Annotated in this window: 326 protein-coding genes, 6 tRNA genes and 8 pseudogenes (1 of these 340 only partly in view); 188 read left to right on the top strand and 152 right to left on the bottom strand. The window is 60.5% G+C overall.

From position 1 onward, the window contains the following. On the bottom strand, positions 1-1031 hold the 5' end (the start) of the coding sequence (leuS, locus tag ONB52_09090; protein ID MDZ7416297.1) for a leucine--tRNA ligase. Its footprint begins 1630 nt before the window's first position; only the first 1031 of its 2661 coding nucleotides appear in the window; it begins with the start codon at positions 1029-1031; its stop codon lies beyond the left edge, outside the window. 481 nt (positions 1032-1512) lie between these two features. On the opposite strand from leuS, the gene ONB52_09095 reads away from it, so the two are divergent. Next, a complete protein-coding gene (locus ONB52_09095; GenBank protein MDZ7416298.1) occupies positions 1513-2481 on the top strand; it encodes a hypothetical protein in 969 nt (322 codons plus the stop codon). Between the two features lie 88 nt (positions 2482-2569). Here the strand turns inward: ONB52_09095 and ONB52_09100 are convergent, their stop codons facing one another. The 5 genes from ONB52_09100 to ONB52_09120 all read right to left on the bottom strand — a co-directional run bounded on the left by ONB52_09100 (position 2570) and on the right by ONB52_09120 (position 10663). Then, complete coding sequence (locus ONB52_09100; GenBank protein MDZ7416299.1) at positions 2570-4165, bottom strand: NAD(P)/FAD-dependent oxidoreductase; 1596 nt, start codon at positions 4163-4165, stop codon at positions 2570-2572. A gap of 121 nt (positions 4166-4286) precedes the next feature. Beyond that, positions 4287-5867, bottom strand: a complete 1581-nt coding sequence (locus tag ONB52_09105; GenBank protein ID MDZ7416300.1) for an NAD(P)/FAD-dependent oxidoreductase — start codon at positions 5865-5867, stop codon at positions 4287-4289. A gap of 126 nt (positions 5868-5993) precedes the next feature. After that, entirely contained in the window at positions 5994-7427 is a 1434-nt protein-coding gene (locus ONB52_09110) for an RtcB family protein (protein ID MDZ7416301.1), read from the bottom strand. A gap of 493 nt (positions 7428-7920) precedes the next feature. Further along, a complete protein-coding gene (locus ONB52_09115; protein MDZ7416302.1) occupies positions 7921-9567 on the bottom strand; it encodes a DUF4397 domain-containing protein in 1647 nt (548 codons plus the stop codon). A 496-nt stretch (positions 9568-10063) separates the two neighbouring features. Further along, entirely contained in the window at positions 10064-10663 is a 600-nt protein-coding gene (locus tag ONB52_09120; GenBank protein ID MDZ7416303.1) for a hypothetical protein, read from the bottom strand. A gap of 1100 nt (positions 10664-11763) precedes the next feature. On the opposite strand from ONB52_09120, the gene ONB52_09125 reads away from it, so the two are divergent. Next, positions 11764-13521: a long-chain fatty acid--CoA ligase gene (locus tag ONB52_09125; GenBank protein ID MDZ7416304.1), complete on the top strand. Its 1758-nt coding sequence runs from the start codon at positions 11764-11766 to the stop codon at positions 13519-13521. Positions 13522-14075: 554 nt separating this feature from the next. Here the strand turns inward: ONB52_09125 and ONB52_09130 are convergent. Beyond that, the gene (locus ONB52_09130) at positions 14076-15755 is read right to left on the bottom strand and encodes a phosphodiester glycosidase family protein (protein MDZ7416305.1); all 1680 of its coding nucleotides are present in this window, start codon (positions 15753-15755) and stop codon (positions 14076-14078) included. A gap of 19 nt (positions 15756-15774) precedes the next feature. On the opposite strand from ONB52_09130, the gene ONB52_09135 reads away from it, so the two are divergent. Continuing rightward, positions 15775-15969 carry a hypothetical protein gene (locus ONB52_09135; protein ID MDZ7416306.1) on the top strand — a complete coding sequence of 65 codons (195 nt, stop codon included), beginning with the start codon at positions 15775-15777 and terminating at the stop codon, positions 15967-15969. Positions 15970-16558: 589 nt separating this feature from the next. Here ONB52_09135 and ONB52_09140 read toward each other — a convergent pair. The 5 genes from ONB52_09140 to ONB52_09160 form a co-directional block, all read right to left on the bottom strand. Continuing rightward, positions 16559-17977: a tetratricopeptide repeat protein gene (locus ONB52_09140; GenBank protein MDZ7416307.1), complete on the bottom strand. Its 1419-nt coding sequence runs from the start codon at positions 17975-17977 to the stop codon at positions 16559-16561. 25 nt (positions 17978-18002) lie between these two features. Further along, on the bottom strand, positions 18003-19418 hold the full coding sequence (locus tag ONB52_09145) for an ATP-binding protein (protein MDZ7416308.1): 1416 nt from the start codon (positions 19416-19418) through the stop codon (positions 18003-18005). Positions 19419-19500: 82 nt separating this feature from the next. Next, entirely contained in the window at positions 19501-20871 is a 1371-nt protein-coding gene (locus tag ONB52_09150) for a hypothetical protein (protein MDZ7416309.1), read from the bottom strand. Between the two features lie 177 nt (positions 20872-21048). Continuing rightward, positions 21049-21498, bottom strand: a complete 450-nt coding sequence (locus tag ONB52_09155) for a LytR C-terminal domain-containing protein (GenBank protein MDZ7416310.1) — start codon at positions 21496-21498, stop codon at positions 21049-21051. A gap of 185 nt (positions 21499-21683) precedes the next feature. After that, positions 21684-22190, bottom strand: coding sequence for a hypothetical protein (locus tag ONB52_09160; protein ID MDZ7416311.1), 507 nt, complete (start codon positions 22188-22190; stop codon positions 21684-21686). Between the two features lie 250 nt (positions 22191-22440). On the opposite strand from ONB52_09160, the gene ONB52_09165 reads away from it, so the two are divergent. The 8 genes from ONB52_09165 to ONB52_09200 all read left to right on the top strand — a co-directional run bounded on the left by ONB52_09165 (position 22441) and on the right by ONB52_09200 (position 37192). After that, complete coding sequence (locus ONB52_09165) at positions 22441-23349, top strand: DUF4349 domain-containing protein (GenBank protein ID MDZ7416312.1); 909 nt, start codon at positions 22441-22443, stop codon at positions 23347-23349. A gap of 193 nt (positions 23350-23542) precedes the next feature. Beyond that, positions 23543-25777, top strand: coding sequence for an FdhF/YdeP family oxidoreductase (locus tag ONB52_09170; GenBank protein ID MDZ7416313.1), 2235 nt, complete (start codon positions 23543-23545; stop codon positions 25775-25777). A gap of 294 nt (positions 25778-26071) precedes the next feature. Continuing rightward, the gene (amrS, locus tag ONB52_09175; GenBank protein MDZ7416314.1) at positions 26072-27133 is read left to right on the top strand and encodes an AmmeMemoRadiSam system radical SAM enzyme; all 1062 of its coding nucleotides are present in this window, start codon (positions 26072-26074) and stop codon (positions 27131-27133) included. 105 nt (positions 27134-27238) lie between these two features. Continuing rightward, positions 27239-28168: an ATP-binding protein gene (locus ONB52_09180; protein MDZ7416315.1), complete on the top strand. Its 930-nt coding sequence runs from the start codon at positions 27239-27241 to the stop codon at positions 28166-28168. Between the two features lie 198 nt (positions 28169-28366). Continuing rightward, positions 28367-29824 carry an aminoacyl-histidine dipeptidase gene (locus ONB52_09185; GenBank protein ID MDZ7416316.1) on the top strand — a complete coding sequence of 486 codons (1458 nt, stop codon included), beginning with the start codon at positions 28367-28369 and terminating at the stop codon, positions 29822-29824. A 504-nt stretch (positions 29825-30328) separates the two neighbouring features. Then, positions 30329-33418, top strand: coding sequence for a DUF11 domain-containing protein (locus ONB52_09190; protein ID MDZ7416317.1), 3090 nt, complete (start codon positions 30329-30331; stop codon positions 33416-33418). A 440-nt stretch (positions 33419-33858) separates the two neighbouring features. After that, positions 33859-34956 (top strand): hypothetical protein, encoded by a 1098-nt coding sequence (locus tag ONB52_09195; GenBank protein ID MDZ7416318.1) that lies wholly within the window; start codon positions 33859-33861, stop codon positions 34954-34956. A 19-nt stretch (positions 34957-34975) separates the two neighbouring features. Further along, positions 34976-37192, top strand: coding sequence for a hypothetical protein (locus tag ONB52_09200; GenBank protein ID MDZ7416319.1), 2217 nt, complete (start codon positions 34976-34978; stop codon positions 37190-37192). Between the two features lie 432 nt (positions 37193-37624). Here ONB52_09200 and sixA read toward each other — a convergent pair whose 3' ends face one another. Then, positions 37625-38128, bottom strand: coding sequence for a phosphohistidine phosphatase SixA (gene sixA / locus ONB52_09205; protein MDZ7416320.1), 504 nt, complete (start codon positions 38126-38128; stop codon positions 37625-37627). 226 nt (positions 38129-38354) lie between these two features. On the opposite strand from sixA, the gene ONB52_09210 reads away from it, so the two are divergent. From ONB52_09210 to ONB52_09225, 4 genes are all read left to right on the top strand, one after another. Then, positions 38355-38876, top strand: a complete 522-nt coding sequence (locus tag ONB52_09210) for a hypothetical protein (protein ID MDZ7416321.1) — start codon at positions 38355-38357, stop codon at positions 38874-38876. Positions 38877-39111: 235 nt separating this feature from the next. Further along, positions 39112-40014 carry a hypothetical protein gene (locus ONB52_09215; protein ID MDZ7416322.1) on the top strand — a complete coding sequence of 301 codons (903 nt, stop codon included), beginning with the start codon at positions 39112-39114 and terminating at the stop codon, positions 40012-40014. Positions 40015-40116: 102 nt separating this feature from the next. After that, positions 40117-42093 (top strand): NACHT domain-containing protein, encoded by a 1977-nt coding sequence (locus tag ONB52_09220; protein ID MDZ7416323.1) that lies wholly within the window; start codon positions 40117-40119, stop codon positions 42091-42093. 13 nt (positions 42094-42106) lie between these two features. Next, positions 42107-42472 carry a hypothetical protein gene (locus ONB52_09225; protein ID MDZ7416324.1) on the top strand — a complete coding sequence of 122 codons (366 nt, stop codon included), beginning with the start codon at positions 42107-42109 and terminating at the stop codon, positions 42470-42472. 105 nt (positions 42473-42577) lie between these two features. On the opposite strand, the gene ONB52_09230 is transcribed toward ONB52_09225, so the two are convergent. The 17 genes from ONB52_09230 to ONB52_09310 all read right to left on the bottom strand — a co-directional run bounded on the left by ONB52_09230 (position 42578) and on the right by ONB52_09310 (position 57384). Then, positions 42578-42790 carry a hypothetical protein gene (locus tag ONB52_09230; protein MDZ7416325.1) on the bottom strand — a complete coding sequence of 71 codons (213 nt, stop codon included), beginning with the start codon at positions 42788-42790 and terminating at the stop codon, positions 42578-42580. 13 nt (positions 42791-42803) lie between these two features. Next, positions 42804-43220, bottom strand: a complete 417-nt coding sequence (locus ONB52_09235; GenBank protein MDZ7416326.1) for a (2Fe-2S)-binding protein — start codon at positions 43218-43220, stop codon at positions 42804-42806. 91 nt (positions 43221-43311) lie between these two features. Continuing rightward, positions 43312-44133 carry a tetratricopeptide repeat protein gene (locus tag ONB52_09240; protein ID MDZ7416327.1) on the bottom strand — a complete coding sequence of 274 codons (822 nt, stop codon included), beginning with the start codon at positions 44131-44133 and terminating at the stop codon, positions 43312-43314. Between the two features lie 10 nt (positions 44134-44143). Continuing rightward, positions 44144-45007 (bottom strand): transglutaminase-like domain-containing protein, encoded by an 864-nt coding sequence (locus ONB52_09245; protein ID MDZ7416328.1) that lies wholly within the window; start codon positions 45005-45007, stop codon positions 44144-44146. Positions 45008-45049: 42 nt separating this feature from the next. Further along, complete coding sequence (gene plsY, locus ONB52_09250) at positions 45050-45718, bottom strand: glycerol-3-phosphate 1-O-acyltransferase PlsY (GenBank protein ID MDZ7416329.1); 669 nt, start codon at positions 45716-45718, stop codon at positions 45050-45052. Between the two features lie 166 nt (positions 45719-45884). Further along, on the bottom strand, positions 45885-47678 hold the full coding sequence (locus ONB52_09255) for a DegV family EDD domain-containing protein (protein ID MDZ7416330.1): 1794 nt from the start codon (positions 47676-47678) through the stop codon (positions 45885-45887). Further along, complete coding sequence (locus tag ONB52_09260) at positions 47645-48322, bottom strand: hypothetical protein (GenBank protein ID MDZ7416331.1); 678 nt, start codon at positions 48320-48322, stop codon at positions 47645-47647. The genes ONB52_09255 and ONB52_09260 overlap by 34 nt, the downstream gene beginning before the upstream one ends. Before the next feature lie 97 nt (positions 48323-48419). Continuing rightward, positions 48420-49100: a ribulose-phosphate 3-epimerase gene (gene rpe / locus ONB52_09265; protein ID MDZ7416332.1), complete on the bottom strand. Its 681-nt coding sequence runs from the start codon at positions 49098-49100 to the stop codon at positions 48420-48422. Between the two features lie 66 nt (positions 49101-49166). Continuing rightward, entirely contained in the window at positions 49167-49973 is an 807-nt protein-coding gene (locus ONB52_09270; GenBank protein ID MDZ7416333.1) for a PASTA domain-containing protein, read from the bottom strand. 4 nt (positions 49974-49977) lie between these two features. Beyond that, on the bottom strand, positions 49978-51351 hold the full coding sequence (rsmB, locus tag ONB52_09275; GenBank protein ID MDZ7416334.1) for a 16S rRNA (cytosine(967)-C(5))-methyltransferase RsmB: 1374 nt from the start codon (positions 51349-51351) through the stop codon (positions 49978-49980). 5 nt (positions 51352-51356) lie between these two features. Continuing rightward, the gene (locus ONB52_09280; protein ID MDZ7416335.1) at positions 51357-51734 is read right to left on the bottom strand and encodes a hypothetical protein; all 378 of its coding nucleotides are present in this window, start codon (positions 51732-51734) and stop codon (positions 51357-51359) included. 438 nt (positions 51735-52172) lie between these two features. Beyond that, positions 52173-53138 (bottom strand): methionyl-tRNA formyltransferase, encoded by a 966-nt coding sequence (gene fmt, locus ONB52_09285; GenBank protein ID MDZ7416336.1) that lies wholly within the window; start codon positions 53136-53138, stop codon positions 52173-52175. Between the two features lie 309 nt (positions 53139-53447). Continuing rightward, complete coding sequence (def, locus tag ONB52_09290; protein MDZ7416337.1) at positions 53448-54005, bottom strand: peptide deformylase; 558 nt, start codon at positions 54003-54005, stop codon at positions 53448-53450. Continuing rightward, positions 54006-54332 (bottom strand): preprotein translocase subunit YajC, encoded by a 327-nt coding sequence (gene yajC, locus ONB52_09295; protein MDZ7416338.1) that lies wholly within the window; start codon positions 54330-54332, stop codon positions 54006-54008. Positions 54333-54368: 36 nt separating this feature from the next. Beyond that, positions 54369-55517 (bottom strand): tRNA guanosine(34) transglycosylase Tgt, encoded by a 1149-nt coding sequence (gene tgt, locus ONB52_09300; protein MDZ7416339.1) that lies wholly within the window; start codon positions 55515-55517, stop codon positions 54369-54371. A 36-nt stretch (positions 55518-55553) separates the two neighbouring features. Then, complete coding sequence (radA, locus tag ONB52_09305; GenBank protein MDZ7416340.1) at positions 55554-56924, bottom strand: DNA repair protein RadA; 1371 nt, start codon at positions 56922-56924, stop codon at positions 55554-55556. A 184-nt stretch (positions 56925-57108) separates the two neighbouring features. After that, positions 57109-57384, bottom strand: a complete 276-nt coding sequence (locus ONB52_09310) for a hypothetical protein (GenBank protein ID MDZ7416341.1) — start codon at positions 57382-57384, stop codon at positions 57109-57111. A gap of 103 nt (positions 57385-57487) precedes the next feature. Here ONB52_09310 and ONB52_09315 point away from each other — a divergent pair, with 103 nt between their 5' ends. Together ONB52_09315 and ONB52_09320 are read left to right on the top strand one after the other, a co-directional pair. Further along, positions 57488-58648: a SpoIIE family protein phosphatase gene (locus ONB52_09315; protein ID MDZ7416342.1), complete on the top strand. Its 1161-nt coding sequence runs from the start codon at positions 57488-57490 to the stop codon at positions 58646-58648. Between the two features lie 50 nt (positions 58649-58698). Beyond that, positions 58699-62478, top strand: a complete 3780-nt coding sequence (locus tag ONB52_09320) for an ATP-binding protein (protein MDZ7416343.1) — start codon at positions 58699-58701, stop codon at positions 62476-62478. 90 nt (positions 62479-62568) lie between these two features. On the opposite strand, the gene ONB52_09325 is transcribed toward ONB52_09320, so the two are convergent. Together ONB52_09325 and ONB52_09330 are read right to left on the bottom strand one after the other, a co-directional pair. Beyond that, a complete protein-coding gene (locus ONB52_09325; GenBank protein MDZ7416344.1) occupies positions 62569-64428 on the bottom strand; it encodes a T9SS type A sorting domain-containing protein in 1860 nt (619 codons plus the stop codon). A gap of 118 nt (positions 64429-64546) precedes the next feature. Then, positions 64547-66091: a formylglycine-generating enzyme family protein gene (locus ONB52_09330; GenBank protein MDZ7416345.1), complete on the bottom strand. Its 1545-nt coding sequence runs from the start codon at positions 66089-66091 to the stop codon at positions 64547-64549. Between the two features lie 940 nt (positions 66092-67031). Between ONB52_09330 and ONB52_09335 the strand changes: the two genes are divergently transcribed. From ONB52_09335 to ONB52_09530, 40 genes are all read left to right on the top strand, one after another. Continuing rightward, complete coding sequence (locus tag ONB52_09335; protein MDZ7416346.1) at positions 67032-68675, top strand: hypothetical protein; 1644 nt, start codon at positions 67032-67034, stop codon at positions 68673-68675. 163 nt (positions 68676-68838) lie between these two features. After that, complete coding sequence (locus tag ONB52_09340; protein ID MDZ7416347.1) at positions 68839-71658, top strand: TonB-dependent receptor; 2820 nt, start codon at positions 68839-68841, stop codon at positions 71656-71658. Positions 71659-72383: 725 nt separating this feature from the next. Next, positions 72384-72743: a hypothetical protein gene (locus ONB52_09345; GenBank protein MDZ7416348.1), complete on the top strand. Its 360-nt coding sequence runs from the start codon at positions 72384-72386 to the stop codon at positions 72741-72743. A 358-nt stretch (positions 72744-73101) separates the two neighbouring features. Then, complete coding sequence (locus ONB52_09350; protein MDZ7416349.1) at positions 73102-78627, top strand: AAA family ATPase; 5526 nt, start codon at positions 73102-73104, stop codon at positions 78625-78627. Positions 78628-79430: 803 nt separating this feature from the next. Next, positions 79431-79931: a hypothetical protein gene (locus ONB52_09355; protein MDZ7416350.1), complete on the top strand. Its 501-nt coding sequence runs from the start codon at positions 79431-79433 to the stop codon at positions 79929-79931. Positions 79932-80496: 565 nt separating this feature from the next. Continuing rightward, positions 80497-82506, top strand: a complete 2010-nt coding sequence (ligA, locus tag ONB52_09360) for an NAD-dependent DNA ligase LigA (protein MDZ7416351.1) — start codon at positions 80497-80499, stop codon at positions 82504-82506. An 89-nt stretch (positions 82507-82595) separates the two neighbouring features. After that, positions 82596-83036: a YtxH domain-containing protein gene (locus ONB52_09365; protein ID MDZ7416352.1), complete on the top strand. Its 441-nt coding sequence runs from the start codon at positions 82596-82598 to the stop codon at positions 83034-83036. A 37-nt stretch (positions 83037-83073) separates the two neighbouring features. Beyond that, positions 83074-83472, top strand: coding sequence for a DUF948 domain-containing protein (locus ONB52_09370; GenBank protein ID MDZ7416353.1), 399 nt, complete (start codon positions 83074-83076; stop codon positions 83470-83472). A 22-nt stretch (positions 83473-83494) separates the two neighbouring features. Further along, a complete protein-coding gene (locus ONB52_09375) occupies positions 83495-84325 on the top strand; it encodes a 3'(2'),5'-bisphosphate nucleotidase CysQ (protein ID MDZ7416354.1) in 831 nt (276 codons plus the stop codon). Then, positions 84309-84701 carry a hypothetical protein gene (locus tag ONB52_09380; GenBank protein ID MDZ7416355.1) on the top strand — a complete coding sequence of 131 codons (393 nt, stop codon included), beginning with the start codon at positions 84309-84311 and terminating at the stop codon, positions 84699-84701. The genes ONB52_09375 and ONB52_09380 overlap by 17 nt, the downstream gene beginning before the upstream one ends. 177 nt (positions 84702-84878) lie before the next feature. Further along, positions 84879-86672, top strand: a complete 1794-nt coding sequence (locus ONB52_09385) for a BamA/TamA family outer membrane protein (protein MDZ7416356.1) — start codon at positions 84879-84881, stop codon at positions 86670-86672. Positions 86673-86723: 51 nt separating this feature from the next. Continuing rightward, positions 86724-90461 carry a translocation/assembly module TamB domain-containing protein gene (locus ONB52_09390; GenBank protein ID MDZ7416357.1) on the top strand — a complete coding sequence of 1246 codons (3738 nt, stop codon included), beginning with the start codon at positions 86724-86726 and terminating at the stop codon, positions 90459-90461. Next, complete coding sequence (locus ONB52_09395; GenBank protein MDZ7416358.1) at positions 90455-90844, top strand: hypothetical protein; 390 nt, start codon at positions 90455-90457, stop codon at positions 90842-90844. Before ONB52_09390 ends, ONB52_09395 begins: the two co-directional genes overlap by 7 nt. Positions 90845-91000: 156 nt before the next feature. Beyond that, complete coding sequence (obgE, locus tag ONB52_09400) at positions 91001-92005, top strand: GTPase ObgE (protein MDZ7416359.1); 1005 nt, start codon at positions 91001-91003, stop codon at positions 92003-92005. Positions 92006-92990: 985 nt separating this feature from the next. Next, complete coding sequence (dprA, locus tag ONB52_09405; GenBank protein ID MDZ7416360.1) at positions 92991-94088, top strand: DNA-processing protein DprA; 1098 nt, start codon at positions 92991-92993, stop codon at positions 94086-94088. A 259-nt stretch (positions 94089-94347) separates the two neighbouring features. After that, entirely contained in the window at positions 94348-95244 is an 897-nt protein-coding gene (locus ONB52_09410; GenBank protein ID MDZ7416361.1) for a M23 family metallopeptidase, read from the top strand. A 49-nt stretch (positions 95245-95293) separates the two neighbouring features. After that, positions 95294-95731: a polymer-forming cytoskeletal protein gene (locus tag ONB52_09415; protein MDZ7416362.1), complete on the top strand. Its 438-nt coding sequence runs from the start codon at positions 95294-95296 to the stop codon at positions 95729-95731. A 45-nt stretch (positions 95732-95776) separates the two neighbouring features. After that, on the top strand, positions 95777-96022 hold the full coding sequence (locus ONB52_09420) for an AtpZ/AtpI family protein (GenBank protein MDZ7416363.1): 246 nt from the start codon (positions 95777-95779) through the stop codon (positions 96020-96022). A 6-nt stretch (positions 96023-96028) separates the two neighbouring features. After that, a complete protein-coding gene (locus ONB52_09425; protein MDZ7416364.1) occupies positions 96029-96382 on the top strand; it encodes a hypothetical protein in 354 nt (117 codons plus the stop codon). Continuing rightward, a complete protein-coding gene (gene atpB, locus ONB52_09430; protein MDZ7416365.1) occupies positions 96379-97371 on the top strand; it encodes a F0F1 ATP synthase subunit A in 993 nt (330 codons plus the stop codon). Before ONB52_09425 ends, atpB begins: the two co-directional genes overlap by 4 nt. Before the next feature lie 179 nt (positions 97372-97550). Then, entirely contained in the window at positions 97551-97778 is a 228-nt protein-coding gene (locus ONB52_09435) for an ATP synthase F0 subunit C (GenBank protein ID MDZ7416366.1), read from the top strand. A 63-nt stretch (positions 97779-97841) separates the two neighbouring features. Next, positions 97842-98342 carry a F0F1 ATP synthase subunit B gene (gene atpF / locus ONB52_09440; GenBank protein ID MDZ7416367.1) on the top strand — a complete coding sequence of 167 codons (501 nt, stop codon included), beginning with the start codon at positions 97842-97844 and terminating at the stop codon, positions 98340-98342. 78 nt (positions 98343-98420) lie between these two features. Then, positions 98421-98966 (top strand): ATP synthase F1 subunit delta, encoded by a 546-nt coding sequence (atpH, locus tag ONB52_09445; protein MDZ7416368.1) that lies wholly within the window; start codon positions 98421-98423, stop codon positions 98964-98966. Between the two features lie 93 nt (positions 98967-99059). After that, a complete protein-coding gene (atpA, locus tag ONB52_09450) occupies positions 99060-100604 on the top strand; it encodes a F0F1 ATP synthase subunit alpha (GenBank protein ID MDZ7416369.1) in 1545 nt (514 codons plus the stop codon). Then, a complete protein-coding gene (gene atpG / locus ONB52_09455) occupies positions 100604-101470 on the top strand; it encodes an ATP synthase F1 subunit gamma (protein ID MDZ7416370.1) in 867 nt (288 codons plus the stop codon). The genes atpA and atpG overlap by 1 nt, the downstream gene beginning before the upstream one ends. An 83-nt stretch (positions 101471-101553) precedes the next feature. Then, positions 101554-102954 carry a F0F1 ATP synthase subunit beta gene (gene atpD, locus ONB52_09460; GenBank protein MDZ7416371.1) on the top strand — a complete coding sequence of 467 codons (1401 nt, stop codon included), beginning with the start codon at positions 101554-101556 and terminating at the stop codon, positions 102952-102954. Positions 102955-103015: 61 nt separating this feature from the next. Then, positions 103016-103432, top strand: coding sequence for a F0F1 ATP synthase subunit epsilon (locus ONB52_09465; GenBank protein MDZ7416372.1), 417 nt, complete (start codon positions 103016-103018; stop codon positions 103430-103432). Between the two features lie 1162 nt (positions 103433-104594). Continuing rightward, positions 104595-107390 carry a hypothetical protein gene (locus tag ONB52_09470; protein MDZ7416373.1) on the top strand — a complete coding sequence of 932 codons (2796 nt, stop codon included), beginning with the start codon at positions 104595-104597 and terminating at the stop codon, positions 107388-107390. A 125-nt stretch (positions 107391-107515) separates the two neighbouring features. Continuing rightward, complete coding sequence (locus tag ONB52_09475; protein MDZ7416374.1) at positions 107516-112153, top strand: tetratricopeptide repeat protein; 4638 nt, start codon at positions 107516-107518, stop codon at positions 112151-112153. Positions 112154-112165: 12 nt separating this feature from the next. Then, the gene (locus ONB52_09480; GenBank protein MDZ7416375.1) at positions 112166-112579 is read left to right on the top strand and encodes a hypothetical protein; all 414 of its coding nucleotides are present in this window, start codon (positions 112166-112168) and stop codon (positions 112577-112579) included. A gap of 96 nt (positions 112580-112675) precedes the next feature. After that, positions 112676-113326, top strand: a complete 651-nt coding sequence (locus tag ONB52_09485; protein ID MDZ7416376.1) for a MotA/TolQ/ExbB proton channel family protein — start codon at positions 112676-112678, stop codon at positions 113324-113326. A gap of 3 nt (positions 113327-113329) precedes the next feature. Continuing rightward, positions 113330-113872, top strand: a complete 543-nt coding sequence (locus ONB52_09490; GenBank protein ID MDZ7416377.1) for a biopolymer transporter ExbD — start codon at positions 113330-113332, stop codon at positions 113870-113872. Between the two features lie 93 nt (positions 113873-113965). After that, the gene (locus tag ONB52_09495; protein ID MDZ7416378.1) at positions 113966-114475 is read left to right on the top strand and encodes a biopolymer transporter ExbD; all 510 of its coding nucleotides are present in this window, start codon (positions 113966-113968) and stop codon (positions 114473-114475) included. A 93-nt stretch (positions 114476-114568) separates the two neighbouring features. Beyond that, a complete protein-coding gene (locus ONB52_09500; GenBank protein MDZ7416379.1) occupies positions 114569-115738 on the top strand; it encodes a TonB family protein in 1170 nt (389 codons plus the stop codon). A 185-nt stretch (positions 115739-115923) separates the two neighbouring features. Continuing rightward, positions 115924-117711: an aspartate--tRNA ligase gene (gene aspS, locus ONB52_09505; protein ID MDZ7416380.1), complete on the top strand. Its 1788-nt coding sequence runs from the start codon at positions 115924-115926 to the stop codon at positions 117709-117711. A gap of 159 nt (positions 117712-117870) precedes the next feature. Beyond that, on the top strand, positions 117871-118905 hold the full coding sequence (locus tag ONB52_09510) for an ATP-dependent 6-phosphofructokinase (GenBank protein MDZ7416381.1): 1035 nt from the start codon (positions 117871-117873) through the stop codon (positions 118903-118905). 42 nt (positions 118906-118947) lie between these two features. Beyond that, entirely contained in the window at positions 118948-119958 is a 1011-nt protein-coding gene (gene gap / locus ONB52_09515; GenBank protein MDZ7416382.1) for a type I glyceraldehyde-3-phosphate dehydrogenase, read from the top strand. 11 nt (positions 119959-119969) lie between these two features. Continuing rightward, the gene (gene tpiA, locus ONB52_09520; GenBank protein MDZ7416383.1) at positions 119970-120746 is read left to right on the top strand and encodes a triose-phosphate isomerase; all 777 of its coding nucleotides are present in this window, start codon (positions 119970-119972) and stop codon (positions 120744-120746) included. A gap of 21 nt (positions 120747-120767) precedes the next feature. After that, positions 120768-121148, top strand: coding sequence for a preprotein translocase subunit SecG (gene secG / locus ONB52_09525; protein ID MDZ7416384.1), 381 nt, complete (start codon positions 120768-120770; stop codon positions 121146-121148). A 54-nt stretch (positions 121149-121202) separates the two neighbouring features. Beyond that, a tRNA-Leu gene (locus ONB52_09530) sits at positions 121203-121289 on the top strand. 201 nt (positions 121290-121490) lie between these two features. Here ONB52_09530 and ONB52_09535 read toward each other — a convergent pair. The 4 genes from ONB52_09535 to ONB52_09550 all read right to left on the bottom strand — a co-directional run bounded on the left by ONB52_09535 (position 121491) and on the right by ONB52_09550 (position 125035). Next, positions 121491-122546, bottom strand: coding sequence for a hypothetical protein (locus tag ONB52_09535; GenBank protein MDZ7416385.1), 1056 nt, complete (start codon positions 122544-122546; stop codon positions 121491-121493). Between the two features lie 75 nt (positions 122547-122621). Continuing rightward, entirely contained in the window at positions 122622-123686 is a 1065-nt protein-coding gene (locus ONB52_09540; GenBank protein ID MDZ7416386.1) for a serine protease, read from the bottom strand. Positions 123687-123839: 153 nt separating this feature from the next. Then, positions 123840-123912: transfer RNA gene (locus tag ONB52_09545), tRNA-Asn, on the bottom strand. A 118-nt stretch (positions 123913-124030) separates the two neighbouring features. Continuing rightward, a complete protein-coding gene (locus ONB52_09550; protein ID MDZ7416387.1) occupies positions 124031-125035 on the bottom strand; it encodes a MerR family transcriptional regulator in 1005 nt (334 codons plus the stop codon). A 306-nt stretch (positions 125036-125341) separates the two neighbouring features. On the opposite strand from ONB52_09550, the gene ONB52_09555 reads away from it, so the two are divergent. The 12 genes and pseudogenes from ONB52_09555 (at position 125342) to ONB52_09610 (ending at position 140694) form a co-directional block, all read left to right on the top strand. Next, positions 125342-127012, top strand: coding sequence for a cryptochrome/photolyase family protein (locus ONB52_09555; protein ID MDZ7416388.1), 1671 nt, complete (start codon positions 125342-125344; stop codon positions 127010-127012). Beyond that, positions 127009-128454: an SDR family oxidoreductase gene (locus ONB52_09560; GenBank protein ID MDZ7416389.1), complete on the top strand. Its 1446-nt coding sequence runs from the start codon at positions 127009-127011 to the stop codon at positions 128452-128454. Before ONB52_09555 ends, ONB52_09560 begins: the two co-directional genes overlap by 4 nt. Before the next feature lie 2 nt (positions 128455-128456). Next, entirely contained in the window at positions 128457-129227 is a 771-nt protein-coding gene (locus ONB52_09565; GenBank protein ID MDZ7416390.1) for an SDR family oxidoreductase, read from the top strand. A gap of 121 nt (positions 129228-129348) precedes the next feature. Beyond that, positions 129349-130593 (top strand): FAD-dependent oxidoreductase, encoded by a 1245-nt coding sequence (locus ONB52_09570; GenBank protein MDZ7416391.1) that lies wholly within the window; start codon positions 129349-129351, stop codon positions 130591-130593. 405 nt (positions 130594-130998) lie between these two features. Next, positions 130999-131439: pseudogene (bcp, locus tag ONB52_09575) on the top strand (thioredoxin-dependent thiol peroxidase). A gap of 385 nt (positions 131440-131824) precedes the next feature. Beyond that, positions 131825-134146 carry a TonB-dependent receptor gene (locus ONB52_09580; protein ID MDZ7416392.1) on the top strand — a complete coding sequence of 774 codons (2322 nt, stop codon included), beginning with the start codon at positions 131825-131827 and terminating at the stop codon, positions 134144-134146. Positions 134147-134614: 468 nt separating this feature from the next. After that, positions 134615-135124 carry an ADP-ribosylation factor-like protein gene (locus tag ONB52_09585; protein MDZ7416393.1) on the top strand — a complete coding sequence of 170 codons (510 nt, stop codon included), beginning with the start codon at positions 134615-134617 and terminating at the stop codon, positions 135122-135124. Then, positions 135111-136484, top strand: coding sequence for a sigma 54-interacting transcriptional regulator (locus ONB52_09590; GenBank protein ID MDZ7416394.1), 1374 nt, complete (start codon positions 135111-135113; stop codon positions 136482-136484). Before ONB52_09585 ends, ONB52_09590 begins: the two co-directional genes overlap by 14 nt. 295 nt (positions 136485-136779) lie before the next feature. Beyond that, entirely contained in the window at positions 136780-137997 is a 1218-nt protein-coding gene (locus tag ONB52_09595; protein MDZ7416395.1) for a threonine/serine exporter family protein, read from the top strand. A 47-nt stretch (positions 137998-138044) separates the two neighbouring features. After that, positions 138045-138548, top strand: a complete 504-nt coding sequence (locus tag ONB52_09600; protein ID MDZ7416396.1) for a nucleoside deaminase — start codon at positions 138045-138047, stop codon at positions 138546-138548. 148 nt (positions 138549-138696) lie between these two features. After that, positions 138697-139365: a nitroreductase family protein gene (locus tag ONB52_09605; GenBank protein MDZ7416397.1), complete on the top strand. Its 669-nt coding sequence runs from the start codon at positions 138697-138699 to the stop codon at positions 139363-139365. A gap of 402 nt (positions 139366-139767) precedes the next feature. Next, complete coding sequence (locus ONB52_09610) at positions 139768-140694, top strand: proline dehydrogenase family protein (GenBank protein MDZ7416398.1); 927 nt, start codon at positions 139768-139770, stop codon at positions 140692-140694. Positions 140695-141052: 358 nt separating this feature from the next. Here the strand turns inward: ONB52_09610 and ONB52_09615 are convergent, their stop codons facing one another. Next, positions 141053-141421 (bottom strand): helix-turn-helix transcriptional regulator, encoded by a 369-nt coding sequence (locus ONB52_09615; protein ID MDZ7416399.1) that lies wholly within the window; start codon positions 141419-141421, stop codon positions 141053-141055. A 131-nt stretch (positions 141422-141552) separates the two neighbouring features. Between ONB52_09615 and ONB52_09620 the strand changes: the two genes are divergently transcribed. Together ONB52_09620 and ONB52_09625 are read left to right on the top strand one after the other, a co-directional pair. Beyond that, complete coding sequence (locus tag ONB52_09620; protein ID MDZ7416400.1) at positions 141553-142299, top strand: type 1 glutamine amidotransferase domain-containing protein; 747 nt, start codon at positions 141553-141555, stop codon at positions 142297-142299. 579 nt (positions 142300-142878) lie between these two features. Beyond that, complete coding sequence (locus ONB52_09625) at positions 142879-143496, top strand: NAD(P)-binding domain-containing protein (protein ID MDZ7416401.1); 618 nt, start codon at positions 142879-142881, stop codon at positions 143494-143496. A gap of 355 nt (positions 143497-143851) precedes the next feature. Here the strand turns inward: ONB52_09625 and ONB52_09630 are convergent, their stop codons facing one another. The 6 genes from ONB52_09630 to ONB52_09655 form a co-directional block, all read right to left on the bottom strand. Further along, positions 143852-144712 carry a sugar phosphate nucleotidyltransferase gene (locus tag ONB52_09630; protein MDZ7416402.1) on the bottom strand — a complete coding sequence of 287 codons (861 nt, stop codon included), beginning with the start codon at positions 144710-144712 and terminating at the stop codon, positions 143852-143854. A 765-nt stretch (positions 144713-145477) separates the two neighbouring features. Then, complete coding sequence (locus ONB52_09635) at positions 145478-146578, bottom strand: ABC transporter permease (protein ID MDZ7416403.1); 1101 nt, start codon at positions 146576-146578, stop codon at positions 145478-145480. Positions 146579-146620: 42 nt separating this feature from the next. Then, positions 146621-147355, bottom strand: a complete 735-nt coding sequence (locus ONB52_09640; protein ID MDZ7416404.1) for an ABC transporter ATP-binding protein — start codon at positions 147353-147355, stop codon at positions 146621-146623. Beyond that, entirely contained in the window at positions 147345-148268 is a 924-nt protein-coding gene (locus tag ONB52_09645) for an ABC transporter ATP-binding protein (protein MDZ7416405.1), read from the bottom strand. The genes ONB52_09640 and ONB52_09645 overlap by 11 nt, the downstream gene beginning before the upstream one ends. Positions 148269-148376: 108 nt before the next feature. Beyond that, positions 148377-149267, bottom strand: a complete 891-nt coding sequence (locus tag ONB52_09650; protein ID MDZ7416406.1) for an efflux RND transporter periplasmic adaptor subunit — start codon at positions 149265-149267, stop codon at positions 148377-148379. 126 nt (positions 149268-149393) lie between these two features. Continuing rightward, positions 149394-150710 carry a TolC family protein gene (locus ONB52_09655; GenBank protein MDZ7416407.1) on the bottom strand — a complete coding sequence of 439 codons (1317 nt, stop codon included), beginning with the start codon at positions 150708-150710 and terminating at the stop codon, positions 149394-149396. A 51-nt stretch (positions 150711-150761) separates the two neighbouring features. Here ONB52_09655 and ONB52_09660 point away from each other — a divergent pair, with 51 nt between their 5' ends. From ONB52_09660 to ONB52_09670, 3 genes are all read left to right on the top strand, one after another. Further along, the gene (locus tag ONB52_09660; protein ID MDZ7416408.1) at positions 150762-151418 is read left to right on the top strand and encodes a hypothetical protein; all 657 of its coding nucleotides are present in this window, start codon (positions 150762-150764) and stop codon (positions 151416-151418) included. 565 nt (positions 151419-151983) lie between these two features. Continuing rightward, positions 151984-152979, top strand: coding sequence for a dihydrodipicolinate reductase (locus ONB52_09665; GenBank protein ID MDZ7416409.1), 996 nt, complete (start codon positions 151984-151986; stop codon positions 152977-152979). Between the two features lie 1035 nt (positions 152980-154014). Further along, on the top strand, positions 154015-158010 hold the full coding sequence (locus tag ONB52_09670; GenBank protein MDZ7416410.1) for a T9SS type A sorting domain-containing protein: 3996 nt from the start codon (positions 154015-154017) through the stop codon (positions 158008-158010). Between the two features lie 431 nt (positions 158011-158441). On the opposite strand, the gene ONB52_09675 is transcribed toward ONB52_09670, so the two are convergent. Beyond that, on the bottom strand, positions 158442-158690 hold the full coding sequence (locus ONB52_09675) for a hypothetical protein (protein ID MDZ7416411.1): 249 nt from the start codon (positions 158688-158690) through the stop codon (positions 158442-158444). A 175-nt stretch (positions 158691-158865) separates the two neighbouring features. Between ONB52_09675 and ONB52_09680 the strand changes: the two genes are divergently transcribed. From ONB52_09680 to ONB52_09690, 3 genes are all read left to right on the top strand, one after another. Next, a complete protein-coding gene (locus ONB52_09680; GenBank protein ID MDZ7416412.1) occupies positions 158866-159285 on the top strand; it encodes a secondary thiamine-phosphate synthase enzyme YjbQ in 420 nt (139 codons plus the stop codon). Between the two features lie 60 nt (positions 159286-159345). Next, positions 159346-162063 (top strand): M14 family metallopeptidase, encoded by a 2718-nt coding sequence (locus ONB52_09685; protein MDZ7416413.1) that lies wholly within the window; start codon positions 159346-159348, stop codon positions 162061-162063. A gap of 450 nt (positions 162064-162513) precedes the next feature. Next, positions 162514-163974: a trypsin-like peptidase domain-containing protein gene (locus tag ONB52_09690; protein MDZ7416414.1), complete on the top strand. Its 1461-nt coding sequence runs from the start codon at positions 162514-162516 to the stop codon at positions 163972-163974. 211 nt (positions 163975-164185) lie between these two features. Here ONB52_09690 and ONB52_09695 read toward each other — a convergent pair whose 3' ends face one another. The 3 genes from ONB52_09695 to rpsT all read right to left on the bottom strand — a co-directional run bounded on the left by ONB52_09695 (position 164186) and on the right by rpsT (position 168500). After that, positions 164186-167143 carry a type I restriction endonuclease gene (locus ONB52_09695; GenBank protein ID MDZ7416415.1) on the bottom strand — a complete coding sequence of 986 codons (2958 nt, stop codon included), beginning with the start codon at positions 167141-167143 and terminating at the stop codon, positions 164186-164188. An 86-nt stretch (positions 167144-167229) separates the two neighbouring features. Further along, positions 167230-168114 (bottom strand): 3-hydroxybutyryl-CoA dehydrogenase, encoded by an 885-nt coding sequence (locus ONB52_09700; protein MDZ7416416.1) that lies wholly within the window; start codon positions 168112-168114, stop codon positions 167230-167232. A 119-nt stretch (positions 168115-168233) separates the two neighbouring features. Further along, the gene (gene rpsT / locus ONB52_09705) at positions 168234-168500 is read right to left on the bottom strand and encodes a 30S ribosomal protein S20 (protein MDZ7416417.1); all 267 of its coding nucleotides are present in this window, start codon (positions 168498-168500) and stop codon (positions 168234-168236) included. A gap of 205 nt (positions 168501-168705) precedes the next feature. On the opposite strand from rpsT, the pseudogene ONB52_09710 reads away from it, so the two are divergent. Next, positions 168706-169161 (top strand): annotated as a pseudogene (locus ONB52_09710) (IS5 family transposase). A 191-nt stretch (positions 169162-169352) separates the two neighbouring features. On the opposite strand, the gene ONB52_09715 reads toward ONB52_09710, so the two are convergent. Both ONB52_09715 and ONB52_09720 read right to left on the bottom strand, forming a co-directional pair. Further along, complete coding sequence (locus tag ONB52_09715) at positions 169353-169730, bottom strand: phage integrase N-terminal SAM-like domain-containing protein (GenBank protein ID MDZ7416418.1); 378 nt, start codon at positions 169728-169730, stop codon at positions 169353-169355. 296 nt (positions 169731-170026) lie between these two features. Continuing rightward, complete coding sequence (locus tag ONB52_09720; protein ID MDZ7416419.1) at positions 170027-171484, bottom strand: hypothetical protein; 1458 nt, start codon at positions 171482-171484, stop codon at positions 170027-170029. A gap of 268 nt (positions 171485-171752) precedes the next feature. Between ONB52_09720 and hutH the strand changes: the two genes are divergently transcribed. Together hutH and guaB are read left to right on the top strand one after the other, a co-directional pair. Further along, complete coding sequence (gene hutH / locus ONB52_09725; protein ID MDZ7416420.1) at positions 171753-173276, top strand: histidine ammonia-lyase; 1524 nt, start codon at positions 171753-171755, stop codon at positions 173274-173276. A gap of 1 nt (position 173277) precedes the next feature. Continuing rightward, positions 173278-174738, top strand: a complete 1461-nt coding sequence (guaB, locus tag ONB52_09730; protein MDZ7416421.1) for an IMP dehydrogenase — start codon at positions 173278-173280, stop codon at positions 174736-174738. A 771-nt stretch (positions 174739-175509) separates the two neighbouring features. Here guaB and ONB52_09735 read toward each other — a convergent pair. The 3 genes from ONB52_09735 to ONB52_09745 form a co-directional block, all read right to left on the bottom strand. After that, positions 175510-176418 carry a dihydrodipicolinate synthase family protein gene (locus ONB52_09735; GenBank protein ID MDZ7416422.1) on the bottom strand — a complete coding sequence of 303 codons (909 nt, stop codon included), beginning with the start codon at positions 176416-176418 and terminating at the stop codon, positions 175510-175512. A 386-nt stretch (positions 176419-176804) separates the two neighbouring features. Further along, a complete protein-coding gene (locus ONB52_09740) occupies positions 176805-177392 on the bottom strand; it encodes a hypothetical protein (protein MDZ7416423.1) in 588 nt (195 codons plus the stop codon). Between the two features lie 82 nt (positions 177393-177474). Beyond that, positions 177475-180567: a hypothetical protein gene (locus ONB52_09745; GenBank protein ID MDZ7416424.1), complete on the bottom strand. Its 3093-nt coding sequence runs from the start codon at positions 180565-180567 to the stop codon at positions 177475-177477. Between the two features lie 1296 nt (positions 180568-181863). Here ONB52_09745 and ONB52_09750 point away from each other — a divergent pair. Further along, positions 181864-183093: pseudogene (locus ONB52_09750) on the top strand (acetyl-CoA C-acetyltransferase). Positions 183094-183236: 143 nt separating this feature from the next. Here the strand turns inward: ONB52_09750 and ONB52_09755 are convergent. The 8 genes from ONB52_09755 to ONB52_09790 form a co-directional block, all read right to left on the bottom strand. Continuing rightward, complete coding sequence (locus tag ONB52_09755; GenBank protein ID MDZ7416425.1) at positions 183237-186398, bottom strand: type I restriction endonuclease subunit R; 3162 nt, start codon at positions 186396-186398, stop codon at positions 183237-183239. Continuing rightward, positions 186395-186955: a four helix bundle suffix domain-containing protein gene (locus ONB52_09760; protein MDZ7416426.1), complete on the bottom strand. Its 561-nt coding sequence runs from the start codon at positions 186953-186955 to the stop codon at positions 186395-186397. The genes ONB52_09755 and ONB52_09760 overlap by 4 nt, the downstream gene beginning before the upstream one ends. Next, positions 186952-188187, bottom strand: a complete 1236-nt coding sequence (locus ONB52_09765) for a restriction endonuclease subunit S (GenBank protein MDZ7416427.1) — start codon at positions 188185-188187, stop codon at positions 186952-186954. The genes ONB52_09760 and ONB52_09765 overlap by 4 nt, the downstream gene beginning before the upstream one ends. A gap of 87 nt (positions 188188-188274) precedes the next feature. Next, complete coding sequence (locus ONB52_09770) at positions 188275-188952, bottom strand: hypothetical protein (GenBank protein ID MDZ7416428.1); 678 nt, start codon at positions 188950-188952, stop codon at positions 188275-188277. A 93-nt stretch (positions 188953-189045) separates the two neighbouring features. Beyond that, entirely contained in the window at positions 189046-190224 is a 1179-nt protein-coding gene (locus tag ONB52_09775) for a Fic family protein (protein MDZ7416429.1), read from the bottom strand. Between the two features lie 73 nt (positions 190225-190297). Beyond that, positions 190298-191950, bottom strand: coding sequence for a type I restriction-modification system subunit M (locus tag ONB52_09780; GenBank protein ID MDZ7416430.1), 1653 nt, complete (start codon positions 191948-191950; stop codon positions 190298-190300). A gap of 8 nt (positions 191951-191958) precedes the next feature. Next, positions 191959-193182 carry a HAMP domain-containing histidine kinase gene (locus ONB52_09785; GenBank protein ID MDZ7416431.1) on the bottom strand — a complete coding sequence of 408 codons (1224 nt, stop codon included), beginning with the start codon at positions 193180-193182 and terminating at the stop codon, positions 191959-191961. A gap of 735 nt (positions 193183-193917) precedes the next feature. Further along, a complete protein-coding gene (locus ONB52_09790; protein MDZ7416432.1) occupies positions 193918-194589 on the bottom strand; it encodes a tetratricopeptide repeat protein in 672 nt (223 codons plus the stop codon). Between the two features lie 477 nt (positions 194590-195066). Here ONB52_09790 and ONB52_09795 point away from each other — a divergent pair, with 477 nt between their 5' ends. The 7 genes from ONB52_09795 (at position 195067) to ONB52_09825 (ending at position 207184) form a co-directional block, all read left to right on the top strand. Then, positions 195067-196140 (top strand): tetratricopeptide repeat protein, encoded by a 1074-nt coding sequence (locus tag ONB52_09795; GenBank protein ID MDZ7416433.1) that lies wholly within the window; start codon positions 195067-195069, stop codon positions 196138-196140. Next, positions 196137-199571: an FG-GAP-like repeat-containing protein gene (locus ONB52_09800; GenBank protein MDZ7416434.1), complete on the top strand. Its 3435-nt coding sequence runs from the start codon at positions 196137-196139 to the stop codon at positions 199569-199571. Before ONB52_09795 ends, ONB52_09800 begins: the two co-directional genes overlap by 4 nt. A gap of 207 nt (positions 199572-199778) precedes the next feature. Further along, the gene (locus ONB52_09805; protein MDZ7416435.1) at positions 199779-201551 is read left to right on the top strand and encodes a type IX secretion system membrane protein PorP/SprF; all 1773 of its coding nucleotides are present in this window, start codon (positions 199779-199781) and stop codon (positions 201549-201551) included. 199 nt (positions 201552-201750) lie between these two features. Further along, positions 201751-202938 carry a hypothetical protein gene (locus tag ONB52_09810; GenBank protein MDZ7416436.1) on the top strand — a complete coding sequence of 396 codons (1188 nt, stop codon included), beginning with the start codon at positions 201751-201753 and terminating at the stop codon, positions 202936-202938. Between the two features lie 32 nt (positions 202939-202970). After that, complete coding sequence (locus tag ONB52_09815; protein MDZ7416437.1) at positions 202971-204530, top strand: hypothetical protein; 1560 nt, start codon at positions 202971-202973, stop codon at positions 204528-204530. Positions 204531-204733: 203 nt separating this feature from the next. Further along, positions 204734-205495 carry a hypothetical protein gene (locus ONB52_09820; protein MDZ7416438.1) on the top strand — a complete coding sequence of 254 codons (762 nt, stop codon included), beginning with the start codon at positions 204734-204736 and terminating at the stop codon, positions 205493-205495. A gap of 966 nt (positions 205496-206461) precedes the next feature. Then, entirely contained in the window at positions 206462-207184 is a 723-nt protein-coding gene (locus ONB52_09825; GenBank protein ID MDZ7416439.1) for a lytic transglycosylase domain-containing protein, read from the top strand. A gap of 311 nt (positions 207185-207495) precedes the next feature. Here the strand turns inward: ONB52_09825 and ONB52_09830 are convergent, their stop codons facing one another. Then, positions 207496-208131 carry a radical SAM protein gene (locus tag ONB52_09830; GenBank protein ID MDZ7416440.1) on the bottom strand — a complete coding sequence of 212 codons (636 nt, stop codon included), beginning with the start codon at positions 208129-208131 and terminating at the stop codon, positions 207496-207498. A gap of 646 nt (positions 208132-208777) precedes the next feature. On the opposite strand from ONB52_09830, the gene ONB52_09835 reads away from it, so the two are divergent. Next, entirely contained in the window at positions 208778-216646 is a 7869-nt protein-coding gene (locus tag ONB52_09835; GenBank protein MDZ7416441.1) for an FG-GAP-like repeat-containing protein, read from the top strand. A 90-nt stretch (positions 216647-216736) separates the two neighbouring features. On the opposite strand, the gene ONB52_09840 is transcribed toward ONB52_09835, so the two are convergent. Further along, on the bottom strand, positions 216737-216958 hold the full coding sequence (locus ONB52_09840) for a hypothetical protein (GenBank protein MDZ7416442.1): 222 nt from the start codon (positions 216956-216958) through the stop codon (positions 216737-216739). 136 nt (positions 216959-217094) lie between these two features. Between ONB52_09840 and ONB52_09845 the strand changes: the two genes are divergently transcribed. The 6 genes from ONB52_09845 (at position 217095) to glgA (ending at position 221502) form a co-directional block, all read left to right on the top strand. Next, positions 217095-217169: transfer RNA gene (locus ONB52_09845), tRNA-Gly, on the top strand. Positions 217170-217275: 106 nt separating this feature from the next. Next, a tRNA-Cys gene (locus tag ONB52_09850) sits at positions 217276-217348 on the top strand. A gap of 19 nt (positions 217349-217367) precedes the next feature. Then, a tRNA-Leu gene (locus ONB52_09855) sits at positions 217368-217455 on the top strand. A gap of 153 nt (positions 217456-217608) precedes the next feature. Continuing rightward, positions 217609-218769, top strand: coding sequence for a PLP-dependent aspartate aminotransferase family protein (locus ONB52_09860; GenBank protein ID MDZ7416443.1), 1161 nt, complete (start codon positions 217609-217611; stop codon positions 218767-218769). A gap of 33 nt (positions 218770-218802) precedes the next feature. Continuing rightward, a complete protein-coding gene (locus tag ONB52_09865) occupies positions 218803-219777 on the top strand; it encodes a peptidase MA family metallohydrolase (protein ID MDZ7416444.1) in 975 nt (324 codons plus the stop codon). 270 nt (positions 219778-220047) lie between these two features. After that, positions 220048-221502, top strand: coding sequence for a glycogen synthase GlgA (gene glgA / locus ONB52_09870; GenBank protein ID MDZ7416445.1), 1455 nt, complete (start codon positions 220048-220050; stop codon positions 221500-221502). A gap of 227 nt (positions 221503-221729) precedes the next feature. Here glgA and ONB52_09875 read toward each other — a convergent pair whose 3' ends face one another. The 4 genes from ONB52_09875 to ONB52_09890 form a co-directional block, all read right to left on the bottom strand. Beyond that, complete coding sequence (locus ONB52_09875; GenBank protein MDZ7416446.1) at positions 221730-223826, bottom strand: prolyl oligopeptidase family serine peptidase; 2097 nt, start codon at positions 223824-223826, stop codon at positions 221730-221732. Positions 223827-223902: 76 nt separating this feature from the next. Further along, on the bottom strand, positions 223903-225519 hold the full coding sequence (locus tag ONB52_09880; GenBank protein ID MDZ7416447.1) for a serine/threonine protein kinase: 1617 nt from the start codon (positions 225517-225519) through the stop codon (positions 223903-223905). A 622-nt stretch (positions 225520-226141) separates the two neighbouring features. Then, positions 226142-227626 (bottom strand): sigma-54-dependent Fis family transcriptional regulator, encoded by a 1485-nt coding sequence (locus ONB52_09885; protein ID MDZ7416448.1) that lies wholly within the window; start codon positions 227624-227626, stop codon positions 226142-226144. A 60-nt stretch (positions 227627-227686) separates the two neighbouring features. Then, positions 227687-228739: a carboxypeptidase-like regulatory domain-containing protein gene (locus ONB52_09890; protein ID MDZ7416449.1), complete on the bottom strand. Its 1053-nt coding sequence runs from the start codon at positions 228737-228739 to the stop codon at positions 227687-227689. An 878-nt stretch (positions 228740-229617) separates the two neighbouring features. On the opposite strand from ONB52_09890, the gene ONB52_09895 reads away from it, so the two are divergent. From ONB52_09895 to ONB52_09920, 6 genes and pseudogenes are all read left to right on the top strand, one after another. Continuing rightward, positions 229618-232224, top strand: coding sequence for a DUF5666 domain-containing protein (locus ONB52_09895; GenBank protein MDZ7416450.1), 2607 nt, complete (start codon positions 229618-229620; stop codon positions 232222-232224). 454 nt (positions 232225-232678) lie between these two features. Beyond that, positions 232679-233590 (top strand): ATP-binding protein, encoded by a 912-nt coding sequence (locus ONB52_09900; protein MDZ7416451.1) that lies wholly within the window; start codon positions 232679-232681, stop codon positions 233588-233590. Between the two features lie 116 nt (positions 233591-233706). Continuing rightward, positions 233707-234542, top strand: a pseudogene (locus ONB52_09905) (site-specific DNA-methyltransferase). Positions 234543-234676: 134 nt separating this feature from the next. Continuing rightward, positions 234677-235286 (top strand): annotated as a pseudogene (locus ONB52_09910) (BglII/BstYI family type II restriction endonuclease). A gap of 58 nt (positions 235287-235344) precedes the next feature. Then, a complete protein-coding gene (locus ONB52_09915) occupies positions 235345-235659 on the top strand; it encodes a hypothetical protein (GenBank protein ID MDZ7416452.1) in 315 nt (104 codons plus the stop codon). Between the two features lie 110 nt (positions 235660-235769). Continuing rightward, positions 235770-236456 (top strand): annotated as a pseudogene (locus ONB52_09920) (zinc metallopeptidase). A gap of 373 nt (positions 236457-236829) precedes the next feature. Here the strand turns inward: ONB52_09920 and ONB52_09925 are convergent. The 4 genes from ONB52_09925 to ONB52_09940 form a co-directional block, all read right to left on the bottom strand. Beyond that, on the bottom strand, positions 236830-238203 hold the full coding sequence (locus tag ONB52_09925; GenBank protein ID MDZ7416453.1) for an SPOR domain-containing protein: 1374 nt from the start codon (positions 238201-238203) through the stop codon (positions 236830-236832). 131 nt (positions 238204-238334) lie between these two features. After that, the gene (locus ONB52_09930) at positions 238335-239249 is read right to left on the bottom strand and encodes a YihY/virulence factor BrkB family protein (GenBank protein MDZ7416454.1); all 915 of its coding nucleotides are present in this window, start codon (positions 239247-239249) and stop codon (positions 238335-238337) included. A 3-nt stretch (positions 239250-239252) separates the two neighbouring features. Then, positions 239253-241097 (bottom strand): translational GTPase TypA, encoded by a 1845-nt coding sequence (gene typA, locus ONB52_09935; protein ID MDZ7416455.1) that lies wholly within the window; start codon positions 241095-241097, stop codon positions 239253-239255. Positions 241098-241537: 440 nt separating this feature from the next. Continuing rightward, positions 241538-242272 (bottom strand): SDR family oxidoreductase, encoded by a 735-nt coding sequence (locus tag ONB52_09940; GenBank protein MDZ7416456.1) that lies wholly within the window; start codon positions 242270-242272, stop codon positions 241538-241540. A 933-nt stretch (positions 242273-243205) separates the two neighbouring features. Here ONB52_09940 and ONB52_09945 point away from each other — a divergent pair. The 3 genes from ONB52_09945 (at position 243206) to ONB52_09955 (ending at position 247577) form a co-directional block, all read left to right on the top strand. Further along, positions 243206-245914, top strand: a complete 2709-nt coding sequence (locus ONB52_09945; protein MDZ7416457.1) for a tetratricopeptide repeat protein — start codon at positions 243206-243208, stop codon at positions 245912-245914. Between the two features lie 128 nt (positions 245915-246042). Continuing rightward, complete coding sequence (locus ONB52_09950) at positions 246043-246702, top strand: hypothetical protein (GenBank protein ID MDZ7416458.1); 660 nt, start codon at positions 246043-246045, stop codon at positions 246700-246702. A 68-nt stretch (positions 246703-246770) separates the two neighbouring features. Beyond that, positions 246771-247577: a hypothetical protein gene (locus tag ONB52_09955; protein ID MDZ7416459.1), complete on the top strand. Its 807-nt coding sequence runs from the start codon at positions 246771-246773 to the stop codon at positions 247575-247577. A gap of 546 nt (positions 247578-248123) precedes the next feature. Here ONB52_09955 and ONB52_09960 read toward each other — a convergent pair. After that, positions 248124-251183, bottom strand: coding sequence for an Ig-like domain-containing protein (locus ONB52_09960; GenBank protein MDZ7416460.1), 3060 nt, complete (start codon positions 251181-251183; stop codon positions 248124-248126). Between the two features lie 511 nt (positions 251184-251694). Between ONB52_09960 and ONB52_09965 the strand changes: the two genes are divergently transcribed. Next, entirely contained in the window at positions 251695-252828 is a 1134-nt protein-coding gene (locus ONB52_09965; protein ID MDZ7416461.1) for a hypothetical protein, read from the top strand. An 810-nt stretch (positions 252829-253638) separates the two neighbouring features. After that, complete coding sequence (locus tag ONB52_09970; protein MDZ7416462.1) at positions 253639-255111, top strand: caspase family protein; 1473 nt, start codon at positions 253639-253641, stop codon at positions 255109-255111. A gap of 137 nt (positions 255112-255248) precedes the next feature. On the opposite strand, the gene ONB52_09975 is transcribed toward ONB52_09970, so the two are convergent. From ONB52_09975 to ONB52_10005, 7 genes are all read right to left on the bottom strand, one after another. Then, entirely contained in the window at positions 255249-255458 is a 210-nt protein-coding gene (locus tag ONB52_09975; protein MDZ7416463.1) for a CcmD family protein, read from the bottom strand. Between the two features lie 75 nt (positions 255459-255533). Beyond that, positions 255534-256241 (bottom strand): cytochrome c biogenesis protein CcsA, encoded by a 708-nt coding sequence (gene ccsA, locus ONB52_09980; GenBank protein MDZ7416464.1) that lies wholly within the window; start codon positions 256239-256241, stop codon positions 255534-255536. Between the two features lie 53 nt (positions 256242-256294). Next, positions 256295-256972 carry a heme exporter protein CcmB gene (locus tag ONB52_09985; protein ID MDZ7416465.1) on the bottom strand — a complete coding sequence of 226 codons (678 nt, stop codon included), beginning with the start codon at positions 256970-256972 and terminating at the stop codon, positions 256295-256297. Further along, a complete protein-coding gene (gene ccmA / locus ONB52_09990; GenBank protein ID MDZ7416466.1) occupies positions 256969-257712 on the bottom strand; it encodes a heme ABC exporter ATP-binding protein CcmA in 744 nt (247 codons plus the stop codon). The genes ONB52_09985 and ccmA overlap by 4 nt, the downstream gene beginning before the upstream one ends. Continuing rightward, positions 257709-258113, bottom strand: a complete 405-nt coding sequence (locus ONB52_09995) for a zinc ribbon domain-containing protein (GenBank protein ID MDZ7416467.1) — start codon at positions 258111-258113, stop codon at positions 257709-257711. The genes ccmA and ONB52_09995 overlap by 4 nt, the downstream gene beginning before the upstream one ends. A 16-nt stretch (positions 258114-258129) precedes the next feature. Then, positions 258130-258702 (bottom strand): cytochrome c-type biogenesis protein CcmH, encoded by a 573-nt coding sequence (locus ONB52_10000; GenBank protein ID MDZ7416468.1) that lies wholly within the window; start codon positions 258700-258702, stop codon positions 258130-258132. A 117-nt stretch (positions 258703-258819) separates the two neighbouring features. After that, positions 258820-259299 (bottom strand): EVE domain-containing protein, encoded by a 480-nt coding sequence (locus ONB52_10005; protein MDZ7416469.1) that lies wholly within the window; start codon positions 259297-259299, stop codon positions 258820-258822. Positions 259300-259495: 196 nt separating this feature from the next. Here ONB52_10005 and ONB52_10010 point away from each other — a divergent pair, with 196 nt between their 5' ends. Continuing rightward, on the top strand, positions 259496-260566 hold the full coding sequence (locus ONB52_10010) for a hypothetical protein (GenBank protein ID MDZ7416470.1): 1071 nt from the start codon (positions 259496-259498) through the stop codon (positions 260564-260566). 23 nt (positions 260567-260589) lie between these two features. Here ONB52_10010 and pyrF read toward each other — a convergent pair whose 3' ends face one another. The 5 genes and pseudogenes from pyrF to ONB52_10035 all read right to left on the bottom strand — a co-directional run bounded on the left by pyrF (position 260590) and on the right by ONB52_10035 (position 264978). Continuing rightward, positions 260590-261441, bottom strand: a complete 852-nt coding sequence (gene pyrF / locus ONB52_10015) for an orotidine-5'-phosphate decarboxylase (GenBank protein ID MDZ7416471.1) — start codon at positions 261439-261441, stop codon at positions 260590-260592. Positions 261442-261699: 258 nt separating this feature from the next. Beyond that, the gene (locus ONB52_10020; GenBank protein ID MDZ7416472.1) at positions 261700-262080 is read right to left on the bottom strand and encodes a carboxymuconolactone decarboxylase family protein; all 381 of its coding nucleotides are present in this window, start codon (positions 262078-262080) and stop codon (positions 261700-261702) included. 1700 nt (positions 262081-263780) lie between these two features. After that, entirely contained in the window at positions 263781-264479 is a 699-nt protein-coding gene (locus ONB52_10025) for an IS3 family transposase (GenBank protein MDZ7416473.1), read from the bottom strand. Next, positions 264464-264667: pseudogene (locus ONB52_10030) on the bottom strand (IS3 family transposase). Before ONB52_10030 ends, ONB52_10025 begins: the two are co-directional and overlap by 16 nt. Beyond that, complete coding sequence (locus ONB52_10035; GenBank protein MDZ7416474.1) at positions 264667-264978, bottom strand: transposase; 312 nt, start codon at positions 264976-264978, stop codon at positions 264667-264669. The pseudogene ONB52_10030 and the gene ONB52_10035 overlap by 1 nt, the downstream one beginning before the upstream one ends. A 56-nt stretch (positions 264979-265034) precedes the next feature. On the opposite strand from ONB52_10035, the gene ONB52_10040 reads away from it, so the two are divergent. Both ONB52_10040 and ONB52_10045 read left to right on the top strand, forming a co-directional pair. Next, a complete protein-coding gene (locus ONB52_10040; protein ID MDZ7416475.1) occupies positions 265035-265517 on the top strand; it encodes a hypothetical protein in 483 nt (160 codons plus the stop codon). Beyond that, positions 265499-265777: a hypothetical protein gene (locus ONB52_10045; GenBank protein ID MDZ7416476.1), complete on the top strand. Its 279-nt coding sequence runs from the start codon at positions 265499-265501 to the stop codon at positions 265775-265777. The genes ONB52_10040 and ONB52_10045 overlap by 19 nt, the downstream gene beginning before the upstream one ends. A 246-nt stretch (positions 265778-266023) precedes the next feature. Here the strand turns inward: ONB52_10045 and ONB52_10050 are convergent, their stop codons facing one another. After that, positions 266024-266944, bottom strand: coding sequence for a hypothetical protein (locus ONB52_10050; GenBank protein ID MDZ7416477.1), 921 nt, complete (start codon positions 266942-266944; stop codon positions 266024-266026). Further along, positions 266941-268248, bottom strand: a complete 1308-nt coding sequence (locus ONB52_10055; protein MDZ7416478.1) for an NAD(P)-binding domain-containing protein — start codon at positions 268246-268248, stop codon at positions 266941-266943. The genes ONB52_10050 and ONB52_10055 overlap by 4 nt, the downstream gene beginning before the upstream one ends. Positions 268249-268592: 344 nt before the next feature. Here ONB52_10055 and ONB52_10060 point away from each other — a divergent pair, with 344 nt between their 5' ends. The 3 genes from ONB52_10060 (at position 268593) to ONB52_10070 (ending at position 273868) form a co-directional block, all read left to right on the top strand. Further along, positions 268593-270209: a hypothetical protein gene (locus tag ONB52_10060; GenBank protein MDZ7416479.1), complete on the top strand. Its 1617-nt coding sequence runs from the start codon at positions 268593-268595 to the stop codon at positions 270207-270209. Continuing rightward, positions 270197-272140 carry a hypothetical protein gene (locus ONB52_10065; GenBank protein MDZ7416480.1) on the top strand — a complete coding sequence of 648 codons (1944 nt, stop codon included), beginning with the start codon at positions 270197-270199 and terminating at the stop codon, positions 272138-272140. The genes ONB52_10060 and ONB52_10065 overlap by 13 nt, the downstream gene beginning before the upstream one ends. A 132-nt stretch (positions 272141-272272) precedes the next feature. Next, positions 272273-273868, top strand: a complete 1596-nt coding sequence (locus ONB52_10070) for a hypothetical protein (protein MDZ7416481.1) — start codon at positions 272273-272275, stop codon at positions 273866-273868. Between the two features lie 275 nt (positions 273869-274143). Here the strand turns inward: ONB52_10070 and ONB52_10075 are convergent, their stop codons facing one another. The 6 genes from ONB52_10075 to ONB52_10100 all read right to left on the bottom strand — a co-directional run bounded on the left by ONB52_10075 (position 274144) and on the right by ONB52_10100 (position 280941). After that, a complete protein-coding gene (locus ONB52_10075) occupies positions 274144-274965 on the bottom strand; it encodes an ATP-binding cassette domain-containing protein (GenBank protein ID MDZ7416482.1) in 822 nt (273 codons plus the stop codon). Positions 274966-275901: 936 nt separating this feature from the next. Beyond that, the gene (locus ONB52_10080) at positions 275902-276867 is read right to left on the bottom strand and encodes a GNAT family N-acetyltransferase (GenBank protein ID MDZ7416483.1); all 966 of its coding nucleotides are present in this window, start codon (positions 276865-276867) and stop codon (positions 275902-275904) included. Positions 276868-276986: 119 nt separating this feature from the next. After that, on the bottom strand, positions 276987-277349 hold the full coding sequence (locus ONB52_10085) for an STAS domain-containing protein (protein ID MDZ7416484.1): 363 nt from the start codon (positions 277347-277349) through the stop codon (positions 276987-276989). Positions 277350-277378: 29 nt separating this feature from the next. Then, complete coding sequence (locus tag ONB52_10090) at positions 277379-279163, bottom strand: Ig-like domain-containing protein (protein MDZ7416485.1); 1785 nt, start codon at positions 279161-279163, stop codon at positions 277379-277381. 45 nt (positions 279164-279208) lie between these two features. Continuing rightward, a complete protein-coding gene (locus tag ONB52_10095) occupies positions 279209-280384 on the bottom strand; it encodes an AI-2E family transporter (protein MDZ7416486.1) in 1176 nt (391 codons plus the stop codon). Then, positions 280381-280941: a cyclic nucleotide-binding domain-containing protein gene (locus tag ONB52_10100; GenBank protein ID MDZ7416487.1), complete on the bottom strand. Its 561-nt coding sequence runs from the start codon at positions 280939-280941 to the stop codon at positions 280381-280383. Before ONB52_10100 ends, ONB52_10095 begins: the two co-directional genes overlap by 4 nt. Before the next feature lie 122 nt (positions 280942-281063). Here ONB52_10100 and ONB52_10105 point away from each other — a divergent pair, with 122 nt between their 5' ends. The 11 genes from ONB52_10105 (at position 281064) to ONB52_10155 (ending at position 295398) form a co-directional block, all read left to right on the top strand. Continuing rightward, positions 281064-282392 (top strand): peptidoglycan DD-metalloendopeptidase family protein, encoded by a 1329-nt coding sequence (locus tag ONB52_10105; GenBank protein ID MDZ7416488.1) that lies wholly within the window; start codon positions 281064-281066, stop codon positions 282390-282392. Continuing rightward, entirely contained in the window at positions 282389-283543 is a 1155-nt protein-coding gene (holB, locus tag ONB52_10110) for a DNA polymerase III subunit delta' (protein MDZ7416489.1), read from the top strand. The genes ONB52_10105 and holB overlap by 4 nt, the downstream gene beginning before the upstream one ends. 1 nt (position 283544) lies before the next feature. Continuing rightward, positions 283545-284420, top strand: coding sequence for a stage 0 sporulation family protein (locus tag ONB52_10115; GenBank protein MDZ7416490.1), 876 nt, complete (start codon positions 283545-283547; stop codon positions 284418-284420). Positions 284421-284560: 140 nt separating this feature from the next. Further along, the gene (metG, locus tag ONB52_10120) at positions 284561-286642 is read left to right on the top strand and encodes a methionine--tRNA ligase (GenBank protein MDZ7416491.1); all 2082 of its coding nucleotides are present in this window, start codon (positions 284561-284563) and stop codon (positions 286640-286642) included. Positions 286643-286741: 99 nt separating this feature from the next. Next, complete coding sequence (locus ONB52_10125; protein ID MDZ7416492.1) at positions 286742-286930, top strand: hypothetical protein; 189 nt, start codon at positions 286742-286744, stop codon at positions 286928-286930. Then, on the top strand, positions 286927-288732 hold the full coding sequence (locus tag ONB52_10130; protein MDZ7416493.1) for an AAA family ATPase: 1806 nt from the start codon (positions 286927-286929) through the stop codon (positions 288730-288732). Before ONB52_10125 ends, ONB52_10130 begins: the two co-directional genes overlap by 4 nt. 1102 nt (positions 288733-289834) lie before the next feature. After that, positions 289835-290176: a hypothetical protein gene (locus ONB52_10135; protein MDZ7416494.1), complete on the top strand. Its 342-nt coding sequence runs from the start codon at positions 289835-289837 to the stop codon at positions 290174-290176. Between the two features lie 78 nt (positions 290177-290254). Continuing rightward, positions 290255-291745: a hypothetical protein gene (locus ONB52_10140; protein ID MDZ7416495.1), complete on the top strand. Its 1491-nt coding sequence runs from the start codon at positions 290255-290257 to the stop codon at positions 291743-291745. Positions 291746-291831: 86 nt separating this feature from the next. Beyond that, positions 291832-293697 (top strand): tetratricopeptide repeat protein, encoded by a 1866-nt coding sequence (locus ONB52_10145; GenBank protein MDZ7416496.1) that lies wholly within the window; start codon positions 291832-291834, stop codon positions 293695-293697. Positions 293698-293870: 173 nt separating this feature from the next. After that, on the top strand, positions 293871-294941 hold the full coding sequence (locus tag ONB52_10150; protein ID MDZ7416497.1) for a hypothetical protein: 1071 nt from the start codon (positions 293871-293873) through the stop codon (positions 294939-294941). 1 nt (position 294942) lies between these two features. After that, positions 294943-295398 carry a hypothetical protein gene (locus ONB52_10155; GenBank protein MDZ7416498.1) on the top strand — a complete coding sequence of 152 codons (456 nt, stop codon included), beginning with the start codon at positions 294943-294945 and terminating at the stop codon, positions 295396-295398. Positions 295399-295708: 310 nt separating this feature from the next. Here the strand turns inward: ONB52_10155 and ONB52_10160 are convergent, their stop codons facing one another. From ONB52_10160 to ONB52_10175, 4 genes are all read right to left on the bottom strand, one after another. Then, positions 295709-298684 carry a response regulator gene (locus ONB52_10160; protein ID MDZ7416499.1) on the bottom strand — a complete coding sequence of 992 codons (2976 nt, stop codon included), beginning with the start codon at positions 298682-298684 and terminating at the stop codon, positions 295709-295711. 367 nt (positions 298685-299051) lie between these two features. Further along, on the bottom strand, positions 299052-302975 hold the full coding sequence (locus ONB52_10165) for a hypothetical protein (protein ID MDZ7416500.1): 3924 nt from the start codon (positions 302973-302975) through the stop codon (positions 299052-299054). A gap of 5 nt (positions 302976-302980) precedes the next feature. Beyond that, on the bottom strand, positions 302981-304108 hold the full coding sequence (locus ONB52_10170; protein MDZ7416501.1) for a serine/threonine-protein phosphatase: 1128 nt from the start codon (positions 304106-304108) through the stop codon (positions 302981-302983). A 445-nt stretch (positions 304109-304553) separates the two neighbouring features. Next, the gene (locus ONB52_10175) at positions 304554-305414 is read right to left on the bottom strand and encodes a cation diffusion facilitator family transporter (GenBank protein ID MDZ7416502.1); all 861 of its coding nucleotides are present in this window, start codon (positions 305412-305414) and stop codon (positions 304554-304556) included. A gap of 368 nt (positions 305415-305782) precedes the next feature. Between ONB52_10175 and ONB52_10180 the strand changes: the two genes are divergently transcribed. From ONB52_10180 to ONB52_10200, 5 genes are all read left to right on the top strand, one after another. Further along, positions 305783-306568 carry an SDR family NAD(P)-dependent oxidoreductase gene (locus ONB52_10180; protein ID MDZ7416503.1) on the top strand — a complete coding sequence of 262 codons (786 nt, stop codon included), beginning with the start codon at positions 305783-305785 and terminating at the stop codon, positions 306566-306568. 126 nt (positions 306569-306694) lie between these two features. Next, positions 306695-307798 (top strand): hypothetical protein, encoded by a 1104-nt coding sequence (locus tag ONB52_10185; GenBank protein MDZ7416504.1) that lies wholly within the window; start codon positions 306695-306697, stop codon positions 307796-307798. An 878-nt stretch (positions 307799-308676) separates the two neighbouring features. Further along, positions 308677-309585, top strand: a complete 909-nt coding sequence (locus ONB52_10190; protein ID MDZ7416505.1) for an amidohydrolase family protein — start codon at positions 308677-308679, stop codon at positions 309583-309585. Between the two features lies 1 nt (position 309586). After that, positions 309587-309913, top strand: coding sequence for a hypothetical protein (locus ONB52_10195; GenBank protein MDZ7416506.1), 327 nt, complete (start codon positions 309587-309589; stop codon positions 309911-309913). Positions 309914-310050: 137 nt separating this feature from the next. Next, complete coding sequence (locus tag ONB52_10200) at positions 310051-310989, top strand: patatin-like phospholipase family protein (protein MDZ7416507.1); 939 nt, start codon at positions 310051-310053, stop codon at positions 310987-310989. Positions 310990-311135: 146 nt separating this feature from the next. Here ONB52_10200 and ONB52_10205 read toward each other — a convergent pair whose 3' ends face one another. Continuing rightward, positions 311136-312137 carry an NAD(P)H-quinone oxidoreductase gene (locus ONB52_10205; GenBank protein ID MDZ7416508.1) on the bottom strand — a complete coding sequence of 334 codons (1002 nt, stop codon included), beginning with the start codon at positions 312135-312137 and terminating at the stop codon, positions 311136-311138. A 333-nt stretch (positions 312138-312470) separates the two neighbouring features. Between ONB52_10205 and ONB52_10210 the strand changes: the two genes are divergently transcribed. The 12 genes from ONB52_10210 (at position 312471) to ONB52_10265 (ending at position 328212) form a co-directional block, all read left to right on the top strand. Continuing rightward, positions 312471-313454, top strand: coding sequence for a carboxypeptidase regulatory-like domain-containing protein (locus ONB52_10210; protein MDZ7416509.1), 984 nt, complete (start codon positions 312471-312473; stop codon positions 313452-313454). 174 nt (positions 313455-313628) lie between these two features. After that, complete coding sequence (locus ONB52_10215) at positions 313629-313967, top strand: hypothetical protein (protein MDZ7416510.1); 339 nt, start codon at positions 313629-313631, stop codon at positions 313965-313967. Positions 313968-314148: 181 nt separating this feature from the next. After that, on the top strand, positions 314149-315639 hold the full coding sequence (locus ONB52_10220; protein MDZ7416511.1) for a sigma 54-interacting transcriptional regulator: 1491 nt from the start codon (positions 314149-314151) through the stop codon (positions 315637-315639). Then, positions 315626-317284, top strand: a complete 1659-nt coding sequence (locus ONB52_10225; GenBank protein MDZ7416512.1) for a serine/threonine protein kinase — start codon at positions 315626-315628, stop codon at positions 317282-317284. Before ONB52_10220 ends, ONB52_10225 begins: the two co-directional genes overlap by 14 nt. Positions 317285-317479: 195 nt before the next feature. Continuing rightward, positions 317480-318574 carry an efflux RND transporter periplasmic adaptor subunit gene (locus ONB52_10230; GenBank protein MDZ7416513.1) on the top strand — a complete coding sequence of 365 codons (1095 nt, stop codon included), beginning with the start codon at positions 317480-317482 and terminating at the stop codon, positions 318572-318574. 109 nt (positions 318575-318683) lie between these two features. Beyond that, positions 318684-319919, top strand: a complete 1236-nt coding sequence (locus ONB52_10235; GenBank protein MDZ7416514.1) for an ABC transporter permease — start codon at positions 318684-318686, stop codon at positions 319917-319919. 49 nt (positions 319920-319968) lie between these two features. Then, positions 319969-321210, top strand: coding sequence for an ABC transporter permease (locus ONB52_10240; GenBank protein MDZ7416515.1), 1242 nt, complete (start codon positions 319969-319971; stop codon positions 321208-321210). Positions 321211-321690: 480 nt separating this feature from the next. After that, the gene (gene dnaJ / locus ONB52_10245; protein ID MDZ7416516.1) at positions 321691-322833 is read left to right on the top strand and encodes a molecular chaperone DnaJ; all 1143 of its coding nucleotides are present in this window, start codon (positions 321691-321693) and stop codon (positions 322831-322833) included. Positions 322834-323084: 251 nt separating this feature from the next. Further along, the gene (locus ONB52_10250) at positions 323085-324602 is read left to right on the top strand and encodes a DegQ family serine endoprotease (GenBank protein MDZ7416517.1); all 1518 of its coding nucleotides are present in this window, start codon (positions 323085-323087) and stop codon (positions 324600-324602) included. Positions 324603-324916: 314 nt separating this feature from the next. Beyond that, entirely contained in the window at positions 324917-325360 is a 444-nt protein-coding gene (locus ONB52_10255) for an Hsp20/alpha crystallin family protein (GenBank protein MDZ7416518.1), read from the top strand. An 81-nt stretch (positions 325361-325441) separates the two neighbouring features. Then, entirely contained in the window at positions 325442-326185 is a 744-nt protein-coding gene (locus ONB52_10260; GenBank protein MDZ7416519.1) for a DnaJ domain-containing protein, read from the top strand. A gap of 218 nt (positions 326186-326403) precedes the next feature. After that, entirely contained in the window at positions 326404-328212 is a 1809-nt protein-coding gene (locus tag ONB52_10265) for a B12-binding domain-containing radical SAM protein (protein MDZ7416520.1), read from the top strand. Positions 328213-328322: 110 nt separating this feature from the next. Here the strand turns inward: ONB52_10265 and ONB52_10270 are convergent, their stop codons facing one another. The 4 genes from ONB52_10270 to ONB52_10285 all read right to left on the bottom strand — a co-directional run bounded on the left by ONB52_10270 (position 328323) and on the right by ONB52_10285 (position 333710). After that, positions 328323-329192: a bifunctional helix-turn-helix domain-containing protein/methylated-DNA--[protein]-cysteine S-methyltransferase gene (locus tag ONB52_10270; protein MDZ7416521.1), complete on the bottom strand. Its 870-nt coding sequence runs from the start codon at positions 329190-329192 to the stop codon at positions 328323-328325. A 78-nt stretch (positions 329193-329270) separates the two neighbouring features. After that, a complete protein-coding gene (locus ONB52_10275) occupies positions 329271-331475 on the bottom strand; it encodes a TonB-dependent receptor (protein ID MDZ7416522.1) in 2205 nt (734 codons plus the stop codon). A gap of 117 nt (positions 331476-331592) precedes the next feature. Next, positions 331593-332456, bottom strand: a complete 864-nt coding sequence (locus ONB52_10280) for a hypothetical protein (GenBank protein MDZ7416523.1) — start codon at positions 332454-332456, stop codon at positions 331593-331595. Between the two features lie 69 nt (positions 332457-332525). Then, positions 332526-333710: a M20 family metallopeptidase gene (locus ONB52_10285; GenBank protein ID MDZ7416524.1), complete on the bottom strand. Its 1185-nt coding sequence runs from the start codon at positions 333708-333710 to the stop codon at positions 332526-332528. Positions 333711-334012: 302 nt separating this feature from the next. On the opposite strand from ONB52_10285, the gene carB reads away from it, so the two are divergent. The 12 genes and pseudogenes from carB (at position 334013) to ONB52_10345 (ending at position 347244) form a co-directional block, all read left to right on the top strand. After that, positions 334013-337207: a carbamoyl-phosphate synthase (glutamine-hydrolyzing) large subunit gene (gene carB / locus ONB52_10290; GenBank protein ID MDZ7416525.1), complete on the top strand. Its 3195-nt coding sequence runs from the start codon at positions 334013-334015 to the stop codon at positions 337205-337207. Positions 337208-337264: 57 nt separating this feature from the next. Then, on the top strand, positions 337265-338182 hold the full coding sequence (locus ONB52_10295; GenBank protein ID MDZ7416526.1) for a hypothetical protein: 918 nt from the start codon (positions 337265-337267) through the stop codon (positions 338180-338182). 184 nt (positions 338183-338366) lie between these two features. Next, positions 338367-339092, top strand: coding sequence for a L,D-transpeptidase family protein (locus tag ONB52_10300; protein MDZ7416527.1), 726 nt, complete (start codon positions 338367-338369; stop codon positions 339090-339092). 333 nt (positions 339093-339425) lie between these two features. Next, complete coding sequence (locus tag ONB52_10305) at positions 339426-339596, top strand: hypothetical protein (GenBank protein MDZ7416528.1); 171 nt, start codon at positions 339426-339428, stop codon at positions 339594-339596. A gap of 90 nt (positions 339597-339686) precedes the next feature. Then, a pseudogene (gene rpmB, locus ONB52_10310) lies at positions 339687-339920 on the top strand (50S ribosomal protein L28). Between the two features lie 165 nt (positions 339921-340085). After that, positions 340086-340490 carry a MerC domain-containing protein gene (locus tag ONB52_10315; protein MDZ7416529.1) on the top strand — a complete coding sequence of 135 codons (405 nt, stop codon included), beginning with the start codon at positions 340086-340088 and terminating at the stop codon, positions 340488-340490. Between the two features lie 285 nt (positions 340491-340775). Continuing rightward, on the top strand, positions 340776-341048 hold the full coding sequence (locus ONB52_10320; GenBank protein MDZ7416530.1) for a Trm112 family protein: 273 nt from the start codon (positions 340776-340778) through the stop codon (positions 341046-341048). 7 nt (positions 341049-341055) lie between these two features. Beyond that, positions 341056-341910, top strand: a complete 855-nt coding sequence (gene lgt / locus ONB52_10325) for a prolipoprotein diacylglyceryl transferase (protein ID MDZ7416531.1) — start codon at positions 341056-341058, stop codon at positions 341908-341910. A 103-nt stretch (positions 341911-342013) separates the two neighbouring features. Beyond that, positions 342014-343951, top strand: coding sequence for a hypothetical protein (locus tag ONB52_10330; GenBank protein MDZ7416532.1), 1938 nt, complete (start codon positions 342014-342016; stop codon positions 343949-343951). Between the two features lie 161 nt (positions 343952-344112). Continuing rightward, a complete protein-coding gene (locus tag ONB52_10335; protein MDZ7416533.1) occupies positions 344113-344694 on the top strand; it encodes a hypothetical protein in 582 nt (193 codons plus the stop codon). A 139-nt stretch (positions 344695-344833) separates the two neighbouring features. Then, positions 344834-345991 carry a sensor domain-containing diguanylate cyclase gene (locus ONB52_10340; protein ID MDZ7416534.1) on the top strand — a complete coding sequence of 386 codons (1158 nt, stop codon included), beginning with the start codon at positions 344834-344836 and terminating at the stop codon, positions 345989-345991. 107 nt (positions 345992-346098) lie between these two features. Next, the gene (locus tag ONB52_10345) at positions 346099-347244 is read left to right on the top strand and encodes a hypothetical protein (protein ID MDZ7416535.1); all 1146 of its coding nucleotides are present in this window, start codon (positions 346099-346101) and stop codon (positions 347242-347244) included. A gap of 241 nt (positions 347245-347485) precedes the next feature. Here the strand turns inward: ONB52_10345 and ONB52_10350 are convergent, their stop codons facing one another. The 5 genes from ONB52_10350 to ONB52_10370 all read right to left on the bottom strand — a co-directional run bounded on the left by ONB52_10350 (position 347486) and on the right by ONB52_10370 (position 353126). Further along, entirely contained in the window at positions 347486-348721 is a 1236-nt protein-coding gene (locus ONB52_10350; protein ID MDZ7416536.1) for an ABC transporter permease, read from the bottom strand. Between the two features lie 150 nt (positions 348722-348871). Beyond that, on the bottom strand, positions 348872-349624 hold the full coding sequence (locus tag ONB52_10355; GenBank protein ID MDZ7416537.1) for an ABC transporter ATP-binding protein: 753 nt from the start codon (positions 349622-349624) through the stop codon (positions 348872-348874). 15 nt (positions 349625-349639) lie between these two features. Then, complete coding sequence (locus ONB52_10360; protein ID MDZ7416538.1) at positions 349640-350875, bottom strand: efflux RND transporter periplasmic adaptor subunit; 1236 nt, start codon at positions 350873-350875, stop codon at positions 349640-349642. Between the two features lie 21 nt (positions 350876-350896). Then, positions 350897-352441 (bottom strand): TolC family protein, encoded by a 1545-nt coding sequence (locus ONB52_10365; GenBank protein ID MDZ7416539.1) that lies wholly within the window; start codon positions 352439-352441, stop codon positions 350897-350899. An 88-nt stretch (positions 352442-352529) separates the two neighbouring features. Then, on the bottom strand, positions 352530-353126 hold the full coding sequence (locus ONB52_10370) for a DUF5666 domain-containing protein (protein MDZ7416540.1): 597 nt from the start codon (positions 353124-353126) through the stop codon (positions 352530-352532). Positions 353127-354036: 910 nt separating this feature from the next. Between ONB52_10370 and ONB52_10375 the strand changes: the two genes are divergently transcribed. From ONB52_10375 to ONB52_10460, 18 genes are all read left to right on the top strand, one after another. Further along, positions 354037-355260, top strand: a complete 1224-nt coding sequence (locus ONB52_10375; protein ID MDZ7416541.1) for a hypothetical protein — start codon at positions 354037-354039, stop codon at positions 355258-355260. A 25-nt stretch (positions 355261-355285) separates the two neighbouring features. After that, positions 355286-356464: a hypothetical protein gene (locus ONB52_10380; protein MDZ7416542.1), complete on the top strand. Its 1179-nt coding sequence runs from the start codon at positions 355286-355288 to the stop codon at positions 356462-356464. A 66-nt stretch (positions 356465-356530) separates the two neighbouring features. After that, positions 356531-356995: a DUF5666 domain-containing protein gene (locus tag ONB52_10385; GenBank protein MDZ7416543.1), complete on the top strand. Its 465-nt coding sequence runs from the start codon at positions 356531-356533 to the stop codon at positions 356993-356995. Between the two features lie 14 nt (positions 356996-357009). After that, positions 357010-357474 (top strand): DUF5666 domain-containing protein, encoded by a 465-nt coding sequence (locus ONB52_10390; GenBank protein ID MDZ7416544.1) that lies wholly within the window; start codon positions 357010-357012, stop codon positions 357472-357474. 74 nt (positions 357475-357548) lie between these two features. After that, a complete protein-coding gene (locus ONB52_10395) occupies positions 357549-358916 on the top strand; it encodes a glycosyltransferase (GenBank protein ID MDZ7416545.1) in 1368 nt (455 codons plus the stop codon). A 44-nt stretch (positions 358917-358960) separates the two neighbouring features. Next, complete coding sequence (locus ONB52_10400; GenBank protein MDZ7416546.1) at positions 358961-360046, top strand: aminoglycoside phosphotransferase family protein; 1086 nt, start codon at positions 358961-358963, stop codon at positions 360044-360046. Positions 360047-360204: 158 nt separating this feature from the next. Beyond that, the gene (locus ONB52_10405; protein MDZ7416547.1) at positions 360205-361245 is read left to right on the top strand and encodes a phosphotransferase; all 1041 of its coding nucleotides are present in this window, start codon (positions 360205-360207) and stop codon (positions 361243-361245) included. Beyond that, positions 361242-363170 carry an ABC transporter ATP-binding protein/permease gene (locus tag ONB52_10410; protein MDZ7416548.1) on the top strand — a complete coding sequence of 643 codons (1929 nt, stop codon included), beginning with the start codon at positions 361242-361244 and terminating at the stop codon, positions 363168-363170. Before ONB52_10405 ends, ONB52_10410 begins: the two co-directional genes overlap by 4 nt. A gap of 187 nt (positions 363171-363357) precedes the next feature. Then, entirely contained in the window at positions 363358-364728 is a 1371-nt protein-coding gene (locus ONB52_10415; protein MDZ7416549.1) for an aminoglycoside phosphotransferase family protein, read from the top strand. Between the two features lie 54 nt (positions 364729-364782). After that, positions 364783-366162 (top strand): aminoglycoside phosphotransferase family protein, encoded by a 1380-nt coding sequence (locus ONB52_10420; GenBank protein MDZ7416550.1) that lies wholly within the window; start codon positions 364783-364785, stop codon positions 366160-366162. 574 nt (positions 366163-366736) lie between these two features. Continuing rightward, on the top strand, positions 366737-368026 hold the full coding sequence (locus ONB52_10425) for a glycosyltransferase family 4 protein (protein ID MDZ7416551.1): 1290 nt from the start codon (positions 366737-366739) through the stop codon (positions 368024-368026). After that, complete coding sequence (locus tag ONB52_10430; GenBank protein MDZ7416552.1) at positions 368023-369213, top strand: glycosyltransferase family 4 protein; 1191 nt, start codon at positions 368023-368025, stop codon at positions 369211-369213. Before ONB52_10425 ends, ONB52_10430 begins: the two co-directional genes overlap by 4 nt. A 49-nt stretch (positions 369214-369262) precedes the next feature. Continuing rightward, positions 369263-370693 (top strand): aminoglycoside phosphotransferase family protein, encoded by a 1431-nt coding sequence (locus ONB52_10435; GenBank protein ID MDZ7416553.1) that lies wholly within the window; start codon positions 369263-369265, stop codon positions 370691-370693. A gap of 38 nt (positions 370694-370731) precedes the next feature. Next, on the top strand, positions 370732-371787 hold the full coding sequence (locus tag ONB52_10440) for a hypothetical protein (GenBank protein ID MDZ7416554.1): 1056 nt from the start codon (positions 370732-370734) through the stop codon (positions 371785-371787). Between the two features lie 114 nt (positions 371788-371901). After that, positions 371902-373296: an RtcB family protein gene (locus ONB52_10445; protein ID MDZ7416555.1), complete on the top strand. Its 1395-nt coding sequence runs from the start codon at positions 371902-371904 to the stop codon at positions 373294-373296. Between the two features lie 51 nt (positions 373297-373347). Beyond that, positions 373348-375579 carry a HAMP domain-containing histidine kinase gene (locus ONB52_10450; protein ID MDZ7416556.1) on the top strand — a complete coding sequence of 744 codons (2232 nt, stop codon included), beginning with the start codon at positions 373348-373350 and terminating at the stop codon, positions 375577-375579. 1 nt (position 375580) lies between these two features. Next, positions 375581-376282 (top strand): response regulator transcription factor, encoded by a 702-nt coding sequence (locus tag ONB52_10455; GenBank protein MDZ7416557.1) that lies wholly within the window; start codon positions 375581-375583, stop codon positions 376280-376282. 300 nt (positions 376283-376582) lie between these two features. After that, the gene (locus tag ONB52_10460; GenBank protein MDZ7416558.1) at positions 376583-380065 is read left to right on the top strand and encodes a PKD domain-containing protein; all 3483 of its coding nucleotides are present in this window, start codon (positions 376583-376585) and stop codon (positions 380063-380065) included. Positions 380066-380323: 258 nt separating this feature from the next. Here the strand turns inward: ONB52_10460 and ONB52_10465 are convergent, their stop codons facing one another. From ONB52_10465 to polA, 12 genes are all read right to left on the bottom strand, one after another. Further along, positions 380324-380914 carry a PqiC family protein gene (locus ONB52_10465; GenBank protein ID MDZ7416559.1) on the bottom strand — a complete coding sequence of 197 codons (591 nt, stop codon included), beginning with the start codon at positions 380912-380914 and terminating at the stop codon, positions 380324-380326. A 148-nt stretch (positions 380915-381062) separates the two neighbouring features. Then, positions 381063-381962 carry an MlaD family protein gene (locus ONB52_10470; protein ID MDZ7416560.1) on the bottom strand — a complete coding sequence of 300 codons (900 nt, stop codon included), beginning with the start codon at positions 381960-381962 and terminating at the stop codon, positions 381063-381065. An 83-nt stretch (positions 381963-382045) separates the two neighbouring features. Continuing rightward, a complete protein-coding gene (locus ONB52_10475) occupies positions 382046-382873 on the bottom strand; it encodes an ABC transporter ATP-binding protein (GenBank protein MDZ7416561.1) in 828 nt (275 codons plus the stop codon). Positions 382874-382876: 3 nt separating this feature from the next. Further along, positions 382877-383119, bottom strand: a complete 243-nt coding sequence (locus tag ONB52_10480) for a hypothetical protein (GenBank protein MDZ7416562.1) — start codon at positions 383117-383119, stop codon at positions 382877-382879. A 386-nt stretch (positions 383120-383505) separates the two neighbouring features. Beyond that, entirely contained in the window at positions 383506-383820 is a 315-nt protein-coding gene (locus tag ONB52_10485) for a hypothetical protein (protein ID MDZ7416563.1), read from the bottom strand. Positions 383821-384103: 283 nt separating this feature from the next. After that, positions 384104-384943 (bottom strand): ABC transporter permease, encoded by an 840-nt coding sequence (locus tag ONB52_10490; protein ID MDZ7416564.1) that lies wholly within the window; start codon positions 384941-384943, stop codon positions 384104-384106. Positions 384944-385006: 63 nt separating this feature from the next. Beyond that, positions 385007-385363, bottom strand: a complete 357-nt coding sequence (locus ONB52_10495) for an STAS domain-containing protein (protein ID MDZ7416565.1) — start codon at positions 385361-385363, stop codon at positions 385007-385009. 60 nt (positions 385364-385423) lie between these two features. Further along, positions 385424-385927 (bottom strand): ATP-binding protein, encoded by a 504-nt coding sequence (locus ONB52_10500; protein ID MDZ7416566.1) that lies wholly within the window; start codon positions 385925-385927, stop codon positions 385424-385426. A gap of 437 nt (positions 385928-386364) precedes the next feature. Next, the gene (locus ONB52_10505; protein ID MDZ7416567.1) at positions 386365-387261 is read right to left on the bottom strand and encodes a TPM domain-containing protein; all 897 of its coding nucleotides are present in this window, start codon (positions 387259-387261) and stop codon (positions 386365-386367) included. Positions 387262-387518: 257 nt separating this feature from the next. Then, complete coding sequence (locus tag ONB52_10510) at positions 387519-388184, bottom strand: hypothetical protein (GenBank protein ID MDZ7416568.1); 666 nt, start codon at positions 388182-388184, stop codon at positions 387519-387521. Between the two features lie 584 nt (positions 388185-388768). Beyond that, positions 388769-390097: a SpoIIE family protein phosphatase gene (locus ONB52_10515; protein ID MDZ7416569.1), complete on the bottom strand. Its 1329-nt coding sequence runs from the start codon at positions 390095-390097 to the stop codon at positions 388769-388771. A 53-nt stretch (positions 390098-390150) separates the two neighbouring features. Continuing rightward, positions 390151-392883 (bottom strand): DNA polymerase I, encoded by a 2733-nt coding sequence (gene polA / locus ONB52_10520; protein MDZ7416570.1) that lies wholly within the window; start codon positions 392881-392883, stop codon positions 390151-390153. A gap of 299 nt (positions 392884-393182) precedes the next feature. On the opposite strand from polA, the gene ONB52_10525 reads away from it, so the two are divergent. The 3 genes from ONB52_10525 to ONB52_10535 all read left to right on the top strand — a co-directional run bounded on the left by ONB52_10525 (position 393183) and on the right by ONB52_10535 (position 394773). Continuing rightward, the gene (locus tag ONB52_10525; protein ID MDZ7416571.1) at positions 393183-393656 is read left to right on the top strand and encodes a hypothetical protein; all 474 of its coding nucleotides are present in this window, start codon (positions 393183-393185) and stop codon (positions 393654-393656) included. Positions 393657-393790: 134 nt separating this feature from the next. After that, on the top strand, positions 393791-394114 hold the full coding sequence (locus ONB52_10530; GenBank protein MDZ7416572.1) for a DUF3467 domain-containing protein: 324 nt from the start codon (positions 393791-393793) through the stop codon (positions 394112-394114). Positions 394115-394173: 59 nt separating this feature from the next. Continuing rightward, on the top strand, positions 394174-394773 hold the full coding sequence (locus ONB52_10535) for a DUF2911 domain-containing protein (protein MDZ7416573.1): 600 nt from the start codon (positions 394174-394176) through the stop codon (positions 394771-394773). A gap of 112 nt (positions 394774-394885) precedes the next feature. Here the strand turns inward: ONB52_10535 and ONB52_10540 are convergent, their stop codons facing one another. From ONB52_10540 to ONB52_10575, 8 genes are all read right to left on the bottom strand, one after another. Next, positions 394886-395803: a PfkB family carbohydrate kinase gene (locus tag ONB52_10540; protein MDZ7416574.1), complete on the bottom strand. Its 918-nt coding sequence runs from the start codon at positions 395801-395803 to the stop codon at positions 394886-394888. A 137-nt stretch (positions 395804-395940) separates the two neighbouring features. Continuing rightward, the gene (gene argS / locus ONB52_10545; GenBank protein ID MDZ7416575.1) at positions 395941-397590 is read right to left on the bottom strand and encodes an arginine--tRNA ligase; all 1650 of its coding nucleotides are present in this window, start codon (positions 397588-397590) and stop codon (positions 395941-395943) included. Between the two features lie 6 nt (positions 397591-397596). Next, positions 397597-398076 (bottom strand): ribosome silencing factor, encoded by a 480-nt coding sequence (rsfS, locus tag ONB52_10550; GenBank protein ID MDZ7416576.1) that lies wholly within the window; start codon positions 398074-398076, stop codon positions 397597-397599. A gap of 27 nt (positions 398077-398103) precedes the next feature. Continuing rightward, the gene (waaF, locus tag ONB52_10555; protein ID MDZ7416577.1) at positions 398104-399180 is read right to left on the bottom strand and encodes a lipopolysaccharide heptosyltransferase II; all 1077 of its coding nucleotides are present in this window, start codon (positions 399178-399180) and stop codon (positions 398104-398106) included. 82 nt (positions 399181-399262) lie between these two features. Beyond that, the gene (locus ONB52_10560; protein ID MDZ7416578.1) at positions 399263-400201 is read right to left on the bottom strand and encodes an SDR family oxidoreductase; all 939 of its coding nucleotides are present in this window, start codon (positions 400199-400201) and stop codon (positions 399263-399265) included. A 404-nt stretch (positions 400202-400605) separates the two neighbouring features. Beyond that, positions 400606-401643, bottom strand: a complete 1038-nt coding sequence (locus tag ONB52_10565; protein MDZ7416579.1) for an FAD:protein FMN transferase — start codon at positions 401641-401643, stop codon at positions 400606-400608. A gap of 72 nt (positions 401644-401715) precedes the next feature. Next, a complete protein-coding gene (locus ONB52_10570; protein ID MDZ7416580.1) occupies positions 401716-402702 on the bottom strand; it encodes a polyprenyl synthetase family protein in 987 nt (328 codons plus the stop codon). 309 nt (positions 402703-403011) lie between these two features. Beyond that, a complete protein-coding gene (locus ONB52_10575) occupies positions 403012-403194 on the bottom strand; it encodes a hypothetical protein (protein ID MDZ7416581.1) in 183 nt (60 codons plus the stop codon). Here ONB52_10575 and mtnA point away from each other — a divergent pair. Then, entirely contained in the window at positions 403178-404221 is a 1044-nt protein-coding gene (mtnA, locus tag ONB52_10580) for an S-methyl-5-thioribose-1-phosphate isomerase (protein ID MDZ7416582.1), read from the top strand. The two genes, ONB52_10575 and mtnA, sit on opposite strands and share 17 nt — an antisense overlap. A 336-nt stretch (positions 404222-404557) precedes the next feature. On the opposite strand, the gene ONB52_10585 is transcribed toward mtnA, so the two are convergent. After that, positions 404558-404776, bottom strand: coding sequence for a hypothetical protein (locus ONB52_10585; GenBank protein ID MDZ7416583.1), 219 nt, complete (start codon positions 404774-404776; stop codon positions 404558-404560). 119 nt (positions 404777-404895) lie between these two features. Between ONB52_10585 and ONB52_10590 the strand changes: the two genes are divergently transcribed. Continuing rightward, positions 404896-408066, top strand: coding sequence for an FG-GAP-like repeat-containing protein (locus tag ONB52_10590; protein MDZ7416584.1), 3171 nt, complete (start codon positions 404896-404898; stop codon positions 408064-408066). Positions 408067-408482: 416 nt separating this feature from the next. On the opposite strand, the gene ONB52_10595 is transcribed toward ONB52_10590, so the two are convergent. Then, positions 408483-408896, bottom strand: coding sequence for a hypothetical protein (locus ONB52_10595; GenBank protein ID MDZ7416585.1), 414 nt, complete (start codon positions 408894-408896; stop codon positions 408483-408485). Between ONB52_10595 and ONB52_10600 the strand changes: the two genes are divergently transcribed. The 8 genes from ONB52_10600 (at position 408895) to ONB52_10635 (ending at position 419977) form a co-directional block, all read left to right on the top strand. After that, the gene (locus tag ONB52_10600; protein ID MDZ7416586.1) at positions 408895-411576 is read left to right on the top strand and encodes a TonB-dependent receptor; all 2682 of its coding nucleotides are present in this window, start codon (positions 408895-408897) and stop codon (positions 411574-411576) included. The two genes, ONB52_10595 and ONB52_10600, sit on opposite strands and share 2 nt — an antisense overlap. A 153-nt stretch (positions 411577-411729) precedes the next feature. Then, on the top strand, positions 411730-412107 hold the full coding sequence (locus ONB52_10605; protein ID MDZ7416587.1) for a four helix bundle protein: 378 nt from the start codon (positions 411730-411732) through the stop codon (positions 412105-412107). A gap of 73 nt (positions 412108-412180) precedes the next feature. Continuing rightward, positions 412181-415609 (top strand): hypothetical protein, encoded by a 3429-nt coding sequence (locus ONB52_10610; GenBank protein MDZ7416588.1) that lies wholly within the window; start codon positions 412181-412183, stop codon positions 415607-415609. Between the two features lie 85 nt (positions 415610-415694). After that, positions 415695-416729 (top strand): PorV/PorQ family protein, encoded by a 1035-nt coding sequence (locus tag ONB52_10615; GenBank protein ID MDZ7416589.1) that lies wholly within the window; start codon positions 415695-415697, stop codon positions 416727-416729. A gap of 570 nt (positions 416730-417299) precedes the next feature. Then, positions 417300-418046, top strand: coding sequence for a 2,3-diphosphoglycerate-dependent phosphoglycerate mutase (gene gpmA / locus ONB52_10620; protein MDZ7416590.1), 747 nt, complete (start codon positions 417300-417302; stop codon positions 418044-418046). Between the two features lie 53 nt (positions 418047-418099). Continuing rightward, positions 418100-418405 carry a ribosomal L7Ae/L30e/S12e/Gadd45 family protein gene (locus ONB52_10625; protein MDZ7416591.1) on the top strand — a complete coding sequence of 102 codons (306 nt, stop codon included), beginning with the start codon at positions 418100-418102 and terminating at the stop codon, positions 418403-418405. Then, positions 418402-419070 carry a 5-formyltetrahydrofolate cyclo-ligase gene (locus ONB52_10630; protein ID MDZ7416592.1) on the top strand — a complete coding sequence of 223 codons (669 nt, stop codon included), beginning with the start codon at positions 418402-418404 and terminating at the stop codon, positions 419068-419070. The genes ONB52_10625 and ONB52_10630 overlap by 4 nt, the downstream gene beginning before the upstream one ends. Before the next feature lie 49 nt (positions 419071-419119). After that, positions 419120-419977, top strand: coding sequence for a 3-hydroxyacyl-CoA dehydrogenase NAD-binding domain-containing protein (locus ONB52_10635; GenBank protein MDZ7416593.1), 858 nt, complete (start codon positions 419120-419122; stop codon positions 419975-419977). Positions 419978-420230: 253 nt separating this feature from the next. Here ONB52_10635 and ppdK read toward each other — a convergent pair whose 3' ends face one another. From ppdK to ONB52_10760, 25 genes are all read right to left on the bottom strand, one after another. Next, entirely contained in the window at positions 420231-422990 is a 2760-nt protein-coding gene (gene ppdK / locus ONB52_10640; GenBank protein ID MDZ7416594.1) for a pyruvate, phosphate dikinase, read from the bottom strand. A gap of 125 nt (positions 422991-423115) precedes the next feature. Next, the gene (locus tag ONB52_10645; GenBank protein ID MDZ7416595.1) at positions 423116-424870 is read right to left on the bottom strand and encodes a S41 family peptidase; all 1755 of its coding nucleotides are present in this window, start codon (positions 424868-424870) and stop codon (positions 423116-423118) included. 708 nt (positions 424871-425578) lie between these two features. After that, positions 425579-426451 carry a hypothetical protein gene (locus ONB52_10650; protein ID MDZ7416596.1) on the bottom strand — a complete coding sequence of 291 codons (873 nt, stop codon included), beginning with the start codon at positions 426449-426451 and terminating at the stop codon, positions 425579-425581. Between the two features lie 84 nt (positions 426452-426535). After that, entirely contained in the window at positions 426536-427171 is a 636-nt protein-coding gene (gene tmk, locus ONB52_10655) for a dTMP kinase (GenBank protein ID MDZ7416597.1), read from the bottom strand. Positions 427172-427238: 67 nt separating this feature from the next. Next, complete coding sequence (locus tag ONB52_10660) at positions 427239-428672, bottom strand: MATE family efflux transporter (protein MDZ7416598.1); 1434 nt, start codon at positions 428670-428672, stop codon at positions 427239-427241. A gap of 43 nt (positions 428673-428715) precedes the next feature. Then, positions 428716-430044, bottom strand: a complete 1329-nt coding sequence (locus tag ONB52_10665) for an inositol-3-phosphate synthase (GenBank protein ID MDZ7416599.1) — start codon at positions 430042-430044, stop codon at positions 428716-428718. A 109-nt stretch (positions 430045-430153) separates the two neighbouring features. Further along, positions 430154-430789: a CDP-alcohol phosphatidyltransferase family protein gene (locus tag ONB52_10670; GenBank protein MDZ7416600.1), complete on the bottom strand. Its 636-nt coding sequence runs from the start codon at positions 430787-430789 to the stop codon at positions 430154-430156. A 156-nt stretch (positions 430790-430945) separates the two neighbouring features. After that, positions 430946-431704, bottom strand: a complete 759-nt coding sequence (gene rsmI / locus ONB52_10675; protein ID MDZ7416601.1) for a 16S rRNA (cytidine(1402)-2'-O)-methyltransferase — start codon at positions 431702-431704, stop codon at positions 430946-430948. 57 nt (positions 431705-431761) lie between these two features. Further along, entirely contained in the window at positions 431762-433249 is a 1488-nt protein-coding gene (locus ONB52_10680) for an aldehyde dehydrogenase family protein (protein ID MDZ7416602.1), read from the bottom strand. Between the two features lie 521 nt (positions 433250-433770). Continuing rightward, positions 433771-434022 (bottom strand): hypothetical protein, encoded by a 252-nt coding sequence (locus ONB52_10685; protein ID MDZ7416603.1) that lies wholly within the window; start codon positions 434020-434022, stop codon positions 433771-433773. A gap of 183 nt (positions 434023-434205) precedes the next feature. Continuing rightward, complete coding sequence (gene era / locus ONB52_10690; GenBank protein MDZ7416604.1) at positions 434206-435138, bottom strand: GTPase Era; 933 nt, start codon at positions 435136-435138, stop codon at positions 434206-434208. A gap of 496 nt (positions 435139-435634) precedes the next feature. Next, the gene (locus ONB52_10695; protein ID MDZ7416605.1) at positions 435635-435775 is read right to left on the bottom strand and encodes a hypothetical protein; all 141 of its coding nucleotides are present in this window, start codon (positions 435773-435775) and stop codon (positions 435635-435637) included. A gap of 70 nt (positions 435776-435845) precedes the next feature. Beyond that, a complete protein-coding gene (proS, locus tag ONB52_10700; protein MDZ7416606.1) occupies positions 435846-437315 on the bottom strand; it encodes a proline--tRNA ligase in 1470 nt (489 codons plus the stop codon). Between the two features lie 220 nt (positions 437316-437535). Then, positions 437536-437609 (bottom strand) — tRNA-Val (locus ONB52_10705). 100 nt (positions 437610-437709) lie between these two features. Then, the gene (locus ONB52_10710; protein MDZ7416607.1) at positions 437710-438486 is read right to left on the bottom strand and encodes a phosphate ABC transporter ATP-binding protein; all 777 of its coding nucleotides are present in this window, start codon (positions 438484-438486) and stop codon (positions 437710-437712) included. Further along, complete coding sequence (locus ONB52_10715; GenBank protein MDZ7416608.1) at positions 438483-439250, bottom strand: phosphate ABC transporter ATP-binding protein; 768 nt, start codon at positions 439248-439250, stop codon at positions 438483-438485. Before ONB52_10715 ends, ONB52_10710 begins: the two co-directional genes overlap by 4 nt. A gap of 127 nt (positions 439251-439377) precedes the next feature. Then, positions 439378-440244, bottom strand: a complete 867-nt coding sequence (pstA, locus tag ONB52_10720) for a phosphate ABC transporter permease PstA (protein MDZ7416609.1) — start codon at positions 440242-440244, stop codon at positions 439378-439380. A 436-nt stretch (positions 440245-440680) separates the two neighbouring features. Further along, positions 440681-441574 carry a phosphate ABC transporter permease subunit PstC gene (gene pstC, locus ONB52_10725; protein MDZ7416610.1) on the bottom strand — a complete coding sequence of 298 codons (894 nt, stop codon included), beginning with the start codon at positions 441572-441574 and terminating at the stop codon, positions 440681-440683. Further along, a complete protein-coding gene (locus ONB52_10730) occupies positions 441575-442513 on the bottom strand; it encodes a phosphate ABC transporter substrate-binding protein (GenBank protein MDZ7416611.1) in 939 nt (312 codons plus the stop codon). Positions 442514-442593: 80 nt separating this feature from the next. Then, positions 442594-443694, bottom strand: a complete 1101-nt coding sequence (gene phoU / locus ONB52_10735; GenBank protein MDZ7416612.1) for a phosphate signaling complex protein PhoU — start codon at positions 443692-443694, stop codon at positions 442594-442596. 229 nt (positions 443695-443923) lie between these two features. Continuing rightward, on the bottom strand, positions 443924-444592 hold the full coding sequence (gene phoU, locus ONB52_10740) for a phosphate signaling complex protein PhoU (protein MDZ7416613.1): 669 nt from the start codon (positions 444590-444592) through the stop codon (positions 443924-443926). Positions 444593-444722: 130 nt separating this feature from the next. After that, entirely contained in the window at positions 444723-445826 is a 1104-nt protein-coding gene (locus ONB52_10745) for an OprO/OprP family phosphate-selective porin (GenBank protein ID MDZ7416614.1), read from the bottom strand. Positions 445827-446398: 572 nt separating this feature from the next. Then, positions 446399-447871 carry an ATP-binding protein gene (locus ONB52_10750; protein ID MDZ7416615.1) on the bottom strand — a complete coding sequence of 491 codons (1473 nt, stop codon included), beginning with the start codon at positions 447869-447871 and terminating at the stop codon, positions 446399-446401. A 63-nt stretch (positions 447872-447934) separates the two neighbouring features. Then, the gene (locus tag ONB52_10755) at positions 447935-448627 is read right to left on the bottom strand and encodes a response regulator transcription factor (GenBank protein ID MDZ7416616.1); all 693 of its coding nucleotides are present in this window, start codon (positions 448625-448627) and stop codon (positions 447935-447937) included. Between the two features lie 15 nt (positions 448628-448642). Then, positions 448643-449548, bottom strand: coding sequence for an exopolyphosphatase (locus ONB52_10760; GenBank protein ID MDZ7416617.1), 906 nt, complete (start codon positions 449546-449548; stop codon positions 448643-448645). A gap of 495 nt (positions 449549-450043) precedes the next feature. Here ONB52_10760 and ONB52_10765 point away from each other — a divergent pair, with 495 nt between their 5' ends. The 5 genes from ONB52_10765 to ONB52_10785 all read left to right on the top strand — a co-directional run. After that, positions 450044-450559: an STAS domain-containing protein gene (locus tag ONB52_10765; protein MDZ7416618.1), complete on the top strand. Its 516-nt coding sequence runs from the start codon at positions 450044-450046 to the stop codon at positions 450557-450559. Between the two features lie 32 nt (positions 450560-450591). After that, positions 450592-451035, top strand: coding sequence for a response regulator (locus tag ONB52_10770; GenBank protein ID MDZ7416619.1), 444 nt, complete (start codon positions 450592-450594; stop codon positions 451033-451035). A 164-nt stretch (positions 451036-451199) separates the two neighbouring features. Then, a complete protein-coding gene (locus ONB52_10775; protein MDZ7416620.1) occupies positions 451200-454067 on the top strand; it encodes a TonB-dependent receptor in 2868 nt (955 codons plus the stop codon). 295 nt (positions 454068-454362) lie between these two features. Further along, positions 454363-454851, top strand: a complete 489-nt coding sequence (locus ONB52_10780) for a hypothetical protein (GenBank protein MDZ7416621.1) — start codon at positions 454363-454365, stop codon at positions 454849-454851. Between the two features lie 59 nt (positions 454852-454910). Then, positions 454911-455338, top strand: a 428-nt coding sequence (locus tag ONB52_10785; GenBank protein ID MDZ7416622.1) for a T9SS C-terminal target domain-containing protein, incomplete at its 3' end; no start/stop codon positions are given.

Raw genomic sequence — 455338 nt, forward strand, 5'->3', positions numbered from 1 at the left:
TCGACTTGCGGCCGCTGCGCCGCGCTGGTCAGTTGCGCCACGAAGGGATGCTCGGGCGCCAGCACCATGAAGGTTGCCCCCCACAAAGTATCCGGCCGGGTGGTGAAAATGACGAGATCGCCGGCCGCGGTTTTGAAGGTGACCTCGGCGCCCTCGCTGCGGCCGATCCAGTTGCGCTGCATCGCTTTGATGCCCTCCGGCCAGTCAATGGTGTCGAGATCGGCGAGCAGGCGCTCGGCATAGGCGGTGATGCGGAAAAACCATTGCTGCAGAATCTTGCGCTCCACCAGCGCCCCGCTGCGCCAGCCGCGACCGTCGATGACTTCTTCATTGGCGAGCACGGTCTTTTCGACGGGATCCCAATTCACCGCGGAGGCGGCACGATAGGCCAGACGAAAATTGCTCAAGTAACGACACCGCTCCACGGCGGACATCGACCGCCATTCGGCACTGGTGAGGGCCGGCACGCCGGCCGGCAGGATTAATGCCTGCGTGCCATGGCGCTCCAATTCCTGCTCCAGCTCGGTGATCGGCCGTGCCTGATCGTGCCGCCGGTCATACCAGGAATGGTAGAGCAACAGGAAGATCCACTGCGTCCAGCGGTAGTATTCCGGCAAACTCGAGTTGATCTCCCGGCTCCAATCATAACTTGTCGCGATCAAGTTCATCTGGCGTTTGTAATTCGCGGAGTATTGTGCAATCAGCCTGGCGGGGTTGGTTTTGAGCTTGATCGCTGCATTTTCCGCCGGCAGACCGAAGGCATCCCATCCCATGGGATGCAGCACATTGAAGTTGCGCATGCGGTAGTAGCGCGAAATGACGTCGGTCGGCACATAGTTGCGGCAGTGGCCCACTGACAGGCCTTCACCGGAGGGATAGGGGAAAAAATCCAGAATATATTTTTTGGGTTTGGCGGGATCGTTGCCGGTTTGATACAAGCCCAACTTGTCCCAATAGGGCCGCCATTTCGCCTCCAGGGCTGCGAAGTCATAGCGGGCGGCCGGGGCGGCTTGCTCTGCTTGATGGCTCATGATCTTTCCTCAATGAAAAATCGCAAGACATGGGGTTGGCAAATGTTGACGGGAAAAGTAAGCAAAATTTCCAAATAATAAAAGTTCAACTTCTGCAACAAATGCCGCAGCAGCGCTCCAGACGGTGCCGCGGCAGGCTTGCGCCGGCGCACGGCACCGGTCATCTTCGCCGGATAAAACCCGGTCGCCCGCCTGCCTGCATGCACGGGTGGCACCGCTCGTCATCACAGCCGGCGAGGTTGGCGAGAATTCCCTTGCTTTTCTGGAAAATGTGCTGATCTTTGCTGTCAGACTTTGCCGGCTGGCCACACGCAGGAGAGTGCGCGGGGCACTGGCCTTTGTCCCCGGGGAGAATATCTAAAACTTTTGTCTCCATGCCGCAGTCCTCTTGTTGTGTTGCGGGGCACCGGTCTCGGCCTGGATGGGGGGAAGCCACCGGAATTCACTCTTTGCAATTGCCATTGTCCCCCGGGAGTGGGAAATGTCCAGAATTGCCCGTGATGCGGGTTTTGTCGTTTTGCTGCTGGCCGTGGCCGCGAGCCTGAGTTGGTTCTTCAGCAAGGTTCGCCAGGCCGGCGTGGAAAATTACCTGGCATTGCTCGGCGACAGTTTGTTTGCCATGATGCCGGAAAGCCGGGACAAGGAGCAATTGAAGCAAAAGTACGACCAGTTTCTGGCGGACGTGGCTGCGCGCAAAGTCCCGCCCGAGGAAGTGGAACTGGTCGCGGCCAACATTCTCAATCTGAGCAACACCAATCAGGGGCTGACAGCGGCACAGGCCGAGACGCTTTTGTTCCTGGCCAAGTTGCCGCAGGAAACCGGTCAGCGCACGCCCATCGTGTTGGCGCCGGTACTGCCTGCGTCACCCGGGGCGGCCATGATGGCCGGGGATTCCGCTGTGCCACCACCACCGCCGGCAACAGGGTTGGCGGAAAGCACACCGGAGAAATGGGAGGCCATGCACCAGCGGATCAAAATGATGTATGAATTCAACCACCGGTTCAAGGGCGAGCTTGCCGGACTCGCGCCCCATCCCGAGGCCATGCAACGCTTCATGCATTTCCGCATGGCGCCGGACATGAAGATCACTGTTGTCATCAATGATTCGCTCAAGAAGGCCCTGTTGCACCGCAAGCAACTGGCCATCGCCCGGGAATTGGAACGCCTGGAAAAAGAGAAACGCCTGGTGTGGCAGCAAAACTTCCGCGCCCAGTTGCAGCTCGACCGTGAACGGCTGCAGCAGGATATCCGGCGGTTGCAGGAGTTGCAACAGAAGGGAGGGCCGGAGTCACGCCGAGAACCTTCCGACTGGCACGGTTTGGAGAACTTGTCACGCAAGACCGGCCCGGACAGTGCCGCTTTTCAGGCGGAACTCAGGAAGGCGTTGGAGGAGGCCAAACGCGCCTTGCGCGAAGTCGACTCCCTACATGCCCGGATGGAGAAGAACTGAAGGCTGCCGCCGTGCCATTGGTTTTGCAATCATCCCCGTCTCCTGAGACGGCATGCGCTGGTCACGTTTCGCCTCTGGTGGGACGCATCTAACCCGCGTTTTTTTTCCAATCCCTCAAAATTTCACGTGCAGCATTGTATCCCGGTGCACCAGTCACCCCGCCACCCGGATGCGTGCCGGCACCGCAGAGATAGAGATTTTCAATCGGCGTGCGATACTGCCCGTACCCCGCCACCGGTCGCATGAACAGCAATTGATCCAGCCCCATTTGTCCGTGAAACTCACCGCCTTCGGTCAGGCCATATTCCCTCTCATAATCGTGCGGGGTCAACACCTGCCGATGTAAAATCAACTCCGGCAGGCCGGGCGCATACTCCGCCAGAGTCGCGACCAGGTGATCGCCCAGCCTGTCGCGTTCCTGCTCCCAATGCGATTCCCGCAGGTGGTAGGGTGCATATTGCATGGTAACGGCCATGATGTGCCGGCCGGCGGGCGCCAGGGTGGGATCGAGCAGCGTGGGGATGACGATATCGAGATATGGTTTCCGGGAGAACCGGCCGTACTTGGCATCATCGTATGCGCGTTCCAGATACTCCAGGCTCGGACAAATCACGATGTGTCCGTGCAGGCCATCTTCGTTGGCGGGCATGCCGGTGAAATGTGGCAGAGCGCGCAGGGCGAGATTCATCCTGGCGGTGCTGCCGCGCAGTCGGAGGTTGCGCACCCGCCGGACGAAGGTCGGGCCGAGCTGGGGCGCCCCCACGAGTTGGAGAAACGTGCGGCGCGGATCGGCGTTCGAAACCACCACGCGCGCGGCTATTTCCTCGCCGCCTGCCAGCACCACGCCGGTGGCCCGGTCTTCTGTAATTTTGATGAGTGTCACTTCGGCTGCCAGGCGGATTTGCGCGCCGTGTTGTTCCGCCGCCCTGGCAAGCGCAGCGGCCAGTTGGCCCATGCCGCCTTTGACCCGTGCGCAGGCTTTGAATCCGCCATTGACCGCGCCGAGCTGTTGGTACAACATCATGAAGGCGGTGCCGGCAGCATGCGGGCCCTGCATGCTGCCGGCCACACCCGCCGCGCCCAACACCGCTTTGAGCGCCTCACTCTCGAACCATTCGTCGAGAAACTCCGTCACCGGCAGGGGCAACACCCGCAGGAACTCCATCATGTCATGCCGGCCCAGTTGCCTGAGCCGGCGGCCGGAGCTGAGCCAGGGCAGCAGCTCTTCGAATTTCAAATCGGCGACATTCGGCGGGGTCAAAAGCATGACCCGCTGCAACACCTCCGTCAAGCGCCGCACCAGGCGCAGAAAGGCGGGAAAGCGTTCGGCATCTTTGACGGAATGCCGCGCAATTTCCGCCTGCGTCCTTTGTGCGTCACGCCAAAGCGTGAGCGAACCGCCATCCGGCTGCGGTGCAAACACCGCCACCGGGCTGGCAAGAAATTCCAGGCCGTGCCGCTGCAATTCGAGATCGGCGATGATTTCCGGCCGCAGCAGACCGGCCTCGCTGGCGGCGGTGTCGAAGCGATAACCGGGAAAAATTTCCTCGGTTGCGGCCGCGCCACCGAGGGTGTTGCGGCGTTCCAGCACCAGCACGCGTTTTCCTGCGCGCGCCAGGTAGGCCGCCGTCACCAGGCCGTTATGGCCGGCGCCAATGATGATGACATCGTAGGGAGGATGCAAAGGTCGGCCTCGCGAAGTATTACAGCATTTTGTGCTCGCACCGGTGGATGGCTGCCGGCTCGTTGTTGAAATGATGCGGACAACAACCGGGAGGCGACGGCGGCTCCCGGCGCGGTGATGCTTACCGCCAGGTCCGCAGAATCTCTTGTGCCGCCAGCCTGCCGGGCGCGCCGGTGATGCCGCCGCCGGGATGCGTGCCGGAGCCGCATTGAAAGTAGTTCCGGATCGGCGTGCGGTATTTTGCCCAGCCGGCCGCCGGCCGCAGGAAGAACAACTGCGACAGGCTCAATTCGCCCTGAAAAATGTTGCCCTGCGACAGCCCTGTGGTTTGTTCGATGTCCCAGGGCGTCATCACCTGACGGTGCAAAATGAGATTCTTGAGATTGGGCATGTACTCGGCGAGTGTCTCGACCACCGTGTCGCCGAGCGCCTCGCGCTGTTGTTCCCAGGTGCCCTCGCGCAGGTGATAGGGCGCGTATTGCACGAAACATGACATCACGTGTTTGCCGGGCGGCGCCATGTCGGGATCGATCAGCGAGGGAATGATCACATCAAGGTAAGGCCGGCGGGAAAAGCGGCCATACTTGGCGTCGTCATAGGCGCGCTCGAGGTAATCAATGCTGGGACTGATGGAGAGGGCGCCGCGCAGATGCGGCCCGCTGCCCGGCAGGCAGGCCAGCTCCGGCACCGCCGCCAGTGCCAGGTTTACCTTGGCCGAGGAGCCGCGCATGTTGAAGCGCTGAATCGCGGTGACCAGCTCCCCGGGCAGCAGGGAGGGCTCCAGCAGTTGCAGGAACGTGCGTTTCGGATCCAGGCTCGACACCACCACCTTTCCGTAAAACTCATCCCCATTTTCCAAAGCCACGCCCGTCGCTTCGCCGTTTTTCACCAGGACGCGGGCGACCGGCGCGTTGCAGCGAATTTCCGCTCCCAACGCGGTGGCGGCCCTGGCCAGCGCATTGGCAATGCCGCCGGTGCCGCCCCTGGCAAAGCCCCAGGCGCGAAAAGAGCCGTCGATTTCACCCATGTAATGATGCAGCAGCACGTAGGCGCTGCCGGGCGAACGCGGCCCGAGAAAGGTGCCGATGATGCCGCTCGCCGAAAGCGTTGCCTTCAGCGGCTCGCTTTCAAACCATTCCTCCACGAAATCCGCCGCGCTCATGGTCATCAGCTTGGTGAGGGTGTAGAGATGCTCTTCGCCCAAACCGAGCAAGTGTCTGCCCAGCGCGGCAAGACCGCGCAAGTCCCGCGGGTGCAGCGAAGTGGGATCGGGCGGCACGAGGCCCAGCAGGTATTTCACCGCCTTGGCCATGAAGTACATGCTGCGGCTGTACTCGTCATAAGCCTCGGCATCACGCGGGGAATGGCGGGCAATCTCACGCCGAGTGCGGTAGGGATCCCAATCACGATAAAGATAATTGCCGTCCGGCAGCGGGGTGAGGGTGCTGGGCAGCGGCAGAATGGTCAGGCCATGGCGCGGCAAGTCCAGCTCGCGAATGATCTCCGGCCGGAACAAACTGATCACATACGAGAAGACGGAATACTTGAAACCGGGGAAAATTTCCTCGGTTACCGTCGCGCCGCCAACCAGTGGCCGGCGCTCGAGCACCAGCACTCGTTTGCCGGCACGCGCCAGGTAGGCGGCATTCACCAGGCCATTGTGGCCGGCGCCGATGACAATGACATCGTAGGGTTTGGGCATGCCTCGACTCTTCGCACGTTAACAAGCCGCGCTCCTGATGCGGCAAATCCTGCCATGAAAGTACTTTTGTAAACCCTTCAGGGGCAGTTGTCCGTCACCCCGTTCAACATTTCGCTTTGAAAAAAATCACCCCTTGATGCAACCCAGCGGCCGGAGCTGCGCCACCTTTTTCGAGAGACCGGCGTAGTGGCAGGTATCCACCACGTCGGCCACGTCCTTGTAGGCTTCGGGAATTTCCTCATCGATCGTGCCGCGGCTGGCACCCAGCACATGAATGCCCTGCTCCGCCAGTTCCTTCGCGATGTTGCGGCCGTGCGCAGTTTTCTTGGCCTGATGGCGGCTCATGGCGCGGCCGGCACCATGACAGGTCGAGCCAAAAGTTTGCTCCATGGCACCCCGGGCGCCGACGAGAACATAAGAGTAGCGTCCCATGTCACCGGGGATGAGCACCGGCTGTCCAACTTCGCGGTAAGCCTCCGGAATCTGCGCATGCCCCGGCGCAAACGCGCGCGTCGCGCCTTTGCGATGCACACACACCTTCACCTGCCGGCCGGCAAAGACATGGTCTTCGAATTTCGCGATGTTGTGCGCCACTTCGTAAACCGTGCGCAGGCCGATGTATTTGGGCGCTTTGTTGATCGCCTTTGCGAACGCTTCGCGCGTCCAATGCGCAATCATCTGGCGGTTGGCAAAGGCAAAATTGATGGCGCAGCGCATGGCGCCGAGATAATCCCGCCCCTCCGGCGAGGTGATCGGGGCGCAACACAACTGCCGGTCCGGAAGCGTGATGCCGTACTTGTGCACCGCCTGGTTCATCACGCTGAGATAATCTTCACAGACCTGGTGGCCGAAACCGCGCGAGCCGCAATGAATGATCACCGTGATTTGATCCTGAAACAAGCCCAGCGCTTCCGCGGCTTTGGCATTGAAAATCTGCGCAACATAGCCGACTTCGAGAAAATGATTGCCGCTGCCCAGCGTGCCGAGTTGCGGCCGGCCGCGCTCACTCGCCTTCTTTGAAATTTTGTCGGGCAGCGCGCCGGGCATCAAACCGTTTTCTTCGATGAATTCGAGATCATCCGGTTCGCTGTAACCGTTTTTGATGGCCCAATGTGCGCCCTTGGTCATGATTTGTTCCAAATCTTTCTGCGAGAGCTTGACTTTGCCTTCGGAACCGACGCCGGTGGGCACGTGATGAAACAGGGCTTTGACCAGCTCTTGTATCTTCGGCTTGACTTCGTCGAGGGTGAGGCTGGAAGCCATCAAGCGGACGCCGCAATTGATATCATATCCAACTCCGCCAGGCGAAATCACACCGGAATCGATATCGAAAGCCGCCACGCCGCCGATGGGAAAGCCATAGCCCCAGTGAATATCGGGCATGGCGAGCGAATAGCCGACGATGCCGGGCAAATGCGCCACGTTCATGGCCTGCTGCGGGGCATTGTCGGCGAGAATGTGTTTCAGCATCTTCTCGGCGGCATAGATGCGCGCCGGCACCCGCATGTTGCCCTGGCGCGGAATCTCCCAAAGATAATCGGAAATTTTCTCGAGCTTGATCTCTGACATGATGACATCACCTGAGCCGGACTGGTTCGCGAAGATTCTCGCAAAGGAGACGTTTGCCGCGGGAATATAGCGAGAAAAGGGCGCGAGATCAAACGTGAAAATGCCGTGTCAACCGGCGGCTGGATGCAGTTGCAGAAAAGCGGCCATGACCGGCGGCGACGGCCGCGTGCTGGTCTGTTGCATGCCGGCGTTTGCGGCTGGCGGTATTATGTTGCGGTGCGAGATTCGCGACCGGCAGCAAGGCGGCAAGATGCGATTGCGCTCACCGGCAGGCTTCGGCCGGCATCCAGAATGGCGGGATCGAACCCGCGCTTCAAGCCGGCCGGCACTCTCGCCCTCTCCCGCAGCACGTGCCGAGTCTTCGCCCCGCTCCCACGTTACCACACATGCGGTATGCCTCTGGAAGAGAAGAAATGCCGCTCCTCAGCCCGCGGCGATGGAGTGGCCCCACCGAGCAGTATTCATGCTGACCAACGCCAGCCTGTCACTGCTGTCCAAAATCTGCCAGCGTGGTGTCGTCCGGAGAATAAAAAAAGCGGCCGGGCATGCGCCCGGCCGCTGATATGTTAAACCTTCCTGGAAACGATTTCTTCCTGGCGCGGCTGCTTTGCCCCTGCCTCATTAAGACCATCTTGCGGACGGCCTTGAAATCACCGGCTTGAATCCGGTAGAAGTAAGTTCCGGAGGGCAGGCCTTGCGTGTCGAAGGTGACAGAGTGCCGGCCGGCTTCGAAGGCACCGGAAGCGACCAGGGCGACTTCGCGGCCCAGGGCATCGAACACCTTGAGTGTCACGATCTCCGGCGACACCAGATCAAAGGAGATGGTAGTCGAGGGGTTGAAGGGATTCGGATAGTTCTGCGACAGCGCATACGACTGGATCACTTGCGGCACGTCATCATCGACATCGGTGATCGGCGGATCCGGGAAGGCCGGCATCTGGCCGCTCGGCAACGCCGCCATCAACAACAAGCCGGCGCCGCTGCGATTGGCCTGGCGATTCAGGAAGCCGGAGGCATACACTACCGCTGACTGGCCGCCATAGCGTGCGAGATTGGCGATGAACCGCACCAGCGGTGTGCCATTGTCCGGATCGGTCAGATCGAGCAAGTAGTTGGCTGCCGGCACGGAAAGATGGCCGGAAATGTCGCCGTACACCAGGTCATCCACGAGTTTGCCCACACCCACTGCCACGACGTCGACTCTGGGCGCATCGGTGGAGCCATGCACCACAACGAGATCGATGTTGCCGGGCGCAGAGCCGGTCTCACGGATGCCGTCATAGAGGAACAGGGTGAAGCCGGTGTCCCGGCCTTCGGGATTGGCCGCGAACTTCGTTGGATCCAGCACACCGCTGGCGATCGCAACGTAGGTCTCGCCCGGCTTCAACGTCACCGTGAACGTTTTGAGCGCTTCATTTACCGAGGTGCTGGTGCTGGGTGCCACTGCGATGCTGAGCGGCACGCCTGCCGGCGCATCGATGAAGGGCGTGGCGCGGCGGAAGCCGAAGTTGTCGAGTAGGAGACCGCCATTAAGATACACATCAACGCGCGCAGCCGCCGCGTCCGCGGAGTTGTGAATCACTTGCAGCCGCGCCGTGGTCAATTGCGGCAACTCCACCACGGTGCCGTTGGCCAGCACGGCAATCAGCCCGAAAGCTTTGCCGTTCTGATTGGCGGCAGGATTCAGGAACCCGGAAGCCAGCACTGTCAGCGAGGAGCCGGCGAGGCCGCTCAGATCCGCCTGGAAGGCAGCGACGGTGGTGCTGTTGTCGCCGCCCGGAGTGATATCGAGTGTGTATTTGCCGGCAGGCACAGAGAGATAACCGGTCAGGTCGCCGTACCTGGCATTGTCCACCAGCGTGGCAATGCCGCGCGCAATCACATCAACGGCCGGCGCGTCGGTGGCGCCGTGCACCGCGAAGAAATCGACATTGCCGGCAGCCGTTGCCTGCTCACGCGCCTCGGCAACGGAGGAACTCGTTGCGGGCGCGACCGCGATGCTGAGCGGCACGTCCGCCGGCACTTCGACGAAGGGGGTGGCGGTGCGGAAGGCAAAATCATTCAACAGCAGGCTGCCGTTCACATAGACATCGACTTTCTCAGCCGCGGGATCAGCCGCATTGTGAATCACCTGCTCAGACCCAGAAATGAATGGCTTGGAATGAGGGACGGACGGAGCGAGCATAAATGCAACCCAGGAGTTGTTCGCCCTGCAGCAACACACTACGCCCATCTCTGGCATTACCCTGCCACACGCCGCAATTTTTTACCTGAATTTTGCACCCATCTTGATCCCTCCGCGAGAAATGCCGATTTGATTGCGACGCCCAACCACCCAGGGGGTGGGGCATAAAAAATTTTGCCGGCCAACGTGCCGGCAACTCCGGTAGGAGTGAACTGTTTTTAGTGAGGCTGCTTCTTGCATTTCCCAAAACTCCGTGAGGAGCGACCTGTTCGATTCTCCTCGAAAAGACCGCGCCAGATCATGGGAAATTCGACAGGCCACTCCTGACGGAGTTTAAAGACACGCAAGCTTCCCATGTCTATAAACAGATCACTCCTGATGGAGTTTTGTGAACAAGGCATTTCTTCCGGTCAACAGCAAGCCGGCATGCAAAATTCAGGCACTACAAAAGTATTTTCGTGAACGCAAAGTCGCCAGGAAGCCCGGCCGCCAGGAACCCCGCAAGGTTTTTCATCGCGGCCTGGCGATTCCGCGTCTTTGCGTTTTCTGCAAAGATTTGTCCTGCACCTGAATTTTGCATCCGGATTGATCTCCTCCGCGAGAGACGCCGCTTTGATCGCGAGCGCCAACCACCCAAGGGGTGGGGCATAAAAAAATTCGCGGGCAAACGTTTGTCGCACGCGCGCAAGCGCAGCATGAAGAATTCTTTCGTCAAGATTGTCAGCAGGAGACGTGGTTGACAAAAAGGCAACCCTGCCGCAATGTTGCGCGAGATGCGCGAGTGCCCGGCGCAAACGCCCCGGCCCGGTTGGCCAGGCTTGGGCCGGTCACTGCCCAACGGCAATTTCTCTTCGCAAAGCGTCATGCCCAGCAGCGCATTGTCGGTTTGGAAAATGTTGACGTTGATGGCTGCTTTGCATACCCCGGGCGAGCCGCTGGTTGCGAAAACACAAACCGGTTTGCCCGCCAAAACGTGGGGAGGCCGGCGTCGCACCGGTCCGCCGTGCAGCCCTGCGTCTTCGCAATGGCCGCACTGTTTCACCTCATCTCGGCCGCGAATGCCGTTGCGTGGATCGAAATCCCCTCACAACGGCCCGCCCCGCCGGCCCGCAGCGCGCGCAGTGCCGTGAAAGACGGCCTGGCACCGGCTGCCGGACTGGCCCGCTCCGCCTGCGCACCACCCGTCTTGACATTACCGCTGATTTTCTTTATCCTCCGCTCGCGATGAATTTCACCAAGCCGAGTCTGATCGACGCCGATGATCTCATCAACCAGCTCGCCGTCAAAGCCGGTTCCTCGCTGTGGCTGGGACGCTGCCGCGAAAACGACATCCTGGCGGCCCTGGAGAAAAGCGGTTTCCTGCCGGACTTGCGCGCCCGCGGGCTGGCACCGGTGGTGCTGCAGATCGAACCGCTCGATCCCTTTCTGCAGGCTCTGAAGCTTTATCATCGCGAAGTGGCGCCGGAGCGCCTGCTGGCGGAATTCCGCGGCCGCGAAACCGTACTGGCGCCGCGCCGGCGGCTGGCGGATGGCCTGGGTGAGCCCCTGCCGCGCGTGCTCGCCATCGAGTGGCTGCTGCTGCAAAACCCCGAGGCGGATTTCACCCCCGAGCGGCCCATCCTGCCGGGGCAGCGCCATCCCGGCCTGGGCCAGGCACGCCGCGTGCTCAACATGCTGGTGCAGCTCGCCAAACGGCTGGAGCTGGAGGCGGTCACCAATTTCCCCGAGTATTATCACAACGCCTTTTTTTATCACCACGACTTTCATTTTTATGATCCGGTGCGCGAAGGCATGCTGCAGGCGCTGGCACGCGATTGCCAGGGGCACACCGTTGCGGAAATTTCCTGGGCCATTGATCTCGGCTGTGTGAACACCGCCGGTGGCGAAAAATTCCGCTGGGAATCGGATCTGCAAATCCTGCCGCTTTCGCCGCGCCTGGTGAAGTATTTCGAATCGCAGGCCTATCGCCGTCAGGTCGGGGAGGCCTGTGCGGCGTGGCATTTTGTGATGGACGAAAACCGGTGGCCAGCGGTTCGGCCGGCCGGCGCAGGGCCACCGCGTTCATCATCGGGCACGGCACCCGGTCATCATCACCGTTTCATCGGAGGAGAGGGTCACATGCCATATTCCACGATTTATGAGATGCTGCATCACCTCAGTGTGCAAAACGGCAGCAAACCGGCCTACCGCTTCAAGCGCGACGGCCGCTGGCAGGAGGTGAGCTGGCAGGAAAATGAGGCGCGCTGCCGGCAGATTGCCCGCAGCCTGATGGCACTCGGAGTGAAAGCGGGCGACAAGGTCAACATTCTCAGCCAGACCCGGCTGGAGTGGGTGCAGTGTGATTTCGGCATCGTCTCCTGCGGCGGGGTGACGGTGGGCATCTATCCCTCCAATCTCGCGCCCGATTGTGCCTACATCATCGACCACAGCGACGCGGAAGTCATTTTCGTGGAAAATGCCGACCAACTCGCCAAGATTTTGTCGGTGCGGGCGGAGCTGCCGCGGCTGCGCCATCTCATCGTCTTCGACGGTCCGGGCGATGCCGCGCAACAGGTGTGGAGTTGGGAGGAGTTTCTGGCGCGCGGCGAGGCGGTGAGCGAGACGGAACTGGAGCAACGCGCCGCCGCCATCCGGCCGGATGATCTCGCCTCGCTGGTCTACACCTCCGGCACCACCGGCGTGCCCAAGGGCGCCATGCTCACCCATCACAATCTCATCTTCACTTCCGACTCGGCCAGCCGCTGCCTGCCGTTGGAAGGCGAGATGGTCACGCTGTTGTTTCTGCCGCTGGCGCACGTCTTCGCGCGCCTGATCGTTTACTTCTGTCTGCAATCGGGCAAGACCATCGCCTTTGCCGAAAGCATCGAGAAGGTCGCGGAGAATTTGCAGGAGGTCAAACCGCATTTCATCGCCAGCGTGCCGCGCATTTATGAGAAAATTTACACCCGCGTGCTCGCCAATGTGCAGGCCGCCGGCGGCCTCAAGGCGAAATTGTTTTACTGGGCGCTCGGCGTCGGCACCCGGGTGAGCCAGTTGCAGCAACAGCGGCAGCCGATCCCCGCCGGCCTGGCCTGGCGTCACCGTCTGGCGAACAAGCTGGTGCTGCACAAGGTGCAGGCGGCCTTCGGGGGCCGGCTGCAGTGGGCGGTCTCCGGCGCGGCGCCGCTCAACAAGAGCATCGCCGAGTTCTTCCACGCCTGCGGCATCACCATCCTGGAGGGCATCGGCATGACCGAGAACACCTCCTTCACCAACGTCAACCGCATCGACAACAACAAATTCGGCACGGTCGGGCCGGTGGGCCCCGGCATCGAGATGAAACTGGCGGAGGACGGCGAAGTGCTGTATCGCGGCCCCAACGTCATGAAGGGCTACTACAAAAATCCCGCCGCCACCGCCGAAGCCATCGATGCGGAAGGCTGGCTGCACACCGGCGACATCGGCGAAATCGATGCCGACGGCTTCCTCAAAATCACCGACCGCAAGAAGGATTTGATCATCACCGCCGGCGGCAAAAACGTCGCGCCGCAGCGCATTGAGCGCATTCTGCGCACCTCGCGCTACATCAACCAGGCGGTGGCGGTGGGCGACCGGCAAAGGTTCATCACCGCCCTGGTCACCCTCAACCCGGAGTATGTCGAACCCTGGGCGCGCAGCCAGGGCATCGCCTTCAAGAGTATCGATGAGCTGGTCGATCACCCCAAAGTGCGGGCGTTGATCGAAGCCGAGGTGCAGGAGAAAAACAAGCAGCTTGCCTCGTTCGAGAGCGTCAAACGCGTGCGCATCGTGCCGCGCGACTTCACCATCGCCGGCGGCGAGCTGACCCCCACGCTCAAAATCAGACGCAAGGTGGTGACGGAGAAATATCAGAAGCTGCTGGAGGAGATGTATGCGGAGTAGTTTGCGATGGTTTGTCGCGGCGCCTCATGGCGCGCTGTGAGGTTTCTCCCCGCAGGTTGCGCGTGTTTCGCCATTTTCCAGCCGGTTGCCGGGTGGCGCGGTTTCGCCTGCCGGTGAAGCGCACCGGCGGACTTCACACCATGCACCCGGATGCCCGGCAGGCAGGTGGATGCGTGCCGCTGGCAGCTTCCCCGCCCCCGCGCGAAATGTTTCGTGATGCCACACGCGGGCCGCTTGCTCTTGAACGATGTCCGTCACCCCGGTCACGACAGTGATGGAGGAAGTATCCGGCGCCATGATTGCCGGCTTTGCTCCTGACGGCAGGCGGGCGGTACTCGAGGTTTTGAGTGCTGCTTTGCTGCCCGCTGAGGTGGCCGGCAGGATTCATTTCGTGATCGTTGTCGCGTTGTCCGCCGCGGCATACCGTAGTTGGTCTCCATTCCCCCTCTGGCGCCAGTTTCTATGCCGGCGCGCGACAGTCAGCACCGGCGCTGCCACTTGAAACGGGATGAAGAAGATTTTTCTCCCTTCCGGAGATGCGCCCCGAGCAGCGCTCAGTGCACCACCGTCAGACTCGTGTGCCACTCGCCCGCGGCAGTGGTCGCGACAATTACATACCTGCCCGCCGGGATATGTCTCCATGCCAGTTGCATCTGATTGAACCCCGCCTGCGCCCGGCCCGAGGTGCGTGCCACGACCCGGCCGAGCAAATCCAGCATGCGAATCTCCACCGGGCCGGCGCGAGGCAGCGAGAAGGAAAGTTTGACCTGCTGCCGCGCGGGATTGGGATGTGCCTGCAGTGCATAGTGCCGGGGCGGGGCGGTCTGCGCCGATCGCACGGCACTGCCCGCGCCGAGGTGCACCAGGCGGATGGCATCCACGCACACATAAGCGGGCGACGCCGTGCCGGCCGCCTGGTCCGTCACCACCACGCAATCCCCCGCTGCCAGCTCGAATTCCCCCAGCACGTTCCACTTGCCCTGCGTCGCCAGATTGCTTTGATCCACCCGCACCAGCACGCTGTCGCCCGCATGAAAAATGAAAAACGGCGTGTTGCCGGCGCGATTGCCCGCCGGCACCCACCAGGCCGCAACTTCATACCGGCCCGCGGTTAGATTGCCGAATCGAAACACTGCACGATCCTGACCGACACCCACTTGATTCAAGCGCGCTTTGGTGGTGCCGTAGAACGGCGTGTTGGCGCTTTCGAACCAGGCGCCGCGCTCGCGATAGCAGCAGGAATCCCCGGTGTCGAAATAGAGCGTCTCACCCGGAATCGGCGGCTCGCTTTTCCCGGGCGCAAGCACAAAGGCGGAGGCCACCTCGCGCGGCACGCCGTCGGAAGGCCGGTTGATCAGCGTTTGTCCCACCACCAATGTCGAAGAGCCGCCACCATCGAGATTCACCGCCTCGACCGCGCCGAGCGCCAGCATGAACTGCGCCAGTTCGGTCAACGAAGCGCCGCGACTCGCGACTTGGCGGCCATCCACCACCATCAACAGCAGCCGGCCATCTGCCGTGTAACCCACTGCCGTGCGGGGATGGCGATCGTCGACGTTGCCGATGCCGGAACCGAAAAAAACTTCCTCCTCCCAGGTGATGCGCACGCTGCCATTGTGAATCAACACCGGCCCGCCGCCAATGGCATTCCACAGCGGCCAGGGCGCGCCATTTGCCGGAAAAGTCGCACTCGGCTGCGGCTGGGGCTGGCCCTGCTTGTTCGGACTCGGTTCCGGGTAGGCATAAGTGACGCCGGCCACGTCATAGATCCAGGCCACGTCCGGCGTGCCGTCGCGCAGCAGGCCAAACGCGGAGCGCGTGGGAAAGTACGTGACACCGTTGCGATTCAAAGCGCCAATATTGGGTGACAGCACCACCCCTCGGTCGGCGACCAGGCTGAAGGAAGCGGTGGTGCCGCCGCTGCTGCCGAAATAGCCGCCGTTGATCGCGATCCACGACTTGGCGCCGGCGGCAAATTGCGGAACGGTTTCCCTGCCATCGCTCTCATCGGAAAGCAGGGCTTGCGCCTGCCATGTGGTGTCGCGCAGATCGGCGCTCACATACCAGGCGTGAATTGGAACGGTGCTGTTGCTGGCCTCATAGACGCGCAGGCTGGCGGGCAGACTGGCGTTGAGATCCGCACGCGGCACCCAGGTCAGGGTGATTTGGCCTTGCGCTGCAACGGCCGCCAAAAGAAGCGGGAAAAGCGCGGACAATGTTGGGCGGCAGGACATGGTGGGCTCCTCATAGATCATGGCTGTACAAAATCTGCGTTTCACATTTTTTGTCGCAGCCCCTTCAGGGCTGCTGCCTGAAGGGCATGGCTCCAAGATGCAATTGGCATTCATGCTCGAAATTTGCCCGGCGGCGTATTCTTCCCGAATTTGGCACGCCGGCTCGCTGTTCTCCGGAAGAAATGGCGTGTTCACAAAACGCCGTCAGGAGTGAACTGTTTGTAGACAGGGGCATCTTGCGTGTCTTTAAACTCCGTCAGGAGTGGCCTGTAAAATTTCTCATGATCTGGCGCGGTTTTTTGAGCAGAGCCGGGCAGGTCACTCCTGACGGAGTTGACCGCAAGTTTGCCTGCAAAATTTTTTCTGCACCACCCCCCTGGTTGGCATAGGTGTCAAACTAAGATGCCAGGAGCGTTATTGTTGGTTTGAGATGGCCGGTTGTTCAGCGCCGTAATGTTTATAGAAAACCACAAATGCGCGATTAAAGCTCCGTAGGAACGATATGTGAATTGTCGAATGTGAACAGTTGACATAGCGCATTTACATGCCGCTCCTACGGAGCTTGGAAAATTACAGAATTCGCACGCCGTAAACATTCCACCCCCAACAGGGGTGGGACATGAGTCTCTAACTTGACACCTATGCCCCTGGGGGGTGGGCGTCGCGATCAAATCGGTCAAACTTTGCGTTCTTCGCGGCTTCGCGGTTCTGAATAATTTTGGGCAGGAGGCTTGGCGCTCAGCCGTCTGTAGCGCGAGATCGTAGCGCAGACATCTTGTCTGCAGGCAGGCTGGAAACCTGCGTTACGTTGTGTATTCTTGCAGTAATTTTTGTACTGCGTCTGTTCCCGGATGCCCGATTTGCCGGCCCACCTCGAGCGCTTGCCGGAGCAGGGGCAGGCCCTGCTCTTTTTGGCCGAGGGCGCAGAGCAGCTCGCCGAGACTGCGGGAAGAAGCAAAAATCAATTCAGCATAATTGATTTCCCGGGCGATTTGCAGGGCTGCGCGGAAGGCTTGCAGAGCTTGTTCCAGCTTTTCCTGCTGGCGATAAATGTGCGCAAGGTTGTTCAGTGTCGTGCCCTCGCCCTGCCGGTCGCCGATTTCGCGGAGAATCTTCAAACTCTGTTGCAAATACTCCAGCGCCGTGGCGTAATCCCCGCGCGCACGATAAATGTTGCCGATGTTACCCAGCGCCCTGCCCTCGACCGCCCGGTCGCCGATTTCGCGGCGAATCTTCAAACTTTGTTGCAAATAGTCCAGCGCCGTGGCGTAATCCCCGGCCGCATCATAGATCTGACTGATGTTGTTCAGCGTCGCGCCCTCGCCCTGCCGGTCGCCGATTTCGCGGCTTATTTTCAAACTCTCTTCCAAATACGAAAGCGCCGTGGCGTAATCCCCGGCCGCACGATAAATGTTGCCGATGTTACCCAGCGTCGCGCCCTCGCCCGCCCGGTCGCCGAGTTTTTTCCTTATTGACCGGCTCTTCTCATAATGCCTCAGGGCTTCGTTCAAATCTCCCAAGTAATCATACAGCAGGCCGAGACGATTCAACAAGTCGGCACGAATCGCCATGATCTCCGGCGTATCAGCTTTCTCATGCACTTCGTATTCGGCCAGCAAATTGGCGAGGAGTTGAGTGCGTTGCTTTTTCTCTGCGAGCGTCAATCGGGCCAGCACCATGCTGCCGCGTTCGGGTTCGAATTGGCCCCACATTTTTTCAAGCTCAGCCTGCGGCGCGGCAAACTCGAACACGCCACTGCGCCAGGCCCAGAAATCCGGCGCGCCTTCGATGATCGCCTGCAGCACGTATTCCGGCACCCACAAAACCAGCGGCCACGGAATGAGTTCGCGGAAATTTTCCCGCTTGTAATTGATCACCGCCAGCAGCGGGTGATAAACGGCCGAGGAGGAAATGGAGTTTTCCAGGCCATAAACAAAAATGGCACGCCGGGCAACGCTTGCGCCGGTTTGCGGTTTCTGGTCGCGGGTCTCGGGGGGCAGGCGGCGCGACAATTCGGCGAGCAGGTCGGCAATGGGTGCGGTGAATTCGATCTCGAGGAAGGTGAAGCCCTGCGGTTCGAGCCGGCGGCGGATTTCCTGCACCAGTTGCGCGCGCTGCACCGGCATATTCACGCGGGCGAAGGCGAGGGTGAAGCCCTGGGCGCGCGTCAACAGGCGCGTGAACGCCAGCAGCGTTTCCTGCTCGCCGGGGCTTTCTTGCAAAAATTCAGGTGCCAGCAGTCTTGTCTCACCGGCCTGCGCGCCTGGTTTTGCGGCCGGCTTTGGCGGCCGGTTTTTGGGGGAGGGCTTTTGGTTCATTTTCCCAGGCTTCTTGAAACTTGCGGGTTTCCTGCACCGCCGGATGCACATCCGCCCAGCGCTCGCCGTTTTGATATTCCAGGACGATCAAATGATACGGCAGCAAGGCATACTCGGCGTCGCTGGGCAGGCGCTTTTCGCGGTGGATGCGCACCAGACGCGGCAAATCCGCGTCTTTCACCAGACGATCATATTCCCGCACCAGGGCGCGAATGGCTTTGTCCACCGCCAGCGGGGTGATTTGCTCCGCGCTGTAGTCGCAGGCGTAGCGGAGGAGAATCATCAAGTCCCGGACATGGCCGCCGGAGGCCAGGCACAATTTGTCGACGCTCTTTTTATTCTTAAAAACGCTTTTGATCTGCACCCGTTGGACAACCACACGGCGCATGGCCTCGAGTCCCGCCGCGCAAATTGTGCCGTTCTCTTCCCGAATTTTGATCATCGGCAGCATGAGCGGCAGATCGGGATAGGCCTTGCTCAGGTTCTCGTTGAAGTAAATCGAAATGGGCACGGTGTAAATTGCATGGCAGTGCGGGGCTTTGAGATGATCGGCGTGTTCGAGATAAATGGCGCTGTGGGTGGTGCGCCAGCCTTTGTCATCCAGGGGATGCGGAATGATGCGGTCGAGGCTGTCGATGATGATGACCAGTCCCTCCTTGCCGCGCTCGCGCAATTGCTGCTGGAGCTTGTCGATGAGATCGTTCAAATCTTCGAGGAACTGCGCGGTGCGCTGCTGAATTTCCACGCGCAGTTGCTTTTTGTAGGTGGAGCCGCTGGTGAGGAAGCCGCGCACGGCGGCCATCATTTTGGCAAAGAACGGAATCTGCGGTTCGACGCGAAATTCGGTTTCGAGCGTGTTTTCGACGAGGTTGCGATCTTCTTTTTCGAGCGTGACTTTTGCCAGGCGCATGGCGAGGTCGTCCAAACGGCCGGCATCCAATTGCAAGCCGAGCGGGCTTTCGCGCACTTGCAAATCCAATTGCCGCATCATTGCCAGTAAAATATCGGCATAGTCGACATCGTTCATGTCAATTTCGAGAGCGGCGTCAAAATAAACGACGAAAAAACCTTCTCTTTCCAAACGATCTTTCAACAACAGCAGTTCGGTGGATTTGCCGCAACCGCGATGGCCGGCGAGCAATTGTTTGAGATGCTGCACTGGCTTGGCCGCCTCGGCACGAATGATGCGCTGGGCAATCATGTTGACGATGTGCTCATCCCCGCGCACCGGCGCACAATCGACGTAACGCGGATCGCCGGGCAAAAGCGGCTGCTCGGGATTGACGGCGTTGTAGGTTTCGGTGATGTTGGTGGCAAGCTTGAAGGTCGGGGCAGTTGCCGGCATACTGTACTCATCGAGTTTGAAGTTCCCTGACGGGCGGTGCGCTGCGCCCGTCGCCGCAATATGCGACACGTCGTGCTGCAGATCAAGGAGAATGTGGCGGGCATGGAAGTGGAGACGGCCAGCGCTGCGCAGCGCCGGCCGTTTGCAGCAAATCGACAATGCGGGCAGTGGCCCCGGCTTTGGCGGCGACAAACGCGCGGCATTGCCGGCCCAGCTCCCTGCAAACCGCGGGATCTTGCAGCAGCGCCAGCAGCCCGGCGGTGCAGGTTGCCACATCGGTGACGACTCTGCCCAGCCCCGCGTTTTTCATTTCGAGAGCTTCGGGTGAATTGTTCATGCGCGGACCGAACAGCACGGGTATGCCGTGTGCCGCGGCCTCGAGCACGCTGTGGACACCCGGGCCAAAGCTGCCGCCGACAAAGGCGATCTGTCCCGCGCCATAAAGCTCGGCCAGAACACCAATGCGATCGACCAGCAGGATCGCAGCCCCTCCTGCAGCCGCGGGCTGTGAGAGCCGGGCGGCAGGCAGGTGAAGTTCCTGAAAGCGCTGCTCGAGCCCGGCGAGATGTGCGGCGGTCGGCTCATGCGGCACGAGGATCATCCGCAAGCCGGGCACCTGCTGCCGCGCCGCCACGAAAGCGGGCAGCAGCACTTCCTCATCGGAGGGCCAGGTGCTGCCGGCAACCAACACCGGGGCTTCCGGCCGCCAGTTGGCGGGCAAAATCCTGCCGAGATCTGCCTGCTGTGCGCGCAGCAGCACTTGATCATAGCGCGTATCGCCGAGAATGCGCAGCCGTTCGGGATGGCGCAGCAGCGGTTGCAAACTCTCCGCCGCGGCCGGAGAGACGGCGGCGATCACTGCGAAGTTGGCCAGGATCTCGCGATGGAAGTGTCGCACGCCCGGCCAGTAACGCCTGGTGGCGGCGTTGGCGCTCACGCTGGCATTCGCGAGCAGCAGGAAAACGCCGCGGCGCCGCGCCTGCCAGATGAAGTTGGGCCAGTAGTCATGGCGAATCACCACGCCGGCAGCGGGATTGACCAGCGCCAGGAAGCGGCGGGCATTGGTGAGAGTGTCGATCGGCAAATAGCACATCACTTCCGCGGGCAAGTTTTGGCGGGAGAGATTCTGGTAAGCACTGGGCGAGAAGACGGTGAGCACACGCACGCTGTGGGGAAAATGCCTGCCGAGCTCGAGCAGAATGGGTTTGGCCTGTTCGCATTCGCCCAGCGAGGCGGCATGCAGCCAAAAGCGCGGGCGGTCGGGCGGAAAGGCAGCCATTTGCTCCGCCAGGCCGGCAAACAAATGGGCACGCCCCTGACGGCCCAGCCTGATTTTGGCGCCGGTGCGCGTGCGGCCCAGCAGCGTGGCGACGAGGTGAAAGAGGACAAAAAGAAAAGGGATGGCGAGAAGATTGTAGAACGCCATCCACAAGGCAGTGCGCAGTTTGTTCACGGGACGAGGCAGCGAATGGCTTGCCACCATAGGGGGAGAGACGGCGGTGCAGTGCGCACCCGCGTGGCAGCCCAACGAAAAAAATCAGACGGCGAGACACGCGCAAACGGGGGCGTCATATCCGGGAGAGGCCGCCGCTCGTAATTTCGCCACACCGGCAGGTGCCGGCAGTCGCACTCACTTGGGCTTGACCGGAATCTGCTTGTAATCTTCGCCGATGATCAGGGTCGCGGCCACCAAGCGTTCCGGGCTGGCCTGGTAAACCACATACTCTTCCGGCAGGCCGAGGATTTTGGCGATCTTCAGGCCGTTTTCCATGTTTTTCGAGCGCCGGTCGTAAATGTAGGTGCGCGGCACATTGACACCGCCCTCGTAGTTGGTGACGGTGACGGGGTCAAAGCCCTGCGCTCTGAGCAGGTCGGCATACTTGCGCGCCAGGCCGCTGACGCCACAGCCGTTGAGCACCTCGATCTTGGCATTTTCCGCGGTTGGTGCCTCCGCGAGAGTCTCCGCACTCATCGGCCGCTCGGTGCCGGAGAGAAAATGCTTGCTGACGAATGAAACGATCAACACCACGTTGATGATGCCCAGGCCCCACAGGGCGACCGAGAGGAATCCGTTCTTCAAATTGTAGCTTCCTTTCGTGCCCGTGCGCCTGGCCATCGCCCGCGGGCTGCCCGCAGGCGAAGAGGTGCTCTTTGACCGGCTCGGGGTTGCCATACGTTGCTTCGGCACGCTCCGTTTCCTCAACTTGAACCTTGATGATCCGACAAAAAAATGACCCGCACGGGCGAGTCATTGATGCACTCGGTTTATTTGTCGCCGGGCAGGGGCGTCAGCGCGGGCGCCGGATCCCACCAGCGGTCATAATGACGGTACGGCAGGTAAGAAGAAGAAGGGTAACTGCTGAACTGCACGCTCAGTGCGGTGTTGCGGCCCGGCCGGTATTCCAGGCGGGCGCCGGAAAGGAAGAAACCGTTTTGATTGAGCCCGCGCACGCCGAAGGCGCCCAGCGGCTGATTGCGCACGCCCCACTGCAGCGCCACCTGCAGGTTGTCGGCTACGCGGTAGCCCATGGTGTTCAAATAAAGGCCCTGGCTGAAGCCCTGACCGCCCAGGCTCAGGTAGGACAGCGAATAACTTTGCTGCATGCTGAAGCGGTTGGGATTCAAACCCAGCAGACCGATCAAGCCCTGCGGCTGGTTGAAGGGTGCCGTCAACAAACTCGGGAAGGAAACCGGCCGGGTCTGTTCTTGCAACTGTGCCGTGGCGAGTGTCGGCGTGATCAGCACCAACAGAACGAAGGTGATCTTCTTCATGATGGCTTGCTCCTCGTGTTGCGTCGATCCGTGCTTGATACCTGCCTCGCTTCCGCCTCAGTGAACTTGCGATTTTTGCACGCATTAAATAGTAAATTTTGTCGGTAAAGTCAAACGGTTTTTCGGCTGTCCCCGGCTAATCGCTTGCTTTTGGAGCGTGCAAAGTGTATGCTTGCACTGTGCCGTGCGTTGTCATCCCCGCTCATGGCGTCAGCGTGCCCGGCAAGAAACCATTCAAGGAAGACAAGTCATGAAATTGCCTCCGGCGTTTTTGCTGTTCCCGCTTTTCCTGCTTTTTCTTTCCGGTTGCGACTCTCACCAAGCCGAATCGCCGCTGCATGCGACACGCTACTCCCGCATTCTGCCGGCGGCTGAGAAGGAAGGCGGCGGCGCGGAGGAGCTGTCCGCCGCCCACACCGTGGATTTAAAGATGTCGGCTGCCATTCCCTCCGCGCCGGTTGCTTCCGGGCGCCTGATCATCCAAACCGCCTCGCTCTCCTGCGAGGTTGGGAACTTCGAGGAAACCGCCCGCCGCTTGCGCGCCCTGGTCGAGGAGAGTGGCGGCTATCTCGTCTCGTCGGAAACCCGCAGCGACGAGGATGGGCGCCAGTCCGGCACGCTGGTGCTGCGCGTGCCCGCGGACAAATTCGAGACCACGCTGGCCGCGCTCAAAAGGCTGGTCAAAAAAGTGGAGAACGAGAATATCAGCGGCAACGACGTGACCGAGGAGTTTTATGATCTCAGCGCACGGCTGAACAACAAGCGCCGGGCGGAGCAACGCTTTCTGGAGATTCTCAAAACCGCGGTCAAAACCACGGAGATTCTGGAGGTCGAGCAGGCACTCGCCAATGTGCGCGAGGAAATCGAACGGCTGGAGGGCCGGCAGCGCTATCTTTCCGATCAAGTGGCATTGTCGACCATCACCGTGTTCTGGCATGAGCCGCGGCCGCTGATCACCACCGGCCGCGACAGCTTTTGGGGCAAACTCAAACGCGGCTTTGAAAACGGGCTCGCGGGCTTTGGCGACGTATTGAGCGGCACCATCACGTTTGTGATTGCAGTATTGCCGCTGGTGCCGGTGTTTTGGCTGGCGGGCTGGGGCATGCGAAAATGGTATCGCCGCTTCCGAGGACATCCGCCGGCGGCTGCCGGCAAATAATGCAAACGACAACACGGCGTTGCCGCCCCGGAACACAATGTGAAGACACAGGGCAGTGTGCGGGAACAATCGGTGGCGCCGTGCCGGCGGTGTGATGCAATCACCCGGCAGCGCCCGCCGCACGCGCGTGATGATGCCACCGCCCGGCCGTCTCTGCCCACACATCGGCGGTGAGCATTCGAGGAGCATTGCCATGAAGCTCTTTTCTCCGGAAACCTGGGTTTCCTTCATTCCCAACGGTCTGGGCCAGGTCAAACCCAATCACTACTGGGAAATGGCAAAAGCGGTGTGGCAGAACCGCGATCAATTGCCGTTCGCCTGGCGCATTCTCAAACAGGGCGTGTGCGATGGGTGCGCGCTCGGCACCGCCGGCATGCGCGATTTCACGCTGCCGGGCGTGCATCTCTGCATGGTACGCCTTCATCTCATGCGCTTGAACACGGCGCCGGCGCTGGACATTCGTGCGCTGGCGGATGTGACGGCGGGCTGGCGGGGCAACCGGCCGCTGCAGGAGATGAATGCCGCCGAGCTGCGCCGCCTGGGCCGCCTGCCCTACCCCATGATCCGGCGCGCCGGGGAGAAGGGATTTCAGCGGCTGACCTGGGAGGAAGCGTATGGCATCCTTGCTGCAAGGATTCGTGCCACGCAGCCAAACCGCCTCGGCTTTTACCTGACCTCGCGCGGCCTGACCAACGAGGTGTACTACGTCGCGCAAAAGGTGGCGCGTTTCCTCGGCACCAACAACATCGACAATTCTGCACGCATCTGCCACGCGCCCAGCACGGTTGCACTCAAGCAGATGCTGGGCGTGCCGGCCGCCACCTGCTCCTATCGTGATTGGCTGGGCACCGATTTGCTGGTCTTCATCGGCAGTGACACACCCAATAACCAGCCGGTGACGACGAAGTACATGTATTACGCCAAGAAGCAGGGCACCAGGATCGTGGTCATCAATCCCTACCGCGAACCGGGCCTGGAACGCTACTGGGTGCCTTCGGTGTTCGAAAGCGCATGGTTCGGCACCCGGCTCGCCGATGCCTTCTTTCATGTGCACATTGGCGGGGACATTGCCTTTCTCAACGGAGCGATCAAACACATGCTCGCCGCCGGCTGGGTCGATCGCGATTTCATTCAACAGCACACCGCAGGGTTCGACGCGCTGCAGGCCGCACTGGCACAACAAAGCTGGCAGGAGCTGGAGCAGGCTGCAGGCGCGAGTGCGGCGGACATGCAGGCTTTCGCCCAAATGGTGGCGAATGCGAAGACCGCGGTGTTCGTGTGGAGCATGGGCATCACCCAGCACCGGCACGGCGTGGAAAACGTCAAGGCGATCATCAACCTCGCGCTCACCCGGGGTTTTGTCGGGCGGGAGAAGTGCGGGCTGGTGCCGATTCGCGGACACAGCGGCGTGCAGGCGGGCGCGGAAGTCGGCGCGGTGCCCAACCTTCTGCCCGGCGGTGTGCCGGTGAATGAGGAAAACGCGCGGCAGCTTGCCGCGCAGTGGGGCTTTGCCGTGCCTGCGCACCAGGGGCTTTCCGCGGTGGAAATGATTGAAGCGGCGCATGACGGCGGTCTGGAGCTGTTGTATGCCGCTGGCGGCAATTTTCTCGAAACCCTGCCGGATCCGGCGTTCGTGCGCGCCGCGCTCGCCGCCCTGCCGTGGCGCGTGCATCAGGACATCGTGCTCTCGCCGCAAATGTTCGTGGCGCCCGGGGAGGCGGTGCTGTTGCTGCCGGCGCGCACCCGGTACGAGCAAGCCGGCGGCGGCACGGAAACTTCCACCGAGCGCCGCATTTACTTTTCCCCCGAAATTTCCGGCCGCCGCGTCGGCGAATCCAAAAGTGAATGGGAAATCTTCATGGAGCTCGCCGAGCGGGTTTATCCGGAGCGCCGCCCTCTGATTCATTTCGACAGTGCGCAGCACATCCGCGAAGAAATTGCCCGCACCGTGCCATTTTATGACGGCATTCAACATTTGCGTCAAAGCGGGGATGCCCTGCAGTGGGGCGGGCCGCACCTGTGTGAAGGCTGGCACTTCCCCACGGCCAGCGGCCGGGCGCATTTTGCCGTGCTCTCTCCGCCGCCGCGCCCGGCCGGCACCAATCTGTTCATGGTGACCACCCGCCGCGGCAAACAGTTCAACAGCATGGTGCATGCCGAACGCGATCCGCTCACCGGCGCGCGCCGCAACGATATTTTCATGAACGCCGATGATGCGCGGCGCCTGGGCTTGCGCGAGGGCGATTGGGCCGTGCTCAAAAATCATCTCGGGGAATATCGCGGCCGCATCAAGCTTGCGGCCATCCGGTCCGGCAACTTGGAAGTGCACTGGCCGGAGGGCAATGTTCTCATTCAGCGCGGCGTGACCGACCCGGCCTGCGGCATTCCGGACTACAACACCACCGTCGAGGTCGTGCCCGCCGGCTGAGGTCCGCTGCCCGCCCCCACCCGTGCGGGCGAAATGGCCGGTATGCCTGACAAAGCCGGGGGCGGGTTGCGCCACCCTGCGGCCGCAGCAAGGGCCAGCCCGGCGGCACAACACCGGCACAAGCCGGATCGCCCCGGCTTGCATGGGGGAGCGCAGACCTCTTGTGTCGTCAAGCCGGGAGGCCTGCGCCGTGATCCAACAGGTAACGGAGGGATTGCCGCAAGCCGCAATCCTCCCTTGCTTTTTGCATGGTGGATGCGTATTTTCGGCCGCTTGACAGCCACTGGGAGAGACATGGTCGAGGCGCAGTTTTACAACAAGCTGGATAACGGCAAGACGCTCTGTTATCTCTGCCCGCGCTACTGCGAGATCGGCGAGGGACAGACCGGTTTCTGCTTCGTTCGCAAGAACGAAGATGGAGTGTTGTATTCGCTGGCCTACGGCAATCCCTACGCCGTTCACATCGATCCCATCGAAAAGAAACCGCTCTCACATTTTCTCCCCGGCACAGAAATCCTTTCGCTTGGCACCGCCGGCTGCAATCTCGGCTGCAAATTTTGCCAGAATTGGGATATTTCGAAGGCGCGTTACGATCATGCACGCGCCACGCCCTTTCCGCCGGAAAAGGTGGTGGCCACGGCGCTGGAATACGGCTGCCCCAGCATCGCATTCACTTACAACGACCCGGTGATTTGGGCGGAATACGCCATCGACACTGCCAGGGCCGCGCACGCCGCCGGCCTGAAGACCGTGATGGTCACGGCCGGCTACGTGACAGCGGAAGCGTTGCCGGCCATTTTCGATCACATGGATGCTGCCAACGTCGATCTCAAGGCTTTTACCGACAATTTTTACCGCAAGACCTGTCTGGCGCGGCTGCAGCCGGTGCTGGAAACACTCGAAGCGCTCAAGCGCCGCGGCACGACGTGGTTCGAGATCACCAATCTCATCATCCCCACGCTCAACGACACGCGTGCGGAGTTGCAGGCGATGTGCGGGTGGATTCTCGAGCATCTCGGGCCGGAGGTGCCGCTGCATTTTACCGGTTTTCATCCCGACTTCAAACTGATGCACCTGCCGCCCACGCCGCCGCAAACTCTGGAGTCGGCGCGGCGGCTCGCCATGGAGATGGGGATGCACTATGTCTACATTGGCAACGTCGTCACCCGGGAGGGCAACAACACCTATTGCCCGGGGTGCGGTGCGTTGCTGATTCGCCGCTCCTGGCACAGCGTGCAGCAAATCAATTTGCAGGAGGGACGGTGCCCGCGCTGCGGCCATCACGTGCCGCTCATCACCGCGGAGCCGGCCCGGCACCGTATACCCGCGGCGCCGCGCTATGAGGTGCTGGCTTGAAGGCAGCGTCCGGCGGACCCGGGCGGGAATCCCGGGGGGCAGGGGAGTGTGTCTGTACAGGAAGGTCAGGACTGTCATGAGAGATCATCAATTCGCGCTCGAGGAATGCTGATTTTAAGACGCAAAGATCATGATTCCCCCGCGCCCATCTCCGAACGCGGAAAGGATGCCGGTCTGAAAGTGGAGACGCCCCACCCCGCCCCGGACACCTATGTGCCGCGCTTGTTGCTGGTGGACGGCCAGGCCAAACGCAATGACGAGCTGTTGCAAGCGCTGCGCGAAAACGGCATGGAGGTGAACCTCACCCATTCGGCACAGCACGCGCTCAGTCTGCTGCAACAGAAATTTTGCGACGCCCTGCTGCTGGAGATTCCGGCAGTGGACATGCCGGCCTCCCAGATGGTGGCAGTGACCCGCAACCGCTTCCCTTTCCTGCCGATCATCGTGCTGGCCGACAAAAGCCGGATGAACGATGCCATTGGTGCACTCAACGCCGGCGCGCTGCACCTGATTCCCATGCCCTGCCAGCCGCGCCAGGCGATCAGCGCTTTGCGCAAAATCCTGGTCTTCACGTACGACACCATCAAACCCGCCCGTTTGCTGCCCGGCCTGCGCCAAACCCTGCGCTTCGAACTGCCCAGCAGTCTCGACTACGTGACCGGCGCCGCCAACCAGCTCACCGAGATGTTCGTGCGTCTCGGCATCATCAGTCTGGAGGAAATCAACATCAAAATTGCCATCGTCGAAGCCCTGACCAACGCCATGGAACACGGTCACCACTTTGACGCCAGCCTGCGTGTCAAGGTCGAAGCCAGGGTCGACGAACACCTGGGTGAAATCAAGATTACCGACAGCGGCAGGGGTTTCAACCACCGTCAATTGCCCGACCCGACCGCCCCCGAGAATCTCTACAAGCCGCGTGGCCGCGGCATCTACATGATGTACCGCCTCATGGATGAAGTGCATTTCAACCGCAAAGGAAACAGTGTGCGTTTGATCAAATACCGCCGGCCCTTTGAACCCGGCATCAGTTGATTGCAGTGCGCGAACCTTCGACTCCGCCTGTTTCCCCCACCTCAGGATGATGATGCCGCTGATGCGCGGCTGCTGTGCAGCAGGACCGGCCGGCGGGGAGGGCCGGGGGTTGTTTCTGCGCACCGTTCTTCCCATGTTACCGGCTGGGTGGACACACAAGCCCAGCCTCCCGATTCCTACCCGGAAAGGAGCCGTCTTATGTCATTTGTTGCAGAGCTGGAGCCCCGCAACCTGTGGAAACATTTTGACGAGATTCTCAAGATCCCCCGCGGCTCAGGCAATGAAAAGGCGATACGGGAATACGTCATCAGTATCGCCCAAAAGAACGGCCTCAGCTACCAGCAGGATGCGGCCGGCAATCTGGTGGTGAAGAAACCGGCCACCAGCGGCCGCGAGCAGGCAGCCCTCACCGTGCTGCAGTGCCATCTCGACATGGTGAACGACAAGAACTCCGATGTGCAGCACGATTTCAGCAAGGATCCCATCCTCCCGCGCCGCGAAGGTGATTATCTTTATGCCACCGGCACCACTCTGGGGTCGGACAACGGCATCGGTGTGGCTTCGGCTCTGGCGCTGATGGAGGCCAAAGATGTGCCCCATGGTCCGCTCGAGCTTTTGTTTACCGTCGATGAGGAGACCGGCCTGACCGGCGCCAACAACCTGGCGGAGGATCTGCTCAACGGCCGGCAACTCATCAACCTCGATACCGAGGAAGAAGGTGCGCTCTATGTCGGCTGTGCCGGCGGCGCGGGCACGGATTTGCTGCTGCCACTCAAGGAAGACCGGGTGGAAAAGGGCATGCAAGCGCTGCGGCTGAAACTCGCCGGTCTGCGCGGCGGGCATTCCGGGGTGGATATTCATCTGCAGCGCGGCAACGCCACCAAGCTGCTGGCGCGCGCCCTGTACAGTCTGCTCAACACCACCGCGCTGCGTTTCCGGCTGGCGGGTTTTGCCGGCGGCAACAAGCACAATGCCATTCCGCGTGAAGCCTTCGCCACCGTGCTGGTCTCCGCCAAGAAGCAGAATGATTTTCTCACGGCCCTGCAGGCGCAAATTGACGCCATTCGCAGCGAATATGCCACGGTTGATCCCAACCTCAATCTGACCATCGAAAAAGCCCGCACCAAAACCTGCTGGACCGGCAAGACCACGCGCCGCGTGCTGGGCTTGTTGACGGCTCTGCCGCATGGCGTTCACATGATGAGCAACGACATCCCCGGCTTGGTGGAGACCAGCACCAACCTGGCGGTGGTGGAGACCCGCAAAAAGGGCTTGCACATCCACTGCAGCACGCGCAGCTCGGTGAACACCGCTTTGCAGGCACTGCGCGATCAAATCCGTGCCATCGGGGAAGCCTTTGGTGCGACGGTCACGGAGAGCGCAGGCTATCCCGGCTGGAAGCCCAATCTCGAGTCGCATGTGCTTCAGGTTGCCAAACAGGTGCACAAAGAACTCTTTGGCACCGAGCCGGCGGTGAAGGCCATTCATGCCGGCCTGGAGTGCGGGATTATTGGCATGAAATATCCCGGCATGGACATGGTGTCCCTCGGACCACAAATCGAATCCCCCCATTCGCCCGATGAGCGCGTGAAGATTCCCTCCGTGGCAAACTACTACCGTTTGCTGCTGGGTGTGTTGAAGAAACTCTCGGATTAGCGTGTTCGGCGCTGTGCTGTTTCATCATGAGTGGCAATCTGCCATGCTCGTTTGGGCACCCCTCAGGATGAAGATGAACTTTCGTCGTCGTCCCCTCAGGCACCGACCCTGAAGGGGCTACTCCAAAAGTATTTTCGGGTAATTTTGCAAATCCAGCATGATGAAAACGTAGCCCAGACCTTTTGTCTGCAGACAGGGGTGCCCGGGCCACGCCGCACGTTGCCCAGGGATTGCACGCCACGGCATTTTCATGCCGGAGGCGGCCTCGTGCGCCAGCGTCACAGCATTCGGGCAGGATGACAGTGAGGGTGGCCGTGTCTTTCAAGGTGGTCGTCTGACCGCATCGCGTCCGGAGGATCACGCCTCCGGTCTTTTTCAAATTCAAACGCAGGGAGAGCGGAGAAGTTGATTCGTTGGCTGACAACGGCGGGAGCATTGTGGCGAAGGCGTGCTGTTTTCATCCCCCCAAAATTGGGGGATTTTTTTTGTCTGCTTCCGGTTGCAATGATTTGCCTGCCGGCGTCTCCGGTATGGCCGCAGGCCAAGCATCCCCCCGGCCTCACCGCCATCGCGTATACGTTCCGGGTCGATAAAGAACGGCCGGCGCATACCGACAGCCTGATTTACACCATCCGCATATGGAACGACCCGCTGCAGGCCGATACGCTTGCCGGGGTGGAGGCCGAATTCTTTCTGCCGACGTTCGCCAACGGCCGTTTCGCTCTGCAGCTTTCCACCTTTCGTTATGCCGGCCCCTACCCGGTGGTGGTCGATGCCACGGCCGGAAAAATCACCTGGCAGATCGGCGACCTGGTGCGCCGGCGGCCGCCGCAAAGCAGTGACACCGCCACCGTGGTTTTCTCGTTTCACATTGCCGCGGTGGCCGAGTTCTCGTTGAACTGCGGCGAAAATCCCCTGACCGCCACCGCGCGCGTTTCGTTCCGCAACGGCGAGGGCCGGCGCATCTATCCCGGCACCCCACGTGCCGCAGAAAGCACGCTGGTTTTGACGCCCGATTTGGTGGCGGAAAATCTTGGTGTGCCGGCGGAACCGCAGCGCCGCGGCGGGCTGTTGCGGGTGCGTTATGACTATGCCAATCGCGGCAACGTGGCGCGCGCCGCCACGCTCTGCTTGCGTCTGCCTGCCGGCCTGACCGCGGACAGCGTTCGCGTCGTGCCCGACAGCATCACCATCACGCCCGCCGGCGCTGATTCCATTTGTCTGGCGCTCGGGGTAATCGCCGCCGGCGTGTCGCAGAGTGTGACGCTCCGTCTGCCACTGCCACCGGATCTGCCCGGCGATCTCGACTCCCTCTGCCTGGCTGGAACGCTGCTGACCGACTGCGATCGCAATCCCGACAACAATTTCTTCCGCAACACTTGCGCCGGCATCGCCCCGCTCGATTTGCTGGCCCTCGCCAAACAGGTCGTGCCGCAACGCGCACGCGTGGGTGACACCCTGACCTTCACCCTCACCGTGCGCAATCTCGATCCGCGCCTGCAGGCGTGGCATCTTGCGATCGTCGATACGCTGGCAGCCGGGCTGCAATGGCTCAGCGCCGACCCGCCTTTCCACTTTGCGAATCAAATTGTGACCTGGCAGCGGCCGGAACTCATGGCCGGCGGCACCTGGACGGTGCACCTGACCGCCCGCCTGACGGAAGACTGGCTGCGCCGGCAATCCGGCAACCCCTGCGCCCCTGCAACTCTCCACAATGCCGCGGTGGTGACTTCCACTTCCGCGCAGGGCGCTGCCAGCCCGGAATCACCGCTGCACCTGCGCAACAATCGCAGCACGGCGGCCGTTGTGGTCGAGCCGCCGGCTGACTTGCTGGAAATTTTCACCACCCTCGACACGTTGCGCCACACCGGTCCGGCGGCGCTGCTGCCCGGCGACACGCTGCGCTTCACCCTGCACTACCGCAATCGCAGCGGCCAGATCACCGCCACCGCCACCGTGATCGATTCCCTGCCGGATCCGGCTTTCCTGCAATTGCTGGCTCCCCTGCCTGCGGGTTTTCTCCACGATGCTGCCGGCAACCGCCTGCTGCGCACGGACCTGCGGCTGCCACCGGCGGCACACGACTCCGCTTCGTTCCTGCTGCGCTTTCAACCCGCCGGCCGCGCCTGCGAGAACCTCGTGGTGTACAATCGCGCGCGCATTCACGAGGCCACGCAACTCGATTGTGATTTGGCCAACAACACGAGTACCACCGCCGTGACGCTGACTGGCCACCGCAACCTGCTGCAACTCACCGTGCCGGCATCCGCAGCCGCCGATCCCGGAGAGGAAATTCTCTTCACGGTGCATTATCAAAACCTCAGTGACATTTCCGCGACCGGCGTGATCATCCAGGCCAATCTCGCCGCGGCCCTGCAGGTAACCGCAATCAGTGACAGCGGCCAACTCAACGCCCTGCGCCTGACATGGCAATTGGGCACGCTGGCGCCGCACACCGGTGGCAGCGTCTTCTGGCGCGCGCGCGTGCGCGACACGCTGCGCTGCGAAGCGGAGCAAATCCCCCTCGTCTCGAGCATCATGGCGGAGGTGGAAGACTGTGTTCCGGAGGACAATGCCGGCGTGACGACGCTCACCCTCAATGCCCCGCCGCCGGCGGCACGGCCGCACCTGGCGGTTTATGGTCTGCAAGTCAACGACGCCAATCACAACGGCTGTGCCGAAGCGGGTGAACCCTTGCGCCTGCGCCTGCTGTTTCATAATCGCGCTTCTGCGAGCGCGCAGCGGATCACCTTCACCAACTTGCACGCCCGCTGGGGCGCGCAAAGCCAGCCATTGCCGCCGCCGGTCTTCATCACCGCGGGGCTGGCGCCGAACGACAGTGGCCATGCCGACTTCGAGTTTGTGATCGCCGGCAATGATTTGAGCGCCACGGTTTTGCGGATCAGCGGTGAAATCACAGCGGAAAACTTTTGCGCCGCCGCCCTCGACAGCAGTCTGCTGCATCTGCGCTTTTGCCCGCTGCCGAACGTGGTGTTCAAGACGGTCACGCTCACGGACGCGCCCGGCAATCGCGACGGTCTGGCCAGCGAAGCCGAGCTGCTGGAGGCGCTGGTGGTTTGCCAAAATGAGAGTCCGCTGACGGCTGACAGCGTCACGCTCACGCTCCATTTCGCGCCGCCGCATTTGGAGTTGCTGGCGAGCCGGCCGGCGCTGGCGCTGCCCCTGCCGTTGCGGCACCGCCGGGCGCTCGCCGCCGGCCAGCAGGACAGCGTGCGTCTGCGCCTGCGCTATGCGGATTTCGCGCCGGCCGAGGCGGTGGTGGCGCTCACGGCCACGCTTGCGCTGTCGGCATTCACGCCGCCAGCCAGCGCGCAGGCGGTGCTTGCCATCAAACAGGAATGTTATGCGCGGCCCAATCCCTTCATTCCGGCACGCCATCCGGAGGGAGTGCGCTTTGCGCCCAACGACGGCCAGCAAGTCGAAGTGTTCGATTTGCACGGCAACCGGCGGCGTGTGCTGACCACGCGCGGGCGCTGGGACGGCCGCGATGATGCCGGCCGGGAATGCGAGCCCGGGCTCTACATCTGGTCGGTTGCAGGAAGCTGTCGCGGCACGATCGTGCTCGTGCGCTGAAGCCGCCATCCGCAGGTGGGTTCTTCTATCCTCTGCAGGTTTTCCTTTTGGTTGTGGCCCGCCCGGGTTGGGACACAGATTTGGGCAGATCACCGCAGATCAAAATCAGCATGAATCGGCCTCGCTCAACGTCCGGAATTTGGGTATAACCGCGTGCCGGGTTGCGTGTTGTCCACACCGGTGAGCATGGAACCGAAAACCATCGGGGCAGCGAAGATTTTTGGAGTACAGATTTTCGCAGATGAAATGCAGGGACAAAAATCAGCGTTGATCGGGTGTGCCCAAGAATTTTGATGCCCGCTTGCAAGCTGCGTTCTGAAACCGTTGCCCTGTCTGGTCGAGGTCGCCTTTCGTCCAGTCATTCACCGCTACTTTGCAGAGTTGAGGCAGGAATGTTGCACCGGGGTTTTTATTTAAAGCAAGACAGGCTGCGGATCGCCGTGCTCCTGTTGGGCGCGGCCATCTTGCCCGGTGGCGGGGAGAGCCTGGCACAGCCCAGTCTCTACCGTGGCGCGCGCGCCACCGCCATGGGCGGTGCCTATCTTGCCGTCTCCGATGATGTCGAAGGCATTGCCTACAATCCCGCGGGGCTGGTGTATGCGCCGCAGCGCTGGCTGTTTGCCTTCAGTCTGGAAAATCTTTTCAGCGCCGGTCTGCCGTTTCAAAATGACCTGCAGAACAGCGCAGCCCTGTCGGTGACGAGTATCGGTTTCGTTTACAACCGCCTGCGCCGCGCCAATCAAACTGTGCCCGTGTTGGTGCTCGGGCGGCCGGACGATTTGCCATTACAAGCACACGGCCCGGCGCCGACTTCCAATGATTTCTCGGTGGGTGCGGCTGCCAGCATGCTGCGCACCGGGCTGCTGAATGAAATTACCGTCGGCGTCTTTGCCAGCAGGGGTTTTTTTGAGAAAGACCGGCCGCTGCCGTTTTCTTCTCATTTGCCGCACGGGCTGGCCGTCAGCTTCGCCGGCACGCTGGTGGGGGTGCAATACGATCGCGAGATTGTCGCGCACGCCGACGTCAATTCCGTGGAGGAACGCGAAGCCATCCGCGGCTTCTTCACCGAGCACGGCCGCAGCCACTTCAGTATGGGGTTGGAAGTCGGCGCGATGGCGCATTTGCATCGCCGTCTCAACCTCGCCATGGCTGCCAATGTGCTTGCCCCCGATCTGGCGCTGGCCGGTGAGCACAAAGCGCCGCGCCGCCTGCGTGCCGGGATGGCCGTGTTGCTCGAACCACGCCGCCGCTGGTTGCTCGCCGCCGATCTCGAGCACCGCGACAATCTCTCCGGCTGGCGACTGGCGCTGGGCAGTGAGTGCGGGCTGTTTGCGTTGAATCCTGAAGTCCTGCGTGTGCGCCTGGGGGTGAATTACAACTGGTGGTCAGCGGGTTTTCGGCTCGCCAAGCCCATGCTGCTGGAGTTGCACTACGCTTTTCTCATGCCGGCCCTTTGGCAGCAGAGTCGCCCCGCTGGTTTTTTCAACCACCTGGTCACCTTGTCATTCTCCCGGCCGGCCAGCCCGGATTCACAGTAAAGCTCGAGCGAGTAACTTCATGCGACTTTCAACGGCTCTGTTGATTCTCCTTGGTCTTCCCGGCGGCGTTTTCCCCGCCGCCACATCCGGGGAGCGCAGCGATACGCAGCTAGCCGCTCGTCTGCCGCTGACACAGACCTACGCCTGCACGCTCAATGTCTGGAATCGCGAGACGCAGGCCGGCGGCAAGGATCTGCCGCTCACGGCATTCCGCCTCACGGTCGCAGCGACGCGCCGGGAGCAGCCCGGCTCTGCGGCGTGCCCCTCCGCCAAAAGCCGTTTCTGGCTCGATCATTGGACTCTGCAGTATGTGCGCCACTGGCAGCCGGGCGGCAGCGGCCGGGTGGAGCAGGGAGAAGTGGACTGGAACAAGTTGCGCATCCGAACCGATGCCGGTTCCGAAACCTTCAAAACAGTGCGGCAACTTTCCCCGCGCGACACTCTGGCGCGCCTGGAGCTGTACTCGGAGATTGCCATGGGGCGCAACGATTTGCTGCGTCTGGGCATCTTTCATTTTCAACCTGACCGCCCCGGCGTTTATGCTTTGCATTTCACCCTGCAACGCGGGCAGACGGTCACGTTCAGCACAGTCAGGCGGATTGAATTTTTTTGCCCCGAGCCGGCGCCGCAACTCACCCTGCTGCATGCCGTCAGCATCGACACCGCGCGGGCAAACTACCGGCATTTGCCGCTGGTCGCCAGCACTTTTTTTGAAGCAGACTCGGATCGGCCCAATCAGAATGACACCGACCGCAGTTTGCACTCGTTGTTTCTGGGGATGGTGGCGCAGCGGCTCGCCCGGCAGCCTCTGCAGGGTGATTTTCTGGTCTTGGAAGATCCTCTTCTCCCGGCGGATCGCGCGACACAGCTCAGGCGGGCAACAAGCCGGGCGCAATTCCTGTTGAGCTGGATCGAACGCTCTGCCCGTACCCTGCAAAAAGCAAACGCCTGCGCCGGCGGGCAAGAGGCAGGGGCTGGCGGCGAAACCGCCAGCGCTTTCGGCCTGGGGCTGCGGGAAGCCTCCGCGGCGGAACAGGAGATTTATTTGAAGCGCGCGCCTTCGGAAGTGTCGCCGCAATGGTTTGCCGAGGAGAACCGGGTGGTGCCGCTGGTCTTTGCGCCGGCCGCACAACAACTGGTCTTTGCTCCGGTGCGACTGGCGCATGACTTCTCCGCCGATTGTGCCACTTTCCGTTTGTCGCAGCTCGATACCCTGCTTTTGGGAGCCTGTCTGCAGGGCGCCGAGCTGGTGGTGACCGATGTGGCGGGGCATACCCTCACACAAAGGCTTTCGCCGGCGGAATTGCGCGAGCTTTGCCGGCCGCAAAAAATTCTCGCCCTGCGCTCGCCCGCATGGTGGCGCTTTCTCAAACCCGGCAAATACACCGCCAGTCTGCGGCTCAACACTGCCTGTGAGACCGGCCTCGCCACAAGCAATGCCATCACCTTCGACGTGCCGGCGCCGCGCGCGGAAATTTTCACCTTTTCACCCTATGACCGCGTCGAACTCTGTTATGACATCGATCGCGAACGCGTGACAGCGATCGGCGCGGAAATCGTGCAATCCGTGCGCGAGCATCTCACCCTGCCCACCTCCCGCACGCTCGTCTTCATTACCGGCCACAGCGACAGCCTGGGCGAACACCGCCGCGATGGCCGCGGCAGCCAATACAACCTCGACCTGTCGTTCCGCCGTGCCCGGCATCTCGCCGCGCTGCTGCAGACGGCGCTCGCCGAGCAGGCACGCCGGGCCGGTCTCGAGCTCAGAATCATCAACGAGCACCTGCCGGGCAACGGCCCTTCACGCCCGCCGCAGCTCGCGGCGCATGCCCGGCCCGTTGTTCAGGCCGGCACCAACGGCCGGCACCCCGGCTACCGTGAACTGATCATCGCCGAAAAACTTCGCGCCTTCGATGAAATGCCGGTGACGCCGCGCGTGCCTGCGCGCCGCGAGATTGAGAACCGCATCGCCGCGATTCGCGATCGCCTGCCGATGGAAACCGTCCACCTGCAATTGTCCGACCGCGACCACAGCCGCGATCTCGCCATTGTGATCGCCGGCTTCGGCGTGACCGTGCCCTTTCACCGCCGCCTTGAAGAAGCCCCGGAAGTGGTGGAAGCCTTTTGTGTGATGGGATACAAACCGCAAGACATCCCGCGGGCCATTTTTGGAGACGATGCGCATCCTGCCGGCCGCTTCCTCAATCGCCGCGCGGAGTTGCATGTTATTTGGTGAGCAGAGCCGCCGCAACCAGGCCGTACCAGCCGCACCAGCAGCCCGATGCGAGCGGCGGTTTGGTGGCCGTTGCGCTGCCGGCAACTGGCGGGTTGAACACTGCCCCGGCTTGCCACCACCATGATCATGCCGCAGCCCTCACCCCTCAGGAGCGAGGATGATCACTTTTGGAGCATTTCATCCCGGCGGCATCTTGTCCAGTGCCACGACCTTCTCACAAAGACTCCTCCCCGGTGACAGCGGTGCATTTTGGTGGTAATTTGCCCTGTGCCTTTGCACATCCATCCCGATGAAAATGAGCTTTCGTAGTCGTGCCTTCAGGCACCGACCCTGAAGCGGGTTTGCTGCCCGAGTGTTCCCGGGAGCCCTGCCGCAAGGGGAAGCGCTCCCGCCAGCTTTGCCTTCCGCCCCGGCCACAGCCAGGGTCTGGGTCTATGTGCGCCGGGCCAGCCTCCGAAGCAGTCCCGGCTCCAGCAACCAGCGCAATGTAAACCCGCCGGCCTGTGCCGGCACTTCGCCTTCCACCAGCGCCACGCCCGCCTTTTTGAATGTCATGAAGGCAGTGTTCCGGCCCGTTACCAAAAAACCGAGCAGAGCGCTCAGATGGGGTTCATGGCCAACCAGTCCAAGAGTGGCGCCATCTTCATGTTGATTCAAAAACGACAGCAGATCGGCCGGTGCGGCATCGTTCTGCAGCAGAGCGGTTTCCTCAAGCTTGTGGATTTGCAGTTTCTTTTGTATTATCTCCGCGGTTTGCCGCGCCCGCAGCAGCGGGCTGGTGTAGAGATGCGTGAGTTCACCCTCGAGTCGGCGCAGCGCCGCAGCGACCTGCGCTGTTCGGCGGCGGCCTTTCTCCGTCAACGGCCGTTCGTTATCGGGTCGCGTCCAGGTTTCCCGCAGCGCAGCGATGCCGTGGCGAATGAGATAGATTTTCATGCGGCACTCCTTTCACACGCATATCATTGTGAGTATGATGCCCTGCCTTTCTTCGCGAAAATCCGGCGGCAATATAGCAAGCTTTCGGCCCTCTGTCAATTCACTGGCGCGGTGCGGCGCCCGGCGGTTGCTGCTGTCCGGCTGCATGGCCCTGCTGCTCTCCGGCGGGGCCTGCTCCAAATCGCAATCTCCTCATACCCAAATTCCGCCTGCCGGGGTGAAGGAAATGGCTCCGCCTGACACCGTCATGCCGGTGCCCTCACCGCCGGGCCCGGTGGCGGGATCGGTGTGGGATGTGATGAAGCCCGGCGACCCTCTTCCCAAAGACGTGTTGCAAGCCATGGCCAGCCAGGGCGCGGACACACGTTTCGCACAGAAACTCTGGAAAACCCGTCTGCTCGACATCGATGGCGACGGTGCGCGCGAGCTGATGCTTTCCAATGTCATTGAATGGTGTGGCACCGGCGGGTGCGGCGTTTGGCTGTGGCAGCGCCAGCGGCAAGGGCTGCGCAATCTGTTGCCCACCGATGATATTCTCGCCGTTGCGGTGGAGGTCGAATCGACCGCCACCAGGGGCTATCGTGACCTGCGCTTTTATCACCGCGCCGCGAGTGAAGACAACCGCATGTTGTTGGTGAGCGATCTGTTTGCCTGGGACGGCAGCATCTACCGCTATCGTTCGCGCCGGCAGCACGGGGAATATTTGGCCGCGGCCCTCCCGCCCACCTGCTGGAAAGTTGTGCCATGAGGCCTGCCGCCACCACGCGGGGCATGGGCACCGTGACGGCGCGGTCAAACGCGGTCCCTTCTTGCGTCATACCTCAGAACACCACCGCCCGGCCGTCTCGTCCGGCACGGGGCTCGCTCTTTTTCGACTCATGTCCGCCGGGAGCCGGGTGTCCGGCCGGCTTCCTCATGCCCGGGAATGGAGACGGATGAATTTTTTATACCGGCACCGGAAACTCAAACATTCGGAGCTTGACATGAAAAAACGTTTGATTGGCGTTGGCATGCTGGCGGGTTGTCTGCTGACCCTGCCCGCGGCAGCGCAGGATTTCTGGTCATGGTGGGGCGATGGCAAAGCCGAGTTGTCATCATACAAAATAAAAGCGCAGCGCTACGGTGAATTGCGCGAAGGGTATGCGGTTTTGATTTTCGTGACCGAAGACCTTTCCCGCACCACGCGCATCAAAGTCGAATCGGAGGCCATCCCGCCCGCCGACCGTGCACCGGTGCTGAAGCTCAATCACGTCGTGAAATTTCCCACCGGCATTTATGACTATTCTCTCCTGACCTCGACCTTCAGCAGCATAGAATCCGAATTGGGCCGGCCGCCGTTCGAGCCGCTCAAGATTTCATTCACCGCGCAGGAATGGTGCGGCCAGGTTTTTCAAATGGTGATTCCGCAGCGCGATCAGATCGAATTCACCCTGCACAGCTACTTTCAGGGTGAAGGCGATCAAAAGCGAACCCTAAAGCTGCCGGCCAATGCCGCCTTCGAAGACAATTTCCTGATTTGGATTCGTGAGCTGAAAGGCGAGGTTCTGGCCGCCGGCCGGCGCCGTGAAGTGCAAATCTTCCCGAGCGCCTGGGCGTTGCGCAGCGGCCACCGCGAAGCCGCTTTCCAGTCCGGCTGGATTGCCAAGGAGGCGGAGGAATCGCTCAAGCTGGCCGGGGGCGAGTTGTCTGCCTGGCGCTGGCGCTGGCAGGTTGGCAACCGCAGCGAAACGTGCTGGGTGGAGAAGGCCCATCCGCATCGCATTCTTAAATGGCAATCCAGCGACGGTGGCACCGGTGAGCTGATCAAAACCCTGCGCCTGCCCTACTGGCAGTTGCACGACAATGATGATTTGCCCTATCGCGCGCAGCTCGGAATCCCGCAGTAGCCGGTTGCTGGTTGCTCGTCAGAGATCGCTGCCGGCCGGCTCATCAGCCACGAGCAACCGGCAAATTTTCAAACCACCAGTAACGTCGCAAGCGGGGGCAGTATGCCCGGTCAAACCGTAAAACTGTTAAAGGTCTTCATCGCCTCGCCCGGCGATGTGATGGTCGAACGCGAAAAAGCGCGCGAGGAGATTCTGAGCCTGCGTATGCTCGCGCAGAAACACGGCTTTGATCTCGAGGCGACAGGCTGGGAAACGCATGCCGCGCCGGGTATGGGCCGCAGTCAGGCGCGCATCAATCAACTCGTGCGCGAATGCGATTTGTTCCTCGGCATTTTGTGGCGGCGCTTCGGCTTGCCCACCGGCGAGGCGGAATCCGGCACGCTGGAGGAATTCAATCTCGCGCGCGAACGCTACATGCGAGAGAATGCGCCGGAAATCATGCTCTATTTCCGCGAGGTGCATCCCGACTTTCTCGCTGATCCCGGCCCGCAATTGCAAAAGGTTCTCGAATTCAAACAGCAGGTGGAAGACGGCCGGCTTGCGCTTTACACCAACTATCGCGACCCCGGGCATTTTGCCGCGTTGCTGCGCCAGCACATTACTGATTGGTTGCTGAAATTGGTTCCCGAAGACCGCCCGGGCGCTCCCAGCGCTCGTGTGGTAGAAGAAATCCCGCCTCTCAGCGCCTTCGCCGAACATCTCGAATACTGCCGCACTGAATTGCAGAAAACCGCACGGCCGTTGCGGTTGCGCACGCTCACTTTGCCGCCGCTGTTTCTGGAAGAAGTCGAGGCCGAGCGGCCGCGCAACATGAAAGTGAGCATTGCGGTCAAGACGTTCCCGCGGCTTCTCATTTTGGGAGAGCCGGGCGCGGGCAAAACCACCTCGCTCAAAAAACTCGCGGCAGAATATGCGGTTTGGCACGGCGAAGGCAGGAAGCCGGGAGGCAATGAACCGGAGGATTTCACCCTTCCTCTTTTTGTCGATCTCTCCGCCTATCCCACCCTTGCCGCCAAAGATGCCCAATATGGCCTGTGGCGTTTGATCACCGCGAGTGTACGCGGCGTGCATGATGTCGATGTGCGCAAACGCCTCGCGGCCGGCGGCTGCCTGCTGCTGTTCGACGGGCTGAACGAAGTCGGCGAGGCTTATGACGAAGTCGTGCATCATCTCCGCCATCTTGTGCACGACATTCCGCACAATCGTTTTGTCGTGACCTGCCGGCCCGGCATTTATCGCGACGAATTGCGCCACGAATTTACGGCGTTCCAACTGAAACGCTTGAGCAGCTTCAATGCCTCGAAGGTTTTGGAGATTGAAATCGGCGCAGAAAAAGCGCAGCCGGCATGGAAAGGCTTGGACGAATACACGCGCGACCTGTGCCGCAATCCGCTCATGCTCACGCTGTTGGCGGACGAGCTGCGCGCCAGCGACAACCCGCCGCAGAATCGCGCGGAGCTGTTCGACCGTTTTATCGATCGTTATTTGAGCGAATGGGCGCGCGTGAAAGGCGCAGGCTCGGTGCGGGTGGAAAAAGAGATTCTCTCGGCGCTGGCGTGGCGACTCGGCACCAGCCGGACGTTGCTTTCGGCGGATGAGGCTGCGGCTGTCATGTCCGCCCGGCTGGCGGAACTCCAGCGCAAGAACGAAGCGCCGGCGCATCTGAACGTTGCAGATCTCAGTCGCGAATTTCTCCACCACGGCCTGCTGCGCGAAAGCGCGGGCCAAACCGGTTTCTTTCACCAGGCCGTGCAGGAATACTTCTTCGCGCGTGAAGTGGCGCTGCATCAATCAATCGAATATGTTTTCAAGCATGTCAGCGACCCCGAATGGGCAGAAGTGCTGGTGTTTGTGTGTGGGCTGGTGGAGGATGCGACGGAGGTGGTGAGGGAGGTGATGAAAACGGATTTGTATTTGGCGGCGAAGTGTGCTGCCTATGCAAAGTATGTTGTCGCGGAGACTGTCGATGAAATTGCCGTCCAAAAGATGGCTGGCTTTGGGCGAATTTGGGTATTGCATACAGATACAACAAAGAACTTGAAGCGTCAGAATCGTGCTTGCAGCAGGCGGTTACACTGAACCACGACTCCCCGTGGCGGCATCACCATCTCGGACGCACATTTTCGATAAAAAAAACTATATGGGCGCTATGGAACAATTCCAAATTGCGACGAATTTTGACTTTGAATATGCCGCCCCGCATTTGGGCTTGGGAGAGCTTGATTTTGAGCATTTCAACTTAATTGAGAAGGCAATCGACGAATACCAGCTTGCCATTCAATTTGAACAGCGGCCTTCACGTCTATCTCATTTCCTCCCAAAGCTCGCCCGCGCCCTCGAAGCCGCGGGCCGCACCGCCGAAGCCCGCCAGCGCTACCAGGAATATCTCGATCGCTTCCCCTGGGGCGAGCATGCGCAGGAGGCGCTGGCAGCGTTGGAGCGGCTGGGCGGTGAATAACAATTCGTCGTTCGCAAGCAACACTTGTGCTGAATTTCCAAAACAAAAATGCCCGGATGGAACAATCTATCAGGGCATTTCCATTTCAGCAAAGTCAATCAAGCTTCACGGCTCCGAGCAACTGTGGAAGAAGCCGCATTGGGGGCAAATCAAACGGCAGCGGAAGTTTTGCAGGCGGGTGCCGCAATTGTCGCAATACACCCAGTAGCCACAGGCCTCTTCCGCCAGAGGGGCTTTTGCTTCCCAATCCGGCTTCGGCATGTGGGCGGAGGCGGGCCGTGAGAGCGGCAGGTACTCCAGCTCGGGAATGTTGAACATGCGCCCTTCCTCCTTAAAACAAGGGCCTGCCCACCATTTCAAAGACCATGAACAGAATCGTGCCCAGTGTCAATGCGCCAAAAACCAGCGCAATGGCGCCGAATTTGACATTTTCCCTCATCTCCAGGCCGTAGGCCATGGCCGGCGCGGTGTTGACCGTGAGGTCGCCGTTGATTCGCGCCTGGCAGGCCAGACGTTCCTTCGGCTGGTCACCGAGCTGCAGCTTCTCGAAGATCGTCGGCGGGTTCAGGCACTCGCCCGGTTGTACCGTAATCCGGTCCGTGCCGCATAGACCGAACCCCCGGCAGTTGAGCCAGCGGTTGACACTGCCATACACACTCACCCCCGCTTGTTTCGCGGCCTGGCGCACGGTGGTGCCGGCCGGCACGTCGACTTTGCGATTCTCGGCTTCGAAGTAAACGGTGGGCATGGGCCTCTTCCTGGTTCGGTTGGAGATGGAATGCGGAATACAGGATGACTGCAAACTGACCGCCCGCTGTTGGACACTGACAGGCTTCCGCTCAGTGGTTCAGGGCTTTCAGGCCTTCGCGTGCGCGGTTGATCAAATCAGCCGATTTGCTGGTGGCGATGACCTTGTTCCACCACTCTGCGGCTTTGTCGTGCTCGTGCATGGCAGCATAGATCACGGCCATGTTGAACATGGCAAAATCATAATCGGGGCGCTGCTGCAGCACGGTCTGCAGCTCCGCGAGCGCGCGGTCATTCTGCTTGAGATTGAAATACGCGCCGGCGAGATTCAACCGGGTTTCGACATCCCCCGGTTTGACGGCAAGCATGTCGCGGTAGAAGCCCGCGGCTTCTTCATATTTGCCGGCCATTTCGTAAATGGCCGCCAGATGCAACAGGGCATTGAGGTCCTTGGGGTCTTCCTTGACGCGTTTCTTCAGCGAGTCGATCTGTGCGAAGATGGGCGCCATGGCGTCCATATCACCCATCCCACCCATCCCACCCATTCCACCCGTCCTTGGTGCCGGCGACTGATTCTGGCTGACTGCCGGCGCCGCCGTGGAAGGCTTGACCGGCTCGGGATTGGTGCGGGGATAGAACAAAAAGAACAGGATGCCCACCACCACGGGAATGCTGGCGAGCAGCGATATGGTTACCCATGGCGAGCGTGTGCCGCGACCGGATACGCCGTGCGCCGGGGGGGTGGCCGCCCCGGCCACCGCCTGGCCGCAGTGGTGACAAAATTTGGCCCCCGGCTTGAGCTCACTGCCACAGGCGGCACAGGTGCCGGCACTGGCATGCGCCAGCTTGGTGCCGCAGGCGGGACAAAAGCGGTGCTGTGGCGAGACCTCCGCGCCACATTGACTGCAATTCATGCGGGTTTCCTTATGGTTCCTGGGTGCGCAACATTTTTAAAATGCGGTCGAGAAAAGTCGCCTGCGCCAGCTCATCCCGTTGGGAATGAATCAGGATCAAATTGCGCACCATGCGGGCAATGATGGTGCGCGGCGCGGCGCGCTGCAACATGCGGTCTTCGAACGTCATCCCCGAGCCTTGCAGCAGCTTCATGCACTCCGCGCGGGTGATGAGGCGGCCGCCGTAAAAAGGATCGATCAGGAAGGATTCCTCCGGGGTCTGATAGCGGCAGATGAAATGCACCGGCAGGTTGACGCCATGCACCGGCACTTGCAGCCGCCGGGCGATCAGCAGGTAGAGCACAGAGAGACTCACCGGGATGCCGGTGCGGCGCTCGATCACGCGGTTCAAATAGGAATTGTCGGGATCGTAATACTCCTCAACATTGCCGCGAAACCTCTCCTCCACGAACAGGACGTGATTGATCGTCTCGACGATGACGCGGCCGGGCTGGGTGTGTGGTGGTTCCGCCAGGCGGACACGAATGCGTTCGGCAAAACCATCCAGCTCTCGTTGCAACGGCGCAAGGTCCAGGTCCGGATAGCCCACCCGCGCCAGCAAAAAGGCGGCATGTTCGAGATCGATCTGTTCCTCCTCCAGTAGACCCAGGACATAGAATGAGCTGATCAAATCCTCCCGGTGGATTTGTGCCAGCACGTGGCGCGCCTCGATGCGGGTGCGGCCGTCGCCATCGTCACGCGCGGCCTGCCGCAAAAAGCCCTCGGCCTCCTGGCCGATCTGCAACAAATGCTCGCGTGCGATGCTGCGAATTTTGGCGTCTTCATCCCCCAGCAGGGTGATGAGCGCCTGAATTTCACTGGCAGATTTCTTCACCGTTTTTCACACCCTCGATGGAGTTCAGGATTTGTGCCCGGTTCACCGCGCCCGGCCCCCGGTTTGGGCCGCCGGCTTCCTGCCGCCCAGGCGATTTTCCGTGCCTGCGAGCAGGCGCTGAATGTTCTTGCGGTGGGTGAAAACGATGAGAAAGGCGAGCGCGAGGCTGAATTGAAAATGCGCTTCGGGAATCTCCTGGCGCGTGAACTTTTGCACCAGCAGCAACACCACCGGCAGGCTCACCGCTGCCAGCATCGAGCCCAGGGAAACATAGCGGGTGGCATACACCACTACGATGAAAATCACCAGGCACACCAGGGCGGCGAGCGGATAGAGCGCCAGAATCATGCCGGCGGCGGTGCCCACGCCTTTGCCGCCGCGAAAGCCGGCAAACACCGTCCAGATGTGGCCCAGCACGGCAGCCACGCCGGCCACGATCGGCAGCACGGTGGCATCGATGTGCGGCGTGCCCAACGGCTGCCAGCGTGAAATCCAGTGGGTCGCGGCAAAGCCCTTGAACACATCAACCAGCATCACCGCCAGCCCGGCCTGCCAGCCGAGCACACGAAAGACATTGGTGCCGCCGGCATTGCCGCTGCCTTCATTGCGAATGTCGAAATCGCTGCCGCGCAGGAGCCTGCCAACCAGAATCGCAGTGGGAAACGAGCCGGCCAGATACGCGGCGAACAACACCAGCAGGAATGACAGCATCGCATGTCCTCACGCAAACGCCGTTGCACGCGGCGCAGAAAAAGAGTCTTCGAAAACAGAGTGATGACTTGTCCGCCCCCGGCCTGGTGCACCGGCGAGGGCACTCCTGCCAAAGCGGCCGGCAATCTGCCGGGCTCATGCCTTTTCGCCGGCCGCGAGTTGTGAATCATTCCCCCAAAACAGCAATGGCCACCGCGCCGGGGCCGGCATGCACCCCCAGCGCCGGCGACACACTGGTAATCGGAACCTCGGCAAGTTCCAATTGTCTGCGCAATTGTCCCGCCAGAGAGGCCGCGGCTTCAGGGGCATTGGCATGTGCCACCATCACGCGCAGGTTGCGCTTGCCGGCGGCGGCCTGGGTGGCGATCGCGATCAACTTGCGGTGCGACTGGCTGCGACGGAAGGCCCTGGCCACCATCTGCGGCCGGCCCTCGGGGGTGATCGTGATGATCGGCCGGATTTTCAACAAACCGGCCAGCCCGCCGCGCCAGCGCGATACGCGGCCACCGCGCACGAGATAGTCCATGGTTTCGACCGTGAAGAACAGTCTGACATTTTGCACCGCCCACTGCACCCGTTTTTCGAGATCAGCCAGCATCATGCCATTTTCTGCGGCGATGGCGGCCTCTTTGACGATCAGGCCCTGGGCGATGCATACATTTTTGGAATCGATCACGCGAATGTTGATGTCCTGGTGCACCGCCTGTGCGGCCCGCTGCGCCGCCTGCAGGGTGCCGCTCAACGCGCCGGTGAGAATGATGGCCACGGCTTCGCGGTGATATTGCGCCGCCTGCAGGTAGACTTGTTTGAAATCCCCGGGCGCAGGCTGCGAGGTGGTGGGATGCACCGGGGAGGTGGCGAGCAGCTCGTAAAAATCACGGTCGGTGATGGTCACCTTGTCGATGTAGGTTTTGCTGCCGAAGGCGAGTGCGACCGGCACCATGTGGATGTTGTAGCGAATGAAATCTTCGCCGGGCAGGTCGCAGGCGGAATCGGTGATCACCGCCACCGTTTGCGCGGCAGGATCGTGATGCGCACGTGAGTGCTGGCTGCGCATGTCGTCCTGCCTGCAATTGACCAGCTCGCCGTATGCGCGCGCCACCGCGAAGACCTGCTCGGGCTCATTGCTGTGAATATGAATGCGCACGCGCTCGCTCGAACCTGCGACGATCATGGAATCGCCCAGCGGCCGCAGTTGCTCGCGCAGGGCCTGGCGGTCGATGTTCTGGCCGACGATGTAAGCCTGGGTGCAATATTGGAAGGTGATTTGCTCCGGCTGCTCTTCGACCCGCGCCCTGGCGTTGCCAAACGTCAGGATGCCCCGCGCCAGGCGTTCGATTTTGCCCGATTGCACGAATTGCAGGATGCCTTCCAGCAGGTGCACGAAACCCTGGGCACCGGCATCCACCACGCCGGCTTTCGCCAGCACTTTGAGTTTCTCCGGGGTGCGGTGCAGGGATTCGGTGGCGGCTTGCAGGGATTCACGCAGCAGGGTGGGGAAATCCGTGACGCGCTGCCAGGTGTCATGAATGTGTTGTGCCCAGTCGTGGATCACAGTGAGAATGGTGCCCTCGCGCGGCTCGGCGATGGCTTCGCGCGACAGGCGGGCGGCGGTTTTCACAGCGGCGGCAAACATGCCCAGGTCGGCGCGCGTCTTGCCGGAAAAACCCTCGGAGAGGCCCTGGAAAAATTGCGCGAGAATGGCGCCTGAGTTGCCGCGCGCGCCCATCAGCGCCGAATCTGCCAGCGCCAGACTTACTGCATGCACCGATTGTTCCTTGCAGTTGAGCGCGCCCTCCGCCACGCTGCGCATGGTCAGGGCCATGTTGGTGCCGGTGTCGCCATCCGGGACGGGAAACACGTTGATGTGATTGAGCTGCTCCTGCATTTGAATCAGGCGTTGCGCTCCGGCAATCACCGAGTCTTTCAGTCGCGGGCCATCGAGGTAGGTAATGGGCATCGCATACGCCTTGCAAGAATGAGCCGCAAAACTGTCGTCACCACCGTCATGGCAGCGGGCAGGGTCGCAAAATCATCCAAAAAGAACGGCGCAAATGTAGGCTGACTGCCCGGAAAAGTCAAGCGAAAATCAGGAAGCCGGGTGCGACCTCCACCACTTGCGGGATCGTGACGCAGGCCAATTTGTCTCCAGACCAGGAAGACCAATGGCTTCAACTTTTTCACCGGAATTATGTCAGAGCCGCGAAGCCGCCAGGCGCGGGAAGTGTGAAGGAGCCCGGTTTCGTTTGGTTGGGACCGCGACCAGCCGGCAAGTTTGACACCTGAATTTTGCATCCTGGCTTGCGGTTGCCCGGAAAAGATGGTGTGTTCACAAAACTCCGGCAGTTTCTTGCCTTCAAAGTCAAGCAAGACTTTTTTCGAAAGTGCAGCAGCGTTGCCCGGGAGATTCGCCCGTTTGCCCGAAGGCGGCACGGCTTCTCTCCCACGAAAATGGACTTCCCCCCCCAAAATGGCTTTTTCCGTGCAGCGCCAAAAACAGCTCCAGCGGAACGAACCGTTTGTCGCTGCGCTGGAGGATTTCTCATGATCGGGCGCGTTTTTGAGGAAGGCCAGGCAGGTCACTCCTGCCGGAGTTGACAGCATGTCGACCTGCAAAATTCTTTACGCCCCCCTCGGGTCGTAGGACGGCGTCGCAAGCGAATCGGCGTTCCCCGCGGAGGGATCAATCTGGGTGCAAAATTCAAGGATGCACCGTATCGGGCCGGGCGGCCAGGGCGGCGTGCTTGAGTTGCGCGCAGGCAGCGGCGGGATCGGTGGCGCCAAAAATGGCGGCGCCTGCCACCAAAACGTCGGCACCGGCACGCACGGTCGCAGCAACAGTTTCCACATCAATGCCGCCATCGGCTTCGAGCAGAATCGTGCGTCCGGTCGATCGAATCATCTCATGGGCCCGCTGCAGCTTGGGCAGCGTGCTGTGCAGGAATGCCTGCCCGCCGAAACCGGGATTGACGGTCATGACGAGCAGCAAATCGATGTCGCCCAGAATTTCTTCAACCAGCGTCAGGGGCGTGGCGGGATTGAGCGCCACACCGGCCGCTGCGCCGGTCTGGCGAATCTGCTGCACCACGCGATGCAAATGCGGACAGGTCTCCACATGCACCGTGAGACGGTCGGCGCCGGCCTCGCGGAACGCCGTGAGGTATTTTTCCGGATGCGCGATCATCAGGTGCACATCGAGCGGCAGAGAGCTGCAGCGCCGCGCCGCGGCCACGACCAGCGGGCCGAAGGTGAGGTTCGGCACGAAGTGACCATCCATGATGTCACAGTGAAGCCAGTCGGCGCCGGCGTTTTCGACCTGCTGAATGGCCTCGCGCAACCGCGAAAAATCCGCTGACAGAATGGAGGGAGCTAGCAGAATCATGAGGCAGGCAGTGTGAATGAAGTTCTCGTCGTTTGCAGCTTTCGCCGCCGGTGGCACACGGTGGTTTCAATCATTGCGATCCGGCAGGGCGCTGACTTCCAAATCGATGGTGGCGCCCTTTTCGACGATGGTATTGGCCTGCAGCGACTGCCGGATCACGGTTTCGGGCAGCAAATCCGGCACGATGGTGTAGGTGAGCTGGCCGAGGCGCAGGCCGGCCTGCTGGATTTTGAGCACGGCATCCTGCAACGTGCGGCCCTCGAGCTGCGGCACCACGAACGCCTCCGGCTCGGGCCCGACGCTCAGCGTGATGTTGACTTTGGTGTTCATCGCCACCTCGGCGCGCGGCGGCACCGACTGCCAGCTTATCACACCTTCGGGATGGATATTGGAATAGTCATAGTTCACCGAACCCAGCGCCAGGCGCGCCTGGTTGAGCAGCAACTCGGCTTCGCGCTGGGAACGGCCGACCAGCTCCGGCACTTGAATGCGCTTCTCGCCACGGCTGGTGACGACGTGCACGCGCCGGCCGTATTTCACTTTGGCGCCGGGTGCCGGGCTTTGTTCGAGCACGTACCCGAAGGGCAATTCATCACTGAAGCGTTCTTCCTCTTTGATGATGGCAAAGCCGGCATTTTCCAGCGCGGCCTTGGCGTCTTCGTAGCGCATCCTGGTGATGTTGGGTATTTCCACTTGCTGGCCGTGACGGGTGTAGAGCGGCATCGCAATCCAGTCCAGCAGCAGGCCCAATGCCAGTATCAGGGCGAACACACCGGTCAGCAGGGCGAAGAAGCGATTGTTCAGCACGGCGATCAGGCCGCGCCGCCAGAAACGCAAAGGTGGGGAGCCTTGGGGATTAAACACCTTGTTCATGTTTTCAACTCAGCTTGAGCAGATGTGCGGCGAAACTGCCGTCAAGGCCGTGGCGATGCGGCAGGGTTCGCACAAAACCCTGCGGGTCGCAAAAGCGGTCATCCACGAATTGCTGCGCCGGCTGCAACACAAACGCCGGATGGGTGGCCAGGAACCACGCGACCATCTCTTCGTTCTCCGCCGGTTCGGTGGTGCACGTGCTGTAGATCAGGCGTCCGCCGGGTGTTACCAGCGTGGCGGCATTGCGCAGAATCTCCTGCTGCAGTTGCACCAGTGCGGGAATGTCTTCCGGCCGTCGGCGCCAGCGCAGGTCGCTGCGTTTGGCGAGCACCCCCAGCCCGGAGCAGGGCGCATCCACCAGCACCAGATCCGCGGCGACGCCCGAAAACGTGCGGGCATCAGCCGCGATCATGTCGATTTTGCAGTGCACGCGTTGTGCGGCTTCCGCCAGCAGGCGCAAGCGTTTTGGGCTTTGATCGACGGCAATCACCCGGGCCTGCGGGGCCAGCTCGGCGAGATGCAGGGCCTTGCCGCCGGGCGCCGCGCAAAGATCCACAATCATCCCTCCCCTGGCCGGGGCCGCGAGATGTGCGACCAGCCCGGCGCTGCCGTCTTGCACCACAAAAGCACCGGCTTTGAAAGTTTCCAGATTGGCGAGATGATGCAGGGGCGGCATTTGGTAGAAATGCGGCAGCCCGGCAATTTCCTGCAAGCTTGCGCCGGCGGCGGCCAGTTCGGCGAGCACGGCTTGCGTGTGGCGCGCCGGCTGCACCACGCGAATCGTCAACTTCGGGATCTCGTTGTTCGCCTGTGCCAGTGCCAGCATCCCGGCATCGCCATGGCGCTCCCGCCAGCGTTGCAACAACCACTCGGGATAGCTCAGCGCCTGCGCCAGTTGCCCGAGATCATTGGCCTGCAGCAGGATCTCGGGGTCCGGCCAGCGCATGGGCGCGCGCAGGGCATTGCGCAGGACCGCGTTGCACAGCCGCGCCAGAGGTTCGCCAAAATGCGCGCGCGTCAGCTCCACCGCTTCATGCACCACGGCATAGGAGGGTACACGATCGAAATAACGAAGCTGGAACAATGCGCTGCGCAGGATGTTCTTCAACAACGGCCGCGCGCCGGCAAAATTTTTTTGAAAATGGCGGGCCAGCTCGGCATCCAGGCGGCGGCGCCAGCGGGTCACCCCGTTGGCAATCGCCGTGACCAACGCCTTGTCGGGCTCCGGCAGACGGCTGCGGCCGAGATGCTTTTCCAAAACCTGGTCGAGATAGGCGCTGCCGGTTTCCGCCTCGGTGAGAATGCGACAAGCCAGCCGGCGTGCTGCCGTTGGCCGCGCCGGCGCGGCAGGCGTCGCAGCAGTTGACAGGTCGGTCATGCGCGCTAGTCTTCCACCGCTTTCACGTCGGTGATGAAGTATTCGGTCTCCCCGAACCAATCAACCGGCAGGCCGACGTGCTGTTCGTAGGACAGCGCGACGCGTTTGCCCATGGTGCGGTTGATTTTTTCGGCGACTGCATCATCCCGCACGCTGAAGTAAAATTTTTCCGGCATGACGCCGGGCACGGTCGCCAGCGCCAGCTCGCCCTCCCAGGTTTTGAAGATCCAGCCCTTTTTCGACAGCTTCTGCACATAGCCGGCACGTTCGCCGCTGGAATAACTCCAGGTCAGCATCAACCAGGTGTAGAGGCTCACCAGAATGAGCGGGATCACGATCAACCCCGCCAGCCAGCGGCCCCAATGAAATCTTTTGCCTTGCATTTGCCCGACTCGAGTGAGTGTGAGAATGTTCCTTGAAAATACGCTGGCGCAGGCTTCCTGCCTGCAGGCGGACAGGTGGCCGGCGGCTGTTGGCAAGAAAATACACCGCCGCTCATCCCGGAGAAATCTCGCCGAGAAGGAGGCCCGGCCATGGTACTGAAGCAGCATGTCTTCCGTCTGACTCGTCCCTCCAGGGCGGCGCGATTTTCATTCCGGCAGTGTCGTATGGCAGTGGCTCTGCAAAAACGATCATGAACGCGACTATTTTGCCGCGCAGCCCTCCTGCCCGCGCAGCTTTGCCGACAAGAGGTCGGCGCTGGGTGATTTCGCATTTCATGGCAAAGGCATCCCGTGGGTTGCGCGAGCCGGGTTCGAATTCCCACAGAATCCCTGCAGCATGACCGCAATGGTGGCCGTGTTTTGCGAGGCAACCGGCCATCAGGGCGGGGATGTCCGCCCGAGTTTTTCGCCGGCCATGAGGCGATGGCCCAGCAAAAACTCGGCAGTTTTCATGGCGCGCCTGCCCGCCAGTTGCAGCTCTGTAACGGCCAGCACGCCGGCGCCGGTGGCGACCAGCAGCTCGCCGCTGCGGGCATCGACATGGTGCACGCTGCCCGGCGTGAGATCACCGGACCTCGCCGGCACCACCCGGCTGCGCAAGATCTTGAGAATTTTCCCCTGCCAGCGCGTGAATGCCCCGGGCACCGGGCTCAAACCACGAACCAGGTTGCAAATCGCCACCGCCGGCCGCTGCCAGTCGATCTCGGCGAGTGCATCGGTGATCTTGGGCGCGGGCGTGGCCTCCCCCACCTGCGGCTGCGGCACCAGCGTGCCCTGCTGCATTTGTTGCAGCGTCTCCAGCAGCAGCTCGGCGCCGAGCTGTGACAGACGATCGTGCAACTCGCCCAGCGTTTCTTCGGGGCCAATCGGCGTGCGCCGTTGCAGCAACACCTGGCCGGCATCGACATTTTCGTTGATCAGAAAAGTCGTCACGCCGGTTTCGGTTTCACCGTTGATGATGGCCCATTGCATGGGCGCGGCGCCGCGATACTTGGGCAGCAGCGCAGCGTGGATATTGATGGTTCCCCGCGGCGGAATGCGGAACACCTGTGGCGGCAGGATGCGAAACGCCACCACCACAAAGACGTCGGCCCGAAGCCGTTGCAGGCTGTCCACCAGGCCGGGATCATCCAGTCGGGCGGGCTGCAGCACGGTCAGGCCGTGTGCCAGTGCGCATTGTTTGACGGCGCTGGGCCGCAACTGCTGGCCGCGGCCGGCGCGCTTGTCTTCACCGGTTACCACCGCCACCACCGGCACACGCTGTTCGAGCAATTTTTCCAGGGACGGCACGGCAAATGCCGGCGTGCCCATGAAGACGACTTTCAATTCTTGCAGGGAAGCCACTGGCATGCCATGAATTGAGAAGCCCAAGTGCTGTTGCCCTGATTTGTCAGTGCCGCGCAGGCTGCCAGACCGCCGCCCCATCGTTGAACAGGTTGACAACTCCTGTCCGTCCGCAAGCACTGACTCTGCAACGATGGGTGCGGCAACGGCCCGGCCGTTGCCGCAAATACCCTGGATTTTTTACTCCGGCTCAGCCGGGGTGGGAACGTTTTCGGACAGACATCAACCTGGCAATGTTGCGTTGGCAGGTGGAGGCCGGTGAACTCTCCGCCGGACCCACCCTTTCTTTTTCACGCAGCCCTGTCAGGGTTAGAATTTCGGGCCGTGACCGGCAAGACGGCCGGATGCCATCTCCAGCCGGGTTTGCTCGGCCAGCGCCTGCAATTTCTTGTTGAGCATCCTGCGCTTCAAGGGACTGAGGCGATCCACAAAAAAAACGCCGTTGAGATGATCGATTTCATGTTGCAGGACGCGCGCAAACAGGCCTTCGAATTCCTCCTCATGCCGGTTGCCCTGCAGATCGGCGAAGCGCAGCCGGATGCGCTCGTGGCGCTCCACCTCGGCCTCGATCTCCGGAATGCTCAGGCAGCCTTCTTCCATGGTGAGCAGTTTGCCGGCCGTCTGCGCGACTACGGGATTGACGAAGGCGCGCGGGGCGGCGCCCGCGGTAATCAGCCCGGCTTCGACCACGCACAGCGCCTCGCGGCAGCCGACCTGATTGGCCGCCAAGCCGATGCCGCCGGCCGCCTGCATGGTCTCGATCATGTCGGCCGCCAGTTGCCGCAGCCGGTCATCGAAAACCGCGAGTGGCACGGCCTTTTGCCGGAGAATGGGATCACCATATTTGCGGATGGGGAGCACCGCCATTTACTTCGACTCCGTTTTTTCCAGCTTGCGGCCGATGCTGCTGCGCGCCACCTCGAGCTTGACGTTGTCTGCCACCTGCAGCAACACGGTCTGCTCCTTCTCCTTCACCCCCACGATCTTGCCGTAGATGCCGCACGACATGATCACCTCATCGCCTTTCTGCAGGCTGGCAAGCATCTTGCGGATTTCCTTTTGTTGCTTGATTTGCGGCCGCAGAATCAAAAAATACATCACCAGAATGAAAAGAACGAACATCAAGCCCATGTCGAAAATCGGATTTCGGACGCCCTGGCCGCCAGTCTGCAACAACCAAGTCAACAGCAACATATGCCCTCCTCTTTGCAAGCTCGTGGTGGTTTTCCGTCAAGTCTGTGGTGACGCGCAATAGCGATTGAAGAAGTCCTGTTTGAATTCGGCAAAGGTCCCGGCCGCAATGGCGGCACGCATCGCCGCCAGCAGGCGGTGATAAAAGCGCAAATTGTGCAGGCTCGCCAGCCGCATGGCGAGAATCTCCTGCGCCTGAAAGAGATGGCGCAAATAGGCGCGTGTATGCGTGCGGCAGGCGTAACAATCACACGCCGCTTCGATCGGCGAAAAATCGTCCTTGAACCGTGCGTTGTTGAGATTCAGCGGCCCCTGTGCGGTAAACACCTGGCCGCGCCGGCCGCTGCGCGTGGGGATGACGCAATCGAACATGTCGATGCCCAGCGCCACGGCATTCACAATGTCCTCCGGTTTGCCCACGCCCATGAGATAGCGCGGTTTTTCCGGCGGCAGCAGCGTGGTGGAGAGGTCGAGCATTTCCAGCATCGCGGCTTTGGGCTCGCCCACCGCCAGGCCGCCCACGGCATAGCCGGGAAAATCCAGCGCCAGCAACTCCTCGGTGCTGCGCCGCCGCAGATCGGCATGGGTGCCGCCCTGGGTGATCGCAAACAGGGCCTGCTCATGGCCGTAGAGCGGCTCCGCCGCGCGCCAGGCGGCCAGGCAGCGTTCCGCCCAGCGCGTGGTCAGCGCCAGGGATTTCGCCAGATAGCCGTATTCCGCCGGATAGGGCGCGCATTCATCCAGCACCATCATGATGTCCGAACCGAGTGCAAGCTGCGTGCGGATGACGCTTTCGGGCGTGAATTCATGAGGCGAGCCGTCCAGATGTGATTGAAAGCGCACGCCGTTGTCGTGAATCTTGCGCAAAGCCGCCAGGCTGAAAACTTGATAACCGCCGCTGTCCGTGAGAATCGGCCAGGGCCATTGCGCAAAGCGGTGCAGGCCGCCGGCGCGCCGCAGCAATGCCTCGCCCGGACGCAGGTAAAGATGATAGGTGTTGCCAAGAATGATCTGGCTGCCGACTTCGTGAATCTCGCTGGGGCTGAGCGTCTTGACCGTGCCCTGCGTGCCCACCGGCATGAACACCGGTGTCTGAATCTCGCCGTGCGCGGTGACCAGGCGGCCGCAGCGTGCGCGTGTGGTTTTGTCCCGCTGCAGCACGGTAAACGAGAACACCTGCAACGTCATCGTGGGGCTCTGCTCTTGCGTGTTTTTGCTCTCCGCTCACAGCAGCCGCGCCAGCGCATCATCCACCCGCTCCACCGGCACCACCGTCAGCCCCGGCGGCAGGGGCAGCCCGTGGGCGGAATATTTCGGGATCACCGCGTGCTGAAAGCCGAGCCTGGCCGCCTCGCTCAGGCGCTTCTCGAGCTGCGGCACCGCGCGCACCTCGCCGCCCAGTCCCACTTCACCGATCACCACCACCGTGGGATCGACCACGGCATTGCGCAGCGAGGAGGCGGCGGAAACCACGATGCCAAGATCCGCCGCCGGCTCTTCGATGCGTACGCCCCCGGCCACGTTGACAAACACATCGTAAGTGCTCACCCGCAGGCCGATTCGTTTCTCCAACACCGCGAGCAGCAACGCCAGCCGGCGCGCATCGATGCCGTTGGCCGTGCGTTGCGGCACCCCGTAGTGGGTGGCGGTCAGCAGCGCCTGCACCTCCACCAGCAGCGGCCGCGAGCCTTCCAGGGTGCAAATCACCACCGAGCCGGAGATGTCACCTTTGCGCTGCGCCAGAAAAATTTCGGAAGGATTGGCCACCTCCGCCAGGCCGTTCGGTTTCATCTCGAAGACGCCGATTTCGCGCGTGCTGCCGAAGCGGTTCTTGACCGAGCGCAAGATGCGGAACAGGTGGTCGCGGTCGCCTTCGAATTGCAGCAGGGTGTCCACCATGTGCTCGAGCACCTTGGGCCCGGCGAGATAGCCCTCCTTGGTGACGTGGCCGACGAGGAGGATCGTGATGTTCTCGTTTTTGGCCACGGTCAGTAAAGCCAGGGCGCATTCCCGCACCTGGCTGACGCTGCCGGGCGGGCTTTCGAATTCCGGACGGTAGACGGTCTGAATCGAATCGACGATCACCACCGCCGGCTGCAGGCTGGCGATGGCGGCAAGAATTTCGTCGAGGTTGGTTTCCGCCAAGATGAAGAGATGTGCCGAATCCAGGGCCAAACGCTGGGCACGCATCTTGGTTTGCCGGGCGGATTCCTCGCCGGTCACGTACAGGACCCGGAAATTCTCACACGCCAGCGCCGCCGCCTCCTGCAGCAGCAGGGTGGATTTGCCGATGCCCGGATCGCCGCCAAACAACACCAGCGAACCCGGCACCAGCCCGCCGCCCAACACCCGGTTCAGCTCGTTGCTGTGACAGAGAATGCGGCCGGGATCATCCTGCGAAATCTCGCGCAACGGCAGGGGCCGGTTGCGCCCCCCCGCCGCAGGCCGTGCCCCCCGTTGGGCGGGTGCCGGCACGCGCTCTTCGACCAATGTGTTCCATTCCCCGCATACCGGGCAGCGGCCGAGCCAGCGCAAACTTTGATGCCCGCAGTTCTGGCAAACGTACTGCCGGCTTTCTTTTTTCGGACGAGTCATGCGCTGCGGGCCCAGGGGTTTGGCCTGTCAAAAATTTGGCCTGCGTCACTTGTTGACGAGGCCAATCGCAACCACGGGCACGGAAGCCCGACAACCCAACCCGACTCGAACCGCATGCCGGCAGAGGGGATCGCCCCGCACATCACGCGGCTGCCGGAAGGCGCTGGCGGGCTTCCGTGAAATTTCACGCGGCGAAAATATTGATTTTGCCCCCGAAAGTCAAGGCATTACTCGGCCGGCGAGCGGCAGCGGCCCGCGTGAGCAGACTTTGCGCGGGCGTATCGCACCCCGTCGCGAAAACCGCCGCGGCAGCGCCGGCAAGATATTCAGTAGTTGCTTTTTCAGCAAAAATTTTGCAATGAGAGAAACAGCTTGCCTTGTTATTCTCCGGCAAGAAAAAGAGGTCGGAAGCTGCAAATTGGAATCCCGTGCCCGCTGCCCGCCGCTCTTGCTTGTGCATGGTCGTGTCCAGCGAGCAGCCTTCTGCCCTCCAGTGGGTCGTGCAAATCAGTCGTGCCAGCATACTGAAACGAATGCAAAAAACAAATTTCCGGAGTCCAGGCATGCCAGTCAGAATACTTGTCGTCGATGATGAACCGGATTTGCAGCTCATGATCACGCAAAAATTCCGCAAACAAATTCGCGAACAGGAGCTCGACTTTGCCTTTGCCCATAATGGCGTCGCCGCCTTGCAGATGCTGCAGACCAACCCGGAAATCGACGTGGTACTGACCGACATCAACATGCCCGAGATGGACGGTCTCACCCTGCTCGCCAAAATCAACGAGACCCATCCCCTGCTCAAGACCGTCATTGTCTCGGCTTATGGCGACATGAAAAACATCCGCACCGCCCTCAATCACGGTGCGTTCGATTTCGTCACCAAGCCCATCGAGTTCCAGGACCTGGAGATCACTCTGCGGAAAAGCATCGCGGAGGCGCAAAACCTGAAGCAGGCGGCGCGCGAACGGGACCGGCTGGTGGCCCTGCAGCGGGAGCTGGAGGTGGCGGCCACCATTCAAAAGAGTCTGGTGCCGCAAACCTTTCCCCCCTTTCCCCACCGCCACGATTTTGCCCTGCATGCCGAGATGATCCCCGCGCGCGAAGTGGGCGGCGACTTTTACGACTTCTTCCTCATCGACGATCAGCACCTGGGCTTCGTCATCGGTGATGTTTCCGGCAAGGGCGTGCCGGCAGCGCTGTTCATGGCGGTGAGCAAGACCCTGCTGAAAGCCACGGCGCTCAAAGGCGTGGCGCCGCATGAATGCCTGCAGCAGGTGAATCGCATCCTGTGCCTGGAAAGCGTGGACGAGATGTTCGTCACGGCCTTCTACGGCATTCTCGATGTTGCCAGCGGCGAGATTGCCTGCTGCAACGGCGGCCACAACCGCCCCTTTGTTGTCCGCGGCGACGGCCGGATCGAGATGCCAGCCGGTGGCGAAGGCTTGATGCTGGGGATGGTCGAGCATTGGGAGTATCAACCCGGCCGCCTGGTGCTCGCACCGGGTGACAGCTTGATCTTGTACACCGACGGTGTCACGGAGGCGATGGACCGCGGGCAGAATCAGTTCACCGAGGATCGTCTGGCCGAATGCCTGAAAGCTGCCCAGCAATCCACTCTGCCGGAGATGATTGCGAGTATTGTCTCCTGTGTGCGTGCCTTCGCCGGTGGCGCCCCCCAGACCGATGACCTGACTGTGCTGGCGTTGCGCTACATGGCCTGAGGCCGGACACACCCGCCAGACCTGCCGCTGCCTTAGCAGAAATCCACTTTATGAAAAAAAGTCCTCTCTGCCTCCTGCTGATTGTCTGTTGCTGGCGAACCCTGCCGGCGGTCGCGCCGACGGCCGGGCACGGCAAAGAATTCGGCATTCCATTTTTCAGATACTATTCCGCCCGCGAATCAGGCGGTGGCGTGCAGAACTGGAGTGTGGCACAGGATCCGCGCGGGGTGATGTATTTCGCCAACAACGCCGGCGTGCTCGAATACGACGGCGTCGCCTGGCGTTTGATTCCCATCCCCAATAGCAGCGCCGCGCGGGCGCTGGCGGTTGACGCCGATGGCACCCTCTATGTCGGCGCGCAGGGCGAGTTGGGCTATCTCGCGCCGGACCGGAATGGGGGCGGGATGACCTACGTCTCGTTGCGCGACAGCATACCCGCCGAATATCGCGATTTCGGCGACATTGCCAAATGTTACGCCACGTCCGCCGGCATTTATTTTCAGGCACTCGATCGTTTGTTCTTCTGGCCGCGTGCGGGCAGGCTGCGGGTGTGGAAACCCGCCCTGCCGTTTCATCTCTCCTTCCTCGTTCACGATCGCCTCTACATTCGCCAACCGGAAGTGGGCCTGCTGCAGTTGGTGGGAGACTCCCTGCAACTGGCGCCCGCGGGCGAGCGCTTTGCCGCGCTGCGCATCTATTTCATGGCGCCGGCCGGTGGTAATGCAATCCTGATCGGCACACGCGAGCAGGGACTGTTCTGGTATGACAGCCGCTCCGCCCGCCCCTTCCCCACGGCCATCGACGACTTTCTCACTGAAAACCAGATTTACCACGGCGAGGTTTTGTCCAACGGCGATTTTGCCCTCGGCACCTTGCGCGACGGTGTGGCCATCATCAACCGCCAGGGCGAGCTGCAGCAGCTTCTCAACAAAGCCGCGGGCCTGCCGGATGAAAACGTGCGCTACCTCTATTCCGACCGCCAGGGCGGTTTGTGGCTGGCGCTCAACAACGGCATCACCCGCGCCGAGATGCCGGCGCCGCTTTCCCGCTTCGGCGAGCTTTCCGGCTTAATCGGCGGCGTGGAATTCATTCACCGGCATCGCGGCCGGTTGTATGCCGCCACCGATGCCGGCGTCTTCACGCTGCAGCCGTTTCGCAGCGGACGCGGGCAGACCGCTTTGCTGCTGCCCTCCTTCCAACCGGTGGCCGGCATTGCCAGCGAGAGTTGGTGGCTGCTTTCCACCGGTGCCGTCTTGCTCGCGGCCGCAAGCGATGGCGTCTATGAAATTGATGGCGAGCAGGCCCGGCTGGTGCAGCCCTCCGAGGGACATTCCTTTGTGCTGCATCGTTCCCGGCTCGACAGCACCCGCTTCTTCGTCGGTTGGCGCGATGGCCTTGCCGCCTTTCGCCGCATCGGTAACACCTGGCGCGATGAAGGCGCGGTGGCGGGCATCACCGAAGAAATCCGCAGCATGCTGGAGACGGACAGCGGCATCCTGTGGCTGGGCACGCGCTCACAGGGCTACCTGCGCGTCGATTTCGGCGCCGGATTTCAGAAGAACCCGCGGGTGGAAAAATTCGACAGCCGCCACGGCTTGCCGGAAAATCTGGGGTGGGGAATCGTGCTCGGCCTAGACGGCCGGGAGCTGTTCGTCACCGATCAGGGCATCTACGCGTATGAGGCCGAGGCCCGGCGTTTCGTGCGCGATACGACCGCCGCCACCGCGGAAGCCAATCGCGCCAATGCCACGGGCGAAGTGCTCGCGGATGCCGCCGGCAATTTGTGGATGCAGTTGATCAAGAAGAACGGCAGCGAAATCGGTGTGGCGCGGCGACGGCCTGATGGTTCCTATCATTGGGAGGCCACGCCGTTTCATCGCTTCGCGGATTTCACGGTGTGGGACATTTATCCGGAGGCCACCGGCGTGGTCTGGTTTGGCGGCCCGGACGGCCTGGTGCGCTATGACACCACCATCACCAAAAACTACGCCGTCACTTTTACCGCGCTCATCCGCCGCGTGGTCACCATCGGTGGCGATTCCCTGCTCTATGGCGGCGCCCGGTTCGGGGAGGGCGGCGAGCCGCCGCGCCTGCCCTATTCCAAAAACAGTGTGCGCTTCGAATTCGCCGCCCCCAGCTTCGATGACGAGACGGCCACCCGCTATCAATATTTTCTGGAAAACTTCGACAAAAGCTGGTCGGAGTGGACCGCGGAAACCAGGAAGGACTATACCAACATCTCCGAAGGCACCTACTGTTTTCGTGTCCGCGCCCGCAACCTGCACGGACAGCTCAGCACGGAAGCCGGGTTCGCCTTCACCATTCTGCCGCCCTGGTATCGCACCTGGTGGGCTTATGGGGTCTATGCCGGGCTGGCGGCACTTGCCATTTACGGATTGATCAAGTATCGCACCCGCCAACTGCTGCAACGCAGCCGGGAGTTGGAGCACACCGTGCAGCAGCGCACCGAGCAAATTCGCCAGCAGGCCGAGGAGCTGGAGACACTGGACGGCATCGTGCGGCAGATCAACCGCGAGCTGGATCTCGCCAGCGTGCTGCGTTCACTGCTGGAGCAGGGGCTGAAGCTGTTTCCCGCGGCCGAGAAAGCCTCGGTACTGCTGCGCGATTCCACCACCGGCCTGTTCAAGTTTGCCGCGGCCGCCGGCTATGATTTGAATCGCATGAAAGACATTGCCTTCACGCCCGCGCAGCTCGAGCAGCGCTATGCCGCCGGCGCCGAGGAAGTCGGTGAGGGCGTATATCTCGTGCGCAATCTGCAAAATCTCTATGTGGAAGAAAAGCGCAATGCGATCTCCACGCCGATTTCCGTGCTCGCCATGGCCGCGGTGTGGCACGGCCAGATCGAGGCCTATCTGGTTTTCGACAATCTCTCCCATATGCGCAGCTTCAGCCGCGCCGACGCCCACAAGCTCAACCGCTTCCGCAGTCATGCTGTCTCCGCCATCATCAAAGCCAAAATCCTGCAGGAACTGCAGCAGAAGAATGTCGAGATCCTGCGCACCCAGGAGCAGCTCATCATGCAGGAGAAGCTCGCCTCGTTGGGCACCTTGACGGCGGGCATCGCGCACGAGATCAAAAATCCCCTGAACTTTGTCAACAACTTTGCCGTGCTCTCGCTGGAATTGCTGGACGAGCTCGAACAGGAGCTCGGGCAGATTGCCGAAAGGATCGACCCGCGCACGCGGGTGAGCCTGACGGACCTCCTGGGCGCACTCCGGCTCAATGCACAAAAGATCAACGAGCATGGCCGGCGCGCGGACGGCATCGTGCGCGGCATGCTGCAACACGCACGCGCGGAAACCGGGGAGCGCGAGAGCACGGAGCTCAACGTGCTGGTGCAGCAGGCGGTGAGCCTGGCGTATCATGGCATGCGCGCGAATGAGCCCGACTTCAACACCGCGTTGCAGGAGGATTATGACCCGCTGGCCGGCCGGCTCGAAGTCGTGCCACAGGATCTCAGCCGCGTGCTGCTCAATCTGCTCAACAACGCCTTTTATGCCGTGCATCAGAAAAAGAAGCAGCGCGGCGACAACTATGCGCCGGTGCTGACCGTGCGCACGCGCAGCCTGGGCGACAAGGTCGAAATCCGCATTCATGACAACGGCACCGGCATTCCCCCGGCGGTGCGCGACAAGATCTTCAATCCCTTCTTCACCACCAAGCCGCCGGGCGAAGGCACCGGCCTGGGTTTGTCGATCAGCTTCGACATTATTCAAAAACATCGCGGTGACATGCGGGTGGAGACCGAGGAGGGCAGGTTTACGGAGTTCATCATCACGCTGCCACGCGCCACCGGCGCCAAGGTTTGAGTGGCGCAAGCACGAATTGCGCAGCAGAAACAAAAAATCCCGCCGGCCGCCTGGCCCGCGGGATTTTTTGTTTCGATTTGTCACGCCAAATCACTTGAGAAACGACATCTTGCGCGTTTGTTCAAAGCCGTTCACGCGCAACCGGTAGAAATAGATTCCACTCGGCACGAGTTGGCCGTGATCGTCACGGCCATCCCAGGTGTAGGCATGGCGGCCGCCCGCCAGTTCACCGGCAACCAGGCGGCGAACCTCCTGGCCGTTGATGTTATAAATCAACAACTGCACCGCCCCCGCCTCCGGCATGCTGAAACGGATGGTGGTGCTGGGATTGAACGGATTCGGGTAGTTCTGCGCCAGCTCATAGCTGCTCACTGCCGTGGCGCTGATCGCGTTTTCTTCCTCTGCTGTAAAGCGCGGCCGCGGCAGGGCCGGCACATACGAATGCGGCACAAAGATCACGCCCTCTTCCAGCGAAATGGCCCTGGCCACCACCGCGCCCTTGAATCCGCAATCTTCTTCGAATTGCACTTTGGCATGGGGCGCGATCAGCCAGCCCATAAACAGCGACTCCTCGCCGATCTCGAGCTCCTTGCGCTGCAGCGTCGTAAACGTCACCTGGTTGCTGGACAAATGACCGCCGGGCGTGATGCTGACCTCGACCTTCTCGTCGATTTCCAGCTCGCTCACCACATTGATATTCACCGGACCGCCGGCAACGTCGATCGCCAGCACCGCGCCGTCATCGGCCTCCAACTCATTCACGAAATAATCGCCCGCGCTCAACTGCAGGGTGCCGCGCTTGTCGATTTCGATCTTGCCGTAGGCGCCGGGCGGCAAGTTCAGCGCGCCTTTCTTGGGTACGTACACCTTGCCCGTCTTCGGCGCAGTGAAAACCGGTGCGGGCAGGCCGAGATTGGCCACCGCGGCGCTCTCCTCGGTTTTGCCGGTCACGCTCGCATGGCCGGCCACATACAGCCGTCCGCCGGCGTAAACATTGCCCGCGATCACGTTGCTCTTGAAGATCGCAATGTCGCTGACCGCCGTGAGAGTGCCGGAATGTCTGCCCGGCTCGCCCTTCTCGAACAAGATACTGCCGTTGGAGTGAATATCGCCGACCGAGAACTTGTTGCCCTCGATGCGAACATATTCGTCGCCAAACAAAACGAAGCTGCGCACGATGGTGAGGCGGGAGAAGCCGCCCACGCCGCCCTTGCTGATGGTTTTCGAGGTGACATTCACCGTGCCGCCGAGAAATTCCCAGGTCGGATCTGCCAGCGTCTGGGCACCGCCCTTGAGATTTTGCGCCAGCGCCGCGGTGGCATCATGCGAGATGAAGAGTGTCAGGTCGGCCTCGGGCGTGCCGTCCAGCTCGGTTGTGTCATAGCGAAACTCGATGGTGGCATCGAGATTTTGATTGTTGGTCGGCATGACATCAAAGAAACGGCGGCCGCTGATTTTGTCGGGGTTGATCACCTGCGGCACGTTGCCACGCGCGATGGTGGTGACACCCAGCGGCACCGGCGTGGTGATCTTCAAACCCAGGTTGCCGACGTTTTCGCCCCGGGCCAGATCGTTGAGCACGCGCGTCACCTGAATGGCGCCGCCCCCGCCGATGACGATATTGCCCGGCGTTTCCACCAGCGTGGCATTCTCGCCGAAGGTGACAACGAAGCCGTTGAGATTGAAGTCGCCATTCAAAATGCGGAGTGTGCCGTTCAGCACGATATTCTTGCTCAACGTCACACCCGCGGGATTGTTGATGGTGAGATGGCGGACGATATCCGGCAACTCGTCGCCGGTCACCTCCGGTTCGGTGCCGTCATACACCACGTCATCGGAACGCCAGGCGCCGTAGCCATCGCCACTGCCGCCGGCGTATTGGGAGAGAGCCGTCTGCGCCCACAGCAACGCAGCGCCGAGCAGGATCAAAACTGGAAACTTGCATTTCATGGGTTGGTCTCCGCGCAAAAAGCGAGCGCCGCGCCAGGCGGGCAGCTCACGGTCGGGAATGCGATGCAACGAATTTTTCCTAAACGCCGGCAGCACTGTCATGGCATGGCCGCGCTGCTCAGGGCGCAGTGCGCACGCAACGAAAACCGTAGTTGTTCACGCGCTTGGCGTCCGGGGTGGCGGCGCAGGCGCGATCCGCGACGCGCAGCAACGAAGCACTCTCCGTCCACGCGCCGCCACGGAAGCCGGAGCCCTCCGCGCCGGTGATGCCGGCTGCGGTATTGGCATCGCAACCGGGCCAGTCGGCATTGGTGGCATTGCCCTCATTGCCGGCGGCTGTGGTGAGCAAGCCATCGCCATGCGTGCCGGTGAACTGGCGGCCCACGGCGCTGCCCACCGTGACCACGCGCTCCCAAAGATTGCCGCTCAATTCCATCACGCCGGCCAGGGCGGCGCCGGCTTGCACGCGGCTGCCTGCTGAAGCCGCCGCATAGATGCCGCCGCGCACCGGGCCGTTGATGCCTTTGCCGAAATTGGCGTTGGCATTCGCCGGGGCCGCGGTTTCACTGCCGCTGCCGTCCTCGCCGTGGTGACCGGTTTGCTTGATGAGATGGGTGTTGCCCCAGGCATATTCACCGGCCACCGCTTGTTGTCTGCCGCGACACGCTTTTTCGAACTCCAATTCCGTCATCGGCCGCAATGCCGCCCAGTCGGCATAAGCAGCGCCATCCTGCCAGGAGAGAAAATTGCAGGCGCGATCGGGGGCGGCCGCTTCAAATTCGGGATGCCTGCCCCGGATGGTGCCGCGGAAAGCAGTGTAGTCGGCCTCTCCCGTGGGCGTGCGGCGTGCCGCTTCCACCGGACGCAGGAGATTCAGAAAATCGGCGTATTGCCCCTGGGTGATTTCATACTTCATCACATAGAAGGCGGCATGTCCTTTGGGGAATGCCGCAGGCAGGGACTGGCTGACGTGATCATCGAAATCATCTTTGTGAGCCATGCCTTGCGCATTGTTGTTGCCCAGGCTGTGCGCTGCGCCGCCGCCCAGCATCAGCGCGTCCTCACTGGTGATCTCGAACGCTTCTCCACTTGTGCCTTTCTCAAACTGTCCGGCGAGGCTTGCAGCGGCAGGATCACCGAGCTGAAAACTGCCGGCGGGCAGATAGACCATCTCGATTGCGTGCACCTTGATCACGGTGTTTGGTGTGATGCTGGTGAGACCGTCTGCGCTGTAATTCCAGCGCAGGCGCGTCTGCTGCCAGTTAACCGCACCGGCGCCGTTGGCGGCCCGGAAGAGGAAAAGCCCCTTGCCGTCGGGCACGGTTTGCACGGCTGCTGCAACGCCGTTGTCCTTGCCCACCTGGTGATCGTTGCGGTGCGCCGAGAGTGTGGCGTGTCGCCAGGTGGCGCCGCCGTCAGTGCTGTATTTCAAAAAGACCCAGGCGGCGTCATAGTTGTACGGCTGCGCCTGCCCCGCGCCGGGCAGATCCGTGCGCCAGGAGTTTTCCCAACTCAGGTCGAATTGCACCAACACGTGACTGCCCGCCGCCTCGTGTTTGAGCGAGACACGTTTGACTGCAAGATTGTTGGCGCGGGCACCGCTGCCGATCAAGGCCAGCGTGAGCGCGACCACCGGAAGGAACAGGGCCTTGCCGTGCTTCATTTTCTTTCTCCAGGAGGATAAGAATGCCAAAAATCAACTCAGGTCATGAGGTGAAGGCAACAATAGCATGCCAAAAGGTCAGCAGCAACAAAAAAACGGCGGGGAGATAATTTTTGCGGGTCGTAGCGCGGCAAATTTGCCAGAACCAAATCTCTCAATCACAAACGGACACGAAACTGCGCAGGTGGGAATGACCGCTTTGAGGCTTGGAATGAAACGTCGCTATCTGTGCGGTCCTGCTGCAAGCCTCCGCGAGTTCCCGACGCCAGATCGGCGGTAAGCTCGGAAAGATGCCTCCAGATTGACCGGCTCCAGAAATTGACTTCATTCACCGGGAAAACGCCGTGATGTACTTCGAGACGAATGAACAATTCGGCAGATTCTCCGTGGTCATGAGGGTTTTTCCCGGGTAATTTGCCATGCCCGTATGGGCACCCAGCGGGATGAAAATGCAGCGCAGACCTCTTTTCTGCCTGCACGCTGGCTGCCTGCGCCACGGCATTTTCGTAGTATAACCCATGCGAACCTGAACTACCTTGCGATGCTGGAATCTGCGGAAAAATCCCCTCCCTCGTCTCCTGCTCTTTGCTGACCGCGTGAAGGCGTTCTCCTGCCGGTTGCGGGCATCCCCGCAACCGGCATCTCCCACGCCAACGGCATGTGCTTCCCCCTTAGACTTATGAGTCAGGGGTGTGGCAGCAGTGTAAACATGGTTCATCCCAACGCGACAGCAGTAAATTCCCCCTTGCACCTGAGACAAAGTACCCTTACTATGTATCATCGTTTTCGCCATTTTATTGCGGGGTACGGCAACCCCCTCCTCGACAACTCCATCTCCATGTCCGCCTCCCGGGGTCTTGCCTGATCGCGAAAGTGAGCTTTGTGCCTGAATCCAATCAACTTTTTTACCTGCTGTTCGAATGGCGAAAGGAGAATACCGGTGGAAAAACTTCAAAGAGGGTGGGACGGTTTTTATCACCCCCGCAGCGAAGATGAGGTGCGCACCCTGATTTTGCACGCACGCCGCGAGGGCTGCCAAACCCGCGTGCGCGGGTCCGGGCATTCGGTCAATCGCGCGATTTACACCGAAGATTTCGGCCGGGCGCACCGCGCGGGTCTCGACCTCATGCTCGATCAACTCAGCTTCACGCCGGGCAATCCCGACGACAAAGTTCGCATCGATGCGAAGAACAAAACCGTGGCCGTCAAGGCCGGTTGCCATCTCGGGTTCGATCCGTATGATCCCGCCGGCGTTTCGAGCTGGCAAAACAGCCTGCTTTATCAACTCGCGCAACAGGGCCTGGGCGTGGCGGATTTGGGCGGCATCATTCATCAAGCCGTCGGCGGTTTTATTTCCACCGGCTCCTCGGGCGGCTCGCTGCAGGATTCTTTCGGCGAGGCGATCATCGGCCTGAAGCTCATCGACGGTACCGGCAAACTGCACGAACTCACGCGCGCGGGCGGCGATGACAAATTTTTCGCCGCCGGCGTGTCCATGGGCTTGCTCGGCATCATTACGGAAGTCACGTTTTCTCTGGTTGAAAATTTCAACATCATCGGCGAGCAATCAACCACCGACATCGACAAAACGCCGATCGATCTTTTCGGCAACGGCACGGCGGGCAAACCGAGCTTGCAGAATTTTCTTTATCAAAAAGATTTCCCCTACATTCGTTTGATGTGGTGGCCGCAGCAAAAGGTCGAGCGCTTCGTGGTATGGAAGGCGAAGAAGATGCAGAGCTCGGATTATAATTCTGCGACCGGCACACCGCAAGATTTCAAGCCACAGCCGTATTGGGAATTTCCCCGCTTCGGCAAATTCAACTTCAAAACCAAACGCTTTGCTGCCGACATTCCCACCGAGGGTCCCTCCGAATTGATGGCGGAAGGCGCGGGCGGATTGTTCTACAGCATCGTGGGCAATTGGCATCAAGCCGTGGCTTTGCTCAAGCCCGGCTTTCTCGCCAAGTGCGCGCTCAAGATCGTCGATTGGCTGTTTCCAAAACAAATTCTGCCCGCGGTGCTCAAGGCGTTCAATCCGCGCGACAGCGATCCCGATCCGGTGAGCGGCAAACCTTCCGGGCCGCAAAAGTTTTGGGATTATTACTGGAGCAGCCTGCCGATGGACAACCGTGTGGATGACAAGCTCGTGCCCACGGATTTCACCGAGATTTGGATTCCGATTTCGCACACCGCGGAAGTGATGCGCACGATGCGCGATTTCTACAAAAAGGGAGGCTACAAAGCCACCGGCTCATACTCGTGCGAGCTGTATTCGGCGAAGAAAAGCGATTTCTGGCTCAGTCCCTCGTTCGGCGAAGACATGTTTCGCGTGGATATTTTCTGGTTTGGCTACAACGCCGATGATCCGCAGCAGGTTTACTATCCGCAGTTTTGGAAACTGCTCATGCCCAGGTTTCCGTGCCGCTTTCATTGGGGCAAATACCTGCCGGTCGATCCGAATTATCTGCGCGCGCAATATCCGAAATGGGAGGCGTTCATGAAGCTGCGCGCGGAAATGGATCCGCAGCAAATTTTTGTGACGCCGTATTGGCGGGAGCGGTTGGGGGTTTCAGCGAAGTGAGAGTGGGAGAGGGGGAGAATCGGGGAGAGGGAGAATAAACGTAACGAAGAGGGCAGGCTTGCAACGGCGCAAGAGTCGGGCAACCCTAAACGGCGCGACGCACGGGAAGCGCTGGTGAAATCACGAAACCGCTTATCACCATACGGAACAAGGAGGAATAAAGATGTTGCAAGAAAAAATTCAGCGAAGCATTTTTTCAAAGGCCATGGGATTGATTTTAATCCTCGGCTTGAGCGCGGCGACCGCGTTCGCCCAAACCGCCGCGCTGCGCGGCAAAATCATGGATGCGCAAACTGGCGAGCCGTTGCCGCGCGCGAACGTCGTGGTCACCGGCACCAACTTCACTGGCGGCGCGGCTTCGAACACCGACGGTTTTTTTGAAGTGAAAAATCTCGCCGTCGGCGTTTACAGCGTGAGCGTTTCATTCATGGGATACGAAAAACAAACCCTCGAGCGCGTCGCGCTCAATGCCGGCGAGAGCCGGGAGCTGAATCTGGCGCTGCGCGCCATGGATATTCCTCTCAATCCGGTAGTGGTTTCCGCCTCGCGGTTGCAAGAGAAAGCGCTGGCGGCGCCGGCCGCGATTGCGGTGGTGGAGGCGGAGGAGGTGCAACGCCGCTCAACGATGACGCCGATCGACCATCTGCGCAGCCTGCCGGGCGTCGACGTCGTCACCAACGGCTTGGCACAAAGCAGCGTGGTGGTGCGCGGCTTCAACAGCATGTTTTCCAGCAATCTGCTGGTGCTCACGGACAATCGCAATGCCAACGTGCCGTCTTTGCGCGTGAACAATTACAGCCTCATTCCGGTGGTAAACGACGATCTCAGTCGCATCGAAGTCGTTTCCGGGCCGGGCTCCGCGCTGTACGGCCCCAATTGCGCCAACGGCGTGTTACATCTCATCTCCTCCTCGCCCTTTGAATCTCGCGGCACGACCATCAGCGTCGGCGGCGGGGGTCGCGATTTTTTCAACCTTTCCTCGCGCGGCCCGGGCGGCGGCCACAACGTCTATACGGCGGCGCTGCGCCATGCCGGCGTTGGCGGCGAAAAATGGGGCTACAAAATTTCGGCGCAATATCATCAAGGCCGGGATTGGGAAAGTTATTTGCCGATCGACGTGGCGCCGCGCAAAATTATTTTTGGCCATCAAACCACCACCGGCAGGGTGACGGTGGGTGACAGCGTGGTCAACGCCGCGGATTTCGGCGTGGAAAAAATCGCCGGTGACGCCCGCCTCGACTTGCGCTTGAATCAGAACACCACCCTGATCTTCAACGCCGGCGTGAATCGAATCAATCAGATCGAGCTGACCACCGTGGGCGCGTTTCAAGCCCGGGATTGGACTTATAGCTACGCGCAGGCGCGGCTGAATTACAAAAATCTTTTTGTGCAGGGATTCATCAATGCCAGCGATGCCGGCAACACGTTTGGCCTGCGCACCGGCAACTATACGCTGGACAACTCGAAGCTGATTGTCGGCCAAGTGCAGCACGCGCTTGCGTTCGGCAATCGCCAGCGCTTCACCTACGGCGTCGACGCACAATTCACTCGACCCGATACCAAAAACACCATCCACGGCCGCAACGAAGACGCAGACAACATCAATGAGCTGGGCATTTATCTGCAATCGGAAACCCGGCTGTCCTCCCAACTCGATTTGGTGCTTGCCGCCCGCTTCGATGAGCACACTCATCTCGAGCCGCAATTTTCGCCGCGCGCGGCCTTGGTTTTCAAACCGAGCGTTGAGCACAACTTTCGCCTGACGTACAATCGCGCTTTTCGCACACCGACGCCGGCGACGTTTTTCGTCGACATTCTCGCGGAAACCGTTCCCAACCCCTTCAACCCGGCCAAGCCGTTGATCGCCATTCGCGCTTATCAAACACCGGGAGCAATGAGGTTTCACCGCACCGGCGACGGCCAGGCGCAGATGATGACGCAGCTGCTCCCGCCGGGAACCGGGTACGTGCCTTCGACGGTGAATTCCGTGTGGCCGGCGTTGCGGCAAATTTTAGTGCTGGGGTCGCCGGCGGAATTGCAGGCGCTGCTGGCGGCGACGCTGCCGCAAGAGCTCGGCACGACCGTGGCGGGCGACTTCCGCAAATTGAATACGGCCACCGGCAGCTTCGATCTGGTGACTGACGTGCACGATCGTCCGGCGCTCGCGCCAGAGATCAACAACACATTGGAAATCGGCTATAAAGGCGTGCTGGGCGAAAAGCTGGTCGTCGGCGTGGATGTTTATCACACCCGCTACAAAGACTTCATCAGCGAGCTGCAAGTTTTCAATCCCAACGTGTTTGCCAACCCGCAGCAGCTCGCCGTGGCGCTGCAGCCGACAGCGGAAGCGATCACGAATATTTTGATCGCGCAAGGCGTGCCGCCGGAGCAGGCCCAGGCACAGGCGCAAGCGATTGTCACCGGCCTCGTCACCGCGGCGGTGCAATTGCCGCTCGGCGTGGTGTCGCCGGAGCAGATCGCCAACGACACCGACGTGATTCTCACCAACCGCAACTTCGGCGACATTTCCGTCAATGGCCTCGATCTGAGCCTGACTTATTTTGCGCATCCACGTTGGACGTTTTCCGGCAACTATTCTTTTGTCACTGACAAGGGATTCAATATTTTCAAAAGACCAAATCGCGTCTATTTCGAAAACGTTGACGGGGTGGATGACATTGCGCTCAATGCCCCGGGCAACAAAGCCGGGCTGGAGGTGCACTATCGCAATCTCGCCAAGACCTTTGCCGCCGAGCTGCGCGGTCGCTATGTGGAAGGGTTTCCGATGAAGTCCGGCGTTTATGAGGGCGAGGTGCAAACTTACACGATCGTCGATGCGAATCTGTCTTATGAACTGCCCTTTGCGAAAGACACGCGCCTCGCGTTTTCGGCGTTGAACGTGTTCGACAAGGAGCACTGCGAATTTATCGGCGCGCCGATTTTGGGGAGGTTGTTGCTGGCGAAATTGACGCAGAGGTTTTGAGAAGTCGATTCCGGAGCGCCGAGGCAATAACTTTCCCGTATCTCAAACCGCGAATGGGCGCGAATAAACGCGAATTGTATAAGTTTAGCGGTCTAAATCGGAGTACAATGCTTTAGCATTGCAAGACTAAAGTTTTGCACTCCGAGTTCATTTGGCTAAATTCATACTGCGAATTTAAAAAAAACAAGAGTCAGGATTCATTCGCGGTGATGAGCGGTTTTGAAAAATGGGTACGTTGTTTAAATGACGAACCTACAAGTTCCCACGGCTAAAAATCTCCAACGGTTAGATCGAGGCCGACGGATGTTTTTGTCCGTTGGCCTTGATCTATTTGTTGGAGAAAGTTTTTTGCGATTGATTCGCGTCGCGTCATGAACGGTGCAACACGCTTGAATTTAACCAGCAAAAACGCCGGAGGCGTGAAATGTTTATAGACGCGCGCCATGATAAAGATTCAAAACGCCGGAGGCGTGGCATGTTTATAAATCGCGCCCTCGGAAAAATTCAAACCGCCATCGGTGTGACATGTCCATGAGATGAAGCAATGATCTCTATGCGCCTCAATAACGTGCCACCCCGATGGGGTTGGCGATTGGTTGGACGCCACGATTCTATAAACATGGCAACCCTACGGGTTTGAATTTGGCATCGCAATCGCAAACGCCGTAGACGTGGCATGTTTATAACCCGCGCCAAGATGAAAATTCAAAACTGATGAGGAACCCATGAGTCCGTCAAAAACGATTCATTATTTCGCGTTTTACATGGTCTTTGAAGTCGTGATGCTGTTGTGGAGTCCGCCGGCGCTTTTGCAAATGGTGGGCATTGATCCCGGCGCCGCGGTGTGGCTGCGCGTGATTGCCGGCATCGTTGCCGGGCTGACGATTTACTATTTCAAGATCTCGCGCGCGCAAATCGCCGCGATGTATCCGATCACGGTGTACGAGCGCAGCACGGTTTTTATTGCCACGGCCGCGCTCTACGCGTTGGATCATCTGCCGCTCATTGTGTTGTTTGTCGGCATCACGGATTTGCTCGGCGCGCTGTGGACGTGGTGGGCCATCGCCCGCAGCAAGTCGGAGTGACAAGCTAAAGCTTGTCAAGCTTTTCATCAAACCAACAAACTGAAGTTTGCCACTCCGAAAATCGGAGTGACAAGCTAAAGCTTGTCAAGCTTTTCATCAAACCAACAAACTGAAGTTTGCCACTCCGAAAATCGGAGTGACAAGCTTCAGCTTGTCAAGCTTTTCATCAAACCGGCAAACTGAAGTTTGCCACTCCGAAAATCGGAGTGACAAGCTAAAGCTTGTCAAGCTTTTCATCAAACCAACAAACTGAAGTTTGCCACTCCGAAAATCGGAGTGACAAGCTTCAGCCTGTCAAGCTTTTCATCAAACCGACAAACTGAAGTTTGCCACTCCTATTATAAACTTCGGCACTGAAATGATCGATCTGCAAAACTATCTCGCCAAAGAAACTCTCCACGAAGGGACGCGCACCGTCATCTATCGCGGCGCGCGCAAGAGCGACGGCCTGCCGGTGATATTGAAAACGCTGCGGCAGGAATATCCCGAGCCCGCGGCGCTGGCGCGGCTGCGGCATGAGTTTGAAATCGCACGCGAGCTGCAATTCGACGGCGTCGTCAAGTTCATTGAGCTGGTCGAGCATCACAACAGTCTCGTCTTGGTGGAGGAAGATTTCGGCGGCGAGTCTTTGCAAGCCGTGCTGCAAGCGCACAAGCTTGACCTCGACACCGTTCTTGCGCTCGCGTCGCAGCTCGCGGAGACGCTGGGCCGCCTGCATCAGTGCGGTGTCATGCACAAGGACATCAATCCCTCCAACCTCGTCGTCAACCTCGTGCAGCACAAAATTCAGCTCATCGATTTCGGCATTGCCTCGCGGCTGCCGAAAGAACATGCGAGCTTGCACAGCCATTTCGAGGGCACGCTCGCCTACATGTCACCCGAGCAGACCGGCCGCATGAATCGCGGTCTGGATTACCGCACGGATTTTTACTCGCTCGGCGTCACGTTTTATGAAATGCTCACCGGGCGATTGCCCTTTCCCACGTCGGACGCGATGGAGCTGGTGCACAGCCACATCGCCAAAACGCCGCCGGCACCGCATGCGCTCGAGGCGCGTATTCCGCCCGCGCTTTCCGAGATTGTGATGAAGCTGCTCGCCAAAACCGCGGAGGGCCGCTATCAAAGCGGCTTCGGCTTGCAGGCGGATTTGGAAGAATGCCGGCGGCAATGGCAGCGCGCGGGCCGTATCGAAATGTTTCCGCCGGGCCAAAACGATTTCTCCGAGCGCTTTCACATTCCCGAAAAGCTGTATGGCCGCGAGGCCGATATCAAAACGCTGCTGGAAGTTTTTGACCGCGTGATGCAGGGCCGGCGCGAGATGATGCTGGTGACCGGCGATCCCGGCATCGGCAAATCCGCGCTCGTGCACGAAGTGCAAAAATCCCTGGTGCGCAGCCGCGGCCACTTCGTCGCCGGCAAGTTCGATCAATATCAACGCAACATTCCGTACGCCTCGCTGATTCATGCGTTTCAGGATTTGGTACGGCAGATTTTGACGGAAAGCGAGGCGAGCCTGCGTTACTGGCGCGAGTGCATTCAAAGCGCGGTCGGCGTCAACGGCAGAGTCATTGCCGAGGTGATTCCCGAAATCGAATTGATCATCGGCAAGCAGGCGCCGGTGCCGGAGCTGGGGCCGACCGAGGCGCAAAACCGTTTCAATCTCGTGTTTCAAAATTTCGTGGCTGCGCTGCCCGCACAGGAGCATCCGCTGGTGATTTTTTTGGATGATCTGCAGTGGGCGGATTTGCCCTCGCTCAAGTTGCTGCAGTATCTCATCACCGGAACCGCCTCGCCCTATTTTCTCGGCCTCGGCGCCTATCGCGACAGCGAGGTCGGGCCGGGCCATCCGCTCATGCTCACCATCAACGAGATTGAAAAAGCCGGCGTGACTTTTCATCGTCTCGCGCTGCAGCCGCTGGGGCTGGAGCATGTTGAACAATTGTTGGCGGACACGCTGCAATACAACGTCGCGCACTCGCTCGACGTAGCGCAGGCGTCCTCGCCTGCAGACAAGATGTCCGCGCTGCGAGAGCTGGCCGAATTGATTCTCGAAAAAACCGCGGGCAATCCTTTTTTCCTGAATCAATTTCTCGCGTCGCTGCACGAGGAAAAACTGCTGCTGCCCGATCCGGCGCGGCGCGCGTGGCAGTGGGACATTGCCAAAATCCGCGAGCGCAACATCACCGACAACGTGGTGGAGCTGATGACGGCCAAGCTGAAAAAGCTGCCGCTGCCAACGCAGCAACAGCTCGTGCTCGCCGCGTGCCTCGGCAACGAGTTCGAGGCGACAACACTCGCGATCATCGCGGAAAAATCCCCGGAAGTTGTTGCGCGCGATCTCACCGAAGCATTGGCGCACGGCCTGGTCTTGCTGCTCGGGAAAGAGCGGGCGGCCATGGGCAGCGATGATCTCGCGGCGGGAAAAAACGGCACTCTCAAGTTTCGCTTTTCGCACGATCGCATTCAACAGGCGGCTTATTCCCTGCTCTCCGAAACGGAGCGCGCCGAGGTTCATTGGCGCATCGGGCAACTGCTTTTGCAGAACACGCCGCCGGAAAAACGCGAGCAAAAAATTTTCGATCTCGCGGCCCAGCTCAATCTTGGCCGCAGCATGCTCGGTTCGAAGGCAGAGAGAATCGAGCTGGCGCAATTGAATTTGCAAGCCGGACATAAAGCGAAACTTTCCACCGCCTATGAGCCGGCTCGCGTTTTTTTGCAAACCGGTTTGGAGTTGCTGCGCGACGGGGATTGGAACGCGCATTACGAGTTGGCGCTCGATCTGCACGTCGAGGCGGCGGAGGCCGCCTGTCTCTGCGGCGACTTTGCGGCGATGGAGAAATTGGCCACGGTGGTGGAGCAGCGCGCGCACACTTTGTTGGATCGCGCCCGCGTGGTGATCGTCAAGCTGCAAGCCTTGATCACGCAAAACCAATTGCCGGAAGTGATCACCACCGCGCTGCCGGTGATGCGCCAGCTCGGGCTGCATTATCCCGATAAACCAAGCAAGTTGCACGTCATCATCGAGCTGCTCAAAACCAAATGGGCGTTTGCGGGAAAAAACATCGAGCGGTTGGACGAACTGCCGGCGATGACGGACGCGCAGATGATGACGGCGCTGCAGATGAGCACCCGCGTGGGCATGGCCGCTTATTTTGAAGATCCGAATCTGCTGGCCATCACGGCGCTCAAGCCGGTGCGCATTTTTTTGCGGCGCGGCAACGCGCCGATTTCGCCGCTGCTCTACACGAGCTATGGCATCGTGCTCTGCGGCGTGATCGGCGACATCGAGGCGGGCTATCGCTTCGGCAAGTTGGGCCTGCGGCTGGCGGAAAAATTTCCGGCGGCGGAATTTAAAAGCCGCCACCTGTTCGTGCATGATTGCCTGATTCGCCATTGGAAGGAACCGGTGCGCGACACGCTCGACTCCTTTCTCGAAGCCTACAAATACGGCCTCGAAGTCGGCGATTTGGAATACGCGGGCCTGGCGATTTTGCAGCATCTGCTCTCCTCGTTTCTCGCCGGCGTCGAATTGACGAAGCTCGAGGCCGAGCGCGAAAAATACGATCATGCCATCACCACGCTGCGCAATCGAACGTATATTCACGTGAAAAATCTTTGCCAGCAGCAGATTTTGAATTTCATGGGCAAGTCCGAAGATCCGTTGCGCCTGGTGGGCGAGGTTTACAACGAGGAGGTGAGTCTGCCGGAGCATCTCAAAGAGAACGATCACTATGCGCTGTATGATTATTATTACGACCGGATTTTTCTCGACTATCTTTTCGAGAATTATGGCCGGGCTTTGGAAGACGCCCAGTTGGCGGTGAAATACTTGGACGCGGTCGGCACGCTGGCGCTCACGTTCGTGACGTTCTACGAAACTTTGGCCGCGCTCGCGCACGAGGCGGCAACGCCGGAGGAGCGGAAACGTTTGCGCCGCCTGGTGCAGGTGAATAAAAAGAAACTGAAGAAATGGGCCAAACACGCACCGGCAAATCACCTGCACAAATATGAATTGGTGGAGGCAGAGCTGGCGCGCGTGAGAAGTAGCGCAGGCTTCCAGCCTGCCTCGCAACAAAATGCAGACAGGATGTCTGCGCTACAGCAAGCGATGCGGCTTTACGATCAAGCCATCGCGCATGCACAGGAAAGCCGGCATTTGCGCGAAGAGGCGCTCGCCAACGAGCTGGCGGCGAAATTTTATTTGAGTCGCGGACAGGAAAAGATTGCCAAAACCTATTTGCGCGAGGCGCACTATCTTTATCACAAGTGGGGCGCCTTCGCCAAAGTGCAGCAGCTCGAGCGCAAATACGGCGAGTTGTTGCAGGAGAGGGGCAGCGTGACCGGCTTCGAGACCGCGACCACGCTCACCCGCACGAGCACTTCCACCGGCACGAGCAGCGGCGCACTCGACGTGCTCTCGGTGCTCAAGGCCACGCAGGCCATCTCCGGCGAGATTGATCTCGAGAAATTGCTCGCCAAGATGATTAAGATCGTGATCGAAAACGCCGGCGCGCAGCGCGGCTGCTTTTTGATCGAAAGCGAGAACGGCTGGTTGATCGAGGCCGAAGGCTTTGCCGATCAGAGCGAGCCGCGGGTGCTGCAATCGCAGCCGCTCGCCGGAACGGTTGCCGATGGCATCGTGCACTACGTCAGCCGCACGCGCGAAGCCGTGGTGCTGGGCGACGCGGCGCATGATGGCCGCTTCACCGGCGAGACCTACGTGCAACGCTGCGGCACGCGCTCGCTTTTGTGCAAGCCGGTGATCAAACAAAACGATCTCATCGGCATTTTGTATTTGGAGAACGATCTCGCCACCAATGTGTTCGTACCGAGCCGTCTCGAAGCGGTGGAGATTCTCGCTTCACAGATTGCCGTGTCGCTGGAAAATGCGCGGCTCTACAAACGTTTGGAGCAGTACAATCGCACGCTGGAGGAAAAAGTGCAGCAGCGCACCGCGGAGCTGCAGGACAAAAACGCGGAGTTGACGCAAACGCTGCAGCGCTTGCGCGAGATGCAGAATCAACTGGTGACGCAGGAGAAGCTCGCCTCGCTCGGCCAGCTCACCGCCGGCATCGCGCACGAGATCAAAAACCCGCTGAATTTCGTGAATAACTTTGCGGTGCTGTCGGTGGAGTTGGCGAAGGAATTGCGGGAGGAGCTCGGGAAGCAGAGGGCGGAGGGCAGAGGGCATGGAGCGGGGGGCGAAGATGACTTTGCGAATATCGAAGAGATTATCGAGACGTTGATTCAAAACGCGGAGAAGATCAACCACCACGGCAAGCGCGCGGATGGAATTGTGAAGAGCATGATGCAACACGCGCGCGGTTCTTCCGGCCAGCGCGAGTTGGTGGATATCAATCAGTTGCTCGATGAAGCCGTGAATCTCACGTATCACGGCATGCGCGCCAACGATGCTTCCTTCAATATCACGATTGAAAAGGATTATGACGCGTCGATCAGCAACCTCGAGGTTGTGCCGCAGGATTTGAGCCGGGTGTTTTTGAATCTCATCAACAATGCGTGTTATGCGGCGCATCAGAAAGCGTTGGCGGAAGGAAAGGCGAAGGGCGAAGGGCGAAGGGAGAGGGGCGCGCCCATCGCCCTTCACCCTTCGCCCTTTGCTCCGACGCTCTCTGTGAGCACCAAAAATTTCGGCGACCAAATCGAAATCCGTATCCGCGACAACGGCAACGGCATTCCGCCGGAGATTCGCGAGAAGATTTTCAATCCGTTTTTTACCACGAAGCCGGCGGGACAGGGCACGGGCTTGGGTTTGTCGATCAGTCACGAGATTGTCGTGCAACAGCACAAGGGCGAGATCAAAGTGGAAACGGAGGAGGGAAAGTTCACGGAGTTTGTGGTGCGGTTGCCGCGTAGCGCCTAGAGCAGAGGGCATGGCGTTGAGTTTCGGCCAACGCCGGAGGCGTGGCATGTTCACAAATTGAAGCATTGATGGACGTGCGCCACAACACATGCCACCCCTAACGGGGTTTGAATCGGATTGTATTGCACATTTCTATAAACATTTCAACCCTGCGGGTTTGATTGCGATGCCGCATGCGCCAACGCCGGAGGCGTGAAATGTTTATAGCCGTGCGCCATCACAAAATTTCAAACGCCGAAGGCGTGGCATGTTCAAAAAACGCGGCAACGGTCAACATCCGGCGCCGCAACATGCCACCCCGATGGGGTTGGCGATTGCTTCGATGCCACGATTCCATAAAACATGCCAACCCTACGGGTTGGATTGCGATGCCGCCTCTGCCAACGCCGGAGGCGTGAAATGTTTATAGCCGTGCGCCATCACAAAATTTCAAACGCCGGAGGCGTGGCATGTTCGTGAAACGCGGCAACGGCCAACCTCCGCCGCCGCAACATGCCACCCCGATGGGGTTGGCGATTGCTTCGATGCCACGATTCCATAAACATGCCAACCCTACGGGTTTGATTGCGATGCCGCCTCTGCCAACGCCGGAGGCGTGAAATGTTTATAGCCGTGCGCCATCATAAAATTTCAAACGCCGGAGGCGTGGCATGTTCACAAATTGAAGCATTGATGGGCGTGCGCCACAACACATGCCACCCCTAACGGGGTTTGAATCGGATTGTATTGCACATTTCTATAAACATTTCAACCCTGCGGGTTTGTTGGGGTGGTGTCGTATTTGACAACGCCGGAGGTGTAACATGTTCATAAAACGCAGCAACGATCAACATCCAGCGCCGCAACATGCCACCCCGATGGGGTGGGCGATTGCTTCGATGCCACGATTCCATAAACATGCCAACCCTGCGGGTTTGAATATTTTGAAAATTTATCGATTGGCCAATCGTTCGATGACAGTGGCAACCCAAAACTTGCCGACGACAACGAAAGCCACATTCGCGACAACGGCAAGAGCATTGCGCCAGATATTCCGGCGGAATTTTCAATCCGTTTTTCACCACAAACCGGCGCAGCAGGGTGCAGGCACGGGCCTGTCGCTCGGCCACGACATCCGTGCAGAAACCATAAAGCGAGATCAAAGGGGAAACGGCGGGGGAGGTTTGCAGAGTTGGTGGTTCGGCTGTCGCAGGGAGGCGCACAACTCCTTGAGCAGACCTCGGTTGGCGGCAGGGCAGGACAGCGGGGGATTGCATTTAGGGTTTTCGCTGGGTAAATTTCGCCGTCTGCAGACGGCAGCTTGACAGCCGCGCAGCAAACTCCCGCGCTTGTTGCATTGTGCCCGACAGCAATGTCAGGAGTGCCACGGTCGATTTGTTTGATGGTGTGAGCAATATCCGAAGAAGTTTTTGTGAAGTTGACTTTCCATTTTTTTGCGTGTTTCTGCGCGGTGATGGTGAGGGACTCCACCTGGTGTAAGAGAGCTGCTGCTGGCTCCGTTCAACGGGATGCCGGCGCGGTGCCTCTGCTGGAAAGTGATCCAAATGAACCCGGGAGCTTTCCCCGGGAAGGAGGTCACGAGGGTGCTCGTGTGCACTTCCGGCTCACTCCTTCAAAATATGCCAGCGTCGTCGCCGGTGGCCATCCAGAAACACCATTGCCCGCTCCCTTTGTTCTGAAACAACACAGGGTGCAGTCGATCTGTGCACACGCCGGGGATGGTGGCAAAATGACAATGTCACCCCGCCTGCGTCGCTGCGCCTGTACCGCCCGCGGGACGTCCCGATGCTGTGGCGTTCCGCAGGCAGCTTTGCGCAAGTGTGGTCAGCTCTTCTGAGAGTTCGAGCTCAAAATCATTCGCCCAAGTCCATGCCAACCTCCCAAGTCCAGGCTGAGATCGCCAGGCTGCGCGAGCAGCTCAATTATCATGCCTATCGCTACTACGTGCTCGATGATCCCGAGATCACGGATGCCGAGTATGACCGCCTGTTTCGCCGCTTGCAGGAGCTCGAGGCGGAGCATCCGGAGCTGGTGACGCCGGATTCACCCACGCAGCGTGTCGGCGCCGCGCCGCTGGAGACGTTCGAGACCGTGACCCACACCCTTCCCATGGTCTCGCTCGACAATGCGTTTGACGACGGCGAGGTGCGTGATTTCGACCAACGTCTGCGCAAACTGCTCGAGCTCGAGGTGATCGAATACACCGTCGAGCCGAAGCTGGATGGCACGGCGGTGGAGCTGGTTTATGAAAACGGCCTGCTCACGGTCGGCTCGACGCGCGGTGACGGCTACACGGGTGAAAACATCACGCAAAATCTCAAAACCATCAAATCGATTCCGCTGCGGCTGCGCTCTGACACGCTCGCCATTCCCGAGCGCTTGGAGGTGCGCGGGGAAGTCTTCTATCCGATCGCAGCTTTCAAGAAGCTCAACGAGCGGCGGATGCAGGCCGGGGAGCCGCCGTTCATCAATCCGCGCAACGCAGCCTCCGGGTCGCTGCGCCAGCTCGATCCCAAAATCACGGCCGAGCGGCCGCTCGACGTGTATGCCTATGGCCTGGGGCAGGTGATCGGCCATGAGTTTGCCACGCAGTGGGAGGCGTTGCAGGCATTCAAGCAATGGGGCTTCAAAGTCAATCCGCTCTCCAAAGTTTGTCACGGGGTGGAGGAGGTGTTGCAGCATTACCGTCACATCGGCGGGTTGCGCCACAGCCTGCCATACGAAATCGACGGTGTGGTGGTGAAGGTTAATGCTTTCGCGCTGCAGCGCCGCGCCGGTATGCGCACGCGCAGCCCGCGCTGGGCGATTGCCTACAAATTCGAAGCGCAACAGGCGAGCACGCAGATTCTGGACATTCAGGCGCAGGTGGGCCGCACCGGCACGATCACACCGGTGGCGATCATGCGGCCGGTGCAGGTGGGGGGGGTGACGGTGAGCCGGGCCACTCTGCACAACGAGGATGAAATCGAGCGTCTGGGGGTGAGGATCGGCGACTGGGTGGTGGTGCAGCGCGCCGGCGACGTGATCCCGGAGGTGGTGAAGGTGATCGAGTCGAAGCGCACCGGCGGGGAGAGGAAGTTCAAGTTTCCCAAAAAATGTCCGGTGTGCGGCGGCCAGGTGGTGCGCCTGGAGGGCGAGGCGGCGCATCGCTGCGAGAACATCAATTGTCCCGCGCAGTTGAAGGAGGGGATCCGCCATTTCGCCTCCAAGCTGGCGATGAACATCGACGGTCTCGGGGAGAAATTGATCGACCAACTGGTGGATAAAGGGCTTGTGAAAAGCTGCGCAGATTTGTACTTTCTCCAGCCACAGCAGCTCGCCGCGCTGGAGCGCATGGCGGAAAAATCGGCGCAGAACATCATGGCCGCGATCGACAGAAGCCGGGAGGTGACGCTCGACCGTTTTATTTATGCGCTGGGCATCCGTCACGTCGGCGAGCATATGGCGCGCGTGCTGGCGCGGGAGTTCGGTTCTTTGGAAGCCCTGATGGCGGCGGCTGCCGGGCGGCTGCAGCAGATTCACGAGGTGGGGCCGCAAGTGGCGGAAAGTGTGACGCGCTTTTTCAAAGAGAAGCGCAATCGCGAGACCATCAAGCGTCTGCTGCAGGGCGGGGTGAAGATTCGTGCCGCCACGCCGGCGCGCCAGGCCGAACCCGCATTTGCCGGCAAGACCTTTGTGTTCACCGGCGCCCTGGAAAAATTCACCCGCGCAGAGGCGGAGCGCATGGTGGAAGAGCGCGGCGGCCACGCTGCCGGCGCGGTGAGCAAAAAAACGAACTACGTGGTTGCCGGCCCCGGCGCCGGCTCCAAACTCGACAAGGCCCGCGAGCTGGGGGTGCCGGTCATCTCGGAGGAGGAATTTCTGAAGATGTTGCAGTGAGCGGTGCCGCGGGCAGGCGCGGCAGTGTGTGGCGGCGAGAGCACCCCGGAGTATCAATCCCCAACTTATGCAGATGGAAAGGAGACCCCATGTCTGACAATCGTGGCTTTTTGAAGGGCCTGCTGGCAGGCGGCCTGATCGGTGCGGCACTGGCATTGCTTTATGCGCCCAAGAGCGGCCGGGAGACCCGAGAGGATTTAAAACGCAAATCCCGTGAGTTGTATGATGAGGCCGATGCCTATTTGAGTGAGATGAAGGAACGCGCCGCCCGGATCATCGATGAGGGCAAAGAACAGGCGGAGTTGTTGCGTCAGCAGGCGGATGCCAAATTGCGCGAAGCCCGCGCCAAGGCCGATCAATTGATCGCGCTGGGCAAGCAAAAGCTCGGCACGTTCTCCGGTGAAGCCGAAAGCCGCCTGGCGGATGCCAAGGCGCAGGCGCAAAACATCATCGATGAGGGCAAGAAGCGTTTTGGCCGCAAAGACAAAGCCGGCAGCGAAGGCGCCCCCGGCGAGGAATCTCTGAGTTGAGCGCCCAGGTTGTGCACCCGGCAAAGGCGAGGCTGGCATGGAGGTGATCCTGACGGTGAGCGTGGCCATCATTGCGGTTGGCACGATCGGCCTGACGGTGGCAGGCGTGGCGGTTCTGCTGCGCGTGCGGCGGCTGGTGCAGGAGTTGGAAAGGCTCGCCGAAACCACGCGGCTGCACCTGCCCGCGTTGATGCACGATGTCACGCAAATCAGCGCCGATGTGCGTAGCATTGTCCGAAATGTCGAACGCGAGATGCCACGGCTGCATGACGCCGTCAGCGCGATTCGCGAGACGGCGCGCGACATTCACGATTTCGAGCGCCTGCTGCGTCAGCGTATCGAGCGGCCCTTGCTCGAAGTCTCCGGTTTGCTCGGCAGCCTGTTGGGCGGCATCTACAAAATAAGCAGCAAGCTGCTCCGGCGTTCCAGGAGTTGACTTTATCAGCAAGGACAGGACGATGCAAACCTCGGAGTTGGACCGCCGGGTGCCGATCGTAGGTGAGATCGCGATCGCAGCCGGCGCCGCCGCGCTGCAGTATTATTATGATGACCAGGTGGCCATCGCATGGAAGTCCGCCGGCAATCCCGTGACCGCGGCGGATCATGCCGCCAATGAGACCATCCTCACCCGGCTTCATCAGCACTTTGCCGGCGAAGCCGTGCTCTCGGAAGAGTCGCAGGATGACATGAGCCGGCTCGGCCGCGATTTGTTTTGGGTGGTGGACCCGCTCGACGGCACCAAGGAGTTTATTGCGCGCAACGGTGAGTTTTCCATCATGATCGGCATGGTGCTGGCGGGCCGGCCGGCGCTGGGAGTCGTCTATCAGCCCGCCACCCGCAAGCTCTATTTCGGCGCGCCGGGCTTGGGCGCCTGGCTCAGCACTTCGGACGGCATGCAAACGCTGCGTGTTTCCGATCGCACCGAACCCGCGCAGTGGCGCATGGTGGCGAGCCGCTCGCATTTCGATCCGCGCATCGACCGGGTGCGTCAGCGGCTGGGCATCCACGAGATTCGCCGCTCCGGCAGCGTGGGCTTGAAATGTGGTTTGATCGCCGCGGGTGAGTGTGAAGTCTACATTCATCCGAGTTCGAAGGTCAACATGTGGGACAGTTGCGCCCCGGCGGCCATTCTCCTTGCGGCCGGTGGTATGATGACCGACCTGCGCGGCGAACCGTTGAGCTACGCTGCGGTGGAGGTGCGCCATCGTCAGGGTCTGGTGGCGACGCATGGCCGGCAGCACGAGCAGGTGATTGCAGCAATTCTAAGCGAGAATGTCACCAGCGATTGAACCTGTATTGCCGCAGCATGTGCTGGCGGCGGTCAGGGATTTGTTCCTGCGCAGCAAGATTCAGGCAGTGGCGCGGGCAGCGGCCGTCGAGGTGGAAATCCACGGAGATTTCAGCACGCTGCTGGCCCGCCTGCCGGAGCAGTCTGCCGTGCTGCTCGTCAATCTTGAAGAGTTGCCCGCCACTGCTTTGCCGGCGCTGTCGGCCAGCCGCGCGGCCGGCCACCGCGTCATTGGCTTTCTGAGCCATGTGGAAGTCGACCTGGCCCGGGCTGCCCGGGCAGCCGGCTGTCTGGTGATGGCACGGTCACAATTTTTCGCGCGCCTGCCGGAAATTCTCACGGGTCGTTTTCCCGCCGGCGCCCCTGTTGTGCCCTGAAACGCGCGTCCAGGCAGCGTGTCTGTTGTCTTCCCGCCCTCTTCTTCTTGCAATCACACTGTCAGGGAAAGACGTTGCTTGTTCCGCTTCCGATTGAGATGCTCATTCGAACGCCGGCCCTCCGACTGCGGCGGCGCCTTTGCACACTGGCGTGCCGCTGCGGGTTGGTGGTGGGTCGTGGTGCTCCTGTGGTTGGGCTCGGACGGCGCCGCCCGGGCGCAGGACGACTACCGCATCACCGCCTTCACGCTGGAAGGTGTACACCAGGTTTCCCAAGGGGAGTTGCGCGAAGCGCTGGCGACCAGGGGCCCCTCCTGGATCAGCCGGTGGTTGCCCGGCCGTGATGCCCCGCGCTTCAACAGTTACGAATTTCAGCTCGATCTCCTGCGCATCCCCAAATTCTACCGCCTGCATGGTTTCTACCGCGCGCAGGTCGTGGAACATCAACTCGAAAGGGATGACCAGGCGCAGGAGGTTCGCATTCGCCTTCGCATCGCGGAGAACGAGCCGCTGCATTTGACCCGCGTCACCCTGGTGCCGAAAGACTCCAGCAATCTCACCCATCTCTGGCCGGGGCTGCTGTCACAGGTGGGCTTGCAGCCCGGTGATCACATCAACGAGGCAAAGATCAGGGTGGCTCGCCAGGCCTTGTTCGAACGTTTCGCCGATCAGGGTTATCCTTTTGCGTCCATCGCGCCTGAGCTGGTGCTGTCTGCAGATCAACGCACGGCGGAGTTGCTCTTTCATATTGATCCCGGCCGCTGGCAGGCTTTCGGCGCCGTGCAGATCGAGGGCCTGCATTTTTATCCCGGCCGCGTCGTGCGCAAGGAACTCGCCTTCACGCCGGGCGAGCGCTTCAGCCAGCGCAAGTTGATGGAGTCGCAGCAGCGCATCTATTTGCTGGAATTGTTTCAATCGGTGCAAATACGCGCGCTGCCGGCGGTGGACGGTCAGGAAGGTCTGCCGGTGGAGATTCGCGTCAGGGAGGCCCCGCGCCGCACGCTCAAACTGGGTGCCGGGTGGGGCACGGAGGACAAGCTGCGCACGCTGGTCAACTGGCGGCGCCGGAATTTTTTGGGCGACGCGCGCCGCCTGCAGGTGGAAATCAAACATTCCGACCTGGAACCGTTGCGCGTGCAGGTCACCTTGTTTCAACCCCACATGCCGGACGCGCACACCTCGCTGCAGCTCAGTCCTTATTTCTGGCGGCAACGCGAGCGTTCCCTGAGCCGCACGGTTTTCAGCCTGCGACTGCTGGGCTCGGAATTCCTGCTGCAGCGCCGGCTGGGCGCATGGAGCAACGGCTACCTGCGCTATCGTGCCGAGCGTGCAGAGATCGAGAGTGCGCAGGGACTCACTTCCCGCAGCGGCCGTTCCACCCTGACGCTCGGGCTGTCGCGCAACAACAGCGAACCACCGCTGTCGCCGCGGCGGGGTTCGTTCCGCTCGTTCGAAATCCGCTCGGGTAATCTTTTTTTCGACCGCAAACCCTACTGGCGCGTCACCCTGGATATGCGCCGCTATCTGCCGCTTTCCCCGCGAACCATGCTGGCCTTGCACGGGGTCATGGGCAGTCTGCATCTGCCGGCCACGCTGACTAATGCCGACGTGCCCGATGAGCTTTATTATGCCGGTGGCAGTTCCTCGGTGCGCGGCTGGCAGCGACTGGCGCTCGGGCCGCGCACGACCAACGGCGTGGTGGCCGGCGGCCGCAGCCTTGTCGAAGCCAGTGCCGAGCTGCGTTTCCAGGTGTGGCGGGACTGGGGCGTGGTCGGCTTTCTGGATGCCGGTAACGTCAAACGCGCCAGCGCCACCTTTCCCCTGAATGAATTGCACTATGCCGCCGGCTGGGGAGTGCGCTACCACACGCCCATCGGGCCGGGCCGTCTCGATTTCGCCTGGAAGCTCAACCCGCAGTCCTTCGATCAAAAGCGTTTCGAATTTCACCTCAGCTTCGGTCAGGCCTTTTGAGATGAAGCGGCATGATTCCCCGGGATGAAACCGGCACGACGCCGTGTTGAAATGAAGAGACTCCTGAAAATCCTCCTTGCCATGCTGGGTGTGCTGCTGCTGCTGCTCGTCATGGCCGCCGCGCTCACCCAAACCCGGCGTTTTCGCGACTGGCTGCGCGACCGCATTGTCGAGCTCTCCCGCCAAAAGCTGAATGGCCGCCTGACGCTGGGCCGCCTCGAAGGCAATTTGATCTCGCATTTCGAGCTTTTCGATTTGAAGATCGAGCGCGAGCACGAAACCGTGCTGCACATTCCCAGAATCGAATTCGGCTTCTCCGCGGCCGAGCTGTGGCACCGCCGGATTTGGATCAACCAGCTCATTATTGACCGGCCGGTAATTTTTCTCAGACAGCGACCCGACAGCAGTTGGAACGTGCAGGATTTGATTGTCACCGACACCACCGCGATTTGGCCGGTGGTGCTGCCGGTCATCCGCATCCGGGAGGCCGAGGTGAACGTCGCCCCGCGGGACAGCACCAGTTTCTTCTTTCAGCGCCGCGTGCAGCAGCTCAATGCCACCCTGCTGGTGGAATATCGGCCCGCGCAAACCGTGCTGGAGGTGCGGCAGCTTGCTTTTGTGCTTGGCGATTTTCCGCTGGCCGTGCACCATCTGCAGGCGCATCTCGAACAGACCGCCGGGTCGATTCGCATCGAGGATTTTCACCTCACCTGCGGCGGATCGAAACTGGCGGGGGAACTGCTCGTGCGCGATTTTACCCAGCCGTTTTATCGCGTGCAGCTTTCTGCGGCACCGCTGCAACTGGATGACGTGCGCGCACTCGTGCCGGCTCTGCCAGCCCGCGGGCCGGTTGAACTGCATTTGAATGTTGCCGGCAGCCGGGACAGTGTGCACGCCGCGCTTGACTTCCAGCATGCCTCCGGGGAAGGTCGTCTGCTGGCCCATGCCCGCCATGCTGCCACAGACACTGCTTTCCAGCTCATTGCGGATCTCCGCCATGCCGATCTCGCCGGCCTGTTGCCCGGTTACGGGCCGCGTTCCGATCTCAACCTCTCACTGCGCCTTGCCGCCGATCGTCTGCGTCTTGACAGTCTGCATGCCCACCTTTCTCTCGAGGCGGACTCCTCGCGTCTGGCGGATCATCTCCTTTCGTCCCTCCGTCTGGAGGGCAGCGCCGCCGACAATCAGATGGCGGCCAGCCTGTCCCTTCGGACGCCGATGGGTGAGATCAGCGGGCAGGGACGCATGGCCGACTGGACCAGGGCGCAGCGTTTCACCGCCGACCTGGCGGTGCAGCGGCTGAATCTTGCTGCCTTTACGAGCGACACCACGCTGGCCTCAGATCTGAACTTCACCGTGAACCTGCGGGGTGAGCATTTGCATCTCGATTCGCTCAGTGCCGGCGGCAGCCTCAAGTTGTTGCCTTCACAGATGTGGGGAATCGACCTCGCCGCGGCAGAAGCCGGGTTCCAAAGCCGTGCCGGCGAGATGGTGCTGGATACGTTGCGGTTGCAGACCTCGGCCGGCCAGTTCGAAGTGGAAGGTCGCTTCAACCGCCACCGTGTTCATTTGCTGCACTTTTTGGTTCAGCCGGGCGGACTGGAGCCGCTTCGTCATTTCCTGGCGGCGGATACCCTGCAAGCCCGCGGTGTGCTTGGGGGCACGGTGCAGGGCCCGTTTGACTCCCTCCTGGTGCACGGCGGCTTTCGGTTGTCGCACGTGCAGTTCAACGCGGCTGGCGCAAACTCGCTCACCGGTGAATTCACTTTTCAGCAGGCTGATGGCACCGGCACGGTGCAGGCCAGCTGCCGCGCCCTGCGTCTGGCGGCGGCCGCGCTGGATTCGGCAAAGCTCAGCGCTTCTTTCGATGCGGCCGCCACCGACTTTGCCGCTGAAGTGTGGTACAATTCTGCCGGCAGTGGTGTGATCAGCGGCCGCTATGTTTTTGGTGATACCGCACGGCTGGTGGTGCGCCACGCGCAAATCGACCTTTATGATCGCACCTGGGAGACTAGCGGCGACACCCTCGCGATCGATCTCGCACCGGAAACGTTCGTGTTCCACCATCTCGCCTTGCGCTCCGGGCCGGAGCACTTCGAACTTGACGGCCGGTTGAGTCTTGCGGGTGCCGAAAGTTTGCGCGTGAGCGTTGCGGGCCTGGACCTGGCGCGTTACGCGCGGTTCCTGGGTCTCGCAGATCAGGTGAACGGCATCCTGGATGTCGAGACACTGGTTTCCGGCACGGCACAGGCGCCCCGCCTGGACGGCCACTTTCTGATCAGCAACGGCCGGCTGGCGAAATTCGCCTATCAGAGCTGGGCTGGCACTTTCGATTATCAGGATGAAAAACTTGCGTGGACTTTCGGATTGCAGCAGCACAGTGCGGATTCGCTCACCGGCGAGGGGTTTCTGCCGCTGCGTCTGAGACTGGACGGCGCGCCGCTGCAAGTGTACCGCAACCGGCCTTTGCGCATGCAAGTCGACGCTCAAAAACTGGATCTTTCCTTTCTGCAGGCCTTCACCCACCGCATCCAGAACCTCCACGGCACGCTCGCCTGCGACGTCGAAATTCTGGGAACGTTGTCGCACCCGCGGCCCAGCGGTGCGATTCGGATTTTCGACGGCGCCTTCCGGCTGCCCGCCAATCGCACAAATTATCACGATCTGCGCCTGACCATGAGCCTGCAACCGGAAGTGATGGAGCTGCCCTTCCTCGAGGTGATGGGCGACCGGGGAAAACTCAGTGCCAGCGGCACGCTGCGGTTGACGGAGAACGGCGAGATTGCCAGCCTCGCAGGCATGGTGCACGCCCGGGATTTTCCCCTTTCCAACAACAGGGTGTTGGAGTTGCGCATCGACACCGACACCACCCGCTTGCACGGTGATGCCAACGGCCTGCGCTACGCCGGCGCCGTGACCATCGACCGCGCCATCTATTATTTGCGCGGCATTCAAAGCGGCCGGGTTTTGCAGATCGACGAAGCGGAATTGCAGCCGCAGCAGGCACCGCCCGCACAGACGGACAAGAGCCCCTGGCAGCGCCTGCTCGACACAATTCACGGCGAATTGAAAATTCACATGCCGCGCAACACCTGGGTGCGCGGCCCGGGCATCAATCTTGAACTCAACGGCGAGCTGGATTTGGTGCAGCAGGGCGGGGATTACTTGCTCTATGGCGCCATCGCTATCGTGCGCGGCACCTACGAGCTGTATGGCAAGAAATTCACAGTGCGCAGTGGCCGGCTCATTTTTCAAGGCGACTACACCACCGCCGTGCAAATCGATTTGCTGGCCTCTTATGTTTTTCGCCACGGCAAGGAACGGCACGAGATGTTCGTGAAGATCACCGGCGCCCTCGCCAACCCGCAGATTGCCTTCTCGCTGGACAATGATGACAAAGCCATTGAGCAAAAGGATGCGATATCGTACATTTTGTTCAACGTACCGGCGCAAGGCTATGGCATCGATTTGACCGGCACCGCCGGCAGCGTGGTCTCCGGCCTGGTGTCCCAGCAATTGTCCCAATCACTGGGGCAAAGCCTGAAGCTGGACGTCATCGAATTCGGCAGCGGCGAGGAGCTGACCCCCGGCTCGGTGCTGGTGGGGAAGTACATTACCAACGAGCTGTTTGTGAGTGTGAGCCAGGATTTCAGTTCGTTCAATTCCGCAGACGCCCTGCGTGTCACGCTGGAGCTGGAAATCTTGCGGCAATTTTTCCTGCAGGCCACCCGCGGCGGCAAGGATGAAAAGGACACCGGCTTTGACGTCATCTGGAAGAAGGAATGGTGATCAAGCGGTTTGTGCTTTTGCTTCTGCCGCTGGCGGGATGTGTGGCCGTGATGCAGGTGGAGGATGTCATCACCCTGCCGCCACCCCAAAAGGTGCGGAGCCAAAGCGCAGGGCAAAAGCTCACGATCTTCTGGCAGGCCGGCCCGGAAGCTCATGTACCGGGCTTCAACGGCTACTTGTTGTATGTCTCCCCGCGCAGCATGGCCGGTCTCACGCTCGCGGACCTGCCCGCGCCCATCGCCATCAACCGCGGCCTCACGTCGCACACGTTGACGGTGGGTGATTCGCTCACGCTTTTCATCCAAGTGCGCAGCCGGGTGGGACGCAATCGCATCAGCCTGCCCTCACTGCCCGAGCTGGTGATCAAACCGGCAACACCATGACTCCGCCTGCAGCAAGCAGTCACGCTGCGCCGCCTGTGCCGTTTGGCAGCGTTGCAGGACTGGCTGTGGAGATCGCCCGCGGAAAATTGTATGGCCCCTGTTGTTGTTGTGAAAGGCAATTCCGGGACTTCAGATCTGGTGGCAATCGACTGATTTATGTTCATTGATTCCGCAAAAATCTATGTTGAAGCCGGCCGGGGGGGCAGCGGGTGCGTGAGTTTTCGGCGCGAAAAATTTGTGCCCAAAGGCGGCCCGGATGGCGGCGATGGCGGCCCGGGTGGCAATGTCATTCTGGAAGTCGACCAGGATATGCGCACTCTGCTTGACTTCCAAATGCGCCGGCATTTCCGTGCCGGGCGCGGCGAACATGGCAGGGGCGCCAACAAAACCGGCCGCAGCGGCCGGGATGTTGTCATCCGTGTCCCACCCGGAACAGTGGTGCGCCATGGTGAGAGCGGGGAAATGCTCGCCGACCTGGTTACTCCCGGCCAACGGCTGGTGGTGGCGCGTGGCGGCCGCGGGGGCTGGGGCAATGCCCATTATGTCTCGCCCACCCACCAATCCCCGCGCGAATGGGAACCGGGCGAGCCGGGCGAAAGTCTGTGGCTCACGCTGGAATTGAAGCTGCTGGCGGATGTGGGACTGGTGGGGCTGCCCAATGCCGGCAAATCAACTCTGCTTTCCCGTATCTCGGCCGCGCGTCCCAAGATTGCCGACTATCCTTTCACCACCTTGACGCCGAATTTGGGGGTGGTGCGCCATCGCGAGCAGCAAAGCTTCGTGGTGGCGGACATTCCCGGCCTCATCGCTGGCGCGCATCAGGGCAGGGGGCTGGGCATCGAGTTTCTCCGCCACATCGAGCGCACGCGCGTGCTGGCGATCTTGATCGAAGCCATTGCCGATGACATGCAGGCAACCTATGAAACCCTGCTGGCCGAGCTGGCGGGATATAACCGCGCCCTGCTCGACAAACCGCGTGTCATTGTGGTGACGAAGAGCGATCTCGCCACGCAGGAAAATCCCGGCGAGGCTTTGTTGCGGCAGTTGCCTTTCCCCTGCTGCCGCATTTCGGCAGTGACCGGTGAAGGTTTGCCGGAGCTGCTCGACTTGCTGTGGGCCGCCGTGCAGTCACCTCCGCCAGGTAAAGGCGGTGCTGATTGAGTCAATCACTCCCGTCCTGCCATGCCGTTTGCCGGCTGTTGCAGGCTGGCCTCGGAGACCTCGGATCTGCCTGGAAACGCCTCTTCCCCGGTGGCGCCGGGATGCTTCAGCTTCACCGGTGGTGGCAAACTCCGGAACTTTTGACGCACCGGCCACGCCCTTGCCGGCACAATTTTCCCAACGGATGTGATGCCGGCCGGAATTTTCAAGGCTCCAGGTTGATTGGTATGGGTAAATCGATAACGCGGCACGCGGGGCCACCACCAAATTACTCGGACGCTGATCGACACAGCGTCACGCTGATCTTTATCCGTGGTGATCTGTAAAAACCTGTGTGCCCAGAATTGCCGTGGTCAGGAAAGTGTTTTTGGGCAATTGCCAATGTCGCTGACGATATCCAAATGATGAAAATGTCGCGCAGACCTCTTGTGTGCCCGTGGTTGGGAAACCGGCGCTGTGGCATTTTTACAGCATACAATAACAAGGCAAACACTGGTTTGTTGAAACGCTCTTCTGCAACACCCGCTGTCAATGTCTTGCCATTTGTCACCCACAGCAATTAACTTGGCATGCTGGCTTGCTGTTGACCGGAAGCAATGCCTTGTTCACAAAACTCCGTCAGGAGTGAACTGTTTATAGACATGGCAAGCTTGCGTGTCTTTAAACTCCGTCAGGAGCGGCCTGTCGAATTTCCCATGATCCGGCGCGGTCTTTTCGAGGAGAATTGAACAGGTCACTCCTCATGGAGTTTTGGGAAATGCAAGAAGCAGCCTCACTAAAAAAACAGTTCACTCCTACCGGAGTTGACAGCACGTTGGCCTGCAAAATTTTTTATGCCCCACCCCTTGGGTGGTTGGGAGGCGCGATCAAAGCGACGCCTGTCGCGAAGGAGATCAATCTGGGTGCAAAATTCAGGTAAAAACATTCCCCCAAAACTCGTCGAGGGTAAATAACAGGCAATGCCGGGACACCAGCGGGGGTCGTGGTGGAAACAAAAGAACTCGAGGCACTCATTCAATTGCTCGCAGTGCCTGGCATCGGGCCGGCGCGGGTGCGGGCGCTGATGGGCCATTTCAGATCCGGCACGGCGGTACTGCAGGCCACCTCGCAGGAGCTTTGTCAAGTTCCGGGGATCGATCAGACGCTTGCTGAGAACTTGCTGGCAGCACGCAACCCGGTGTTTGCGCAGCAGCAGCTTGCCATCATGCAGCGCCGGCACTGCCGGATCGTCACCTTTTGGGATGACGAATACCCCGGCCGGCTGAAGAACATCAGCGACGCGCCGGTGCTCTTGCATGTGCAGGGCTCGCTGGCGCCGGTGGCGCACAATGCTGTCGCGATCGTGGGCACGCGTTCGCCCACTTCCTATGGCCGGCTTGCCACTGAAAAAATCGTCACCGGACTGGTGGCCAGGGGTATAACGATTGTCAGCGGTCTGGCGCGTGGCATCGACACGATCGCGCACCGCACAGTGCTGCAAAACGGCGGACGCACGGTGGCGGTTTTGGGCTCGGGATTGGACGTGGTCTATCCTGCGGAGAATCGCGGTCTGATGGAGGAAATCGCCGGCAGCGGCGCGGTGATTTCGGAATTTCCGTTTGGCACCAAACCTGACGCCGTGAATTTTCCGCGCCGCAATCGCATCATCAGCGGGCTGTCGCTGGGCGTGGTTGTGATTGAGGCAGGGCGTGAAAGTGGTGCTTTGATCACCGCCAGTTACGCGCTGGAGCAGGGTCGTGAAATTTTTGCGCTGCCGGGCAACATCTTCAGTGCCAAGAGCGCCGGCCCGCATCAGCTCATTCGCGAGGGCGCGCGGCTTATCGAAAGTGCAGATGAGATATTGGAAGAGCTGCAGGGTCAGCTCGAATTGTTCGCCAGTGCTGTCGATGAACATCCGTTGCCACCGGACCTGCAGGAGTCTGATCTGGCTGTCTACCACCTGCTCTCGCATGAGCCGGTTCACATCGATATTTTAACAAGAAAGTTGGCCAGGTCTTCTGCGCAAGTCATGGCGATTTTGCTAGAATTAGAATTGCGTGGTTTGATCCGGCAATTGCCGGGCAAGTTTTTTGTCAGGGCATGAGGCCGGGGCGCAATTGCACGGCAAAAGCGGCGGTTTGTGCCCTGCCCGAAGCCAGAAAGCTGTTGACTTTTAGACCAGGATTTTCTATGTTCGGGCCTTTCTTGGACTGCTGAGCGGAGGAATTTATATAAGAGAAAGCGAGCCCGGGGGATGCTGTACGGGGGCGGAAGTGGCTCGTTTTTGATTCTTCCTTTGACCAGCCTGCAATCAAAACGATGCGTGCGAGAGCTGGCAGGCGGTAAACGAGACGAGTAGTGCCATGAAAAAGAAACGCCAGCGCCTCATTTCCGTTTTGCTCATTCCGGACGACAACGCCGAGCCGTACAACTTTCGTCTGAGCTGGACGAAGGCCAAAGTTCTCATGGGGGTGGCAGCCCTGCTGGTGCTGCACATGATTCTCGGGGTCGTCGGCTATGTCCAATTCGCCAAAGTCAGAAGTGAGAATGCCGAGCTGGAGCGCTCGAACACGCGCCTGCTTGAGGATAACAAGCGGGTTTACCGGCTGTCCGCGCAGCTCGAGGCCATGGACCGGGATCAGGGCAAGATCATGAGCTTGCTGGGGGTCGACAATCACAAGAGCAGCCGCGCGACGCTCAACGCCTCGTTGGTGCCGAATCTGGCATCGGCCACGGAATCTGTGCCTGACACCGAAATACCGGTGCCCGCCGCAAGCTTTGATGAATTCAAGAGCGAGGCCAAAAGCAGCAGCCGCATGCTGATGGCGGATGCCCGGGGAAGCAGCCAATACCCCGCCAATTTGCCAACCTTGCTGCCGGTGCAGGGCTTTCTCAGTGAAGAATTTTCCCGCGACGTCAAGATGCCGTGGCAGACACACGCCGGGATTGACATCGCGGGCAAGCGCGGCTCGGTGGTGGTGGCCTCCGGCGGCGGTCATGTCATCTTTGCCGGCTGGCACAATGAATTCGGCAATCTGGTGATTATCCACCATGGCGGGGATCTGTTTTCCTATTACGGCCACAACGACCGCCTGCTGGTGCGCGAAAAAACCCAGGTCAAGCGCGGTGACCCGATTGCATTGTTGGGCAGCACCGGCCGCAGCTCCGGTCCTCATCTGCATTTCGAAATTTTACAGGGCGGAAAACCCGTGGATCCGCGGGAATTTATTTTGACCCTGCGGTCGGGCACTCTGCAATAAGCCGTTTTGATTCTTTCAACACGAGGCAATGATGTTGGGAAAAAAGGAAATGGAAGATTTCGACAAAGGCGGAGACCTCAATACCATCATTGGCAAAGGCTCCATCGTGGAAGGCTCGATCAAGGTGCAGAGCAGTCTGCGCATTGACGGCCGGGTGAAGGGCGACATCACCGCGACCGATTCGCTGGTGATCGGCAAGGACGGCGAAGTGGAAGGTGAAATCCGCGTGAAAAACGCGATCATCGGCGGTCGCATCAAAGGCAAGGTTTTCGCCAGCGGCAAGGTGGTGCTGGAGGCGAAATCTTCCTTCAACGGCGAAGTCAAAGCCTCCAAGCTGGTCATCGACGAAGGCGCCATTTTTGACGGCGTGTGCTCGATGAGCGAGGATGCCAAAGTCCTGGCCCTGCCCGAGGGTCCCGATGGCCGGCCGCGCATGGCCTCGCCCAGCCGGCCGGGCCGCCCGGAGATGAATGTCGCCCATCCGTAAGGCGCATGTAACATGCCCAAGCCAGGCCCCGAGTGGTGGAAAGGCATGCCAAGGGTCATCATCTATCTTGATCTCGGCTTGCGTTTCGCCCTGTCCGCCGTGTTGTTTGCTCTGCTCGGCTATTGGGTGGACTCGAAGCTGTCGATTTCGCCAGTCGGATTGATTGCCGGTGTGCTCTTTGGCGCGGTGGCCGGCTTCATCAATCTTTATCACAATGTCATGCGGCTGACGCGCCAGGAATCTGCCGGATCGCGCAAAACCAAATCAAACGGACCCCAAACAACGCGCTGAGAGAGTTTGAGCTTCGCATCGTACTCCCTGCTGCTTTCGGTTGCCACGGCACAGGCCTCTGCTTCCCAGAGTTTTGGATACGGTTTGGCCATCAGCGCCGCCATGGCGGTGCTCGGTTTTTGGGGCTTGCGCTGGGCCAGTACCCGGTCCCACAAGATCTTCCTGAGCATGCTTTTTGGCGGTCTGTTGTTCCGGGTCATCATCGTGGGCGTGGCGCTGTTCGTGGTGTGGAAATGGTCGAATCTTGACCTCACCATTTTCGCCGCCTCGCTGGTGGGCACGTATCTCATCCTGCAATTCACTGAAACACTGATTCTGCAGAGACACTTTAAACGCATCAAATCCATCAGGAATTCATGACGCCGCTGCTGATTGGCTGCTATCTCGCACTGTTCACCTTTGCAGGCGACACCCCGCAGGAACACACCTCCTCCCATTCTGCACCGCCGGCAGCATCCCGGCAAGCGTCGCCACCCCAGGACGCCCATCATCCCCCCCAGGAAAGTATCGGCAGCTTCATACTGCATCATATCAGCGACGACCGCAAGCTGGATTTCCATCCCTTCGGCGAGGTTCACCTGCCGCATTTCGAGTTGTTCGGCATCGATTTCTCCATCACCAAACATGTGGTGATGATGATGGTCGCGGCGGCTTTGCTGCTCATCCTGCTGACCCGCGCCGCCCGGCGCAACAAACCGGGCAGCGTGCCCACCGGCTGGGCCGCCGCCGTGGACGCCGTGGTGGAATTCATCTACAAGGAGATTGCCGTTCCCAACATGGGCGAAAAGCTGGCGGTCACTTTTGTGCCCTATCTCTGCACCGCCTTTTTCTTCATCCTGACCTGCAATCTTCTCGGTTTGGTGCCGTTTGCGGCCACCGCCACCGGCAACGTGAGCGTGACCGCCGCCCTCGCCTCGCTGACTTTTCTGCTCACCCAGTTTGCCAGCATCCGGTCGCATGGCGTGCTGGGTTATTTGAAGCACCTCACCGGCGGGGTGCATCCAGCGATGTGGATTGTGATGATCCCGGTGGAGTTTCTCGGCCTGTTCACCAAACCCTTTGCTTTGTGCATTCGTCTTTTCGCCAACATGACAGCCGGCCACGTCGTCATCCTTGCCCTGATCAATTTGATTTTCATCTTCGGCAAGAACGGCGCCAACCCGGTGGCGGGCTACGTCATTGCGCCGGTGTCGGTGGTGTTCAGTCTGTTCGTCAATTTGCTGGAAATCCTGGTGGCCTTCCTGCAGGCATACATTTTTACCCTGTTGTCCGCCCTTTTCATTGGTTTCGCGGCAGCCCACTCCGAGCATCATGAAACGGAGGCCCATCCCGCGGAGCCGGCGCATTAGGCAGGTGCGCGCAGGCGGCTGGTCGCTGCGGCCTTTTCATTTTTTCGGCAGGGCTGCAGCCGGCGGTGGCCGCGGTACGCCGGCAGCACCGGTCGCAGCGCGTGTTCGACCATCGGCTTTTGGGCAATGTGAAAAATAAACGCATTCCTGGTTTTTCAACTCTGACGGAGGAATTCGCAATGGGTGAATTCGGCATGGCTCACTTGGCCGCCGGTATCGGTGCCGGCATCGTGGCAATGAGTGCAGGATTTGGCATCGGCAAAATCGCGAGCGCGGCAATGGAGGCGATTGGCCGCCAGCCCGAGGCTGCCGGCGACGTGCGTGGGTCGATGATCATCGCGGCGGCGCTGATTGAAGGTGTGGCGCTCTTCGGCGAAGTGATTTGCTTTATGCTGGCCGGCAAGTAGGCTGTCCGGCTGCCGGTCAATCAGCTTGTTCGGTTGCTCATCACTCAACTTCTCAGAAGAGGCATGTTAGAACTGCACACCGGTCTCATCGCGTGGACGATCATCATCTTTGTGCTGCTGTTGTTGTTGTTGCGCAAGCTGGCGTGGAAACCGATCGTCGCGGCCATCGATGAACGGACCCGCAAGATTCGGGAGTCGCTCGAGCGCGCCGAGCAGGCGCAGCAAAACGCCGAGCGCATGCGGCAGGAATATGACCAGATGATGGCCAGGGCGCGGCAGGAGGCCCAGGATTTGATTGCGCGCAGCCGCAAAACCGCGGAAGCCACCCGCGATGAAATCGTGCAAAAAGCCCAGGCGGACGCGGAAGCCCTGCTGCAGCGCGCCAAGCGTGACATCGGGCTGGAGCGGGAAAAGGCGCTGGAGGAGATCAAGCGCACCGCCGGCGAGCTGTCCGTCGCCATCGCCGCCAAGATCATCGGGAAGTCCCTCAGCTCCAAGGATCATCAGGATCTCATCCGCCAGGCGCTGAAAGAGATTCACCCGCTGATCGGCGAACCGAATTGAAAGCGTTCGCCGGCGTGCCGTCCGCATGCCGCGAACCCAAACTCGAAACCGTGCCCCGGCACCCGTGACGGTTAGTCTATGAAAGCAGGTATTCTCGCGCAACGGTATGCGCGTGCGCTGTTTGCGGTGGCGCTGGAGCGCCAGCAACTCGAGGCCATTCGCCGCGAGTATCACGAGGTGGTCGCCACCATCGAAGAAAACCGTGCGCTCGACGTGTTCCTGAGCTCGCCGCAAAACAGCCGTGCGGAGAAACGCCAGGCGCTCACCCGCGTCTTTCAGGGGCGATGCTCCGCGATCGTGTTCAACTTTCTGCTGTTGCTGGCGGCAAAGGGGCGGATCGGCATGTATCGCGAGATCCATCAGGCCCTGCAGCGGCTCTATGACAAGCACCATCGCAAGCTGCGCGCCCTGGCAATCTCCGCGGTGCCCATGACCAGGTCCGAACTCGAGGCGTTGCAGGCGGACCTCGCCCAAGCCCTAAAGATGCAGCTCGAAATCGAAAACCGGGTCGATCCCGGCATTCTCGGCGGCGTTATCCTCAATTTGGATGGCAGGATTCTCGACGCTTCCGTGCGGTTGCAATTACAGCGTTTGCGCGAAACGCTTTACCGCCAGCGAAACTGAAGCCGGCATGGCGGCCGGGAAGCCGGAGGGTGCCGCGCTTCCCGCAGTCGCGTCCCGCCGCGCACGACAGCTACTTCCTGGAGACTGGAGTTCATGGAAATTCGTCCCGATGAAATCACCTCGATTTTGAAGAAACAGATCGAAGGATTTGAAAAAAAGGTCGACATCGCCGAAGTTGGAGAAGTCATCCAGGTGGGTGACGGCATCGCGCGCGTCTACGGCCTGGAAAACGTGCAGGCCAGCGAACTGGTGGAATTCCCCAACGGCGTGATGGGCATGGCGCTCAACCTGGAGGCGGACAACGTCGGCGTGGTGGTGTTTGGCCGTGACACCGAGATCAAAGAGGGCGATCCGGTCAAGCGCACCGGCCGCGTCATGGATGTGCCGGTGGGCATGGAGTTGCTCGGTCGCGTGGTGGATCCGCTCGGCCATCCCCTCGATGGCAAAGGGCCGGTGAATACCAGCCAGCGCGGTCTTTTGGAACGCAAGGCCCTGGGCGTGGTGCAACGCCAGCCCGTGAAAGAGCCGTTGCAAACCGGCTTGAAGGCGATCGACGCCATGATCCCCATCGGCCGCGGCCAGCGCGAGTTGATCATCGGCGACCGCGGCACCGGCAAAACTGCCGTGGCGGTGGACACCATCATCAACCAAAAAGGGGGCGACGTCAAGTGCATCTACGTGGCCATCGGCCAGAAAGGCTCGTCGGTGGCACGCGTGGTGAAAACGCTGCAGGACGCCGGCGCGATGGACTACACCATCGTGGTGGCGGCCAACGCCAGCGATCCGGCGCCGTTGCAATTCATCGCACCCTATGCCGGTGCGGCGATGGGCGAATACTTCCGCGACAACGGCATGCACTGCCTGGTGGTGTATGACGATCTTTCCAAGCACGCCTGGGCATATCGTCAGGTTTCGCTGCTGCTGCGCCGGCCCCCCGGCCGCGAAGCCTATCCCGGCGATGTGTTCTATCTGCATTCGCGGCTGCTCGAGCGCGCCTCCAAGCTCACCGATGACATGACCGCCCTGCGCCATCATGGCGTCACCAAGGGCGGCGGATCGCTGACCGCCCTGCCCATCATCGAGACGCAGGCCGGCGACGTTTCCGGCTACATTCCCACCAACGTGATTTCGATCACCGACGGCCAGATTTTTCTGGAAAGCGATTTGTTCTATGCCGGTGTGCGGCCTGCCATCAACGTGGGCATCTCGGTGAGCCGCGTCGGCGGCAACGCCCAGATCAAGGCCATGAAGCAGGTTGCCGGCCGCCTGCGTCTCGATCTCGCGCAATATCGTGAGCTGGCGGCATTCGCCAAATTCGGTTCCGACCTCGACAAGGTGACGCAACAACAACTGGCACGCGGCGCCCGCATGGTAGAGCTGCTCAAGCAGGGGCAATACCAGCCGATGCCGGTCGAAAAGCAAATTGCCATTATTTTCGTCGGCACCAACGGCCTGCTGGACAACCTGCCGGTGGAGCAGATTCAGCGCTTCGAGACAGAATACCTGAGCTATCTGGAATCAACGCATCCCGTGATTCTCGAGACACTGCGCACCAAGAAGGCGATCGACGACGAATTGCGCAACCAGATGCTCGCGGCAGCCAACGAGTTCTTGAAACTTTTCGGCGGCAAGGCATAATGGCGACTCTTCGTGACATCAAACGCCGGATCAACAGCGTCAAAAACACCCAGCAAATCACCAAGGCGATGAAGCTGGTGGCGGCGGCCAGACTGCGACGGGCGCAGGAGCGCATGTTGAAGGCGCGGCCCTATGCCCACAGTCTCGATGACATGCTGGGCCATGTCAGTGCCAAGGTTGATCCGGCCTGGCATCCGCTGCTGGCGGTGCGCGCGCCCAGGCACATCGCCCTGGTGGTGATCACCGGGGACCGTGGCCTGGCCGGCAGCTTCAACGCCAATGTCATCCGGCGCGCCACCAGCGAGTTTCAGGCGGCGCAGCGGCCGGGCGTCGAGGTGGCGCTCATCTGCGCCGGCAGGAAAGGCTACGAACATTTCAACCGGCGCGGCTATCCCATCCTGGCGCACTTCACCGGCTTTTTCAACAATCTCGATTTCGTTCATGCGCAGGGTCTCGGCCGTTTGATTCAGGAGCAATATCTGGCGGAGAGCCTGGATCGCATCTATCTCGTCTACAACGAATTCAAATCGGTGATTCAGCAAAAGCTGGTGGTGCAGCAGCTTTTGCCGATCGTGCCGCGGCCGCCGCGCGAGGAGAAATATCCGGCCGATTTCCTGTTTGAGCCCTCGCCGGTGAAGATTTTGGATACGCTCTGTCCGAAATACATCAACATTATCGTGTGGCAGGCCCTGCTGGAGTCATACGCGGCGGAACTGGGCGCGCGCATGGCCGCCATGGATGCCGCCACCGAAAATGCCAAGGAAATCATCGCGCAATTGACCCTGCATTACAATAAGGCACGCCAGGCCGCGATCACCAAGGAACTTTTGGAAATCGTGGGCGGGGCGGAGGCCCTGACCAAGTAGGCACGGGGCACAGGAGTGGAAGGACGGCGCACGGCAAACCTGCCGGCGACCGCAAACGTTTGTTTCAGAAAGGTGACGACCTGATGAGTGAAGGCAAAGTGGTGCAAGTCATCGGTGCTGTCGTGGATGTGGCTTTCGAAGACGCCGAGCTGCCAGCCATTCTGACCGCTTTGGAAGTTGTCCAGAACCATACCGGTGGCAGCCGTCTGGTGTTGGAAGTGCAGCAACACCTCGGTGAAAACACCGTGCGCTGCGTCGCCATGGATTCCACCGACGGCATGGTGCGCGGCATGAAAGTCAGGAACACCGGCCAGCCGATCACCATGCCGGTGGGCAAGGGCACGCTCGGCCGGCTGATGAACGTCATCGGCGAGCCCATCGATGAAAAAGGGCCGATTCAGGCGGAGCGCTACTTGCCCATTCACCGCCCGGCGCCACCTTTGGAAGAATTGGATCCGCGTTCGGAAATCCTCGAGACCGGCATCAAGGTCATCGATTTGCTCGAACCCTATGCCAAAGGCGGCAAAACCGGATTGTTCGGTGGTGCGGGCGTGGGCAAAACCGTGCTGATTCAGGAGCTGATCCGCAATATCGCCACCGAGCACGGCGGCTACTCGGTGTTCAGCGGCGTGGGCGAACGCACGCGCGAGGGCAACGACCTGCTGCTGGAAATGACGCACTCCGGCGTGATTTCGAAGACCAGCATGGTGTTCGGCCAGATGAACGAGCCGCCGGGCGCCCGCGCGCGCGTCGGTCTGTCGGCATTGACCATTGCTGAGTATTTCCGCGATTACGAAGGCAAGGACGTGCTGCTGTTCATCGACAACATTTTCCGCTTCACCCAGGCCGGTTCGGAAGTGTCGGCGCTGCTCGGCCGCATGCCCTCGGCCGTGGGGTATCAACCGACGCTCTCCACCGAGATGGGTGCCTTGCAGGAGCGCATCACCTCCACCCGCAAAGGTTCGGTCACCTCGGTGCAGGCCATCTACGTGCCCGCCGACGATCTGACCGATCCGGCACCGGCCACCACTTTCTCGCATCTCGATGCCACCACCGTGTTGTCGCGCCGCATCGTGGAATTGGGCATTTACCCGGCGGTGGATCCGCTCGATTCCACCTCGCGCATACTCACGCCGCAGGTGGTGGGCGAAGAGCACTACCGCGTGGCGCGCCAGGTGCAGCAAATCCTGCAAAAGTACAAGGAGCTGCAGGACATCATCGCGATTCTCGGCATGGAAGAGCTTTCCGATGACGACAAGATCGTGGTCAACCGCGCCCGTCGCATCGAAAAATTTTTGAGCCAGCCCTTCCACGTCGCCGAGGAGTTTACCGGCACTCCCGGCCGCTACGTGCGCCTGGAGGACACGGTGCGCGGCTTCAAGGGTATTGTTGAAGGCGAGTATGACGATCTGCCGGAGCAGGCCTTTTACATGGTCGGCACGATCGAAGAAGCAGTACAGAATGCCAAGAAGATGAAAGGCTGAACGCAGGCGCCGGTCAGCGGCGGACCTGCAGCCGGCCGGCGTCCAGATCCCGAAGATTACCATGGCCACCCCAAAGAGTTTTCCTCTCGAAATCGTTACACCCACGAGCAGGGTCTTTGCAGCGCAGGTCAACGCCCTGGTTGCGCCGGGAGAGGCCGGTTATTTTGGCGTGCTGCCGCATCATACCAACCTGCTGGCCACCCTCAAGATCGGTTATCTGAAAGTGAGGATTGCGGACCAGACGAAATACTTTGCGATCAGCGGCGGCATCGCAGAGGTCACTTCCGGCGGCGTGAAAATCCTGGCGGAGGCGGCCGAGCCGGCCGCCGCGATTGATGTCGAGCGCGCCCGGCGGGCGAAAGAGCGTGCGCAACGCCGCCTGCACGAAGGCCGCAAGCAATGGGATGTGGCCCGCGCCCAGGCCGCGCTGGCACGCGCGACCAACCGCCTGAAGGTGGTCGAATTGATGCGCGTCTGACCGCCGCCCAAACTTCCCTCTGCCTGATTCTCCCGCCGGGCAAAACCATTTTGTCCGGCAGGGTTGAATCTGAAGTGCGCCGTTCACCCCTGTCATTTTTCCAAACACCAGACAAGCGCTCATCGAGCTCGCAATGGATGTCGCCTATCATGGCGGCCAAGCTGTTGCCACGGGTGTTTTGTTTCGCCACTGGGAGGAGCCCGCGCCACTCCGCGCCGGGAATTGATGGTGACCGTGAAATCCGCCCGTTTGCCGAAGGCGTCACGTTTTTTCTCCCGCGAAAATGAGGCTCCCACGAAAACAGCGCCAAACTCTTTCCGTGGGACTTCGCTTTCGTGGGCGGAATTTGAGGTTTGATCTTGACATCGATGATTGAATCCCTGCCGTGCTATGAACAAGGCCTCCCGAGCGGAACTGCCGGTCATCCTCCTTACTCATCTTGAAGCAACGCTGAAGACAGCCCCCGCGGAGCGATCTGTTTGTAGGTGCGCCTCCTGCCAGAGCTGGCAGCATCTTGGCCGCCAAAATTTTTTATGCCCCCCATGACCCTCCCCTTGTTTGATTGCCCGGGGTGCCGCGGTTTTTCTGCAACCCCGGGGCACTGCTGCTACATTTTTGTGTGATTTTGAAAATGCCGAGTATCGCGGCCGGTGGGAAGCGCGCGCCTCATGAACTGCAACTTTGTCTGCGCTCTCACCCCGCGAGCATCGGCATTTTCTTTTGTTGGCGGTAAAGTTTTTCTGTCGGCGCCGGCAGGCTGACGAGGGCGGCAGGTACCGGCACGGTTGTCGCGGCGGTGTGACAGGCCCGTGCCGCCGCCCGGCGGAGAAAATTTTGCTTACGTAATCGTGAGGCACTGCCAGTATATAAACCCTCAGATCGATTGTAAACATTGATGAGCAATCCACGGATGGGTTGTGTGCCGCAGACCACGGGTCGATTCCTCTCGACTCCGAGCTGCGCTGTAGATGATCGTCGCGCCAGGCAGTAGGCTGGCATGCTACCAAAACCGAGGATGACCATGTGGCCCAAAGGACTAAGGGAAGGTCGCGTTCGACGCATTGCTGCGATTGGTTTGCTTTCCTCCGGCCTGCATCTCCTTCCCCTCCTCGTCGCTCCAGCAACCGCGCAAGAGAGCCGCATTTTTGACAAGCAGAAGGCCGTGCGCTATGAAGAGAAACTGAAGTTCTATCTCGATCAAAAGACCCGGGATTATCTCGTCGAGACCGCCGCCCAGGAGCGGCTGCTGCTGGAGAGCATCAAAAACCTGTACGCCGAGGTCAAGCAACGCGGGCTGGAAGGCATCGCCAAGGATCAGCCCGGCTTCCAGCAGATCTACGGCGAGATGGACCGCATGGTGCAGGACTACACCGCCGAGCTGGAGGCCATCCTCGCGATGCTCGACGAGATTCACGCGCTGACCAGAACCCTGCGTCTGGAAAATCGCAGCGATTTGCTGGAACAGTTCAGCGATCTGCGCGACCGGCTGCTGACCGTCATTGAAAACCGCGAGCTTCACAAAAAGAACGTCGCCACCACCGGCTACAAGGCCGGGCTGGTGCGCGAATACGACGTGGAAGTCGATTCGGTGTTGCGCATGTTCGACCGCCTGGAGCGCTTCGAACGCACGGCGCGGGCGCGCGGCGATTCCAGCGCGCTGCAGCTCGTCCGGCAGCAGAAGCAAAAAATTCAGGGGATCGTGGCGCGCGTCTACGACGTCACCCATGAAGAGCCGGCCATCGCCCACGCCTACTTGAAGGAGGTCGATCAGCTCACCAAAGTTTTGCAGCAGCTCGACAAGCTGGAGCAGGCCAGGGCCGCCACCCTGCCGGCGGCGCTGGATGTCGAAGCCGAGCGCCGGCAGGTTCTCTCCCGGCTGGACAAGGGCTTGATCACCCTGCTGGGCTATACGCCGCATCCCGACTCCGCCACCATCACGCTGGAGCAGGCCTTTCAGGAATGGCGTGCCGGCCGTCACACCGCTTTCGAAGTGAAACGCGCGCAATACGCCATCCTGAAGAGGAATCTGCTGCAAACCGCCGACACGCGCGCTTTTCTGCGCATGCTCAATCGCGATCTCAGTGACGCGCTGCTCAACTATGCCGCGGAGCGCTACCTGCTCGCCGATTTGCAATTTCAGACGGCGATGCAGGACTACGGCCCGCATTTCGCCCGTTACGGCCTCACTCCCAACTGGGAAGCGGTGGTGTTCTACCGTGCTGAATCGCTTTATGGGCGCGGCATCTATCCCGAAGCGTTCAAGGTTTATGAGCAGCTTCTGCGCGAACATGCCGCCAACAAGTTTCGCGGCACGGCATTGTTGCGCCTGCTCAGCATGGCGCACACGCTCAAGTGGGAGAAGCCGTTCTTTTTCTACTATCGCCAGATGGATTCACTGGCCGCAAGTCTGGATCCCAAATTGCTGGCGCGCGGCCGCTATCTTGCCGGCTACTACCATCTCACGTGCGAGCGTTTCCATGAGGCGGATGCCGAACTTGCCAAGATTCCGGAAAGCTCGAAGTATAATCTGGCCGCCCGCTATCTGCGCGGCGTCGCGCAAGTCAATCTCGGCAACCCAGCGGCGGCCTATCCCCACTTCGATGCCGTGGCCAGCGCGCCGGCACTGCCCTGGAGCGATGCCTTCAATACCCTGCTGCGCAACAATGCCCTGCTCAAGCTCGGTTTCATTTTCTACGAGCGCGGCGATTACGCCGGCGCCGGTAGATATTTCGAGCAGGTCTCCAAGGGCTCGGAGCACTATGACCAAAGCCTGCTGGGGCTGGCCTGGGCGGAAATGAAGCAGGGCAATCTCGAAGGCAGTCTGACGCACACCGGCGCCCTGCTGGGCAATTATCTCGCTTCCAACTATGTTTATGAGGCGCTGGCGCTCAGCGCCCACTGCAAGCGCCTGCTCGAGCGTCCGGAGCTGGCGATGAAGGATTTTCGCTACGTCACCAACGCCCGCGGTGTTCTGGAGGTGACCCAGGAGTACAATGAGGAACGCCGTCGCATTGTGGCGCAGCTCGCCGAGCTGGAGCAAATGGAAAAGCAGGTGCTGGAGCGCCAGGATCGCTCGCTTTATGAGCTGATTGCGCTCGCCAAACAGGAGGTGCAGGCGCTGCTGTTGAATTTCAACTATCGCGGCCCCAGGGGCAATCTCTTGAGCGACGAGTTTGCCGACGAACGCCAGAACCTCTATGCCCAGATTCGTTATTTTGACCGCGTGATCGCGGAGGCGGAACGCGCCGGCCTGCCCGAGGTCGCACAAGAGGCGGTGCAGCGCCGCAATCGCATCCTGCGGGCGCTGGAAGTCTATCAAGCCGACCGGGCATTGCAGGCGGTGAACTACTGGGTCGAGTATCCCTTGGCGATCAAGGAGAGCGGAGCACTCTACCGCAAGCAAATCGTGGACAGTCTGCTGGTGGAGATGGAAGCCGAGCAAAACCGGCTGCAGGAGAGCCTGACGCACTTTCAGGAGCTGATGTCCAAACATGCGCGCGACACCACTTCGATCGTTACCCGCTTCGAAATTTTGCAGCAGGACTTGACCAATCTGAAATACCGCATGGACCGCTTCCAAACCTGGCTCAGCGATTATCAAGTCGATACGGTGGCCAGCGATTTTGATCAATGGGCGGATTTCTCCGGTTTTGGTCTGAGCGATTTGACCTTCCAGGAGCTGGAGCGCCGGGAGCAGAAGATCGAACAGCAGGCTGCCAATATTGCCGCGATTGATCAATTGCTGCGCGACCGCCAGGCCAGTCTGCAGGCGCGCCTGAAACGCTTTGATGAAGAGATGCGCCGCATTGAAGCGGAACTTTTGGAGGAGCAGGTGCGCCTGGACAAGCTCGAGCATCAGAAATATTTCGACTATTTCTATTTTGACACCTCCGGCACCGAAATTCCGGCGGAGCAGCAAGCCAAGACGGCGCCCGCGCCGGACAAGGGCACGCAGTGAGGGCAAACCGTTGCCGGCCGCTGCGCCGGAGACCGCCGCTGATGGCTCTGTGGCGCCCGCAATTCGAACCCCAATGACCTCCTCGAGCGAATGGAAGGAAGCCATTTAACCGAGTCTGACTCAGCATGATCGCGAACCATTCAACTCCGAACATATCGCCCAGACCCCGCCTGCCCCGGCTGTGTCGTGCCGGCCGGCCGGCGCGCGATCTGGCCTTGCTCGCTCCCTTGCTGGCTGCCCTGCTGCTGTCGCCGCCTGCCCTGGCCCAGCTCACACGCGATACCGCGCGCCCGGCTGCCGCAGGCGCAGCCGGGGTTGCCGCACACACGCGGGAAAACCCCGATTCCACGCTGCGCTCCTACACCATCGATGAGTTGCTGGCATACAAAGATTTCTATGAGCGGCAACGCCTGCGCACCGACCGCGAGCGCGTCTGGCTGCGGGAAAAGGGCATTCGCGATATGGAGACCTTTCTCAACAGCCATCCCAAAAGCAAGGTGCAGGACAAGGTGATCGTGCGCCTCGCCGAGCTGCACTACGAGAAATCGCTGGAGAGCTATGCGCAGGCGCAGGAGAACTATTCCCGCCAGCTCGCCAGGCTCGACTCCGGCCTGGTGACCACGCCGCCGGTGGAGCCCAAAAAGGATTACTCCGCCTCGCTCGCGCTGTATCGCCGCATCCTGGCGGAGCATCCCGACAGCCCGCTGCGCGATGATGCCGCGTACAACATCGCCTTCCTGACCGAGGATCTCGGGGCGCGCCAGCAGGCGGTGGCGTTGTATCAGGAGTTCATCCAAAACTATCCCAACAGTCGCTACATCCCCGACGCGCTTTTTCGGGTGGCGGAATACTACTTCAATCCCCCCAAGAACAATCTCGACAGCGCCATCGCCATTTATCAGCAGGTGCTGCGCTATGGCGACAGCCCGAAATATGACGAGGCGCTCTACCGCCTGGGATGGGCGCATTACAAACGCAATGAATACCCCCAGGCGATTTCCTATTTCACCCTGCTGGCCGATGATCTGCACCGCGCCAGGCGGCTCGATCCCAAAAACCAGATCACCAATCCCAGCCTGCTGGAAGAATCCATCGAGTATATCGGCATTTCCTTTCTCGATTATCAGGGCCCGGACAAGGCGGCGCAGTATCTCGCCGATCTGGGCGGCCGCGAGTACGGCCTGGACATTTTGATGCGCATCGGCGACATCTACATGAATGTGAAGGAGGAACACGAGAACGCCATCCGCGCCTACCACCTGCTGTTGCGCATGTATCCCAACGCGCCCGCGGCCCCGCTGGTGCGCGCCAAGATCGCGGAAGCCTATCGTGCACTCGATGATGAGCAGATGGCCTACCTGCAGCGCGACAGCCTGTTCCTGGACTATCGCGAAGGCACCACCTGGTGGCTGCACAACAGCGATGAAGAGGTGCGCCGCCAGGGCAGGGCGCTGGCCGAGCGCGCCCTGCGGGAAAACATCAACCTGCTGCTCAAGCGCGCCGATGAATATGGCGACAACAACCTTTACGCCCAGGCGGTGAATGACAGCCGCAAATATCTGGTGGCCTTTCCCAAGGATACCATGGCCGCGCTCATTCACTGGAATCTCGCCCTGACGCTGGATGCCAAGCTCAAACAGGCGCCGGAAGCCTTCACCGAGTATCTCGAGATCAGCAATCGTTACTGGAACAGCCGCTTTCAAAAACTGGCGGCGGAGAACAGCGTGGCGCTGGCGCAGGAGATGGCGAGCGCCGACACCATGCGCCGGCCCCAGATTCTGCCGTTGAAGCTCGGCGACATGAAGGCGGCGGTCGAAACCAATCGCGACAGTCTGCGCCAGGCCCTGAAACTCGATCCCATTCCCATGTCCGTCGGCGAGCAGAACCTGGCCAGGGCGCTGGACAACTACATCCGCCTGTTTCCGCATGAACCGGCAACCGCCGAACGGCTGGCGCAGGCCGGTGCGCTTTATTACAACAAGAATGAATTTGCCGGCGCCTTGAAGTATTTCAAAACGCTGCTCAAGCACTTTCCGCAAAGCCCGGACGCGCCCTATGCCGAGTATCTGGTGATGGAAAGCTATTTCGGCAAGCTCGATTACAAAAGTTGTGAGATCGTGGCCCGCCGCATCAAGCAGACCTCGCCCAACCGCGAGTATGCCCTCAAGGCGGAAAAGCGGCTGGCGGAATCGATCTTCCTGCAGGCGGAGGACCTGGCGCACATTGCGGAGCACGTGCGCGCCGGCGAGGAATACCGCCGCGTTTATGAAGAAGTGCCGACCGCGGAGTTTGCCGACCTGGCGCTCTACAACGCCGGTCTGGAATTCGATCAGGCCCGTGAATATCGCCGCGCGGTCGAGACCTATGCCCTGTTGACCGACAACTTTCCCAAATCGCCGCACTACCTCAGCGGCCTGAACAACATGGCATATGACTACGGCGAGCTCAATGACTATCTCAACGCCGCGCTCACCTTCGAGCGCCTCGCCAACGAAGAGCCGGATTCCAGCAAGGCGGAGACCAGTCTGTTCAATGCCAGTGTCTATTTCGTGCGGGCGGAAGACTGGCCGCGCGCCATTCGCGTGAATCGCAAATTCGTGGACAAATATCCCGCCTCCAAGGACGCCGACGACCTGTTCTATGACATCGCCAATTACCATCTCAAGCTCGACCAGCTCGAGGAAGCCAACGCCGTGTACGGCGAGTATGCCCAGCGCTTTCCAGATTCCCCGCGCGTGGTCGAGACCTTTTACCGGCGCGGCGAATACTTCGAGTGGAAGGGTTTGCTGGCGCAGGCACGTGCGGAATACGAAAAAGCCATGGCCAGGAGCAACGACTTCCGCCGGCGCAGCATGGATCACAATGACTTCTTCTCCGCGGAGGCGCTGTTCCGCCTGACCGAGCTCAAGTTTCGTGACTTTGCCGAGGTGCGCTTCAAGCTGCCGAAAGCGCAGCTGGATGCCGCGAAGGAACGCAAGAAAAATGCCTTGATCGATATCGTCGATGGCTATACCCGCGTGGCCGGCTTCGGCACGCTGCGACTCTACGAGGCCACCTACAAGATCGGTGCCGCCTATGAAGAGTTTGCACAAACCTGGGCGGATCAGGAGATCCCGGAAGTCGATGAAAACCGCCGCATCGTGGCGAAGAAGGAGATCAACCAGGCCTCCGCCGAACTCTACGAGCGGGCGCTGCAATCCTACCGCCATGCCGCCCTCGCGCTCGAACGGCTGGCCGCCCAATACAACCCGCCTGCTGATACCACCGTGCGCCATGCCAGGCTGGCGCGGGAGGACAGCACCACCCAGGTGGCGCGCCGCTGGATTCAGCGCAGCAAGGACAAGGTCTCCGAGGTGATTTACGATATTGCCGAGCTGAACAACGCTTCGATGAAGCAACTGCTCGATGCCCCCACACCCGGCAATATGGACAAGATCACCGCCCTGGAGTTCCGCAATCAATTGCTGGGCAAATTCGTCAAGCCGCTGGTGGCCCAGACGATTCAGGCGCACCAGCGCAATCTGCGCGAATGTGATTCGCTCGGCATCGAAAGTGCCTGGCTGGATCTCTCACGCCGCAAGATCGTGGAGATCAACAACGCGCTGGCGCGCGAATATGCCAGTCTGGCGCGGCGGGCGTTGTCGCAGTATGCCGCCGATATCGGCAGCTATAAACGCCTGGTCGACGCCGCGGATTTCCAGGCCGATGATGTGAAGGAGGAAATGTCGAATCTGGTCGATTTCGGCCGCTCTTTTGCCGAGGCCGCGGTGCAAGCCTACTTGGAAACTTTGAACAGCGCCCGCCAGGCGAAGGTCCGGCCCCGCGCCCTGGAAGACACCGAAGAGCAGTTGTTGCATTTCGTCTTCACTCATGCCCGTCAGTGCGATTCCCTGGCCAGCGCCGCCAACAGTGAACGGCTGGCGTTTGAAGACCGGTTGCGCCGCGAGGGCCGGCAGGATTTGCAGGACGCGGTCTTCACGTTTGAAGACAATTTCTTTGCGCTCACCGAAGGCAAGAAGAAGATTCTCGAAGCCGGTTTCCTGGCCATGCGCGATCATGGCATCGAGAATCCCTGGTCCGAGAAAATCACCCTGATGCTGGTGCGCAGTGATCCCGTCAAGTATGCCCGGGAACTCGAGCTCACCATTGCCGACACGACCGTGTTCAGCGATGGCGGCTGGCAGGCGTCCACGCAATATATCCGGGGCTGGACGGCACCGGAATTCAACGCCGCCGGCTGGAGCACGGCGCAGGCCCTGGGTGCCTCGGCGGTGTTTGCCGGCTACGGCGCGCAGCGGCTCTGGCTGGCGGGCAGTGCACCGGCAGCCAGCTCCCCCGACTCCGCCGGCGGCACACCGGCCAGGCTGGTGTCCAATTCCACGGCCGGCAGCGGCGTCAATCTCGGATATTTCCGCAAGAGTTTTGCCATCCGGGGGCTGCCGGTTTCGGGTCAGATTCAGGTGCATGCCGACGATTCCTACAACGTGTTTGTCAATGGCGAATATCTCGCCCAAGTCATCGGCGCCGCCGGCGAAGCCGGGAAAACACACATTCACGATTGCTCCAGTTTTCTGCGCAGCGGCGTGAATGTGGTGGCCTTCGAGGTGCGCGACACCGATCACAGCGGCGGCGGACTGGAGGCGGTGATTTTCCTGAAAAGTCTGCCGGGCTGGGAAAAACACCAGAGCGAAGTGCAGTTGAAAAAAGAGCGGCACGAGGAAATGCTCATTTTCGAGCGCGGTTTTCTGCCCAATTTGCGATAATGGGAGGTGAAGATGGTACGACCCTTCGTGATCATTGCAGGTTGCGCGTTGTTTGCGCCGGCCTTGGCGCAGCAGTCGCCGGGCGTTGCGGCCGACACGGTGCATGCCACTGCCCCGGCGCGCAAGGCGGCCGGGACCGCAGCGGTGGACAGTGTGCGGCGGCCGGCGGGCCCTGAAAAGGAAAAGGTCGAACCCAAAGAGCTGGAGCTGGAAGCGATCGCGATTGAAGCGGTCATCGAGAAGCCCAACGTTGACATTATTCCCAAGCGCAGCAAACCGGATTTTGAAGAGATGCGGATTCCCGACCGCAGCTTTGCGCGCGAACTCAAGGCTGTTTCGCGGGAGCTGTTGCTGTCCGATGACGAACTGGAAAAGCCCGAAAAAGTCGACGGCCTGAAGAAGATTCCCGCAAAGAAAAAGAATTGACGGTATTGTGCAGTCCGGCGCACAAGGGAAAACCGCTGCTTTCACGAAAAAGGTGTCTTTCCTTCACACGGCTAATTTATTCAGGAGGTTTTGTTCATGGATAGTTTCATCGAGTCGTTCCGCTGGGAGGCCGATGGTGCGTTGTACATGTATGCCATTCTTGTGGTCGGTGCCTTCGCCGTGGCAATTGCGATCGAGCGCGCCTATTTTCTGATGGTGAAGGCCAACATCAACGCCAACAAGTTCATGTCCGAAATTCGCAAACTGGTGCGCGCCGGCGAATACAAGAAAGCGCTGGCACTGTGCGATGCCGCGCCGGAGAAGGCGCTGGCACAAGTGGTGGGCGCCAGTCTGCGGCGCGTGGCCGAGCAGGAGGTGACCGATTTCCGTTCCATCCAAAACAGCGTGGATGAAAGCACGCTGGAGGTGATTCCACGGCTGAACCAGCGCACCGGTTTTCTCGCCATGCTGGCGAATGTGGCGACCCTGCTCGGCCTGATGGGCACGATTTGGGGCCTGATTCTGGCCTTCAAGGCGGTTTCCTCCGCCGGCATCGACGCCGCCGAGAAAGCCCGCATGCTGGCCGCCGGCATCAGCGCCGCGATGAACACAACGCTGCTGGGCTTGGCGGTCGCCATTCCTTCGGTCCTGGCCTATACGTTCCTGTTCAACAAGACCGCCAGAATCATCGACGAAATCGATGAGCACACCGTGAAACTGATCAACCTTTTGACCGGGAACAAGTGAGCCATGGCTTTCCGACCTTCGCAACGCCGGCACCTGCGGGAGGAGAGCACGGATCTGAACCTCACCCCCATCATGAACCTGATGGTGGTGATGATTCCGTTGCTGCTTTCCTCCGCGCAATTCATCAAGATCGGCATCATCGAATTGAATCTGCCGCCCGCTGCCGGCGCGGCTGGCACGCTGGCCGGCAGCAAGGCGCCCAAGGAAACCGAGCGCACCCTTGACCTCACCGTTTCAATTACGGATCAGGGGTTCTACATCTCCAGCGCAGCGGCGGTGCTCACCGGCGCGACCGCCACCGGTCCGACGATTCCGATCGGCAGCAACGGCGAGTACAACTTCGATGCCCTGTCACAGAAACTCTACGAGATCAAGCAAAAAGTCGGCAACGGGTTTTCCGACGCCGAATCCATCGTCATTCAGGCGGAGAACAAAATCCGCTATCAAGTGCTGGTCAGCACCATGGACGCCGCCCGTTCGATTCGGGTCAATGGCACACCCGTGCTGCTCTTTCCGCAAGTGTCGCTGAGCGCCGGCATCATTTGAGGCCGGGGCGCGGCCGCAGGCGTCACCGGCCCCGAGCCGTGCTCCCAGTCTGCCCGGCAGTCGGCGCCTGCATAATTTGAACATAAATGGCATATGGCTTTCATACCCTCCCGCATCAAGAAGCATGACACGAAGCCCGTCGAGGTGAAACTCAATCTCACCTCGATGATGGATATGTTCACCATCATTCTCGTGTTTCTGCTCAAGACCTACTCGACCGAAGGCCAGCTCATTTCACCTTCGGAGTTTCTCAAACTGCCCCACTCCCGCATCGAAGAACCGGCGCAAGTGGGTTTGGATTTGATTGTGTCCAAGCAGATCATCCTGGTGAACCATGAGAAGGTGGCCACCATGGACGATGTCGTGTCCAATAACCCCGCCGTGGTTGAAAACGGCATTATCAAACCGCTGCAGGAACGGCTGCGCTACTACAGCTCGCAGGCCAAGAAGATGGAAGTTGAGTACGGCGTCAAGTTCTCGGGCAAGGTGATGATCCAGGGTGACAAGGAGCTGCCGTATTCCGAGCTGGTGAAGGTGATGCGCACCTGCGGCGTTTCTGATTACCCCAACATGCGGCTGGTCGTTTATCGTGAGGGCGAGTAGACCACCGGCAGGGCAGCCTTGCGCACGGCCGTGGCGCAGGGACAAAGCATTCAATCTTTCCGTCAGATGAGCTCAACAACCTCCAGGGATCCTATGCCGGCGCAGAGCACAAGCAAGCTTTCACTCGACCACTCCCCGGGTGCTCGTCTCACTTTCCCCAGGGAGTTCGAGTTGCACTGGTGGCAGTCGTTCGATCGCCGTTTTGTGATGACGCTGATCGGTTCCCTGCTTGTCCATTTTGCACTCATTGTCTATTTCATCAACAATCCTCCGCGCCATGATGTCGGCCGCGTGCAGGAGCAATTTGCACGGCTGGTGCTCGACAAGGCAGCGCGGGAAACCAAGTTTGTCGAAACGCCGCAGCAGTCTGTGCCAGTGGCTCCGCCGGAGGCCGAGCCGGCAGCCAGCCCCCCCGCCGCCGCGACGGCTGCCACACGTGCCCCGGCTTCCCGGCCCGGTCGCCGCGGCAGTCTTGACCTTCGCCCTGCGGAGCCGGCGGAGGCGACAGGGCCTGGTGGCGGCGGCGAAATTGCCGGTAACAGCGGCCCGGTTGCGGGCGGCCGGCGTTCCCGCGCCGCCATCAGCCAGCAAGTAGGCAATCAGGGGTTGCTCGGTTTGTTGACGAGCAGCAGCGGTTTGGCGACGGGCGAGTCAGCCGCCGACATTCTGGGCAGCCACGATGCCAATACCAACCTCGATCAAGCGCTGGCAGGTGTGACCGGCATCAAGCGCGCTGGCAGTGGTGCGGAAGCCGAAAGTGGTGCAGGCGCGGAAGGCTCGGGCGTGGGTTCCGGCGGTCCGGGCAAAGGCCGTGTTCGCGGTGGTCGTGACACCGGCACCGGCAACATTGATGCACTGGTCAGCGGGCTGGGTGAAGGCAAGGCCAAAGGTGTGAGCCGCTCGGGTGAGCTGGTCATCAACAGCGAGAAGCCGTTGATCGAGGCGGAAGAGGGGCAGGTCGGCGGCGCGGGCCGCAATGCCGACGCCATTCAGGCGGTGGTCGCCAAGCACAGCCCCGCGATCGAGTATTGCTATCAGCGCGCGATCAAGCGCGATCCGAATCTCAAGGGCAAGATCGTCGTGCGCTTCGTGATCACGCCGCAGGGCACGGTGGAAAGCGCCACCATTGTCTCCAAGACCGTCAACAATCCCGAGGTGGAAGACTGCATCCTCAGCCGCATCCGGCGCTGGGATGATTTTGGCGCCATCGATCCCCAAAAGGGCAATACCACGGTGCGCCAGGTTTACACCTTCGGCTACTGATTTTCCGCCTGCTGAAATTTTATCCCCGACCGCTTGTTCCAGCGATGACCGCGTTGGGTCGTTGGACGAGCGGTTTTTTATTTTGTTGGATTTTGCTATATTGCGGCTCACATGATCAGAAATTTTCAAGGAGGATCGCGTTGGAAACCAAAAGCGTAGAGTCGCAACCTGCCCCGGCGGGCAGCCTGACGGACGCCCGTGCCGGCTGCAACTGGAAACGCACACACACCTGCGGTGCCCTGCGTCCGGCGCATCAAGGCGAGACGGTGACCTTGATGGGATGGGTTGACAGTTGGCGAGATCACGGCGGCGTGCTGTTCGTCGATTTGCGCGACCGCTACGGCAAAACCCAGATCGTTTTTGCACCCGACAACCCGCAGGTCCACGCGCAGGCGCAGGACTTGCGCAGCGAATTTGTCATCGCCGTGCGTGGCACGGTCGCGCTGCGACCCGCGGGCATGGCCAATCCCAATTTGGCCACCGGTGAAATCGAAGTGCGGGCCCGGGAGCTGAAGATTCTCAATCCCGCCAAGACCCCGCCCTTCGCGATTGATGATCGCACCGAGGCCGCGGAAGACTTGCGCTTGAAGTACCGCTATCTCGATCTGCGCCGCCCGGAGATGCAGCGCAATCTCATCATCCGCCACCAACTCGCCCAGCTGGTGCGGCGTTATTTTGACCGCCATGATTTCCTGGAAATCGAGACGCCGATGCTGATGAAAAGCACCCCGGAAGGGGCACGCGATTATTTGGTGCCCAGCCGGCTGTACCACGGCAGCTTCTATGCCCTGCCGCAAAGTCCGCAGACTTACAAGCAGATTCTGATGGTCGCCGGGCTGGATCGCTATTTCCAAATTGTGCGCTGCTTCCGCGACGAAGACCTGCGCGCCGACCGCCAGCCGGAATTCACGCAAATCGACGTCGAGATGTCATTCGTCGATCACAATGACGTGATCAGCATGATGGAAGGTCTGGTAGCAGAGATGGTGCAGGCCACGCTCGGCCAGCAGCTCACGCTGCCGCTGCCACGCATGACGTATGCCGAAGCCATGGCACGTTTTGGCAGTGACCGCCCCGACACCCGCTTCGGCATGGAACTGCACGAGATCACCGACCTGGCACCGGACTGCGGCTTTCGCGTTTTCGTCGAGGCGGCCAAAACTGGCGGAAGTGTGCAGGGAATCTGCCTGCCCGGCGGCGCGAAATATTCCCGCAAACAGCTCGATGATCTGACCCAGCTCGCGACCCAGATGGGCGCGCAGGGTCTGGTGGCGATCAAGAACACCAGCGAGGGCTGGCAGGGCTCGGCGGCCAAGTATTTTCCCGCGGAGATTATAAACCGCGTGAACCAGCGCTTTGCGGCCGCGCCGGAAGACTTGCTGTTGTTCGTCGCCGATAAAAAAGAAAAGGCCCGTGAGGTGCTGGGCTCGCTGCGGCTGAGCTTGGCGCAGGCGGAAAATCTGATCCCCAAGGACAGAATCGCGCTCTTGTGGGTGGTCGAGTTTCCCCTGCTGGAGTTCGATGAAAAGGAGGGCCGCTGGGTTGCCTGCCACCATCCCTTTACCGCGCCGCTGGATGAAGATCTGGCCTTGATGGACACGGCGCCCGGCGAGGTGCGGGCGAAGGCCTATGATCTGGTGCTCAACGGCACGGAGATCGCCGGCGGCAGTATTCGCATTCACCGCCGGGACATTCAGCAGAAAATGTTCCGACTGCTCAACATCAGCGAAGAGGAAGCCGAGCAGAAATTCGGTTTTTTGCTGGAGGCCTTCGAATACGGTGCGCCACCGCACGGCGGCATCGCTTTCGGATTCGACCGTCTGGTCATGCTGCTGGCCGGCCGCAAATCGATTCGTGATGTCATTGCCTTCCCCAAAACCAACTCGGCGGTGTCGCTCATGGATGGTTCGCCCTCGCCGGTTTCGCCCAAACAGTTGCAGGAACTCGGCATCAAGCTGATTGCGGCCGGATAAAAGCTTGACAATCCAGGCGATTTTTGCTATCTTTGCCGGTCATTTTTTACGGGGTGGCAGTCTTATCGCAAAGTTCGAGACTTCATCCTTCCCAAGCCGAATCTCATCAAGGAGTGGTGCATCGCTTGGGAATTTAATCGTTATGGAGGACTGGACAGCATGAGAGTCGGCGTTTTGACAGGCGGGAGTGATTGCCCGGGGTTGAATGCATGCATTCGTGCCGTCACCCGGCGTGCCATCACCGCCTATGACGACCAAGTGCTGGGAATTCGCAACGGCTGGGAAGGTCTAATCGAAGCTGATATCGAACCACTCAGCCTGTATTCGGTGTCCGGCATCCTGCCCAAGGGCGGCACGATCCTCGGCACCTCGCTGGTCAATCCCTTCAAAAACGAAGCGCACGTCGCGAAAATCTTGGAGACGGCACAGGCCTACGAAATCGATGCCCTGGTGGTTATCGGCGGCGAAGACACGATGGGCGTGGCCCACAAGCTGGCAGCCCGGGGTTTGAAGTCGGTGGGCATACCCAAGACCATCGACAACGACGTGGCGGGCACTGATGTGTCCTTCGGCTTTGATACGGCGGTGGGCATCGCCACCGAGGCGATTGACCGGCTGCACAGCACCGCCGAGGCCCATCACCGCGTGATGGTGGTGGAGGTTTTGGGTCGCTTTTCCGGTGCCATTGCCGCCACGGCAGGCATCGCGGGCGGCGCCGACTATATCCTGGTTCCGGAGCAACCCTTCTCCGTGGCCGAGGTTGCCGCGGCCATCGAAGCACGCAAGCGCCGCGGGCGAAATTTCAGCATCATCGTGGTGGCGGAGGGTGCGCGGCCGCGTGAAGCCGACCGCGATGCCAGTCTGCCGCGCCGTGTCGATGAATTTGATCATCCAGTGTACGGCGGCATCGGCGAGTATGTCGGCCGGCAACTTGAAAAGTTGTTGGTGCAAACCGAGGTGCGGGTGACCGTGCTCGGCCCGTTGCAGCGCGGCGGCACGCCGACCTCCTACGATCGTTTGCTGGCCACCCGCTTTGGCGTGAAAGCCGCGGACATGGTGCATCAGGGCAAATTCGGCTACATGCCGGCGCTGCGCGGCACCGAAATTGTCGAAGTGCCGGTGGTGGAGGCCCTCAAACGGCCCAAAACCATCGACCCCGAGATACTTGAAATCGCCAAAGTTTTCTTTGGATAAGCCCAGCATGGTTGCAGTGAACGTCAGCGCGTGGAGGCGTACATGGCTGTAAAGGTCGGGATCAACGGCTTCGGCAGGATCGGGCGCAATATTTATCGTGCCGCGATGAAGGACAAAGACATCGAGTTCGTCGCGGTTAATGACATCACCGATGCCAAAACTCTGGCGCATTTGTTGAAATATGATTCCATCCTCGGCAACCTCGAGGCCGAAGTCACCGCACAGGACAACACCATCGTGGTGAATGGCAAGCCGGTGAAGGTGTTTGCCGAGAAGGATCCTGCGAATCTCAAGTGGCGCGAGCTCGGCGTCGACATCGTGGTGGAATCGACCGGCCTTTTCACCAACAAAGAGACGGCCGTCAAGCACATCACCTCCGGCGGTGCCAAAAAGGTCATCATCACTGCGCCCGCCAAGGGCCAGGACCTGACCCTGGTGATCGGCGTGAACGACAGCGCTTACGATCCCGCCCGGCATCATGTGGTCTCCAACGCCTCCTGCACCACCAACTGTCTGACGCCGGTGGCCAAAGTCATCCTGGAAAAATTCGGCATCAAAAGCGGCTTGATGACCACGATTCATGCCTACACCAACGATCAGCGGATTCTCGATCTGCCACACAAGGATTTGCGCCGCGCGCGTGCTGCCAGCATGTCGATGATCCCGACCACCACCGGCGCCGCCAAAGCCGTGGCGGAAGTGATTCCCGAGCTCAAGGGCAGGATGGATGGCATTGCGGTGCGCGTGCCCACCCCCAACGTCTCACTGGTCGATGTCACCTTCGAGGTCGAGAAGCCGACCACGGTCGAGGAAGTCAACCAGGCGATCAAGGAAGCGGCGGATGGCAAACTAAAGGGCATCCTGGCATACACCACCGAGCCCCTGGTGTCGATTGATTTTCGCATGAATCCCAACTCCTCCATTGTCGATCTGCTGTCGACCTTCGTGAACAACGAAGGCAGGACCGTGAAAATCTTTTCGTGGTACGACAACGAATGGGGCTTCTCGTGCCGCGTGATCGACCTGATTCACCTCATGGCACGTTCGCTCTAAAAGGGGAAGAAATGGCAGGCCGTGCGCGCCGCCTGTTCGTGGCAGGCAATTGGAAAATGTTCACCACCCTGAGCGAGGGCGCCTCCCTAATCAAGGCGCTCAGGGTCAAAGTGGTGAACATCACGAAGGTGGACATGGCGGTCTTTCCGCCTTTCACCCATCTGAGCATGGCGGCAGAGCTGCTCAAAGGTTCGGCAATCAAACTGGGCGGACAGAATTTGCACTGGGAGGAAAAGGGCGCGTTTACCGGCGAAATCGCCGGTGCCATGCTGCAGAGCGCGGGTTGTGAGTATGTCATCATCGGCCACTCCGAGCGGCGCCAGTATTTCGGCGAAAGCGATGAAACCGTCAATCGCCGTCTGAAACGGGCGCTGGCCAGCGGATTGCGGCCGATCGTCTGCCTCGGCGAGACCCTCGCCCAGCGCCAGGCGGGCGAAACGCAGCGCGTGCTCGAGACGCAACTGCGTGGCGCCCTGCAGGGCCTCACCGCCGGGGAGTTGGCAACCGTCACAATCGCTTACGAACCGGTTTGGGCAATCGGCACGGGTGTAAATGCTGCGCCTGAGCAGGCGCAGGAAGTGCATGCGTTCATTCGCCGTCTGCTGGGGACACTGTTCGATGGCGCCACGGCGGCGGCCTGCCGAATTCAATATGGCGGCAGTGTGAAACCCGCCAATGCCGCCGCGTTGCTCGAGCAACCGGATATCGATGGCGCACTGGTGGGCGGTGCGAGCCTGGAGGCGGAGAGTTTCGCCGCCATCATCAAGGCCGCCGAAAATCTTTCATGACGTAACCATTCGGGATTTTTCATGTACGGATTCCTGATCACCATCTTCATTCTGATCGCCCTGTTGCAAACGGCGGTCATTCTCATGCAGGCAAGCAAGGGCGGCGGCCTGGCGGGATCTTTCGGCGGCGGCACCATGGGCACTGTTTTCGGAACCCGCGGTGCGGCCACATTCCTGAGCAAGCTGACCGCGATTCTGGCCGCGAGCTTTATGGTTTTGGCCCTGATTTTGGGCTTGATGAAGTCGAGCACGACGCCCTCCAGCAGTTTGGTGGGCAGGGAGCGCCAGGAGCGCCAGGCACGCACACCCTCGCCAGCTGATATTGGCGCGCCTGTCGTGCCCGGCACGCAAACCGTGCCTGCGCCGGCGCCACAGCAACCGGCCCAGCCACAACAAAAGTAAGTAAGTAGGAAGGTGGTTGTGGTTGTGAAAGTATCCACACAGGGGGATTTTTCTGCGGAAGTGGTGAAACCTGGTAGACACGCTATCTTGAGGGGGTAGTGGGCTTCGCCCGTGGGGGTTCGAGTCCCCCCTTCCGCACCAGCAGTCTTTCCGCTGCACCGCAAGGCGTGAAAGCAAAACAAAAAGGCCGCATGGATACGTCCGTCAATGCGGCCTTTTTGTTTGCCGATGACATCCCCGCGGCCGCCGCTGCACACCGCCGCTTCCTCCCCCGCCCCGCACAACAGCAAAAGACCTCACTGCAGCAGCGGGCGATGGTTGTTGGCCGCGGCTGCACGGCTGCTACGGAAACTTCACCTCCAGGCCAAAGCGCGGGTAAGCTTTGAGCTTGAGTTTGAAAGGATCCTGCTCGCTCAGAACTCTTTGCCCGATTTGGAACCCGGACCTCAGCTCGTTTTGAAATGCCAGGCTGCCGCCTGCAAATACGTGCAGCTCGAACGCAGCGATGGGCAGGCCCATGCCCACGCCCAGCAGCGGTTCGATGTGTGTGGCCAGCCGCAAGCCACCCAGCAGGTGAAGCGAGCTCGCCAGACTCGGCGCCTTGGTGTCCACCGGTTTGAAATGAAAATTGATGACCCCGAATGCCGCCAGATCTCCCCGGGGTTTGGGACGAACCACAATCGTGCCGTCCTCCCCGATTTCCAGCGTCACATCGTTGAGGGTGGTGATGGCAGTGGCGATGCCATAGCTCCAGCGCTCCAGCGGCGTGTTGTCGAACACCGCCGCTGCCAGATAGCGGTCGTCCTCCAGCGATTTTTTCACGATCACGGAAATATCCGAGATCTTCTGAAACTTCGGCGGGATCTCGAAGCGACGCAAATCCAGCCAGGTCATCTTTTGCTCCGGCTGCTCCAGGGCACCGGGCAGGCCAAAACCAATGAGCTGCAGGAACGCCGGCAGATTCGCCTCAAACGGCGTTTTTTTTGTCTTCAACATCACTGAGACGAACGAAGGGGCGTTTTCCGTGCGCGCGATGAAAAGGTAATACAGCGTGTCGCTTTTCAGGCCATAGAGCCGGGTGTCGAGAAAACTGGCGTTGCCGTGGAACATGCCGATGGGAGAGACGCGGTCGGTGAAGTTTGCCACCACGATGTAATAGGCCGCGGGATTGAGCTGCAGGCCGCTGAGCGCTATGAGCTTGCGCAGGCTGTCCGCCGCCATGTCGGGTTCACCCTCGATGAAGAAGCGATAGGCCTTGGCAAACAGGTCCGTGCTGTCATTGACAGCGCGTGCCGCCCTCTCCACCCGCTTGGGCACGATCACCACTTTTTCCTGGGCAGCCACCCAGTGCACTGTTGTGCACAACAACATGAAGCCCCAAACAAGAGATGGTCGCATGTGTTTTCCTTCCCGATGCTGGTTGGTTGTATCTCACGAAGGGTAACGACCCGCCTGGCGGGAAGCCCGTCGGTTTCAATCTGGAAGATATTTTTTGGCCAGATAAATGCCCAGGCGTGCGAGCACCGGCTTTGCCCCTGTGAGGAATTTGCCGATAAGCTGCGGTCCGACGGCATAGGCCGCACCGTAGTGGATCAGGTTGAGTTCCTGGGCGCTGCTTTGCTCCAGCTCGCGGGGGGTGAGTGACTGCCCGACCAGCGCATTTTCCGGCGGCGCGACGTAATAGAGTTTCTCCGAGGCGACACCACGGATGATGCCAGTGAGTTGCAGCCCGCGCGCTGGCCGCATGACAAAAACCGGTCCGCCGGAAAAGCCCGAACGCGCCACGGCATCGATCATAAAAAAGTCCTCACGGGGCAGCAGGCTCACCAGCCCGCTGGTCAGTTGCTTGGTTTCCCTCGGATATCCGAAAAGATAGCAGTAATCGCCCCACGCCAGCGGCTCTTCGTAGCCCACCTCGAAGGGAAAGGGAGAGCCCACCGCAAAACTGGAGGAGACGTGCAGCAGCGCCAGATCGGCATGCTCGTCGGCGGTGAGGCGCTCCGCGCTGATGAGATGGTTGCTTTGATTGAGCACATAAAATTCCTGCCGTCGCAAGATGGCGCGCGAATGCAGAATGTCGGTGCGCCGCCCCGCGCTGTCCCGGTAGTAGGTCTTGATCGTATCGGCATGCAGCACGACATGCGCACAGGTCAGAATCAGCGTGTGTTGCTCGTCACGATGCAAGACCAGCCCCGCCCCGTTGATGCGCTCGGTCTGCTCGCTGCGGGAGACGGCAGTGCCGGCCTGCAAGCGATAGCCGGTGGGGCTGCTGGAATCCGGCAAAAATCTCCCCGCCGACATCTCATGATTGTAAGTTTCCAGCCGGTAGTTGAAGATGGCCCCCACCCCCACGATCGAAGGGACGACTGCATCGAGAAATTTTTGCACCTCGCGGGAGGAAAGGATGTGTTCTGGCTGAATTGCACGGGAGCTGATCCCGGAGCTGCAATGGCACAAGGCCAGGGCGGGCAGGAGCAACCAAAGCACACGCCCGGCGCGCCGGAAACACTGCCGCACTTTGCCGTGGCACTTCATCATGAGATCGTTGCCTGCTTGAAAGGCGATCTGAAACTGGCGGCCGGAATATGTCGAAATGCCGCAGCAATGTCAAACTGAAACTTGTGAGCTTGCGCGCTGCGCCGGACGCATGCCCCAAAATAAAAAATCCCAGAAGGCTCTGGGATTTTTTCGCTCCCGAGGTAGGACTCGAACCTACAACCTAGTGGTTAACAGCCACCCGCTCTGCCGGTTGAGCTACTCGGGATCAATTGGAAGCGACGGCCAATATAGCAACTTTTCCCAAAAAGTCAATAGCCGGACTGCCCGAAATTGCCGTCGAAAGGGATCGCGCACAACGCAACCGGCGCGGCACGCCGCCAGGGTCATTTCGTTGCCGGCGAGGCCGTGGGCGGCTGGGTGTTTGTGTGTTGGCGCTGAAAACCGGCTAGTTTTTCACGAAACTCCGCCAGTGTCGTGATTTGCTTCGCACCGATCTCGTTCAGCACCCGCTGGTAACTGCCGGCTGCCCGGCCGCCGACGATGATGTTAACGCTGGAAGGTACATACCGTCGCAGGCGGCGCAGCTCATTTTCCAGGAGGGGATCATCATTGGGATGAACGATACTGAGCGCCACGGCTTGTGCCTGGTTATACTCCAGCGCCGCGGCAATCTCTTCGGCGGGCAGGTTGGGGCCGAGGTAGGTTGTCCGCCAGCCCATATCTGAAGCCGTGATAGCCGCCAGCAGGGCGCCCAACTCGTGGATTTGTCCTGCCGGTGTCGTGACCACCATGCCGGGAGCCCCCGGTCGGTGCTCTTGCGAACTGCGAAGCGTCGCTCCGAAAGACTTGATCGCGGCGGTCAGCAAATGTTCGTGTATGACCCGCATGCTTCCCGCCTGCCACGCTTCACCCACCTCGCAAATCAGCGAGACTAAAACCTGATCGATCAAAACCGGGCGGCTCAGCTTCACTGCCCCGTGCGCGATGGCACGGTCCAGCGCTATCGCATCCAAATTTCGCACGGCCGCCAGACAGGCTTCACGGTGAGCGGCCTCCGGCAAAGAGTTGGCGGATAATTGTTTCGACGCGGATGCCGGCTGGGCAGGCGTGAGATTCGTTGCCGGCATGGCTGTTATTTCCGATGAGAGAATCTGGCGTAACTCTTCTGTCGACAATTTCGCCACCTGGCCGATGCCGTGGCCCAGCTCGCAGACCTTTCGCAGCAGGATGAAGCGCTCGATATCTGCCTCACAGTATAGGCGGCGATTGCTGTGTGAACGTTGTGGCACAACCGCATCATAGCGGCGCTCCCAAATCCGGATTACATGTGGCGAGAGCCCCGTGCGACGAGCCACAATTTTTATTGGATATATTTTATCCCTGTCCATATTTGAAGATAAAATATTGTATAACTATTGTCAATATAAATTTTGCATTTTTTATGAAATATGTGAAAATATTGTTGACAAATTTTATACAAATCTCTATATTGATATGAGATTTTAGGTTCCTATTTCTCAAAAAGAATATCGTTTCCGTGTTTCCGTTGCAATTGCTCAAATGATTTTGTCTAAAATGACAACTCAGATTTTCGCACCAAACTGTACAGTTTCAAGTTTACTTCACTGATATAGGGGTGGATTGCCCCCCGCCTTCATCTATCTGTTGCCTTAAAATATATTAAATTGCATTGCATGAGCCGGTTTTACCAACAGCTCAATCGCTGGCAGATTGATCCTGCCAACCGTCGCTGGCTGTTCGTGCCTTATGATCAACTTACGGCGGAAATCGGACCGCTCAGTCGCGAGCACCCCCGCGAGCTTGGCATTGTCTTAATTGAAAACACCTGGAAGGCAGGCCGACGGCCCTATCATAAACAAAAATTAGCCCTGCTGCTGGCAAACCTGCGTCACTTTGCACTGGAGCAGGCTGCTCGCGGGGTGGCGGTTCGCCACCTGGTCACTGCCGCACCCTATCGCGAAGCCTTGCGATCATTGCTGCCTGAGCTTGGCCCGCTGCGCGTCATGGAGCCCGCCGAGCGGGAGTTGCGCGTTGATCTCCAGTCGCTGGTGGAAGAGGGTGGCCTGCAGGTGATTCCCCATGAAGGCTGGTTGACCACGGCCGCACAGTTGCAGGAAAGTCGCAACCAGCGGTCCTGCTGGCGCATGGATGCTTTTTACCGCCATGTGCGCCGCGCCACCGGCATTCTCATGCAAAATGGCAAGCCCGTGGGCGGCAAATTCAGCATGGATGCTGCCAACCGGCAGCCGTGGAAGAACGGGCCCCCCGCGCCAGAGCCTCCGATTTTCACCCCCGATGAAATCACCCGCGAAGTTGCCGGGCTAGTTGAAAGCTGTTTTGCGCATCATCCCGGCCGGCTGGATTTGCGCCTGCTGCCCGCCACCCGTGCAGACGCAGAGGTGCTTTGGCATTGGGCAAAACGCGAATGCCTGCCGTTCTTTGGACCTTTCGAAGATGCCTTCTCCGCCCGCTCGCGCAGTCTGTTTCATACGCGCCTGTCGGCACTGTTGAATCTCCATCGCCTGCTGCCGGCGCGGGTGGTGCGTGAAGCTGCAGAACTGGACATTCCCTTGGCAAGCAAGGAAGGCTTCATTCGCCAGATTTTGGGATGGCGCGAATTCGTGCATCATGTGCACACGCTCACCGATGGTTTCCGCAAACCCGGCCGGACAGCCATTCCCATCGCCGCGACGCCGGGTGATGCCGGGTATCAGCGCTGGGCCGGACGGAGCTGGCCGGTCTCTGCTTCGGATGATCCCGGCCTGGATGGCGGTGCCGCGCCGGCATACTTCGCCGGCACCACCCCGCTGCCGCCAGCATTCTGGGGCCGGCCCACCGGCATGGCCTGCTTTGATGACATCGTGCAAGCCGTGTGGCAGGAGGGTTACAGCCATCACATCACCCGCTTGATGGTGCTGGCCAATCTTGCCACGCTGCTCGACGTTGCACCGCGTGAACTGACCGACTGGTTTTGGGTGGCCTACACCGATGCCTATGATTGGGTGGTCGAGCCCAATGTCCTGGGCATGGGCACGTTTGCCATCGGGGATTTGATCACCACCAAACCTTACATCGCCGGCGCAGCGTATCTTGACCGCATGGGAGATTATTGCAGCCGGTGCCGCTTCGATCCCAAATCGACCTGCCCGTTCACCGCGCTTTATTGGGCCTTTCTCGACCGGCATGAAGCGAAGCTGCGAACCCTTGACCGCCTGAAACTCGTGCTGGCCTCGCTGCGCAAGCGCCCCGTCGCGCGGCGCCAGCGTGACGCCCGAGTGTTCGAGTACGTGCGCCGCACATTATGTGACGGCGAGGTGCTGATGCCAACAGGAGTGCCGGCATGAGTGGTTCCTCCCAACCTTTGCTGCTTCTCACTGGTGCCACCGGCTATGTTGGCGGACGTTTGTTGCAGGCGCTCACCGCCCGGGGTTACCGGCTGCGTTGTTTGGCACGCCGCCCGGAATTCTTGGCGGCGCGGGTTGGCCCCAACACCACGATCGTCAAGGGTGATGTGCTGGATGCAAGCTCGCTGCCCGCGGCTTTCGCCGGCATGCATGCCGCCTATTATCTGGTACACTCGATGGGCTCGAACGGCACTTTCGAAGAGCAGGACCGCCGCGCTGCCTGTAATTTTGCCGAAGCGGCCCGCCGCGCCGGTGTGCAGCGTCTCATCTACCTTGGCGGTTTGGGCAATGGCAGAGCCCTTTCCCCGCATCTCGCCAGCCGTCATGAAGTTGGCCGTCTCCTGCAGAAATCGGGCGTGCCAACCGTTGAATTGCGCGCCTCGATCATCATCGGCTCAGGCAGCCTGTCTTTTGAGATGATTCGTGCGCTGGTGGAAAAATTGCCGGTGATGATCACCCCGCGCTGGACGCGTTCGCTGGCGCAACCGATCGCGATTGAAGATGTGATCGACTATCTCATTGCCGCGCTCGAGGTGCCGGCCACCGGTGTTTTCGAAATCGGCGGTGCGGATCAGGTCTCCTATCTCGATCTGATGAAGGAATATGCCCGCCAGCGCGGCTTGCGGCGCCTGATCATCCCGGTGCCTGTGCTGACTCCACGGCTGTCGAGCCTGTGGTTGGGTCTGGTGACCCCCCTGTATGCCCGCGTCGGTCGCAAGTTGATCGACAGCGTGCGGCATGATACCGTGGTCACCGACCGCCGCAGCCTGACCACCTTCGCGATTCAACCGCGCGGCATTCGCGCTGCCATTGCGCGGGCCCTGGCAAATGAAGATCGTGAGTTTGCCCAAACGCGCTGGTCCGATGCGCTGTCCTCGCCCGGCCAGCCGCGCAGTTGGGGCGGGGTGAAGTTCGGCACGCGGGTGGTGGATTCCCGTTCGCTGCAGGTGCCCTGTTCTCCTTCTGCCGCCATGGCTGCGATCCGTCGCATCGGCGGAGCCACCGGATGGTATTGTTGCAACTGGTTGTGGCGGCTGCGTGGGTTCATTGATTTGCTTTTCGGCGGCGTGGGCCTGCGTCGCGGCCGTCGTGATCCGGAGTGGCTGGTGCCCGGCGACACGGTTGACTTTTGGCGGGTCGAGGCTTTCGAACCGGACCGCCTGCTGCGCCTGCATGCCGAGATGAAATTGCCCGGCCGTGCCTGGCTGCAATTTGAAGTCGAGCCGGCCGTCAGCGGTGCCAGCATCCGGCAAACTGCGATCTTCGATCCCGCCGGCGTTATCGGCCTGTTGTATTGGTATGTCCTGTACCCCGTGCATGAACTCGTGTTCGCCGGCATGTTGCGCGGCCTGGTTCGGGCCATTAAGATGGAAGGACAATAACCATGAGCGAAAATCCGCATGTTGTCGCGGACACCCAACCAGCCTGCGTGATCGTCGGCGCCACCGGCGGCATCGGAACCGCCCTCTGCCGCCGCCTGCAGCAAAACGGCACCCGGCTGTTGTTGGCCGGCCGCTCGCAGGAAAAATTGCGCATATTGGCGGAAGAAGTCGGCGCGCATTACGCCGTTGTTGATGCCACGCAATTCGAGGATATGGAATCCTGCTGTGCCCGTGCACTGGAGCGCTTTGGCCGCCTCGATGGCGTGGTCAACTGTGTCGGTTCGCTGCTGCTCAAGCCCGCACATCAAACCACGGCAGCCGAGTGGCATGCCGCCCTTGCCGCCAACTTGACCAGCGCCTTTGCGACCGTGCGCGCCGCCAGCCGGCTGATGCTGCGCCACGGCGGCGCCGTGGTGCTCATCTCCTCTGCCGCGGCCCGCACCGGCATGGCGAATCACGATGCTGTTGCTGCGGTCAAGGCCGGCGTCATCGGCCTGGCACTTTCCGCGGCGGCCACCTATGCGCGTTTTGGACTGCGGGTGAATGTGGTTGCACCGGGCCTGGTGCGCACGCCCCTGACCGCCCGCATCATCGGCAATCCCGATTTGCTCAAAGCCGCGCTGGCCCTGCATCCCCTGGCTCGCATCGGCGAGCCGGAGCAAGTCGCCTCGGCCATCGCCTGGCTGCTGCAGCCGGAGCAAAGTTGGGTGACAGGGCAGGTACTCGGCGTCGATGGCGGCCTGGCCAGCCTGCGCTCGCGGATGACGGTTTGAACGGGGGAACAAATGACAGCGCACGAAAAAAACAACCCCGGCAAAAAAAAGCGCGGCCTCACATTGCCCAACTGCCCACGAGCTGATGCCCGCGCATGCGCCGCAACCCGGGAGGTAGCCGGTGTCTGAGCCCGAAGTCATCATCATCGGCGCGGGGCTGGCGGGTCTGTCCTGTGCCCGGCGGTTGCAGGAAGCGGGTGTGCCCTTCCTTCTGCTTGAAGCTGCAGATGCGCCCGGCGGCCGCGTGCGCACCGACAAGGTGGAAGGCTTTCTGCTGGACCGCGGCTTTCAAGTCCTGTTCACCGCCTATCCGGAGGCTGCGCGCCTGCTCGACTATGACGGCCTGGATTTGAAGCCTTTCTACTCCGGTGCGCTGGTGCGACAGGGCGGCCGATTTCACCGTATCGCTGATCCCTGGCGCCGGCCGGTCGACGGAATTAAAACCGTGCTTTCGCCGCTGGGCACGCCGCTCGACAAACTGCGCATTGCCCTGATGCGGCGTCGCGTGCTCACCGGCACGCTGGAAAAATTGCTGGAACAGCCGGAAATCTCGACACTGGCGCTGCTGCATGACGCCGGCTTTTCCGAAAAGATCATCACACGCTTTTTCCAGCCGTTTCTGGGCGGCATTTTTCTCGAGCCGGATCTGGAAACCTCCAGCCGCATGTTCCATTTCGTGTTCCGCATGCTGGCCGCGGGAGAAACGGTGTTGCCCGCGGCTGGCATGGGCAGCATTCCAGCGCAACTCGCAGCGACCCTGCCGGCGACAGCCATACGCCGGCACGCCCGGGTGGACCGGATCACGGCCAACACGGTCACGCTCGCGGGCGGCGAGCACCTCTCCGCCCGTGCCCTTGTCATTGCCACGGAGGGCCCGGAAGCCGCACGCTTGCTGCCGGAACTGCCGCCGGTGCCCATGCAGCAGGTGGCATGTTTTTACTATGCCGCACAACAGGCACCGCTTGAGGAACCGATTTTGGTTTTGAACGGTGAGGGCGATGGCCCGGTCAACAACCTGTGCGTGCCCAGTCTCGTGGCACCGGGCTATGCCCCGCCGGGCGTTCATCTGATTTCCGCAACGGTGTTGAAAACGGTGGTGCAGGATGAAAAACAGCTCGAACAAGCCGTGCGCATGCAGCTTGCCAAATGGTTCGGCGTGCAGGTGCAGCGCTGGCGTCTCCTGAAAGTTTACCGCCTGCTGCAGGCCCTGCCGCGGCAAGTGCCGCCGGCGCTGCAACCGCCGCAACGACCGGTGCGCCTGCGGCCCGGTATTTATGTCTGTGGCGATCACCGCGACAATGCCTCGATCAACGGCGCCCTGGCCTCCGGCCGCCGCGCCGCCGAGGCGGTGCTGGCGGACTTGTAAGAGCGGGATAATGCCGCTTCCGCTCCCGGCAGTCTCGCCAGCCACCCGTCGTTTCAAATAACAATAATTCTCTGCAACGGCTTCGCTGCGACGGCAGGATCCCGGGATACCATGAGGCCTGCAGGGGAAATCCCGGTCACGCCGGGCGTGAAGCCGTTTCGCATGGAAAGGAACAGCTCCCATGTTTGATTGTAAATTGCCTGTCCTCGACTCAATTTGTACAGGAGAATACTCATGCCCACCATGACGCTTAAATCCTCCAAAGCCGGCGCCAAGTCGGCAGCCACGCGCCGGCAGGCATCGGCCCGTACCACCGCCAAATCGCCGACAGCGCGCAAAACGAGCACTGCCCGCGCTGCCGCAGCCCCCGGACAGAGCGATGGCACCGGCACCTCGCTCACTGTCGGGCAAAAGGCGCCCGATTTCACCCTGCAGGACGATCGCGGCCAGCTCGTGCGCCTGTCAAACTTCCGCGGCCGCAAGGTGGTGCTCTACTTTTATCCCGAAGACGACACTCCGGCGTGCACCCGCGAAGCCTGCGCTTTCCGCGACCACTTCGGCGACATACAACTGCACGGCGCCGTCATCCTGGGTGTCAGTCCCGATTCCGTCGAATCGCATCGCAGGTTCAAGGCCAGGTATCACCTGAATTTTCCCCTGCTGAGCGATCCCGAACGCAAGGTGCTCAAGGCTTACGATGTCTGGCAGGAGAAAACCATGTTCGGCCGCACCTACATGGGCGTGGTGCGCTCGACCTTCATCATCGATGAAAACGGGCGCATCGCCAAAATCTTCCCGAAGGTGAAGGTCGATGGCCATGCCGAACAAGTGGTGGCAGCGCTATGATTTTCCACCTTGATTTGCTCTGCCACGGCTTGGTCGTGGCATTCCTGCAGTTTTCGTGGTGATGCCATACCGCGCGCGGCAGTGGATGAGAATAAACTTTCGTAGTAGTGCCTGCAGGCACCGACCCTGAACGCACTACTGCAAAAGCATTGTCGTGGGAAGTAAATTCGAACCGCCAGGCCGGCATTGCTTTGTGTCCTTTGCGGTCTTGGCGGTTCAAAAAAATTTGCGGTTGGGATTTTGTTTGAAGGAATAATCGTCATGTGCGCCTGCATATCCATCACGATGACAATCTCGCGCAGCGCCCCTGTCTGCCGGCGGTCAATCCCGGCGAATTGTTGATTTGATTGGCAGGAAGATTTCGTCAAGCTCGAGAAAAATGTTCATGCGAAAAATATTTTGGCTGCTGCTGTTGCATGTCAACGTGGCGTCTCTTGCGCAATCGGCGGGCCGCATCGAAGGCCGTGTGGTTGATGCCCGCACCGGTGAGCCCCTCGCCGGTGCCAACGTTCTGGTGGTCGGCACCAATTTGGGCGCCAGCGCCGATGCCGGGGGATTTTTTGTCATCCCCAATCTCGCGCCGGGAACCTATCTTCTGCGCTTTTCTTTTCTGGGGTATGAAAGCCTGACCAAAACCGACGTGGTGGTCAGTGCCGTGCGGCCGGCGATCGTCAATGTCCAAATGGTGGAAGGCTCTCTGCAGCGGCAGGAAGTGGTGGTCACCCCCGGCTATTTTGCCGAGGCCCGGACAAGTCCGGTCAGCACCACGCAACTGGCGGCGGAGGAGATTCGGCGCTTTCCCGGCGGCTTCGAAGACATCGTGCGCACCGCTGCCACGCTGCCGGGCGTCGCGGTGGTCAACGAGGGCGGCCGCAACGACCTGCTGGTGCGCGGCGGCGGCCCCACGGAAAATCTCTACCTCATCAACAACCTCGAAGTGCCCAATCTCAACCATTTCGGCACACAAGGCTCCAGCAGTGGTGCTCTCAGCTTCGTGAATTTGGATTTCATCGACCGCGTCGAATTTTCCACCGGCGGCTTTGGCGTGCGCTATGGCGACAAAATGTCCTCCGTGCTCGCGCTCGACACGCGGCCCGGCCGGCGCGACCGCCCGGGCGGCGAGGCCACCATCTCCGCCACACAATTCGGCCTCAATCTCGAAGGCCCGCTGTTGCGCCGCGGCGATTTTCTCTTCTCCGCGCGGCAAAGCTATCTCGATTTGATCTTCCGCGCCGCCGGCCTGCCATTCATCCCGGTTTACACCGACTTCAACCTGATCACCGATTATGAATTTTCCCCGCGCAGCCGGCTCTCCTTCCTCGCCCTGGTCGCCCTCGATCGCGTCGACCGCGATCAAAGCAGCCTGAAAAATCGCGTGACCAATGCCGGCATTCTGGACAACACCCAAAACCAAATCATCACCGGCGCCACCTGGCGCCGCGTGCTCGGCCGCGGCTTCTTCGACCTCACCGCCAGCCTCAACTACAACGGCTTCCGCTTCAGCCAGATCGACGAATACGAACGCGAATACTTCAACAGCCGCGCCGATGAGACCGAGTTGCATCTCAAACTGACCTCCCAACTCGGCCTGTCGCGCGGCGGCAGCCTGTCGGCCGGTCTCGCCGTCAAGCACATCATCAATGACAACACTGCGGTTTTTGCCGACACGATTTATGATCGCAGCGGCCGGCGGGTCGCGGTGGCCAGCCTGGGGCTGCCGGCCGTCAATGTGGCCGCCCTCACCACCCGGAAATATGCCGCCCATGCCGAGTGGCAGCAGCCGCTTCTGCCCTGGTTCAATTTCACTTTCGGCCTGCGCGGCGACCTCCATGCCTTTCTCGACCGGCCTTTCTACCCCGCCGCGCGGCTGGCGGTGGGCTTCCAACCGGTGCCGTCTCTCAAATTCAAAACCAGTGCCGGCCGCTATTACCAGTCACCCTCCCACGTCTGGGTGGTGAATTCCGCCAACCGCGCGCTGCGCGCCATGCGCAATGACATGGTGGTGTTTGGCGTGGAATATCTGTTGCGGCCCGAGGTCAACCTCTCCCTGGAAGCCTACTACAAACGCTACCGCGATCTGCCCACCGGCACGCTGGCGGGCATCAATGACTATTTCGTGCTCACCAACACCGGTGTTGGCTACGGCGGCCGTGAAGATGACTTTCAATCGTTCGGCTATTTCCCCCTGGCCTCGCAAGGCCGGGGCAGAGCCCACGGTTTCGAAGTGTTGCTGCAGAAGCGCTTTTCCGAAGTGCCGTGCTACGGGCAACTCAGTCTGGCATACAACCAGAGCGAGTATACCGCAGCCAATGGCGTCACTCATCCCGGGCAATTTGACCAGCGCTGGATTTTCAACCTCTCCGGCGGATATGTCTTCAACGCCAAATGGGAGATCAGCGGCAAGTTTCGCTTCTACACCGGCGCGCCCTATACCCCGGTTTATCTGCCCTCGCAAAACGGCGGCAAGATTCAAAACCTTCCGGAAGAATATCTCTCGCGCCGCCTGGCCGCCGGCCATCACCTCGACATGCGCGTGGATCGCCGCTTTCATTTCAGCGGCTGGGCGATGATCCTGTTTCTCGACATTCAAAACCTTTACAACAATCCCTTGCCGCGCCGGCCGCGTTATGATTTCTGGGAAAATCGCATCGATGATCGTGATGCACTCGGGCTGCTGCCTTCGCTGGGCATCAGTGCCGCCTTTTGATGCCGGGAGTTGGTGCGGCAGGATCGGTCGCAGTCAATTCTGCACCACCGCACGCCGGACACCCAGGGGAAGGTCTGGAAACAGGGCGAAGTCCGACTTGGGCAGCGGATTTTGCGAAATTTGACAACTCGCCGCGCCCAAGTCGGACTGGTGCATTGCAGTCAAGAGTTTTTTAAGAATGTTTAGATTTCAGAAATAGAATTCTTTCTCATGAGTTGCTTCCGTTCGTGGGCTAACGGAAGGAGCGCGCAGCGCGACTTCACTCACTTTAGAAACGGAGAGCGGCGGTAAAAGTGCTCAACTGCCTTTGGGTCGGCTCGCAAAGGGCATCCCGCGAACCAAAGAACAAACGATTTACCTTTTGCCCTCGCCCCTTGCCCCTCGCATCTTGCCCCTTGCCCTTGCTTTTTCGCCCGTGCCCGGCTATATTTCGCGGCAATCTCATTGTCCCCCTTGTCAGGCACAACCATGTCGGCTCTCCAGAAAAAAATCTGCCTGCTCGGCACGTTTGGCGTGGGCAAGACCAGCCTGGTGCGGCGCTTCGTCGAAAATCATTTCGACGACAAGTACCTCTCCACCATCGGCGTGAAGGTGAGTCGCAAGCACCTGGTGGCCGCCTCCCGCGAGCTCGATCTCCTGGTGTGGGACCTTGCCAATGCCGAGGAATTGGGCCCGCTCGAGAAAAACTACTTTCGCGGCGCGCATGGCGCGTTGGTGGTGCATGATCTCACCCGGCCGGAATCGTGCGCGCGTCTGGCCGCTTATTGTGAGCGCTTTCTCGCACTCGCACCGCGCGCCCGGCTGGTTTTTGCCGGCAACAAGCTCGATTTGCTCGACACCCCGCCACCCTCCCCGCAAGCTTATCAAGCCTTCACCGCCGGCTTCTCCGCTCCGCATTTCTTCACCAGTGCCAAGACCGGTGCACAGGTTGAACAAGCCTTTCATGCCCTGGCGGAGGCCATCCTTGCTGCACCTTGACGACTCTCTTGAACGCCTGTTGCAGGCACACGACCTGGGCCTGGCGATTGTCGACCGTGAGCTGCGCGTTGCAGCCTGCAGTGAGTTGTTTCGCCGCCTGGTTTGGCCCGGCGAAAGCGCGTCGGCCGGCCGGCCGCTTGCGGAGTTGTATCCCGAAATGGCCGGCCTGCAGGAGGAAGCCGAGCGCGTGTTGGCGGAGCCGGGCGCGGTCTTCTCGTTGGTTTGTGTGAATCGCGACCTGGCGGACGGCGAAACCCGCCTGCTCGATATTCATCTCACCCACCTCGCCGCGCTGCCGGGCAAATTGCTCATGACGGTGCAGGATCGCACCGTGCAGCGCCGGCTGGAGCAGGAGGTCAGGCAGCAGCGCAACGAATTGCTGCTTCTGCAATCCGCGCTGGGTGCCCAGCAACAGGCCTTGACGAAAACGCTGCTGGGCCGCTCGCCGGCGATTCAGCAATTGCAAAGCCGTCTGCAAAAGGTGGCGCAATCACCCGCGGCGACGATTTTGCTCCATGGCGAAAGCGGAACCGGCAAGAGCCACGTCGCCCGCCTGATTCACCAGCTCACCCATCAGACCGAGGCGCCGTTCGTCGAGGTCAACTGCGCCGCCCTGCCGGAAAGCCTGCTCGAAGCCGAGCTCTTCGGCTTTGAAAAGGGCGCGTTCACACATGCCGTGAAGGCCAAACCGGGTTTGATTGAAGCCGCCGCCGGCGGCACGCTGTTTTTGGATGAAATCGCGGAGCTGCCGCTGAACCTGCAGGCCAAGCTGCTGCTCGTCATCGAAAATCGCACATTTCGCCGGTTGGGTAGCACGCAGGAGCGCCGGGTACAGTTGCGTTATATTGCCGCGACCAGCCGGGACCTGGCCGCCGCGGTGGCGGAAAAGAAATTTCGTGACGATCTTTTCTACCGCCTCAACGTGGTCAGTCTATCCCTGCCGCCCCTGCGCGAGCTGGGCGATGACATTCTCCTGCTGGCGGAACATTTCCTGAAAATCTACAACCTCGATTTCAAGCGCAACGTCCGCGGATTTTCCCCCGCGGCGCGGCAGGCGTTGCTGGCCCATTCCTGGCCGGGCAATGTGCGCGAGCTGCGCAATCTCATCGAGCGGGCCATGATTTTTTGTGAAGGCAGCATCCTGGAGGCAACCGACCTGGCCCTGCCGCCGCCGGCTGACAAACCCGCGCCGCCCGCCTTTGTCCTGCCGGCCGAAGGCGTGCAGCTCGAAGACCTGGAAAAATCTCTGCTGCAGCAGGCACTGCAGCGCACCGGTGGAAACAAGACGCGCGCCGCGGCACTGCTGGGCTTGAGCCGCGATACCCTGCGCTATCGTTTGGAGAAGTTCGGCATTGAGTGATTCGAGTGGCGGCCCACCTGCAACAGGCGGCTGCCGGCGGTGGCGGACGGTTGCAACGGCAGGCGTTAAAATTTCGAATGGCGGGGGAATGGCCGGGTATGTTTCCGCGCCGGTGAAGGATTAAAACACCGTCAGCCCCTCCGGACTGCCCGCAGGCTGGCAGCCTGCGCCACGCTATTCTCCTGGCAACTTCGGGAATATTTTCCCGCACAGTGATTTGAGATCAACTTTATCTTCCGCCCGCATGCCAGCCAACCGTTCCCCGCAAGTGTTGCCCTCCCATCCGACCGCGATCATGACCGCAGAAACGCGCAGTGATCCGCGCATCGTGTTCATGGTGAAACTCAGTCAGGCGTTGCATCGCTACGGTGTGCCGGCGCACCGGCTGGAGCAGGGCATGAATTCGGTGGCGCAGCAGCTTGGCCTGCCCGGCAGCTTTTTCGCGACGCCCACCGGCATCTTCGCCTCCTTCGGGCTGCCGGAGGAGCATCGCACCACTCTGATTCGCATCGAGGCGAGTGAAGTCAATCTCGAAAAACAGGCACGGTTGGAAGAGTTGATGCAGCAGGTGGTTCACAGCCGGGTGAGTGTGGCCGAGGGCACGCAGATGATCGATCGCATCGTGGCGGCGCCGCCGCGCTTCGGCCCGCTGCTGGGCACCTTATGTTTTGCTCTGGCCTCGGGCGCGGCCGCGCGCTTTTTCGGCGGCGGCTGGCGGGAAATTGTGGTGACCACTGCCAATGGTTTGCTGATTGGTTTGCTGGCCGGGATCATGGGCCGCCGCGAGGAAACCGGCAAAGTGTTCGAAGCCAGCGCCGCCGTGCTGGCCGCAGCCTTGACGATGATCGCCGCCCGTTTCCTGCACCCCTTCTCGGTTCATTTGACCACCCTCGCCAGCTTGATCGTGCTGGTGCCCGGCCTCACGCTGACGGTCGCCATACGCGAGCTGGCCACGCGCAATCTCGTTTCCGGCACCGCCCGTCTCACCGGCGCCGCCCTGCTTTTCCTCCAACTCGGCTTCGGCGTCGCACTCGGTTCGCAGATCAACCGGTTGTTGCCGCCGGTGGATTTGGCGCAGACGCCGCAACCGTTGCCGGCATGGACGCTGTGGCTGGCACTGCTGCTGGCACCATTCAACTTTACCGTGTTGTTTCAAGCGCGGCCGCGGGATGCCGGCTGGATTCTGCTCGCCTGTTTGATCAGTTTCAGCGGCGCACGTGCCGGCACCGCGCTGCTGGGGCCGGAATTGGGGGTGTGTCTGGGTGCCATTCTCATCGGTGCCGCCGGCAACCTGCTTTCCCGCTGGTTGCAGCAGCCCGCGGCAATCACCGTGGTGCCGGCCTTGATGATGCTGGTGCCCGGCAGTCTGGGCTTCGGCAGCCTGGCCAAGTTCATCGAGAAGGATGTCATCTCCGGCGTGACTACGGCGTTCAGCATGGTTCTCATTGCGGTGGCTTTGGTCACCGGTTTGCTGATCGCCAATGTGATCGTGCCGCCGCGCCGCACGCTGTGAGGGGTACGGTTTTGAAGTCTGCTCTATGAACCAATCGGAGGCTTGCCATGACGCATGAAAACGCCAATGATTTCCGGCACCTGCGCCGCGCCGTGGCGCTGGCCTTGCAGGCTGAGAAGCTGGGCAATTTGCCGATCGGGGCGCTGCTCACGCTCGGCGAGACAGTGATCGCGGAGGCCGGCAATGCCATGCTGGTGCCGCATTATCATCCCGGCCGCCATGCGGAGATCGAAGTCTTGCGCGCGGTGCCGGCGGAATTGTGGCCGCGCAGCCGGGAGATGACTTGCTACACGACGCTCGAACCCTGCCTGATGTGCATGGGCGCGCTGTTGCTGCATGGCGTCGGCCGCGTGGTTTTTGGCGCGGTGGATCCTGCCGGCGGTGCCGGACCCGTGCTGGCGCATTTGCCGAGTTACTATGCCGGCGGCGCAGGCATGCCGCAGTGGATCGGCCCGCTGCTGCCGGACGTCTGCGATGCGCTATTTCAGCGCGCCCTGGAGAAATTTGATCCACTCGTGGTCGGCAATCAGCGCCTGCGTGATGCGCGCTGAAGGCCACAGCGGATTCGACGGGACGCGCGTGCTAAAATGCTTCCAATCCTGCTCAACCGGCCAAGATGAGTTGCCGAAATTCACTCCGCCTGCACGGCAAGATCGGCGCCGGTGAAGTACGCCACTCATTCATTTCAAGGAGACGGCCATGAGCACTCCCGAGTTTGTGCCGCTCGCTTCCTACCGCGAATATCCGCCCGCCGAGATGGCGCAGCGCGCCGCGGCTTTCCGCGCCGAGCTGCAGCGCCGGCGCAGTGTGCGCCACTTTGCCGCATCGCCGGTGCCGCGCATTGTGATTGAAGACTGCCTGCTGGCCGCCGGCAGCGCGCCGAGCGGCGCCAACATGCAGCCCTGGCATTTTGTCGCAGTCAGTGATCCCGCGATCAAAAGCCGGATTCGCGCCGCCGCGGAGAAGGAAGAACACGAATTTTACCATCATCGCGCGCCGCAGGAATGGTTGCAGGCACTGGCGCCGCTGGGCACCGATGAGCACAAACCCTACCTCGAAGACGCAGCCTGGCTCATTGCCGTTTTTGCTCAAAGCTATTCGCGCTTGCCGGACGGCGGCACAGTCAAGAACTACTATGTCACCGAGTCCGTCGGCATTGCCACCGGCATGTTGCTCACCGCGATTCATCATGCCGGGCTGGTGGTCCTCACGCATACGCCCAGCCCCATGGGTTTTTTGAATCGCATTTTGGCGCGACCGGAAAATGAACGGCCGTTTCTGCTGCTGGTGGTGGGCTATCCGGCGGAAGAGGCGGTTGTGCCGAGAATCAGCAAGAAACCGTTGCACGAAATTGCGACGTTTGTGTGAATCGTTAAATCTGGAAAGCACATAACTTGGCAATGTTACGTTAGAAGTCTCGCCCCGCAACGCATCACCCTGCGACTCAATGAAGATCGCCAGCGGAGAGACACAACCCAATTCATGGAATAGAATTGTAGTGGTTGTGTTGCTTCTATCAGTTGGAAAAACCTCTTTGCTTTTGAGGTAACAGTTTCGATTTACAGCAGCCAACCTCCCCTCTCCCTGTCAAGAGAGGGGAGGTGCAAGCCTTCCTCTGACTCGCTTTTTTCCTTCTCTCTCACGAGCTGGGGCTGGGGGGAAGCGGGTCGTTTAGCATCAACAGATCTAACTTAACGTTGCCAAGAAAAAGACATCATCGGAACCGCAGTGTCGCTGCGGAGAGAGACGTATTGGAAGGGAGGGTATACGATGAGTTTCGCCCGCAATGCCTTGTTGTGGATTTCAGAGAATCGCACGCTGCGTCAAAAGCTGCCACGCTACGCCTTTGTCCGCCGCGCCGTGTCGCGTTTCATGCCCGGCGAAGCATTGGCCGACGCCCTGCAGGCCGCGGCGAATCTGCGCGAAAAAAAGATTGGCACCATTTTCACCCGCCTGGGCGAAAATGTGTCCAACGCCGCGGAAACCCACGAGGTGACCGAGCACTATCTCGCGGCGCTGCCATTGATTCAACAATGCGGACTGGATGCCTGCATTTCCGTGAAACTGACCCAGCTCGGATTGGACGTTGATGAGGAGTTGTGCCGCCAGAATCTCTCGGCCCTCGTTGCAGGGGCGGCAGCGGTGGGAAACTGGGTGTGGATCGACATGGAGCAAAGCGCCTATGTCGAGCGCACGCTGGCGCTCTATCGGCGGGTACGCACGCAGCATGCAAATGTGGGTGTTTGTCTGCAGGCATATCTCTACCGCACCAAAGATGATCTCGCCGCCTTGCTGGAGATCGCGCCGGCCATTCGTTTGGTGAAGGGCGCCTATCGCGAACCTGCCGCGATCGCCTTTCCCCGCAGGGTCCAGGTCGATGCCAATTTTCTCGCCCTCGCTGAGATCCTGCTTGCCAATGTGAAACCGCGGGGGGTCAGCGTGGGCATTGCGACGCACGATCAGGTTCTGCTCCACCAGACGCAGCAAATGGCGGAGGCCTTCGGCCTGACCCCGGCCGACTATGAGTTTCAATTGTTGTACGGCATACAAACCGCAGAACAACTGCGCCTCGCTGCCGCGGGCTATCGCGTGCGCACGTTGATCAGTTATGGCAGTTATTGGTTTCCCTGGTACATGCGCCGCCTGGCGGAGCGGCCGGCAAATCTTCTCTTTGTCTTGAAGAATCTGTTTTCATGAAGCGAGACCAAACGCAGCGTTTGACAAGATTGAATCCCGGGACTGCTACAACCAGTAACACAGCCATACCTCAAGTCCCTTGCTCGAAACGATTCGACCCGACGAGACCGAACCGCAAAGCGAAGGACAACGCCCCGGAGAATTCGTGGTCAGAAAGATGCTCCCCTCTCCTTGATGCGTCATTCAACGCGCACGCCGGAATGACGCCTTTTAGGTTGAATGTTGCTTGATGCTCAGGACTGCGGCCGTGAAATTTTGCATGTGGTTCCGTCGGGATCAATTGACAATCCCAGGCGGCCGCGAGTGTGCGGCAAGGCTTCACGAAGTGATCCCGGGTTTCCCGCAGCGGGAAATGCCCTCATACCGCTGTTTTTACCGCTCCCTGTTGTTTCAGCAGTTTCACGATTTTGGCATGATGGGTGACGCCCCAGCCGGCAATGCTCTCGAGAATTGGTTTGAGTGTGCGGCCAAACGGACTCAAGGCATATTCGACGCGGGGCGGCACTTCGGCGTAGACCGTGCGCGCCACCAGACCATCCTTCTCCAATTCGCGCAATTGCTGCGTCAGCATTTTCGCGGTGATGCCGGGCAGCGCCCGTTTCAGCTCGCCGAAGCGCACGATCTCCTGCTGATGCAACTTCCACAAGATGCGCGGCTTCCACTTCCCGCTGATCAATTCCAGGCTGGTTTCCACCGGGCAGGCATGAATGCGGCCAAGGCAGCTCATGGCACTCCTCAGTATCATTTTGGATAGTAGGTACCGAAAAAGTGCATACTTGATGAATCGAGATCATTTTAATACATTGCGCGCAACAAATCAAGCTCGTTGTCTGCACCTTTCTCTGGAGGACGATGCGCATGAGCGCGAACATTGATGTCTTGAACCCTGACCAACCGAAGCGCGTGTTGATGGTCGTGGCCAACCCCGCGGTTTCGCAAACCACCGGCTGGCCCATTGGTTTTTGGGCGGCCGAATTGACCCACCCGTATTACGAGTTCACCGAAAAGGGCTATCAGGTTGAGATTGTCAGCCCGCAAGGCGGCAAACTGCAAATCGATTCGTTCAGTGATCCGCGCGATGCCAGTGGCTACTCAGCGCATGATCTGATCAGCATGGGCTTTTTGAGCACTCCGCGACTCGCCGCGCTGCTGGACGAGACCCGGAGCATCGCTGCCGTGAAAATCGCGGACTATGACGCGCTGTTTCTCGCCGGCGGCCAGTCGCCGATGTACACTTTCATCAACGACACGAAACTGCACCAGTTCGTGGCCGATTTCTATGAAGCCGGCAAGGTCGTGGCCATTGTGTGTCATGGCACCTGTGTGCTGCTGAAAACCAGGCTCTCCAGTGGCAAGCTGCTCGTCGAGGGCAAAACCTGGACGGGCTTTGCCAATTCCGAAGAGCAGTTTGCGGACGCGTTTGTCGGCAAGCGCATTCAGCCGTTTTGGATCGAAGATGAGGCGAAGCAGATTCCCAACACCAACTTCATTGTGAGCGGCCGCTTCAAGCCGTTTGCAGTGCGCGACGGCCGCTTGATCACCGGGCAGCAACAATATTCCGGGGCCGCCGCGGCCAAGTTGGTGATCGAAGCCTTGGGGGTGTGATGAGCGTTGGTCGTGGCGCCTTCAGGCGCAGTGCCGGATGAGCCTTGAACATCCGCAGGCACTGCGACGAATGACGCTTGCACTGCCACCATCACGCACATCTGAACTTCGGCAGCAGCCCATCTGCAGCGGGAGCTGCCACCACTCAGGCTGCACAATACTCGCACGCAGTTGTTCGAGTTTGAATGAACAGTCTATTTGAGAGGTTGGTGGTCAGGAACCTGTGCAGGAATGGGCGTTGCGCCTGGCGGTTCACCAGGCCATAAGACGCTCAAAGGTGGAGTAAGACTTTGAAAGTTTGTGGCCGAATGATTCATCGGCAGAACGATTTGAAGTAATTCTGTCGAGAGATTATCCTGTCAAAGCTTTTTTGGCGAGGCTCGGTAACTTCGGCGCATTGCGGTGGAAGAACTTCATCGCTAATGGTCACCGAAGATACCGAGTTTCGCGGAGCCGTTATTTGCTGCTGCGCAGAAGCTCTGATTCGCAGCTTGCCTGCAAAGCAGGGTAGTCCGCTACTGGATAATAACCGTGGCGGATGTACTGCCTGAGGTCACAATTTACTTGCAAGAGGCCATTATGAAGATCGCTGTCATTGGTGCCGGTAATGTTGGCGGCGCACTGGCTCTGGCTTGGGCGCGGGCCGGCCATGAAATCGTTTTGGGTGTGCGAAATCCCGAGGATCACGAGACCAAAGCGCAGGTCGCGGCACACCAGAATATCACTGCTGCCACCGTGCCCGAGGCAGCGAACGCCGCCGGGATCATTCTCGTTTCGGTTCCGGTTGCGGCGATCATCGACGTCGCCCGGGCGCTGGGAGAGGTGAAGGACAAGGTCATCATCGACGCGACCAATTCAGTGTTTCAGAAGCCGGCGCCTTATGCGCATGGCGTGGAAGCCTTCAAAGCCGTGACCCGGTGCGTGGACGTGGTCAAATGCTTCAACTCCACCGGTTTCGAGAACATGGCCGATCCGCGTTATGGCGAAGTCAGCGCGGACATGTTTGTTGCCGGCAGCAGTTCAAAAGGCAAGGAAATCGCGCGGCAGCTCGCGCTGACTGCCGGCTTTGCGGAATGCTATGATTTTGGCGGAGATGACAAAGTCGCGCTGCTCGAGCAGTTCGCCCTGGCGTGGATCAACCTGGCGATCATGCAAAAGTATGGTCGCAGTATGGCCTTCAAAATCCTGCGGCGCTAGCCTGCGCGACTGCGCGGGATGACGTGGACGTTCCCCATGCCAGCTGCTCGCGAAGAGCGCTGGCCCAGTTGATGAGGAGCAGGGTTGGATGCAGAGTTCCAAAGGTCTCGGCAGATTCAACGCCGAGCGAATTCAGCCGTCAGAGGAGATGGAGGTTACTGACTTTGGAGGGCGCATTAGTTCCGACCTTGGCGGAACCAGTGTTTTGTGATCGTTTGTACGACGCGGAGGCGCAGTCCGTCTGCCACGACACAGCCGTGGAAAGGGCCTCGCCAATGTGTCAGTCGAAGTGAATTGAGCAGGCACCGCATCCCTCCAATTTACCCCAAACAAAAATTTCACCGGCGGCAGGGACTTACGCGCCGGAATATTCCCGCTCCAAATATTTCCAGACCACTGGGATGTCGGAAGGCGTCGTCAAGTCCGGCACGTGCTCGGCACGGGGCAGAATGAGCACCGGCCGGCCATATTGCTGCACCATCAACATGACCGCGGCGGGCAGTTCCTTCTCCTGGCGCAGCGGGTGGAGCGGCACTTCGGCCAGGCAGGGCAAAATGTCATCGTAGGCGAGACGAAAAAGGTTGATACTGACACCCAGCCGGCCGCCGGCATCGGCCAGGCGGGCGAGCATCTCCGGCGCCGGCTTCTCGATGATATTCTGCAGGAAGCCGGCGGCATCCTTTTCGATCACCGCGAATTGTGCAATGCGTTCGAGCGGAAACTGCAGCGCAGTGCGCTCATACGCGATCATGGCATTGCCCTGCGGCACCTGCCGCAATTGCTCCAGGGCAGCGACCGAGTAGAGATTGTCACTGTTGCACACGGTGAAGGTCTGTCCGCGCCAATCCGGACGGCTGTGCAAGCCATGCCAAAGTGCATCGGCAGTGCCCAGTGGCTTTGACCGGCCGGGCGGGATCGGTTGCACGGCATATCCAATTTTGAGGTGATCGAACTGGCGCGCGCCACCCTGTTCGTAATACTCGCGAATCGCCCGGTCGTTTTCACCGACGACGATCACCACCTCGCGATAGCCGGCGGCGGCAATGTTGTGCAGCAGATAATCGAGAAAAGGGCGGGCCTGCCGGTCGACGCTGATCATGGTTTTGGGTTTGGTGGCGGCCTGGTGGCGCACAGCGGCCGGCAGCATATCGGCGGCGGCGTTTTTCATGCGCGAGGAAATTCCCGCGGCGAGGATCACGAGGTTGGGCTGGCTCATACTCACTCTCCTGCTGCGCGAGCTGTGCTGCGCCAGACCTGCACGGGGGGCAGGCCACCCGTGTCAGGGCACAGCCATTCTCGCGATGAAGTCATGCTCCTCTGGGTGGTCGTTGTGCGATGCGGGCGGCTTGCGCACGGGCCAATATGCCACCCGAATTGCTGAAAAGCAAGTGGCCTGCCATGCACGGTTTTGGCAGGGCATGAGGCGCGGGACTGGGCGCAGCAGGAAAAGCCCGGTGGAAGCAAGGCTCAGTTACGGGTGGGGACGCAGCGCGGACCTCCTGGCTGCAGGAAAAGGATGGGCCGCAGCGGCTGCGGGCGCCGGCATTTGCCAGTCTTCGAAGGACTGATTGAAGGTGGTGATGTAAAGTTCGAAGCAGGGATTGCATTTTTTGAGATGCCTGCGGATGCGCACTTTTTCGCTTCCAAAAACGGCACCCGCCAGGTATGACGCAAACTCCCGGCTGCCCAGGCATGCGTCACGGGAACATTCCAACATAATTGCCTCCTGTGAGTGTGTCCCGGTTTTCCAGACACCGGAGGCGGAAGAATTTCTTGCAAAAATTGCCCTGCCGCGGGCGGTTTGGAGTGCGGCAGCCCCCGGGGGCTGCCGAATGCCTCGCCGGCTGTGTGGTCGTGCTGCAGGCATTTTGCCGGGCATTGCAACGCCCGATTGGGCAGAAGCCCTGCGCCGGGGAGGATGCTTGCAAGGGGACAAGCCCTGAAGGGGCTTCCTCCGGCCGGCCAACTGACGCCGGTGCAATCAAGTTTCCAGCGTCATTTTGAATTTGCGGACGCTGATCAGCAACAGTGACAGGCCAAAGCCGGCGAGTACGAGCAGGAAGGGCCAGATTTCGGCGAGGGTGTTGCCCTTCAGCAGCACGCCGCGAATGACGGGCAGGAAATAACGCGCCGGAACAATGTAGGTGACCCACTGCAGTATTTGCGGCATGCTGGCGATGGGAAAAATGAATCCGGAAAGCATGACGGTGGGCAGCAGCGAGGCGAGCAGCGCCGCCATCATCGCCACTTGCTGGGTGCGCGCCGCCGTGGAGATGAGCAATCCCAGCGCCAGCGCCACGAACACGAACAGCAGCGCCGCCACCAGCAGCAACACCAGGCTGCCGCGGATCGGCACGTCAAACCAGAAACGGGCAACCAGCAAAATGAGAAGACCGTCCACAAACGCCAGCAGGATGTAGGGCACGACCTTGCCCGCCACGATTTCCAGCGGCTGCACCGGCGAAACCAGAATCTGTTCCAGCGTGCCGGTCTCCTTCTCGCGTGCGATGGTGACGCTGGTGAGCAGCGCGGAGATCATCATCAGGATCAAAGCCACCAGCGCGGGCACGAAAAAGTAGGAGCTTTTGAGCGCGGGATTGTAGGCGATGGTGGCGCGCACTTCGAAGGGCAGATCCCTGTTGCGTTCGAGATTGTAGGTCTGCAGGATGGCGGTGGCATAATTGCGGATGTTGAGCGCGGTGTTGGAGTCGCTGGCATCGATCAACAACTGCACCGTCACCGGCGCCGGCTGCGCCAGGCGGGGGGCAAAATCGTGCGGGATGATCAGGGCGAGTTTGGCCCGGCGCTGCTGAAACAGTTTCTCGATTTCCGCCCTCCCGCCGCCACAGTCGGTCACCGTGAAGAAACGGCTGCCGGCAAAAGCGCGCACCAGCTCACGGCTCGCCGGTGTGTTGGAATGATCGCAGACCACCATGCTGATGTTTTGAATCTCCATGTTGATGGCATAGCCGTACATCAGCAGCATCACCACCGGCATGGCAAACACGATCACCAGCGTGCGGAAATCGCGCCGGATGTGGATGAACTCCTTGCGAATGATCGGCAGGATGCGGGCGGACATGGTTCGGGGGACAGTTCTCAGGTTCCGGGGATCAGGGAGCGCTTACTTGTCCACCAGATGAATGAACACCTCCTGCATCGAGGCCTTCTGGTGTCTGTGTTTGAGCGCCTGCGGTGAGCCGAGCGCGATGATCTCGCCCTGATACATGATGGAAACGCGGTGGCAGTATTCGGCCTCATCCATGTAATGCGTGGTCACAAAGATGGTCTTGCCCTGCTGCGCCATGTGATGAATCAGGTCCCAGAAATTGCGGCGCGCTTCGGGATCGACGCCGCCGGTGGGCTCATCGAGAAAGACAATGGGCGGATCATGCAGCAGGGCGCAACTGAGCGCCAGGCGCTGCTTGAAGCCGAGCGGCAGGGCGCGGGTGGGCATGCCCGCCTGCCGTTCCAGCCCCAGCTCGTGCAACAGACGGCTGCGCTGCTGCTTCAGGGTGGCACGCGGCAGGCCGTAGATCCCGCCGAAAAACTCGATGTTTTCCGCGGGCGTCAAATCTTCATAAAGCGAAAACCGCTGGCTCATGTAGCCGATGCGCTGCTTGATCTGTTCATTTTCTTTGAAGATGTCGAAGCCCGCCACCCGGCCGCTGCCGGAGGTGGGCAGCAGCAGGCCGCACAGCATGCGAATCGCCGTGGTTTTGCCCGCGCCGTTGGCGCCCAGAAAGCCGAAAATTTCGCCGGCCCGCACCTGCAGGTCGAGGTTTTTCACCGCGACGAAATTGCCGAAGCGTTTGGTGAGGGCGTGCGTCTCGACGATGCAGGCAGGCTCAGGGTTCATTTTTTTTCATCAACACCATGAACGTGTCTTCCATGCCGGGCGCAATGGCATGCATGTGGCTAATGGGATGCGGCGCCGCGGCGATGATTGCGGCAATGCGGCCGGCGCCCAGCGGTGCGGCAAAGCTGACATGCAAACGATCGCCGAACAGTTGCACCAACCGGCTGTCGGGCGTGTGCTGGAAATACGGCACCAGCCGTTGAGGAGTGTCCGTGACGACCTCATAGAGCGCGTAGGGAAAATGGCGGTTGATCGCCGCCGGCTCATCCAGCGCCAGCAACCGGCCGCGGTGCAGGAAGGCGACGCGATGGCACAACCGCGCTTCATCCATGTAGGGCGTCGAAACCAGAATGGTCACGCCCTCGGCGCGCAACTGCTGCAGGATTTCCCAAAACTCCCGCCGGGAGACCGGATCAACGCCGGTGGTTGGTTCATCGAGCACCAGAATCTGCGGCCGGTGAATCAGCGTGCAGGAGAGCGCGAGCTTTTGCTTCATGCCGCCGGAGAGCTGGCGTGCCAGTCGGTTTTTGAACGGGGCAAGCTTGCTGAAATGATAGAGCTGCTGCAGCCGCTGCTCGCGCTCGGCGGCCGGGACGCCGAACAAATCCGCAAAAAAGCGCAAATTTTCCGCCACGGAAAGATCGGGATAAAGCGAGAAGCGCTGCGGCATGTAGCCGAGAATGCTGCGAATCTGCCTCACCTCGCGGCGTACATCATGGCCGGCCAGCCGCATCTCGCCGGCCTCCAGCGGCAGCAGGGTGCAGAGCGTGCGCATGCAGGTGGTTTTGCCGGCGCCATCCGGGCCGATCAAGCCGAACAACTCGCCGGCGTTGATGGCGAGCGAGAGATCGTCCACGGCGCGGAGGGTGCCGTAGTTCTTGCTGAAATGGCTGATGGTGATGAGTTCCGGCATGGCCACCTGGGGTCGGATTGCGATGGCGGGGCGCCGCCACGCGGCTCGTATGGCAGCGCGCCCCTTCCCGGCAGGCTACGGCGCCGAGCTGCCTCGACCGGCTGTGCCTCACCAGGCCGGCGGCAGCGTGATCGTCACCGGCATGCCATGCTTCAAGCGCTGCCCGGGATTGGGAATGGTGACTTTCACGGCATATACCAGCGCGGTGCGGCTCTCGGGAGTGAGAATATTCTTGGGCGTAAACTCCGCCCTGGGGCTGATCCAGCTCACCGTGCCGCGCAGCGTCTCCGTCACGCCGTCAGGACGGATTTCCGCCGGCTGGCCGATTTTGATCTTCGACAGAAACGTCTCGGAAACATAAACCTTCGCCCACATGGTGGAGAGATCGATCAGCTCCGCCAGGGGGGCATGCATGGGGATGGTTTCCCCGGCTTCATAGTAGCGCGTCGCCACCGTGCCGCTGATCGGTGCGGTCACGCTCGCGTCGTTGATCTGGCGCTGCAGCAGTTTGAGCTGCGCCGTCAGGCTGCGGTTGCGGCTGGCGAGTGACTGCTGGTTCTGCTGCGCCGCCTCCAGTGCCGTACGGGTGCGCTCCCGGGCGAGCTTCAAATCATCCAAGACCTGTTGCGAGGCGGCGTTTTGCTGAAACAACTCCAGGTAGCGGTCGTGCTTGGTTTTGGCATATTCGTAATCCTCGGCCGCCCGCCGCACATTGGTGGCCGCCAGGCGCTGCTGGATGGCCAGCTCTTCGAGACTGGCTTCGATTTGCTCGCGTTGATAGCCGAGCTTCTCGGTATCGATGACGGCCAGGATTTGCCCGCGTTCGACGACATCCCCCTCTTCGAAATTCACCTGCAGCAACAGCCCGCCGGTTTGCGCCGACACTTTGACGGCTGTGCCCTCCACAATCGCGCTGGCCTGAAACACCTCTTCTTCATTATTGCCGCAACCGGCCAGCCACAGCGAAACGACCAACCCACAAACCCCTGCCTTCTTCATATCATGCTCCTGGGAACAAAACCGCAGTGTCACACGCCACACTGCCGGTTGCGCCTGCGATCGAATTTGCGAGGCCCGTGACCGGCGCCCAAAACCGTGGCGGCTGGCACCGGCACCCGGCAATTGTCATTGCAACGGCACGCTGCCGCCGGTGGCGAGCTGCAATTCACTGTGCGCCAGATGGTATTGCACCAGCGTGCGCTGAAGCTGCAGCTCGGCGGCGCGCAGATCGTTTTCGGCCACGATGACATCGTTGGTGGTGGCCACGCCCTCGCGCTGGTGCACCGTGACAATGCGATAGCGTTCCTGCTGCTGCGCCACCAGGTGCTCGGCCAGCGCGATCTGGCGGGCGGCAAGCTGCAGGTTTTCGTAGCCGCGTTCGACTTCATGGCTGATGCTGGCTGTGAGCTCGCGCTCCTGCAGACTCAGTCGCGTGCGTTCGGCTTCCGCCTGCTGCACGCGGCGGTGATCCTGCCGGCCGCGCCACAAATTCCACTGCAGATTCACCCCCACCACGCCATATCGCATCCACTCATTGGCGACTTGATTGAGACCGGGCTTGGCATAGTGATAACTCGCCTCGGCGCTCAGCATGGGATAATAGGCGGCGGCAGCCAGCCGGCGAGTGAGCTCGGCGGCCCGCTGGCCGTTGCGCACGCTGGCCAGCTCCGGCCGGCGTTGCAGCGCGAGTTGGATGAGCTGCGCCACAGGCGGAGGGCTGGCGGCCGGCCGTGCCAGCGGCGCCTCCGCGATCGGCCGCACCACCGGGAGATCGAGCAGGCGCGCCATCTGCAAATCCAGCAACCGTTGATCGCGGCGGTTCTGATCCTGCTCGATGTTGAGTTGCAGTATTTGATTGTGAACCTGCAGCGTGTCGAAGGCCATCACCTGCGCGGCATGATACAGGCTGCGCATCTGTTCGAGTTGCACCCGCAGCCGGCGTTCACTCGCCGCCTGGATCTGCGCCTGGCGTTTGAGCGCCTGGGCTTGATAAAAAACCTGCTGCACCAGAAAGGTGGTTTGCTGCCGCAACAGCTCGCGGCGCAGCGCTTCGGACTGCATGGAGTTTTGCGCCAGTGCCACCTGGGTGCGCAGGCGGCCGCCGCTGAACAGTGGCTGGCGCAGGGCGAGAGCGAGATCGCTGCGGTCATGGCCGCCCAGCTCGATCTGAATCAAACGGCCGCCGGTAAGGCTGCGCGGCAGTTCGAATTTCGCCAGTTCATCGGTGTAGGAGGCCGTGGCGATGACATCGAGGCTGGGCAGGAGCTGGCCCCGGCGCAGGTCAACCTCCAGGCGGGCACTCGTCTCGCGCTGCTCCTGTTGTTTGAGTTGCAGATTGTTCGCGAGGGCAAGTTCGAGGGCTTCCTCCAGCGCCAGCGGCGTTTGCGCCGCCAGACCGCCCCCCAGCAGAAAAACGACCAGCGCACTCTGGGATATTTTCATTCCTCCTCACCTGGCAAATCGTCGATTCCCGGCGCGTTTACGGATGAAACCATGCGCCCGGCATTGTCAACCGTGTGGCTCGAGTTGTTCGCTTGCGCGGTGGGTGAACCGAAGCAACATTTTCCCCGCCCGCAGATTGCACACCGCATCCCATTTTTTTATGTGCAAAAGATGCTCGACCCCAGCAGGGCCCGGGGTAAAATTTCGCCCGCCGCAAGCATCGTTGGAATTGTGAGGCAACGGCCAAGTCGTTGCGGGAACAGTTTTGCAGGCGTTCGCGATTTCGCGATGGTCACTAAATACAAAAGCACGCGTGTGGAGTCAAGCACTTTCTTGTTGCAGCAGGAATGCCCGGGTTGCGTGTGGAACATGGTGCCGACCTCTTGTCCCATGCTGCCAACCCTTCGGAAAAGCAAGTCAATGGCGCGCAAAACAATTCAAAAGCAATCACGGAAAAATGAATGGCAAAAATACGCAGGCGGGTTTTCCTCAAAAACACTCTTGGCCCGTGCATTTTGCACCCGGATCGATCCGCGCCGCGAGCAATGCCGATTTGCTCGCGACGCCCAGCCCCACAGGGCGTGGGGCATAAAAAATGCAGGCAAACGTGCGGTCAACGCCGGCAGGAGTAACTTGTTGGCTTCTCATCAAGGAACTGCGCCAGATCATGAGAGATTGCCATGCCCGCATGGGCACTCATCAGAATGAAAATGAGCTATTCGTAATAGTGCTTTCAGGCACCGACCCTAAAGGGTCCACTACAAAAGTGGTAAATTCGACAGGCCACTCCCGACGGAGTTTGCCTTTTGAAGGGAGGGGCGCAGCTGCAGACACTTCGCTCCGCTGGAGCTGTTTTCCGGTGCCGCCATGAAATAAGAGGGAGGACAACCGGCAGTTCCGCTCGGCATGCCCTGTTCATGGCACGACCGAGATTCAAGCATCGATGTCAAGATCAAACCCCAAGATCCGCGCACGAAAACGAAGTCCCGCGAAAAACCCATTTTCGTGGGAGTGCATTTGCTTGGGAGAAAATACGAGCTGGCTTTGGCAGCAAACGGAAAAATTCCGCCCCGAAAAAGAAGCCCCGCCGAAAAGGCATGTGGGTGGGAGTGTATTTTCGTGAGGGATTGCCTGCAGCACCGGCGTGTTCACGTTGAGGTGCGCGCCGAATCGCAGGGGGGATGGCTTGCTTTTCGCTTTTTTGCTGTGTACTCTAAACGGCACAGGCGATGTCATTTCAGCAACGTTACTCACGATTAGGAAGGGATGAGTCATGGCGATTCGTGTGGTGCAGTTCGGCCTCGGCCCCATCGGCCAGGCATGTGTGAAGGTGTTGCTGCAGAAAGCAGGAGTGGAAGTGGCGGGCGCAATCGATATCGACCCGGCCAAAGTGGGGCGTGATCTCGGCGAGGTGTGCGGCCTGCGCCGGACCACCGGTCTGGTGGTGCGTGGTGACGCCGCCGCGGCTCTGGCAGAGTGGCGGCCGCAAGTGGTGGTGCACACCACCAGTTCCTTTCTCAATCGGATCGACGAGCAGCTTGCGACCATCGTGCGTGCCGGCAGCCACGTCGTCTCCTCGAGCGAGGAATTGTTTTATCCCTACGAGCGCGATCCGGAATTCTGCCGGCGCCTCGATGCCTTGGCGCAACAGCACGGTGTGGCGGTGGTGGCCACCGGCGTGAATCCGGGTTTTGCGATGGACATTCTGCCGCTCACCCTGACCGGCGTGTGCACCGCGGTGCGGGCCATCCGCATCACGCGGGTGGCGGATGCCAGCAAACGCCGCCTGCCCTTCCAACAGAAAATCGGCGCCGGCCTGACCCCGGCACAATTCCGCGCCAAAGTGCGCGCCGGCGGCTTTGGCCACATTGGCCTGCGCGAATCCGCGCTCACCATTCTCCGGCGCCTGGGCTGGCAGGCTGACCAGTTCATTGAATCGCTCAAGCCCGTGCGCGCGACACGGCGCATCACCACACCTTACCTGACCGTGGCGAAAGGCCAGGTCACCGGCATTCATCAAATGCTCAAATGCCGGCAGGCAGGCAAAGACCTGCTGGTGTTCGATTGGAAAATGTACGTCGGTGCACCGGAGAGTTTTGACCGGGTGGAGATCAAAGGCGAGCCGCCGCTCACCATGAATATTGCGGGCGGCATCTTCGGCGACACCGGCACGATCGGGGCGCTGGTCAACACCATCCCCAAAGTCCTGCAGGCGGCGCCCGGCTTGCGCACGACGGTCGAATTGCCGGTGCCGCATGCGTTTTTGTGAAGCTGCAGACCTGTCACGCCTCCCGACAGCAAAACGGACCGTCCGGTTTGCACCCGGTGTGAGTTTGATCCGCGCCGCCGGCGGGCTCACCACAAATCTGCCGGGCGGGAGAGACAGCAGCAGGCCGCTGCCATGCGTGTGATGTTCCAAAGGACGATCATGACCGCGAAGCTTTTCGGAACACAGATTTTCGCCGACGAATGCAGATGCAAAACCGCGGCGGTCATCAGCGTTCATCTGCGTCCAAAAATGTCACGAAAACTGCAATCATGGCACGGCCAAGCCATGGCAGAGCAAACAGGGAATTGGAAAAAATCCCGACCGCGAAGTTTTTTGAACCGCCAAGCCGCCAAGGAGACAAAGCAATGCCCGGCTGGCTCGTGGTTCAAATTTAGTGCGAAAATACTTTTGTGGTAGACCCTTCCGGGTCGGTGCCTGAAGGCATTACTACAAAAGCTCATTTCCATTCTGATGGGGGTCGCGCGTGGCACGTCAAATTACCCTCCCCAGGGCGGTTGGAGGTCGCAATCAAATCGGCATTCCTCGGGGGAAGGAAGCAATCCGGGCGAAAAATTCAGGTGGTGATTTTGTCAAAACTGCCACGTGTTTTTGCAGTGTGGGGGGATTGTTTTGCCGGAAAAGTCAATGGCATCGCACCCCAGGTCTGCCGCGAGGCGGCTTGCGCGCCGCCGCACGGCCCTGCGACATCACCAGATGCCGGAAATTTAGCTTGCATTTTTTTGCGGGCACCCTATATTGCATGCATCTTTGCATGCCACGCCAGGCAGGGCGCATTCACGGTGATTTTGGGGCAGGTGTGAAATGGCCAACTCATTCGCAAGCGCGTTTCCCCGGCTGAGCACTGAGGAGCCTGTATTTCATCTGACGAAATGAAAGCGGAGGGCCATTGTCCTGCGCAAGCGGGATCACCCCGGTGAGTGACGCCGGCGCACTCCGTCTCGACAAGCTTGCATTCGCCGTTGGCGAAGTGGTGTTTGCGCTGAAGATTTCCGGCTGAAGGAGAAGGAGGACGCTATGTCTGTCAAGCGTGGGTTGCAACGTGCCATATTTCCTGCCGCGGCGTTGCTGCTGTGGCCGGCCTCATTCCAGCCAGTCGTTGCCACCCCCCTCGTGAATGCCGGGTCATCCCTCCGGCAGCAGTTGGTTCGCATCTCACCCAACCCCATCATTCGTGAAGCGGCAGCCGGCCACCCGGTGTATTACGTGTTGACCATCGCCAACCTGGGTGAAACCGCCGACCGCTATCGTCTCGCCACCGCCGGTCATCTCTGGCCGGTGACAATTCTCACTGCGGATACGGCACGCAAGATCACGGAAACCGGCGAGCTGGCCGCGGGCGGGCAATTCAATTTCGTCATCCAGCTCGATGTCCCCAGCACCGCCGCCCGCGGCGTGCGTGACACGCTGTGGGTCGGCGTCACCTCACTCACCGATCCCGGCATCCGCGATTCCAGCTTCGTTGCCACCACCTCGCTGGGGGCCGCCGCCACTCTGCCGTTCATCGAAACGTTTGCCACCACCGCTTTGAGCCCGGTGCGCTGGCTGGACAACTTCGGGCCGGCGGTGATCAACAATCGCGCGCAAAACGAGCCGAGCCCGGCGTTTTCCCTGAATTTCGACGGCAGTGCCACCGGCGGTGATCTGGTGCAATCGCAGCCGATCAATCTCGCCGGCAAGCGCGACGTGGTTTTCCAGTTTGCCTATCAGCGCGGCGGCGAGGGCAGCAATTCGCCGGAAACCGGCGATGATTTTTTCGTGGATTACTACAACCGCGATGGGGAATGGCTCAATCTCATCACCCTGCCGGGGGCGGGACCCCGCCAAACCGTGTTTGAACCCGTCTCGGTTATTCTGCCGCATGATGCCTATCACAGCAGTCTGCGCCTGCGCTTCCGCAATATTGCCACGCCCGGGCCGTTCGATGACTGGTTCATCGATGACATTCGCCTGCTCGATTTGCCGCCGGCGCGGCTGCCCTTCGCCGACAGTTTCACGGAACGCACTCTCGCGGCCACGCTTTGGCCGGAAAACAACGGCGCGCTGGTGAATGATCTGGCGCTCAACCCGCCCAGCCCGCCATATGCGCTGAATCTGCCCGGTGGCAGCAGCGTGCAGAGCGTGCCGCTCGATCTCTCCGTCGAAAACGCCGTTTCACTGCGCTATTACTTCGAGCAAACCGGTGCCGGCGAAGAGCCGGATGCCGGCGACGATCTGGTGATCGAGTTTCGCGATGCCGCCAACAATTGGCAGGAATTGGTGCGCCATCCCGGAGAAGATGGCGGCCTGCCGGTGTTCACCCGCAAGGAAATCGTGCTGCCGCCGGCGGCTTATCACCGCAATTTTCGCCTGCGCTTCCGCAACACCGGCGCGCAGGATCGCGACGACTGGTTTGTCGATGACGTGCGCCTGGATGTGTTCGCGCCCTCGGATATCGCGGTGACGCCTGCCAGCATCACGGTCAAACTCTTCGAGAATGACCACACCACCCGCCTGCTCAGGATCGATAACACCGGTGTCGGCGATTTGTTCTACAGCCTGCGCATCGTGCCGCCAGATTTTGGCACGGCGCGGCGCCCCCCTGCGAACCAGCCTTTTTGGCGCTATCCCCGGTCACACTACACCGCCCCGGGCAAGCACGAGATTGACGGACGGCGCGGCCATCCCGTGGTGGCCGGGCGCGGGGGCCCGGACAATTTCGGCTACACCTGGCGCGACAGTAATGATCCGGCCGGCCCGACCTTCAACTGGCAGGACATTGCCGCGACCGGCACCCGCATCCCCGATGCCGGCGATGATGACAACCTCGGTCCGTTTGTCATCGGCTTTGCGTTTCCATTTTATGATTCCGTCTACACCACTTTTCGTTTCTGCACCAACGGTTTCATTTCCTTCAGCAGCACCTCCAGCGCCTTCAGCAACAACCCGGTTCCCAGCCTGGGTGTGCCGGATTTGGTGGCGCCCTTTTGGGACGATCTCGAGGTGCGGTCCGGCGCCGCCTACTATCATGCCGACGGCAACAAGCTGATCGTGCAGTGGCAAAACGTCCGGCGCGCGAGCGGCGAGGGCCCGTATACTTTTCAACTGGTGCTCACGCCCGAGGGCAACATCCTCTTTCAATATTTGTCGCTCGCCGGACCGGCAAATTTCTGTACGGTCGGCATCCAAAACCGCCAAACCAGTGACGGCCTGGAGGTGGCGTTCAACACGAATTATGTGAAAGACAGTCTGGCGGTGTTGATCAGCCGGCCGGCGAGCTGGTTGGCGTTCACCCCGCGTTTGGGCATTTTGGGCAGCGGCCGGCAGCAGGAGGTGGCACTGGAATTTCGCGCCGCCGGGCTGTCACCCGCGCTGACCTATCAGGCGGAATTGCGGGTGGAAAGCAATGATCTCGATGAGCCCAGCGTGCCGGTGCACCTCACCCTGGAAGTCCTGGCGTTGAGTGATACCACCCGCCACTTCCCCGATCCTGAAACCACGGCGGTGAGGTATCCCATGGTGATTGAACGGGCCACCATTGCCGGTGTCGATCTGGCGGCCGGCGATGAAATTGGCGTTTTCACGCCCGGCGGCAAATTGGCGGGCAGCGTGGTATGGCCGGCCCGGCCACCCGTCCGCCTGGTGGCTTACGGAGATGATCCCGCCACCACTGCGGTGGAAGGCTTTAAACGCGGGGAGACCATTTACTTCCGGATTTGGGACAGCAGCCGCGGCGAGCGCGACTACCCTGCCACCGCCACCTACACACGCGGCGACGGCTCCTTTGGCACGGCGGACTCCGCGCACATCGCCCTGCTCGCGGCACAAATCACTTTCACGCGGCGGCAAAATCTCACCGCAGGCTGGAGCTGGATTTCCCTCAACGTTGCGCCGGCCAATCCCGCGGTCGAGGCGGCTTTTCACAACACCAAACACCTGCGTATCCTGAAGGATTTGCAGGGTCATGTGTTCATTCCCAATCTGGTCAACACTCTCGGCAATATCAGCCCGCTGGCCGGTTATGCTGCTTATCTCGACGCCCCCGACAGCCTGAGCGTGGTGGGTGAAGAAGTGGCGCCCTTCACACCGATTCCGCTGGCGCAGGGATACAACTTCGTGGGTTATCTGCCCGCCGGGGCGCTTCCCGCGGTTGCCGCCTTTGCCTCGCTGCTCGACAATCTGGTGATTGCCAAGGACGATCAGGGCGGCTTTCTGATTCCCGCACTCGGTTTGATCAATACCATGGGAAATCTGCGGCCGGGGCGCGGCTACAAGCTCTATTTGAGCCGGCCGGACACGTTGATCTATCCGCTCGGTGCCGGCAGCGCGCTTGCGAAGATTCACGATCAGCCGGCTGGACCGAATGAAGTGCCCGTGCATTTCAGCGGGGTGGCGCGCGGTAGCGAAAGCTACATCGTGGTGATCACCGCCGCCCGCGTGGCGGAAAGTGCATTGCAGCCCGGTGACGAGATCGGTATTTTCACCCCCGCCGGCGAGCTGGTGGGTGCCGGGGTGTGGCCGGCCGGCGGTATGCTCGGCATTGCTGCCTGGCGCAGCGAGAGTCTGGCGGAAAACGAGGGCGCGGGTGGTTACGTGGCAGACACGCCAATGCAATTCCGCATCTGGCGCAAGGCGGAGAATTTGGAATTGCAAGCCACGCCGCGTTTTCAACGCAGCAACGGCACTTTCGAGCACGAGGCCTATGCGCTGGTGGAGCTGGAGGGCAGCCTGTTGCCGGCCGCTTTCAGCCTCGATCAGAGCCATCCCAACCCCTTTCCGCTGTTGCAGGCGGCGACGCCGGCACAAACGACCATTCGCTATGCCCTGCCGCAAGCCGGCATGGTGACGATTCGTGTGTACAACCTGCTCGGCCAGGTGGTGCGCACCCTGCGCCAGGAGCCGCAAAAAGCGGGGTATCATTCCCTGCAATGGGACGGCCGCGATGATCATGGCCGACTGGTCGCGCGAGGTGTTTATCTCTATCGCATGCAGGCCGGCGCTTTTCGCGCGGTCAGAAAATTGCTGGTGATGTGATTTGGCCGGGACCTCGAATTTGGTGAACGGTATCGCAAGCCAAGGCCGCAGCCCGTTTTTCCCGGACCTGCCAGTTCCGGTTGAATTTTTCATTAGTAATACAACGTTAAGCTGGCACCTCCACCCCGCCAATGCCATTCTGTAAGAATCTTCTTGCGTGCTTGGGATAATGTCAGAATAAGCATCAATCCCGGTACTCGGGAAGATTACCACGAAAATGCCGTCGCGCAGGCTTCCAGCCTGCTGCAGACAAGAGGTCTGCGCTACATTTTCATTCCGATGGGTGTCCATACGGGCAGGGCAAATTCCTCCGCAATGACAGTTTGGGGTTGCGGAGCGGATTTTACAACTTAACGTTGTAGTATTAGGCGTGCCGCGCAGTTGGACGACATCTCCAGGCGGGGCGTCGGCCGGCAAACCGATTTTACTTTTTAGAGGGGGAATATGGTCTTGGCAAGACTTCCGTTGCCCGCTTCACGCAGTGGCTGGCAGAACGCAACAACGGCCTGCTGGACATTTATGCCACGTTGGAACGTGCCACGAGCATGAATGACGTCGGTGTGGCGATTCTGGAAGCCACGCTGCACCCGGGAGTTTACAATCCCAAACTGGGCGAGAAAATCCGCGAGTGACTGGCCGGTTTTGTCGGCGAACAGACGCTGTTCGGCGTGATCATCCACGCCGACAAACTCAAAAAGATGCGCCCGACCTCAGCCGTAGTTCCCTGCCCTTTCTCAAACAGACACGGGAGCCTGTGCGCGATGAAGGCGCGCGCGGAGAGTATGTCTTCAAGGTGCGCAGGATGAGTTTGTCCATTGGCATGCGCAGCCGCAAGCAAATGAATGCCAAAACGTGATGCGTCAAGTTTCCCACATCCTGACTCTCCCCACGACGGGCAAGGGTTTGTATGAGTTCACCCGCGAGGTGCGGCGCTGGCTGGCGGAAATGCGGGCTGCCACCGGCCTGCTGACCGTCTTCGTGCAGCATACCTCCGCCTCGTTGCTGATTCAGGAAAATGCCGATCCCGAGGTGCAGCGCGATTTGGAGCGCTTCTTTCGCCGGCTGGTGCCGGAGGGCGACGCCCTGTTTCACCATCGCGCCGAGGGGCCGGATGACATGCCGGCGCATGTGCGGGCGGCGCTGACCGCAACTTCGCTCGGCATTCCCGTGCAAAACGGCGAGCCTGTCCTGGGCACGTGGCAGGGCATTTATCTCTATGAGCATCGCAACACCCCGCATCGCCGGCGCATTGTGCTGCATTTCATTGGTGATTGAGACGGCACCGTTTGCGAAATCATGCGGCTGGTATGAGTTCATGACTCTTTGGAGGAAGGAATGTCCCGCACCCCGTGGTTGTTGCTGTGCCCGAGTGCGACTTTGCTCGCCTGTTTTACCCTGCAGGCACAGATCTTGGAATTCTATCCCGGCGCGGTTTATCATCCTGCGATTCCCACACTCAAACAAGTCATTGGCCATGACTGGGCGGAAAAAGTCACGCTGCCGCATGAAGCGGAGCGCTATTTGCAGACGCTGACCGGCAGCTCGCCCCATCTAAAGTTGGTGAAGTACGCCGAGTCGTGGGAGGGCCGTGCGCTGCACTATCTCATCGTCGCTTCCGAGAAAAATATGCGCCGCCGCGACGAGATCAAAAAGGCGATGCGGCAGCTCGCCGCCGGCCGCGGCCTTTCTCCGGCACAGGCGGAGGAGCTGATCAGCAGCATGCCGGTGATTGTCTGGCTGAGCTACGGGGTGCACGGCAACGAAATCTCCAGTCCGGAGGCGGCGCTGCTCCTCGCCTATCATCTCACCGCCGCGCAAAATGATTCCGTGCGCAACCGCATTCTGGAGAATTGCGTGGTGATCATCGACCCGTTGCAAAACCCCGATGGTCGCGACCGCTATGTCAACTACCTGCGCCAAACCCAGGGCCGCTGGCCGGATGAACAGCCGTTGGCCGCCGAGCACAACGAACCCTGGCCCTCCGGCCGCACCAATCATTACCTCTTCGACATGAATCGCGACTGGTTTGCCCTCACCCAGCCCGAAACCGCCGGCCGCGTCCGCAGCTTTCTGGAATGGTACCCGCAGGTCTTTGTCGATCTGCACGAGATGGGCTTCAACCAAACCTACTACTTCCCGCCGCCGGCGAATCCCCATAATCCCAACCTCACCGCCGCGCAAATCGACTGGCTCACGCGCTTCGGCCGGAACAATGCCAAATGGTTCGACCGTTTTCGCTTCGACTATTTCACCCGCGAAATTTTCGACTCCTTCTATCCCGGCTATGGCGAGGGTTGGCCGTTGTTTCAGGGCGCCCTGGGCATGACCTATGAGCAGGCCGGGCCGGACGGCCTGGTGATTCGGCGCCAGGACGACACCCTGCTGCGCTACCGCGAGGCGGTGCAGCACCACTTCATTGCCTCGCTCGCCACCGCGGAGATGGCCGCCAGCCAGCGCGGCGAGCTGCTGCGCCTCTTCTTCAACTATCGCCGCGAAGCCATCGCCGAGGGCACGCGGGAAGCAGTGAAAGAATATGTGTTCCCGCCGGGCCGCGATCCCAATCGCACTGCCAGGCTTGCCGGCCTGTTGCTGCAGCAGGGCATCGAGGTCAAACGCGCGGAAGCGCCCTTCAGCAACCCCCGGGTGCGTGATTATTTCACCGGCGCCCTCAGCAGCCGGACGTTTCCCGCCGGCACCTTCGTGGTTTCGCTGGCACAACCAGCGAAGCGGCTGGTGCGCACGCTGCTCGACCGTCGCACCGAAATCGATCAAGCCTTCATCGCGGAACAATTGCAGCGCCGCAAAAAAAGGCTGCCGGATGAGTTTTATGACGTCACTGCCTGGTCGCTGCCGCTGCTCTACGGCGTGGAATGCCACCCCGTCGAAACCGCTTCCACCGGCAATCTCACTGTTTTGCAAACACCGCCGCGGCCGCAGGGTCGCGTGCTCGGCGGCCCGGCCCCCCTGGCTTATTTGCTGCCCTGGGGCAGCAATTCCGCCGCCGCTGCGCTGGCGGCGTTGTTGCAGCAAAATGTCCGTGTGCACACGACAGACAAGGAATTCGTGCACAACGGTGTCAAATTCCCGCGCGGCTCGCTCATCATCAAGAGCAGGGATAATCCCGCTGATCTGTTCGAACGGTTGCAACGGGTGGCGACGGAATACGGTGTGGAGGTTCATGCCACGGCCAGCTCCTGGGTCACTGAGGGTGTGAATTTTGGCAGCAATCAGGTGCGCTTCATTCCCCCGCCCAGAGTGGCGCTGGCCTACCATCTGCCCACCAACCCGCCCTCCGCAGGCTGGACGCGCTTTTTGCTCGAACAACAGTATGGCTACCCGGTGACAATCATCAACACCTGGCAGCTCGATGCCGCGGACCTCGACAAGTTCAACGTGTTGATCCTGCCGGACGGCTCGGATTATTGGGGCGGCGGCTATACTGCCGTCATGCGGGAAGGCCTGGTGCAACGGCTGCAGCATTGGATTCGCAACGGCGGCACCCTCATCACCTTTGGCGACGCGACGCGCTGGCTGACCGAAGAGAAAGTCGGCCTGCTGGCGACTTCACGCGAGTTGCGCAGCGGCAAACCCGAGCGCAAAGCGACCAAGGACAAAGAAGAGAAGCCCGCCGAAGCGGCCGCGCCGGCCGCCGCTGTCTATGATTACGCGCAGGCCGTGCAACCCAAAGAGGAATTGCCCGAAGCCACGCCGGGCGCGCTGTTGCGCATCGAGTTGGAGCCGTCGCACTGGCTGAGTGCCGGCTATGAAGAGGGGTATGCCGTGGTGATGGTCGAAAGCCGCAACATCTACACCCCGCTCACGCTCGACAAGGGGGTGAATGTCGGCGTCTATGCCGCGGAAGACAGGCTCATTGCCAGCGGTTTCACCTGGGAATCCTCGCGCAAGCAGCTCGCCAACAAAGCCTATCTCATGTATCAACCCTTGGGGCAGGGACACGTGGTGGCGTTTGCCGAAGATCCCAACTACCGCGCTTTCATGGACGGCCTGAATTTGCTGTTCCTGAACGCGGTGTTGTTTGGCCCGGCGCATTGAGCGCCAATTTGCCGCCGGCGGGCGATGCTGTTGCCGGCCAGCCGCATGCAACACCGCCTGACCGCTTGCTCATCGACAGGCACAGGTTGCCGGCGGACGCCGCGGGGCCGGGCCGTATTTTATTGACACAGGGAATGAATATCTCGTTGTAATGTCCCAGTTACGGTTGGAGACGGTCGCGCAGACATCATCTTGTCTGCAGGCAGGGATGCCTGCGCTACTCCCCACAGGTTCCTGAGAGATTAAATCTCGTTGCCTGCCGGAGCAGCACCATGACCACTGCCTTCCTGCCAGCCGGGGTCATGTAAAGCTTTGGACCACTGAGCGCCGCAGTTCACGGGATTGGCCGGCATGACAATGGGGGGAGCTCGCACCGGCAAATCCAGGCGGCAGGCCAATGGCTTTGCGCCTCCGGCAACGTCAGCCGAAAATGCAGCAAGGAGAGTACGCATGCAGGAGCAAACGCAAGCGGCAGCGCGCGTGCGGGCGCGGCCGCCGGCCCGCCATTTTCTGTTGTGTGCCGTTCTCACCGCATTACTCCTCACCCCCGCGCGGCAAATCGCTGCGCAAGCGCAACAGACTTCCCGCGGCGTGCCGGCCGCAACACCGGATTTCGTGCCGGCCGTCAGGCGCATTCTGCCCTCGGTGGTGGCGGTCTCCTGCCTGCGCATCCTTTCCGCGCAGGATTTGCAGCTTTATCGTGAACGCAGACCACGCGACCGTGGCCGGGAGTTCGAGCCGCCGCCCGAGTTGCAACAGCGCAGCACCGGCGCCGGCCTGATCATCTCTGCCGACGGCCATGTGCTCACCAACACCCACGTGGTGGAATTCGCCGACAAAATCACCGTGACGTTGCACGATCAGCGCACCTTTCCGGCACAAGTGCTCGGCGCGGATCCGCTTTCCGAAATTGCGGTGCTGAAAATCGCGGCGACCGGGTTGCAACCGGCGGTGCTGGGAAATTCGCAGGCCACACAGGTGGGCGAATGGGTGCTGGCGGTCGGCAATCCGCTGGAGCTGCGGTTCACGGTGACGGCCGGCATCGTGAGTGCGAAGGGCCGGCAGCTCAATGTGATTCAGGAAAGTTTTGGCGTCGAGTATTTTCTGCAAACCGATGCCGCCATCAACCCCGGCAACAGCGGCGGCGGGCTGTTCAACCTCAATGGCGAAGCGATCGGCCTCATTACGGCGATCGCCACGGAAACGGGCTATGATGTCGGGCTGGGCTTTGCGGTGCCGATCGATTTGGCCATGCGCATCGCGGCGGACTTGATGCGAAGCGGCAAGGTTGTGCGCGGCTATCTCGGCGTGGTGCTGCGGCCGGTGAAAGAGTTGGAGGCACGTGCCCTGGGGTTGACGGTGCCCACCGGGGTTTTCATCGATGACCTCTATGCCGGCAGCCCGGCCGAGCTTGCCGGCCTGCAGCCCGCCGATGTCATCCTCCGCATTGATGGCGTGCCGGTGAAGCAAACCAACGAGGTACAGGCGCGCATTGCTGCGCTGAAACCGGGCACGCGGATCACGCTCGAGATTTTCCGTGAGCAGCGCGTGTTGACAGTGCGTGCACGGCTCGCCGAGCTGCCGGCCAACGAGACGTTGTCGCCGCCGCCCGGCCCCCTGCCGGCATTCGAGAATCAGGGTATTCAAGCGGTGAACCTTGGCAGCTTGGAAGAATCGGATTTGCGGAAACCCTGGCGGGGCGGGGTGAAAGTAACGGCGGTGGCGCGCTACAGCCCGGCGGAACAAGCCGGGCTCATGGTGGATGACATCATCGTGGCGGTGAATCGCCAGCCGGTGCACACCACCGGCGAGCTGGCCGAGCAGTTGCGCCGTTTTGCGGCCGGCTCGGCAGTGATGCTGGCAGTGTTGCGCGCCGCCGGGCTGTATCACCTCTTTCTCGAAGTTTATTGAAGCGGCGCGGCGGCTTTGCGCCACCCCGATCCTGCTCGAAAGCAGCCTGTGGTGCCAGGGGTTTTCGCCCCGGTCCATGCCGCCTGGTTTTCCGGGAAGCGTGCGTGCCGGGCGCGGCAGGGTCGTGGAAATCGCGGGGAAGATGGGCACGCCGGCCGGAGGCATGCTTCGCGGCGGCCGGCGGCGAGGCGGGGAGTCCGGTGCCGGAGTTTCAGGAATGGCGATACGCCACCGTTTTGCCGAAACGGGCGTGAATCAGTTTCATCAAGGCTGCCACCAGCGGGTCCATCACCGGTCTGGGGCAGCGGGTATTGCGCAACACCTGTTTGAGTTGGCGCCGCATTTCGCGCTGAACGTCCTCTTTGGTGTTCCAATCGATGATTTCCATCCAGGGCGCGATGGCGGCGAGCATTTCCGTGGCCATCAGACGGTGTTGTTCCCGCCGTTGGGCGGCTTCCGCGGCGTCGGCGGCGAGATAGGTCTGCAGAATGCCGAACACCGCAAAGGCATCCTCCGAAAGCTGCAATTCGCCGGCGGCCGCCGCCGGTCCCGCGCGCAAGATCGCAATCTGCTCCCACAACCGGCGCTGTGTCTCGTTGTCATCGCAGCGCCCCTGCATCCGCTCGCGCAGAATCTCTTCGGTGTGCTGCAACAACCTGCCGTAGAAGGCAGGATCGCGCGCCAGACGCACGCTGGCTTCGTGCAGCAGCGCATGCTGCAGCCGGGCCAGCCGTGCCAGCGGCGAAGTCAGGCGCGCCACTTCCGTTTCGAAGCTCCTGTCGTAAACTGAAACATACTCCTTCAGGCTGAGTGGTGGCACTGCTTCGACATGGCGCGCCATCATCTCGCGCACTTTGGGGCTGGGCTGCGCTGCGGCCAGGGATTCATCGAAATAAAAGCTGGCTGCCTGTTGCCGGATCGTGTCGAACCAGCGTGCCTCGCCCAGCAATTTGCGGGCCTGTGCATGGGGCAGCAGAGAATCGAGCAGGCGGACAAAAGCGCGGAAAGTCTTGCCGAAGGTCTGGCGTGCCTCGGCTGGCGCCAGCGCGAGCAGCCACTGCTCGGTGCTCAGGCGGGAGAGATGCGTCTCGAAACACCCGAGCACCGCCAGATGACAGCGCTGCAATTCCGCGAAACGGGCGGCGGTGAAGCGCGGAGTGAGCACCTGCTGCACCTCCAGCGGATCGAACACCGCGAGCGCTTCGTCAAGATTCGTGGTGACGCCCCAGTAATCCACCAGCAGGCCGTTCAACTTGAACGGCGGGTGCTGCAGGGCGGTGAGACCGACCAGGTGCAACAGGCCTGCGCCGGCCGCCGGTTGATCGAGATAGATTGTCTGCAGCTCCGGCGGCGGTGTGACCAGCCCGGCAAGGGAACTGGTGATCAACAGCAGCGGCCCGGTTTCGGTGTGCAGCCGGTGCAGGGCATGGCTGTGGTCGGGAATATTGAGATAGAGATCGCGCCAGGGGCTGTCGGCTGCCGGCGCCTGGGCAAAGCGCACCGCCATCGGCGCAAAGTTGCGCGCGGCGAGCGCCTGATGGTACAGCGCGGTGGCCTGATCGCTGTGGGTAAGCAGCATGGCTTTGCAGCCATTGGCAGCGACATTGTGCGTGAAATGTTCAATCAGGTTCGCGGCAATGGCGGCGATGCGATCGAATTGCAGTGCCACCTGCACTTCACGGCTGCCGGCTGCCGATCCGGCCGGAGAGGCCGGTTGTATTTGCCGTTCCGGCAGCGGGCTTTCATGGTAAACCGGCACCAACAACTCATCCTGCCGGGCCTCGCGGTAGGTGTAGCGATGCAGATAATCACGCATGCCCGGGGGAAGCTGCTGTCGTTCACGGGGCGGGGGCGTGGCCGTTATTCCCACCAGGCAAGCATGCGGCAAGCATTGCCTGAGACGGCCGGCCCACTCCGTCAATTCGTCGTGATTCGGGCAGTCGAGGAGCGCGAGGGTGGCGTGCGCAGGCGGCGGTGCCGCGCCCTCCGCCAGAACAGCGGGCGGCGCCTCATTCGCGGCAAAACACCCGGTGTTTGCCAGCAGCACGGCGCCCGGATGGCGATGCAGCAGGTGCAGCAGCAGATCGGCTTGCCCGGCCTGCAACGGCGCCGGCAGGCCGTGATGTTCGCAGGCCTCGATGAGCTGGCGCCGGGTTTTCTCACAATCCGTGATGAGCAGGAGTGTGGTTCGGTGCCAGGCGGCCAGGTGCCGCAATTTCACCACCAGCGCACTGAGCGTCTTGCTTCTGCCGGTTCCCAGCGGATGCCAAATGATGCCGCCATCCTCCGGCCGGATTGCCGCACCCTTGCTGCGCAGCAAGTGACGCACGGTCAGTTGCACCGCCTGCCATTGATGCGGTCGTGTCAGACGCGCATGTTCCACCAGTGGAAAGGGCGCAAAAAAAACGAAGCCACGCACCAGATCCAGAAGATTGCCGGGCGCCAGCAAACCGGCAAGCAGCGCGTCGGCCGGCGTGGGAAAATCGGAAAGCCGGGAGGGCAGGGAGGCCAGCCGCCGCCGCAGCTCCTCCAGATTGAGTGGAAAGGGATCCGGCCACGGGCGGAATGCCCCGGGCGGAGAGCCGGGCGCAGCATAGTATGCCGCGTCTTTTTGCAGGATCAACAACAATTGCACGCAATGAAACAGGCGGGGAACACCGGCGGGCTGCTGCAATTCTTCCAGCCGCGCCCAGCCCTGCGCCAAACCGGCCGGACCCGATGCCGCAATTTCCGCGACTACCAGCGGAATACCATTGACAAAGATGACGAGATCGAGCGCCTGCTGGCCGGTGAAGCCCGGCACAGTGAACTGCTCGACCAGGAGAAATTCATTGTTCTCGGGATGGTCAAAATCGAAGTAATAACCGGGGCCAAATGCTTGATTCGAACGGGCGGGGGGAGCGGCACGGATGAGCTTGCGGTGGATTTGCCGGCGAATGGTTGCCAGCGGTGACGCGGAAGCCGGCGACAGCTCGGCCAATACCTGGGTGAGAGGTGGGGCACCGGGACGCATCTGCAGCCGGGTGAGCAGCAGGGTCTCGCTGGCACTGTGGCGTTCCTGCTGGAAGCCTTCCTCGGCGCCGTGCACATAGCGATAGCCGAAACCGTGCACCAGCAGTTCCGTTACCGTCCGCGCGATTTCAAAGTAATCCGGGGTTTTCAGGCTCATGGCCGTGTAATCGGAATGGAGGAAGCCGGGGGCCGCGAGGGCTGGCGGCGGCGCGTTCGCACCTGCGCCGGTGGCGGCCGGCCGGATTAAAGCCCCAAGTCCACCACGGTGGGCTGGCTGCCGGAGTAATCGTAAAAACCCCGGCCGGTCTTCCTGCCGTGCAAACCGGCGAGCACCATTTTGCGCAGCAGAGGCGGCGGTGCATATTTCGCGTCGTGATATTCTTCAAACATGATGTTGGCGATCGCGAGCGTGGTGTCCAGGCCGACGAAATCGAGCAGCGTCAGCGGGCCCATGGGATGGCCGCAACCGAGCATCATGCCTTTGTCGATGTCCGCCACCGAAGCCACACCATTTTCCACGGCGCGGATGGCATCCAGCAGATAGGGCACCAGAAGCAGATTGACCACAAACCCGGAATTATCTTTGCAGGCGATGGGTTCCTTGCCCAGGGTTTTGGCGAAGGCAAAAGCGGTTTGGAAAGTTGCGCTGCTGGTCGCGATCGTGCGCACGACTTCCACCAGTTTCATCAGCGGCACGGGATTGAAGAAATGCAGGCCGACGAAGCGATCCGGCCGTTGGGTGGCGGCCGCCATTTCGGTGATGGTGAGCGAGGAGGTGTTGCTGGCAAAAATGGTGTGACTCGGGCAGCCGCGGTCCAGCTCGGCGAAGATCTCCTTTTTGAGCGGGAGGTTTTCACTCACCGCTTCGATGATGAGATCCGCAGGGTGGAGATCCGCCAGACTGGTGGTGCCGTGGAGATTGCCCAGCACGGTTTGTTTCTGCGCCTCGGTGAGTTTGCCCCGGGCGACGCCCTTGTCCAGAAAATCTTGAATGCGGGCCAGGCCTTTTTGCAGCAATTGCTCATTCACCTCGCGCACGATGGTTTTGTAGCCGGCTTGCGCGCTGACCTGCGCGATGCCCGAACCCATCAGGCCGCAGCCGACGACGCCAACGGTTTTTATGTCCATCTTTCCTCCTCCAGCAAAGTGTCGTGGTGCCAGTTCGTTATCCGGGATTCGATTAAACAAAAAATGCCAGGCGCTGTGTCACGTCCGGCATTTCTCAATATCGGCGGCGGGGGTGAAAATCACGAAGCCTGCGCGGTGAAGCGGTTGCGATACCTCGCCAGGCGTGCCTTTTGGTTGGCAGCCTTGTTGGGGTGGATGATGCGCCGGCGCGCCATTTTGTCCAGCAGAGAAGAGGCCTCGCGGTAGAGCTTCTCCGCGGTGGTCAGGTCAGCGGCTGCCAGGACTTTCTTGGTCATGGTTTTCAACTCGGAGCGATAGCTGCGGTTGCGCGCCCGCCGCATTTTGTCCCTGCGGATGCTTTTTAGGGAGGCAGCATGGTGAGCCATGGATTTCCTAATTGCTTAAATTTGTTCACGATAATTTCTCAAAAACGGACGCCAATATAAAAAACAAGCCCCCGAATGTCAACAGGAAATTTGGCACCCACCAACCGTCCCAATCCAAAATGACTCTTCCCATCGCCATTTCCAGTGATCATGTCCACCCTCTGATGGGGGAGTGGCAAGTTATGGATGGTGCCATCCCCAGGAACCCTCTGACTGCACCAGGCAAGGCACCAAACGGCATCTTCTGACCGACGGCCGGGGTATTCCGCTGGCACTGGTGGTGAGCGGGGCCAATCGTAATGATTTCAAAGAAGCCAAAGCGGTGTTGGACCATCTCGTGATGGCACGCCCCCAACCGACCACGCGCAGGCAACAAAACCTGTGTCTTGACAAGGGCTATGATTATCCGGAGGTGGCGAAAATCGTGGCAGCATACGGTTACACCGCACACCTGCGGCGCCGCGGTGAAGAGCACGCACAGGAAAAGAACATTCCGGGTTATCGCGCGCGGCACTGGGTGGTGGAACGCACACACAGGTGGATGAATGGAAATCGCCGGCTGCTCATTCGTTGGGAAAAGAAGACGGCCAATGATGAAGCCTTTCTCCATCTGGCGTGTGCGATCATTGCCGTTCGCCGTACCCTCGCGGTTTTCGGATAGGCTCTGAGCATCTATCCCGGTACTCAGGAAAATTCCTCCGGAATGACAGTTTTGGGTTGCGGAGAGGATTTTAGAACTTAACGTTGTAGTACTAATCAGATATGCCTGCGGTTCTAACGCAGTCTCAACCGGACAGCACTGATTCGCGATGCTAGTTTACGCCGGTGAGTTGGCCGAAAACGGCTTTGACTTCAACGCATGTGAGCACGACCGGAAGGGCGCCCCGGTTTCTTTGCGCGAATGATCCCGCCCAATTGCCCGAGCGGCAGGTTGAGCACCTGGTTGTATTGAAACAAGAGGGCTTGCATGGCCTGATTCTGCGCAGAAGCAGGGACTTTTTCCCGGGTGGCGAGGCGGGAGAAAAAGTGATTAACCCCCGGCGTGCGCATTTCGTACGGATGGCGGAGAATATTAAATCGAACGAAGCGCTTGATCCAGCCGACACGGGCCTCTGCAGTGCGAGGACGAAAGTGCCTGGCACGGATCATGGCTCGTACTTGCTCGAGAAGCTTGGGCAGGGATGAAAATGAAGGTGGTTGCTCCTCGCGAGGGGAAAGAAGGCCGGTCAAACGTGCACTGCGGCTATGGTTCTCCGAAGGGGGAGAGGCAACTTTTGCCGAGGGCAACGACGGAGCTTGCAGGGGGATTCCTCGTTATTGCCGGCGTCCCGCGTGGTTGCGTGGAGCAGCCGCCCCAATTGATTGGCGCACGTATGCAAATCGGGCAATACATTTTCAAGGGGAATTTTTGGGGAAATCGGGGTATGATGTTGCTTCCGTTGCCCGGGTTTCTTGCGAGATGGCCTTTCTTGCCATCTTGTGATGCAGACCCTGTGCGCCGCTCATGCCGGGGTTGCGCCTGCCCGTCAGTTGTCCGAATCCATAATGACTTTGCCCAGCCCCGCTTCCAGCCGGCGCTGATCACGCAAGTGCACGACTTCAGCGAGTTCGCGCGCCACACGCGGGAAGGCATAGAGCATTTCACCCTCCGGGGAGACCAGTGTCTCACCCGGGAAGTCGAGCACGATTTCATGCAGGCCCCTTTCAACCGTGGTTGGTGACAGCTTTTCCTCCCGGGCGTTGTCGTTCACGGCCTGGTGGATCGCCCTGGCGGTCTGCGGTTTGCCCTGCTGTTGAAAGATGGCTTTGAACAGACGCTTGCGGATGTTGTTGTGATGCCGCCGGCGCCTGGCTGACTGCAGTTTGAACCAGCGTGCCAGTGGAATGATAAAAAACAGCAGGGAAAAAATCAGCGGCAGCCAGCCCAGCAGCAGATAGGCGGAGGTGGCGTGTGTGGCGATCCAACTGCCCAATCCCGGCAGAATCTCTTCCGGCAGCCGGCTTTGCAGCAGGCGGGGCAGGAGATGGTTGAGCAGGTAGAATGAAAAGGCGAGGTTGAATCCGTTCATGAGCACGATGGCAAGATTGCGGCCGGGGGTGTTGCCGGCCAGCTGGTATTCCGGTTCGTACTCATCCCAATAGTAGATGATCTGCGCTTCCTGCGTGCCGCCCACGCCGCGCAGGAGGTCGTTGAATTCGCCGTACAGCACGCCGTTTTCACTCACTTTCACCTCGCCTTGAAAACGCACCAGGCAGTCGGTGAGAAAGGTCTCGGCTTGTGCGAAATTCCAGCCGGCGAGCGCACACAGTTCGGTGGCCACCACGATGCCTTTTTGCCGGCGCAAATAGGCGGCGACTTCCTTGTGATTCTGCAGGGGATCGATGGTCACGCGCGCCGGGCCGAAAACGAAATCATACACCGAGGCAATGAAACTTTTCTTGTTTTGATTGATCGGCGAGGGCGTGGGCGCATAGTGCCGGTAGCGATAGCCGCGGCGGTCGGTGCGGTACAACACCGTGTCGGTATGCGTGCGCCAGCGGAAAATGGAGGTGAACAGGTCGCCGAGGAAATCCAGCGAGGGGCCGCGGTCCTTGCCGTTTTTGCGGCTGCTCATGGCAAGCACCAGCGCCACCAGGATGAGCAGGAAGAGCACGAAGTAAACCACCAGGGTGACGGCAATCCAGGCTTTGTAGATGACGGTGAAAACCCGCCACAAGGCGGCGGCGATTTCTGCGCGGCGTTCCGCCCAGGTTTTCTCCCCCCGGCGCTGCAGAGTTTTGCCGAAGTCATAGATCAAATCGCCATTTTCGGTGACCTGCAGCCGGCACACGTATTTTTGGATCAATTGTTCCAGGGCGCGACGCGCGTCGTCGATGAACAAACCGGTCGCGGCCGCGGCCTCGTTGAGGGTGAAGTGCCGCTCTCCCTTCTGCAGCCTTTTTTCCAGAATGCTCCCGGGATTTTGTATGACTGCGGTTGCCATACCATTGCTTTCCGTTTTGGGGATTTGCAATCAATCCGTGCCTGTGATCAGTGGAGAAAGCGCCGGCGCGTGTGAAACCGTCTACCGGTGCAACAGGGGCGTAGCGAATCGGCAAAATTACACCGATTTCCTCCGCAAGCAAGAGGAAAAACCACCGCGGTGACACACAGCCGTGGCGGGTGGCAGTGCTGGGCGGGCCGCGCTTCACGCAGGGGGAGGGAGAATTCGTTTGACTCTGGCGCAAAACTTCGCTATCATCCGCCACCTTATGAAGCACACCCTCGATGGCAAATCCCTCACGCTGGAAATTCTCGCCGAGGTGGCACGGGGCGACGCCGAGCTGGAATTGTCCGGTGAGGCACTGAGCCGCATGGAAAACGCGCGGCGCGTGATCGAAAACATTCTGCACAGCGGCCGTGTGCTGTACGGCGTCAACACCGGCTTCGGCAAGCTCGCCGATGTGCGCATCTCGCCCGATGATCTGCAAACGCTGCAGACCAATCTCATTCTCAGCCATGCCTGCGGCAGCGGCCCGGCGCTGCCCGCGCCGGAAGTGCGCGCGGTGATGGCACTCAAGCTTAACGCCCTGCTCACCGGTTATTCCGGCTGCCGCACGGTGCTGGCGCATTATCTGCACCACCTGCTCGCCAAAGATGTGTTGCCGGTGATTCCCGAGAAAGGTTCGGTGGGTGCCTCCGGCGATCTTGCGCCCCTGGCGCATCTGGCGCTGGTGCTCATCGGCCGGGGCGAGGCGCTGGTGCAGGGCCAGCGAGTCAGCGGCCGCGAGGCGCTGCGCTTCGTTGATTTGCAGCCGCTGGAACTGGCGGCGAAGGAGGGGCTGGCGTTGATCAACGGCACGCAGTTCATGGCGGCGGTGGGCAGCCTGGCTTATTTGCAACTGTCCACGCTCACGCGCAGCGCCGACATTTGCGGCGCGATGAGTGCGGAGGCGTTGTTGTGCACGCCGGTGGCGTTCGACCAGCGCATTCAAGTGGCGCGCGGCTATGCCGGCCAGCAGCAAGTGGCGGCCAACTTGCGGCGGCTGATGGCCGACAGCCCGATCCGCAACTCCCATCTGCAATGTCAACGCGTGCAGGATGCCTATTCGGTGCGCTGTCTGCCGCAGGTGCACGGCGCGGTGCGCGACTATCTCCAGCCACTGCGTGAAACCTTCACCATCGAACTCAACGCCGCCACCGACAATCCCCTGGTGTTCGCCGAAGACGGGGAGGTGCTCTCCGGCGGCAACTTTCACGGCCATCCGCTGGCGATCGCCTGCGATCTCATCGCCATTCTGGCTACGCATCTCGCCAGCATGAGCGAGCGCCGCATCGCCTTCATGATGGACAGCACGCTCAGCGAGTTGCCGCCTTTTCTGGTGAAGAACAGCGGGCTGAATTCGGGCTTCATGATCGCCCATGTCGCCGCTGCCAGTCTGGTTTCTGAAAACAAAGTGCTCAGTCATCCTGCTTCGGTGGATTCGATTCCGACGTCGGCCAACAAGGAGGATTTCGTCAGCATGGGCGCGCATGCCGCGGTGAAGGCACGCCATGCCGTGCAGAATGCCCTGCAGGTGCTGGCGATCGAGCTGGTCTGTGCCTGCCAGGCGCTGGATCTGCGACTGCCCCTGGAGCCGGGGCCGGCCACCCGTGCGGTGCGCAATCTCGTGCGCGCGCACGTGCCGCCGTTGACGGAAGACCGGCTGCTGGCGGATGATCTGGCGGCGGCCGCGCACCTGCTCGCCAGCGGCGCAGTCTTGCGGGAAGCGGAAAGCGTTATTGGAGAGCTGTGACATGGAAAAAGTCATTGGTGAAGCCCTGACCTTTGACGACGTGCTGCTGGTGCCGCAGGCTTCCGCCGTGCTGCCCGGCGAGGTGGATTTGCGGACCGGCTTTACGCGGCGCATCGCCCTGAACATTCCGCTGGTGAGTGCGGCGATGGACACCGTCACCGAAGCCAATCTCGCCATCGCGCTGGCGCGCCAGGGCGGCATTGGCATCATTCACAAGAACATGTCCATCGAGAAACAGGCTGCCGAGGTCGATGCGGTGAAGCGCTCGGAAAGCGGCATGATCTACAATCCCATCACGCTGGCGCCCAACAACACCGTGCGCGAAGCGCTGCAGCTCATGAGCCGTTATCACATCTCCGGCATTCCGGTGGTGGAGGGTGAGCTGCTGGTCGGCATCCTCACCAATCGCGACCTGCGCTTCGAGGACAATGTTGACCTGCCGATTCACCAGGTGATGACGCGCGACAATCTCATCACCGCGCCGCTGGGCACGACGCTGGAGGCCGCCGAGCGCCTGTTGCAGGAACATCGCATCGAAAAACTGCCGATCGTCGACAAGCGCGGCCGGCTGAAGGGCTTGATCACGGTCAAGGACATCAAGAACAAAAAAATGTATCCCAACGCGGCCAAGGATGAACGCGGCCGGTTGCGGGTGGGTGCGGCAGTGGGCGTCGGCCGCGACACCCTGAATCGCGCCGCGGCTCTGGTGCAGGCGCATGCCGATGTGCTGGTGGTGGACACCGCGCACGGCCATTCCGAAGGCGTGATCAAAACCGTGCGGCAACTGCGCGAAGCCCATCCCGAGGTCGATTTGGTCGCGGGCAATGTGGCCACCGAAGCCGGCGCCCTGGCGTTGATCGAAGCCGGCGTCGATGCGGTGAAAGTGGGCATTGGCCCCGGCTCGATCTGTACCACGCGCGTGGTGGCCGGCGTTGGTGTGCCGCAAATCACGGCGGTGATGGATTGTGCCCGGGTGTGCCGCAAATTCGACATTCCCCTGATTGCCGACGGCGGCATCAAGCAGACCGGTGACATTGCCAAGGCGATTGCCGCGGGCGCGGATACCGTCATGCTGGGCAATATGCTGGCGGGCACGGAAGAAAGCCCCGGCGAGATGATCTATTTGGAGGGCCGCAGCTACAAAACCTATCGTGCCATGGGGTCGATCTCTGCCATGCGCCAGGGCAGCAGCGACCGCTATTTTCAGGAGGGGCGGAAGAAACTGGTGCCGGAGGGCATCGAGGGCCGTGTGCCCTATCGCGGCAAACTGGCGGACGTGGTGTTTCAAATGATCGGTGGTTTGCGAGCCGCGATGGGGTATGTCGGGGCTGCCACCATCGCCGAGCTGCAGGAAAAGGGCCGCTTCGTGCGCATCACCTCCGCCGGCCTGCGGGAAAGCCATCCGCACGACGTCATCATCACCCACGAAGCCCCGAACTACAAGCTGCACGGCAGTAATTGACATCGCACGACAATTGAGTGAAGCGCCTGCCGCTCAATCTCCAGCGGCGTATTTCGCCGCCGTTTGCTTGCCAGGACAAATCACGGCGCCGGAACCCGATTCCTCGCCACCGGTTTTCGCGAGACCAGGGCCGGAGGAAGCTCCGCCGGCCCCTGCCAGGATCGCCCCTGCCTTGCCTGCCTCGTATCTGCGCGTGTGTGGCATTCCCCGCCGGGCGGCGCCGAAGGTTGACTCGCGATCAAATCTCTCAATCTCCCTGTCGTTGGGTATGTTTTCCGGTTCTATCCTCATCGGTGTGGGTAAATCGTGACGCGGCACGCGGGCACCACCAAATTCTCCGGACGCGGCGCGACCCGGATTCACACGGATTTTTACCTGCAGTGATCCGCACAAATCTGAATTTTAAAGACTGTGTTGATCGTCATGTGCAATGGCATACCCATCGTGATCAAAACGTCGCCTAGAGTCTTGTCTGCCGGCAGGGCTTTTCGTACCAAACTTGAACGGCGAAGTTGCGAAGAACGCCATGCTGGCATCGCTTTGCGTTATTCGTGCCCTGGCGGTTCAAAAAACCTTCCCGGTCGGGATTTTTTCGGGTAATTTGCCAGGCCGCGTGCGACAGCCGGCATGATGAAAAAATGAACTTTCGTCTTTGTGCCTTCAGGCACCGACCCTCGCAATTCATTGCCGGCGGGTCTGCTTACAGACTGACTGCGGTGTGGGAGGGACCATTCAAGTTGACCGCGTCCCGGCGGGCGGCAGATCCACGCTTCACAGCAGCTCTGCCTGGCGCAACACCTCCCGAATGTCACGCCGCGTTTCTGCATTCAGCGGCAACAGCGGCGGGCGCGGCGCGCCGCCGAAATAACCCAGCTCATCGAGCGCCGCTTTCAAGCCGGGAACGCCCAGCCGGCTGACGATCAACCGCCCCACCGGCGCGAGTTTTTTCGCCAGGGCGGCGGCCTCCTGCCAGCGCTGTGCCTGCACCCATTCCACCAGCGTGACACATGCCCGCGGCGCGATATTCGACAATGCCAGAATGCCGCCGCCAAAGCCGTGCACCAGCGCGGAAAAGAAAACGCCATCGGAGCCCGCAAGAATCTGAAAGTCTGCGGGCGTTTTTTCGCGCAGCTCGAGCAACTGGCCGAGATTGCCGGCACTGTCTTTCATGCCGATAATGTTGGGATGCGCCGCGAGCTGCGCCACCAGGCCGGGAGCAAGATTGAGAGAGGTGAATTTGGGCACGTTGTAAATCAAAACCGGAATCGGCGAGGCCTCGGCAACGGTTTCAAAATGCCGGCGCAGGGCCTCGTGTGACATGCGGTCGCGATAGTATGCGGGCGTCAGCACCAGCGCGGCCGCGGCCCCCAGGTCGGCGGCCTGCTGCGTGAACAGGCAGGTGGCCGCCGTTGATTCCTGTCCGGTGCCGGCGATCATGATTTTGTTCGCGGGAATCGCACGCCGCGCCACACGCAACACCTCCAGCTTCTCGGCATGGCTGAGCAGTGGCGCTTCCCCGTTGGAACCGAGCAGGAGATAGCCGGCCAGCCCGGTGTCATGCAACCGGTTGAGATTGTCCGTCAGGCGGTGCGGGGCAAAGCGGCCGTCTTCAAAAGGCGTTGGGATCGGCGGAAACACTCCCTGCAGCGTGAGTGCCGCGGGCCTTTCACTTTTTTGCATGAGCTTCCTCCGGTGAATTTCCTGCCTGGGGTGCCGGCATTTCGGAGCACACCATCCGGGGCGAGGCGACACCTGCTGCGCATTGGCGATCGGAATGCGGCTTTCAAATTGCAACCACGATCTCCGGGCACAGTTGAACGCTGATCATCGCTGATTTTTTGTTTCTGTGTTCGTCGGCGAGAATCTGTTTTCCGAAAATCTGCTCGGGCACGGTCGCTTTTCCGCGTCATTTGCCATGCCGCGTGCGGCACCCTTCAGAATGAATCTGAATTTGGCATGGGTCGTGTTGCGCTCACCGCCTGCGATGGAAATCGCCGGCTCAAAGCGCAGGTCGGGCCAACGGCCGACTGGGCACCCGATTGGTGGGCAGCCGCCTTCAGGTGGTTTCAGCTTTGAGACCGGGAATTTACTCTCAGGCGAAAGGTGGCAAAAAGAAGATGCAAAATTGCGGATGAAAATGCCGCGCAGACTTCCTGCGTGAGAGTGTTTTCCCGGGAATACCATGCCGCTCGATCCGAAATATAATCGCCCGGGGCTGCAAAGCCAGCAGGAATTTCATCAAAATAAAAAAGGCCCGAGTCTTTCGACCCGGACCTCTTGGCTGTGAGGGGGAGCCACAATTCCAAAGTACAGCATTGTTGGCAAAGGCGTCCGACTTGGCGGGAGCCGCAGCGCAGATCGAGCCTCCTGCTCACAACGTCCTGATGTTTTGAGTTGCCAGAAGCCAGCTCGTCACAACCGAGCCGGACGCGCTTGGTGCCGACCTCCTGTCGGCGATGATTAACGTCTCTGCCCCTTTCATTTGCAAGTGCCATGCCGCGCCCCGGCTTCTGTGAACGCCCTGCCGGCAAATTTTTATGCCCTGCCAGGTAAACCGTTATATTCCCGTCAGTTGCTCCGCGGCCGGCGGGAAGGCGGTGTGCTTTCGGCCTGGTCAGAACTGCAATATTTCGATACAAAAGTAAATTCGTCATTACCATCTCGTTCCACTCCGGCCTTTTTACATGATGATTCGCGCCGTGAGGACTGCGCAAGTGCGAACGCTACTGCGCAAAATTATCGCACCACCGCCAGCTTGCGCGTGGCGGTGAAGTCCCCGGCTTCGAGATGATACAAATAAATGCCGCTGCCCGCCGGGCGGCCATCCTGATCGCGGCCATCCCAGCGCACGCTGTGATAACCCGCCGGCTGCAGGCCCAGGGGAAAGGCACGAATCTCCTGGCCAAGCGCATTGAGAATGCGCAGTCGCACCACGCCCGCCACCGGCATTTGATAGGGTATGAGGGTGGCGGGATTGCAGGGATTGGGATGATTCTGCCCCAGGGCAAAAGTGGCCGGCAGGTGGTTGCCGGCCGTGACAGCAACGCCGGTCACCTTCACCGCCACCTCATTGGAGGGCTGGCTGCGATTGCCACTGTTGTCGGTGGCGGTGACCGCATAGAACCAGGTTTGATTCAGCGTGGCGCTCGAATCCTGATACCAGAGTGCAGAGGTGGTGGCCAGAGGCGGATTGGAATAGTCGCCACTGGTGTTGCTGCGCAGGATGGTGTAGAATGCCGGAATCTCATCGGCGGGCGGACTCCAATGCAGCATGATGCCGGCCGTGGTAACCTGCGCCTCCAGCTCATGCGGTGCGCCTGGCGGCAGATTGTCAAGGGAGATTCCGCACACAACATTTGAGTTTGCGAACAGCTCCGGGTTCTCGGTGTGGGCGGAAATGTAAAAGGCTGTCGCGTTGCGATCGCAGCGGGTTGGCGCGATGAACCGATAGACTGAATCCCCGCGCGCGGGCAACACCCCGGCAGGCTCCCAGGTCATGCCGGCTGCCGCCATGGTGGGCAGCGGATTGCTGCTCGTGACCCGGGGCTGAGCGCGCCAAATCCGATAAGAAGTGACAGCCGCGGCACTCGCGATGCCATCGCTGGAGGCTGCAGACCAGACGAGTTCAACCTGGCGGCCCTGATCTTCCGGGACATCGCTCACGCTGCGCAACCGGGGCGGCTGCAAACGCCGGCCGGCCAACGCGACGTGCCACAGCAGCCAGAAGCCTTCGCCGAGGCTCTCATAGCGAAAACGAACCGCCACCTTGGCGCGGCCGGCCACCAGCGCGGTAAGATCCACCTCTGCGGGATTCATCGGCGCAACCACCAGCGTCGAATCACTGTACCTGACGCCCGTTTGGGGATCCGTGCCCAGACGCTGCTCGAACACCTCGCTCCAGGTTTGGCCACTGTCGCTGCTCACTCCCACGGCGAGTCGCGAATAGGCGGTGCCGCCGGCCGCCAGGCCTTTGAAGCTGAGACGTGCGTGGGAGGCCACCGTGCCGAAGTTCAAAGCGGGCAGGATCAGATCCGCCACCTGCTGCCGTCCCGTGGCACCGGTGTGAATCAATGCGCCGCGAAAATCATAGCCCGGGCTGCGGCCGGTGTGCCAGGTGGCCGCACTGCCGGGGCCGTGGGATTGCACCTGAAAGCCCATGCGGTGCAGGGTTGCAGCAGTGGAATCGAGCGGGGCCTGCGCCAGATCGGCGGCGAACACGAGCTGCTCCGGCAGCACCAACAGCCGCGAATAAGCGCCGGCCTGCAGCCGGGCGTCATCGTCCTGCAGCAGGCGGGTGGTGTCGTTGAACGCCACCTCATCGCTGCTGGCAGTCACGCGGGCGGTGAGCGTGTAAAGTCCGGGTGTTGCGGGTATCCAGGGTTGCTGTGCGGGGATCACCACTGTGCTGTCGGGCAGCAACAAACGCGCGCTGGCGCCGCTCAGCGAGAAAACCTCGTTGCCGGCGGCATCGCGCACGGCCGCCTGCCAGGAGATGTTCGATTGATACTCGCTGCCGGTGTTTGCCACGCGCAGCCCGAAGGGCAGGGGTTGTCCCGCCACGGCGGGAAAGGCCGCAACGATCTCCACGGCAGCAACATCGTGATCGGGGCGGGCGATGCCGCTCACCGTGAGGTCGTCAAGGTAGATGCCGCGGCGCGGGAGGGCGCTTCGGGAGGCGACATAAACCAGCCCCAGACGAATGCTGTCGCCCGGCGCCACCAGGCCGTTCGAGCCTGCCAGCAAATCGATGCCGAGCCAGCCGGGACCGATCACAGTCCAGGCGGGGGTGGGATTGGGCAGGCCCTGCAAAACCGCAAGCTGATTGCCGGGCGCGAAGCCGGCGCGCGTCATGCGCGTCCCGCCGCTTTCGCCGCCATCGTCATAAAACAGGGTGGTGCCGCCCGCCGTGACTTTGATTTCATCGAGGGCGAACACCGTGCCGGGTGCGACGATGGAAAAATCGCCGCTGTGGCTGAAACGCAGGCGCACTTTGCCACCGCGAAAGGCGCTGAGATTCAAAGAAACGGATTTCCAGCCTGCACCGGCCTCGCCGCCGGTGAAGGCGATCAGGGTTTGGTAGCCGGCAAAATTATCGCTGGAGATCTCGACGCTGTTGTAATCAAAATTCGCCTCGGTGAAAGACTGATAGAGGAAAGACAGCTCCACCGCCCCCGTGACCCGGGTGAGATCGATCTCCGGCGTGAGGAGAAACTGCCGCAAAAATTCCGTGTAGTGGCCGGTATCGGGAACGGCACAGCGCCAGGCGCTGCGGCCGGCGCCGGGATTTTGATCGCTGAAAGCCCACAGGGTTTCGGCACGGCCGGCATAAATGCGCAACTGCGCTTCGGGATCGGGCGCATCCCAATCCAGTGCGAAGCTCAGGCTGACATGGCGCAACCGGCCGCCGGTTGCCGCGAGCGTTTCCGGCAGCCGGATAACCGGCGACAGCAGCATGTCGGTTTGAACCGCTGCGGCCTCGCTTTCCCGCCAACTGTGGCTGCCGCTGTTGGCGTTGCCGGTCACGAGCTGCCAGTCGCTTTTGCCGGCAATCGCGAAACCCTCGTTCTGGGGCGTGCTGCCCCAGCCCGCAGAAACCTGCCAGGCGGTTGTGCCGCTTTCGAAATCATCCTGGAAGAGCAGGGCGGTGGTCACACCAGCCGTGACGCCGGCAGCCTGACGGTTGCGGTGTTGCCAGCGTTCCCAATCCGCGAGTTTGATGACTTTTTCTGCGTCCAGCTTGTCGCGTTTCAACTCACCCGCCGGGCTTGCGGGAAAATTGGTGAACAGGGCGAGCAGCAGCATGGACAGGCAGACAGTGGGGCGCGGCATGGCGGAACTCCTGCAGGGTGAAGAGCGGATAGATGGCATGCCGGGTCATTTGTTGTAATGCGGTGAACAGCACAACCGGAGAGCGTGACCCCAGGCAGCCGGCTTTTTGTCATTGCCCGGTCAGAAGCCGGCCGGGCGGTAATGCGATGGTATATCTACCAGCAAAGCAGCTGGCTGCAGCCGCTGCCCGGAGTGACAATTAAGGAAGGGAGCTGTTTTCTGGTGCTGCCTCGAGATGAGAGGGAGGACAACCGGCAGTTCCGCCCGGAACGCTCTGTTTACACCTGAATTTTGCCTGCTGGCTTGCTGTTCCCTGGAATAAATGGCGTGTTCATCAAACTCCGTCAGGAGTGAACTGTTCATAGACACTCCTGACGGAGTTGAGCACAAGTTTGCCTTCAAATTTTTATGCGCCACCCCTTCGGTGGTTGGGCGTCACGATCAAAGCGGCGTTTCCCGCGTAGGGGATCAACTGTGGTGCAAAATTCAGGTTACAGCACAGCAGTGATTCCACCAGCAGGGTCAGGATCAAACACAAAAATTCTCCCACGATAGCGGCACTGCCACGGGAAAAGCCATTTCGTGGGAATGCATTTGCGCGGGAGGAACAAACATAACGCCTTCGGCAAGCAGGCGAATTTCGCAGTCAGGGCGGCTCAGCATTCGAAGTGATCCCCCGGTAACTTGTGGAGCAATGCAGGCCTCCCTGCCTGCAGACAAAATGTCTGCGCCATCTCCCCACATATAGCTGAGGCATTACCGGGGTACAATCTTTCGCTTGGCGGCAAGACTCTTTTTTGTTATTTTGCCGGCCACGCGCGGCATGGTTGGAGTGAAAAGAACCGCGGGGTAATTGCCCTGCCGCACGCGGCAGTTTGCAGCAGGAAAATGAACTTTTGGAGTCGTGCCTTCAGGCACCGAGTCTGAAAAGTCTGCTAAAAGGCAGCACCTGAATTTTGCCTGCTGGCTTGCTGTTGCCTGGGAGAGATGGTGTGTTTACAAAACTCCGTCAGGAGTGAACTGTTTGTAGACATCGGAAGCTTGCGTGTCTTCAAACTCCGTCGGGAGTGGCCTGTGGAATTTCCCATGAGCTGGGGCGGTTTTTCGCGGAGGCGATCAATCTGGGTGCAAAATTCAGGTAGGATGTGCCCGTCCGAAAACGTATCCACCCCGGCTGAGCTGGGCTGTTCAAAACAGCCAGCCTCGGGAAAAATCCGGCATATTTGAAGCAACGGCCGAGCCGTTGCAGATCAGGTTGCGGATCGCGTCGCGGGGACAGAAAGCGCGGGGCATTGCCATCAAAAAAGATCACCCATACACCATCACACGAGGCAGACGATGAACCTTCCGGAAGTGGTTTTTCTCAGCGGGGTGCGCACGCCATTTGGCGCATTTGGCGGTGCACTCAAAGACCTGACCGCCACCCAGTTGGGCGTGATTGCCGCCAAGTCCGCGATTGCCCGCGCCGGCATCAGCGCCGCCGAGATCGGGCATGTGATTTTCGGCAACGTCATGCAAACCTCCCAGGACGCGATTTATCTCGCGCGCCATATCGCTTTGCAGGCCGGTTGCCGCATTGAAACCCCGGCACTCACCGTGAACCGGCTGTGCGGCTCGGGCTTCGAAGCCATCGTGCAGGCTGCACGTCTGTTGCAGCTTGGCGAAGCGGAAATGGTGCTGGTGGGCGGCACGGAGAGCATGAGTCAGGCCCCGCACATCATTCGCGGCGCACGCTGGGGTCTGCGCTTGAATGCCGGCAAGCTGGAGGATTATTTGTGGGAATCGCTGCTGGACGCGCAATGCGGCCTCACCATGGCCCAGACTGCGGAAAATCTCGCCGACAAGTATGGCATCAGCCGCCAGGCATGTGATGAGTTCGCCCTGCAAAGCCAGCAGCGCACTGCCGCGGCGTGGGAGCGCGGCTTGTTCCAGGAGGAAATCGTGCCGGTGGAATTGCCCGGCAAAAAAGGCAGTGTCACCCTCTTCCAACGCGATGAACATCCCCGGCCCGACACCACGCTCGAGGTTTTGTCGAAACTCGCACCCTATTTCAAAAAAGACGGCACGATCACCGCGGGCAATGCCAGCGGCATCGTCGATGGTGCGGCGGCCATGGTCATGACCACCGCCGCGACCGCCGCCAAACGCGGCTTGTCGCCTCTCGGACGGCTGGTGAGCTGGGGCTTCGCCGGGGTGGAGCCCAGCCTGATGGGCATCGGCCCCGTGCCGGCCAGCCGTCAGGCTTTGCAACGCGCCGGTCTCGAGCTGCAGGAGATGCACTTGGTGGAAATCAACGAAGCCTTCGCGCCGCAATACCTGGCCGTCGAAAAGGAATTGGGACTGCAGCGCGCCATCACCAACGTCAACGGCGGTGCGATTGCGATTGGCCATCCGCTCGCAGCCAGCGGCACGCGCTTGACGCTCACCCTGATCCATGAGCTGCGCCGGCGCCGGCAGAAATATGGTCTGGCCTCCGCCTGCGTCGGCGGCGGCCAGGGCGCGACAGTGATCGTGGAGGCGAGGTAGTTTTTCCCGGGCAGAGGCGGCCAGCCCAAAGCTGGCGGCATTTCCCCCGGGGTGAATGAGATTCGGCAAAAATCACAGAGGCAGTTGCGGACCGGCGAAAACGCAGTGTCCTCTCTCACCGGCGGGCTGCGGGCATATGTTTCTTATGCCGCCAGCGCCCATTCCGTCGAGAGTGCTTCAGCCTGTTCCAACACCGTCAGCGTGGCCTTTTCCTGCTTGTCCGGCGGGTAGCCATACTTGCGCAGGATGCGCTTGACCAGCACGCGCAGTTGCGCTCGCACGTTCTCGCGCAGGGTCCAGTCGATCGTGACGTTGTTGCGGACGGTGGCGACCAGCTCGCGCGCGATCGTTCGGAGCGTCTCGTCACCCAGCACCTTGACCGCGCTGTCGTTGGTCTCCAGCGCATCGTAGAACGCGAGCTCTTCCTCGCTCAGATTCAGCTTCTCGCCGCGGGCGTTGGCCTCCCCCATGTCGCGGGCCAGGGCGATGAGTTCCTCGATCACCTGGGCCGCCTCGATCGCCCGGTTCTGGTAGCGGCGGATCGTCTGCTCCAGCATCTCGGCGAACGAGCGAGCCTGGACCACGTTCTTGCGCCGGCGGATCGCGATTTCGCCCTTGAGCAGCTTTTGGAGCAACTCCACCGCCAGGTTGCGCTGGGGCATCTCCCGCACCTCGGCCAGGAACTCCTCCGAGAGGATCGAGATGTCGGGCTTCTGGAGGCCGGCGGCCGCGAAGATGTCCACGACGCCCTCAGGGGCCACGGCACGCGAGATGATCTGCCGGACCGCGTGATCCAGCTCCTCTTCCGGGCGCGCTTCGCCGGGCGCGCGCTTGGCGAGCACCGCCTGCACGGCCTGGAAGAAGGCCACGTCGTCGCGGATGCGCAGCGCCTCTTCGTGCGGCACCGCCAGCGCGAACGCCAGGGACAGCTCCCGCACGGCGCGCACGCACCGGTCCTTGCCGTTCTCCTGGCGCAGGATGTGCTCCTGCGCAGCGGGGAGCAGGCCGAGCCGCTCCTGCGGCGTCCCGCTCGTCCACTTCGCTCGGTCGAAGCCGTGGAAGAGGCCGCAGCAGACCTCGTACTTTTCCAGCATCAGGGCGACCGCCTGGTCCTGGTCGAGCGCCGTGCGGCCCGTGCCGCCGCTCTCGGTGTAGGTCGCCAATGCCGCTTTCAGTTCGTGGGCAAGCCCTAAGTAGTCCACGACCAGGCCGCCGGGTTTGTCTCTGAATACGCGGTTCACGCGCGCGATGGCTTGCATCAGCCCGTGGGCGCGCATCGGCTTGTCCATGTACATCGTGTGCAGGCTGGGCGCATTGAAGCCGGTAAGCCACATATCCCGCACGATGACGACCTTGAACGGATCATTCGGATCGCGGAAACGGTTGGCGAGCGCCTCGCGCCGCGGCTTGTTGCGGATGTGCGGCTGCCAGTCCAAGGGATCGGAGGCCGAGCCGGTCATCACCACCTTGATCGCACCGCGGCCGTCATCGTCGTCGTGCCAGTGCGGGCGCAGGCGGACGATCTCGCGGTAGAGCTCGATGCAGATGCGGCGGCTCATGCACACGATCATGGCCTTGCCGTCCAGCGCCTCCAGCCGCTGCTCGAAGTGCTCGACGATGTCGCGCGCCACCAGTTCGAGCCGCTTCTCCGCGCCCACCACGACCTCGAGCTGCGCCCACTTGGTCTTGAGCTTTTCCTTCCTCTCGACCTCCTCGCCCTCGGTGGCCTCCTCGAAGTCCGGGTCGATCTTCGGCCGCTCGGCCTCGTCCAGCGCGAGCCTGGCCAGCCGGCTTTCGTAGTAGATCGGCACCGTTGCGCCGTCCTCGACCGCGCGCTGGATGTCGTAGACGCTGATGTAGTCGCCGAAGACCGCGCGGGTGTTGGCGTCCGTCTTCTCAATCGGTGTGCCCGTGAAGCCGATGAACGAAGCGTTCGGCAGCGCGTCGCGCATGTGCCGCGCGAAGCCGTCGATGAAGTCGTACTGGCTGCGGTGCGCCTCGTCGGCGATGACCACGATGTTGCGCCGTTCGGAAAGGGTCGGATGCCGGTCGCCCTTCTCCTCTGGGAAGAACTTTTGGATCGTGGTGAAGACCACGCCACCGGCCTGAACGGAAAGTAGTTGGCGCAGGTGTGCGCGGCTTTCCGCCTGCACCGGTGGCTGGCGCAGCAGGTCCTGGCAGCGCGAGAACGTACCAAAAAGCTGATCGTCGAGGTCGTTGCGGTCGGTGAGGACAACGATGGTCGGGTTCTCCATCGCCGGCTCGCGGATGATCCGGCCGGCGTAAAACGCCATAGTCAGGCTCTTGCCTGAGCCTTGCGTGTGCCAGACGACGCCGATACGTCGGTCGCCCGGTTTGCCACCCGGCTTGCGGCCGGCCTCGTAACCTGCGCCCCACTCGGTTACTCGTTCAGCACGAGCGAGCTCCGCCGCTCGCAGCGTCTCGGCCACCGCCACCTGCACCGCGTGGAACTGGTGGTAGCCGGCCATCTTCTTGACCAGGCGCCCGCTCCCGTCGTCCTCGAAGACGATGAAATCGCGCACCAGGTCGAGGAAGCGTCGTTTCTCGAACACTCCCTTCAGCAACACCCCGAGTTGCGACGAGCCAACGTCCTCGACATGCGCGCCGGAGATCGTGCGCCAGGGCTTGAACCACTCCCGCCCGGCCGTGAGTGTTCCGAGGCGCGCCTCGACACCGTCAGAGATGACCAGCACCGCGTTCGGCGCGAACAGCGAAGGGATCTCGGCCTGGTAAGTCTGCAACTGTTGGTAAGCGGTCCAGATGGTCGCCTCTTCGTCCGCCGCGTTCTTGAGCTCGACCACCGCCAGCGGCAGGCCGTTGACGAACAAGACGATGTCCGGCCGGCGACTGTGCTTGTTCTCTACCACGGCAAACTGGTTTACCGCCAGCCAGTCGTTGTTGTCTATATCGTCAAAGTCGATCGCCCGCGCCTGTGCGCCACGAATGGCGCCGTCGGCCGTGCGGTATTCCACCGTCACACCGTTTGTTAGCAAGCGATGAAACGCACGGTTGCGCTGAAGGAGATCGGCCCCTTCGGGGCGGGTGAGCTTGCGGAACGCGTCCTCCAGCGCCTCGCCGGGTAGGGCGGGATTGAGTCGCGCCAGCGCATCGCGCAGCCGCTGCGCCAGGACTACCTCGCCGTAACTTTCCCTTTCTCGCAGGGAGAGGGGCAGGGTGAGGGTATCGCCAGCAGGCGATATGTCTGGGCCATGCGCGACCCGCCAGCCGATGGCTTCCAGCCAGGCGAGGGCCGCTTGCTCGACAACGGATTCCGAGACACTCACTGGAGACCTCTCTGTTTCTGCCGGTGGTTGTACAGCCGTTCTGTAAAACCACCCTCCTTCAAAAATTGCTCCTCTAACGACTTAAGTTGCCTGCCCAAAAGATAACTTGCTTGATTGATCAGGCAAATGATGGTGTTCGCAGCAACCTCGGGTTCAGCGGTGGAAATGCCATAAGGGTCCGTCGTGCCTGACAAGTCGGACTTGTCCGACGAGTAACGTTTTCTGACTTTCAATGCTTCTGGTGAATCCTTGTGCCACAACCGCAACCCCCGCTGCCGCAAGAAGTCCTGGTAGTCAAGCAGCAGCTCTTCAAGGCTCGCTCTTGCAACACCTGTAAGTTTTAGTTCCATTTTCTTGGAAGTTGCCGATGCCATGCTTCCTTCGGCAATGTTCTGCACTCCGCTTCTCGCAGCTTGCACCATCTGATCGTGCGTGCGGGAGCGTTTGTCGATGAAGCGGTTGCAAAAGATAACTGTGGCATCATACACCTGTTGCGCAGTTTGGAAGCTGCGCAAGTTCCTGTATCCACCATGCTTTGGAATGATTTTTCCCGTCATAACCCCCTCTTCTTCAAAAACCGTTCTGCATCCTTCACCCGCAGCTCGCCGGAGATGAGCTTGGGGAGCAGCGCGTCGCGCAGGGCGGCGAGAGTGCGGGATTCGTGAATGCTGGCGATGATCCGGTCAACCGACGGCCGCACGACATTGGTGAAAGCCTTGGCCACGGGTGCAGGTGGAAGCGCGAACTCGTAGCGAGCCATTTCAGCCCAGCTGGTGCGCGGCATTTTTGTGCCAGTCGAGCCAGCGTTTGCATACTCGACGAACTCCCTGCTCGACACATGACCGAGGACGAACCCGAACCAGCGGCTGTCTTTCGGAGCCACAACGACAATGTCGGTCGAGCAGACGCCATCGACCGGCGCGACGCCGACCTTGTGGAAGTAGGGCCGGAGCTTCCCGAACAAGATCTCGCCCCGCTTGAACTCGAACTTGTTGCTCTCGAGTCCATCGCCGGTAGCCCAATCCGAAAGCGCAATACATCGTTTCGGCATGTGCTCAAGTGCGATGTACGGCATCTCGGGATTGATCTGGCTTGGCCGCACGCTACGTCGAGGGTGCTCGGCGACATCGCCTAGAGTCCCTGTCACCCACCCCTCCGGAATCTCGCCGAGTTCGGAGGGGACGAGGCGGGCGGGGAAGAGCTCGTAGAGGTGGGCGGGCAGGCCGGGGAGCGTCTGGCCCTTGCGCCAGCGCCCGTCCATTTTGGCGCGGACGGGGTCGAAGTCCACGAACCACGACTTGAAGAGCGTCCGCGCCATGGCCTCCAGCGTCTCGCTCATCCGCCGGTTCAGTTCGATCTTGTCGTCCAGCGTGCCGAGGATGTGGGCGATGGCGAGTTGCTCGGCAGGTTCCGGAACCGAAGCAGGAATACGGCTGAGGATATCCTGATTCAGCAGCGGCTGCCCCGAACCAGCTCTCCAGTTATTAAGGTCGAGCGTGCTTAGCAGATAGAAAAGGAATCTTGCATCGTTGTTGCCCAGAGCAGTGGCGCGAATCGCGTTATCTGTCACCCAGCAGCGTTGCTTGCTGAAGAAAAGCGAACCGCAGTAACTACCCACTCGCCCAATGATGATTGAGCCTTCGTCAGCATTGGCTTCGGCTGCATGTCCAATTACTCCGTTGGAGCCATAGACAGGATAAGGCAATCCATCTGCGCGCTCAGGGCTTGAGCGACCATTCGCGAAAGACATTAGTTGGCCAAGCACCGTCTCCCGCCACTCATCCGCCATACCCCAGCTCCTTCAGGTTGGCAGCAATGGTCGCTCTAGGCCCGATGAAATGGGCTCCTCGCTTGAATGGCGTTGACTTGAAGCGGCTCATGACAGGAGCCCTTTTATGAGCCCAGCAACCTTGTCGACAAAACCGACGCAGCCGTCGATGGTGGCGGCAGCCTGCACCGTTTTCCACGCAGCCGCAATAATGCCTTTGTTTGGCGTCGGCTTCGCCAATTGAGATTGGATTGTGTCGATGTCGGCCACGAGAGCGAGCTTGTCTGCCTCATTAGCTGCCGATCGAACGATCTCATTACGCAGATCCGCAAGTGCGCTACCTAGATCGCTGAATTGTGCGTTAATCTGATTACCGTCGCCGAGTGTGATGATGTTCTGGCCGGTCGCTTCGATCTTGATACCGTGGAACTTGGGCATGGTGAACTCGCCTGGTCCTTCGATCTTGTCTATACCGGCGGCCGTGATCCTGTAGTAGTTGGTAGCCGAGGGAATAACAGTGCCGCCGGGGGCGGTGAAGGATTTCTCGACGGTGTCCTCTTCTACCCAGCCTTGGCTGATGAGGTAGGTGAGATTGCTTTGAATTTCCTGTTGAGTCAGGCCATGCGAAGCCTTTAGCTCCCTCTTCACGTCACTAATCTTGACGGCTGAGCCCTTCTTGCCACGAGCGCTGGTCGCATTCTTGTTGCGGTCATAGAAGTATTGAAGCATGATGCGCCGGATCTCGTTGTTCGATGGGCGCTCGTGATCTCCCTTTCTCTTAGGCATACCCTAACTCCTCCACATTCTTTGCGATGGCGGCATCCAGCTTCGCCGCCTCGGCGGATTGCACATGGCAGGATTTGCGGCAGGTTCCGGGCATCATGGCTGCTTCTCCTCGGAGTCTTCAAACAAGCGAAGATACGGTTCAAAGCGAAACCGCCGGTTGCGGGCGTAGCCGGTGATCTCTTGGAGAAGGCCAATGCCTACCAGCCGGGACACGATCTGGTTGGCGCCGGCCGGGGTGATGCCGAGCCATTCGCGCACCGTGGCCACCGTTACGATGGGGTGGTCGAAGAGCCGATCCATCACCCGATGCCCATTGGCGGCGGCGCGGCCAAGCCGATCGGTGATTTTGGCGCGATACTCTTCGCGCAGGCGCAGGATCTTTGCGGCGGTTTGACTTGCTTCTTCGCTCACTTCGGCAACGCCGCGCAGGAAAAATTCGAGCCAGCCTTCCCAATCCCCGGCATCGCGCACGGCTTGCAGGCGATCGTAGTACTCGGCGCGGTACCGCTTGAAGTAGTGGGACAAATAGAGCACGGGTTTCCGCAAAAGCCCTTTTTCGACCAGCAGGAACGTGATCAGCAGCCGCCCAATGCGACCGTTGCCATCCAGAAACGGGTGGATGGTTTCGAACTGGGCGTGTGCCAGTCCGACGCGGATCAGTGCCGGCATGTCGTCTTGAGTGTGGAGGAACCGCTCCAGGTCAGCCAGCGCCTGGGGTACCTCCTGGGGCGGAGGCGGGACAAAAGTCGCTTCGGAAAGCGTGCATCCTGCAGGACCGATCCAATTCTGGCTGGTTCGCAGTTCGCCTGGGGTGAGTTGCCCACCGCGAACGCCACGCATCAGCTCGGCGTGGATTTCCTTGATGAGACGCACGGAGACCGGCAGCGTGGCCAGCCGCTCCAAGCCGTAGTTCAGCGCACGCACGTAGTTGATGACCTCGCCCACATCGCCGGGTGTATCGGGGTCAAACAGTCTCGCTTCCGCTGCCAGCAGGTTTTGCAATGAGCTTTGCGTGCCCTCGATCTGACTGGAGAGCACAGCCTCTTTGCGCACATACATGAACACGAAGAGATCAGGATTGGGCAGGGTTAGTATGGCGCCGTCAAGCCGGCCCAGGGCATAGTCGGCTTGGGAAAGCAGCGCCTGCAAGGAGCCGCTTACCTGAACCGGTGGATTGGGGGGTAACGGCTTCGGGATAAACGCGCGGTAGCCCTGCGGCTGGCGCACGTAAACGCCTGCACGCTGCGCTTGGTTCTTGCCTGCGTTTATCATGGCCTCAAAAAATCTCCATGTTCAACGGTGCGTTTACTATGAAGGCAGCCTTCCTCTGTAGTAAACGATGATTTCATAAGAAGCCCAGCTCCTTCAGGTTTTTCGCGATGGCGGCATCGAGCTTCGCGGCCTCGGCCTGCTGCGCGCGCAGCGTCGCGGTGAGCCGCTTCATCTTCTCCTCGAACGGCTCGCCGTCGTCCTCCTTGGCCTCGGGGCCCACGTAGCGGCCGGGGGTGAGCACATGGCCGTGCTTGCGGATCTCGTCGAGCGTCGCGCTCTTGCAGAAGCCGGGCACATCGGCGTATTCGCCCGCGTCCTTCTCGCCGCGCCAGGCGTGGTAAGTGTTGGCGATGCGGGCAATGTCCTCGTCGGTGAGTTCCCGGTGGGTGCGGTCCACCATGCGGCCGAGCTTGCGGGCGTCGATGAAGAGCACCTGGCCGCGGCGGTCGCGGAACTTGCCGTTCTTGCGGTCGCGCGCGAGGAACCAGAGGCACGCCGGGATCTGCGTCGAGTAGAAGAGCTGACCCGGCAGCGCGACCATGCAGTCCACCAAGTCGGCCTCGATCAGGTTCTTGCGGATCTCGCCCTCGCCGGACTGGTTCGACGACATCGAGCCGTTGGCGAGCACGAAGCCGGCCACGCCCGCGGGCGCGAGGTGGTGCACGATGTGCTGCACCCAGGCGAAGTTCGCGTTGCCGGCCGGCGGCATGCCGTACTTCCAGCGCTTGTCGTCGCGCAGGCGCTCGCCGCCCCAGTCGGAGACGTTGAACGGGGGATTGGCGAGGATGAAGTCGGCCTTGAGGTCCGGGAAGCGGTCGTTGTAAAAGGTGTCGCCGTGGGCGATCTGGCCGTCGATGCCGCGGATGGCGAGGTTCATCTTGGCGAGCCGCCAGGTGGTGTAGTTCGACTCCTGGCCGTAGATTGAAATGTCGGGCTTCGAGCCCTTGGGAGTCTTGCCGCCATTGCCGTTGCCGCTGGCATGCGCGCGGATGAACTCCACCGACTGCACGAACATGCCCGACGAGCCGCAGCAGGGGTCGTACACCCGGCCGTGGTAAGGCTCGAGCATCTCGACCAGGAGCTTGACCACACAGCGGGGGGTGTAGAACTCGCCGCCCTTCTTGCCCTCGGCGCTCGCGAACTGTGAGAGGAAGTACTCATAGACACGCCCCAGCAAATCGTGGGCGTGTCTACCCTCACCCCCAGCCCCTCTCCCAGTGGGAGAGGGGTGGCTGTCAAGCCGGGGTGAGCGTTGATCTGATCGAAAATCGAGATTTGAGATCAGATCAATGAGCTGGCCGAGCCGCTGCTTGTCGAGGGCGGGGCGGGCGTAGTCCTTGGGCAGCACGCCCTTCAACGCCGGGTTGTCGCGTTCGATGCCAGCCATGGCATCGTCCACGAGCTGGCCGATGGTGGGCTGGCGGGCCTGCGCCTTGAGGTGCGCCCAGCGCGCCTCGGGCGGCACCCAGAAGATGTTGTGCGCGCGGTACTCATCGGGGTCCTCGGGGTCGGCGCCTTCGGCGCGTTCGGCCTCGAGCTTGCGGTGCTGCTCCTCGAAGGCGTCCGAGATGTACTTGAGGAAGATGAGGCCGAGGACGACGTGCTTGTACTCGGCCGCATCCATGCTGCCGCGCAGCGCGTCGGCCATTTTCCAGAGTTCGGCTTCGTAGCCGACGGTGGCGCCGCTGGTTGCAGCAGGCTGGTGGTTGTTTTTGCGTCTGGCCAAGCGTTCCCTCACGAGTCTTGCACGGACATGGCTGGATGACTTTGCACAAAGTCAGCAAAGCCGGGCTCCGCCGGCCGCGCGGGTGTTGCGCTGGTCGTCATGGGCAGCAGGACTTGAAAGGTGGAGCCCTGATGCGGCACGCTCGACACTTTAATGCCGCCGCCGTGTGCTTCGGCGATGGCGCGCGCCAGCGGCAGTCCAATCCCCAGGCCGCCGCCCAAAAAACCCGTGGCGCTCGAGCTGTGCAGATCGGAGTTTTGCACTTCGTAGAATTTTTCGAAGATCTTTCCCAGCTCCTCGGCGGGAATGCCCACGCCGTTGTCCTGCACCGTGATCACCCAAAACTCATGGTCGTGCGTCAGCGCAATGTCGATCGTGCCGCCGTCGGGTGTGAACTTGATGGCGTTTTGCACCAGCTCGGCCAGCATGAGTTTGATCTTGAGACGGTCGGCGGTGAGGCTGCAATTTCTGCCGGTGGTCTGCCAGTTCAAGTTCAGGCCGCGTGCGCGCGCCGGCAGCCGGAATTCCTGCACCACCTGCGTGATGACCGCGGCCAGGTCCACGCGCTCGCGGCGAAGCTGCCAGATCTTGTGTTCGAGGTAGAGGAGATTGGTCATGTCGGTGACGATCTGCTCGACATCCGCCACCGCAGTCTGCAGGATTTGCATGCATTCCGCGCGTTCCGCTTCGCTCAGCTCGTTTGGCCGGGCTTCGTTGAGAATGGCGAGATAGCCTTTGAGATGGCTGACCGGCGTGCGCAGCTCATGCGAGGCGATGGCAATGAACTTGTCCTTCATCACCTGCAGTTCGCGCAGTTTTTCGTTGGCGCGTTTGAGCAGCAGATTTTCCTGGCTGAGCTGGATTTTCTCGCGGCATTTGGCGACCGCCAGCCGGATTTGATCGGCCTTGAGCGGTTTGAGCAGAAAGTCGAAGGCGCCCAGTTTCAGCGCGGCCACCGCCACTTCGATGGTGGCGTAACCGGTCATGATGATCACTTCGAGGTGGGGGAAATCGCGTTTGATGGTTTTGAGCAGCTCCATGCCGTCCATCGCCGGCATTTTGAGGTCGGTGAGCACGATTTCCACACCGGGGTGGGTGCGCAGCAGCTCCAGCGCGAGCAGGCCGTTTTCGGCGGTCAGCACCTCGCAGTCACTGCGTTCCAGAGTCAACTGGCAGACGTGCCGGACGACACGCTCGTCGTCGGCCACCAGCAATTTCGTCCGGTTTGCCATGGGGCCATCCTGGTTGTGATCGGGCTAACACCGTGTCGCGCAACCTTCCCAGCCGGGATCAGGGGAGGAGCCTGCGCTGCCATGCTGCTTAGTACTACAACGCTAAGTTCTAATATCCGCTCCGCAACCCAAAACCGTCATTGCGGAGGAATTTGCCAAGCCCGTATGGACACCCATCGGAATGAAAATGTAGCGCAGACCTCTTGTCTGCAGCAGGCTGGAAGCCTGCGCGACGGCATTTTCGTGGCAATCTTCCCGAGTACCGGGATTGATGTTTATTCTGACATTATCCCAAGCACGCAAGAAAATTCTTACAGAATGACATTGCGGGGTGGAGGTGCCAACTTAACGTTGTACCATTAAACAAATGCAATGTCCTTTCCCGGCCACGGCTGTGCGGTCACCCTGTTAGTTTAGCCCATTTGTGCTGAAAAGCAAGCCGGAATTGTCTTGTTGCAGAGTCTTAATTGGCTTCGTTGCATCAGTGGGGAATTGCCGCGGCGGCACGCACGCCGGAGCCGCGGGGTCAGGTGTGCCGTGGGGGGCAGCATCTTTTTGCCGCGGGCCTTTGGCAAAGGGGAGGTTTTGCGCCGGGCATGCGTCAATATCGCCGGGTATAGAAACGGGAAGAACCGTGGGCGGGAGGGCAAACCGCAACCGAGGGGTGGGTGGCGCGGCGTTCGTGGAACCGAGGCATCTTTCCGCGTTGTGATGGGCAGGCGCAACCGTGCCGATTTATTCAAGGTGTGACGCTTTGCGTTTCGGCCGGCGCAGCCGGGCAGTTTGCTGGCGGGCAGCGGAGGGCGTCCGGCCGCGTTTCGCGTATTCCTGTTTCTCGAATTCGTGGGCAACTTGGTGGATGAATTGCACGACTTCATCGTCGGGCTTGAGGGCCAGGGCTTCTTCGCTGCAGACCATGGCGGCGCCGGCGTTGCCGTGCATCATGTAGGCAAAGGACAGGTCCGCCAGAAAGCGCTCGTTGGTGGGGTCAAGCTTGATCGCCTTTTTCATCAAAGCGAAGCCGCGCTCGTGTTCGCCGCGCTCGTCGAGCATTTTGCCCATGTAGTGAATGGCGGCGGGGTGATCCGGGAAGCGCTGATAAAGTTTTTGAATCATCTGCCACGCCTCTTCCTGCCGGCCGGCCAGGCACAGGCAGTTGGCAAGCTGGACGTGGTGTTCGACGCCCTCCGGATTCATTGCAACAGCGGCCGCGAGATATTTTTCCGCGGTGGCAAGCTCGCCCACGCCGATGTAAAGCCTGCCGAGGTATTCGCACACAATGGCGCGCGCCATGATGGGAATGTGGTCGTCGGTCAGGATGGTTTGATAAACGGCCATTGCCTTCTCAAATTCCCCGTTTTCCCACAATCGCTCAGCCTTGGCAAAACGCTTGTCACTTTTGCGCATCTTTTTTCCCTGATTCGGAGAACGCGAGTCCCGCCTCGCAGACGGCCTTCGTCCCGAGGCGAACCCGCCGTTTTGCAAACGGTTACAAAATGTCCTTTACATGCGCGCGCTGATCTTCGCGTAAGTGAATCATGATTGCAATCCAGAGAGGGAGGGAACAATTTCGCGCGTACTGGCAAGTCATCACGCCTTTTATCCGGCGGCGCAAGAATAATAAAAAATAATGCGCGAGTCAAGACAATCATTGTTCAAAATGTCTCACAACTGTTCCGGGCTGTGCCGGTTGTCGAAAGGATGTGACTATCGGTATGGTATTTGCCTTTCCCCGCCGCGATCCCGCACGCTTCGGCTGGCAGGATCAGGGCAAGTGTTACATTTCATTCACGAATCTCTCCAAATCCCGCGGAAAACAAATGCCGCGATTTGGAGCGAATGCCGGTTCGTACCGTCAGGCCTTGTCTTGATTGCGCTTTGGTAATGATCCGAAACCGTCTCAACATCGAACAGCCTGCCTCACCAGGGATCAAAACCCTGGCCACCCTGGTGTGTGCGCTCGCCCTCTTCACCACCGCCTGTCAGAATCAATTGCTCGAGCAAGCCGCGTTTTTTGAGCGCAGCGGCCAGCCCGGGAAATCGGAGAGCGTGCTGCTGCGCCATCTTGAGGCTCACCCCGATGATGCGCGGGCACGCTTCTGGCTTGCCGAGTTGCAAGGCCGCCAGAAGAAATTTGACGAGATGGCGGCCTCGCTGGCGCTGGTGGAACAACAGGATCGCCGCTGGCGCGAGGCTGCCGCCGATCTCAGGGAAAAATACTGGCGCGAGAATTACAACGAGGGGGTGCGCGCGCTGGCGGTGATGCAAATCCCCGAGGCGGTGGCGGCGTTGCGCCAGGCCGTGGTGATTTTGCCCGAACGCCATGCGGCTTATCCGCTGTTGGGTGCCGCCTTGCTGGCGAACCGGCAGCGCGAAGAAGCGTGTGCCGCCTTCGAGCAGGCCTGCCGGCTCAATCCCGAGGATTTGGATTCCCGCCATGCCCTGTTGCGCCTGTATTTTGACAGCGGGCGCTATGCCGAAACCCTCGCCCGCAGCGGGGAAATCCTCCGGCGCTTTCGCGATGACGTGTCCGCCCTGCGCGCGACCGCGCACGCACTCGAGCGCATGGCGGCTGCTGCCAACAGCGATTCGCTCAACTTCGCGGCCGAAGCCGCGCTCAAGCGGCTGCTGCTGCTCACTATGAGTGCGGAGGATTTTATTGCGCTCGGCGGCCATTACTACCGCCGCGGCGACCACCGCAACGCCGCCCTCCAGTTTGAAGAGGCCGCCCGCCTGCAGCCTGACAACACCGAGGTGCTGCGCTATCTCGGCGATTGCGCCTGGCAGCTCGGCGATTTTACCGCGATGGCCAAATGGTACACGCGCCTGCTGCTCAACCGACCTGCGGATGTGGAGGCGGTCAAAAACCTGCTGATTGCCGAACAGGCGCTGGGCCGCAACGCCGAAGCCGAACGGTTGAAGGCCCGGTTGCAACAGTTGCAGGGAAGCATGGAATGAGAAGATCCGATTCACGTCCAAGTTTGGCCAGCCGCGGGATTTGTCTGTTCCCGTCCCGGCGCCCGCGGCCGGGCACGCTGCCGGTCCGGGCGGGCGCAGCGCTCCTGCTGCTGTTGAGTTTCACTGCCGTGGCCACGGCGCAACTGCGCGTGCTCGCGGTATCGCCGTCCGCGGACGACCTGCACGCCGGTTCCAACACCAGCGTGCGAGTGACGTTTGACCAGGCGCTCGACGAGACGGCGCTGCCCCCGCGGCCGCTGCGGGTGTGGGGCAGTTTTCGCGGCGAGTATGCCGGCACGCTCAGCTACGATGCCTTCGCCAACCAGTTGGCCTTCACGCCGTTTCAAAGCTTCATCGAGGGTGAGGAAGTGACGGTGGTGCTGCGCCGGCCGCTGCGCGGCCGCAGCGGCAGCACGCTGACCCAACCGCTGCTGTGGCGCTTTCGCGTGGCCACCCCCCTGGGCTCGGCGCGCTTTGTGCCCGCCGTGATCGACCTCGGCGCCGGCCGCAGTCAGGAACCGACGCAAATTCTGCCCGCGGATTTCGACAATGACGGCTTTATCGATTTGGCGGTGGTGCACCGCGGCTCCAATCACCTCACCCTGCTGCAGAATGTCTTTCAAAAGACGGCCGGCGCGGCGCTGGTGGCGGTGATTGGCACACTGGCGACGCACAACACGCCTGCGAGTGCCGCGGCTGCCGATTTCAACAGTGACGGCCGGCTGGATCTCGCGGTGGCCAATTTCAACAGCAACACCGTGCAGGTGTTCATCGGCGATGGCGCTTTCGGCTTCAGCACACCGCGCGTGTTCGACACCGGCGAACATCCCGGCGATCTCATTGCCCAGGACTTTGACGGCGATGGTGATCTCGATCTCGCCCTGACCCTGCCGGGCAGCGACCGGCTGGCCCTGCTGCGCAACGACAGCCTGGGCTTCTTCAGCGAATCCCAGCGGCTGGCGGTGGGTGCGACACCCAACAAAATCACCGCCTGGGATTTCGATGGTGATCATGACCTCGATCTCGCGGTGGCCAACAGTGGCAGCCGCTCCCTCACTATTTTCCGCAACGATGCGAGTGGCGTTTTCTCCACGGCCGGCACCGTGGCGCTCACGCTCACGCCGGTGGATTTGCAGACTGGCGACATTGCCGGTCGCACGGCGAACAAGGTGGGCGATGGCCGTCGTGAACTGGTCGTACTGACCTCGGATCTGCCGTTTCTCGGCAAACCCTCCGGCGCACCGGCCGCGGGCAGTTCGGCCGTCACGGTGTTCAGATGGGAGGCCGGCAGCAGCACGTTTGCCGTTGTGCAGAACCTGCCGCTCACCGGCCGGATGCAATCCTTCATCCTCTGCGATGTCGACTCGCTCGATGAAAGCACGCCGGCTTCGCCCTATCAGCCCGATCGTGATCTCGATCTGATTTTCACCCGCTTTTGGGACGACGGCGTGGCCTGGCTGCGCAATGCCGACAATGCGCCGCTCAATCCCGCGGCGGTGGCCGGGCTCGATTCCGTGCACAGCGCGAAGGCCCTCGCCTATTTCGATTGCGATCGCGACGGTGACAATGACTTCGTGGTTTCGAATTATCTCGATAATCAGCTCGTCATCTATCGCAACGGCGGCCAGCGCGCCACGCCCTGTGGTTTGGTGGATTCGCTGGGCACACCGGTCACCACCATTGATTTCGGTGCCGTGCCGGTGGGGGGCAGCGGGCTGGCAACCTATTTTCTGGCAAATCCGACCTCGCTCGATTTTCTGTTCACCACCACGCTCAGCGACAGCGAGCATTTTCGCCTGCTGCCGGCGCGCGGCTCGCTGCCGGCCGGTGAAATCGTGCCCATTCGTCTCGAGTTCGCGCCCCGTGACACGCTGCCCTACACTGCCCTGCTGTTGCTCAAATTGAATGATTACCTCAACGCCTCCGAAAGTTGTGCGATTGTGCTGCAGGGCCGCGGCGTGCGTCCGCTGCTTCACCTCTCGCAAACGGAAATCGATTTCGGCTGCGTGCCGCCGGGCGCCACGGCGATTCGGGAGTTGATTCTCGAAAATCGCGGCAACTATCCCCTGGAGATTTTGGGTGCCGCCACGACGACAAATTACTTTCTGGCGTTGACCAATTTGAGCGGGTTGCGTCTGCCGCCCAACGCCGCGGTGAGAGTCTCCCTCGCCTTTCGGCCGGACCGGCTGGGGCCCTTCCGCGACAGCCTGCGGATTCGCACGTCCGATCCGGTTCAGCCGCTGGTGAGTGTGTCTTTGCGCGGCTGCGGCTCTGCGAGCGCGCCGGTGATCACCTCGCCGGATACGCTGCGCGCCATCGAGGACGTCGAAGCGCTCTATGTGGCCACCGCCAGCGATCCCGATGGTTCGCAACCCGCGTTTCGCTTTTTGAACCTGCCGCGCTGGCTGTCCGCCCGGGGTGACACTGTGCGCGGTACACCGCGCGAGGGCGACGGCAACACTTCTTTCACCCTTATTGCCTCCGACGGCTTTTTCGCTGATACGCTCGCCGTCATTGTGCTGGTCACGCCGGTGAATGATGCGCCGGTATTCGACTCGCTCGCCGCCTTCGTGGTTTTTGAAGAGGAGCTGCTCACCTTCACGGTCAGCGCGCGCGATCCGGAAGGGGCAGCCGTGACGCTCTCGGCGACGAGTTTGCCGCCGGGCAGCCTCTTCACCGAACAGGGAAGTGGCCGCGGTATTTTCACCTGGCGGCCGCCCTTTGGCAGCGCCGGCTCCTACCGCGCGATTTTTGCTGCCACCGAGCAAACGCCGGCCGGACCGTTGACCGCGAGCCTTACGGTGTCGATCGACGTAATCAAGCGCCTGCCCGATCTGCACGTGCGCACCCTGAACCACGATCCCGCCACGATCAAGCGCAATCAGAGCGTGACGGTTACCGCCGTCTTCGGAGATTCGCTTGCGCCGGTGACGGAGACGTTTCGCGCGGCGCTGTTTCGCGATAATACCCTGTTCGCCGACACCACGCTCAGCGGGCTGCAGCGCGGCGGCACATTCCGCTTCACCCGCACTGTCTCTTTCGATGAAGTCGGCCGGCACACGCTGGACGCGCGCATCGATATCGACAATCGCATCCCCGAGATCAACGAGGCGAACAACGTGCTGCGGCTGGAGGTGATGGTGGAGGCCGGCGCGCTGGCAGTGGCGCCCAATCCCTTCACGCCCAACGCCGACGGCTACAATGATGAAGTCATCTTTGACCTGCGCGATTTTGCCGGGGCGGAGCTGGAATTGCGCATCTTCGGCCTGCGCGGCGAGTTGCTGCGTTCCTTCAGGGTGAGTGGCGGCAGCACATGCCGCTGGAACGGTGCCAATGAGAGCGGTGAGCAGCAATACCCCGGCCCGTATCTTTATTTGCTCACGGAGCGCGGCCGGAAAGTGGCGTCGGGCTACGTCGTGCTGGCGCGGTAGGCGCCCGGCTTGCCGTCGGACTGTCATTCGGCATTGCTGCCAGCTTCAAGCGCACCTGCGGCGGCGGTGTCACCCTGCAGGAATCCCGGCAAAACCGGGGAACAGCGCCGGGCTCTGCCCGGGATTCGTGGGCATGCCCCTGCGAGGGATGGTCTGTCGCAATTCCGGAGGCTCCGCAAAGAGCGGGTGAATGCAATAAATCGACCCATGATGCTTCAACGAAAAACTTCGGCCCTGCTGGTGGTGGCGCTGCTGGCGGCCACTGCGCCGGCGCAGAATCTGCTCGCGCCCCGGCCGCTCGATCTGTGGAGCGGTCACGCCAGTTTGAGCAATCCCGCGGCCATCAGCTATCAGCGCAGCATGCTGCAGGCGGGCATGCGTTTCTATCATCTCGGCTTCATCGAGGGCGCGGCTGCCCGCTTCCGGTTGAACTACATTTCGCTGGTGCTGCCGCGCTGGCTGCCGCAGGAGCTGGCCTTTGCGGCGCATGCGCAAAACCTGTCGCTGCCGCTTTACAATCAAACCTATTTCAGCGCGGCGGTGAGCCGGCGGCTGTCGCCGCTGCTGGCGGTGGGCCTGAAAGCAGGCGTGCTCACCCGCAGTTATGATCAAAGTGAATTTGTTCTGCTGGATGCCAACGATCCGGTGTTTGCCCGCGGCAGGAGCAAAAGCGCGCTCGATCTCGGCGTGGGTTTGACCTTCCGGCCGCTGTCGTTTGTCTCGTTCGCCTTCAGTCGCGATCATCTCAACCAGCCCAACCTGGCTCTGGGGCAGCCTGCCCTGCGCCTGCAGGCGGAGAACCACCTGGCGCTGGCGCTGCATCTTGGCAATGTGCAGACTGCCCTGATTAACACGCGCGCACGCGGCGCCGCACACACCGGCGGTTTCGTGGAATGGAGCCGGCCGGAGCTGGGCTTCGCGCGTTTCAGTCGCGATCAGCACGGCTGGCAGCTCGAGGCCCGCAGCCGCCTCTATGGCCCGCTGAGTTTGAACTACACCTTCGATTATCCCGGCAACGAGCTGGCCGGCAACACCACCGGCTCGCATGAGTTTGCATTTGTGCTGGAATTCGACCGCGTCTTGCGGCTGCCCAGGATCGAGCCGGCACCGCAGTTCGATTATCCCTTCACCGCCTCTCCGGATCATATCCTGACCACGGCACGCGCCCTGGTCAGGGCCGAGGCCGAGGAGATGCAGATTGTGGCGCAGCGCCTGGAGCGCGTCATTGCACCCGATGTGCCCACGCATGCGCTGGCCGCGCTCTCAGTGTATGATCTCGGCACGCTCGACACCACGCTGCAGGCCCTGCCCGCGGTGATGCCCGTGAACACGGTTGCCTTTGCCGACACTGCGGCGCAGCTCGCCGGCAGTTATTCGACTTTTTACCGGCAGACGCTGGGCCAGCTCTCGCGCAGTTTGCTGCAAACGCCGGCGACGGCGGCAACCATCGTTGCCAATCCGCAAACCATGTCGCGTGCCCTGGCATTGAAGAATTACCTCGGCAAATCCGCTCGGGGTGAATTGCAGGTGGGGCTGCCGCGCTTCGCCAGTGTGCAGGACAGTTTGCGTTTTCACCGCCGTCTCGGCCGCAGCGCCCTTCTCCCTCAGGAGGAACGCGTCACGCTTTCGCCCTCTGCGGCCGTGTTTCAAATCATCAGCGCAAATTTCCATGCGCCGCCGAGACGCTGGGAACTGGTGGTTGAAACGGCCGCGGGCGAGCCGGTTTGGAGCCTCGCCGGCCACGGCCGTTTGCCCAATCAAATGGTTTGGAACTGGCAGAAGAAGGACGGCAGAGTGGTGACGCCGGGATACTACCATTACTATCTCACCTGGGAGGAAAACAATGGTGCCCCGGGCAAATCACCGCAGCGCCGGCTCTATGTGCGCAAACTGCAACGCACGGTGAAAATCGAGGTCAAGCGCAAGCTGGAAGCAAGCGCGGAACCGGCGGATGCAATCGAAGTGATTTTGCATCGCTGAGTCGCGATCCCCATCGCAGCCTGGCAGTCCAGGTTGGCTGAGTGCGGCAGGAAGTGCCGCAAGCATACCCATTCCGGTTTGTTTTTGAGCCGGTGTGCAACGCTTCGGTTTTGCATGCCGCAACTCGAACTCCAACCCCAAACGAGCATATCAGCCTGAGCATGGCTTCTCAGGCGGGTTGATAATCTCAGGACAGGTCATGTTGGACCCTGGTGTCATTCCGTTGTTTGAATACGGCGCACCCGAGCTCAAACAAAACTACCGCCGTCATGTGACGTGGGGACTTGTACTCGCCAGTGTCCTGCATGGCACGATGCTGGTGGCCCTGCGGGGCTACACTTACTTCTTTCCTGAGGATGAACCGGCGCGGGTGGTGCGCATTCAACTTTATCCCGAGCTGACGCAGCCAGTCAAGCTGCAGCCGGAAAAGATTGCGGTTGCCGCTGAAACCGGCGGGCCGGGCGGCGGAGGCTCGAGCTCACCCGCGGTGCGCGTGGGGCGTGTGCTGCCAGAGCCGGCTGGTGGCGCGATGGGCATGCCGCAGCGCATCGATTTGGCTGCCGAGCTGGGTGACCTCGGCATGGGTCAGCCGATTCTTGCAGAGCCCAAACTTGCAGGTGCGGGACGTGGGACGGTGACCGGCACACCGGCCGTGGGCCGCACGGATCTCGCTGCCTCCTGGGATACGGAACTGGGCAGCGGCGGTCTTGACCTCGGCGGCAGTGATTTGGAAACCGCCCTGCCCGGTCAGGGCCGCAGTCGGGGGTTCGGTGGCAGAAACGCCGCGGCCGAGGGCATCCGTGTCGGCAGTGGCGGCGCTGGCGAAACCGGGTTGGGTCAGGGTTTGGGTGCCGGTGGAGATGATGCAGGTTTGGGATTGCCGGGCCGCGGAATTTCGGGACGCGGCACCGGCAACGGCAGTGGCGCAGCCTCCGCCAAAGTGGTATTAAAGAACCTGCAAGATTTCGGGGGTGACTACCGCAGTTTTACGCCCATCTACAAAGCGCTGGCGGAGTGGATGCGTAAAAATCCGCGCGACCTCTCGGAGGTGGTTGATCGTTTCATGGGCTATCAACCGGGGAATTTGACCGCCGCGGAAACTTTTTGGGTGGGTGACCGGCGGTTCGAGATTTTTCTGCTTTGTGTCGAGGCCACCTACGAAGTGCGCGTCTGTCTGGTCGAGGGTGATGAAATCACCTATCTCATCGACCAGGGTTTCAAGAAGCAAAGCAATTTTCTGCGCGTCGGCTCGCTCACCCGCCTGCCGGGACAGAACGCCATTCACCGCTTCGGCTCGGAATTGCGCGAGGCCTCCGATCAGCGCGCGCAACAATTCTATCAAATTTTCCTGTCCTGGTGGGAGACGGTGAAGCACGAGGTCGAATGAAACGCATGGCAAAGGATTCAGGAAATCGAGGAATGTCACTACAACGCCGAGCTCTCACAAGCTTCCTGCACAGCGTGCCGCGCAACCCGCGGCCGGCGGTGATGCTGTTGGCCGCCTTGTTGTTGACTGCCTGTGCCGGCAGTCGCTCCGCGAAACCGGGCCGGGGCGCGGCACTTCCGGTGCCCGCGGGCGTCGACAGCAGTGTGGCCGTGGCCGCGGATTCCACCGCGAAAGCCCTGTTCGTTGAATATCCCCGGCAGCAGCAGGCCCGGCAGATTGCCGATTCCTCGGTTGCCAAAGTGGAAAAGAGCAACCGGCTGTGGGAAATCCTCCGCGGCCGGATCGATTCGCTGGTGGTGGACTCGGCGGCGGCCATCAACCGCTTCAACGAAGCCGGCCGGGAATTGCAGCGCGCCGTGGCGCTCGACAAAAAGGCGGCCGGAGAGCCCGCCCCGGAGCAGATTCGGCGGCAGGCCTTGCAGGCGCTGGAGGCGGCGCGCGCAGGTTTCGAACTTTCCCTGCAACTGAATCCGTTTGATGCCACCACGCGCTTGTGGCTGGCACGCACCTATCAACTGCTTGCCAGGCGCTTTCTGGATGAGCGCAATCACCGCAAAGCCGCGGAAGTGCTGGAGTCCCTGGTGCGTGTGCAAAAAGATCAGCATGGCCTTTATGCCCGCCTGGCGGATTGCTACTTTGCCCTGCAGGAATACCCGGCAGCACTGGAGAATTTTCGCGAGGCCGAGCGCGTGTTGGCCGCCACTGCGGTCTTCGGTGTCCCGCCACATGAGCCGTTGACTGAGCGCAACATCGCGGCGGCCACCGACAGCAGCCAGCGTTTTCTCTACCTCTATTATCAGGGGGAATGCTACATCAAGATGCGGCAGGCGGATTCCGCCCTGGCGGTGCTGGCGCGTGCCGTGATTTACGCACAGACTCCACAAAACCGCGAGGCGGCGCTGGCCAATGTGCGCTGGATCAACTGGGACGATGGCAACATTGCGGCCGCCGAAGCGCGCGACACACTGCTCGGTCTGGTCGATCAGCAAAAGTATGCGGAAGCCGCCGCCGGCATGGCACGGCTGCTGCCCACGCTCAAGACCAGCCGCGCGCGGCAGGAGATGACCTGGCGTCTCGCCACCCTGGAGTTCAATCATCTCAAACAAAGTGACAAAGCGCTGCTGGCCATGCAGGCAGTCGTCAAAGAGACCAAAACCAATACTGATAGTATGGCACAAAAATTTCGCGACACTTATGGCGCCATGTGCTTCAACCAGGGCCAGAAAATGCTCGCTGCCCGCAAATTCAGCACGGCGCTCGCCTATTTTCAACAGGCAGCAGAAATCGATTGGAACTTTCGCGCCAAGAGCTATCTGGAGCTGGCCCGCCTGGCGACGAATGATCCGAAACGCGCGGAAGAGTTTGCCCGCCTGGCGCTGGCCACCGCCAATCAACTTGACCCACGCGAAGAAATTACTGCCTACGAGTTGTTGACGCAGGCGCTCAAACGCCAGGGCAAATTTGACGAGGCCCGCCGCCAGTTCGAAAAGTACCGCGAGCTGGTGAGCAGCGGCCGGCAACCAACAAACTGAGACCGGCTCGCACCATCGGGCTGCTGGCCCGTTACAAGCCCGCGTTTGGGCGGGCGCTCCGGCACCAGCCCGGCCGGTGCGGCAAAGTTCGGCCGTTTTCACGACCCCCGGCGTTCAGGAAACCGCGGACCGGCCATGGTTTGGAATGTTCGTTTTGCAACAGCCCCGGCTGGCGGGAACTCATGGGTTCTGCAAGAACAGAAATGATGATGAGAAAATTCGGAAAACTTTGCTGGCTGCTGCTGGCCGCCGGCCTGCCCTCCGCCGCCTGGCCGCAGCCACAGGCGAGCGTTGACCAAAAACTGATTCGCGTGGCCACCATCACCGAGCCGGGCCTGATCGATTTTTTCCTGATGGAATTTCTCATCACCGACAACCCGGTGACGAAAATGGAAATCATCGATGCCACGGCCAACGGCTTCGGCGTGGAAGACATCGTCAAGTGCTACCCTTCCGAGCGCATTTACGTGCCCACACCCTCGGACACCGCGCAGAAGGTGATGAACGCGTGGCACTTTGCCGCCAATTTCCAAGTCGTGACCCAGAACAGCCCGGCAGAGATTTTCGAAGGCACCAGGACCGACGCCGCCCAGAACGCCATCCTGGCGGGATTGCTGCGCGGCTTGGAGCGCAATTATCAGGATTGGCCCATCAAACTTTATTTCGAGCGTGACCAGCAGACCGCGACCTTTGAGATTTGGGGCTATAACCCGCTCATGCTCAAATACAAACCCGCACCGCCCGTGATCCCGGATACGGTGACAGCCTATGATGTCGTGCATGTGTTGCGACAGGACACCCTCATTGTGGCCGACACCACGCTTTTTGATGTGTTGCTGATACAGCGTACCGTCAGCGACACGGTATTTGTGGGAATCGAGGAATCAGGCAGCCACAGTCCGGCTGCCGATCCTGGCCGCTATCCCCCGCCATTCATACAAGAGTCAAGGCCCAAGAAAAATTAGAGTTGGTCACCGTTGCACACGGTAACGCTAAAAATCCCCGGGACATAATCCAGTCTTGGGGATTTTTTTTCAAAAATTCAGCAAAAATTCAGGTGTCGCCTCCGCTGCGCCCAGTAGAGGCTGTCCGTGACTTGGGAGTCGGTGGTAAAATTTCAGGCGGTGCTCCCCGAGTCTCAACTTGTACCATCTAAAAATTTCGAGCCAGCTTGGGTGCGGTAGGTATCCCCAAGATTAATTTTTTAGTGTAGATTTTAGGGTTAAGCCATTTTGACATGCTCTAGGCCGCGTGCTCCTGCAGTAGAGTGATCGGATACTTGGTAATCTGTTGGCTTTAGTAATTAGCATAATGATTTGTCAAATATGATGATTGGAATAATTAAGAATAGCTCGGCTGATGGTTTTTGTTTTATGCAGCCTTCTGAAAATAAAATAGATGTGACAAATTTACAGCCCACGACTGAGACTCATGGCTTGGTCAAAAATTTTTCTTGCATCTCCTAGCGCGATTGCTTATACTCTGCCCACATTTTTTTAAAAAGAGAATTAATGTTCACTTTATTTATAGTAGCATGTCTCATCTCAATCCGGAATCAAGCGAAACCATATGAAGGTGAGGTCATACTGATATAAGTATAATTATAAAATGGCTTTAATAGCCGTTTCGTGTGATTGATCGCGCCTTATCGGCGCGTTTTGTTTTCTCGGAGTGATCGATTTCCGGCCTCGTAGCCTGAAAACTGATTTAGTCTCGAACATAAAAAGCTCATAACAGAGCCCCAGCTTTACGCTATAAGATCATATAAAATAAAATATTTTCTTTATGGCACGGTATCTGCCAAAAGGAAAGGCGTACTCTCCCAGGGCTGACAATAGAAGAAATCAATTCGAGGTTTTTTGCTTTTATGGTGGGATGACCACCCCCTATTCTGGGCAATTATCATGTTGAACATATTTACGGAGGAACAGATGTCAACAGGAGAAAATCAGGGAGGAAAGGGCGTCAAACGTCGCATCACTTCCAAGATCTTCCTGTATGGTCTCTTGGTTGCGATCTGCCTTACCGCAACGGGCGTGAGTATCAAATACTACACGCTCTCACAACTGCAAAACACCAAAATTGGCGAACTGGAGCGCGTGTTGCATGAGTTGCGTGGTGCGATGAATGTTGACACCGTCAGGCAGTACAGCATCCAGAAGGTCATCGCCATCATCGACCGCTTCAACCCGCGCATGGAGTCCAGTTTGAAGTATGAGATCGCCAACACGATCTATGAGATGAGCGTGAAATATCCCAACCTGGATATCGATCTCATTTGCGCCACCATCACGCATGAAAGCGGCCGCACCTGGAATCCGGAAGTCATCTCGCACGCCGGCGCCATGGGCTTGATGCAGGTCATGCCGACCACCGGCATGTATGTCGCCGCATATGAAGGTTTGAATTGGACCAGCCCGGAAGACGTGCTCTTCAACCCGATCCTGAATATCCGCATTGGCTGCCGTTACTTGTCCTCCTTGATTACGGATTACGATCTGGACGGCGGCCTGGCGGCTTACAACGGTGGTGAGCGCCGCGCGGCAATGTGGATTAAGGCCAATCGCGAAGATGGCATTCTGTGGGACGAAACCCAGAAGTACATCCCCTCCGTCAAGAAACTCTACTCCGAATACCGGCAAATGACAATGTAGCCGGCTGCAAGTCTTCCCACCAGCCCCAATCAACCGCAAGGTGATTGGGGCTTTTCATTTGAATCTGCAAAAATGCAGCGCTTGCACACAGGTCGAGGTTTGATAGCCGTGTGGAACAGGCTGCCAAACTCTCACCACAGAGCGGATAGCACCCCGGATGAGGTCGCAAGCCCCAGCGTCCTCCCAATGTTGCCAGTCCATCTGCCGGATTGCATTGCGAGTCAGCGACTCGGCTTTTCCTGTGTCACGCTCTCCCTGCGTCTGGTGAACACTTTGTCGTCTTTTCGTAACTGGAGAGGCTGGTGGCGGGCTCACACGCCACGCATGTCCGGTGGCCAAATGTACTTGTGCAGTTGTATTTGAAAACGCGCAGTGACGCGGTCGGCCAGCATCCATTCGGCAAGCTGGCGGTAGTCCATCCCGCCAAACACCGGGGAGAAAAGCAGGAGAAATCTCTCTGCCAGGCGATGCTCACCAATGACCCGCAGCGCCCAGTCATAATCCCGGCGGTCGTTGATGACGAACTTGATCTGGTCATGCGGCTGGAGGATGTCGAGATTCGGCCAATAATTGCGATCCATCTCGCCGCTGCCCGGGCATTTGAGATCCATGATCTTGATCACCCGGGGATCGAGCGGTGACAAATCGAGGCTGCCGCCGGTTTCGATCAGGACGGTAAACCCCTCGTCCAGCAGGCGTCGCGCCAGCTCCGGTGTCTCCTTTTGCAGCATGGGTTCACCACCGGTCAGCTCCACGAGTTTGCAATCGTAACTTCTTACCCGGGCCAAAATTTCCTCCAAACTCATCTCCCTGCCGCCATGGAAAGCATAGGCGGTGTCACACCACACGCAGCGCAGGTTGCAGCCAGTGGTGCGCACGAATACGCAGGGCAGGCCACTGTAGGTGGATTCGCCTTGAATCGAGTGGAAAATTTCTGTGATGCGCATGGTTCATTCACTTTGTGGTACAAGCATGGAGAGCCGTCCGGGCGGCAGGCCGCGCAACGGCAGAGACACATCCGGAGCACTCGCGGAAATTCAGTGCCCGCCACCCGGTGGCAATCATGCCGGCAAGATAGCGATTCCTGTGGGAAAGCACAATCCGTTCAGTGGCAGGCGGCAATGACAGGACTCGCACAGACGGTTTGCAGCACCGACCTTTTCTGACAAGGTCTCTGCAGGTCGGGAGGGGAGTAAGTAATATTCCCCGAACCTGAGTGGTGCGCCGCGAGTGGCGGCGGATCTTGCACCGTCTTCGCACGGTGATGCTGTTTTTCCCGGGGACTAAAACCCGGTCGTCAGTGCGAGTTCCTGCTTGCGATTTTGGCGTATTCTCTTAGATTCACGTCCCTTCCATGGATGGATTTAGTGGCCGGATCATCTGTTGAGATGAGCGCGCGAGACCGCGGCCCACCGCCGCAGCCCTCCGGCCTTTGACAGTGCCCCACCTCTCTTCCGAAAAATCCCCGCTGTTTTTGCCGAAGTGCAGATGCTTGTCGGAGTTCATGTCATGAGACAGCTTTCACCGCGCAGCATTATGGCGCCTCTCGCCTCTTGCGTTTTTGCGCTTCTCCAAATTTCAGCCCTTCCGGCTTTGACGCAAACCTTGCGCTTCACCGATGTCAGTTCCGCGGCCGGCATTCTGCCGGTTCCCTCGGGTGGTTATGGTCATGGCGCCTCCTTTGGTGATTACGATGGCGACGGCCGGCCTGATATTTATGCGATCACCTATGCGGCGAACAACCTGCTGTATCGCAACAATGGTAATGGCACCTTCACCGATATTGCCGCGGCTGCCGGCGTTCAGGATCCGGCCGGGCGTGATCGCGGCATGGCCTCGGCCGATTACGACAATGACGGCGATCTCGACATTTACATCATGACCGGATCCAGCCGCAGCATTCTCTATCGCAACAACGGCAACAACACCTTCAGCGAGGTGACCCAGGCTGCCGGCGTGAACATGACCGGTCAGGGCCAGGGCGTGGCTTGGGGAGATTATGACAACGACGGCCTGCTCGATCTTTTTGTCACGCAGACGGTGGAGGACAATTGCCTGTTCCGGCAGAATCCGGATCACACCTTCAGCGACGTGACGTTGTCCGCCGGCATTGGCAGTTACTCGGAAAGCCTGCAGCCCGTCTTTTTTGATGTGGATCTCGACGGCGATCTCGATCTCTTTGTCACGCGCAAAGAGCTGCAGCCCAACCTGCTTTACCTCAACAATGGCAACGGCACGTTTACGGAGCAGGCCGCTGCCTGGGGCATCGCAGCCTCCACGCCGCACAGCCAGGGCGCCGCAGTGGGCGATTACGATCGCGACGGTGACTTCGACGTTTACGTGTGCAGCTATGACAGCCCGAATTTGCTCTTTCGCAACAACGGGCGCTCCTTCACCGAAGTGGCGGCGAGTGCCGGCGTGAGCGTGGGCGCGGCGGGCAATCGCGGCGCGTTGTTCGCCGATTTCGACGATGACGGCTGGCTCGATTTGTACGTCACCCGCAACGATGACAACCGCTTGTTTCGCAACAACGGCGACGGCACCTTCAGCGATGTCAGCGCGGCCGCCGGCGTCAACGATTTCAATCGCGGTTACAGCCCGTCATGTGCGGATTATGACGGTGACGGTGATCTCGACATTTTCTTTACCAATACCGGTCAGAACAGCGTGCTCTACCGTAATGACGGACCGCTGCATCACTGGCTGCAGATTGATCCGGTGGGCGGCAGCAGCAATCGCGACGGCGTGGGCGCACGGTTGACCGCCTGGAGCGGCGGCCAAAAGCAGGTGCACATGGTGATTGCCGGACAGGCCTATCTCTGCACCGGCAGCGACCTGACGGTGCATTTCGGCCTGGGCGCGAGTCTGCGGGTCGACAGTCTGATCATCCAATGGCCAGCCGGCATTGAGGATCGCCACTACAACATTGCTGCGGATCAAAAGCTCGTCTTGCGTGAAGGTGAAGGCACGGGGTCTGCGCCGCCGGATACCACGCCGCCACTGCTCGCGGACATCCAGGCCGGCTCAAGCGACAGTGACCGCGCCACCATCACCTGGACAACAGATGAAGCCAGCGACAGCCAGGTGGAGTACGGGTTGACGACGGGCTATGGCATGCTCTCGCAACGCGATGCCAGCCGGGTGACAGCACACGCGGTCACGCTCACCGGCCTGGCCGCCAACACCACCTATCACTATCGGGTCAAATCTGCGGATGCCCACGGCAATGTCAGCGTCAGCGGCGATTTCACTTTCACCACAAGCACGGGGCCGCTCTTTTCCGATGATTTCAGCGGCCCGGCGCTGGACAGCAACAAATGGGTCAAAGGCTCACATGCACAAAACACCACAGTGGTGGAGAACGGCTACCTGCGCCTGCGCACCACGGGCGGCAACTCCGGCTGGGTTCACACCCGTGATCGTTTCAGCGGGCGGGAGAAAGCAATCGCAGTGAAGGTGGTGCAGCCGAACAATGACGCTGCGCTCGGCATGTCGCCCACCGTCAACTCTGCCGCCGCCAACGGTTTCTATGATGAACCCAACTGGTATCGCTTCTATAATTATCGCAACTCCAACGCCGAACCCTATAAGCTCTATGTGCAGTGGCGCAAGAATGGCGTGCTCGACGGCCGGGATGTCGCCAGCGGCATCACCTTCACCGGCAACTTTTACCTGCGTCTGCGCACCAGCGGCGCTGTGATCTTTTTCGAGTATTCCTTCGACCGCGTGCAATGGACGACGGCTTATCAGGAAGTCTTCGCGCTGCCCGGTTACACGCTGGACGATCTTTTTGTCTTCGAGCTGTCGGCCTACAACACGCCGGCGAAAGGAGACTGGCTGGTGGATGATTTCACCATTCACACCCTCTCCTCATCCCCGGCCGACACCACGCCGCCGGTGCTCTCCAATATCGCCAGCAGCAACATTTCCACCACGGCCGCCACCATCACGTGGACAACAGACGAAGCCAGCGACGCACAGGTGGAATACGGCCTGACGGATTCCTATGGCCTCGTTTCACCGCTGGACGGCCTGCGCACCACGTCACATGCCATCCCTCTTGTCAACCTCACCCCCGGCACGCGCTATCACTATCGCGTGAAATCGCGCGATGCGGCCGGCAACCTGGCAGTGAGCGCGGATTTCACCTTTACCACCGCCGACAGCATGCCCGATTTGCCGCTCATTGCCAATCTCACGGTCTCGGACATCACCGACAGCAGTGCACGGGTGACTTTCGACACCGACCGCTTCACCTACGGCACCGTCGAGTATGACACCAGTGCGCATGGCGTCATTCGCGTCATGCCGCTGGGCGACAGCATCACCGAGGGTGAAAAAAGCAGTGATGGCGCGGGCTACCGCTCCTCCCTGTATCACCGGCTGACGGAGTTCGGCAGCCGCTTCGACTTCGTCGGCAGCCTGAATTACGGCACCGGTTTTCCGGACACTGAGCATGAGGGCCATCCCGGCTGGACAGCCAACCAACTGCTGGGCAATTTGCGCGGCTTTCTCGAACAATCACGGCCGCAGGCCGTGTTGTTGCACATCGGCACCAACGACATCTCCGGCGGCAACACTGCTGAGCAGGTAGTGGATGAAATCACCGCCATCGTCGATGAAATTTTTGCCTATGATGCCTCCATCAAACTGCATCTCTCGACTTTGATTCCGCGCACGGATAGCCGGGATTCGGTCAATCTTGCCGTCAATGCCCGGTTGCCGGGACTGGTGCAGGCGCGGGTCAATGCCGGTTACCGCATGTCTCTCGTTGACAATTATGCCGCTTTTGTCGCCAATCCCGACTGGGAAACAAAGTGGATGGCCGACCGTCTCCACCCCAATGATGCCGGTTACCGCGTGATGACCGGCCAGTGGTTCCCGGCGTACAGTCACGGGGAATATGATTTTTATCGCGAGGACAGTCTGCTGGCGTCCTCGCACAGCATCACTTTAACCGGCCTGACGCCGGGGACAACCTATCACTATCGCGCCCGGGCACGCGACCTCAATGGCGCGGAAGTGGCGTCCGCCGATTTTGTCTTCACCACGGCCGGCGGACCGGACAGCACCGCACCACAAATCACCAATCTGCGTGCCGGCGACGTGACCGCGGCCAGTGCCAGCATCAGTTGGGAGACCAACGAGCCGGCTGATTCCCAGGTGGAATACGGTTTGACGACTGCTTATGGCAACCTCTCCACTCTCGACACTCTGCTGGTCACCGGCCATCACGTGACCCTGTCGAATCTGCAGGCCGGCACCAGATATCATTATCGCGTGCGCTCGCGTGATGCCGCCGGCAATTTGGCGCTGAGTGCCGATTCCACCTTCATCACAGCCGCCCGCGACACCACGCCGCTGGCGATCACCAATGTCAGGGTGAATAAAATTTCCTCCACCTCCGCCGAGATTCGCTGGAGCACCAACGAACCGGCTGACAGCCAGGTCGACTTTGACACCGGCAATGGTGTGGTCCAAAGTTCGCCGCTGGATTCGACACGGGTGTTGGAACATGCAGTGCTTCTGCGCGGCCTGCAAGCGGGGCAAAAGTATTTTTACCGCGTGAAATCGCGCGATGCTGCCGGCAACCTGGCCATCAGCGAGACATACAGCTTCACCACCCGACCGGCACCGCTGCTGGCGGATGATTTTGACACCGCCACGCTCGACACCAGCAAGTGGCGGCTGGGCAGCCACACCGGCAATCTGACCGCGGTGGTCGACAGCGCCCTGCATTTGCGTGCGAACGGCTCGGCCAGTGGCTGGGTGCATACGCGAGAGACTTTCACCGGACGCAACAAAATCGTCCAGGTCAAAGTGCTGCAACCCAACAACGACGGCGCGCTTGGCATGTCCGCCACGGTAACCACGCCGGCTCTCAACGGCGTTTATGACGAGCCGAGCTGGTATCGCTTCTACAATTACCGCAACAACAGCAATGAGCCTTACAAGCTGTATGTGCAGTGGCGCAAGAACAACGTGGTGGATGGGCTGGACGTTGCCACCGACGCCACCTTTAACGGCAATTTTTATCTGCGTCTGCGCACCAGCAGCGACTCGATTTATTTCGAATACTCCTACGACGATGAGCAATGGTTCACCGCCTACAGCGAACTGTTCAGTCTAACCGGCCATACGCTCGACGATCAATTTTACTTTGAACTGTCGGCTTACCGCACCGACAAAAACGGCGAGTGGGTGGTCGATGCATTTGCCATCTATTCCACCGAGCCCGCCCTGCCGGATGACACGCCGCCGGTGATTTCACAGGTGGCGGCCACGGCGGTGACAGCCTCGCAGGCCACCATCACCTGGAACACCGATGAAAGCAGCGATTCGCAGGTGGAATACGGCCTGAGCAGCAGCTATGGCGCGGTCTCCGTGCTCGATCCGGCTTTGGTTCGGACGCACAGTGTGACCCTCACCGGCCTGCAGAAAAGCACCACCTATCATTACCGCGTCATCTCACGGGATGCCGCCGGCAATCTTGCGGTCAGTTCAGATCAGACTTTCACCACCACGGCGGCCACACTTTCGTTCACGGATATTACCCTGGCTGCCGGCACTGCCGGCCCCACCGGCGGCAGTGAGACGGGCGGCCATGCCGCGATTTTCGCGGATGTCGACAGCGACAACCGTCCGGATCTGTACATCACGATGTACAATGTGGTCGAAAGCCCGACGGCCGATCTTTTCTTCCGCAACACCGGTGGCAATGTGTTTGCGTCGGAGGCCGGCCGGCGCGGCATCGAGGACTATGATGGCGGCTCCCACGGTGCCATTTTCGCCGACCTGGACAATGACGGGGATTTCGATTTGTACAACGGCACCACCCTGGGCGCCAGCGGCATCTCCGCCATCAACAACCTCTATCGCAACGACGGCAACGGCTTTTTCACCGAGGTGACCGCAGCGGCCGGCCTGCCGCTGCGGGAATGGCAGACCCGTTCGGTGGTCGCTTTCGACATGGAAAATGACGGCGATCTCGACTTGTTCACCGTCACGGATTATTTGGGCAGCAACGATGCGCCCGAGGATCGCAACGAAGTCTACCGCAACGACGGCGGCCTGCATTTCACCGCCATCGACTCCGGCGCCCTGTTCACGGCACGCGCCGGCCAGGGTGCGCTCGCCACGGATTTTGACGGCGACGGTGACCTGGACGTATTTGCCGCCAACCGCACCGGTCCCCTCAATGTCCTGCGCAACGATGGTCAGGGCCGCTTTGCGGCGGTGGACCCCGCCGCGCTCGGCTTGAGCCACCGTGCCGGTGACGGCATCACCAGCGCCGATGTCGATAATGACGGCAAATTGGATTTGCTGCTCGCCAGTGACGATTCCGGCCATCTCTATCTCAACAACGGCAACGCCACCTTCCGCTGGCAGCAAAGCTTCAGCAGCACCGACGGTTACATGGGCGGTTTCGCCGATCTGGATAACGACGGCGATCTCGATCTGGTTTTCGCAGGTGATGATGTCTGCTATCTCAACGACGGCCGGGGCACCTTCGTTGCCGGGCCCGCGATTCCGGTCGCCGGCATCAACGACCCGCGCGCCCTCGGCTTTGCCGACATCGATGGCGACGGTGATCTGGACTTCGCCGTGGGCTGCAAGCGCTCGCGCAACTGGCTGGTGCGCAACGATTACAACAACGGCAACTGGCTCAAGGTGCGTCTGATCTCCCCGCAGGGTGTCGCCGGGGCGTTCGGGGCCACCGTCAGTCTCTCCGCTGGCGGCGGCGTTTTCCGCGCCCTGCGGGAAGCGAACGGCACCGCCGGTTATCTCGGACAGGATGATCCGATTTTGCACTTTGGCCTGGGCCGCCAGGATTCCGTCGATCTCACAGTGAGATTTCTCGACGGCACCATTGTCACGGCTTCCGGCGTTGCCGCCAATCAGACGATTGTTATTGACGGCCGCAGCGCTGATCAAAAAAGCCCGGCACTCGGCAGCGTGGCGGCGGCAAACATTTCCGCCACCCATGTGGAAATCACCTGGAACACGGATGAGATCAGCGACTCGCAGGTGGAATACGGCCCGACCCCTGACTATGGCAATTCCTCGCCACTGCAAACCACCTGGGTTACCGCACACCGGGTTGCCCTCTCCGGCTTGTCCGCCAGCACCACTTACCATTATCGCGTCAAATCGAAGGATCCCGCCGGCAATTGGACAGTGAGCGGAGATTTCACCTTCACCACCGCGGCGCGGGACACGCTGCCTCCCGTCATCAGCAACGTCGCGGCGGTCAATGTGACGGCTTCCTCGGCGGTGATCACCTGGGAGACCAACGAGGCGGGCGACTCGCAGGTGGAATACGGCCCGGACACCGCCTACGGCTTCACCACTCCCGTGGACAGCGTGCGGGTCACTTCGCATCAAGTGACGCTCACGGGGCTGGCAGCCGGCACGACCTATCACTATCGCGCCAAATCCGCGGACGCGCACGGCAATTTGGCGGTCAGCGGCGATTTCGCCTTCACCACGCTGGCAGCCACTCTGTTGGCCGATGATTTCAACAGTGGCAGTCTGGATGCCGGCAAATGGCAGCGCGGTGCGAACGCCGGCAATCAATCTGCGGTGGTCAATGGCCAGCTCGAATTGCGCTCCGCCGGCGGGGAAAGCGGCTGGGTGATCACCACCTCCGCCTTTCAGGCGCGCAACACCACGATCACCGTGCAGGTGACACAGCCCAACGATGATGGCGCGCTTGGCATGAGCCCGACCTACAATCTGGCGGGGACCACCGGCATTTATGATCAAGCCGCGTGGTATCGCTTCTACGTTTATCGCGACCAGGCCAGCGGGCCGTATCTGCTTTATGTGCAATGGAAGAAGAACGGTGTGGTTGATGGTGTGGACGTGACCGGCAATCTGGTGATTACCGGCCCGGTTTATTTGCGGCTGCGCTGCGATGATGCCCAAATCCACTTCGAAGCCTCGCTCGACGGCGTGAGCTGGATCGACACCTACCGCGAGCCTTTCGGTCTGCCGGGCTACACGCTGGACAGCCGTTTTTACTATGAACTCGCGGCTTATCGCACTTCCAGCAAGGGGATTCTGCGCGTCGATGATTTTTCCATCAGCAGTGGCAGCGGCGCTGCCAGCGTCATGGCGGCGGGTTTTGCCAAACCCCGGCCGGCGGTCTTGTCGCGCGAGTTGCCGGCGGATTGGGCGGTGTCACAAAACTATCCCAATCCCTTCAATCTTGAAACCCGTGTAAACCTTGCGCTACCGGAGGCGGGCAGGGTGCAGGCGGTCATCTATGACCAGCAGGGCCGGGAGGTGCTGCGGCTGCACGATGAATATTTTGCTGCCGGCTATCATGTCCTCCGTTGGCAGGGCACCAACACCGGCGGCAGGACAGTGAGCAGCGGCATCTATCTCATGCGGGTGATCTTCGACGGCCAGTCCGGCAGGCGCGAAGTGATGACACACCGTCTGACCTTGTTGAAATAGAAGCTGGTCTGCCGCCTGCCGCAAACGGCGGTGGCGCCGAAAGTATCGAGGGGCAGGTGTCAGTTGGGGGGAAGGCGGTGCGACCGCGACTTACTGCTCCAGCGGCTTTTCGGAGCTCTCGACGGTGGGAGCGGCTTCGCGCTTCAGGGTGCCGATGGTAATGAAGCTGTAGAGATTGCGACCGCAACTGTTTTCACAGCGAAACTCGCGGAAAATGCGGTCGCATTCCTCCTGACTGTGAACCAGATGGCGTTTGACATTGCCACAAGCTTCGCAGGTAATGATCAATTCTGTGTACTCGATGCCATCCATGAGTTCGGGTGTGGTTGATGTGGGAAAAGGAATCTCGGGCAAAAAAGCACCGCCATTATACTGGAATCTGGGTAGGATTGCAAGCAAAAAAATGCTTGCACACCAGGGGAGTTTTGGTTATATTCGCCGTCACCAAGCGGGAGTAGTTCAGTGGTAGAACACCACCTTGCCAAGGTGGGGGTCGCGGGTTCAAGCCCCGTCTCCCGCTCCACAACGACCCAGACTGAACACAGGCAGACGCTCACCACGTTTGCCTGTCTTTTTAATGAGCCAGGCGGATTGCGCTTTGCAGATCAAGTGATAACCGCCGGCGGGTTGGCGGCGTAGCCAAGTGGTTAAGGCGGAGGTCTGCAAAACCTCTATTCATCGGTTCGACTCCGATCGCCGCCTCAGTGCTTGCGCTTCCGGCGCCGGGGTGGCGGAACTGGTAGACGCAAGGGACTTAAAATCCCTCGGTTGCGAATGTAACCGTGCCGGTTCGAGTCCGGCCCTCGGCACAGCAAGAGTCTTCGCGGCTTGTGGCTCGCCTGAGTCTACAGGCCTTTTTTGTTTCAGGCAAGCGCGGCCGGCGGGGAAGCGTGCCTGCACTGCAGCGCCGCCACTGCCTCGGCAGTTCAACCTCTCTTTGACCTCATTCAGGAAGGGAAATCATGGGCTTCATGACCGACGCCGTGCACGCCGGCCAGCACCCGGAGGAAACCACCGGTGCAGTGATCGTGCCAATCTTTCAAACCGCCACCTATGCCCAGGAGGCGCCGGCGGTGCACAAAGGGTATGAATACGGTCGCACCGGCAATCCCACCCGCCTGGCGCTGGAGAAGAATCTCGCGGCACTGGAACGCGGCCGGTTTGCCCATGCCTTCTCTTCAGGCATGGCCGCCACCTCGACGGTCACCAAGCTGCTCAAAGCCGGGGATCACGTGGTGTGCACCGCCAACGTCTATGGCGGCACCGCGCGTTACTTTCGGCAAGTGATGGCGGACTTTGGTCTGCAATTCGATTTTGTCGACACTTCTTCACTCGAGCAAGTCGCGCAGGTTTGGCGGCGTGAGACCAAAATGCTGTTTGTGGAATCGCCGACCAATCCCCTGCTCATCCTGTCCGACTTGCGTGCGCTCGCGGATTTTTGTCATGAGCGCAAGGCTCTGCTGGTGGTGGACAACACCTTTCTCAGCCCATATTTCCAGCGCCCCCTGGAGCTGGGTGCCGACCTCGTTGTTCACAGCACGACCAAATTCATCAACGGCCACAGTGATGTCATCGGCGGCGTGGTGGTGACCAGCAATGCGGCGGTGGCAGAACGCCTGGCCTTTCTGCAAAACGCGGTGGGTGCAGTGCCCAGCCCGTTTGACTGCTGGTTGATTCTGCGCTCGACCAAGACACTGCCGCTGCGCATGCGGCAAAGCAACGCCAACGCCATGGCCATTGCCAACTTTCTGGCCGCGGATCCCCGTGTCGTGAAGGTCTACTATCCCGGCCTGGCCTCCCATCCGCAGCATGAACTGGCGAAGCGGCAACAACTCGACCCCTACGGCCAGCCGGGCTTCGGCGGCATGATTTCATTTGAGCTGGCTGATTTCGACACGGCCAAAACTTTTCTCAAAGGCATCAAGTTGTTCACGCTGGCGGAGAGCCTGGGCGGCGTGGAGAGTCTGATTTGCCATCCCACCTCCATGACGCATGCCTCGGTTCCGCCGGAGATGCGCCAGCGCATCGGCCTGCGCGACGGCCTGGTGCGCCTGTCCGTCGGCATTGAAGACGCCGAGGACTTGATCGCCGACTTGCAGCGCGGCTTGCAGCTCATTTCCTGACGGGCGCGCGTCCCGATTCACATTCCCCTGCCGGTGAAGCTGATCAACAACAAGATCTTCGCCAGCGCAGTGCGGCGGTTGCGCCTCGCTGGCGGTTGCGCTGCCGCGGTTGTTTTGCTGCTGGCGCCACCGCTGCGCCCGCAGGACTGGCAGTATCTCCACGCCGGCCGCTTCACCCTCGCCCACGTTGCCTCGGAAGAAAAACTCGCGGCCGGTCTGCTTGTCGAGCTCGAGCGCCAGCAGCAACAGCTCAGCGAACGCCTGCAGTTCCGTCCACGCCGCCCGCTCACGGTTTTTCTCTGCCCCAGCCAGTACAGTTTCGATTATCTCACCCGTCACCTCGTTCCTGATTGGGGCGAGGCGGCGGTGGACGTGAACGGGGGGCGCATGTTTCTCAAATCACCGGCTGCCAACCGCGGCCGTGAGTTGCAGCCGGCAACGCTGCGGCATGAACTCGTGCATGTGATGCTCGCCGAGATGGTGGTGCCCCACCGTGCGCCGCGCTGGTTCGATGAAGGCGTGGCCACCTGGCTGTCCGGTGAAACCCAGCATGTCTCCCCGACGCTCATTTCCAGCGCCATGGCGACGCACTCGCTGCTTTCCTTCGATGCCATCGAAGAGCTGCTCACTTTTCCCAATCCCCGCGCCGGCCTGGCCTATTCCATCAGCTTTCACGCGGTGAATTACCTCGTGCAACAGTACGGCGAGGCGGCACTCGTGCAATATGCCCGCAGCCTGGCCGCGCAGGGCGATCCGCGTGCCGCCTTTCAGGCGGCCTTCCAGAAGGATCTGTGGGATTTTGAAGCCGAATACTTCGACTATCTGCGCGCGAATTTCCGCTGGTATTTCCTGCTCGATGAGAATGTGCTGTGGAGCCTTGCCCTCCTGTTGCTGGTGGTGGCGGGGTTTATTGCCACCCGCCGTCGCATCCGGCGCCGCATGCGGGAAATGCAGGAGGAAGACCGCGACCCGACCTGGCACGAAGCTGACCCCGCGGGCCAGGCTTGAACGGTTCGCGGAAATCTTCGCGGACCGGCCGCCAGCAAACAACTGTCAACCGTGAAGGTGCGCGCCTCGAGGCAAAGGGGAATTGGCATTCATGCACCGTGCTGCGCGGCTGACATCTTGAAAAAGCAAAGAATTCACTTGCGACAGAACCGCGGCCGGCGGCTTGCATTTTTGCGGCTGCTTTGATACCTTGCCGCGACTTTTCGACCGGCAAACCACGCGCCCGCTGCGGCGCCGCGGCAAAATTTCTTCTGAAAACAGGGAGGAGGGATGCGCATCGCATTTGCGACGAGTGAGTGTGTGCCCTTTGTCAAAACCGGCGGCCTGGCGGATGTCAGCGGCGCCCTGCCGCGCGCGCTGGCGGAGGCCGGCATGGAAGTCAAGGTCTTCCTGCCATTGTATGATTCCATACGCGTGCTCGATCATGGTCTCCTTTTCGCCGGCGAGTTGCGCGACCTCCCCCTGCAAATTGGCAATCTCAATCTCACCTGCAACACCTGGTACAAAAAAACGCCCGGACTGAGCCTGGAACATTACTTCATCGACTGCCCGCATTATTTCCACCGCGGCCGGGTTTACACCTCCGATTATGATGAAGACGGCCGTTTCATCCTGCTGCAACAGGCCCTCATCAGCATCCTGCAGCGCTATCATTGGGCGCCGCAGGTGTTGCATGCCAATGACTGGCCCACTGCCCTGCTGCCCGTTTATTTGAAGGACAAATATTACTGGGACCGGCTGTTTGACCACACGGCCAGCGTGCTTTCCATCCACAATCTCGGCTATCAGGGCCGCTTCGGCCGGGAGAGCATCGCGGCAGCCGGGCTGTCCTACGACAAATACTATCCCGGCGGGCCGTATGAATTCCACAACTCGTTTTCCTTCCTGAAAACCGGGATTCTCTACGCCGATCTCATCACCACGGTGAGTGAAACCTATGCCCGCGAGATTCAAACTCCCACCTCTGGCGAGGGCTTGCAGGACATCCTGGCGATGCGGCGCGCGGATCTGCACGGCATTTTGAACGGCATCGATACCAGCGAGTGGAATCCCCGCGTCGACAAGTACATTCCCCACCGCTATGATTTTGACTCCTTCGCGACCAAGGTGCGCAACAAGCAGGCGCTGCTCGCCCGCTTCGGCCTGCCTTTCGATCCCGAGGTGCCGGTGATCGGCATGATCTCGCGTTTGACACCGCAAAAAGGCCTGGAGTTGCTGGCGGGTGCATTTCATGATCTCATGCAAATGCCGCTGCAAATCATCGTGCTGGGCGAGGGCGAGCGAAAATACGAGGAGTTCCTGCAGTGGGCGGTCAGCGCCCATCCGGGAAAGGTGGGGGTGTATCTCGGCTTCAACAACGAATTGGCACACTGGATCACCGCCGGCTGCGACATGTTTCTGATGCCCTCGCGCTATGAGCCATGCGGCTTGAATCAAATGTACAGTCTGAACTATGGCACCGTGCCGATCGTGCGCCGCACCGGCGGCCTGGCGGACACCGTGCACGATTACCATGAATTCCACGGCCAGGGCAACGGCTTTTCGTTTCGTGATTTCACCCCGTATGCCCTGTTTACCAGCGTGCAGCGGGCCGTGCGGCTGTTTCACGAAAAAGCGATCTGGCGTGAAATGGTGCGCCGTGGCATGTCAGAGGATTTTTCGTGGCAGCACGCAGCGCAGAAATATTTGGAAGTGTATCGTCTCGCGGCTGCGCGCAAGCAGTAAACCGGCCGGCCTCCCCGCCGCACCGCTGGCTGCAGCATCGCTGACCATTCAGCCACGGGTCACGGCTTGCAACGGCTCTGCGGTGCAGTTGCGTGTCATGGCAAAGCCGTTGCAGATCCCGCCAAAGTCTTCCGCGCAAGCGCGGTCACAGACGAGCCGCGGCTGCGCCGTCGCAGATTTTCGCCGGTGCACTGTCCGCAGCATTTGATCCCTGCCGGTGGCGCCCCTCATTTGCCCGGCAACGTTATGCCCAGCGTTTTGCACAAGAAGGCATGGATATCGGCGGCTTCTTCGATCTGTTTCGTGGTGGGTTTGCCGCCGCCGTGACCGGCTTTGGTTTCGATGCGAATCAGGATGGGGTTTGGTCCGGCCTGCGCCGCCTGCAGCGTGGCGGCGAATTTTTTCGCATGCGCCGGCACCACGCGATCATCGGTATCGGCGGTGGTGATCAGCGTCGGCGGATAGGCCACCCCCGGTTTGACATTGTGCAGGGGCGAATAGGCATAAAGAAACTTGAAATCCTCCGGTTTGTCGGGATTGCCGTAATCGGAAATCCAGTAACGCCCCACGGTGAATTTGTGATAGCGCAGCATGTCGATCACCGGCACCTGGCAAATGACCGCGCCAAAAAGCTCCGGCCGTTGCACCAGGCAGGCCGCCACCAACAGGCCGCCGTTGCTGCCGCCGCTGATCGCCAGCTTGCGCGGATTGGTGTAGCCGTTGACGCACAGCCACTCCGCCGCCGCAATGAAATCATCGAACACGTTTTGCTTGCGCGCCAGCGTTCCGGCTTGATGCCATTCCTCGCCGTACTCCCCGCCGCCGCGCAAATTGGGAACCGCCAGCACCCCGCCGTTTTCCAGCCACAACGCGTTGCTCACCGAGAAGTAGGGCGTCAGACTCACGTTGAAACCGCCATAGCCGTACAGCAAAACCGGATTCCCGCCATTGCGCGCCAGCCCGCGTTTGTGCGTGAGGAACATCGGCACGCGCGTGCCGTCTTTGGACGTGTAGAAGATCTGCCGTGTCTCGTAGGGTGTGGGATCGAACTTGACCGCCGCGCCGCGGAATTTCACCAGGAGATCGGTGGTGAAATCATAGCGGTGGATCGTGGCCGGAAAGAGAAACGAGGTGAACTGCAGGAACATTTCGCTGTCCTGGCGCCGGCCTGAAAGCCCGGAGATCGAACCAATGGTTGGCAGCGGCAGCTCGCGCACGAAACCGCCGTCGCGATCGAATACTTTCAACACATGATGGGCATCGCGCATATAGGCCACCACGAACTGGTTGTTGACCATGGTGGCGAAGGAAATAACCTCCGGCTGCTCGGGGATGATTTCCCGCCAATGTTCACGCGCCGGCTGTTTCAGGTCGATGGCGATGATGCGGCCGCGCGGTGCCTGCAAGTCGGTTTGAAAGTAAAAGATCGTGCTGTCGTTGTCGATCGGGCTGTAGCCGGCGTCCGCCTCGTCCAGCAGGCGGATGAACGGGCCGTCGCTGTCCACCTCGCGATAGTAAATGCGATTTTTGGGATCGGTGCCGTGATAGACGTAGAGCACGAGATATTTGCCGTCATCGGTGATCATCGGACTGAAGCCCAGCTCTTTGAAGTCCGGCCGCTCGAACACCAATTGATCTTGCATTTGCGGCGTGCCCAGGCGATGGTAGTAGACGCGATTGAAATTGTTCTCATCCTCCTTCGCCACCGTGCCCGGCTCCGGAAAACGGTTATAATAGAATCCCTGGTGATCATGCCGCCACGCGATGCCGGCAAACTTGCACCAGTGCAGTGTTTCCGGGAAATCCTCGCCGGTGTCGATATTGCGAATCCTGATCTCCTGCCAGTCGCTGCCGCGGCTGGAGAGACCATAGGCCAGCAGCCTGCCATCTTTGCTGTAGCTCTGGTTGGTCAGCGCCACCGTGCCATCGGCGCTGAGTTGATTGGGGTCGAGCACGACCCGGGCCTCGCCGTCAAGTGTCTCCTGCATGTACAGCACGGCTTGATTCTGCAGGCCGTCATTTTTGGTGTAGAAGTAGCGGCCGCCTTCGCGCACCGGCACGGAGTAGCGGGGATAATTCCACAGCTCGGTGAGGCGCTGTTTGAGCGCGGCGCGGCTGCTGATCTGCTTCAGATAGCCGAAGGTCAGTTCATTCTGTGCCGCCACCCAGGCGCGCGTGTCTTCCGCTTCCGCCTCTTCGAGCCAGCGATACGGATCCGCGACGCGCACGCCATGATAATCGTCGACCACTTCGACCTTTTTGCTGTGCGGGTATTGCAGCGGCTGCGCCGGCAGCGCCAGCACCGAACCCAGCAGCATCATCATGCTCCTTGCGCAAACACCGGTCCACGACTTTTTGATCTTGACAACGGCTTCCGTGTACACGAGTGGTCCTCCTTTCTTAGAACATGTTGATCGCGAGGCGGCGCGTTTCTCCGGCGCGCAGCACGATCGTCTCGGTTTTTTCCCCGAGTTGGGGATGCACAAACTTCAATTCACACGCGCCGGGCAGCAGCAGGAGCGTGTGTTCGCCGGCGTGCGGCTCCCGGCGCTCACCATTGACATACACCTCGGCCCACGGGTTGATTTGCAGTTCGACCTGTGCCACGTGATCCCACAGCGAAAAGAATAGCGTATCCGGCGAGTGCGCGGCAAGATTCATGGGCAGGCGGAGGGGCGGGAACTTCGGATTCTTGAGGATGAGGGCATGCACGCCAGGAGAGAGGGACAGCGGCGTGGCCAGTGGCGTCATGCCGAGCGAGTCGTCATCGACAAAAACATAGGCCCACGGATTGCTTTGAATGTACAGCATGCGAGATGGCGGCACGCCGGCGCTGTCCACGGCAGGCGGTGCCGCCGGCGGCACCGGGGTGACCGTTGGCGCACTTGCGGCCGCGGCATTGTCCTGCGGCTGTGGTTTTGGCAGGGTGTGCACCGGCTGGAGGGAATCTGCCGCCAGTGGTGCGGTGGTGAACTGGACGGTCTTGCCTTGCGGTGCTTCCCCCGTCCTGGCATGAAATCCCCAATATGCCAGCAGTAGCGCCAGCATCAGACTGGCGGAAGCAGCAAGCCAGCGCCGCCGTATGCCGGGCTTTGACGGTGGCGAAGCGGGCGGTTCGGCGCGCATGAAATCGGCGGCAGCTGGCAACGGCCAATTCTCCGGTGCCGCCAGATACTCGCGCAGCCGCTGTTGCTGCGTTTCCGGGGTGCCGAGCACGAAATGCTGCGCCAGCCAGCTTCGCACGTTTTCTGCGCTGTTCGGGCGCATTGCCGGTTTCTTGGCCAGCAGATGCGCGAACAATTCGTCGAGCACGGCTGGCGCATGCGGGTTGAGGGTGGTGATGGGCAGGGGGGCAACGCGCACGATGGCATTGATTTCCCCGCCAGCGGAAGTGGATTGAAACGGCCGGGCACCGGCAAGCATTTCATAAAGCAGAATGCCCAGGGCGAAGAGATCGATGGCGGGCGTGGCCTTTTCGCCGAGAATGATTTCCGGTGCGAGATAGCCGGGCGAGCCGGTCAATCCGCTGCCGGCCGGCTGCGCGGCATGTGAAGTGGCGAGGTCGAAGTCACACAGCTTGACACAGCCGTCATGGCCGATCAGGATGTTTTCCGGTTTGAGATCACGATGGATGAAATGATGGCGGTGAATTTCCGCGACACCGGCGAGGACATTGTCGAACAGGGTAAGGGCAATGGTGACCGGCAATTTGCCGCCGTGCGGGGAATGCTGCAACAGGCTGCGCAGGGTCCGGCCCTCGAGGTACTCCAGCGTCAGGTAGCGCAACCCCTCAGCCGTGCCGTATGCAATGAGCTTCACGAGATTGGGGTGGGAGAGGCGGGCGTAGATTGCAGCCTCCTGTTCGAAGCGCGTGGCGGCCGCGGACGCGCTGTCGTCAGTGATGAAGGTTTTCACCAGCACCAGTTGCTGGGTGCGGCGGTCGAGCCCGCGATACGTGGCGCCGGTTGCGCTGCGCTTGATTTCGGCGAAGAGCTGGAAGTTGCCGAGGGTTTTCATGCCGGTCGAAACCTGGGGCACTGCCTGTAAATCGACGCGCGGCTTGCCGGAAAGCCGGCACACGCGCCACGGTCATCAAATGCCCGGGCATGGCTGTGCCTCACAGCCACCCGAGGCTGAATGCTCCCCCCGCAATCGCCTCACCCGCGAGAATAATTGGTGGCGGCGCGCCAACATCAGCGCCCGGGCGTTTCGGCACCCAGCAAAGTTCATGTCCGTGCCGGGCTTTGTGAAAATTCCGGGGAGGCAACGGCCAGGCGGAGACAACCGCATTGCCATGAAGATCCCGCAACACAGGCTTCCAGCCTGCCGGCAAACAGGAGGCCTGCGCCACGTTTTCATCCCGATGGGTGCCCATACGGGCATGGCAAATTTCCCCGGAAGTCGGCGGGTTGTGGCGAAGCGACTAATCCGTTGCCTTGAAACGTACAGCCCTCCGCCATGTCATGCTGCAGGAATTTGCCATGTGCATTGGCACACCCATTACGATGAAAACGTCTGCAGGCAGGCTGGAAGCCTGCGCCACGGCATTTTCGTGGTAATCCTGTGAAGATTCAGGCGCGGTGCCGGAGGCCTGGCCGGATTCCCGCTGAATGACACCCGGAATCATCCCTGCCAACCATCAGGTGTTCTGCCACTCCTTCAGGCGGTAATGCAGCCAGCGCCGCGAGACACCGAGTGTTTTCGCCGCTTCCGTCACATTGCCGTGGTGTTGCTGCAACACGCGCTCGACGATTCTGCGCTCATGGTCGCGCAGCGATTGCAGTTCCGTGGTTTCGGGAGCGGAGGGGGTTTCGAGCCGCAAATCCGCGGGGGTGAGATAGTCGCCTTTGGCGAGCAGCACGGCCCGCTCGATGGTGTTGCTCAGCTCGCGCACATTGCCGGGCCAGTCGTGGTTGAGCAGCGCCGTGATTGCCTCGGGCGAGAAGCCGGCAATCGGGCGTTTGGCTTTGGATGCGGCGCGGTCGAGAAAATGCTGGGCCAGCAGAATGATGTCATGGCCGCGATGGCGCAGCGCGGGCAGGTGAATGGTGATGACATTCAGGCGATAGTACAAATCCTCGCGAAAGCGTCCGGCCTTCACTTCGGCGGCGAGATCCTTGTTGGTGGCGGCGAGCACGCGCACGTCGATCTTGCGCACTTTGCTCTCGCCGATGCGCCGCACTTCGCGCTCCTGCAGCACGCGCAACAGCGCGGTTTGAATTTTGGGGCTGATGTCGCCGATTTCATCGAGGAAAATCGTGCCGCCATCCGCCTCTTCGAACAGGCCCTTCTTCTCGTGTGCGGCACCGGTGAAGGCGCCCTGCTTGTGGCCGAAAAGTTCGCTTTCCAGCAGTGTCTCGGGCAGCGCGCCGCAAAACAGCGCGATGAAAGGCTTGTCCTTCAGCCGGCTGTTGTAATGCAGGGCGCGCGCAATCAATTCTTTGCCGGTGCCGCTCTCGCCGAGGATGAGCACGGTGGCGCTGGTGTCCATCACGCTGCGCACGGTGTCCAGCACGCTGCGCATGGCCGGGCTCTGGCCGATGATGCCGGTGAATTCGCTGGCCCCGGCCATGGCCTGGCGCAGCCGCCGGTTTTCGCTGCGGAGCTGGTCGTACATCTGCGCGTTTTCGATGGCGATCGCGGCCTGGTGCGCAAAGGCGTTGAGAAACGGTTCCATTTCCGGACGGAACTTGCCGCGCGTCTCCGTGCTGTCGATGTAGATTGCGCCCAGCCGCCGCGTCTTGACCCGCAACGGCAGACAGGCGGCGGCCACGATTTTCTGGTCGAAGATGCTTTCCGAAGAGCGGAAGCGCGCATCGTCCGCGGGATTGTAGGTGATCAGTGTCCCGCCACCTGCCAGCGCCGCCTCCACGATGCTGCGCGAGAAAGGTGCCATCGCATTGAGCGCGTTGGGGTCGAGATTGTGCGCCACCCGCACCTGCAAATCCGCGGGGTCATCCTTTTCCGACATCAGGATGAAGCCGCGCTGGGCATTCACCGTCTGCAGCGCGATCGCCAGAATGCGCTGCAGCAGCTCATCAATGTCATAAATGGTGTTGATGCTCTCGCTGATCTGCGACAGCGCAAGCAGGGGGTCGGAGAATTCCGCAAGGGGTTCGGACATAGGCACCTGTCGCTGGCAGACCGCCGGGCACGGCCTGCGGTCGTCATTGTCTCAACCAACTCACTGCACGACAAATGTCGCTTCCTTCGAGCGGCTGCTGTTGCCGAAGCGATCGACCACGGCCACCGTCCAAAAATAGGAGCCGCTGGTCAAGCGGCCGGGATAGGGCAACGCCATGGTGCCGGCCGGCAGCTCCGAGATCGTCAGCAACAGCGTTGGAAAGCCGCCGATCAGTTTGAAAACTTGAATGGTGAAAGTGTGCTCGAAGGAGAGCGGCGGCATGAACCATTGCAATTGCGGTGAATGGCTGGTGAGCACCTGGCCGTTTGCCGGCTGTTGCGGCAGCGGCTCCTCGGCGATGACGCGCACCAACTGAAACGGCGCCGACCTCGCCTGCGCACCGGGCGCATCGCGGGCGCTGATGTGAAAGGATTCACCCACCAGATTGTAGGGATTGATCGCGCGGCCGCCGCTCTCCCGCAACTCCTCCGGAGAAAACGTGCGCTCCCATCTCGCGGGCGTGCTGCTGCGCCGCAGGGAATCGTCGAATGCCGCCGCCGGGATCTCCACCTGCACCCGTTGCAGGTCGTTGGGGCCGTCGCCGTCGCTCACTTCCGCGGTCACCGTCAGAAAAACGAAATCGGTGTCGCTCAGTGACGCCCGCGTTTTCACATGCGCGGCGGTTACTTTCGCGCCCGTCACCTGGGGCACGGCATCAAGATGGAAAGCGACTTCCCGGGTTTGTCGCGCTGCCACTTCCACCCCGGCACTGTCGTCAGCAAAACCCTCTGCAGTCACCAGCAACATGTAGCGGCCGGGTGACAGTCCGGAGAAAGTGAATTCCCCGAAGGTGCTGGTGCGCCGGCTTTCGCCGCCGGGCAGCAGACGCACCTCGGCGCCCGGCAGGGGACTGTAAGGTTGATAAAAGCTGGTGACCCTTCCGGTGATAGTGCCCTTCTCCTGATAAGCCGGCGACTCCGGATCGAGCGGATTGCTGTGCTCTGCCGGCGTGGTGCAGGAAAGCAGCCAGCAGCACATGGCGGGCAGAAGTAACGCGCACAACCCCGCCACCCGGCCTGCCAGCGGCTTTGCAATTCGCCCTGTCTTCGTCATTAATTGTGCTACTCTTGAAAAAAAACATCACACCCGCGAAGATGATTTCGGAGCGCAGACCTCCTGTCTGCATTGGCTGACAGACGGGAGGGCTGCGCCACGATCAGTCAAAAACCACGATGCCCGAGGGGGAAAGCCGCTGCTTGGCGAAGTTCTCCTCTTTTCAAACAAACAAGCAAGGCCTTGCAGCGCAGAGTCACTGTATCAAGCAAGAACCAAACCAGACCCTGGCCGCAACTTTCTCGCGAGGTCGAGGTCACTTGCCAGTTCGATACCAGAGCATGCCGCAAATATAGAGATTCGCCATCGAATTTCAAGAACAAACCTGGCTGTTAGCAGCCGGCTTATTTGCGAAGCCAAGCCCAGTGGGCAAGGCTTGCGCGCCCAAGCCAATTTTAAATGCGCAAATTTTGCCCAGCATGGCCTGAAGGAGAGAAGCCGTGTAATGCTAATTCTGAACTTATCGTTTGCAGATAATCGACACAGTAATGGCATCGAGTTTGGATGCGCGGTATACGGACGGATTAATCAGTGTCTTTCTGAAAGCGTTGTCCTCGGCTGAGCCGGGGGCCCTCAAAAACCAGATGCCGTGAAACAGTCGGGATTTGAGACAACGGCCAGGCCGCTGCAGGAACAGTCGTAAAAAGTCAGCGATTTCAGACCCTATCACCTGTTTTTTTACCATCACCTCACAGCATAGAGAGGCTAATGACATGTTGCGACGAAAGCCACACACTTTCGCACTTGGGCTGATAGTGGCGATGTGGGTGTTTTCGTCTGCTGGCACAGTGGCTGCGCAGAGTTTGCAACTTTCACGTCACAGCGATTACTCGACGTCTGACGGAATTTTTGCCTTTATTGACACTTTGCATGTCCGTGTGATTGCAACCAACATCAATTACTTGGATCTGGAGAAGAACGAATTCGAGTTGCAACCCGCCGGCGGTGGCGACAGTCGGAAAGGCAGTTTTCTCAATCATCTGAATGGCAGTTATGAAGCCCGTATTCCGCTGGCTGATTTGAACCAAAGGTATAGCGCCTGGGTGTTTCGTGCGGAAATCCGCGATCATCGCAACGGCCAGTTCAAAGCCGAAGTGCCGATCGTGATTCAAGCCCGGCCCGGGGTTGGTGATTCGCTGCTTGTCACCGGCCGGATCGAAGTGGCCACCAGGGATTATATTATCTTGTCCGGCAACAACGTGATCCATCTCGACAATCGCACCCGGGTGATAGAAGGCGGCCGGATCCTGTCGCCCGGGGACTTGAAGCCGAATTGGAAAGTGCAGGTGCTGGCGGAGCGTCGCTCGGACGACAAGCTCTGGGCCCGCTTCATTGTCGTGCTCGATCGCAGCTCCTCCTACGAAATCGAGACCAAGGGCTATGTCGCAAGCATCGTCGATTCGGTGGTGACCATCAACAACATTGCCTTCCGCGTCGTGGCCACCACCAGGCTGCTGGATGAAGACAACGATCCCGTGTCGCTCGCCGCCTTCAAGGTCGGGATGGAGGTGCAGGCCAAAGGCACGCATCTGGCCAGCGGGGAGGTGATCGCGCTGCGCCTGAGAATTGAAGATGAAGATTACAGCGATCACGAAATCGAACTCACCGGCCATATCGCTGCGCTGATTGACAGCGTCCGGCGCTATGTGGTGGTCGGCAACACCTCCTTCGAAGTCACTGCCAGCACGGAGATCCTGGGCTTCGACAATGAACCGATCACCTTTGCGGATTTGCATGTCGGGGAGCTGGTGGAGGTGAAGGGCCGGACCCGCAGCAACGATGTGCCGCTCGCCACCCGCATCGAGCGCGAAGACCAGAACGGCAGCGACCTCGAGCTCGTCGGGGTGATCACCGCAGTGGGTGATTCCAGCGTGACGGTGAACGGCGTGCGTTTCCGCATCACTGCGACCACCATTTTTCTCGACGAAAACAACAACTTCATCACCTTCAGCGCGCTGCGCACCGGCATGGTTGTGGAAGTGCATGCCGATATTCTGCCGGGCAGCACACCGGTCGCCACCCGCATCAAAATCAGAAAGCAGACGCCGCAGACCTTCGAGATCAAGGGCTTCATCTCACAGATCAGTGACACGAGCGTGACCGTGCTGGGCCTGACCTTCCTGGTGGACAGCAGCACCGAAGTTCGCGACGAAGACGACTCCCCCGTGCCGTTTTCGACGCTGCGCACCGGCATGCTGGTGGAAGTGAAAGCCTTTGTCGGCACCGACCAAAAATTCCACGCCACGCGCATCGCGATCGAAGACTTTGACCGCGAAGAAATCGAGCTGCGCGGTGTCATCACCAATTTGAACGGCATCGAAAAATACGTCGAAGTCAGCGGGCTGAAGTTTTTTGTCACCTCCAGCACCGTCATCACCGACCGGCAGGGCAATGCGATCACCTTTGAAACCCTTGCCATTGGCCAGGTGGTGGAGGTGCATGCCCGGCAGGAAGCCGGACGCTGGCTGGCCACACGCATTCACGTGCAAGATCGCATCGCTCCCGTCGTCGAAATCGTCGGGCGCATCGAGCGCATTGTGCGCAATGGCGGCGACACGCTTTATCTCTTCAACCGTCCCTTTGTAGTCACCAATGCGACGGTGATCGTCGACCGCCAGAAACAGCCGATTCCGTTGGCAGCGCTGCAGGTCGGTGACTTCGTCGAAGTGCGGGCGCAACTCATTGCCGATCAAATCTTCATCGCGCTGCGGGTGGAATTGCGCAATCCGGCCGGTAATGTGGAGTTCGAGTTTACCGGCACCCTTACCGCCCTCAGCGCTGCGGCGATCTACGTCGAAGGCATCGAGTTTCAGGTGAATTCCGCCACCGTCTACCTCGGTCCGGACAATCAGCCGATCACGATCAACGATTTGCATCCCGGCATGACGGTCGAGGTCAAAGCGCGCCTGCAGGGCGGCCAGTTCCTGGCTTCGCGGGTGAAAGTGCAGGATCGGCGTGCGCTCGCCGGCAGCCTCACCCAGGTGAGTGGCAACACAATTCACGTGCAGGACTTGCCGCATGTGATTACCACCACCTCCCTGCTGTTTGACGCACAAAACCAGCCGGTGACGATGAGTGCCTTGCGCCCCGGTCAGCAGGTCGAGTTGGTGGCGCAGGTCAATCAGTCCCAGCTTGAAGTGGTGACGCTGCGCATCGTTTCCAGTGGCATTACCGGCGTGCAGGAGAACCATTCGCCGGCAGCCCCGGGCAGCTTTGCGCTGTGGCAGAACTATCCGAATCCGTTCAACCCATCCACGGTGATCCGCTTCGCCCTGCCGCAGGCGGGTCAGATGCGGTTGGCGGTTTACAATATACTCGGCCAGCCCGTCCGCACGCTGATGGAAGGCGTGCGGCCGGCTGGCGAATTCCAGGTGACCTGGGACGGTCGTGACAATCGCGGCCGGCAGGTGGCTTCCGGCGTCTACTTCTACCGTCTGGAAGCTCAGGGCCAGGTGCAAACCCGCAAGCTGACCCTCATGCGTTAGAACTTCCACCGTTACCCCACCCCCACACAGCCCAAGGGCGCGGCGTTCCGCTGCGCCCTTTTTGTTTGCTTGCCAGCCTCGACCGAACTTTTGCTTGCTTCTCCAGACGCATTTCCATACTTTTCGCCGTACGCCGGCCCATTGAATGCGCAAATTTTTGCGAGCAGGGATGATCAACGCGGGCGGGTTGCCGGTATAATTAATCTCCATCCGAAGGTGTTTCGTCCCGGCGGAAGCGGCATTTCCGCCATCGCGCGCGGTGGAAATGCCGGGGCTTTCCGGCCGCAGCCGGGCAGTGGCAGGAACATTTTCGTGAAAGTCCACGCGTGCGAATGGGTATTGGCCAGGCGCACTTCCGACACGGCGGCCGCACCCGGCCGGCATTACTCCTCGCATGGGTGCCAGTCTTGCGCCCGCATGCCATTGGGCAGAACCAGGTATCCAAAATTCTGTCATGAAGAAGCCACTTTTTTTCGTGGAAACAGTCGAGGGACCGCCCTTCGTCATCAAGCTCCACTTTGACACCAATGCGCCCATGCCGGAACTGGTGGCCCGGCTGGCTTCCTACTTCGAGATGACTTTGAGCCAGGACAAGGTGAACTATGTCATCGACATGGAAAACGTGCTTTTCCCCTCCACCAAACTCATCGCGCTGTTGATTGCCACCGCAGCGCGCGTGCGGCTGCGCAATGGCGACCTCAAGGTCGAAAACCTGCCGGAAACCGCCAAACACAAGTTCAAGGCATTCAACGCCTGGGACTACCTCATCGAAGACCCCGATGCCCCCGCCTGGCCCTCGTTTGCGGGCAGCAGTATCTGGCATGAGGAAGACAGCGTGCAGGCACTGGCTGAAATCGCCGAACCGCCGGTGGTGCATGAGTTGCAGGAGACATTGCATGGCGCCGCACCCGCGGAGACGGCGGTCACCAATCCCCCCGGGTTGGAGAAGGTGAGCTCCTACTCCCTGCGTGTGGAAAGCACGATCGCCAATCTCTATCAACTGTGTGATTTTGTGGTGGAACATGCCAGACAGGCGGGCATGAATGCGCGGGAAATCGGCAAGATTCGCATCGCCGTCTATGAGGCCTGCCTGAATGTGATCGAACACGCCTACCATTCCAATCCCGGCAACTGGATCGATTTGTCGGTGCACTACAACCCCGAGAAGTTCATCATCGTCATTCATGATACCGGCCTGAGTTTTCAGTTGAAACCACCGGCGGAATACGACGTGCAGGAGGCGGTGGCCAAACGCCGCACCGGCGGCTTCGGCATGCACATCATCCGCCGCTCGGTCGATCATCTCGAGTATCATCCCGATAATGTGCATGGCAACCGGCTGATCATGCTGAAGAATTTGCGATAAGCAAGAGAGTGATGACTGTTCAGGCTTTGGTCAGGAGCGGGAGGGAATGCCATACGTCAAGGATGCCGCCCGTCCGAAGCCTCCGCAAAGGCATTACAACATCCTGGAGGAGTGGAATGAAGTCATACACGACGGCCTTGTTCAGCCCAAGGCAAGAAGTTGTCGATAAGTTCTCGCTGTCGGAATCAATAGTCGTCCACCCAGGCGACTGTCTTGATCTCCTGAGAACCATACCGGATGAATCGCTTCAACTCATTGTCACATCGCCTCCCTACAACATTGGCAAGGAGTACGAGAAGAAGCTCCATCTCGATCTTTATCTTGAACAGCAAGCGAAGGTCATCGCGGAGTGTGTGCGCGTTCTGTCTGCCCGGGGCAGCATTTGCTGACAGGTTGGCAACTATGTTGATAGAGGCTCGATTATACCCTTGGACACCGTGCTTTATCCGATTTTTGCCAGTTTCGGCCTGAAGATGAGAAATCGCATTATTTGGCATTTTGAACACGGCCTACACTGCAGTCGCCGTTTTTCGGGAAGATATGAGACCATCATTTGGTTCACCAAATCCGATGACTACACCTTCAACCTTGATGCGGTTCGGGTACCTCAAAAGTACCCCGGGAAAAAATACTTCAAAGCCCCAAGGCCGGCCAGTATTCGTGCAACCCCCTCGGCAAGAATCCCGGAGATTTGTGGGTGATTCCCAGTGTCAAGAGTAATCATGTTGAAAAGACCGAGCACCCATGTCAATTCCCAGTTGAACTGATAGAACGGTTGGTTTTATCCTTGACAATTGAAGGTGACTGGGTCCTTGATCCGTTTCTCGGGACCGGAACCACAATCATCGCAGCCATTCGCCATAAGCGCAAAGGCGTGGGAGCAGAGACCATTCCTCAATACGTTCAACTTACTCATGCAAGGATCCAGCAAGAACTGGATGGAACCCTGTGAATCCGCCCGATGAATAGGCCCGTTTATGATCCTTTTGAAGAAGGGAATAGACTGACGATTGTTCCCTGGAAAAAGTGCACTGGATAAATCACCCTTTTCGAAAATGATCTAAAACACAGAGAAACGGAAAATCGATGAAGATTGCTGAAACTTATTCCCATCTGAATGGGCTTGAATTCCTTCAAGTTCACAAACCGGCCTTATGGCAAGGAATAAAGTCAGTCATTAGCAGCGTGGACGCCAATGAGCGCTGTACTAAAGTTTCCAAGGAAAAGACCAAGAGAGGAAAGCTGTTGTACAGTCCGATTAGTATGAACGTCCAATTCAAACGCTTGTTTTGCAGGAAGTCTTGGCAAGAGAGCCGCGTGAGCTAGTGGGTTACTCGAAGTGAGAAATTAGTCCGAAAGACGCTCGCAATGACAGCGGAGCAACAGAAGCGCGAGATTGAAGCTGCAGGTGAAATTCCGATCTTCAGTTACAATCAGACAGACTTCATCAAGGATCGAGTCGCCGTTGAAGTGCAGTTTGGCAAGTATGCATTTGTGGCCTATGATCTCTTCGTCAAGCATCTTGCCTTCTATATCGGTGATCACATTGATGTTGGTGTGGAGATTCTTCCAATGAAATCGCTGCAAAGTCAAATGAGCTCTGGCATAGCCTACTGAAGGGGAGTTTTACAATGTAGTCCGGCAGGGCAGAGGAGTGCCGGCAGTTCCGCTCATTCTGATTGGCGTAGAACCTTGAAGGCATTAAGAACGGACAATTCCCAAAAATCTGATCGCTAAGCATGAACTCCCCTGACATGCCATTGCCCACGACCGCCGCCCAAAACGAGCACACCACCGGCCACTCCAAATCCTCGGCGCGTTCGCGTCTCGATGAAAAGCTGGCACACTGGCGCAAGAACAAGTATCGCACGGCCGCCTGGTTTTTGCTGCTGGGAATTCTGGGAATCTTTCTGCCGGTGATTCCCGGACTGTTGTTTTTGGGAATTGCATTCTGGTTGATTTTCCCCAAGACTGCCGAGAAAATTTGGGGCGATCTCAAGCGCAAATTGGCGGGTGAACGAGGTGGTGGTGTCTCGCCGCCCGCAAACCCGCCGGCGGAGGGGATATGAACAACTGAATCCTGGGACTCCGCGGTGCGATGCGAAACTCGCATTTCGCGTGCCACGCTTCAGTTTTGCAACACTGCTTTAATAAGGTTGTAAAATTCCGGGGGCAAATCATGCCATTCTTCTTTTCCACCCTGGATTTGGTTCTGCTGGTGCCGGCGATGTTGTTCGCCCTGTGGGCGCAGTGGAAGGTGAAAAGCACCTACAACAAATAAAGCGAGGTGCGCTCACGCTATGGCCGCAGCGGCGCGGAAGTCGCCGCTTCTCTGCTTCACCGCAACGGCATTGGCGGGGTGAGCATCGGTCGTGCAGAGGGCCGGCTGTCGGATTACTATGATCCCACCCGCCGGGAAGTGCGGTTGTCGGAACACAATTTTGACGGCAATTCCATTGCGGCGCTGAGCGTGGCGGCTCATGAAGTCGGGCATGCGATTCACCACAAGCTGGCCTACGGCCCCCTGCATTTCCGCACCGCTTTGTTTCCCGCGGCCAATATTGGGTCATCGCTGGCCATGCCGCTGGCGCTGCTCGGCATTTTCATGCGTCTGCCGCTGCGGCTCGATATTGGCATTGTGCTGTTTGCGGGCGCGGTGTTGTTTCAGCTCGTCACGCTGCCGGTGGAGTTCGACGCCAGCCGGCGCACGCTCGCGCAACTGCAGTCCGGTGGGTATCTCGCCAGCGATGAAATCGGCATGGCGAAAAAGGTGTTGACCGCTGCCGCTCTCACCTATGTCGCCGCCGCGGCGGTGGCTGTGATTCACCTGGTGCGTCTGCTGATGTTGCGTCAGGGCGACGAGTGAGCCCCGCCGGCAAACGACACGACACGTGTCAGGATGGGTTGGAAGCGCAGGCCGCCGGTGCTTGCCTCTGCGTGCGACGGTTTTATCCGGCCGTTCCATTACTTGGGCGGATCAAGTTTGCTGGCAGGCAGGCGAAATCGGTGGGGGATGACCGCAACAAGCGGGGCTGTTTTCGAGCTCGACAAGCACGCCCCATTTTGTGCGGAAGGTCGCAGGCGCACTCGTTGGTGTCTGTCGGCAAACGCCGCTCTCACCCGGTTGAGCCGGGAAGGCTTAAAGCCGGAGGTCGTGAAGATGCCGGGGATTTTGAGACAACGGCCCGGCCGTTGCACGAACCGTTGTTGAAAAGTCAGGGATGCCGGACGAGCACCATTTATTGCTGCGATGTGGCAGGAGCTTCGTAGTTGGTCACGAAATATTCACTCACGATGCCCGCGGCTTTCAGGCTGTCGGCTGCCGCGCGCGCCTGCTCTTGCGAAGGATAGCGGCCCACGCGGATGGCATACCAGCCTTCCACATGGCGTGGCGGCACGATATACACTACCAACCCCGAGGTTGCAAGCGCCTGCCGCATTCGTTCCGCGCGGCGGCGTTCTTTTACCGCACCAACTTGAAATGAAAAATAACGTTGCTGGTCAATGGCTGGTGGTGAGGGTGCCGGCGGGGAAACTTTGCTGGCGGGCGGCTCCGGCCAGGCAAGCAGAATGAGCAACAGCACGGCCCCTCCAGTGACGGCCCACACCCAGCGTTGATATTTCCGCAACCACGTGGCAGCATACAGCCGGCCCTCCCGCAGGGCGAGCATGAGGGTTTCCAGTCGTTGCCGCATGGGCGGGGCGGGGGCCGGCCGGCTTTCCGCCCGCCAGCGTTCGATCTCCTCCGACGACAGCAGGGAAGCGCAGGCTGCGACCACGCGCGCCAGGGCATCGTCACGCGGTATCAGCCGATACGCCTCATGCAACTGGTAAAGGGCGCGACGCACACGCGGATCCTCCCCCCATTTCGATTGAAAGGCACGCACATAACACCATGCCGCGAAATCGTCACGGCGTTCCCGCCCCAGGATTTTTTCCAGGCACAGTGCAAGAATCCGGTCGCTCAGGCTGCCGTCGTGTGCCAGGTGGCTGGCATAGAAATATTCCGCGCGATGATGCGTGCTGCGGTTCTCCAAAAAATGCCGCACGAAAAAGTTGGCGAGCGCCTGATCGCCGGGATTGTGATCGAGCAGCTCCTCGGCGATCGCGGCGGTGCCCATGGTCAGCCGGGGTTGATTCAGCACATAAGACTTGAGGGCGTAGTAGGCTTCCTCGACGCGCACGCCTTCCCGCAGCGCCGCCAGCAGTTGCGTGCGTGCATGCGGGTCCTCGAGATGGCTGGCATAGAAGGGGAAGTAGCTGCGCCGCAGCGCCTGCCCGCATTTTTCCTGCTCACGCGGCGAGAGCAGGCCGCTGTCGAACAAACGCCGCAACAGCGGCAACATTTCGGCCATATGATCTTCCTGGCCGGCAAGCAGCAACTCCCTGCCGCGTTCCTCCAAAAAGGCAAAGCGCCGGCGAGCGATGCGTGTGAGCACCGCACTCACCACGGGGAAGAGGGCCAGCGCGAGGATGACGATGATAATGGTGTCGGGAAAATAGCTGCCACGGAAGAGCAACTCGTGCAAAATCCAGAGCGTGACAAAGGCGATCAGGGGGAGCAGGAGTATGCTCCAAAACAGGCGCAGGACAAGCCAGCGATACATAACCATGAGGGGGAGGCGTTCCCGTTCGATTCATCTCAACTGCCGGAGAAACGAGGCCTGGTGGCGCGGCCGTAAACCGGAGACACGTCATGGGCACAAATAACGGCTTTTCTCCACAAAAGCAAGCGCGCGGTCGTTTACGCCCGCCGCGTGGCGCGGCCGGTTTCGTCGCGCAGGGTGTCGGGCCGACGCGCCGGGGCCGCTTTTGCGACGGCCGGCTGGCGCAAATCATGCCAGGCGCTGCCCAACTCCGCGCCGGCCACAAAGATGATGGCGGAATAGTAAATCCACAGCACCAAAATCACCAGCACGCCGAAGGAGCCATACAGCACGTCGAAGCGGCCCAGGTTGGCGAGATAAAGGCCAAAGAGCCACTTGGCGAGTTCCCACAGCGCGGCCACCAGCAGCGCCAGCGTCATGACGATGCGGGTGGGAACATGGCGCTCAAGCGGCAGGCGATAAACCAGGAAGAACATCCCCGTGGAGGCGGCAAAGGCCAGCGCCAGCGCGATCAAATTGTTCAGCCGGCTGAAATCATAGCCCCGCCCGCTCAGCCAGCTCGTCAGCCAGTTTTGCAGGTCGGTGATGACATAGGAGAATCCCAGCGAGAGAAACAGCAGCGCGCCGGTGAGCACCACCATGCCGATGTCGAACAGTTTGCCGGTGACATAATTGAATGGCAGCTTCCGGCGAAAGGAGATTTCGATGACGGTGCGAATGCCGCCGAAGACGCGCGAGGCCGCCAGTAGCAGCGAAATCAATCCCACCGCGCCGATGATCTTGCGATCCTTGATGAAGTGCTGCAAACTGTGCTGCAGCTCGGAGAGCGTGACCGGCAGGGCGCGTTCGAGAAAGGCAAGAATGTCCTGGTGCATTTGCTCAGATGACTCCAGCACGTAGCCGGAGAGCGAGAGCAGAACCAGCAGAAAAGGCAGTATGCACAGCATGAGATCGAAGGCGAGGCCGGAGGCCAGAAAGGTGCCGTAATCCCGGTCAAAGCGCCGGCCGGCCTCCTGCAACACCTGCCAGGCGAATTTCACTGCGCGCATCATGGTTCACGCCACCAGGGGTTCCTCCGCGGCGCCTGCCAGGCGTTTGCGCTGCGCCGCGCGTTTGTCTCCATCCAGCTCCAGCTTGCGCAGACGGATGTTTTCCGGGGTGACTTCCACCAGCTCGTCCGCGCCGATGAACTCGATGGCCTGATCGAGCGTCAATAATCGCGGGGGGCGCAGCGTCTCCGTGCTCTCCGCCGTGGAGCTGCGCATATTGGTGAGCTTCTTTTCGCGGGTGATGTTCACCTCCAGATCCCCGCTGCGATTGCGCTCGCCCACCACCATGCCGCCATACACCGCGGTGCCCACATTGACGAAAAATTCGCCGCGATCCGCCAGGCTGAGCAGAGCATAAGCCGTGACGCGGCCGGCACGATCGGCAATCAGTGCGCCGGTGGTGCGTTGCGGAATGGCGCCGTGCCATGGCGCATAGCCGTCGAACAGGGTGTTGCAGATGCCCGTGCCCCTGGTGTCGGTGAGAAACTCGTTGCGGTAGCCGATCAGCCCGCGGGAGGGCAGGCGAAACTCCAGATGCACCCGGCCGCTGCCGTGGTTGACCAGGTTGAGCATGCGGCCTTTGCGCCGGGACAGTTTCTCGGTCACCACGCCGATGAACTCCTCCGGGATGTCGATGAAGAGATGCTCCATGGGTTCGAGGAGCTGGCCGTTTTCCATGCGGGTGAGCACGCGCGGCCTGGAGGCCATAAACTCGTAACCCTCGCGCCGCATGGTCTCAATCAGGATGGCGAGCTGCAATTCGCCGCGGCCGCAAACTTCGAAGGCCTCGGCGCGCCCGGTCGGCCGCAGGCGCAGGGCCACATTGTGCCGCGCCTCCTTTTCCAGACGTTCGCGCAGATGGCGCGAGGTGAGATAGCGGCCCTCCCGGCCCGCGAACGGGCTGGTGTTCACCGAAAAAATCATCGCCACCGTTGGCTCGTCGACATTCAGGCGCGGCAACGGCCGGGGATTTTCGAGCGCGGTGATGGTGTCACCGATGCGCACATTTTCCACCCCCGCCACCACCACGATGTCGCCGGCAGTGACGCGGTCCGTCGGCACCCGTTGCAGACCTTTGAAGGAATAGAGCGCGGTGAATTTGACGGGCCGGCGTTCGTCATCCGCCGCGCACAGGCAGTACGTCCTGCCCATCTCCAGCACCCCGTGGCGCAAACGGCCAATGGCCAACTGGCCGACATAATCATCGTAATCGAGATGGGTGACGAGAAACTGCGGCACGGCGGTGTCATCGGCGTGCGGCCCGGGAATGGCCTGCAGGATGGTTTCGAACAGCGGCCGCAGGTTCGTCGAACCGTCGTCCAGCCGGCGGTGGGCCACCGCCTGTTTGGCATTGGTGTAGAGGATGGGAAATTCGAGCTGGACCTCGCTGGCATCGAGATCGATGAAGAGGTCGTAAATCGCGTTGGTGACCTCCTGAATGCGCGCATCGCTGCGATCGATTTTGTTGATCACCACGATCACCGGCAGTTGCGCCGCCAGCGCCTTTTTCAGCACAAAGCGCGTTTGGGGCAGCGGGCCCTCACTGGCATCGACCAGCAGCAGCGCGCCATCCACCATGCTGAGCGCACGCTCCACTTCGCCGCCGAAATCGGCGTGACCCGGGGTGTCGACGATGTTGATCTTGACGTCCTGAAACCAAATGGCGGTGTTCTTGGCCAGGATGGTGATGCCGCGCTCGCGCTCCAGCGCCAGGCTGTCCATGATGCGCTCACCGGTGAGTTGATGGTCGCGGAAGGTGCCGCTTTGCTTCAGCATGCCGTCGACCAGGGTGGTTTTGCCGTGATCGACGTGGGCGATGAGGGCAATGTTGCGAATACCGTCTTTTGTCATAAATTTACTGCAGACTCCTTGCAAGGGGTTGGGAGCCGGCCGGGGCCGGCTGCTCATTTTCAAAAATGAATGAATGGACGCACCGGGAAACGCAAGCGGCAATAATACGAAATAAACTCCACAATTGAAAAGGCAATTCTCTGCCAAATGCCCGGGCCGGTTCATCCCTCGCAGCAGGCGTAAAGCGGTTCTGCGATGACCCCACGAAATGCGCAGCCTGTTGCTACCCCACCCCGCCGCCATCAAAGTTCCGGAAATTGTCCGCTGCTCGAAATTCGGCACGCGACCTCCGGCTGGAGGAGTTGTCTCTGCCGGACAAGAGATCATGGCGCCGGAGAAAGGCGCGGGTGATGTGCAGAAGGCCAATGTCCTGGGCCGTGTCACAAACCTGCCGGGCCGGATCAGCCTCCCGCGGGCTGCCGCGCGCTGACGCTGCGCCCCTAAATTCCCCAGCCGCCACTCAGGTGAATGTTGGTGCCGGTTACGTAGCCGGCTTCGGGAGAGAGCAGAAATTTCACCACCGCCACGGCATCCGCCACCGTACCGGCATGGCCCGCGGGAATTTTCTGAATTGTGTTCTGCAACCCGGCGGGCAGCGCCGTGCCGGAATCGATGAAAGCCGGCGAGATGGCATTCACTGTAATGCCGTCCGGCGCAAGCAGTGTGGCAAACGTGCGGGTGAGGATGAGCACGCCGACCTTGGCGATGTAGTGCGCGGTCAAATTGGGCTGGCTCGCCAGTTGGTCGGCATGCACGATGCTGAAGTTGACAATCCGGCCCCAGCGCCGGCGCTGCATGCCGGGTGCCACCAGGCGGCTGAGATAGAACACCGGATGCAGATTGTGAGCGAACATCTCCTGCCAGCCGGCGGGGGTCTCCTGCAGCAGCGGTACACGATGGAACGCGCCGGCACAATTGAGCAGGGCATCGATGCGGCCCCAGCTTTCTTCGACCTCACGCACGCATGCCGCCGCCGCTTCGGGATCGGAAACATCGCACTGCCGGCTGATGACGCGGCGGCCCAAGGCGGCAATCGCGGCGGCGGCGCTCTCGGCCTCGACCGGACTTTTGCGGTGGCACAGCGCAATGTCCCATCCGGCCTCCGCGAGCGCCAAACCCAGCGCGCGGCCGATGCCGCGGCTGCCGCCGGTGATCAGAGCAACTCTCTCAGGCATGCCAAATCTCCTCTCTTCTTTTGCTGCAGGCGGGACTTGCGGTCACCTCCCGGTTGCGGATCAAATAAGGTATTTCCGGCCACAAGGGCAATCGCAAAGTGGAGCGTGCCGTAATGCCGCAGTTACCTGTGAGGCGCAGCTATAACCTGAATTTTGCATGCGGGTTTGCTGTTCCCTGGAATAAACGGCGTGCTCACCAAGCTCCGCCTGTTATCCCGTTCGAAGTCAAGCCAGACTTTTTTCGAATGTGGCGCGGCCCGGACTGCGAAATTCGCCCGTTTGCCGAAGGTGTTACGGCTTTTCTCCCACGAAATGGCTTTTCCGTGGGATTTCTGCTTTCGTGGGCGGAGGGTTTGTGTTTGATCCTGACACCGCGGGTTGCATCGCGGCTGTGCTGCCTGAATTTTGCATGCGGGCTTGCCATTGTCCGGAGGAAGTGGCGTGTGTGAAGTGCACCCCGGCCGGAGTTGACAGCGTGTTTGCCTGCAAATTTTTGCAGCACCCCTTGGGTGGCTGGGCATCGCGATGAAAGCGGCGTTTCTCGCGGAGGAGATCAACCGCGGTGCAAAATTCAGGAAGTAACTGAGGCATGACATGGTGCTGCGCGCGAAAATTAGTCTTGGCAATATGGTCTCATATTCACTATCTTTTTTTAGATTGGATGTTGACTTGTGTGGGTACCAAAGGGCAGGACGCCGGGCGCCGGCCTTGCACGAAAATGCCTGCCGGGTCATGTTTTTTCCCCACGAAATGGTTTGGCGTGATTTTCACGGGAGGTTCATGGGGATCCAGATTCCAGATTCCAAGGCGCATGCCCGGCGGTGTGCGGATCAAATGCTTTCCGTCCCCGCCACTGCAGGTTTGCCCACACCGATCAGCTTGCACCTTTTTTTTCAAATGGTAACCTCCGGGACTCTGTATTGTGGAATGATCATGGCTATCGCCAGGCTGTTGCCCCGTTTCATCCGTCTGCTGTGGTTGATTGCTGCTCCTGCTGTTTTTTCCCAAACCTCCGTGACAATACCTTTGCGCAGCACTCCCGAATATCAGGAATTTCTTGCGGCACAACGGCTTCATGAGAGCGGGGAATATCAGGCTGCGGCGGCGCAGTTCGAAACCTTCGTGCAGCAGCATCCTGGCAGCCCGGAGGCTGCGGCGGCGCGCTTCCTGCTCGCGGAGTCCTGCCTGCAGCTCAAACAGTATGAGCGCGCGCTGGCCGCATATCGCCAGGTGAAGGATTTGCATCCCGACAGCCCGCTCGCGCCGGCCGCGTGGTACCACAGCGGCTTTGCGGCGTTTCTGCTGGGGAAGTGGCAAGTGGCGGTGGGCACGCTCACCCGCGCGCTGGCGCAATACCCCGGGCATCCGCTGGGCGAGCGGGCCATGTTCTTGCTGGGCGAAGCCCATTTGCAGCAACAAGATTATGGCGCAGCGGTGGCCGCTTATACGCGCCAGTTGGAGAAATTTCCGCACGGGGGGTTGGCCGCCGAGGCGCTGCATGGTTTGGGGCTGGCGCATCTTGCCCGTCAGGAGGATGAGGCTGCAGCGCAGGCTTGCGAGCGGTTGCTGCGCGAGTTCCCGCAACATCGCTTGTACACCGCCGCACTGCTGGAACGCGGCCGCATTGCGGTTGCGGCTGGTGACACGGCACAGGCACGCGCGCGTTTTTTGCAGGTGCTGCAGCATGATGCCGCCGGCGCCGCGTCCGCAGCAGCAATTTATGAGCTTGGCCTGCTGGAATTTCGCGCGGCACACTATGAGTCCGCGGCCCGGCATTTTCAGGCGCTCCGCGACCGGTTTCCGCAAAGCGCCAATGCTGCGGCTGCTGCTTTCATGCTGGCGGAATGCCGCCTGGGTATGGGAGAATATGCGGTGGCCGAGCAGGCTTATGCCGCCGCCCTGCAATTGCATCCCGGGGATCCGCAGGCAGCGCACGCCCGTTATCAAATGGCGCAGGCGCAATTCAAGCAGGGGAAATATGAGCAGGCGGCTGCCGGTTTTCAACAAGTGCTGGCGAGCAATCCCGCGGCCGCGCTGGCGGTCGAGGCCAAATTCTGGCTGGCAGAGGCGAGCTACCAGGCGGGTTGGTCGCAGCAGGCCGACCAGCATTTCGAAGAATTGCTGCAACAGTGGCCGCAGTCCCCACACGCCGGCCGGGCCAGCTATGCCCGGGGATGGTTGGCTCTGGAGCGCAAGCAATTGCCCGCGGCTGCCATTTTTTTCACGCGCGCGGCCGAGCTCGGTACCGATCCGGCGGACCGCATTGCGGCGCTGTTGCATGCGGGTGAGGCTTACGCGGCACAACGGCTGTTCGACCTGGCGATTCAGCAATACCGCACCGTGCTCAATCTGCAGCCGCTGCCCAGCCAGGAGGCGGAGGCACATTATCAAATCGGCATGTGCCAGTACAGGCGCGAACAGCTCCGGCTGGCGATCGAGAGTTTTCAAGATGTCGTGCGGCTGCATCCCCAGTCCCGGCGCGCCGCCGCCGCACAGCTCATGACCGGCCGCGCCTGGTTTCATTTGCAGGACTATCAGCAGGCGCTCGGCGCTTTCAGCGCAGTCCTGATCCACTTCGGGGACAGTGAGCATGCCGCGGAGGCGCAGTTTGCGCTGGGCGAATGCTATTTGCGCTTGCAGCAATATGAACAGGCGCGCGCCGCCTATCAAACGCTGCTCGATACACACCCCCACAGCGAGCGGTGGGAGGAGGCGGTCACCGGCATGGCTTGGGCTTTGGCGCAGCAGGGCCGCCGTGACGAGGCGGTCGCGGTGGTGGATAAATATCTCGACCGCTGCAACGACCCTGCGATGGTTGCGGAGCTTTTGCTGCAAAAGGCGGAGTTGTGTGCGCGGTTGCGCCGCAACGACTGTGCAGTGGCGACCCTGCAGCGCCTGACGCGGGACCATCCCGCCACCCCGGCCGCGCAACAAGCCTGGTTCAAAACCGGCTCCTGTTTCGAACAAGACGGTGAATTCGATCAGGCCATCACCGCCTACTTCGAGCAGGCGCAGCGACATCCCGCCTCGTTTTACAGCGCCGAGGCGCTGTTTCGTGCCGCCAGTCTGCTGGAAAAGGCCGGTGATTTCGAGCGCGCGTTGCTGGCCTGTGAACAATTGCGCGTCATGCATCCGCTGCATCCCCTGGCAGTGCACGCTGAATATCGCGGCGGCCTGATGGAAATCGCGCTGCAGCGATTTGATCAGGCCCGTGCCCGCTTTACCGCCATGCAGCAATCCCGCCGCGCCGCAAATGTGCAGGCCCTGGCGTTGCTGGGCCTGGGCAGGCTGGCGCTGGCGGAAGACAAGCCGGAGCAGGCGCGCGCATATTTGCGCGCTGTGCGCGCCGTGGCAGACTCCGGGATCGCGGCCGAGGCACAATTCGAAATCGGGAAGAGTTTCGTCCAGCAGCAGCATGACCGGCAGGCCGTGGCGGAATTTCTGTTGCTGCCAGTGCTTTATGGCAGATATCCGGAATGGGCGGCGCAAGGCATGCTGGCCGCCGCGCAGGCCTGTGAACGGCTGCAGGAATATGACCGGGCGCGCCGCCTCTACCGGCAGGTGATCGAGAAATTTCCCATTCGGCCGGAATGGGTGCAGGCCTCGCAACAGCGGCTGGTGGCACTCAAACAAAAGCGTTGAAGCCAAAGTGACGGCGGGAGGAAAATGTCGGTGAAAGAGTTTTTAATTTTCCATGCAACTCTGCTGCTGCTTGTCAGTCTGGGCTGGTGCTGGCTGGAGGGAAGGTCCGCCGGCCGCGAGGAGGCGTGATGGTTGCCGGCCATTTTGCCGTTGCGCTGGTGATCAAGGCCCGCGCCCCGCGCGTGCCCTCGCTGTTGCTGCTGCTCGCGGTGCAACTGCCGGATTGGATCTGGTTGATTCTCGCCTGGCTGGGAGAAGAGCGCGGCCGTTGGATCACGGCCACCGGCCTGCCATATTTGCAATTCGATTACGCGCCCTATTCCCATTCGCTCTTTTGGACGGTATTTTACTCGCTGGTGGTGTTCCTGCTGTTCATTGGCGCGCGTGAGCAGCGGCATTGGGCCGTTCCCCTCAGCCTGGGTGTGCTCTCGCACTGGCCGCTGGACTGGCTGGTGCATCACGCGGATTTGCCCCTGGCGAATTTCGGCCCGCTCATCAAGCTGGGGCTCGGGTTGCAGAGCCTCGCACCGGGCGCGGCGCATGCGCTGGAATTGCTGCTGCTGCTGGCAGGCTGGGGCGTGTACTATCGTTCGCTTCGTCGTGCTGCCGACCGGCAGCGCGTTTTCGCCCGGCAGGGGTTGCTGTTGCTGCTGGCCGCCTGGCTGGCGCTGCTGCTGTTCGCCTCCTGGCGGACTGCAGTGTATTCGGCTCCGTCACTTCTCGCTGACGAGGTTCCGGTATGCTGTTCCCGCGACGGTTTGCCCGAAGCAGCAAAAGCGGTGGCATAACCGTGCAATTCATGACTCGAGACCCCGGCACCGTCCGAGTGAGATTTTTTTCAGAACCAGGAAAATCCGTGCCCCGTTGGGTTCAACAATCTCCGTGGCTTCTGCTGGTGTTTACCCTGTGCTGGTGCACCAGCGTGTGGCCGCAAAGCAGCAATATCGAACGCAGCGCCGAGATCAAGCGGGCGTTGCAGCGCGGCGAGTTCCAACTCGCCACCGCGCTGGCGGACAGCGCCATTGCCCATTTTCAGGATTTCACGCCGGTGGAGCTCGCGGAGATTCATGCGCTGCGCGGCCTGCTCGCCCACCAGCGCAGGGAATCGGCCGCGGTTGATGCCCATTTCCGCTCGGCCCTGCAATTGTCGCGCACGCTGCAGCTCGATCCGATCTTTTTCTCACCGGTGTTGCAGCAGCGCTTCGAACAAATTCGCAGTCAGATGCCGCCCGCCGCCACGTCGGTGCAGGTCGAAACACGCTATCTCATGATTCCCGATCAACGCGTGGATGCCGCCTGGCGCTCCCTGGTGCTGCCGGGTTGGGGACAGCGCTTCAAAGGGCAAAAGATCCGCGGCCAGGTTTTTCTGTTTTCCACCGCCGCGCTCGCCGGCGCCACACTCACCGCCCACTTTCTGCGGGAGCGCGCGGAGGAACGTTACCTGCAGGCCAACGCGGCGGAAGTGAAGGCCCGCTATCGCACCTTCAATCGCTATCATTTGCTGCGCAACAATCTGGCACTCGGTCTGGCCGTGGTCTGGGCGGCCTCCAGCCTCGATGCCTTGATCGTGCGCGCCATCCCGCCGGAGAAAAGCGGGGCGGTTGACACGCGCCTGCAATTTGCCGCCGATACAGCGGTGCTCGCTCTCCGAATTTCCTTCTAACCAAAAGCCTCCCTCCGCAAATGCCGTAGCGCAGGCTGCCTGCAGACAAGATGAGGTCTGCGCTGCATTTTCATTGTGAGGGGCGTGCAAAGCCACAAGGCAAATTACCCTGAAAACATCATCTTGGCTGCAGAGATTTTGGCGACGCTGATTTGTCCCGTTTGCCACTGCTCAAAATCAGCGCGACAGTGCGTAAATCAGCCTCCGGCAAATCGAGCCGAAAAACAGTTCGAGAGAGGACATTTTCATGGGAAGAAAAAGCGTGCCGTCTTTGGCAACCGGGCGGGTTTCATACTGTCTAAATTTTCATGCTGGCTTGCTGTTGTCCGGAAGAAAGGGCGTGTTCACAAAACTCCGTGAGGAGTGAACTGTTTGTAGACATGGGAATCCTGCGTGTCTTTAAACCCCTTTGGGAGTGGCCTGTAGAATTTCGGATGATCCGGAAAAATTTCCGGGCCGGCGGTAAAAAAGGGCCGGCATCTGAAAGCCGGCTGACCCGGCACACGCAAAAATCGAAATCGACATGCAAAAGAATGCGCCGAGGCACTACCGAATAAGTGCCAGCTTGCGGGTGGCGCTCATTTCTTCGCCGGAGTCTTGCAGCCGGGCGCGCAGCACGTAGAAATAAACGCCGGAAGGCAGAAGTTGACCGGTGTCGTCGCGGCCATTCCAGTGCGCGCGATGCAGCCCCGCGGGCAGGTTTTCCGCCAGTAACACGCGGACTTGCCGGCCGGCCAAATCATAAATCCGCAGCACCACCTGCGCCGCCTGCGGCAGGGCGAACTGCATCACGGTGGCGGGATTGCAGGGATTCGGCGAGTTTTGATACAGAGTGAATTGTTGCGGCACCACCTGAGGGTTCTCTGCCACACCGGTGGTTGAATCCACACCCTGCGCGATGAACTCGACACTCACGCTTGGCAGCGAATCCAAACTCGCGGCCAGACGGTTGGTGCCCGGCAGCGGACCCAGGCGCCAGTGGGCTTGCGCCACGCCGTTGCTGTCGCTGGACACGGGGCTGTTTTCCACCACCGCGCCGCCGCCCGCAACCACCGCAAATTTCACCCGGCTGGCCTGCACCGCATTGCCGAATCTGTCGCTCACGCGTACGGCCACGGGCTGTGCCAGCACTTGATTCACCCGGCCGGTTTGGTTGTTGCCCCCGGTAATCGCGATGTGACTGGCCGGCAATGCGATGAAACGCACCACCAGGCTGTCAGACAGGATGAGATCATCTGAAACCACCCGTGCCTTCACGATCTTGCGCTGGGCGCTGGTCGAGCGCAATTCTGCGAACGCCACCCCCAGGCTGTCCGTGGGCTTCTGCGGTTGCACGATGTAATTGTTCCCGCCCGTGGCGCTGATCACCACCAGTTTGCCCGCCACGGGATTGTCGAAGTCATCCCGCAGCATGATTCGAAGGAGCGCGGCAGTTTGGCTGTCTGCCGGCACAACTGTTCCGTTGACCAGCGTGATTTTCGAGCGCAAGGGACTCACCGCGCCGGCAATGGCTGTTGCCACGAAACTCAATGGCGCGGAGGCCAGCGGCTGGCCGCGGAATTCCGCCGAAGCCGTGACGCGCTGCCGGCCGGCCACGCTGCCCAGCGTCCACTTCACTGCGGCATATCCCGCGCTGTCGGTCGCGACCCGCCGGCGCGGCTGCCAGCCTGTCAGCGAACCATTCCCCTCCACGACCTGGAACAGCACCGGATAATTCCGCAGCGGCGCGCCCAGGGCATCCCAAACCCTGACGACCAAAGGCTGCGGCAACACGGTTGCACTCGCTGCGCTTTGCCGGTCGCCACTGACGACGGCCATCGTCTCCGGTTTGGCGGTGAACAGAGTGAATCTCACCTTCACGCTGTCGCTCACCGCGCTGTCCGGCCGCGCCGTGATGCGCAGCGTGTCCCCATAAACCTCCTCCGTCAGCACGGTTGCGCTTGCCAGCCCCAGGCTGTCAGTGAACACGGTTTTTTTGTGCAGACGCTGCTGTCCTTGCACAAAATGACCGGCGCCGCTCACCACCTGAAAAATGACGGGCTGGTGCGCGAGCAGATTGTCGAAGCGATCACGGACTTGCACGCGCAGCGGTGCCGCCGGAGAATGGACCGAGAGCAACTGGCTGTCTGCGCTTGCCTGCGTCAGCCGCGCCGGTTTGCCGGCACGCGCGGTGGCCGTGCAGGCAATCGGCGAACCAGTGAGCCCCGGCGCGCGAATCTCGACCTGTACGACTCCCGGCAACGTGCCGAGCGTGAGGGTGGCTGCCGCCTGGCCGCTGCTGTCGGTGGCGATGGTGTCCTGAGTGGCGCCGTTGAAGGTGCCGGCACCGTTTGTCACGACGAATTGCACGGGATGGCCCTTGAAGGGCTTGCCATATTGATCCCGCACCATTGCCACCAGCGGCTGCGCCAGCGCCAGACCCACTTCGCCACTTTGGCTGCAACCGCTGACCAGGCTCAACTGCTGCGCCACGGCGCTGCGCGTGGTCGTCGCTTCCACCACATTGGACATGCCGCTGCCATTGCTGGCCTCATCGAACACCCGCAGGGCGAAATAGTAGGTCGTCTGCGGCTGCAAACCGGTGACGGTGAAGGTTTGCGTCATGCCGGCGGCCAGCGGCGCAGGGGGATTGGGCACCAGCGTGGCGGTGCTGAAATTGTAGGCGGTAATCGGCCAGGTGGCATAACGAATCTCCAGGCTGTTGGCACGGCCGGCGTTTTCGTTGTCGCCGGTGGCGGTCCATTGCAGCGTCACTGCGTTTTCCGTGCTGTCGATCGCGCGCAAATCCTTCACGTCTGCGGGCGGAATCGCGTCACTCTGTACCCAGGTGATGGTGAAATCGTCAACCTGGTTGTTCAACTGCTCGCCGTGAATGAAAACGCCGGCATACCAGTAGTTGTCCTTGGGGAATTCCCTGGTGCTGTCCTCCACCGTGGCATCCCAATCGTTGTTGACGTAGTAATCGAAGTACACCGCTTCCGGTTCCTGACGGATATAGGCGGTGACCACGTCACCGGCCACCGGGTTGGCATGCGCCGGCTCCTGGTCCACGGATTTGCCCTCGCGGGGATAGTATTCCCACGTGCCGTTCTTGATGATCCACAACCAGACCTGGTTCCAGTTGTTGCGATGCCACAGCCAGTAACCGCTGGCGGAGGCGGAGGCATCATCGAGCATGAGCGCGTGTGCGCCTTCGCGGATGCCCAGGGCATCGGCGTTTTTACCCCAGCGGTAAGAGACGGAGGTGATGGTGCGGCCGGGCTGGTTGAATACCGGCTTGAACACTGCGAGATAGCGCCATTCGTAGATGGCTGCCGGTGTGAGCCACAACTCGCCGTCGACGATCTGCCAGTATTGCGGATCACAGGCCCAATCCGGCCCCACTTCACTGCGGTTGAAATTGTCCACCACCCGCAGCGTGTCCATGCCGTTGCTGCTGGTGAGCCATTCGAGCTGCAAATAATCCGACAACCCCAGCTCACGCCGCAAGGCCGCCACGTGGGCCGGTTCTGTTTTGCCTGATGGGGGATCGGAAGGGGAGGCCGCCGCTGTATTCACCCACAATGCCGCACACAGTCCCACAGTCGCAAGGAAATCGGTTCTCATCGTCGGTCCCCGGTATGTTTGAAGGAGAGTCGGCCCTGGATCGCCGCCTTGCGATGCCCCAGACCCTTGCCGCGCCTGAACCGGAATCGACATGCGCGGTTGGACGACTGCTGCCCTGCCCTGGCATGCTTCCAAAGACAATACTAACGGTGGGCGGCGGTGACTGCGGAGCCTGAAGGGCCGAAAAATTTTGTCAAAATCCCTCTTGACAAAATGAGGCTGTTTTTCCAAACTATCAGTACTCAACTCCAGGGCTGCTGCGTGCAATGCCCAGGCATGCCGGCTGATCAAGGACCCCGGGCATGCCGGCATCCCCCGATGCCCGCAGGACAATTTCATCATTCCCCGTTCGAACAACGCGATCCATTCCGGCAGGGGAGGTGGGCCGTTCGCGGCTTGCGCCCACCCACCGGCTTTTTATTCTTCTTGTGGCAATTTCTGCTGCTGCCAGACGCGCCGGTCATGGTGTGCGGCTTTTGAGACGAACAAGAATCGTTGGGAGGAAGGTGACATGCTGAAGAAGAGCGCATGGCTTGCGGGTGTCGCGTTTTGCCTGTGGGTGTTGAACAGTTGCAATCCCAAAGCAACGCAGCACCCCGGCGAAACAGATCAATATGGTTGCAAGGAACCACCCCCCTCGGTGTTCACCGCCGCCGGCATCGACGCCGAGTTCGCACAATCGAAGTTCGGCCAAATCGTCACCGGCGACATCAATATCAAAACCAATCCCGAAGTCATTTCCCTGGCAAGCAAGGCGGTGATGGATTCCCGCATCTTCAGCTATCTGCGCTGTCTGGCAATCCGTCGCGACGGCTACACTCTGGAACAGGCCGTCTATTTGGAGGAATTGTCCAGCTTCATGCGCACCAATCCGACTGCCGAGCAATTCATCAGATGGAAAAATGAAAATCCCTTTCCGGGGAGCATGACCAGTGCGGAGCCTCCCGCTCCATCAGACGAGCTGGTGCAAGCCCGGGAAAGGATCCGCCAGTTGGAAGCGCAACTGCAGGAAGCCCAGTCTCAGTTGAAGCAAATACAGGAATCGGGGTGGACCGAGATTGCGCGCGCGAACGGCTGGGTGTCCAAAAACGAATGTGACAGCGCGTGGAAAAGCAGGAAGGAGGAGGGCAGGGACAGGGAAGGCCGGCGGATTCGGTTGAAAATCAACACGCTCACGCAGGAATACCGCTGGGTCTTTGAACGCTCTGATCTGGTGGAAGCCTTTGCGCCGCCGGTTGATCCCAGAGTGCATGTGAGGGAACTGAACATCAGCGGCGCCAGGCATGGCATCATTTGCGTTGGCACTGCCTCCTCCGAGGGCGAAAGAGGAGATGAAGAGTCCCGTGCCAGAAGCCGCGCCGAACGGCTGCAAATCATCTTCCGCGAGGAATTCCAAAACCTGCCGCCGCTGTACACCTTAAGCCTGGGCCAGTTTCGACATCCGCGCCCCACTCTCGACCCCCGGGCAACACGCGACGAACGTCGGGTGATTGTTATCGAAATCCTCGAACGCGAGGACAACGTGAATCTCAGAGAGGCTCTCAAGGATGCCCTGCTGAAAGCCATCGAGAGCACCCGGAGCGAGGGCGCCCAGCCGTTTTGGGATTTTCGCGACTACACGGCGTTCGATCTCTACGGGGGCTGAGCCATCGCAAAGCATATCGCCTCCATGAAGATTGCCGAGCCCCAAAAGCCCTCGCGAAAACCGCATGGTCTCTCTCCCTCCCGACGTTTGGGGCCATGGTCTTTTGAGGCGAAGCCGCCAGGGTGCAAAGGTCGCAAAGATTTTGAACCCCCAAACCACCAGCCGGTCCCCCTTGCGTCCCGCTTCCCGGTGTTTTGGAGATTTTGTCGCTTTGCCAAGGGGACAGAATGGGGGGCGATGCCTGGAGACTCTGACAAGCCGGGCTCGCCGCCCTGCCACCGTTCATCCTTCCTGACAAAAATTTCCGCAAAATCAAGCCGTTGTCGTTAGTGTCTGGACAAACGCAAGGCAGCTTTCGACAACCGCATGGGGCAGGGTGCAGCCGCATTGCCTGTCCGGACGGCAAGGTCTTCATCGCTTCCGTGAAGGCAGGCGTGCAGCGTTTTCTTTGGTTGGAGGAAGCGCCCCCGGCCTGTCAACATGCCGGAATCCCTCCCCCGGGCGCGGCCGGTCTGCGATTGGGCGACCAGGTCAACGCCGGGGAAGAGGTGTGCAGCAGCAGCGCATGGAATATGCCTTGTCATGCCGCTGAAAACGCGGCAACATCCGAGTTCCGTAAAATAAAGTTCGTAATCCCCCGGTACCGTGTGGAGCAGCGCAGGCATCCCTGCCTGCAGACAAGATTCTGTGCTGCGAGCCCACACGCAACCGAGGCATTGCCAAAGTTCTGTCGCGCAGCCTGGTCGTCTGCAGGATGATCGACCGGCTTCGCGCCTCCTCGCATGACCGCCATCCACTGCCAGGGTCTCTATGGACAAGCCACCTCAGTTTTCCGCCGGCTCTGGTGAGAGATACGCCGTGCTCATCGGCATCAACCATTATCGTGACCCGGGAATTCCGCCGTTGCAGTTTGCCCGCAACGATGCCACTGCTCTGCGCGATCTGCTGATTGATCCGCGCTGGGGTCTGTTCCGGAAGGAAAATGTGCATCTGCTGGTTGATGAGCAGGCCACGGCCGGGGACATTCGCTCGCAGTTGGTTTACTGGCTGGGTGCCAATGTCAGCGAGAATGACGACGTCTGGCTCTTCTTTGCCGGACGCGGCGCCACGCTCGCCACGCAGCCCGTTCAGCACGCCCTGCTCGGCCACGATACCCTGTTGAGCGATTTGGAAGGCTCGGTGATCCCGCTGGACAGGCTGGCGGACTGGCTGCAGCTCGTGACCGCGGCGCGCATCATCATCGTGCTTGACTGCGGCTTCAATGTTGATGGTGACGGCCGCGCGCTCGCCACCAGTGGCGTGCCGGTGTCGTATGACGATTCTTTTCTCGCCGCGCTCTCCCAGGGCCGGCAGCGCTACGTGCTTGCCGCCGCCATGCCGCATCAAACCTGCCTGGAAGACCCGGAACTGCAGCACGGCTTGCTGTCCTACATCCTGCTGCGGCAACTGCAGAGTGACGCCAGCGGCGAAATTGCCGGCCGTTTGAGCTGGGAGGCGCTTTATCAATTTCTGGCGGTGGCGGTGCCGCGCTGTGCCGAGCAGTTGGGGGCGGTGCAGAATCCCATCCGGTTGGGCAGCCGGGAAAATTTCCCGCTGTTGGCAGGCCAGCCCCCGCAGATGCACACCGTGCCGGTGGTGCAGGAGGGCGAGGGGGCGGAATACGTGCGCGCTCTGCTGCTGCAAGCCCAGGAGGCGGCGCGCCTGGATCAGCTCGAGAAAGCGCAGGAGTTGTTCGGCGAGATTTTGCGAGTGGAGCCGGGCAATCGCCGCGCGCAGCGTGGTCTGCAAATTGTGCAGGCGGAAAGCGCGCGCCATCAGCGCGAACAGAGACTCAAGGAGCTGTTCGTACAGGCACGGCGCCACCTCGATGAGAAAAACTATGCCGCTGCATTGCAGGCCTACCAGGCCATCCAGCAGCTCGACCCCACCAGCAAATCCGCGGCCCTGGGCGTGGAATCCTGCCAGGCGCTGATGCGGCGCGAGCGACCGGGCAGTCTCCCGGTTGAAGAAGCGGCACCCGTGGAAGCGGTGGTGCGCCACCGCCATCTGAAGCCCTATGATCGCTACATTTGGCCCTACATCGGCTGGTGGAGCCTGCTGGTGTGCTGCTGGAAAATCTTCAGCGATTTTGTGGATCCCAACACGCCCTCCTCTTTTCTGCAGGCCGCCCTGCAATGGGCCTTTCTCGGCGCGATCATCGGCCTGCTGCACGCCAGTCTCAACTACGGCGTGATCAAGCTGGTGCGGCTGTTGCGCCGCCGCCGTCTGCTGAACAAGGCCTGACTGCAAATGCAAAGGCGAAAGCCGCGCGCTTTCGCCTTGCTGCCCATCTGGTACAGGAATTTCTTCCCATATTGCCGCCCCGCCGCTCATGCCGCTAGGCTTCCCACCGGTTTGCGGCATTCCCCCGGCGCTGTTCTTCATTTTTCCTCGTGCATTTGCCGCAGCGTGGCAATTTCCTGCTCCAACCGTTTCTGTCGCCGGCTGATGGAAAAGAGATAACCCAAAATCAACAGCCACACCACGACAAAGCCGGCGAACAGAAAGTTGAGATTTCTGGCCGGATTGGATGCCGGCGTTTGCAGCAGCAGGGTGGTTGCCCCCCACACAATTGTCATGGCGAATGTCATATGGTTGCATCCCTTGCGTTGAATTAAACCTGTCAGCACAAGCGCTGCTCCGCGATGGCAGGCAGCCTGCCGCCTTCAGGAAGCGGCGAAAGCTTTTTCTTGTTTGATCTCTTTGACCAGGAGCTGGGTGCGCTCCAGGCGCAGGCGCTGCAGCAGCAGAAAAACGAACAGGCAGGTGAACACCACGATACTGAAGAGAAAGGTGTAGCGCATGTCCGGCTCCAGCCCGGAATTGGAGCCGCCGAAAATGACCGGCTGCGGGTGCAGGGTGCGCCACAGCCGGTTGGCGAGATAGACGATGGGGACATCCACGAAGCCGACGATGGCGAACACGGCGGCGAAGCGGGCGCCACGCTGCTCCTCGCCGGTGTAGACGCGCAGCATCATGTAGCCGACGTAGATGAACCACAGGATCAACGTCGTGGTCAGGCGCGGGTCCCATGACCACCAGGTGTTCCACACCGGCCGGGCCCAGATCGGGCCGGTGGTCAGCACGATGGTGGTGAACAGCACGCCGATTTCCGCGGCGCAAAACGCCACGCGATCATGCCAGGAGCGATGCTTCCACAAATAGAGCACGCTGCAGACAAAAGTCACCGGGAAGGCCACCGCGAGCGCGACAATCGCCGCGGGCGCGTGAAAATAAAAGATGCGCTGCACGATCCCCATGCTGGCCTCCGTGGAAACAAAGATGAAGATGTTGTAGAGGTTCACCAGCATGAGCACGGCCGTGATCAGGCCGAAGAGGTTGCTCCACCGTTGCAGTTTTTCCACAGCAGGCATGAGAATTCACCTCTTGCAAACAAAGATCCAGACTGGCGCCGCCGCCGGCGCGCCTATTCTTCCAGCACGTATTCGAAAGTTACAAAGCAGACGATGAGAAACACCGCATCGAAGGCGATCAGAATCTTCAGCCAGTCGGCCAGCTCCGCCCAGGTGCGGCCGGTGAGCGCACCGGCCGTGGCCTGCACCGCAGCCAGGATGACCGGCACCTGGATGGGGAACAGCAGAATCGGCAGCATGATCTCGCGGGTGCGGGTGTTGACCGACATCGCGCTGAAGAGCGTGCCCACCGCGGCAAAACCGATGGTGCCGAGCAGGAACACCACCACGGTTTTGTCCAGCCCGACGGTGAGATCGACGTTGAAAAAAATCCCGAACAACACGAAGGTTGGAATTTCGATCAGGAAAATGAAGATGACGTTGCCGATGGCCTTGGCCAGAAACAGCAGGCCGCGGTCGAGCGGGGCGATCAGCAGGCCGTGCAGCGAGCCGCGCTCCACTTCGTGAACCATCGAGCGGTGCAGGCCGAGCACGCTTGCGAAGGTGAAGGCCACCCACAGCAGGCCGGGGCCGGCCTCGCGGGTGGCGGTGCTGCCGGTTTCAAAGGTGAAGCTGAAGATCACCACCACAATGAGCGCGAACATCAGCATCGAGGAGAGCAGTTCTTTGGTGCGGAACTCCGAGAGCAGATCCTTCCACACCACCGCCCAGAGCTTGGCCAGCGCGTTCATTGCTCTCCTTTTGCCACCAGATCGAAATAGAGCTTTTGAAAAGCCTGCGGCTCCACTCCGGCGGTGGCGCCCTCCCACACCAGGCGGCCGCGCAGAAAGATCACGGCACGGTCAGCCATTGCCAGACCCTGCTGCAGGTCGTGCGTCACCAGCAGAATGGTGCGGCGCGCGCTGCGCAGTTTTTGCAGCCACTGTGTCAGCATGCCGGCGGCATGTTGATCGAGGCCGGTGTAGGGTTCGTCGAGAAACAGGATGCCGGGGTCGTGCACCATGGCGCGGGCAATGGCAAGGCGCTGCTGCATGCCGCGCGAGAAGGCGCGGACGCGGTCGTGTGCGCGCTTGTCCAGTCCCACCTCGGCGAGCACGGCCCGGACGCGGTCGTGGCGTGCCGGCACATCATAGAGGCGGGCGAAGAACTGCAGATTTTCCGCGGCAGTGAGATCGTCGTAGAGAAACGTCTGGTGGCCGATGACACCGAGTTGCCGGCGGGCGGAAAGCGGCCGGTCGCGCAGCGGCTGGCCGTGAATGAAGATCTCGCCGCTCGTCGGGCGGGTGATCTCAGCGAGAATGCGCAACAAAGTGCTCTTGCCGGCGCCGTTGGGCCCGAAGATGCTCACACACTCGCCGGCAGCCACTTGCAAAGAGATGCCGCGCAGCGCATGAAAGGAGCCGTAGCTTTTGGTCAGGTTGGTAATTGCGAGAGCGGGCGGCGGCGCCGAGCCGGAAACACTCAGGCTCATGCCAGACTCGCTCCGCAGGCGCTGCAAAACTTGTCTGCTGCCTGCGCCGGCTCACCGCATTGGGAACAGAAGCGGGTGGCGGACGCACTGCCGGCAGGCTTGCTGCGGCGGCCGCCCCTGCCGGCGGCCGGCAGCAGCGTGTCCAGTTGCTTCATGATGTTGATGGCTTCATTCCTGTACTGCTCGCGCAGCAGGGCATGATCTTCCGCCGACAGCTTGCCCATGCGAAAGTCAAAATCGATGTCGCGGATGGCCGCGTAGATTTCCTCCTTGCGCGCCTGCAAATCTTCCGCCTGATGATTGACGCCGAAGCTGAGTTGCCGCGGGGATTTTTGCAGCAGTGGATAGCCGATGAACAGTGCGGTTGCCACAATCAACAGGATGCCGACAACTTCAACCATGAAAGCTCCGTCGTGATTAATTTTGAAACTGGCGAAATTCCTGCTCGAAGCGGTCGCCATATTCATCGTTGCTGCCGGCTGCCGGGCTGCCGGCTGCCGGCGTCGTCGCCGCGGAACCGCGCTGCCAGCGCGACACCATCCGGAAGATCAACGCCACGCCGCCGAGCAGCGCGAGGAACGGCAGTACCCACACCGCCAGGTTGAAACCCTGCTTGGTGGGCGCGGACAGGATGCGCTCGCCGTATTGCTCCACCATGGCCTGCAACACCTGCTCGCGCGTCTTGCCGGCGGATACCAGTGCAATGACGCGCTCGCTCAGCTCGCGGGATTCGCTGCAGATCATGCCGCCCAGACAGCCTTGCACCGTCATGCCGCAACCGCAAAAGCACGCGATCTCATTGCGCAGAGCGTTCAAGTAGGCCGGTGGAATGCCGGCCGCGGTGCTGTCCGGCCGGCCAAACGCCAAAGAGCCGGCGACCAGCCAGAAACCGAAAATCTCAATCCAAAAACGAATGCGCATTGCCTTCTCGCTGAAGGTCGGGGTGATGATGAAAAATGCCAAATCCTGATCGGTTCGCCGATGAGGCAAGCATCCCGCTGCCGGGCTTTGCAGCCGGCCACGTCGCAAAAGCAAAGCCGGCTCCCAAAGTGGCAGCCGGGCGGTGTTGTGTGCATCGGCCACTAACTCTAACCAAGAAATCGAAGACTAGCAAGTGAAATTTTCCGGGGACAGGCCGCCCAGCCGCAGCACGATTTTCCACTCCGCCGCTTTGACGCTTTGCACCGACAACCGGCTTTTGCGCACCAGCTCCATCTCCTGCAGACCCGGAGTGCGCTTGATTTGCTCGAGTGACACCGGCGTCTTGAAATCCGCGCACCAGCGCAAATCCACCATCACCCACACCGGGTGTTCCGGCGTGCTTTTGGGGTCAAAGTAGGGGCTGGTGCGATCCCAGGCAAAATGGTCCGGATAAGCCTCCCGCACCACCGTCACAATGCCGGTAATGATCTGGGGCTTCACGGCGCTGTGATAGAACAAAACAAGGTCGCCCTTTTTCATCGCGCGCAGATGGTTGCGCGCCTGATAATTGCGCACGCCCTCCCAGCAGGTGGTTCGGCGCGGGGCGGATTTCAAATCATCCCAGGAGAAGGTCTCCGGTTCGGTCTTGACCAGCCAATAGGGCATGGGAAACTCCCGCGTTGCTTTGCTAAAAACCGGCAGGCGCACAGGACCGCCGCACCGACGGAAGATCAACTTGACATTTCTGAGTCGATATCATACATTGCGCCGCTTTTGAGCTGTTGAAAGCCCCCCCTTTTCAACAACCTCGAGAAGCTCCCATTTCCTCTGTGAACGTTGAACCGTGATTCGGAGAGCTGCAATGCCTTCTCAGCCGAAGGAAGTGACCCTCGTCCTGACTCCGCAGGCACGCTATGATGTGATCGATGTCGCGAAGAGAATCCTTGCCGAATTTGGCGACCTTCTTTCCCAGTATCGCAAGACGCTGTACTGCTCCCATCATACCACCGCCGGCTTTTTCGAGCAAAGCTTCAGCGCCCGCCTCCAGCACAGCCGGGAACACGTCGATCCCTTCATGCGGGCGTTTCAAAAGCTGTTCCCGCCCAATGCCGACTACCATCACGACCAGTTGCAGTTGCGTGCCGAGCTGAGCGAGGAGCAACGGCAATGCGAGCCCAGGAACGGGGATTCCCATCTCGCCTACATCGGCTCCGGCCTGAAGAACTGTGTCACCTATGTCAACCGGCCGGGCCAGCCGGTATATTTCATCGATCTCGACGGCATTCATGACAACATCGCCCGCACACGGCAGACACGCGCGCTGGCCTACAACGACGAGCAGGTCGTGCGGCGCGAAAGCTTTGCGGTCCCCGTTTCCAAACACCCGATCGATTCCATCAACCTCAAGGACAGCCGCCTGGGTCTGATCGACCAGCTCAACTCCTGGGTGGAGGACCATGACATCCAGAAGGGCCGCATCGACATCGCGCTGGGCAGCAGCGAGCGCAACGCCGGCCTGACCGTGAACGAGTATGAAACCCTGCTCATGCGCCACGATCTCGCCGAGGTGCTGCGCGATCCGCTCAAGTTCATGGCGCGCCAGGGCAAGCACATGCTGCTCGATCCCAGGGCCATTCCCTGCAAAACCATCAACTACGCCAAATACGACTTTGTGCACCTCTTTAACGAGCTGATGGATGCCTTCCGCGTCAGCGAGTCGGTGGTCGAACGCATTCTGTCGGCCTTCATTCGCGTGCCGGCAGAACGTTTTCTGCGCATGAAACGCAGCATCAGTTTGCTGGTTTCCGACAGTGAGCAACCCGGCCGCGGCCGCGTGGTGCAGGGCACCTACCAAAGCCCGATCCTGGTGCAATGGCGCGAGGCCGTCAGGCAGGTGCGTCATCTCCAGGTGACACTCATCCGCTTCGAATAAGCAATCCCACCGGCCGGCGGCGCTTAGGTTTTGGCCTTCAGGCAGGCGCGCATCTGGTTGCGCAGCGCCTCGGCCTGACGCGCCGCGGCCTCGGCAAAATTGCTGCTGCCATCCGCATAGATGATCGCGCGGCTGGCGTTGATCACCGCCAAATTGCCGGCCGCCGTCGCCCCCACCCGCACCGCAGACTCCAAATCGCCGCCTTGCGCGCCCACACCCGGAATCAGCAGGGGCAGGTGCGGACACTTCTCCCGAATCTTTTGCAACTCGGCGGGATGCGTGGCCCCCACCACCAACCCGGCGTTGTCATGCGTGTTCCAGCGCGCCACTTGTTCGGCAACATGCAAATACAGCGGCGTGGCGGTGCCGCCCCCGGGCGGTGCGGGATATTGTTGAATCCCGCCACTGCCGGGATTGGAGGTGCGGCAGAGAAAGAAGGCACCCCGGGCGGGATTTTCCAAAAAAGGCCGGGCGGCGTCGGCGCCGAGATAGGGGTTGACGGTGACGGCATCGAAGGGCAATTCCTCAAAGAGGGCACGGGCATACAGGCGCGCGCTGTTGGCGATGTCGCCGCGTTTGGCATCGGCGATGCGGAGGGTTGTCGCCGGCAGCGCGGCCGCCACTTCCGCGAGCGCGGCCCACCCGAGCGTGCCGAGCGCCTCGAAGAAGGCAAAATTAATCTTGAATGCCGCAGCAAAGGGGGTGGTGGCCGCGATGATCTCCCGGCAGAAACGCACCAGACCCTGCACCGTGCGCGGCAAGCCGGCCGGCAGTTTTTCGATTTCCGGATCGAGGCCGACGCACAGCAGGCTCTGGCGGCTGGTTAAAACTTCGCCGAAGCGCGCCGTGAAACTCTTCTCTTCCTGGCGGGACATGCGGCAATGGTAGAAGAAAAGCGCGAAAGAAGCAAGGCGAAAGTCCGGGAGAGGCGCCGCGATTGTGGGCAGGGGAGTGTGATCGCGCTGTCACGCATGGACGCCCGTAGTCTGCAACGGTTCGTAGTCCCCGCCCCTGGTGGGCGGCTGATGAACCTCATGGCTTCGCGGCTACAACAGTGTTCCACGAGGACGATGACCCTGTAAGGCATCGATTTGGTTTTAAAGAAACTGCCGGAGGGCACCGCGCCCGGCTCTTCAAGGCAGAGACGGCGGGGAGCTGACGTCGTCAGCATCGAGATCGCCGTTCTCCTCCTTCTCCCACAGCCGCTGCACCAGGTCGAAATCGAAATTGGCGATGTCAGTGCGGTCGACGATGGCCGCGGCATTGATGGCCACCGCGATGCTGATCGCTTCGCCGACCTCCTCGCGGGTGGCGCCGTAGCGCACGGCCTTGGTGACGTGGCCCTTGAAACAGCCGTGGCAGCCGGCCGCCAGCGAAACTGCCAGCGCAATCAGTTCTTTGGTCTTGTTGTCGATCACGCTGCGTTCGGCATGATAGAGTTCGTCGTAGAATTCAAGGTACTTCTTTTTGAAGCGGTCGGGAATCATTTCATAGGACTTCATGCGTTTGGACATGGCAACTCCTTGAAGGGTCGAATCCGGGAGCATGGCAGAAGCCGGCAAAGCGGCGTTTTTTTGTGATAAGAATGAAGAATCGGCCAAACGTTGCAGGCAGAAAAAAATTGCCTCTCCCATTTTTCATCCCACGGACATCCGGTGCGGCACCTGTTGCGATGCCGGCCGGCTGATGGCGCCGGCATCGCCGGTTCTGTGAATAAAACAAAGCTGGCCTGACAAAGCGGAACTTCATCAGGCCAGCAGGCGCGTGACATTGTGTGTTCCGTTTTTCGCGGTGGCAACATATCGAATTTTCGGCTGCGGTGCAAGCCCGGGAATGGGCATGATTGCCACGCAGAACGCCCGGGCGGCGGCTTGAAAACCCAACCCGGGCAATCCGAAATCAAAAAACAAAAGCACACACACCCGGACGTAAAGCCGCCGAGATAACGCCGCCGTTTATGGCGCGCGCCGACCGGATCAAAATGGCTCTTCAGCGAGCACGGCGCATCGGGCGCGACATGCAGCATTCAGAAAATTCAAAATCTCAGTTGCGAATGAAGCCATTGCCTGCATCATGGCGCGCGGACAACCGCGGAAAACAATTTTGTCGAACGCGAGCTGTGTGAAACAGCGTCTGTCCGAAAACGGACCAATCCGGCCGGAGCGAGGTTCCCGAAGCGCCAGGTGTTGTGAGAACCAGGGGCTCTCTTGCCCACCCAGCCGCTGCAGGAAAATTTTCTGAAAGGCCCGCCGTTTCGCGCACACGCGAATTAATCATCGCCGCAGAATCAGTTTTGGCCGCCAGGGAGCCGGAGCTGCGAAGTTCTGATGTCGGCGGTGCTGACGCGTGGAATGTGTAGCCCATCGATGTCATGTCGAACCTCAAGGCGGGTCTGAATATGTTGGCCCGTGATTCACATGTGAAGTTTGTCAACTGCGCTTTGCGCTGAATCGCTCATCCTCCTCCTGGTTGCGCGCAATCCCGACGGGGCTTTCTGAAACCAGTCGTCAGTTTCGGCAAGACTGTGCCCAGACCGCCCGGGTAACCGTGGCGTTCTGCCAGGCAAAAAAATCCTTGACTGTGCTGAACTGGGATTTTATTATAACGTCGCAATTTGATGGGGATGCATGCTTGATCAGCGTAAATTGCACTTGAGGGGTGAGTAACGTCGTGTGCAGAGCCTGGACTGTGGGGGCTCGCCTTCTTTGGGCTCGGTTCTGCATCTTTCATTCTCACCTGATTTTTTCTCCCAAGCCTCCACAAAAAGTGTTATTCTGAACAACTTGTTCTGTGCACGAGATCATGTCTCTATGATCTGAATGCTTTTTGACCGTTCCACAGTGCATGGAAGTCGCGGGTGAGCGGCCGGGCAGCACAGTGAATTCGCTGTATCTTCAAAAGGGGGGTGTTATGAAACAGATTGGCTTGCTTTTGCTCGTTGTGGTCGCGCTCTTTGCGTGCAGTGACAAGCCCACGCAAGCGTCCATTGAAGTGGCTGTCAATGCACCGGAGCAAACGGCTGGCGATGATATTGGACCGCTGGGCAAAGACCGGACTTGGGATGTCAGCAAGTATTTCACTGAAGGTGACCAGGGTGAAGTCTATTGGTATGACCAGGGTCGCTCTGGGTCGGTTTACGTGAGCCGGGACTTGACCAATAATAGCGTTTGGCTCAGAGTCTATCCGAAAACCAGAAAGTTCGTAATATCAACAACTAAAAGTGTTGTAGTGCACCCCATTTTTTGGATACAAAAACGGCCTTTGTTAAGGAACTTTGACTGCGGTTTTGTTTGTTCCACTGGTTTTCGAATTCGATCGGAGTCAAATAGCCTAAAGCCGAGTGAATTCGTTTTTTGTTGCAAACCTCTTCGAGGAATTTTTTGATTTGTTGGCGTGCCTGGTGGTAGTCTTGATAGTCAGACAAATCAACCTCTTCCTCCTTGATGGTTCGGATCACGCGCTCGGCGTAACCGTTCTGTGTCGGCTGGCCAACTTCCGCCATGCTGATGTCGGCGCCGGCGGCGCGCAGAACATCGATGTATGCCGGGGCGCTATACTGAATGCCCAGATCGGAGTGATGAATCTCCGGCGTGCCCTTTGACAAGGCCTGGCGCAGCGCAGAAAGCGTCAGACTCAGATCAAGGCTGCGTCCCACATGCCAGCCGCGGATCGCGCGCGTGTAGACGTCGAGAATCACCGCGAGATAAACAAACCCATGACGCAACCGAATGTAGGTGATGTCCGCCACCCAAACCTGATCGGGACGAGCCACAGTGAGTTCTGCGACCAGGTTTGAATAGCGGGGGTGAGAGAATGCACGCTGTTTGTTGTTCGCTTCTTCTTGGGCTTTTTGGCGCGTAATAAGCCCATTTCTTCCCGCATGAGGCGAAGCACACGCTTGCGGTTGACGCACCAGTTCTGTCGCTGGAGCATGGCGGTGAGGCGACGATAGCCATAGGTTGGCCACGTCGTTGCCAACTCCAAGATCGCCTTTTTGAGGCGGCTTTCATCTGGCTCTTTGCTCCGGTAATAAACACTGCTCCGGGGAAAATCTAGCGCCCGGCAAACCGTCTCCACGGGATGGTCTGCAATCAACTTCATCACGACCTCCCGCTTCTGGTGAGATGTGTTTGCAAAATGTTCGAGGCTTTTTTTAAAATCTCAGCTTCCAGAGTTTTTTGCCCCAGCACTCTTTCCAGCTCTTCGATCCGGGCTTGTTCCGCACTGCGACGGGTGGCGCCATCAAAAAGGCTGGCGGCATTGTTCAGCAAATGACTTTTCCACTGACTGAAAAGCTGAGGGTTGATCTGGTACTCCCGGCAAACCTCGGCAGCGGACCTGACACCGCTAAGGACTTCCAGCACAACCTGGGCCTTGAAAGAAGGGGTAAAGTTTCTGCGATTCTTTGACATGATCGTGCTCCCTTGGGTTGGACCAATATAGCCTATTCAGGTATTCTTTAGCAAGAGTGTCCAACTTTATGGGTGCGCTTCAAGACACGCTGGCTCATACGCCGGAGCTGGTCGAGTGGGCCGCCAAACACATCGACATCGTGCAGGTGATGGTGTTCATTCTGTTTCGCGCCGCGGTGCCCGAGCTTCCATTCGAGTGGTATGCGGGCGGACGAAGAATCGATTTGGGCGTGCTGGCCTACTCGGAGACGAAGGCGCGCAAGGTTGATTTGAAATCAACGGAGGTCGTTGCCGAGATCCGGAAGCGCTTTCCTGAGTTTACGCCTTGCGCCTATTTGAATGGAACAGAAAAGCCAGATTCCTTCAAATGGCTGCTCAGCGGGCGCCAGGGTTCGCCGGGAAAAATCTACGGCTACGTCGGCTCCAGATTCATGGAAACGATTCAGACGATGCATCACCTGAGCCGGAGCCGCTATTTCACCTGCACCACAAACCGGGGCACACCAACCTGGGCCGGGCGATGCTGCTGCTCGCGCTGATCGACCACGGCGTGCGCAGTGCGGCCGGCCATTATCTCGGCGCGGTGCTCAGCAATCCGCTGCGGCTGTTCAAGGGCTTGCACTATCAATCCATCATGATCATCCAGCCGGTGGATTTTGTGCCCACTGGTTTGCAGAACATGTGCGATGGCTGCCCGGACATGACTTTGTGGAACGGCGAGTTGGTCTGGTCCTGCCGCATGGAAGAGTTGAAACACTTCGGCTGCTGGGTGCGCTCTGTGCCGTGCGCCAGTGCATGAGCGGCAACCCACCTGTTGCTTCAGGTGGCATATCTCCGCCCGGCACTGTCATCCTGCAGGGATGCGGTGAAGAACTGGGCACGGTTCCAAGTTGCTCACAAGCTCCCGCGGGATGACAAGGATGAGAGCATGCCTTTGGAGGCAACAGCGTACCTCCCACGGCAGCGATAGATACACACCGACTCTGAAGCAATATTGTCCGTGCCGCAGAATTCGATTCAAAGTTGCAGTCCTGGAAGGCCGTCATCAAAAGATCCAAGTGTAGCCCAGCAACAGCGCCAGACTCACGTGAATGATGAGGGTGAGGAACATCAAATAGGTGAAGGGCAGGTGGAAGGCATGCCAGAGAGAGAAGGCACGGGCGGTCAAATCCAGGGTGAGGCGGCTGCTTTCAAGAAAAAATTTGCGGGAGAGCAAAGCCAGCAGGCTGCGGCGGCGTGCGGCGGCAAGATTCGAGACCGTCAAACGCCGGTGCCAGTGACGCAATTCCTGCCGGCGCCGGCGCCACAGTTGCAGCACTTGCAGCCAGCCGAGGCGAACCGGGCGGCCGGGTTGCCGAAAGGCATGCACGCGAAAATGTTCGGCGTTCAAGCCGGCAGCGGCCAGCGCACGCTGCAGCGAGAGAATTTCCGCATCGATTTCCTGCAACGAGAGCAGGACGCCGCGTTGATTGCGCGGCAGCAGGGCAAAGAGAAAACGCCCCACGAAGCCGCTGGCCATCACGATCATCATCGCATAGTAGCAAATCGAAGCCAGCCCGCCGAACTTGAAGGCAGTGTGCAGCGTGGCGAACAGCGGCCCGGCGATGCCGCAATAGACGTGAAAGTGAAACCAGCGGCGCGGCGTGCCCCAATTGGCCAGCCGGCGCCAGCGTTTGCGCAAGGGATAGAGCAGCGTCAAAAAACACAGGATGCCGCCGGCCACGCCTAAGCCCTGGCCGATCACGCCACTGGGCTTGAGCAGGGCATGCAGGGGGTGCAGCGGCCGTTGTATCATGGCGGTGAGATAATAGCCGCCGCCATAGCGCAAAACGGCGAAGAAGACGAAGGCGGTCAGAAAGATCAGCACAAAAAGGCCATGGGCCTGCAGCTCGCGGCGCGGCTTTTTCCGCCCCGGCTGGTGCGCCCAGGCAGAGGGAGGAGAAACTTGCAACTCCTGTGCGTTCACGCGGCCCTCCGGCTGGGAACAGGTTCGCCATGGAGCGTGCGCATTTCAATGCCGATCGTTTTCAGAAATTCAAACGGCAGGACACCGCCGGCCATGATGAAGACGGCATCATTGGGAATGACTTTGTCGGCGCCCTCGAGATCGAGCACCACCGCGGCGGTGGTAATCTCCTTCACCACGCTGGGCAGGAAAGCCCGGATCTCTCCGCGGCGCACCGCTGCGGTGACCGCCTCACGGTTGCGCGCCTTGGCGCGCGAGATGTTGCGCTGGCGATAGGACCAGGAGACACGTGCGCCGGCTTCGACCAGCATCAGGACGCATTCCAGTGCGCTGTCGCCGCCGCCCACCACCAGACAGTCGCGATGGGCGAACGCGCGCGGGTCATCGAGTTCATAGCGCACTTTGGGCAAATGCTCACCGGGAACCTCGAGGCGGCGGGCAATGCCGCGCCGGCCCAGCGCCAAAACCAGGTGAGGGGCGGTGTAATGTTCTCCGCCGGCAAAAACCTCCAGCAGTTCGTCGTGCCGCACCACCTGTTCGACCCGCTTTCTCACCTGGATCGAGATGCCGGTCTTGGCGATGATTTTTTCCCACTCTGCCAGCAGCTCCTCCTTGCGCACGTCATGGAAATGAATCTTGCCGTAGCCGGGCAAAGCGAGCGGCGCAGTCATGACGATTTTGTTGCGCGGATACTTCAGAATGGTTCCGCCGATGTCGTTTTGTTCGAGGGTCAAGTAACGCAGCCCCTTCGCTGCGGCCTGCAGTGTGGCGGCCAGGCCGGCCGGGCCGGCACCCACGATGATCACATCATAGTGGGCGCCGGGGCGGCGTGGCCGGGCCGCGATGGCCTCCACGCATTGCAGGCCCTGCAGCATGGCATTGCGAATCAAGCCAATACCGCCCAACTCTCCCACCACATAAACGCCGGGTACGCGCGTCTGAAAATTCTCATCCGTCACCGGCACCTCCACGCCGTTGTCTTCGGCGCCGAGCACCAGCGTGATGGCCCCGACCGGACAGGCGGCTTCGCAGCGGCCGTGGCCGACGCAATGATCAGGTTGCAGGAGCGCGGCTTTCATAAGCACCAGGCCCAACACTTCCCCCTCCGGGCAGGCAGTCACACAACTGCCGCAGCCGATACAGCGCTCCGGATCGATAAAAGGATGCAGCGAGGGCGGCACTTTGATGTCCTCGCGCCGGTTTTGTTCGAGACGGGCTTGATTGCGCCGGTCGCGCTGCCAGCGCCGGTGTAGCTGCCATGCCACGACAAAGACGGTCCACGCGAAGATGAAGAGAAGCTCCATATTGCTCACCGTGATGTAATCGAAATTACAAAAATGGGGTTGCTTGGCCTTGTGTGCGCCCAAGATGCGGGAGGATCCCACATGATGGCGCTCAGTTCTGCAAAATCAAAACCACTCGAGCTGGCATTATCTTTGACTACGTTCAGGGCCTCGCTGGAGATTTTTCACAGAGGGAGTTGAATTGTGAATTAATAAGAGGAGATGACAGCCTGCCCGGTCTTTTTGTCAAAGTCCACCACTGGCTGGTTTGGGCTCTGTGCGCATTTTTTGCGCTCGCGGCGAGTGCAACATTTGCTCAGATTTCACCGGGACCGCTCGCGCGGCCACATAAGCAACTCGAAGGCATGACCAAGTGTCTGTCCTGTCACGAGATCGGCGAGCGCATGAGCAATGCCAAATGCCTGACATGCCATGTGGCGATCGCGCGACGGTTGCAGGCCAAACGCGGTTATCATCCCACGGTCACCGCCGCGCAGTTGTCCGGCCCGGCCTCTGCCGAACAGTCCTGTGGACATTGCCACAGCGAGCACAATGGCGTGGATTTCGAGTTGATCGTGTGGCCACAGGGTGAAGCGAATTTCGATCATCGCCAGGCTGGTTATGTTTTGCAGGGACGGCACGCCAAAGTCGCCTGCCGCGATTGTCATCGGCCGGAAAACATTCAGGAAAAATTTGCCGATGATCCCAATGTGCAGTTGCGCAAGACCTTCCTGGGCTTGACCCCGGCCTGCCTGCCCTGCCATGGCGATGAACATCGCGGCCAGCTTGCTTCGCAGTGCGAGCAGTGTCATGATTTCAACGGTTGGAAGCCGGCGCCCCATTTCTCGCATGATCGGGCGAAATTCCAACTCACCGGTGCACACCGCCAGGTGGCGTGCGGCAAATGTCATGTGGAGAAAGCGGCGGCCACCCGGGTGGGACGGGAGACCACGGCTGCCTTCGTGCAATATACCGGTCTGACCTTCGCGAATTGCACGCCCTGCCATCAGGATCCCCATCGCGGCGAATTCGGCAATGATTGCAGCCGGTGTCACAACACCGCCAACTGGAAGAAAATTGCCGCAGGCGCCTTTAATCATGATCTGACCGATTTTCCCCTGCGCGGGCGTCATCAGAGCGTGGCATGCGAACGCTGCCATACCGGCGGCAATTTCAAGAAAAAAATCGCCCACGCCTTCTGTCGTGATTGCCATCAGGATGCGCATGCCGGCCAGTTTGCACGGCGGCCGGATCGCGGCGGGTGCGAGAGTTGCCACACGGTGGCGGGCTTCACGCCCTCGCAATTCACGCTGGCGCGGCATCAGCAAACGGCTTTTCCATTGGCCGGCGCGCATCTCGCGACGCCCTGCGGTCTGTGTCACGTCCGCCAAACTGCCGGCGCGCTGGCCGGGAAATTGCTTTTTGTGTTTCCCGAGCAACGCTGCCCGGCCTGCCATGAAGACGTGCATGGCGGCCAGTTCGCGCCGCGTGTCGCCAGCGGCGGCTGCGAGAGCTGCCATCGCAACGAGAGCTGGCGGCAGACCACGTTCGATCATGCCAGTGCACGTTTTGCCCTGACCGGCGCGCATCAGCGGGTGGCGTGCAACGACTGCCATCCGCGGGAAAAAATCGTGACGGAAATGAAGGCGGATGCCACGCCCGTTCGGCTGGTTCGCGCCGGGCCGGCGGTCACTGAACGCGTGCGCTATCGGCCGCGGCCGCTGCGCTGTCAGGGTTGTCATGACGATGTTCATCACGGCCAGTTCGGCAAGGCGGAGGAAGTGCGCTGCGAGAAATGCCACAAAACTTCACAATGGCAGGATCTGGCCTTCGTTCACAATCGCGACAGCTCGTTCAAACTCGAGGGCGCGCACGCGCGGGTGGCATGTGAACGATGCCATCTTCCCGTCAGGCTGGCGGATCGCACCAGTGTCATCAAATACAAACCAATCAAGCAGGAGTGCGCTGCATGTCATCGTTGAGCTGGAGGCTTGCCCCCCGCTGGCTGGTGATCGCGGGCTTGGGGCTTGGCCTGGAGGCCGGAGCGCAGGTTGCCACGGTGAATCAACCGCACGGCAAAATCAATCTCCCCTGCAGTGATTGCCACACGGCCAGGGCCTGGTCGCCGTTGCGTCTCGATCTCAAGTTCAAACATGAGACCACCGGCTTTGCGCTGGCGGGGCAGCATGCCACGGTGGATTGCAAACGCTGCCACAGTTCGCTGAAATTCACTGGTGCGTCACGCGAATGCACCGCCTGCCACGAGGATGTGCACGACGGCACGCTCGGCAGGGATTGCACCCGCTGCCACACCTTTCAAGGCTGGCGGGAATTCTCCAGGATGAATGCGGTGCATCAAGCCTCGCGCTTTCCGCTGCTCGGCCTGCACCAGCGCGTCGCCTGCGAGAATTGCCACACCCGCCAGGGCACCAGCCAGTTCATCAATCTCCCGCTGCAGTGCGGCGTGTGCCATCGCCAGGATTACGAGGCGACCACCAATCCCAACCACCGGGAAGCGGGTTTCTCCATGCGCTGTGAGCTGTGTCACAGCAGCATGATCATTGGCTGGGCCTCCGCCGGCTTGGGTCATCTCAGTGGTTTCGATCACAACCGCACGCGCTTTCCGCTGCAGGGCGCGCATAGTGCGGTGGATTGCGGCAGGTGTCACGGCAGCGGCCGTTTTGCCGGCACCCCCACGGATTGTTTCGCCTGCCATCAGGACGACTATCAACGCGCCACCAATCCCAATCACGTCGCGGAGAATTTTTCGCAAAATTGTTCTGTCTGCCATTCCAACGTGGGCTGGCAGCCGGCGAATTTCGATCACAACCGCACGCGCTTTCCGCTGCAGGGCGCGCACAGTGCGGTGGATTGCGGCAGGTGCCACGGCAACGGCCGTTTTGCCGGCACACCGACGGCGTGTTTTTCCTGCCATCAGGCGGATTATCAGCGCGCCACCAATCCCAATCACGTGGCGGGAAATTTCTCGCAGGAGTGCAGCTCGTGCCATTCCAACGTGGCCTGGAAGCCGGCCAATTTCGATCACAACCGCACGCGCTTTCCGCTGCAGGGCGCGCACAGTGCGGTGGATTGCGGCAGTTGCCACGGCAACGGCCGTTTTGCCGGCACACCGACGGCGTGTTTTTCCTGCCATCAGGACGATTATCAGCGCGCCACCAATCCCAATCACGTGGCGGGAAATTTTTCGCAGGAGTGCAGCTCGTGCCATTCCAACGTGGCCTGGAAGCCGGCCAACTTCGATCACAACCGCACGCGCTTTCCGCTCACCGGTGCGCATTTGGCGGTCGCGTGTGCCCAGTGCCACGTCAACGGGCAGTACACCGGCACACCGACAGCGTGTTTTTCCTGCCATCAGGCGGATTATCAGCGCGCCACCAATCCCAATCACGTGGCGGGCAATTTTTCGCAGGAATGCAGCTCGTGTCACACGACTTCGGCGTGGCAGCCCTCCACCTTCGATCACAACCGCACACGCTTTCCGCTGCAGGGGGCGCACCTGACGACTGCCTGCGCGCAATGCCACGTCAACAACCGTTATGCCGGCACGCCCACGGATTGTTACTCCTGCCACCAGGCGGATTTCCAGCGGCCGACCAATCCCAATCATGTGACGCTGAATTTTTCACATGATTGCACCGTGTGCCACACGATGAACGCCTGGCTGCCGGCGACGTTCGACCATGACAGCCAGTATTTCCGCATCTATTCCGGCAAGCATCGCGGCAAATGGCAAAGCTGTGCCACCTGTCATGTCAATGCCGCCAATTACAAGATTTTCGAGTGCATTTTCTGCCATGAACACAACCAGACCAAGATGGATGAAGAGCATCGCAACCGGTCGGGTTATCAATACAACAGTCAGGCATGCTACCGTTGTCATCCCCGGGTGTGAGGCAGACAGCGGGAATCTCAACACGGAAGAGAAAGGGCAGTGATGAGCACAAGCGGCAGGTGTTGGCGTTGCGGGGTGGTGCTGTTGTGGTTGTGTTGCGGCGTCCCGGCGCAGGCGCAAAGCAAGCCCCCCGTGGCGGTGAATCAGAAGGAGGCACGCCGGGAGTTTCGCGTGCGGCACGTCACGCTGGATGCGGTTTATTTCAACGGCGGCAGCGTGCTCGGCGTGCGCGCCGGCGACAAGGTCTGGGTGATGCGCAACGGCGAGCGCCTCCTGCCGCTGGAGGTGAAATATGTTTCCGAGCACAGCGCCAGTTGTCTGTTGGAGACTGGGGCGGCGGGCAGCCTGCCGCAGGTGAAAATTGATGACCCGATTCTGTGGGTCATCCCGCTCGACGAATATTTGAAGCGCGTGCCTCCGGCCACTGAGCCGAAGAGCAAACCGGCAGCCGCGGCCCCCGCCCGCCGGCCGGTGGTCTCCCCACCGAAAAGATATGCGGGCGGGCGGCGGCCCTCCAACAACGAGGTCACCGGCCACTTCAGTCTGCAATCTTACGGGCAGCGTGATCAAGGCCCGCAGTCCTTCGACTTTCAGGAATCCTCCGCTTATCTGCGCCTGCAAGTCGAGCGCCTGGGCGGACTGCCGGTGCGCCTGCTGGCGCGCACGCGCTCGGTGCGCCGTTCGCAGCAGCCCGGAACCGGCGTCTGGCAAACCCAGCCGGTGGCGCATCGCGTCTATGAGGTGGCCCTGGAATGGGAAGCCGCAACCTCACCGGTTGAATTCGCCGTGGGCCGCATGCTGCGGCATGATCTGCGCGGCGTGGGTTACCTCGACGGCATGGCGCTCAGTTATCGCCTCGGCCCGCGCTGGAAAGCCGGTTTGTTTGGCGGCTTCGATCCGGACCTTTCCGGCTCCGGCATGCGTGCCGCCGGGAGGAAAATCGGCGGCGCGCTGCAAATGAAAACACCGGTGCGGCAGGCAGGGGAACTCACGCTGGCAGTCACGGGCGTCGGGCAGTATCGCGGCGGTGAGATCAGCCGGGAGTTTCTTGCGGCGCAGACCGAGTTGAACTGGCCGGGCCGGTTTTATCTCATGCAGTATGCCGAGCTCGATCTCAACCGCGCCTGGCGCACCGCCAGTGGTGGCGCACTCGCGCTCAGCAATGCCTATTTCAATCTCACCTGTTATCCGCAGGAGAAAATTTCCCTGGGCCTGTCCTATGATGCCCGGCGCCTGATCCGCACCTGGGAGACGCGCACACTCGCGGACAGCTTGTTCGATGCGAGCCTGCGCCAGGGCTGGCGCGGCCAGGTGAGCTATCAACCCACGGCGCTTTATCGCATTGCAATCGATGGCGGCTGGCAGGGCCAGGGCAATGCACCGGCTGTTTATTCCGCCGGTATCATGGCGAGCGCCGCGGAATTGTGGCGCAGCGGCTTCAGTGTGAACGCCCGCTTTTCTTATTTTGGGAATGCGCTGGCGCGCGGCTATTATCCCGGTCTCGAGATTTCGCGCCGCCTGCTGGCAATCCTGTCCGTGAGTTTGGGCGGGGGCGTCTATGCTTATCGCATGACCAATCCTGCGGCCACACAAAACAATCCCTGGGAACGTTTGCGGCTGGATGCGCATCTCAACCGTGCCTTTTTCCTGAGTGCGACGGTTGAGCGCTTTCACGGCGACACGATGCGGTTCGTGCGGGGATTCGGCGAGCTGGGTTGGAGGTTTTGATCTGCCGGCAGTCGCACCGCAGGCTTGCAGCCCACTGTCATCCCCTCCCGCGAAAAAAAACTTGCCACCCCGGGCGGGGCCCGGTGAGCGATTGCATGACACGAATCTGGCGAAAGCCGTGTCCAGCCCAGCCGTGCAGGGGGCCTCACCGCAAAGTTGGTGACACTGGGCTTGCCGTCTGCACCCGCAGGCAGGCGCGAGCCGGGCACGACAACAGCAGGATGCCGCCCCTCGCGCCGCAAGCGGGCATCTGCTGCCCGCCGCCTTCCGCCGGATCACAGAATCGGGGAAAGCCTCACTTCCGCGAGCGGCAGGGAGGCATGGCCGTGCCGGCGCAGATGATCGAACGCACGAAATTCCACCGGCGCCTGCAAACCCACCGCCGCCAACTCCCCGACGCGTTGCAGCAGATCGACCGGCGGGCCCGCCAGCACGATTTCCCCGCGATGCAGGATGAGCAGACGATCAGCAAACAGGGCTTCTTCGGCGAATTGGGTGATATGCAGGATCGTCAAGGGCGTGCCGCCGTCCGGCGGCAGGCGCAGCCGGGCGAGCATGTCGAAAAAGGCCCGGCGCGCGGGATAGTCCAGCAGGGAGGTCGGCTCGTCGCAGATTAAATGGCGCGGTTGCATCACCATGATGCTGGCCAGCGCCACCCGCTGTTTTTCCCCACCGGAGAGTTGATGCGGGGCGCGCTCCCGGCAGTGGCTCAAGTGGAACAGCTCCAGCATGGCCGCGATGCGGCGCTGCATCTCCGGTCGCGGCAGTCCCAAATTCTCCAGCCCGAAAGCCAGCTCGCGCTCCACGGTTGGCGCGACCATTTGATTGTCGGGATGCTGAAACACCAGCCCGACGCGGCGGCGAATCTCGCGCAGCGCATGCGGGTCGCGTGTGTTCAAACCATCCACCCAAACCTCACCGGCGCTAGGCGTCACGATGCCGTTCAGGCAACGCGCCAGCGTCGTCTTGCCCGAGCCATTGGCGCCCATCAGCGCCACGAACTCACCCTCGGCCAGCGTCAGCGAGACCTGCGACAGCACGCGCCGCACCCCACCCGCCACGGGATATTCCACTGTAAGATCGTTGACGATGATCATGTGAAGCCTGTTTGCAAAAAGTCGATCTTTGCCCGCCGCGGTTGCACGGAAAACCCGTGCCGGTGTTCTGCAGGCATTTCATTCCCGCGGGATTCGGCCCGGGCGAAATCATCATGGCGGTCTTTTCTGTCCCCCTTTTCCGCCGGATGCCGGCCGCCGCAAGGTCATTCATGCAGCGGTGGGAAAGCATCCCCACTCCGGACCGTCCACACCCTCCAATAGGCCCCGCCCTTGAAGGGTCTACCACCTGAATTTTGCACTCCAATTGATCCCCACCGCGAGAAACGCTGATTGGATCGCGACGCCCAACCACCCTGGGGGTGGTGCATAAGAAATTTTCGGGCAAACGTGCGGTCAACCCCGGTAAGAGTGAACTGTTTTAGGGAAACGGCATATCGCATTTCCCCAAACTCCTTCAGGAGTGACCTGCTTGGCCCCGCTCAAAAAAAACCGCGCCAGATCATGAGAAATTCCACAGGCCACTCCTGAGGAAGTTTAAATACACGCAAGCTTCGAATGTCTGACGGAGTTTTGTGAACAAGTCATTTCTTCCGGGCAACAGCAAACCCGCATGCAAAATTCAGGCAGCACGACAATGATTCAACCTTCAGTGTCAGGATCAAACACAAACAATCCGCCCACGAAAGCAGAAATCCCACGAAACAAGCCATCTCGTGGGAGGCCATTTTCGTGGGGGGGAGAAGCCATGACGCCTTCGGCAAACGGGCGAATTTCGCGATCAGAGCCTCGCCACATTCGAAAAAAGTCCTGCTTGACTTCGAACGGAACAACAGACGGAGCTTTGTGAACACTTCATTTATTCCAGAGAACAGCGAACCAGCATGCAAAATTCAGGAAGTTATCGCGAGAGGCCCTCTGTGTGAGCGTAATCCCGCCGGGACATGGCAGAGGGGGCGGTGCGCGCCGGCAAGCCGGCTATTCCCATTTCATTAGATTGCAATGATCGGGGTCAGCCTGCTCATGATAGCCGCTGAGAGTCATGCGCAATTCGGCGTGTGAGACGCGAAAGCCGGCCTCCAGCAGCATGCGATAGGCGCCGGCGTAGCGTGTGGGCGTGCGCACAGTGATGCAGGTATTGTGCTGCTGTTCCGCCCATGCCAGCAGGAGGGCCGGCAGTTCCGCCAGCAGCGCCGTGTACTGCGGATGCACGAGCAGCATGACGATGCGCAAATGGCGGGCGGTTTCTTCCGGTGAGTAAGTTTCGGTGTGGGCCAGCACGCAGGCCACCAGCATGTCGCCGGCGCGCAGGTAGAGTGTGTCGCCGTAGCGAAATTGCTGAATCAGCCCGATTTCATGCCGGATGCGCAGACAGGGATCGAGCGCCTGCGCCAATGCCTCCGCTTCCTCCAGGGTGCGCGCCGCCTCCGCGGCGCTCAGTTCGCTGTGAAAAAAAAACTGCCGCTGCGGCATGCGCGTCTCGCGGCGCACCGGCGGCACCTGGCGCACCAGATCGAGCGAGAGCTGGGCGGGTAGAAACCCAAGATGGGAGTAAAAGCCGATATTGCGGCTGCTGCGCGGCTCGGTCTCCAGCCCGATCACCTGCGCCCCCGCCTGCTGCAGCGCCTGGATCACCGCCTGCATGAGTTCGCGGCCAAGATGCCTGCCCTGATAGGCGGGCAGCAGACTCACCGGCCCGATCCAGCCCACGCCACCCCAGAGATGGGCAAAGGCATAGCCGATCACGTTGTGTTTGTGCTCCATCACCAGGCAGGCCGCCGGCAGGGAAGAGCGGTACATCTCCAGAAAGGAGAGATGCACCTGCGGCACATAAGGCCGGCGATGCCCCTCCTCCAGTCGCGCGGCGGTGAATGCCTCCGAAAGGATGTGATTCACCGCCGGCAGGTCGGTGCTTTGCATTTGACGCAGTTGATAAGCGCTCATCGTGATTTTCGCGGCGGTGGCGTTTGCTGACGGACAGGGAGATGGCAGCGGCGCCGCGGTCAGCCGGCGGCACGGCCATGATGAAAATTCCTGTGCGGGCGCGGGACACGCCGGCAGGCTCAGCGGCTGCCGGCGGTCTCCGTGCAGCTTGCCCGCGCCTCCGCCTCGCTGGCGAAGTGCGGAATATATTTCAGCAGCCCGACCATCGCAAAAATTTTTTGAAAATGCGGCGACAGGCCGAACGCCTTGAGCGTGAGATTCTGCTGTTGGGCGCGGCCCAGCAGGGTGATGATGATCGACATGCCCGCGGAATTGATGTAGCCGACCCCGCTGAAATTCAACAACAGGCAGCGCAGTTTCTGCGTGTTGGCGCGCTCGTAGGCCGCCACGATTTTGCGCTCGGCCAGGCTGGTGACATCCCCGGTAAAGTCGAGGATCGCGAGTTTGTCCTCCAGCCGGAGGTTGACTTGAATGTCAGACATGAGTCCCTCACGCTTGCGTGGGTTTGCCGCTAGGGCAAAACCAGATCATTGCCCTCATTGGGCCAGCGCGCGCGCACCTTGATGGTGTCGGGCCAGAGGTGGGCACGCTCCGCCGGCACGAAAGGGAAGGCGGTGCCGGCATCGTAGCGGCCGTTGCGATTGTCGTCGCGAAAGCCGCTGAGTTGATACAGCCCGGGAAGCACCGCCGGAAAGCTGTAGCGGCCGGGCGCCGGCACGATGGTATGATATTCGATCCTGCCGCCAATCTGTTTGGCCGTGAGATGAATATCGCCGGCGGTGGAGTCCCGCGCATCGCGCAGAGCACCGCTGATGGAGGCCAGGGTGTCGGCATTGAGCGTCCAAAACGTGACGCGACCGGTGGTGTCAAACAGCGCATTGCCATTCCAGTCGAACAGCGAGTCGGCGATGATCTCGAATTCATAGCGGGTGTGGCTTTGCCAGGCCGGCAGCGGCGCAAAACGGTATTGCAGGGGCGTGACCCATCCCGCGCGGCCGCTCACCGCCGCGCCGCCGGCATCGCGCACGCGCAGCGGCCGCACCGCACTGTCCGCGCGCATGATTTCCGAAAAGATCAGCTCAATGGGGACGTCGAGCGCAAGGTCCCGGCTGCTGTCGGCAATCGAGATTTTGACCAGGCGCGGCCGCAGCGTATCCAGCTGGCTCAGACCGTCGAATTCCACCTGGCTGCGGGCAGCCTCGATGAGATTGCCGGCTTCATCCCGGAGCGAATCCGCGGCGGCAAGATAGGTCACGGCTTGCTGTGGCGTGCAGACCGCCAGCACCTGATTGCGATTGAGGGGATGCGGCAGGGCGGCGAGCAGCGCCAGCGGGGTGCGTGTCTCTTTGGTCATCACCCGCAGCCGGGCCGGCCAGTTGCCGCGCGCCGGCGTCACCGCCTCGTCGAAACGCCACTCCAGTTGATTGGCAGAAAGCGCGGTCACTGCGGCGAGGCCGGGCGCGAGGGTATCTTCGACGGCAAGCTGAAAACTCAGCGGCGGCGCACTGTGCGCGGCGCGCGTGATCACCACATCCTGCGCCGGCACGCCGATGCTCTCCTCCCCGCGCGTGTAGAGACGATCGGCGTTGCGATCAGCCACGGCAAAGACCCGATAGCGCCCGGGGGCGAGATGGGACAGCGTGAACGTGTTGTTCTCGCCCACCTGGGTGTAGTAGTCTGCCCGCTGTCTGGCGGGATCGGGCTGGCGGCCGTTTTCGAGGATGTAGGCCATGATCAGCACGCCCGCGGCCTGCCCGTCCCGGATGCGGCCGCGGATTTCACCGCGATCGAGCGTGTCGCCGGTGGTGAAAGCCAGGGCGAAAGCTTCCTGCAACCGCACGCCGTGCCGGTCACGCACGCCGGTGCCGAGGTTGACGACGTAAGTGCGGCGCGCGCGCAGTGAATCGGGAAAGCGGATGTGAACCGTGCGGCCCTGCCAGTCAAACTGCAATGCCTCCTCCTGCTCCCCGCCCGGGCTGGGGGTGATGAAAATCGATTCTTCGAAGCTTTTGCGATTGATCTTCTCGCTGAAGGTGAAGGACAGCCGGGTGTCGCGCGCCACCCCGGTGGCATCACGCGCCGGCGAGGTGGCAAGGATTTTTGGAGGAATGTCATCGACCGGACCGCCCGGCGGCGCGCCGGTTTTGGCGCAGGTCAGGCCGGTGAAGGCGGCGGCGAGCACGACAGCATACCATTGCCGGCACGCGGCGGGGCGTCGCCGCCGGGGAGAAAAGCAGCGGTATGCGAGGGTTGAACTGTTTTGCAAGGCGGAAGGCATGAACCCTTTGTCAGGCACGAGGGCCTGCACGAAAATTGCCGATGGCGGAAAAGGCGCAACGGCTCAGTCACTCAAACGGTAGTTTCGCACGCCCCAAATCAGCAGCTCGGCGGTGACTTTCATGAGGCTCGCCACCGGCACGGCGAGCAGCATGCCCCACATGCCCAGCAAACTGCCGCCGATGAGGATGACCACAAGGATCGCGAGCGGATGCAGTTCCACACTGCGGGCGGTGATGTAGGGTGAAATGAAGATGTTTTCGATCAATTGAATCGTGGCAAAAGCGATGACAATGGCCAGCACCAGATTGAGTGAGCCGGTGTGCAGCAGCGCCATCAGGATGGCGGGCACGGCGCCGACGATCGGGCCGAAATAGGGAATGACGTTGGCTAGGCCGGCGAGCACGCCAATGAAGAAGTAGTAGGGCACCTGCAGCAGATAGAGCGCCAGCACCGACAGGCCGGCCACCGCCGCCGCCACCAGCAACTGCCCCTGCAGATAGCGGCTGAGCTGCTCCGTCATTTTGTGGGTGATGAGCAGCGCCATTTCGAAATAGCGATTGGGCACACTGGCAATCAATGCCTTTTTCAACGGGCGGCCGTCCTTGAGCAGAAAGAACACCATGAAGGCGACCAGCACGGCATTGGGCGCGGCGGAAAGCAGGCCGAGCATGAAAGCGAAGGCGTTTTGCAGGAAGCCGGCAACCAGGCTTTGCAGTTGCGCCGTCATTTTCTCATCGATGGCCTGCAGGCGCAGCAGCGGGATTTTTCCCGCGAGTTCGCCCTTCAGGCGGGTGATGATTTGCTCGAAGGCCTTGGCATCCATGGCGGCGGCCAGCGACTGCACTTCCTGGCTGATCACCGGCACCAGCAGGCGTATGAGAATGAGGCCGACCAGCAGCGCCAGCAGCAGCACGAACACCACGGCGGTGGTGCGCGGCAGGTCGCGATTTTCCAGAAAGGTGACGAGTGGATCGAGGGCGGTGGTGAGCAGCAGGGCGGTGGTCAGCATGGTGAGCACGGGCGTGATGCGCGGCAGCAGCCACACCAGCCCCGCCAGCACGGCGAGCAGCAGCATGGTGCGCGCGGCTCGGCGCAGCAGTTTGCGGTCCAGCACCAGGACGATTTTGGTGTCCGCTGCGGGCAGCCCGGCGAGCAGCGGCGGCGCGCCACTTGGCGGGGCGTGCAACGGCTGAAAGCGTGCGGCGCGCGGGGTTTTGCCGGCAGTCTTCGCCATCATAGCACGACTTCCGAGCGCTCGAGCTGGGCGCGCAGGTTTTGAATCTCGGTGTTGGTTTGCTTCAGGCGTTCGCCGATGATGAGCGCCAGTTGAAAGAGGAATTTGTTGCCCAGACGCGGCTTGCGTTCCAGCAGCCCGAAGAGATCGGGCCGGAACAGGCCGATGATCCGGGAGTTTTCCTCGGCGATTGCGGAGGCCGAGCGCGGGCTTTCATCGAGCAGGGCCAGCTCGCCGAAAAACTCACCGTCGTGCAGCCGCACCAGGGTTTCACGCACGTCGTTGCGGCTGTGTTTGCAGATGGCCACCGCGCCGTGCTGAATAATGTACATGCCCACGCCGGGTTCGCCCTCCCAAAAAATGGTCTCGCCGGCCTTGAAGTGCCGCTGGTGGATGAGCTTTTCAAATTCGCGCAGTTCGCTGTCGTTCATGTTGCTGAACAGCGGCACCTGCCGCAGCGTGCTCAAAACATCCTCGGCGGTGTTGCTTTTGCGCCGGAAAATGTTCCCCCACAATGGATTTTTCGTGGCGGTGCGGGGAGCGCCATTTTCGCGATTCATAGGATCGGTGTCAGCAATGAATGTAACAGGACAGGGCGCGGACTTGTCACGGAATTGCCGCCTGCATGGCGGGCGTGCCCGCCGTGATCATTTGGGCAGCGCAATATAGAGAAGCGGTCTGCGTGAGTCAAGCTCTTTTCCGCCGCATGCGCGCGCGGCCGCGCCAGCGTGCGGGGGAATTTCCAGTTGATTTTCTTGGGGGAATGCCTTACTTTCGCGCCATGTTTTGCCAGCGCAAGCGGACGGCGTGGTGGCTTCCCGTCGCGTTGTTCGTATTCCTCCCACCGCCCGCCTTTCCCCAGGAGAGCCCGCAACAGCTCGAGGAGTTGCGGCGCAACATCGTACAACTGCAGCAGAAGATCAGCAGCCTCGAAAAGAGCGAGTCCTCCGAGCTTGACCGGCTGCGCGCCCTGGAGGAACAGATCGATCTCATGAACCGCCTGGTCGGGCGCCTGCGCCGGCAGGAAATCAGCACGCGCCAGGAGGCCGGCGCCACCCTGGCCGGCCTGCGCGAAACCGAAGCCGAACTGCAGCGCCTGCAAACTCTGGGCGCACGGCGCGCGGTGTTCTTTTACAAATACGGCCGGTTGAAAGATCTCGAAATGCTGCTCTCCTCCCGCTCGCTCAACCAGGTTCTGCTGTGGGCGGAATACCAGCGCCGGCTGTTTGCCAACGACCGCCGGCTGCTGGCGGGAATGAGAAGCAAACAGGCGCGCATTCAGGCGCAAAATGAAAAGCTGGCCGGCGAGCTGGCGGCGTATGAGAAAATGCTGGCGGAAAAACTGCAGGAGGAACAGGCGCTGCGCCAGCGCAAGCAGGAGCGCGAAGCGCTGCTGAACAAGCTGCGCCAGGACAAGTCGTTTCACCAGATGCAGCTCACCGAGCAGCAGCAGGCTGCCGCACGCATCGCCCGGCTGATTGCCGCCGCGGAGGCGGCGTTGCAGCAACAGCAGGAACAGACTGCCCCGCCCGCGCCCGCCTCTGGCGAAGGCCGGCTCACAACGATGCCGCTGCCCACGCACCTGCCGGCCGAACCCTTCGCCGGACGCCGCGGCCGCCTGCCCTGGCCGGTGGATGGACAAATCGTCGGTCACTACGGCAGCTATCGCCATCCTGTTTTAAAAACGATCACCACCAATCTGGGCATCGACATCGCGGCCGCGTCCGGCACCAGCGTGCGCTCGGTGGCGGCGGGCAAAGTCACCACCATCACCTGGCAGCGCGGCTACGGCAATCTGCTCATCATCAATCACGCCGACGGTTACTACACGGTCTACACGCGCCTGGCGGAAATTTTCGTGAATCTCAACGAAACGGTGGCCGCCGGCCAGCTCATTGGCACCGTGGCGGAAGCGCCCCCCGGCCAGCAGGCAACGCTGCATTTTCAGATCTGGCAGCGGACCAAGGAAGCGCGCTCCCAGGATCTGAACCCGGAAGAGTGGCTGCAGTGAAAAACGAACATCCCTGGCAACTCGCAGATATTCCCTTTCTCAACGCCTCGCATGCCGTCGAGGTCCTGCGTCGCGCCCGGCAGCATCAGCGCCTTGCCCATGCCTATCTGCTGCACGGTCCGGAAGGCGCGGGCAAGGAGGCCCTGGCGCTCTATCTGGCGCAGGGCTTCCTGTGCACGGCGCGTTCCACCGGCGCCACGGCCGCGTTGTTCGCGCCGGCGGCCGCCGGTGAACCGCTCGCCTGCGGACAATGCTCCGCCTGCCGGCGCATTGCCGAGATGACACATCCCGACCTCCATCTCATTTTTCCCCGCGCCGGCAGCGCCACCGAAAAGGAGATGCTCGAAGTCCTGCAAAGCTTCGCTGCCCAGCCGTGGTATCGCAGCCGGCCCTGGGAAAACTCCTTCATCCTGATCGATGACATTCGCGAGCTCAAGCGCAAGCTTGCCATCACCAGCTATGAAGGCACCGGTGCCGTGGTGTTGCTGCTCGAAGCCCACCGGCTGAAGGCGGAATCGGCGAATGCCCTGCTGAAGATTCTGGAGGAACCGCCGCCCAACACCTATTTTCTGCTGACCGCCGTTTCGGTGGAAGGTCTGCTGCCGACCATCCTCTCGCGCTGCCAGCCGCTTGCCGTGCCGCCGGTGGCGCAGCAGGAAATGATCGATTTTCTGGTGCGCCGGTACGGCGTGGCAGCGGAGCGGGCGGCCCTGGTGGCGGCGATGGCGGGCGGCAATCTGCGCGAAGCGCTGGCCCTGCTGGGCGATGATCTCGAATCCCGGCGGCGGCTTGCCGTCGAGTTCATGCGCGCCGCCTTCAAGTTCAACAAGCCGGTCGAGCAGATGGATTTTCTCAGCCAGCTCACCAACGAGCATGACCGGCAGGAGCTGCAACAGTTGCTGCGTTTCTGCCTGGTGTGGGTGCGCGATGCCTGTGTGATCAAAGCCTGCGGCCCCGGCCAGCGTCTGGTGAATGCCGATCTGCAGGAGGCTTTGCTCGCGCTGGTGAAGAATCTGCCGCATTTCGATTTTGCCGGTGTGATCGACGAACTGGAATATGCCCTGGACTGCCTGGAGCGCTACGTGCAGCCCTGGCTGGTGTTGATGGTGTTGTTGCATCGGATCAATCAACTGGCACGCCCGGGGAGGTAATGTGCAGAACATCATACAGGTGAAATTCAAAGAGCAGCGCAAGGGCTATTATCAGAACCCCGAGCAGTACCCCATTCGGGTGAATGACTTCGTGATCGTCGAGGCCGAGAAGGGGGAGGATCTCGGCGTGGTCAAGTTCGTCGGTCTGCCGCCCAACCACCTGCTCTCCGAAAACGAAGCGCTGCGCCGCGTGCTGCGCAAGGCGACCGATGCCGATCTCGTGCGCAGCCGCAGCAATCGCATGCTGGAGAAGAAGGCCTTCGAAACCTGCCGGCAAAAGATCGTGACCCACTCGCTCGACATGAAGCTGGTGGGCTGTGAATACCAGTTCGACGGCAACAAAATCACCTTCTACTTCACCGCCGAAAAGCGCGTCGATTTCCGCGAGCTGGTGAAAGACCTGGCCGCGGAATACCGCACCCGCATCGAGCTGCGCCAGATCGGGGTGCGGGATGAAGCCAAGCGCCTGGACGGCTACGGGGTGTGCGGCCGCCGGCTGTGCTGCTCCTCCTGGATCGACCAGTTTGCGCCCATCACCACCCAGGCCGCCAAAGAGCAAAACCTGCCGCTCAACCCCAACAAACTCGCCGGCCTGTGCGGCCGGCTGAAATGCTGCCTGATGTACGAACGCGAATTCTACAACCAGGCGATTGGCCGCTTCCCCGAGCTGGCCAAGGAGATCACCACTGACAAGGGCAGGGGCACGATCATCAAGATCGACATCTTTCACGACACCATCACCGTGAAGTATCCCAACAACGAATGCGAAGTGCTGCCGCTCGCCGAAGCGCAGGACAAGGTTTACAAATGCCAAAACGACTGCGGCCATGCCCACGGCAATCGCGAAGATTTGACGGCTGCCCTGGGCGAGGCGTGAGACATCGGGCGCGAGCGGTGAACGACCGCGCCCGCCCAAACGCCGCCTGCCCACGCCGCTCCCGCAGCGCAGGGCGCGCCGGCGCCCGCCGTTTTCTCAGGCCCTGACCCACAACGTTTGAAATGATGAAAGAAGGTCCCGTGTCCGACAACCAACCCATTCTGGTCACCAGCGCGCTGCCCTATGCCAACGGCCCGTTGCACCTCGGCCACCTGGCGGGCGCCTACCTGCCCGCCGACATCTACGTCCGCTATCAGCGCCTGCAACAGCGCAATGTGCTCTATGTCTGCGGCACCGATGAACACGGCGTCGCCATCACCATCGCCGCGGAGAAACAAAACAAGACACCGCAGGAAATCGCCGACTACTACCATGTCCTGATTCGCGACGCGCTGGCGGGCATGGGCATGAGCTTCGACATCTTCTCGCGCACCACCGAGCCGGTGCACATCGAGCAAACCCAGGAGTTTTTCCTGCGGCTGCTGCACCAGGGGCTGGTGGTCGAGAAATCCGAACGCCAGTTTTATTGTGTCACCTGCAGACGCTTCCTGCCCGACCGCTACGTCGAGGGCACCTGCCCGCATTGCGGCAGGCCCGGCGCGCGCGGCGATCAATGCGAGAATTGCGGCAAGTGGATCGAACAATTGCAACTGCGCGAGCCGCGCTGCGTGGTGTGCGGCTCGGCACCGGAAATCCGCGACACCCGCCACTTTTACATTCCGCTCGGCAGGTTCCAGGACCGCCTGCGCGCCTGGCTTGACACCAAAACCCACTGGCGCGAAAACGTCCGCAACTTCTGTTACGGCTGGCTCCGGGAAGGCCTGGAGGATCGCGCCATCACCCGCGATCTCACCTGGGGGGTGCCGGTGCCGCATCCCGGCTATGAAGGCAAGGTGCTCTACGTCTGGTTCGACGCTCCCATCGGCTACATCTCCGCCACCCGCGTATGGGCCCGCAAAACCGGCCGGCCGGACGCCTGGAAGGACTACTGGCTCAATCCCAACACCAAACTCGTCCACTTCATCGGCAAGGACAACATCGTGTTTCACGCCATTGTCTGGCCGGCCATGCTGATGGGCCAGGAGGGCTACGTGCTGCCGGCGGACATTCCCGCCAATGAGTTTCTCAATTTCGCAGGCTACAAATTTTCCAAGAGCCGCGGCATCGGCGTGCTGCTGCACGAGTATCTCGAAAAATTTCCACCCGACCCGTTGCGCTACACCCTCGCCGTCAACCTGCCGGAGACCAGGGACACCGATTTCTTCTGGAACGATCTGCAAACCCGCAACAACAGCGAGCTCGCCGACATCCTCGGCAACTTCATCAACCGCACGCTCACTTTTGCGCAGCGCCATTTCGACAATCACGTGCCGCCGGCGCAGGAACTGACAGAGAACGACCGCCGCATGCTCGCCCTGCTGCAAGCCTGGCCGGAGAAACTGGCGGCGGCGTATGAAAACTACGAAATCCGCCGCGCCACCAGGGAATTCATGGATCTTGCCCGCGAGGCCAACAAATACTTCAACGATGAAGAACCCTGGCGCACACTCAAGCAGGACCGCCGCCGCTGTGCCACCACCATTCACGTCAGCCTGCAGGTGTGCAAGGCTCTGGCGGTGCTGATGTGCCCGACCCTGCCGTTTTCCGCGGCACGCGTGTGGCGCATGCTCGGTTTGCCCGGTGAGGTGACCAAACAAGTGTGGCTGAAAACGCCGTCCGAGCCGTTTCCCGCCAGCCATCGCCTGGGCACGCCCGAGATTCTTTTCACCAAAATCGAAGACAAGGACATTGCGCCGGAACAGGAAAAACTGGAAAGGGCCATTCGCATGATCCCACCTGCCGAAACCGCCGCCACCACGACCACGGCCCCGCAGGCCGACAAACCCACGGCACCGGCGCTCATCTCCCTGGAGACTTTCCGGCAAATCGATTTGCGCGTGGCCGAAGTCCTGGCTGCGGAGCGCGTGCCCAAAGCCGACAAGCTGCTCAAGCTCAAGGTGCGCCTCGGCGCGGAAGAGCGCCAGCTCGTGGCCGGCATTGCGCAGCATTATGCCCCCGAATCCCTCCCCGGGAGAAAAGTCGTGATCGTGGCCAACCTCGAGCCAGCCCAAATTCGCGGCCTGGAATCGCAGGGCATGATTCTCGCGGCCTCGACGGAGGACGGCGCACTGAGCATCATCTCTCCCGAACGCGAGATCGCCAGCGGTGCGAAGGTGAAGTGATCGAACGCGCGACCGGCGGGGGCGGCCAGCATCGCGCCCTGCCGGTTCGCTTGCGACAAGCTGTCTGCCTGGCAACCGCAACCAAAGCAAGGGGGTGTCATGGTTCCCGACGACCTGACAGGTCTTTTCCGCGAAAAGCTGCGCGACCTGGCCAAAACGCAAAAGTATGCCCGCCGTTTTACCCCTGAAGAAGAAGAGCGCGTATGCCGCGCCTTCGCCCTGGCCTTGGAAAATCCCTCCCTTTCCGCAACCCTGCTGTACGCATTGCTCACGGGGGAAAGAGCATGACGCTCGAAAAAATCATCGTCAAAAATCTCGGGCCCCATCGCGAGCTGCGCCAATTCGAGCTGGGCGGTTTGACCGTTTTTTACGGCGCGAATTTCTCCGGCAAAACGACTCTGGCCAGGGCCGTGTATTTTGCCCTCACTGGCAGGGCGCTCACCACCGGCCTCAAGCCGCCGGCACTGGCGAGTGCGAATGCCGCCAGCGGCACCGTGGGGTTGTTCTACCAGCACCAACAAAAAAGATTTCGACTCTACCGTTCCACCAGAGGCGATCTGCAGATTGAGCAGGCTGATCATGAAAAATGGCAGCGTTGTGACGAGGGCGCAGATTTCCTGCCCGCGCTCAATTTTCAGCAGTGGCGCCTGGGGTGTTTCCTGCACGAAGATGAGCTGGGCGAATTTCTCGTGCAAACACCGGCCAGCCGCCGCGAGTTGCTGAATCAATTGCTCGGCGTCGAGTCGCTGCTGCAGGTGCAGGAGCTTTTCATTCAAGTGCGGCGGCTGGCCAAACGCCGCGAGAGAACCGCGACCGGCTTGCAGGAGAGCCTGCGGCTGGAGGGCCTGGCGGATCGTGCCGTTGAATTGCAGGTGGCGAAAAGTGCCGTGGCAAAAGTGGAAGCGCGCCTTCAGGCTTTCCCGGAAACCACGCCGGCGACGGGGCCCGACGAACGGCTGCGCCGGAGCTGGGAACAGGCCAGGGCGGCGGCGCAAACACGGCTCGCGCATTTGCAGCAGCAACTCGAGTCGGTGCGCGCCGGCTTCACCCAGCGCGACGAACTGGCCGCGCTCTTGCAACAAAGCATGCAGCACTTGTCACAGCGCGACGCTGCACTGCGCGAGCTGGAAAGCCGCACCGAGTTGCGCATCGCGCTGACGGGCCGGCTTCGGCAGGTCGAGGAATTGGTGGCGGCTCTGCAAGGCTGGCAGGGCCGCGAAACGTGTCCCACATGTCAGCAACCACTCGCGCCGGCGACGGTCGAAAAGCTGCTGGCCGACTATCGCACCAAACACGAGGCCCTTGCGCGCGAACGCGAGTATGCTGCAGCCAAAGAGCATGAAGCGCGCGAAACCGTGTGCTTGCTGGACGAGCTGGCCCGCAAGCAGGCCGAACTCGAGCAACGGCTGCAGCGATGGCAACAACTCGAGGCGGAAATTGCCCTGGCGCAGGAGGAATTGCAAACCTGGGAGGCCAGGTTGGCAACGCTGGCGCCGCCCTCTCCCGCTGACGAAACCCGCGGGCAATTGCAACAAGAATTGGAAGCCCTTCGCCGCCAACTGGCCGAACTGGAACGCCAGCAGATGCTGTACGAGCAGCGCCATCAGGCGATTATGTCGGCCAACCGCCAGGTGGAAAGCGTCACCCGCCACCGCCGGTTGAGCGAATGGGCCGCCGAAGCTGTTGCGCGCACGGTGCAATCCGTTGTCGGCATCTCGTTGAAAAAAGCCGATGCCGAAATCGCGGCCTGCCTGCAAAACTTCGGCTGCTTTCGCGCCCAGCCGCAGAAAATCGATTTGGAAAAGTCGCAACTGCTGCCCGATGTCGACGGCAGGGCTTTGCCCACGCTTTCCGGCAGCGAGAAGACAATTCTTTATCTCAGCATGAAAATTGCGCTCTCGCGCCTGATGCCGGGCGCGGATTTCCTGCTGCTCGACGATCCCACCCTGCTTCTCGACGAAACGCGGCGCGGGCGGCTGCGTGATTATTTTTTGCGCCTGCTTCCCGAAAAGCAAATCATCATTTTCACCGGCGATCGCGGCTTTGCGGAGCAGTTTGCCAATGCCAGACGAATTGATTTGAGCTCGTAGTGTCGTCTTTGGACGTGAAGTGCCGCAAGGCAAAAAGAATTGGCGGTCGCCTGCTGATCGGTGCGGCTCACCCCTGGCGCGGCACGCGGTCACAACCGAATTTTCCGGACACTGAGCGCTGCCGATTCACACCGATTTTATCCGCGGTAATCTCCCCGTGTCCTGCCAATCTTCACGGTCAGGATGATGTTTTCAGGATAACGGGCATGTCTGTGTGCCCCCCCACGATGACAATCTAACGCAGACATGCTGTCTGTTGCAGGCCGGAAGCCTGTGCGAGCGGCATTGCCGTCGCAAATGAGAGTTCGTGCAGGCTCAAGATGCCATTTCCCGGAGATTTGTTTTGGGCGGCTGTGACACAGCAAACGCTCTCCCCAGTGCCATCTTTTTTCACGACGAGACAGCAGCAGTAATAGAAATTTGAAATCTCACACCTTCATTCTCATTCCCCTGTATCCCCAAAACTCACACTGCAGCCGGTCGGAGCGAGCAAACAGGTGCACTTGCACGCCCTCCGCCGCGCCTGCCCCGGCCCCGTTGTGTGCCAGGCGGTGCCGCGGGCAAGGGTCGGAGTGAATACCGCTCATGAAATCAGGTCATGGCTTGCAGTGTGCCGACATGCCCTCAATACTTCGCTTTTCACAGCCTTCCCCGCGTTAGGATTCCTATTTTGTTGGGATTCCTATTTTTGCTGAAATGGCCTCTGCACTTACGCGCAATGCCAGTATAGAAAATCAGATGCTCGTTCATGGAACGGCCGCCGGTTGTGGGGTTCCCGTTGCTCTCACTGGTGCCGTCGGCCGGTAACATCAGCATAGGCTTGCCTGACCTGGATTTGCCATGTGGAGTATGGCAAAAACTTTCTTTTGATACAGCCGGGTAATTGTCATGGTCATTCCCCGTGTCCGGCTGCTACACCTGTGAATCGTAAAAAAATCTGCGTGCAGGAGTCTGTCGCTGAAAAGCTGATAGTCGCTGCCTCTTGGGGTCAGAAATTGCATGCTGCAAAACTTTGCGGCTGAGATGTATTGGGAAATTCCAGCCGCATTTTTCAGGATGGTGTGCGGCACTTTTGCTGTCGGTGACAGCAGCATGACTCCGGGTGCAATCACAGAAATTCCGGATCGTCATCTGGTTTCAATTGGCCCGCAAAGAGGACGACGCCGGAATAAAAAATTGCCGCATATCCGAAAACGATCAAGGTTGCTCCGCTTTTGATCAAGCGCCCGGCAAAACCCGGCCGGAAGGACAAAGTTCAAAGATGATTGCGTGCACGCCGAACAATTATCCCCCGACCGGCAGCGCCGCGCTGGACAAACCGGGAATCCGTCCCAATCACAAATCTCACAGGAGCCGGGTACAAACTGCAACAAGAGGGGAAATTCGCGGCAAGCATGCTGCAGAAGACAGGCAGGGTGGTTTGACAATGATCAAAAGTTTATGACGACGGCGTGACAGGCGGCTGACAATGTTTTCAATCATCTCAGTTGTTTCGCACGCAATCACAAGGGAGATGTTTGTCATGAGAAAAATGATTTGCCGTTACCGGGACTTCGCATGTTTCACGCTTGCAGGCATTTTCTGTCTTTTGAGTTTTTCCAATTTGACGGTGCTGGCAGCCGAATCGGAAGGGCAGCAGGGCGGCCGCCGCACCGCCTCGACCATGAGCGAAGTCAACGCCATTTTGCGATCGGTTGATTTTGAAGTTCTGCTGCGGACCGACACGGAAATCAGCAAGGGCATTGGTGCGATGGAGGGAAGTTATTTGCTGCCACTGACCAATTATCTGGATTTGAATTTCATCGGCGCCGGCAAGAGCGTGACACTGGATCCGGAAATCATGATTGACTTCATCGTGGAGCGCCTGGGGCGGGGGCAAAGCATCGAGACCATCGGCCTGGAATTGGTGACGGAGTTCAAAAAGTCGGGATTTGTGCGGCAAACCGCTGCGCCAGCGCCAAAAGTGAGCGATAAAGCCGAATCGGCGCAAATGCATGTCGGTGGCTTTGTCGTGGGAGAATTGGAATACCATCAGGAGCCGGACGGCAGCTATCATCACCTGTTGGAACTCAACCAGGTCCGTATTTACTTTGCCACACAATTGAACTCCCGCGACGAGGGTACCAACCTGGGCATCCTCGCGGAATTCAATCCAGTGCCGGAGGAGGTCATTCATCAAATTGAGGAAATTGCCATTTCCAGAAATGGCATCAGCGATACGTTGCGGCTGGCGGCCCCCGAAAGTGATGAGGTGATTCCATTCGAGCAACTTTATCTCAAAATACACAATATCGGCAAAAGCGGCGTGGCTTTGACCGTCGGGCAAATCCGGCTGCCCTTTGGAATTTGGTCGGACTACACCTCCCACCGCAATTTTTCCTCCACCAAAAACAACGTGCTGGTCAATGGGTTCGCATTGAAAAAGATCGACTTGGGTATTTTGGTGGAAAAAGTGTTTCCCGGCGGATTAGACCTGAAAGCTGCCTTGGTGCACGGCCGGCAGGGCCGTACCTCGTCGCTGAGTCGTGAGGACTTCGACAATGGAAAGGATTTTGTCGGGCGGTTTGGTTTTTCCGGCCGGCGCTTCAGCGCCGGTTTCTCCTCCTATCTCGCAGAGTTTGCAGTGAATCGCAAGGTCGCCTTTGGATTGGACTGGCAGGTATCGACGAATCGTCTCTTGCTGTCGGGCGAGGCGGTGCTGCAGAAGAACAACAGAGTCAACACCACCTTTGCGACGAATTTTGATTTCAATACGGTTTCCTCCCGGGCAGCTTATGTCCAGTTCGATTATTTGTTGACTCCCAAATTGCACTTGTACGGGCTGTATGAAACGTGGCGTTTCCTCGCCGACGGCGCCACCATTGAAAATCCCGCCTACAAGGTTTTTCACGGGCTGCGGTATTACATTCATCCGCAATTCCGCTGGACGGTGGTCGAATTTGGCCGCATGTTCCACGAAGGGTTTGACAAGGGCAAATTGCATTTGTCCAGCCAGTTGGAGATGACATTTTGATGATGGTGCATTTCGGCGTGATGCCGCATGGTTTGCGGAAAAACAAAATTTAAAAGTCACGACCCACATTCCACGTGGAGGAAGTTATGAGCAGTTTTCGCCATGTTGCAACTGCGCTGGCTTTCGCCATATTTGTTCCCTGGGCAGCGACAGATGCGACAGCCCAATCGGCCAATCCCACCGCCCTGAACTGGTTCAAAGCCGCCCGGCTGGAGAAGGATCCCCAGAAAAAAATTCAGGCCTATCAACGCGCGATCCAGTTTGATCCGCTTTTTGTCGAGGCACTATACAACCTGGGGCTGGCATACAAACAGCAGGGGGATGACGCAAACGCCGAGCTTTACTTGCGCAAGGCTTACGCGGCCCGGCCGGAAACGGACGATGCCACAAAATTGAAAATTCTCATCGAGATGGCAATGACCTACAAACGCCTGGGAAAGCTGAAATACTGTGAAGAGTCGCTGAACCGGGCGAAGGAACTGGAAGTCGATCCCGCGATGCGGGCTCTGGCTTCGTTGGAGCTGGGCCGGCTGCTTTATGAGCAGGGGCAGTATGAGGAGGCGGTGGCGGAATTGCAGGCAGGCGAGAAACTCGCTCCCAACAATCGCGAACATTTCAGCAAAGTAAGGCAATTGGCCGAAACTGAGATGGCATTGCAAAAACTCTACGCTGCGGCGGAGAAAGCCAGGGCGCGCGGCAATCTTAGAGAGGCCAAACTCCTGTTGGAGCAGCTGCGCGCCCAAAAGGCCGGTTACAGGGATGTCGAAGCAAAAATCGCGGAACTGGATTCGCTGTTAAGCGTCGAGACCACGAAAATGACGCTCGCCGCCCTGTATGAACAGGCACAACGGTACGCCGCCGAGGGCAGATTGGAACAGGCCATTGCCAACTACGAAAATCTGATGCGGCAGGACGCGACTTACAAAGATGTCCAGGCCAGCTTGGACGCGCTCCGTCAACAACTGGAACAAAAACGACTCAGGGAAAAAGTCGACGCAGAATATGCCAACGGCATGACTGCCCTCAAAGCCCGCAATTGGACGCGCGCCATCCTCATTTTTGAAAAAATTTTGGAGCTGGATCCCAACTTTCTCGAAGCGCGCAAGCGCCTCGCCGAAGCGCAGAGCGGATTGGATCGCGAAAGCACCGAGACCATCGTGGCGCGCTATTATGCCGAGGGTATCGCGGCCTTCAATCGCAACGAGCTTGACGCGGCGCGGGCGGCTTTCGAAAAGGTGCACACAATCAATCCGAATTATCGGGATACGGCAGCGCTGCTGGCGGACGTGAAGAATGCTCTCCGGCAAAAAACCGCGCTGAACGCCGAAGCAACGGCGGACGCTGCCGCGACCGCGCGTCTGGATTCCCTCTACCAGGCGGGTCTGGCCGCGTTTGCCCAAAAAGATTGGATGCAAGCGGTAATCAATTTTGAGAAACTCCAGTTGTTGCAGCCCAATTATCGCGACGCTGCCGACTACCTGGCGCAGGCACGGGCAAATCTTTACACGTTTGAACCGGCAGAAGCGACCACGACCCGGCAGGCCGGCGGCGCTTACACCCTTTATCTCGGCGGCCTCCTGGTTGCCTTTGTGCTGGCGCTTGGCCTGGTCTTGTTTTTGCCAACGACGCGGGCACGGATACACCTTTTGCGCGGCAACTATGCCGCGGCGGCATTGCTTTACGAAGGCCTATTGGCACGCCATCCGTACCGGATGAAGCTTTATCCTGCCCTGGCGAATGTCTATCTGCTTCTGGGCCGCACTGATGAAAAAGCCCTGAAAGTCTTTAAAACGGTGCTGCAATTGAATCTGGCCATCAAAAACCGCGATGAGATCACCTCCGTTGTCGGGCAAAATTACTTGCGGGAAGGCCGGACGGATTCCGATGCCATCAAAGTGCTGGAGAGCGCGCTGCAAGCCGAAAAACGAAAGCAGGCACAAGGCAGGGCATAAGGAGAAAGTTGGTGCAAAATTTAAAAGAAGGAATTTCACCTATGCGTCATTCATCTCTAATTGTCATCTGCCGCCGTTTTGTGGTGGCTTTGGCAATGGTGCTAACCGGCAGTGCCGTGTCAGCACAAACCAGTGCGCGTCATGAGGCGTCCGACAGGAGTGACTTCGCCCCAATGCCTCCCTTCTCGCTCGCTGCCGCGAGCGATACGCTTCCGGAACCGGCATTCGAATTCGGTGAAATGGGGCTGGAGAATTTGAATTTTTATGAGCTGCACGGCTACTTTGACGCTCAGTTCGAGGTCGACAACAAAGACGCCGCCGGCAAAATCAGTGATTTCGACGTGCAGCGTTTCAATATCGTCACCACCTTCAACATTTCCGAGCGCGCCGTGGCGCTGGCGGAGATCGAGTACGAACACGGCATCGAGCACGCCGGGGGTGAGGGCGTCGGCGAGATCAACCTCGAGCGCGGCCAACTGCAACTCCGGCTCAGCAAGAATCACAATCTCGTGGTCGGCAAATTTTTGACGCCCTATGGGATTTACAATCTCATCCACGATTTCAGCGTGACTTATCTGTTCACCAAGCTGCCGTTTTCGCTGTATGATAAACATCCCAACGCCGTGGGCAAAAACGAGCGCGTCTATCCCAAATATCTTGCCGGTGTGCAGGTCAATGGCAATTTCCCCCTCACCACTGGCAATGTGGAATATTGGGCGTTTGTAGCCAACGGCCCCGGCGCCAGCCCCTACGAGGCGGATGACAATGCCAACAAGGCGGCCGGCTTCCGCTTGCGCTACGCCGACGCTCTGGAAAAAATCAAAATCGGCGCCTCTTTTTATCGGGGGCAAAATGGCAATGCGGCGCACAGCCTGCAGCAATTACTCGCGGGTGATATCGAGCTGAATCTCGGCAAGCTGCAACTGCAAAGCGAAACTTCGCTGAATCAATTCGACCGGCTAAATGAGAGCCTGAAGAAAACCGGTTCGCATCGCAAGGCCGTGGGGTATTATCTGCAAGGCAGCTTGTCGCTGGCGGGCCGCTTTTATCCCTTCCTCCGCTATGACCGTTACGATCGGGACACCGCTGCCGCCAACGATGCCGAGTCGGAAGTCACCGCCGGCCTCAACATCGGCATCACGCGGGATGTCTTCGTGAAAGTGGAAAACCATTTCCGCCGCGGCCAGGCCGCCGGTTTCAATTCCCATGAATTGTTTGTCGCCTCCATTGCCGCGGGGTTTTGATATGAAAAGAACAATCTTGACAATTTGTTTGATTGCGACGGCGCTGCTGTTTGGCGGCCCACCGGTGGCGGCACAAGATTCCACCCAACCGGAGCCTCCACTGGTGGTGATCGTTCACGCCAGCGCCAAAGTCGATTCCCTGAGCGAGGCCGAGTTGAGCCACGCCTTGCGCGGCAAGGACCATCGCTTCGAGCTGGTCGGTTTGCAGAAGCAGAGCTATGACCGCATCATCAAAGAGCTGGCCCGGACCGATGACGGCACTTTTCAAAGAGAGTGGATGCAACTGCTCCTTTCCGGCAAAAGAAAGAAGAAGCCGCTGCTCAGTGAGAACCTGCTCGAGCTGGCCGTCTTAGTCGGCAAAGCGCCCCATGCCATTGCCGTGCTGAGGTGGGACACGCACACCAAACCGCCTGCCGCCTTCGGCGTGAAGGTGGTCAAAATCGTCAAAAAAAAGTAGCTCGCGACAGCAGGTGCAAAAATGTCTCACCAACAGGCCGGCGGATGACACCGTCGTCGGGAATGCGGGAAACGCCCTGCCCGCCGGCTGCCGCAAATCAATGCGGCTGGTTCAAGGCGGCATGCCTGCCGATATCAATCCGCGTTTCAAAAGGCAGTGGCATTGTGCTGGTTGCCTCCATGAGCGAAGCAGCACACCCCGCAGGCCCCTGTGGTTCGTGCCGTTCGTGCATCATTCACAAGCTGACAGTTCCCGCGTTTCCGCCTTCCTGATACACACTTCTCCCTCCGTTCCGCCCGCCGGGTGGCGCTCAGGGAATCATTGCCACGGGCGTGAGTCTGGCAATGAGATTCATCAGTTCCTGCACATGCAGAGGTTTTGAAATGTAGGCATCGACGCCGGCAGCGAGGCAGCGCTCGCGGTCGCCTTTCATGGCATAGGCGGTGACCGCAACGATGGGCGTGCGGCCACCGGTGAGTTTTTCCAGCTCGCGAATGGCGAAGATGGCTTCGAAGCCGCCGAGTGCCGGCATTTGAATGTCCATCAGGATCAAATCGAAGCGTTCATTGCGAAAGGCGGCGACGGCGTCGTTGCCGTTGCCGACGGTCACCACGGTGTGGCCGCATTTTTCCAGCAGGCGGGCGGCGAGCCGCTGGTTGATTTCATCATCTTCGGCAATCAGAATGTGCAGCCGGCCGGGCTCGCGGGCGGGGTGACGCGTCTGCCGGCTGCCGGCGTTTTCCGCGAGCTGGCGGTGGCTGGTGAGCAGGGCTTCGGCGAGATCGGTGAGTTTGACCGGTTTGGTGAGGTAATGGCGGATACCCAGCTCACGGCAGCGGACGGCCTGGGCGTGCAGCCGCGCGGGCGAGAGCAGCATGATGACGGTGCCGGACCAGCCGGTGGTTTCAATGAGGCGCGCTGCCAGCGCAAAACCGTCGAGGTCGTCGAGTGCGGTGTCGATCACCGCCAGGCTGAACGGCTGGCCGGCAGTGCGGGAACGATTGCATGCGAGTTGTGCGGCCTGGCTGGAGGCCACCGCCAGTGGCTGCAATCCCCAGTCGCGCAGCGTGGCGGTGAGCACTTGACGCAGGGTGGCATTGTCTTCGACGATCAGCACCGGCACGCCTGCCAGCTCGGCGAGGCCGGCGAAGGGGTCGGCGAGTTGGTGCTCAGGCAGTTGAAAGGCGGCGGTGAAATGAAACACGCTGCCGCGCCCGACTTCACTTTCGACCCAGATTTTGCCGCCCATGAGCGCAACGAGCTGGGTGCAAATGGCGAGGCCCAGGCCGGTGCCACCGAACCGGCGGGTGGTGGAGTTGTCACCCTGGGTGAAAGGCGCGAAAATGATTTCGTGTTTGTCTGCGGGGATGCCGATGCCGGTGTCGGCCACGCTGAATTGCAGGAGTGCGCTGGTGGGAGTGAGTTGCCGGGCGGCCACGGTGACGACGATTTCGCCGGTTTCAGTGAATTTGATGGCGTTGCCAACCAGGTTGACGATGATTTGACGCAGCCGGCCGGGATCGCCGATCAGCACATCCGGCACTTCGGGCAAAATGTGACAGATCAGCTCCAGGCCTTTTTGATGGGCGCGCAAGCCGAGCGGCGCGATCGTATCGCCCAGGGTCTCGCGCAGGTGAAAGTCAATCGGTTCGAGTTCGAGTTTGCCGGCTTCGATTTTGGAGAAATCGAGGATGTCGTTGAGCAGCACCATCAGGGCTTCGGCGGAGTCCTTGACGAGGTGCAGGTATTCGCGCTGCTCGGCAGTGAGATTGGTCTCCAGCGCGAGTTCGGTCATGCCGAGGATGCCATTCATGGGCGTGCGGATTTCGTGGCTCATATTGGCGACGAACTGGCTCTTGGTGCGGCTGGCAATCTCCGCCATTTCCTTGGCCTGATGCAATTGTTCCCGGGCGCGCTCGCGTTCCAGGGCAATCTCGGCGAGCTGGGCGGCGATTTCGATCAATTCAAAATCGCCGGGTGTGGGTGGCTGCGGTGCGGCGAAGTAGAGATCGAGCGTGCCCAACACTTCACCGTTGGCCGTGAGAATGGGAGTGGACCAGCAGGCGTGGGCCGCGCGTCTGCCATTGGCGGAGGCAGGGGAGGGCGGGGTGCCGGAGGTGGACTCGGGCAGGCCGGCGGCGGTGAGTTTGGCGGAGATGATTTGTTTTTTGTGAAAGACAGCGGCGGCACATACGCCGTGCGTGGGGTTGATGGGCATGCCGTCCAGCGCCGCCGCCAGCGTGGCCGGCAGGTTGGGTCCCGCGCCCAGGTGCAGACAGTCACGCTGGGCGTCATAACGCATGACGGCGCAGCAGGAATCCGGGACCCGGGCTTCAACGAATTGTGTCAGCGCGCGCAGCACTTCGGGCAGGGGCCTGCCGCGTGCGATCAGTTCGAGGATGTGCTTCTGGCCGGTGAGCAGCCGTTCCGCGCGTTTGCGCTCGGTGATGTCGCGAATGAGCACCTGGCTGGCGGGCCGGCCCTGAAACGTGATGGTTACGGCCACGATTTCCGCTTCAATGACACGACCATCATGGCGCACAATGCTCTCTTCGATCAGCTCGGCGATCTGTCCGGCGCCGGGGGTTCGGATGAGGCGGCAATTCAGCTTCTCCCAGCAATCGGGATGCAAATAAGCATGGAGGGAGCGCCCCACCATTTCCTGCGGACTGCCTGCGCCAAACATTCGGGCGCCGGCGTCGTTGACATAGACCACATTACCGGCGCTGAGGACGAGCACCGTTTCGGGGGAAAGATCCACCAGGCTGCGATAGCGTTCTTCGCTTTCCAGCAGCGCCTGCCGGTCGCGGTTGCGTTCGGTGATGTCGCGTCCAAACACCGACACCCCGGTGATGTCGCCAGCGGGCCCCCGGATGGGATTGAAGGAGATTTCGCAATCACAGCAGGAATCGGCAAAATCGTAGTGTTGTTCCACGGTAAAATGCTCGCCGGCCAGGGCGCGCTCGTAGAGGGCCCGCCAGGTTTGCGCCAGCTCCGGTGGGACCACTGCGAGCAGGTTCATGCCTTTGTGCAGCTCCACCCCGAAGGCCTGGTGAAAATGCCGGCGGAAGGTGGAGTTCGCGGTGAGCAGGGTAAAGTTGCGGTCCACCGACCAAACCGAGTCGTGGGAGTTTTCGATCAGGGCCAGGAGATTGGCCTCGCTGTGTGCCAGCTCGCGGGCGTGCTGGCGAAGTGCCACGACATGCCGGCGGCGCAGAATCAGCATGGCGCTGCCGACGCCAAGAGCAATCACCAGCAGAACGAAGGGGATGTGCAGAAGCAGCATGGCACAAGGATGCGAATGCGTGAACCAAGCCAGGGGATGTTCCTGAGGTAGAATAGCCGCAGTGGCGCACAATTGCGCTTGCCCGGTTCGGGCGTGCGGCAAAACTTCCCGCGTATCCACTGCAAGTGTCAGCCTGGCCTGCCGTCAGGCCGTGAAGCGGGAGGAGAGAGCAATGACAGGATGCAAGGGAGTGGTGGTTTGAGGCATCGCAGTCGCAGTGTGCCTCCCCTCATGCAGAACAGGATTGGATCGACAGAGTTTGGAAGGATGGTGTTTGATGGGCCGGAGTGGCTGAGCGCCCTTTCTCAGGCAAAAAGAAAAGAGAATCAACTGTTCTGTCAGTCTCTTGTTGTCAGGCAATTTCCGCTCATTCTGCCAGCCAGGGCCGTTGCGCAGCGCAGCCGAGTTCGAGCTGGGGATCTGCGACGCGGCAATATTCACAGCAGCCCTGTTCGCGCAATTGCCGGCGGGTGCGGTGCTGACGGTTGCTGATCTGAATCACGATGGGATACTCTCCGGTCTCCGGGTGCAGGCTGTGACGCTGCCAGCGGCGTTGTGTTTGATCCCACCAATCCAGACGAAAACGTCCGGGCGCAATCACCCAGAGCAGGCGATAGAGGGCCACGCTGTAGTCGAACCAGGCGGCCGCATTTTCCGGGCTGCCGACCGGCATGATTTGCAGCAGAGAGAGCGGCAGTATGCGGTGCAGCCGGTGTTCATATTCCGCCAGGGACCAGTGGTTGTCATGCAGCAAATCCTGCAGGTAGCGCCGCACGCCGAACACCCGGCAGAGCCCGAAGCGGCGATTGTGACAGGTCATGTTTTTGAAGTATTCCAGATTGAGCAACCATTCCTGCGCGGCGGCAGATTCGGCGCGGTGGCGGTTCAGCAATCCGGCAAATTGCCGGAAATTGAGCAGATTGAGCACCAGGGCGATCAAGCCGGGGTCGTTGCGTTTGGCATGACAGCAGCAGAAAATGCGGGCATAGCGCGGCAGGTCTTGGGCATAGGGCGGCGGGGCTGGGCGGCTGCCAGGGCCGGATGCGCAACTGTAATGTGGGGCATGTTGCAGCACATGATTTTGGCCGCGCTCGCGCCAATCGGCCAGGGCGCTGCGATTGGAGGCGACGATGTAATGCTGGTAAGAAGCGATGGGACAATTGGTCATGCCGGGGCAGAAGTTCGGACCGGCGGTGTCACCCGTTTCGTCGCCCAGGAGCAGTTCGAGAAAAGTCTTCGTGGCGAGCTGTGGCTGCGGGTTGCCGGTGGCCAACTGCAACAGTCGCGGCACCGGCAGATTGGCCCACTCCGCAGAGGCGGCCGTTTCCGTGCGATAATCGTGGCCGTCGCTGGCGTAGGCGCGCGTGGCGAAGAGGCTGCCTTGCTCCTGCTCTTGCTGCAGCTCGGCCAGTGTGCTGGTGTGCAAATCCGCATAGCCGCTCAAGCCGAAGCCGCGGCCGGCAACGGCGAGTTTGAGATGGCGCAGGTAATGAAACACGGGCCGGCTGATCGTTGTGCTGCCGGCGGGAAGAATTTTGCGCAGCGGCGCCTCTGCAGTGGCTGTGCACCTGAGTCCCGCCAGCCGGCTGCACAAATCCGGCAGGGCGATGGGCAAATTGGGCAGGCAGGCATTCAATTCGATGGATTCCCCCCAGCTCGGCTGCACCCCGGCATGCCGGTTGGCGAGCATACTCACCGGCACCTCCGCTGCCAGTTCCCAATTGTCGCGAATGCCCGAGATGATTTCTTCGGTGTCGGCGAGCGCATCCTGGGCGCTGTCGCCGAGCAGGCGGCGTGGCGGCTGGCGGCGGAAGTAAGCATACCGTGGATGTCCGGGCGCGGGCGGCTCGCGATAAAGCCGGGCCAGGGCGTCATAGAGTTGAAAGGCATCCCCGATGTCTTTGCGCGCTGTGTCATCACCGTGTGCGCCGCCCATCAGGATCAGGGGCAGGCGGTAGTTTGCATGGCCGAATTTGAAGCGCTCCAGGCTGTTGAGCAGCTTCAGAAAGTACATGTGCGACTTGTCGATTTCATCATCGTTGATCACCACGATGTCGGGCTGGAACTCATGCAGGCAATGCTCGAGAATGCCGGATTCATTGCTTTGCAGGCAGGTGGGCACGGGAAAGTAGAGCGGTCGTTGTGTGTCCGGCGGGGTGTGGTAGCGCGTGCCGGTGAGATAGTTGCAGCGCCACCACCAGTTGAAGGAAGTCTGCCTGCCGCCGGGTGCCGGGATGAAAGCCGCTCGGTCGGGTTCGCCGGTGTCCTGCGCCAGCCGTGGCAGCGGATCAACCGACTCGCTGCCGGTGACGATGAAGCGCAGCATCTCCGAGAAAACCGCGGCTTTTTTGGTGAGGTCCGCGCCCGGCCAGGCATGCCACAACGTTTCGAGCATGTAATGATTGGCCTTGTTCCGGCCCACCACCAGGATGCGGGGAGTGCGGCCGGCGGGCAAGTGCGGCAGCACCTTCAGCACCGCCGCAAGCAAGCGCTGGCCGAGCGCCACGCCGGTATCCTGTTTGGGATAGACAAAGGTGAGGGGAAAGCGCGTGGCTTTGTAGGTCAAATTCACCATTTGATCGCTGCGGCTGACGCAAATGATCGCGCGCAAGCCGGCGGCTGTCGCGCGATCGAACACCTCGCGAATGCGTTCCTCCTGCGAAACGGTGCTGATGAGAAAGCCCGCACGCTCGAAATTCACCCGCGACATGGTGAAGGGCTCGGTGACATCACCCTGCACGATGGGCACCAGAATGCGGCGGCGGTGGCTGAGCAGGCGGCTCCCAGGCACGGCCGCCGTCGCGTACCGCTCTTCCAGCGCCGCCACCACGCCGAAATTGCCGAGAAAATCATTCTGCGCGGAGAACAGCAGTTTGCTCAGGTCGCGGTCGACGATCATGAAAGCGGGGCACAATTCCTCCAGATCGAGCTCGGGCGTGATGATCTTCTCGAAGCGTGTGCGGCGGTCGCCGGCCGCCTGGCGGCGGATTTTCAGCAGCTCGCGGTCGACCACGCGCTGGCCGAGATGGCCGTAGCCGAAGATCACGAGGTGACCGCGCATGTCGAGGATGAGATTCGCCAGCTTGGTGTTGAAATAAGTGGTGTAGGTTCGGTCGACATAGACGCCGGCATACACCAGCGGGCTGACCCAGGCGGCGAGCAGGGTGAAGGCGAACAGGATTTGATCGGCACCCACCATGGCTTGCAGCAGCAAGGGCTTGCCCACCAGGTCAACGATCAGCGGCATGGCGATCAGAAACAGCCACACCAGCAGTCCGGCGATCGTGAACAGGGGGTTTTGCGCCAGCACCGCGAGATAGAACTGGCTGGCATAGTCCGGCACGCTCAGCAGCCGGCGGCAATACAGCGCATCGTTGTGCCACACCGGTGGCAAAATCAGGCTCATCAGGCGCAGCGGCATGATGCCGTTGAGGAACAGCAAAAAGGCACCGGCCAGGGTGATGCTGATCAGCGGCAGGCGCTCGCCGATCAGGCCCGCAATCTCACCCTGCGCGACACGCTCGGGCAGGTTCGGGAAGCGATAGGGCTGCAGCAGGGCGGGGAGCGAGAGCGGATTGCCGCTGTCCCAATTCAGCCAGCGGCGGCACAGCTCGGCGGGCGTGAGGTCACCGGCATGCGCGGCCTGGCCAATCGCGAAGACGAGATTAACGGCCCACCATTCGAAGAGCACGACGAGGTAAAGGCCGATGAAAAAACTCACGGCGCCGAGCAGCACGCGCGGCAGCAGCAGGTGTGAGCGCAGTGGCATTTCACTGAGGGCGCGGCGCAGTTGGGGATTGTGCTGCAGCCGGTGCAATGCGCGTTTGAGCAGGCGATAGCGTCGCCGGCCCGGCAGCACGGCGGCGGTATCGAGACGCAGGTTGCGCAGGTTGCGCACAAAAACGTAGACGATGGCCGCATGAAACAGCGCCACGCCCGTCAGCACGGTCAGCGGGCTGGTGCGCGTCACCAGCAGTCTGCGAAACAACTCATGGGGAAAAATCAGGCAGAGAATGGCCGTGAGCAGGACGGTCAGCACCAGCGCCAGCAGTGCGGCATACCGGGGATAGAGCAGTTGCTTGCGGCACCAGGTGAGCGGCAGCCACAGCAGCTCGAGCAGCAGGTAGGCGCAGAGGAAGTGGCCGAGCAACAGGCCGGCGTAGACGCCGTAGTGCCCCACCCCGTCGATAGACCATGCGCTCAACACCGTGGTTAACACAGCGGCCGGCAGGGCGGCCATCAGGTTGGGCCGCCAGGACAGCCGCAGATTGGTGCGCAGGTTTTGCCACATGGTGATCAGGCGTCGCGTTTGATGATGACAAAGGTGGTATCGTCGCGCATATCGGCGCCGCGTCGAAACTGCGTCAGCTCGTGCAGCAGCGCGTCTTTGATTGTCTCGGCCGGGACGTGAGGGTGGCGCAGCAGCACCTGGCGCAGGCGCTCGTCGCCGAACTCCCGGCCGTCGGGGTCGCAGGTCTCGCTCACGCCATCCGTGTACAGCAGCAGCACATCACCCGGCGCCAGCGCGGTTTGCACGAGCTGCAGATGGTCGCGAAAAATGCTGCTTTGCGGTTCGCCCGTCGCAGCGGTGCGCCGCTCTGCCGCCAGGCCAATGGCCAGACCATCGGGTTTCAGCCAGAAACAATCCCGGCGCCGGGAATCGAAGTGCAACGCCGGCGTGTGGCCGGCACGGCAAAACTGCAGGCCGCCGTGCGGCAGCAGCCGCACGATCGCCAGTGTGAGAAAGTAGCTGCGCTTGAGTTCACGCAGCAGATGCTCGTTCACCCGCAGCAGCAGCGTGCGCGGGTCCTGTGATTCGCGCGCGAAGATTTGCAGCAGCGTTTGCACCTTGGCGGTGTAGAGCGCGGCGGGAATGCCTTTGCCGGAGACATCGCCGATGATCACCAGGCAGCCGCTCCCCGGCGTGGTGATGAAATCGTAATAATCGCCGCCCACGCTGAGCGCGGCATCGCTGAACCCGACCACGGTAAAGCCGTCTCTCTGCAGCAGGTTGCACGGCAGCAGGCGCAATTGAATTTCGCGCGCCACCGCCAGCTCGTCTTTCGCCACCAGTTTGTCGGCCAGTTCGAGTGCGAGCAAAAAGTTCATCACCAAAAAGGCGTTGAACAGCCAGGACAATTCGCGATACCAAAAAGCCAGGATCACAAAAAGCAGAGAGAGGGCATAAAGCAGGCGCCGCGCCGGGGTCAGTTTCAGCAGAAAGGCGAGAAAAAGATTGCGGGTGAATTGCAGCAGGCGGCGCAGCGGTTTCTGCGGGGTGGCGGGTCGCGGCATGTGGCGCGCGTAAAATTCATACATGCCGCGCATGTCGACCTTGATCAGCCGCTCGATCTCGGCGGTGGTCAGGCCGCTGGCGAACATTTCATAGAATTTGTGCAGGGCGTATTGGGAGCGCTCGAGCATGCGTGTGTGCGACGGTTGTTTGCGGCGCAGCGTGGCCAATTCGCATCCGTCCGAAAGCATGAAGCAATGAGACGGCCCTCCTGGGCCGGCCGGACCGTGACCGCAAAATTGTCATTCTTCCTGCCCTCTGCGCAGTCGCGAAAGCCCCGCCCTGGCTGAAGGTGAAGCCACTTGAGAGCAATACGCAAGCGACCCGCAAGTGCAGCGGGAAGGACTGCAAATCGCGAGCGAACCTACACAGCCGCGCCGGCAAAGTCAAGCTCTTCCTGCCGGCGCGGCATGGCGCAACCCCCCAAATGCGGGAATCCTCCGCCAGCCATCCGCGCGGCGCGCTGCGGTCAACTGTGCGGCGCGCCTGCTTCTGCGGCACGGTCCGGAGAACGAGGGGATGCGGGGCATAAGGCGGCAGCCTGCGGTGAATTGCGGCGGGAAAGCGATGCGGGGCTCAGCCGGCGGCAACGCTGCCCGGCTCAACATGCACATTGACGTCGAAGATATCCAGGCCGGCGGCACACAGGTGATGCTTGACGGCATGGGCGATTTCGTGACCGTGACGCACCGTGGCCTCGCCATCGACGACGATGTGAATGTCCACCTGATATGTCAAACCGCTTTTGCGCACACGGCATTTTTCGACCGCCAGCACGCCGGGGACGCTTTTACTCACCTCGCGAATTTTCGCCGCCAGTGCAGGCGCAGGCGCGGTGTCCATGACTTCACGAACGGCCTGGCGCAGCAGGCGGACGCCATTGCCGCCGATGACAGCACACGCCAGCAGCGTGGCCCAATCGTCGGCACTCTCATAGCCGGGACCGCCGAACAAGGCAATGGCAATGCCGATGAATGCCGCCAGCGAGGTGAGAACATCGGAACGATGATGCCAGGCATCGGAGCGCACCGCCGTGCTGTTGATCGCCTCGCCCACCCGCAAGACAAAACGAAAGAGCAGCTCCTTGCTCGCCACCACCAGCAGCAGCACCAGCAGCGTGAACGGTGCCGGGGCATGATGCGGTGTCAGAATCTCGCGAATGCTCTGAATCACCAGGCCGAGGGCCGCGCCCAACAGTCCCAACGCCACCACCAGGGCGGCCAGCGGCTCGGCTTTGCCGTGGCCAAAAGGATGATTGGCATCCGGCGGCCGCGCCGCAATCTGCAATCCGCCCCACACCACTGTTGTGCTGAAAATATCGAGCGTGGACTCGATGCCGTCGGCGATCAGTGCGTAGGAATTGCCGACTACGCCGGAAATGATTTTTACGATCGCCAAACTGGCATTCACCAGCACGCCCGTGAGGACAGCGCGCATGCCCTGGCCAGCGCGATCTCGGATTGCAGTGTGCAGTTGTGGATTCATCATCTTGCTGCGCGGCTGTGTGTGCTGCATCAGCGGCAAAACTGTGCCTGGCGTGCGGGCAAAACCATGACCGGTTGCCCGGTCAAACCGCCTTTCGCACCATGCCCTCGTTAATAAAAGACGTGCCCGAATGATATCAAAATCATTCTTTCCAAAAAAGAAAAATGACCGCCGGCGGGAAAGACTGAGCACCGCTGCGCAGGCTTGGGAAGCCGCAGCTTGACACGGCCGCGATTTGTCGCTATCTTGCCGCCAGTCAATCCCTGCGATCGCTGTTGCTGACCGTGTTGTCGCTTCGCGTGATAGTGAGGAAATGGAAAATGAGTCGTGCCCTGGCATCCTACTGGTCGGGAAAGACTGTATTGCTCACCGGCGCTTCTTCCGGTCTGGGCGCCGCAGTGGTGGAGGCACTGGCGCCCTTCGGACTCTCCTTCGGCTTGCTCAGCCGCCGGTACGAATTGATGCAGGCGCTCGCCGCGCGGCTGGCGCACACGGGCAGCACATTTTGGCTGCGCGGCTGCGACGTGCGCGAGCGGCAGCAGGTCGGCGAGGCGGTGCGTGCATTTCAGCAACATGCCGGCCGCCTGGATGTGGTCTGGGTGAACAGCGGCATCAGCCTGGACACTTCCTTCCGCAACTGGAAGTGGGAGGCTGCCGAAACGCTGCTGCAGACCAACCTGTACGGTGCGCTGTATACCATCATTGCGGCGCTGGAGATCATGGTGCCGCAGCGTGCCGGCGTGGTCGTGGGCATCGGCTCGGCGGCTTCCATGCGCGGCCTGCCCTATCGTGGCCTGTACAGCGTGAGCAAGATCAGCCTGGCTTATTTGCTCGAAAGCCTGGCGGTCGAGCTGCCGGAAATTCAATTCACCATGATTCATCCCGGATTTGTGGACACGGACATCAACCGGGGCAATCCCAACCGCTTTTGGCTGATGCAACCGCCGCAAGCCGCGCGTTTGATGATCACAGCCGTGGCAAAACGCAAACGGCTTTACATCTATCCGTGGCGCATGAGCCTGCTGTATCACCTGACGCAGGCCCTGCCCACCGCGCTGTATGTGCCGCTGTTGCGCCGCCTGATGCATTTGAGCAAGCCGGCCTGACCCCCGGGTTCGACAAGTCGGCAGATGAGCAGGAGAATGCGCTCGCGACCGCGAAGTTTTCCCAAGACCGGGCACCCTGGCTGCATTGGTTTGCAAACAAGGTTCTGCGCAATGGATGGGAGCAGAATGCACGCCAAGACTTTGCGGCTGCCGCCGGCTGCCGCCTGGCTGGATGAACTCTTTTGCCGTGGCATGCAGATGATCGCGCGCCGCCAGGAACGCCAGTTTCCGCCACTGCCTGCCACGGCACCGCCCGGCGCACAAACCGCTTCCCTGTTTCCGCCCGTTGCGCGCTGCCGCAGGGAGGAAGTGCGGCGCACTGCCTGGCAACGGCAGGGTCGCATCTGGCGCTGCGAGCTTGCCTTCCCCTCCGCGCTGGCGTCGGCCTGGCCGGAGAACAACACGGTTTTCGTCCGAACCTTTGCACCGCAACCCGATCTCTCCCTGCCGGCGGTGATCGTGGTGCACGGTCTGATGAGTCTCTCGACGCTGGCGTATCGCCCCTTCTTGCAGGCCATTGTGGCTGCGGGCGCGGCCGCTCATTTCATCGAGCTGCCTTATCACCATCGCCGCACGCCGGCGGGCAGTTTTTCCGGCGATCTTTTCTACACCGCGAATTTTGAACTCACCTGGCAGGCGGCACGGCAGGCCATCGCCGATATTCGCCGTCTGACACATGGCCTGCGCGCCGGCGAGGCGCCGGTGACTGGCATCCTGGGCTTCAGTCTGGGCGCCTGGCTGGCCGCGTTGACCATCTGCGGCGAGCCGGAGCTTGATTTTGCCCTGCTCGCCATGCCGCCGGCTTCATTCAATGATCTGGTGTGGGAGGCGGCACTGGGGCGCCGGCTGCGCATGCAACTGGAACGGGCGCAGTGGTCGCGACCGCAAACCGCCGCCCTCACCGCACGCCTGGATCCTCTCAGCTATCAACCGCTGCTGTCACGGGAACGCATCGAGGTTTTCGCCGCGGCTCATGATGCGATCGTGCCCCTGGCGCACGTGCGGGCGTTGCAGCAGGCGTGGTCGCTGGTGCACGTGCACGAATATGCCGCCGGCCATCTCACCATCATGCTGTCGCCGCAGTTCAAACGTGACGCCTCCCTGGCGCTGCGGCGGCACTTGCAGCAGGGTGGCAGGGCCGCAGCGGCGCCGTCCCGGCGGCAACCCGCCGCGAAGCAGAACCCGGAGCCGTGTTCGCCTCTCCCGGCTGGCGCGCCAGCGTCTGCGTAACACGGCAACAGCCGCAACCGGGTATGCCGGATGCCGAATGCCTGGATTCACACCGCGGGTTGAATCTCTGTTGCACCGTGAAAATTGTGTCCGGAAAAATCTCCGCGGTCAAGGTGGTTTTTTCGGATCCCGCGGGGCAAATGGCATGCGCGCCTGCACACCCGGCACTATGACAACGCCGCGCAGGCATCTCGTCAGTCTGCAGAGGTTCGCGTGGTATTGCCATGCCGTTTTCGAAATTCACCCGTTTGCCGAAGGCGTCACGGCGTCTCTCCCACGAAAATGGACTGCCACGAAAGGGCTTTCCCGTGGGATTTCTGCTTTCGTGGGCGGATGGTATGTGTTTGATCCTGACCCTTGGGGTTGCATCGCGGTTGTACTGTCTGAATTTTGCATGCCGGCTTGCTGTTGTCCGGAAGAAAGGGCGTGAGTGACGTGCACGCCTGCCGGAGTTGACCGCACCTTGGCCTGCAAAATTTTGGATGCACCATTTCCTGGATGGTTGGGCGTCGCGATCAAACCGGTGTTTCTTGCGGAAGGGATCAATCCGGGTGGAAAATTCCGGCGCCTGAGAATAAATTCTCAGACGCATAACTCAAACCGTCTGAAAGCGGCTGACCAGCAATCGGGTGATCAGTCGACCTTGGCCAACTTGAAGCTTTGGGCCTGCGATTTCACTCGCAGGCAGAGAGGGCAACACGACCCTTGCAAAATTCAGGTGCGAACAAGCCGGGCTGAATCTTTGGGGTTGACATTTCTGCCATGGCGTCCGTCGGCCGTGAGGCGATGTGGTCTTGCGCCTTTGCCGGGAATTGCTATTTTTTGTATGCCTGCAGACCATCGCAATCATTACTCTGCCACCGTGAAAGGTAGGGCCCATGTTTTTGTTCGACAGTCACGTGCATTTCTTCTCCCACGATTTTTTCACTGCGCTGATTCGTCAAAAGGATCCGGCCGCCAACCTCGAGGAGGAGCTTGCGAAGCTGGCTGCCGCCGCCGGGCTGGAGCTGCCCGGCCGCCGGGTGAGCGTGCATCTCAAGCGGTGGCTGGAGGAATTTGACCGCCATGGCGTCGATCGCGCAGTAATCTTTGCCAGTTTGCCGGAGGAAATCGTGGCAGTTGGCGAGGCGCTCGCGCTGGCCGCCGGCCGGTTGGCCGGCTATTTCCTGATCAATCCCCGCAACGGCGGCAGTGTCGAGCTGGTGCACAAGCTCAGCGAGCAACTCGGTTACCGCGGCGTGCTGCTGTTTCCGGCGCTGCATCACTATCATCTGTATGACGAGACGCTGCTGCCGTTTTTCGAAGCCGTGGCGCAGCGCCGTCTCAATGTGCTGGTGCACTGCGGCATGCTGCAGATCAAACTGCGCGATCTGCTCGGCCTGCCCCGCGTTTACGAGAGCCGCTTCGCGCAACCACTCGATCTGCAGCCGGTTGCCAACCGTTTCCGACAGACGGCCTTCATCATTCCGCACTTTGGTGCCGGCTTGTTCCGCGAGACGCTGCTGCTGGGCGCACAATGCGAAAACGTCTACGTCGACACCTCCAGCTCCAATGCCTGGATCGCCACGCAACCTGCAACGCTCACGCTCGCGGAGGTTTTTCACCGCAGCCGCGCCGTCTTTGGCGCCGAACGGCTGCTGTTCGGCAGCGATTCCGGGGTGTTTCCGCGCGGCTGGCGCAGGGATCTCTTCCAGGCGCAACAGCTCGCCATGAGACAGGCGGGTTTCAGTGAAAGCGAGATGGCGCTGGTTTTCGGCGAAAATTTGCGGCGCCTGCTGGAGGGCTGAAGTGGATCGCGATTACCTGGTGGAACTGGCAGAGGCACGGCAGGTGCTTGGGGCGGGCAATATCGGCCGGGCACGGACGTGTGCGCGCCGCGCTGCCGGCATGGTGTTGCGCGCCGCGATTGGGGTGGGCCCCTCCCCCGCCTGTTATGCGCCCACTTTCATCCTGGCCCTGCACAAGCTGGCCTCGGATGCGGCCTATCCGCCGGCCGTCCGGGAAGCCGCCGGCCGGCTGGTCGATCGTTCCAAACCCGACCGCACCAGCGCCTCGCAAAATCCCGTGCAGGATGCCGAGATCATCCTGAAATATTTTGGCTTTCCCCTTTCCTGAAGGAAGGCTGCCGCGGGTATTGCGGGAGGCGGTTTTTGCCGCAACTTGCTGCCTGAGGTGCGGTGACTCACCCGCATGACATCCCGTTGCAGCCAAAATGGCGGCGCGGTTCAAGGGGAGAACTCGAGAGCAGAGCCATGCAATCGCGCAAAGCCTTGTGGCAGCGCCCGCGTGTGGGGTTGGCTCTGGGCGGCGGCGGCGCCCGCGGCCTGGCACACATTGGCGTGTTGAAAGTCTTCGAAGCCAACCGCATTCCGATCGACGTGATCGCCGGCACCAGCATCGGTGCCCTGGTGGGCGCCGCCTATGCCCTCGAGCCGCGGGCGCAGGCGGTGGAGCAACGGGCAATGGCATTCCTCACCAGCAACGAATTCGAGCAGAGCGGGCTGGAGTTGTTCAAGAAAAAAAAAGAGGCGGAAAATTTCTTCGCTCAGGTGGCGACTTATGTGAAGGAGCGCATCGTCATCAACCTGGCACACAGCCGGCCCTCGCTGGTGGGCGGCTGGCGCATTGTCAAAGCCGTCAACTTCATTCTGGCAGACAAAACGTTCGAGGAATTGCATCTGCCGCTGGCGTGTGTCGCCACGGACCTGGGCACGGGTGAGGAAATCGTGTTTCGCGAGGGGCCCATCCGGCATGCCGTGGCGGCCAGCATGTCCATCCCAGGTTTCCTGCCGCCCGTCAATTTTCGTGGTTATCAAATGGTGGATGGCGCCGTGGTGGCGCCGGTGCCGGTTCTGGCGTGCCACGAGCTGGGTGCGGAGATCGTCATCGCCGTCGATGTCGGACAAACTCTCGACGGCCTGCCGGAATTCGAAAACGTGGTGGACATCATCTTCCGTGCCAACACCATCACCAGCCGCCGCCTGAATCACATGCTGCTGCAACTGGCGGATGTGACAATCCGGCCCAACGTCGGCGGCGTGCATTGGGCGGAGTTTCGCCGCGCCAGCGAGCTGGTGGCGGAGGGCGAGCGTGCGGCTGCGGCAATGCTGCCCGTGTTGCAGCGTCTGCTGCGGCAGCGATCACGCGGGTGGAAACGGTGGCTGCGCCGCAATGGCCGGCGCCGGTCTTGACGCGGAGGCGACTTTGTCCTCAACCAAAAGCAAAGGCGCACAGCCATCCTGCCCCGAAAAGCGGCGCCGCCAGGTCCGGCTCACCTGAATTGAACAGACTTGACTCTGCCCGGCAACCCGCGAAAACCCACAACAGCGGCTGCTCTTTAACTTGGGCCGGCGGCGGCCACTCCCTCCACCCGCAGCACCACCTTCCCAATATTGCGGTTCATCGCAACATACGCGTGTGCCTGCTCCACTTCCGTGAGCGGGAAGACGCGATCGATCACCGGTTGCACCAGGCCCTTGCGCAGCAGCGGCATGACTTTGCGGCGGAACAGGCGGGTCAATTCAGCCTTTTCCTCCACGGAGCGCGAGCGCAGCACAGAACCGATGACGCGCTGCCGCCGGCGCAACAGGGTGGCGAGATCGATTTCCGCCTTTGCCCCGCCCATCACGCCGATGATCACCAACCGGCCTTTCGTTTTCAGCAGCGAGAGATTCCTGGCGAAGTAGGAGGCGCCGATGCAATCGAGAATCACGTCGACGCCGGCGCCGTTGGTGATTTTCAGCACGCGTTCGGCAAAATCGACGGTGCGATGATTGATGGCATGGTTGGCGCCCAGCTCGAGGCAGCGTTCGAGCTTGGCTTCAGATCCGGCGGTGACGATCACCCACGCGCCGGCATAGCGTGCAAGTTGAATCGCGGCGGTTCCCACGCCGCTGGCACCGGCGTGAAGCAACACAATTTCACGCGCGTGCAGGCGGGCTTCGACAAACAGATTGACAAAGGCGGTGTAAAATGCCTCCGGCATGGCGGCGGCCAGCTCGAAGGTCCACGCCGGTGGGATCTCCAGCAGCAAGTCTTGCGGGCAGCTTGCGTATTCGGCATATCCGCCGCCGGGCAGCAAACAACACACACGGTCACCGGGCTTCCAGGGCGACACTTCCGCGCCGGTGGCGACAATCACGCCGGCGGCTTCCAGCCCCATGATCTCGGAGGCGCCGGGAGGCGGCGGATAGAAGCCGCGGCGCTGCAGCAGATCGGCGCGGTTTACGGCGGTGGCGTGGACTTTGATCAGGACCTCCCGGCTGTGATACTCCGGGAGTGGACATTCGGCGAGGTAGAGCTGGCGGGTTTCATCATTTTTGACGTGAATGGCTAACACGGCGGGTATCCTTTTGCACTTGGAGCGGTCATTCCCTGCGCAGGGCAGTGCCTCCGTGCCACGGGCATCTTGCTTGCAGGCGCCCACTTTTTCGCCGCGCCCGCGAGCACGCGGCACGACCGCCGGTTTTGTCCGGCTGACGCGGATCCGCTGCGCAGCCGGCGCGGTAATTCAAGCCGCTGCAATCTACTAGGCCGCCTGACAAATTGCAAATTTTATTTCCGCCACTTTTGTGATCCTCCCCAAAAGCGCCCGCCTGCCGGTATAATTCCAGGTTAAGCGGGGAGCACAGGCAGGATTGTGTTCAGTTATTTGCTTTGGATTTGGATTGCGATGATCAGGTCATTGATGTTGCTGCCGGCAACCGCTCTGTTGTTGAGCGGTTGCTTTGGCGACGTGTCGCATGAGAACCCGCTCGATCCCCGTTCCGATCGCTTCATCAAAACCGGAGTACTGCGCGGGCAGGTGACGACCTACTATCAGCCTTTTCTGGCACTGCGCGGGGTGACCATCGAACTGTCGCCGCAAAATCTCAGCACCACCACCGATGCCGACGGGCTCTTCAGTTTTCGCGAAGTGCCGGTGGGCGAATATTGGGTGTTCGCCCGTGATCCGCGCTATGTGAAAGATTCCGTGCGCGTAACGGTGCAACAGGAGGTGCCGCAACGTGTGCAATTCAAGCTGGATGCCCTGCCGCAAATCGATGCCTTTGTCGGGCGCACCTTTCATGTGGGCAGCCTGCCGCCCGAGGAGGACGTGTATTTCGCGCTGTTCGAAGCGGAGGTGTCCGATCCCGACGGCCCGGCGGATATTGCCAGGGTGACTCTCGAAATTCCCGCGCTGGGTTTGCAGGACACCATGCAAGCCACCGCCACCGCCGGCTTGTTTGACTTCCGACTTTTTGGTTCAGAATTGCCACGGGGGGAACTGCACTCGGCCATCGGTTATGCCATACGCCTCAACGTCCGCGACCGCCTGGGCAGCAGGGCCAATCCCAAAGAGCTGATCCTCTTTCGCATCATTGATCAACTGCCCAAAGCCGAAACGCCACGCGATTTGCAGGTGGTCACGGCGCGTCCGCTCTTAAGCTGGTCCCCCATGACCCTGCCTTTCCCCTTCCGCTATCGCGTGCGGGTAACACGCGTGGTGGGCGGCGTCAGCACCCTGGCGTGGGAAAGTCCCGCACTCGAGGAACAGAATACAACGGTGGCGGTGGATCGCACGCTGGCCAGCGGCGAATACCGCTGGACGGTTTCCGTGAGCGATGAATTCGGCAACACCAGCACCTCGGCACCGGCGGCTTTTCGCGTGCAATGAGGTGCGCTGCCGGTGGCGGGAGCAGACGCGGCGGCGACCGGCAGGACTCATGGCATCCGTGAAAAGGTCGCGGCGCAGGTTCTCAATCCAATATCACCGACTTTTCCGAAGCAATAAAATTCGAAGACCAAAACAAACGCAAAGCCGCTGCGATGCAAGGAGTTTTCTGCAGGAATGGTTCAACACAAGTCGCTTTACCACAAAGATCACAGCCGCCATGAAGTTTTCCCCGTGCTCCGGGCAGGTTTTTATGGTTTGAAAAAGTGTTTGTCCGAAATCAATGACTTTGCAACGACGGTTTCTGCGGCGGGTTGGCCGTTGCTTCAAACGCCCCGGATTGTCACCGGGGCCGGCTGTTTTGAACACCCCGGCTCAACCGGGGTGGGAACGATTTCGGACAAACGCCAAAAATCTCAGCGAAACCTCCGCGGCTTCGTATCTTGGCCCGGGGTTTTTGGGGCTTTGCTTGAAAAGTTGGTGACATTGAGCCTGCAGCCCGCATTTTCATCGTGAGGGAGTGTGCCAACGCACCGGCCAATTACGTCGCAGGAATCATTACCCCCGGGAAGTTTGTTTTGAACCGCGCAGGCGCCGGGCACGCAAAGCAATACAAGTTTGGCGTCCGTCGCCTCCCCGCGGTTCACATTTGCCTGCGGCAGGAATGCCAAATTCAGGGAAGTGTTCGCATCACGCTATGACGATGCTTGCAGACCGTCAGACGGGCGATGCGCTCGCCGCGCTGTCGCGCATCAGCACCATCATCAACACGCTGCGCGAGCTGGATCCGCTGCTGGAAAAAATCATGGATATTGCGGTGGAAACCGTGGGTGCGGAACGTGGCTTCATCCTGCTCCACAACGACAACGGCGGGCTGAGCGTGCGCACGGCGCGCAACATGTCCGCGGAAAACATTCAGGACATCACCGACATTTCCAACAGCGTGGTGCAGCAGGTGCTGCAGCGCGGCGAGGCGATGATCAGCTATGATGCCCAGGCCGACGAACAGTTGCGTCACTCGGAAAGCATCATTCTCAACCGCATTCAATCGGTGGCGTGTGTGCCGCTTGCCATCAAGCAAAAACCCATCGGGGTGATTTATCTCGACAGCCTCCGGCAGCGCAGCGGCTTCACCGAGACCAGCATTCCCTTTCTCAATGCCTTCGCCAACCAGGCGGCGATCGCCATTGAAAACGCGCAATTGTACGAGAGTCTGCGCGAGGAGAACCGCCACTTGCGCAAACAGGCCGCCGCCGGCAGCAGCTTCGAGGGCATCATCGGCCAAAGCCCGAAGATGAAACATGTCTTCGACCTGATGAACAGCGTACTCGATTCCGACGCCACGGTGTTGATTCTCGGCGAAAGCGGCACCGGCAAGGAGCTGGTGGCGCGCGCGCTGCACTACAACGGCAGCCGCCGCGCCAAGCCTTTCATCGCGCTGTTTTGCGGCTCGCTGCCGGAAACGCTGTTGGAAAGCGAGCTGTTCGGCCACAAGAAGGGCGCCTTCACCGGGGCGATCGCGGACAAGAAGGGGCTGTTCGAAGCGGCACATGGCGGCACGTTTTTTCTCGATGAAATCGGCGATCTTTCCCCCAATCTGCAGACCCAGCTCCTGCGCGTGCTGCAGGAGGGTGAAATCAAGCGGGTCGGCGAAAACCAGGTGCGCCGCGTCGATGTGCGCATCATCGCGGCCACCAACAAGAACCTGGCCGAGGCGGTCCGGAACGGCACCTTTCGTGAAGACCTGTATTACCGCCTCAATGTCATCAACATCGTGATGCCGCCGCTGCGCCAGCGCGCCCGCGATATTCCGCTGCTGGCGCATCACTTCCTGCGCAAATATGCCGCCAAAAACCACAAGGAGATCACCGGTTTCACGCCGGAGGCGCTTGATTTGCTCACCGGTTATTCCTGGCCGGGCAACGTGCGCGAGCTGGAAAACACCATCGAGCGTGCCGTGGTGCTGGCCAAGGAAAGCATCATCACCGCGGCGGACCTGCGCCTGCAGGAGGCCGGGCGCGAGCTGTTTCTGCCGCAGGGCATGACGCTCGCAGAAATGGAGCGGCGGCTGGTGGAAAAAACGCTGGACGAACTCGACAACAACATCACGCACGCCGCCGAACGGCTGGGCGTCTCCCGCCGCTGGATTCATTACAAAATGAAACAATGGCACAATGGTCGCAATTGAGGGGTACGAAATCTTCGCCGAACTGCAGCGCGGCCCCTGGGTCAGCGTGTTCAAGGCGTTCGACCACCGGCAGCAGCGCATGGTGATCATCAAGGCGTTGCGCGAGCCCGCGGCGCCCGCGCGTGTACGCGAGCAACTGCGCGTCGAAGGCGAAATCGGCCGCCGTTTGATCCATCCCAACTTGCGCCAGGTTTATGCCGCCGGCGGCTTGCAGGACAATCCCTACCTGGTGTTGGAATACGTCGAAGGCGGCACGCTTGCCGAGCTGCTCCACCGTGCATTGCCGATTGAATTGTGTGTGTGGATTGCCAGGGAGGTTGCCCGCGCCTTGCAGGTTTTGCATCAACACGGCATTTTGCATCGTGACGTCAAGCCGAAGAACATTTTCGTCGCGAACACCGGCGCCGTCAAACTCGCGGATTTGGGCCTGGCGGTCGATCGTGAGGAGGCGCAGTGCCACCCCGCCGGCACCTTGGCCTACTTCCCACCCGAAATCGTGCTCGGCCAGCCGGCCACACCGGCCAGCGATCTTTTTTCGCTGGGCGCCGTGTTGTATGAGATGCTCACCGGTGAACCGCCTTTTGCAGATCACACCCAGTCCGCTTTGTTGCACCGCATTGCCAATCTCGATCCCACGCCGGTGGAAAAATTGCGGCCGGAAATCCCCGCCGAGCTGGCGGCACTCTCCCGCAAGCTGCTGGCCAAGACGCCGGCCACGCGCTTTGCCAGTGCGGCGGAATTGCTGGCGGAGCTGGAGCGTTTCGAACGGCGCTACGAGTTGCGCACCACTGCGCAGAAACTCGCGGCCTTCCTCGAAAGTCCGGAAAGTTATGTCGCCGTGAAGTATGCGGCTCCCGCCGAGCCGGTGCCGGCGCGCACGGCAGCCACCCGCACCAAGTCTGCGGCCCGGCCGCTGTGGCGTGTAGTGCCGGCCACAGCCCTGGTGCTGGCGGGCATCAGCATCGGTTTGTTGAACCTGCAATTCGATGCTGACGCGTCACTGCCCTCAAAAACGATGAACGCGGCAGAGATGACCGCACAGAACGGCACCCCCGCTGCCGACGTCCCTCAGACCCTGACTGGTGCAGCGCCGCCGGCCTCTGCGACGGCGGCAGCCTCGACTGCTGTCGCCGCCCCACCGGTGCCGGCCGCCAGCCAGGATCGGGAAAACCACACGGCAGCCGCGGTGACAACCACGACAGCGAATGCCAGCGGCCCGCCCAGCCACCGGGTTCTGCTTCTGAGTGAGCCGCGTGCCCGCGTGTTCGTGGAGGGTGATTCGCTCGGCACCACCCCGCTTTATTGGCAGCCGGCCGCTGCCACGCGCGTTTACAAGCTGCAATTCGCGGTGCAGAGCCTGCCGGTGGTGACCGCGGAAGTTGTGGCGGCCGCGCTCGAGTCCGACACCCTGTATTTCAATTTGCATGATGAGATCGGCTATTTGGAAGTGGCCGTCAATCCCTGGGGTGAAATTTGGATCGACGGCAAAGCCTACGACACCACGCCCCTGGTTGCACCCCTGGCACTTTCTCCCGGCTTGCATGAAATCAGCGTGCGGCACCCGCGCCTGGGCACGCAAACGCAGCGCGTGATCATTGCCAAAGGCGACACCCTGCGCCGCTTCTTTGATCTGTTCCTGCCGTAACCCAAAGGCGACCCCGGGCCTGCGGCCCGCCGGCCGGTCTCCGCATTTCTCACTTCTCCCGCGCCTCCTCAGCCGGGAAAATTCCCCTCTGCTGCTCTGTAACTTTCCCCGCCGCCCTGCCGTATTGGTGGCGGCCTCGTCAATCCTGCGGGAGTAAAAACCCTCGCTGTGCTGTCAAGTTGGTAAGGAGGTGTGATGAAAAAGAAGAAAGTCCTGTTGTTGGGCCTCACGCTCGTGGTGGTGAGCCTGGCCGCCTTTCTGACGTGGGGCAGGGGAAAAGGTGCCCAAAGGGAAGCATTGCCCACCGTCAGGGTGACCAGGGGCAGCATTGTGGACAAGGCGCTGGCGGTGGGCACGATCGAACCGGTTTATGAGATTTCGATCAAATCGAAAATCACCGGCGTGGTGCAGCGCATCTTTGCCGACGTCGGTGCCTATGTGAAAGTGGGCGACCCGCTGCTGGAAGTGCGACCGGATCCCACCCCGCTGGAGCTGGCGGAGGCCAAACGCAACGTCGAACTGGCGCAGGTGGAGCTGGAGAATCTGAAAAAGGAGAACATTCGCCAGGAGTCACTCCTGCAGAGCGCCTTAATTTCGCCACGCGACTTCGATGAGTTCAAGCGCCGGTATCAAGAGTCCGAGCTCAAGCTCAACATTGCGAAGGAAAAACTGGCGCTGCTGCAAAGCGGCAAAGTGCGCATCGGCACGACGCAGATCGAGACCATCATCAAGTCGCCGATCGCCGGTTATGTGCTCAGCAAAACTGTCGAGGTCGGCGATCCGGTCACGCCGCTGACTTCGTTTCAGGAGGGCACGGTGTTGATGCGCATCGCCGACATGCGGCAGTTGATCTTCAAGGGCACGGTGGATGAAATCGACGTCGGCCGGCTGCGCGAGGGCATGACCGCGGAAATCAAGATCGGTGCGCTGCCCGAGAGCAGGATCATCGGCCACTTGCGCCTGATCTCGCTGAAGGCGGAGAAGAAAGACAACGCCACGGTTTTTCCCATTGAAATCACCATCGCGCCGACCAACGGCACCACCCTGCGCGCCGGCTACTCCGCCAACGCCAGCATCATCATTCAGCGCAAGGACAGCGTGCTCACCATCCCCGAACGGGTCGTGACCATGCGCAACGACTCCGCCTGGGTGAAAGTGGCATTGCCGGACAACCGGGAGGAGGAACGGCTGATTCAAACCGGCCTGAGTGACGCCATCAACCTCGAGGTGGTTGCCGGGTTGAAGCCGGGCGATGAAGTTTTCGAGAAACCGGTGAAGAAGATCGAATGAGCGCTGCGTCCTTTTGCTGCCGCTGGCCGGGGCGGCGATTCCCCGGCACGCCGCTGCCTCGCGCGCGCCGCAGCCGTACCGCAACCCCATCCGCCGGAGAGTGGCCATTATGATACAAATGACGAGCTTCCTTTCCGAATATCTGCAGGATTTGCGCAGCCAGAAGTTGCGCACGGTGCTCACCATTTTCGGCATCATCTGGGGCACGGTGGCGATCATCGTGCTGCTCGCCTTCGGCACCGGCTTCAAGAAACAGCTTGCCATCAACATGCACGGCATCGGCGAGAGCATCGCCATCATGTTCCCCGGCCGCACCACCAGGGCGTTCGAAGGCTTTGGCCTGGGCCGGCCGATCTCCCTCCGGGAAGAAGATGCCTGGCTGCTGGCCGAGCAGGTGCGGGGCTTGCGCGCTCTCAGCCCGGAGTACAGCGGCCGCCATGCACCGGTGCGCGTGGAAGAAAACATTCTCAATCCGCTGATCAGCGGCGTTTATCCCGTCTACGCCGACATGCGCAACATCATTGTCGAACCCGGCGGCCGTTTTTTCAACGAATTGGACCTGCGCCACCGCCGCCGTGTGGCAGTGATCGGCAACAAAGTCAGGGAATTTCTGTTCGGCGAGCAGGAGGCGGTTGGCCAGCTCATTCTCGTCGGCCAGACGCCCTTCACCGTCATCGGTGTCATGCAGAAGAAAACCCAAAACTCCTCCTACAACGCCCGCGACCAGGACCGTGTGTTCATTCCGGCGTCTACATTTGCCTCGGTATTCGGCACGATCCATCTCAACAACATCATCTATCAACCGCTCGATCCCACGCGCTCCGAGGCGGTCAACACACAGGTGCGGGAGGTGCTCGGCCGGAAATACAAATTCGATCCCACCGACAAAAACGCCGTGTGGATTTGGGACACCGCGGAGATGGACAAGTTTCTTCATTACTTCTTTTTGGCCTTCAACCTTTTCCTCGGCCTGATCGGCAGCATGACCCTGGCGGTGGGCGGCATCGGTGTGGCCAACATCATGTATGTCGTGGTGCAGGAGCGGGTGAGGGAGATCGGCATCAAGCGCGCGGTGGGCGCCACGCGGCGCAGCATCCTGCTGCAATTTTTCATGGAAACGTTTTTCATCATTGCGCTCGGAGCGGCGATCGGCTTCCTGATCGCCTATCTCCTGATTCTCGGCCTGCAATTCATTCCGATCAGGGATTTCGTCGGCACGCCCGAGCTCTCGCCCGAAGTGGTGGCGATCACCGTATTGATCCTGGGTCTCATCGGTCTGGCAGCCGGTTTGATGCCGGCGCGCCGGGCCGCTCATTTGAACGTGGTGGACTGCCTGCGGGCGTGAAGCCTGCTCCGGCGGTGCCACCGCGGGCACGACTGACGCGGGAAAAAACATGTGGCGCGAACTCCTAAAAGAATTCTGGCAGGATCTCAAAACCCACAAAACCCGGGCGCTGCTCACCATCATGGCAATGGCCTGGGGCACCATCGCGGTGGTGCTGTTACTGGCCTTCGGTGAAGGTCTGAGCCGGCAGATGCAAAACGGCCTGCTCAATGCCGGCAACCGCATCATGATCATCTATGGCGGCGAGACCGGCCTGGCCTTTCAGGGCCTGCCCAAAGGCCGGCGGGTGCGCCTGGTGGAGGAGGACACCGGCCTGCTGCAGCACGCCATCCCGATGATTGCCGCCCTCAGTGCGCAGTACCGTAAGAATGTGACGCTGACCTACAAGAAAGTCACCACCACCACGGAATGTGAAGGGGTGAACCCGGCATTCGAGGAAATGCGGCGCATGTATCCGGCGGCGGGCGGCCGCTTCTTGAACGAGACGGATGTGGTGCGGCAGCGCCGCGTGCTGTTTCTCGGCGGCGAGATTGCCGGGGAATTGTTCGGCGGGGAGGATCCCCTCGGCAAAACCCTGCTGGTCGATGGTGTGCCCTTCACCGTGATCGGACTGATGCAGAAGAAAATTCAAACCAGCATGAACAACGGCCCGGATGTGCGGCGGGCGGTCATGCCCTACACCACCTTTCGCACACGCTACGGCTACAAATACGTGAACTCGATCGTGCTGCAGCCGGGCGATCCCGGTCAACAGGAGCTGGTCAAGCGTGAAATCTATCGCGTGCTGGGCCGCAAGTACAACTTCGATCCCGACGATGAGCGCGCGCTCGGCATTTGGGATTTCATCGAGCAGGAGAAGATCGGCGCGAAGATCTCGCTGGGGATTACGCTCTTCCTCGGCGCGGTGGGCTTTCTCACCCTGCTGATTGCCGGCGTGGGGGTGGCCAACATCATGTACATCGTGGTGAAGGAACGCACGCGCGAGATCGGCATTAAAATGGCGGTGGGCGCGCGGCGGCGGGTGATTCTGGCTCAATTCACCTGCGAAGCGTTGCTGCTCGCGGTGATCGGCGGCGCGCTCGGCCTGCTTTTTTCCGGAGCAGTGATCTCCGGGGTGCGGTTGCTGCCCGCGGGCGACGGGCCGATGCAGTTTCTCGGCCGGCCGGTTTTGTCGAACAGCACCATGCTGCTCACCACCGGCATCCTCACGCTCATCGGTTTGCTTGCCGGTTTCTTCCCGGCGCGCAAAGCCGCGAGCGTCGATCCGGTGGAGTCCTTGCGCTATGAATGAGCGGCGTGCGCGGCGGGGCTGCAATGGCTCGCAGGCATGAAAACCGTGCGAACGCAAAGGAAACGGCGCCATTGACTCCGGCCTTTGTGGGGGTGGGTTTTTGCTCCTCGCCTGCAAGCCGACAAAATTGCAAGCTGCTGTTTGTCAAATTTTTTGCATGCAAAAAATCCTGTTTGCCAATTTGACATTGGCCACGCGAGTGCACCAGTACGCTTGATCATTAATTTTTCCGGAGATGAAAACAGAAAGCGGGGATGAGCTGGCAGCCTGGCATGTCTTTTGTTAAGTTTGAGAAGCGGCCAGAGACGCTGAAAAAATGTCACATGCCACAACCGGGAAGCAGGGCGGCATTGCAACGATTAGCGTAATCCGGCTTTAGGATTTTCAATCCCTGGTGCAACCAAGGGCTTTTGGTGATGACGCAGCGAGTTGTTGTACGCAGGCGTTTCAGGCCAAGCAGCCCTTTTTTATTTGCACGCTATGATGAATGAAAAAGATTTCTACCGCATTCTCGGTGTGAGTGAAGATGCTTCGGTAGAAGAGATCAAGAAATCCTATCGCAATCTCGCAAAGAAGTATCATCCCGATCGCAACAAGGGCGACCGGCATGCGGAAGAGCGATTCAAGGAGATCAATGAAGCTTATGATGTTTTGAGCGACCCCGAGAAGCGGAAAAAATACGATCAATTGCGCAAGTTCGGTGCGGGCCAGTTTGCCGGCCAGGGTGTGCCGTGGGAGGAACTGTTTCGGCAGTTTGGCGGCGCGGCGCGCGGCAGTGGCACACGCTTCAGCGGCTCCGATTTTGATTTCTCCGGCACCGGTTTCGACTTCGGCTTTGGCGATTGGTTCAGTTCATTCTTTGACCAGGGCGATTTTATTCGTCGCTCGCGCGGCGGTCCGCGAACGGGCGCGGACATTCAGGCGGAAGTAACCATTCCATTTGAGACGGCCGTTGCCGGCGGTCAGGTGCAGGTTACGGTTCCCCAGGAAACAGTCTGCAGCCACTGCAATGGTTCGGCGGCCGAGCCGGGAACGCGCATCGAAGTGTGCAGTTATTGTCAGGGACGCGGCACGGTGAGCCAGGGCCGGGGCGGGTTTGCCATCAGCCGGCCCTGTCCGCGCTGCCTGGGCCGTGGCAAAATCATCACAAAGCCCTGTCAGGTCTGCGGCGGCACCGGCAGCCGCACGACCTCCCGCACGATTGCAGTGCAGATTCCGGCAGGAATCGAGGATGGCGCAACCCTGCGTCTCGCCGGACAAGGCAACGCCGGGCTGGCAGGCGGCGCTGCCGGCGATTTGCTGCTCACCGTGCACGTGGAGGAAGACCGCTTTTTCAAACGCAAGGGCGCCAATGTTCATGTCGAGATCCCCTTGAACATGGTGCAGGCAATACTCGGCACCACGCTGCGCATTCGCACGCCGCAGGGGCGGAAGGTGTTGCTGCGCATTCCAGCCGGCACCGACAGTGGCCGCACGTTCCGGCTGCGCGGGATGGGCATCAAAAGCGCGCGCGCCGCCGGCGACATGTTCGTCACCGTCAAGGTGGAAACACCCAAAAATCTCACGGCCGCACAGCGCGAGTTGATCCAGCAGTTCGCGCGCGCCACCGGGATGAAGTATTGAGCATCACCATGCCGTCCCGTGGCTGTCCGAAAACTTTCCGCCCGGCCAGGCCGGGGTTTTAAAACGGCGAGGCTTGGGGGAGATTCCCGGGAAGTTGAGGCAACAGCCCGGCCGTTGCGGGCTCCGTCATGGCAAAGCCGCTGTGCCGGCCGGCAGCCTGCGCGAAGACATTCGCAGGCAAAATAAAAGATGCCCCCGCGGCGAGTTCTGTGAGTGCGGCAGGCGCAAAACAAGAAAAGGAGCGAATGATCATGAAAAATTCATCCAAAGCGATGAGCCTCGCGCTGGTGCTCAGTGGCGTCATCATCGGCGCGCTGGTGTTCTCGCATTTCAATCAGGCTTCGCAACCGCAGGCGTTCAGCTTCCCCGTTGCCCCCGCCGGTGTGGTGGCGGCCGGTGACCGGCAAATCGCGACGCTGCGCGACTTGAACAATGCGTTCATCGAAATTGCGGAGGCGGTGAATCCCACGGTGGTGACGGTGTTCACGGAAAAGGTTTACCGGGTGCGTGAAACGTTGAGTCCGTTTTCGTTCTTTTTCGATGATCCTTTGCGCGATTTTTGGGGCGAAGATTTCTTCGGGCCGCGGCCCAGACGCCAGACGCCGCCGGAACGCGAATACCGGCAGCAGGGGCTGGGCTCCGGCGTGATCGTGAGTGCCGAGGGCTACATTCTGACCAACAATCATGTGATTGCCGATGCCGACACGATCTACATTCGCACCATGGATGGGCGGACGATTGCCGCCAAAGTCGTGGGCGCCGATCCCAAGACCGACATTGCCGTGCTCAAAGTCGAGGCGAAAAATCTGCCGGTGATCAAGAAGGGCGACAGCGACCGGCTGCGCGTCGGCGAATGGGTGCTGGCGATTGGCAGCCCGCTCAGCCCCAACCTGGCGCACACCGTGACCCAGGGTATTGTCAGCGCCAAGGGCCGCTCCAACGTCGGGCTGGCGGATTATGAGGATTTCATTCAAACCGACGCCGCCATCAATCCTGGCAACTCCGGCGGGGCGCTGGTCAATCTCGATGGCGAGCTGGTGGGCATCAACACCGCGATCGCCAGCCGCAGCGGCGGCTTTCAGGGAATCGGTTTTGCCGTGCCGATCAACATGGCGGAAAACGTGATGCAGTCGCTGATCAAGCACGGCAAAGTCGTACGCGGCTGGCTCGGCGTGTCGATTCAAGACCTCAACGAGGCCATGGCCAGGGCCATGAAGCTGAAAAACACCGAGGGCGCACTGGTGGGGGAAGTGGTGGAGAACAGCCCGGCCGAAAAGGCCGGTTTTCAGGAGGGCGACGTAATTCTCGAAATGGAGGGCAGGAAAATCAGGAATGCCGCGCAGCTTCGCAACCATGTCGCCACCACCGCGCCGGGCACGGCGGTGAAATTCAAAATTCTGCGTGAGGGCCGGGAGCACATGCTGACGGCCACGCTTGGCGAGCTGCCGGCCGACAGGAAGGCGCCCCAGGTCAAACAATCCTTGCAGGAGTTGCTGGGTTTCTCCGTGACCGAGCTGAACCGTGAGCTGGCGGAACAATACGACCTTGGGACGAATGTGAAAGGCGTGGTGGTGACCGCAATCGACCAGGCCAGCCCGGCTTTTCGCGCCGGCTTGCGCAAAGGCGACCTGATCCGCTCGGTCAACCGCAAGCGCGTACAAACTGTTGCCGATTTCAATGCCGCGCTCGCCGGCGCCAGCAAGGGTGACACGGTGCTCCTGCATTTGACCCGGCGGGACGGCAATCTGTTCATCGCTTTTGAGCTGTGAGTTCTTGTGGTTCATTGATCAAACGTCGTGCTGAAGCGCAGGCGACAGGGTGGAGGCGCGCCGCGCAGCACCGGTGCGGCGCCCCCTTCGCCCCTGCTGCTGTCCGCGCGCCGTTTTTTTACATGACAGCTCGCCTTGCGCGATCTGCAACGGCTTGAGCATTGGATGTTGCTTCACACCAGGGCCGTTGCCAGTCACGGCCCAGCCGTGATGGAACGGACATGTTTTTACCCGGTCGGTGACCAGGGCGGCCGCAACCGCCTGTCGCCCCGGTCCAGCTTGCGATAAATTGAGAGAGAAAGGAGGAGAGATTTATGGCAATCATGCGTTGGAATCCCACCCGGGAACTGGCACGGCTGGAGGAAGATTTCGATCGTTTCTTTAGAAACTTCCTTTCAGACGAGATGCTTGAAACCTCATTGACGCTCGGCGCGTGGGAGCCGGCCGTGGACATCCACGAAACCGACGACCACTACGCGATCACGGCCGAGCTGCCCGGCCTGAGCAGGGAAAATTTCAAAGTCAGCTACAATCAGGACGTGTTGACCATCACCGGTGAACGGAAACAGGTGGAGGAGAAGGGCAGAACCTATCATCGTCGTGAACGCAACTTCGGCAAGTTCGAGCGCTCCTTCCGCCTGCCGGCCAATATCGTCGCCGAGAAGATTGAGGCCAGCTTCAAGGACGGGGTGCTGACCTTGATTCTGCCGAAGGCCGAGGAAGCGCGGCCCAAACACATTGCGGTCAAAGCCAGTTAGTCCGGAGGCGAAGCGCAGACTTGCGGCGCGCCCGCCACATGCGGCCCGCAAGCCTGCGCCGCCCGTGCGGGGAGAATGATCATGGCAAAGAATTATTATGTGATTCTCGGCGTTGCTGCCGATGCCACCCAGGAGCAGATCAAATCAGCCTACCGCCAGTTGGCAATGAGATATCACCCCGATTACTATGGCGAAGATGCCGGCCCCTTTCTCGCCATCCAGGAGGCCTATTCCGTGCTGGGCAATCCCGGGCGCCGGCTGGCTTATGACCTCATGTCCCACAAGCAGGAACTCCCCGCTGCCCCTGCAGCACCGGTGACGGAAGTTTTTCGGGAAAGCGTAACGGAAGTGCCGCGCCCGCCACGGACTGCGCGCGTCGAACCGCTGGTGCCGGAGCAGGATCACGACACCATTGGCCGCATTTCCATGCAGCAGTCATTCCAGACCTTCCTGCCCTCGTTCGATGAAATTTTCGACCGCTTGTGGAGCAACTTTCGCAGCCTGGAGCGGCCCGCAGCCGAACGAAGCGAAAGCCTGCAGGTGGAGATTCCGATTACTCCGTTGCAAGCTTGGCACGGCGGGTTGGTTCGCATATTGGTGCCGGCCCGGGCGCGATGTCCGATGTGCCGGGGTGCGGGCTGGCTGGGGCCGCACGAGTGCTGGCGCTGCGGCGGCGAAGGCGGGTTGTCCGGAGAATTTCCCGTGTTCATTGACCTGCCTGCCGGCACGCCCGACAACTACACGGTGCGGATATCATTGCGGCGCTATGGCAACCACAATTTTTATTTGACTGCGATTTTCAAGGTGAGCGGAAAGGCCGGGTGAGAACGGCGCCCATGCAATTCGTGTTCGGGTGAAACCGCCGGCCTGCACACCCGCCCGCTGGCGGGGCGTCGCGCAGGTGTCCGCCTGACTTGGTTTCACCGGTTTTTGTGTTTATCTTCACGTCCGCCTTCGCGGCAGATGGCAAAAGCGCGGACACAAGCAAAAACATGGTCGCGCGGGCAGGCCGCGGCACAACCCTCAATCACAAATTTTGACACATGGGCATTACCGCGCACACTCCGGCGGCCGCGCCGAAAGTTTTGCTCATCCAGCCGCCGGTCGAAGACTTTTACCAAACCAGCATTCGCACGCTGCCGGTTGGCCTGCTTTATCTCGCCGGAGCACTGCGGCAAAACGGCATCGCCGTGGAGATACTCGATTGCCAGGCCACGCCGCGGAAAAACAGCATCCCGCCGCCACCGGAATTTGCCCATCTCGAGCGTTACTATCAGCCCGGCAATTTGAGTCCCTGGAAACTTTACAGCCAATACCGGCATTACGGTTTGCCGTGGGAGGACATCCGCGAGCACATTCGCCGTTCCGGCGCCGAAGTGATCGGCATCTCCTCGCTGTTCACACCGTTTTATCGCGAAGCCTTGCGGGTGGCGGCGCTGGCAAAGGAAGTTGATCGCAGCCGGCCGGTGATTCTGGGCGGCGCGCATGTCAACGCCTGCCCGGCGCAGGTGCTTGCAGATCCCAACGTCGATTTCATCCTCCTGGGCGAAGGCGAGCGCACCCTGCCGGCGTTGGTGTGCGCACTGCTGGAAGACCGGCTCGCCAACCTGGCGGGGGTGCGTGGCATCGGCTACAAAGTGAACGGCAACCTGCGCCTGCCGGAACACGGCGATTTGATTGAAGACCTGGATTCCCTGCCGCTGCCGGCACGCGAGCTGATTGAGGCCGGGCACTACTGTCTCGGGCGCAAACGCCTGACCATGCTGATCACCAGCCGCGGCTGTCCCTATCACTGCACTTTCTGCTCGATCTTCCTCACCGCCGGCCGGCGCTTTCGCGTGCGTTCACTCCACCGCATCATCGATGAAATGAAGCTGTGCCGCGAACGCCTGGGCATCGAGGTGTTCGATATTGAGGATGACAATTTCACCTTCGATCAAAAGCGCGCCAGCCGCCTGCTCGCGGCGATTCGCGAAGAGTTCGGCCCGGATCAAATCGAACTGCTGGCGATGAACGGCCTCTCTGCCGCCAACCTGAGCGAGAACCTGCTGGTGGAAATGAAGGCCGCCGGTTTTCGCGCACTCAATCTTGCCCTGGTCACCAACGACGCGCAACGCCAGCGCGCGCTCAAGCGCCCCGGCGCCACGCCGCATTTTGACCGCATCGTCAGCCGCGGCGCCGCGCTGGGTTTTCAGCAGGTGAATTACCTCATTCTCGGCCTGCCGGGTGCCACCCTGGCCGAAATGATCGGCGCGATCATTCATCTCATGGAACGGCCGGTGTTGATCGGCCCGAGTGTGTTTTATGCCACACCCGGCACCGCGAGCTATGAACAGTGCCGCGCCGCGGGCTTGCTCCCCTCGCCCGAACTGGCGCTGCAACGGTCGAGCTGTTTCCCGGTGGAGACGGCGGAATTTTCCCGTCGGGATTTGGTGACATTGTTTCGCCTCTGCCGGCTGTTGAATTTCCTCAAGGCGCAGCTCGCGCGGCTGGCAGAGGACAACGGCAAAACGGCGCCCGCGTGGGAGACCGTGTTCACGTTTCCGCCCGCCATGACCGCACTGCCGCGGCCGGGCGGATGTTACACCTTCCCGCGCAAACTCAGCGCCGCCGAAATCGGCGGCTGGCTGGCGGCCGCAACCTTCTGTCATCGGACTTTTCTCGGCATGCGCCTGCGGCGCCGCAGCAATGCGGGCTTTTGTTATCAGGTTTATGAAGAGGAATTCTCCCCGCAGGTGCTCGCACTTTTCCTGCAGGAAGCCGAGGGCAGGGAAATCTGCAGTGGGAACAACGTGCGCATCAAAATCACAACAGAATCACTTGCCGGCATCCCCCATGTGAATCTCCCGTGAAATTGCAGTCCCGCGAAATTGTGCCCGGTTGATTTCGTTCCGGCTTCAATTTCATGCATGATCTGTCACCGGCCCGCGGTGGCAGAGCGGGATCACGTTTCTCAAACTTTTCAATCTCGCCCGCCATTGACTTGCGCTGCCTCCCACGCCAAAATCGCCTTCTTGCGCAGCGGTCCGCCCCCGTAGTTGCCGGTCTCACCCACCTTGCGCACCACGCGATGGCACGGAATGAGAAATGACACTGGATTGCTGGCCACCGCATTGCCCACCGCCCGCGCGGCGCGGGGCATGCCGAGTTGCTTCGCCAGGTCTTCATATGACACCACCGCCCCGCGCGGGATGCGCAGCAACGCCTCCCAAACTTTGATTTGAAAGTTGGTGCCTTTGACGAACAAGTGTAGCGGCGCGCTTTTCTTTCCGGCAGCCGGCGCGAAAATGCGCGCCAACAACGGCGCCGTGGCAGCCGGTGCTTCGCGCAAGACTGCCAGGGGCCAGTTGGCCTTGAGTTGGTTGAGCGCCGCTCTGCGCTGCCCGCCGGTCACGAAATAGAGTCCGCAAATGCCGCGATTGGTGGCTGCCAGCAAACACTCGCCGAAGGGCGAGGCATGAAAACCGTAATCGATGTGCAGACCCCGGCCGGCGCTTTTGAATTCCCCCGGCGTTACGGCTTCACACGCCACGAACAAATCATGCAAGCGGCCGGGGCTGGACAAACCGGCTTCGTAGGTCACCTGCAACAGGCTGTTGGACTGCGCCAGCAGTTTTTTGGCATATTCCTTGGTCAGGAACTGCAAAAAGCGCTTCGGGCTGATGCCGACCCAGCGGCGGAACAAACGCTGGAAGTGATGCTCGCTGAGATGGACGCTGCGCGCGATTCGCTGCAGACTGGGCTGGCGGCGGAAGTTGTTGTGGACGAAACGAATCGCCTGCTCGATGCGGCGATAATCCGCCGCCTGCCGGGAAAAATGGCTTGCTGGCATGACGGGCTCCTTTGGTTGCCGGCCAAGATAACGAGACGCGGGCCGCGATGCCACCCGCTTCTTGCGCAGTTGCAGGCCTCACCACTCGCCGGAAAGCGACAGCGAGAAATTGCGAATCTCACTCAGATTGCGTTCCACCACGGTGTAGTTGTAGTTGATCGCGTTTTTGACCTGCAGCAGCAGTGCGAATTGCCGCCAGGTGTAGCGGACGCGCAGATCCAGCACTTTCTGCGGCACGCGCTCATCCCCGGCAAAAAAGGAAACCTGCTCGAAACGGGAAGCATGGCGATAATCCGCCTCGAACGTCCACGGCCCGAGATGCACTGCCGGCGAGACGAATGTGCTCCAGCGCGGGCGATAAGGCAGGGCTTCATCAATTTCGAGATTGTACAAGGGATCCGCCACCAGACTGCGGGAATCCAGATAGGTGACATGGCCGCGCAGCCCCAGACGGTTGCGCCAGAAGCGCAGATGGACCTCCGCCTCCACGCCCTGCACGCGCGCATGCGTCAGGTTGCGAAACTGCAATTCCAGCCGCTGCGTGCTGATCGACAGCAACTCGATGAGATCGTAATAATCGTTGGAAAACACCGTCACCTCGGCGGAGAGCCTCTCCCCGAAGCGCTGGCGCACACCCGCATCGATCAGGGTCGAACGCTCGGGCTTGAGCACGGGGTTGCTGAACAGCCGCACATTGTCGCCGGGCTGGCTCTCGCTGAAACGCTCGGCAATGGAGGGCGCGCGAAAACCGCGGCCCAGCGAGGCGTGCAGAATGGTGTTGGGCAGCGGCGTGTAGCTGAAGCCGACCTTGGGGCTGATTTGCGTTTCCGCCGAATCGCCCACCAGCACATAGTGATCATAGCGCGCGCCCACGCTCAACTGCCACACACCGGAGAGCTTCCACGTTTCCTGCAAATAGGGCGACACCGCGCTGGCCTGGTGTTCGCCGTAATACTTCGACTCCACCATGTCGCGGCGGTAATCCACCCCGAAGGTGAGGTTGTGATTGCTGTGCGGCAGCCAGTTGCCCTGCAGCTCGCCGCTCCAGCCCAGCGCGGGCTTGAAATCCTTGGACAGGTTGAAGGGCAGGCCGATGAGCTGGGCATTGTAGGAAAGCCGGGCCTTGAAGGCCAGCACGGGATTGAACAATTTGTTGTAGATGGCGGAGGCGGCGAAGCCGTCGACATTGATGCGATCATGAAAATCGGTGTTCAAGGCATGATTCTGTTCCTTCCAAAAGAGAGAAAAGCCGCGCGCATCCCGGTTGTAGGTGAGAAACAGGCGCAGATTGGAATCGTCGGGCAACTGCAGCACCGACTTGCTGCTGAAGTACCAGCGGCTGAAATCCCCGTTCTCGCGGTCGCTGGTGGAGGTGTGGCGCGAGACCGCCAGCCGGAAGCCCAGGCGGCCGAGCACGTTGGTGTAGCTCACATCGCTGCGGCTGAAATGGAGCATGCGGTCGGTCCAGCGCCATTCCGGCACGGATGGATTATCATAGATGCCGGCACTCTGACGGAAGGAGAACCGCGGCGTTTGGGCCGGCTCACGCGTCATCACGTTCACCACGCCGCTGATGCCGCCCGAACCATAGAGCACCGAGGCCGCGCCTTTGAGAACTTCGACGCGCTCGACCTCGGTGACCGGCAGCAAATCCCAGTTGGCGCGGCCGAGATCACTGGTGAGCACGGGCACGTCGTCAATCAACATCAAAACCCGACTGCCGCCCAGGCCGAGCAAGCTGTAGCCGGTGCCCCCGCGCACACTGACGTTTTCCCCGATGAGCTGCACCGCAGGAACGCTTTGCAGCGCCTCATCGATGCGAAAGCGGTTGCGCTGGCGGATCTCGGAACTGGGCAGCACGCTCACGCTGTGTGCTGCCGCGTGCAGCTCCTCGGCCTGGCGCGAACCGGTGACGATGACCTGGTCGAAGGGGATCGCCGTCGCGCGCAGCGCAAGATCCAACACCAGGGTCGAGTCATCCATCACGGCAATGGTGATGCGCTGCGTGCTGTAGCCGATGAGTGAAGCACTCACCGTGTAGGAGCCGGCCGGCACCCGCGTGATTTGGTAGCGGCCGTTGGCATCGGCGCTGGCGCCCAGGAGCGTGCGGGTGATCAGCACATTGGCGCCCGGCAACGCCTCGCCGGTTTCCGCATCGCGCACCCGGCCGGTGATGGTGCCGTAGGGCCATGCGCAACCCACCGTGACAAGTACCAGGAACAAAACAAGCGCGCCGCGGCGGGGTTGGGCAGATGAGTGACGAAAGAAGCGAGCGAATGACATGAATGAGGTACTCCCGTTTGAGCGCGAGATTCTTGCGGCGGCGCATGCAGCGGTCAGGCGCGTTGCTGCTGAGAACCGGGCGGCAGCTTTTCACGTCGGGCGCAGCACCCGCCGGGTTCACCGGCCGCCGCCGATTTGCACGCCGTCGGGCAGGGTGCTGAAATCCGCCACAAAATTGATGTTCGTGATCGTGCCATTGGGCGGGAGGGTGAGCCGGCCGGGCCGGGTGGGATCATTGCCGGCCGGATAGAAACCGATCGCACGAATTTTATCCCATGCCAGGCCGCGGCCCTTCCAAAACAGGCCGAGAAATTGATACGCACCGTTGCGCACCGCCATGCGGTAGCGGTAGCGTTCGACGAAGCGCGGCACGGCGAAATCGATGCCACCGAGAAACACCAGCGAGTTGACGATGTTCCGCAGATCCGGCACCGCGGTAAACGCGCCGAGCAAAACCACGTCGGTGTCTTCCGGCCAGGTGCCGGCAAACGTGATCTCACCCTCGACGTGCGCATCGAACTGGGCGAAACTCCACAGCGCAAAGATATCGACATTGTCCGCGACCGGCCGTTCTTCCGTGAGATCCACCGGCAGCAATTGCGCGGACAACGGCGGCCGGAAGCCGTAAAATCCGAGCAGGCTGGTGAAGCTCCAGTCTTCGCCGCGCGGTTTCCACAGCACGGCCACGGCAGGATAATGATTGCGCGGCAGCGGCATTTCGTAATCCGCGCTGTCACGATCGAAGGGAATCGCCTCGCTGAAAAACACATCGCCGAAGCCCTGCGGTGGAAAATTCGAAGCCGCCACCACCCGCACTTCCTCGACGTTCGCGGGACGAAATTCCGTTCCGAGAAAATAAATCTTGCCGCTGATCCGCGAGTGCAACAGCCCGAGACCGGTGTCGAAGTTGCAGGAGGACAGCATGGCGGCTGCCAGCGCGGCCACGGCCGTGCCAGTGAAAAAGTTGCGCATGACTTGCATCCGATGCCTCCTGATCATCTTTGGTTTTGCCATTCCCCGCCCGCCGGCGGGGAATGGCGGTGGGCCGGCTCAAGTGTTTTCTGCCGGGCGGCCGCGGAGAAAATCAACCGCCACGCCCGCCATCATGTTGACGCCGATGGCCAGCGCTTCATCATTGAAATCGAAGGAATCCGCATGCAACGCCGGCCGCGGCCCGACGCCCAGACGAAAGAAGGCGCCGGAATACTTCTGCAGATAGTAGGCGAAATCCTCGCCGCCCATGCTCGGTTCGTCCAGAAAGATGACGTGGTGTGCGCCCAGCAAGTCCGTGGCGGCCTTGACCACCAGGCGCACCATGCGTTCATCATTGATCAACGAAGGATAGCCCGGTTCGAGTTCCACCTGTGCGGCACCGCCAAACGCCCGCGCGACACTTTGCACCAGCTCGACCAGACGCCGGTTCATGCGCTCGCGCGTTTCCGGTTTGAGGGTGCGCATGGTGCCGGTCATCTCGACTTGCGCGGGGATGACATTGTCCGCCGTGCCGCCGTGAATCGTCGCAATGCTGATGACCACGGGATCGGCACCGTGGCGTTCGCGCGTCACCAGGCCCTGCACCGCATTGATGATTTGCGCCGAAATCCACACCGGATCGATGGCGGCCAGCGGATGAGCGGCATGCCCGGATTTGCCCTGGACCACGATCTTGAAATCATCGATCGCCGCCATCATTTCGCCGTGGCGCACCCCGATCGTACCGACCGGCAGATAGGGCCAGGCATGCAAACCGAAAAACGCTTGAATGCCGAGATCCTCGAGCAGGCCGGAGGCAATCAGTTTGCGGCCGCCACCGCCGTTTTCCTCCGCGGGTTGAAACACACACACCACCGTGCCCGGAAGTTGCTCGCGCAGTCGGGCCAGCACGCGGGCCGTGCCCAGCAGCACCGCCGTGTGGCCGTCGTGGCCGCAGGCGTGCATCACGCCGGGATTGTGCGAGCGATACGGCACTTCGCTGGTTTCCATGATGGGCAGCGCGTCAATGTCGGCGCGCAGGCCCACCACCGGGCCGGCTTGCTTGCCGCGAATGATGCCGAGGGTCGCGTAGAAATCCTTCGCGATGCGCAATTCAATGCCGCATTCCTCCAGCCAGTGGCGGATGAAACGGCTGGTCTCGCGCTCCTGCCAGCTCAACTCGGGGTGTTGGTGGAGGTGCCGGCGGGCGCGAATGAAATCGGGGAGGTGTTGCTCTGTGAGGTTGGCGATGGTGGTCTTCATATGCTCCGTTTTTTGACGGCAATATAATCCTTTCCCGGCTGTTTTGCAAATCCCATGGCGTGCCGTGCGTGATGAGTGAAGTCCGACTTGGGCGCGGCGAGTTTTCAAATTTCGCAAAAATCTGCTGCCCAAGTCGGACTTCGCTCTTTCCACTGTGCGCCTTCTTGCGGCTTGCTTTTCTGCAGCGCAAATGTTATCGTTGCGCCAGCCGTTATCCAGCCTCTTGTGAGTGAGCAATCAACCCGGGCTGCGTTGTCACAGCATCCAGCCCTTTTCACCTGTCCATACCGCAGCGACGCGACATGCCACCACGCCCCCGCAAAGTCATCATCCTGGGCAGCGCCGCCTTGAAGATCGGCGAGGCCGGTGAATTCGATTATTCCGGCAGCCAGGCGATCAAGGCACTGAAACAGGAGGGTATTCAAACCATCCTGATCAATCCCAACATTGCCACGATTCAGACCTCCGAGCATCTTGCCGATCGCGTCTACTTTCTGCCAGTCAACCCCTATTTTGTCGAACAGGTCATTGCGCGGGAGCGGCCGGACGGCATTTTGCTGGGCTTTGGCGGTCAAACCGCGCTCAATTGCGGTTTGGCACTCGCCCGCGACCAGGTTTTCGAAAAGTACGAGGTGCGCGTGCTGGGCACCCCGATTTCAGTCATCAACGACACCGAGGACCGGCATTTGTTCGCCGAGCGGCTGCGCGAGATTGGCGTGAAAGTGCCGCGCAGCGTGGCGGTTGGCTCGCCGCGCGAGGCGCGGCGCGTGGCGGAGGAGATCGGCTATCCCGTCATGATTCGCATCGCCTTTGCGCTCGGCGGCCTGGGCTCCGGTTTGTGCACCACCCCGGAGGAGGTGGCGGAGCTGGCGGAGAAGGCGCTGAGCTATACCGGTCAAATTCTCGTGGAGGAATATCTCAAGGGCTGGAAGGAGATCGAATACGAGGTCGTGCGCGACAGTTTCGACAACTGCATCACGGTGTGCAACATGGAGAACTTCGACCCCATGGGGATTCACACCGGCGAGAGCATCGTGGTCGCGCCCAGCCAGACCCTGAGCAACGCCGAATATCACAAGCTGCGCGAAATCGCGATCCGCACCATTCGCCATCTCGGCATCGTCGGCGAGTGCAACATTCAATATGCGCTCGACCCCGCCTCCGAGGATTACCGGGTGATCGAGGTGAACGCGCGCCTGTCGCGCAGCTCGGCGCTGGCCTCGAAAGCCACCGGTTATCCGCTGGCGTTCGTGGCCGCGAAACTGGCACTGGGCTGCAGCCTGGTCGATTTGAAGAACGCCATCACCCAAACCACCATGGCCTGTTTCGAACCGGCGCTGGACTATGTCGTGGTCAAGATTCCCCGCTGGGATTTGAAGAAGTTTCGCAAAGTCTCCAAGCGCATCGGCTCGGGCATGAAATCGGTCGGCGAAGTGATGGCCATCGGCCGCTGTTTCGAAGAAGCGCTGCAAAAAGCGCTGCGCATGCTCGACATCGGGGTGCATGGCTTGCTGGGCAACGATCATTTAACCTTCGAGGATCTTGATGATGCGCTCAGCAATCCCACCGACGAGCGCGTGTTCGCCATTCCGCTGGCGCTGGCGCAGGGCTACAGCATCGAACGCATTCACGAGCTGACGCACATCGACAAGTGGTTTCTCTACAAGATCAAAAACCTGCTGGAGGTGGCCGGGCATCTGCGCGTCTATGCCGGCGGCATCTGCCCGCGCGGCGTGCTGGAAAAGGCCAAGAAAACCGGGTTCTCCGATGCACAGATTGCCCGGTTGCTCCACACCAACGAAGAGGATGTGCGCAGCATGCGCAAGAACTATGGCCTCTCGCCCTGCATCAAGCAAATCGACACGCTGGCGGCGGAATATCCGGCGCAGACCAATTTTCTTTATCTCACCTACAACGGCAGCAGCAGCGACGTCACGGCCAGCGGCCGGCAGGCGGTGATGGTGCTGGGGTCGGGGGTGTACCGCATCGGCAGCTCGGTGGAATTCGACTGGTGTTGCGTCAACGCGGTCATGACGTTGAAGCGGCTCGGCTATCGCACCATCATGATCAACTACAACCCGGAAACCGTCAGCACCGACTACGATGAATGCGACCGGCTGTATTTCGAAGAGTTGAGCCTGGAGACCATTGCCGAGATCTACGCCAAGGAGCAGCCGCTTGGCGTCATTATCGCGATGGGTGGGCAAACCCCCAACAATCTCGCCCTGCAGTTGCAGCAGGCCGGCATCACCGTGCTCGGCACCTCGCCGCAACAGATCGACATGGCGGAGGACCGGCACAAATTTTCGCAGTTGCTCGACCGGCTGGGCATCGACCAGCCCGAGTGGCGCGAGTTGAATTCGCTGGCGGAAGCCAAGGCCTTTGCCGCGCGCGTGCATTATCCGGTGGTGGTGCGGCCCTCCTATGTGTTGAGCGGATCGGCGATGGCCGTGGCCTCCAATGACGCCGAGCTGGAGAAATTCCTCGGCAAGGCGACCACCGTCTCGCGCGAACATCCGGTGGTGTTGAGCAAATACATCGAAAATGCCAAGGAGATCGAGATCGACGCGGTGGCGGCCAATGGCGAGCTGATTGTCTACGCCATTTCCGAACACATCGAGAATGCCGGCGTGCACTCCGGTGATGCCACGCTGGTCCTGCCGCCGCAATTCACCTACCTCGAGACCATCCGCCGGATTCGCACGATTGCACGCAAAATCGCCGCGGCCCTGAAAATCACCGGGCCGTTCAACATTCAATTCGTGGCACGTGCCAATGAAGTCAAAGTGATCGAGTGCAACCTGCGCGCCTCACGCAGCTTTCCGTTTGTCTCGAAAGTCTACCGCCTGAATTTCATTGACCTCGCCACGCGCGCGATCATGGGCGAACCTCTCGACAGGGTCGACAAATCGTTTTTGGACATGGAATACGTGGGGGTGAAGGCGCCGCAGTTTTCCTTCACCCGGCTCTCAGGCGCGGATCCCACCCTGGGCGTGGAGATGAGCTCGACCGGCGAAGTCGGCTGCCTGGGCGATGATTTCGAAGAGGCGTTTTTGAAGGCGATGCTGTCGGTGGGCAACCGGCTGCCGGTGCGCACGGTGCTGCTCTCCACCGGCCCGATCGAGCAAAAGGCGGAGTTCGTGCCGGCGGCGCGCGCCCTGCAGGAACATGGCATCAAGCTTTACGCCACCGCCGGCACCGCGGCATTCATGCGCCAGGCCGGTGTGGAAACCGAAATGCTGCACTGGCCGCTGGAAAAGGCCAGCCCCAACGTGCTGGAGTATCTTGCCGGTCGCAAGATCGATCTCGTCATCAACATTCCCAAAAACTTCCAGGAGGAGGAGCTGAACAACGATTACATCATCCGCCGCAAAGCCGTCGATTTCGCCATCCCACTGATCACCGAAGTGCAGTTGGCCAAGCGTTTCGCCCAGGCGCTGGTGCACAAACGACTGGGTGATTTGCAAATCAAAAGTTGGGAGGAGTACGGCAAGTGAAGACGGCCGGACGCGGCAGCACCGCAGCCGCAGCGCGCGGAGTGTGAGGTCAGGGCAATGCAGGCCAATTTGTTCTCCAACGCGCTCGAGCACAAGGAACGCGCACTCGCCCATCTCGACAAGTTTGAACTGAAGCAGGCGTGGGAGTGCCTGGAGATTGCGCGCGAAATCGATCCTTATCTGGCAGACCTCGATCTGCTGGCGGCGGTCTGCCAGTTTGCGCGCTATGCCAATGCCCACCCGCGCATGTCTGCTCAGGAAGCGGCCGCAGTATGGCATGCCGCGTCGCTGGCCCTCCAGGCCGGCAGCTTGGGGGCTGTGGCGGTGCGCCTGTTGCGGCAACTGCTGGCGCGGCGCCTGCTGCAGGGACGCTTCACCGCCACGCTGTTCTGTGCCGGCGGGGAAAAAATTTTGCATCGCGGCGTCTGCCATCTGGTGCTGGGACAGTGGCAGGAAGCGCATCGCGATTTGCTCGATCTGGTGGCTGTGCATCCCGGGCTGGCGTTGCCCGTGCATTGGGGCTATCTCGGCGATGCCGCCCACGCACTGAAATTGTGGAAGGACGCCAATCTCGCCTACCTGCGCCTGCTCTTCAGCGATCCGCATCAGGCTGATGTGCTGACCCTGCAGCACCCCGGGCTGCGCAATATGCTGACCCGGCTGCTGCAGGAAACCGGTGAGGAAACGGAAGCGCGCGGGCGGTGGCCTTTCTACGCGTGGTGGGAGGATGTCATCCATATTCCCGCGGGCGGAAAGTTCCTGCTGCCGCTCGTCGCGCAGGCCCGTTCCGTGCTGGGTGGCACGCTCCTGCTCGAACGCAAGGCGGTGCTGCAACAGTTCATGCTCTGTCTTTATGTGGATCAGGCGCAGCTTCAGGAACGAATCAGCTTCGACGTTCGCCTTGAAATGCAGCGCCTGGATGCGGACTTGTTTGCCGGCTACCTCGCCGAAGTCCGGCGGCGTCAGGGCAAATAAAAAGCCGGACAACCATGCCTACCGGTGATCTGCATGAAACAGCAAGGCTCATGCACATGCGGTGTTGTTCAACGAGACGTTCACCAAGTCGCAGCCCAAGAATGCGAGCGAGAAGATGACTTTCTGTCGACACCGTGCCTCGCGACTTTGCTTTTTTGCAAGCAAGGTCTTGTTGAGTTTGCTTATGCTGTCCAGCACAAAAAACTCCGCCATGCCGCCCGGGAATACGCCGCTTCCCGCCGCCTGCCGGCAAATGATCCTCGTGCTGGCACCTTCTTTTTCGGCGACGCAGGGAACACTCTACAAATTTCAGCGCCGGGATTCGAGCGCAGCTTGGGAGCGTGTCGCCCAGGCGGTTCCGGTCATTTTCGGCCGCGGAGGATTGGGGTGGGGCAGGGGGCTGCATCCGGAGCAACCAGTGGATGAACCCCACAAACACGAGGGCGATGGCCGCAGCCCGGCCGGAGTGTTCCGACTCGGCACCGCCTTCGGCTTTCCCCCGGCAGCAGCATTGCAACCGCTGCGCATGCCCTATCAGCAAATCACGGCGACGCTGGAATGCGTCGACGATCCCGACTCACGATACTACAACACCCTCGCCGACCGCACGCACGTGAATGCCGACTGGCATTCCTCCGAGAAGATGTTACGGGTCAAAGTCGATTATCACCTTGGGGTTTTTGTGGCGCACAACACGGCGCCGGTAAAAGCCGGTGGCGGCTCCTGCATCTTTCTGCATGTTTGGGGCAAAGTGGTGGAGCCAACCGCCGGTTGCACCGCAATGGAGGGGAAGGAAATGGAGAAGATCATCAAATGGCTTGATGCCGGGCAGGAGCCTGTGCTGGTGCAATTGCCGGTCGAGGCCTATCACCGGCTGCAGGCGGCGTGGCGCCTGCCTGCGGTTGAGTGAGTCGCAAGAGTTGCTCTGAGGCCGTCTGCAGGATGAACAGCAGGGTAAAACCTTGTGGGGAGGGCAGAGGGATCAACTCGCTGCATGCTTCAGACGGTGCTCCCGGGTTCGGCAGTACTGGATATCCGCACACCACGGAATCTGCCAGCCGCGGGCAGGAGATCAAGCATCCGAGCATATTCGGCCCAACCTCGTCATTTCTGGTCTGAGGATGACCGGCATGGAGCAAGTTTTAGCTTGCATCTTAGGGGCGAGGCGGTTAAATTTGTCGTCGCTTTTTGCGCAGAGCAGCAGTGCCACAATTTTTTGAAAATTCTGACGCAGGAGAATAGCATGGCCAAGCAACAAGCATTTGCCGACAAAGTCGCCAAACAGCAGAAAAGCGGACATGTCGGCGTGGTGGTGAAACTGGTGGATTCCAGGAAAACTTCGAAAGGGAGCTGGAAGTTCGTCGAGCGCCAGGTCAAACTTAATTCGCTCGACGAGCTTGACAAGGTGAAATAAGCCGGGCATGCGAGCATCTCGCAACGCCCTTCCTCTCATGACGGACACAAGTGATTTCATATTTCATTCATCACAAGGAAGGTTGAGCTCATGTCGCGCCACTGTCAAGTCACGGGGAAAAAAACCGTTGCTGGCAATCAAATCAGCCACGCTCACAACGTGACCAAGAGAAAATTTTATCCGAACCTGAAACGCAAACGCTATTGGGTGCCGGAGGAAAACCGTTTTGTCACGTTGACGGTCTCGACGCATGGTATGAAGATCATCGACAAAGTCGGCATCAGCAAGGTGCTGCGCGACCTGCGGGCACGCGGTGAGAAATTGCATTTCAGCAGCCCGAAGAAGGATCCCAAAGCCGTGGCTGCCCGGCAGGCGGCCGCCGCCATCCAGCCAGCCAGCGCGGAGTAGCGGGGTACACTCCGGGAGCCCGGGCACCACGCAGGGCCGGATGCCGTTATCCCTCTCAATCGCCACCAGGCACGATCAGGCATGACCGCGAAGAGTATCTCACACTACCTCGATTCCATCGGCACGCTGGCTTCCACCGCGTGCGCTGTGCATTGCCTGCTGACACCGCTGGTGATCGGTCTGCTGCCGCTGTTGGGGATCGGTTTTCTTGCGGCCGACTGGTTCGAAGATCTCGCGGTGACCGCTGCCATTTGCCTGGGGGTGATCTCGATGATTCACGGCTACCACCATCACCGCCAGTTTCGCGTGGTGGGAATTCTCATGAGCGGCATCATTTTGCTGGTGACCGGCCGCTGGATCGCCGCCGACATTTCGCAAGTGGCGGAAACGAGCTTGGTCGTGGCGGGTGGCATGGCAGTGGCATGTGCGCATTGGGTAAACCGGCGTCTGTGTCAAACCTGTACGGCCTGCCAGCACACCTCGTGATCACCAAAAAAGGCAGTGGCGCAGGCTTGCAGCCCGCAGGCAGACAGGATGTCCGTGTGACATTTTCATCGTCATGGGTGTGCAAACGCACATGACAATTGCCCCGCCTGTTGCAGGGCGTCACCGTTCATCCCCCCGGCTCCCGCAACAGCCGTGAGCAGCGCCGCTTCGCGCCGGCCGGAACTGCTGTTACCTTCCCGTCTTCACTTCCCCCTGCAGACTCGTTGTGACGCACGGCACGCGGAACAATCATGCAACGTTCAACCCCACAGGAGTGCAATCATCATGGATCAGGAACTCATCAACATTCTTTGCTGCCCGCAGTCGAAAGTGCCGGTGGAGTTGTTGTCGAGCGAGGAGCTCGCACGGCTGAATCGCGCCATTGCGGCCGGCAAGATCAAGCAGGTCGATGGCACCCCCGTCAAGAAGCCCATCAGCGAAGCATTGATCACGCGTGATCGCAAGACCATTTATCGTGTCGACGATGGCATCCCGGTGATGTTGATCGAGCAGGGCATCCCCGCGGCACAACTCGAGGGCGCCGGCAAAACCACCTGAGCGTGTCTTGGACAAATACTTTGTGCATGACTGGAGCCCCTACCTCTGGCAATTCCAAATGGGGCCGCTGTCCGGCATTACATGGTACGGCCTGATGTACGTCTTCGGCTTTCTCGCCGGTTACCTGCTGCTGGCACGTCTGTACCATCGCGGCTTTCTGCCGCTGCCGGATGACGAGCGTCTGCAGGAGCTGCTCACTTATTGCATTCTCGGGGTGCTGATCGGCGGACGGCTGGGGCACGTGTTGTTTTACAGCCCGGGCTACTATCTTCTCCATCCAGCGGAGATTCCCGCGCTCTGGCGCGGCGGCATGGCGAGCCACGGCGGCATCGCCGGTGTGCTGGCGGCACTGGTGCTGTTCAGCCGCAAGCACCAGGTGCCCCTGCTTGCACTTTGTGACAGTGCCACAATGGCCGCCACGCCGGGATTGTTCTTCGGCCGGTTGGGCAATTTCATCAACGGTGAAATGCCGGGAAAAGTGACCGGTGTGCCGTGGGCGGTGATCTTCGCGCGCAATGCCGAAGCCGGGATGCTGCCGCGCCACCCGGTGCAAATCTACCAGGCGCTCACCGAGGGCCTGCTGCTGTTTCTCATCCTGTGGTTTCTGGTGCCACCTGGCCGGTTCAAGCGAGGCTTTCACACGGCGGTTTTTCTGATTGGTTATTCGGTTTTGCGCATCGGCACGGAGTTCTTTCGGGAGACCTCACCGGAGTTGGCTGCGCCGCTCGGTGGCGGGATCACCCAGGGCCAGTTGCTCTCTTTCGTGATGCTGGTCTGCGGAGCAATTGTGCTCTGGTACACACAGAAGAAGCCGGCGCAGAATGCCATTCCAACAGGACGGAAGCTGCCCGGGCGCGGTTGAAAATCACCAGCCGCGAACCCAGAGCAACACCGGGCATGGCGCCGGCCGCGCGAATCGCGGCAAAGGTCAGACGACGGCACGGGGCCGCCTGCAGGGGACCACAATGGGGAATTCTCTTCGGCATTTTCTTCCCTGCCTCAGTTTTCTCCTGGCAGGCTCGAGTCTCTGTCAGGAAGATCTGCTCGAACACTTTTTTCCACAGCAGCGCGAAAACAATCCCGCTGAGGAGCACGCCTGGCAGGAGTTGCTGGCGCCACCTTTGGACCTCAACCATGTCACTGGCGCAGATCTTCTGCGCCTGCCCTTCCTGACCTTCCCCCAAGTCGAAAGCTTTCTCGCCACGCGCGATTCTTTAATCTATTTCGAGAGCCTGGCGCAGGCTCTGCAAGCGCTGCATCTCAATGGCGATACGCTCACCGCCGGCCGGAGGATTTTCACGATTACACTGCCTGTCACGCCACACCCCTGGCAAAGCGCCGTGCGCACCCGTCTCACCCGGCCCGCCGGCAGGGCAGCAAACTGGCCGGGGTCGGCTTACCGCAGTTTCTGCACGATTCGGCTGCAGCACAACAACCTGTGGCTGGGGGTGCTGGCGGAGAAGGATCCCGGCGAAGAACGGTGGGATGACCATCGCATGTTCCATCTTGTCTGGCAGATGGAAAAGCCGCACGCCGCATGGCACGTGATGGTGGGAAACTATCATGTGGAGTGGGGAATGGGGTTGGCGCTGTGGAGTCCGTATGGTGTGACGGTCGCGGCTGATGTTCATGCGGCCGGCCGGCGCCGGAGCCGCGGCCCCCGGCCCACGCTGTCGACCAATGAAAGCGCAGTGCTGCAGGGCGTGGCATTGGTGGCGCGCTATCGCAGGCTGGAATGGTCCGGCTTTGTCAGCTCTCGCCGCCTGGATGCCACACTCGATGCCGACGGCTATGTTACCGGCCTGCGCACCAGCGGCTATCATCGCACAGCCAGTGAGCGGGCGCTGGCGGGAAATCTGCGCGAAAATCTTGCCGGCCTGGCGGTGCAAGTTCGTGCGGGCGAGCAGCATGAAATCGGGGTGCTTTATTGCCTGCAACGTTTCGGACGGCCATGGCGCCCGGCAACCACTGCGGAAAATTATTATGATTTTTCCGGCCGGGAAAACCGGCTGTTCAGCGTGGCCGGGAGCATTCGGCTGCCGGTTGCACGGACGGGCTTCGAAGCAGCAGCCAGCCATCCCGGCGGCGCCGCTGTTGTTTTGGTGCTGGCTGGCGAAGCGGCTGCTTTGTCCTGGACGGTGGAGTGGCATCACACTGCACTTGCCTTTCACAGCATGCGCGGCCGCGGTTTCACCGACGAGGATGCCACCCCGCCGCCGGAAAACGGTTACTCAATGGGCCTGCGTGTCAGGCCCTTGCCGGGCTGGAGCGCGGAATTTTTTCATCAGCAAGCCCGGCGGTTGTGGCGCACGCGGGCCACACCATTACCACCGCAGCAGAAATCCTCCGGCGCAAGGTTGACTTGGAAGATGAACCGCCGGGCTGCCGTGCGCGCCCGGTATTGCACCAGTCAGGAGGATGATGCTGCGCTATCCGTCTCGCCGCTCTTCGTTCCAGTGCAGGCGGTGCGGCGCACCACCTTCCGGTTGCAGTTGGAACACCGCCCGGCGCCTGCGTTGCGGCTGCGGCCGCGGCTGGATTGGGCACGTGAACGAAGGCCGTTGCCGACAGGCTCACCCGGGCAGGCCGGTCACACCACGGTCACCGGCACAGCGCTCGGCCTGGAACTTGGCCTCGCACCGGCGGATAACTGGCGCGTGGAAGTGCGCCACACGCTGTTCGCCGCGCCCGTTCCCATCTATCAATATGAACGTGATCTCCCCGGCGTTTTCACCGTGGTCGGCCTCCGCGAAAACGGCATGCGGTGGTATATTTATGGACATCTCAAGATCGGCCGAAAGTGGAGTTTGGCCGCGAAGATCGCAGCCACGGAGCAAGAGCTTTCCAGCCTCGAGGTGCGCTCCCGCACGGCCTGGGGACTGCAGCTCGATTGGTCGCCGTGATCGACCACCAGCCAGGAGAGCAGCGGCATGCCGAGTCATCGCCCCGACGACAGCCCGTATCAGCCGGCGCATGCGTTACAGGGTTGAAATAGTTGTTGACTCGCTGAACCCAGGGTCTTATATTCGCATCGTTTTAAACAGGTTGGTCCCGGGTCGATCACATGAGAAAAATTATTCAGAAGCTCGCCGAAGTCATCTATTTGAAATTTGCACGCCTGCGCCATCAGGAGGAAGTCATCGATGTGCGCGACTATCTGTCGCAGATTCTAACAGCCTTGATTCTGGCGCCCAGCCGGTGGCAGGAGGCGGAGCAAGCCTGGCGGTATTTGGATGACCTGCAGCAGTGCTTTCCTGAAACGCAATTCCACCTGCTGATCGATCGCGAGATGGCCAGGACCGTGGTGCCGAATGACAATTTGCTGGTGATGCCTTACGAGCCGACCCAGATCAACTTTTACGGCCTGCCCAAAAAGGAGGTCATCGGTCTCGTGCGCGCGCGCCGTTTTGATCTGGTGATTGATTTGAATCAAGAGTTCAGCCTTTTTTCCACGGCGATCTGCCGCGCCTGCCAAACCAGGTTGCGCGTCTGCCTGCAGCATCCCAAGCGGGATTGGTTTTACAACTTTCAGGTGAGACCGGCGCATGGCAACGGCACCGCCCTGCGCTACGAAAGCCTCATCCGATACCTCTCTGCCTTCAAATCCCTGCCTGAAGCCCCCTCGCGGGATCTCATGCCGGTATAAACCCGTCAGAGGGGCTGCTCCGGTGTCGCGTGCCCGGTTGTCTGCAGCGTCCCAGGAACCTGTACGAGGAAGCGGCTGATTGTCCCGAAACTTCAACCAACCTCCCGGCGCATGAGGCATGGGTCGGAGTATTGACGCTATGGCCAAAATTTCAAAACCCTCTTCTGTTGATCGCAAACCCGATGGTGTGTCACCGGCCAGACGGGGATCTCCCGGCGGCCGCGATAGCCTCTTTCTGGAATATTATTGCCTGTATCGCATTGCCGCCACCCTGACTGAAGAGACAGACGTGGATCGCACCGCGCGGGAAGTCAAACGCATCGTGCGGGAATCGTTCCCGGCGCAGCAATTCTGCCTGGCTTTGCTCGATCGCAAACAGCAGGAACTCTACATCAAAAGCCATTTCGGCTTCACCCGGGCGCAGGCGCAGACGGCCCATTTTCCCCTGCAGCGTGACAACATTTTCGGCCTGGTAATGCACCGGCGTCGTCTCATCCATTTGCCCGATCTCAACACGGCCGCCGCCATTGATTACCACCCCGGGCACCGCCACCGCCGGGGCGCTTTTCTCGCCCTGCCCCTGCTGGGGACGACCCACCAGCCGCTGGGCGTGCTCAGTCTTTATCGCAGCAAGCCGGCGAGCTTCGCCACGCGCGAAATCGAATTGCTCCAGAAAATTGCCAACCAAACCGGCCAGGTGATCGAAAAGATTCACGTCTATCACGAAACGCGCGAGCTTTCCATCACTGATGAGCTCACCGGCGCGTTCAACCGCCGCTACTTCAACCAGCGCTACGAAACGGAATTCATGCGCGCTTTGCGGTACAACCGCCCGCTCTCGGTGATCATGCTGGACATCGACCATTTCAAAAAGTTCAATGACACCCACGGCCATCTGCTGGGTGACAAGGTGTTGAAAATGGTCGCGCAGGTGCTCGAAGGAAGCCTGCGCAAAGCCGACCTCCTTGCCCGCTACGGCGGTGAAGAGTTTGTGATTGTGCTGCCGGAAATCAACAAGGAAAAAGGCCGCAAGGTTGCCGAAAAGCTGCGCCGCGCCATTGAACGTACGATTTTTCCCAAGGCGGAAACCCAGCCCCTCGGCCAGATTACCATCTCACTTGGCCTGGCTTCGTTTCCCGAGGACACCGAGGAAGGTCACGTCTTGCTCGCCCTGGCCGACGAAGCGCTGTATCAAGCCAAATTTCTCGGCCGCAATCAGGTGGGCGTCACCTCCGGGCAAGCCACGAAAATGCGCGCCAGTCCGCCCGCGGTGAGGTCCTTTGCCACCCCGCAATGAGGCGGTCTCGCTCCCGCCCGGGCGCCTCCTGGTTTGCCCGCCACCTCTGTCACATTTGCCCGCCAGCTCCCGGCACGGCATCCTGCTCAACAACCGAGGAAACCTCCATGTGGAAGTATGCCATCCTTCTCTGCATTACTGTCAGCGCCGGCCTGAGTGCCTGTGTGCCAGTGGCCAAGCACCGGCCGCTTTCATCGCCAACTCCGCAACGCTCACCGGCAGAAAATGCCAGCGCCAGCGCGAGCAGCAACCAATTGAGCTTTTGGAACCCCTTGGCGGAACGCCAGCCCTCCCACACCTGGCCCGCTGCCGCCGAAGACTGTGCCATCATCTACGACCCCGTCAATCGCCGTCTCGTCCTGTTTGGCGGCAAGGATGACGCCGACACCAATCGTGCCGAAACGTGGGCCTTCTCTCTCACCGAGGGCCACTGGCAAAATCTCACCGCCGGCCAGCAGCCGCCGCCGTGCGAAGACCATACCGCGATTTATGACCCGCTGGGCCATCGCATGCTGCTCTATGGCGGTGAGAACGGACCCACCAGCAATGCCCTGTGGTCGCTCGACCTCAACACCCATCACTGGCGCAACCTGACGGACTCGACAGCGCCCTTTCGCGAAGATCACACCGCGGTCTACGACAGTCGCGGCCGGCGCATGATTGTCTTCGGTGGGCGGGACCATGAACGTTACAATCTCGCCGAGGTGTGGGCATTCGATCTCGATCCCGCTTCGCCCACCTTCGAGAAATGGTCCAATCTCACGGTCCCGCAAAAGCATCAGCCCGGCCGTGTCGATCATGTCGCGGTGTTCGACAGCCTGAAAAACCGCATGGTCATTTTTGGGGGATGGAACAAGGAGGAGAAAGAGTATCTTGGCGATACCTGGAGCTTCTCATTCGCCGACCATCGCTGGCGCAAGATCAAGACCAAACACGCGCATCCGCCCAAACGCCGGCATGCGGTGATGGTGTTCGATGCCCGGCACAATTGGGCCCTGCTGTGTGGCGGTTTCGGCGAGGAGGGCTATCTCAACGACGTCTGGGCCTTCGATTTGAGCGGGGATGTCTGGGTCAACCTGACACCCGGCCCACAACCCCGCATCGATCACCAGGCGGTGTTCGATCCCGTGACGGGACGGTTGCTGCTGTACGGTGGCGATGCCCGGCTGTCCACGAAATTCCACGATTTGTGGGAATTGCGCCTCGCACCGCAAATCTCACCGGAGGTTTGGCAGGAGGCCGGGCAGCGTTAGTCAAGGAAAAGCCCGGTGGAATTCACAAGCAACCCAGCACGAGGTCTGTTCAGCACAGGAGACGCTGTCCCCCGGGATGACCAGGCACGCTGCGCCGGTGCTGGTGCACAATGTTGAGGAGGCGACGGCCCGGAGCCGGGTGGCCACCGTGCCTGATGCCGGCCCCGGCACCGTGGCTCGCACGTTCTTGCGGCGGAACAAGCCCGGCATGACCCGGCTCGCAGTCGCAGCACCCGGTGAATCATTCGAAGCGGAGAGCGGCGATCGGGTCCATCATGGCGGCTTTGCGCGCGGGGTAGATGCCGAAAATAATGCCCACCATCGCCGAGATGCCGAAGGAAAGCACCACGCTGAAGAGGGAAATCACGGTGTCCCAACCGGCATACCAGGTGATGACCTTGGCCATGACCGCGCCCAGAATGATGCCGATCACGCCGCCGGTGACACTGATGAGCACCGTTTCGTTGAGAAACTGGCCGAGAATATCCTCCTGGGTGGCGCCCAACGCACGCCGCACGCCGATTTCCTTGGTGCGTTCCGTAACACTCGCCAGCATGATGTTCATGATGCCGATGCCGCCGACGATGAGCGAGATGGCCGCGATCGAGCCCATGACGATGTTGAAGACGCGCTGTGTGCGCTGACTCTGTGCCAGCAGCTCCGAGGGGATAATGATCTCGTAATCCTCCACCTGGTTGTGCAGGCGTTGCAGAATGCGTTTCACGACGTTTGAAACGGCGAATACTTTGTCCTCTTCCGCGACCTGAATCGCGATTTCGTCGATGAAATTCGGCCGGTCGGGATCGGTGAAGCGTTTCAGGCCGGTGCTGATCGGGATGTAAATATCCTGATTGATGTTGCGCAGCTTGATCACCGAGGCCTTCTTGTCGAGCAGATCCTTGGGTTCCATCACCCCGACGATGGTGAACCAGGTGTCCTCGATCTTGAGGCGGTGGCCGAGCGGATCGCGGTAGCCGAACAACTGTTTGCGCACATCCGATCCGATCACACACACACGCTTGGCATCCGCAACATCCAGGGCGGTGAGAAAGCGCCCCATCTGGGGATGGAAATTGGTGACGGTTTCATAGAGCTCGTTGGTGGCAATCACGCGTGCCGTGGCTTCGCGGGTGCCGAGCAACGCCGCGGCCTCCACGAAGCGCATGGGTGCCACCGCCGTCATCCCGTTGAGATTGCCGCGAATATAAAGGGCATCATGGTAGTTCAAACCGGGTGACAGCTTGGCCTCCGCTTGCTCCGCCATTTCGCCGGTGAGCGGCCGGTGTTTGACGCGCACGTTGTTGGTGCCGAGCAGCTTGATTTGCTCCACCGCCGCCCGTTTGGCCCCCTCCCCGATCGAGAGCATGGCGATCACCGCCGCCACGCCAAAGATGATGCCGAGCGTGGTCAGCAGCGAGCGCAGCTTGTGCACCATCACACTGCGCAGCCCGATTTGAAGGTTTTCAGAATATTGCATGGGTGTCATCCAAGAAAATTGCAGGATTTCCAGTTGGCCTTCACACCTTTATCCCTGCTCCCCCTCTCACTCTCACTCCTGCTCTTACTCCCCCCGCCACTTACTCCGCGAGCAAGGCAGTGCTGTCTCCCCTCTCTGCACCGCCCGCCGTCAGGCCACGCCCGCGAACAGATCCACGATCTCATCCTTTGCGCGGCCGGTCAATTCCCGCTGCAGCAGGCCGTCCTTCATTTGCAAAATGCGCTCCGCCCATTTGCCCTTGCCGATGTCGTGGGTGATCAGAATCACGGTGGCGCCCTGCTCGTGCAGGCGCTGAAAAATTTCCATGATCTCGTCGCCGGTTTGGGAATCGAGATTGCCGGTGGGCTCGTCGGCGAGGATGATATCGGGATTGGTCACCAGCGCGCGGGCAATGGCGACGCGCTGATTTTCACCACCGGAGAGTTCGTTGGGACGATGCTTCAGGCGGTGCCCCAAACCCACCGACTCCAGCACCGCCCGGCACATTTCCAGGCGCCGGGCTTTCTCCACGCCCATGTAAATCAGCGGCACCTCGACGTTTTCGATGACACTGATTTGCTGAATGAGATTGAAGCTCTGAAACACAAAACCGACTTTGCGGTTGCGCAGGCGCGACAGTTCGCGGTCACTCATGCGCTCGACATAGCGGCCGTCCAGTTGATAACTGCCGCTGGTGGGCCGGTCCAGACAGCCGAGCAGGTGCAGGATGGTCGACTTGCCCGAGCCGGACGGCCCCATGATGGCCACCGATTCGCCGCGATGAATGGTGAAACTGACACCGCGCAGGGCATGCACCTGCGTTTCCCCCATGGTGTAAGTGCGCGTCAGATTTTCCACGATCACCACCGGGGCGGCGCCTGCGCCGCGTTGCTGTGAAATCATAGCGGTCTCCCTTGGTCAAATGGTCGAGGGCCGGCCGAGCAGCACCTCTTCCCCTTCCTTGAGCCCGTTGGTGACGATGACGAAGCGGTCATTGCTTTCACCGATGACAATTGGCCGGACTTCGGTCGCGCCGCCCTTGCGCACATAAGCCACGGTTTTGCCGTTGTCATCCAAAAACACCGCTTCCAGCGGAATATGCAGCGCCTCCGGCACTTTGCTGACAATGATGTCAGTGGTGGCGGTCAGGCCGGGCTTGAGGCGAACGTCGGAATCGAGCACTTTGATGGTGACTTCGAAGACTTTGGCCCCCGTGGCCTTGCCGGTGATGCGGCTGATCTTGCGTTTCGCCAGGGCACCCACTTCTGCCACCTCCCCCCGGAAAACCACATCGGCATAGGCATCGAGCCGGACTTCCACGGGCTGGCCGACCTGTACTTTGGCAAGATCCACCTCGCTGATTTCAATGTCCACCAGCATGCTGGAGACATCCGGCAAATACATCAAATCCATGCCTTCGAACGGCGTCATGCCGACCTCGATCTTGCGGCCCTCCTCGGCATTGCCCACCAGCGCATACACCACCAGGCCCGCCCGCGGCGCCAGGATGGTGCCGCGATCGAGTTTGCGCTGTTGTTGCTCGACGGCGGCCTGCGCCCTTTCGAGATTGGCCCGCTCCGCTTCGACCACGGCATAGGCCGATTTCGTGCGTGATTGCAATTCCAGATATTCCAGCCGGGCCTGTTCGACTTCGCTCTCCACCACAAAGCCTTTTTTCGCCAGTGCCGGCAGGGATTCATAGCGCTGCCGTGCACTCTCCTCGCGCGTCTTTTGCGCTTCATATTCGCTCATGGCCTTGGCCAGATTGGCACGCGCCACGCTCAGGCCAGAACGCGCCTCCTCGGTGGAAATCACATACTTGGTCGATTCGAATCGCACCAATGTGTCCCCCTCCTCCACCCACGTGCCCTCCGGCGCGAGATAGAGGATCTGTTTGTCGGTCGGCGCGCTGATGGTGACCTGGTCCTGTGCCCGCAATTCCCCCAGCTCCGTCACTTTGACGACGACTTCGCCTTTTTTCACCCGGGCGACCGGGATGCTGGTGTCGGCATCCTCCGAGCTGAACAGTGTGTTGCCGACGAACAGCATCACCACCAGACCGGCGACAATGGTGGCTGTCGTCGATTTGCGGTCGCGAAACAACGATTTTTTCAGGCTGCCGGTGAGGCCGCTGCTATCGTCAGAACTTCTCATGAGCATACCCTCTTTTCTTTGTTATTCCTTAAGAAACGATCGTTTGGCCAGGCGTTCCAGCAAAGCGAACTGGACGTGGAAATCAACCAGTTCTTCGATGTAACCCGTCTCGGCACGCAGCAACGCCTCGATGGCATCGGTGATGTCGAGGTTGGAGGCCCGGCCCATGTTGAACATGGTGGTGGCAAACTCGACCTTTTCCCGTGCCGCCGTGATGCTGCGCTGCAACACCGCCAGGCGGGCGATACTGTTTTGCAGTTTGCGATGGATTTGACGCACCGCCAGAATCGTCTGGCGCTGCAGGGTTTGATAGGCATCCTCTGCGCGGCTGCGCTCCAGGCGGGCAATTTCCGCCTCCGCGGCATAGGTGGGCGCCAGAAAGGGATAGCTGAGATTGAGTCCGATCGACCAACTGCTGCCGTTGGGATCACGCTCCTCGTCACGATCAAAGCTGCGGGCGTAGGAGCCCACGGCATTGAACACCGGCAGGCGGCGATTGCCGGCGACACTGGCCTGCAAATCGCGCAGGGAGATTGTCAACTCCGCGGCGCGCAGCGCCGGATTGTTTTGCAGCGCCAACTTGATCCATTCCTCCTCGTTGAGCAGCGGCGGGCGAAAGCCGAGGGTGTCCGCCGCGATGGTGATGGGCAGTGTGATCGGCAGGCCCATTTGCTCTTTGAGTTGGTCGAGCGCGGTTTGGTAATCGGTCTCGGCGTTGAGCAAGGCCGCCTGATCCTCCTGCACGCGAATTTCCGCGCTCAGGACGTCACGGCGGGTGGCGATTTTGGCAACCACCTTGGATTCGGAGGCCTGCACCAGCAGCGAGTCATGCTGCAAGGCGGCACGGTGGATGTTGATCACCTGCCGCAACCGCAGAACGTTGTAATAAGCCACCTTCACAGCAAACAGGGTTTGCAGCCTGAAATCCTCCAGCTTGAGCTCTTCGATTGCAAGCTGTTTTCGTGCCGCCCGGAGGGAGGCATTGGCGAATTTGGGACCGATGTTTTGCAGCAACGGCTGCACCACCTCCACCCGAAAGGTGCGGGTGGGCAGATCCTCCAGGCGGTCGTCGTTGTTGGTGTCGCGATCGATTTCATTGATGAAGCGCAGCCGCGCCCCGCTGGGGATTTTCTGCTCCATCGCCAGGGCGATGTTGTCGACCTTGATGCGATTGGCCCGCGTCGTCACCCCGTTGTCGACCAACTCGAAGGTGCGTTCCACCGCGGCGCGATGGCTGGAAGTGACGGTGAACAACGGAAAATACGAGCCATAACTTTCCGAGACGAGCGCGGCGGCTATGTCCCGCTGGCGCTGAAACTGCTTGAGCGCGAGGTTGTGTGACTGGGCAATTGCCAGGCACGCTTCCAGGGAAAGCGGTTTCTTCAGCAACTCGGCCAGCTCCTCCGCGGGCAGCTCACCCTGTTTGACAACCGCACCCCGCCCGCCTGCCGGCGATCCGCCCACGCCGGCTTCCGGCCAACCCGCCAGCACGGCCAGCAATGCTCCCAGCCACAGCAGCTTGTTTTTTCCAGTGAGATGATGAGGTCGCAAGGTTGATGACGGCATATGTAATCCTGCATTCCAAAAAGATGACTGACCGCGGTCCATGCGCCGTGTGCCCCGCCGGCAAACCAGCGGGGCACACCAGCGGCAGTTACTTGATTGCTGACTTGCTCTTCGTTTGGTCGTTGATCAGAAAAGTCGTACCCATAACCTGAATGGCCTTGCTGTCGGGATTGACCTTCTCGACCTTGCCGAGCAGCGAGATGTGATTGGCCTCCTCCGGCTCCTTGAGCTCCTCCTCCTCGATTTCCTTGGCCAGGAAGGTGCCGTCCTTCAGAAAAGTGCCCTCCGCCTCCACCAGCATGCCGACATAGAGTTTCTCGAAGCTGATCGGGTTGCCGTTGCCATCTTCGAATTCGGTTTCCTTTTCACAGCGAATCGGCCAATGGCGCACCAGGCGGATTTCGCGCTTTGCGGCGTCGATCGACAAAATTTTCCCGCTCACCTCCCATTCGTCATCCAGCAGGTCGCCGGTGAGAAACTTGACCTTGGTCGCAACAAAAATGTTGTCCTTCTGCGGCGCCCCCTTGATCTCAATCCATTGCCCCATTTTCGCAGTGGCGAAAATATCCACTTGCTGCCGTGCCTTGTTGGGTGCTGACGCCGTACCCTGCGCACGACTGGTGGCGACGGATACGAGCACGGCACCGGCAAGCAGTGCCGCACTCATGGTGAGTGTCATTCGCATGGGATTCTCCCTTGGGTTGATGAATGATTTGTCTTTTGTCCAAGTGGCCGGCGGCTTAACGCAAAACCCGCGCGGGCGGAACCGGAAGGTTTGCTCCCGGCAAGCTGCGCGGCGGTCAACTGCCGAAGCCACGCCCGGAATATACCCGCAATTGCCGGCAGGTGTGTCACAGCGTGGTCGCGAGCCGGTAAAATCGGTGTAAAATGACGGCAGTCGGCGGGGGTGAGGTTTGACCGGATGAGCTGGCAATTGCAGCGGTGGGGCGGCATTGTTTAGAGAATGTGAAAGGCATGTTTCCGTAAAGTAAACAGATGGCAGTATATTCCTTCGGAATCAAAATCGCAGCGGTGTCAACGTGGTGCGCGGTCAGGCACACCACCACGGCCAACCCTCTGCGATTGCACCGGCCCGCCGGCAAGTTGACGTGCCGGCAGGCACGGCGGTTCAAGAGTGTGATGATCACCTCGCGGTCACAACGCATGGCTTTGTCATACAGGGGTAAAATTTGCACGGCGCACGGGGGTGCCGCGCAACGCAGGCATGTGGCACTGCCCGGGCGCGCCCTCGCCTTGGCGGGCGCATGCGTTGTACCTCCGGATTCGGGCTGGTCCTCTGCACAACCGGTGCCCATTGTAAATTAAACCGCACCACGTGGTCTTTCCATTTTTGAACGGGCACCAACTTTCCGGAAGCCTCTCACCTCCCGCTGTCTTTCCCTCTGTAATCAATGGATTGATTGCACGGATTGGATTGGAAGTCCATCTCGTCTTCTGGTGGCACAGAAGGGGGATGTTTTTTGTGTTCGCAGGAACGGAAGCCGGGCGGACCAATCGAATGCGAAATCATCCGGCTGGCACTCGGCACCGTACGCGGTGCGCGCCGGCCTGCAGGGATTACAAGGGCCACTCCCATGTCATCGTTCCGCATCCTGATGTATTGCAATGAGAGCCTCGGCTGGCAGCACATCTCGCGCACGGTCGCGATTGCCTCGTCACTGGCCAACGCGCTGCCGGAGTGCTCAATTCTGGTGCTCACCGATCTCTCCACCATCGGCCGCTTCAAGCTCGCCGAGCGGGTGGATTACGTGCACCTGCCGACACTCACGCACGATTTTCACAGCGGTCCCGCCAGCACAGGCTTGCATATCGCGCTCGAGCACACTTTGAAAATTCGCCGCAAGATCGCCCACAGTGCGATCAAAACGTTTCGCCCCGATATCGTCCTGCTCGATGAAAGCCTGCTCAACCTGCCGCAGGAACTGCAGCGGATCACCACCCACCTGCGCGAGGAACTGCCCGAGGCCAAACTCGTGTGGGGCCTTTCCGACACGCTCGGGGAACCGGAATTCGTGAAACGGCAGTTGCGACGGAGCGAGGTGCTCAAAACGTTCGAAGACTTCGCCGACGAGATTTTTGTCTTCGGCGCGCGCAGTGTGTTCGATCTGGCTGCGGCTTATGACCTGCCGCCGCATCTGGCGGACAAGTTGTTCTACACCGGCTATCTCAGCCGCACAACGCCGGCCGCGCGCCGTGTGCGCGCCGAAATGGCGAATCGGAACCGCAGCCTGCCGCTCGTGCTGCTCGCGCCGGGCGGCAGCAGTGATGACTGCGCCATGGTGGATGCCTACCTGCGCTTTCTGGAAAGCACGGCCGGCGAACTCGCTCTGCAAAGCCTGATTGCGGCGGGGCCGGCGATCAGTGCACGCGCCAAGCGCGAGTTTGCCGCGCGGGCGCAACGTTTGCCGAACGTCGCCTTGCAGCGCTTCAGCAAACACAAACTGCAGTATGTGCGTTTCGCCGATCTGGTGATTTGCAGCGGCAGCTACAACATCCTGTGTGAGGTGCTGGCACACCGCAAACTCACGCTGGTGGTGCCGAGCCTGAGGGAACAGCCCGGCAATCTGTGCCGCGCGCGCCTTTTCCAGGAACGCGACTGGGTGACCGTGATACAGCCGGTGGAGTTTCATCCCTCGGTGCTGCGTGAGATCCTGCCGCAGTTGCTGTTGCGCGGGCCGCGACTCGTTCCGCGGTCGCGCTACGACAACGTCCCGCTCAACGGCTTCGCCAGTATCGCGGAACGGGTGCGCGCGCTCGCCGGCCGGGTGGCGACTGAACACATGCTTGCGGTATCATGAGGGGCTGATGGCCGGCAAGTCAGACATGAAAATCATGATCTATTCGCAGGACGGCTTCGGCTTGGGCCATCTGCGGCGCAACCTCAACATCAGCATTCAAATCAAGAAGCGTTGCCCGGACGCCGCCATCCTGATCATCGCCGATTCGCCCAAGGCACCTTTTTTCAGGCTGCCGCCGCAATGCGATTTCATCAAGATTCCGACCATCGTCAAGGTCGACACCGGGGTGTGGCGGCCGGACCGGCTGGCAATGGGCTACCGCGAGTTGTTGACGATCCGCTCGGAGATCATCAAGAATGTCGCGCTCAGCTTTCAGCCGGACGTCTTCCTGGTGGATCATATGCCGCACGGCGCACTGGGCGAACTGGCGCATCCGCTGGAGATGTTGCGCCGGCACAGCCCGCACACCAAAATCATTCTGGGCCTGCGCGATATTCTGGGTGCGCCCGACGTCATTCGCCGGCAATGGCAAAACGAGGGCGCCTTCGAAGCGGCCAGCGATTTCTATGATGCGGTTTTGATCTACGGCTGCGCCGACGTCTTCGATGCCGTCACCGAATATCAATTTCCCCAGACCCTGCTCGACCGCACGCAGTACTGCGGTTATGTCGCGCGCGAGCAGCAGGTGCCGGTTTTGGACAACAATCCGTTGCAGCAGTTTTTCGGCCGCACCTCGCACGGCAGGTTCATTTTGGTGACCGGGGGCGGCGGTGCCGATGCCGCCTACTTCATGGACCAGTTCATCGAAGCCGTGCGCCACCTGCAGCCGGACAACGGCGACTTCGCTGCGGTGGTTTCCACCGGGCCGTTCATGCACCGGGATCAACGCCGCCTGTTGCGCCAGAAAGCGGCGGGGCTGCCGATCATCGTCACCCAAATGGGACAGGACAGCATCCGCTTTCTCAGCCATGCCGACCTGGTCATTTCGATGGCGGGCTACAACACCGTCAGCGAGATCATGCGCTTTCGCAAGAATGCCATCATCGTGCCGCGGCCGGGACCCAGCCTGGAGCAGACCATGCGCACGCGCATTCTCACCGCGCGCGGCTTGTTCAGCTCGCTTCATCCCAGTGTGTTGACTGCCGCCAAGCTGGCGGAGTTGATCCGGCAGCGTCTGCACAACGGGGCCGCCATGAACGAAGCCATGCTGCCGGATCTCAACGGCGCTTCACGGGTTGCGAACTTCGTGCTCTCCGCGCTGTAAGCCTCCGCGAGCCGGAACGCTTTCAAACCTCCCGTAACCCTAACCTCGTTTTGAAAGGATGTGATCATGCCGATACGTGAGCGTATGCAGATTTTTCGGATGGGGCAACGCATCAAGGTCAAGGGCCAGGCACAGCCCAACGGCGATTTCATCGCGGTCGAAATCAAATTGAAGGAAGGCGACGAGTACGCCTCGATCGAGGGGGTGGTGCAGGCGGTCGATCTTTCCCGCCATTCCCTGCGCATTTGCAATCAGGAATTGCCGGTGCCCGAGTCCGCGGACATTCTCGATGTGGCACGCAATGCCACTTCGCTGGCCGGGCTGAAACCGGGCGACATGATCAAGGCCAAAGGCTTCTATTCCCCCGAGGGCAAATTCCTGCCCGCCAAGATCAAGGTCAAGGATGATTGCGACGGCGACAGCTCGGAGCTGCAGGGTTTCATCCAAAAAATCGACCGTGAAAACGGCATGCTGCGCGTGGTCGGCATCAACACACGCGTGACGGAAGCAACCGCGATCGACGGATTTTGAAAGGTCAACCTCCCATGCCCCGCATCAATGGCTTGCAACATCTCAAAATCGGCCAGCGCGTCAAAATCAAAGGCCGCTCGGAGCCGGACGGCACCTTTCTCGCGCTCGACATCACTCCCAAACCCGGGGACTACGAGGCCGAATTCGAAGGCGTGGTGCAGCGGCTCGATCCCGAGCGCCACGTGCTGCGGCTGCTCAACCGTGATATTGCCGTGCCGGCCACCGCGCTGATCAAAGACGTGACCCGCCAGGAAACCGGCTGGCAGGCGATTCAGCCGGGTGATCTCGTCAAAGTCAAAGGCACCTATTCGCGCGCCTACGGCTTTCTGCCCGCCAAGCTCAAGGTGAAGGAGCGCAGGGGCTTCGCCATCGAAGAGCTGCAGGGCGCCATTCAGAGCATCGATCCCGAAGCCGGCACGCTCGATATCATCGGCGTGACCGTGCGGTTGAGCGAGAAGACGATTTTCGAGGGCTTTTAAAGCCGGCCGGCGATCCGCCGCCGGCGGACACACCAGCCATGCGCCGGCGGCGTCATCACAGAACAGAGTGTCTCATGCAGAAAACATCCCCCAAGGTCGTGGCAGTAATCTTGAAGGGTTACCCGCGGCTTTCCGAAACCTTCATCACCAACGAGATGCTGCTGCTCGAACAGCTCGGGTTCCAGCTGCACATTTTCGCGCTGCGCAATCCCGCGGAGGCCAAGATTCACGAGAACGTGCGTCGCGTGCAGGCCCGCGTCACCTACCTTCCGGACTATTTCTGGCCGGAGGTGCGGGCCTTTCTCAAGGCCAATCTGCGTTTGTGGTGGCGGCGGCCGAAGGTTTACTGGCAGGCCTTCCGTTATGCCGCGTGGCGCAGCCTGCGCCAGCGCAGTTCCTCGACCATCAAGCGCTTTGCGCAGGCGGCGTATCTCGTGCAGAATTTCCTGCTGCTGCCGGACTGCAAGGGTGCGGCGCGCGCCGGCCGCGTCGACATCGCACACTTCTATGCCCACTTCAGCCACGGCCCGACGACTGTGGCGTATTTCGCCAAGTGGCTCACCGGCATCGGCTACAGCTTCAGCGCGCATGCCAAGGACATCTACCTGCAGGAACATGATTTTTTGCGGGAGAAATTGCTGGCCGCCAGCATGGTGACCACCTGCACCGAATACAACCGCAACCATCTGCAGCAGATTGCCGGTCCCGGCCGCGAGATCCTGCGCTGCTATCATGGCCTGGATACCGATTTCTTTTGCGCGCCGGTCAAACCCCGGAGAGAGGGCCTGCCCCGCATTCTTTCGATCGGGCGCTTCGTGCCCAAAAAGGGATTCCCCACACTGATTCAGGCGTTGCATCTCCTGCGCCAGCAGGGCCTGGAGTTCCGCTGTCACCTGATTGGCGGCGGCGAGCTCAAGGAACAGCTCCGCACCCAGATTCGCAGCCTGGGCTTGCACGATTGTGTCGAGCTGTTGCCGGCGTTGTCGCAGCACGAGCTGCTCGAATACTATTGCCAGGCGGACTTGTTCGCGCTCGCCTGCGAGGTGCAAAGCGATGGTGACCGCGACGGCATTCCCAATGTCATCGTGGAGGCCATGGCCATGGAGATCCCGGTGGTTTCCACCAACATTTCCGGGATTCCGGAGTGCGTCGATCACGGCGTGACCGGCCTGCTGGTGCCGGAGAAAAACCCGCAAGCCTTTGCGGCGGCCATGGCCACCCTGCTGCGTGATCCCGAGCTGGCCCGGGCCTTCGGCCGTGCCGGCCGCGCCAAGGTGATCCGCGAATTCGATTCCCGGCGCAACGTCGAGAAAATTGGCAACGCGCTGCGCCACGCCCTGGGCGAGGCAAGCGCGGCCACCTGCGCGAGCATGTCTGCACCCGGCGGGGAGTCGTCTGCCGCACGGCCGGCAAAACGTGCCGCGGCTGTCGTCACGGCGTGAGCCGTGAGCACAGGCATTCAACCATTACAGACAGGGGCTGCATCATGGATCTCACCGCAAAGTCTGCTGCGTTGAAAGTCAAAGACAAGCTCTACACCCTGGCCTCCGCGCTCGATGAGGCGCACATGCAGGCCAAGTTGCGGCCGCTGGTGCAAGCGCGTTTCGGCCAATCCGTGGAAGTGGACCGGGTTGACATCGAAATTCTGCGCCGCCGCAATCAACGCTGCGTGGTGCGCTATCACCTCGCGCTCACCGGCGCGGCACAGCAGGTTTGGCGCGTGATCGGCAAAGTCTACAAGGCCAATCAGGGCCGGCAGGTTTATGACGACATGTGCACGCTGTGGCGGCACGGCTTCGACCGCGAGGCCGGCGATGGCATCAGCATGCCCGAGCCCTACGATTTTTGGGATGACCTGTGCCTGCTTTTGCAGGAGGAGGTGCCGGGCGTTCCGGTCAAGGCGTTTGCCCGGAAAGCGGAGAACACCGCGGCCTTCCGGTTGCTGGCGCGCACGCTGGTGAAGCTGCATCGTTCGCCACTGGCGCCCGGCACGCCCTTCACCGTGCGCGAGCTGCTCACCCGCTGCCATCCCCGCCATGAGTTTCTGGCGCTGGCGCTGCCCAATTTGGCGCCGGCGATCGACTACCTGGTCACCACTGCCTTCAAGTTGGAGGCGGCGTTCGGCCGAATTGCCATGACACCGTTGCACGGCGATTTTCATCTCGGCCAGGTTCATCTCGAGGGCAACCGCGCGTGGTTGATCGATTATGATGCGCTGTGCTACGGCGATCCGGCCTCCGATCTCGGCAATCTGCTCGTCTTTCTGCGCGGCAAAGTGAAGCGCGCGCCCGGCCTGCCCGTGCTGCTCGAAGCCTTCCTCGACGAATACTTCACCTTCATGGATCCGGCGATTCGGCAACGGCTGCCGCTGCACGAAGGTTTGACACATCTGCGCCGCGCCTGCAAATGCCTGCGTCTGCAGGAGCCCGGCTGGGAGAAGAAGGCGCAGCGCATGATCGCGCGCGGCCTCGCCTGCTTTGAACAAATGAAGGCCAGCCCGGCCGCCTTCGCCGCCCTGCTGCCGAATGCTCTCGAAGAAGAGGATGAAGAAGAGTTGTGGGAAGCGAATTGACCGGGCCCGGCCACAAGCCGGCTTTTCCGCAGCATGGCCGGCGGAAGGTATCCTTCAACCATGAACTCGCAGGGGGGCTGCCGGCCGCATGATCTGTCGTCATGCACGTGGGCAGGCCGCTTGATCGCGCGGTGATCCCTAATCCGGTGTGTTGCAAAATGAATGAAGTTGCCGCGACGCCGATGGCTGGTGTGCTTAGCTTGCATGATCGCAAGCTGCCCGGTTTGCGGCAGGCGCTCGATCCCGCGGCGGTTCGCGCCTGGCTGCTCTCCCGGGTTCCCGGCCTGGCGGATGCCGAGGACACTCCGGCCATCACACTGCTGAAATACACGCCCGGCAAACGCTGCGTGCTCGCTTACGAATGTGGCGGGGCACCACGCCGGCGGTTGATCGGCAAAATTTACCGGCATGATCGCGGCCTGGCGGTGTTCGACAACATGAGCCGGCTGTGGCAGGTGGCGCAGCGGAGCGACCCGCCTTTTCACATGCCCCGGCCGCTGGTTTATCTGCCGGAGTGGGGCATGGTGGTGCAGGAGGCCGCCGGCGGCATCCGCGCCGATCATCTGCTCCGGCAGCAGACTTTCGCCGGCGTGGTGCAGGCCGCGGCGCGCAATCTCGCGGCGCTGCATCGCCTGGAAGTCGAGTTACCGCGCCGGGACAACCTGGCGCAGCATCTGTTGAAACTCTGCCATCCGGGATGGGAACATTTGCTGGCAGACTTGCCGGAGGAAAACACCCGGCTGCGCCGAATCATCACCCATTTGCTTGCGACTCACCCCCGGCGCAGCCTTGGTCCGGTTCACGGTGATCTCACCCTCACTCAGATTTTCAGCAACGCCGGCGAGGTGAGCTTCATCGATTTTGACGGTTTGTGCCATGCGCCGGCCGCGCTCGATGTCGGCAACTTTTTGGTGGCGCTCGAAATGCACCTTGGCCCTGACAGCCAGCCGTTGCGCGCCGCTTTTCTGGAACAATATGACCGGCTGCGCCCGTTGACGACGCTGCCCGCCATGGCGGAATATCGTGCCCTGGCTTACTTGCGCCGCGCCATGATTGCCTGGCGACAGCGGCCCCGGCACTGGCGGCAACGGGCACAAGCCCTGCTCGCCGCGGCCGAACACGCGCTGGTGCATGCCGACGATTTTCTGACAACCTGCCTGAGCCAGGAGGTTGGGAATACACTCGGAGAGGATGCATGAAGCAGGTGGATTTTGCAACGCATCACTTGAAAGCGCAAAAATATGCCAAAGCCGACCGTGTCAGCTGGAAGGAACTGGTCAAATTCTACCGCGTTTTTGGCCGGCACTACCGCACCTATTGGCGAACGCTGGCCGTGGCCTACAGCGCACTCGGCATCAGCATTCTCACCGCGCTGCTGGTGCCATGGCCGCTCAAGCTGATTCTCGATCATCTTGTGCTCGCCAAGCCGTTTCCCGAGGCGCTGGCTTTTTTGCCACGTTTCCTGGGGACCGACCCCCACAATCTCCTGCTGGGTCTGTCGCTGGCGATCATCCTGATCACGTTTGTCGACGGCACCTTTTCCTACATTGCCAAATACCTGCTCTCTTCCACCGGCGACCGCATGCTCGCCGATATTCGCGAGCGGGTGTTTGCGCATCTGCAGCGGCTGTCGCTCTCCTTTCACAACCATTTCCGTTCGAGCGACATCGTCTATCGCATGACCTCCGACATCAACGGCCTGAAGCCGATGTTGATCGAGTTGCCGCAGGATAGTATCAACCGTTTCGGCCAGATCATCGCCTATGCCGGCATGATGCTGGTGCTGGATTGGCGCCTGGCGTTGATGGCACTCGCGGGCGTGCCCGTGCTCTTTTATTACAATCTGCGTTTCGGCGCGGGGGTGAAGCGGGCCGCCAAAACCAAACGCAGCCGCGAGACCGAGGTGACCAGCATCATTCTGGAAAACGTCGACGCCCTGGCCCTGGTGCAGGCCTATGGCAAGGAGTCGGCGGAAAAGGCGCGTTTCGAGCAACAAAACCGCCAGAGCATGTCCGCTGACATCGCCGCCATGCGGCTGGCGAAAATGTTCAAGCGGGTGGCAGACATGATCGTGGCGACCGCCACCGCCGTGGTGATCTACTGGGGCGGCCGGCATGCCCTCAGCGCTGACATCACGCCCGGCGTGCTGTTCATCTTCTTCAACTATCTCAAAGAGCTGTACGGCCCGATCGATAAATACGCCACCCTGCTTTTTGAAGTCGCAAAATCGCAGGTGGCTGCCGGCCGGCTGTTGGAGCTGGTCGAAACCGACATGGTGATGCAGGATGCCAAAGACGCCGTGCCGGCGCCCCGGCTGTCCGGCCGCGTCGAATTCAAGGAGGTCTCCTTCTCCTATCGCAAAGGCCAGCCCGAGGTGCTGCAGAACATCAATTTCACCGTCGCACCCGGGGAAAAGGTGGCGATCGTCGGGCACAGCGGCGCCGGCAAATCCACCCTCATCAGCCTGCTGCTGCGTTTTTATGATCCCACCGCCGGCAAAATCCTGATGGACGGTCAGGATATTCGCCGCTTCACCCTCGCCTCATTGCGCCAGCAGGTCACCATTGTGCTGCAGGAGGCCAAGCTGATGCGGCGCACCATCCGTGACAACATCGCCTTTGGCCGCGAGGATGCCAGCGATGAAGAAATCATCGCCGCCGCCAAAGCCGCCCAGGCCCATGACTTCATCATGCAATTGCCCGACGGCTACGACACCATGATTTGGGATGGCGGCGACAATCTTTCCGGCGGCCAGCGCCAGCGCCTCAGCATTGCACGCGCCATGCTGCGCAACTCGCCCATCCTGATTCTGGATGAGCCCTCCGCCGGCCTGGATGCCAAGGCCGAGGCGCTGGTAACCCAGGCGATCGAAGAGTTGACGCGCAACAAGACGACCTTCATCATCGCACATCGTTTCAGCACCATCCGCAACGCCGACAAAATCATCGTGCTGGAGCAGGGTCGTCTGGCACAAGTCGGCACCCATGAACAGCTCATGGACACCAGCCCGCAATACCGCGAGCTTTACGAATTGCAGGTATTGGGACACCGTCCCAAAGCGGGCCGCCACCTCATGGCCGAGGAAAATCCGCCCGTCGCGGCAGACCCCGCCATGGCAAATTGACCATGCACCACTTTGGCCCGGCCAGCGTCGTCAGCGCAGACCTGTCGCCGTGCCGTGACCCCGCCAGGGCATGCTGCCGGGAAAACCCCGGCGCCGCATGCCCGACCATCCGCCGGCGCCTTGCCCAAAAAGGCTTGGTGGCGGGGGTCGGAATCGCAACCATCGCATCAGTTTGAGGAATGACCACATGGGCGATGCCCCAACCTTGCTGCCGGACACCCACTTTCCCCAACTGCCCGTGCTCACCAACGCGCTGGCGATGAAAACGCGTTTGCAGGAAGAGTTCAAGCGCAACCACAGCTTGTTGCATATTCATGATCTGCGCCTGCTGCAGATGCGCTACAAGCCCGGGAAGAAATGTGAAGTGTGCTACGAACTGCACATCAGTGACCTCGCCTCCGGCCGCAGCGGCTGGCAGATTCTCGCCGGCATTGCGGAAGCGCCGGCAAAGGTGGCGGGCAAATTCGAAAAGGCGCGCAGCAAGCCGCAGGTGACGCCGGCCTTCGGCCCCGCACTGCATCTGCTGCCCGATCTCGCTTTGCTGCTGTGGAGTTTCCCCAACGACTCCCATCTGCCGCAGTTGCCACGCCTGCTGGACCCCGCCGGTCGATTGGCTTTGCTGCAGGCACATCGCACCACCCTCAGGCCGGACAGTGAAGCGGGTCTGGTGTCCGCGGCCACCGAGCTGGTCAAATACGCACCGTTTGACCGTTGCACCCTGCGCCACCAGTTGCATTTCAACGATGGTGTCCGCCTGACGCTGTACAGCAAAACCTACAATGACAAGACCAGTGCCGCCGGCGTCTTTGCCACCATGCAGGCGGTGTGGCAGGCGCCGGTCTGTCAATCCGGTGCCTTCATCGTACCCCGCCCGCTGTTCTGTGAACCCGGGTACAACACGCTGTTCATGTCAGCCCTGCAGGGCACGAATGTCGATGCGCATCTCGATCGGCTCGATCTCGCGCGGACGGCGGCGCGGGTGGGCGCCGGTCTGGCAGGCCTGCAGCAATGCCCGCTCAACAACCTGCCAGTGCGCTCCAGCGAACAGATGCTCGCCGAAGTGATGAAAGCCGGTCAAACCATCGTGACCTACGACGCGGCGCATCAGGCGCTGCTGGCGGATTTGCTGCAAACCATGCGGGCGCGGCAGGCGACCCTGCCGGCGATGCCGGTCACTCCGGTGCACACCGGCTTCCGTCTGTCACAATGTCTGCTGGTCGAAGATCGACTGGCGGTGATTGATTTCGATGACTTCCAGCGCGGCAATCCCGTCGAAGATGCCGCCAGCTTCGTGGCGCATTTGCTGTATTTGCCCCTGCGCGACAAGCTGACCACCGCGCAAAGCGAAACGGCGATCACGCATTTTTGCCGCGGTTATGCCGCCGCCGCCCCCTGGGGGTTGCCGCAGGCGGTGATGACATGGTACACTGCCGCGCAGCTCATCGCCAAACAGGCAGTCAAGTGCATCAATCTCGGCAAGAAGGATCATGCCCGGAAAGTTGCGCGCCTGCTCGAACTGGCGCACGAGGTGCTGACCCGTGAAAAGAACTGGTGTTGATCGCATGATCTGCCGTTGCTGCGACATTCCGAAATTCTCCGCCTAGGACCGGGCATGCCAGCAGAATTCCTCCACCAGGATGCTCACCTGCCGCATCTCCCCACTCTGACAGATCCGGCGGCCATGGTGCATGTGTTCAATGCCCATCGCCAGCGTCTGCCGCTGCTGGGGGCACGCACTGTGCGAGGGACGGAGATCGAAAAAATTTATTACCGCCCGGGACGGCACCTGAGCGTGCTTTATCGCGTGCATCTCGATGACGGTGACGATTGCTGGCTGTTTGCCAGTTCCTTTCCCGCGCGCCGGGCGGAGAAGCAATTCCACAAGGCGCAAGCCATGGCCGGCAGCAGCTCTGCCGCGCCGGACTTTTGGCCGGAATGGGACATGGTGCTCTGGCCCTTCCCGGGCGACGACAAAATGCCGGCTTTGCAGCAACTGGTGCAACCGGCGGTGGTGGCATCACTGGTTGAACAGCAGCAGCAGGCTTTCGGCCTCGATGGCTCCTGGCGGGTGCAACAACTGCGTCTGCGCCGGGTGAAATACATGCCGCGCAAACGCTGTGTGCTGCGCTACGATCTTCTGCTCGGCAATGCTGCCGGTGGATCGCGGCCATTGGTTTTTTTCAGCAAAAGTCACGGTGACGCTGCCAGTCGGCGGCATTTCGAAAACACCCGCCGTGCCTGCCAGGCTCTGGCCGGCGAGGCCCACGGTCGTCCGCAGACGGAAGCGACGGGCAACTTCGAAATCCCGCGGCCGGTTTTGCTGTTGGCGGAATTCGACACCTTTTGGCAGGAGGAATGGCATGGCCGGCCGGTGCTGGAAGTTCTGGCGCAGGAGGAATGGCAAACGCTGTTTGCGCAGATCGCGCGGCGGGTGGCGCACCTTCATCTTTGCCAGGTGCCGGATTTGCGACCTGCTGAAAGCATCGACGGCCTGCTTACGGCCGCCGAGCTCGATGCCGGACATTTTATTCATCTCCTGCCGCAGCATGCTCCGGCGTGCGAGCGGGTGCTGGCCGCATTGCGCACCGCCAAACACCACATGGCCGAAACGCGCGGGCCACTCACTCTCGTGCATGGTGCCCTGCGGCTGGAGCAGTTGCTGAGCAACGGTGACCGTTTCGCATTGCTCGATTGGGACGCCCTCGCCCAGGGCGACCCGCTCGCGGACCTGGCTGAGTTCATCGCCTCCCTGCGCCTGCTGGAGTTTTCCCTCGGCTGGGAGCGGCCACGCCTGCAGGCCGCCGCCCGGCAACTTTGCGAGACTTATGCCGGCCTGGTGCCCTGGCCGCTCGCCACCAGACGCCTCGCCTGGTATGCTCTCGCCTTTTGGATCGGCAAGATGCATCTGGCGGTGGTCAATCTCGATTATCGCATCATGGCGCGCTTCCCGCAGGCCTGGGCTGTGACCGAAGAATGGCTGGCCCAGCTTTGAAGAGCGCTCCCGACATGCCCAAAACCTGAATTTTGCCTGCCGGCTTGCTGTTGCCCGGAAGAGATGGCGTGTTCACGAACTCCGTCAGGAGTGAACTGTTTGTGCACAGGGGCATCTTGCGTGTCTTTAAACTCCGTTGGGAGTGGCCTGTAGAATTTCTCATGATCTGGCTTGGCTTTTTGAAGAGGACCAAGCAGGTCACTCTGACGGAGTTTGGGGAAATACGATATGCCGCTTCACTAAAAACAGTTCACTCCCACCGGAGTTGATAGCGCGTTGGCCTGCAAAACCTTTTGTGCCCCACCTCTTTGGTGATTGGGCGTCGCGATCAACTCGGCGTTCCCCGCGGAAAGGATCGATCCGGGTGCAACATTCAGGAAAAAGATGCGGTCTGCAACCGAAGAATAATTCCGCCCCGGCGGAACTATGGCTTGCAATTGTTTTCGGGCGAAGTCTCAAGCACCGGCCAAGTTGTTGCGGATCTCGCAAAAGCTTGTTGGAATAATTGCCTGCCGGAGCCGGCCGTTTGCCATCGTGGGGCGTTGGTTACTCGACTCAACGAAAGATCATCTGCATGAACATCGCGTATCTCAGCGCCGATTTTGGCGTGCCGATCTTCGGCTACAAAGGCGCGAGCATCCACGTGCGCGAAGTGACGGCGGCGCTGCGCCGCCTCGGTCACACCGTACACCTTTTCTCTCCCGCCCTCGAGGCGGAGACCGCCGGCCAGCCTGGATTGTTCGCGGTGCCCGCCCGGCCGGATCACCTCGCCCTGTTCAAAGAGCTCGGCCAGTTGGACACCTTTCTCGGGGTGAGCACCCGCGTGCGCCACGAATTGCGCAATCTGCTTTACAATTTTACTCTCTATGAGGCCGCGCTCGAGCATCTCCGCCGCCTGGTGGTGGAAGTGATCTATGAGCGCTATTCGCTTTTCGCCTATGCCGGCATCAAGCTGGCACGCACGCTCGGCATCCCCCACCTGCTCGAAGTCAACGCGCCGTTGAGCCTCGAGCAGGAGCAAAGCCGCGGGCTGGATCTGAAAATCCTGGCGCGCCATCTCGAACAAAAAATTTGGAACGAAACCGACCGGCTGCTGGTGGTTTCCAGCGAGCTGAAGCAACTGGCGCTGGGCCTGGGCGTGCCTGCTGAACGCATCGTGGTTCTGCCCAACGGCGTCGATCCGGCACGCTTTCTCGCGGTGGCCGCCGCCGGCCGGGACTGGCCGGGACAACGCAACGACGCACCGTTGTGCGGTCCGGCCGTGCGTGCGCAATGGCGGCTTGCCGACAAATGCGTAATCGGGTTCGTGGGCAGTCTCAAAAGCTGGCATGGCACCGAAACCCTGGTGCAGGCCTTCGAAGACATGCCGGCGCACACCCATTTGCTCATCGTGGGTGACGGCCCGCAGCGCGAAGCCTTGGAGCAGCTCGTGCACGCCCGTCATCTCGAGGCACAGGTCACGTTCACCGGCAAGGTGCCATATGACGACATTCCCGCCCATATCGCGGCGATGGACATCACGGTGGCGCCCTACACGCCCAGCGCGCATTTCTACTTCTCGCCGATCAAAATTTACGAATACATGATGATGGCCAAACCGGTGGTGGCCGGTGCCATCGGCCAGGTGAAGGAAATCGTGGTGCCCGGACAAAATGGTTTGCTCTACGAACCGGGCAATGTGACGGCCTTGCGGCAGGCACTCCTGCAGCTCGCCGGCGACCCCGCGCGCCGTGCCGAGATGGGCAAAGCGGGGCAGGCCTGGGTGCAGCGCGAGCGCACCTGGGATCACAACGCCGCCGAGATCGTGCGCCACGCACAGGCCCTGCGCCGCCCCGGAGCACCATCTTCAGGAGTCACGGCATGAAAGGGTTGCGCACCGCCATCGTTACCGGGCAGTATCCACCCCAGGTCGGCGGCGTGGGACATTCCGCTCATCGCGTGGCCAACCTGCTCGCCGATCACGGCCTGGAGGTGCATGTCATCGCCCTGCACAAGCACGCCGAGCCCCTGCCCTTCGACGAATCCTTCCGCAGCGTGCAGGAGGGCAATGTGCAGGTGCACCGCGTCAAGGTGTTTCACCCCGGTTTCGATAACTCGCTCGGTCTCTCGGAAGCCGATGTGCTCACCCGCTACAATCGCGAGATGTTCGATGCCGTCGATTACTTCCAGCGCCGCCATCGCTTCGACGTGCTGCACGGCTTCTTCCTGTATCCCGCCGCCTTCATTGCCACACTGGTGGGCAGAATGCACCGTGTGAAAACCATTGCTTCGATCCGCGGCAATGACATTGGCAAATACGCTTTTGATCCGCTGCGCATGCCGTTCGTGCGGCAAACCCTGGAACAGGCCGATTATGTCACGTCGGTGGCGACCAGCCTGCTGGAGCTCGCTGACCGCGGCCTCACGCCGGTGGCGCATAAAGCCAAAGTGATCCTGAATTCAATAAACCTTGCGCCCGGCGATCTTCCTCCCCAACCCGCGCTCGAGCTGAAGGGCATGGTGATTGGCACGGCCGGCCTCTTCCGCTACAAGAAGGGGCTGGTGTATCTTTTCAAAGCGCTGGCGGACCTGCGGGACAAGGTGGATTTCTCGCTGCTGCTGGTGGGTGATTACTTCAGCCCCGATGATCGCGAGCTGCACGAACGCTATCTGCGCGAATATGATCTGCTTGCCCGCACCGTCATCACCGGCAAGATTCCCCATCACCACATGCCCGGTTATTTGCAATGCTTCGACATCGTGGTCTTTCCCTCGCTGTTCTCCGAGGGCTGTCCGCTTTCCATGATCGAGGCCATGGCCATGGGCAAGGCGGTGATCGGCTCGCGCGCCGGTGCCATCCCGGAGATCATTCACGACCATCAGAACGGCATACTGGTCAGTCCGGGCTCGAGCAGCCAGATTGTGGAGGCGCTGCAGGAGCTGATGGCTGACGCGGCGTTGCGCCGGCGGCTGGGCGAAAATGCCCGGGCCAGCGTGGCACACATGCGCACCGAGCACGAGCTCGAAGAATGGCTGCGCGTTTACCGGCACGTCTTGATGGTCAAAGTTTGAGCAGCATGCGCACGGCAAAGCATGCCGCCCTGCTCAGGAGAGTTCACTCATGAGTTCCGACACGACGCAGCCGGCGCTTGCAGCGGCTGAGCTGCAGCAGCAGCTCGCCGCCTATTTTGCCGCCCGGCATCCCGCCGACGTCACAGTCACCGGCCTGGCTATTCGCCGCCAGTGGTGTGACCCCGGCAAAGACGCCACCCTTCTCTGTGCCCTCACGCTCGCGACGGCCGCGCAGGAGCGGCATGAACAACAATACGTCGGCCGCGTGCTGCGCAACAAAGAGGTGGAGGACGAGCTGCGTGCGGCCCTGAAAAAGGCGGAGGAGAAGCCGGCGTTCGGCGAGGCCGTCATTGCCCTGCCGCGCCTGCGGCTGCTGCTTTATGCCTTTCCCAATGATCCCAAGCTGCGATTGTTCACACCGGTGAAGCTGCAGGAGTGGCTGGCAGCCAATCTCGGGCGCGTGTGGCGCGCCGCGAAGCAGGACCGCAGCTGGCATCCGGTGCAAGTTCGCATGGAGGAGTTGCGCTACATTCCCGGCAAGCGCTTCACCGGCCGTTGCCGCGTGCTCGTCACCAATCAGGCGGGCACGACAGAGGAACTGCGCTTCATTGTCAAGCAGCTCAAAGATGAGAAGGCGGCGAAAAAATCTTATCGCAATCTCGTCAGGCTGCAGGCCTCCTGGCCGGAGACGGAGCCGGGAGAGCGTCGTTTCCCTGTTCGCCTGCCCCGGCCGCTGGCCTGTGATGAACGCCATGCGGCGGTTTTTCTCGAGGAATTGCCCGGCGAAAACCTCTGGGAAGTATTTCTGCGCACCGGGGAACTGGCGTTGCTGCAACAAGCCGGCGCTCTGCTGGCGCAACTCCATCGCAGCCGCCGGCGCGTGCGCAAACGTGTCTCCCGGTGGAGCGAATGGCGGGAAAACCGGCCGGTGGTGGCCGCCCTCCTGCGCACCTTCCCCGCACTGCGGCCGCGCCTGCAGCGCTTGTGGCGGGAGTGGCGGGCCGAGGCAAAGCCCGCACATGAAAGTGAGGTGTTGCTGCACGGCAGCTTTCGCCTCAATCATGTTTTCGTGCATCATGGCGAACTGGCACTGATCGACCTCGACAGTCTGCGCCTGGGGCCGCCGGCCTATGATGTGGCCAACCTGATCTCCTCACTGTACTACCTGGAGAGCCTGGGCCAACTGGCGGCCGGCCGGCGCCGCGCGATCGCGCTGCATTTCGCCGTGGGATATGCGGCGCACAACGGCCATCGCATTGCCGCCGGCGAATTTGCCTGGTACCTGGTCAGCCTGCTCATCAACAAACAGATGAGCAAACTCATGGCGCATGATCATGCCGCACCGGGCGGGAAAATTGACGAGCTGCTGGGGCACGCCGAGACCGTGTGGGCGGCGAGTCGCGCCCTGCCACCGGCCGCAACACTGCTGGATTTGCTCGAGCAGCCGGCGCCGTGCGAACCCGCCGGCCTGCCGGCTTGAGCAGACAACACCTGTTTGAAGAAAACGAGGAATCTCCCATGCATACTGTGGGCGTACGGCTGCATGACGCCACCTTGAATCTCACCTCAAACCACGCGCCGTTGATCGCTTATGCCCGTGAGCACCTGCACCCTCTGGCGACATCGCCGGTCGACAAACCGCATTTAACCGTCACCTGCCACTGGGTGCAGGGCGAATGGCGGGAGGAAAACAACCCCTTTCAGTGCGACCAGCCGTTGTCTCTCATCGGCAAACGCATGCTCGGCAACGCCGATGAGCTGATCTGGCTGAACACGCTGCGCATGAAGGGGCTGCAATTGCGCTTCCGCCGCGGGGTGGAACCGTTCCATTGCGAAGTGGCCTACACGTTTCATCCCAAAAAAGAGAAGCTCGAAAATCTGCGCGACTACGAGTACAAAAAATATTTCAGCCTGATGAGCTACCTCGTCTATTATCCGCTGTTCTGGCATCTGGAGCGCACCCGCGGCTGGGTGGCGCTGCATGCCTCGGCGCTGACCAGTCCGCACGGCAGCCTGCTGATTGGCGGCCTGGGCGGGGTCGGAAAAACCACCACCTGCGTCGCGCTCATGCAGCAGCACGGCATCGCACTGATCGCCGAAAACATCGTGCTCACCGACGGCGAATTCGTCTATCCCTGCTATGAGCCGGTTCGCCTGAACCCGGACAGCCTGCAGATGCTGGGCGGACAGGCACAAGAGCTGCGTGCCATGGCCTTTCCCGGGGGGCTGAAGGAGAAATCCCTGTTCCACTTCGAGGCGGCGCCACATACTGCGGTCAGCCGGCCGGCGGCTTTGTTCCTGCCGCAATTCACGCCACGGCGTGGCGTCGCGCAGATCAGCGCGGAGGCGGCCGCGGAAAAAATCATCGCGATGAATCGTTTGACGCTGGAGCTGGATGACTATGGCTGGTATGCCGCCGCGCTCGATCTGCACTGGCCGCAGGCAGGGCAGGCCCTGCGCCGCGTGGAGAGCGTGCGCCGCTTCGCACAAAACGTGCGCTGCTTCGTGCTCGGCATCGATCGCAGTGCCGGCGTCGCAGCCGTGGTGGAGGATATTCTCGCCAGTGTTCGGTAAGCGCGGTGCGATGTCGGTATTGAGTGTCTGTCTGGAAACGGGGGAACCGTTTGCCCGGCTCCTCCCGATCATTGCGACTCGGATGTTCAACCCCGCAGAAAGATGAAAGCAAGCATGCCCCGACCGATTGAAAAACAACCGGAAAGCGGCGAACGCCCCATCCGCTTCTTTCTCACTCCCGAAATGTTGCCGGATGCCGAAACCCTGGCGCAGTTGCAAACGCTTGCCGCCACGCCGGGATTGGATCATTATGTCGCCGTGCTGCCGGACATTCACCGCAAGAGCCGCAACCTCAGCCCCACCGGCACGGTGGTGGCATCGAAAAACGTCCTCGTGCCGCGCGCGGTGGACACCGGCATTTGCTGCGGCATGCGCATGATCCGCAGCAATCTGGAAGTGCGCGCGCTCACTCCGGCCGTGCTCGACGAACTCTTCAACGAGCTGCGGCGAACGATTCCGGTCTTCGAGCATGACAGCGACGTTCTCACCCGCGAGGAACTGGCCGACCTGCTGGTGCAGGGCGGCGCCTGGAGTCAGAAGCGCTATGGTCTCAGCGCAGAGGAGATGAGCTGCATCGAAGATCACGGCACGCTGGCGACGGATACCACGGCCGCGGAGAAGATTCTGGCCTGCCTGCCCAGGCAGGCGCTCAAGAAGGGCCGGCGGTGCTATGGCACCCTGGGCGATGGCAATCACTTTCTCGAATTGCAGGAAATCGTCGAAGTGCTCGAGCCCGAAACAGCCCGTCGGCTCGGTCTGGCTCCGGGCCAGGCGCTGTTCATGCTGCACACCGGCTCGCGCAGCGTGGGCAGCAAAACCATGAAGGGCTATCTGGAAAGCTGGGAGGAGGATGCCAGCTTCATGCAGGCGATGACGCGCGGCACGCCGATTTGGTCGATGCCGGCGGAGGCGGAGATTGCGCAGGAATATCTGCGCGCCATTGCAGCGGCCTCGAATTTCGGCTTTGCCAATCGCATCGCGATCACCGAACGGCTGCGCGCGGCCGTGCGCCGGGTGTTGCGCGATGAGTCGCTGGCCCTGCCGCTGTTGTATGATTGCGCCCATGTCAGCATCAAACGCGAGCAGTGGCGCGGGGAGGCGTTGTGGGTGCACCGCCACGGTGCCAGCCGCGCCCTGCCCGCCTCCCGCCTGTCCGACCATCCGCTCTTCCGTCTCACCGGCCAGCCGCTGCCCATTCCCGGCTCGATGGGGCATGCCTCGTTTGTCGGCGTCGCGCTGGAAGGCGCGGGCGAAACGTTTTACTCCGTCAATCACGGTGCCGGTCGCGTGCTGGACAAACCGGAGGCCGTGGCGGCGTTCACCGAACAGCTCGTCACCGCCGAATTGCAAAACAAGAACATTCGCCTGTATCGCTACGGCGAAGGCAACCTCGCCGAACAAGCCCCTGCCTCTTTCAAAGACGTTTCGCAAGTGGTGGCCGCGATGACGGCGCTGAACCTGGCGCGGCCGGTGGTCCGGCTGCGGCCGGTGGCGGTATTGAAGGGCTGAGCGGCGGCACGGCCGCACGCCCACCTGACGGTTGCGCAAGGAGAGTGCAGCATGATCCCCCGCGGTTTGTGGCGGCGCCATGAGGTGCGCCTGACCCTCACCTTCGTCTGTTTGATTATCCTGCCTTGCGGCTTTCTCGGCTATTTCAGCCTGCGCGCCATTCGCAACGAAAAGCTGTTGATAGAGGCGCGGCTGCAGCAAAACTACAAGCAGCTCGCCGGCCTCGCCGCCCGCGAGATCAATGAAGAGCTGGAAAAAGCAGCGAGGCACTGGACTTATTTGACCGGCAAATCCGCCAAACGCCACCGCCATTATCCCACCCCGGAAGCCCTGCAGCAGTTTGCCGAAGAGCAACCACTGGTAGCCTCGGCCATCTTGCTGGAAAGCCCGGCGCAACCGCCGCGCACGACGGCTGCAGCCGGCACTGCCCTCCCGGCTGCCCAAGCGGCCCCGCCCGGCGAAGACTACATCAGCACCCATCGCCGTTTCACGGCGCTCGTGGAAGCCGGGGAAGAGTTGGAATACAAAGGCCGCCTGGAGGAAGCGCTGGCGCTGTATGCCCAGATCGCGCAGGACTGCCCGACCCCGCAGTTCGTCGCGCTCAGCCGGAACCTGATGGGGCGCGTGCTGATGAAGCAAAGCGACTGGCCGGCGGCCATTCGTGTCTATCGCGAGCTGCTGGCGAACCACCCCCAGGTGCGTGATCGCAACGGCGCGCCGCTGCGCTTCTTCGCGCAGTATCAAATCGCCATGGCTCTGGCCAATCAAAATCGCGACCAGGAGGCGGTCGAGACGCTGCTCGCCATGCATCAGGACCTCTTCGAGCGCTCTGATGAAATCAGCACGGTGCAATACACTTATTTTGTCGAATTGATCCAGACGGCTTCGCTGCGGCTGTTGAGCTCGCCGTTGCTCTCCCACCCCGAACGTTACCAACGGCAGTTCGCCGCCCTGGCGGAGTTGAGCAAGAAACGCATCAGCCGGCGGTACTATTTGCAGGTGCTTGATCGCCGGCTGGCAGAAGACGTGCTCGAACGCAAAAACTACAAAGATCGGGTATATTACCTTTCCGATGTGGCGGAGGGCGAGCCGTATCTGCTCGCCTATCAATATCTGCCGGATGCCTCCGGCCATCATGTCGCCGGGCTGGTGGCGATGGAAATCGATCTCGAAGAGTTGAAGGCCAAGCTGTTCCCGGCCATTCTCGAGAAACTGGAGGTGGCCGGCGCGGTGAGTTTTGCGATTCTGAACGAAGCGCACAAATTCATGATCGGCACCCGGCCGCCAGTCGGCGAACCGGTGGCGACGCAAGTGCTGGAGAAGCCCTTTGATTTCTGGCAGGTGGCGATTTATGCCGAGGCGCCCGCCGGCCCCGCCACCGGCTGGGATTTCAAGCTGACGCTGTCGTTGTGGCTGGTTTTCCTGCTGCTGCTCACGGTGATTTTTGGCGCCGCTGTTTTCATCCGGCAGGCGCTGCGCGAAGCGCATGTGTCACAGATGAAATCGACCTTCGTGTCGAATGTTTCCCACGAGCTGCGCACGCCGCTGGCCTCGATCAAAATGCTGGCCGAGCTGCTCGAAAAGCAGTTTGCCGCGGGTCCGGGCAGCGCGGCGGCGGCCGGCCGGGCAGCGGAATATCTCGGCGTCATCCGGCGCGAATCCGACCGCCTGGCGCGCCTGATCGAAAGCGTGCTCGATTTCTCGCGCATCGAGCGCGGCGTCAAGCAGTACACTTTCGAGTATGAAGATCCGGAGGCCATTGTGCGGCAGGTGGTGGAGGCCTTCCGGCCGCAGGCCGAAGCCGACGGTTTTCACCTGGTGCTGGAAATCGCCGCACCGCTGCCGGAAGTCAAGATCGATGCCGATGCCATTGCACAACTGCTTTTGAACCTGCTGACCAATGCCTACAAATACAGCCAGGAGCGCAAATACATCCGGGTGGCGGCGTTTCGGCAGGCGCGGCACCTGGTGATCGAAGTCGAGGATCACGGCATCGGCATCGACCAAGCGGAATTGCCCAAGATTTTTGAGGATTTTTATCGCGTGGATCAGCGCTTGAACACGCCGAAGCAGGGCGGTGCCGGTTTGGGGCTGACCCTGGCACGGCACCTCGCGGCGGCGCATGGCGGTGAGATTACCGTGCGCAGCAAACTGGGCGAGGGCTCCACATTTTCCCTGCGGCTGCCCATCCCGCCGGAATGTCTCGAACAGATGGAGGCCGGCCACGCCCGCGAAGCACCCGCCAACAATCACGGTGCGCCCGCCGCCGAACCGGAGGTGTGAGATGAAAAAGATTCTCCTCGTCGAAGACGATGCTTCGATTGCGCTCGGTCTGGAGGGCGCGCTCAGCGATGAAGGGTATGTGGTGAAGGTGGCGCGCACCGGCCCCGACGGCTATCAACTCGCGCGGGAATGGCGGCCGGATCTGATCGTGCTGGATCTCATGATGCCCGGCATGAGCGGCATGGAAATCTGCAAGCGCCTGCGCGACGAAGGTCACACCGTGCCGATCATCATGGTGACCGCCCGCGCCGAGGAGGACGACAAGGTGCTGGGACTGGAGCTGGGCGCGAATGATTACGTCACCAAGCCCTTCAGCCTGCGCGAGCTGCTGGCGCGCGTCAAAGCCCACTTGCGGCCGGTGGAGGGCGGCAGCAATGGCCGGACGGCAAGCGCGGCGAGCCACTATCGTTTCGGCAACGTGGTGGTGGATTTCAAGCGCCATGAAGTGCGGCGCAACGGCATGCTGCAGGAGCTGACCAACCGGGAATTCCGCCTGCTGGCGTATTTCATTCGGCATCCCGGCGAATTGATCGCGCGCGAACGTTTGCTGGAGGAAATCTGGGGCTACAATGTTTTTCCCAACACCCGCACAGTCGACAATCACATTTTGCGCTTGCGCAAGCACATCGAGCCCGATCCGGAGAATCCACGCTACATCAAAACCATTCGCGGCGCCGGCTACCTGTTTGACCCGCAGGGATGATTGACCACCCGCCCGGTCTTTTCTCCGTGCGGGGGCAGGGGCCGGCACACCCGGCACAAATCCGCAACCTCTTCATTTAGCCGTAATATACTGATAACTTTCCAGGCCGGTTTGGCCCGCCAGGAGGGCACCATCTCCAAAACGAGCAGCGCCTGGTGATCAAGGGATTGCACATGCTTTTGCCCGGTGACAGGGTGCCATTGTCTCCGACGCGTGACAGTGGCATGACCATGCAGTGACTGGCTGGAAAGCGACGTATTGAACCATTTCGATCCACTCATTGATTCCTGGGAAGCTGCCATGAGACTGAAATTAGTCGCCACAGCGTTATTGTCGGGCTGGCTGTGTGTGAATACGGGTTTTGCTCAAACGTGGGGTACCGAAATCGATCTCGGCACCGGCTCGACACCCGATATGGACGTCGATCCGGTCACTGGCAAGATTTACGTCGTTTATCATGACAACGGCGTGGTGCTGGTGGAACTCAATGCCAGCGGTGCCATCATCAAGAAGGAAAACGTGAGCGTGGCGGCGGCGGACAAGGAGGGCGGTTTTCGCTTCGGTGCCACCGTCGCCATCGACCCCACCACCGGTCTGCCGCATCTTTGTTATCGGGAGCCGCTGGGCAGCGACATGTACAGTATTCACTACACGCGCAAGCGCAGCGAGGGAAGCTGGACCAGCCCGCTGGAAATTGCCTCCAATCTGCGGCGCGCCTACAGTGTGCGCATGGAAGTGGACAGCAAAGGGGTGGTGCACGTGGTGCACGGCTATGCCACCCAGGATGTTTTCGGCGAGGCCAACTATCTTCGCATCGTGAACGGCGCGGAGGACAAATTCATCCCGGCATTGAACCCCTACCGTGTCGACGATCGCGTGGAAATCGCGGTGGGTGGTGATGATGTCGTGAATATCGTGCTCAACCGGCCGGATGATCTCGACAGCGGCGGGCCGGTAACCTACTACCGCTCCACCGACGGCGGCAACAGCCTGGTCAAAATCGGTGACATTCACCATGCCGGCGCCCAGGGCCGCAATGGCAACGCCGATGTCTATGCCGATCAGGCCGGCAATGTTCACTTTGTCTATGGCTCGGCGCGTGATCAGGCGCACGCCGGCACCCAGTCGGTGCGCTATGCCCGCTTTCGCAATGGCAGCAAAGTGCGCGACGTGGTGGTGACGAAGCAGGGCGAATTGCATGACTGGCATCAAAATCTTGGCGTCGGTTCGGTTGCCGCCAGCAATGACGGCAAAAACGTGGTGGTGGTGTACAACCTCGGTGACGGCGATGCACTGTTCGCGCGGCTTTCCCAGAATGAAGGGCAAACCTGGGGTGCGCCGGTGCAACTGGCCAGCCAGTCCGGTGGTTCGGAATCCCGCGACAAACACGTCGTGCGCGCCGCCGGCAAGACGTTCTATCTTGCCTATCCCTCCTTCGGCAAGGTCTATCTGCGGCTGTTGAAGACCGGCGGTAATCCCCCGGTCGCCAATGCCGGCGGCCCCTACAACGGCAGCGAGGGTTCGCCCATCAGCTTCAACGCCTCCGCTTCCACTGATGACGGCCAAATCGTGCGTTATCGCTGGGATTGGACCAGTGACGGCGTGTTCGATGACAGCACCAACACCCCGCAAATCCAGCACACCTATCCCGACGATTTCAATGGCAAGGCCACGCTCGAAGTCGTGGATAATGAGAATGATCGCAGCCGCGTGCAGGTGCAGGTGACGGTTGCCAACGTGGCGCCGGTGGCGGATGCCGGCGGCCCCTACTCCGGTGTGCTCAATCAGCCGGTGACCCTGACCGCGAGCGTGACCGACCCCGGCACCAAAGATACGCACACCTTCAAATGGGACTTGAACAACGACGGCACCTTTGAAGCCGACGGCAAAACCGTCACCGCCACCTACAATTCGCCCGGCAAAAAGCGCGTGCGCGTGCGCGTCACCGACAACAACGGCGCCAGCGGCAGCGACACCGCCTCGGTGACCATTGGCAGCGGTGCGCCGGTCGCGAGCAAGATTCCCAACCAGACCGTGGCCGAAGGCACACCCTTTGCCCCCATCACGCTGGACAATTATGTCAGCGATTCCGACAACACCCCCGATCAAATGGTGTGGAGCACGTTTGGCCAGGTTCATCTCATCGTCACCATTGTCAATCGCATTGCCACGGTGGCGCCCGCGGACAGTGAGTGGGCGGGCAGCGAGACCATTTCGTTCGTGGTGCGCGATCCCTCCAACAAACGCGACACCACCACCGCCAAGTTCACCATCACCGCGGTGAATGACAACCCGCGCGTCAGCACCATTCCCTCCCAGCGGGTGAAGGAGGGCCGGCCGTTTGCCAGCATCACACTGGATGATTATGTGTTCGATCCCGATCACCGCGACAACCAAATCACCTGGAGCACCAGCCCGAATGCCCTCTTCAAGGTGACCATCGCCAACCGTGTCGCCACCGTGGCGCCGGCCGACTCGGAATGGACGGGGAACAGCCAGATCACGTTCATCGCCAGAGATCCGGCAAACGGCAGCGACAGCACGCGTGTCCGGTTCACCATCGATCCGGTCAATGATCCGCCGCGCCTCTCCACCATCCCGGATCAGGTCATCAAACGCGGCGAAACCTTCACCCCCATCAATTTTGCCGACTACGTCCGCGATCCCGATGATCCCAGCGACAAGCTCAAGCTCAGCGGCACCGGCAACCGCGAGCTGGCGTTGTTCATCTCGGGTTTGATCGCCACCGTGCTGCCGCCCAACGCCAGTTGGATCGGCAGTGAGACCATCACCTTCACCGTGAAGGACACTTCCAACGCCACCGCGACCACCAGGGTGACCTTCACCGTGCGTGATTCCAACACGCCGCCGCGCTGGCTCAACACGGTCAATTACAGTTTCAACGAAGATGACACGCTGCGCATTCCATATGCGGATTTGCGTGCGCGGGTGAAGGACGACGAGGATCCCCCCGAGCAGTGGAAGTTCTCGCTGGTGGGCAACGACAAAATCAAGTTCCGCAACACCGCCACCACTTTCAATCTCTTTGCCGAGCGCGACTGGCACGGGGTCGAGACCGTGCAGATGGTGGTCAATGACGGCAAAGGCGCCAGGGATTCGGTGACCACGCAGATCACGGTGGTGTCGGTGCCCGACCCGTTGCGCAGCTTCCGCGTGCTCTCGCCCATCGGCGAATTCTATTCCGCGCGGCCCGCCAGCATCACCTTCGACTGGGAGGATACATTCGATCCCGAAAACCCGGGCAGTCCCATCAATTATCTCTGGCTGCTCAGCAAGAACGTCGACTTCAGCAACATCATCAAGCAGGTGCAGGTGGTCAACAAAAGCGAGTATGTGCTGACAATCGACGCCAGCATGCCAGGCGGATTTTATTACTGGAAGGTGATTGCCTCCGGCAGCAGCGGCACATTCGTGGAATCGTCCAACATCGGCTCCTTCACCATCCCGGCCCTCAGCGTGACAGAGGCCGGCGGCAAGGTGCCGGAATCGTTCGCGCTGCATCCGAACTATCCCAACCCGTTCAACCCGCAAACCAACCTGGTGTTTGACCTGGCAAAACCCGGGCATGTCGTGCTGACGATTTATGGCATCGACGGCAAGAAGGTCGCCACTCTCACTGATCGCGAGTATCAGGCGGGGCAGTACACGCTCACGTGGGATGCCCACGGCCTGGCGAGTGGCACCTACCTCGTCGAGTTGCGGGTGACCAATGCGGGCGGGCTGCTGTTTGAGGCCAGGCAGAAAATGTCGCTGTTACGCTAGCCCGGCCGGTGCCGCTCTGCCTGGCCGCTGCGCGGCAAGAAGCGTGAAAACAAAAAGCCAACCCCGTGATCACGGGGTTGGCTTTTTGTTTTGGTGCCGGTTTTAAATTGCTGGCGGTTGCAAAAAAGCGCCTGCATGGCTTGGCCATTGCAGAGGAGTTCGCGGGAGCGCTCCAACCCCGGCGTTTTGGAGATCCCGGCTCAGTCGGGATTCAAAAACAACGGGTCGTGAAAAATCCGGGGAAGGGCGTCGTGGCGGTTACCGTTTCAGCTCCCGGCTCAGCGCAGTGGCCAGTTCGTCCACACACTGCTGCAGGCTGGTGCTGATGGCCTGCACCACCGCGGCCGGCCGGCGCTTTTCGGCGGGCATTTCACGGCTGAGGGTGCCGTTCCAGACCAACTGTTGTGAGGGTGCACGATAGAGCTGCACTTCAAAGGCCACTCGGCCAAACCATTGCTCGCCGCGATCCCACTCTTCGAAAGCCAGAATCCTGCCGCGTAAAATGTAATCCACCGGTGTGGCCGCAGGATATGCGATGACGTTGCGAAATAACCGGCGGGCGGCGAGTTGTCTGATGATTTCATCGGTGACCAACTGAGCCGGCCGCGCGGCCCAGCGGCGATAGTGATCATATTTCACTTCAAAGGGCGAATCCCGATAGATGAAGCGGTCCTCCTCATAAACCGCCGCCGCGGCAAATCGCTCCACGCCCAACACCACCGCGAGTTGATCATGATGATTGTCGCTGGATTCACGGACCGCCGCCGGCGATTCCTCCAGGGTGTAATAAAAGGTCTGGGGGACGCCGCCGCAGGCGGAGAGCAAAAAGCAGATGGCAAGCGGCAACATGCCGGGCAACCGCCGGTTGACATGAAGTCGGGGCGGTCGGGTTTTGCAAGCAGGAGCGGTGACAAGCATCGCAGTTTGGATCCTTTGCTGGGGCAAAGACGCCTTGGGTTCTTGCGCGGACAACAGCGCCGGCCAATTCGTGCCGCGGTCAATCCGGCAGTTTGCGCTCGGGCGGCGCGGCTTTGCGGATCAGATTCCAGGGCCGTTCTTTAAGCGTACGGCTGAATTGGGCGAAATCATGGGAGGCGCGCTCGAAATTCGCCATGGTCTCGTGCAGGTTGTGCTGGTTGGCGACCGCGACGTCATTGAGCACACGCAGGGTTTGCTCCAGGGATTGCAGCAGGGTGTCGGCGCGGGTGAGCGTGGTATTGAGATGGCCGACGGTGGCATCCACCGTCCGGGCATTCTCGCCCATGAGTTGATCGAGTTTGCTGCTGATGCGCTGCATCTGAAAGGTGAGCGTGTTCAAATTGTTGACGATGCCGGAAATCTCCTTGGCATTGCTGCCCAGCAGCGAATCGGCGTTGGCCAGCATGTTGGCAAACCGCCGGCGGTTGCTCTCGTTAAGCAAATCATTGGCCTGCACCAGCAGCAGGCCGAGCTGCTTGCTGACGTCCATGAACGGCTCGCTGAGCTGGCTGAGTGCCGGCACCTCGCGCGTGCGCAGCCGGCTGCCGGAGGGCAACAGTTCCTCCTTGCTCGAGCCGGTGGTGATTTCGATGTAGGATTCGCCCATCAGACCGATGGTGGTGATGAAACTTTCCGAATCCCGGCGCACCGGCGCGCGCGCATCAACGGTGAGCACGACTTCGATTTTGGTGTTGTCGTCCGGTGCGATGTACAAATCGGTCACCGTGCCGATGAGAAATCCGCCGAAGCGCACCATCGCACCGCGATCGATCCCGCCGATGTAGCCGAAACGGGCGGTGAAGGTTTTCTCCTTGCGCTCCCAGTCGATTTTGGTGATGGTGAACAGGAATGCCAGGAAGGCAAACAGGCTCAAGATCACCAGCAGACCGGCTTTGACTTCACGGGGATGATATTCCATATGCGATCTTCTTGCCAGAATGGCGGCCCACCAGCGGCCGGCGTGCCGTTGTGAAGGCCGCCTGTTGTTGTTGCGGCCGTGCCCTACCCGCCCACCAGGGTGTTGAAGTATTCCGGGCGGACGGCTTCTTCATCCGGCAACCGGTTGAAAAACTGATACACCACCGGATGGCTGCTGGCCCGCAACTCCTCCGGCGTGCCCAGCGCAATCACACGGCCGTCATGCAGCATCGCGATGCGATCGGCGATTTTGAAGACGGAGGCCAGCTCATGTGTCACCACCACGGCGGTCATGTTGAAGGCGCGCTTGAGCTTGAGAATCAATTCGTCGATGCCGACTGCCACCACCGGGTCCAGACCGGCGGAAGGTTCGTCACAGAACAGGATGTCGGGATCCATGGCGATGGCGCGTGCCAGGCCGGCACGTTTCTTCATGCCGCCACTCAGTTGCGCCGGCATGAGATCCTCGCAGCCGGCCAGGCCCACCAGCTCGAGCTTGATGCGCGTCATGATGCGGATGGTGGAATCCTCCAGGGGCGTGTGTTCGCGCAAGGGCAGCGCCACGTTTTCACCCACCGTCATCGAATTGAACAGTGCCGCGCCTTGAAACAGCATGCCGATCTTGCGCAGCACCGCCACCCTTTCCTCCTCGCGCAAGCGGGTGATGTCCCGGCCCTTGATGAAAATCTGGCCGGTGGTCGGCGGCGCCAGACCCACGAGATGGCGCAGCAGCGTGCTCTTGCCGCAGCCCGAGCGGCCCAGAATCACCATGGTCTCGCCGCGGTAAATGTCGAGATTGATGCCCTTCAAAATCGGGCGCCGGCCGTAATGCGTGGTGATGTCACGGATCGAAATGATCGGTTCCTCCGGCAGCCGCGCCGGGCCAGCCGGGGTGACAGGCGTGGATGGCATGGGTCACGCGAGCAAGGCTTGGATTTGCTTCAGTTCCTGATCCGGCGCATCGTTCACGTGTTGCATCCTGCCGGCGCGCCGATACCAATAGCGGCTGTTGCCGGAATCGCCTTCGATCTTGTGCAACACCGCATGAATCCAGCAGGCCAAATCATCGTCTTCGTGCGGTTGCACCAGACGATGGGCTTCGTCCCACTGTCCCGCGAGGGCGAGCGCGATGGCTCGCGCGCAATCATCTTTTGGCATGGGGACGTTCTCTCTTTGCAAGGTCCATCTGAAAAATAGTATACCGCGAAGCCGCCGCCGCGCGGGCTTCCCGCCTGCCTGCAGACAAGATGTCTGCGCTGCTTCATCATGATGGGTGTGTCAGCGCACATGGCAACTGCCACCGCAGGAATGATCATACCCGCGAAGGTTTCGCAGTGCCGGCATCCTGACTGCATTGCTTTGCCGACAGGCGGCGTTGCGAACTGCCTGGCGCAAGCTCCTGCCACAGCCCGGCGGTTGTGTTACCAGCCATGGCATTCCGACATTGGGATGTCGCGGCCCGATCGGGAATGTTTCTGAAAGGATACTTTCCGGTTTTCTGAAAACTGGTGTTCTGTTTTTGGGCAGGCAAAGTATGCCCTCGATCACTTTGTGCGGGAGGGAAGGCCCGCGTAGCAACCTTTGCGCGCGTCCCACCACACCCGCACGTGCAGCCGGTCGCTGAGCACGCGCGGCAAAATTGCCAGGGCCAACTGCATGTCGGCCAGGGTCTCGAAGTGCAAAGTGAGCGTTTTCCCGCCGGTCATCACCAGGCGCCAGCATCCCACATGCATTCCGTGCAGCGGCAGGCGCGCCGGCGGATCGATACTCGCGCTGGCAACTTCACCGGCCGGCAGCCGGAAATTGTGCTTGTGCTCCGGTACTTGAATCTGGGGCGGGCGGGCATCACTGCGCGCCATCCTGTCCCTTTGTTTTTTTGTGCCCGGCGCTCCAGCAACCACACCAACGGCAGCAGCAGGAGGCCCAGCGGGCTGCCGTGCATGCCGCCCAGCGCGCCTTCGCGCCAGCCGCCTCGGCCGCCAATGCGAATAAAAAAATCATTGCCCGACAGATGAACGCGGTAAAGCCGGTCGGGTTTCCAGGTGAAAAAGGCGCGGGCGTTGAAGGTAGCCGGATGCTCCATGAGCCACCTCCATGCATGGGTTTTTCCCGCGGGCGGCAGCGGCACGCACTGATGCGGCCTCAAAAGCTGGAATAGAACAGGGCGGTGAAAAAGACGTCCGCCGCAATAATCAGGAAGATCGATGCGACCACGGTGGTCGTGGTGGCTTTGCCCACGCCCACCGCCCCGCCTTCGCTGCGAAAGCCCTCATAGCAGGCCACCATCACGATGATCAGCGCGAAGCATTCACTCTTCACCAGACCGGTGATCAAATCCTTCATCGTCAGGGCGGCGGCCGTCTGGTTGAAGTAGCGCAGGGCGGAAAATTCCATGGTGGTGACCGCGAGCAGAAAACCGCCGAGAATGCCGATGAGATCGGCGAGCACGGTGAGGCAGGGCAGCGCAAGCAGCATCGCGACGGTGCGCGGCACCACCAGAAAGCCGGTGGGGTTGAGGCCCAGGGTGCGCAAGGCATCGATTTCCTCGGCGACTTTCATGGAGCTGATTTCCGCGGCGATGGCCGAGCCGTTGCGGCCGGCAAAGATGATGGCGGTCAGCAGCGGCCCCAGCTCGCGAATCACCGAGACGCCGACCAGATCGGCGACAAAGATGGTGGCGCCGAAACGTTCGAGCTGATAAGCCGCCTGCATTGCCAGAATGATGCCCACGAAAAAGGCAATCGCGCCCACAATCGGCAACGAATCATAGCCGATGCGCACCACCTGCTCCACGATGCTGCGCACGCGGAACTTTTCGCCTTTCCAGGGTGCCACCACCGCCCACCAGGCGGTCTCCACCAGCAGACGCGCGAAGCGGTCGACGTGGACGAGCAACTGCAGCGTGTGATGTCCGAGAAATCCCAGCAGAAAGCGCATAAGCACGAAGCCGGCCTCCCGGCGCCGCAGCACGTATGCCGCCACGCGCGGGTTTCAGCCGGTGTTGATTGGGAGTATGCGGGGCAAACCCGGCCGGCGCCGGCAGGTTCATGGCGATTCTGCCGCGGCCTGGCTGCCCTGCAGTGCCGCCGCTTCGCTGTCATAGATTTGAAAGACTTTGTCGAGCCGGCTCAATTCGAAAACTTCCCGTACCGCGGCGCCCAGACCAAACAGCCGCAGCTCGCCGCCGTATTTGCTCATCTGCTGCAAGCCCTCCACCAGTGTCGCGATGCCGGAGCTGTCCATGTAACTGACGCCGCGCAAGTCCACGATGATCAGCGGCGTCTTGTTGCCGGTGAGACCGATGATGACTTTGCGCACCTCGGGGGAGGAGTAGAGATCGACGTCTCCCGAGATGGCGACGATGGCCGCCTGGTCCTTGTGGCGAGTAATGATGTCGAGCATGTCGGTTCCTCTTCTAATGGCAAAATGCTGGCGCCGGGCTGCCGGCGCTCCCGCCTTTTCTCACGGGCGTGCCGGCATGAGCGGCGTCTGATCGGTGCTGGCGGCGGACGAGGGGCTGGTGAAAAACTTGGCCAGCCGCAGGATGTTGCCGCGTTTGCGGCTGGTGTCATACGCGACCACGTCCATCGTGCTGCGGATGAGATGAACCCCCAGGCCGCCCGGCCGCAGGTCATTGAGGTCGCGCGATTTGATCTCGGCCGGCACCACCTTCTTGCCGAAATCGCGCAGGATGATTTCGATGCCATTTTGCATCACGCGCGCGGTCACAATGATGGGTTTGTCGGTCGCGCCGCCATAGGCATACTTGATGATATTCGAACAGGCTTCATCCACCGCCAGCGTGGTTTGCTGGCTTTGCTGCGGCGTGAAGCCGATCAACTCGCAGAGGTGGGCAATCCCGGCGCGGATGATCTTCAACAGTTTGGGGTCGCTGGCCACGCGGAATTCGACCGTATCGACCGTCTTCCCGGGCAGGTGTGCGCGTTTTCGTTTCGATGTTTTCATAGCGCAGCCTGTAGCCGCAACCAATTCATTCAACGCGAAGAGGCAAGGATGCGAAGCTTCAGATTTATGCCGGCGCCATGCCGCCCGCGGCGGGTAAAGCGCAATGCGTCATGCCGCCACCACCCAATTCCCCGGACGCCGGGCGGTGGAGAGCGGCACTGATTTTTGCAGGCGGCAACCTGCACCGGCTGGTGTCCTGAAAATTTTCGCAATCAGGATGGTATTGCCGGGTGCCGGTCATCCAGGTTGCAAACCCGGTGCGACGAAAATGCAGCGCACAGCTCTTGTCTGCAAACGAGGCAGGGTGGCAGCCTGCGTTACCGCAATTTCGTCGCGAAAGCAGAGATCTCCCGCCGGCCGGCCGGCAGCCTGGGCGGCGGCATTTTCTGAGAAAAAAAGCAGAAATTTTTCGCCCAGCCCAGCCGCCTGAGATGCCGCTACCACCTCCCGGAAGCGCCGCCACCGGAGAAACTGCCGCCGCCCCCGGAGAAACCACCTCGGCCCCCGGAGAAACCACCGCCGGAAGATCTGCCGCCGCTGCCGGAAAAACGCCAGCCGCTGCTGCCGCCCCCGGCAACCACCCATTTTTGAGACCATTTCTTGAAAATCTTTTTCCCGGCCTGGCTGTGAGCCAGCCACAACTTCAAGCCGCCGATGCCGACCAAATAGGCGAACAACAACACCAAACCACCCGGGCTGCCGAAAATGGCCAGCGGGAAGGCGAGCCAAAAGGGAATGAGAAAAAAATAAAGAAACCAGCCGGAAAACCCCTCCGCCACCACACTGAGGACCGTGAACGTGCCGATGACCAGGGTGAACACCAACAGCATGATCACCCCCGCCTGCCAGTCAACCTTGGGGTTTGCCGCCGTGTCGTCCGCAACATACGCCCCCTGAATGGCCGCGAGAATCGCGTTGACGCCCGCGGTCACGCCGCCGTCAAAATCACCATCGCGGAAGCGCGGCACGATTTCATTGCGAATGATGCGGCCGCAGGTGATGTCCGGCAGGTTGCCCTCCAGGCCGCTGCCCACTTCGATGCGAATGGCGCGGTCGTCGCGGGCAATGAGCAGCAGCACGCCGTTATCCTTCTCCGCCCGGCCAATCTTCCAGGTTTCGGCCACGCGCATCGCGTATTCCTCCAAAACTTCGCCCTGCAAACCGGGCACGGTGAGCACCACCACTTGATTGGAGGTGGAATCCTCATGCGCCTGCAACACGGCCTCCAGCGCCTCGATGGCCTGCGGCGAGAGCAGGTGTGCAGTGTCGTTGACATGGCCGGCCAGAAACGGCACTTCCAGCGCCTGGGCGTGCAGGCCGGACGCCTCTGTCAACCACGCACACAACAGGAAAAAGAATAGCAGCCTGAGACTGTGTTTGCGTCCGGGGCGCCGGTTCACGGCCGGGAATGTTGTCGAATTTGACACTGACGAGCTCTTCAATGAAAAAGTGTTCCGGCATTGGCTTGGTTGCTGCCCTCCAGGCTTGCAGATTTTGAAAGCCATGCGCCGTGTTGGAAATCGCGACTTGGCGGTGCCTGCCTCATTTCCGAGGTCACCACAACAGGCCGGGCGGTTTCCGGAGGCGAGCCTTAGCGATCAGTGAAACGCAGCTTGTCGCTCAGCTCGCTGGTGTCATCGGGGCGCGGGCTGACCCCTTGGCGTTCCAGCAGTTCGCCGCATTTTTTGATGGCACGGATCAGGGCCTGCGCCGGCGCACCGGCACGCATGCCCTCGGTGAGCAGCCGCACCACTTCGTCCCACTCCGCTTGCTGGACTTTCGCATTGATGCCGGCATCACCCAGGACGATGACCTTGTGCTCCAGCAGGCTGAGAAAGATCAGAATGCCGGTGCGCTCCCGGGTGCGAAAAATCTCTTCATCGAGAAAGGCCACGGCGGCACGCTGGCCGACGCGCTGCTCGATCAGCCGGGCGCCGGCAAAGAAGCGTTTCAGTGGCGGCAGGAAATGTACCGCCAGCATGCCCGTGCCCTGCGCGGCCAGCACCAACATGGCAGTGGCGAGAAAACCCAGCTCCAGCCAGTGGGAAGAATACCAACGCACCAGCAGCAACGCGGTCAGCAGCACCAGCAGGGCAAACATGCCGCCGCGCCATGTCGCGATCTCATAATCGTCACTCTGGGTCACGACATAAGGAACGATTTCACCGGCGGTGCGGCCTTCGGCCTGGGTTATGGCGGCGGCGATGGCCGTGCGATCCTGCTCGGAAAACAGGCGTGCGAATCTTTTCGACATCATGCGGTTCCTGTGGGGTTGCTTTCGACAGCAGGATATCTTCAATGCCTCTGTTGCGTATGGCAACGCCGCGCAGACCTCGTGTTTGCAGGCAGGGATGCCCGCGCCACTCCACACGTTACCGAGGGATTACCACGAAAAGGTCGTAGCGCAGGATTCCCGCCTGCCTGTAGACAAGATGTCTGCGTTACATTTTTGTCGTGATGGGTGGCAAATGCACATGGCAAATTACCATATTTTTGCCCGTGTGACGCACCGCCCGCGGGTGCCCGCACACGTTTCGATCGTGGCTGCGCCGGGATTGCAAAACGCCGGGAACTTTGCTGCTACAGCCCGACTGTTTTCGGAGCGTTCGGGAAATGTTCCCAATTGATGCCCCTCCGGAGTCGCTGCCTGTTCAATGGCGGTTCCCGTGGTGGTTTGGCCGCCGCCTCAAAATCCCCGGTGTTTGCACGATATCCGGCTTCGAAAAACCCCCGGCTCAGCCGGGACAGTAAAGTTTCGGGGCAGAACCCAAGCGGAGGCCAACACCAGTCTGGTGAGGGCTTGTGCCGCGTGCCGCGGGTGGCCGCCACAGGCAGCCGGTCTCATCCCCAGCGCAGGGCCACTACGGTTTGATCGTCGTGCTGCGCGGTGCCCTCCGTGAAGCGTTGCACATCCTGCAGCAAATGATCCACCAGCGCCTGCGGCGAGGGCCACGACCGTTTCAAGGTGGCGTGCAGACGCTCCATGGAATACTGCCTGGCTTCGCGGTTTTTGGCTTCCACGACACCGTCGGTGAAGATGACGAGATAGTCGCCGGGGGCGAGTTGCAGGGATTTTTGCACAAAGCGCGATTCCGCCAGAATGCCGAGCGGTGCGCCGCCGCCCTTGCCGACGAATTCACATTTGCGGCCGCGCTGCCGCAACCACAGGAACGGCAGGTGCCCGCCGGTGGCGTACTCCACCCGGCCGCTGGTGAGATCGAGCAGCAGGTATTGCAGCGTCACGAACATGCCGCGCCGGCCGCGTTCCACCAGAATGCGATTGATGGTTTCCAGCACGGCTGCCGGGTGTGCCGCGGTTTGCGAGTAAATGCGAAAGTCGCTCATCAGATGCGCCATGTAAAGCGCCGCCGGCATGCCCTTGCCCGAGACGTCGCCCATCACCACGCCCAGCGCGTCAGCGCTGCAGTTGACGAAATCGTAGAAGTCGCCGCCGATTTGAATGGCGGGCACCGACCGGGCCGCGACGCTGAAGCGGTTGTGCGGGTCGGTGGGAAAAGTCTGCGGCAAAAAGCTCTCTTGAATGGTGCGCGCCGCTTCGAGTTGTTGATCGAGCTTCTGCTTTTCGAGCATGGCGCGGTGGTTGCGCGCGTTTTCGATGGCGAGCGCGACCTGCCGGCAAAAGGTCGAGAACAGCTCCAGGTCATCGTTGGTAAAATTCCGGCCGCCGACCGGGTTGATCACCTCCGCCACGCCGATGATGCGGTTGCGCACCTTCAGCGGCGCCGCCAATATCGAACGCGTTTTGAAGCCGGTGACTTCGTCGCTCTTGCGCGAGAAGCGCGCGTCGCAGCTGACGTCCGGCACGATCAGCGGCTCGCCGGTTTGCGCCACCCAGCCGGCAATGCCCTCGCCCACGCGCAGATGGATCTTGTCCTTCACCTGGTCGCCGACCTCGCCCAGCGCCACCTCCCACTCCAGCATGTTGGTGGCCTCGTTGATCAACATCACCGAGCTGGCCTCCGCCTGCATCACCGTCTGCGCCTTTTCCATCACCAGGCTCAACACACTGTCGAGATCGAGCGTGCTGTTGACGATGATGCTCACCTCGATCAGGCTGGAGAGGTTGGCCACTTTGGCCTGCAACTGCTCCAGCTCGCTGCCCGGTGCCGTGCCGGGCGCGGAGGCAACTTGTGCGAGTGCTGTGGACATGATTGCAGAGATCCCGGGATTTTTTTTTTCAACTGCCGACGGCGGGCCGCCAATCAGTGCGCCTCCAGCCAGTTTCTGCCGACGCCGACTTCGATCTTGACCGGCACGTCAAGCTGCACCGCGCCGCTCATTTCCTCGATCACGATCTGCCGGAGCGGCGTGATCTCAGCCTCGGGTGCTTCGAACACCAGCTCGTCGTGCACCTGCAGGATCATGCGGGCCTGCAGCCCCTCGCGCGCGAGCCGGCGATGAAGATTGATCATCGCAATCTTGATGAGATCCGCGGCCGTGCCCTGGATCGGCGTGTTGATCGCCATGCGTTCGGCGGTTTCCGCCACGCGCGGATTGTCGCTGTTGAGGTCGGGCAAATCGCGCCGGCGGTTGAGCAGGGTGGTGACATAGCCTTTGCGGCGGGCCTCGGCGATGGTGCCCATGATGAACTCATTGACGCCGGGGTATTGCACGAAGTAGCTGGTGATGAAATGCTGCGCCTCCTCCACCGAAATGCCCAGGCGGCGGCTCAAGCCGTAGGCGCCCATGCCGTAGAGTATGCCGAAATTGATCTCCTTGGCGCGCCGGCGAAGCTCCGGCGTCATCGCCGCGGGCGGAACGTTGAACACGCGGCTGGCAGTGGCGGCGTGAATGTCCTCCTCCCGGCGGAAGGCCGCGATCATCGCCTGGTCTTTGGAAAGATGCGCCATGATGCGCAGCTCGATTTGGGAATAGTCGGCATCGAGCAGCAGCCAGCCGGGCTCCGGTGCGATGAAGGCGCGGCGGATGCGCCGGCCGATCTCCGTGCGGATCGGGATGTTTTGCAAATTGGGATCGCTGGAGGACAGCCGGCCGGTGGCCGCCACGGTTTGATTGAAACTGGTGTGCAGCCGGCCGGTGGCGGGATTCACGAGTTGCGGCAGGCTGTCGACATAGGTGGATTTGAGCTTGGCCAGCTCGCGATACTCGATGATCTTGCGCGGCAGCTCATGATATTGGGAGAGTTCCTCCAGCACCTCGGCATCGGTGGAGTAGCCGGTTTTGGTGCGGCGTTTGCGCGGCAGCTTCAAGCGCTCAAACAGAATCCGGCCGAGTTGCTGCGGCGAGTTGAGGTTGAATGGCTCGCCGGCGGCCGCATAGATCTCCGCCATCAAGGCGGCCAGCATGCCTTCCAGCTCGCGTGACATGCCGGCGAGATACTCGACATCCAGCCCGACGCCGTGCCATTCCATGGTCAGCAGGACTTCGACCAGCGGCATCTCGATCCGGTCGAACAGATCATGCAGACCCGCGGCGCGCAGCTTCTTCTCAAAAAGATGGTACAAGCGCAGGGTGAAGTCCGCATCCTCCCCGGCATATTTCGCCACCTCCGCCACCGGCACTGCGCGCATGCTCTTCTGCTTTTTGCCGGAGCCGATCAGCGCCTGGGTCGGAATCTTGCGGTAGTTGAAATGCTCCAGGCACAGGGCATCGAGGTTGTGCTGGCGCTGCGCCGGATTGAGCACGTAACTCGCCACCATGGTGTCGTGCACCACGCCCCGCACCGTGACCCCGTAGCGCTTCATCACGAGCAGATCATATTTGGTATTTTGCCCGCATTTGGGGTGGCGGGCGTCCTCCAGCAGCGGCCCGAGCACACGTTTCAGCGAAAACTGGCAGCGGCCATCCGGCTCCTGCAGGAAAAAATCATCCAAACGGCCTGTGGGGGAGGGCGCCACCGGCACGTACCAGCCTTCGCCCTCCCGCCAGGAGAAACTGAGACCGACCAGCTCGGCGCGCAGCGGATCGGCGGCCGTGGTTTCGGTGTCGAAGGCAAAAATCGCCGCCTGCTCGAGTTGCCCGACCAGGCGCTGCACTGCGGCAGGTGTATCGACGAGGTGATAGGTTGTCACCGTGGGCGCGGCGGATTCGACAAAGCGCGGGATCAGACTGTGGAATTCCAGCGCACGGCACAACGCCGCCGCCCGTGCGGCATCCACGCCGCGGTAACGGAGATCCTCCAGGGTCAACGACAACGGCACCTGCGTCTCGATGGTCACCAGCCGCCGGGAGAGGCGCGCCTGCTCTGCATGCACACGCAGATTTTCGCGAATGTGCGGCCGCTTCACCTGGTCGGTGTGTGCGAGCAGGTTTTCCAGCGTGCCGAACTGATCGAGCAATTCCAGCGCCGTCTTCTCACCGACTTTCGGCACACCCGGCACATTGTCGGAATTGTCCCCCACCAGCGCGAGATAGTCGATCATTTGTTCGGGCGCCACACCGAATTTTTCCCGCACGCCTGCGCGGTCGAGAATATGCGCTTCGTTGTTGCGGCCGGTATAGTAGATGAAGATGTGATCATCGACAAGCTGCATGAGATCCTTGTCGCCGGTGCACAAAAACACCTGCACGCCGGCCTGCGCCATCTGGCGGGCAAGGGTGCCCATGACATCATCGGCTTCGAAACCCGGCAGCTCGACCAAATTTGCCCCCAGCGCCTCGCTGAACGCGCGAATGTGGGGAATCTGGCCGGACAATTCCGCCGGCATGCGCTGGCGCGTGGCTTTGTATGCGGGAAAGGCCTGGTGACGAAAGGTCGGTTCGGGTGTGTCAAACACCACCGCCAGATACTCCGGCTTCTGCTCGTCCAGCAGTTGCAGCAGGGTGCGCACGAAACCGAAGACTGCACTGGTGGGCTCGCCGCGGGAATTGGTGAGCGGATTCTTGATGAAGGCAAAATGCGAGCGGTAGGCCAGGGCGTGGCCGTCGATCAAAAAGAGCCGGCCAGAGCCTGGCGGTTTGGAGGAGCTGGTCATAACGGCGAATGTAGAGCAAAATCCCTGAAAAGTCAACCTGCAATCCCCGTCGGGCGGTAATGCCTTCGTGAAATTCCGGAGCGTAGCGCCGGCCCCTTGTCTGCAGGCAGGGCAGCCCACTGGCACTCACTTTTTCACCTGAATGATTCCTGAAGTGCGAAGCCGCGCGGCACACGAAGTTCAAAAGAATCCGGTTTTGTTTGGTCGGGACAGCGACCGGCCGGCAAATCGAGTTGGATAATCGCTTCTATTGCACCTGAATTTTGCATGCGGGGTTGCGGTTGCATGGGGGAAATGACGTGTTCACAAAACGCCGCCAGTTATTCCGTTCGAAGTCAGGCAAAACCTTTTTCGGATGTGCAGCAGCACTGAGTGCGAAATTCACCCGTTTGCCGAAGGCGTCAGGGCTTCTCTCCCACGAAAATGGCCTGCCACGAAATGGCTTTTTCCGTGGGATTTCTGTTTTCGTGGGCGGATGGTTTGTGTTTGATTCTGATACCGAGGGTTGCATCGCGGTTGTGCTGCCGGAATTTTGCATGCGGGCTTGCTCTTGTCCGGAGGAAGTGGCGCGTGTGAAGTGCACCCCTGCCGGAGTGGACCGCACGTTTGCCGGCAAAATTTTTTATGCCCCACCGCTTGGGTGGTTGGGCGTCGCGATCAAATCGGCGTTTCGCGCGGAGGGAGCAATCCGGGTGCAAGATTCCGGTTGCAGGAGACTGTTCTTCGCAGACTCGGCGCCTCGCGGTGAAAACAGGTGTTTTGCCTCTCCATAAATCGGCCGCATGAAGCGGGGGAGACCTGCGCTGCTTTATCAACAACCGGGGCGTTACCAACGACCGGACATTTCGTTTGACTCTCAAGTGTGAAAGCTGTATCGTTCCCCCGACCTCAAATCGGAGATTGACCCATGAGCAACGGCATGCCACAGCAAATCAACATCGAGCTCGGTGAAAAGGAAGCCGAAGGCATTTATTCGAATCTTGCGATTATCAATCACACCGCAGCAGAGTTCGTGATCGATTTTGTGCGTTACTTTCCGGGCACGCCCAAGGCGCGGGTGCAGACGCGCATCATTATGACCCCGCAGCACGCCAAATCTTTCGTGCGCGCGCTGCAGGAGAACCTCGAGAAATATGAGAGCGCCTTTGGTGAAATCAAATTGTTCGGCGATCAGAAATCCAGGGATTTCGGCTTCAAACCGCCGGTGGAAGCCGGCGAAGCCGCCGGATGAACCGGCTGTCAATCAACTGATATTTGTCCCACCCTTCTTCAATCCGAGGAGAGCAGTCCATGAAGCCATCCCTCAAACTGGCACGCGCCGGCCTGGTGTTCGCGCTGGCACTGGCGCTTGCCATGTGCAGCAAAAAGGAAGAACCCCAAAGCGAAGCCGGCATGAGTGCCGGCCAGCCGGCCGCCGAAACCATGGCGGAGGGCGACCGCGGCACGGCCAGCGCCCGTTTCGGCGCGCTGCAGGTCAGCATCGACTACGGCCGGCCGCAATTGAAAGGCCGCGACATGCTGGCGCAGGCCACCGACGGCATGGTTTGGCGCATGGGCATGAACGAGGCCACGGAAATCACCACCGACGCCGACCTGCATTTTGGCGAAACTGTGGTGCCGCGCGGCCGCTATTCTCTGTGGATGAAAAAGGTGAGGGACGGGCAATGGGAGTTGATTTTCAACAAGAAAACCGGCATCTGGGGGCATGAGTATCCGGCTGGCGAAGAACTGGCCATGATTCCCATGACCATGTCGACCAATCCCGATTCGGTGGAGCGCTTCACCATCGCCGTGCTCGCCCACAATGACACCGACGGCACCCTCAAGGCCATGTGGGGCCCGAGCGTCCTGTCGGTGGATTTCACCGCGAGCGTGCCCGCCGCGCCATAAAGCCGTCGCCCGTCTGCCGGCGGGCGGAGGAGGAATTTCGTTTCTCCCGAAATGCCAATCCCACAGAAGAAGCGGTGGCGCTTCCCTGTGGGATTTTTGTTTGCGGCGGGGGTTACTCCCACGGCGTGGTGAAGCGCGTCATGGTGTGAAACTCGTTGAAGCGCCGGATGATTTCCTCCTGGCTGAGGTTGCGGATGCGCCGCAGGCTGAAATCCTCGACCACGAAGCTGGCGAAGGTGCTGCCGTAGATCACCGCCTGGCGCAGCGTGGGTTCCTCGATGGTGCCCGCCTGCGCCAGATAGCCCATGAAACCACCGGCAAAGGTGTCGCCCGCACCGGTGGGGTCGAAGACATTCTCCAACGGATAGGCCGGCGCCCAGAAGTATTGGCCGCGCGAAATCATGAGCGCGCCGTGTTCGCCCTTTTTGATGATGATGGTTTTGGGGCCGAGGTCGTGAATGTAGCGCGCGGCTTTGACGAGATTGGCTTCGCGCGCGAGCTGCCGTGCCTCCGAGTCATTGACCAGCAGGACATCGACGTGGCGCAGGACTTTGCAAAGCTCCTCCGGGGTGCGCTCGATCCAGTAGTTCATGGTGTCGAGCGACACCAGCCGCGGCGGCGTGGTCAACTGGTGCAACACCTCGAGCTGCAACGACGGGCCGATGTTGCCGAGAAACACAAAGGGGGTGTCGCGATATTGCGGCGGCAGGGTGGGGCGAAACGATTCGAACACATTCAAATGTGTGAACAGCGTGTCGCGCATGTTCAAATCGTGATGATACCGGCCGCCCCAGCTAAAACTCCTGCCGGGTTTGATCTCCAGGCCGCTGAGATCGATGCCGCGCTGCCGGAAATAATCGATCTCTGCCTGGGGAAAGTCCTCCCCCACCACGCCCACCAGCCGCACCGTGGTGAAATAGCTCGCCGCCACCCCGCAATAAATTGCCGTCCCCCCGATGACGTTGTCGGCCTTGCCAAACGGGGTCTCCACCGTATCCAGCCCAAGGGAACCCACGACCAGGAGACTCATGCGCAATACCCTTTCTGCGAGTAACGAAAACAGCCCTGCCGCCCGCAAGCCGTCACAGCACCCGGCTCGCGCATCGCGGCGGCCGCCATTTGCCACCGGCCATCATGGCTGGTGCGGGCAGCCGTTGGCGCCCGGCGTTACATGCGCTCGGGCGCATTCACATTGAGCAAACGCAGTGCGTTTGCCAGTACAATACGCACACCCTCCACCAACTGCAGGCGGGCGCGGGTGAGATCAGCCTCGGTGCCCACCACGCGATGGTTTTGATAGAAATGGTGAAAGGTCGCGGCCAGCTCCTGCAGGAAAGTGGTCACGCGGTGCGGCTCCAGAAAGCGCGCGGCTTTGGAAACGGTTTCGGGAAACTCGGAGAGTTTGCGCAGCACCGCGATTTCCTCGGGTTCGCGCAGCCGGCTCAGGTCGCCATCGCTGCGCAGGGGATGGCCCTGTTCCGCGGCATACGCCAGGATGTTGCACACGCGCGCGTGGGCATACTGCACATAGTAAACCGGATTCTCGTCACTTTGCTTTTTGGCGAGATCGAGATCGAAATCCATCGGCGAATCGAGCGTGCGCATCAGGAAGAAAAAGCGGGCGGCATCGACGCCGACTTCGTCGATCAGTTCGCGCATTTCGATGAGGTTGCCGCTGCGCTTGGACATCTTCACCAGTTCGCCGCCACGCAGCAAATTCACCTGCTGAATGATGCGCACCTCGAAGCTGCCGGCCGGATAGCCGAGCGCGACCAGCGCCGCCTTCATGCGCGCCACGTGCCCGTGATGGTCCGGCCCCCAAAGATCGTACAATTGGTTGAAATCCCGCCGGAATTTGTCCATGTGATAGGCGATGTCGCCGAGAAAATAGGTGGGCTCGCCGTCTTTCTTGACCAGCACGCGATCCTGCTCGTCACCGAATTGTGAGGAGCGGAACCAGAGCGCACCGTCCTTCTCGTAACTCGCCCCGCGCTCATGCAGCAGGCGCAGCACCTCCTCCTCGCGCCGGCTTGCCAGCAGGCTTTGCTCGCTGAACCAGACGTCGTAGTGGACACGGAACTCCGCCAGGGTCCGGCGTTGCGCGGCGATGATGCGCGCCAGGCCGAGCGTGGTGAATTCCCGGCTGCGCTCCTCCAGCGACAGCGGCACGAAACGGTCACCGAATTCCTCGCGGAGCTGCACCGCCAAATCCCGCACATACTCGCCGTGGTAGCCATCCTCCGGGAAAGGCTCGTCGATTCCGAAGAGATTCATGTAGCGCGAGCTGATCGAATAGCCGAGCGCCTTCACGCGCTGGCCGGCATCGTTGATGTAGTACTCGCGCACCACTTCCGCGCCCACCGCCTGCAGCAGATTGGCCAGCACGTCGCCGATGGAGGCGGCGCGGGCATTGACCACGTTCAACGGGCCGGTGGGATTGGCGCTGACGAATTCCAGGTTGACTTTTTTGCCGGCTGCCCAGGTGCTCCGGCCGAACGCTTCGCGCTGCTGCAAAACCGCCGCCAGCACGTGCTGCCAATAGCCGGGAGTGAAATGAAAATTGAGAAAGCCCGGGCCAGCGACGGTGACCCGGCCGATGATTTTTGGATCAAAAACCAGGGCGGCCTGCAGCTCCTGGGCCAGCGCTCTGGGCGGCTTCTTCAGGATCTTGGCGAGATTCATCGCCACAGGCGTGGCAAAATCGCCAAAGCCCTCCTGGCGCGGCCGGTTGATGACAATCGCCGTTGCCGGCCAGCCCAGCCGTGCGAGCGCCGCGGCGATGATCTCTTCGAGATAATTTTCCGCGTTGCGGTTCATGGCCTTTCAATCCTTGCTGCCGGCATGGTTCATCCCCGCCGGGTTTTGCGGCGGGGTGCCGGTCTCATCATGGAATTCTTCGATTTCTGCATCACCCCACAGCCGCTCCAGACCGTAAAACTCGCGCACTTCCGGCTGAAAAATGTGCACCACGACATCGACGTAATCGATCAGCACCCAGCGCAGACTTTCACGGCCTTCCACGTGCCAGGGTTTGATCTGGCGCAATTCGAGCTGCTCGACAATGTGATCGGCGAGCGCCTGCACATGGGTGTCGGTGTTGCCGGTGCAGATCAGAAAATAGTCGGTGATGCTGGTCAGCTTGCGCAAATCGAGCAGCTTGATCTCGCCCCCTTTTTTTTCAAGCGCCAGACGGACGGCGGCGAGCGCCAGCTCGCGTGAGGGCAATGACTCGTGGCGGTCGCGGCCATTGACCGTCGGCCGCGGACGGGAGGATTCGGTTTGTGTAGAGATGGTTGCCTCCATCACAGAGAGATTGCTCGTGGCAGAGAGTCAGCGGAGCAGGTCCGGCCGCCAGCGCTCGAGTGCCGCCACCACCTGCGCCGGGGTTATGTCCCGCATGCAGCGAAAGTGCCGGCGGGGACACGCCGCATGGCCGAGATGGCTGCATGGCCGGCAGGGGAGTGCCTGGTTTTCCAATACCAGGGATTCGCGGCGCTGCGGGAAAAATCCCAGCGCGCGCGTGGTGGAACCGGCGAGCATCAGCACCGGCGTTTTGACGGCCTCGGCCATGTGCATCAAGCCGGAATCATTGGCCACCACCAACCGGCTGCGCGCCAGCACAGCCGCCGCCGCCAGCAGCGAAAGCCGGCCGGTGAGATCGATCACCCGGTGGCCGGCGGCTGCAATTTGTTGGCCGGCGGCACGGTCTTGCTCGCCACCCAAAACCGCAATCCAACAATCGCGGCCGCGCGCCAGCAGGAGCCCGGCCAGCTCGGCAAAATATTCCGGCGGCCAGCGTTTGGTGAAATAACCCGCGCCCGGCGCCAGGGCCAGCATGGGGAGCGTGCGATCATGCGCTGTCAGCGGCAGGGCTTGCGCTGCTTCCGCTTCATGCGAAGGCAGCCAGTGCAGCTCCGTGCCCGCGCCATCATCCCTCACCCCCAGGGGCGCCGCCGCCTGCAGATAGCGCTGATAGACCGGCGGCAGATTCCGCATGGTGGCGAGCTTGAAGCGGACATGCAGCCAGCGCCGCACCACATGCTTGCGGTAGCGCAACACCTGTCCGGCACCCAGGCCGTGAAGCAAATACTGCGTGCGAAAATTTTTGTGCAGATCGAGCACGGTGTCATAGCGCCGATCGGCCAGTTTTTCACGCAGGCGCTGCAAACCTGCGAGCCGTGCGGCGGTGGGCACCTCATGAACCGCATTGAGATGCGGGTTGTGCCGCATCAGCTCGGCGAACTCGGCTTTCACGACAAAATCGATTTCCGCCTGTGGCAGACGCCGGCGCAGCACCCGCACCAGGGGCGAGACCAGCACCACATCGCCGATCGAGCTGAGCCGCAGGATCAAAATGCGTTTCACCGTCGGGATTGACTCCCCATCGGCCAAAACGATTTGCTGCATGATGAGCTCGTGACCGACTCGGGCTCGTGCCCTGCTCTGTCGCAGGCCGGGCACCGGCACTTCCCGCACCACCGGACTGTGCTCATGCCAGCCCCATTTGCCGGCGATACCACGCAATGGTGGCGGCCAGCCCCTCGGCAAACCCCACGCGCGGTTCCCAATTCAACCAGGCGCGCGCCCGCGAGATGTCGGGTTGGCGGGTTTTGGGGTCATCCGCGGGCAAGGGTTTGTACACGATGGCGCTGCGACTGCCGGTCGCTTGAATGACCGCCTCGGCCAGCGCACGAATGGTCATTTCATGGGGATTGCCCAGATTGACTGGCTCATGGCAATCCGACAACAGCAGGCGGTACACGCCGGCAACGAGATCATCGACATAGCAGAAACTGCGCGTCTGCGAGCCGTCGCCGAAAACCGTGAGCGGTTCGTTGCGCAGCGCCTGGCGCACGAAAGCCGGAATCACCCGGCCGTCATCCAGGCGCATGCGCGGGCCGTAGGTGTTGAAGATGCGCGCGATCTTGGTGTCCAGCCCGTGTGTGCGGTGATACGCCATGGTCAGTGCTTCGGCAAAACGTTTGGCCTCGTCATAAACCCCGCGCGGCCCCACCGGATTGACATTGCCCAAATATTCCTCCCGCTGCGGATGCTCACGCGGATCGCCATAGACCTCGGAAGTCGAGGCCAGCAGAAACGTCGCCCCCTTGTTTTTCGCCAGGCCGAGGGCCCGGTGCGTTCCCAGCGCGCCGGCTTTCAATGTTTGAATCGGCATCTGCAAATAATCTGCCGGGCTGGCGGGCGAGGCGAAATGCAGCACATAATCGAGCCGGCCGGAGAGGTGCAGGTATTCAGTGACGTCTTGCTTGATGAATTGCAGCCGGCCGGCCGGCAAATGCGCGAGGTTCGCCAGCGAACCGGTGGAGAGATTGTCCAGGGCTATCACCTCGTGTCCTTCCCGCAGGAGAAATTCACAGAGATGCGAGCCGAGAAACCCGGCGCCGCCAGTAATCAAAATCCGGCTCATGCTGCCCTGCATGCCGCTGCGCGCCGCCCGGCGCAAGCAAGGCGACGAAACGGGGTTGCGATAAACTTGGTGTTCAACACAGCGTTGTCAGAAGAATTGCAACCTTGCGACTCTGTCTTTTTGAGCAAAAAGGTTTCGGCAACGGTCCGGCCGTTGCGTCAAAAAACACTGCTGCCGGGTCTGGAACATTCGCTCACTGCAACCCGATTCAACATTCTCATGCAACCTCCTGCGCACCGTAATGCCTCAGTTACGTGTGGAAACGTGGCGCAGACATCTTGTCTGCGGGGAGGGAGGTCTGCGCTACTCCACACGTTACTGAGAGGAATTGCTGCGCACCACCGCTCGCTCTCACCAATGTCAGCCGTTCATGATTCTGCCCGCCAGATTCGCCGGCCACGGCCTCACTCCTCCGCCACCTCCTCCAGCCGCTTCTTGAAATTTTCCGTGGCCCGCCAGCGCAGTTTGCCCGCCTCCATGTAGATAACCAGCGCCTCCAATCTTTCGACTTGTTCTGCCAATGCGATACCCGCTTCCGGCCCCAGCACGAAGATTGCGTTGGCGTAGGCCTCCGCGAACATGGCGGTGGGCGCCACCACCGTGGCGCTCAACATCTGTTGCCGCGTGCCGGCAGCCCGGGCCGGATAACCGGTTTGGGGATCGAGAAGGTGATGATAACGCCGGCCCCTCTGTTCCAAATAGCGTTCGTAATCGCCGCAGGTGGCCATCGCGCCGCCGCCGGCTTTGAAGTGGGCGAAAAAACGATCCGGTGCGCGCGGATGGCGAATTTGAATACGCTGCCGGCCGGCAGTCAAGCCAGAAGTGTGCACGCGCACATCGCCGCCCGCGGCAACCATGACATCGGCAAAGCCGCGCTGGCGCAGGATCTGGATGCCACGATCAATGGCAAAGCCGCGCGCCAAGCCGCCGAGATCGATGGCCATGCCGGGTTGCATAAACACCACCTGCGCATGGCCACCCGGCCCCGCGGTGGTCAGACGCAAATGTTGATACCCGACGTGTGCCAGCCGTGCGCGGATGGCCTCTGCCGCCGGCACCTGTGCGGAGTCCGTGCCGAAGTGCCACAACGCGAGCACTGGCGCAATCGTGATGTCAAACGCGCCGTGACTGCGGTGACTGACTTCGAGGGCAGCTGCCAGAACCGTATCCAAATCCGCGGACAGGGTGAATCTGCCGCCCTGCGCACCGGCGCGATTGAGCGCGGCCACTTCACTGTCGTTGCGGTGGGATGACAGCGCGGAATCCAGCCGCGCGATTGCCGCAAAGGCTTCCTGGATGGCCGCGCCGGCTTCCGCCTGCCGGCTGGAGTCGGGCAGATGGATCTTGATCGTCACGGCGGTGTCCAGCAATACGCGCGTCCGTGCGACGGTGTAAATCTCGGGCGCCGGGCGGCAACTGAGAAAGAACGGGATGGCCGTCATGCCCGCGGTCAGGACGCGGGCGCAAACAGCCGTTGGTTGTGGGAAGCGTCGTTGCAATGCGACGACCGGCAATCAATGCTCGCGCATGGTGATAAAGCGCACCAGTTTGGTCAGCGCCTCCTTGTAGGGCGAATTGTGATAATGAGCCAACAGGGACAGCGCTTCATCACAATAGCGGCTGGCAGTTTGATGGGCATACTCCACGCCGCCCTGGCGCCTGATGAACTCGACAATGCGTTCATAATCGCTCCGGCGCGAGCGCCAGGTGGCACCGCGCCGCACCAGCCGGATGATTTCCCGGGCTTCAGACTTGGCCGCCTGCTTGAGGGCATACAGCAGCGGCAGGGTGATTTTGTTTTCGCGAATGTCGTTGCCCGACGGCTTGCCGATCACACTTTCCTCGCCGAGCAAATCGAGCAAATCGTCGCGGATTTGAAACGCGATGCCCACCTTCTCGCCGAACTCCCCCATGAGTTCGATTTCGGCGTCGGATTGCTCGCTTGCCATGCCGCCGAGCTGGCAGGCAGCGGCGATCAGCGCCGCAGTTTTGTCGGCAATCAAGCGGAAATAAATCGCCTCCTCCATCCAATAATCGCGGCTGCGCTCGAGTTGCAAAAGTTCGCCCTGGCTCATGCGCTCGGCCGTGCGCGATATGATGGCAAAGGCCTTGGCATCGCCCAGGTGCAGCATGGCCAGCAACGATTTGGAGAACAAATAGTCGCCCATCAACACCGAGACCTTGTTCTTCCAAATCGAGTTGATCGAGGGGAAACCGCGGCGGCGATAGGAATCATCGACGACATCGTCATGCACCAGGGTGGCGGTGTGCAGCAGTTCAAGAATGGCCGCGGCTTTCAGACGCTTGACGGTGGGAGGCGCGCCATTCATGCGGCTGATCAACAGCACGATGATCGGGCGCAATCGTTTGCCGCGATGGGAGATGAGATAGTGAACGATCTGATCAATCAAAAAAATGTCGGATTTGAGAAGGGATTTATACTCCTGCTCGAAGGCCTCGAGATCGTCTTTGATCGGCTCAATGATGTCTTTCAGCTTCAACCCAAATCCCTCTCTCACTTCTCAACCGGCAGGGGGCCGGCCTCCTCTTTTGTTTTTTCCCCTGAAATAAAGAGTGCTTGCCCCTTTGTCATGCTGCAGCCTTTTGTGCCAGATGCTGGAATGAACCAGCCCATGCCATGAGCCTTCTGCGGCGGGCCGGATTCTCGCAGGATGACAAGCACCGTGGTTCACTTCAACCTGCGGGAAAATGCTGTGAAAATATCGTTTCTTCGCGTCACGCACAACACGCCATTTTGTGGTTGCGGTGCTTGCAATGCCGCGAAATATTAAGCATTCAGCGGACGTTTGTCAACCGGAAATTTGGAAGCTGCCACGGCCTTTCAGCAAAAGAGAGCCGCCGGGGTTGACTTTGAAAGCAAAATTCTTTTCTTGGCCCAAAACCACGCTGCGGCCGCCGGCCGGATTGTGGTCGGCACGACGCACGTCCACCCAATCGCAATGCAAGGAGAGGGCTATGCCGGTGACCACCATCGACTGGCACCACCACAAAGTCCGCTTGATCGATCAAACCCGCCTGCCTGATGAGCTGGTTTATCTCGAGATCGCCGAGGTGGATGATCTTGGTGAGGCCATCAAAAACCTGCGGGTGCGGGGTGCGCCGGCGATCGGCATTGCCGCCGCTTTCGGTGTTCTGCTCAGCGTGCAACGCATCAAGGAAGAGCACGGCAGGGAAGCCCTGTTTTTGGAGATGGATCGCGCCATTCGCTATCTGCGCAGCACGCGGCCGACCGCCGTCAACCTCGGCTGGGCGCTTGATCGCATGCAGGCGGTGGCGCTCAGACTGCGCGAGGCCTCGGTCACTGAAATCAAGGAAGCCCTGTTCGCCGAGGCCTTTGACATTCACGAGCGCGACCGCGTGGTGTGCCGCGCGCTCGGACGTCATGGCGCCGGGCTGCTGCCCGATCAGGCCACGGTCATCACCCATTGCAACACCGGCGCACTCGCCACCGCCGATTACGGCACCGCCCTGGGCGTGCTGTTCACCGCTCACAGCCGGGGCAAACGCCTGCACGTGTTCGTCGATGAAACCCGGCCGTTGTTGCAGGGCGCGCGTTTGAACATGTGGGAGCTGCAAAACGAGGGCATTCCCTGCACACTCATCTGTGACAGCGCCGCCGCCTTCGTCATGCAGCGCCGCCATATCGATTGCTGCCTCGTCGGCGCCGACCGTATTGCGCGCAACGGCGACACCGCCAACAAGATCGGCACCTACAGCCTGGCGGTGAATGCACAGCGTCACGGCATTCCCTTCTATGTCGCCGCGCCAATTTCCACCATCGATTTCAGCAAAAACTCGGGCGCAGAGATTCCCATCGAAGAACGCGCAGCGGCGGAGGTGACACAGGGCTTTGGCCGCCGCACCGCGCCGCAGGGCTGCCGCGTCTACAACCCCGCCTTTGATGTCACCCCGCACGAGCTGATTACCGCCATCATCACCGAAGCCGGCGTCATTCGTCCGCCTTATATCGAAAACCTCGGCAAGCTGGAGAGCAGATAGTGCGTGGCTGTCCGCAATCGCAACTTTTGAAAACATGATGCTGCAACGGCCTGACCGCCGCCTCCAAATCATCGGAACCGCTTCGCGGCATGCAGTTTTCGAAACCACGGTGTGAGCACCGCCACAGCCTTTGCAGACAGTCACGAATGACGATCTGGTCGGCAGGGAGGGGTGCAATTTGCAGAGGAATGCCTCACCCCCAGGGGGGAATGTAGCGCAGTCATTCTGACAGCAAGCAAGATGCTCGCACGCCCTTCGTCACCGCGGCGATACGTCGGAGGGGAGAAAAAGGCGCTTGACAGCATGGCCAAAAGCTTTTATATTGCCCGCCCACAATCAAGTGCCGGACGGCGCGCACGGCACCTGCAATCCCAAGGACATCGCAACCGTCACGCGATGGCCTGCATGCCAGCCCCCGGAGTGGAGCCTGCGGCTTCGAACAGGAAGCTTGCCATCCCCAAAATCACCGGTCTTGCTGCGCAAATGAATGGTCTTGATCGCCGGCATGGTTAAACCACATCCCTGCAATTTTTCCTCGTTCGTGATTGCCGACATTTCTGCCTGCGGCAAACGGCGCCGGTGTTCGGTGATGCCGGGCTTTCCTTTCCGCCAATACTTACTTCTTGTTCAACCCACTGTAGTATAGCCTTTGTCCATTGAAATGGAGGTACGCGATGGGAAAAGTGGCAAGGTGTGTTGCTGGTGCGACGTTGGCGCTGCTGCTCACCGGCTCGTGGCTGCAGGTGGTGCAGGCGCAGTACAACACCGGCCCGGGATTCAAAATTTCCTGGGCGTTGAATCCGCGCACCGACGGCAATTTTCGCAACGTGCAGTATTTCGGCAGCAGCAAAGTCGAAGTCGGCATGGATTTCGACCGCGACGGCCGGCGGGAGATCCTGTTCGCCACCGATGAAACCCTCTCACCGGGCGGCCCCGATCCCGGCTTCCTCGACCTCTATCTTTATGAAGCCACGGGCAACGACACTTACACCCACGTTTGGCACTACACCATGCCGGAAGCAACGAATTCCTTTCCGGCGCTGACTTATGGCGACATCGACAGCGATGGCAAATGGGAAATTTATTTCGGCGTGCCCACCATCAACAATCCCAACAAACTGTTCATCTTCGAGCAGGATGATACCGGCGCCTTCCCCGCCAACCCCACCCTCACTTACGATTTCGGCAAGGATCCGGCTTTGGACTTCCGCCCCGCCGGTTTGAAACTGGATGACATCGATGGTGATGGCAAAATCGAACTGGTCGTCGTCTCCCGTACGGCCGGCCGCCGCGAAATGCTGGTGGTCGAGCTGGCCTCCGCCACTTTCGACGACTTTGCCTCGTTTCAGGTGGAATTCGCCGCCGGCGAAGACCTGCTCGGTGGCGGCGGCATGTACGATGTCGACGTCATCGATTTCGACGGCGATGGCCGCAAGGAAATCTGGGCCAATACCTGGGACAATTTCAGCTTCACGATTTTCGAAGCCACCGGCGAAGACACCTATGCCCTGCAAGTTGACCTCAATGAACTCTTCCCGGTGAATGATCCCGGCTCCTTCAATCGCCACAAATTGCTGTTCGCCAATGTCGATGCCGATGCCGGTCTGGAAGCGTGGTTCCCCATGACCAATGGGCGGTTGTATTTTCTCAATGATGTCGCCGACGTGGCCACCCTCACCGGCGCCAGTTTCAGCCGCGTCGGCACTTTCGATCCCGAGCGCTTCTCGCGCGGCGGGGATATTGGCGACATCGATCGTGACGGCCGGTTCGACATCATTGTCGCGGCAGGCAACAAGGAGAAAGTTTATCGTGTCGAATACCTCGGCATCGGGTCGCCCGCTGATTCCAGCAGCTACGAGTGGACAAAGATCCTCGACAGTGTCGGAGATCCGGTCGATTACTACTATCCCCTGCGCATCTCGCCGGTCGATCTGGACGGCGACGGCCTGCGCGAAGTGGTGATCACCAACCGCTACGCCGACGACCCCAGCCAGCCGCTGATTTTGGTGCTGGAATATGATCCCACCACCGCGGACAAGCTGGCGGACGGCTGGGAGCAGCGCAATCAAATCATGCACGATGATGTCGATGCCCTCTACGCGAAAGACAACACGGGCAACAGCCGCACGGTGATCGGCGGCTTCGACCTCGATCAAGACGGCAGCAAGGAAATGATCCTGACCGACTATGCCGGCCTCGGCGTGCGGCTCTTCGAGTACAACAAGGCCGCGGACAAATTCGAACTGGCGTGGTCCTCGCCGCCTGACACTGCGGCTGGCGTGAACCGCTACCCGGGATCCAATCCGCGGGTGGTGACGGTTGGGGATTTGGACGGTGACAACAAATGGGAAATTATCTTCCCACTAGCCTCACAGCCTTCCGGCTGGTATGTTTATGAATGGGATGGCGTCGTGGGGAGTGACAATTTCGGAACAAAGTACTCCTCCGTCGTCAACACCGAAATCGACACCTGCTGCGCTGCGGATTTCAAAGCCTTCCGCGCCGATCATGAAGGCATTCCCTACGTCATCGATATCGACAAGGATGGCAAACAGGAGCTCCTGCTCAGCATTCGCCGGAATGCGACGGGGGGCAAGCGCGGATTGCTCGTGACTTCGGTGGTCGGCGACATCGAACACAACTCCGGCGGCAGCTTTGAAAGCTGGGTGACCGAGTTCTTTGTCGATCGTGGGAATTACGGCGGCGGCTCGCCCTATCATGCCGTTCCCGCGGATCTCAACGGCGACGGCAACTGGGAAATTGTCAATCACACCTGGAATTTCTTCAATTTCTACAATGTTGCGGTCACCGGTCCCAATGCCTATCAAGCGCCTGATCCCAATTCTCCCACCCGCTATTTTCAGGCAACCTCGCCCAGTGACTACGTTGCCCTGTTTGGCGGCACCGCAGGCGATGCCGATGGCGATGGCAATGACGAGGCCTATTTCGTGACTTTTCAAACCGGCGACTTGTGGGTGATCGACTACAATCCCGGCGATGACGTGCTTTCCATTGACGCCTCACATGTGGTCAGGGTTGTGCCGCGTTTCGCCACTTTCGGAACCAGCATGTTCGATGTTGACAAAAACGGCCGCGTGAATATCTTCTCCGGTGCCGGTTTCCCCCGCACGATCGTCAGCGCCGAACTGACCGGCAGCAACCCCCGCAATCCCGCTGATTATACCACAAAGGTGATCTACACCGGCGAACCGGATATCTTCACGGGCTCCGAAACCAACCCCATCGACATTGTCGTGAAGGATTCCCTGGGGGTGGTGACCACGACGCAGTCCATCCACAATGTCTTTGCCTCCAAAGTGCAGGCGCAATGGAACGGCCGGGGCATTGACTTTGACGATGATGGCAATTATGAGCTGCTCGCCAGTTTCCAATCGAATCAGGACAGCATTGGCACGCTGACCCTGACGTGGAATGCCACTGCCGGCAAGTACGATTCCGTGCTCACCAAAATCAAAAACCCGAAGAGCTGGTCGTTCCAGCGCCTCGAGTTTGTCGGGAGCGGCACGGGCATCGAGCAGCATGCCGTGGACTTCGTCACGCCCGAGGATTATGTGCTCGAGCAAAACTATCCCAATCCTTTCAACCCCGAAACCACCATCGAGTATGTTTTGCCGCTCAACAAGAAAGTCAGCCTGCGCATCTATGACATGATGGGCCGGGTGGTGCGCACGCTGGTGAAAGACGAGCTGCAAAACGCCGGCCGCCAGCGCGTGCGCTGGGATGGCAAAAATGACAAGGGCCAGCGTGTCGCCAGCGGTGTCTACCTCTACTCGCTGGAATTCGGCAATTTCAAGAAGACGAAACGCATGACCCTGTTGAAGTAACCTGAGGCCGGGCCCGACCCGGGCCGCGTGCCCGGGTCGGGCTTGGTTTGTTGCCGAGGCATGTTGCCACACCGCCGGTTGTGCAGCGCCCTCTTCTGTCGCGGGCAGCGAATGCGGCACTTGACGCGGTGAAAAAGTAGGGCGGCGGTCGTGTCATTTCAAGCAGTTCGGTCGTTGGGCCTCGTGTATGGGCAGCAGTTTTTGATACAACCTTCGACGAACGTGTCAATGCGGTAGCCGGCAGCAATCTGCTGGCCGCCATAGGGAGTCGGTGGCGATACTTCGCCATCCACTCGCAAGCCGCGTTCGCGCAGTGCATAAGCATCACACTGTTGGGAAGCGGATTCCAGTAAGCCCGGGCCAAGGGCACGATGCACCTTGATATGACGGTATCAACGATTATTCCGGTGATCGCCTCAATATTCATAATTCATAGCCATCTCCAGTTGATTCTGGCGCATGAAGCAAGCCATGTCATTCTCTTTGCGTTCTTGGCGCCCTTGGCGGTTCAAAAAAATCTTCGCGATTGTGATAGTTTTCACAGGGTAATACCATAAAAAACGCCCGGCTTCTGGAGCAGCGGGTATAAAAGTTGTCGCGGAATGCGGCTGGCAAGCTGCCACCAGACTCGCACCGCAAAGGACGCCGCGGTGCAAAAAAACTTCGCGGCCCCATCTTTTCTTCAGCGTGTTACTATTGGGAGGTTGTGACGAATTGGCGCGCTGCTGAAATTGTTCCCAGGGCTGCTGCATATGACAAACTTGGGCCCCGGCGAATAAACGGTCCACTTCCGTAACCGATATTGACACTCTTCCGGAGGGTTGCAACATGATTTCGGGCAGTAAAGACGTGCGCAGGTTGTGGCTGCTGTGCGGATTGTTTTGTTTTTCCCTCAACGCCTTCGCCACCGGCGGCAAGATCGCCGGCCGGGTGGTGGATAAGCAAACTGGTGAACCACTGCCGGGCGTCAACATCATCATCGAAGGTTCCACCCTGGGCGCTTCCACTGATGCCGAGGGCAACTACGTGATTCTCAACGTGCCCTCAGGCAGATACACCCTGCGCGTCTCCTTCATCGGCTACGGCAAAGTCCGGCTGGAAAATGTGCGGGTCAGCGTCGATCAAACCACGCGGCAGGATTTCGCGCTCTCACCGGAAGCCATAGAGGGGGAGGAAGTGGTGGTGGTGGCGGAACGGCCGCTGGTGCAAAAGGATCTGACCGCCTCGCAGCAGGTGGCCACAGCAGACGAGATCAAGGCACTGCCGGTGGAGACTTTCGTGGGCGTGCTCACCACCCAGGCCGGCGTCAACACCGGCGCCGACGGCGCCCTGCACATCCGCGGCGGCCGCTCGAATGAAATCGGCTACTACATCGACGGCGTGCCGGTGGTCAATCCGTTTTTCACCAACGCGCTCACCAACGGTGTTTCCAACCAGGCGATCGAAGAATTGCGCGTGATCAGCGGTGCGTTCAACGCGGAGTATGGCAACGCCATGAGCGGCATTGTCAACATTCAGGTGAAGGAGGGCGGTTCCGAGTACCGCGGCAATCTCTCCGCCTATACCGGTGATTATCTCTCCAACGCACGGGACATTTTCTTCAACATCGACGATATCGACCCGCTGGCCAGCTATGTGTTCGACGGCAGCCTCAACGGTCCGGTGCCTTTTTTCGGGGACAAATTCACCTTCAACATCAGCGCTCGTTATGACCGGGATGAGGGCTATCTCTACGGCATCCGCGAACATTTGCCGGGTGACTCCGCCAATTTCAAGGATGACAACAACTGGTACCTCGAGCGCGGCGGCGACGGTGCGTTTGTGCCCATGAATCCCAGCCGTGATTTCAACTTCCTCGGCAAACTGACCTATCGTCTGGGCGCGCGCCTGAAACTGTCATCCCAGCTTCTTTACGATCGCACGCGCTGGAAAAGCTATGTGCATGACTATCGCTACAATCCCGACGGCATCTACAACTATCGTGACAACAACTACAACTATTCACTCAAGCTCAATCACGCCTTCACGCGCAGCTTCTACGAAGCCAATTTCTTCCACGCCACCACGGATTTCAAGCAATTCGTGTATGAAGATCCCACCGACCCGCGCTACGTGCCCACCACCCGCATCCAGGGCGCGCCCTCCAGCGCCACCTTCGTCTTCGGCGGCATGCAGATGGGGCACCTTCACCGCGCCTCCAAAACTCTGGGCGGCAAACTCGACTTCACCGGCCAGGTGACCGCACGCCACGAAATCAAAACCGGCATCAGCCTGCGGCGTGACGAGTTGCGCGAGCGCAACATCACGATTCTTTATGACAACGATTTCTACCGCCGGCCCACGGTGGTACCGGAAAACGAAACACCGAGCCACACCTACTACGACAAGACCGCGACCTTTTTCTCCGCCTACCTGCAGGACAAGATCGAATACAGCGACATGATCATCAATGCCGGCGTGCGCTACGACTATTTCGACCCCAACAGTGATTACATCATGAGCCTGCTCGATCCCGAGGGCGCACGCACCGAGGCGAAACCCAAGCACCGGGTCTCGCCGCGGCTGGGCGTGGCGTTCCCGATCACCGATCGCGGCATCCTGCATTTCTCCTACGGCCACTTCTATCAGATGCCGGAATTGCGCCGCCTCTATGGCAGCAATGTCTACGGCGCGGCCGGCTTCACCGACTTCGGCTACGCCAATCTCAAGCCGGAGAAAACCGTGAACTACGAATTCGGCCTGCAACAGCAGCTCGGCGAGGTGCTGGCGCTGGAGATGAGTCTGTTCTCCAAGGATATTCGCGATTTGCTCGCGCTGCAAACGATCAACTATCAATCACAGCAGTTCGGTCCGCGCAGCTACAGCATCTATTTGAACAAGGACTATGGCCAGGTGAAGGGGTTCACCCTGAGCCTCACCAAACGGCATGATCCCGGGACCAAACTCTCGGCGTGGATCGACTACACTTTTCAAAAGGCGGAGGGCAATGACGTGAGCAGCGGGGCTTTCTTCTTCAGCGCGCTCTCCGGTCTGGAGGAGGAAAAGCAAGTGGTGCCGCTGGCCTGGGATCAGCGCCATCTGCTCAACACCACTGTGACCTTCAGCGAGCCGGGGAACTGGGGCCTCAGCTTCATTGCCAAAATTGGCAGTGGCTGGCCGCACACGCCCAACATTCCCTTCGCCAACTATGTGCCCACCGCCAACAGCGGCAACAAACCCTGGCAGAAGAATCTCGATCTGCGCGTGTTCAAAAACGTGAAGCTGCGCCACTTCGATTTTGTACTTTTTGCCAAGGTCTTCAATGTGTTCGACACCCGCAACGAACGCTTCGTGTTCGATGACACCGGGCGTGCCGGCTACACCTTTGTCAACCGCACGCTGCAGGAGACGGAGGCGTTCGTGCGACATTACGGCGAGCCCGGGGTGCACACCTGGTCGGAGTATCAAGTCCGACCGAACTTTTACAGCGCGCCGCGTTCCGCGCAGGTGGGCGTGGCGGTGGAATTTTGAGCTGGATGCTGGATGCTGGATGCTCGATATCTGGATACTCGATACTCGATGCTGGAAGATGGATGATGAATCTTTGAAGAGGGATGATGATTACTGATCGCTGACCACTGATCAGTGGCATTTAAAGGCAGGCTATCTGAGCAAGGGGGGCGTATGAATTATCGAAATCTGGAGATTTGGCAGCTTGCCCGACAGTTGGTCATTGATATTCACAGAATGACTCTTGAGAAGCTGCCAAAGTTTGAAATGTATGAAGAAGGAGGCCAGATACGCCGTTCGATAAAATCCGTAAAATCGATGATCGTGGAAGGCTTCGGCAGGCGGGCATACAAACAAGACTCTCTCCGTTTGTTGATATGCTCGCTGGCCTCAAATGATGAAACCACCGATCACCTCGAAACGCTGTTCGAGACGGGTTCACTCACAGATACTGATCTTTATCATGATCTCCACCAGCGGCTGCAGTTGTTGGGAAAGAAAATCAATTCCTTCATCCAATCCGTCGAACGGCAGCACCTAAGCAAGAAGTGACAATCTAATCGATCTATCCAGTATCCAGCATCCAGTATCCAGCATCCAGCTTGTGACCAACCGTGAGGGATTCATGAATTTCAGAATGAAAGAAAGTTTGCTTCTTCTGCTGCTGTTCCTCGTTGCCACGGCCGCGAGTGCGCAGGAGCGGCCTCGTCGCGGCTCGTTGGAATGGTATCGCAACGGTCCGCAGAAAAATTGGAGTGCGGCCGACCACGAAGATTACTATCGCTGGCGCGAACGGGTGCGTGAAAAAATGCTGCGCAAAGCCGCCGGCAGCAACGACAATCTGGCGCCGCGCCAGCGCGCGATTATCAACGGCAACAAGATCACCACGGAAATCTGGAACTACGGCTCGATCTCCAGCCCCGGGAACCGGACGACCGACATCGTGTGGGAGGGTTTGGGCTACGGCTATGAATTTGCACCGTTCATTGCCGCGGAAATCGAGGTGCCGCCGCGCAGCCATCGCGATGCCTACATCAAACGCGATGCCGCCGGCAATCCGGTGATCAAACCCAACGGCGACACCATGTGGGTGGCGATTTGCATCAGCGATGGTTTGATTTCCAACGGCGGCGAGGTCTCACCCGACGGCAAGGAATTCTGGGGCTGGGAGCCGCTCGCCTCCAGCGATGACGGCCGCATCCCCTATGCCAATCCGCAAAGCAACCGCATCCCGACGGTGAATGATCTGGACCGCGATGGCGACGGCAAGCCCGACAGTTGGCCGGACGGCTGGTACAACCCGAATTTGAAGCGTTACGTCTGGCCGGGCGCGCTGCGCCAGGGCGCGAGCAATGCCGACATGGAATCGTTCTTCGTGTGCGATGACCGCCGCAACAAGGAGTTCCAGTACTACCCCTTTGTGAATGATTCGACCCGCCGCGGCCTCGGTCTGGAAGTGGAATTTCGCTATTATCAATGGTCGAATCCGCTCGCCGAAGACATCATCTTTCTGATCTACAAAATCACCAACAAGAGCGACAAGGACCTGCACAATGTCTATTTCGGCATGTGGGGTGATCCCCACATTGGCGGGCCGAGCAACTGGCAGGATGATCTTTCCTTCTTTGATCGCTCGCTCAACATGGTTTACTCCTGGGACGAGGACGGCAAAAGCGACGTGGCCGGCCGCGCGCCGGGTTATTTCGGTTACAAATTTCTGGAAAGCCCCGGCAATCCGCTGGACGGCATCGACAATGACAACGACGGTTACATTGATGAAAGCCAGACCGACGGCCTCGACAACGATGGCGACTGGGTGGCGGACAAGCACGATGTCGGCGTGGACGGCGTGCCCAACACCGGCGATCGCGGCGAAGGCGACGGCGTGCCCACCGCCGGCGACCCCTTCGATATTCGCGAACCGGGCGAACCGAATTTCGAATTCACCGATCTGGATGAATCCGATCAGATCGGCCTGACCAGTTTTGCGGCGCCGCCCTTTGGCGGGCAGAATGTGATCTCCGCGGATGAGTACATCTTCCGCAACTACATGACAGCGGGCAAATTCGATTCTGCCAATGCCACACAGGCGGGCGATTATGTGTTTCTCTATGGCTCCGGCCCGATCGAGCTCCCCGCCAAGGCGATTCGCCGCTTTTCGATCGCGCTGCTGGTGGGACAGGATTTGGAGGATTTGCTGCTTAACGCGCAGACCGCGCAGCAGATTTACGAAATCAACTACCAGTTTGCCAAGCCGCCGGAGAAACCGACGGTGACGGCGGTGCCGGGCGACCGCAAAGTCACGTTGTATTGGGACAACGTGGCGGAGTCCTCGTTTGATCCGGTTTCCGAAAAGTTCGACTTCGAGGGCTACGTCATCTATCGCAGCACGGATCCGAATTTTCTCGACCAGCAGGTGATCACCGATGCCAACGGCACGCGCTTTCTGTTCGAGCCATTGAAAACGGTCACCGGTGCGCCCGCGCGCTTTGATCTGGTCAACGAGTACAGCGGGCTGAGCACCGTGCCCTACCCGGGACGGGGGGTGTCCTATTATCTCGGCAACAACTCCGGCTTGCGCCATGCCTTCATCGACTCCAACAACGTGATCAACGGCCAGACTTACTACTATGCGGTGGTTGCCTATGATCACGGCGATGTCGCGCAGAAAATCGCGCCGACCGAATGTTCGAAGAACATCACGCTGAATCCTGAGAGCAACGAATTGATTCTGGACGTCAATACCGTGCGGGTGGTGCCGCGCGCACCGAGCGCCGGCTATGTGGTCAGTGCCCTGGAAGACAATGGCGAAACCCATCGCATCACACACCGCAGCGGTGTGGCCACCGGCACGCTGAAGATCGAAATCGTCGATCCGCGGGCGGTGGAGGATAACAACGAGTTTCACGTGCGCTTTGCCACCAACCCTGTGCGCTACAGTGTGGAGGACATGAAGCCGGTGATTCACACCTTCAACGCGCGGGTGAATCAATTCGTGCGCATGCCGCATCTCAATGTCAATGACACCACCTTCGTGCTTACCACCGCCGATGGCCGGCGCTTGTTCACGCGCGGCACGGACTATGAGCTGCAGCCGGAGGCCGGATTCGTGCGGGTGCTGCCGGGCGGCGCCATCAGCGAGAGCCAGGCTCTGCGTGCGGTGTTTCGTTATTTCGCCATCAAGGACAGCCGGTTGCTCAATTTTGAAGAGGCCAATCCGTTTTTCGACGGCATGCGGCTGTTCGTGCAGGATGTGCCGCTCAATCTCGATGCCAGCCGCAGCGGCTGGACGTCCACGAGCAAATCCAATTATCTCGCCAGTGTCAAACCGTTCAATGGTGTCGATCGCAACAAGTATCCGGCGGATTATGAGATCCGCTTCTTCAACACCATTGTGGACAGTAGTGCCCGGCCGGGCTTCGGCTTCATCAAGTCCAAAATCGAAGTGTGGGAGGTGACCCGCGGCCGCATCCCCAAGAAGCAGCGCATGGTCTATCTGGAAACGGTGAAGGTTGACAGCCTGTGGACGCCGAATGAGCGCGCCGTGATCCTGCTGGGCGATCAGGGCCTGGTGCAGACCTGGGAGTTCACCTTCCAGCCGCCGTCCAGCAATCCCGTTGCGCCCGCGGCCGGGGATGTGTATTTCATCGCCACCAGCCGGCCGTTCACCGCGGAAGACGTCTACAGTTTCAAAACCAAAGCTGCGCACGTGGATGAGGCACTCGCCGCCAATTCGCTCGACCGCATCCGTGTCGTGCCCAATCCCTATGTCGTCACCAATATTATCGAGCCACTCGACCGGCAGAATCCGCGCGACCGCGGCGAACGCCGGCTCTATTTCGATTTGCTGCCCAAGGATTGCACCATCCGGATTTTCACGGTCACCGGCGAGCTGGTGGACATCCTCGAGCATCACTCCACCATCGACAATGGCCAGGCCTTCTGGAACCTGACCACGCGCGATAATTTCCCGCTGGCCTACGGCATTTACCTGTATCATGTGGATGCCGGTCCGCTCGGACAAAAGATCGGGCGGTTCGCAGTGATCAAGTGAGCACACGGCGGGCAGCGTCAGGGCCGGCCGGCGGGCGGTTTCCGCCGCCGAGGTCACCTGCCGCACAACTTTCTGGAGCGAAAACATGAGAAGATGGTTCCGCAGTCTGACCCTGCTTTTGGCGACGGCAGCGGCCGTGCAGGCACAGGTGGATAACACACAAACCATCACTAAGACCGGCACCACCGTCGCGCAGTTTCTGAAGATCGGCGTGGATGCACGCGGCACGGCCATGGGCGGCGCCTTCGCCGCGATGGCCGGCGACTTGAGCGCGATGTATTGGAACCCCGCGGGGCTGGGGCATTATCAGGGTTTGGGGGCGATGTTCGTGCACAACGAATGGCTGGCCGGCATGAATTTCAATTATGCCGCCGTGGGTTTCGAAGTGCGGGGGCTGGGCACGCTGGGTTTGAGCGTGACGAGCTTGAGCACGCCGGAGGATTTTGTCCGCACCGTTGAACAGCCGGAAGGCACCGGCGAATTGTTCACCGCCAGCGATTTGGCGTTGGGCCTGACCTTCGCACGCCGGCTGACTGACCGTTTTGCCATCGGCAGCACCGCCAAGTTCATCCGCCAGAACATCTGGCACATGAGTGCGAATGCCGTGGCGCTCGATATCGGTGCCCTGTTCACCACCCCCTTTCGCAACATCCGATTGGGTGCGTGTATCAGCAATTTCGGCAGTGATCTTCGCCTCGATGGCCGTGACATCCGCTTCAGCAATGATCCCGATCCGTTCAATGAAGGCAATGTCGAATTTGTCAATGCGATGTATGAAACCGACAAGTTCCCGTTGCCGCTGGGCTTTCGTGTCGGGGTGGCGACGGAGATTTACCAGAACGACAACATGCGGGTAACGGTCGGCCTGGATGCGCTTCATCCCAACGACAACACCGAGAGCGTCAACACCGGTGCCGAAGTGGTGTTCAATGAAATGCTCTTCCTGCGCGGCGGCTATTCCACGCTGTTCCGCTCGGCGAGCGAAGAGGGCCTCACGCTGGGCGGTGGTCTGCACTATCGCCTGTGGGGCAGCAGCACGATCTTGAAAATCGATTATGCCTACGCCGATTTCGGCCTGCTGGAAAACGTGCAGCGTTTTTCGCTGGCCGTGAGTTTCTGAGCCGGCGTGCCCGCGCTCTCTGCGCCCGTCCTGTCCGGGAAGCAAAAACCCCTCTGTGCAGCCTTCCGCTGTGCAGAGGGTTTTCTATTGCGGCCGGGCGGCAGGAGGAACTGGCATTTGTGGAAAAATCTTTTAGCTTATGCCGGTCACCTGGTCAGCGACAGAACCGCGCGCCGCTGTCGCGGCATGATGCCGCCGGTGCAGTGGACTGCGGCAGGCGCACACACCAGTGCGCCCGGCCAATGAGATTGCCTGCGAGAAGTGCGGGCGGCATCAATGATGGAAGCGGTGCGCGACACATCGGCATTTTTTTCTACTGAACAGGGTTATCGCCTGTCATGCGGCGGACATCTTTTCAGGTGCGGGCACGCTGCCGGCGTTGCAGCGCCCCCCGGCTCAGTCGCAGGCGGAACGTTTTCGAATCGATGCGAATTTCATGGCGGCCGGCTTTCCTGTCAGGCATGATGAGTCTTGTAAAACAACGGGCACACCGGCGATTGATACAGGATTGTTTTGTGATGCCACCCCGCCGGCCCGCCTGATTTCAGGAAACCCAAAGGAGTTTGACTCATGACCAAACTGGTGCTCTTGCGTCACGGCGAAAGTGTGTGGAACAAGGAGAACCGCTTCACCGGCTGGACCGATGTGGATTTGTCCGAACGAGGCCTCGCGGAGGCGCATGCTGCCGGCAGGGTGTTGAAAGAGAACGGCTATGTTTTCGATGTGGCCTACACCTCGGTGCTCAAACGCGCCATCCGCACGTTGTGGCTCGTGCTCGATGAAATGGATCTCATGTGGATTCCGGTGCACCGCTCCTGGCGGTTGAACGAGCGCCACTATGGCGCACTGCAGGGTCTGAACAAGGCGGAAACGGCGGCCAAATTCGGCGAGGAGCAGGTGAAAATCTGGCGCCGCAGCTATGATGTGCAGCCGCCGGCGCTGGAAAAAAGTGATCCGCGCTACCCCGGCCATGATCCGCGCTATCGCCATTTGCAGGAGCATGAAATACCGCTGACCGAGTGTTTGAAAGACACCGTGGCGCGTTTTCTGCCCGACTGGCATGAGAAGATCGCACCGGCCATTCGCGCCGGCCGACGCGTGATCATTGCGGCGCACGGCAACAGCCTGCGCGCGCTGGTAAAATATCTCGACAACGTGTCCGATGCCGACATTGTCGAGTTGAACATCCCCACCGGTGTGCCGCTGGTGTATGAGCTGGATCACGATCTCAAACCGATCAGGAGCTATTATCTCGGCGATGCGGAGACCGTGAAACAGGCCATGGCAGCAGTGGCCAACCAGGGTCGGGCAAAATAAACCGCGGCGCTTTTCCCGGCAGGCCGGCACTCTTTGTCTTTGCGGGGATCACAATGCTTCCGGATGACATTCTACCGCTTCTTGGCCTGGCGCAGCGCGCCGGCAAAATCGTGATTGGTTTTGATGCCGTGCGGCGCGCGATCAACACCCGCCAGGCCGTGCTGGTGGTGTTTGCCGGAGATGCCGCCGCCGCCAGGCGCCGGGTTCTGCATCACACCGTCGCGGTTCCGCATGTGATAGTTGGCACCAAAGCGGAATGGGGAAGGTATTGGGGCCGCAGCGAGGTCGCCATGTTCGCGCTTCTCGACCGCAACTTTGCCAAAGGCATTCTCGCCAGGCTCAAGGAGCAGCCGGCGTGAAAAATTTCCACGGCTGCGGCGACCGGGACGGGCAGCCGTTGCTCTCCGCCCGCAAGGCTGAGTTGCGCGAACTTCTGCGCCGACAGCGCGCGCTTATTCCCGAGACCACCCGGGCAAGCGCCACCGCTGCCATCCTCGAGCACATGCGCATGTTGCCGTCGTTGCAACAGGCCAAAGTGGTGCACACCTACGTTTCCTTCGGCGAGGAAGTCGGCACGCATGATTTGATCCACGCCCGGCTGGCGGCGGGCGCGCCGGTGGCTGTGCCGAAAGTGATCCGGAAGGAGAAGCGGCTGGCACATTTCTTTATTCCTCATTTTGCGGCGCTGCAGCCGGGTGTGCTCGGCATTCTCGAACCCTCGCCCGAGCACGGCGCCATACCGGTTCCGGCTCCCGCCGATTTCGAAGTGATCCTCGTACCCGGTCTGGGCTTCGACCGGCGCGGCAACCGCCTGGGCTATGGCCGGGGCTATTATGACCGTTTTCTCGCTGAGACAACGGGGCTCAAAATCGCTCTGGCGTTTCACTGTCAAATTGTGGCGGGCATTCCCGTGGCGGCGCATGATCAACGCGTCGACATGATCATCACCGAGCAGGAGGTGATCCGGTGCGCGGACAGGCATGCTGTGCGCCCGCCGCGCGGATACCCTCACCCCGTCAAATGATCCTGCCTCACCGGCTGTGTTTCGAACTCATTTTCGGGAGATTGGGCTGATGCCTTCAACCATCCAGCGCCTGGCGGTGATCGGCGCCGGCACCATGGGGCGCGGTATTGCCTATGCCTCGTGTCTCGCCGGTTTCGCCACCAGGCTGTATGACGTGGCCGCGGAAATTCTCCATCAGGCGGGCACCGCCATCCTGGCGGATTTTCGCAAGGCGGTCGACAAAAAGATCATCACCGAGGAGATCGCAGCCAAGGGTTTTGCCCGCCTGCAAACCACCACCGACCTCGCCCTCGCCGCGCAGGACGCCGATTTCATCATCGAAGCCATCCCCGAACGGATCGATCTCAAGCTTGATCTGTTCGCCCGGTTGGACAAACTGGCGCCCGCATCAGCCATCTTCGCAACCAACACCTCCTCGCTCTCCATCACCGAGATGGCGGGGGCCACGCAGCGGCCCGGCCAGGTGGTCGGCATGCACTTTTTCAACCCCGTGCCGGTGATGAAACTGGTGGAGATCATTCGCGGTCTGGAATCCTCGGAAGCGGCCATCGCGCTCACGCAGGAAGTTGCGCAGCAGATGGGCAAGGAGACGGTGAGCATCAACGAATCGCCGGGCTTCATCACCACGCGCATCAACGCCCTGATCGGCAACGAAGCCTTCTACCTGCTGCAGGAGGGCGTGGCCAGTGCCCGCGAAATCGACAAAGCGTTGAAGCTCGGGCTGAATCATCCCATGGGGCCATTCGAGTTGGTCGATCTGGTGGGGCTCGATGTGCGCCTGAACATTCTCAACTTTTTGCACCAAACGCTGGGCGAGAAATTCCGGCCCTGCCCGTTGCTGGTGAAATATGTGAAAGCCGGCCGGTTGGGGAAAAAAGTCGGACGGGGAGTTTACGAGTATGTTTAGAGAATCGCGCCTCGATCATCTCCCCACTCTTACTCCTACTCGCCCTTAGTGATGATGCAGAGGCGAGTAGGAGTAGGAGTAGGAGTAAAATAAGGGTTGGTAAGGGGTAAGATAAGGCAGGAGTAATCCCACAAATCCAGGAGCCGCTCAACCCCGACCGTTTCCAAAACTCTCCTCTGCAAAAAAACGCCCGCGGGTTGTTCCTACCCGCGGGCGTTTTTTGTTGTCATGCAAACGCGGTGAATTTCCGTGTTCAATCCTTTTCCGCTTCTGTGAGCGCTGCTTGCGCCGCCGCCAGACGGGCAATCGGCACGCGGAAGGGCGAACAGCTCACGTAGTTCAGGCCGATCTGGTGGCAGAACTTCACGGTGGCCGGGTCGCCGCCATGCTCGCCACAGATGCCGACTTTGAGCTTTGGGCGCGTGTTGCGGCCGCGCTGCACGCCCCATTTCATCAACTCGCCCACGCCTTCGACATCGATGGTTTCGAAGGGATCGGACGGCAGAATTTCATGCTCGATGTAGTAGGGCAGGAACTTGCCGGCATCATCGCGCGACAGCCCGAAGGTGGTCTGGGTGAGGTCGTTGGTGCCGTAGCTGAAGAACTCGGCCTCCTGCGCGATTTGATCCGCCACCACCGCGGCACGCGGCAATTCGATCATCGTGCCAACGAGATAATCAACCTTGATGCCCTGCTCGGCAAACACACGGGCCGCGGTTTCACGCACGATTTTCGCCTGTGCCTTGAGCTCGTTGACGTGCCCGACCAGCGGAATCATGATTTCGGGGAGCACGCGCTTGCCCTGACGGGCCACCGTGCAGGCTGCTTCGAAAATGGCGCGCGCCTGCATCTCGGTGATTTCGGGATAAACCACGCCCAGGCGGCAGCCGCGGTGGCCGAGCATGGGGTTGAACTCATGCAGCGCTGCCACCTTGGCTTTGATCTTTTCCGCACTCACCCCGAGCTTGGCGGCCAGATCCGCCTGCTCGCGTTCGGTGTGCGGCAGAAATTCGTGCAGCGGCGGATCGAGCGTGCGAATGGTCACTGGCAGGCCGTCCATCACCTCGAAGAGGCCGATGAAATCCTGGCGCTGGAAGGGCAGCAGCTTGGCGAGCGCAACGCGGCGTCCGGCTTCATCGTCGGCGAGAATCATCTCGCGCACGGCATCGATGCGGTCGCCGCCAAAGAACATGTGCTCGGTGCGGCACAGGCCGATGCCCTCCGCGCCAAACGCGACGGCATTCGCCGCTTGATCGGGTTGATCGGCATTGGTGCGGATGTTGAGCTTGCGATATTTGTCCGCCCAGGCCATGATGTCGGCATAGATGCGATAGGTTTCGGACTGCTCCGGCGGCATGGTCTTTTCGAGCAGGACCTGCAGAATCTCGGAAGGCCGGGTTTTGATCGCGCCGGCAATCACTTCACCGGTGGTGCCGTCGATTGAGAGCCAGTCGCCCTCGCGCAGCGTGCGACCCCTGACCTGCAGGGTGCGGCTGCGGTAATCGATTTCGAGTGCTTCGCAGCCGGCGACACAGACTTTGCCCATCTGGCGCGCCACCAGTGCGGCATGACTGGTCATGCCGCCGCGCGCCGTCAGAATGCCTTCGGCGGCATCCATGCCTTTAATGTCTTCCGGCGAGGTTTCGATGCGGACGAGAATGACCTTTTCGCCACGCTTGCTCCACGCCACCGCATCTTCGGCATTGAAGACGATTTTGCCGGCGGCGGCGCCCGGGCCGGCATTCAAGCCTTTGGCCAGCAGATTGCCGCTGGCGATGGCGGCCTGTTTTTCGCGGGCGTCGAAAATCGGGCGCAACAGTTGGTTGAGGGCATTGGGATCGAGGCGGACGAGCGCGTCCTCCTTTTTGATCAACTTTTCCGCCACCATGTCATGGGCAATCTTGAAGGCGGCAAACGCGGTGCGCTTGCCGTTGCGGGTTTGCAGCATCCACAGCCGGCCGTTTTGCACGGTGAACTCGATGTCCTGCATTTCTTTGTAGTGGCGTTCGAGCGTGCGGCGGATCTTCAGCAACTGCGCGTAGACCCCGGGCATTTGCTGCTCCAGGCGCGCGATCGGCTGCGGCGTGCGAATGCCGGCGACCACGTCTTCGCCCTGGGCGTTGATCAAATATTCGCCGTAGAACACGTTCTCGCCGGTGGCGGGATCGCGGGTGAAGGCCACGCCCGTGCCGCAATCATCGCCCATGTTGCCGAACACCATCGCCTGCACGTTCACGGCCGTGCCCCAGTCTTCCGGAATCTCATAGAGTTTGCGATAGGCGATGGCGCGCTCGTTCATCCAGGAACCGAACACCGCACCGATCGCGCCCCAAAGCTGCGCCCGGGGATCTTCGGGGAAATCATGGCCAGTGCGTTGCTTGATGGCCGTCTTAAATTCCTGCACCAGTTCGCGCAGTGCCGCGGCGCCCAGTTCGTTGTCGAACTTCACGCCCTGCGCCTCCTTCTTGCGGTGAAGAATCTCTTCGAAGGGATCGATGTCGTCTTTGTTCTGCGGCTTCAGGCCGAGCACGACGTCGCCGTACATCTGCACGAAGCGGCGGTAGCAATCGTAGGCGAAGCGTTCATTGCCGGTGCGGGCGATCAGGCCCTGCACGGTTTCATCGTTCAAGCCGAGATTGAGCACGGTGTCCATCATGCCCGGCATGGAAACGCGCGCGCCGGAGCGCACCGACACCAGCAGCGGGTTTTCCCGGCTGCCGAATTTCGCGCCCATGATTTTTTCGACCTGCGCCAGGGCGGCCTCGACCTGCTTTTCCAGGCCCCTGGGGTAACGGCGGTTGTTCTGATAAAACGCGGTGCAGACTTCGGTGGTGATGGTGAAGCCCGCCGGCACCGGCAAACCAATGCTCGCCATTTCCGCGAGATTGGCACCCTTGCCGCCCAGCAGATTCTTCATGCTCGCATCCCCTTCCGCCTTGCCGGCGCCGAAGGTGTACACATACTTGTTCCGAGCCTGGCCATTGCGCTTGCTTGCCAATTTCTTCAGCTTCATGCGATCGAGTTGCGCGGAACCGTCTTTGGGAAGCATTTTCCGTTTGGTTTTGGCTAACGCCATGAAATGGTCCTCCTAATAGGAATATGTGAACAGTTGGTGGTGGCTCTGCCGGCCCTTCCGTCTCATCCCTTTTGCCGGACGCTGGCACCCAGAATGGCGAGATAGCGTTCCTGGTTCTGCAAGACCTTGATCGCTTCGGCAAGATAGGGATCGTCATCGAAGGTGGCTTCGACTTTCGCGCGTGTGCCAAACAGCTTGGCGGCAATTTCCCTTTCCAGCTCGCGCGCAATGTAGTCGCGGTTGCGGTTGAAATCATCGGCTTTCAACGTTTGCAGGGCGCTTTCCAGCCGGTTGATTTCAGGCGAAAGCGTGCCGCCATAGCCCTCCTCCGCGGCTGCTTTCTTCAAATCCGCCAGCCGGTCTTCGCTTTCCGAAACGTAAGTGAAGCCCTTCTCTGCGAGGAAGGCGCGGAATTGCGCCAGCAGGTTGTCATCCACGGTGAAATTGCGCGGGAGATCACGGTGCTGGCTGGCATAGGTCAGGGCAAAATGGAAGAACAGCGACTTGCGGCGCAGTTCATACTGATAACGGTTGAGGGGCGGCACCTCGACCCGCAGATCGGGCTGGATGCCGCCGCCACCGCGCATCTCGCGCCGGTTTTTGAGGGTGTAGTAAACGTGCGTGCTGTCGTGATTGAGTTCTGCGGCAATGGTGGCCGTGCCGCTCGTGCCCTCCTCCCCCTCGCCTTCGCCCTCCTCCCGCGCCGCCTCCGGCGTATGCGGCCCGCGCAGCCGGTCGACCCGTTGAATCAAACGGCCGCTGGGGATGTAGTATTTGGCGGTGGTGATCTTCAGCGCCGCGTCGCGCGTGATCGGCACCACCGTTTGCACCAGCCCTTTGCCGAAGGTCGGCTGGCCGATGACCACGCCGCGATCATGATCCTGAATGGCGCCCGCGACAATCTCGGACGCCGAGGCGCTGAATTCATTCACCAGCACCACCAGCGGCAGATCGCCGGCAATCGGATCGACATCGGAACGGTACTCCTTCACACTTTCTTCAATGCGGCCGCGGGTCGAGACCACCAGCTCGCCCTTCCTGATGAAATTCTCGGTGACGGAGACCGCTGCCTCGAGCAGGCCGCCGGGATTGTTGCGCAGATCGAGAATCAGGCTCTTCATGCCCTTGGGCTGCAGCTCGCGAATCGCCTGGCGAATCTCATAACCGGCATTCTTGGAAAAACCCGAAAGCTTGATGTAACCCACCCCGTCGCGAATGATGCCGGAGTAACTGACGTCCAGGATGGTGATCTCCGCGCGAATCAGCCGGAATTCCAGCGGCTCCGGCTCGCCTTCCCGCTCGATCTTGAGTGTTACCGGCGTGCCGATCTCCCCGCGCAGCCGTTTGGCCACTTCGTTGATGGACAGGCCCTTGGTGCTCTGCCCGTCGATCATGATGATGCGGTCACCCTCGCGGATGCCGGCCTTGCCCGCCGGATCATCTTCGAAGGGCTGTTCGACCACGGTGGGCCAGCCCTGTTGCGCGCCGATGCGCATGCCCAGGCCGCCGTATTTGCCGGTGGTGATGATTTGCAGATGCGAGTTGGATTCGTCCTCGATCAGGGTGGTGTAGGGGTCGAGCGTCTCCAGCATGCCATTGATGCCGGCTTTCATGAACTTGTCCGGATCCACCGGCTCGACATATTTCTTCGAAATCTCCTGATAGACCAGCCCGAAGATTTCGATGTTCTTGCGGATTTCGTGAACATAATCGGCACCCACGCCCACGCCCACGCCCCAGTTGAGAAACCAGCCCACCACCGTGAGACCGGCGGCAAGCATGACCACCAGGGCGGCGGTTTGCTTCTTGAACCTCATGCGCATGACTCCTTGCTGATTCAACTGCCCGCGGCGGGCAGATTGCGAAAAGATGGCACCGCCCGCGGGGGTGGAAACCACGAACAACGGCGCCACTTGCCCTTCTGCCAGCGGCGCCTCTGCCACGGCACGCCTTCCCGGCAGACGGACAGGTGAAGAAAAGTGTAATAAGTGTCCGTCCGAAATCACTGACGTTGCAACAACGGTTCCGGCAACGGCTTGGCTGTTGCTTCAAACGCTGCAGCTTTTTTCTGAGGCTGGCTGTTTCAGACATCCCGGCTCAGCCGGAGTGGCAACGTTTGCGAACAGGCACCAATAAAAGAAGAAGTGGCGTAATTGCATCTCCCGCTGAAACCGCCAATTGCAACATTACTGTTTCAGCCACCATGCAACCGTCGCAAAAACGCCTCCCTCCCGTGTCATTGGGCGGGAATTTTGTGCAGATCCCGGCATATTGCCTGGTGTTTCACAATATCCACCGGAATGATATTTTGCGAGTCCTTCTTCCAAAAATTCAAATGACAACGCCTTCGCGCCTGCTGAGTTGCAGGCCTGCGTTATTTGCCGGGGCCGCACCCCCCGCCCGGCGGGCAACAATTCCTCCCGCCGGATTTGCAACGGCCCGGCCAGCCCGCGCAACTGCAGCCATAGACAGTTGTAAACCACAGGTCGGGTGCGATTGCAGATCGTCCTCCCGCCAACCTGCATTCAGCTCGATGCCGGTTTCGGGGGTTCCATGGCCGGCGGTTTGCCGGCGCCGCGCAAATTCACGACGCGATTCAGCAAGTCGAACCAAAAAGGTGCACCGAGCGAGGCCGCCAGCGACGTCAACACCAGACCAATGATTTTGGTGATCCACTGCCAGTCCTGTGTGCGGTCATGCTCCCAGCCGATCACCAGACCGATCCTCCTGACCGCCTGGAGATTCTTGATGGCGCGCGCCGTGCCTGCGCTGTCGGCAGCAACAGACTCCCGCAAGTAGCCTTCGGCCTGCGCCACCACTGCGGCGCGCAACACCGCATCCTGCGCCAGATTGTTGGCAATCATGATGGTGTCGGCGTTGGTCAACACCGTCACCAAGCAGGCAAAGAACAGCGTGATCTTTTGCATGCGGCGTTTGTACCAGCCCGACATGCGGTCGGCGGCATCATTGAACCACTGCTCGATCTGCTTCTGCACGGCGAGCACATTGCCCGCCGTCTGGTCCACGAAGACGCGCAGCACCTGCCGCACTTTTTCATTGGGCAGCTTGTCGACCGCGGTTTTGAGATCCTGCAACTGGCCGCTGTGGTCACGCATGACGACATCGAGCAGGGCCAGGGCAAACGAATGGGGCGGCAGATAGGACGGTTTCGCGTCGCGCCGGCTAAAAGCCTTGATGAGATGATGGTTATAAACCTGCCTCGCCAGACCTTCATAGTTGGGATCGGCGAGCAGATTGCGAATGCCGTCCGCCAGGGTGCGGGCGCGCCACTGCAACGCCTGCGCCACCACTTCATTGATGGCCGTGCAGATCAGGCCGAGCAGAAGATACACCAAAATCAAACCAATCGCAATCTCCAGGATTACCGAACCAAACATGGTTCTTGCCCTTCGCTGTCTGTGTGATCGGCCGCAAAGCGGGCTTTAACCGCTGGATCTTGCCCGGCAGCCGCAAGCGGGAGTTTATACTCGCAAGTCCAGGCGCTGGCGTAAGTGCTGAGCCACTTCGGCGCTGATGGCGGCCAGGCTTTGCGCCCCATCAATGATGACAAAGCGTTGTGCTTCGGCGGCAGCGAGCTGCAGATAGGCCTGGCGTACGCGGCGGTGGAATGCCTCATTCTCGCTTTCCAGCCGGTCTTTGGTGAGGCCATTGTGCTGCTGGCGGGCCTGCGCCACTTCCACCGGCACATCCAGGAGAAAGGTCAGATGTGGCAGCAGGCCCTGCGTGGCAAAGTGATTTACCGCACGGACGAAGTCGGGATCGAGACCGCGCCCGTGGCCCTGATAGACGGTGGTGGAATCGACGTAACGGTCGGCCACCACGATGCGGCCGGCGGCCAGTGCCGGCAGGATGCGTTCGCTGGTGATTTGGGCGCGGGCCGCAGAGTACAGCAGGAGCTCGGTGCGGTCATGCAGGCCGTGGTGGCGGGTGTCGAGCAGGATGCGGCGGATGGCTTCGGCAATCTCAACGCCACCGGGCTCGCGCACGAATTCGACCCCGGAGTATCCCGCCTGGCGCAGCCGGTCAACCAGGCGGCGGCTCTGCTCGCTTTTGCCGGAGCCATCGATGCCTTCAAAGGAGATGAAAAGGCCACTCATCAGTCAGGCTCGAACAATTCACAGTCACAAACTTTCACCGCGTGGGGGGCGGTGGCCGGCAGGGCGGTTACAGGTGCAGGAACTGCCATTTCCCGCGGCTGAAGCGCCAGAAATTGGCGGCGAAGCGGATGGTTTCATCGAACATGTGCACCAACCACACGCCCCACAATCCCCACCCGAACAAAAAGGCCACCGCGATATTGGCGCCGATTTCGAGAAAGATCACGGCGGCGATGCTGAGCCACATCAGCCATTCGAGATCGCCGGCCCCGCGCAAATTGCCCATCAACACACCATTGACCGCCTTGGGGAGCTGGGCGAGGGCAAACACTTTCAGCGGAAACAACCCCACCTGAATCACCGTGGGATCGGCGGTAAAGATGCTCAAAATCGGCTGGGAGAACACAAACAGCAGCAGCACAACGACCATGACAAAGGCATACATCACCCAGCCGGAGACTTCGGCGGTGCGCTCGGCGAGTTGCCGCCGCTCTGCGCCCAGGTTGCGGCCCATCAAGGTCATGGCCCCCAGGCCAAAGCCCATGTAGAACATCGACAGAATGGCCTGAATGCGCATGAAGGCCTGATGCGCCGCCAGCAGCGGAATGCCCAGCACCGCGACAAAACTGGTGACCACAAGCTGGCCGAAGGCCCACACCAACTGCTCGATGGTGGTGGGGAAGCCCGCCTTGAACAGCCGCTTGAGGGTGGTGAGGTTGGGCTGCGCCATTTCACGCCAGGAAAGAAAAAGCACACTTTTGCGGCTGCGCAGCAAATGGCATGTGGCCATCAAGCCCAGGGTGTGGGACACGCCGGCGGCGAGCGCGGCGCCCTGCACCTCCAGGCGCGGCAGGCCGAGCCAGCCAAAAATCAACAGCGGGGAAAGCACCAGATTGAGGGCGTTCTGGCAGAGGTTGATCAGCATGGAAAACTTGGTCTCGCCGATGCCGCGGATCACACCCAGGGCGATGAAGTTGGTGATGATGAAGGGCGAGAAAACCGCGATGGTGCGCAGGTAGCTCACGCCGGCGTGTTCGGCCTGCTGTCCGCCCTCCCTGATCAGCTTGAAAATTTGCGTCGCCCCGAAGAACCAGAACAACGCCAGGCCGATGGCGATCATCGAGCCGATGATCATGGTCTGGCCGAAGATGTGGTTGGCCTCGTGGCGCTCGCCGGCGCCCAGGTTGCGGTTGATGATGAGGGAGCTGCCCACCACAAAGGTGAGCAGCACCGTCATGCACAACACGATGACCTGAATCGCCATGCCAAAACCGGCGAAGGCCGCCGCGCTGATCCGGCCGATGAAGATCGACTCGATCGTCCAGGTGATGGTTTGCGAGGCGAGATCCACCACGGCCGGCAGCGAGGTTTTGAGCAGGTTGGCGAGCGGCGAGACTTCGGCTTTGTCCGTGGGGCGGCCGTCCGGGGAAAGCCGGTCCCGGTTTCGACGCAGCAGCCGGTGCAGCGTGAACCGCGACACCACAGGGTTTAAGCGCGGCACGAAGCTCCTCCAACATGGCAGTGAGGGCTGCGCAGCGGGGCGATCAATCGTAATACTCTAGCCCCAGATGCGTAATGAGCTCTTCGCCCTGCAGATGGCGCAAGGTGTTCTTCAGCTTCATGAGCTGGATGAAGAGATCGTGCTCGGGATAGAGATTGGGCGCGGTCTGCGGGCTTTTGAAATAGAAGGACAGCCACTCCTGAATGCCCTTCATGCCGGCACGCTTCGCCAGATCGAGAAAGAGCACGAGATCGAGCACTATGGGCGCGGCCAGAATACTGTCGCGGCACAGGAAATCGATTTTGATCTGCATGGGATAGCCCAGCCAGCCGAAGATGTCGATGTTGTCCCAGCTTTCCTTGTTGTCGCCGCGCGGCGGATAGTAATTGATCCGCACTTTGTGATAGAAATCCTTGTAGAGCTGCGGGTAGACCTCCGGCTGCAGGATGTATTCCAGCACCGAGAGCTTGCTCTCTTCTTTGGTCTTGAAGGAGTAGGGATCATCCAGGACTTCGCCGTCGCGGTTGCCCAAAATGTTGGTGGAAAACCAGCCGGAGAGGCCGAGCAGCCGCGCTTTCAAACCGGGCGCGAGGATGGTTTTCATCAGCGTTTGCCCGGTTTTGAAATCCTTGCCGCAGATCGGCGTTTCGGTTTGCCGGGCCAGCTCCACGAGCGCCGGGATGTCGGCGGTGAGATTGGGCGCGCCGTTGCCATAGGGAATGCCCTCTTTGATGGCGGCATAGGCATAAATCATGCTCGGCGCGATGGCGGGATGATTTTCGCGCAGCCCCTGCTCGAACGCCGCCAGCGACTGATGCACCGGCTCGGGCTGCAGATAGATTTCCGTGCTGCCACACCACAACATCACCAGACGGTCGAGATTGTGCCGGGCTTTGAAGTCGAGGATGTCATCGCGCACCATCTGCGCCAGCTCCCACTTGGTGTCGGCCTGCTTGACGTGGGTGCCGGAAAGGCGGCGAACGTAATCATTATGAAACACTGCCTTCCACGGCTTGATGGCGCTGAGTGCATCTTTGATGGGGTCGAGATCCTTGCGGTCGAGCACGCCGGCTTTCCTGGCGGCGACATAGCAATCATCTTCAAAAATGTCCCAGCCGCCAAAGACCAGGTCATTGAGATTGGCGAGCGGCACAAAATCTTTGATCAAGGGTGTGCGCTTTTCGGTGCGCTTGCCGAGCCGGATGGTGCCCATTTGCGTGAGTGAGCCAAAAGGTTGCGCCAGCCCGCGGCGCACGGCCTCGACACCGGCAATAAACGTGGTGGTGACGGCGCCCATGCCGGGGATCAAGACACCGAGCTTGCCGGTGGGGGCCTTGATTTTTACTGGGGAATTAGTCAAAACTGCCTCCATTTCCTGAAAACAAATTGTTGTACAGCCTGTCATGATTTAACCATTGCAACCGCACGGCCCCACAGCGCCGCGCAGCCGGGCCAGACCCGGGTAAAGGCCGGGGTGGCACTCACTTTTGGGTGACGGGCAAGAGTTCGTTTTTCGAGCCGTTTTCCATCGCCCAGATGTGATAGAGCCGTTGAATCGCAGTGAAATTGGCGAGAATCGCGATGGCGATGATCACCCAGGTCAGCACGTGTTCGCCCAGGAGCGCGCCAAAACCGAGCGAGACCACCCGCTCCGGCCGCTGCATGATGCCAACCTTGCATTCCAGCCCCAGGCCTTCCGCACGGGCACGAATGTAGCTGACCATCATTGAGCCCCCGAGCGCCACCGCGACCGCCACCGGCCGCCAGAGCGCGCGCGGATCGATGTTGACATAGAAATAAGCCAGGCCAAAAAACATGAACACTTCAGAGTAGCGGTCGAGCGCCGAATCGTAGAGGGCGCCGAATTTGGTCACACGATTGGTGGCCCGCGCCACCCGGCCGTCGATGATGTCGAACGTTCCCGCCAGCAGCACGGCGAGGCCTGCCAGCCGCAGCTCGCCAATGGCAAACAGGTAGGTGGTGCCCACGCTCAACACAAAGCCGATGGTCGTAAACCAGTTGGGATTGAGATGGTGGGAGATAAAATAATCGACGATCGGGGTGATGAGCCTGAGATACCAGTTCTTCAGGCCGTCCGGTAAGATGTTGATTTTCACAGCAGTGTTCCATCCCTCTCTTGGTGAATAAACTCCCTTCTACCTTGTCCGGCCGGGGGCGCGAGCCTGCTTCGCCGCCCGGCCTCGTGAGGTGTTGCTCCCCGCCTGCGGCGTGGGGCAGCTTCCTGCGTTCCTGCGGCATGGCTGTCCCCGGCCTCAAAAATTTTCCGCAGGTGGCCGGCGTTCACGGCCGGCTGCGGCCTTCTCCGCACCCGCGATTACCAGCACACATTCGCCTTTGAGCGTGCGGGAGGCGAGCCGGTCGAGCAACTCGGAGATACGGCCGCGCATCACTTCTTCATGCAGCTTGGTCAGTTCCCGGGCCAGCGCCGCACGCCGGTCGCCCCAAACCTCCTGAATGGTGGTCAGCGTGCGTACGACACGCTGCGGGGCTTCGTACAACACGATGGTTCGGGGTTCGTGCTTGAGCGCCTCGAAAAAGGTCTGGCGGCCTTTTTTCACCGGCGGAAATCCTTCAAAAACGAAGCGATGGGTGGGCAAACCGGAAAGGATCAATGCTGCCACGAATGCCGTCGGGCCGGGAATCGCTTCGATGGGCAGCGCATGGTCAAGCGCCTGACGCACGAGATAAAACGCAGGATCGGAAATTCCCGGTGTTCCGGCATCGGTGATGAGCGCCACGTTCTTGCCGGCGGCGAGTGCGGCAATCAGACGCGGGGCGGCCTTCCGTTCGTTGAAGCTGTGGAAACTGACCGTCGGCTTGTGAATGTCGTGACGCTGCAGCAGAATGGCTGCGCGGCGCGTATCCTCCGCCGCGATCACATCCACCGCGCGCAAGGTTTCCAGCGCGCGCAGTGTGATATCCTGCAGATTGCCGATCGGGGTGGCGACCAGAAACAACTTCCCGACTGCGCCGGCCTCTCCGGCGAAGGCCGCGCGCCCCGAGCCCGGCATGGCCGGTTGTCTTTGCACGGCAATCATGGCCGCGAGGGGCAGGGGTGACGCGCAACCTTACTGATTGTCAATCTGCGCGCGCTGCAGCTTGCCGGAATAATCGACATAGATCGTCTTGGTTTCGCTGAAAAAATCGTAAACAGGCCAGCCGCCTTCGCGATGACCGTTGCCCGTCTGCTTCACGCCACCGAAAGGCAAATGCGCCTCCGCACCAATGGTCGGACCGTTGATGTAAGTGAGGCCCGCCTGCAAATCACGCATCGCCCGAAAGGCGGCATTCACGTCGCGCGTGTAGATCGAAGAGCTCAGGCCGTAGGGCGTGCCATTCAAGACCTCGACGGCCTCGGACAGCTCACGAATTTTGATCACCGCCAGCACCGGTCCGAAAATTTCCTCCTGCGCAATGCGCATGCCCGGTGTGACACCGCTGAAAATTGTCGGGCGATAAAAGGCGCCATGACGGCACGCCCCCGCCGTGTAAATTTCCCCGCCCGTCTCCAGCTTCGCCCCCTCGGCCCTGCCAATCGCGACATAACCGGCCACCGTTTCGCGCTGCTGAAAATTGATGAGCGGCCCCACCTGCGTATCCGGCTCGAGGCCGTTGCCCAGACGCAACTTCTCCGTCTCCCGCACCAGGCGTCTCAGAAATTCCTCGTGAATCGCTTCATGCAGAATCAGGCGGCTGGTGGCGGTGCAGCGCTGGCCGGTGGTGCCAAAGGCGCCCCACAACACGCCCTGCAACGCCAGATCCAAATCAGCATCAGGCAGCACGATTTGGGCATTCTTGCCTCCCAATTCCAGCGAGACTCGCTTGAGACTGCGACCCGCCGCCACCGCAATTTGCTTGCCGACCGCGGTGGAGCCGGTGAAGGAGATCAGATTAATCTGCGCGTGCTCAACCAGTGCCATGCCCGCCTGGCTGCCGGAACCATGCACCAATTGTATCACACCCGCAGGCAGACCGGCCTCCAGCAGCAATTCAACGAAGCGGGTTGCCGTGGCGGGGGTGTCGCTCGCCGGTTTGAACACCACGGTGTTGCCGCAAACGAGCGCGGGGAAAATCTTCCACGTGGGAATTGCCAGCGGGAAATTCCAGGGTGTGATGATGCCTGCCACACCCACCGGCAGGCGTACGGTCATGCAGAACTTGTCAGGCAATTCCGAAGGGGTGGTGAAGCCGAAGAGCCGGCGGCCCTCACTTGCAGCATAGTAGGCCGTGTCGATGCCCTCCTGCACATCGCCGCGGGTCTCGCTCAGGACTTTGCCCATTTCTGTGGTCATCAGGCGCGCCAGTTCCTCCTTGTGGCGCACCAGCAGATCACCCGCACGTTTGATGATCTCTCCCCGCTTGGGCGCCGGCGTCAACCGCCATTCTGCAAATGCCGCTTGTGCTGCCGCCACCGCCCGGTCAACGTCGTTGTGATTGGAAGCGGGAAACGTGCCAATGATCTCATCCCAGTGAGCCGGATTGTGGTTATCAAAACGCTCTCCGGAAGCGGCATCACACCAGGAGCCGGCGATATAGTTTTGAAAGCTGCGGGGCACGGCGACTCCGTTAACTTGTTGGCATTTGAAGGCTTGATGATAGGAAAAATTGCCGTAAAAGTCAAGCAAGCCAAACCGCCGTGAACGTGTGAAAACGGTCCGGAAACCATTTCCACCCGCGAGGATAACGTGTCTGCGGGCTGCAACTCTGCCATATACAGTGCCTCTTGCCGCGCTACGGCTGGATTTTCCCAACGGAATTTTGGGCGTCTGTCCCCGAACGCCAACTTTTTTTGATGAAGTGTTTCTGCGACCGCTTGGTCGTTGCAGAAGAATCCCGGGGGCATACGGTTGCAAAACCCCGGCACTGTCGAGGTTGAAACGTTTTTGGCGTGACACTGTTTGGCTTGTCCAGCCACGGCTGTCAAGAAAAGCGGAAACGCAGTGCCGGCCCAAAATTCACCGGGTGGAGCCCTGCGGATTTGCCCAAAACTGGTTCTACAGTTTTACAGGGCCGACAGGGCTGTCAGTCCCGGCAGGTGTGGCGTGACGAACTTTTGATGTTTAAAGACACGAACTGTTCAACGCAGTGAGAGGAAGTCTGCGGGCAGGAGCAGCGACAGCAAGGTACCCAGGGCGATGATGCTGATGGCGATCCAGCGTTCGAGGCTGGATTCCTCGCGGAAGTAAATGATGGAACAGAACAACGTCCCCATGGTGAGCCGCATGGCCCATGGGGCATAATCACTGACCCAAATCAGCAGCCCGAGCAGCAGTACGACGGCCAGGGGCAACAACCGGTTGGAAAACGGGGATTGCACAGAGGGGTTCATGCAGCCTTCTCAAGAGGTATTGCGAACACACTGTCTTTGGCGCCGAATCCCGCGCCTGTGACAGGCGCGGGCCGGGCGGTCGTGGACGGGCATTCGGGCGTTTCCAAGTCTCGCGGTTCACGCCGCGTTGAGCGATGTCTGTCTGCGAACTTGCAGCTTCGACCATACGGTCACGTAACGGCTTTACAGGTAGCCGAGGTTGCGCAATTCATTTTCGCGGTCGCGCCATTTTTCCTTGACGGCGACAAACAGTTCCAGGTAAACGGGCTTGCCGATCAACGCTTCCAGCTCTTCGCGTGCGAGCTTGCCCACTTCCTTCAAGGCACTGCCGCGCTTGCCGATCATGATGCCTTTTTGCGATTCGCGCTCGACGTAGATGACGGCCCGGATGAAATCCTTGTGATTGGGCCGCTCGATGAATTCCTCGACCACCACACTGGTGGAATAGGGTATTTCCTCGCCGTAGCGCAGGAAGATTTTCTCGCGCACGATTTCCGCAGCCAGGAAGCGCTCGGGATGGTCGGTGATTTGGTCGGTGGGGTAAAAGGCCTCATGCTCGGCGAGCCAGTTTTCCAAAACGCCGGCGAGCCGGTCGATGCCGTCTCTTTGCAGCGCCGAGATCGGCACGATTTCTTTGACGCCCGGGCGGTCACGCAGACCGGCAATGATGGGCAGCAGCAGCTCCTTGTTGATCTTGTCGATCTTGTTGATCGCGACGATGATGGGGCGGTTGGTGTCGGCCAGGCGGTCGAGAATCTTGGCATCCATGGCGGAGAGCACGGGGTCCGGCTCGATCAGCATGAGCTGCACATCCGCTTCACGCATCGCCGTGTATGCCGCACGCACCAGGGCATGCTGCAACTGGTAACTGGGCTCCAGAATGCCGGGCGTGTCAAAAAAGATCATCTGGCTGTGCGGCCGGTTGAGAATGCCGAGAATGCGTCTGCGGGTGGTTTGCGGTTTGGGGGAGACGATGGACAGTTTGAATTGGAGCAGGGCGTTCAGCAAGGTGGATTTGCCGACGTTGGGTTGGCCGATGATCGCCACATAGCCGGCGCGAAAGGGAACCTGCTCGCCGGCACCGGCGGAGGCGGCGACTGCTTCGGATGATTTCATGCTCTCGGAATTTCTGCCATTGCCGGAGGGTGCCAGCGACTCTTTGGCCTGCCACGCTGCTGCTGTTTTCACACTCATGGGACGAAGACGGAAACTAAAGTTGAACGTCCATGACGCGATACGACCCGCCGACCGTGGCTAGTCACCTGCAAACGTAGACGCTGCGAACATCCTGTGAGATGGGCGCGTTTTGAAACGGCGCTACGTTTATCTTTGTACCCACAGAATGTTTATTCGCCGAGAGCCGTGATAAATTTTTATTGCCGGTTTCGTCCCAAAAAGCCGAGACGCCGCGGACGGCGTCTCGAACATGCTGACTGTGTGTTGCAGTGAACAAGTCACTGCCGCGAAACTCTGCGGTCGAAAACCGCCACGCATGACCACGGCCTCGTCACGGGAGGGCTTTCATACCTTCCGCATCTGTTCGTTGCGGACACGATTCGGGTTGAGCGAGTTTGCCAGTTGCCTTTAGGTCCAAGCTCACGACCACCAACTGTCACTTCGGAAAATGGCGGGCGGGTGCGGCCAGGACACCCTCTTTCAGCGACGGGGGGTGCTTGCGCGCCGCGACTGCCGCCTGCGGCGTGGACGCGGAAATCGAAATAATCCACAGCAAACCACACAGAATCGTCATCATGACAGTCACAAAGAGAGACCTCTTCACCGCTCCTCCGCTAAGCTTGGTTCACTGCTCATAAGACAGGTGATCAATAAGCCTTTGCCATCAACACGCGCTGGGAGGAGGGCTTGCCGGTGATCAGGCAGCGCCCGGCCTCCTTTTTGCCCGCGAGCGGGATGCAACGAATGGTGGCCTTGGTTTCCTCCTGCAGGCGCTCTTCCGCCTCGCGCTCACCGCACCAATGCGCCCAATAAAAACCACCGTGTTCCTCAATGGCCTGCTTGAACTGCTCGTAGTCATCAATCACATAGGTGTTGCGTTCCCGAAAGGCCAGCGCGCGCTCGAAGAGTGCCTGTTGCATCGCCGCCAGCTCGCGCGGGATCTCCTCGGCCAGCACGGTTTGCGGCACCACACGTTTCTCCCCCAGGTCGCGGCGCACGAGCACCACCGTGCCCTGCTGCACGTCTTTCGGCCCGAGCTCGACGCGCAACGGCACGCCGCGTTTCTCCCATTCATTGAATTTGTAACCCGGCCGGTAGTTGTCGCGGTCGTCGATCTTGAAGCTGAACCGGTCCTTCCACTCGGCGGTCAACTGTTGGGCGCGCTGCAGCACCAGCGCCTTTTCCTCCTCCTTGCGCCAGATCGGCACCAGCACCACGGACAACGGCGCCAGCCTGGGCGGCAGCACCAGGCCGTTGTCATCGCTGTGCGTCATGATCAGCGCGCCAATCAGGCGGGTGGAGACACCCCAGCTCGTCGCCCATACATATTCGAGCGTACCCTGTTCATTGAGATACCTGACATCAAAGGCCTTGGCGAAGTTTTGCCCGAGATGATGCGAGGTGCCAGCCTGCAGGGCCCTGCCATCCTGCATCATGGCCTCGATGCAGTAGGTACGCAATGCCCCCGCAAACTTCTCCTTCTCGGTCTTGATGCCGGCGATTACCGGTATTGCCATATACTCTTCGGCAAACGTCCGGTAAACTTCCAGCATCTGCAACGTTTCCCGCTCTGCCTCCTCAAAGGTGGCATGTGCGGTGTGGCCTTCCTGCCAGAGGAATTCCGTGGTGCGCAGGAACAGCCGTGTGCGCATCTCCCAGCGCACGACGTTGGCCCATTGATTGATCAGAATCGGCAGATCCCGATAGGATTGAATCCACTTGCGGTACATCGACCAAATGATCGTCTCCGAGGTCGGGCGTACCACCAGCGGTTCCTCCAGCTTTTTGCCGCCGCCATGCGTGACCACGGCACACTCCGGTGCAAAACCCTCCACATGTTCGGCTTCCTTCTGCAAAAAGCTCTCGGGTATGAACAGGGGAAAATAGGCATTTACGTGGCCGGTATCCTTGAACAGCTTGTCCAGGCCGGCCTGAATTTTTTCCCAAATGGCGTAGCCATTCGGCCGGATGACCATGCAGCCCTTTACCGGCGAGTAGTCGGCCAGTTCGGCGGCGGCGATGACATCAGTATACCAACGGGAGTAGTCTTCAGATCGTTTGGTAATGCGTTCGCCACGTCCTGTTAGTTGCTCTTCGGTGGTTTTCGCGGTGTCCATGAGTCCTGAAATTCAAGTTTAAAAAAAGAAGGACAGCCATTTTCCGCATGCTGTCCCTTCCTGGGTTCTAAAAACTGGCGGCAAATATACCATTCCGGCTTGGGATTGTCAAGCCGAATTTCCTTGCGGGGTTGATATGTGGACGAATGAATACCTGCGCAGGATGGCTCTGACAGCCGGATGCGGATAAAGCTTGCGTGGACATATGGCAGGGAAGCAGTGGGCGATAGTGGGATCGAACCACCGACCTCTGGTATGTGAGACCAGCGCTCTGACCAGCTGAGCTAATCGCCCATGTTTTTTAATTGACGGGCGCCAAAATAGGGATTGAGGCTTCAAAAGTCAAGCGAAATGTCGGGCGGAGGGTGGCAAAGACGGCTGCGCGTGCAGGGGCTCAACCATAGCGCCCTTCAATATATTCCGCCGTGCGCGGATCCCGGGGAGTGAGAAACAGATCTTCGGTCCGGCTGTGCTCGATCAGCTCGCCGAGCAGCATGAAAATGCATTCATCGCTCACCCGGCGCGCCTGTGCCATGTTGTGGGTGACGATGACGATGGTATAGCGTCCCGCCAACTCGAACATCAAATCTTCGATGCCGCGGGTGGCTTCGGCGTCGAGCGCGGAACACGGCTCGTCCATCAGGATGATTTCTGGTTTGAGCGGCAGCAGGCGGGCAATGCACAGCTTTTGTTGCTGCTCCAATTGCAGGTTCGTCGCCCGCACATGAAGCTTGTCCTTCAAATCCCTCCACAGCGAGACATCCTGCAGTGCCTGCTCCACCGCGGCATCGAGCCGGGATTTCTCCAGCTCCCGGCGGCGGGAATGAAGACGCAGGCCAAACACGATGTTTTCGTACACCGAGATCGGCAGGGGATTGGGCCGTTGAAACACCATGCCGATGGCTTTGCGCAGCTCGGGCAGGGAGACATCCGGGTCGTAGATGTTTTTGCCGAGCAGTCTGATCTCGCCGGTGGTGGTAACGTTGCCGTAGCGCTCGTTGACGCGGTTGAAACAGCGCAGCAGCGTGGTCTTGCCGCAGCCGGAAGGCCCGATCAAAGCGGTGATCAACCCGCTTTTGACCTTCAGGTTGATGTTGTTGAGCGCCTGAAAGTTGCCATACCACAGGCTGAGGTTGGTGGTGACGATGCTGTAGGCTGCAGTTTCACTCATCCGAAGATTCCGTTGACATAATCATATGTCTTTTGGCTCGCCGGTGTGTCGGAGAAGATCACCTCATTGCGGTCGATCTCCACCAGTTCGCCGTTGAGCAGGAAGGCGGTGCGATCGGCCAGGCGGCGTGCCTGTTGCACGAGGTTGGTGACCAGGATGATGGTGATCTGCGAGCGCAGCTCTTTGAGCACGTCTTCAATGCGCATGGTGGTCACCGGATCGACCGCGATGGAAAACTCATCCAAACAGAGGATTTCCGGCTGATGGGAGAGGGCGCGGGCGATGGTCAGGCGCTGCTGCTGCCCGCCCGAAAGTTTGGTGCCCAGGCTCTGCAGCCGGTCCTTGACTTCGTCCCACAAGGCCGCCTGCCGCAGGCAGCGCTCGACGATCTCGTCCAGCTCGGCCTTGTTGCGCACGCCCGCCATGCGCGGTGCAAACGCGACATTGTCATAGATCGACAGCGGCAGGCCAACCGGCAGGGGAAACACCATGCCCACCTTGCGCCGCAGTTCGAACACGTTTTTGATCCGGCGGATGTCCGTGCCGTTGATCTTCACCTCGCCCAGCACCTGGCTGCCGGCGACGAAGTCGATGGTGCGATTGATCACCTTCAACAGCGTGCTCTTGCCCGACTGCGCCGGACCGATAACCGCGAGAATCTCGTTGCGAAAAACGTCCAGTGAAATGCCGCGCAGCGCCACCGTCTGGCCATATTTCACGACGAGATTGGAGATTTCGATCTCCTTGGGTTTCGACTCTTGCACGGCGATTCCTCTCACAAGGCCGCAACTTCTGCGGGCATGCAGCAAGTCAGAACTTCATTGTGGCCGCCGGACTCACAGCGCGAGGGCCGGGCCCGTTGCCCGGTGCGGGAAGGCCGGTGGACGGTTTTCACCATTTCTTGCGGGAACGAAGATAAACGCGCAGCCCAATGGCCAGGGCATTGACCAGCAGCACGGTCAACAGCAACACCACGGCCGTGCCGTAGGGCAATGCTTTCGGCACATCCGGCACCTGGGTGGAGATGGTGAACAGGTGCATCGACAGGGCCATGCATTGGTCGAACAAATTGTAGGCGAAAAGATCGCCCTCGGGAATGGCTTTGAAGAAGACGGCGCCGGTGAACATGATGGGTGCGGTCTCCCCGGCGGCGCGTGAAACCTGCAGAATGATGCCGGTGAGAATGCCGCTGATCGAATTGGGCAGCACGATGTGCCGGATGGTTTGCCAGCGCGTGGCGCCCACGTTCCAGCAGGCCTCCCGGAAGGCCTGGGGCACCGATGCCAGCGCCTCCTTGGTGCTGGCGATGATCACCGGCAGCGTCATGATGGCCAGCGTCAACGAGGCCGCCAGGATCGACCGCCCCATGCCCGCAAACAAAACGAACGCGCCGAGGCCGAACAGCGCATGCACGATGCTCGGCACACCGGCGAGATTGACCACCGCGAGATTGACGATGCGGTTGAGCCAGTTGTCACGCGCATACTCGTTGAGATAAACCGCCGCCAGCACGCCTATGGGGGCCGCGATCAGCAGCGAAATCCCGACGAGATAGATGGTGCCCAACAGCGGCGCCCAAATGCCGCCCGCCCGCATGCCGCGCACCGGATTGGAAAGCAAAAAGTCGATCGACAAAATCGGCGCCGCCTGAGAGAACAGATAGCCGACAATCATCAACAACGGCGTGATCATCAGCAGCGTCATGACCAGAAAGACAGACTTGGCCAGCAGCTCGGCGCGCTGGTTCTTGCGCACCATGGCGGTGGCGGCAAAAGTATGACGCGGGTCCGGTACCGGCGCAGCCGGCCGCTCGCTGGCCGAACCGGACGGCAGGTGAATCCCGGCGGCGGCAGTGCGGTTGGAGGCAGAGTGCGGTTGAGGATTCATGATCTTTCCAAATTGAGAGAGGCCATCTGCGAAAACAAGCAATCGGCCAGCCTTGTCATGCCTGGCCGCACGCCAGCAGCGTATCGGCGGGAATCATGTAGCCCCTCAAGCTGAAAATTGCGGCATCAAAGGCCGTGCTGAGATTGTCGCGCGCTCGGATACCGCGTCCGGCCTGCAGTCTCGAGCAGGGGATCGCAACGATCATTGTGGTTGCAACGCCGCAGAGGATCATTCATTTCGCCCAGCGCAGGCCGGCCGCCTGCTGCTGCAGCGGCCCGGTCCACCCACGAGTGATTTGCTTCCAATCTCACCTTCCCCGAATCCCGCGCACCACCAGGTCAGCGACCAGATTCACAATAAAGGTAATCGTGAACAGCAGGATGCCGATGATGAACAACACCTGGTAATGCTCGGAGCCCACCGGCGCTTCGCCCAGCTCCGCCGCGATGGTGGCGGTCAGGGTTCGCACAGAATCGAGCAGGCTGTGAGGGATATTGACAGCGTGGCCGGTGGCCATGAGCACGGCCATGGTTTCGCCGACACCACGGCCGATGCCGAGCAGGACGGCCGCCAGCAGTCCGTTCTTCGCGGCCGGCAACAGCACGCGAAAGACCACCTGCCAGCGGGTTGCACCCAGGGCCTGCGCCGCCTCGCGATACGAATCCGGCACTGCTTTCAGGGAATCTTCGCCGATGGAGACAATGATGGGCACGCTCATCAGGGCCAGGATAATGCCGCCGTTCAGCACGTTCAAGCCAATGGGTGCATCAAAGAGTTTGATGATGAGCGGGTTCATCACGGTCAGGCCGATAAAACCCCACACCACCGAAGGGATGGCCGCCAGCAGCTCAATGACGATTTTGAGTGTTTCTTTGGCCCCGGGGCCGCAGAACTCCGAAATGAAAATCGCCGCCCCCAAACCGAAGGGTACGGCGATGAGCATGGCCAGAGCCGTGACACTGAAGGTGCCGGCCATCAATGCCAGAACGCCATAACGCTTGTTGGCGGCCGAGGTCGGATACCATTCCGCGCTGGTGAGAAATTCCCTCAAATCCAGCCCGGTGAAGAGATAACCTGCGCCCTCGCGGAACACGAAAACGAAAATCGAGGCGACAAAGATGATGGCGCTGATGCCGCAAAACCAAATTAACGCTTCGATGAAGCGTTCAATCAGCGTTTCGAAACGGCGGCGGTTCATCATTCAGGGATTTCCTGCACTTTCACTGCCGGCGCCCGTCTTGTGCGGAATCGGCACATAGCCAGATTCCTCCACGAGTTTCTGCCCGGCCTCCGAGTGAATCCAGTCCAAATAGCGCTGCACATGCGGAGCGGGGGAACCGGAGGCATACATGTACAACGGCCGCGCGATGGGATAGGTCTGATTTTGCGTGTTGGCGACCGTCGGGGGATATGCGGTTTCACCAGCGGCACGCGCCACGCGCAACATTTTTACCTCGGGGGTGGCGTACCCCATGCCACTGTAGCCGATGGCACAGGGTGTCTTGCCCACCAGCTCGACCACATCTTTGGAGCCGTTCATGTCCACCGAGCCCAGTTTAAAATCCAGTGTCTGGCCTTTGGCGTGACTGATCGCCTCGCGGAAATACTCGTAGGTGCCGGAATTGGATTGCCGACTGACGCGAATGATCTCATCCTTGGGACAGCCGGGATTCGTCACGCCCAGTTGCGACCATTTGGTGATCGTGCCGCCAGCCCCGTAAATTTCGGCCAATTGTTCCAGAGTGATCTCTTCCAGGGGATTGTCCTTGTGCACATAGACCGCCAGGGCATCATAACCGACGATGTATTCCACCGGCTCCCTGCCCGTGTTGGCGCGGGCACGCTCGCTCTCATCCGCATGAATCTTGCGGCTGCTGTTCGCCAGATCCACCGTGCCGTTGATGAGCGCGGCGATGCCGGTGCCGGAGCCGCCGCCGGAAACTTCAACGGAAACGGTGGTGTCGACCGTGGCGTACACTTCCGCCCAGTGTTGTGCCAGATTCACCATGGTGTCGGAACCGGCGTTTTGGATGGTCAATTTTTCGACTTTTTTGCCGCCTCCGCCACAACCGGGCAGCGCCCAGCCCATCGCCGCGGCGATCACCACCGCAAACCGCCAGTTGACAGAACAATTTTTCATGCTGCACTCCTCCCTTTCACGTGGTTAACTTTTGCAACCAATGCTGCCGGGTGTGTTGTCCCTGCCCGCGCCGCGGCCGCTCAGCTTTTTTCGTCGCCCAGGATGGCGTGCACAAGATCGCGGATGTGTGTTTCCAAATACTGATAGGCCTTCTCATGAGCCTGCTGCACCTCAGCGGGCGAGCCCTGCACCGTCGCCGGGTCCTGCACCTCCCACAAGATGCTCACCGTTTTGGTCGGGGGGGGTGGAAACGCCACCTGCGCGGCTGCGGTGAGTGCCACGATCACTTGATAGTGCTCGAGATTGACGATTTGATTGACGTACTTCGAGCTGTGTCGTGACAGATCGAAGCCTTTTGTGGCCATGAACTGAAGCGTGGCTTCCGCGAGAGGTTTGGGCATGATGCCGGCGCTGCTGAAGATGAACTTGGAAATGCCCAGGTGGTTGCCGATCGCCTCCGCCATCTGGCTCAAACTGGCATTGTTCTCATCCACGAACAGCACGCGAAAGACTTCCCCGCCCTTGTGCTTGATGTATTTGCCGGTGCACATGTACAGCACTTCTTCGCAGATGTTGCAGGCTTGATCGGCCACCCGCTCGAAGCGGCTGGCAATCAACATCAGGGGGGCAAGCGCCTCCAGCGGCAACTCGCCGTTCTCGCGCAGATGCACCAGCTCGGCATTGATGGCATTGCGGATGGCGTCGACCCGGTCTTCCATTTCCAGCGTGGCCAACGCCAGTTCCTGGTTCTGATCGATGAAGGCCTGCATGGCATTGCGCAACATCGGAATGGCGAGGTTGGCTATTTCCAGGAAGCGGCTGTAGGAGGGCTGCAGGGTCAGCGCGCTGATGCTTAGAAACTGCCGCGCGATGCTCTCGGCATAATCGCCGATGCGCTCCAGTTCGTTGTTGATCTTGATCACCGCATAGACGAAACGCAGTTGCCCGGCGACCGGTTGTTGCCGCACCAAAAACTCCAGGCACAGTCGGTCGAGCTCCTTTTCCATCTCATCGATGTATTGGTCGCGCAGGATCACCGAATAGGCGATTTGCCGATTGTGCTCGACCAGCGCCTGCAGACTCGCCTTGAGCGCGTTCTCCGCAAGCGTGGACATCTCGATCACTTTGCGGCGGATCAAATCCATATCACGTTGCAGGCTGATTTCATAATGGGAATTCATCTCCGCTTCTCCTTGTGCCCGGACGGTGGAATGGCCGTAAGGTCAAACGTGCCGGCGGCTGCGGGTGTCGTCCGCCGGGGAGACACCGGTTGCAGCTCACGCCGCAGCCTCTGTCCAAATCGGCGAGGTATATGTGAAAAATCCGTCAAAGAGTCAAGCCCCTTCCGGGAGCGGCCCGGGGCTCGGAGAAGGTGATGCGGAAAGCTCCTGTTTGCGGGCGCCACAGCGCTCAGCGGTGGCGGTGCTTGATGGTGCGTGCCTCCACCATGTAAACGACCTCTTCTGCGATGTTGGTGGACAAATCTGCAATTCGTTCGAGATTCCTGCTGACCAGAATCAGTGACAACCCGCCGGCAATGCGGCGTGCCTCGCCGGTCATGTAGTCGATCAGCACGCGCAGGATGTGCTGGTTGAGGGCATCCGCCTCGTCGTCGCGCCGGCACACGGAGACCGCCACCGTCGCTTCGCGATGCACGAAAGCATCGATGGCATCGCGCACCATGAGCTGCGCCAGGCCCGCCAGCCGCGGAATTTCCGGCGGCAACTCCAGCACCGGCTCCTGCAACAGCGTCAGGGTGTTGCCGGCGATGTTGACGGCATGATCACCGATGCGTTCGAGATCGTTGTTGATTTTGAGCGCCGATACCACCGTCCGCAGTTCGCCGGCTGTCAGGCGCTGGCGCGCGAGCAGAGTGACGCACAGCTCTTCGATCGCCAGCTCGCGCCGGTCGAGCTGCAAATCATCAGTGATGACTTTTTGAGCCAGCGCGGCATCGCGCTGTTGCAGGGCTTGAATCGACAACTCCACCGCCTTTTCCGCCAGCGACGCGAGATACAGCAATTCGCTCGGCAGACCGGCCAACTCTTCAAAATTATGGTGCAAGACTGACTTTTGCATGACACGTACTCGCGCGCCCGCCGAGTGCACCGGCGCTTGGGCTTGCCACAGCCGTCCAGGATACCGCCGATTTACGAAAAATAGTAACGATCACAGATTAGCGTGGCGTGAATGCTCCGTTAAGAGCAAGTTAAAAAATGAAATTGATCTGTGAGCGCACCTGCAAAACCGACTGCCCCCCTGTCTGCAGCGGCTTGTCCCACTCGCCATTGATCTGCAACCGGCTGCTCCTGCCGAAGTGGATTGCCGGTCCGAAGCGCACTCCGATAAATTCATTGTCCTGGCGGTCATCAGGTTCGAGATAACAAACACTCGCCGCCAGCTCCAGGGCATCCAGACCACCCAGGCCGGCGAGGGGATGACTCAGTCTGGCCAGCCAGCGCCCACTGAGATCCGCCAAAAGAAACTTGGCCGCGCTGCCGCCTGCCACCTCGCGCGCAAGTTTGCCGACCCCCACCCCGCCTTCAAGGTCGAATTGTGTCTTCTTGTCGTGGTGAAGATAAAGTCCGACATCCGGGGCGAGCAGCGTCTGCATGCCGGCGACAGTCACGTTGCCCCCCGCTGTTTGTGTGAGGCGGGTCACGCGATTGGCCGCCGCCGAAACGCCGATGTGCACGCGCTCACCGAGGGGCAGGTTGAGGCGGCCGGTGAGCAACTTGCCATTGTTCACAAAGTCGCTCTTCGGCCGGCCGGCATCTTCGCGAATGCCCTCCCCCGCGCCATTGGAAATATTCAGCGCAATCTGCAGCCCGCGCTCCGGCCGCCGGCCGAATTCCAGGCCAATTTGGCGGGCGGAAAAATTGTTGACCACCAGAAACTCTGCCGCTGCGCTGCGTTCGATCAGCAGCAGATTAGTGGAGGACCGCAGCTCCTCGCGCCACACCGGCACTTTGAACTGGCCAAAACGCAGGTAAAAACTGTTGGCCAGTTTGATTCTGCCTTCGGCGTCCTTGAGGCGCGGGCTGTTGTCTCGCACCTCGATCTGCATCGTGGCGTCGACGAAGGCATTGAGCCGTCCCCGTGCCGATAATCGGCCACGCCGCATGCGGAACCCATTGTCGGTCACCCGGCTGTCGCCGGTGAAATCAGGGTTGTAGAGGTGTTGCAGTTGAATGGAACCGGCGAGCTCCCACGATTCCGCATGGCGTGATTTGACTTCTTGAGAGAAATTGGAAGTGGCAGAAAGCAAAACGCATAATCCGGCTGCCAGGCAAGCACCGGGGCGTTGCTGCATAAATTCCTCCTCTCCTCAAATCAACAAGCTGTTGGGCACGCTTGCTGAATGCATTGTGAGTTGCGGAATTTTCGGCGGGATGTTTTATTCCATCAGCCGGAATCCCGCAGCCGCAGTGGGTGTAGTGAGCCAAAGCCTGGACAAAAAGCGACAACCACTCAGTCAGGTTAAAAAATTTTCAACAAATTATTAAGAAAAGAATAATATAATGTTATTGGTAGATTAAGAGTATGTTAAGAATTGCCTGGCCTCCTTGCTGCAGCAATATTTTCCAGCGAGGAACGTAACAGAAAAGCAGGCAGGTAAGCCAAAACAAGAGGAAACTGTCACAAAGGTGGCTTGTGTGGTGCTGTTCAAATGCAGTCTTTTTCAGTCAGGCATGACTCATGGCACTAAAAAGTGCCGACTGCATGGATGCCCCACAAAGGGGGGTACAATTTTCATTGTGGAAGAGTGCCGTAAGCGGCATGGCAAATCACAAATAAGGAGGGGGAACACCGGGATGGACAGTTGCGCGCCAACGCAGCACCTCCGGCCGCAGGCGCGGGGATCTCACAGAGAAAGGATCTGTCTCAATCTTTGATGAGATTGCGTTTCAGCGAAAAGCTGAATACTGAACCTTTGCCCACTTCGCTCTTAACCTTGACGTGGCTGCCGTGTGCTTCCACGATGTGTTTGACGATGGCGAGGCCCAGGCCCGTGCCGCCCACATCGCGTGAGCGCTCACGATCTACGCGATAGAAGCGTTCGAAAATACGGGGCAAATGCTCGGCGGGGATGCCGCGGCCGGTATCCGCTACGTAGATCTCGACCTCCTTCTTATTGATTTGATAGCCGAGTTCGACCCGGCCGCCAGGCACGTTATACTTGATGGCATTGCTGGCGAGGTTGGTGATCACCTGTGTCAGGCGTTCACGGTCACCCAGCGCAATTACTGAGCCGAGATCGGCGCCATTTTTCAAACTGACGGTGACCTCGTATTGGTTGGCCTGGTTTTGCAAATCGGGGATTTGGCGCGCCAGCCATTCCGCTACATCAAAATAGCGGAAGCTCATTTTCATCTCGCCGGATTCGATACGCGAGATGTCAATCAGATCGGTGAGCAGATTGTTCAGCCGGCCGGCCTGGCGATAGGCTTTTTCCAGGAACATGCGCTGCGTTTGCGGCTCGTTGACACTGCCATACAGCAGGGTTTCGAGATAGCCCTGCAGCGCGAAAATCGGGGTGCGCAGCTCATGCGACACATTGCCGAGAAACTGCGTGCGCATGTTTTCGAGTTTGTGCATCTGCTTCAAATCGTCGCGCAGTTTGGCCAGCATTTCATTGAGCAAATCCGCCAGGTCGCCGATTTCATCATTGGAGCTGCGCTGGAAGTGGGCGTCCAGGTTGCCCATCCTCACTGCATCGACGACTTCCGCCAGCCTGTGGATGGGGTCGGTCAGGCGCCGTGCCACCCAATACCCCGCCACTGCGGTGAGCAACAGGGCCAGGCTGCCGCCGGCAAGGATCTGCCAGCGCAGCTCCCGCACCGCTGCTTCAATCTCGGTGAGCGGCACCGCCAGGCGCAGGCAGGTTACCTGTTTGAGCAATCCCGTGCCGGCCCGTGCCGGCGCGACCAGCTTGGCGACATAAAACAAGCGGGTGGGAACCGTGTCGCTCTGTCGCTCTGCGCGGCCCATGCCCGTGGCACGCGCCTGCACCACTTCCGGGCGGTCAAAATGGTTGGTCAGGCGGTCAAGCGAATCGCGCGGCACGTGCGAATCAAAACGCAACACGCCGCTGGAATCGATCAGGGTGAGGCGGATGGCACCCGCGCCGGCATACTCGACCAGCTTGCCGTAGTCCAGCTCGCCGGATGGCGCGGTGAAGGCGCCATTGGCCAGCAAGAACTCGATTTCATCCAGTTGAATTTTCAACTGCTGAAACAGACGATCCTTGTAGTACCTTTGCAATTCGAAGTCGGTGATCACACTGGCGGCAGCGGTGATCAGCGCCAGCAGGGCAAGGTGTGTGAGAAACAGCTTTTTGCGCAGGGGAATCTTCATACGCAGCCGGACGGCCGGGGAAAAGTCATGACGCAGCGAAGCGGGCGCCTGCACCCGGCCGCCTCAATTCTCCGCCTTCATGCGATAGCCGACACCCTTGATGGTTTCAATCAAGTGCATGTTCTGTTCGCCGAGCTTCTCGCGAATCTTGCGAATGTGCACATCGATGGTGCGGTCGATCACCACCACGTTGTCCCCCCAGATTTCGTTGAGCAGGGTCTCCCGCGTGATGACACGGCCCGGTCGCTCCGCGAGGAACACCAGCACTTCGAACTCCTTTTTGGTGAAGGGCACCTCGCGGCCGCCGACACGCACGGAATAGTTGAGCGTGTTGATCTGCACCTCGCCGAAATTCAGCACTTCCGGCCGTCCGGCAGCGGGCGGCAGCGCGCGGCGCAACGTCATCTTGACGCGTGCCAGCAGCTTGCGGATACTGATGGGCTTGACAATGTAGTCATCCGCGCCCAATTCGATGCCCACCACCTCGTCGATTTCGCTGGCGCGCGCGGTCAGGAAGATCACCGGGATGTGCTGCGTCTCCGGACTTTGGCGCAGCTCGCGCATCACCTGCCAGCCGTCCTTGCCGGGCAGCATGACGTCCAGGATGATCAAATCGGGCAGGGCAGAGTGCGCCAGGTTGAGCGCCTGCACGCCGTCACGCGCCTGCAGCGTGGTGTACCCCTCGGTCTCAAGATTGTATTTGATCAAATCGAGAATGTCCTGTTCATCATCGACAATCAGGATTTTTTTCGGCATGATGATGCCCTCGTTTCATTGGTGGATGCCGCGACGATATTCGTCATACAGAATGTGAATCAGGCCGTCGGACAAGCCCACTTGCGGCACGTGGATTTCCGCGATGTCGGCCCATTTCATAATCGTCAGGTAAATGCGGCCGGCCGGGACGATGACGTCGGCGCGATCAGGCTTCAGCCGCAATTGTTCGATGCGCTCTGCGAGCGTGTGTGACTTCAGCAGGGCGTACAGCGCGCGCAGCTTCTTGTAGGTGAGCGGCTTGCCCTCGCGCTGCTCGGCGAGGCTGAAATACTTGTTGATGTTGCCGCCGGTGCCGATGGCCGCCAGCGGCCGGTGCCCCGCGGATACCGTTTTCACCCAGACTTTCAGCGCCTGCCAGGCGGAGGGCGACACCAAATTACCGAGCAGGCGCACCGTGCCGATGTCGAAAGAGGCCGACGCCACGACGCAATTTTCCGAGAACAGCGTCAATTCCGTGCTGCCGCCGCCCACATCGATATAGAGATAAGAAGTGCCCCCCTGCAGTCTTTCCGCCACATGGTTGGAATAAATCACCTCGGCTTCCCGCTTGCCCGTTATGATCTCCACGGCAATGCCGGTTTCTGCCCGTATGCGATCACAAATTTCGCGGCCGTTGGCCGCCTCGCGGATTGCCGAGGTGGCACAGGCGCGGTAGGCCAGCGGCCGTTGCGTTTCGAGCAGGTATTTGAACGCGATCATGGTCTTCAGCAAATCATTGGCCTTCTCTTCCGGCAGACGGCCGTGGGCAAACACCTCCGTGCCCAGGCGCAACGGCACGCGAATGAGGGAATCCTTTTGCACCACCGGCTTGGCGCTGTCGGCAACCACGTTCGCAAAGAGCAGACGCACCGCGTTGGAGCCGATGTCGATGGCTGCGAATTTCAACAGTTGTCCTCGCATGCTGGCATGGTTCATTAAAATGACCCGGACCCTGCACAAAGGGCAGGCGGCATCGTGCGGGGCTCCCCCTGCTTTTCAACTGCACCGGTCAACTGCACCGGCATGGCCCCGGCTGCTGGACGGGCCAGTTTAATGATTTTTTTCATCAAATGAAATATTCCGCAAGGTGCACACCATTGCGAGCCGGCGAGTCGCCTGCTCCAACAACTCAACCGCGGGAATGTGCAGCAACTGCACTGGGACAACAGAGCCGGCAAATAGCACGCCCCGCCATGATCATTTATAAAGTTCAAATGAAAAAAGAATGAAGAAAAAGTTAATTGTAGATGAAAAGTCCTCTCCCGCCTGCGGACTCTCCCTGGCCGCGAGAATCCGGAAAGAGCCCGCCCCGTCGGACACGAAAGCGAGGCAGCCCATGCCCGGCAGTTAACGCTTTTTTCATCTGTCTTTTATTCCGCCATGATCTGCAGCGAATATCTTTATACAGGAATTTCAATGGGACAGGTTGCCGCCCGACCATCCCGTCACCTCCTGAAGCAGTCAGATGCTGGTCTCGCACACCTCGCCACCTGCTCGATCTTCCAGTTTTTCAAGGTCACACCCCCACGCCAGAGGAGAGTTCCAGGTATGTCCCATACCGCGATCGCGAAATGCTCCCGGCTGGACGCCAGCCAGTCTCCTTCGTCTTCCTCACCCAGCGTTTCCTTCAAAATCACGGCAGCCGGGTCGCATGTCCGCGGCCAAATCATCTTGCAGGGTGCCATCACCGGAAAAAGCGTTTCCGCGCTGAAGAGTTTCTTCGAAAATATCACCGCCGCACCGGTAGCAAGCTGGCGCCTCGACATGAAGGGGCTGGAGCTGCTGAGTTTCGCAGGTCTGCGTCATCTCGCGCGTTTTGCCAGTGCCCGTCGCCGGAACGGCGCGGCAGTGCGGATTGTGGGCATTCACGAGAATATTTTTGCAACATTGCTCGATATGAAGCTGCTCGATCTGTTCCTCTGGGCGGATTGAAGCCAGAACCTGTTTTCCGAGGACGATCTGTTGTGAGCCAACTCTGCGATCTGTATGACCATGCCGGGAGCGACGACGACGCCATTGCCATTGCAGATGATTTGACCCTGGCCTGCCTGCTGCTGGTGAGCAGCGACCCGCAACAGGGCCTGGCCCGCAAACTGGAACTCGAATCGCAGGGCTACTATGTGATCTGCGCCCATCTTGCCACCGAGGCGCTGCAGCTCATGCAATGGATGCCCTTCGACCTGGTGATCGTTGATACAGTTTTGCCCGACATGCACGGCCTCGATCTCATCAGTCAGATCGCGGCGCGGACCCCGCACCTGCCCATTATCCTCGCTGCCCCCCCTTCTGATCTGGCACATGACTTTCGCTCCTGGACTGCCGATGCCGTTGTCGATCACACCAGCAGCGGGGCGTCATTGCTTGTCCACGTCATGACGCTGCTGCAGGGGCGCAAATGCGCACATTGACCCGCGCCTGCAGAATCTCTGAACTCCCTCCTGCACAGCCCCCCGGTCCAGGCATTAACCGATTTTTAATCTGTCAATCATTCCAGTTTAACTTTCGTGCGGTATACTGCCCGCGGGTTGCTTCAAAAATGTATCATTTCGCCTCATGAAGAAAAGGAGAGAGTATGATCACAAAAAAGCTTTTGTCAACCGGCGCGGCGCTGCTGGGTGCGGCGCTGGTGCTGGCCGGCACGCTGACCGCAGCGCCGGTCGGCGGTAAAATCAAAGGCCGGGTGGTTGATGCACAAACCGGTGAGGCCCTGCCGGGGGTCAATGTGGTGATCGAAGGCACGACCATGGGTGCCGCCACAGATATCGAGGGCATGTATGTCATCTCCGGCGTCGCTGCCGGCAAACATGTCGTAGTAGCCTCGATCATCGGATATGCCAGGCTGCGTGTGACGGAGGTCGAGGTGCAGGAAGGCGGGATCACCAATTTGGATTTTTCGGTTCAACCCGAGGCGCTGCAGGCGGATGAAGTGGTGATCGAAGCCGTGGCGTTGAAAAATACTGAAGCCTCATTGCTCAAAAACCGGCAGAAAGCCGCTGCGGTGAGTGATGCCATCAGCGCCGAAGCAATCTCGCGCTCTGTCAGCAGCAGCGCCGCCGACGCCATGGAACAAGTTACCGGCGCTTCGGTGGTTGACGGCAAATACGTCTATGTGCGGGGCCTGGGTGACCGCTATATGAACACCCAACTCAATGGCGTATCGCTGCCCAGCGCCAACCCCGATCGCAACACGGTTTCACTTGATCTCTTTCCCGGCAAATTGCTCGACAACATCGTGACCGTGAAAACGTTCACGCCGGACAAGCCCGGCAACTTCACCGGCGGAACAGTCGACATCGTCACCCGCTCCTATCCCGAAAAATTCTCACTGACCGTTTCGACGGCAACCTCGTTCAACACGCAAACCACTTTCAAAGATGATTTCCTGAGCGACCGCGGCGGCAGCAAGGACTGGCTCGGCTATGATGACGGCACGCGGGATCTGCCGGCCGTGGTGAATGGTTCAGCCAGCGTAATTCCGAGCATTGGCGCGGCCTTCAGCGATCCGCGGCAGGCATACGCCCTCGATCGCGCTTCCAAGGCTTTTTCCTCGCAGATGGCGCCGACGTTCAAGCAGGCGCCCATCGATCAAAGCTATGCCCTGACGGTGGGCAATCAACTGACACTTTTCGACCGGCCGCTCGGTATCCTGGGCAGCTTGAGCTACAGTCGCAGCCTCTCCTCCTACCGTAACGGCATCACCGGTCAATACCAACTCACCGGCAAGGTGAGCGAAGTCAACGAACTCAACAATCTCTATCTGTTGAACGACCGCCGCAGCACCGACGAAGTGTTGTGGGGTGGATTGGTGAGCCTGTCCTACAAATTTTCCAAGAATCACGAACTTTCCAGCAACCTCATCTACAATCGCAGCGGTGAATCGCTGGCGCGTTATCAAAACGGTACCCTGCCCCGCGACTTGGGGATGGGTACCTTTTATGAGACGCGCGTGCTGCAATACACCGAGCGCGCGCTCGGCTCCGCCCAGTTCAGCGGCTCGCATTATCTCGCCAGCCTGGCCAACCTGCGGGTGGAATGGACCAGCTCGCTGACCAGTTCATCGCAGGACGAACCGGACCTGCGCTACTTCAGCAATGATTACACGCCGACCGACAGCCGCGTGATCTATTCGATCGCGCCCTCCAACTACTCCCGGCCGGTGCACTACTATCGCAATCTCGATGAAGAGCAGTGGGAGTCGAATCTCAACACCACCTTGTCATTCAAGCAGTGGGAAGGGCTGACGGCCAACCTCAAGATCGGCGGTTTGCACAGCCGCAAGGAGCGCGTCTTCCGTGAGCGCCGTTTCGAGTTTCACCAAACTTCGCTGGCGCGCTATCAGGGCGACCCTGCCGTCTTCTTCTCGCCGCAAATGGTCGGCATTGTTGACAGCAGCAACGGGCGCTATCGTTTCGGCAACTACATCGTCGATGCCAGCCAGTTGGCGAACAACTACGACGGCGACCAGCAGATCAGTGCATTTTTCGCAATGATCGATCTGCCGCTGTTTGCCCGGCTGCGCTTCATTGGCGGGGCGCGCTTTGAGACCACCGACATTTTCGTCGCCAGTCAGGATCCCCTGAAGGCCACCGGCAAGCTGGTCACCAAAGACTGGCTGCCCTCCGCCAATTTCGTTTACGAGTTGCAAGCGAATATGAATCTGCGGGCCGCCTATGGCCGGACCCTGGCCCGGCCCACCTTCCGCGAGCTGGCCCCCTTTGCTTCGTTCGATTTTGTCGGTGATTTCATTTTCGTGGGGAACCCGGAACTCAAGCGCACGCTGGTGGACAACTATGACTTGCGCTGGGAATGGTTTGCCCGTCCGGGTGAAATCTACGCGCTCAGCGGCTTCTACAAACGCTTCACGAATCCCATCGAGCGCGCCATCGTCTCCAACAACAACCAGGGCCAGTTCCAGAACGTGGCCGAGGCGGTGGTATACGGCGCGGAACTCGAAGTGCGCCAGCGTCTGGATGTGATCTCCCCCATGCTGCGCAACTTCCAACTGGGAGGCAATCTCACGCTGGTGCGTTCCACCGTGGACATCCCAACCAAAGAACTGCTGACCATCCTGCAGCTCGATCCCGAAGCCCGCGGCACACGCGAGCTGCAGGGCCAATCGCCATACATTCTCAATCTCGATGTGTCATACGACAACGTAGTGACCGGGACGGTGGCGGGTTTGTACTACAACGTCTTCGGCGAACGTCTTTCGGAAGTCAGTCTGGGCGGCACACCCAACATCTATGAGCAACCACGCGGCACGCTCGACCTGACAATTTCACAGCGCGTTTGGGGCGGGATAACCGTCAAAGCCGGCGGCAAAAACCTGCTCGACAGCAGCGTACGCAAGGTGCATCATTTCAAAGGCGTGGATTATGTTTCCCGAGAACACAAATTGGGGCGGACTTTCACCCTGGGCCTGACGTACAGCGTGGAATGAGGCACGCCGCCGGACGGCTGGCAGCAAGCACCCGGCCGGTGATTCCCCTCTGAGACGCGGCGGTTTTGCAGCAGCGCAGGACAAGAGGTTGCGAGTTTCCTTTTCATCATGAAGCGAGAGACCAGTGTGCTTGCGGGCCAACCCACCCGCAAGCCCTGGTCTCGCATCGCGCCCGCAGATTCCGCCCTGAGGGTTTGGGTTTCCGACGCGAGCCCGCCGCTCGCATCCATGCAAAGTGAACGATCGGGCAGCCGTCAAGGCAGCCGATGACAGTGATATATAAGGAGCATAAAGCATGAAAGCATTTTGCCTGCTTCTCACCTCGGCGCTTTTGACGCCAGTGATGGCACAACCCCAATTGTCGGATTGCAAACGGCTGTTTGAAAATGCCGACGCCTGCCGGGCAGTGAGGCTGGTGGACAGCACCTGGGTGGCAGAGGCGTGGGACGGCGGCTATGCCCCGGGCGAGGAAAAATTCCTCGGCCTGGTGCTGCAGCGAACCATCCCCTTCGAAGGCATCCATCTGAGCCTGTATGTTGGTGTCGATGCCAGCGGCACGATCACAAAAGTGGTCGTGAGCGAAACGCCCGCGGTGGAAGAGGAATTTCTCCGGCAATTTTCCGGCCGCAGCCGGAATGACAGCCTGTGGTTGGCACAGCGGACCGAAGACTTGTTGTTCGTGCCGGCGCCGATCAAAGCCATGCGTGGTCGTGAGCAGCTTTCCGCCGCCATCCTCCGGCATCTGCAGACCGCCTTGCAAGCGGTATCGCCTCCGTTCCGATGAGCGCGGCTGCGAATGTTGTCCAACAAACCATCTCTCCAAACTCGCAAGGGAGGTCCTTCATGTACCGCAAGGTTGTACCATTGTTACTGAGTTTGCCAATCTTGATCTTTGCCCAAAACCGCCCGATTGTCAATGTCACGGATGCCAGCATTGGTCCGGGGCAGAGCGTGACCTGGACGGCGGATAACGTCTATCTCCTGAACGGCTTCGTTTTTGTTGAAGAGGGCGCGACCCTCACCATCGAAGCCGGCACGGTAATCAAAGGCAAGCCCGGCCAGGGTGAAAATGCCAGTGCCTTGATCATCGCACGTGGCGGCAAGATTTTCGCGAACGGCACCGCCACCAACCCCATCATTTTCACCGCCGAGGCCGATGATGTCACCCGCTTCGACGATCTGCCGCTCGATGCCCGCGGGCTGTGGGGTGGTGTGATTATTCTCGGCCGCGCCCGCATCAATGTGGCCGGCGGGGAGGAAAACATCGAGGG

Source organism: candidate division KSB1 bacterium (assembly GCA_034506255.1).
Classification (GTDB): Bacteria; Zhuqueibacterota; Zhuqueibacteria; order Zhuqueibacterales; family Zhuqueibacteraceae; genus Coneutiohabitans; species Coneutiohabitans thermophilus.

What these genes read in the sequence shown, in the direction of transcription:
- ONB52_09500 (MDZ7416379.1), top strand. Translation starts at nt 114,569, where the DNA reads ATGCCGGCGCAGAGCACAAGCAAGCTTTCACTCGACCACTCCCCGGGT.
- ONB52_10185 (MDZ7416504.1), top strand. Translation starts at nt 306,695, where the DNA reads ATGCACGCCAAGACTTTGCGGCTGCCGCCGGCTGCCGCCTGGCTGGAT.
- ONB52_10010 (MDZ7416470.1), top strand. Translation starts at nt 259,496, where the DNA reads ATGCCTTCTCAGCCGAAGGAAGTGACCCTCGTCCTGACTCCGCAGGCA.
- ONB52_10265 (MDZ7416520.1), top strand. Translation starts at nt 326,404, where the DNA reads ATGGGCATTACCGCGCACACTCCGGCGGCCGCGCCGAAAGTTTTGCTC.
- ONB52_10370 (MDZ7416540.1), bottom strand. Translation starts at nt 353,126, where the DNA reads ATGCGAATGACACTCACCATGAGTGCGGCACTGCTTGCCGGTGCCGTG.
- ONB52_09875 (MDZ7416446.1), bottom strand. Translation starts at nt 223,826, where the DNA reads ATGATGATGCTGCTGGGTTCGGTGCTGGCGCTGCCGGCGCAGCCGCTG.
- ONB52_09795 (MDZ7416433.1), top strand. Translation starts at nt 195,067, where the DNA reads ATGATCCGAAACCGTCTCAACATCGAACAGCCTGCCTCACCAGGGATC.
- proS (MDZ7416606.1), bottom strand. Translation starts at nt 437,315, where the DNA reads ATGGACACCGCGAAAACCACCGAAGAGCAACTAACAGGACGTGGCGAA.
- ONB52_09280 (MDZ7416335.1), bottom strand. Translation starts at nt 51,734, where the DNA reads ATGCAAGGCAAAAGATTTCATTGGGGCCGCTGGCTGGCGGGGTTGATC.
- ONB52_09230 (MDZ7416325.1), bottom strand. Translation starts at nt 42,790, where the DNA reads ATGTTCAACATTCCCGAGCTGGAGTACCTGCCGCTCTCACGGCCCGCC.
- ONB52_10085 (MDZ7416484.1), bottom strand. Translation starts at nt 277,349, where the DNA reads ATGTCTGACATTCAAGTCAACCTCCGGCTGGAGGACAAACTCGCGATC.
- ONB52_09995 (MDZ7416467.1), bottom strand. Translation starts at nt 258,113, where the DNA reads ATGGTTGAAGTTGTCGGCATCCTGTTGATTGTGGCAACCGCACTGTTC.
- ONB52_09830 (MDZ7416440.1), bottom strand. Translation starts at nt 208,131, where the DNA reads ATGCGCATCACAGAAATTTTCCACTCGATTCAAGGCGAATCCACCTAC.
- ONB52_09185 (MDZ7416316.1), top strand. Translation starts at nt 28,367, where the DNA reads ATGTCATTTGTTGCAGAGCTGGAGCCCCGCAACCTGTGGAAACATTTT.
- ONB52_09255 (MDZ7416330.1), bottom strand. Translation starts at nt 47,678, where the DNA reads ATGCCCATTACCTACCTCGATGGCCCGCGACTGAAAGACTCGGTGATT.
- radA (MDZ7416340.1), bottom strand. Translation starts at nt 56,924, where the DNA reads ATGACTCGTCCGAAAAAAGAAAGCCGGCAGTACGTTTGCCAGAACTGC.
- ONB52_10175 (MDZ7416502.1), bottom strand. Translation starts at nt 305,414, where the DNA reads ATGCGCGCTGTCCTCACGGGCGTGCTGGTGAATGCCAGTTTGGCGATC.
- ONB52_10600 (MDZ7416586.1), top strand. Translation starts at nt 408,895, where the DNA reads ATGATTTCGGGCAGTAAAGACGTGCGCAGGTTGTGGCTGCTGTGCGGA.
- ONB52_10200 (MDZ7416507.1), top strand. Translation starts at nt 310,051, where the DNA reads ATGCAATCGCGCAAAGCCTTGTGGCAGCGCCCGCGTGTGGGGTTGGCT.
- ONB52_09170 (MDZ7416313.1), top strand. Translation starts at nt 23,543, where the DNA reads ATGAAGCTCTTTTCTCCGGAAACCTGGGTTTCCTTCATTCCCAACGGT.
- gpmA (MDZ7416590.1), top strand. Translation starts at nt 417,300, where the DNA reads ATGACCAAACTGGTGCTCTTGCGTCACGGCGAAAGTGTGTGGAACAAG.
- argS (MDZ7416575.1), bottom strand. Translation starts at nt 397,590, where the DNA reads ATGAACCGCAACGCGGAAAATTATCTCGAAGAGATCATCGCCGCGGCG.
- ONB52_10780 (MDZ7416621.1), top strand. Translation starts at nt 454,363, where the DNA reads ATGAAAGCATTTTGCCTGCTTCTCACCTCGGCGCTTTTGACGCCAGTG.
- pyrF (MDZ7416471.1), bottom strand. Translation starts at nt 261,441, where the DNA reads ATGTCCCGCCAGGAAGAGAAGAGTTTCACGGCGCGCTTCGGCGAAGTT.
- ONB52_10775 (MDZ7416620.1), top strand. Translation starts at nt 451,200, where the DNA reads ATGATCACAAAAAAGCTTTTGTCAACCGGCGCGGCGCTGCTGGGTGCG.
- ONB52_09200 (MDZ7416319.1), top strand. Translation starts at nt 34,976, where the DNA reads ATGCGACTTTCAACGGCTCTGTTGATTCTCCTTGGTCTTCCCGGCGGC.
- ONB52_10590 (MDZ7416584.1), top strand. Translation starts at nt 404,896, where the DNA reads ATGGGAAAAGTGGCAAGGTGTGTTGCTGGTGCGACGTTGGCGCTGCTG.
- ONB52_10375 (MDZ7416541.1), top strand. Translation starts at nt 354,037, where the DNA reads ATGTCATCGTTCCGCATCCTGATGTATTGCAATGAGAGCCTCGGCTGG.
- atpH (MDZ7416368.1), top strand. Translation starts at nt 98,421, where the DNA reads ATGAAAGCAGGTATTCTCGCGCAACGGTATGCGCGTGCGCTGTTTGCG.
- ONB52_10495 (MDZ7416565.1), bottom strand. Translation starts at nt 385,363, where the DNA reads ATGCTCGACATCATTACTCGCCACAAGGACCAGGCGGCCATCGTCGCC.
- ONB52_10275 (MDZ7416522.1), bottom strand. Translation starts at nt 331,475, where the DNA reads ATGTCATTCGCTCGCTTCTTTCGTCACTCATCTGCCCAACCCCGCCGC.
- ONB52_10665 (MDZ7416599.1), bottom strand. Translation starts at nt 430,044, where the DNA reads ATGGAGGCAGTTTTGACTAATTCCCCAGTAAAAATCAAGGCCCCCACC.
- ONB52_10385 (MDZ7416543.1), top strand. Translation starts at nt 356,531, where the DNA reads ATGCCGATACGTGAGCGTATGCAGATTTTTCGGATGGGGCAACGCATC.
- ONB52_09665 (MDZ7416409.1), top strand. Translation starts at nt 151,984, where the DNA reads ATGGCGATTCGTGTGGTGCAGTTCGGCCTCGGCCCCATCGGCCAGGCA.
- ONB52_10460 (MDZ7416558.1), top strand. Translation starts at nt 376,583, where the DNA reads ATGAGACTGAAATTAGTCGCCACAGCGTTATTGTCGGGCTGGCTGTGT.
- ONB52_10425 (MDZ7416551.1), top strand. Translation starts at nt 366,737, where the DNA reads ATGAACATCGCGTATCTCAGCGCCGATTTTGGCGTGCCGATCTTCGGC.
- atpF (MDZ7416367.1), top strand. Translation starts at nt 97,842, where the DNA reads ATGTTAGAACTGCACACCGGTCTCATCGCGTGGACGATCATCATCTTT.
- ONB52_09970 (MDZ7416462.1), top strand. Translation starts at nt 253,639, where the DNA reads ATGGACAAGCCACCTCAGTTTTCCGCCGGCTCTGGTGAGAGATACGCC.
- ONB52_10415 (MDZ7416549.1), top strand. Translation starts at nt 363,358, where the DNA reads ATGGGCGATGCCCCAACCTTGCTGCCGGACACCCACTTTCCCCAACTG.
- ONB52_10560 (MDZ7416578.1), bottom strand. Translation starts at nt 400,201, where the DNA reads ATGAGCCGGATTTTGATTACTGGCGGCGCCGGGTTTCTCGGCTCGCAT.
- ONB52_10465 (MDZ7416559.1), bottom strand. Translation starts at nt 380,914, where the DNA reads ATGTTGCCGCTTGCCATCTGCTTTTTGCTCTCCGCCTGCGGCGGCGTC.
- ONB52_10055 (MDZ7416478.1), bottom strand. Translation starts at nt 268,248, where the DNA reads ATGGAGCTTCTCTTCATCTTCGCGTGGACCGTCTTTGTCGTGGCATGG.
- amrS (MDZ7416314.1), top strand. Translation starts at nt 26,072, where the DNA reads ATGGTCGAGGCGCAGTTTTACAACAAGCTGGATAACGGCAAGACGCTC.
- ONB52_09535 (MDZ7416385.1), bottom strand. Translation starts at nt 122,546, where the DNA reads ATGCGACCATCTCTTGTTTGGGGCTTCATGTTGTTGTGCACAACAGTG.
- ONB52_09825 (MDZ7416439.1), top strand. Translation starts at nt 206,462, where the DNA reads ATGTCAACAGGAGAAAATCAGGGAGGAAAGGGCGTCAAACGTCGCATC.
- ONB52_09105 (MDZ7416300.1), bottom strand. Translation starts at nt 5,867, where the DNA reads ATGCCCAAACCCTACGATGTCATTGTCATCGGCGCCGGCCACAATGGC.
- ONB52_10035 (MDZ7416474.1), bottom strand. Translation starts at nt 264,978, where the DNA reads ATGTCAAAGAATCGCAGAAACTTTACCCCTTCTTTCAAGGCCCAGGTT.
- ONB52_10280 (MDZ7416523.1), bottom strand. Translation starts at nt 332,456, where the DNA reads ATGCAAGTCATGCGCAACTTTTTCACTGGCACGGCCGTGGCCGCGCTG.
- ONB52_10395 (MDZ7416545.1), top strand. Translation starts at nt 357,549, where the DNA reads ATGCAGAAAACATCCCCCAAGGTCGTGGCAGTAATCTTGAAGGGTTAC.
- ONB52_09810 (MDZ7416436.1), top strand. Translation starts at nt 201,751, where the DNA reads ATGTTGGACCCTGGTGTCATTCCGTTGTTTGAATACGGCGCACCCGAG.
- ONB52_10350 (MDZ7416536.1), bottom strand. Translation starts at nt 348,721, where the DNA reads ATGCAATATTCTGAAAACCTTCAAATCGGGCTGCGCAGTGTGATGGTG.
- ONB52_10685 (MDZ7416603.1), bottom strand. Translation starts at nt 434,022, where the DNA reads ATGAACCCCTCTGTGCAATCCCCGTTTTCCAACCGGTTGTTGCCCCTG.
- ONB52_10330 (MDZ7416532.1), top strand. Translation starts at nt 342,014, where the DNA reads ATGGGGAATTCTCTTCGGCATTTTCTTCCCTGCCTCAGTTTTCTCCTG.
- hutH (MDZ7416420.1), top strand. Translation starts at nt 171,753, where the DNA reads ATGAAGCACACCCTCGATGGCAAATCCCTCACGCTGGAAATTCTCGCC.
- ONB52_09395 (MDZ7416358.1), top strand. Translation starts at nt 90,455, where the DNA reads ATGGTGATCAAGCGGTTTGTGCTTTTGCTTCTGCCGCTGGCGGGATGT.
- ONB52_10595 (MDZ7416585.1), bottom strand. Translation starts at nt 408,896, where the DNA reads ATGTTGCAACCCTCCGGAAGAGTGTCAATATCGGTTACGGAAGTGGAC.
- ONB52_10750 (MDZ7416615.1), bottom strand. Translation starts at nt 447,871, where the DNA reads ATGAAGATTCCCCTGCGCAAAAAGCTGTTTCTCACACACCTTGCCCTG.
- ONB52_10470 (MDZ7416560.1), bottom strand. Translation starts at nt 381,962, where the DNA reads ATGGAATATCATCCCCGTGAAGTCAAAGCCGGTCTGCTGGTGATCTTG.
- ONB52_09490 (MDZ7416377.1), top strand. Translation starts at nt 113,330, where the DNA reads ATGGCTTTCCGACCTTCGCAACGCCGGCACCTGCGGGAGGAGAGCACG.
- ONB52_09655 (MDZ7416407.1), bottom strand. Translation starts at nt 150,710, where the DNA reads ATGAAAATATCCCAGAGTGCGCTGGTCGTTTTTCTGCTGGGGGGCGGT.
- ONB52_09760 (MDZ7416426.1), bottom strand. Translation starts at nt 186,955, where the DNA reads ATGACGGGAAAAATCATTCCAAAGCATGGTGGATACAGGAACTTGCGC.
- ONB52_09930 (MDZ7416454.1), bottom strand. Translation starts at nt 239,249, where the DNA reads ATGATGCGCGCAGTGAAATTCGCCTGGCAGGTGTTGCAGGAGGCCGGC.
- ONB52_10145 (MDZ7416496.1), top strand. Translation starts at nt 291,832, where the DNA reads ATGAGCAGTTTTCGCCATGTTGCAACTGCGCTGGCTTTCGCCATATTT.
- ONB52_09775 (MDZ7416429.1), bottom strand. Translation starts at nt 190,224, where the DNA reads ATGATAAACGCAGGCAAGAACCAAGCGCAGCGTGCAGGCGTTTACGTG.
- ONB52_10695 (MDZ7416605.1), bottom strand. Translation starts at nt 435,775, where the DNA reads ATGATGACGATTCTGTGTGGTTTGCTGTGGATTATTTCGATTTCCGCG.
- ONB52_09625 (MDZ7416401.1), top strand. Translation starts at nt 142,879, where the DNA reads ATGAAGATCGCTGTCATTGGTGCCGGTAATGTTGGCGGCGCACTGGCT.
- ONB52_09890 (MDZ7416449.1), bottom strand. Translation starts at nt 228,739, where the DNA reads ATGACGAAGACAGGGCGAATTGCAAAGCCGCTGGCAGGCCGGGTGGCG.
- ONB52_10260 (MDZ7416519.1), top strand. Translation starts at nt 325,442, where the DNA reads ATGGCAAAGAATTATTATGTGATTCTCGGCGTTGCTGCCGATGCCACC.
- ONB52_10225 (MDZ7416512.1), top strand. Translation starts at nt 315,626, where the DNA reads ATGGTCGCAATTGAGGGGTACGAAATCTTCGCCGAACTGCAGCGCGGC.
- ONB52_10100 (MDZ7416487.1), bottom strand. Translation starts at nt 280,941, where the DNA reads ATGAATCGCGAAAATGGCGCTCCCCGCACCGCCACGAAAAATCCATTG.
- ONB52_09415 (MDZ7416362.1), top strand. Translation starts at nt 95,294, where the DNA reads ATGGAAGATTTCGACAAAGGCGGAGACCTCAATACCATCATTGGCAAA.
- ONB52_10430 (MDZ7416552.1), top strand. Translation starts at nt 368,023, where the DNA reads ATGAAAGGGTTGCGCACCGCCATCGTTACCGGGCAGTATCCACCCCAG.
- ONB52_09900 (MDZ7416451.1), top strand. Translation starts at nt 232,679, where the DNA reads ATGAAGAAGCCACTTTTTTTCGTGGAAACAGTCGAGGGACCGCCCTTC.
- ONB52_09550 (MDZ7416387.1), bottom strand. Translation starts at nt 125,035, where the DNA reads ATGGACAGGGATAAAATATATCCAATAAAAATTGTGGCTCGTCGCACG.
- typA (MDZ7416455.1), bottom strand. Translation starts at nt 241,097, where the DNA reads ATGACAAAAGACGGTATTCGCAACATTGCCCTCATCGCCCACGTCGAT.
- ONB52_10080 (MDZ7416483.1), bottom strand. Translation starts at nt 276,867, where the DNA reads ATGAGCGCTTATCAACTGCGTCAAATGCAAAGCACCGACCTGCCGGCG.
- ONB52_09700 (MDZ7416416.1), bottom strand. Translation starts at nt 168,114, where the DNA reads ATGGACATAAAAACCGTTGGCGTCGTCGGCTGCGGCCTGATGGGTTCG.
- ONB52_10730 (MDZ7416611.1), bottom strand. Translation starts at nt 442,513, where the DNA reads ATGAAAAATTGTTCTGTCAACTGGCGGTTTGCGGTGGTGATCGCCGCG.
- ONB52_10480 (MDZ7416562.1), bottom strand. Translation starts at nt 383,119, where the DNA reads ATGCCAAAAGATGATTGCGCGCGAGCCATCGCGCTCGCCCTCGCGGGA.
- ONB52_09310 (MDZ7416341.1), bottom strand. Translation starts at nt 57,384, where the DNA reads ATGCACAAGCAAGAGCGGCGGGCAGCGGGCACGGGATTCCAATTTGCA.
- ONB52_09375 (MDZ7416354.1), top strand. Translation starts at nt 83,495, where the DNA reads ATGCAAACCTCGGAGTTGGACCGCCGGGTGCCGATCGTAGGTGAGATC.
- ONB52_09420 (MDZ7416363.1), top strand. Translation starts at nt 95,777, where the DNA reads ATGCCAAGGGTCATCATCTATCTTGATCTCGGCTTGCGTTTCGCCCTG.
- ONB52_10765 (MDZ7416618.1), top strand. Translation starts at nt 450,044, where the DNA reads ATGGGACAGGTTGCCGCCCGACCATCCCGTCACCTCCTGAAGCAGTCA.
- ONB52_10320 (MDZ7416530.1), top strand. Translation starts at nt 340,776, where the DNA reads ATGGATCAGGAACTCATCAACATTCTTTGCTGCCCGCAGTCGAAAGTG.
- ONB52_10345 (MDZ7416535.1), top strand. Translation starts at nt 346,099, where the DNA reads ATGTGGAAGTATGCCATCCTTCTCTGCATTACTGTCAGCGCCGGCCTG.
- ONB52_10240 (MDZ7416515.1), top strand. Translation starts at nt 319,969, where the DNA reads ATGTGGCGCGAACTCCTAAAAGAATTCTGGCAGGATCTCAAAACCCAC.
- ONB52_10075 (MDZ7416482.1), bottom strand. Translation starts at nt 274,965, where the DNA reads ATGATCATCGTCAACGATCTTACAGTGGAATATCCCGTGGCGGGTGGG.
- ONB52_10420 (MDZ7416550.1), top strand. Translation starts at nt 364,783, where the DNA reads ATGCCAGCAGAATTCCTCCACCAGGATGCTCACCTGCCGCATCTCCCC.
- ONB52_10020 (MDZ7416472.1), bottom strand. Translation starts at nt 262,080, where the DNA reads ATGTCCAAACGCATGAAGTCCTATGAAATGATTCCCGACCGCTTCAAA.
- ONB52_09950 (MDZ7416458.1), top strand. Translation starts at nt 246,043, where the DNA reads ATGGTTGCCGGCCATTTTGCCGTTGCGCTGGTGATCAAGGCCCGCGCC.
- ONB52_09650 (MDZ7416406.1), bottom strand. Translation starts at nt 149,267, where the DNA reads ATGAAGAAGGCAGGGGTTTGTGGGTTGGTCGTTTCGCTGTGGCTGGCC.
- yajC (MDZ7416338.1), bottom strand. Translation starts at nt 54,332, where the DNA reads ATGTTGCTGTTGACTTGGTTGTTGCAGACTGGCGGCCAGGGCGTCCGA.
- pstA (MDZ7416609.1), bottom strand. Translation starts at nt 440,244, where the DNA reads ATGGTGCGCAAGAACCAGCGCGCCGAGCTGCTGGCCAAGTCTGTCTTT.
- ONB52_09765 (MDZ7416427.1), bottom strand. Translation starts at nt 188,187, where the DNA reads ATGGCGGATGAGTGGCGGGAGACGGTGCTTGGCCAACTAATGTCTTTC.
- rsmB (MDZ7416334.1), bottom strand. Translation starts at nt 51,351, where the DNA reads ATGACCGACCTGTCAACTGCTGCGACGCCTGCCGCGCCGGCGCGGCCA.
- ONB52_09190 (MDZ7416317.1), top strand. Translation starts at nt 30,329, where the DNA reads ATGATTTGCCTGCCGGCGTCTCCGGTATGGCCGCAGGCCAAGCATCCC.
- ONB52_09885 (MDZ7416448.1), bottom strand. Translation starts at nt 227,626, where the DNA reads ATGTCCGAACCCCTTGCGGAATTCTCCGACCCCCTGCTTGCGCTGTCG.
- ONB52_10610 (MDZ7416588.1), top strand. Translation starts at nt 412,181, where the DNA reads ATGAATTTCAGAATGAAAGAAAGTTTGCTTCTTCTGCTGCTGTTCCTC.
- ONB52_10295 (MDZ7416526.1), top strand. Translation starts at nt 337,265, where the DNA reads ATGCAGGCCAATTTGTTCTCCAACGCGCTCGAGCACAAGGAACGCGCA.
- ONB52_09735 (MDZ7416422.1), bottom strand. Translation starts at nt 176,418, where the DNA reads ATGCAAAAAAGTGAAAGGCCCGCGGCACTCACGCTGCAGGGAGTGTTT.
- ONB52_10435 (MDZ7416553.1), top strand. Translation starts at nt 369,263, where the DNA reads ATGAGTTCCGACACGACGCAGCCGGCGCTTGCAGCGGCTGAGCTGCAG.
- ONB52_09585 (MDZ7416393.1), top strand. Translation starts at nt 134,615, where the DNA reads ATGTCGGCTCTCCAGAAAAAAATCTGCCTGCTCGGCACGTTTGGCGTG.
- ONB52_09695 (MDZ7416415.1), bottom strand. Translation starts at nt 167,143, where the DNA reads ATGAGCCTGAAAACCCCGGATTACTTTGAAATCGCGCGGACGGTAACG.
- ONB52_09680 (MDZ7416412.1), top strand. Translation starts at nt 158,866, where the DNA reads ATGCGTCAAGTTTCCCACATCCTGACTCTCCCCACGACGGGCAAGGGT.
- ONB52_10125 (MDZ7416492.1), top strand. Translation starts at nt 286,742, where the DNA reads ATGGTTCCCGACGACCTGACAGGTCTTTTCCGCGAAAAGCTGCGCGAC.
- ONB52_09975 (MDZ7416463.1), bottom strand. Translation starts at nt 255,458, where the DNA reads ATGACATTCGCCATGACAATTGTGTGGGGGGCAACCACCCTGCTGCTG.
- ONB52_09610 (MDZ7416398.1), top strand. Translation starts at nt 139,768, where the DNA reads ATGAGTTTCGCCCGCAATGCCTTGTTGTGGATTTCAGAGAATCGCACG.
- ONB52_09340 (MDZ7416347.1), top strand. Translation starts at nt 68,839, where the DNA reads ATGTTGCAAGAAAAAATTCAGCGAAGCATTTTTTCAAAGGCCATGGGA.
- ONB52_09355 (MDZ7416350.1), top strand. Translation starts at nt 79,431, where the DNA reads ATGTTCATAAAACGCAGCAACGATCAACATCCAGCGCCGCAACATGCC.
- ONB52_09635 (MDZ7416403.1), bottom strand. Translation starts at nt 146,578, where the DNA reads ATGTCCGCCCGCATCCTGCCGATCATTCGCAAGGAGTTCATCCACATC.
- ONB52_10140 (MDZ7416495.1), top strand. Translation starts at nt 290,255, where the DNA reads ATGAGAAAAATGATTTGCCGTTACCGGGACTTCGCATGTTTCACGCTT.
- ONB52_09465 (MDZ7416372.1), top strand. Translation starts at nt 103,016, where the DNA reads ATGGCCACCCCAAAGAGTTTTCCTCTCGAAATCGTTACACCCACGAGC.
- ONB52_10400 (MDZ7416546.1), top strand. Translation starts at nt 358,961, where the DNA reads ATGGATCTCACCGCAAAGTCTGCTGCGTTGAAAGTCAAAGACAAGCTC.
- ONB52_10230 (MDZ7416513.1), top strand. Translation starts at nt 317,480, where the DNA reads ATGAAAAAGAAGAAAGTCCTGTTGTTGGGCCTCACGCTCGTGGTGGTG.
- ONB52_09315 (MDZ7416342.1), top strand. Translation starts at nt 57,488, where the DNA reads ATGCCAGTCAGAATACTTGTCGTCGATGATGAACCGGATTTGCAGCTC.
- ONB52_09510 (MDZ7416381.1), top strand. Translation starts at nt 117,871, where the DNA reads ATGAGAGTCGGCGTTTTGACAGGCGGGAGTGATTGCCCGGGGTTGAAT.
- ONB52_10130 (MDZ7416493.1), top strand. Translation starts at nt 286,927, where the DNA reads ATGACGCTCGAAAAAATCATCGTCAAAAATCTCGGGCCCCATCGCGAG.
- glgA (MDZ7416445.1), top strand. Translation starts at nt 220,048, where the DNA reads ATGCGCATCGCATTTGCGACGAGTGAGTGTGTGCCCTTTGTCAAAACC.
- ONB52_10095 (MDZ7416486.1), bottom strand. Translation starts at nt 280,384, where the DNA reads ATGATGGCGAAGACTGCCGGCAAAACCCCGCGCGCCGCACGCTTTCAG.
- ONB52_10615 (MDZ7416589.1), top strand. Translation starts at nt 415,695, where the DNA reads ATGAGAAGATGGTTCCGCAGTCTGACCCTGCTTTTGGCGACGGCAGCG.
- ONB52_09600 (MDZ7416396.1), top strand. Translation starts at nt 138,045, where the DNA reads ATGACGCATGAAAACGCCAATGATTTCCGGCACCTGCGCCGCGCCGTG.
- ONB52_09820 (MDZ7416438.1), top strand. Translation starts at nt 204,734, where the DNA reads ATGATGATGAGAAAATTCGGAAAACTTTGCTGGCTGCTGCTGGCCGCC.
- ONB52_09880 (MDZ7416447.1), bottom strand. Translation starts at nt 225,519, where the DNA reads ATGAAAACCCTCGGCAACTTCCAGCTCTTCGCCGAAATCAAGCGCAGC.
- tmk (MDZ7416597.1), bottom strand. Translation starts at nt 427,171, where the DNA reads ATGAGTGGCCTTTTCATCTCCTTTGAAGGCATCGATGGCTCCGGCAAA.
- ONB52_10650 (MDZ7416596.1), bottom strand. Translation starts at nt 426,451, where the DNA reads ATGTTTGGTTCGGTAATCCTGGAGATTGCGATTGGTTTGATTTTGGTG.
- ONB52_10365 (MDZ7416539.1), bottom strand. Translation starts at nt 352,441, where the DNA reads ATGCCGTCATCAACCTTGCGACCTCATCATCTCACTGGAAAAAACAAG.
- ONB52_09620 (MDZ7416400.1), top strand. Translation starts at nt 141,553, where the DNA reads ATGAGCGCGAACATTGATGTCTTGAACCCTGACCAACCGAAGCGCGTG.
- ONB52_10060 (MDZ7416479.1), top strand. Translation starts at nt 268,593, where the DNA reads ATGACCAAGTGTCTGTCCTGTCACGAGATCGGCGAGCGCATGAGCAAT.
- sixA (MDZ7416320.1), bottom strand. Translation starts at nt 38,128, where the DNA reads ATGAAAATCTATCTCATTCGCCACGGCATCGCTGCGCTGCGGGAAACC.
- ONB52_09495 (MDZ7416378.1), top strand. Translation starts at nt 113,966, where the DNA reads ATGGCTTTCATACCCTCCCGCATCAAGAAGCATGACACGAAGCCCGTC.
- ONB52_09220 (MDZ7416323.1), top strand. Translation starts at nt 40,117, where the DNA reads ATGCCCGGTCAAACCGTAAAACTGTTAAAGGTCTTCATCGCCTCGCCC.
- ONB52_10515 (MDZ7416569.1), bottom strand. Translation starts at nt 390,097, where the DNA reads ATGTCCACAGCACTCGCACAAGTTGCCTCCGCGCCCGGCACGGCACCG.
- secG (MDZ7416384.1), top strand. Translation starts at nt 120,768, where the DNA reads ATGTACGGATTCCTGATCACCATCTTCATTCTGATCGCCCTGTTGCAA.
- ONB52_09235 (MDZ7416326.1), bottom strand. Translation starts at nt 43,220, where the DNA reads ATGCCCACCGTTTACTTCGAAGCCGAGAATCGCAAAGTCGACGTGCCG.
- ONB52_10360 (MDZ7416538.1), bottom strand. Translation starts at nt 350,875, where the DNA reads ATGAGAAGTTCTGACGATAGCAGCGGCCTCACCGGCAGCCTGAAAAAA.
- atpA (MDZ7416369.1), top strand. Translation starts at nt 99,060, where the DNA reads ATGGAAATTCGTCCCGATGAAATCACCTCGATTTTGAAGAAACAGATC.
- ONB52_09770 (MDZ7416428.1), bottom strand. Translation starts at nt 188,952, where the DNA reads ATGCCTAAGAGAAAGGGAGATCACGAGCGCCCATCGAACAACGAGATC.
- plsY (MDZ7416329.1), bottom strand. Translation starts at nt 45,718, where the DNA reads ATGCTGTCATTCCTGCTGGTGTTGTTCGCCGCGTATCTGGCCGGCTCG.
- def (MDZ7416337.1), bottom strand. Translation starts at nt 54,005, where the DNA reads ATGGCGGTGCTCCCCATCCGCAAATATGGTGATCCCATTCTCCGGCAA.
- ONB52_10235 (MDZ7416514.1), top strand. Translation starts at nt 318,684, where the DNA reads ATGATACAAATGACGAGCTTCCTTTCCGAATATCTGCAGGATTTGCGC.
- ONB52_09945 (MDZ7416457.1), top strand. Translation starts at nt 243,206, where the DNA reads ATGGCTATCGCCAGGCTGTTGCCCCGTTTCATCCGTCTGCTGTGGTTG.
- dnaJ (MDZ7416516.1), top strand. Translation starts at nt 321,691, where the DNA reads ATGATGAATGAAAAAGATTTCTACCGCATTCTCGGTGTGAGTGAAGAT.
- ONB52_09645 (MDZ7416405.1), bottom strand. Translation starts at nt 148,268, where the DNA reads ATGCCGGAACTCATCACCATCAGCCATTTCAGCAAGAACTACGGCACC.
- ONB52_09595 (MDZ7416395.1), top strand. Translation starts at nt 136,780, where the DNA reads ATGACCGCAGAAACGCGCAGTGATCCGCGCATCGTGTTCATGGTGAAA.
- ONB52_10270 (MDZ7416521.1), bottom strand. Translation starts at nt 329,192, where the DNA reads ATGCCAGCAAGCCATTTTTCCCGGCAGGCGGCGGATTATCGCCGCATC.
- ONB52_10540 (MDZ7416574.1), bottom strand. Translation starts at nt 395,803, where the DNA reads ATGAGTCTCCTGGTCGTGGGTTCCCTTGGGCTGGATACGGTGGAGACC.
- carB (MDZ7416525.1), top strand. Translation starts at nt 334,013, where the DNA reads ATGCCACCACGCCCCCGCAAAGTCATCATCCTGGGCAGCGCCGCCTTG.
- rpe (MDZ7416332.1), bottom strand. Translation starts at nt 49,100, where the DNA reads ATGATTCTGCTAGCTCCCTCCATTCTGTCAGCGGATTTTTCGCGGTTG.
- ONB52_09270 (MDZ7416333.1), bottom strand. Translation starts at nt 49,973, where the DNA reads ATGAACAAGGTGTTTAATCCCCAAGGCTCCCCACCTTTGCGTTTCTGG.
- ONB52_10445 (MDZ7416555.1), top strand. Translation starts at nt 371,902, where the DNA reads ATGCCCCGACCGATTGAAAAACAACCGGAAAGCGGCGAACGCCCCATC.
- phoU (MDZ7416612.1), bottom strand. Translation starts at nt 443,694, where the DNA reads ATGAATTCCCATTATGAAATCAGCCTGCAACGTGATATGGATTTGATC.
- ONB52_09960 (MDZ7416460.1), bottom strand. Translation starts at nt 251,183, where the DNA reads ATGAGAACCGATTTCCTTGCGACTGTGGGACTGTGTGCGGCATTGTGG.
- ONB52_09555 (MDZ7416388.1), top strand. Translation starts at nt 125,342, where the DNA reads ATGAGCCGGTTTTACCAACAGCTCAATCGCTGGCAGATTGATCCTGCC.
- ONB52_10065 (MDZ7416480.1), top strand. Translation starts at nt 270,197, where the DNA reads ATGTCATCGTTGAGCTGGAGGCTTGCCCCCCGCTGGCTGGTGATCGCG.
- ONB52_10405 (MDZ7416547.1), top strand. Translation starts at nt 360,205, where the DNA reads ATGAATGAAGTTGCCGCGACGCCGATGGCTGGTGTGCTTAGCTTGCAT.
- ONB52_10005 (MDZ7416469.1), bottom strand. Translation starts at nt 259,299, where the DNA reads ATGCCCTATTGGCTGGTCAAGACCGAACCGGAGACCTTCTCCTGGGAT.
- ONB52_09160 (MDZ7416311.1), bottom strand. Translation starts at nt 22,190, where the DNA reads ATGAAGAAGATCACCTTCGTTCTGTTGGTGCTGATCACGCCGACACTC.
- ONB52_09135 (MDZ7416306.1), top strand. Translation starts at nt 15,775, where the DNA reads ATGGCTGTACAAAATCTGCGTTTCACATTTTTTGTCGCAGCCCCTTCA.
- ONB52_09640 (MDZ7416404.1), bottom strand. Translation starts at nt 147,355, where the DNA reads ATGAACCCTGAGCCTGCCTGCATCGTCGAGACGCACGCCCTCACCAAA.
- ligA (MDZ7416351.1), top strand. Translation starts at nt 80,497, where the DNA reads ATGCCAACCTCCCAAGTCCAGGCTGAGATCGCCAGGCTGCGCGAGCAG.
- ONB52_09860 (MDZ7416443.1), top strand. Translation starts at nt 217,609, where the DNA reads ATGGGCTTCATGACCGACGCCGTGCACGCCGGCCAGCACCCGGAGGAA.
- atpB (MDZ7416365.1), top strand. Translation starts at nt 96,379, where the DNA reads ATGACGCCGCTGCTGATTGGCTGCTATCTCGCACTGTTCACCTTTGCA.
- ONB52_10710 (MDZ7416607.1), bottom strand. Translation starts at nt 438,486, where the DNA reads ATGAGTGAAACTGCAGCCTACAGCATCGTCACCACCAACCTCAGCCTG.
- ONB52_10585 (MDZ7416583.1), bottom strand. Translation starts at nt 404,776, where the DNA reads ATGTCGGCAATCACGAACGAGGAAAAATTGCAGGGATGTGGTTTAACC.
- ONB52_10045 (MDZ7416476.1), top strand. Translation starts at nt 265,499, where the DNA reads ATGCTGCTGCTCGCGCTGATCGACCACGGCGTGCGCAGTGCGGCCGGC.
- ONB52_09485 (MDZ7416376.1), top strand. Translation starts at nt 112,676, where the DNA reads ATGGATAGTTTCATCGAGTCGTTCCGCTGGGAGGCCGATGGTGCGTTG.
- ONB52_10315 (MDZ7416529.1), top strand. Translation starts at nt 340,086, where the DNA reads ATGACCGCGAAGAGTATCTCACACTACCTCGATTCCATCGGCACGCTG.
- ONB52_09540 (MDZ7416386.1), bottom strand. Translation starts at nt 123,686, where the DNA reads ATGATGAAGTGCCACGGCAAAGTGCGGCAGTGTTTCCGGCGCGCCGGG.
- gap (MDZ7416382.1), top strand. Translation starts at nt 118,948, where the DNA reads ATGGCTGTAAAGGTCGGGATCAACGGCTTCGGCAGGATCGGGCGCAAT.
- ONB52_10390 (MDZ7416544.1), top strand. Translation starts at nt 357,010, where the DNA reads ATGCCCCGCATCAATGGCTTGCAACATCTCAAAATCGGCCAGCGCGTC.
- ONB52_10455 (MDZ7416557.1), top strand. Translation starts at nt 375,581, where the DNA reads ATGAAAAAGATTCTCCTCGTCGAAGACGATGCTTCGATTGCGCTCGGT.
- ONB52_10380 (MDZ7416542.1), top strand. Translation starts at nt 355,286, where the DNA reads ATGAAAATCATGATCTATTCGCAGGACGGCTTCGGCTTGGGCCATCTG.
- ONB52_09435 (MDZ7416366.1), top strand. Translation starts at nt 97,551, where the DNA reads ATGGGTGAATTCGGCATGGCTCACTTGGCCGCCGGTATCGGTGCCGGC.
- ONB52_10210 (MDZ7416509.1), top strand. Translation starts at nt 312,471, where the DNA reads ATGATCAGGTCATTGATGTTGCTGCCGGCAACCGCTCTGTTGTTGAGC.
- ONB52_09410 (MDZ7416361.1), top strand. Translation starts at nt 94,348, where the DNA reads ATGAAAAAGAAACGCCAGCGCCTCATTTCCGTTTTGCTCATTCCGGAC.
- ONB52_09660 (MDZ7416408.1), top strand. Translation starts at nt 150,762, where the DNA reads ATGCGCCCGGCATTGTCAACCGTGTGGCTCGAGTTGTTCGCTTGCGCG.
- ONB52_09925 (MDZ7416453.1), bottom strand. Translation starts at nt 238,203, where the DNA reads ATGGTTATGTATCGCTGGCTTGTCCTGCGCCTGTTTTGGAGCATACTC.
- ONB52_10625 (MDZ7416591.1), top strand. Translation starts at nt 418,100, where the DNA reads ATGCTTCCGGATGACATTCTACCGCTTCTTGGCCTGGCGCAGCGCGCC.
- waaF (MDZ7416577.1), bottom strand. Translation starts at nt 399,180, where the DNA reads ATGCAGCAAATCGTTTTGGCCGATGGGGAGTCAATCCCGACGGTGAAA.
- ONB52_09145 (MDZ7416308.1), bottom strand. Translation starts at nt 19,418, where the DNA reads ATGCCGGCAACTGCCCCGACCTTCAAGCTTGCCACCAACATCACCGAA.
- ONB52_10170 (MDZ7416501.1), bottom strand. Translation starts at nt 304,108, where the DNA reads ATGCTCGAGCGCTCCCAATACGCCCTGCACAAATTCTATGAAATGTTC.
- ONB52_09560 (MDZ7416389.1), top strand. Translation starts at nt 127,009, where the DNA reads ATGAGTGGTTCCTCCCAACCTTTGCTGCTTCTCACTGGTGCCACCGGC.
- ONB52_09580 (MDZ7416392.1), top strand. Translation starts at nt 131,825, where the DNA reads ATGCGAAAAATATTTTGGCTGCTGCTGTTGCATGTCAACGTGGCGTCT.
- ONB52_09345 (MDZ7416348.1), top strand. Translation starts at nt 72,384, where the DNA reads ATGAGTCCGTCAAAAACGATTCATTATTTCGCGTTTTACATGGTCTTT.
- atpD (MDZ7416371.1), top strand. Translation starts at nt 101,554, where the DNA reads ATGAGTGAAGGCAAAGTGGTGCAAGTCATCGGTGCTGTCGTGGATGTG.
- ONB52_09325 (MDZ7416344.1), bottom strand. Translation starts at nt 64,428, where the DNA reads ATGAAATGCAAGTTTCCAGTTTTGATCCTGCTCGGCGCTGCGTTGCTG.
- ONB52_09915 (MDZ7416452.1), top strand. Translation starts at nt 235,345, where the DNA reads ATGCCATTGCCCACGACCGCCGCCCAAAACGAGCACACCACCGGCCAC.
- phoU (MDZ7416613.1), bottom strand. Translation starts at nt 444,592, where the DNA reads ATGCAAAAGTCAGTCTTGCACCATAATTTTGAAGAGTTGGCCGGTCTG.
- ONB52_10485 (MDZ7416563.1), bottom strand. Translation starts at nt 383,820, where the DNA reads ATGGCGCGCAGTGATGCCCGCCCGCCCCAGATTCAAGTACCGGAGCAC.
- ONB52_10605 (MDZ7416587.1), top strand. Translation starts at nt 411,730, where the DNA reads ATGAATTATCGAAATCTGGAGATTTGGCAGCTTGCCCGACAGTTGGTC.
- ONB52_09125 (MDZ7416304.1), top strand. Translation starts at nt 11,764, where the DNA reads ATGCTGCATCACCTCAGTGTGCAAAACGGCAGCAAACCGGCCTACCGC.
- ONB52_09095 (MDZ7416298.1), top strand. Translation starts at nt 1,513, where the DNA reads ATGTCCAGAATTGCCCGTGATGCGGGTTTTGTCGTTTTGCTGCTGGCC.
- ONB52_10510 (MDZ7416568.1), bottom strand. Translation starts at nt 388,184, where the DNA reads ATGATGTCGAAAAGATTCGCACGCCTGTTTTCCGAGCAGGATCGCACG.
- ONB52_09215 (MDZ7416322.1), top strand. Translation starts at nt 39,112, where the DNA reads ATGAAAAAACGTTTGATTGGCGTTGGCATGCTGGCGGGTTGTCTGCTG.
- ONB52_10450 (MDZ7416556.1), top strand. Translation starts at nt 373,348, where the DNA reads ATGATCCCCCGCGGTTTGTGGCGGCGCCATGAGGTGCGCCTGACCCTC.
- ONB52_09260 (MDZ7416331.1), bottom strand. Translation starts at nt 48,322, where the DNA reads ATGCTGTCAACTCCGGCAGGAGTGACCTGCCTGGCCTTCCTCAAAAAC.
- ONB52_09630 (MDZ7416402.1), bottom strand. Translation starts at nt 144,712, where the DNA reads ATGAGCCAGCCCAACCTCGTGATCCTCGCCGCGGGAATTTCCTCGCGC.
- ONB52_09480 (MDZ7416375.1), top strand. Translation starts at nt 112,166, where the DNA reads ATGGTACGACCCTTCGTGATCATTGCAGGTTGCGCGTTGTTTGCGCCG.
- rpsT (MDZ7416417.1), bottom strand. Translation starts at nt 168,500, where the DNA reads ATGGCTCACCATGCTGCCTCCCTAAAAAGCATCCGCAGGGACAAAATG.
- ONB52_10645 (MDZ7416595.1), bottom strand. Translation starts at nt 424,870, where the DNA reads ATGAGGTTCAAGAAGCAAACCGCCGCCCTGGTGGTCATGCTTGCCGCC.
- ONB52_09985 (MDZ7416465.1), bottom strand. Translation starts at nt 256,972, where the DNA reads ATGAACGCGCTGGCCAAGCTCTGGGCGGTGGTGTGGAAGGATCTGCTC.
- ONB52_10300 (MDZ7416527.1), top strand. Translation starts at nt 338,367, where the DNA reads ATGCTGTCCAGCACAAAAAACTCCGCCATGCCGCCCGGGAATACGCCG.
- era (MDZ7416604.1), bottom strand. Translation starts at nt 435,138, where the DNA reads ATGAAATCATCCGAAGCAGTCGCCGCCTCCGCCGGTGCCGGCGAGCAG.
- ONB52_10475 (MDZ7416561.1), bottom strand. Translation starts at nt 382,873, where the DNA reads ATGCCATCCACGCCTGTCACCCCGGCTGGCCCGGCGCGGCTGCCGGAG.
- ONB52_09940 (MDZ7416456.1), bottom strand. Translation starts at nt 242,272, where the DNA reads ATGCCTGAGAGAGTTGCTCTGATCACCGGCGGCAGCCGCGGCATCGGC.
- ONB52_09475 (MDZ7416374.1), top strand. Translation starts at nt 107,516, where the DNA reads ATGATCGCGAACCATTCAACTCCGAACATATCGCCCAGACCCCGCCTG.
- ONB52_10340 (MDZ7416534.1), top strand. Translation starts at nt 344,834, where the DNA reads ATGGCCAAAATTTCAAAACCCTCTTCTGTTGATCGCAAACCCGATGGT.
- ONB52_10255 (MDZ7416518.1), top strand. Translation starts at nt 324,917, where the DNA reads ATGGCAATCATGCGTTGGAATCCCACCCGGGAACTGGCACGGCTGGAG.
- tgt (MDZ7416339.1), bottom strand. Translation starts at nt 55,517, where the DNA reads ATGACGTTGCAGGTGTTCTCGTTTACCGTGCTGCAGCGGGACAAAACC.
- rsmI (MDZ7416601.1), bottom strand. Translation starts at nt 431,704, where the DNA reads ATGCCGGGCTCGGGGCGCGCGGCCTTCGCCGGAGAGGCCGGCGCAGTC.
- ONB52_09370 (MDZ7416353.1), top strand. Translation starts at nt 83,074, where the DNA reads ATGGAGGTGATCCTGACGGTGAGCGTGGCCATCATTGCGGTTGGCACG.
- guaB (MDZ7416421.1), top strand. Translation starts at nt 173,278, where the DNA reads ATGGAAAAAGTCATTGGTGAAGCCCTGACCTTTGACGACGTGCTGCTG.
- ONB52_09745 (MDZ7416424.1), bottom strand. Translation starts at nt 180,567, where the DNA reads ATGCCGCGCCCCACTGTCTGCCTGTCCATGCTGCTGCTCGCCCTGTTC.
- ONB52_09815 (MDZ7416437.1), top strand. Translation starts at nt 202,971, where the DNA reads ATGTCACTACAACGCCGAGCTCTCACAAGCTTCCTGCACAGCGTGCCG.
- ONB52_09805 (MDZ7416435.1), top strand. Translation starts at nt 199,779, where the DNA reads ATGATGCTTCAACGAAAAACTTCGGCCCTGCTGGTGGTGGCGCTGCTG.
- ONB52_10215 (MDZ7416510.1), top strand. Translation starts at nt 313,629, where the DNA reads ATGGTTCAACACAAGTCGCTTTACCACAAAGATCACAGCCGCCATGAA.
- ONB52_09365 (MDZ7416352.1), top strand. Translation starts at nt 82,596, where the DNA reads ATGTCTGACAATCGTGGCTTTTTGAAGGGCCTGCTGGCAGGCGGCCTG.
- ONB52_10190 (MDZ7416505.1), top strand. Translation starts at nt 308,677, where the DNA reads ATGTTTTTGTTCGACAGTCACGTGCATTTCTTCTCCCACGATTTTTTC.
- ONB52_10250 (MDZ7416517.1), top strand. Translation starts at nt 323,085, where the DNA reads ATGAAAAATTCATCCAAAGCGATGAGCCTCGCGCTGGTGCTCAGTGGC.
- ONB52_10565 (MDZ7416579.1), bottom strand. Translation starts at nt 401,643, where the DNA reads ATGACGGCCATCCCGTTCTTTCTCAGTTGCCGCCCGGCGCCCGAGATT.
- ONB52_10150 (MDZ7416497.1), top strand. Translation starts at nt 293,871, where the DNA reads ATGCCTCCCTTCTCGCTCGCTGCCGCGAGCGATACGCTTCCGGAACCG.
- ONB52_10220 (MDZ7416511.1), top strand. Translation starts at nt 314,149, where the DNA reads ATGACGATGCTTGCAGACCGTCAGACGGGCGATGCGCTCGCCGCGCTG.
- ONB52_09670 (MDZ7416410.1), top strand. Translation starts at nt 154,015, where the DNA reads ATGTCTGTCAAGCGTGGGTTGCAACGTGCCATATTTCCTGCCGCGGCG.
- ONB52_10440 (MDZ7416554.1), top strand. Translation starts at nt 370,732, where the DNA reads ATGCATACTGTGGGCGTACGGCTGCATGACGCCACCTTGAATCTCACC.
- pstC (MDZ7416610.1), bottom strand. Translation starts at nt 441,574, where the DNA reads ATGATGAACCGCCGCCGTTTCGAAACGCTGATTGAACGCTTCATCGAA.
- ONB52_09130 (MDZ7416305.1), bottom strand. Translation starts at nt 15,755, where the DNA reads ATGTCCTGCCGCCCAACATTGTCCGCGCTTTTCCCGCTTCTTTTGGCG.
- ONB52_10335 (MDZ7416533.1), top strand. Translation starts at nt 344,113, where the DNA reads ATGAGAAAAATTATTCAGAAGCTCGCCGAAGTCATCTATTTGAAATTT.
- ONB52_09690 (MDZ7416414.1), top strand. Translation starts at nt 162,514, where the DNA reads ATGCAGGAGCAAACGCAAGCGGCAGCGCGCGTGCGGGCGCGGCCGCCG.
- atpG (MDZ7416370.1), top strand. Translation starts at nt 100,604, where the DNA reads ATGGCGACTCTTCGTGACATCAAACGCCGGATCAACAGCGTCAAAAAC.
- ONB52_10410 (MDZ7416548.1), top strand. Translation starts at nt 361,242, where the DNA reads ATGAAGCAGGTGGATTTTGCAACGCATCACTTGAAAGCGCAAAAATAT.
- ONB52_09350 (MDZ7416349.1), top strand. Translation starts at nt 73,102, where the DNA reads ATGATCGATCTGCAAAACTATCTCGCCAAAGAAACTCTCCACGAAGGG.
- ONB52_10160 (MDZ7416499.1), bottom strand. Translation starts at nt 298,684, where the DNA reads ATGCTGCTTCTGCACATCCCCTTCGTTCTGCTGGTGATTGCTCTTGGC.
- ONB52_10155 (MDZ7416498.1), top strand. Translation starts at nt 294,943, where the DNA reads ATGAAAAGAACAATCTTGACAATTTGTTTGATTGCGACGGCGCTGCTG.
- ONB52_10530 (MDZ7416572.1), top strand. Translation starts at nt 393,791, where the DNA reads ATGAGCAACGGCATGCCACAGCAAATCAACATCGAGCTCGGTGAAAAG.
- ONB52_09240 (MDZ7416327.1), bottom strand. Translation starts at nt 44,133, where the DNA reads ATGAATTGCAGTCAATGTGGCGCGGAGGTCTCGCCACAGCACCGCTTT.
- ONB52_09740 (MDZ7416423.1), bottom strand. Translation starts at nt 177,392, where the DNA reads ATGACGAATTTACTTTTGTATCGAAATATTGCAGTTCTGACCAGGCCG.
- ONB52_09800 (MDZ7416434.1), top strand. Translation starts at nt 196,137, where the DNA reads ATGAGAAGATCCGATTCACGTCCAAGTTTGGCCAGCCGCGGGATTTGT.
- ONB52_10500 (MDZ7416566.1), bottom strand. Translation starts at nt 385,927, where the DNA reads ATGAAAACATCGAAACGAAAACGCGCACACCTGCCCGGGAAGACGGTC.
- ONB52_10755 (MDZ7416616.1), bottom strand. Translation starts at nt 448,627, where the DNA reads ATGCCGAAAAAAATCCTGATTGTCGATGATGAACAGGACATTCTCGAT.
- ONB52_10355 (MDZ7416537.1), bottom strand. Translation starts at nt 349,624, where the DNA reads ATGATTTCACAGCAACGCGGCGCAGGCGCCGCCCCGGTGGTGATCGTG.
- ONB52_09210 (MDZ7416321.1), top strand. Translation starts at nt 38,355, where the DNA reads ATGGCTCCGCCTGACACCGTCATGCCGGTGCCCTCACCGCCGGGCCCG.
- obgE (MDZ7416359.1), top strand. Translation starts at nt 91,001, where the DNA reads ATGTTCATTGATTCCGCAAAAATCTATGTTGAAGCCGGCCGGGGGGGC.
- ONB52_10165 (MDZ7416500.1), bottom strand. Translation starts at nt 302,975, where the DNA reads ATGTGGCAAAACCTGCGCACCAATCTGCGGCTGTCCTGGCGGCCCAAC.
- ONB52_09615 (MDZ7416399.1), bottom strand. Translation starts at nt 141,421, where the DNA reads ATGAGCTGCCTTGGCCGCATTCATGCCTGCCCGGTGGAAACCAGCCTG.
- ONB52_09565 (MDZ7416390.1), top strand. Translation starts at nt 128,457, where the DNA reads ATGAGCGAAAATCCGCATGTTGTCGCGGACACCCAACCAGCCTGCGTG.
- ONB52_09965 (MDZ7416461.1), top strand. Translation starts at nt 251,695, where the DNA reads ATGCTGAAGAAGAGCGCATGGCTTGCGGGTGTCGCGTTTTGCCTGTGG.
- mtnA (MDZ7416582.1), top strand. Translation starts at nt 403,178, where the DNA reads ATGCCGGTGACCACCATCGACTGGCACCACCACAAAGTCCGCTTGATC.
- ONB52_09165 (MDZ7416312.1), top strand. Translation starts at nt 22,441, where the DNA reads ATGAAATTGCCTCCGGCGTTTTTGCTGTTCCCGCTTTTCCTGCTTTTT.
- ONB52_09605 (MDZ7416397.1), top strand. Translation starts at nt 138,697, where the DNA reads ATGAGCACTCCCGAGTTTGTGCCGCTCGCTTCCTACCGCGAATATCCG.
- tpiA (MDZ7416383.1), top strand. Translation starts at nt 119,970, where the DNA reads ATGGCAGGCCGTGCGCGCCGCCTGTTCGTGGCAGGCAATTGGAAAATG.
- rsfS (MDZ7416576.1), bottom strand. Translation starts at nt 398,076, where the DNA reads ATGGAGGCAACCATCTCTACACAAACCGAATCCTCCCGTCCGCGGCCG.
- ONB52_10760 (MDZ7416617.1), bottom strand. Translation starts at nt 449,548, where the DNA reads ATGCGAGGACAACTGTTGAAATTCGCAGCCATCGACATCGGCTCCAAC.
- ONB52_10535 (MDZ7416573.1), top strand. Translation starts at nt 394,174, where the DNA reads ATGAAGCCATCCCTCAAACTGGCACGCGCCGGCCTGGTGTTCGCGCTG.
- ONB52_10180 (MDZ7416503.1), top strand. Translation starts at nt 305,783, where the DNA reads ATGAGTCGTGCCCTGGCATCCTACTGGTCGGGAAAGACTGTATTGCTC.
- ONB52_09840 (MDZ7416442.1), bottom strand. Translation starts at nt 216,958, where the DNA reads ATGGATGGCATCGAGTACACAGAATTGATCATTACCTGCGAAGCTTGT.
- ccmA (MDZ7416466.1), bottom strand. Translation starts at nt 257,712, where the DNA reads ATGAGCCTGAGTGTTTCCGGCTCGGCGCCGCCGCCCGCTCTCGCAATT.
- ONB52_09380 (MDZ7416355.1), top strand. Translation starts at nt 84,309, where the DNA reads ATGTCACCAGCGATTGAACCTGTATTGCCGCAGCATGTGCTGGCGGCG.
- ppdK (MDZ7416594.1), bottom strand. Translation starts at nt 422,990, where the DNA reads ATGAAGCTGAAGAAATTGGCAAGCAAGCGCAATGGCCAGGCTCGGAAC.
- ONB52_09790 (MDZ7416432.1), bottom strand. Translation starts at nt 194,589, where the DNA reads ATGCGCAAAAGTGACAAGCGTTTTGCCAAGGCTGAGCGATTGTGGGAA.
- ONB52_09720 (MDZ7416419.1), bottom strand. Translation starts at nt 171,484, where the DNA reads ATGGCAACCGCAGTCATACAAAATCCCGGGAGCATTCTGGAAAAAAGG.
- ONB52_09330 (MDZ7416345.1), bottom strand. Translation starts at nt 66,091, where the DNA reads ATGAAGCACGGCAAGGCCCTGTTCCTTCCGGTGGTCGCGCTCACGCTG.
- ONB52_09320 (MDZ7416343.1), top strand. Translation starts at nt 58,699, where the DNA reads ATGAAAAAAAGTCCTCTCTGCCTCCTGCTGATTGTCTGTTGCTGGCGA.
- ccsA (MDZ7416464.1), bottom strand. Translation starts at nt 256,241, where the DNA reads ATGCCTGCTGTGGAAAAACTGCAACGGTGGAGCAACCTCTTCGGCCTG.
- ONB52_09785 (MDZ7416431.1), bottom strand. Translation starts at nt 193,182, where the DNA reads ATGGCAAACCGGACGAAATTGCTGGTGGCCGACGACGAGCGTGTCGTC.
- ONB52_10285 (MDZ7416524.1), bottom strand. Translation starts at nt 333,710, where the DNA reads ATGAAGACCACCATCGCCAACCTCACAGAGCAACACCTCCCCGATTTC.
- ONB52_10745 (MDZ7416614.1), bottom strand. Translation starts at nt 445,826, where the DNA reads ATGCAGCAACGCCCCGGTGCTTGCCTGGCAGCCGGATTATGCGTTTTG.
- ONB52_10635 (MDZ7416593.1), top strand. Translation starts at nt 419,120, where the DNA reads ATGCCTTCAACCATCCAGCGCCTGGCGGTGATCGGCGCCGGCACCATG.
- ONB52_10575 (MDZ7416581.1), bottom strand. Translation starts at nt 403,194, where the DNA reads ATGGTGGTCACCGGCATAGCCCTCTCCTTGCATTGCGATTGGGTGGAC.
- ONB52_09180 (MDZ7416315.1), top strand. Translation starts at nt 27,239, where the DNA reads ATGCTGATTTTAAGACGCAAAGATCATGATTCCCCCGCGCCCATCTCC.
- polA (MDZ7416570.1), bottom strand. Translation starts at nt 392,883, where the DNA reads ATGACCAGCTCCTCCAAACCGCCAGGCTCTGGCCGGCTCTTTTTGATC.
- ONB52_09390 (MDZ7416357.1), top strand. Translation starts at nt 86,724, where the DNA reads ATGAAGAGACTCCTGAAAATCCTCCTTGCCATGCTGGGTGTGCTGCTG.
- ONB52_09685 (MDZ7416413.1), top strand. Translation starts at nt 159,346, where the DNA reads ATGTCCCGCACCCCGTGGTTGTTGCTGTGCCCGAGTGCGACTTTGCTC.
- ONB52_10305 (MDZ7416528.1), top strand. Translation starts at nt 339,426, where the DNA reads ATGGCCAAGCAACAAGCATTTGCCGACAAAGTCGCCAAACAGCAGAAA.